The organism is Ruegeria sp. BHSC043 (genome assembly GCF_059612985.1).
In genome coordinates, this window is record NZ_JBXWRS010000001.1 from 110106 (window position 1) to 560570 (window position 450465).

Consider the following 450465-nt stretch of genomic DNA (forward strand, 5'->3'; position numbering starts at 1 on the left):
GAACGAGATCCAGCGCGGTATCATCGCCAAGGTCAAGATGGGGGGCTGAGATGGATTTCAACCTGACCGAAGAACGGCAGATGCTGCAGGACACTCTGCGGCGCTATTTGGCCGACCGCTACACGACTCCGGTGCGTAACGACATTCTGGACAGCGCGGCGGGATTCAGCGCCGACATCTGGCGCGAACTGGCCGATCTGGGCGTTCTGGGCGCGCTGTTCGACGAAGCGGATGGCGGGTTCGGCGGGGCGGGCTTTGACATCGCCACCGTGTTCGAGGAACTGGGCCGGGCCGGGGTGGTCGAGCCGGTTCTGGACAGCTGCATTCTGGGCGGCCGGCTGATCGCGCAGGCGGGCACCCCCGATCAGCGAGTGTTGCTGGATCAGGTGATCTCGGGCGCGCTGCATCTGGCGCTGGCGCATGGTGAGCCTGCCAGCCGGTATGACCTGAGCCGGGTCGAGACCACCGTGCGGACCGACGGCACGGATCTGATCCTGAACGGGCGCAAGGCCGTGGTCGTGAATGCCGAGGCCGCCGGGCAGCTGATCGTATCCGCGCGCGAAACGGGCGGGCCGTTCGATCTGGACGGCATATCTCTGTTCCTGGTGCCAGCTGATACGCCGGGGCTGGGTCTGCGCGGGTATCCGATGCTGGCCGGAGGCCGAGCGGCCGAGGTCACTCTGGACGATGTGCGCCTGCCGGAAAGCGCGCGTCTGGGCGCCGCGGGGCAGGGGTTCGATCCGCTGATGGACATTGTGGCCGCAGCCAATTGCGCGCTGGTCGCCGAGGTTCTGGGCGCTATGGAAAGTGCGGTGGAACTGACACGGCAATATCTGATGACGCGCAAGCAGTTCGGCCGCCCGATCGGGACCTTTCAGGCCCTGCAGCACCGGTTCGCGGATATGCTGATCGAGCTGGAGCAGGCGCGCTCGGCGGTGATCAACGCGGCCGGTCACCTTGAAGCACCTGACCGCGACCGGCAGATCGCCGCGGCCCGCAACCTTGTGTCGCGGGTGGGCCGGCTGGTGGCCGAGGAAACGATCCAGATGCATGGCGGCATCGCCATGACGCAGGAATATGAGCTGGCGCATATTGCCAAGCGGATCGTCATGTCGGATCACAGGTTCGGCGACGCGGATTATCATTTGGAGCGGTTCATTGCACTCGGCGCGGCCTGAAGACGACCCAAGGGTCCGGCGATCGGGCTGTCAGAACGCGATCGGGTTCGAGGTGGATCTGTCCGACCCCGACGGCCGTGCCCGGTGTCATTTGACCATCCGGGCGGATCACTTGAATAGCCAGGGCATCCTGCATGGCGGCATCATCGCCATGCTTCTGGACGTGGCTTGCGGCAACACCGCCTCGGCCTGGTTCGACCGGGACGAACATCCGCTGGTTCTGACCCTGTCGCTGAACACAAGCTATGTGGCGGCGGTGCGTCAGGGGCGCGTGACGGCCACGGGGCGCGCAACGGGTGGCGGGCGCACGCTGGCCTATGTGACCGGAGAGTTGCACAGCGACGACGGAACCCTGATCGCAACGGCGGCGGGAGTGTTCAAGCGCACCATGAAACGCTGAGCGCAAAACCGGTTCCGGCGCAGGGGAGGGCGAAGGGACATGAACAAGTGGCACGATTATCCGGATGCCCAGATCCGGACCCGTCCGCGGGCCCGCGCCTTTGCCGACGAGTTCGGCGCCGATTGGAGCTTTGCTGACCTCGACCGCGCGATTTCCGAGCTGTCAGACATCCTGCTGGCCTCGGGGGTGCGCCCGTGCGATCGGGTCATGCTGGTGCTCGAGAATTGCTGTGCGGCGGTGGCCGCGTTGTTTGCCTGTTCCCGAATCGGCGCCTGCGTGGTGCCGGTGAACGCCCGTCAGACCGCGGCTGAGTTGGCATGCATTGTGGATCACGTCACTCCGTCAGTGATCCTGTTCACATCGGCGGCGTCTTCGGAGGCGCGACGCCATGCGCACAGGGCCGGGGCCCAGCCTGTTTCCGGGGCCTTCGGGCAGTTGCACCTGGCCGCGCCGTACCCGAGCGCGCCCGACCCCGATCTGGCGGATGTCGCGGCGATGCTGTTCACCACCGGCACGACCGGAACGCCCAAGGGCGTGATGCTGACCCATGAAAACCTGCGGTTCGGCGGGCTGACATCGGCAAATTTTCGAGGACTGACGCAGGATGACGTGGTCTATGGGGTACTGCCGATTTCGCACATCTTCGGGCTGGCCTCGATCGTCACCGGATCGGCGCTGGCCGGGGCCTTCGTCCAACTGGATGCCCGGTTCGCGGCGGACCGCGCCTTTGCCGCGTTGAACGCGGGCGTCACGGTGTTTTCGGGTGTGCCGCAGATGCATGCCCTGCTGATGCAATATGCCCAGGAACAGGGGTTGGAGCGGTTGCCGTCGGACGCCCTGCGCTATACCTCGTCCGGGGCCGCCCCGCTGGACCCGGCGTGGAAACGCAAGGCCGAGGCCTTCTATGGCGTCGCGCTGCAGAATGGCTATGGCATGACCGAAAGCACGGCGGGGATCTGCGCCTCGCACAACCGGATCGGGGATCCAGATATCTCGGTCGGCCCGCCTTTGCCGGGGGTCGAACTGCGCATTGACGAAACCATACCAGGCGGCGGAGATGGCGTGGGCGAGATCCTGACGCGCGGCCCCCATGTGATGAAGGGGTACTATCGCAACGGCGAGGAAACGGGCCGGGTGCTTGCCCAGGGGTGGCTGCGCACGGGCGACCTCGGCCGTCTTGACGCGCAGGGAAATCTACACGTCGTCGGCCGCGCCAAGGAACTGATCATTCACGGCGGCTTCAACGTCTATCCGCCTGAGGTCGAGGCCGCGCTGAACGACCACCCGCTGGTGATCCAGTCTGCGGTGATCGGGCATCGGGTGGGCGGCGACGAACAGGTACTGGCCTTTGTTCAAGTGCCTGAAATCGGCGCTGTGTCCGAGGCAGAGTTGGCGGAGTTCGTGGCCGCACGTCTTGCGGGCTACAAACGGCCCAGCCGGATCGTGCTGGCCACGTCTCTGCCCGCCGCGCCCACGGGCAAGATCCTCAAGCACAAGCTGCTGACGCATTTCGCGGATCAACTGGCCTAGGGGCAGGGCCGGCAAAACGCTTTCGCGCCCGCGCGACATCTGCTGCGCCGGGCCAAACAGGAGGAGGCGTTTTGTCAAAAAAACGTCGACGACTGGCGGGAGCGGCCGTCAGACCGCGTGGTCTTCGGCTGCGGCGCGAATGGCGCGGATGTTCTGGCCATAAACGTCCGGGTTCGCAACCGACCCGCCCTTGAAGACCGCTGAACCGGCAACAAGAACGTCGGCACCGGCCGCTGCGACCAGCGGGGCGGTCGAGGGGTCGACTCCCCCGTCGATTTCGATATGCACCGGGCGGTCGCCGATCATCTCGCGCAGGCGGCGCACCTTCGCGGTCATGTCGATGAATTTCTGCCCGCCAAAGCCGGGGTTCACCGTCATCACGCAGACCAGATCGGCCAGATCCAGCAGATGCTCGACTGCTTCGGCCGGAGTGCCCGGGTTAAGCGCCACGCCTGCCTTCATCCCGGCCGCTCGGATCGCTTGCAGTGTGCGGTGCGTATGTGGGCCGGCCTCGACATGGGCCGTCAGATAATCCGCGCCGGCATCGGCATAGGCCTGGATGTAGGGGTCGACCGGCGTGATCATCAGATGCACGTCCATCACCGTCTTGACATGCGGCCGGAACGCTTTGACCGCCGGCGGGCCGAAGGTGAGATTTGGCACGAAATGCCCGTCCATCACGTCAACATGGACCCAGTCAGCGCCTTGGGCCTCGATGGCTTGGATCTCCTGTCCGAAATTGGCGAAATCGGCGGATAGGATCGACGGTGCGATCTTGATCTTGCGGTCAAAGCTCATGGCGGCCTCATGTGACAGATCTGACGTTTCAGGTGTTGGGCCCGCGTATAGACGGGACGAGTGGCATTGCCCAGCCCCACCGTACCGCATCAATGTCGCGCCTTTGCAAAAGTTTTACCAGACCGACACACAGACGTTGAACAGGGTCAGTAGCTGACCGCCATCAACAACTGGGGGTGGCCCGTGCTGCGCATCGAAAACCTGACCAAGCGCTTCGGCGACATTACCGCCGTCGACACCGCAACGCTGGACGTCGATAAACCGTGCATGATCGGGATCATCGGGCGGTCGGGTGCCGGCAAGTCCACCCTGCTCCGCATGATCAACCGCCTGACCGATGCCAGCGCCGGACAGATCCTGTTTCACGGGCGCGACGTGACCACCCTGAAGGGGCGCGACAAACGCGCCTGGCAGGCGGATTGCGCGATGATCTTCCAGCAATTCAACCTTGTGCCCCGCATGGACGTGGTTTCGAACGTGTTGCATGGAACGCTGAACCGGCACTCGACGCTGGCGACCCTGTTCAACCTGTTCCCGACCGCGGACATCCATCGCGCCATCGACATTCTGGACCGTCTGGGCATCGCCGAACATGCCCCCAAAAGAGCCGAGGCGCTGTCGGGCGGGCAGCAGCAACGCGTCGCCATCGCGCGGGCGCTGATGCAGGACCCCAAGATCATCCTGGCCGATGAGCCCATCGCCTCGCTGGACCCGATGAATGCGCAGGTCGTGATGCAGGCCCTGCGCCGCATCCACGAAGAGGATGGCCGCACCGTGATCGCCAATCTGCACACGCTGGACACCGCGCGCCGCTATTGCGACCGCGTGGTCGGCATGCGCGACGGACGCATCGTGTTCGACGGCCTGCCCGAGCAGCTGACCACCGGCGTCGCCCGCGAGATCTACGGAGCTGATGCCAGCTTCTCCGAGACCGCGACCTCGACCGAGATCGAAACGCTGGATGCCACCCGGAAGGCTCTGATGGAAGCCGAGGCCACGATCTGAGCCCCAACTACCTCATTCATCGCCCGGCCCGATGAACGGGGTGGGCCAATCAACACGGAGAAACACAGATGAAGAAACTTGTTGCCGCCTTGGTCGCGACCACTGCCTTGAGCGCGCCTGCCATGGCCGAGGAGATCGGGGAATTCCGTATCGGCATCCTGGGCGGAGAAAACGCACAGGACCGGCTGAACAACAACGAATGTCTGCGTGAGTACACCGAGGACGCGCTGGGCGTCGAAACCAAGCTTTTCGCCCCGGCGGACTACAACGGCGTGATCCAGGGACTGCTGGGCGGCACGATCGATATGGCCTGGCTGGGGGCCTCGGCCTATGCCAAGACCTATCTGAGCGACCCCGAGGCGGTCGAGCCGGTTTTGGTCAAGGTCAACACCGACGGCGGGTTCGGGTATCATTCCATCGGTTTCGCCCGCAAGGACAGCGGCATCGCGTCGCTGGCCGACATGAAGGACAAGGTCTTCGGCTTCGGCGATCCCAACTCGACCTCGGGCTACCTGATCCCGTCGATCGAGATCCCTCAGGCCATCGGCGCCACGATGGAGGCGGGTGACTATTTCGGCCAAGTCAAGTTCACCGGTGGGCACGAACAGACCATCGTGGCCGTCAGCAATGGCGACGTGGATGCCGGCGTGACCTGGGCCGACGGTCTGGGTGAATGGGAAGACGGATACAACTCGGGTGCCCTGCGCAAGGCGGTCGATGCCGGTCTGGTGGACATGAACGATCTGGTCGAGATTTGGCGGTCCAAGCCCATCCCCGAAGGCCCGGTCGTGCTGCGCAAGGCGCTGCCGGCCGAGATCAAGGCGAAGATGACGGCGCTGATGGCCGGATTGGCCGAAAAGGACCGTGACTGTTTCTATGGCGTGGCGGCGGGAGAAGCCAAAGGGTTCGAACCGATCACCCATGCGGCCTATGAAAGCATCATCGAGGCCCGCAAGCTGAAGTCGAACTGACGCCAAGCCTTGCCGCCCCGGGGTCCGGCCTGAGGCCGGGCCTCGCCGTCCATCCGGGAGAATTCCATGACAGATCTGACCGCCAGCGCCCGAAGCGTAGACGATGTCCGCGACGACTATGTCGCGATGACCCGCCGAAAGCGGGTCTATGGCGGAATTCTTCTGATCCTGTTCGTGGCCTTGATGGCTGCGGGGTTCCGCACCGCCGACAGGCGCAATGCCGGCAGTTTCACCGACGGCCTGCACCGCGTTCTGGACTATCCGGCCGAGGTGCTGTCCGAGGCGTGGGACAAGATTGCGGACATGCCCGCGAACCTTGTCGCGTATTTTCCGGCCCTGGTCGAAACGTTGAACATCGCGGCAGCGGCCACACTGGTCGGCACGCTGGCAGGAGCATTTCTGGCGCTGGTCTCGACACGGGGGCTGGCGCCCTGGCCTCGGCTGATCCCGCTGTTTCGCCGCCTCGCCGATATCTGCAGGGCCGTCCCCGAGATCGTGATCGCGCTGGTTCTGATCTTCGTGCTGGGTGGCGGTCCGGTTCCGGCCATGATCGCCATCGCCATCCATACCGCCGGTGCGCTCGGCAAGTTGTTTTCTGAGGTCAACGAAAACGCGTCGTTGAAGCCGGTCGAGGGGCTGCAGTCGGTCGGTGCCACCTGGACGCAGCGGATGGTTCTGGGCGTGATCCCACAAGTCGGCCCGAACTATGTCAGCTATGCCCTGCTGCGGTTCGAGATCAACATCCGCGCCTCGGCCATCCTGGGTTTCGTAGGCGCGGGTGGCCTTGGCTACGAGCTGCGCAATGCGATGTCGTGGGGGCAGGGGCGGTATGACGACGCAGCGGCAATCTTTCTGCTGCTATTCGTTACGATCGTGATCGTCGACCAGGTTTCGGGATCGGTGCGAACCCGCCTGACCGAGGGCACGCAGAAAGGAACCGCCGCATGACGACTTTTGCCACCGATCTGCCCCGCGAGGCGCTGAAGGCCCGGGCCGACCGCCTGTTCGCGCGCAAACGCCTGACCAGTCTCGCGCTGCCCGGTCTGGTTCTGGTCTACCTGATCTATGTGTTCTTTGCCTTCGACATGCCCGGTCTTGCCGGACGGGCGAACTGGGAAAACGGCCGGACTCTGATTTCGGACAGCTTCAGCTACAAGACCCATGTGACCCGCGACAACCGCACTGGCGACGTCTCGGTCGCAATCGAGGGCGAGCGCAAGGGCGCCTATCCCGAGGGTCAGGCGCCCGACTGGGTGACCCTCGGCGAAACCACGGTGATCGAACTTGAGGGCGGCCATGTCGTTCGTTTCGGGCCGGATACCGTCGAATATGACATCCCCGGCTATGGAACGGTGCGCGCCACGCCCAGCCGATCGGCGGGAGTGCAGGCCCAGCTGCCTTCGGACGCGGTGCCCGAGTGGATCAGCCTGTCGCGAAACCGGCTGGCGATCACCACCGAAGCCGGGCGCCTGACCGTGACGCGCAACCGGGCCGAGGTGTTCCGATACTTCACTGGCTGGGAGCTGTTCTGGTTCACGCTGGACAGCCCCTATCATGGCAAGTCCTTTGCCCAGTTGGTCGGGCTGGCCGCCAGCGGTCAGGCAGGGGCCATATTCAACGATTTCTGGACCAACAAGATGTGGCGCCATCAGGACGTGGCCTGGGCGATTTTCGAAACCATCCTGATGGCCTTTCTGGGAACATTTGGCGCAGCGCTGATCGCCCTGCCGCTGGCCTTCATGGCGACGCGGAACTTCAACCCGTTGCGGTCTGTCCGGTTCATCGTGCGTCGCGTCTTCGATTTTCTGCGCGGGGTGGATGGCCTGATCTGGACGGTGGTGCTGGCGCGCGCCTTCGGGCCCGGGCCGCTGACTGGGGCGCTGGCCATCCTCGTCACTGATACCGGCACCTTCGGCAAGATTTTTTCCGAGGCGCTAGAAAACGTCGACCAAAAGCAGATCGAAGGCGTACAGTCCACCGGGGCCAATGCGCCGCAGAAATATCGTTTCGGGGTAATCCCGCAGATCACGCCGGTTCTGCTCAGCCAAGTCCTGTACTTCCTGGAATCCAACACCCGCAGCGCGACCGTGATCGGGGCGATCACCGGCGGTGGGATCGGTCTGTTGCTGACACAGGCGATCATCACCCAGAAAGACTGGGAGGAGGTGGCCTATTACATCGTGCTGGTCATCCTGATGGTCATGCTGATGGACTGGTTCTCGGGCTGGCTGCGCAGGCGGCTGATCCAGGGCGGGCCACCCAAGGCGCGAAAACCGTGCGACCCGCAAGTCAAGCCCCTGATGTTGCCCTGAACCGCATACGAGGACTTGCAGACCATGGCGCGCTTGCGACCGGACCAGCCCGTCATCCACCCGGATTGCCAGATAACCGGCAGCAGCTTTGGCGCCTTTGTCGAAATCGGTGCCGGAACGCGGGTGACGAATTCGGTTATCGGGGACTACTCCTATTGCGACCGGACCTGCGACATCGCCAATGCCCGGATTGGAAAATTCGCCAATATCGCCAGTTTCACCCGGATCGGGGCCACCGACCATCCGATCGAGAAAGCGTCTCTGCATCACTTCCACTATCGCTCGGCCGACTATTGGGACGATGCCGAGGATGATGCGGACTGGTTCGCCCTGCGCGCGGGGCGGCTGGCGCATATCGGGCACGACACCTGGATCGGCCACGCTGCCATCATCAAGCCCGAGGTGACGATCGGGCACGGGGCAGTCGTCGCCTCTGGGGCGATCGTGACCAAGGACGTGCCGCCTTATACCATCGTCGGCGGTGTCACTGCCCAACCCATCCGACGCCGGTTCCCGGAGCGGGTGGCCGAGCGGATGATGGCTCTGGCCTGGTGGGACTGGGACAATGCCCGCCTGCGCGCGGCGCTGCCGGATTTCCGCGCGTTGCCCGCCGAGGCGTTCCTGGAAAAATACGAAGATTGACCGGCATCACCCGTAGTCGTCATCCAGCGTCAGGGTGACCCGCTCACCGGCAAAGACGGTCTTGCCGTATTCAACCGGATGCCCCTGCGGATCGGCATTGATGCCGACCGAATGCAGAACCGGCGCGCCCTCGATCAGTTGCAGGTGCCGGGCCTGAACCGCGTCGGCCGCGCGGGCGGTCAGGCGGGTCGAGATGCGGGTATAATCCGCCACGCCGCAGTACCGCAGCGCCCGCGTGATCGAGCCGTTCTCGGCCAGCGCCTCGGGCAGGTCCGGCAGGCGGGCGGCAGGAAAGACGCTTTGGAACACCGCGATCGGTTGTCCATCGGCCAGCGACAACCCGTCATAGACATGCACCGGGTCGCCGGGGGTCAGGTTCAGCGCCTCGGCCTCGGTCTTGTCGGCGGCGCGGGTGATCAGCGACAGTACCCGCTTGCCCGGAATCTTGCCGCTGGCCGAGATGTTCTGGTGGTACCGGACCCGTTTGCCGATCGGGTAATCGGTCGCTGCTGCCGAAACGAACACGCCGGCCCCGCGGCGTGGATGCACCAGGCCTTGCTTGGCCAGTTCGGCCAGGGCCCGGCGCACCGTGTGGCGATTCACGCCGTGGGTTGCGGCCAGCTGCGCCTCGGTCGGCAGGCGGTCGCCGGTGGCAAAGCGGCCCTCGGCGATGTCGGCGGTCAGCGCCAGCGCGATGGTCTTCCAGATCGGTGTTTGGCTCATGTCATCAAAACTTCACAGCATATTCGTTGCGAGTCACCCATTGCCTCACTATGATTTGTCTAGTTGTATAGTAGTTGTAGACAACTTGGCCAAGAGGCTTTGATGGCGGAACAGACAAAAATTGCGACAGGTGATCGACGGGCCTGGCTGGGCCTTCTGGCACGTGCGCCGGCCGAGTCGCTGGCGGCCTTGTGGTCCGGCTATAGCGCGCGTCCCGAGTTCCAGTGGCTGCGCACGCCCGAGATTGGCGGCGTCATGGTGCGGGGGCGGGCAGGCGGCACGGGCGCGCCCTTCAATCTGGGCGAGATGACGGTCACGCGCTGCGCTCTGGTCTTGGCCGATGGAACCGAGGGCCACGGATATGTGCAGGGGCGCGACAAGACCCATGCCGAAACCGCCGCTCTGATCGACGCGCTGATGCAGACCGGGGACGCGGACGAGGTGCGTGCGAAAATTCTGGAGCCGCTGACCCGCCAGGTCCAGGCGGCCAGATCGGCCCGGGCCGCGAAGGCCGCGGCCACCAAGGTCGAGTTTTTCACGATGGTTCGGGGAGAGGATCAATGACCCCACAGACCCGTTTTTCAGGCGGTTTCACCGACGCGCCGGTTCAGGCGGCCCACGCCTTTCGTGCGGTCATGACCGTGATGGCCCGGCCGGGCGAGTTGCGGCAGCTGGTCGGCGCGACCCCGCCCGACGGCCTGTCGGTCGCCGCGGGAACGCTTCTGCTGACGCTATGCGACCCGGATACAGGCGTTTATCTGGCGGGCGGGGCCGATAGTTCGGCCATTCGCCAATGGCTGACCTTCCATACCGGTGCGCCCCTCGTGCCCGCCGAGCAGGCGGATTTCGCCGTAGGCTGCTGGCCGGACCTGGTGCCGTTGGACCAATACCGGATCGGCACACCGGAATATCCGGACCGATCCGCCACCCTGATCGTGGAGTGCGACGCGCTGGACCTTTCCGGTGCAGTCCTGCGAGGTCCGGGCATCCGCGACGCCGCACGCCTTTCCGTGCCCGACGTTGCGGCGCTGCAGGCCAATTCGGACCTGTATCCGTTGGGGTGCGATTTCTTCTTCACCTGCGGGGATACGGTCGCGGCCTTGCCGCGCAGCACCCGCATCCAGCCCGAGGGTTAGGCCATGTACGTAGCCGTCAAAGGGGGCGAAAAAGCGATCGAAAACGCCCATGCCTGGCTGGCCGAGGAACGCCGGGGCGATCCCAGCGTGGCTGAATTGTCCTTGGCGCAGATCCGCGAACAGCTCAGCCTTGCAGTGAACCGCGTGATGGCCGAGGGCTCTCTGTACGATCCCGATCTGGCCGCGCTGGCGATCAAGCAGGCGCGCGGTGATCTGATCGAGGCGATCTTCCTGATCCGCGCCTACCGTTCCACCCTGCCGCGGTTCGGTTATTCGACCCCGGTCGATACCGGCGGCATGGCCTGCGATCGCCGGATCTCGGCCACGTTCAAGGACGCACCGGGCGGGCAGGTTCTGGGCCCGACCTTCGACTACACGCACCGTCTGCTGGATTTCAAACTGGCCGCCGATGGCCCGGTGCCTGCAGCCCCCACCGCCGCGCCGCGCCATGAGCCGACCCCGCGCATCACCGAATTCCTCAAGGACGAAGGCCTAATTCAAGATGAACCCGCCAGCGATGAACCGCCGGGCGACCTTACGCGCGAACCGATGGAGTTCCCGGCCGACCGCCCCCTGCGCCTGCAATCGCTGACGCGTGGGGACGAAGGGTTCGTGCTGGGCATGGCCTATTCGACCCAGCGCGGCTATGCCCGCAACCACGCTTTCGTGGGCGAGTTGCGCATCGGCACCGCCGCGGTCGAGATGGAAATCCCCGAACTGGGTTTCGCGATCGAGATCGGCGAGATCGCCCTGACCGAATGCGAAACGGTGAACCAGTTCAAGGGATCAAAAACCGAGCCGCCGCAGTTTACGCGCGGCTATGGGCTGGTCTTTGGCCAGTCCGAACGCAAAGCCATCGCCATGGCGCTGGTGGACCGCGCCTTGCGCTGGGAGGAATTGGGCGAAGACGATCTGGGTGCCCCGGCGCAGGATCAGGAATTCGTCCTAAGCCATGCCGACAACATTCAGGCGACCGGCTTTCTGGAGCATATCAAGCTGCCGCATTACGTCGATTTCCAGTCCGAACTGGAACTGGTGCGCAAATTGCGCCGCGAGGCCCAAGAACGCGTGGCATCACCGGTGGCGGCAGAATGACTTCCGTGACCTGCCTTCATCCTGTCCGCTTGATGGGTTGTCTTGTCGGCAGCAAACGGCCGAGTGGCGGTTTCCGAGCCGATCGCGGCCCATTCGCCATGTTGGTCGCGTCGCATGGCCCGGCGCCGTCGCCGGGAGTGTATCCTGCGCCAGAGAAAGTACACCATGACGACCGCGAAGGCCGAGGCAACCAGATAACCGTCCACAACAACACCAAAAACCGAAAGTGATACATCAAATGAATGAGTATAACTTCGCATATTTGGACGAACAAACCAAGCGGATGATCCGTCGGGCCATTCTCAAGGCTTTGGCGGTGCCCGGCTATCAGGTGCCTTTTGCAAGCCGCGAGATGCCCATGCCCTATGGCTGGGGCACGGGCGGGGTTCAGGTCTCGGCCGCGACGCTGACCCCCGACGATACGTTCAAGGTCATCGATCAGGGTGCCGATGACACGACCAATGCCGTGTCGATCCGAAAGTTCTTTGAAAAGACGGCGGGCGTGGTCACGACCGAAGAGACCGGGAAGGCGACCATCATCCAGACCCGCCACCGTATCCCCGAGGCCCGGCTGCGCGCCGATCAGATCCTGGTCTATCAGGTCCCGATCCCCGAACCACTGCGGTTTCTGGAACCGCGCGAAACCGAGACACGCAAGATGCACAGCCTGCAGGAATACGGGTTGATGCATGTGAAACTCTACGAAGACATCAGCCAGCACGGCGCGATTTCCACGGCCTATGCCTATCCGGTCCGGGTGGCTGAGCGCTATGTGATGGACCCGTCTCCGATCCCGAAATTCGACAATCCGAAACTGGAAATGGACGCGATCCAGCTGTTCGGGGCCGGGCGCGAGCAGCGGATCTATGCGGTGCCGCCGCATACGCGGGTGGTCAGCCTCGATTTCGAGGACTACCCGTTCGAGGCCACCAAGGCCGATCATGCCTGCGATCTGTGTGGGGCCGAAGACAGCTATCTGGACGAGGTGATCACGGACGATGCAGGCAACCGGATGTTCGTGTGCTCGGACACCGATTACTGCCGGTCCCGCCGCGACGCCGGACACCAAGGGCGTTTGACGCAGGAGGGCGCGGCATGACCCCGCTGTTGCAGGTCAAAGGCATCGAGAAACGCTATGGCGCGCGGATCGGGTGCCGGGATGTCAGTTTCGACCTCTACCCCGGCGAGGTGATGGGGATCGTCGGCGAAAGCGGGTCGGGCAAGTCGACCCTGCTGAACTGTCTGGCCGGGCATCTGAAACCGGATGCCGGGCAGGTAATCTTCGACACCCGCACCGATGGGCCGGTGGACACGGTCACGATGTCGGAACCGGCCCGCCGGATGCTGGGGCGCACCGACTGGGCCTTTGTGCATCAGCATGCCCGCGACGGGCTGCGCATGTCGGTCAGCGCCGGTGGCAATATCGGCGAGCGGCTGATGGCCGTGGGGAGCCGGCATTATGGTCAGATCCGCGGGCAGGCGCTGGATTGGCTGGGCCGGGTCGAGATTGCAGAATCTCGTGTGGACGACCGACCCAGCGCGTTTTCGGGCGGCATGCAGCAACGGTTGCAGATCGCGCGCAACCTGGTGACCGGTCCGCGGCTGGTCTTCATGGATGAACCGACCGGCGGGCTGGATGTCTCGGTGCAGGCGCGGCTGCTGGACCTGCTGCGCGGTCTGGTGCGCGAGATGGGGCTGAGCGCCATCATCGTCACCCATGATCTCGCCGTGGTCCGGCTGCTGGCGGACCGGTTGATGGTAATGAAGGATGGCGAGGTGGTCGAGGCGGGGCTGACCGATCAGGTGCTGGACGACCCGCAGCATGCCTATACGCAACTGCTTGTGTCCAGCGTTCTGCAGGTCTGACACCGTGCGAAAGGGTGAACCGCGATGATCGAACTGACAGATGTGAGCAAGAGTTTCGTCCTCCACAATCAGGGCGACGCCGTGATCCCGGTGATGGCTGGCGCGTCGCTGCGGGTCGAGGCCGGAGAATGCGTGGCCCTGACCGGGGCCAGCGGGGCCGGGAAGTCCACGCTGATGCGGGTGATCTACGGCAATTACCTGGCGGCCTCGGGTCAGGTGCGGGTGGGTGGCCTGGACGTCGCACGGGCCCAACCGCGCGAGATCCTGCAGCTGCGCCGCGAAACTCTGGGCTATGTCAGTCAGTTTCTGCGCGTGGTGCCGCGGGTGCCGACGCTGGACGTCGTGGCCGAGCCGTTGCTGGCGCTGGGCGTGGATCGGCAGGCCGCACGCGGGAGGGCCAGCGCACTGCTGCGCCGGCTCAACATCCCGGAACGCCTTTGGGGGCTGAGTCCGACGACCTTTTCGGGCGGCGAGCAACAGCGCGTGAACATCGCCCGTGGTTTCGTGCATGACTATCCGGCGCTGTTGCTGGACGAGCCGACCGCCAGCCTAGATGCCGAGAACCGCGAAACCGTGTTGTCGCTGATCGGCGAGGCCAAGGCGCGTGGCGCCGCCATCGTCGGCATATTCCACGACGCCGAGGCGCGCGATCGGGTCTGTGACAGGGCGGTGGATGTTTCGGGCTTCGCGCCGGAGCGGATGATATGAGTCTGGCGCCGGTCATTGCCGTGGTGGGGCCGTCTGGCGTGGGCAAGGACAGCGTGATCCAGGCGCTTCTGGACCGGGAACCGGGATATTGCCGCGTTCGGCGGGTGATCACCCGACCCATGGGCGAACAAGGCGAGGATTTCGAACGCGTGACCGAGGCGCAGTTCCATCTGCTGGCGTCCAATGGTGCCTTTGCGCTGCACTGGCCCGCGCATGGGTTGCTCTACGGAATCCCGGCCTCGATCCTGGACCAGCGGCGCGCGGCCCGTGGCATTCTGGTCAACCTGTCCCGTTCGGTCCTGCTGCCGGCGCAGGAAGTGTTCGGAGATCTGGTTGTCGTCTCGTTGACTGCCTCCCCCGAGGTTCTGGCGCGACGGCTCAGAGATCGCGGGCGGGAAAGCACGTCCGCGCAGGCCAATCGGTTGGGGCGGGCCAGGACCCCGCTGCCGGACGGTTTGCGGCGGGTGATCACCGTGGACAATTCTGGCCCGCTCGCGCGGACCGTCGATCAGATCCTGCGGCAGCTTCAGGGCGAAAGGGCATAGCGATGGATCACGTGAAACCGCCCGTCCTCGGCCTCGCCGACCAGCGCCAGATCCGCAATGTGGAACGGGGCAGGCAACAAGGGGGCAAGGTGATACTCCAGAACCGCCTGGGTTCGGCCGAGGGTGTCTTTGTCCAGCTTGCCCGACAGGGTGATGTGAAATCGAAAGGCGTCCAGCACGTAAGGATAACCCCAGGCCGCCAGGTTGGCCTCTTGCGCGGGCGTCAGGCGGGCCGCGCGCCGGCGGGCCAGATCCGCATCGGTCAAGGGTGCCCGAAACCCGTCCAGCTCGCGGACGCAGGCCGCGGCCAGCGCGTTCAGCGCGTCGGTATCACCCAAGGGGCGCAGGGCCAGGAACCGGCCCAGCCGGGCGATTTCCAACCCGTCCAGTGTCAGCGCGCGCTGTACCGCCGCGAGGCGCGCACAGGCCGCCTCGAGTGCAGGCAGTGTCTGCCCGGCGCGCAGGCGAAAGGGCGGCTTCAACGTCGCGTGCAGGCCGTATTTGCGCGGAACCTCGGTGATGCTGGCAATATCGAGGCCATCGACCGCAGGATGCCCAACCTCGGTTCCGGTCTCGGCGTCCCAGCCCAGCCAAGCCGTTGCGAATGCGGCCCAATCCGCGCTGCGGGGGGGAACGAAATAGATCGCGTAGCGCCTGTATGTCACCTTGGCCTCCTGTTGCGTGGCCTCTTGTTAGAACAAACCGTGTGAAATTCCGATGACAGATGAACTGATCCTTGCCAATGCCGCGCTGGTTCTGCCCGACGAGATCGTACGCGGCTGTGTCCGGGTCGCCGGCGGAACCATCGCCGCGGTCGATCCCGGCCCTCGGGTTCCCAGGGGTGCGATCGATTGCGAGGGAGATTTCGTCGGCCCCGGTCTGGTCGAACTGCACACCGACAATCTCGAGCGTCACATCCAGCCGCGGCCGGGTGTTGACTGGCCCCACGCCGCCGCGATCATCGCGCATGACGCGGAACTGGCCGGTACCGGCATCACCACGGTGTTCGATGCGATGCGGGTCGGGTCGATCCCGTCGGGTGCGCGGCGGTATCTGCCCTACGCGCGCGGGCTCTCGCGCGAACTGTGGGACTTGCGGGCGCAGGACGCGCTGAAGATCAGCCATTTTCTACATCTGCGGGCCGAGCTCTGCTCGGAAACCCTGATCGAGGAGTTGGCCGACTTCGGCCCCGAGGACCGGGTCGGCATCGTTTCGCTGATGGATCACACGCCGGGGCAGCGCCAGTTCCGCGACCTGTCCAAGTTAGAGGCCTATCTGAAGGGCAAATACGCGATGAACGACGACATGTTTCTGCAACATGTTGCCCAATTGAAGGCCTTGCGGGACCGCAACGGAGACCGGCACGAACACGAAGTCGTGCGGGCCGCGCGTCGGTTTGGGGCGGTTCTGGCCAGCCATGACGACACCACGCCCGAGCAGGTGCGGGTGTCGGCGGGTCACGGCATTCGCCTGGCCGAGTTTCCCACCACCGTCGAGGCCGCCCGGGCCTGCCATGACCTCGGCATACAAGTGATGATGGGGGCGCCCAACGTGATCCGAGGCGGATCGCATTCCGGCAACGTGGCGGCGCGCGACCTGGCCCGACACGGATACCTGGACATCCTGTCGTCCGACTATGTGCCTTCGGCCTTGCTGTTGTCTGCCGTACAACTGGGCCGAATGTGGGGGGACATGGCGCGCGGATTGAAGGCCGTGACCTTGGCCCCGGCGCGGGCCGCCGGACTGATGGATCGGGGTGCGATTGAAGCCGGAATGCGCGGCGATCTGATCCGGTTCCGGATGCGGGACGCGGTGCCGGCCCTACGCGCGGTGTGGTTACGCGGGCGCCGCGTGGCTTGATCAGGCGCGATAGAAAAGATAGCGGTCGGGCGCGATGCTGTCGGGGCCGCGTATCTGTTCGAACCCCACCAGCGGCTGACCCGAGATCAGAAAGCCGCCGGGTACCATGACCCGGGCGATCAACGGGCTGAGCCGGGCGGCTTCGGCCACGTCTTCGTGCTTGATGCCGCGTCCGAAATCGTAATGCGCCAGCGCCACGCACGAGCCGCGATCGGCCAGTCTGGCCAGCATCGGCTCGGCCTCGCCCTGCAGGAAATCCTCGGCGGGGGGCGTGCTATCGGGGTGGCATTGCAGCACCCGGTCCATCACCCAGATGCGCCTTTGGGGCAGGATTTCGCGCAGATGATCATAGGTGCGGCCATTGCCCAGACCCATGTCCAGCACGTCGCCGTCCAGGCCCGCGATCTGCGCCGCAGCCCAGTTCAGTCCGTCGCGCTGGGCGGTCAGACGGCGCAGCATGGAATCCAGTCGGCTCATCGGGGTCTCCCTTGGTCGTTCAGTGCGCGGGTACTGTCCAGATGCGGACTGGACCCTGCAGCAGGTGCGTCAGCAGTGCTTCGGTGAAATCCCAGATCTGTTGATCATGGACCAGATGGTGGGTCAACACGCCAAAAGGCTCCTGGGGGTCCGCGCGGCCCAGCCGGCGGTCGCGCAGCAACACCGTGGTTCGGGCGATCAGCCCATCGGGGTCGGCTAGCCCGCGCGTGCCACGCCAATCAATCGGGTCCAGATGGGTATTCACCTGCTCAAGCTCCGGCGCCGCCAGCCTTTGAGTGCGCGGGGTTGCCGTCGACAGGAACCGATAGCCCAGTTCGGGCAGCGTCGCTGCGACTTCGGGCGCGATCCGGTTCCAGGGCGGCACGAACATCGGGCGCAGCCGGTCTCGGAACTGGTCGCGCAATTGCGCAAGGCCGCGGCGGGCATCGTCCTTGATGGCCTCAAGTGGCCGATGCAGGCGGAATTCGGCCTTCTTCTCACCGGCGGGCGCGTGGTTGTGGTGGGCCCAGCCATGAACCACCGGAATCAGCTCGGGCGTCCGGGCGATCAGGGTGGCAAGATCCGGCTGGGCCGCCTGCGGAATGACGGCCAGATGAACCGGCAGGCCCAGCCGCCGCGACAGGTCCGTCAGGCGTTGGAGTTGCGGCGTCGCCGCCACGGCATCATCATCGCGCCACCACAGCGGCAATGTATGCCCGGCCTGGGACCAGATACGCAGTTCGTCCGCCAACGGGGTCCAGTCCCAGGTCATCCGCGCGCCTCCCGCAGCTGCAGGGCGATTTCGACCGTCCGATGCGCACCGTCAAAGCCTTGCGTGGCCGGAATGCGGGGGCCCTGTTCCATGACTGCTGCGACCGAACGGGCCAAAGCGTCTCCGGTCAGCTCCGCCGAGGACAAAACGCGCATCGCCGGCAAATGGGCGAGGCTACGGGCTCGCAGGGTCTGCTCCACCTCCTTGCCGTCATCAAACGGGATCAGGACGCCCGGTGTACCCGCTTGCAACAGGTCCATTGCGGTGTTGTACCCGCACATGCTGACGGACGCCCCCGCCAGAGGCAGCATGTTGCGAAAATCCGGCCGGACCGGCTCGATCGTAGTCGGCCAGCCTTGGGCCAGTGTGCGCAGTTCATCCATGCGGGTTTGAGCATCGCCGCCGCCGACCAGCAGCCGCCAGCGGCTGTCTGGCATCTTTCGGGCGGCCTCGATGGCCGCGCGAAAGATCGGCTGCCCCACCGAACCGCCACCAGCGCTCACCAGAACCTCGCCTGTCCCGATGCCGTCGCAATGGGGCAGCGGCGCCGGCGGTGCGACGAAACCGGTATAGTGCAGGCGGCTTTCCAACCGCTCAGACACCGGCCAGCTGACGCTAAGGGGTGTGACTTGTGGGTCGGAATGCACCAGCACGCCGTCGAAGAATTCGGCCACGATCTCGTCGGCCCGTTCGGCCTTCGCGGGCTTGGAAGGGGGTGCCAGGATGTCGCGGATCGAACTCAGCACAACCGGTCGCGCCGGTAGGTCCTTTGCCGCCGACAGCAGGGCAAGAAACTCAGCGCTCAGGCTGCGGCGGCCGAAGGGGAACAACTCGGTAATCAGAATGTCGGGCTGACCGGTTTGCACCGCGTCCGCTAGCATTGCGGTCCGTTTCGCCAGATAGTCGGGGTCAGCGGGCTGGCCGCTTTCGGTCAGCAGCCGCGTGAAATCAGTGCCGTCCGAGCGCAGCGGCGGCAGTTGAACGAGGCTCAGGCCGGTACGATCCAGTTGCGGCGCGGGCATCCCGCCCGAGACGACCGTGACCGCGTGCTCGGCCTGGGCAAAAGCCCGCCCCAGCGTCAGGGCCCGGCTGAGATGTCCGGTTCCCAACAGATGGGTGACGGCGATCATGACCTTCATGACATGTCCTCGCGCGGGGTCAGGCGGACCGGTTCGGGTTCGGGCTGCATCCGGTCCAGATCGACAACATATAGGCGGTTGCGTTTGATACGGAATGGCGCAGGGCCGGCAAACCCCCACCCCCAGGCCCGGGCCAGAATGACGCGCATGATCCCGATATGGCAAACGGCGACCGCATCGGTTTGCAGACTGGCCAGCCAGGGCTCGAGCCGGGCCCAGAGCTCAGCCGGGCTTTCGCCGCCGGGGGGGCGGAAATTCCAGCTCCAATCCTCGATGTGGCGGTAGCCGCTGTCGGGGTCGGCGATCAGGTCCCGCCCGCGCTTTCCTTCCCAGTCGCCCCAGTCCATCTCGGTCAGGGCCGGATCGGTGCGCGGCACGCGCCCCGTGACCAATTGCGCCGTTTCGATCGCGCGGCTCAGCGGGCTTGACCACAACTCCGCCTCGTCCCAAGGGGGCGGCAGACACAGGCCGGACAGCTGGGCGCGGGCTTCGTCGTCCAGAGGAATGTCGCTGCGGCCCTGAATGCGTCCGGCGCGGTTCCAGGTGGTATGACCGTGTCGCAGCAGGGCCAGACGTGTCATGTGCGGTCCTCCAGCAGGGGCGCGACGCCAGCCCAGAACCGGTCCGAGGCCGCAGGCATCAGGTGGCGTTCGGCGATATGAGCGCGAGCCTTCCCGCCTTCGGTTCGTCGCAGGTCGGTATCGGCCAGAAAGTTGTCGATACGGGCGGCCAGCGCCTGCGGCCCTTCCTCCGGCTTGGGATAGCACGAGGGCGCCAGCACGTCCCGCACACCTGGGCGATCCTGCGCCACCACCGGCACTCCGGCGGCCTGCGCCTCGAGATAGGTCATGCCATAGGCCTCGTTCACGCCCGGCCAGACCAAGAGCGCGGCGCGCGTATAGGCATCCTGCATCGCGGGGGCGTCCAATTGCCCAAGAAAGCGCACCCGCGCGCCGAAAGGGGCCATCAGGGCCTGAACCTGCGCCCGGGCCGGGCCGTCGCCGGCGATGTCCAGCGACCAGTCGCCTTGCAGCAGGGCCAGCGTCTCGGCCAGGATCGTATACGACGCCAGCTTGTCGCCGGGCCGCATCATGCCCACGGCCAGCATCGGTCCGTCGCAGCGCGACCGGGACGGCAGATCCGTGCGCGGCAGGAACGGGGGCAGCTCGATCAGCGCCTGGTCGCCATATCTTTCCCGCTTCAGCGTGATCAGGTCGTTCGCCGTGTGATAGAAGATCACCCGGGCCGCATCGCACGCGTCATGGGCAGCGCGGGCGAACCCGGCCCATGGCCCGGTCAGGCGCGACAGGGCGCGGGTGCTTTCAAGTTGCACGTAAGGAAGGCCGCGGGCCTTGGCCACAACCGGCCCCAGCAGATCGGGCGCCTTGTAATAGTTGTGGTAGGTTACCCAAAGCCCGGTATCGCCGGGAAGGTCGGCGATCAGCCGTTCGGCCTCGGACCGGGCGGCCCGACGCAACGTGGCCTGGACCGATGCGTCCCCCGTCTTGTCATAGATGCGCAGGCGCGAGACCAGATCGACCGGGGTTCCATTGGCCCCGATTGCGGCCATCAGGTTACGAGCCATCTGCCGGTCGCCCGACGGTATCGGACTGTCCGGCGCTTTCATCGGCGCGTAGAAGGCCACCCGCGTCATCACCCCTGATCCGCGCACAAGGCCCGCAGCCGGGCCGACAACCGTGCGATGCCGGGTTCCATGCGGAATTCGGAAATCAACCGGTCATGGGCCGCGTCGGCCATAGCCGCGGCTTTCGCGGGTTCTGCCGCCAGGGCCGAGATCGCACCCGCCAGTGCGTCAGGCGTGTCGGCGGACAGAACCCCGTGCACCCCATTTTCGATGAATTCGGGGATGGCCGAAACCGGCGTGGACAGGATCGGCAGCTTCTGAGAAGCGGCCTCCATCAACACATTGGGCAAACCATCCCGGTCGCCATCCGCCGCGATGCGGCTGGGCAGAACGAACAGGTCGGCCGCGCGCATGGCCGCGATCACCTCGGGCTGGTCGCAGGCACCCCGCCAGGTGATGCGGCCCGACAGACCCAGGGATGTGGCCAGGTCTCGCAGGCCGTCCGACAAGGCACCGCCGCCGATATGGGTCCAGTGCCAGTCGAGCTGCGCGGGCAAAAGCGCCAGCGCCTTCAACAGACGGTCAAAGCCTTTCTTTTCGACCAGCCGGCCCACCGAGAGCATGCGGAACGGCGCGCCGACCTTTCGCAATGGGCGGTCTGGCGCGTGCGGGAATCTGGACAGGTCCAGCCCGTGATAGATCAGCTCGACCCGGGCCGGATCGTCGGCCAGCTCGCGCAGGTGGCGGGCGCCGACCGCAGTGCAGGTGGCGCCGAAGGCCGCGCCATGGGTGCCGGCCTGCAGCTTTTCGCGCTTCTCCCAGTCGGGCGAGGTCCAGATGTCCTTGGCATGGGCCGAAAAGCTCCACGGCAGACCCCGCATAATCGCGGCATAGCGCGCGACCGAGGACGGCGTATGCATGAAATGCGCATACAGTGCGCGGGTTTCGGCGGGCAGTTCGGCGGCCAGAACGCAGGCCTGACCGAACCGGCGGATGCGGTTGTGCGTGGGGTCGCGCCGCAGATCCTGCCGCCACTGCCGATAGGCGCGGTCGTATCCCGGCAAGGCTTGCGCGGCCCGGCGCCCCGCCCAGACCCGTTCGGGTTCTTCGAACAGGTATTCCGGCAGGTAATGGACCGTGCCGGCGAACCGGTCGTGCAGCGGGTGGCGCTTGGTGTCTGTCGGGTGGCGCAGCGACCAGATGTCGAAGTCGTGGCCCGCCTCTTGCAGGGCAACCAGTTCCTGGGCGATGAACGTCTCGGACAGGCGTGGCCAGCCCTTGACCAACACCGCCAGCCTAGGCGCGGTTCTGCTCATCCGGTGGCGCGCTCCCGTTCCTGCGACAGCAGGGCATCGACGCGGCCGGTAACATAGTCGAGCCCGTCCAGCAGGCCGGCGCGGATCGCCTGCGACGGCAGCGGCTGGTTCGGCAGGTTTCGGATGGCAGCAATCATCGCCTGTGGAGTCAACCCATCGCGGGTTTCGTCTAGCATGCGGACGAGGCCCAGGTCTTCGGCGCGCGAGGCGCGGATCCATTGTTCCAGCCGCGGCGTGGTGCGCGGCACGATCACGGCACGTTTGTCAAACGACAACACCTCGCAGAAGGTGTTGTAGCCGCCCATGCACACAACTCCCGCCGCACCCGCGAACAGGGTCTCGATCTGCGATTCGAACCCCACCGCGGTCACCCGCCCGTTCAGGGCCGCGACACGGGCTTCGAACTCGTCGCGCAATTCGCCCGACAGGAAGGGGCCATAGACCAGAACGGCGCGCGGCGACAGGTCCGGGTCCTGCTCGTAAGCCGACAGCACAAGGTTGACCATGGCCTTGCCATCCCCGCCGCCACCGGGCGTGATCAGGATGTACGGCTGTTCCGGCGGAGTGCCGACCGGGCCCTGGTCGCGGCGCAGATAGCCGGTCCAGTGAATGCGGGCCTGGGTCGCGGGGCTGAGCGGCAGGCCCCGGGTCGGGTCATAGACCGAACGCAGACCATAGACCCAGATTTCGTGGTAGAATTTTTCGGTGGCGGTAACCGCATCCTTGCGGGCCCATTCGGCGGCCAGAACTTCGGGTTCATCGAGCACGTCGCGCAGGCCCAGAACCAGCTTGGCATGGCCCGTTTCGTGCAACTGCTCGAGCGTCGGCAGCAGTTCGCCACGGAACCCAGTGGGCTCTTTGTCGACGATCAGAACATCGGGGGCGAACTGGCGTACGGCGGTCTGGATCAGGCCTGACCGCAATTCGGTCACTTCGTCGATCCCCATGCCGATGGTCTGCGCCGCATAGGAGCCATCCGCGCGTTTGGTCACGCCGGGCAGGCGCACATGGTCGACGCGTCGTGGAAAGGTGAACCGACCGGCGACCGGGGATCCGGTCAGGATCAGCGCCGAGGCCTGCGCGTTGGCCTGCGTGATCGCGGACGCCAGCGCGCGTGATCGTCTGAGGTGGCCCAGACCGAACGTGTCGTGGCTGTAGAACAGGATGCGCGGCGCGCGGCCGGTTATTTGGTCTTTTGTGCCTAGGCCCATGCCTTCGCCCGTTTCATTGGTCTCGGTGCATTTTCCGCGCGTTCGCACCTGATAGCGTATCTTTTCCGGGTCCGCTTGCCAAAGGCGCTGTTTCAGCGCCGCAAATGCGTCAGGCATTGCGATTCGGCAACAGCCCTAGGGCATTTGCCGACGTGGACCCGAAACGGGTTTGCTGGCGCGGGATGGCCGGTCTCGGATGTGTTACTCGGAAATCAGGCATTTGAAAATATGCCGGCCGTCAGGAATGTTGGAAAAAAACACGCCACTACACGTTGTCGGGAAATCCCGGCCGGACGGTTTGAACAGGGCCGCGCGCGCCTGTAGGCTGGCGGACAGCCGATATGAAATTGGGTGCCAAGCCTTATGAATCTGACAATTCTTGTCCGCGTGATGTGCCTGTGTTGGGCGATGATGGTCGCAGGTGCGATGCAGGCGCCGGCCCAGACCTCGCTGATTCCGGGGTATCCGACGGGGTCGGACGACCAGGTCGGGACGAGCAGCGACTCGGATATTGCCGCCGCCATACGCGCGGCAACCGAGGCAGGGGCCAGCGTCATCGTGATTGACAGTGCCGGAAAGGTGGTGCCCTCGGGTGCCGGGTCCACCGCTCTGGCTGAGGACGCGCCGCATGATCCGATGTCGGAAAGCTCGCAGTTGATGAAGGCGCAGGAGCGCGTTGCCAAATTCAGCGAGGCCGTCCGTTCGCGGTTCGAGGCGTTGCCCTATTCGATCTTCGAGGTGCGATACATTCTGGAACAGACCAGCCCCGATGGTCGGATCATGACCTATGTCGAGGTTCTGGGCTGGAACATCCTGTTCCTGCTGCTGGGTCGGTGGCTGTCGATCGAGCTGTACGGCAAGCGTTTTGCCCGACGGTGGGTCGTCGCCCGGATCAAGGAAAACCCGCAAGGGTATCGAGAAAAGATGCCATTCCTCGTGTTCCGGTTCCTGATGGGAATCGGGGCCACCGTCTTTGCCATGCTGATGGCGCTGTTGGTGGGCTATCTGTTCTTCGGCCAGTCTGAGGACGTCTCGATCCAGTTCACGGTGACCGCCATCTTCACGGCCTTTTTCCTGTCGCGTACGGTTTCGGACCTGTGGCGCATGGTGCTGTCACCCTATCTCAGTCAATATCGCCTGCCGCCGTTTTCGGACCGGGACGCCAAGCGGCTTTACATCTGGGCCTCAGCGCTGGCGACTTACGACATCACCGCGGTTCTGTTTTCGACTTGGGTGGCGGATTTTGGCCTCAACTACAACGTTTATGCCATGGTATATGGCAGCCTGACCCTGATCGGGCTGGTCGGAAACATCCTGATGATCCTGTTCAACGCGCGGGCGATCTCGAACGCGATCCGGGGCGGGCGCAGGCCGGATCAGGTGTCGTGGCTGCTGCGTTTCGTATCCTTCGGCTGGGCGCCGGTGCTGATCGTCTACCTGGTGTTCAGTTGGTTCAAGTTGGCGGTGGATCTGGTTCTCGAAACCGAGGATTCGATTCCGATCGTGGCCAGCAGCTATCTGATCTTCATGTCCGTGGTCATCGCCTACGGGGCCATGAACTATGTTCTGGAACGGTATTTCGACCGCAATCGCCAGATCGAGGCGATAAACGCCGAGGCAGACACGGATGACGAGGCGCGCGAGACTTCGGAAACGCCCGAGGCCGAGCAGCGGCGCCACACGATGGTCACCTACGAGGATCTGGCCCGGCGGGTGGCCGGCATTCTGGCCTTCGTGGTCGGCATCTATGCGCTGGTGGTCATCTGGAATCCCGAAGCCAGTTGGAGCGAGGATCTGCCCGTCGGGCGCGCGCTGGACGTGATGGTGATCCTGTTCATCGGGTATATCCTGTTCCATTTCTTCCGGATCTGGATCGATATGAAAATCGCCGAAGAAGTCGAGGATGGTGGCGGTCAGGCCGAATTGGGCGACGAGGGCGGCGAAGCCAGCCAGAGCCGGTTGGCAACACTGCTTCCGCTGTTCCGCGGCGCCATTCTGGCCATCGTGGTGGTCTCGATCGGGTTGATCGCCCTGATGGAGGTTGGCATCAATGTCAGCCCGTTGTTTGCCGGCGCCGGTGTCGTCGGCCTGGCGGTGGGCTTTGGGGCGCAGACGCTAGTGCGGGATATCTTTTCGGGCGCGTTCTTTCTGTTGGACGATGCGTTCCGCAAGGGCGAATATGTTGATATCGGCGACGTGAAGGGGACGGTCGAAAAGATCTCGGTCCGGTCGATGCAGCTGCGCCACCATCTGGGGGCGCTGAACACCATACCCTTCGGCGAGATCAAGGTGCTGACCAACTATTCCCGCGACTGGGTCATCATGAAGCTTCCTCTGCGGGTGACCTATGACACCGATGTCGAAAAGGTGCGCAAGCTGATCAAGAAGCTGGGGCAGGAATTGCTGAGCGATCCGGTGATCGGCGACAATTTCATCCAGCCTCTCAAATCGCAGGGCGTGATCGAGATGCAGGATTCCGCGATGATCATCCGGGTCAAGTTTATGACCAAGCCGGGCGATCAATGGCTGGTGCGCAAGCGGGTCTATCAGGAGATCAGGGAACTGTTTGCGCGCGAAGGCATCCAGTTCGCCCACCGTGAAGTGACTGTGCGACTGGCCGACGGCAAGGAGGCCGGCGACCTGACGCCGCAGCAGCGCGAGGCGGTGACCGGTGCGGTTCAGGCCGCGATCGACGAAGACTATCTGGACGATATCGGGCCGGGCGGCGATGACCGCTGACCGAGCGGCGGTGGCGCGTGGGGTCAGGACGGCTCCCACACGGGGGAGGAGGTGCCCAGCCGGGACGCGTGCAGGGGCCATTGCATGCCGGCCGGCCCGACGTTCAGTGCGGGCTTCAGACGATGACCCGGCCCCCACCCCGATTGCTCGGTGTCGTGGGCATAGTCCGCAGGGGTCGGCTTGGTGATGTCTTCGGTGGTCTCGGTCTTGGCGAGGCTGGCCAGAAGCTCGGCCGTGCGGGCCAGCGACAGCCGGGCATCCATGACGGAACGGCCCAAGGTGGCCTCGGTCAGGGCCGAGAGGACGGCGGCGGCCATCAGGTAGCCGGTCGCGTGGTCCAAAGCCTGAACCGGCAGCGGGGTCGGCTTTTCGCCCTTGGCCCACAGACGGCCGGCATCGGCGATGCCTGCGCTCATCTGTACCAAGCTGTCGAATCCGCGCCGAGCCGCCCAAGGCCCCTGCCAGCCATAGGCGTCCAGCGTGACCTCGATGCGGTTGGGTGCAATCTCGTCGCGTTTGGCCTTGTCGAGGCCCAGTGCGTCCAGCGCCCCTGGGCGATAGCCGTGCACGAACACATCGGCTTGGGCCAACAGCTCCTGCAGTCGGTCCATTCCTGCCGGCGATTTCAAATCCAGATAGGCACAGCGCTTGCCCAGTGAAATGTCGGGGATCACCCCGGGCTCGTCCCAGTCCGGAGGGTCGATTCGCAACACCTGCGCCCCGAAACCCGCCAGTGTCCGGGTCGAGACTGGCCCGGCCAGAACGCGGGTCAGGTCCAGCACCCGCAGCCCCGACAAGGGGCGGGCAGCGGTTGCCCGGGGCCGGTCGCGCAGCGTGATCCGGCGCGGACCGTGCCAGCCGATCAAGGGGTCGCGGGCGACGGCGCGGCCTTGCGGGTGGTCGAGCCACTCGGTGCGGCTGCGCATGGCTGCCGCAACGCCGCCTTCGGCCACGATCCGGGTCTCCAGATCCGAGATCGACCAGTTGCGGATGGCCTGCGTCACCGCAGTGCGGTCGGCCAGGGTGTCCAGCACCCTGAGCGCGGCCGCCCGATGGTGGGGCAGGTTGGTGTGCAACCGGATCCAGCCGTCGGCAGCCTGATAGTCGCCGGCGATCGGATCCCAGAGGTTCGGCATTTCCCACCCGTCGGGCTTTAAGGAATACCCGAACCAGAGGGACGCCAGACGACGATTGACCGACACGGCCGGCGTCGCTGCGGCAAGGTTGGCCGCCTGCATGAACCGGGCAAGTTCAAACCCGACGGCGGCGAAACTGGCGGTGGCCAGGTCCGAGACGGCAAAGGCGCTTGGCAGCGCACCGGACCCGCTGACCCGATAGGCCCCGGCCGGCGGAAGCGCCGCCAGCAGGCTCATTGCTGATAGGGGTCCAGACTGTCGCGCAGCCCGTCACCCAGGAAATTGAAAGCCAACACCACCACGATGATCGGCAGCATCGGGATGGCGGTCCAAGGGTAGATCTCGATCGAGGCGAGGTTCTGCGCGTCGTTCAGCATCACGCCCCAGCTGACCGCCGGTGCCCGCAGGCCGAGGCCCAGGAAGCTGAGCGCCGTTTCCCCCAGGATCATGGCCGGTATCGACAGCGTGGCCGAGGCAATCAGATGCGACATGAAGTTGGGCAGCAGATGCTTGCGGATCACCCGGCCGGAACTGGCGCCCATCATCTCGGCAGCGCGGACATATTCCTCTTCGCGCAGCGACAGGAATTTGGCGCGCACGGAACGGGCCAGGCCGGGCCAGTCGAGGATGCCGAGGATGATCGAGATGATGAAGAACACAGCCACCGGTGACCAGTTCGACGGCACTGCCGCCGACAGCGCCAGCCACAGGGGCAGTTCGGGCAGCGACCGCAGGATCTCGATCACGCGGTTGATGACCCAGTCGATCCGCCCGCCGAAATAGCCGGCCAGCGATCCGAACAGGATACCCAGGAAGAACGAGACCGAAATGCCGATCAGGCCCACCGTCAGCGACAGCTGCGCGCCGTAGAGGATGCGGCTGAACACGTCGCGGCCCAGCCGGTCGGACCCCCACAGGAACAGGGTCGTGCCCTCGGGCGGGCAGAACAGGTGCGTGTTGGAAGGGATCAACCCAGCCAGTTTGTATTCCGAACCCTCGCAGAAGAACCGGATCTTGCGCGGGTCGTCCGTGTCGGTCACGAATTTCCACTGGAAGGTCTCAAGATCGGCCTCGGCCACGGTCGGATAGACGAAGGGCCCGATGAACTCTCCGTCGTGAAACCAGTTCACCGATTGAGGCGGGGCGTACAGGTGCTCTCCGTTGCGGTCATTCGGCCCGTAGGGCGCAATGAACCCGGCAAAGGGCAGCATCAGGTAGCACAACAGCAGGAAGATGCCCGAGATCAGGCCCAGCCTGTGCGTCTTGAACTTGCGCCAAACCAGCACCCAGTTGGGAGCGTCTAGGTCCTTGCGCTCCAGCTCCTGCAGGGCGGCCTGCGGGTCGAACGGGGCGTCATCGACATAGCGGCCATCGGGAAGTCTGCTCATGCCTCACGCCCCTCGTAGCGGATGCGCGGGTCAAGCATGACCAGCAGGATGTCGGAAATCATGGTGCCGATCAGGGTCAGCAGGGCCACGAACATCAGGATGAAGGCCGACAGGAACTGATCCTGTGTTTTAAGCGCCGTCAGCAGAGTGGGGCCGATGGTCTGCAAACCCAGCACCACCGACACCAGAACCGAGCCCGACACCATCGAGGGCAGCAGGTTGCCGATATCGGCCACGAAGGGGTTGAATGCCACGCGCAGCGGGTATTTCGTCAGCATCCGCGACGGCGCCATCCCCTTGGCGATGGCGGTTTCGACATAGGGCTTGCCCAGTTCGTCCAGCATGTTGGCACGCAGGCGCTGCATCATCGCCGAGGCGCCCGAGGTACCGATCACGAAGGTGGGTACGATCAGATGCACCAGGATCGACTTCATCTTGTCCCAGCTCATCGGCTGGCCTTCGTAGATCGGGTCCATCAACCCGCCGATGGGCAGGTTGAAATAGCGGTGGCCGTAGTAGAACAGGATCAGCGCCAGCAGAAAGTTGGGTGTGGCCAGCCCCAGATAGCCCACGAAAGCGGTCGTGTAATCGACCCAGGTCCGGGATTTGGCCGCCGCCATCACGCCCAACGGCAGGGCCACGGCATAGACGAACAGGATGGCCGCCAGGTTGACCACGACCGTCAGCCACAGCGTGTCGCCCACGATCTCGGCCACGGGGCGGTCGAATTCGAAAGACCAGCCATAGTTGCCCTGCAGCAGCCCCTCGAACCCGTGGGGGCCGGGGATAAACCCCATCCAAATCAGGTATTGTTGCCACATCGGCCGGTCCAGCGCATATTCCTTGCGCAGGAACTCGGCCTTGGCCACGCCCGCCGACTGCCCCGAGGCCTGCAATTCCGCGATCTGGTTGCTGAGATAGTCGCCGGGCGGCAGGTTGATGATCACGAAGATCATCACCGACACCACCAGAAGCGTCAGCAGCATCGTGAAAAAGCGATACACCGCATAGCGGAGCATGATCATCGGTCAGCCCTCGTCAGTCCGCCAAGAAGAATTCGTCGGGCCGGTGCACTCCGAAATGTGCGCCGGGTTCCCATGCCCACATGGCTTGTTCCGGCACGTTGCGCAGGCGGTTGGATAACACGATCGGTTGCGGCGCTCCGTTCAGGATGCCGATGGCATAGACCTGTTCGGCGTGGATTTTGAGCATGGCTTCCCAAGCCGCGCGGCGCTGGTCGTCGTCGGTGGCGACCTGCCAGTCATGGGCCAGTTCCAGAAGGCGCTGCGCCTCGGGCAGATCGGGCGGCTCGCCGGAACCGCCGCCGGTTTGATAGTGCTGACCCCATTTCGGCCAGGACAGAAACACCTGGTCGGTGGGCGCCACATACAGCGGCGAAGTATAGACCTGCGGAATACCGTTGTCCCATCCGTACCAGACCGACGCCATCGTGTTTCCGGCAAACACCCGGTTGCGCAGAATGTCCCGGTCCAGCGGGCGCATCACCAGCTTGACGCCAATCTCGCGCCAAGTGTCGGTGACGATCTGCAGCGCGTTCTCGACTTCTTGCCTTTCGCCGGCGGTTTCGATCACCAACTCCATCGAGCGGCCGTCGGGCAGCAGACGGATGCCGTTCCTGTCCCGCTTGTCCAAGCCGGCTTCGTCCAGCAGGGCATTGGCCTGGTCGACATCGAATTGCGCCCAGGCCTGCGCGTTCTCCTCACTGTAGAAGGGCGAGGCCGGCAGGACCGACATGGCCGCCGGATGCGCCAGTTTGAAATACAGGGCCTGATTGATGGTCTGCCGGTCGATCGCCAGCGACAGCGCCCGGCGGACGCGTACATCGCGCAGCACATTGCGCCAGACTGCGTCTTCATAGTTCAGATTGGGATAGATCGCGATCTGCGAGGCGACACCGGTCTTCCACAGCAAGGTCTTGTAGTTGCCCTGCGCCTCGCCCTTTTTCAGGATCGAGGCATCGCGGAAGTCAAGCCCGCGGCCCTGCAGATCGGTCTCGCCGGCATTGGCCTTGGCGGCGACCAGGCCGGGCGCGACGATCTCCATCTCGACCACGTCGATATAGGGCAGTTGCACGCCCTTGGCGTCGATGCGGTGATAGTAGGGATTGCGTACGAAATTGTGCCGGATCTTCTTGCCCGAGCTGGCATTCAACCAAGGCTGAAGAGTCGGCAGTTCGTGGTTGTCGTACTTGTAGAGGTTGTCCAGCTTGTTGTGCAGCGCGGCCCAGCTTTTGACGCGGGCATCGTCAACCTGGAATGCAAGCTCTTCCTTGTCGGCGTATTTCTCGTGATAGCGTTTTAGGAATTCGGCCGGCCGATAGATGAAGGGCGGGCGCGCCTGCGCCAGCGACTGAAGGAAGTTCGGGTTGGGATCTTCCCATTCATAGATCACGGTCGTTTCATCGGGAAACGAGACCTTGGGAAACTTGCCCTCGATCCGCAGGAAATCGGGTGGGCCTGAGGGGCTGAGCAATTCGTTGTTGGCGACGTCCTCCCACCAGTACCGGAAATCTTCCGACGTGAAGGGCTCGCCGTTGGACCATTTGTGGCCTTTGCGCAGATGCAGCGTGAACTTGCGGTTATCCTCGTTCTCGTAGCTGGCCAACAGGTCGGGAACCAGGTTGTAATCGGCATCATAGCCCACCAGCCGCGCATAGCCATAGACGACCATCTGGCGGATGTCCTTGGACCGGGTGACCATGGTGCGCAGGGTGCCCCCCTGTTTGCCAAAGGCGCGGCCCTTGGCCTCCAGATCCACGATCAGCGGCTCTTGCGGGATACGGTCCTGTATCGGTGGCAGGTTCCCGGCATCGACCTCGGTTTTCCAGAATGTGCTTTCCTGCAGATCGGGCGGGGTGTCCGCCTGTGCGGCAAGCCCGAAGGCAGAGGCCAGAACGGTGGCCAGCGTCAGTAATCGAGGGGTCTTAAACATGGCAACGTACCTTATGGCCGGGCTCCATCTCTACCAGTGAAGGTATCACGGTGTCCGAGAAACGAAAGGCGTCATCCCAACTGTCCGGTGATCCGGCGCCTAGGGCAACGAGCTTCAGGTCGATAGGGCGGTTGATGTCGGGCTCGGGCTGGGCCGCGATCAGCGCCTTTGTGTAGGGGTGGCGGGGATTGTAGAACAGCGTCTCGGGCGGGGCCTGTTCGACCACCAGCCCCTGCCGCATCACGGCGACCTCGTCCGCGATTCGGGCCACCACTGCCAGGTCGTGCGAGATGAAGAAATAGGACAGGTTCAGGCTGTCCTGCAGTTCCTCAAGTAGTGTCAGGATCTGTTCCTGCACCGAAACATCCAGCGCCGAGGTCGGTTCGTCGCAGATGATCAGCGTGGGGTCCAACATCATCGCGCGGGCAATCGACAGTCGCTGGCGCTGGCCACCGGAAAAGGCATGCGGATAGCGTTTCAACATGTCGGCGTTCAGCCCGACGCGTTTGAGCATCTCGGCCGCCTTTTCGCGTTGCTCCGCCGAGGTGCCGATCCCGTGAATCTCGAGCGGTTCGGTCATCGCGTCTTGAATGCGCATCCGCGGGCTGAGCGAGCTGTAAGGGTCCTGAAACACCATCTGCGCCTTGCGCTGGAACACGGTACGTTCGGCGCGCGTCATCTGATGCACCTGGATCGGATCGTCCTGCGGCGTAGCGCGAAACAGAACCTCGCCGCCGGGATCGGGCAGTTCTGCGCCCAACGCGATGCGCGCGGCTGTGGTCTTGCCCGACCCGCTTTCGCCGACCACGGCCAGCGTTTTGCCCCTTGCCAGCTTCAGGTCGATGCCACGACAGGCGTGGATCAGCTTGTCGGCCTTCCACCCGCGGCCCGCCCGCATCGTGTAGGTCTTGGAAACGCCCTTCATCTCGAGGATCAGATCCTCGTCCGGCATGGGGATGCCCACGGCGTCCTCGTCTGGGATTTCCGGCGCGGCCTCGAACAATTGCTGCGTGTAGGGATGCGCCGGTTCGCTCAGGATCAGCGCGGCGGGACCCGCCTCCATCACGCGGCCCTTGTGCATCACGACCACCTGTTCGGCCATGTTGGCCACCACGCCCAGGTCATGCGTCACAAGGATCAGCGCCAGCCCGGTTTCCTGCTGCAGGTCCTTGATCAGCCCCAGAACCTGCGCCTGCGTCGTCACGTCCAGCGCGGTGGTGGGCTCGTCGGCGATCAGCAGGTCGGGCTTGGCCACCATGGCCATGGCAATCATCGCCCGCTGTCGCATCCCGCCCGACATTTCAAAAGGATACGAGTCATAGGCCCGCACGGGATCGGGAAAGCCGACACGTTCGAACTGTTTCAGCACTTCCTTGCGGGCCTCGGATTCCGAGGCCCCGCGATGCAGCCACAAGACTTCGCTGACCTGGTTGCCGATCTTGTGCAGCGGCGACAGCGACCGCATCGGCTCTTGAAAGATCATCGAGATCCGGTTCCCCCGGATGTCGCGCATCCTGCGCTCGCCGAGCGTGGCAAGATCAAGCTGATCCTGCCCGGTGCCGAAGGTGATCGTGCCCTTCCGGATCTGCGCCGCGCGGGGCAGGATACGCAGCACCGCCCGGCATGATATGGTCTTGCCCGACCCGGACTCTCCGACCAAAGCCAGCGTTTGTCCGGCCTCGACATCGAAGCTCACATCTTTGACGACGGAGTCTCCGTCCCCGAAACCGATGCTCAGGTCTCGGACAGACAGCAAGGCCGTCATGCGGAGGTTCCGCCCGTTTGGCCGCCGGTGGGCATGGCTTTGATCAACTCCCTGTTTTTTGGACGCAGTTTCGCGCGCCCGGGGGCAACTAGTCAAACACCTTCTTGGGGGAAAACGTCGCGGACTCGCGTCCCTTGGTGCATTGTCCCTACACAAAGCCTTGAGTTTTTGTCATCCAAGGCCCGACCGGTCCGCGCCAACGGGCCTGCAAAGGTATCACGGAGAGATCAGATCGTGCCACATCAACAAAGCCGCTTGGACCTGTTCATCGACCGCATGGTTTCGCAGCGGGCCTGCCTGGATGCCGCCATCGCCCAGACGTCCGGCATGGCCGGTCCGGTGTTCGAACTGGGGCTGGGCAACGGGCGGACCTATCATCACATGATCCAGCGCATCCAGGATCGTCCGGTCTATGTGTTCGAGCGCGCGGTGGCCTCGCACCCGGATTCAACCCCGTCCGAAGATCGTCTGATCTTGGGCGACGTGCGCGAGACGCTGCCCGCCGCGCTGGATCGGTTCGGCGCAACCGCCAGCCTGATTCACGCCGATCTGGGCGGCCACAACAGGGAAAAGAACGATGCCTTCGCCCGCTTCGTGTCGCCGCTGATAGAACCACTGCTGGCCGAAGGCGGTTTGATGGTCTCGAGCGACCGGATGTATTTCGAAACGCTGGCGGAACAGCCCCTCCCCGAAGGCGCGGTTCCGGGTCGCTGCTTCATCTACCGGCGCTGAGCGGCGTTCCGCAGGGTCACTTTGCGCAGGGACTCGATCCCGGCACGGCGGGCGGTCTAACCTTCGCGTGACGTTCACGCAAAGGACCGCCCATGCTGTTTTACGATTGCTCTACCGCTCCGAACCCGCGCCGCGCCCGCATGTTCATCGCCGAAAAAGGGCTGCAGATCGAAACCCGCGACATCTCGATCGCCAAGGGCGAGCAACTGAGCGAGGCGTTTCGCAAGGTGAACCCCCGCGCCACCATTCCGGTGCTGGTTACCGACGAGGGCGCCGTTCTGACCGAGAACCTCGGTATCGCCGCCTATCTCGAGGCGCGCTTCCCCGAGCCCCCTTTGATGGGGCGGACGCCGGACGAGAAAGGGCTGGTGCTGATGTGGAACGCGATCGTCGAACAACAGGGCGGGGCGCCCATCGCCGACGCGCTGCGCAACACGCATCCGGCCTTCAAGGACCGCGCCATTCCCGGCCCGCAGAACCACGCGCAGATCCCTGAACTGGCCGAACGCGGCATCGCGCGCGTCGGGGCGTTCTTCGACCTGCTCGAAGAACGCTTGCAAGACAGCCCCTTCATCGCGGGCGAGGCGTTCTCGCTGGCCGATATCTCGACCTTCGTTTTCGTGGATTTCGCCCGTGTCATCAAGATGCGCATCCCCGAGGGCAACACGGCAACCCGAGCCTGGTTCGACAGCGTGCAGGCGCGGCCCAGCGCCAGTGCCTGACAGCACTGTACAGAAATGTCTAGACAGAAGTGAACAGTGCCCCTAGCGTCCTTTGGGAATCGTCCAGGGGAGGTCGGGATGAAATCGCAGTATCGCGTTGTGGTCATCGGGGGTGGCGTCGTCGGCGCCTCGGTTCTGTATCATCTGGCCAAGTTCGGTTGGTCGGATGTGGTCATGCTGGAACGACGGCGTCTGGCGTCGGGGTCGTCATGGCATGCGGCGGGGGGCATCCACGCGCTGAACGCCGATCCGAACATGGCGGCGCTGCAGGCTTACACGATCGACCTTCTGAGCGAGATCGAGAAGGAATCGGGCCAGAATATCGGCCTGCACATGACCGGTGGTCTGACATTGGCCGGAACCCCCGAACGGTGGGAGTGGTTGCAGGCGAATTACCGCATCTTCCAGTCCATCGGCATAGACGATTGCGAATTGCTGAGTCCGAAAGAAGCGCAGAAACGTTGCCCGATCATGTCCACCGACGGCATTCTGGGCGCGATGTGGGCCGACCGCGAAGGCTATATTGATACCACGGGCACCGTGCAGGCTTATGCCACCGCTGCCAAAAAGCGCGGGGCAGAATACTATGAGGAAACCAAGGTTGAGGAACTGATCCAGACCGCCGATGGCTGGCAGGTGGTGACCGACCGGGGCACGATCACCTGCGAACATGTGGTCAACGCTGCCGGCCTGTGGGCCAAGCAGGTGGGGCGCATGGCCGGGGTCGAGCTGCCGGTATCTCCGCTGAAACACCACTATCTGATCACCGACACGGTGCCCGAGGTCGCGGCGGCCGATTTCGAGATGCCGATGACCGTGGATCTGGAGGGCTTCACCTACATGCGGCAGGACCAGAAGGGCGTTCTGGTTGGCATCTACGAGGTCGATCACGAGCACTGGGCCATGGACGGCGCGCCATGGAACTATGGCGAGGAGCTGTTCCAGGAGCAGCTGGACCGCATCGAGAACGAACTGATGCTAGGCTTTCAGCGCTACCCGGCGATCCAGAATGTGGGCATCAAGACATGGGTGAACGGCGCCTTCACCTTCTCGCCGGACGGCAACCCTCTGGTCGGTCCGGTGCCGGGCAAGCGCGGCTATTGGACTGCCTGCGCGGTGATGGCCGGGTTCCTGCAGGGCGGCGGCGTCGGCAAGACGCTGGCCGAATGGATGATCCATGGCGAGCCCGAGGCCGACGCCTGGCCGATGGATGTGGCGCGCTATGGCGACTTTGCCCAGAACAAGCGCTACATCCGCGAAACCACCGGCCAATTCTATTCCCGACGCTTCGTGATGACCTATCCGAACGAGCAACTGCCCGCCGGACGCCCGTTGAAGATGTCGCCGGCCCATGACGCAATGACCGAGGCGGGTTGCAAATGGGGGGTCAGCTGGGATCTCGAGGTGCCGCTTTATTTCGCGCCCAAGGGGTTCGAGGAAACGCCGACGCTCAAACGCTCGAATGCCTTCGACATCGTGGCCGAGGAATGCCGCACCATCCGCGAAGGCGTAGGCCTGATGGACATCACCGGGTTTTCACGGTTCGAGGTTTCGGGGCCGAATGCGGAAATCTGGCTTAACAAGGTGATGGCCTCGAACCTGCCGGGACCGGGCCGCGCGAAACTGGCGCCGATGCTGGGCGAGAACGGGCGGCTCAAGGGTGACCTGACGGTTCTGAACTGGGGCGACGGCACTTGGTGGATCATGGGCAGCTATTACCTGCGTGCCTGGCACATGCGCTGGTTCGACGATCACATGATCGACGGGGTCACCGTGCGCGACCTGGGCGAGGAGGTCTGCGGCTTTGCCGTGGTTGGCCCGAAATCGCAGGCGGTGGTCGAGAAACTGGCCGAGCAGGATATCTCAACCCTGAAATTCATGGGCTGCGGTGACTACGACATCGGCCTCGTGCGCGCCCGCGTGGCCCGCATGTCGGTCACCGGCGAAAAGGGCTATGAGATCAACTGCCGCTATGGCGACCACATCGCCCTGCGCCGCGCGCTGCTTGAGGCCGGAGCCAGCGAAGGCATCCGCGAATGCGGCTTCAACGCGATGCTGTCCACGCGGCTTGAGAAGAGCTTTGGCATCTGGTCGGCCGAATTCACCCAGGCCTACACACCCGGCATGACCGGCTTGGACCGCTGGATTGACTGGGACAAGGATTTCGTCGGTAAGGACGCAGCTCTGGCCGAGCGTGAGGGCAACGGCCCGGCGCAGGTTCAGGTGACGCTCGAGGTGGACGCGCTGGATGCGGATGCCAGCGGGTACGAGCCGGTCTGGGCGGGCGACCAGCGCGTGGGTTTCGTGACCTCGGGCGGGTATGGCCACTATATCGGCAAGTCGCTGGCGATGGCGCTGGTGGACCGCGACAAGGCACAGCCGGGAACCGAACTGTCGGTGCACGTGGTCGGGGTGGAGCGGCCCGCGCGAGTGATCGCGCCGTCGCCCTATGATCCCGAGGGCAAGGCGATGCGGGGCTGATCGTGGCGGCGCGGGGCAGGGAGCGGCGACGGCGGGGCCGGGGCGCTGAGGCCGTACCCGCGACCCATCGGGATGTTAACTATCGCCAGTTGCGCAACCCGTTTCCGGTGATGGAGGTCTTTCCCGCCGACCAGATCGCCGACATGCACGAAACCGCTCTCCGCACGCTGGAGGAACTGGGCGTCAAGGTCCTGCTGCCCGAGGCGCGGCGCCTGTTCGCCGCCGCGGGGGCGCGGGTGGATGAAGACAGCGAAATGGTGTTCATCGGTCGCGATCTGGTCGAGGCTGCGGTGGACTCGGCCCCGAAATCCATCGCCTGCCGGGCAGGGGCGCGGCATCGCGACTTCACGCTGGAGCTGGGCAGCCTGGTGTTTCAACCCGGCGCAGGCGCGCCCAATGCCACCGATCTGGAACGCGGCCGCCGCCCGGCCAGCGGGCAGGATTACCTCGAGTTCCTGAAGCTCACCCATCATTTCGACGTGTTCCAGATGATTTCGCCGCAGGTCGAGCCGCAGGACGTGCCGACTCACCTGCGCCACTATTTCACCACGCAGGCGCAGATGGAGTTGACCGACAAGTTTCCGTTCTTCTTCTCGCGCGGGACGCCGCAGGTGATGGATTGTTTCCAGATGCTGGCCGTCGCGCGGGGCCTGTCGGATGACGAGTTTCGCGCCCGGCCGCATTGCTACACCATCATCAACACCAACAGCCCGCGCACGCTGGACATTCCAATGGCGCAGGGGCTGATCGACTTTGCCCGTCACGGGCAGATGTCGATCATCACGCCGTTCACGCTGATGGGAGCGATGGCGCCGATCACGGTTGCGGGCGCGATCACCCTGTCCCATGCCGAGGCGCTGGCCGCCCTGACCCTGACCCAACTGGCAAATCCCGGCGCGCCGGTCTGCTATGGCACCTTCACCAGTAACGTGGACATGAAATCAGGCGCCCCGGCCTTTGGCACGCCCTCGCATTTCCAGGCCTCACTGGCGGCGGGGCAACTGGCGCGGCATCTGGGCCTGCCGTGGCGGTCGGCGGCCGGGTCGGCCTCTAACGCCAATGACGTGCAGGCCGCCAATGAAAACCAGTTCGGGCTGTGGGGTTGCCTGATGGCGGGGGCCACGGTGATCATCCATTCGGCCGGCTGGCTGGAAGGGGGGCTGACCGTGTCCTTCGAAAAGCTGGTCTGTGATGCCGAGGTGCTGAACATGGTGGCCGAGCTGTGTGCTGGGGCTCAGGCAGGCCAAGCTGAGATCGGGTTCGACACTGCATTGCGCGAGGTCGAGCCCGGAAGCCATTTCTTTGCCACAAGTCAGACTATGGAGCGCTACACCACCGAATTCTATGAACCGCGCCTGCATGATTATGCCAATTTCGGCACCTGGACCGAACGCGGATCGGTCGATGCGAACCACCGGGCCACTGCGGTTTGGCGCGACATTCTGAAAAATTTCGAACCACCCGCGCAGGACCAGCCGGGGCTGGACGCCATGCGCGACTTCATCGCGCGCCGAACCGCCGAGGGCGGCGCGCCGCCGGAGAGTTGAGATGAACAGCAAACCCATCCTGCATCGTGACGACCCCAAGGCCGAGCCGCTTGTCGGCAACGTCAAGGTCACGCGCGATGACTGGTTGAACGTGGCGATGGATGTCTTGATCTCGGACGGGGTCGAGCAGGTCAAGGTGCTGAACCTGGCTGACCGCATGGCGGTGTCGCGGTCCTCGTTCTACTGGTACTTCAAGTCCCGGCAGCACCTGCTGGATGCGCTGCTGGATCGCTGGCAGGCCACCAACACCGCCGCCCTGATCGCGCAGGCCGAGGCCCCGGCAAAGACCATCACCGCCGCCGTCTGCAACGTGCATCGCTGCGTGGTCAACACCGCCTTGTTCGACACGGCGCTGGATTTTGCCGTGCGCGACTGGGCGCGGCGATCAGGCAAGGTGCGGCGCATGCTGGACCAGTCCGATGCCCGCCGCCTGGCCGCGCTGCGGGCCATGTTTGCCCGCCATGGCTATGAGGCGGTCGAGGCCGAAACCCGTGCGCGGGTGCTGTACTACATGCAGATCGGCTATGATCTGGCGCAGTTGAACGAGCCATTGGCGACGCGCCTGTCGTTGGTGCCGCATTACCTGTACGTCTTTACCGGGGTCGAACCGCGGCCCGAGGAAATCGAGGAATTCAGCGCCTATGCCAAGCGCTGCTGGGAGGGAGGATCAAGCCATGAGCCAGCCTGACGCAATCATCATCGGAACCGGCGTGATCGGCGCGGCCATCGCGTTCGAGATGGCCAAGGCCGGGTGGAAGACCCTCTCGCTGGACCGCAACGCGCAGGTGGGGCATGGCTCGACCGCCGGGTCCTGCGCGATCATCCGGATGCACTATTCAACCTTCGACGGCACCGCCTTTGCGTGGGAGGGCTATCATTACTGGCGCGACTGGGCCGACTATCTGGGCCTGCCCGATGGGGCCGATCTGGCGCAGTTCCGCGAGACGGGCTGCCTTGTCATGAAAACCAAGGCCAACGGCCACCTGAAAAAACACAAGCAATACAGCGCCGAGTTGGATTGCCCGTTCGAGGAATGGTCGGCAGAACAGATACTCGACCGCCTGCCGATCTATTCTCTGGACAGTTTTGCCCCGGCCAAACGGATGGATGACCCAGCCTTTGGTCAGCCCAATGGCAGCAGGATGCAGGGGGCGGTGTTCTGGCCCAAGGCCGGCTATGTAACGGACCCGGCCCTGTCCGCGCAGAACCTGATGCAAGCGGCCACGCAGCGCGGCGCGCAGGTGCGGACCGGGGCCGAGGTCGTCGAAATCTTGCAGGAAGGTGGCAGGGTCAAAGGCGTCCGGCTGGCCTCGGGCGAAGAGATTCATGCGCCGGTGGTGATCAACGTGGCCGGGCCGGGATCGTCGATCATCAACCGCATGGCGGGTGTGCTGGACGACATGACCATCGAAACCCGCCCGCTGCGGCAGGAGGTGGTGCATGTGCCGGCGCCCAAAGGGTTCGATTTCGAGCGTCAGGGAACCATCGTCTCGGACAGCGACATTGCCTGCTACTGCCGGCCAGAACATGGCAATCACATCCTGATCGGATCCGAGGACCCGGACTGCGACCCGCATCAGTGGTGCGAGGATGACATTCATTACAACCGCGATTTCACCGACCAGTGGACGACGCAGGCGATGCGCTATGCGCAGCGGGTGCCGAGCTTGGGCATCCCCTCGCGGATGCGGGGGGTCGTGGATCTTTATGACGCCTCGACCGACTGGATCCCGATCTATGACAAATCCAGCCTGTCGGGCTTTTACATGGCCTGCGGCACCAGCGGGAACCAGTACAAGAACGCGCCGATCGCGGGCAAGATGATGGCCGCGCTGGTGGAGTATTGTGAGGGCGGTGCGGATCACGACGCCCAGCCCCTGCAATTCGAGCTGCCCTATATCAAACGTACCATCGACGTGGGTTTCTATTCCCGCAAGCGGCCCATCAACGAGGAAAGCAGCTTTTCGGTCCTTGGCTAGCCATGCCGGACAAATGCGCTAGCTCTCGGGAAACACTGAGAGAGGGCGTGTTCGATGGCGGAGAATGACACCAGAGTTCTTATCTTGGGAAGTGCGCCCGCAGCACTGGCTGCGCGGGATTGGACGCGCGGGGCGTTCACTCATATCGTGGCCATCAACAACGCCTGGCGCATCCGCGAAGATTGGGATTTCCTGATCCATCCCGAGGATTTTCCGGCCGAGAACCGCCCCGACTGTCTGACAGCGACGCAGCGCATCGTGACGGCGCAGGATTATGTCCCGATCCAGAACGCTTACGGCGGCTTCGTCTATGCCGGTGGAACCATGGCCTTTACCGCCGGGTACTGGGCGCTGGGCGATCTCAAACCATCGGTACTGGCCTACTTTGGCTGCGACATGGTCTATCCGCGCTCGGGCAATACCCATTTCTACGGCCAGGGAACGGCCGATCCCTTGCGCGCCGACGTCACCTTGCGCTCGCTCGAGGCGAAATCGGCACGGCTGGCGCTGCTGGCGGCGCGTCAGGATTGCAATGTGGTGCGGTTGTCCTCCGGACCCAGCCGGCTGGTCTATCCATCCGTTTCGCATACAGAAGTGATCCCCGAGGCCCTGCCGAGCACCGAACACGTCGATGCTCTGCTGCAGGCCGAGTGTGAGGTCGGTTACGTGGTGCCATCCGGCCGGTATTGGGAGGTCGAAGACCGGTTCGATCCAGCCGTTGTCGACCGGCTGGATGCGGCTTGGCTCGCAGCTTACAAGGCCTCGGTGCTGGATCAGGCGGCCTGAGCGCGCGGCGCGCGCAACAAGTCTTCGACCTTTCGTCTGGCAGTCTCGGCCGCTTGTATCCGAACCGGGCCATAACCGCGGATCTCGTCAGCGCACGCCAGGATGCTTTGCCACGTTTCGGCATCCCGATCGCCGTACTCGGCCACAACGCGGTCCAACAGCCCCTGATACCAATTCAGCAGATCGCGGTGGAGGCGCGCTTCGGCGTGATAGCCAAACGGATTGAGAGCTGTTCCGCGCAGCGCCCGCATCTTTGACAGGCCCCGCAGAACCGGCTGCATCCAAGGTCCGAACGCCTTTTTCAGCGGTCGGCCCCGTGCGTCCGTTTTGCGGCTCAGCAGGGGCGGAGCCATGTGAAAGCGGACCGCAAAATCGCCCTCGAACTGGTTGGCCAGGTCCTGGGCGAAATGGTCCGAAGTCATCAGCCGCGCGACTTCGAACTCATCCTTGTAGGCCATGAAGCGGAACAGGTTGCGAGCGACGCTGCGCAGCAGGGTCTCGTCAGCCTGCGGCAGCGCCGAGCGGAGGGCGGCGAAACGATCGGCATAGGCCTGCGCGTATTTTGCGTTTTGATACTCGGTCAGGTAGGCGGTGCGGCGCGCAATCATCTGATCCAGTGTTTCGTCCGAACCAAAGTCGTCGGAAGGCAGCGCCAGAACGTCCGGACGAACCGCCATGTTGCGCCCGATTGCAAAAGCCAGACGGTTCTTCTCGACAGCGACACCGTTCAGCAGGATCGCCTGACCCAGCGCGACATGCGATACCGGCACAAGACCGTGCTGCCACGCAAAACCCAGCATGATCACATTGGCAAACACGGCATCACCCAGCAGGTTTTCCGCCACCGCATTGGCGTCGAAACCGAACAGGTTTTTCGCCCCAACCACGTTCTGAATTGCCTGTTCACGGGCTTTTACCTGCAACTGAGCGTCGCGGCGCAGAACGATATCGCCGGTCGGCATTTCCGCCCGGTTCAGGACCACGCGCGTACCCTTGCGGTAATGCGCCGAGGCTTTGGGGGCCGAACTGACGACGACGTCGCAACCAATCACCGCATCGGCCGCGCCCTGATCAATGCGGACCTGGTTCAGCGCGTTTGGAGTGTCTCCCAAACGGATATAGCTGAGAACGGTTCCGAATTTCTGAGCAAAGCCTGTGAAATCCAGGACCGAGGCGCCTTTCCCCTCGAGATGGGCCGCCATCGTGATCAGCGCACCAACTGTCACCACGCCTGTGCCACCCACGCCGGTGACCAGCAGCTCGAACGGTTTGTCCAGGCGTGGCAGGGTAGGGTCGGGGAGCCCGTCCTCGAGTTTTGCCAGATCCAGCTTTGCCATGCGTTTGCGGCGTTCGCCGCCTTCGATGGTCACGAAGCTGGGGCAGAATCCGTTGAGACACGAGAAGTCCTTGTTGCACGAGCTCAAATTTATCTTGCGCTTGCGGCCGAGCGGGGTTTCGCGCGGCTCGACGCTCAGGCAGTTGGATTCGACCGAGCAGTCGCCACAGCCTTCGCAGACCAGGTCGTTGATCCAGACGAACCGCTGGGGGTCCTCCATCGTGCCGCGCTTGCGGCGGCGGCGCTTTTCGGTGGCGCAGGTCTGTTCATAGATCAGGACGGTCACGCCCGGCGTCTCGCGCAGCTCGCGTTGCAAGGTGTCCAGTTCGGCGCGGTCGTGGAAGGTTGTTTGCGCCGGGAAATCGGCGTGGTGGAATTTAGAGATGTCGTCCGAAACGATAGCGATCCGCTCGACGCCCTCGGCGCGGCAGGTCTGGGCGATGCCGGCCACGCTGACCGGCCCGTCCACCGGCTGGCCACCGGTCATGGCCACGGCGTCGTTGTAGAGGATCTTGTAGGTGATGTTGGTCCCGGCCGCGACCGCCTGCCGGATCGCCAGCGAGCCCGAGTGATACCAGGTGCCCTCACCGAGGTTTTGGAAGATGTGCTTACCGCCGTTGAACTTGGACGCCACCACATGCGGCACACCTTCGCCGCCCATCTGGGCATAGCCGACGGTGTGGCGATCCATCCACGAGGCCATGACGTGGCAGCCGATGCCGCTGGCCGCCATCGAGCCCTCGGGCACCTTGGTCGAGGTGTTGTGCGGACAGCCCGAGCAGAAATAGGGCGTGCGGGTCGCTCCGGGCACGTTGATCAGTTGCGGCGGCCGTTCGGTCAGCGCCTTGGCTTTGGCGGGCAGGCCTTCTTCGGGGAAGAACTTGTCCAGCCGGGCCGCCACGATCGGGACCAGCATCAGCGGGTTCAACTCGCCCGTCCACGGGATCAGCGGCTCGCCATGGCTGTCGTATTTGCCCACCATCTTGTGCGGCTTGTCGCCTGGCCAATCGTAGAAGTATTCCTTGAACTGGCTTTCGATGATGCCGCGCTTTTCTTCGACGACCAGCACCTCGGCCTTGCCCTTCACGAAGCGCAGCGCGTTGCGCCGCGCCAGCGGCCAGACCATGCCGACCTTGTAGATGTCGATGCCCAGACGGCGGCAGGCGGCCTCGTCCAGTCCCAGCAGGCGCAAGGCCTCCATCAGGTCCAAATGCGCCTTGCCAGTGGTGACAAAGCCGAACTTGGCGTTGTCGATGTCATAGACGCGCCGGTCGATCGGGTTGGCCTCGGCAAAGGCGCGCACGGCGCGCAGCTTGTGCTGGATGCGGGTCTCGATCTCGGGGGAGGGCAGGTCGGCGGCGCGCACATGCAACCCGCCGGGGGGCAGGTCGATCTCGGGCAGGATGAACTGTCGGTCGGGGCGCAGCTCGACCGAACGGGCGCTTTCGACGGTTTCCGAAATCGCCTTGAACCCGACCCAAGTGCCGGAGTACCGCGACAGAGCAAAGCCGTATTCGCCGAATTCCAGATACTCCTCGACCGAGGCCGGGTTCAGCGTGGGCATGAACCATGCCATGAAGGCCACGTCGGACTGGTGTGGCATGGATGAGCTGACGCAGCCATGGTCGTCGCCGGCCACGACCAGCACGCCGCCCTTGGGGGCCGAGCCATAGGCGTTGCCGTGTTTCAATGCGTCGCCTGAGCGGTCGACGCCCGGCCCCTTGCCGTACCACATCGAGAAGATGCCTTCGAATTCGCACTGCGGGTCCAGGGTCGCCTGCTGCGCGCCCAGAACGGCGGTTGCGCCCAGATCTTCGTTCACGGCGGGCATGAAGGTGATGTTGTCGGATTTCAGCCGTTCGCGCGCGCGCCACAGTTCCAGATCCAGCCCGCCCAAGGGCGAGCCGCGATAGCCCGAGACGAACCCGCCCGTGTTCAGCCCGGCATCGCGGTCGCGCCGAGCCTGATCCATCAGGATGCGTGCCAGCGCCTGCGTGCCGGTCAGGAATACCCGGCCGGTGGTCTGTTCATAGCGGTCTGCAAGTTGATAGGTCCGAAGTGCGCTGTCGTGGTGGCTCATGGCTGGGGTCCGCGCGTAGTTTTGAACCCGAGAATTCTGGACCGATCTGCGTGAAAAATCGTTCCAATTTCTCCGAGAAAATAGGTATTTTCCGAAAAATTTGTTCACAAATATGCGATTTTTGAAATAATCTGGGCGCATGTTGGAGCTGGACGACAGAGATCGCCGCATCCTGGCGCTTTTGCAGAAGAACAGTCGCATGTCGAATGCCGATCTGGCGGATGCGGTGGGCATGTCGGCTTCGGCCCTTTGGCGGCGCGTGCGCGCGCTGGAAGAGGCCGGTGTCATCGAACGCTATGGCGCGGTCGTGAACCCGGCCGCGATGGGGTTGGCGTTCGAGGCGATCGTGCATGTGCATCTGACCCGCCACGACCCGGACCGGATCGTGGAATTCATCCGCGCGATCGAGACATGCAAAGAAGTGCAGGAGTGCTATTCCACCACCGGCCAGGCCGACTACCACTTGCGGGTCCTGTGCCGGGATCTGGCTACCTACAATGAGTTTCTCGAGAATTTCCTGTTTCGACTGCCGGCAGTTGCCAGCGCGCAGACGAATGTCGTCCTGCGTCCGGTCAAGCGCAACCGGCCGGTCGAGCTGTGATCATCTGGGCACGAACTCGACCCATGCCCAGGCCATGCCGACATAGGTCAGGTTGTGTAAAAACTGATCCAGCCCCGCCGCGCGCCAATACGCCGCCTGGTTCGGTTGCAACTGCTTTTTGTCGGAATAGCTGGCCTTGGCGAAGTCGATGTTGAAGTGGATGATCCACTCCAGCGCCACGATCATCAGAATGAAGGACAATGGGGCACCGAAGATCACGAATACGATGACCGAGCCGATGACATGCACCAGCGCATGCTGGGCACGCCCAGCATGGAAATACACCCCGCGCCCCGACAACATCTTGGGGGTCTGGAGATAGAAGTCGGCAAACATGTGCTTGACTTGAAGCAACGCAACCAAAAGCAGCACTGTGCCCAGTGTGGCAGGCAAATGAACCCTCCCGATATCATCCCCAGCACAGATTAGGTGCAAATTCCCGCGTTCGCAAATGAACTAGTTCACACAAGCCGAATTAGTTTCCCGCCACCTGAATCCGTTTGCGTCGCCGATTGCGAATGCTGTACCGTCGGCCTGCTTTGTTCATTCGAACGTTGCCAGTTTTGAGATTTGGTTCATCAGCAGGGGCAGGCGCCATAGAACGTTCGATTTTCGGGTTTATCTGGAAGTACTCAAAACGCGATCAGCTGATCCTGTTGGCCGTGACGGCGACCCTTTTCCCACTGCTGTATCTGACGCTGGAACTGCCCAAGCGTATCATCAACGATGCGATCGGCGCCTCGAGCGAGGTGGTCGATGTCTGGGGCTTTGCCCTGGAACAAACGACATTCCTAATCATTCTTTGTTTTGCGTTTTTGGCCGCCGTCCTGGCGCATGGCTTGATGAAAATGCGCATCAACACCATGAAGGGCGTTCTGAGCGAGCGCATGCTGCGTCGGTTCCGCTATCAGCTGATCCGGCGGGCGGTGCGGTTCCCGCAGCCCTATTTCGAACGGGTCAGCCAAGGCGAGCTGGTTTCGATGATCACCGCCGAAAGCGAGCCGATGGGCGGCCTGATGGGCGACGCGATCAGCCAGCCGGTTCTGCAGGCCGGGCAGATGCTGACCATCCTGTCCTTCCTGTTCCTGCAAAGCGTCTGGTTCGGCCTGGCCGCTGTGGCGCTGATACCAGTGCAGGCCTGGCTGATTCCGCGGCTGCAACGGCAGATCAACCTGCTCAACAAGCGTCGCATTCAAGAGGTCCGCGTTCTGGCCGCCCAGATCGGCGAAAACGCGGTCGGCGCGGCCACCCTGCGCCAGAACGGCGGATGGCGCTATCGTCTGGCGTTGATCTCGGCGCAGCTGGGCCGATTGTTCGGCATCCGGTTCGAGATCTACCAGAAGAAATTCTTCATGAAGTTCATCAACAACTTCATCACCCAATTGACGCCGTTCATGTTCTACCTGGTGGGCGGTCTGTTGGTGCTGCAGGGGTCGGTGTCATTGGGGGCGCTGGTGGCCGCCCTGGCCGCGTACAAGGATCTCAGCTCGCCCTGGAAGGAACTGTTGACCTACTACAACCAGACCCAGGACATGTCGCTGCGGTGGGAGGTGGTGATCGAACGCTTTGCCCCCCAAGGAATGTTGGATGAAAGGCTGTTCGAGGGCACGCCCGAGGACGTTCCGCACCTGAAGGGCGACATCGTGCTGGATCAGGTGACGGTGCGCGATCTGGACGGGAACCAGATTCTGGACGATCTGAACCTGACCTTCGGTGCCGGCCGGACCATCGGCATCGCCGCCCCCAGCGAGGAAGACCGCCGCGCGCTAGCCGATCTGCTCACGCGCGAGATCCTGCCCGGATCGGGCAAGGTCGAGGTCGCCGGGCAGGATCTGTCGGGCCTGCATCAGGCGGTGATCGCCGCCCGGATCGGGCATGCGACCTCGCGCCCGGTGATGTTTCAGGGAACCATCGGCGACAACGTGATGATACCGCTGCGGCAGCGCCCGTTGACCCCACCGCCCGACGATCCGGACTTTCAGGAAACGCTGCGCGCTGGCAACAGCCCCGATCCGCTCGACGCCGAATGGCTCGAACCGTTGCTGGCCGGGTTTGAAACCACCCAGGACCTGCGGGACTGGTGGCTGAAGCTGATCGAGGGGATGGGTTCGGGACCGACCCTGTTTCAGCGCGGGGCCGAGCAGGTGTTCGATCAGGACCTGCACCCCGAACTGGCCGCCCGATTGATCGAACTGCGGCCGGTGGTGCAGGATGCCATTCGGACGGCCGGTCTTGAACAGCAGGCGCTGCTGTTTGACCGTGCGTCCTACAATCCGGCGCTGCCTGTAGCCGAAAATCTGTTGTTTGCGGTTCCGCGCGTTCCGGTGACCCAGCAGTTGCTGGCGCGGCAGACCGTTTTTCTAGGTCAGTTGCGAGAGCTGGGGCTGGACGAGACGCTGGTGGCGTTGACGCGCGACGTGATCGAAATGTTGCGGCAGATCTTCGGGCTGGATGGAACCGACCACCCGCTGTTCCGGAAACTGGGGCTCGAGGCCGCAACCTACGAGGCGGCGGTCGAACTGGTCGAGCGGACGCGCGAGACCGGGGCTGCCGGGCTGGATGACGAGCAACTGGCCAGCTTGCTGGCGGTGCCGTTCGTGATCTCGGCCGAGCAGATCGGGCCGGCCTTTTCCGACGAGTTGAAGAACCGCATTCTGGAATTGCGCCACAGCCATTCTCACAAGCTGATGGAGCGGCTGAACGACGTATTCGCGCCGCTGGATCCCAACCAATTCGCCCCGGGCCTGACGGTGTTGGAGAACGCGCTGTTCGGCAAGGTCAGCCAGATCGGCGGCGCCCGCTCGGACGAGGTGCGCAAACTGGTCGCCGATGTGCTGGCCGAGAACGGCGCGCGCCCGATGGTGATCGAACTGATCTACGACATCCCGGTCGCGCTGGGCGGGCAGAACCTGCCGGCGGCCCTGTCCGAGCCGCTGGCCTTCACCCGCGCCACGATTAAGAAGCCCGACATTCTGATCCTGGAAAACGCGCTTGCCAGCTATGGCATGGAAACCCAGATCGCGGTGTTCCGGAACCTGCGGGCGCTGCTGCCCGACACCACGATCATCTATCTGAACGATCAGTTCCAGACTCCGGGCGTGTTCGACATGTATGTCGAAATCCGGCAAGGTCGGGTCGTGTCAGATCAAATCGCATCCGAATCCGAAGGCGAAGGCGCAGCCTCGGCCGATCTGGTCCGCAAGCTGCGCGCACTTGAACAGACGCCGTTGTTTTCGGGGTTGGACCGGCGGCAGTTGCGCCTGCTGGCCTTCGGGGCGCAATGGTATCGCGCCAGCGCCGGAGAGGTCGTTTTCCTGAAAGACGATCAGCCCACCGACGGGGCCTATATGATCATCGAGGGCGAGGCGGGATTGTACCTGCCGCAAGAGAGCGGCCCCGACCAATTGGTGACCCGCGTCGGGCCGGGCACCCTGGTCGGCGAATTGGGGCTGATCCGCAAGGAGCCCCGCGCGCTGAGCATGGTGGCCGAAACCGATTTGACCTGTCTGCGCATCGGCGAAGAAGAGTTCCTGGCCGTGGTCGAAAACGACGCGGCGACGGCGTTCAAGTTGATGCAGGTGATCGCGGGGTATGTCTCGCGCTGATCCGGGTCAGCTTTGCGGCTTGCAGTACAGCGAATACAGCAGATCGATGACCTGCGCCGTGTTCCCGTCCGCAAGCGAATAAAAGACCGCCTTGCCCTCGCGTCTGGTCGAAACCAGCCCTTCAGCCCGCAGCCGCGCCAACATCTGGCTGACTGCGGCCTGGCGCAGATTCAGCAGTTTCTCCAGCTCTCCCACCGATTTTTCGCCGGCGCTCAGGTGGCACAGGATCATCAGCCGCCCTTCATGGGCGAGGGTCTTGAGGAACGCGGCGGCTTGGGTCGCGCTTGCGGCCATGTCCAACGTTGGTTTGGCGGGCTGAAATGTTCGGTCAGTGTCTGGACGGGTCAAGATACACCTTGCAGCGCTGAAGATCGGGCCGGGCCTGTATGCACCAAGCCGCCCGGCCTTGTCACCCCTCGGTGGCAGGGGCGCCGCCTTGGAAGGCATTGCCGTTGACATAATCGCAGGGGTCTTCCTGCATCTGCAGGTGCAGACCGTCGCCGGAATAGGGATGGGCGCGGGCCAGATCCTCATCGACCTCAATACCCAGACCAGGGGCCAAAGGCGGTTCGACAAAGCCGTTCTCGACCCGGATCGAGCCCTTAATCAGCCGGTCATGAAACGGCGTTTCGATGGTCTCCAACAGCAGCAGGTTCGGGATCGAGGCCGCGAGATGGATGTTTGCGGCCCATTCCACCGGCCCGGCATAGAGATGCGGCGCCATCTGCGCGTTGAAGACCTCGGCCATGGCGGCGACCTTCTTCATCTCCCAGATGCCACCAGCCCGCCCCAAAGCGGGTTGCAGGATCTCGGCCGCACCGGAGCGCAGGACCGCGCCAAATTCGGCCTTGGTGGTCATCCGCTCGCCTGTGGCCACGGGAATGCGGACATTGCGCGCGACGCGGGCCATGTCCTCGATCATGTCCGGGGGGGTGGGCTCTTCGAACCACAGCGGCGAGTAAGGTTCGATTGCCTGCCCAAGGCGGATGGCGCCCGCGGTGTTGAACTGGCCATGGGTGCCGAACAGCAGGTCGGCCTTGTCGCCCACGGCCTGGCGGATCGCCTTGCAGAAGGCCACCGACATCGAGATGTCGGACATGGCCGGCATATGCCCGCCGCGCATCGTGTACGGACCGGCCGGGTCGAACTTGACCGCGGTGAAGCCGCGCCGGACCATTTCGGCGGCGCTTTCCCCGGCCTGTTCGGGCGAGGTCCAGAAATCGGTCAGATTGTGCTGCGGCAGCGGGTACAGATAGGTGTAGGCGCGGATGCGATCGTTCATCCGGCCGCCGATCAGAGCGTATACCGGGCGGTCCCGGTCCTTGCCCAGAATGTCCCAACACGCGATTTCCAGCCCCGAGAATGCCCCCATCACAGTCAGGTCGGGGCGCTGGGTGAAGCCGCTGGAATAGGCGCGGCGGAACATCAGCTCGATATTCTCGGGGTTTTCGCCGGCCATGTGGCGGTCGAACACGTCACGGATGACGTGTTTCATCGCCTCGGGGCCGACCGAGGAGGCATAACATTCTCCCCAGCCCGTGATGCCGGTGTCGGTGGTGACCTTCACCAGAATCCAATAGCGCCCGCCCCAGCCCGGCGCGGGCGGAGCGGTCACGATGATGTCGAGATCCTGTAGTTTCATCCGGTCTCCTCCCGCCGGTGGTCCGGGGCCGTCAGCCCCGGTCAAATACGATGACGTTGCGCTTGGCCGACCCGGTCTTGGTGTCCTCGATGGCCTCGTTGATCTGTTCCAGCGTCCAGCGACCCGAGATCAGCTCGTCCAGCTTCAGCCGCCCCTGTTCATACAGATCGATCATCCACGGAATGTCGCGTTGGATCACCACGTCGCCCATCTTCGACCCAACCATGCTCTGACCCAGTGCTGCCAGAATGACCGGCTCATAGCTGGATTGCGCGCCGGAATGCGGCATGCCGATCATCACCGCCTTGCCACCACGACCCAGATAGCGGGGCGCCTGATCATAGGCGGGGATGGCCCCAACGGTGATCAGAACCGCATCGGCCCCCCGACCGCCCAGGGCCTTGTACGCCGCTTTCCACGGTTCTTTCAGCGTGGCCAGAACCCCGTGCGTGGCGCCGAACTCCTTGGCGATCTCGAGCTTTTCTTCGGTCATGTCGACGGCCACGATCCGCCGGGCCCCGGCCAGCCGCGCGCCCTGGATGGCGTTCAGGCCCACCCCGCCCGCGCCGATGACCACGACATCCTGACCCGGGCGCAACTGCGCGGCGTTGACCGCCGCCCCCACGCCGGTGATCACCCCGCAGGACAGCAGGCTGGCCACGTCCTTAGGCATCGCGTCGGGGATCTTTACGATCTGGCGATGGCTGACCACAACTTTTTCGGCAAATGCGCCACAGGCCATCGCCTGTTCCAGCGGCCCACCGTCCGCCGTGCGCAGCGGCCCGTTCACCGTGTCATAGGGCGTTTCGCAGATCACCGGCTTGCCGCTGGCGCAGGACGGGCAGGACCCGCAAGCGCGGATCAGGGTCACCACGACCGAATCGCCAACCTTGAATCCGCCGCTGGCTTCTCCGACGGCCGAGACCACACCTGCGGCCTCGTGCCCGTAGACGGCGGGCAGAAACCCGCCCCACGCGCCGCTGGCATAGGTGATGTCGGAGTGGCAGATCGCCACCGCATCCAGCGTGACCTCGACCTCGCCCATGCCGGGCGGCGCGATCTGGATGTCTTCGATGACAAGCGGTTGGTTGAAGGCGCGGCATACGGCGGCTTTGATGGTCTGCATGGATCCCTCTTTTGGTTTGGGTCACGGTGGCGTTTGAAACCGTGGGCTGCAAGACGGAAAACGTCATTCCCATGTCGTTGTTACATATCGGAAGCCCGGACCCGTAAAAACAACGCGAAGCCCGCCAGCATCAGGCCCATAGCCAGCAGGAAAGGCGCCCCCGGCAGATAGATCGCGGCATCGTGCCGGGCGAACTGCGCAAACACTGCCGTCATGACCAGTGGGGAAAGGATCATGGACAAGGCGTGCAGGGCGGCCAGCACACCTTGCAGCTCGCCCTGTTGCGAATCCGGCGTTGCGCGCGACATCTGCGCCTGCAGCGCCGGGGTGACCATCGCGCCCAAGGCGGTGATCGGGATCAGCATCAGGGCGATGGTGCCATTGGTCAGAAAGCCCAACAGCAGAAAGCTGACGATCTCAAATACCATGCCCAGCAGGATCGTTCTGCGCTCGCCCAGATGCCGGGTGGCCGGGCGGATCAGCCCGCCCTGAACGGCAGCCATGCCCAGCCCGTAAACGGCCAGAGACAGCCCGATCATCTGGGTCGACCATCCGAACCGCTCGACCGTGAAATAAGACCAGATGGCCGGGTAGACATAGATCGACACCGAATACAGGAAATAGACCCACAGCAGCGGCCTGATACCGGGCAGGCCGGCAATCGCGCGCAGGGCGCTGTCGGGCCGGGCGCGCCGCCACTGGAACGGGCGGCGGTTTCTGTCGGTCACCGTTTCCGGCATGACCAGAAATCCAAGGCAGAAATTCAGCACCGACAGCCCCGCGGCGGCCCAGAAAGGTGCGCGTGTGCCATATTCGCCCAGCAGCCCGCCCATCAACGGCCCCAGCACAAAGCCAACCCCGAACGCCGCGCCCAACAGCCCGAAATTGGCCGCCTTTTCGTGGGGTTTCGACACGTCGGCGATGAAAGCCGCGGCGGTGGAATGCGTGGCCGCCGTGATGCCGCCCAGAATGCGTCCGGCCAGCAGCAGCCAGATGCTGCCCGCAATCGCCATCACGACATAGTCCAGCGCCATCATCAGCAGCGACACCAGCAGAACGACCCGGCGCCCATAGGCATCGGACAGATTTCCCAGAACCGGCCCGAACAGGAATTGCATGGCCGCGAAGGCGGTGCTGAGAATGCCGCCCCAGATGGCGGCCGAGGCCAGAGACCCGCCCTGCACCTCGACGATCAGCTGCGGCATGATCGGCATGATCAAACCGATGCCCATTGCATCGATCATCACGGTTCCGAACGCAAAAAGAAAAGGAAGCCGCATGCCTGTGCCAACTGTTATTTTTCGGGCCGAGCTTAGCGAGGCCATGCCGGTCTATGAACCCGCTCGCGGTGGTTTGTGGCGGCAAACGGCGTGTGACGTGCGGTCACTTCCCGACCGCTAGAGCCGGGCGGCCAATCCGCTCAGTTGCTGTGCAAGATGTCCGGGTTGCGAAAAGAAGGGCGAGTGCGAACTGTCGATGGATAGGCGCAGATCCGGTGGTGCGATCTGGCTCATGTCCTCCTGGTATTCCGGGGGAATGGTCCGATCGTCTGTGGCGCGGATATAGGCCTTGGGAACGCGGGCAAAACCGCCGCTCAGGTCCAAAGGCGTGTCCTGGGGGCGGATGGCCTGGGGGCACAACCGCGCAAGGGCATAGCGCACCGTTTCAGGCGCGCAGTCATGATAGAATAGGCCCTCCACCCGTTCCGGCAGGACAGTGTAGGACAGGCCGTCGGCCGATTTTTCAACGGCATCCGCAATGAGTTGTCGCGGAGACTGCCGGCGCATGTCGATCATCGAAAGGCCGGGCCGGGGCACGTAGGCACACAGGTATATCAGCGCCCGCATCCGGTCGGGCGCATGGTCGGCCGCGGCACTGATCGGATAGCCGCCCCAGGAATGCCCGACCAGGATGGTGTCGGGTGTGGACGCCGCAAGTATCGCGTCACGGCAATCGTCAAGGGTGACGGCCGACACCGGCGTCGGGTCCGCGCCGTGGCTGGGCAGGTCGATAGCGCGCGCGCTGTGCCCCAGCGATCTGAGTTCGGGGATCAGGTCGCGCCAGCACCAGGCGCCATGGCACGACCCGTGGATCAACAGAAAATTCGCCACCGGTTCCTCCTTCTCAGACGTGCCCGGTTTCGGCCAGAAAATCCGACAGCAGCGCCGCGTAGTCGCCGGGCCGTTCGACGCAGGGCAGGTGTCCGGCCTTGCGGATCAACTCGAACCGCGAGCCGGGGATCAGATCGACCGTTTCGCGCACAAGGTCCGGGGGTGTTGATCCATCCTCGGACCCGGCGATGCCCAGCGTCGGCAGGCGCAATCCGCTGGTCGGCGTGAAGAAATCGGTTCCCGATATCGCGGCGCTGCAGCCCAGGTACCCTTCCAACGGCTGCCGCACCATCATGTTGCGCCACAGGTGGACGTCCGGCGAGGACCGGAACGCCTTGGAAAACCATCGCTCCATCGTCGCGTCGGCCAGGGCTTCGATCCCGCCTTTGCGCGCGGCCGCGATCCGGTCGGCCCATATCGCCGGAGTGCCGATCTTGGCTGCCGTGTTCGACAGCACCATCGCCCTGATCTGGTCCAGTCGTTTCACGGCCAGACCCTGTGCAATCATACCACCGATGGACAGTCCGACAAAGACACAGTCGCGGACCTGAAGGTGATCCAGCAATCGCTCGGCATCGCGCACCAAAGCGCCCATCGAATAGGGGCCTGGCGGCTGCGAAGACAATCCATGCCCGCGCTTGTCATAGCGGATGATGCGCAGACCGTCGGGCAGCAACGGCAGGATCGGGTCCCACAGGCGCATATCGGTCCCCAGCGAGTTTGCAAAGACGACGGGTGCCCCGTCAGGGGTTCCGTCCTCGCGATAGTGCAGCTTGACCTCTCCGAAATCCGCGATGTGCATCTGGGCGACCTTTTTCTTTTATTGGGTTTCTGCAGCGTTTGCCGCACCTTATGGCACCTAGCCCGACCGCTTGTCAGGTCAGGAATTCCAATGCCCCGGCAAAGACCTGCGGATCGACATTCCCGCCCGAGGCCACGACGATCACCGCATCGCCCGCGATCTCGTCCTTTCGGAACAGCGCCGCCGCCAGCGAAACCGCACCGCCGGGTTCCAGCACGATCTTCAGGCGCAGAAAGGCCTGGGCCATCGCCTGCAGCGCCTCGGCCTCGGAGACCGCCAGACCGGGCCCGCACAGGCGGTTGAGGATGGGAAAGGTGATCTCTCCGGGTTGCGGCGTCAGGATCGCGTCGCAGATATTGCCGGAGGTAGCCGCATTCGCCTGGATGCTGCCTGCGGCCAGCGAGCGTCTCACATCGTCGAACCCCTCGGGCTCGCAGGGGCGGGCGCGCAGGCCGGGCGCGTGGCGGTCCAGCGCCAGGGCGACGCCGGCAGTCAGACCCCCGCCGCCGCAGCATACCAGAACATCGGCAGTCTCGACACCCAGATCGCGGGCTTGCTGCGCCAGTTCCAGGCCGACGGTGCCTTGCCCGGCGATCACCTGCGGTTCGTCATAGGGGCGGATCAGGGTCAGGCCACGTTCGGCCGCCAGCGCCTCGCCGATATCCTCGCGGCTTTCGGAGGCGCGGTCATACAGCACCACCTCGGCCCCCAGAGCGCGGGTGTTCTCGATCTTCAGCCGGGGCGCGTCCGAGGGCATCACGATGATCGACCTGGTGCCATGCAGAGTTGCGGCATGGGCTACCCCTTGCGCATGATTGCCCGAGGAATAGGCAATAACCCCGCGTTTGCGGGCCGCGTCGTCCAGCGCGGAAATGGCCGACCAGGCCCCGCGGAACTTGAAGCTGCCAGTGTGCTGCAGGCATTCTGGTTTCACCAGCACCCGGCGCCCCGCGATCTGGTCCAGAAAGGGCGAGGTCAGCAGCGGCGTTTTGCGCACATGGTCAGCCAGACGGTCGGCGGCGGCTTCGATCAGGTCAATGGTGCTCATGCCAGTTCCAATGTCTTGCGGATGATGTCGAGGGATTGTGGCTCGTCCAGAAACGGGACATGGCCGCGATCGGACACGTCGCCCGTGATCAGGCCGGGATGGCGCGCGCGCATGGCATCGACCGTGTCGCGGCTCAGAAGGTCCGAGTTGGCGCCGCGGATCACGCCTGTTGGCACGGCGCGCAAGGCATCGAACAGGGGCCACAGGTCCGGGGTTTCGCCGGCTTCGATCTGTTCCAGCAAGGCGGTGCGCAGGGCCGGGTCATAGCGCAGGGCCAAACCATCGGCCGTTTCCTCGTACTGGAACGCGGCCTGTTTGCGCCAGACCGCAAGCGGAACGCCGGGGAATTGCGGCTCCATCATCTGTTTCAAGATCGCAACCGCCTGATCAAGCGTTTTCGACACCGGTTTGCGGCCCACATAGTCGATGATCCGGGAGATGCCCTGCGGCTCGATCACCGGGCCGACATCGTTGAGAATCACGGCGGCCAGACGGTCGGGATGCGTGGCTGCCAGCGTCATGGCGATCAGTCCGCCGCGCGAGGTACCCAGGATGCTGGCCCGGTCCAGGCGCAGATGGTCCATCAACGCGATTACGTCCTGCGCCTCGTGCGCGACGGTATAGTTGCGGTAGTCGGGGTCGCGGGCCGATTGCCCCCGGCCGCGATAATCCAGCGCGATCATGCGCAGATCGGCGACATGCGGTGCCAGGAACGAGAAGTCGAGACTGTTGCGGGTCAGCCCGGCCAAGCACAGAAGCGGCTGCCCCTGGCCGGTGTCCGCGTAGTAAAGGTTCAGTCCATCGGTGGTCGTGAAACGCGGCATCACAGGCCCGCCAGTTCGGGGATGCGCGTCAGGTCGGACAGCACATGGGCGGGTGCCCAAGGCAGCCGGTCCATCGGCTCACCCGCTCGGTTCACCCAGGCCGTGACGAAGCCGTATCCGCTGGCGCCGGCCGCGTCCCAGCCGTTCGAGCTGACGAACAGCACTTCGGACCGGTCGCAACCGAACCGGGCGGGGACAAGATCATAGACCTTGGCATGGGGTTTGAACACGCCGACGCTTTCGACCGACAGCAGATCGTCCAGCAACGCGCCGATGCCCGCCGACCTGACGGCGGCGTCAAGCATCGGTGGCGAGCCGTTCGACAGGATCGCGGTCTGCAGACCGCCGGATTTCAAGGCCTTCAGCATCGCGGGTACTTCGGGATAGGCCTGAAGCTCCCAATACAGATCCAGCAGACGCTGGCGCAGGTTTGGGTCGCCTTGAAGGCCGGTCGCGTCGAGCGCCCAGTCAAGCCCGTCCTGCGTAACGTCCCAGAAATCGGCATGGGCGTCGGCCACGGCGCGCAGCCATGTGTATTGCAACTGCTTCAGGCGCCAGTGATTGGCAAGCTCGGGCCATTTGGCCTGCAACGCTTCAAAGCCGGGCTCGGCTGCCGCTTGCCGCGCCGCGGCGGTCACGTCGAACAGGGTGCCATATGCGTCGAAAACGCAGGTCGTGATTGCCATGTGATCCTCCGCCGTGATTGCGCGCAGGTTTGCACAACTGCCCCAGTGGGAAAAGCGCAAAAGGGTTTACAACGGCGCGGCAGGCTCTAGGTTGGGCGGCTCTTTCTACTTCAAGGCCGGAGGCCACCATGACCGCAATCAAACAAGGCGACACCGTTCGCATTCACTACACCGGCACTTTGCAGGACGGCAAAGTCTTCGACAGCTCGGAAGGGCGCGAGCCGCTGGAATTCGCGGTCGGATCCGGCCAGATCATTCCAGGGCTGGATTCGGCCCTGCCGGGGATGGAAGTCGGCGACAAGAAACGGGTCGAAGTGGCGTGCGAAGACGCCTATGGCCCGGTGAATCCTGCGATGCGTCAGGACATCCCGCGCGAAGGCATTCCGGCCGACATTCCGCTGGACCCCGGCACCCAGTTGCAGATGCAGACCCCGGACGGGCAAGCCTTGCCGGTCACCGTGGTCGAGGCCACCGACACCACTGTTACGCTGGATGCCAACCATCCGCTGGCCGGGCAGGATCTGACCTTTGATATCGAGGTCGTTTCGGTCAACTGACCGGTCCGGGCCTATAGCCCGGGCACCAGATCCAACAACGACCCAACTGCGGACCGCAGCTGCGGTTGGGTATAGAACACCCACAAGATCAACAGTGTCGTGAGGGTCAGCAGCAGTTTGCGCGCACGCTCGCTGAGGAACCTTTCCTTTCGACGGGCCTGTTGCACGCGCGGGCTGCTGGCGATTATTCGGTCAAGTTTGCTCATGTGCCGAAACCTGCCGCCGAAAATTGGTCAAATCTTGGCGGCGACAGGGAAAGATCGAGTCACATAAAATCGGGCTGAGGCATGCCCAGAACGTGGAACCCGCCATCGACCCGGATGATTTCACCGCTGGTGCAGGCGCCGGCATCCGAAGCCAGATAAACAGCGGTGCCGCCCACCGCTTCGAGCGTTGCGTTCGAGCGCAGCGGCGCGTTCTGGTCGCAGAACTTGTAGGTCTTGCGCGCACCGCCGATGGCCGCACCGGCCAGCGTCTTCATCGGGCCCGGCGAAATCGCGTTGACCCGGATGCCGTCGGGCCCCAGGTCGTTGGCCAGATAGCGGGTCGCCGATTCCAGCGCCGCCTTGGCCACGCCCATCACGTTGTAGTTCGGAACCACGCGGTTCGACCCCTGATAGGTCAGGGTCAGCAGGGTGCCGCCATTGTCCTTCATCATCGGATAGGCGCGACGCGCGACTTCGATGAAGGAATAGGCCGACACATCCAGCGAGTGCTTGAAGTTGGCCCGCGTCGTGTTCAAGAACCGGCCGGTCAGTTCGGTCTTGTCTGAATACGCGATTGCGTGGACCAGAAAGTCGATCGTCGGCCAGCGCGCGGACAATTCGCCAAAGGCCCGGTCCAGCGAGGCGTCGTCGGTCACGTCGGCATCGACCATGAAGTCGCTGCCCAAGCTTTGCGCCAGCGGCTCGAGCCGCTTGCCGAAGGCCTCGCCCTGATAGGTGAAGGCCAGCTCGGCCCCGGCCTCGTGCATGGCCTTGGCGATGCCCCAGGCGATCGAGCGGTCATTGGCTACGCCCATGATCAGACCGCGTTTTCCCTTCAGACAGTTTGACATCTCGATCACCCGTTGTACTTGGACAGAACCATGGAGCCATTCGTGCCGCCAAAGCCGAAGCTGTTGGTCATGACACTATCCAAGCCTGCGTTTTCAACCACTTGCGTGGCAATTTCGCCGGGCTGAATGCCTTCGGCCAATGTGTCGACGTTGATCGACGGTGAAATGAAATCATGTTCGAGCATGAGCAGGCAGAAGATCGCCTCGAGCGCGCCCGCCGCGCCCTGCGCATGGCCGGTCATCGACTTGGTCGAAGAAATCGGCGGCACGCTGCCCTCGCCGAAAATGCGGCGCACAGCCTCGACTTCGCCCACGTCTCCGACCGGGGTCGAGGTACCGTGCGCGTTGATATAAGAGACCTTCCGGCCCTCGGGGAGGGTCTGCAGCGCCAGGCGCATGGCCCGCTCGCCACCTTCGCCCGACGGGGCGACCATGTCATGGCCGTCGGACGTCGCGGCAAAGCCGGTCACCTCGGCATAAATCTTGGCGCCCCGCGCCAGCGCGTGGTCCAGATCTTCCAGCACGACGATGCCCCCGCCGCCGGAAATGACAAAGCCGTCACGATCCTGATCGAACGCGCGCGAGGCTTTCTCGGGCGCGTCGTTGTACTTGGACGACATCGCGCCCATCGCGTCGAACAGGCACGATAGGGTCCAGTCCAGTTCCTCGCCGCCGCCGGCGAACATCACGTCCTGCTTGCCCATCATAATTTGCTCGGCCGCATTGCCGATGCAGTGCAGCGAGGTCGAGCAGGCCGAGGTGATCGAATAGTTGATGCCCTTGATCTTGAAGGCGGTGGCCAGGTTGGCCGAAATGGTCGAGCACATGCACTTCGGAACGGCAAACGGGCCGATCCGCTTGGTCGCGCCGGTTTTCAGAACGGTCTGATGCGCCGTCAGCATGGCGCTGGTCGACGGCCCGCCCGAACCCGCCACCAGGCCGGTGCGCGGGTTCACGACCTGATCTTCGGTCAGGCCGGCATCGGCGATCGCCTGGCTCATCGCGATATGCGCATAGGCGGCGCCGGGGCCCATGAACCGCAGTGCGCGTTTGTCCACGTGCTCGGCCACGTCGATCTTGAGTGAACCGGCCACCTGGCTGCGAAAGCCGTGTTCGACCATCTGTTCGTTGGCCTCGATGCCGGATTTACCTGCCTTGAGCGAGGCCAGAACCTCTTCGGCATTGTTCCCAATGGAGGAAACGACCCCCAATCCGGTTACGACGACGCGACGCATAAGCGTACTCCTGTATTCCGTTCTGTGCTTGTTGCCGATCAGCTGAGGTCAGCTTTCTGACAATGCAACCTTCATGTCCTTGACCTGATAGATGACTTCGCCATCCGCCTCGACCCGGCCATCTGCCACTCCCATGGTCAGACGGCGGGTTTGCACGGCCTTGGTGAAATCGACGTAATAGGTCAGCATCTTGCGGTCGGGGCGCACCATGCCGGTCAGCTTGACTTCGCCCACACCCAGCGCATAGCCACGACCCTGCCAGCCCCGCCAGCCCAGGTTGAACCCGGTCAGCTGCCACAGGCCATCCAGGCCCAGGCAGCCGGGCATGATCGGATTGCCGGGGAAGTGGCATTCAAAGAACCACAGGTCCGGGGTGATGTCGAACTCGGCAACCACATGGCCCTTGCCGTGCGCGCCCCCGTCGGCCGAGATCTCGGTGATCCGGTCCATCATCAGCATCGGCGGCGCGGGCAGCTGGGCGTTGCCGGGGCCGAACAATTCGCCGCGGGCGCATTTCAGCAGATCGTCCTTGTCAAAGCTGCTAGGGAATTGGGCCATTCTGCCGCGTCTCCTGCCTGGGGTCTGTTGGTTCAATCTGGCCTCGTCTAGCACCCGTTTGCAAGGTCCTGCAAGAGCAGCCGAACACATCGGGCGGATGGGGCCGATCGGATTGCGAATGAATTTCAATTGAAATTGCCGGCGGACGGCACTTATATATTGGGTCAGACAATCGGATTGCGAATTCATGACGGATCAAAGCCGGGACATTGCGACGAACTGGTTGGTGCACGCCGGGCTGCGCCCGACGCGTCAACGGGTTGCCTTGGCCGAACTGCTTGTCGGAGACGGGCGGCACCGCCATGTCACCGCCGAAAGCCTGTTCGAGTCGGCCAAAAAGAGAGGTGATGCCGTTTCGCTGGCCACCGTCTACAACACGCTGCGCGCCTTTTGCGATGCGGGTGTACTGCAAGAGATCACGGTGGACGGGTCCAGAAGCTATTTCGACACCAACACCCATGACCACCCCCATTTCTTCTGGGAAGACGAGGGCCGGCTGAGTGATGCGCCCTCGGATCAGCTGGTGATCCAGCGTCTGCCCCAGGCGCCCGACGGGGTCGAGATCGCATCCGTCGATGTGGTCATCCGCCTGCGCAAGAAGGCCTGACAGGCGCGGCCTTTTCCCCCTTGGTGTCTGCGGCATTTCACGTCGGAACTTCCGGTTGAACTGAGTCGTCGATCGTGCACAGATCGCCGGGCACGTCAGTCGGAGTTCATCATGCCACACCCCCTTGTCACTCCACAGATGATCGATGCCTTTCAGAAGGACGGCGTGGTTCTTGTCAAAGGCCTGTTCGCTGATCACGTTCAATCCCTGCGTGACGGGGTGGCCCTGAACATGGAACAGCCCGGCCCCTATGCCTCGGAAAACAGGAAAAAGGGCGAGACGGGCCGGTTCTTCGACGATTACTGCAACTGGTCGCGCATTCAGCAATTTCAGGAGGTCATCCAGTCTTCGCCTCTGGCCGAGGTCGCCGCCGACCTGATGCAGTCCGAAACCGTGCAGATGTTCCACGACCATGTGCTGGTAAAAGAGCCGGGCACCTCGATGGCCACGCCGTGGCATCAGGATGGGCCCTACTATTTCGTCGAGGGGCGGCAGACGATCAGTTTCTGGTCGCCGCTGGATCTGGTGCGCGAGGCCACGCTGCGGTGCGTCGCCGGCTCGCATCTGTGGGAAAAAGAGGTTCTGCCGACGCGCTGGGTCTCGGAGGAGGGGTTCTTTCCCGACGAAGGCCAGTACATCCCGGTGCCCGATCCTGAGGCCGAAGGGATGCGGATCGTCGAATTCGAGATGGAGCCGGGCGACGCGGTCGCCTTTCATTTCCGCACCCTGCACGGCGCCCGGGGCAACCGCTCGGACCGGCGTAGGCGGGCGTTTTCGGTGCGTCTGGTGGGTGACGACGCGCGCTATGTCGAGCGTCCGGGGCGGACCTCGCCACCTTTTCCGGGCCATGACATGCGGCCGGGTCAGCGTCTGCGCGAGGACTGGTTTCCGATACTGCTGAGGCGCTGAAGGCGCGGCTTCAGAACCACTGGCCCGGCTCGATCAGGCCCAGTTCGAGCAGTTGGTTGGAATTCCACTGGAACGGAACCGAGTTGGGCCAGCGAAAGCTGGTGATCGGGTCGCCCGGCCCGGACGTGCTGCACAGCGCCTTGGCCGCGCGGAACGAACAGATGGCCGCGATCAGGTTGTGGTGCCAGGGGCAGGCATAGGTGTTGTACTCGGGCTCGTTGAAGCTGTGGTCTGGCAGAAGCGTCAACCCTTTGCGGGTCTTGAACAGGCCGATGCGGTCGATGCGTCGCCGTTCGTAGGGGATGCGGTCCTCGAACCGCCAGCGCAGCCCGCCCGACATGTCTAGTTGGCGTTCCAGCGGGGTGCCATCCCGGTCGTGCCGGCTGTGGGCGTAGTATCCGGTGCTATCCAGCATGGCGTGATCGGGGGCGACCCCGTTCGGATGTGCGGTCAGGTCGTCGGCATAGATGTCGATGACATGGCACAGCATCGCATCTCTGCGTTCTTCGGCGTGAAAGGTCAGCATTTCGCCGATCGATCGCGTCTCGCAGAAGGGAAAGACCAGGTATTCCGAGTTGTAGCAGTAATACATCCAGATCGACGGCGCCGCGCGGATGATGCGGTTGATGGCGTCAAAGACCGCCTCGCGCGGGGTGCAGCGCATGGACACCCGGTGGACGCGCTGGGTAAGGTCGGGCGCCATCGCGAAATCCGGCGGCATGAAAGCGATCACCGATTTGAATCCGAGGTCGAGGTGATGGCGCAGCGTGCCGTCGATTTCCAAGTCGTCCTCGGCAAAGATCAGGGCCACCGGCCCTTTGGACAGGGCCGCCCGCCCGGATCTGAGGAAATCATCGAGAGAATCGTGCTGCATCGCCTGTTTGCTGCCTGCCTCGCTGGAATTCTCGGTCAAATTCGGGTAATTGCGCCGGCATTGCAAGCGGCGTTCGATGCGTATAGACGACGCCGGTCCAGCGAACGTAGAAGGCCCAGCCCATGTCCGAACCGAAAAAGCTGTATATCAAGACCTATGGCTGTCAGATGAACGTCTATGACAGCGAACGCATGTCCGAGGCGCTGGGCGGGCAGGGCTATGTGGAAACGCAGTCGCCCGAAGATGCGGACATGATCCTGCTGAACACCTGCCACATCCGCGAAAAGGCGGCCGAGAAGGTGTATTCCGAACTGGGCCGCTTCAAGGGGTTGAAGGCCGAAAAACCCGATCTGAAGATCGGCGTGGCGGGCTGTGTGGCGCAGGCCGAGGGCGAAGAGATCATGCGCCGGCAGCCGCTGGTCGATCTGGTTGTCGGACCGCAGAGCTATCACCGCCTGCCCGAACTGGAAGCCAAGGCGCGTGCGGGCGAAAAGGCGCTGGATACCGATTTCCCCGAAGAGGACAAGTTCGAGAAGCTCAAGAACCGCCCAAAGGCCAAGCGCGGCCCGACGGCCTTCCTGACCGTGCAGGAAGGCTGTGACAAGTTCTGCGCCTTCTGCGTCGTGCCCTATACCCGAGGGGCCGAGGTCAGCCGTCCGGCCGACCGCATCCTGCGTGAGGCGCTGGACCTGGTCGAGCGCGGCGTGCGCGAGATCACGCTGCTGGGCCAGAACGTCAACGCCTATCACGGGGCCGGTCCCGATGGCGACATGACCCTGGCCGGGTTGATCTGGGAGTTGAACAAGATCGACGGGCTGGAACGCATCCGGTTCACCACTTCGCACCCCAACGACATGACCGACGATCTGATCGAGGCGCACGGCACCTGCGAAAAGCTGATGCCCTATCTGCACCTGCCGGTGCAGTCGGGGTCGGACAAGATCCTCAAGCGGATGAACCGCAGCCACACCGCCGAAAGCTATCTGCGTCTGATCGAGCGGATTCGGGAAGCGCGCCCCGATATCCTGATGTCGGGCGATTTCATTGTGGGCTTCCCGGAAGAAACCGAAGAGGATTTTCAGGCCACGTTGGATCTGGTCGAGCAGGTTCGCTATGGCTATGCGTATTCGTTCAAGTATTCGACCCGGCCGGGCACGCCCGCAGCCGAGCGCCCGCAGGTCGATCCGCAGGAGGCGGATGATCGCCTGCAGCGTCTGCAGGCCCTGATCACGCGGCATCAGCGCGAGGTTCAGGACGCCATGGTCGGTCGCACCGTGAACGTCCTGTTCGAGAAACCCGGCCGGCTGCCGGGGCAGATGGTTGGGAAATCCGAGTACCTGCACGCGGTGCATGTCAGCGGAGCTGAGCTGTCCGCCGGCGATCTCCGGCCAGTCCGGATCACGGCGTCGGGGGCGAACTCGCTTGCGGGTGAGCTGCTCTGATTCGCTTTGGATGGTTGTCGCGCCCCACGAATTGACGCGCAGTCTCCAAATTTACCCTTGATTTAGTGTTTGCTCCTATGGTCCGAGGGGCCCAGTCGAGTTTTGGGCTGGCATGGCCCGGTTTGGGATCAGGCGCTCTCGGATGGTGTCCGTCACGGGGCGAAGGAGGTGACGAGTGAAACGAGTATGGGGTGCGCACGCGCGGCAGGTGCGGATGACTCTTGCAGGCGCGGCTGTGGCGGCAATGGCTGGAACATCGACAACGGCCAGTGACTTGGGTGGAAATGTTCGCGATCCTCAGGTGGTCGGGCCTCAGCGGTACGCGGATGATGTCAGCGCCTTCTATGTCGGGATCAGCGGGGCCTATGGGTCTGGTGGTTCCGATCGGTTCGGTCTGACCACGCCCATCCGCACCTTCCCCATCGGAGAACTGGATCTGAAAGGGTACTATGGCGGGGTCCGCGGCGGTTGGCGCGGTGTCGTTCCCGCCACGGGGGGCCGAGATTATGTCTACGGATTCGAATTGGGGTACGACTGGTCCGGTCTGGACGATGACGTGGTGACCGATATTGCGGGCACGGTGGTTCGCGGCGGCTCTGAAATCAACAACGTGATGTCTGTTCGTTTCAAGAACGGCCTGACCAATCCCAATGGTACTGTGCTTTACTTCCTTACGCTTGGGCTGGTCTATGGCGATATCACCACCACAAATAGCATCACCAGCGGTGGGACCACGCAATCATTCGACAACGACGACAGCCGCAACGGTTTCACGGCCAGCATCGGAGCCGAACACCAGTTGGGCAACAACTGGTCCATCACCGGTGAGTTCGAGTATGTTCAATTCCAGTCGGAAGTCATCGATTTCGGTTCGGGTTTCTCGACGAAATCCACACCCAGCTACAAGGGGCTGAGGTTTGGTTTGAACTATCGGTTCTGAAACCGCGTTGGGCATTGTGCCCGCGCATTTGGTATTGGCGGATTTGTTCACACCCAAGCAAATTCCTGAAACTGTGGCTTGCGCCCACCGATCCTTGTTGTCTACGCTTGGGATGACAACGCCAAGACAGGAGAACGGATTGGCCATCGGTGCCCTGACCCCACCGCAAAACGAAATGCCCCACGGCGAGGCGTTTCTGGAATTTCCCGACAACCGGCTGTTGATTGACCTTTGCGGTGAATATGACCGCAACCTGGCCGACATCGAAAGCAAGCTGACTGTTCAGATCGTCCGCCGCGGCAATCAGTTGGTTGTGATGGGCGACGAGGAGGCGCAGAAACAGGCGATTGAGGTTCTGCAGGCCCTGTACGCCCGGTTGGAAGGTGGCCGCGATGTCGCAGCCGCCGATGTGGATCGCGAATTGCGGATGGGCAACTCCGAGGCCGGCACCGGCTCGCGTGATGGCGATCAGCTCGAGATGTTCAAGGGCGGACCGGTCGAAATCAAGACCCGCAAGAAGCTGGTCGAACCCCGGACCGACGCGCAGAAGGCCTATGTTCAGTCCCTGTTCCAAAACGAGCTTGCCTTTGGCATCGGGCCGGCCGGGACGGGCAAGACCTATCTGGCCGTGGCGGTCGGTGTTTCGATGTTCATCGGCGGGCATGTGGACCGGATCATCCTCAGCCGCCCGGCCGTCGAGGCGGGCGAAAAGCTGGGCTATCTGCCGGGCGACATGAAGGACAAGGTCGATCCCTACATGCAGCCGCTTTATGATGCGCTGAACGACTTTCTGCCGGGCAAGCAACTGGCCAAGTTGATCGAAGAAAAGCGGATCGAAATCGCGCCGCTGGCCTTCATGCGCGGGCGGACCCTTTCGAATGCCTTCGTCGTTCTGGACGAGGCGCAGAATGCCACGACCATGCAGATGAAGATGTTCCTGACCCGCTTGGGCGAAGGCAGCCGGATGGTCATCACGGGGGATCGGTCGCAGGTCGATCTGCCGCGGGGCGTCGCTTCGGGGCTTGCCGATGCGGAACGGTTGCTGAAGACGATCCCGAACATCGGTTTCAACTACTTCACATCCAAGGACGTCGTGCGCCACCCGCTTGTCGCCGCGATCATCGAGGCGTATGAGGCCGATTCAGGCCGGGAGGCCGGCTGAAATCCGACAGCCCGTCGGCCGTGGAGCAGTGCGACATGAACCTGGAGATCTCCATCGAGGATGCCCGCTGGCAGCGGTTGGAGGCGCTGTCCCGCAAGGCGGTTTCGGCAACGCTTGCGCATCTGGGGCTGGACCCCGACTTGTGCGAGGTCAGCATACTGGGCTGCGACGATGCCCGAATCGCCGAGCTGAACGCCGAATTCCGAGGCAAGCCCGCAGCCACAAACGTGCTGAGCTGGCCGGCCGAGGATCTGGCCCCCGAAGATCCCGGTGCCACGCCGCCCTTACCGGAACCGGATTTCACCGGCGAGATCGCGTTGGGCGACATCGCGATCTCGTTCGATACCTGCCGGCGCGAGGCGGAGGAGGTCGGAAAACCGATGGACGACCATGTCACGCATCTGATCGTTCACGGAATGTTGCATTTGTTGGGCTATGACCACGTTCGTGACCAGGACGCCACTGTGATGGAGCGGTGCGAAATCGAAATACTTGGCAAAATGGGTATCGGTAACCCATATAATGCGTGACATGGGGCCTTGTGCCCGATCAACTGGAACAGGAAAATGGGCGACATAGACGGCAGTTCTGGGGCAGCGCAAAGCGCGCATTCACGGAACGGCGACGAAACCAAAGAGAAAAGCGGGCTTTTCTCGCGCTTGCTGGAAGCGTTCTCTCCAAACAGCGAAGACACGGGCGGCGCGGTCAACGGGCATGCGGCCGAAACAGTGCAGCCTCGTGGCATGATCAACCTGCGGCGGATGCGGGTGGAGGACGTGGCCATACCGTCGGCAGATATCGTCTCGGTTCCAGTAACGATCGGCAAGGATGAGCTGGCGCAGGTCTTCCGCGAGAGCGGACTGTCGCGCATTCCGGTCTATGAGGGCACGTTGGACACGCCGCTTGGCTTCGTCCACCTGAAGGATTTTGCGCTGACCCACGGGTTCAATGGCAGTACCAAGCCGTTCGACCTGCGCTCGATGCTTCGGCCGCTTCTGTTCGTGCCACCGTCCATGCCGATTGGCGTTTTGCTGGCCAAGATGCAGACCGAGCGGCGCCACATGGCGCTGGTGATCGACGAATATGGCGGTGTTGACGGTCTGGTGACCATCGAAGACCTGATCGAACAGGTGGTCGGCGAGATCGAAGACGAGCATGACGCCGACGAAGACCAGATGTGGGTCCAGGAGCGGCCCGGCTGCTACATCGTACAGGCCAAGGCGCCGCTTCAGGATTTCGAGGCCGAGATCGGCAGGTCTCTGACCAATCACGAGGACGTGGACGAGGAAGAAATCGAAACTCTGGGCGGTCTGGTCTTCATGCTTTCAGGGCGCGTGCCGGCGCGAGGCGAGGTGGTCCAACATCCCGACGGGCCGGAATTCGAGGTGATCGATGCCGACCCGCGCCGGATCAAGCGTTTGCGCGTGATGGTGCCGGATATGGCTGCATGAACCCAGCGAAGCGGTGGTCGCGCGCTGTGCGGTACCTGGCGGCCGCCGGGCTGGGTGTGGTTGCGGCATTTGGTCTGGCGCCATTTGGGTATTGGTGGGCCACTGCTGTATCGTTGGTTCTGTTGACGCCGCTGTTCTTGGCCAGCGAGACCCGCACGGGCGCGGCCGCAGTCGGCTGGTTTTTTGCGACCGGCTATTTCGCGCATGCGCTCTTGTGGATCATCGAGCCGTTTCTGGTTGAGCCCGAACGCCATGGCTGGATGGCGCCGTTTGCGCTCGTGTTCATGGCGGGCGGGCTGGCCCTGTTCTGGGCGGTGGCGTTCGGGCTGGCGCATCGGGTGCGGGGAACGGCGATCCGCCGGGCCATGTTGCTGGCGCTGGCCGTGTCCCTGGCCGAGTTTGCGCGCGGATATGCTCTGACGGGGTTCCCTTGGGCGGGTCTGGCGCAGATCTGGGTGGATACGTATGTCGCGCAGGTATTGGCCCTGGTCGGCCCCTATGGTCTGGGTGCGCTGACCCTGATTTTGTTTCTGCCGCTGGGCGCTGCTTTGGTTGGCGATCGTCCGGCGCGGCATGCGGTGGGACCTTTGGTCGCGATTGCGGTCTGTGCCGGGCTGGCTACGGCCTATGCCGCCATGCGGCCACCGGTTGCGCAGACCGGAAAGACCGTGCGCCTGAACCAGCCAAATGCCCCCCAGCACCAGAAATGGGACCCAGCCTTCACGCCCGTGTTCTTTGCGCGCCAGATCGAGTTCACGGCCGCCGAACCCAGGCCCCACCTGATCGTCTGGCCCGAAACCTCGGTGCCGGCGTGGCTGGACAGCGCGCAGCCCTATCTCGACGCCATTGCCGATGCCGCGCAGGGCACCCCGATGGTTCTGGGAATTCAGCGGGCCGAGGGGCTGCGCATCTACAACTCGGTGGTGTATCTGGATGAATCCGGAAAGCGGGCAGGCCTGTATGACAAACATCATCTAGTGCCGTTTGGCGAATACATCCCCTTGGGCGATCTGCTGGAGCGGTTCGGGCTGAGCGGCCTGGCCGCCACGACCGGAAGCGGATTCAGCGCCGGTCCCGGTCCGCGCCTGTTGCGGGCCGGAGATCTGGGGAGCGTTCTGCCGCTGATCTGCTACGAGGCCATTTTCCCGCAGATTGCCGCCGCCGGACCTGAACGGCCCAGCCTGCTGTTGCAGGTCACCAACGATGCCTGGTTCGGGACTCGGTCGGGCCCGTACCAGCACTTGGCCCAGGCCAGAATGCGTGCGATCGAACAGGGGCTGCCGCTGGCCCGGTCTGCCAATACCGGCGTTTCGGCGATGATCGACCCGCTGGGCAACGTGACCGCTGCGCTGCCGCTGGGCCAGGCGGGGCATGTCGATGCCGGCCTGCCGCTGCCATTGCCGCCGTCCCCTTATTCGCGGTTCGGGGATTTTCCGGTGTTTGTGCTTCTGGTGGGCCTGTTCGTGCTGCTTGGGCGCAACGTTCGGCCTGTTGGCGAATAAATACCGATTGACCGTCTGTTTCTGGGGGCGTATCCCGTCGGATGCCCGTCACAACGGCTTCCTGGCGTGACGGGGGAAATCTTAATGGAGCGCTTTCATGTCCCGACAGAACTACACCTTTACTTCGGAATCCGTTTCCGAAGGGCATCCCGATAAGGTCTGTGACCGTATTTCCGATGCAGTCCTCGATGCCTTTCTGAGCGAAGAACCCGAAGCGCGCGTAGCGTGTGAGACCTTTGCCACTACCGATCGTGTGGTGATCGGGGGTGAGGTCGGGCTGTCGGATCAGGAGCGGCTCCATGACTACATGGGCCGGATCGAAGAGATCGCGCGCGCCTGTATCAAGGATATCGGGTACGAGCAGGACAAGTTCCACCACGAAACGGTCGAGGTGACGAACCTGCTTCACGAGCAATCCGCGCATATCGCACAGGGGGTGAATGCGTCGGGCGACAAAGACGAAGGCGCAGGCGATCAGGGCATCATGTTCGGTTACGCCACAACGGAAACCCCGGCCCTGATGCCGGCGCCGATCCAGTATGCGCATGCAATCCTGCGCCGCCTGGCCGAGGTTCGCAAAAGCGGCGCCGAGCCTGCGCTGGGACCCGATGCCAAGTCGCAGTTGTCGGTGATCTACCGCAACGGCAAGCCGGTGGGCGTCAGCTCGATCGTGCTGTCCACGCAGCATCTGGACGAAGCGTTGACGTCGGACGACATCCGCCAGATCGTCGAACCCTATGTGCGAGAGATCCTGCCCGAAGGCTGGCTGACCGACCAGACCGACTGGCATGTGAACCCCACCGGCAAGTTCGTCATCGGCGGCCCCGACGGCGATGCCGGCCTTACCGGGCGCAAGATCATCGTCGATACCTATGGCGGTGCGGCCCCGCATGGGGGTGGGGCGTTTTCGGGCAAGGACCCGACCAAGGTCGACCGGTCGGCGGCCTATGCCGCGCGGTATCTGGCCAAGAACGTCGTGGCCGCCGGCATGGCCGAGCGTTGCACGATCCAGCTGAGCTATGCGATCGGCGTGTCCAAGCCGCTTTCGATCTACGCCGACACCCACGGCACCGGACAGGTTGACGACGCCTCGATTGAACGGGCCGTCGGGCAGGTAATGGACCTGACCCCGCGCGGCATCCGCGAGCATCTGCAACTGAACAGGCCGATCTATCAGCGCACCGCGGCCTATGGGCATTTCGGGCGTGAACCGGATGCCGACGGCGGCTTCAGCTGGGAGCGGACCGATCTGGTCGAGGCCTTGAAAAAGGCTGTCTGAGCCGGCATCGGGAAACAAAACACGGCATGGCGCGTCCGATGTGGCGCGCCGTTTCCGTTTCGAAGGGCGCCCCTCCGGCGCGGCCCGACCCTTGCAACGCAAACGCCGCCGCAGTAAGGGCACCGGCATGAGCACCCAGTCACCCGAACGCCCCCGCAGAAACTTCTACGGCCGCTTCAAGGGCAAGACCCTGAAGCCCAGCCAAAAGACCTATCTGTCCGAGGACCTGGCCGCCCTGTCGCCGGGCGCGGTGGATTGGGACAGCAACCCCGACCGCACCCCTATCGACCTAGACGCGCTGTTCGGCGGCAAGCCGGTATGGCTTGAGGTCGGGTTCGGCGGTGGTGAGCATCTGGTGCACCAGGCGCAGCAGAACCCCGATATCGGCATCATCGGCGCCGAGCCGTTCATCAACGGCGTGGCCATGCTGCTGGGCAAGATCCGCCGGGCCGAAGTGACCAACCTGGCGGTGCATCCCGGCGATGTGCGCGACCTGTTCGACGTGCTGCCCGATGCCAGCATTTCGCGCGCGTTTCTGCTCTATCCCGATCCGTGGCCCAAAAAGCGGCACCACCGCCGCCGCTTCGTGACCCCCGAGCATCTGGAGCCGCTGGCGCGTGTGCTGAAACCCGGCGCGATCTTCCGCGTGGCGACCGACATCCCGGACTACGTCCGCCAGACGCTCGAGGAGGTGCCCCGCGCCGGTTTCGAATGGCTGGCCGAGGGGCCCGAAGATTGGCGCAAGCCGTGGGACGACTGGATTTCCACCCGCTACGAGCAGAAAGCCCTGCGTGAAGGCCGCACGCCGCACTACCTGACCTTCCGCCGCAACGGGTGATTGCGGCTGGACGCTGCGGCGCCAATTCGCTAATCGGCAGGGGCACTGATAGCGCAAAAGGAGCCCTCATGTCCGGACACGGCACGCCCATCCCGATGACCTCGCATCCCTGCGGCCCGCTGACCGGCACGGCCGAAGTGCCGGGCGACAAGTCGATTTCGCACCGCTCTCTGATCCTTGGGGCGATGGCCGTGGGCGAGACCCGGATCTCGGGTCTGCTGGAAGGCGAAGACGTTCTGGACACTGCCAAGGCGATGCGCGCGTTCGGAGCCGAGGTGATCTCGCACGGGAATGGCGAATGGACGGTGCACGGCGTCGGCGTGGGCGGCTTTTCCGAGCCGGATCAGGTGATCGACTGCGGCAACTCGGGCACGGGCGTGCGCCTGATCATGGGCGCGATGGCCACCAGCCCGATCAGCGCGACCTTCACCGGCGATGCCAGCCTGAACAAGCGCCCGATGGCGCGGGTGACCGATCCTTTGGCTTTGTTCGGGGCACAGGCCGTGGGCCGCTCGGGCGGGCGCCTGCCCATGACGATCGTCGGCGCGGCCGATCCGGTGCCGGTGTGGTACGAAGTGCCGGTGCCCTCGGCCCAGGTGAAATCAGCTGTTCTACTGGCCGGCCTGAACGCGCCCGGCAAGACCGTGGTGATCGAGAAGGAAGCCACCCGTGACCATTCCGAGCGGATGTTGGCGGGGTTTGGCGCCGAAATCACGGTCGAGGACACCGACGAAGGCCGGGTCATTACCCTGACCGGCCGGCCCGAGTTGAAGCCGCAGGTGATCGCCGTGCCGCGCGATCCGTCCAGCGCTGCCTTCCCGGTCTGTGCGGCGTTGATCACGCCGGGCTCGGACGTTCTGGTGCCGGGCATCGGCCTGAACCCCACGCGTGCCGGCCTGTTCACCACGCTGCGCGAGATGGGTGCCGATCTGACCTATGAAAACATGCGCGAGGAAGGTGGCGAGCCGGTTGCCGATCTGCGTGCGCGCTACTCGCCCGACATGAAGGGCATCGACGTCCCGCCCGAACGCGCGGCCTCGATGATCGACGAGTATCCGGTGCTGTCGGTGGTTGCGGCCAACGCGACCGGCAAGACGATGATGGGCGGCGTCAAGGAACTGCGCGTCAAGGAAAGCGACCGCATCGACGCTATGGCGCGTGGCTTGCGGGCCAACGGCGTCACGGTTGACGAGGGCGATGACTGGTGGTCGGTCGACGGGCTGGGCATTGGCGGCGTGCCCGGCGGCGGCACCTGCGCAAGCTTTCTGGACCATCGCATCGCCATGTCTTTCATGGTGATGGGCATGGGCGCGCAACAGGCGGTCTCGGTCGATGATGGCAGCCCCATCGCGACCTCGTTCCCGATCTTCGAGCCGTTGATGAACGGCTTGGGCGCCAAGGTCGAGCGCACATGAGCTTTACCGTCGCCATCGACGGCCCGGCCGCTGCGGGAAAGGGCACGATCTCCAAGGCCGTGGCCGCGCATTTCGGGCTGGCGCACCTGGATACGGGGCTGCTGTATCGTGCGGTCGGCCGGCGCACGCTGGACGGCACCGACCCGGTCGAGGCTGCGCGGTCCCTGACGGCCGAGGAGTTGGAACAGGGCGATCTGCGCACTGCCGAGATCGCGCAGGCGGCGTCGAAGGTGGCGGTGATTCCCGAGGTGCGCGCAGCCCTTGTCGATTTCCAGCGCAGCTTTGCCCGGCGGGCCGGCGGCGCGGTGCTGGACGGGCGCGATATAGGCACGGTGATCTGCCCCGAGGCCGAGGTGAAGCTGTTCGTCACCGCCAGCCCCGAAGTGCGCGCCGAGCGGCGCTATTTGGAACTTGTGGGGAAGGGCGCGGATGTGACCCGCGCGCAGGTTTTGGCCGATGTCCGCGAGCGCGACGCGCGGGATGCCGAACGCAGCACAGCCCCGATGAGACCGGCCGACGATGCCGTTCTTTTGGACACCACGGACCTGAGCATCGAGGCCGCTTTGGAAAAGGCGATCACCGTCATTCAGGAAAAGCTGTCCTCGGGCATGTGAGGCCGCGGACAAACCGTTTGAAAATGCCGGGCCGCGAACAGCAGGGTGGCCGCCCGGGCGCTGGAGTGACCGCCCGAGCCTGCATGGCATCGCCGAATGCGCCGGAATCGTCCGGAAACCCTTGCGGTGCGGCCGCCAAGTTGCTACAGAGCGCCCGTCGACAAGGCAATTTGAGCCATAAAACAATGAGACGAGCAGGGTCGGACACAACCGGCCCTCTTTGTTTTGTGGCACTGTTTCAGGTTGCCGGACCAACTCCAAGACCGGCGGAGACAACCGCTCGGCCAGAAAAAACGTTATGCAAAGGAAAACAACGCCACATGGCTAACGCAACCATGGAGGAATTCGAAGCCCTCCTGAACGAAAGCTTCGAAATGGACACCCCCGAAGAGGGTTCGGTTGTCAAAGGCAAGGTCATCGCGATCGAAGCGGGCCAGGCCATCATCGACGTAGGCTACAAGATGGAAGGCCGGGTCGATCTGAAAGAATTCGCAAATCCCGGCGAAGCCCCCGAAATCGCTGTTGGCGACGAGGTCGAAGTGTACCTGCGCGCCGCGGAAAACGCCCGTGGCGAAGCCGTCATCTCGCGCGAGATGGCCCGCCGTGAAGAGGCCTGGGATCGTCTGGAAAAAGCCTATGCCGACGACGAGCGCGTAGAAGGTGCCATCTTCGGCCGCGTCAAGGGCGGCTTCACCGTGGATCTGGGTGGCGCAGTTGCGTTCCTGCCCGGCAGCCAGGTTGACGTGCGTCCCGTGCGCGACGCTGGCCCGCTGATGGGTCTGAAGCAGCCGTTCCAGATCCTGAAGATGGACCGCCGCCGTGGCAACATCGTCGTGTCGCGCCGCGCCATCCTGGAGGAATCGCGTGCCGAACAGCGCGCCGAAGTCATCGGCAACCTGTCCGAGGGCCAGACCGTCGAGGGTGTCGTCAAGAACATCACCGAATACGGTGCCTTTGTTGACCTGGGTGGCGTTGACGGCCTGCTGCACGTCACCGACATGGCATGGCGCCGTGTGAACCACCCGTCGGAAATCCTGTCGATCGGCGAGACCATCAAGGTTCAGGTCATCAAGATCAACAAGGAAACCCACCGCATCAGCCTGGGCATGAAGCAGCTGCAGGAAGATCCGTGGGATCTGGTTGCCGCCAAATACCCGCTGGGTTCGGTGCACAAGGGTCGCGTCACCAATATCACCGACTACGGTGCGTTCGTCGAGCTCGAGCCCGGTGTCGAAGGTCTGGTGCACGTGTCCGAAATGTCCTGGACCAAGAAGAACGTCCACCCCGGCAAGATCGTTTCGACCAGCCAGGAAGTCGACGTCATGGTTCTGGAAATCGACGGCGCCAAGCGTCGCGTGTCTCTGGGCCTTAAGCAGACCCAGCGCAACCCGTGGGAAGTGTTTGCAGAAACGCACCCCGAGGGCACTCAGGTCGAAGGCGAAGTCAAGAACATCACCGAATTCGGTCTGTTCATCGGCTTGGAAGGCGACATCGACGGCATGGTGCACCTGTCCGACCTGTCGTGGGACGAGCGTGGCGAAGATGCCATCCAGAACTACCGCAAGGGCGACGTCGTTCAGGCGGTCGTTTCGGAAGTTGATGTTGAAAAAGAGCGGATCTCGCTGTCGATCAAAGCCCTGGGCGGTGACAAGTTCGCCGAAGCCGTGGGCGGCGTGAAGCGTGGCTCGGTCATCACCGTCGAAGTGACCGCGATCGAAGATGGCGGCATCGAGGTGGAATACGAAGGCATGAAGTCCTTCATCCGCCGTTCGGACCTGAGCCGCGACCGTGCCGAACAGCGCCCCGAGCGTTTCTCGGTCGGTGACAAGGTCGATGTCCGCGTGACCAACGTCGACAGCAAGACCCGCCGTCTGGGCCTGTCGATCAAGGCGCGCGAAATCGCCGAAGAGAAAGAAGCCGTTCAACAGTACGGCTCGTCGGACTCGGGCGCATCGCTGGGCGACATTCTGGGCGCCGCGCTGAAGTCGGGCGACTAAGCCCGGCCCAACGGCATAAACCCGAATTGGCGGCCCCGTACATCCGTGCGGGGCCGTTTCTTTTTCGAATCAACGCGTTCGGAAAATCCGGGTTAATCGGCATTAGGTTCATGCTTGTTTCCCCGAAATTACACGTCGCTGCGCGAATTTCGCGTTCTTTTCTGCAAATTGCGCCCCGGACGGTCAGAGTTTGCGTTCCCCATGCCAGCGTTTTTTCCTATACTGTCCAAACCAGTAGACGAGACGACACGGTGACCTGGGAGGGTAGCACGCATGATCCGTTCAGAACTGATTCAGAAGATTGCCGATGAAAACCCGCATCTGTACCAGCGCGATGTTGAGCGGATCGTGAATACCGTTTTTGAAGAAATCACTGACGCCATGTCACGTGGCGACCGTGTCGAGCTGCGCGGTTTTGGCGCATTTTCGGTGAAAAAACGGGATGCACGCGTTGGCCGCAACCCGCGCACCGGTGAAACCGTTCAGGTCGAGGAAAAATGCGTGCCGTTTTTCAAGACAGGGAAGTTGCTAAGGGACCGTTTGAACGGTAAGGCGTGATCTCATGATGCGCTACATTCGATACGGGTTCCTGGCGGCGCTGGGAATCGTCCTGGTCTCAGTCTCCTTGGCCAACCGGCAAATGGTACAGTTAAAGCTGATGCCAGATGCCTTGGCCGAGTTGCTGGGCTTCAATCTTTCGACAAATCTGCCCCTGTTTCTTGTGGTCCTGGGCGGCGTGGTCGCCGGTCTTGTCATCGGTTTTCTGTGGGAGTGGTTGCGCGAGCACAAGCATCGCCGCGATGCGTCGGTGAAATCCACCGAGGTGCGCAAGCTTGAGCGAGAGGTCAAAAAGCTGAAGAAAAAACAGAGCGAGGGTGAGGACGATGTGCTTGCCCTGCTGGACGAGGCCAGCTGAGCGTACTGATGCCCGGCGAAATCAGCGTCAAGATCTGCGGCCTGACCGCACCGGATGCGTTGCGTGCCGCCGTTGATGCGGGCGCGCGCTATGTGGGGTTCGTGTTTTTTCCGAAATCTCCGCGGCATCTGGAACCCGCCGCAGCGCGCGACCTGACAAGCCATGTCCCCGTGGGGGTGGCCAAGGTCGCTTTGACGGTCGATGCCACCGATGCCGAGCTGGACCGGCTGTTGGACATGGTTCCGCTGGACATGCTTCAGCTTCACGGCAAGGAGAACCCCGCGCGCGTTTCCGAGATTCGTAGCCGTTTCGGCCTGCCGGTGATGAAGGCCATCGGCGTTGCCGACGAGGCGGACCTGGCGGCGATCGACCTCTATTCCGACGTGGCCGACCAGTTGCTGATCGACGCCAAGCCTCCCAAGAACGCCGATCTTCCGGGGGGCAATGGGTTGGCCTTCGATTGGCGGCTGCTGGCCGGGCGTAAATATTGGCGCCGGCCTTGGATGCTGGCCGGAGGGCTGACGCCTGACAACGTGGCCGAAGCAGTGCGGATGACCGGCGCACGGCAGGTCGATGTCTCGTCGGGCGTGGAATCAGCGCCGGGCGTCAAGGACCCGGCTCTGATCGACGCTTTCATTCGCGCGACGCGATGACCGCCCAGGGCTGTTGGTGCCGGGCTGAACGGTTTGCCTCGCCCCGATTGCCGCGATTTGCGATGGCAAATCCCGCCGCCAGCACCTATGAACGTTGGGCAAGATGATGGAGACCACCATGGCCAATGATCTGTTCAATTCCTTCATGTCCGGCCCGGATGAAAACGGCCGCTTTGGCATCTTCGGCGGACGGTTCGTCAGCGAAACGCTGATGCCGCTGATCCTGTCGCTGGAGGAGGAGTACGAGAAGGCCAAGACCGACCCGAGTTTCTGGGCTGAGATGGATGATCTGTGGGCCAATTATGTCGGCCGTCCGTCGCCCCTTTATCATGCCGAACGCCTGACCGAGCATCTGGGTGGTGCCAAGATCTATATGAAGCGCGACGAGCTGAACCACACCGGCGCGCACAAGATCAACAACGTGCTGGGTCAGATCATCCTGGCGCGTCGCATGGGAAAGACCCGGATCATCGCCGAAACCGGGGCCGGGCAGCACGGTGTCGCCACCGCGACGGTCTGCGCCAAGTTTGGTCTGAAATGCGTGGTCTACATGGGTGCGCATGATGTCCAGCGGCAGGCGCCCAACGTGTTCCGCATGCGTTTGCTGGGGGCTGAGGTGATTCCGGTGACCTCGGGCCGCGGTACCCTGAAGGACGCGATGAACGACGCGCTGCGCGACTGGGTGACCAATGTGCGCGACACGTTCTATTGCATCGGTACGGTCGCCGGGCCGCACCCGTACCCGGCGATGGTGCGCGACTTCCAGTCGATCATCGGCAAGGAAGCCAAGGAGCAGATGATGAAGGCCGAGGGTCGTCTGCCGGACACGATCATCGCGGCGATCGGCGGCGGCTCGAACGCCATGGGGCTGTTTTATCCGTTCCTGGATGATCCTTCGGTCAACATCATCGGCGTCGAAGCGGGCGGCAAGGGCGTCAACCAAAAGATGGAGCATTGCGCCTCGCTCACGGGCGGTCGGCCCGGCGTGCTGCATGGCAACCGGACTTATCTGCTGCAGGATGACGACGGCCAGATCCTCGAGGGGTATTCGATCTCGGCCGGGCTCGACTATCCGGGCATCGGCCCTGAACATTCATGGCTGCACGATATCGGGCGCGCGCAATATGTGTCGATCACCGACAAAGAGGCTCTTGAGGCGTTCCAGCTGTGCTGCGCGACCGAGGGCATCATTCCCGCGCTCGAACCCAGCCACGCATTGGCGCATGTCATGAAGATCGCGCCGGAGCTGCCCAAGGATCACATCATCTGCATGAACATGTGCGGACGCGGCGACAAGGACGTGCAAACAGTCGCCAAGTATCTGAACTTCGATATGTCCGACACCGAAGGGCGCGACGCGGGCTGACCGGACTCCTAGCGTCGGAAGATTGCGTTCTCGGGGCCTTGCAGCCCCGGAACCGCAGCCTTTGGCCGACCTTGTTTCCGGTGCGGGTCGAGTGCGCATTAGTCGTTCAAATTGTTGACAGCTCAGGCCTAAGCCGATGGTCGGCCAACACCAGGGTGGTCGCGTATCCGGGCAACGGCGTTGGGATGCCGGTTGCCATAGAAACTACATTTTTCAATATCCTAGCCGGTCCATCGATCCCGCGCGCCCGTGTGTGGAAATCAACCCTTGTGTCGCAGAGGCAGCAGACGAATGGTGACTCGCTTGCGGAATCTGTACAGCGGATTTCGGTTCAATTAGCCTCAAGTCAAGAATGTATGTGGGTGCGGTGGGAACAGACCCCCAAGCATGATTGACGATTGCACGGCGCGGCTTGGCAAACCTTGGCCGCCCGCGGTGGTGACTTAGGAGATTGGGATGGTTTGGTCGGTCTTGCGCAAGTCTTTGGTTCTGCTGTTGGCGGCCATGTTCGTGTTAATTGGCGAGTGGCGGCAGGCCCGGGCCTTCGGTCCGCCACAGTTCATCGGATCGACAGTGACGACGCCGAATGGCGGCAACATCTTCTTTACTAATCTTCAGGGAACTTCGACAGCTTTCGTCTCGCTTGGCGGTTCGGGCGAGGTGCCGGGTGGGGCCATCTACAGCGGGGGTTTCATCTTTCCTTTGCCGGCGGTAACGCCTGCCGGCTTGACAGCTTTGGGCTGGGTGGACGTGACCATCCTCAGCCAGAACGGAGCCGATGCGACCTATTCCACCGATGGCTACATGGGGGTGGTATTCACCGCCCGCGAAACACCAGGCGGCCAACTCTACCGATACGAGATCGCGCTGTCTGGCGTCACCACCACGCAGATCATCAACACCCGAACTGCCGTGGACACCACACGCCCGACAGTGACGATCAGCCCCTTGTCGGCGACTTCCGGCGGGCAGTATCAGGCGACGATCACGCTCAGCGAGCCCAGCACGAATTTCGTGGTGGGCGATCTGTCGGCTACCAATGCCACCGCCGCGATGACGGGTTCAGGAGCAAATTACGTGGCGACGCTGACGCCGCAAAGCAACGGGCCGATCGAATTGTTCGTGCCTGCAAACGTGTTTACCGATGCAGCCGGAAACCCGAACTTAGCTTCGAACCGGGTCAGCTCGGTCCAGCCCGTGGTGAATACCCAACGGTTGATTCAGGCCTTTCAGAATGCGCGGGCAAACAGCCTGGTTTCCAATCAGCCCAAGCTGACGCCGTTCCTCTTGGAACCCGGAGGCGGCGTTCTGGATGCCGCGGCGACGCAAGGGGCGGGATATCTGAACTTTGCCAGCAGCCGGGCCTATCCGATCTGGTTCAACCTGACCGGGAACTGGAGTTCACAGGACGATTTCGACAGCTCTTATGCGCTGGCGGTCATGGGCGCGCACCGGCAGATCAATCCGAATTTGCTTGTGGGGGGCATGGTGCAGATCGACTATGCCAAGACCGAGGACGGTGTGGGCGATGTCGATGGGACGGGCTGGCTGATCGGCCCCTACGTCGTGGCCAAGATGCCCGGGCAGCCGGTGTTCTTCGAAGGCCGTGCGCTGTATGGGCAAGCCAGCAACGAAATTTCGCCGTTCGGCACCTACACGGACAAGTTCGACAGCGATCGCTGGCTGGTGCAATCGCGCGTGACCGGTCAGATGCAGTATGGGGACCTGACCCTGATGCCGCTTCTGGACGTCAGCTATGCCTCCGATGACCAGAAGGCTTATTCCGACGGGTTGGGAAACCGGATCCCGGATCAGGACTTCAGCCTGACGACGGCCAGGCTGGGTCTGGATTTCAGTCGCCCCATTGTGGTGTCGCGTGGCGAGATGACGCTGACCGGCGGCCTGTCGGGGGTCTGGAGCAGCACCTCGGGCGCCGGGACCGCCGTCGGAGTGGCTCCGATCGGGGATACCACACGCGGCCGGGCCGATCTTGGGCTCGACTACCGGTTGGAAAACAGCAGCACACTGTCAGCCGGGATCTATTATGACGGTATCGGCGAAAGCGGTTTCGAAAGCTATGCGGTCAACGTGATGTGGCGAATGGCGTTCTGACGTATCTGGTCGGGTATCGCTTCGCTGTCAGTCGGCTGGCGCCCGGTAGGATGCAAGCACGCTCAGCGGCACGATTTCGAGCGCGCGCTGATGGGTCGCTTCGAGATGCACGAGGGGCGCGCAGCCCTCGTCATGCGCCTGCAGGAACCGGCCGGCGCAAAGGCACCAGCGGTCGCCGGGCTTTAGACCGGGAAAGTCGAACTCGGGCCGCGGTGTGCTGAGGTCGTTGCCGACATATTTCGAATAGGCCAAAAACTCGGCCGTCATCACCGCGCAGACCGTGTGGCTGCCACGATCTTCGGGGCAGGTATTGCAGGCCCCGTCACGGAAGAACCCTGTCAGCGGTTTCCGCGAACACGGGGCCAGAACCCCGCCCAATACGTTGATGCTGTCCTGTTTCTGCATGACTCCATCTTACAGGCTTTGGGCGATCTTGCGGAACATTTCGATGTTCTGTTCGTTGACGCCGGACTCGCGGAACTTTCGATCAGCCCCCGTGGCCACGATCAGGACGCCGCGAGGTTGGTCGAAATACATGTACTGCCCATAGACGCCGCGGGCCAGAAACTCGCCTTCATGTGCCCCAACCGGGATCCACCATTGATAGCCATAGCCGATTTTTCCCGGTTCGGTCGGAGCGGTGGGCCAGGTCGATTCCGCGATCCAGTCGGCCGGCACCATCTGGCGGCCGTCGTGTACACCGTTCTGCAGGATCATCTGCCCAAACCGCGCATAGTCGCGGGTGGTGAAGTTCAGCCCGCCCAGCACGAAGGCCACGCCAGCCCCGTCGGTGACATAGTAGCCATCGCGCGCCAATCCCAGCGGCTGTACGATTTTCTCCGTCAGCAGGTCGGGAATACTGCGGCCGGTGGCGCCGCGGATAACCATCCCCACGACATGGGTGTCGATCGAGACATATTGCCAGACTTCGCCGGGGGTGGCGAAACTCTCGGTAAGCGCGGCAGTGAAATCGTCCAATTCTCGACCCAGGGCCACCACGCGCCCCATCCGGTTGATGTCGGAATTGGGGTCCAGGTAGTCTTCGTCAAAGGTCACGCCGCTGGCCATGTTCAGCACATTGCGGATCGTGGCGGGTTCGTAGGCGCTGCCTTTTAGCTTGGGGGCATATTTGACGACCGGATCGTCCAGTGACTCGATGGCCCCTTCGTTCATGACGATGCCAAACAGCGCCGACAGATAGCTTTTGGCCATCGACCATGAAACCCGCCGGTCATCCGGCCCGGTGCCCATATAGTATTCCTCGAACCGGATCTGGCCATCCTGCATCACCAGCAGGGATGTCACCGCCCTCTCCTCGATCCAGTCCTGGCTGCCCTCAGGCAGGTCAAACGCGGGGCCGTAGGGCAACTCCCAGGTCGGGCCATCTCCGCGGGGCAGGGGGGTCGTCAGAAAAGCCTGATCCATGTGCGAGAAGTTGTGGACGATCTTTTCCTCGGAAAACAGAGAGTTCACGGCCAGCAACCGCTGGATCTCTTCCCGTTTCCAAACGCCGACGACGACGGCGGCCAGCGCCAGCATCAGCACGATGCGCAGCAGCCATTTCAGGACCGTTTTCATGTTTCCCTCCGCTGTTGACGGCATTGGAGCGCGATGCCGTTCAATCCGCAATCGCTACGTTGCGGCAGGCTTCGGGGCCTATTTGAACTTGTCCAGCAGCTTCTGCATCGCCGAACGCGTGTCGGCCTCGGGCGCGGTGGGGTGGGTAGCCGGTTTGGGCGCGGGCTTGGTTGCCGTGGTCGAGCTGCGCGGCGGCGCGGTGCGCAGGGCGACGGCATTCATGAATTTGGCCGTATCGCCCTCGGCCAGATGCACGGCGCCATCGGAAACCCCGCGCAGAACGTCCTCCAGCCACTGAGAATCAGCCTTGGCGAAGTCGCCCAGTACGTAGGCCGAGACCAGTTCCTTGCGGCCGGGATGCCCGATGCCCAGACGCACCCGGTCATAGGCCGCCCCGATGTGGTCATGGATCGACCGCAGGCCGTTATGCCCCGCATGTCCGCCGCCCGATTTGGCACGCACCTTGCCGGGGGCAAGGTCCAGCTCGTCGTGGAACACGGTCACGTCGGTCGAGTCGAGCTTGTAGAACCGCATCGCCTCACCCACGGACTGGCCCGACCGGTTCATGAAGGTCATCGGCTTGAGCAGCAGAACCTTTTCGCGGCCCAGCCGGCCTTCGGAAACCTCGCCCTGGAATTTGGACCGCCAGGGGCCAAAGCCATGCGCGTCGGCGATGGCGTCCACGGCCATGAAGCCGATATTGTGCCGGTTCCTCGCGTATTTCGCGCCCGGGTTGCCCAGTCCGACGAACAGTTTCATCCTTGGTTCCTTGCATTGCACTGCATGTTGGTTGCACCGATCAGGTAAACAAGCGCGGTCTGCGGTTCAAACGAAAAACGGGGCGCCTTGCGACACCCCGTTTGAATTCGGAACAATCCGGGACTGGATTTATTCCTGATCCTCGCCGACGACTTCGACTGCATCGGCAGCTACTTCTTCTTCGCTGTCCTCGTCATCGGTGACCAAGCCGGTCGGGGCCGAGATGTTGGCGATCACGAAGTCACGATCGATGGTCGGCTTGGTGCCGTTGGGCAGATCGACCGACGAGATGGTCACGACGTCGTTGATGTTCAGGCCGGTCAGATCGACGGTGATCTTTTCGGGAATGTCACCGGCGGTGCAGACCAGTTCGACCTCGGGGCGGACGACGGTCAGAACGCCGCCCTTCTTGATGCCGGGGGCCGCGTCTTCGTTGATGAACTCGACCGGGATGTACAGCGCGATCTTGCTGGTGCGGCGCAGACGCATCAGGTCCAGGTGGGTCGGCAGGTCCTTGACCACGTCACGCTGCACGTCGCGGCAGATGACGCGGACGTCTTCGTGGCCCTCGACTTTCAGGTTCCACAGAGTCGACTTGAAGCGGCCTGCCTTCAGGCGCTTGAACAGTTCGTTGAACGGAATCTGGATCGGCAGCGGGTCTTTGTCGCCACCAAATACGATGCCCGGAACCATGCCGTCGCGGCGTGCCTGACGAGCGGCGCCCTTGCCCGTCCCCGTCCGTTCCAGAGCTACGAGATCAGGAATCTCACCAGCCATGATAAATCTCCAATGTTAGGGCAGGGTGCCTCCAAGGCTGTCACCCCGCGTGAAGCGGCGTCCTTAGACCGAATCCGGCCATTTGGAAAGGGGTAAAAACGATTTCCGCGTCATTCCTGCCAGCGGCCGCAGAAATCCTGCGGGACAAGCAGGTTGTGCGGCCCCAGATCGGCCACGTTGCGCTCGCCGCACAGGGCCATGGTGGTGTCCAGTTCCTTCTGGATCACTTCCAGCGCTGTGGTCACGCCCTTTTGGCCCATCGCGCCCAGCCCGTAGACGAAAGCGCGCCCGATATAGGTGCCTTTGGCCCCCAACGCCAGCGCCTTGAGCACGTCCTGCCCCGAGCGGATACCGCTGTCGAGATGCACTTCGACATCGCCGCCCACCGCATCCATGATCCGCGGCAGCATCCGGATTGAGCTGACTGCTCCGTCCAATTGCCTCCCGCCGTGGTTCGAGACCACGATGGCGTCGGCGCCCAACTTGGCCGCCATCTTGGCGTCTTCGGGGTCAAGGATGCCCTTCAGGATCACCTTGCCGCCCCATTGCTCCATCAGTTTCTCGATCTTTTTCCAGTCGAGGCTGGGATCGAACTGTTCAGCGGTCCACGCACCCAGCGACGAGGCGTCCGAGATGCCTTGAACATGACCCACGATATTGCCGAACTCGCGCCGTTTCGCGCCCAGCATCTCGATGCCCCAGGCCCATTTCGTCATCAGGTTGGCGATGGTCTTGGCGGTCAGTTTCGGCGGGGCGGACAGGCCGTTCTTCAAGTCCTTGTGCCGTTGGCCGAGGATTTGCAGATCAAGGGTGATGACCAGGGCCGAGCATTTGGCATCCTTGGCGCGCTGGATCAGGCGGCGGACATAGTCCTCGTCCTTCATGGTGTACAGCTGGAACCAGAACGGCGCACCGGTATGTTCGGCCACATCCTCGATCGAGTTGATCGACATGGTCGACAGCGTGAAGGGCACGCCGAAATCCAGCGCGGCCTTGGCGGCCTTCATTTCACCATCCGCATGCTGCATCCCGGTCAGGCCCACGGGCGCAAGGGCCACCGGCATGGCCACGTCCTGTCCTATCATCTGCGACGCGGTCGAACGGCCGGACATGTCCACCGCAACCTTCTGGCGCAAGCGAATGTCGTGGAAATCCGCGCTGTTGTCGCGAAAGGTCTGCTCGGTCCAGCTGCCGCTTTCGGCATAGTCATAGAACATCCGGGGCACCCGGCGTTCATAGATGCGTTTGAGGTCGTCGATATTGGTAATGACAGGCATGGCCGCGCCCTTCTGCAGATTGGTTAGGTTTCTTTACCAATTCTTCCGCCAAGGCGCAACGGCCAGTTGCGCATGTGGTCAGATGGGTCAAAGACGCAAAGATAAACCGCCGCAGGCGTGCGGCCTGCAGCGGCTGAAATCCGTTTCGGATTTTGCCGTCAGGCGCTGTGGGCGCCGTCTGACAGCGATTTCACGAAGTCCAGAACCTCGGCCACCGGTTTTCCGGCGGCGATCTGGCTGACGATGGCCGAGCCGACCACCGCCCCGTCGGCAACGCTGGCGATGGCGCGTGATTTCTCGGGCGTGTTGATGCCGAACCCCACGATCACCGGAAGATCGGTCGCCGCCTTGATGCGCGCGACCTCGGGGCCGACATCGGTGGCCTCGGCCTCGGCCGCACCGGTGATGCCGGTGATCGAGACGTAATAGACAAAGCCCGAGGTATTCTGCAGCACCCGCGGCAGGCGCTTGTCATCGGTGGTGGGTGTGGCCAGCCGGATGAAGTTCAGCCCGGCCGCCTGCGCGGGCAGGCACAGCTCGTCGTCTTCCTCGGGCGGCAGGTCAACGACGATCAGTCCGTCGATGCCGGCCTCTTTGGCGTCGGCCAGGAACTTGTCCACGCCGCGGCTGTAGATCGGGTTGTAATAGCCCATCAGCACGATCGGCGTGGTGTCGTCGGTTTCCCGGAACGCCTTGGCCAGATCCAGCGTGCGCTGCAGCGTCATGCCACCGTCCAGTGCCCTTTGACCGGCGGCCTGAATTGTCGGGCCGTCAGCCATCGGATCGGTGAAGGGCAGACCCAGTTCGATCACGTCGACGCCGGCCCCCGGCAGGCCGCGGACGATTTCAAGCGAGGTGTCATAGTCGGGATCCCCGGCCATGACATAGGCGACAAAGGCCTTCTTACCCTCGGCCTTCAGGGCGGCGAACTTGGCGTCGATACGGGTCATGGACGATCCTTGCATACAGGTTTGGACCCGATGTGCAGAAAGTTTGGCCGAAAATCAATCCCGTCCTGACCGCCGGGGTCAGAAGTTCAGATGATACCGCAGCATAAGGGCGTTCATGCCGGGGTTTTTTTCTTGCGTGCTTGCGTTCGATTTGTGGGTGATCGCAAGCGATACGTCGTTGCCGCCGTTCAGCGTATAGCCGACGCCCAGCAGGCTGCGGATCTGAAAGCTGCCGCCCAGGTCATTCAGCGCCAGCGACTCGTTGTAATAGCCGGGCATCACGCTGCCTTCGATGAACCATCGGTTGGCAAACTGGTAGGTTCCGATCAGTCCGGCCCCGATATGGCTGTCGCCGTCCTTGTCCGACGAAATCGCCACACCCCAGGTCGCACTGAACCGTTCGGCCTGGTGGAACGGCCGGTGCTGATATTCCAGCGAAAAAATCGCCTGGTCCACCGACAGGCTGTCCGAGAAATCGGCATAACCGGCCCCAAAGATCACGGATTGAGCGGGAGCCATGGTCGCAAAGGCTGAAAGTGCGGCTGAGGCAAGAAGGTTTTTCATGTCAAATCATCAACGTTGAGGAACTCGGATCGTAGATAGGAACCGTATGTCGGTGAGTTCAACACGAGAAGACGCACGATTCCGCGAAATATCGTGATGTTGCGGATGGGACTCAGTCGGGCGGCGGACCAGCGCCTTGCGGATTCCTCGTGACATGCATAGAAGCAGCCGTCGAATGGCATCAGGAGGCCGCAATGGGTTTCAAAATGGGTATCGTGGGTCTGCCGAATGTCGGCAAGTCGACCCTGTTCAACGCGCTGACCAAGACCGCGGCCGCGCAGGCGGCGAATTTCCCGTTCTGCACGATCGAACCCAATGTGGGTGACGTTGCGGTGCCGGATGCGCGCCTGGACAAGCTGGCCGCCATTGCCAAATCCAAGCAGATCATCCCGACCCGGATGACCTTCGTCGACATCGCCGGCCTGGTCAAAGGCGCCTCGAAGGGCGAAGGGCTGGGCAACCAATTCCTGGCCAACATCCGCGAGGTGGACGCCATCGCCCATGTGCTGCGGTGTTTCGAAGACGGCGACGTGACCCATGTCGAGGGCCGCGTCGATCCGGTTGCCGATGCCGAGACGATCGAGACCGAGCTGATGCTGGCCGATCTGGAAAGCATTGAAAAGCGACGCGCCAACCTGGTGCGCAAGCTCAAGGGCAACGACAAGGAGGCCCAGCAGCAGGACCGCCTGTTGGCCGCCGCACAACAGATGCTGGAGGACGGCAAGCCCGCCCGCTTGGTCGAGGTCAGCGACGAGGATGCGAAGGCCTGGAAAAATCTGCAACTGCTGACGACCAAGCCGGTTCTCTATGTCTGCAACGTATCCGAGGAAGATGCGGCCACCGGCAATGAGTATTCCGAACGCGTGGCCAAGATGGCGGCCGAGCAGGGTAACGCCCACGTCATTATCAGCGCCAAGATCGAAGAAGAGATCAGCCTGCTGGAGCCGGACGAGGCACAGATGTTCCTGCAGGAGATGGGGCTGGAAGAACCCGGCCTCGATCGCCTGATCCGCGCGGGTTACGACCTGCTCAAGCTGGAGACCTATTTCACCGTCGGCCCGAAAGAGGCCCGCGCCTGGACCATCCGTCGCGGCACGCTGGCCCCGCAGGCCGCGGGCGTGATCCACGGCGATTTCGAAAAGGGCTTCATCCGCGCCGAGACCATCGCCTATGACGACTTTGTCGCCTGCAACGGTGAACAGGGCGCGAAGGAGGCCGGCAAGATGCGGGCCGAAGGCAAAAGCTATGTCGTCAAGGATGGCGACGTGCTGCACTTCCTGTTCAACACCTGATCGCGAAACGTCTTTTCCCGGCGGGCAAACCCGGTATCCTTCGGGCATCCTCCGCAACCCCGAGGCCCGCCCGTGTTCGACCTTCGCGATCTGCACCTGCTGTCCGCGCTTGCGCGCCATCGCCATTTCGCCAAGGCGGCCGAGGAATGCGGCATCTCGCAACCCGCGTTCTCGATGCGCATCCGCAACCTCGAGGATCGGCTGGGCGTGTCGATCGTGCGCCGGGCCAACCGGTTTCAGGGCCTGACCGAAGAGGGCGAGATGATCGTCCGCCGCGCCCGCCGTATCTTGGATGACGCCAAGGCGCTGGAGCAGGAGGTGCAGGCGATCAAGGGCGAGATCACCGGCACCCTGATCCTTGGCGTGATCCCGACCGCCATCGCTTTTACCGGACGCCTGATCAAACGGTTGCAGGCGGCGCATCCCCGCATCCTGTCGCGGATCGAAACCATGTCGGCCACCGCGATCCAGTACCGGCTGGACGAGGGCAGCATCGATGCCGGGATCACCTATGGCGACAGCATCGGCACCGACCTGCGCCATGTTCATCCCCTGTATGAAGAAACCTATGTGCTGCTTGTCCCTCAGCACATGACGCAGGAAACCGGCCCGATCCCTTGGGCACGCGTGGCCGAGTTCCCGCTCAGCCTGCTGGAGCCGCAGATGCAGAACCGGCGCATTCTCGACCGGATTTTCGCCGAACAAAGTCTACATCCTCATGTAGTGGCCGAAACCAGCGGATTCACCGCCTCGATGGTCATGGCACGCGAAGGGCTGGCGGCGACGGTTGTACCGCGCGTTCTGGTGCGGGCGCTGGGCGATCTTGAGGGGACGCGGGTCCTGCCTCTGGTCGATCCGGTGGTCAGCAAGCCGATCTGTCTGGCGACGCTGGCGCGCGACCCGGAACTGCCGACGGTCGATGCCTTGCGACGGGTGGTGACGTCTTTGCGGTGATAAACCGTCGTTATCGTGCCATTCGGTTTTGCGATTTGACGATATGAATTGCTGATGAGAAACGGGACCTCAATTCGGAGGGCATCATGGCACCATTGGACACCAAGCCATCAGGCGCGCCCAAGGGCGTCTGGAAGTCAGGTAAAGGCAAGGGGCGGCACACGCCCAAGGGCCGACAGTTCACGGACGAAGCGCAGGCCGAGATTCAGCGCCTGCTGGGCGATCGCCCGCGCCGCCGCGACCTGCTGATCGAGTTTCTGCACCTGATCCAGGACACGCACGGCCATATCAGCGCCGACCACATTGCCGCGCTGGCCGTTGAGGCGCGGGTCGGTCAGGCCGAGATCTACGAGACCGCGACTTTCTATGCTCATTTCGACGTGGTCAAAGAAGGTGAAACGCCGCCCCCCGCGCTGACCATCCGCGTTTGTGATTCTCTGTCCTGCGAATTGGCCGGCGCACAACAGCTGAAGAAGGCGCTGGAAGATGGGCTGGACCCGTCCGAAGTGCGCGTTCTGCGCGCGCCCTGCATGGGGCGCTGCGACACCGCGCCGGTGCTGGAAATCGGGCACAACCACATCGACCACGCCACCCCAGAAAAGGTGCAGACCGCCATCGCGGCGGGCGATACCCACGCCCATCTGCCCGACTACGAGACCTTCGCGACCTATGTCGAAAACGGTGGTTACGCCAAACTAAGAGAACTGCGCGAAGGTGGCGACTGGCAAGAGGTTCAGGAACAGGTTCTGGCCTCGGGTCTGCGCGGCCTAGGCGGCGCCGGTTTCCCGTCGGGCAAGAAATGGGGCTTTGTCCGCATGAACGACGGCCCGCGTTACCTGGCTGTCAACGGTGACGAGGGCGAGCCCGGCACCTTCAAGGACCGCTACTATCTTGAACGCACGCCGCATGTTTTCCTCGAAGGGATGCTGATCGCCGCATGGGCAGTCGAGGCTGAGACCTGCTTCATCTACATGCGCGACGAATACCCGGCGGTGCTGGAAATCCTACGGCGCGAGATTGCAGCGTTGGAACAGGCCGGGATCGTCGAGAAAGGCTATATCGACCTGCGCCGCGGTGCGGGCGCCTATATCTGCGGCGAAGAATCCGCGATGATCGAGTCGATCGAGGGCAAGAAGGGCCTGCCGCGCCACCGCCCGCCCTTTGTGGCGCAGGTCGGCGTGTTTGGCCGCCCGACGCTGGTGCACAATGTCGAGACGCTCTACTGGGTGTCCAAGATCTGCCGGGAAGGCCCGGAAATCCTCAATTCGGTTGAAAAGAATGGCCGCAAAGGCCTGCGCAGCTACTCGGTCTCGGGCCGGGTGGCCAAGCCGGGGGTCTACCTGCTGCCGGCAGGGTCGACCATTCTTGACGTGATTAATGCCGCCGGGGGCATGGCCGAGGGTCACGTTTTCAAAGCGTATCAACCGGGCGGGCCGTCCTCGGGCCTGTTGCCCGCGTCGATGGACGACATCCCGTTGGACTTCGACACTCTGCAACCGCATGGCACCTTCATCGGGTCCGCCGCCGTAGTGGTCCTGTCCGATCAGGACACCGCGCGCGACGCGGCGCTGAACATGCTGCGGTTCTTCGAGGACGAAAGCTGTGGCCAGTGCACGCCCTGCCGCGCGGGTTGCGAAAAGGCGGTGAAGCTGATGCAGGCCGAGAAATGGGACACCGACCTGCTGGAAGACCTGTGCCAGGTGATGGGTGATGCCTCGATCTGCGGTCTCGGGCAGGCGGCTCCGAACCCGATCCGCCTGGTCATGAAACATTTCGCCAATGAGATCTGAGGGAGACAGCTATGCTTGACGCGAGCGAAACCAAGACCGTCACCTTCAACCTGAACGGCGAAGACGTGACGGTACCCGAGGGCACCACGATCTGGGAAGCGGCCAACGGCAAGGGTCTGGTCATCCCGCATCTGTGCCACAAGCCCGCGCCGGGCTATCGCCCTGACGGCAATTGCCGCGCCTGTATGGTCGAGGTCGAGGGCGAGCGGACGCTGGTCGCCTCGTGCATCCGCCCGGCGGCTGAAGGGATGGTTGTGAAAACCGACACCGACCGCGCCGAGAAATCGCGCGCGCTGGTGATGGAATTGTTGGTGGCCGACCAGCCAGAGCAGCCGCATGATACCTCCAGCCATTTCTGGGACATGGCCAAGCTGAACGATGTCAGCGACAGCCGCTTTCCCGCGAAAGAGCCCGAGAAGATCCCGCTGCTGGATGACAGCCATGTGGCGATGCGGGTCAATCTGGATGCCTGCATCAACTGCAACCTCTGCGTCCGTGCCTGCCGCGAGGTGCAGGTGAATGACGTGATCGGCATGGCCGGCCGCGGGCATACCGCGCAGGTGGTGTTCGACCAGAACGACCCGATGGGCGAGTCGACCTGCGTGGCCTGCGGCGAATGCGTTCAGGCCTGCCCGACCGGCGCGCTGATGCCCGCCACCGTGCTGGACGACCAGCAGCGCGGCGACAGCAAGGATTACGACTCCGAGACCGAAAGCGTCTGCCCATTCTGCGGCGTGGGCTGCAAGGTCAGCCTCAAGGTCAAGAACGGCAAGGTCAAATATGTCGAGGGCATCAACGGTCCCGCCAACGAAGGCCGCCTGTGCGTCAAGGGTCGGTTCGGATTCGACTACATCCACCACCCGCACCGCCTGACCAAGCCGCTGATCCGGCGCGAGGATGCGCCGCCCAAGGGGTTGAACGTCGATCCCGCCGACTGGAGCACCCATTTCCGCGAGGCGACCTGGGACGAAGCGCTGGACCTGGCCGCCAAGGGGCTGATGAAGCTGCGGGATGAGGATCCGCGCAGCGTGGCGGGCTTTGGCTCGGCCAAATGCACCAACGAAGAGGCCTATCTGTTCCAGAAGTTCATCCGGCAGGGCTTTGGCCACAACAACGTGGACCACTGCACGCGGCTGTGCCACGCCTCGTCGGTGGCGGCGCTGATCGAGAACGTGGGCTCGGGCGCAGTGACCGCGACCTTCAACGAGATCGAAAATGCCGATGTGGCGATCATCATCGGCGCCAACCCGATCGAGAATCACCCCGTCGCGGCGACCTATTTCAAGCAGTTCGCCAAGCGCGGCGGCAAGCTGATCGTGATGGACCCGCGCGGCGTGGGCATGCGCAAATTCGCGACCGAGATGCTGCAGTTCCGGCCCGGTGCCGATGTCTCGATGCTGAACGCGATCATGAACGTGATCGTCGAGGAAGAGCTGTATGACAGCCAGTACATCCACCGCTGGACCGAGAACTGGGAGGCCGAGAAGGAGCACCTGCGCCAGTTCACGCCCGAGAAGATGGCGCCGATCTGCGGCATCGAACCGGACCAGCTGCGCCGCGTGGCCCGAATTTTCGCCAATGCGAATGCGGGGCTGATCTTCTGGGGCATGGGCGTCAGCCAGCATATACACGGCACCGACAATTCGCGCTGCCTGATCTCGCTGGCGCTGATGACGGGCAATGTGGGCAAACCGGGCGCGGGTCTGCACCCGCTGCGGGGGCAGAACAACGTGCAGGGGGCTTCGGATGCGGGCCTGATCCCGATGTTCCTGCCCGACTACCAGTCGGTCACCGACGACGCTGTTCGAGCCAAGTTCAGTCAGGTCTGGAATTCGGGCGATTTCTCGAACGAGAAGGGCCTGACCGTGACCGAGATCATCGACCACGCCTATGTGGGGAAGATCAAGGGCATGTACATCCTGGGCGAAAACCCGGCCATGTCCGACCCCGACGTGAACCACGCCCGCGAGGCGCTGGCCAAGCTGGACCTGATGATCGTGCAGGACATCTTTTTGACCGAAACGGCAAACTATGCCGACATCATCCTGCCGGCCTCGGCGCTGTATGAAAAGAACGGCACGGTGTCGAACACCAACCGCCAAGTGCAGCGCGTGCGCCCCGCGGTGCCGCCGCCGGGCGATGCGCGCGAGGACTGGGCGATCACCGTCGATCTGGCAAAGCGCATCGGGCTGAACTGGGATTACACGGAAGTCTCGCAGGTCTTTGCCGAGATGAAGCTGACCATGGCGTCGCTGGACAACATCACATGGGAGCGGCTCGAGACCGAGAGCATCACCTATCCGTCGCTGTCCGAAACCGATCCGGGCCAGTCCATCGTGTTCGGCGACGGCTTCCCGCGCCCCGATGGCCGTGCGAAATTCACTCCGGCCAGCATCATCCCCCCGGATGAGGCCCCGGACGAGGAATTCCCGATGATCGCCACCACAGGGCGGCAGCTGGAACACTGGCACACCGGGTCCATGACCCGTCGCGCCAAGGTTCTGGACGCAGTCGAGCCCGAAGCGAACTGTTCGATGAACCCGCGAACGCTCAAGCTGATGGGGATCGAGCCGGGCGAGATGGTGCGTCTCACCACCCGGCGCGGCTCGATCGAGATCATGGTGCGCGCCGACCGGGCGATCGCCGAGGACATGGTGTTCATCCCCTTCGCCTATGTCGAGGCGGCGGCGAACATCCTGACCAACCCGGCCATCGACCCCTATGGCAAGATCCCTGAGTTCAAGTTCTCGGCCATCCGTGTCGAAAAGATCGAGGACGCCATCGCGGCCGAGTAGAGCCTGCAACCACTCACCAAAACCCTGAAAAGGCGGGCCAGCGTGCCCGCCTTTTTCTTGGCTTGACAGATGCTTGCAGCCAGCCAACCCTTGAGCCGCGCAATCCCGGAGGAGTTCATGTCCCGCCGTTTCGTCGATCTGTCCGTCCCGCTGGAAACCGGCATCGTGTCGGACCCACCGATCATGCTGCCGCAGATCGAATACATGAGCCACGACCAGACGGCCGAGCAGGTAATGGCCTTTTTCCCCGGCCTGAAAAAAGAGGACCTGCCCGGCGGCGAGGGCTGGGCCATCGAACGGCTGCAGATCGCCACCCACAACGGCACCCATCTGGACGCGCCGTACCACCACCACTCGACCATGAACCGGGGCGAGCGGGCGATCACCATCGACGAGGTGCCGCTGGAGTGGTGTATGAACCCGGGCGTGAAGTTGGATTTCCGGCATTTCGAGGATGGCTACGTCGTCACCGCCGCCGATGTCGAGGCCGAGCTGAAGCGGATCGGGCATGACCTGCAACCGCTGGATATCGTCGTGGTCAACACCTCCGCCGGCACCTGCTATGGCCAGCCGGATTACCTGATGAAAGGCTGCGGAATGGGGCGCGAGGCCACGCTGTACCTGACCGAGCGCGGCGTACGTGTGACCGGCACCGACGCCTGGAGCTGGGACGCGCCCTTTCCGCTGACCGCGCAGGAATACGCGGAAACCCATGATCCCTCGATCATCTGGGAGGGGCATCGCGCGTCGATGGAGATCGGCTATTGCCACATGGAGAAGATGACCAATCTGGAAAGCCTGCCGCCCACGGGGTTCGAGATCTCGTGCTTTCCGTTCAAGATCAAGGGCGCCTCGGCCGGGTTCGTCCGCGCGGTGGCGATCTTCGAGGAGGACAGCGCGCAATGACCCCGCAATCCGAGCCTTTGGGCGGCCATGACGGCCCGTACCCCGCACCAGTCGAAATCACCGGTTTTTCGGTCCGGCCCGACTGGATCGATTACAACGGCCACATGAATGTGGGGTATTACGGCGTGGTGTTCGATCTGGCCTTCGAACGTCTGCTGGTCGATCATCTGGGCCTGGGCGAACCGCAGGTCGCGGCGCTGGGGCAGGGGCCGTACATCCTGCAGTCGCATCTGCATTTCCTGCGCGAGGTTCGCGAGGGAGAGGCACTGGTGTTCCGGTTTCGGATGCTGGACGCCGATTACAAGCGTGGTCACTATTTTGCACAGATGGTCAGGGCCGGTGACGGCACGGTCTGTGCCACCCAAGAGGCCCTGTTCATGAATGTCAGCCACACAACAGGTCGGTCGGAACCCTACCCGGACTGGGCCGTAGCGCGTCTGGCCCGGATGGTGGCCGATCACGCGGGTCTGGAGGCCGCGCCGCAAATCGGGCAGCCGATCGGCATCCGAAGATCCTGACGGGCCCCGCGATACTGGCCTTCAGTAATCGCGATCGAAAAAGATGCCGATCCCGGTTTCCCCTTTGCCATCCACCGTGCCGCGCACGGTGATATTGTCGGTGACGTCCAGGTTGAGGTTCACCTCGGTATCGCCCTCGGTGTTCACGGTGAAATCGGTATAGAGGTTGTCGCTCAGATAGGCGCCGGCACCCAGCCGCCCGCCACCGCCTTCGGTCGCGCCGACATCGACGGTATCAACCCCTGTCGCGTCGCGCACGCCTTTGGTGGCATCGCCGCCCGCACCGCTGAGCTGCGCCAGCGAGGCCGCCATCTGCGCGATCACGAAGGGCGAAAGCTCGGAAAACCGGTTGCCGAACAGCAACATGGCCAGCGCCTCTTCGGCCGGGCGTTCGGGGTCGGAAAACACGTCGACGGCGGGGGCGTCCAGCGGCCCGGCGATCTCGATGGTCGCGGTTCCGTCCGAGGTGCTGGCCGAGGACACGAATTCGATATACGGCTTCAGGTCGCCCTGCAGGCTGACGATCCCTTTGGTCAAGGCCAGCCGACGCCCGAGGATGTCCAGATTGCCCCGGATCAGGTCGATCTGGCCCGAAGGCACAACGGAGGCGGTGGTGCCCCTGATGAAGATCGCGCCGCCAAGTTCCGCGTTGACGCCACGCCCGCGCACGAAGACGCTTTTGGGCGCAAGCAGGCTGATGTCCAGCGCGATGCGGGACTCGCCTTTCTGGGTGCGCTCGGTTTCGACCAATTGGGCATGCTGGCGCGTGACGAGGCTGGCGGCGCTTTCACCCACATGCTCGATCACCGGGATGGGTGCGGCGCCGACGGCCCCCGAGGCGGCTGCCAGGTTGATGTTGGTTTCCCCGAAGGTGATCTGCCCGGCCAGCGTGCTGTTGCGGGCCAGCGCACCGGTCATAGCGATCTGTCCGTTCAACGTGGTTTCGTACAGCAGGTTGTCGGTCACCACCAGGTTGTTGATCGCGGTGGTGATCTGCGCATTGAAGGGCGGTGTCAGATCGACGGGGCCGCTGACGGTGAACCCGCCGCCTGCCCGCATGCCGCCGTTCAACGCGATCGTCGCGCGGCTTTGGGCAAGGTCGATCCGGCCGGTGATGCCGGTAATGGTTTGACCGGCGGTTGGTATGGCCAACGAAGTCTCCGAGGTCGTGACCGAGCCGCTGAGCGCGTCCAGCGAGGGTTGGCCATTGAGGGCCAGATCGAACTGGGCTGAGCCCTCGATCTTGTTCGGGGTAATGAACGCATTGGCGATGCCAAGATTTACGCCGCCCTGCGCGGTGATGTCGGCCGTGCCTGCTGCCTCGGAATAAGTGCCCTTGACGGTACTGTTGATCTCGGCCGGGCCGGTTGCGGCGGCGTCGATCGTCCAGACACCATCGTCACGCCGGGCATTTCCCTTGGCGGTGACGCTGCCCGGGAAGTCCGGCGCGAAACGCTCGATACGGTCGAACCTGGCGTCAAAGTCCAGATCGGCGGACCCATCCGTATTCACCGCGCCAACAAGCGCCGCGAATGAGCTGTCAGGCCCTTGCAGACGCGCCGACCCTTCCAGCCCCGAAGCCGTGGGCGCCACGTTACCATCCAGTTTCAATGGCCCCGAAATCGTGTTCGAGATGCGTACCAGATCGTCCAGACCGGCCGAGAAACTCAGCCCGCCGGATGCCCGGTCCAACTGACCCGAGGCATTTGCCGACAGCGCGGTGCCTGCCAGCCGGAATGTGCGGATGTTCAGGCCCTGGTCGTCGTTCGCCGCGTCCACGGTCAGGGTCGTGCGACCCGGTACCAGAGCGTCGGCCAATGCGACCCCGGTCTGGATGTCGTCGGCCTTGACTGTTCCGCGAATGTCGAAGGTGCGGCTGTCTCTGGCGGCCTTGCCCGACAGTTCTGCCGAAACGGCCCCGGCCACGGGGCGACCCGCCAATGCCGCGAACAACGACAGGTCCGGGATTTCGGCCTTGGCCCGGCCATCAACGGCCAATGTCCCGGTCGGGTCGTCGATGGTGGCGGCGATCTCGGCCTGCACGGCGGCGCTGTTCAGGCTGGCCTGCCGGATGTCGATTCGGTCGCGGCCGTACGCCCCGTCGAACGCCGCCTCAACGCGGCCGGTCAACAGCGGGTCGATCTGGTCCAGCCCGGTTCGGACATCGCGGGCGTCCAGACTGGCGGTGCCGTCGAACGCCAGCGTCCGGACCGCGCCCTTGCCATCCACCCGCGCCGACAGCGCGCCGGCCAGCGGGCGCTGGGCCAAGCCTGAAAATATTGACAGATCGGTAGCCCTCACCTCGGCCTGTCCGTCGAGCGTCAGATTGCCGCCGGGGGTCGTCACGTCTCCGCTGGCCTGCGCGGTCAAGGTCTCGCCGTTGATGGTGAGCGCGCGGATCGTTATGCCGCCCGCATCGCGCCGCGCGTCCAGCGCGATGTCGGTCTCTCCGGCAATCACCGGGTCGATGTCGTCGCGGCCGGTGGACAGGTCGTACCCTTCAACGGTCAGCTTGCCGTCGAAACTCCCCTCCAGCGGCGAGCCCGCGCCTTCGACACGCAGGCTGGCCCGTCCGCCCAAGTCCAGTTTCGCCAGGCCCGAGAACCGGGACAGGTCCGTCACATCGGCGGTGGCGGTCCCGTCGACCTTCAACCCGCTCGCCAACCCGCTGATCTGTGCGTCGGCCCGCATGGCATAGTCGGCTCCGACCAGTTCGAACCCCGACAACCCAAGCGTCTGGTCTGCGCCATAGTCGAACCGGCCATCCAGGGTGATCTGGTCGCCAACCGCCGCCTTCAAGGCGGGATCGTTTGGATCGACACCGCCCAAATAGGCCTGAAGATCGCCGCTGAGGTCCAGGCCGGCGGTTTGCGTCAGAGTGCCCTGTGCCGTCAGCCGCGCCCGAGCGACGCGCAACTGCGGCGTATCGATTGCGTTGGCGGTCAGGCTGAGATCCCAGTAGTTGCCGTTCTTCTGGTCGAACAGGGCCGAGAACTGGGCTGCGCCCACCGAGGTATCCCCGCCGCCGAAGGGCAGAACCACCTCATCGCCGGCAGGCGGAGTGATCCGGCCCTGAATGGCTGCCATCTGCAAGGCGTTGCCTGCGGCAAGGTTCACCTGCGCCTCGAAGCGCAGCGCCTGCGAGGTGATTTCGGCCTTGGAGACCTCCATCCCACCGCCCGGCAATGTCCGTCCGTCGATGAACAGGCGTGTGCGCGCGCCGAAGAACGGGTCGATTTCGGGGGCAAGAAACGGCCTGAGGTCGCCGCCCAGATCCGCTGTAAAGACAATGCCGTCCTGTGCGGAGGTTTGCGTTTGTTCGAGTCCCCGCAGACGTATCTGGCCGCTGACATGGTCCATCCCGTCGCTGCCCAGACCGATATCGGCGGTGAAATCCGTGACCGGCCCAGACCCTTTGGCCGTCAACCCGATGGCCGGGCTGTCGGGGATTTTCAGGGCTTGGGAAATCAGGCCGCCGGGCGCCTCGGACACGGTCAGATCAAGGTCGATCTGACGGCTTTCGTTCTGGAACCCGGCGGTCAGGGCGATCCGGTCGCCTTGGCGGTCCAGTCGGTCAATACCCAGCTTGGTGTCAAGGGTGCCGTCGGCCAGCGTCAGGTTGCCGTCTACCGACAACTTGGCCGCGACGCCGATCAGCGGTTGACCCAGCGACAGGCTGTCCACCCGGAGTTCTCCGATTTCGATGGCAACAGGCAGTTCCGGCAGTTGAAAGGGCTGGGCCTCGGCTGTGGCGGTCGGTTCATCCGACGTCGTCTTGCCGGGCGCGCGGGCGATTTCGATTTCCTCCGCCGTAAGGGCGTTCACGGAAAACCGTCCGCGGATCAGGGCCAGGCGGTTCCAGTCCAACTCGGCGTTGCGGATCGTCAGCCAGACGCCGTCGTCATCGGCGACGGTGATCTCCTCGATCGTGGCGCGGGCGCTCAGCGCGCCTTGCAGCCCCACGACGCGCACGTTGCGATTGTCGCCTGACAGGGTGTTTTGAAGGAAATCCGACAGCATGCCACCGCCGTCCGAGTCCTGTGCTGCAACGGGACCCGACAAAGTCAGTGACAGGGCGGCGATCGCAAGCGGATATGAAAGATGACGTGTCAAAATGCCTGCCCGATCCCGATGTAGAATTGCAGCCCGTTGCCAGTGTCTCCCTGGACGGGAACGGCCAGATCCAGCCGCAGGGGCCCAAACCCACCCAGATCATACCGAACCCCCAAGCCGGCGCCCGAATGGGATTCGGCGCCGCTGCCAACGAAGGACGAGATGTCCACGGCACCGTAGTCGTAGAACCCGACCAGCGACAGTTTCTCGGTCACCTTTCCGCGGACTTCGCCGGACAGGCCCAGGAAGGATTTGCCACCGGCGATTCCGGTTCCGACGGGCACGCCCAGGCTTTCATACGGTTGGCCGCGCACGGTGCCCGCGCCGCCCGAGAAGAACAGGAAGTCGGGCGTGACCCCGTCGGCCGGCGGGCCGATCACCGAACCCAGCTGAATGCGCCCGGCAAGCACCAGCCGTCCGCCGGTGCCCAAGCTGGCATAACCACGCCCGTCGACAAACAGCCGAATCCCCGTATCGGTTCCAGACAGCCCGACAAACGGCATAACCTGGGCGTCAAGGTAATAACCGCGCGTGGCGCTGACCTTGCTGTCGCGCAGATCCCATTCGGATCGGGTCGGCAGGATGAAATACCGGAACTTGCGGTCTGTACCATAGGCGTCATCCGCTTCGGAGTAGTAGAAACCCGTGGCGGCTTCGGCATAGAGACGGTCTGAAAATGTCCGACGTGCGCCGAAGACCAGCGACGCTGCCGAGACGGTGTAATTGTCGGTGTCGCGCCGTTCCAGCAACGCGCTCCAGAATGTGCTGTCGTCGGGGCCCAGCCTGTCGGGCTGGTCCAGGCGCAGGCCCAGGCGGTAATCGACGTCTTCGGACCCGCCGATGTTGCGGATCGCGGCTTCGAGCCGCAGACGCTGGGCGCGTCGGAAAACGTTTCGGTGGGTCCAGGTGGCCGCCAGATCCAGCCCATCGCGCGAGGCGAGTTCGAGCCCGAAGGTCAGGCGGCGCTTGGGCAGGTCCTCGAAGGTGGCGTCAAAATCCAGCGTGCCGTCGGGGTTGGGTGTTTCACGCTCGACGATCGAAACGCTGCTGAATGTTCCGGTGCGACGCAACCGGGTGCCGACTCTCTGCAGCTTGTCCGGCGAATAGACCTCGCCCGAAGGGAAACCAGCGATTTTCTCGATTGACCTGTGTCTGACATCGGTGTCGCCTGCGATATGCATCTTGCCGAACCGCAGGCGTGGGCCCGGGTCCAGCCTGATCCGAGCATCCAGCCGGGCTTGGGCGTGGCGGGCGATGATCTCTTGATCGGACAGGGCGGCCTTGGGGTGGCCCGCGTTTTTCCAGCCCTGCACCCCGGCCGACGCCGCATCATGGATCGCGCCGGTAGTGGCGCGCTTTCCGGTGGCGAAGCCTTCGGGCAGGTCGGTTTCGGGGGCCACGGGGCGGATGACGGCGGTTCCGAAAGAAAACGCGGGCCCGGGATTGATCGAGATCACCGCACGGTTGATCCGCGCCGGAACGTTCACCGAGCTGAGGTCAGCGGCTTCGCGCCCGTCCAGCTTGATGCTGACCGAAGGCCCGAAATACCCCGCGTCATACAGGATCTGCACGATGGTGCGATAATCGGACAGGGCGGCCGAAAAGACCTCCAAAGGTGTGTCCAGGCCCCGGGATTCGGCCGTGATGACCGAGGACGTGTTTTCGATCTTCTTGACAACGTCCGGCGGCAGGCCCGGCGCCGACAGGGAGGTTTCCAGTGCAAGCAGGCTGTGCGGGGCCACGGCCAGCACCGCGCCAATGAACCAGCCCCTCAGACTGCACTTCCGCCTGCCTGCCCGCATCAATTGGCTCCACCCGTTCTGCATTGCGGTTTTTCAGCCGAAATGCGGCCTCCGCAACGTCCTTGATCGGCATGTTAGAACATCGCGTGCGGGAAAGGGACAGAAATATTGGGTGGACAAGCTGGATTTTCAGCCGGCTGTCATGACCCGGCGTTGCGGAACCAACGGACGATGGCCGCGCGGTCCTCGGGCTCCATGTAGGTCACGTTCGCGGGCGGCATCGCGTGGCTGATCCCCGCCTGCAGATAGATCTGCTTGGCGTTGCGCGCGATGTCAGCCTCGGTTTCCAGCAGAACGCCCTTGGGCGCCCACAGGATGCCGTCCCAGACCGGCTCGCGCGCGTGGCACATCGAACATCGGCCCAGAACGACGTCATGGGCGGCCTCGAAGCCGGGGGCCTCGGCGAACCTCTGTTCATAGGGCGTCAGCGGCTGCGCCTCGGCCTCTTCCAGCGGGTCGTGCATCGGGGCGGTGGACAGCCACATGATGGCGATGAACAGCAGGGCCGTCACAAGCCAGGTCCAGGTCGGGTTGCCGGCCCGGGCGTGGCGCGTGTTGAAATAGTGGCGGATGGTGACGCCCATCAGAAAGACCAGCGCCGCGATGATCCAGTTGTACTTGGTCGCAAAGGCCAGCGGATAGTGGTTCGACAGCATCAGGAAGACCACCGGCAAAGTCAGATAGTTGTTGTGGGTCGAGCGCAGCTTGGCGATCTTGCCGTATTTCGGGTCGGGGGTGCGGCCATTTTTCAGGTCGTCCACCACGATCCGTTGGTTGGGCATGATGATGAAGAATACGTTGGCCGTCATGATCGTGGCGGTGAAGGCGCCCAGATGCAGCATCATCGCGCGGCCGGTGAAGATCTGGTTGTATCCCCAGCCCATTGCCACCAGCAGAACGAATAGCAGCAGCATCAGCAGGGTCGGACGCTCGCCCAGATCAGATTTGCACAGGAAATCATAGATCAGCCAGCCCACGGTCAGCGACGCCGCCGAGATCAGGATGCCCTGCCACAGCGCCAGATCGGCCTTTTGCGCGTCGATCAGGTACAGCTCTCCACCCACCCAATAGACGATCATCAGCAGCGCCGCGCCGCTGAGCCATGTGGAATAGCTTTCCCATTTGAACCAGGTCAGGTGATCGGGCATCCGTTCGGGCGCCACCAAGTATTTCTGGATGTGATAAAACCCGCCGCCATGCACCTGCCATTCCTCGCCATCCGCCGGGCCGGGAATGTCGCGGTTCAGGCCGAGGTCCAGCGCGATGAAATAGAATGACGACCCGATCCACGCGATCGCGGTGACCACATGCAGCCAGCGCACGCCAAAGGCCAACCAGTCCCAGAACACGGCAAACTCAAACATCCATGGCTCTCCGATTGTTTGCCTGCACACTAGGCAAGTGATGGTTTCTTCGGTATTCCCGCATATTGTCAAACTGTATCAAAAAAAACGATAAGATGTCCTATCTCGACAACATTCGCACCTTTGTCCGGGTCTATGATCTGGGCAGCATGTCCGCGGCGGGCCGCGATCTGCGGATTTCACCGGCGGTGACATCGGCGCGTATTTCCCAGCTCGAGGATCATCTGGGCGTGCGTCTGTTCCAGCGCACCACGCGCAACCTGTCGCCGACCGAGCAGGGCCGGGCCTTTTATCCCGGCGCGGTTGCTGTGCTGGACGCGGTCGATCAGGCCGAGGCGCAGGTTATGCACCTGACCGAGGCCCCGCGCGGCACCTTGTTCGTGGCGGCGCCGCTTGGGGTGGGGCGGCGGTTGATCGCGCCGCAAGTGCCGGAATTTCTGGACAAATACCCCGAGATCGACGTGCGGCTGCGCCTGACCGACCGCTCGGTGGACCTGACGACCGAGGGGCTGGATCTTGCGTTCTTCATCGGCCTGCCCGAGGACAGCACCCTGCGCATCCGCAAGATCGCCGATTGTCAGCGCATTCTGTGCGCGGCCCCGGATTATGTCGCGCGCCGGGGCATGCCGCGATCGGGGGCTGATCTGATCGCGGACCGGCACGAATGCCTGAACCTGCGCTATCCCGGCGCGACCGAGTTTCAATGGCTGTTGCAGACGCCCGACGGCCCCAAACGCTTTGCCGTGTCCGGCCGGTTTGAGTGCGATGATGGCGACGTGCTGACCGATTGGGCACTGGCGGGGCAGGGGATCGCGATGAAGCCGGTCTTCGAAGTGGCCGAGCATCTGAAGGCCGGCCGCCTTGTACCGGTGGCGCAGGACACGCCGCCCGTTCCAGTGCAGATGGCGTGCCTGTACACCCATCGCCGCCATCAGGACCCCAAGGCGCGCCTGTTCATGGATTTCGTGATCGCCCGGATCGGCGCGGTCGTCCGCCGGGCCGAGGCCTAGGCTCTCAGCTGCCGCGATAGGTGGAATAGCCGTAGGGCGACAGCAGCAGCGGCACATGGTAATGCGCCTGCGGATCGGACATGCCGAACCGGATCGGCACCTGATCCAGGAACAGCGGGTCCGCTCCCGCCTGGCCGGTGGCGCGCAGATAGTCGCCGGCAAAAAAGATCAACTCGTAGGTTCCGGTTTGGAACTTGTCCTGTGGCAGGATCGGGCTGTCGGTGCGCCCATCGGCGTTGGTCTGCATCTCGACCAGCTTGCGGTGCGAATTGCCCGACACGCGGTACAACGCGATTTTCAGCCCTTGGGCCGGACAGCCGCGGGCCGTGTCCAGAACGTGGGTCGTCAGGTATCCTGTCACGGGTCTCTCCTGCCTGTTGCGTGGTGCTGTCTTGCCGGTCGTCAGCGGATTTGGCAAACGGATAGACCGCATTCTGAGGCGAAACCCATGCCCGAGGAAACGGCCAAATAACCGAAACAGCGTTCGGATTGATTTGATAATCCCTTGCGGTTTCATGCAATAAAAAGCCAGTGAATGGTCGCAACAAAAGGCGGAACCCAACATGCAGCCCCCCAGATACCCGCGCGACATGATCGGATATGGCGCCACCACGCCCGATGCGAACTGGCCCGGCGGCGCCAAACTGGCAGTGCAGATCGTGCTGAACTATGAAGAGGGCGGCGAAAACTGCGTGCTGCATGGCGACGCGGCGTCCGAGTCGTTTCTGTCCGAAATCGTGGGCGCCGCGCCCTGGCCCGGCCAGCGGCATTGGAACATGGAATCCATCTATGAATACGGCGCCCGCGCCGGGTTCTGGCGGCTGCATCGCCTGATGGCCGACCTGCCGGTGACCGTCTATGGCGTGGCCACCGCGCTGGCGCGCTCGCCCGATCAGGTGGCGGCGATGAAGTCCGCCGGGTGGGAGATCGCCAGCCACGGGCTGAGATGGATCGAACACAAGGACATGCCCGAAGACGAGGAGCGCGCCCAGATCGCCGAGGCGATCCGCCTGCACACCGAGGTGGTCGGAGACCGCCCGCGCGGCTGGTACACGGGGCGGTGTTCGGACAACACCGTGCGGCTTGTCGCCGAGGAAGGCGGGTTTGCCTATGTGGCCGACAGCTATGCCGACGATCTGCCTTATTGGGTGCACACCGGCGGGCGCGACCAGCTGATCGTGCCCTATACGCTGGACTGCAACGACATGCGCTTTGCCACGCCGCAGGGGTTCAACTCGGGCGATCAGTTCTTTGCGTATCTGCGCGACAGTTTCGATGCACTCTATGCCGAGGGGCAGGCCGGCGCGCCCAAGATGTTGTCGATCGGTCTGCATTGCCGCCTGATCGGCCGACCGGGCCGGGTGATGGCGCTGAAGCGGTTTCTGGACTATGCGCGCGGCTTTTCCGATGTGTGGTTCGCGACCCGGTTACAGATTGCCGAACACTGGGCCGCGCATCATCCGCCGCAGGACCGCCCGCGCCCCTCGCAGATGGACCGCGACTCCTTCGTGGCGGCCTATGGCGGCATCTTCGAACATTCGCCCTGGATCGCCGAGCGCGCCTGGGCGCTGGAACTGGGGCCGGCGCACGATACGGCGGGCGGGCTGCACAACGCGCTGGCGCGGGTGTTCCGTTCGGCCTCGCCCGAGGAGCGCTTGGGCGTTCTGACCGCGCATCCGGATCTGGCGGGCAAGCTTGCACAGGCCAAACGCCTGACGGCTGAAAGCACCGCCGAACAGGCCTCGGCCGGGTTGGACGCCCTGACCGACGCCGAGCGCGACGCCTTTACCAATCTGAACACGCGTTACACCCGGAAATTCGGCTTTCCCTTCATCATCGCGGTGCGCGACCACGACAAGGCCTCGATCCTGCAGGCGTTTCAGCGACGCATCGAGAATGACCGCGAGACCGAGCTCGCCGAAGCCTGCCGTCAGGTCGAGCGCATCGCCGAGTTCCGCCTGCGCGACCTGCTGCCCTCATGACCCGGGTCATCCATATCGCGCCGCTGACGGCCCAGGCCTTTGCGCCGTTCGGCGACGTGCTCGAGGTTTCCGGCGCGCCGGACAAGATCATCAACCAGGGTCAGTGCGGGCGATACCATGACCGGGCGGTTCTGGATTTTGCGGACGGGCGCGCGGGGATCAGCCTGTTCGACGCCAACCCGCGGGCATTGCCCTATCAACTGGACATGGTCGAACGTCACCCTCAGGGCAGCCAGGCCTTCATTCCGATGACCCACCAGCCGTTCCTGGTGATCGTCGCGCCGGACGAAGATGGCGTTCCGGGCAGGCCGCTGGCCTTCGTGACGCAGCCGGGGCAGGCCGTGAACTATCATCGCGGCACATGGCACGGCGTGCTGACGCCGCTGCACGCGCCCGGCCTGTTCGCCGTGGTCGACCGCATCGGCGACGGCACCAACCTTCAGGAGCATTGGTTCGACACCCCTTACGAGGTGCGGTTGCCCTGACCGGGTCAGCCCGCCATCAGCCGGGCCACATCCAGCATCCGGGCCGAGAACCCCCATTCATTGTCGTACCAGCCAAAAACCCGCACTTGGCGGTCGCCGACCATGCGGATCTCGGGGCTGGCGATCACCAGCGACTCGGGCCGCGCCCGCAGGTCGGACGACACCAGGGGCATGTCGGTCCAGCCAAGAACGGCCGACTCGGCAACCGCATGGCGCAACCGTTCTGTGAAGGTGTCGATGTCCATCGGAGTTTCCAGCGTCGCCACCAGGTCCACGGCCGAGACGCTGGCCGTCGGCACCCGCACCGCCGCGCCCGAGATGCGCCCGGCTAGATGCGGCAGCACCACGTCGATAAGGTGCGTCGCGCTCGAGGTCGTGGGCACCATCGACAGCGCCCCCGCGCGCGACCGCGCCAGATCGCCCCGCGGTGCGTCCACCATCGGCTGGCTGTTGGTGTAGCAATGGATCGTGGTCATGTGCCCTAATGCGATGCCCCCGATGCCGTCCAGCACCTTGACGAGCGGCGCCAGCGCATTCGTGGTACAGGACGCGTTCGACACGATCCGAGCATCGCCCAAGACGTCTTCGTTGGCGCCCAGAACGATGGTGGTGTCGGCGGCCGGTGACGGCCCCGAGATCAGAACCTTTGCCGCCCCGGCCTGCAACCCCCGTGTGGCCACGTCCGAGCTGCGGGCGATGCCGGTGCAGTCCAGCAGCACATCCACCCCCGACAGATCGACCCGCGCCACATCTTCGCTGTTGGTGACGGGGATTTCTACGCCATCCACCACCAGCGCGGCGTTCCGGGCCGCGACCGTCCCGGCATAGGGGCCGAAGGTACTGTCGTATTGGAACAGATAGGCACAGGTTTCCAGCGGCGCGATGTCGTTGATCAGCACCACCTGAACATCCGACCCGGCGGGCAGCGCCATGACCTGCCGCAGGATCGTGCGGCCGATGCGGCCGAATCCGTTGATCGCAATCTTCATGCGCAAGCTATGGCAGGGCGCCGGGGCGACCTCAATGCCCGTTCGGGGGGATGTTAGCCGCAGCTGACTTGCGAGAAGAACTGACCCGAGATGTTCTGGTACATGCTGGACCGGATCACCTTGCACCCGGTCGCTTGCTGGATGGCCGCGATGGCCTGAAGCGTGCGCAGGCGCGGGGGCGGACCGAACGGGTTAAGGTTGTTGTTGTCGCGGGTGGCGCGGTACGCGACCGGTTCGTCGGCCACCTGGGTGACGGCCCAGGTGCGGCTCATCACCGATACGGTTCGGGTTTCTTCGTTTGCAAGGGCCGGGGCAGCGACGCTGAGAGGCGCGATCGTGGCCAGAGTCAAAATGGATCTACGCAGTTTCATTGGGCAATCTCCGGGAATGAACACATGAAATCTGCCCCGATCAGAGCAAATTTCGGCCCCCGAGGGAAGTCTCGGCCCCGGAAAGCCGGTTTCGGGAGGGAATTTCTCGCTATCGCCCGGCCACGGACAGGGGCATGTGGCGGTTGACGTCCTTGTACAGCAGGTACCTGAACCGCCCCGGCCCGCCGGCATAGCAGGCCTGCGGGCAGAACGCGCGCAGCCACATGTAGTCGCCGGCCTCGACCTCGACCCAATCCTGGTTCAGCCGATAGACCGCCTTGCCTTCAAGCACATACAGCCCGTGTTCCATCACATGGGTCTCGGCAAAGGGAATGACGGTGCCGGGTTCGAAGGTGACGATGTTGACATGCATGTCATGACGCAGGTCGGCCGGGTCGGCAAAGCGGGTGGTGGCCCAGCGACCCTCGGTGCCGGGCATCGGGGTGGGGGCCACGTCGCGCTCGTTGGTGATGATCGGGTCGGGGGCGGGCAGGCCGGGCACCGCCTGATAGGCCTTGCGCACCCAGTGGAACCGCGCCACCGCGTCGGACCGGTTGTGCAGCGCCCAGTCGGATCCGGGCGGCACATAGGCGTATCCGCCGGGGTCCAGCACGTGCTTCTGCCCGGCGAGGGTCAGGACCACGGTCCCTTCGACCACGAAGAGGACGCCTTGCGCCGCCGGGTCGGTCTCGGGGCGGTCGCTGCCGCCGCCGGGCTGAACCTCCATGATGTATTGCGAAAAGGTCTCGGCGAAGCCGCTGAGCGGACGGGACAGGACCCACAGCCGGGTCTTCTCCCAGAACGGCAGAAAGCTGGTGACGATGTCGCGCATCGTACCGCGCGGGATCACGGCATAGGCCTCGGTGAACATGGCGCGATCGGTCAGCAACTGATCCTGACCGGGGTGGCCGCCATAGGGCGCGTAATAGGTGGGATGAGCCATCGTAAAACCTCGGGTAGGTGTCGCGGCCACTATGTGTCGATCGAGCGGGGGCCGATAGCGTCACGGATGCAAAAGGTTTGTTCGGGATTATTTGAAGGTGCACCCCGCCCGGGGCTTGGCCGCACCGCACCCGCGGTATAGGCTTGGCCCCGGACCCATTTCGACGAAAGCGAGTTTCAAGGCATGCCCCGGTTTTTCTTCCTCTTCTGCGCAGCGGTTCTGGTCGGGTTGATCGGCACGGCGCAGGCCAAACCCCTGTCGCGGATCATTGCTGAAATGGGCCTGAGCCCGGCTGATTTTCAGATTCTGGACGCGGCCTCGACGGCACTGCTGTCGGGCGGGACGCCTAGCGTCGGGCAGGAACGCAGCTGGGAAAATGAACAGACCGGCTCGAAAGGGACGATCCGGGTACGCGACGTGCGGGGAAACTGTGTACATCTGCAGCATTTCATCCAAGCCGAAGGCGGTGATAAAACCCGCGAAATCCGGACGCGGCGTTGCAGGGACGCTGGCGGAAACTGGATCATGACACCCTGATTGCCTGGGAAACGCTCGATCCGGGCCAAACGTCCCCAAGTCCTTTGAACAAATGATTGCGCGTGACGTCCCGTCACCCGGCTGGACAGGGTCAGTGCCCCTGCGCCATCCTCGCGTCAGAAATTCGGCCCTGCGCCGGGCCATTTGGGAGGGACCATCCATGAACATGTCATTCGTCTTGCGCGAGGAGAACCGGGCGCTGCTGGAGCGGGTCCGCGACATGATCCGCAACGAGATCATGCCGTTGGAAGAGGAATACCAGGCCGAGATCAACAAGGGCGACCGCTGGCAGTACACCGACCGCCAGGCCGAGATCCTGGAGGGGTTGAAGGCCAAGGCAAAGGCGGCGGGTCTGTGGAATTTCTGGCTGACCGACAGCGACAAGGGATTTGGCCTCGCTACGGTCGAGTACGCCTATTTCGCCGAAGAGATGGGTAAGACCCCGCTGGGCGCCGAGGTGTTTAACTGTTCCGCCCCCGACACCGGCAACATGGAGGTGTTCGAGCGCTATGGCACCGAGAAGATGAAAGAGCAGTGGCTCAAGCCGCTGCTCGCGGGCGAGATCCGCTCGGCCTATCTGATGACCGAACCGGATGTAGCCTCGTCGGATGCCACGAATATCTCGATGTCCTGCGTGCGGGACGGGGATGACTATGTTCTGAATGGCGAGAAATGGTGGTCGTCCGGCGCGGGCGATCCGCGCTGCAAGGTCTACATCGTGATGGTCAAGACCGGCGGCGACGACCTGCCCAAGCACCAGCGCCAGTCCATGATCGTGGTGCCCGCCGACACGCCGGGGATCGAGATCCTGCGCCCGATGGAAGTGTACGGCCATGACGACGCGCCGCACGGGCACATGCATATCCGGTTCACCGATGTCCGGGTGCCGGCCGAGAACATCCTGCTGGGCGAGGGCCGCGGGTTCGAAATCGCACAGGGGCGCCTCGGGCCCGGTCGCATCCATCACTGCATGCGCGCGATCGGTCAGGCCGAGATGGCGCTGGAGCAGATGTGCAAACGCGCCCTGCAGCGCGAAGCCTTCGGCAAGAAGCTGGCGCAGCTGGGTGCCAATTTCGACATCATCGCCGAGTGCCGGATGGAGATCGAGATGGCCCGCTTGCTGTGTCTGAAGGCCGCGTGGTACATGGATCAGGGCGATGCGCGCGCGGCTGCCCCGTGGATCAGCCAGATCAAGGTCGTCGCGCCGCGTGTTGCGCTGAAGGTGATCGACGAGGCGGTGCAGATGTTTGGCGGGCAAGGCGTCAGCCAGGATACGCCGCTGGCCACTGCCTGGACACATGTGCGCACGCTGCGGCTAGCCGATGGCCCGGATGCGGTGCATCGCCGTCAGGTGGCGCGGGCCGAACTGAAAAAGCATACCCAGGAAAAGATCTGACATGCAGGACGCGGCGATGCAGCCAGTGGTGGGTGAGACCGCATATTTTCGGGTCGCGCCCGACGGGGCCTTTGTCGGCAATGACCCGGCGCGCGGGCCGTGGTCGGCCGATCACTGTCATGCCGGCCCGGTTGCGGGCCTGATCGTGCGCGCGGCCGAGATCGAGGTCGGCCTCGACAAGATGCTGACCCGCCTGACGGTCGATCTGCTGCGCCCGCTGCCTTTGTACGGTCTGCGCGTGGCCGCCGAGACCGTGCGCCACACCAAGACGCTGGCCACCACGCGCGTCACCGTGCATGACCTGGACGATACGCTGTGCGCCACCGCCACCACGATGCATCTGGCGCGCCGGGATCTGGGGCCGGTGCCGAATGTGGCGATCCAAGGCCCCGACCTGTCGCAGATCGAAGACGGCCCGTTTCCCATCGGCGAAATGCGGCATGACCTGCCCGGCTTTGCCCATCATTCCGAGGTGGCTTATCCCAAGGGCGGCAACCAAGGGGCGGGGCCGAAAACCATCTGGATGCGCACCCCGCCTCTGCTGCAGGGCGAAACCCCCTCGCCGATCCAGTCGCTGTGCCCGCTGGCCGATTGCGGCAACGGCATTTCGTGGAATGCGCCGACCTCGGAAATGGGGTTCATGAACACCGACCTGACGGTGCAGATCCACCGCGAGCCGGTGTCTGACTGGCTCGCCTCGGAATCCGTGTCACACTGGCAGCCCAGCGGCATCGGGATGTCGCAGTCGGTTCTGTACGATACTCAAGGCCCGATTGGCACGGCGCTGCAGACGCTGGTCCTGTTTCCGCCGAAATGAGCGGCAAAATCCGTGCTCACCGCCGAACTGTGTTGCCAGCGCCGGTCGGGCACCCTATCTTCGCGTTCATGCGCTGGATTCCCGCCGTGATCGCCTGTTGCCTGCCGTTTTCTGCAGTGGCGCACCCGCATGTCTTCATCGACACCGGGTTGGAATTCATCGTGGACGAGTCGGGCAACCTGACCCATGTCCGCGTCACTTGGGCTTATGACGAATTCTACTCGCTGCTGGTGCTCGAGGATATGAGGTTGGATCAGGACGGCGACGGCGTTTTATCCGAGGCGGAAGAACAGCGCCTTGCTGGCTTCGACGCGCAATGGGTCGAAGGATACAACGGCGATCTGGTCATCCTGGCAGCCGATAAGCCGGTTGCCTTGTCTGGACCGCTAGAGCCGCGCGCGACGACAGAGGATGGCCGTATCGTGACCACCCATCTGCGCAAGGTCGAGGGCGAGCCAGTACCCGCGCAGGCTTTGTCGGCCAAACCCTATGACGAGACATTCTATACCGCCTACGAGGTGACGCGTCCGGTCACCGTTTCCGGGCCTGAAACCTGCCGGATCGACAGGTTCGAGCCGGATATCGACGGCGAACTGGCCCAGATGCAGGCCTTTCTGCTGACCCTGGACGCCGACTATGACCTCGAGGAGAACGACATCCCTCTGGTCGGTGAACGCTTTGCCACCGAGATCCGCGTTTCATGTCCCGCTACCTGATCCTGCCGGTCAGCCTGGCGATTGCGCTGCTGCTGTGGTTCTGGGGCAGCGGAGGGTTTGACAGCCTCGCGTCTTGGGCCGCGGGCGAGCAGCGGGAATTCCAGAACCAGATCGCCCGTGCCCTGCGGGCCGCGCGGGCCGAACAGCCCGAGGCCGTGGCCACGCTGCTGGCCGTCTGTTTTGCCTATGGGTTCTTCCATGCGGTGGGGCCGGGCCATGGCAAGGTGCTGATCGGAGGGTACGGGCTGGGCCGCAATGTCGCCTTTCTGCGCCTGTCGGCGATCAGCATACTGTCCTCGCTGGGGCAGGCCGTGACGGCGATCGTTCTGGTCTATGCAGGCGTTCTGGTGTTCCAGATGTCGCGGGAAAGCTTGGTCGGCACCACCGAGCAGGTCATGGCCCCGGTCAGCTATGGCGCGATCGCGGCCATCGGGCTGTGGCTGGTTCTGCGGTCGCTGCGCAGTTTCGCCCGGCGCGGCCGTGCGGACAGTGCTCCGCACGACCATCACCATCATCATGATCACGGGCATCACCACCACGACGGCGAGGTCTGTTCCGATTGCGGGCATCGTCACGGCCCCACCGCCGAAGAAGTAGCCAAGGTCGGCAGCCTGCGCGAGGCGCTGATTCTGATCGCAGGCATCGCCGCGCGACCCTGTACCGGAGCTTTGTTCGTGCTGATCCTGACCTGGCAGATGGGCATCGCGATGGTCGGTATCGCCGGGGCCTTTGCCATGGCGCTGGGCACCGCGACCGTTACCACCCTGGTTGGTTGGACGTCGTTCGGGTTGCGGGGCGGGTTGCTGGCCTCGGCCTCGGCCACGCGGTTTGCGGCCGTGTTGGCGCCCACGATCGAACTGGTGGCCGGGCTGCTGATCGCGGTGATTGCCGGTGGATTGCTGCTGCGCGCGCTCTGACGTCAGTCGAAAACAGGATCGGGGTAGCCCACCCGCGCCAGGTACAAACCTTGCGGCGGGCAGACCGGCCCGCAGGCCGCGCGGTCGGCGGCCTCGAGCGCATCGCGCACGTCCTGCGGTGTCCAGGCGCCCGCGCCGACCCGTTCAAGCGTGCCGACGAAACTGCGTACCTGGTTGTGCAGGAAGGACCGGGCACGGACATGGAAATGCACTTCGGGGCCGGAAAAGCCCTGAACCTGTTCGACGCGCAGCTCGTCCAGCGTCTTGACCGGGCTGGCCGCCTGGCAGATCGAGGACCGGAAGGTGGTGAAGTCGTGCCGCCCGATCAGCATGTCGGCCCCGGCCTGCATCGCGGCGACATCCAGCGGGTGCCCGATCTGCCAGACCTGGCCCTTGTCATGGGTCGCGGGTGCACGGCGGATCAGGATGCGGAACAGGTATTGCCGCTCGATGGCCGAGAACCGCGCATGCCAGTCATCCGCCACCCGCGCGGCCTTGAGAATCGCCACCGGCAACGGCTTGAGGTGATAGTTCAGCGCCTCGGACAGGCGGAACGGGTCCCAGTCTTTTTCAAGGTCGCAATGGGCCACTTGCCCCAGCGCATGAACGCCCGCATCCGTACGCCCGGCGGCCGCGATCGTGTGCGCACCGGGCTGCAGTTTCGACAAAGCCGCCTCGATGGCGCCCTGGACCGAGGGCAGCTCTTTCTGCCGCTGCCATCCGGCAAACGGCGCACCTTGGTATTCGACTTTCAACGCGTATCTGGGCATGGGCTGCTGGTACCTTGCCGGACGCGCCCGGGCAAGGGCAGGCGGCAAAAGCGCTGGCAACCGGGGCAGCGGCTACCTATCTTGGGACAAACAAGAAATGCGGGGCGGCGGTTTGGTCATCTCATCACTGGCAGACAGTCTTGTGCGCGGCGTCGAATCCGTCGGCGACCGCGTGTCCGAGACGTTTTTCGAACCGGTCGTGCGGCTGGGCGTCACCGGGCTGGCGCGGTCGGGCAAGACGGTGTTTATCACGTCGCTGGTGGCCAACCTGCTGGACAGGGGGCGGATGCCCGGCCTGGTCGCCCAGCAGGAGGGGCGCATCAACGCCGCCTACCTGCAGCCGCAGCCCGACGACACCGTGCCTCGGTTCGACTATGAATCGCACCTGTCGGCTCTGACCGGGCCGCAGCCCCACTGGCCCGACAGCACCCGCGCCGTGTCCGAGCTGCGTCTGTCGTTCAAGGTCCGCCCCGCCGGGCTGCTGGCCGGCCTGCAGGGGCCGCGCACCGTGCATCTGGACATCGTCGACTATCCCGGTGAGTGGCTGCTGGATCTGGCCCTGCTCGAAAAATCCTATGACGATTGGTCGCGCGAAACGTTGGAGCGGATCGCGCAGCGTCCGGCCGCGGCCGATTTCCTGGCCCAGATCAAATCTGTTGACCCGGCCGACCCCCATGATGAACCCACCGCGCAGGCCCTGGCGCGGGGCTTTGCCGACTATCTGACCGCCGCGCGGGATGCGGGTTTCTATGACTGTACGCCGGGCCGGTTCCTGCTGCCGGGTGATCTGGCCGGGTCGCCGGTGCTGACCTTTGCGCCTTTGCCGGTCGATGGCGCCTCGCGCCGCCGCAGCTTGCATCGCGAGATGGAGCGCCGGTTCGAGGCCTACAAATCGCAGGTCGTGAAGCCCTTTTTCCGGGATCATTTCGCCCGGATCGACCGGCAGGTGGTGTTGGTGGATGCGCTGGGCGCGATCCACAAGGGGCCGCAGGCGGTCGAGGACATGCGCCGCGCCATGGGTGATATCCTGTCTGCCTTCCGGCCCGGCCGCAATGCGTGGCTCAGCCAGATGCTGCTGGGCAAGCGGGTCGAACGCATCCTGTTCGCTGCCACCAAGGCCGATCACCTGCACCACCTGCAGCACCCGCGCCTGACCGCGATCATGGAGGCTCTGACGCGCGAGGCGCGCGACCGCGCCAGGTTCGCCGGGGCCGAGACCGCTGCCATGTCCATCGCCGCGCTGCGCGTGACGACCGAAGAAATCCGCACCCACAACGGCGTCGAACTGCCCTGCGTGCGCGGTACGTTGGACACCGGCAAGCAGGCGGCCTTCTATCCCGGAGAGCTGCCCGAAGACCCCGCCCATCTGCTGGGCCCCGCGCGCAAGGGGGCCGACACTTGGTTGGGCGAGGATTACGGGTTCATGACCTTTGCCCCGGCGCATCTGTCGCTGCGCCCCGGCGACGGTCCGCCACATATCCGGTTGGACCGCGCTGCGCAGTTCCTGATCGGAGACCGGCTGTGACCGTTACCCTCAGGCCCGCGCGCAGCCTCGACGCCGGGGCGGTCGGAGAGATCCTGCACGGCTTTGCACGCGAAAACGACTGGATGCCCGAGCTGCATTCCGGGGCCGAAGCCATCGCCTTTTGCGGGCGGATGATCGACAATGGATGGGTCACGGTTGCCGAACAGGGCGGCAAGGTCGCAGGCTTTCTGGCCGTGGACGGGACCGAGGTTCATTGCCTGTACCTAAGCCCCGCCGCGCGAAGTCAGGGGATCGGCGCACAACTGCTGGACAGCGCCAAGGCAGGTCGCCGCGAACTGGTGCTGTATGCTTTTCAGGCCAATACGGGCGCGTGCCGGTTCTATGAACGGCACGGCTTTGTCGAAGTGGCCCGCAGCGACGGGGTCGACAATGATGAACAGCTGCCGGACATTCGGTTCGTCTGGCAACAGAAGGAGTGACGCATGGCCAAGGGTCCGGTTCTGATCGAGCTTGACGAGGATGCCCCGGCCGCCGACGTGACAAAGGCCGCGCCGGTGCCGGACATCGCGCCGCCCCAAGGGCAGGCGATGCAGGCCGCGGCCCGGCTGGCCGCGCGCAAGCCGTCGGTTCTTGGGCGGTGGTTCTGGGGGCTGGCGGTTGCGGTCGTGGGGGCGGCGGTCTCTGTCGCTGCCTGGAATTTTGCTACCTCGTTGATCGCCAGCGTGCCGGTGCTGGGCTGGATCGTGACCGGCCTGATCTGCGCGCTGGTGCTAGTGGCTCTGCTGATCGCCCTGCGCGAACTGGCCGCGCTGGGCCGGCTGTCGCGGGTGGACGGGATGCGCCGCGCCGCCGATGCCGCGCTGGCCGATGCTGATCTGGCGCAGGCCCGGGCCGTGACCCAGCGCCTGATCACGTTCTATCGCGGGCGCGAGGATACGCGCTGGGGCCGCGACCGCCTGGCCGAACGGATCGAGGATCAGTTCGACGCCTCGGGCCTGCTGGGACTGGTCGAGGACGAATTGCTGGCCCCGCTGGATGCTGCTGCCAGCCGCGAGGTCGAGGCCGCCGCGCGTCAGGTCGCGACCGTGACGGCGCTGGTTCCGCTGGCGCTGGCCGATGTTGCGACGGCGCTTCTTGCCTCGCTGCGGATGATCCGCCGGATTGCCGAGATATATGGCGGGCGGGCCGGGTTTCTGGGGGGCTGGCGGTTGACCCGTGCGGTGTTTGTTCACCTGGTGGCCACCGGTGCGGTTGCCGTGGGTGACGACCTGCTCGAACCGGTTCTGGGCGGGTCAGTCCTCAGCAAGCTGTCGCGCCGCTTTGGCGAAGGACTGGTCAACGGTGCCCTCAGCGCCCGCGTCGGCGTGGCCGCGATGGAGGTCTGCCGTCCGCTGCCCTTCTCGGGCCGGCACAGGCCGTCGACCCGCGGCATGGTCTCGCGCGCGCTGGGCGGGCTGTTTTCCAAGGGTTGATCTGCCGCAAAGCCAACGGGCCGCTGCGCAGGGCAAAATCTTCCGGAAGGGAGACCAGCCATGGCGGATCACGGCCACAGCCAACAGGAAATCGCAGACCGGATCGACGCCCCACCCGGGCGCGGGTTCCTGCGCGACGTGGTCTATGGCGGGATCGACGGATCGGTGACCACGCTGGCCATCGTGGCGGGCGTAGCCGGGGCCGGGCTGTCGCCCTTCGTCATCGTGGCCTTGGGCCTGGCCAACGTGCTGGCCGACGGATTCTCGATGGCGGCGGGCAACTACTCGGGGACCAAGGCCGAGCTGGACAATATCCGACGAATCCGCGCCATCGAAGAGCGCCACATCCGCCTCTACCCCGACGGCGAGCGCGGCGAGGTGCTGGAAATCCTGTCCCGCAAGGGCTTGTCGGGCCGGGTGTTGGAACAGGCAACCGATGCGATCACCGCCGATCGGGATACCTGGATCAACTTGATGATCGAGGGCGAGTACGGGTTGGGCAGCGTCGATCCGCATCCGCTCAAGGCCGCCGCAGCCACGTTCGCGGCCTTTGTCGTGGCCGGTATGGTTCCGCTCGTGCCGTTCTTGTTGGGTGTCGAGGGCGCGTTTTCAGCCTCGGTCCTGATGACGCTGGGCGTGTTCTTTGCCATCGGCGCGATGAAAAGCCGGTGGTCGCTGGCGCCCTGGTGGCGCTCGGGGCTTGAGACGCTGGCGATTGGTGGAGCAGCGGCGGCAATTGCCTATCTCGTCGGGTCTCTGTTCCATCCTTAGATCACTGGCGTCAGACCACAACAGGCTGAAATCATTTGGGATTTCCCGGCTGTCTTACCGCGCCTGCACAGGATAGCCTATAATGCAGATTTGCCCGGAGGTGCGGTTTGGAATCTCTGCTTGTTCTTGTTGGCTTGGTCGTTTTGGCGATGCCGGTATCTATTGTCGTCTTGCTGGTCGGCCATGCCCGACTGCGGCGGCGGGTCGAGCAGTTGGAGATCAGGTCGGGTGTCGAGCCGCAGCCCGACATGGCGCGGCCCGCGCAGACGCCGCCCGCGCCAGCAGAAGCGTTGAAGCCAAAACCCCGACCGGCCCCTTGGGGCCCGCCGAAACAGGAAAGCCCACCCACGCCGGATCAACAGCCCGAGCCTGAAAAATCGGCAACTGTTGCCGAGACCGCATCCCCTCCGGCCGCAGTCGTGTTCCGCGCCGAGCGCTTCGACGATCTGGGCGCGTGGCTCCGCGAGAACTGGTTCTATGCCGTATCCGCCCTGTCGCTGGCGCTGGCGGGGATATTTCTGGTGCAATACGGGGTCGAGAACGGGTTGCTGCCGCCCACCGCGCGCGTGGTGGCGGCCTTGGGCTTCGGCGCGCTGCTGATCGTGGCGGGTGAAGTCGTGCGGCGCCGATACGGCGATGACGAGTCGTCGGCCACCGCCTACCTGCCTTCGGTATTTGCAGGCGCGGGGCTGGTCACGCTGTTCGGCGGTGTGCTGGCGGCGCGCCAGCTCTATGACCTGATCGGCCCCGAGGCGGCTTTGGCGGGCATGATCGCCATCGCCCTTGTCGGGCTGGTTCTGGGCTGGTTCCACGGCCCACTGCTGGCGGCGATCGGGTTGATCGGCGCCTTTGCCGCGCCATTCGTCGTAGGTGGAGAGTCGGCCGACCCGTCTTGGCTGTATGGATATTTCTTTGTGATCACCGGGCTTGGGCTTGGGATCGACACGGTGCAGCGTTGGGCCTGGGTGTCGGTGCTGTCGCTGATAGGAGCCTATTTGGCGGGCCTTTTGCTTGTGGCTGGTTCGCCGATCACAGAACCGGCTTTCCTCATCTACGTGGCCGCCGTTGCCGTGATCGCCATTGCCATTCCCGTGCGCCGGATCTGGCCCGATCATGACGGCGCGATGTTCAGCGAAATCTTTGTCAGAAAAGCCAGTGGTCCGTGGCCCGAATTTCCGACGCGTCTGGCCTTTGGGGCGGTGCTGGCAAGCTCGGCCATTCTGGTGTTGCAATGGGCGGATACGAGCGGTGAGTTCTGGCTGGGTGTGATCCTGCTGGCAGTCCTGACGTTCGCCCTGCTGATCTGGGCCAAGGATGCACCGGCCCTGCAGGACATGACCGCGCTTCCCGCCCTGGGTCTGGGTGGATTCGTGTTCACGCACGGGTTTGATGGCGGCGCGGTGGCGCGTGGGTTCTGGCAGACCTACTCCGAAACGCCCGAGGTCGATTTTCCGTTGGCCGTGACGTGGCTGGTTGCGCTGGGCGCGGTGATCTCTCTTCTGGCGGCATGGCGGTCGTTCCGGGGTGGACGGTACCCGCTGGTCTGGGCCGGTGCCGCTGCGCTGTACGCCCCGGCGCTGGCCATCGCGCTTGAGCTTGGCTGGCGCCCGGCCAGCGTTATCGGAGCCTACCCCTGGGCCCTGCATGCGGTCGCGCTTGCGGCGCTGATGGTGGTGCTAGCCGAGCGCTTTGCGCGTGTGGATGTTAAGGCCCGGATGCGTCCGGCTTTGGCCACGCTGTCGGCCCTGTCCTGCCTGGCCTTCGGCTGCGTGATCGTGCTCAGCTCGGCGGCGCTGACCATCGCATTCGTGGTCACGATCATCGCGGCGGCGGCGCTGGACCGGCGGTTTGCCCTGCCGCCGATGAGCTGGTTCATCTGGGCCGGAGTCGTCACCGTCACGTTCCGGCTGATCCTGAACCCGGGCCTGGGCTGGGCGCTGGACGCGCCGGTTGCGGAAATGGCTCTGGTCTATGGAACTGCGGTTGCAGGCTACGTCGCGGCATGGTGGATGCTGCGCCCGTTGGAGCGACCTGTCGCCGAGGTCATGTTGGACAGCGCAGCGTGGGCGACGGGCGGCGTTCTGGTGTCGCTGCTGCTGCTGCGCTGGTTGGAAGGGCTGGGCGAGGGCGGTGCCGACGACAGCCATTGGGGGCTGGGCCTGCTGTCGGCCATTTGGCTGGTGTTGGCCTTTGCGCAGGTGCAGCGGTTTGCGCTGGGCGGGCGATTGAACTGGGTGCGGGTCGCATTGGGCGTGTTTTTCGCCGCGCATGGCCTGTTGTGGCTGGCGCTGGCTGCGACAGTGGCCAACCCTGTTTTGCGTTTTGGCGCAGATCCTGTTCTGGGACCTCCGATCGTGAACACGCTTGCCATTGCCTATTTGCTGCCGGCCCTTGTCATCGGTCTGTTCGCGTGGCGAATCCCCACGATGCCGGCCCAGTTGCGGCTGGTCTGCCAGGGGGTGTCCATCGCGCTGGGTGCCTTGTGGCTGGGCCTGACCATCCGGCATTTCTGGCAGGGTGCGGCAGGAATGTATGAAGGCAACGGCGTGTCCCAGCCCGAGCTTTATACCTACACGCTCGCGCTGCTGGTGATCGGCGCGGCGCTGTTCTATCAGTCGTTGGCCCGCGGTTCGAACCTGATGCGCAAGGCCGGGCTGGCGGTGATCGGGCTGGCGGTGGCCAAGGTGTTCCTGATCGACATCTCAGGCCTGGGCGGCCTGATTCGGGTGTTTTCGTTGCTGGCTTTGGGGCTGGCGCTGGCGGGTTTGGCTTGGCTGAACCGCTGGGCCAAGCTGCGCCATTCGCCGCAGGGGCCGGAAGCTCTGGACCAATAGGCACAACCGGCCTATAAGCCCGGCCATGCAAGACGTTTTGGCCATTATCATTCGAATTATTTCCCCGGCGCTCTGAGTTTCCGAGACGCCGGGCAAAGGTGCTTGAGTTCATCGCACCGACCGCTTCGATCCAAACACGCCAAGATCATCCAAGGGACGCCTCTCCATGTGCGCCGACACGACCCAGACACCCGACTATAAAGACACGCTGAACCTGCCCCGAACCGAATTCCCCATGCGCGCCGGCCTGCCCAAGCGCGAGCCCGCATGGCTGGACCGATGGGAGAAGATCGGCGTCTATGACCGACTGCGCGAAAAGCCGGGGCGCAAGCCGTTCATCCTGCATGACGGCCCGCCATATGCCAACGGGCACCTGCATATCGGCCACGCGCTCAACAAGACGATCAAGGACATGATCGTGCGGTCGCATCAGATGATGGGCTTTGACGCGCGCTATGTGCCCGGCTGGGACTGCCACGGCCTGCCGATCGAATGGAAGATCGAGGAACAGTACCGCAAGAAGGGCAAGAACAAGGACGAGGTTCCGGTCATCGACTTCCGCCAGGAATGCCGCAAGTTCGCCGAAGGCTGGATCGATATACAGCGCGAAGAGTTCAAGCGCCTGGGCATCACCGGCAACTGGGCCGATCCCTACGTCACCATGGACTATCACGCCGAGGCGGTGATCGCGGACGAGTTCATGAAGTTCCTGATGAACGGTACGCTGTATCAAGGCTCGAAACCGGTGATGTGGTCGCCGATCGAGAAGACCGCTCTGGCCGAGGCCGAGGTCGAGTATCACGACAAGGAAAGCTTCACCATCTGGGTGAAGTTCAAGGTGGTGAACACCGGCGACACCACGCTGGACAACGCCTATGTTGTGATCTGGACCACGACGCCCTGGACCATGCCGTCGAACAAGGCCGTGGTCTATGGCAAGGATATCTCGTACGGGCTGTACGAAGTGACCGGCCGCCCCGAGGAATGCTGGGCTCGGATCGGTGACCGGTACCTGCTGGCCGACAACTTGGCCGCCGACGTGTTCGCGCGCGCGCGACTGGACGACACCATGTACCGCCGCCTGTGTGACGTCACGCAGGACGATCTGGCCAAGATCCAGCTGCAGCACCCGCTGGCAGGGGCCGAAGGGTCCAACGGCGAATGGGACGACATCCGCGATTTTCGCGCGGCCGATTTCGTGACCGATACGGAAGGCACCGGCTTCGTCCATTGCGCGCCCTCGCACGGGATGGAGGAATTCGAGCTGTACCGCGATCTGGGCATGCTCGAGCAGGTCATCACCTACAACGTGATGGACGATGGCAGCTTCCGCGCTGACATGCCGTTCTTTGGCGGCAAGTACATCCTGTCGCGCAAGGGCGGCGAGGGCGACGCGAACAAGGCCGTGATCGACAAGCTGGCCGAGGTCGGCGGGCTGCTGGCGCGTGGCAAGATCAAGCACAGCTATCCGCATTCGTGGCGGTCCAAGGCGCCGATCATCTATCGCAACACACCGCAATGGTTCGTGTCCGTCGACCGCAAGCTGGACGACGGCATGAACCAGATGGGCGACACCATCCGCGAACGCGCCCTGCGCTCGATCGACGAACTGGTGAAATGGACGCCGCCGTCGGGCCGCAACCGCCTGTATTCGATGATCGAGGCACGCCCCGACTGGGTTCTGTCGCGCCAGCGTGCCTGGGGCGTGCCGCTCACGTGTTTCACCAAGAAAGGCGCTCTGCCCACCGACCCGGATTATCTGCTGCGCAACGCGGAAGTGAATGCCCGCATCAAGGCCGCGTTCGAAGAACACGGTGCCGATGTCTGGTACACCGACGGGTTCAAACAGCAGGTGCTGGACGGCATCGTCAACCCTGACGATTATGACCAAGTGTTCGACGTTCTGGACGTGTGGTTCGACTCGGGCTCGACCCACGCATTCGTTCTGCGCGATCGCGAGGATGGTGCGCCCGAGGGCATCGCCGATGTCTACATGGAGGGCACCGACCAGCACCGCGGATGGTTCCACTCTTCGATGTTGCAGGCCTGTGGCACGATCGGCCGCGCGCCCTACCGCAACGTGGTCACGCACGGGTTCACGCTGGACGAGAAGGGCAACAAGATGTCCAAATCGCTCGGCAATACCATCGTGCCGGAGGAGGTCATCAAGCAATATGGTGCCGACATCCTGCGCCTGTGGGTGGCCCAGACCGACTATACCGCCGATCAGCGGATTGGGCCGGAAATCTTGAAAGGGGTCGCCGACAGCTATCGCCGTCTGCGCAACACGATGCGTTTTATGCTGGGTTCGCTGGCCGATTTCACCGAGGCCGACCGGATCGACCCGGCCGAGATGCCGCGTCTGGAACGTTGGGTGCTCAGCCGCCTCGCCGAATTGGACGAGCAGGTCCGCAAGGGCTATGCCGCGTTCGACTTCCAGGGCGTGTTCAGCGCGGTGTTCAACTTTGCCACGGTCGACCTGTCGGCCTTCTATTTCGACGTGCGCAAGGATGCGCTGTATTGCGATGGGGACACCCCGCGCCGCAGGGCCGCGCGCACGGTGCTGGATATCCTGTTCCACCGTCTGACCACCTGGCTGGCACCGATCCTGCCGTTTACGATGGAAGAGGTCTGGCTGGAGCGGTTCCCGGGCGAGGACAGCTCGGTGCATCTGGTCGACTTCCCCGACACGCCTGCCGATTGGCGCGACCCCGCGCTTGAGGAGAACATGGCCAAGATCCGCCGTGTACGTCGTGCGGTGACCGCCGCGCTGGAAGTGCAGCGCCGCGACAAGGTCATCGGCTCCAGCCTCGAAGCCGCGCCGGTCGTGCATGTCGAGGATGCCGAAACCCGTGACCTGCTGGCCACTTTCGACGTGGATGACCTGTGCATCACCTCGGGCCTGACTGTCACCGCCGACCCGGCCCCGGCCGAGGCCTTCCGCCTGCCCGAGGTCGAAGGCGTCGGCGTCGTGTTCGAAAAGGCCGAAGGGGCCAAGTGCCAGCGTTGCTGGAAGATCCTGCCGGATGTGGGGCGCCACGCGCATCCCGGTGTCTGCGGTCGCTGCGACACCGCCCTGAGCTGAACGTAAACCCCGAAAGCCTCCCGCCATAGCGCGGGGGCTTTTTTTGCGACTTGCGGGCGGCGTGCTGATCTGAAACCCTGCAGCCATGCCGATGATTGCGGTTCAAACCCAGTTCGGATGCCTCGGGATCGAGGAAGAAGGCGGCGCCATCACTCGGCTGGTCTGGGGCGGCCAAACGGAGGGCGATACGACTCCGCTGCTTGCCGAAGCCGCCTCGCAGGTGATGGCCTACGCCGAAGGCAGCCTGCGCCGCTTCGACCTGCCGCTGCACGTCAACGGGTCAAAGTTTCAGCGTGCGGTCTGTGCGGAGATGTCGGTGATTCCTTTCGGTGAAACCCGCACCTATGGCGACATTGCGCGCGAACTGGGGCACCCCGCACAGGCCGTAGGACAGGCCTGCGGAGCCAATCCGATTCCGGTGATTATCCCCTGCCACCGGGTGTTGGCTGCGAACGGGCTGGGCGGGTTTTCCGGCCAGGGCGGAATCGAGAGCAAGGTGGCCCTGTTGCGCCACGAAGGCGCCGCGAGCCTGCTGATCTGATCACCGGAATCCAGTTGCAATCCCCCGCAAAGCGTCCCAACCTGAGATGGAATTCGACAGCGAAGGACCGCATTGCATGACCGCTCAGACAGACCCGGCTGCCCGCAAGAAAGCCATCATCGACCGCCTGATGGCCCTGGAAGCCCAGGAGCTTGAAGTCGCGCAGGCCCATCACGAGGCCTTTTTGAAAGAGTCGCAGCTGGACGATCGCGAGGTGCATGACAAGGACGACATCGCCGCCTCGCGCGAGAGCGCCGATCTGGCGGCGGCTTTCGACGGGCCGGTGCATGCACATCATGCCAAGATCGACGTGATCGAAAACACCGATTTCGGTCCGAAACAGACGGTCGAGCCGGGCGCGGTGGTCAAGCTGAATGACCGGCATTTCGTCGTCTGCGTCTCGACCACGCGATTCGACGTTGACGGAGACACCTATATGGGGATTTCACCCCAAAGCCCGATTTACCTGGCGATGGCCGGTTTGCAGAAGGGCGACGTGTTCACCCACAACGGAACCGAATTCGAGATCCAGGAAATCCTGTGAGCTTCGGCCTCGCCCTGCGCGGCGGGGTCATCCGGTCCTTTGCGGGATCAGTTGCTGGGCAATACCAGCAAACACCAGATACAGGCTGGTGACGACAAGGCCCCAATGCGCCCAGCTTTGCGGGTGGAAATCGACCCAGGCGGCCCATCCGGCGAAAAACGTCCAGGCGAAGGCCATGGGCAGGGAAAGGTTGCGCCAGCGTTCCGTACGCACGGGGTGGATGAATTTCAGCGGCAGGAACATTGCCACGGCCAGCAGCGCCACAAGGATCAGGCTGAACCAGAAATCGGGTTTCAGCGCGAAGATCACCACCACGACCATGTTCCAGCAACCCGGGAAGCCGGAAAAGGAATTGTCCTTGGTTTTCATCCGCGTGTCGGCGAAATACATCGCGCTAGCGAAGGTGATGACGATAATTGCGAACCAGCCGGTCCAACCGTCCATCAGGCCGGATTTGAACAGCGCATAGGCCGGAATGAACACGTAGGTCAGATAATCGATGATCAGGTCCAGCAGCACCCCGTCGAACTCGGGCGCGTTTTTCTTGACGTGGTAGTGCCGCGCCAGGGGTCCGTCGATTCCGTCGACAATGAAAGACACCACCAGCCAAAGGAACATCAGGCTCCATTTTTCCTCGACCGCTGCCAGCATGGCCAGCATGGCAAAAACGGCACCAGTCGCGGTGAACAAATGGACGGCTAAGGCTTTGAATCTGAGTGTCATGGCCCGTGTCATGTACGATGCGCGCCCGAGATGCAAAGCAAAATCCCACCCCTAAGGGTCTATGCAGGCGGTCGTGGCGATTCCGTTGCGTTCAGGCCTTGGGGTGGGTGCGGTTGTAGACCTCCATCAGCCGCGCGGTATCGACGGCGGTATAAGCCTGCGTTGTGGACAGAGACGCGTGTCCCAGCAGTTCCTGAATGGCTCGGAGGTCGCCACCGGCCGACAGAAGGTGCGTGGCAAAGCTGTGGCGCATGGCATGGGGCGTGGCCGTTGCCGGCAGGCCCAACTGCATGCGCGCCTTTGCCATGACGCCTTGGATCGCCCGTGGGTTCAGCGCCTTGCCACGCACACCGCGGAACAGTGGGGCGGTTGCACTTTGCGGGTGCGGGCACAACTCCAGGTACCGATCCACCGCCTGCCGTGCGGCGGGAATGACCGGAACGATTCGCTCCTTGTCGCCCTTGCCGACGATTCTGAGCGTCTCAGGCAGGGGCGCGTCAGCGCCGGTCAGCGAGAGGGCCTCGGAAATGCGCAGTCCGCAGCCATAGAGCAGGGTCACCACGGCCACGTCGCGGGCCGCAACCCAATCCGAACTGGATTGCAACTCGACCGCCTCGATCACGGCGCGGGCGGCGTCTTCGGCTAGGGGGCGCGGCAGCTTTTTGGTGAATTTCGGCGCGCGGGTGGACAGGACGGCGGTGGGCTCGAACCCCTCGCGCTCGGCCAGCCAGCGGTAGAAGCTTTTGACGGCCGACAGCTTGCGCGCCAGGGACCGGGCGCCGACGCCGGTGTCGCGCTGTTGCGCCATCCAGGCCCGCATGTCCGAAACGCTGATCCGTTCCAGCGCGGCCAACCCCTGACGTTCGCTGTGATGCAGGGTCATGAAGGCCAGGAAATCGGTGACATCCCGACGATAGGCGTTGGTGGTGTTTTCCGACCGGCCCGCAAGCGCCGAGAGACTCTCCAGCCACACTTGTAGCGCATCGCGGCAGGCCGGAGAGATCAGGCTCATGACAGCCAGTGGCGCATCGACCGTTCGAACACGCCGGCGAAAAACGCCAGCAGATCGGTGCCCAACTGCGGAGAGAAATGCCGCGAGTCGCGCGCGCCCATCACGATCATGCCCGGCAGGCGGCCCGTACCCAGGTCCAGCAGCATGCAGGCTTCGGATTGAAGTTCGCCGGCCTGATCACCGTGCACCAATCGGTTGGGTTGGTGAATCTCGCGCAGCACGACGTCGCGGGCCGGGCCGCCGCGGTCGTGGCTCAGGTAGCGGTCGATGAAGCCGGGTTCGGCCACCGTTAGAATACCGTCCAGCCTGGCGATTCCCGGATCGTGTTGCGCGGCCGTAGTTTCCAGAACAAGAGTGATCCGGTCGACCCGCAGGATGTCGGCGACGTCGGTGCCCAGTGTGCGCAGGAAATCCTCGAACTCCGCCGGTTCGAGAAGACGCAGGATGGCGCGGTGCACCTGGTTGGTGCCGGCCAGGTTCTCGTAGGCGGCGGCGATGACCGAGCGGTGCGTGTCCTCCAGACGATCCAGCCGCGCCTCGAGCCGCTGCATGGCGATTCCGCGCAGGTCGATGATGTTGTCTCCGCGGGCGCGTTCGTTCGCGGCGACCAGCGCCTGCATCAGGTCCTTGTCGTCCAGCACCGCATCCGGTTTTGCCAGAATCGCTGCGCGGAGGTTGTCCTCGAGTTTGGGGTTGCTGCTCATATCCTGTCCGGTCTTTTTTGTTGGGTGCGTTATAGCACGGGTGCCCGGAAATACCTTGGGAAAAATGCACGTTTAGGTGGATTAGGTGCCGAGTGTGGGAACTTGGCTCCCGCCTGCACGGGCCTGATCGCTGATCAGGCCCGTGCAGTTGGGCCAGGCGCGGCCCCTGGCGGGGGCCGCGCGGTGGTGCTTGGGATTAGCGGGTTACAGGATTTTCTGACCGGTCTTGGCCCAATCCGACAGGAAGGCCTCGAGCCCCTTGTCGGTCAGCGGGTGATCAGCCAGCTTCTTGATCACAGCAGGCGGGGCGGTGATCACGTCGGCGCCGATGCGGGCGCTGTCGGCCACATGGTTCACGCTGCGGATCGAGGCGGCTAGGATTTCGGTTTCGAACCCGTAATTGTCATAGACCTGACGGATGTCGGCGATCAGGTCCATGCCGTCGAGGTTGATGTCGTCCAGACGTCCGATGAAGGGCGAAATGAAGGTCGCGCCCGCCTTGGCCGCCAGAATCGCTTGGTTGACCGAGAAGCACAGGGTGACGTTAACCATCTGGCCCTCGTCGCTGAGCGTCTTGCAGGTTTTCAAACCGGCCCAGGTCAGCGGCACCTTGACGGCGATGTTCGGTGCGATCTGCGCCAGCTTGCGGCCTTCGGCGATCATGTCATCGGCCTCGGTGGCGACGACTTCGGCGGAAACCGGGCCATCGACCAGGTCGCAGATTTCCTTGGTCACTTCCAGAATGTCGCGACCCGATTTCAGTATCAGCGAGGGGTTGGTGGTGACACCGTCCACCATGCCCAGGTCGTTCAACTCGGCGATGGCGTCGATTTCGGCTGTGTCTACGAAGAATTTCATCGGGGCAGTCCTTTGATGGGTTGGCCTTGCTCGCGGATGCCTTTACCTCAAAGAGACCCGTGCTGAAACCCCTGCTGAAGAAAGGCGCGCATTGAGCGAACCGGTGCAATTCGACCAAGGTGAGCTGGTGGCGGTTCTGACGACCCAGCCTCTGGACCGGACGTTGGATTACAAGGCGCCCGAGGGGGGGTGTTTCCTGGGCGCCTTCGTCGAGGTGCCGCTGGGTCCGCGCAAGGTGTTGGGCGTGGTCTGGGGGGCCGGGCGCGGTGATTTCGATCGCAGCAAGATCCGCTCGGTCATCCGGGTGCTGGACGTGGCGCCCATGCGCCAAGAGATGCGCCTGTTCCTGCAGCGTGCGGCAGACTACACGCTGACGCCGATGCCGGCCATGCTGCGGCTGGCCACCCGCGCGCCCGGGCTGGGCGACCCGCTGTCGATGCGCAAGATCTATCGGCTGGGCAGCGGCACACCCGACCGCATGACCGACGCCCGCGCCCGGGTGCTGGAGGTGCTGCGTGATTATGGCGGCCTGGCCTTTACTCTGAAAGAACTGGCCGAGATGGCCGGGGTCACTTCGTCGGTCGTCAAAGGGTTGGTCAAGCAGGGCGCAGTGCGTGAGGAGGACAGCCCCCGCGACCTGCCTTATCCGACGCTGGATCCGGACCGGCCCGGCAAAGCTCTGACCCCCGACCAGACCGCTGCCGCCGACACGTTGCGGGCGGCACTGCGCAGCGGAACTTATGGCACCACGCTGCTGAAGGGCGTGACCGGGTCGGGCAAGACCGAGGTCTACCTTGAAGCGGTGGCCGAAGCGCTGCGCATGGGCCGGCAGGCGCTGGTGCTGCTGCCCGAGATTGCCCTGACCGCCGAGTTTCTGACACGGGTCGAGGAGCGGTTCGGCGCGCGCCCGGCCGAATGGCATTCCGGTGCCACGATGACTGAACGCCGCCGTGTCTGGCGCATGGTCGGGCAGGGCGATGCGCAGATGGTGGTGGGCGCGCGGTCGGCGCTGTTTCTGCCGTTCCGCGATCTGGGCCTGATCGTGGTGGATGAGGAACACGACACCTCGTACAAGCAGGAAGACGGCGTGCATTACAATGCGCGCGACATGGCGGTTCTGCGGGCGGCGATCTGCGGGTCGCGCGTGATCTTGGCCAGCGCGACACCGTCGCTGGAAAGCTGGGCCAATGCCGAGGCCGGCAAGTATGACCGACTGGACCTGACCTCGCGCTTTGGGGCGGCGGTGCTGCCGGACATGAAGACCATCGACATGCGCGCCGAGAAGATGCAGCCGGGCACCTGGATTTCCCCCAGCCTGCGCCAGGCGGTGCAGGCGCGCATCGAGAAGCGCGAACAGTCGCTGCTGTTCATCAACCGCCGGGGATATGCGCCGGTGACGTTGTGCCGGGCCTGCGGCGAACAGATCGCCTGCGACCACTGCGATGCGCGCATGGTCGAACACCGGTTCCTCAAACGTCTGATGTGCCACCAGTGCGGTGAGACCAAGCCCATGCCCGAGGCCTGCCCCGCCTGCGGGGTCGAGGGCAAGCTGGCCCCGGTCGGCCCCGGCATCGAACGTCTGGCCGAAGAGGCCGAGGCGACCTTTCCCGACGCCCGCATCGCCATGCTCAGTTCCGACCTGTTCGGTTCGGCCCGGGCGCTGAAGGCCAAGATCGAAGAGATCGCCGAGGGCGACGCCGATATCGTCATCGGTACGCAGCTGGTGGCCAAGGGGCACAATTTCCCGAACCTGACGCTGGTCGGGGTGATCGACTCGGATCTGGGCCTGCACGGGTCCGACCTGCGCGCAGCCGAGCGGACCTTTCAACTGATGCGGCAGGTGGCCGGCCGGGCCGGGCGGGCCGACAAGCCGGGGACGGCGCTGCTGCAGACCTTTCAGCCCGAACACCCGGTGATCCGCGCGATCCTGTCAGGGGACGAGGAAGGATTCTGGCGGGCCGAGGCCGCCGGGCGGCAGGCGGCCGGGGTGCCGCCCTATGGCCGGATGGCGGGAATCGTGCTGTCCGGCCCCGAGGTCGGGCCCGTCTTTGACATCGGCAACATATTGGCGCGCAATGACGCGCCGCTGCGGCAGATCGGGGCACAGGTATTTGGGCCGGCCCCGGCGCCGATTGCCCGCATCCGCGGGCGGCACCGGGTAAGGCTGCTGGTCAAGGCGCCCAAGGGGGCGCCGATCCAGGACGCCATCGCCCGCTGGATCGCACCGCTGCGCCTGAAGGGCGACATCCGCCTGACCGTCGATATCGACCCGCAGAGCTTCTACTGACCCTGCATCAGCGCAGACCCGATGTGCACGGGGGATTTCCTCTCGCCAGCCGGGCGGATTGGGCGTAGAGAACTCTCATGCTGAAACCGATGCCCCTGTCCCAGGCCCAGAGCCTGCCGTTCTGGCGCCGCCCCGTCACTTTGCTGTTCGTGATGGCGCTGACCATGCCAATTGCGTTCAATGCATGGAGCGCACTGCTGAACAACTTCGTGATCGAAGTCGCGGATTTCGACGGGGCAGACATCGGCCTGCTGCACACAGTACGCGAAATCCCGGGCTTTCTGGCCGTTGGCGTGATCGCGGTGATCCTTTTCGTGCGCGAACAGGTGCTGGCCATGATTTCGCTGATGCTGCTGGGCGTGGCCACGGCGGTGACGGCCTGGTTTCCCAGCCTCGGCGGGCTGCTGTTTGTGACCCTGTTCAGCTCGATCGGGTTTCACTACTACGAAACGGTCAATCAATCGCTTCAGCTGCAATGGCTGCCCAAGGACCGCGCCCCGCAGGTGCTGGGGTGGCTGGTGGCGATGGGATCGGCCGCGACGCTTGTGGTCTATGGGCTGATCGTGCTGACCTGGGATCGGTTCGATCTGTCCTACAACACGGTCTTTATGGCGGCTGGTGGTTTGACCGCGGTGCTGGCGCTGTTCTGCGTGATCGCCTATCCGCAATTCGATGCGCCGACACCGCAGACCAAGAAAATCGTGCTGCGCCGCCGCTACTGGCTGTATTATGCGCTGCAGTTCATGGCGGGCGCGCGGCGGCAGATCTTCGTCGTGTTCGCGGGGTTCATGATGGTCGAACGCTTTGGCTTCGAAGTGCATCACCTGACCAGCCTGTACCTCATCAACCTGATCATCAACATGGCCGCCGCCCCTCTGCTGGGCAAGGCCGTTGCGGTGTTTGGCGAGCGGCGCACGCTGATCTTCGAATATCTGGGCCTTGCCATCGTGTTTGCGGCCTATGGCGGCATCTACTGGTTCGGCTGGGGCGTGCTGCTGGCGGCCATTCTTTATGTCATCGATCATGTGCTGTTCGCGCTGGCTTTGGCACTCAAGACCTATTTCCAAAAAATCGCCGACCCGGCCGATATTGCACCCACCGCGGCGGTGGCCTTTACCATCAACCACATCGCGGCGGTGTTCCTGCCGGCACTGCTGGGGCTGTTGTGGGTCGTGTCGCCCGGGGCGGTGTTCGGTCTGGCGGCGGGCATGGCGCTGATCTCTTTGGCGCTGTCGCTGCTGATCCCGCGCCATCCCGAGCCGGGGAACGAGACCGTCTTTTCGAAATACGCCCCCGCACCGGCCGAATGACGCGCGGGACGCTTGACCTTGGCGGCTGACGGCCCTAGGCGCAAAGGCGGTTTCTGCAGGAGGTTCCCATGCCTACATTCACCGCCTTGACTACCCTGACAGGCAAAGCCGCGGCCGAAAGCCTGGGCGAAGCGATGGAGCGTCTGGATCCAGAACCCACCGGCGTGGGCGTCTTCGAGGTCGAGGACGGCTCGGGCCTGTGGGAGGTCGGCGGCTATTTCACCGAAAGCCCCGACGAGGCCGCCCTGGCCCTGCTGGCGGCGGCCTTCGAGGCCAAGCCCTTCGTGGTGTCGGAACTGCCGGAAACCGACTGGGTCGCCCATGTCCGGCGCGAGCTGGCCCCGGTCGAGGCCGGGCGGTTTTTCGTCTATGGCAGCCACGATGCCGACAAGCTGCCCGAGGGACGCATCCCGCTGCTGATCGAGGCGGCGATGGCCTTCGGCACCGGGCACCACGGAACGACGCTGGGATGTCTGATGGCGCTGGACAAGCTGATTGAGAATGGGTTCGAGGCCAGCAAGGTCGCCGATATCGGCTGCGGTACGGCGGTTTTGGCGATGGCGGCGGCGCGGGTCTGGTCGGGCGAGATTCTGGCCAGCGACATCGACGAGGTTGCCGTAGAAGTGGCCGAGGCCAACTTGAAGGCCAACGGCATGGCCGGGGCCGTCCGTTGTGTCGAGGCCGCCGGATTTGACCATCCCGACCTCCAAGCGGCGGCGCCTTACGATCTGATTTTTGCCAACATTCTGAAGGGTCCGCTGGTAGCCCTTGCGCCGGAAATCGCGCAGAATCTGCGCGGAGGCGGACATGCGATCCTGTCGGGAATCCTCAACGAGCAGGCCGACGAAGTGGAATCGGTTTATACACGAAACGGGTTCAATACGATGGATCGATCAATGATTGGTGAGTGGACGACGCTAGTCTTAACCAAACAGGGCTCAAATTAGACCATTTGCAGGAGTTTTGTGGATTTTTGCCACGGTTTTGACGCATTCTCCTTCTACCGTCATCCAATGAATTTGGGGGGCGGTTTTTGGAGGCTGCCATGACAGGAAAACAACTTGAATTCGATCAGCGCGTTCATCGGCTGACAAAGAAACACAACAAGATGAGCCGCGGCTATCGCGCGACCATGCGCAAAGATGGTTTGGTCGTCATGAAACCCCAACGGGTGCGCTCGGCCGTTCCGCTGAAGGTTCTTGTTATGTGTCTGGTCGGGGTGTTTGCATTCAAGGCTTTCCTGTTGTCCAGCCTGGGACCGTCCGGGTACCAAACCCGGCTCGACGTGCTGAACGGCGGGACAGCGATCGAACAGGCCGGTGCATGGGTCATGCAGATCGATCCGGTGACACAATTCATGTCCGATCAATTCAAGGCGATCATCTACAAGCTGTCTTGAACGCAAACACCGCGCACCTTCCGGTCCGCGGTGTTCGTTTTTTGCCCCCGCCTCTGAACCGATGGCTGGAGTGAGCAAGTGAGTGGTGGTGGCTGTCGTTCAGCGGCGGCCTTCGGCGACTGCGTCGATGTCGCCCCGGCACAGGCCGATGTCTTCCAATTCACGATCGCTCAGGCCGTTCAGCGCCTTGCGGGTGATGCGGGCATCATTCCATTCGATAACGGCGTTCACGATCGAGGCCAGAAAAGCGCCGATACGGCCTGCAAAGCCGATCGAGCCAATTGCGGCGCGGGTGGGTTCCAGTGCAGCCATATCCTGCTTCCTTCTGGTTGGTGCTTCATTCCAAATGCTGCGCGGCAGCTAATGACGAAGGTGCGCCCGAGCAAGGCACAAAATTGCATGTGTCCCATGCAGATTTTGCAAGGGTCCCGATACCTGAAAAAGCCATGAAAAAAAGGTGAAAAATGACCCCCGAGCCATGTCGATTTCAGACCTTTCGGCGTCGGATTCAGGCCGCCGTGTCGCAGGTGGAGCATAGGTGTCGTTTTTGGGTGTGGTGTCAATTCGCTTGGAAAATGTTCACGCTTCGTGCTAATCGATGAAAAAGATCACGAAAACCCGAGCAGGCCGAGGCACAACATGCGAATTCTGGGCATCGATCCGGGGCTGCGCACCCTGGGATGGGGCGTCATCGAATCACATGGCAGCCGGCTGAGCCACGTTGCCAACGGCCTGTGCAAATCCGACGGGGATGATCTGGGCGAGCGGCTTTTGTCGCTGCACAACCAGATCGTCGAGGTGATCGCCGAGCATCAACCCGACCAGGCAGCGATCGAACAGACCTTCGTCAACAAGGACGGCGCCGGGACGCTGAAGCTGGGTCAGGCGCGCGGAGTGGCGTTGCTGACCTTGGCGCAGGCCGGGTTGCCGGTGGGCGAATATGCGCCCAACCGGGTCAAGAAAACCGTGGTGGGCGTAGGGCACGCCGAGAAGGAGCAGATTCTGCACATGGTCAAACTTCAGTTGCCGGGATGCCAGCCCAAGGGGGCCGATGCGGCGGACGCGCTGGCGATCGCGATCTGCCATGCGTTCTACGGGGCGACGCCGCAGGCCCGCATCAAACAGGTGGTCTCATGATCGGCAAGCTGACAGGACGCATCGACTACCGCGCGGCGGATCACCTTCTGATCGACGTGCGCGGGGTCGGCTACATCGTCTATTGCTCGGACCGCACCATGGCGGCCCTGCCCGGGGTGGGCGAGGCGGTCTCGCTGTACACCGATCTGGTGGTGCGCGAGGACCTGATGCAGCTTTACGGCTTTCTGTCACTGGTCGAGAAAGAGTGGCACCGGCTGCTCTGCTCGGTTCAGGGGGTGGGGGCCAAGGTGTCGCTGGCCATTCTGGGGGCGCTGGGGCCGGACGGGGTCAGCCGGGCCATCGCGCTAGGCGATTGGGGCGCGGTAAAGGCGGCCAAGGGTGTCGGGCCTAAGACCGCGCAGCGCATCGTGCTGGACCTGAAAGACAAGGCGCCCGGCGTCATGGCGATGGGCGGCACGGTGACCGAGGCAATGGACGGCCCCGTGGCCGAGGTGGTTGAACCCGCAGACCCGGCGCCGGCCCCCGTGCGGTCCCCGAAACCCGGCGCGGGTGCGGCGTCGGCGGGTGCTTTGTCGGCGCTGTCGAACCTGGGGTATGGCCCGTCCGAGGCAGCCTCTGCCGTGGCTGAGGCCGCCGCCAACCTGCCCGATGTCGGCGAGGCCGAATTGATCCGCGCGGCGTTGAAACTGCTGGCTCCGAAAGGCTGAATGAATGGTTGATGCCGACCCGACCCTGCGCCCGCAGCCTCTGCCCGAGGACAACGACCGCGCCTTGCGCCCGCAGGGGCTGGACGAATTCATCGGCCAGGCCGAGGCGCGGGCCAATCTGCGCATCTTCATCCAGTCGGCCCGCCAGCGGAACGAGGCGATGGACCACACGCTGTTCCACGGCCCTCCGGGCTTGGGCAAGACGACGCTGGCGCAGATCATGGCGCGCGAACTTGGGGTGAACTTCCGCATGACCTCGGGGCCGGTTCTGGCCAAGGCCGGGGATCTTGCGGCGATCCTGACCAATCTCGAAGAGCGCGACGTGCTGTTCATCGACGAGATTCACCGCCTGAATCCGGCGGTGGAAGAGGTGTTGTACCCGGCGATGGAGGATTTCGAGCTGGATCTGGTGATCGGCGAGGGCCCCGCGGCCCGCACCGTGCGGATCGAGCTGCAGCCCTTTACCCTGGTCGGGGCGACCACGCGGATGGGCCTGCTGACCACCCCGCTGCGCGACCGGTTCGGTATTCCCACCCGGCTGCAATTCTACACCGTGGACGAGCTGCACGAGATCGTCACCCGCAACGCCCGCAAGCTGGGCGCGCCGGCCGATGACGACGGAGCCCGCGAGATCGCGCGCCGGTCGCGGGGCACCCCCCGTATCGCCGGACGGCTGCTGCGGCGGGTCGTGGATTTCGCCATTGTCGAAGGCGACGGACGCATCACGCGCGAGCTGGCCGATGGCGCGCTGACGCGGCTGGGCGTCGACAATCTGGGTCTGGACGGGGCCGACCGCCGCTATCTGAAACTGATCGCCGAGAATTATGGCGGTGGCCCGGTGGGGATCGAGACCTTGTCGGCCGCCCTTTCCGAAAGCCGCGACTCGCTCGAGGAAGTGATCGAGCCCTATCTTTTGCAACAGGGCTTGATCCAGCGCACGCCGCGCGGCCGGATGCTGGCACAGAAGGCCTGGACGCATCTGGGCATGGCCGCGCCTAAGGGGCAGAGCGACCTGTTTGGTTGAAGCCGCCGGCCTCAGACTTTAAGGCTGGGGCGAGAGAATTTTCAAAAGACGAAGGGCAGGGCGTGACACCCGAAGAGATCCAGGCGCTGTTTACCCGATCCGATGGCGCGTTCCTGTTTGCGCGCTGGGGCCGTCCGATCGTGCCTGTCGTGTTCGGGGTCGAGGATGAAACCCTGGCCACGGTCAAAGGCGCGTTCGAGGCGGTGGTTGCGCTGGCCGATCACAAGATGGCCGAGACCGACCCCGAACTGGGTGCCAACTGCATGGTGTTCTTCTTTCGCGAGTGGAGCGAGTTGCCCGAGGTTCCAGACCTGGATCGTCTGATACCCGATCTTGTCTCGCTGGTTGCGCGGCTGGAGGGCGCCGGGGCGAACCAGTACCGGATTTTCCGCTTCGACGAAGACGGTGCGATCCGAGCGGCTTTCGTCTTTCTACGGATGGATCGCGAGTTGTCGAAGGTGCCGGCTGAAACCCTGGCCCTTTCGCAGGTCGTTCAGACCATTTTGCTGTGGTCCGACACGGCGTTCCGCGACCGCTCGCCCCTGGCCGTGGCGGGCGAGACGACGATCCTTCGGCCCGACATTGCCGGGCTGATCCGCGCCGCCTATGATCCGGTTCTGCCGGCGGTGGCGCAGGACCCTTCGCACGCGCTGCGCCTGTTTGCCCGGATGGAGCGTCCGCAATGAAACACGTCTTTCCCATTCGCGTCTATTACGAGGACACCGACATGGGAGGCGTCGTCTATCACGCCAACTACCTGCGCTATATCGAGCGCGCCCGGTCGGATTGGGTCCGGAATCTGGGCAATGACCAGAACGCAATGCGTGAGGCGGGTGTCGTCTGGGTCGTGCGGCGCGTCGAGGCCGACTATCTTGCCTCGGCCAGGTTCGACGACGAGTTGATCGTCGAGACCGAGGTCGTCGCGATCTCGGGCGTGCGTCTGACCATGGCACAGCTGATCCATCGGGGTGACACCGAGATCTTCCGCGCCACCGTCACCGCCGTCTGCATCAACAAGGACGGCAAGCCGATCCGGTTGCCGGCAGAGATTCGCGCATTGATGTAACAATTTGCTAAGGCCCGGCGGTTCTGATGGCATTTTGCACGCAACTGCGCTAGCGTTCGGCAAAACAAGGCCAAACAACGGCCGCCAGGCAAAAACAAAGAGCAGGTTCATGGAAGCTGAAACGCTGGCGCTTGCGCAGGAGATCGATTTCTCCATGTGGGGGCTGTTTGCCCGCGCGACATTCATCGTCAAGGTCGTGATGCTGATGCTGGTCGTCGCATCCTTCTGGTCGTGGTCGATCATCATTCAACGGCTGATCAACTATCGCGCGGCCCGGCGCGAGGCGGAGGCATTCGATCAGGCCTTCTGGTCGGGCAATCCGCTGGACGAATTGTTCGAGCAGATCGGACCGCAGCCCGATGGCGCATCGGAAAAGATCTTCGCGGCCGGGATGATCGAATGGCGCAGGTCGCATCGCAACGACGGCGGGCTGATCGCGGGGGCCACGGCCCGTATCGACCGGTCGATGGACGTGGCCATCGCGAAAGAGGCCGAAAAGCTGAACAAGGGCCTGCCGATCCTGGCCACGGTGGGGTCCACCGCGCCCTTCATCGGGCTGTTCGGCACGGTCTGGGGCATCATGAACGCCTTCATCGAAATCGCCGAGCAGCAGAACACCAATCTGGCCGTCGTGGCGCCGGGCATCGCCGAGGCGCTGTTGGCCACCGGTTTGGGCCTGCTGGCGGCGATTCCGGCAGTGATCTTCTACAACAAGCTGAGCGCGGACAGCGACCACATCGTCGGCGGATACGAGGCATTCGCCGACGAATTCGCGACCATCCTGTCACGCCAGTTGGACAGCTGACATGCGCGCGGCGATGCAGCAATCGTCGGGCGGCAACGGGCGTCGCCGCGGACGCCGCCGCGGCCGTGCCCAGCCGATGGCGGAGATCAACGTCACCCCCTTCGTGGACGTGATGCTGGTGCTGCTGATCATCTTCATGGTTGCCGCCCCGCTGATGACGGTGGGTGTTCCGGTCGACCTGCCCAAGACGGCGGCAAGCGCCTTGCCCGGCGACAACGAGGAACCGCTGACCGTGACCATGACGGCGGATGGGCGGGTGCAGATTCAGACCACGGACGTCGCGCGTGACGAACTGGTCGGCAAATTGCGCGCCATCGCGGCCGAGCGAAGCAGCGACCGCGTGTTCCTGCGGGCCGACGGCGCGATCCCCTATGCGCAGGTCATGCAGGTCATGGGCGCGTTGAACGCGGGAGGCTTTTCCAATGTGGGCCTGGTCACCGACACCGGCGGACCGTCGCTGGACGAAGGCCAAGAGTGAGGCCGCGCGGTGGATACCGGCACCAAGATTTCGGCGATTGCCCACGTCACCCTGATCGGCTGGGCCTTGTTCGGCGGCACCTTCCGCTCCGAGCCCCTGCCGATGGCCGTACAGGAGGTGTCGGTGATCTCGGCCGAGCAATTCGCGGCGCTGACTGCACAGCGGGAGGCTCCGGCGGTGGCGGTGGCGCCTGGTGGGCTTGAAACTCCGGACGCAGAACCCCCGGCGCCTCAGCTCCCTGAGCCGGTTGATGAGGAACCACCGCGACCCGAAACCGTGACTCCGCCGGAACCAGACCCCGAGCCTCAGCCCGTCCCCGTCGAGGCACCGCCCGAGCCGGAAATCATCGAACAGCCCCCGGTTCTGGCGGAGCCCGAACCCGAGGTGGCCGTTTTGCCCGCCTTGCCCGAGTCTCAGCCGCGCCCCGCCGACAAGATCGCGCCGGAACCCATCGCGCCGCCACCGCCGGATGCCAAGCCCGATGACATCGAAACACCGGCCGTTTCATTGGATGAGGGCGCCGAGACCCAGCAAGAACAACAGGATCAGACCGCCCCTGAAGAGGCGACCGACCAGATCGTGACCGAAGCGGAACAAGGCAAGGACCTGTCGCCCCAACGTTCGCCGCGCCCGCGGGTACGGCCCAGCCGGCCGCAACCAACCGCTCAGGCCGAGGTGGCCGAGACCAATACACCATCCGAGCCGGCCCCGCAGGATCAGGCCGCCATCAACGATGCCCTGGCCGAGGCGCTGGGTGCCGCCGAGGAACCGGCCGGCCCGCCCCTGACAAGCGGCGAGAAAGACGCGATGCGTCTGGCCGTTTCGCGGTGCTGGAACGTGGGGTCCCTGTCGACCGACGCCCTGCAAACCGTCGTCGTGGTCGGCTTTTCGCTGAACCGCGACGGCACGATCGTTGCGGGCAGCCTGCGGATGCTGGACAGCTCGGGCGGGTCGGCGGGCGCCGCGAAACAGGCATACGAGGCCGCCCGACGCGCGATTTTGCGCTGTGGTGCCAAAGGATACGACCTTCCTGCTGACAAATACGCGCATTGGAAGGATATTGAGATCACCTTCAATCCCGAGAGGATGCGGATCAAATGATGAAACTACTGACCAGCCTCCTTGTCGGCCTGACCTTGCTGTCGGCCCCGGCGTCTGCCCAGACAGGGCCGCTGAGGCTGGAGCTGGATCAAGGCATCATCGAACCGATGCCCTTCGCTGTGCCGAACTTCGTGCCCGATACCCCGGCCGCCACGCAATATGCCACCGACATCAGCCGCGTGGTCGCCACCGATCTGACCGGCACCGGCCTGTTCCGCGAAATCGCGCCCGAGGCCTTCATCAGCCAGGTCAGCAGTTTCGAGGCCCCGATCCAGTTCGCTGACTGGAAGGCGATCAACGCCGACGCGCTGGTGACCGGCGCGGTGAACCTCTCGGGCAATACCCTGACGGTGCGGTTCCGGGTGTGGGACGTGTTTTCGGGGCAGGAACTGGGCAACGGGTTGCAGTTTTCGGGCCCGATCGATGGATGGCGGCGGATGGCGCACAAGGTGGCCGATCAGGTCTATAGCCGCATCACGGGCGAGGGTGGCTATTTCGACAGCCGCGTCGCCTATGTGTCGGAAAGCGGCCCCAAGGATCAGCGGCGCAAACGGTTGGCCATCATGGACTACGACGGCGCCAATGTGCAGTACCTGACCGACAGTGCCGCCATCGTTCTGGCGCCGCGCTTTTCACCGGCGGGCGACCGGCTGCTGTACACCAGCTATGAAAGCGGCCGCCCGCGCATCTATCTGCTGGATGTGGGCCGGGTGAAAAAGCAGGAGCTGAAAACGCAGGACGGCACCATGAGCTTTTCGCCGCGGTTCTCGCCCGACGGTCGCTCGATCGTCTATTCGCTGACCCAGGGCGGCAATACCGACCTGTGGAAGATGGATCTGGCCTCGGGGCAGAGCGTACGCCTGACCAATACGCCTGCCATCGAAACCGCGCCAAGCTATTCGCCGGACGGTTCGCGGATCGTCTTTGAAAGTGATCGGTCGGGCCAGCCTCAGTTGTATGTGATGCCCGCCAATGGCGGCGAGGCGACCCGCATAAGCTTTGGCCAGGGCCGCTATGGCACACCGGTCTGGTCGCCGCGGGGCGATCTGATTGCCTTCACCAAGCAGAACAAGGGCCGCTTCCACATCGGCGTGATGCGCGTGGACGGCAGCGAAGAGCGTCTGCTGACCGCCTCGTTCCTGGATGAAGGTCCGACCTGGTCGCCCAATGGCAGGGTCATCATGTTCACCCGCGAAACACAGGGGGCCAGCGGGCGGTCTACGCTGTATTCGGTCGACATCTCGGGGCGCAACCTACGCCCGGTCCGCACACCGGACGGGGGCAGCGATCCGTCATGGGGGCCGTTGTTGAAATGAACTGATTGTCAATGATGCCGACGTTCACAAGGTACCTTGGCTGTGATAGACAGGCGTCAAACAACAAAATGGAACCAGAGGCGATTGAAATGAACGTATTGAGCAAGATCGCGGCACTGGGCGCGCTGGCGCTGGTGACCGCCTGTACCAACAATGATCCGTCGGCCCTGGGCGGGGCAGGTGGGGCCGGGACGCTGGTGCCGGGATCGGCCAGTGATCCGCGCTCGCCGGCCTATTTCCAGCAGGCGGTCGGTGACCGGGTTCTGTTCGCGGTCGATCAGTCCACGCTGTCGCCTGAGGCACAGACCATTCTGCAGGGCCAGGCCGACTGGTTGCTGGCCAATACCGACTATACCGCCACCATCGAAGGCCATGCCGACGAACAGGGCACGCGGGAATACAACCTGGCGCTGGGCGCCCGCCGGGCCAATGCCGCGCGCGAGTTTCTGATTTCGCGCGGGGTGGCCGGGAACCGCCTGCAGACCATCAGTTATGGCAAAGAGCGCCCGATCGAGATTTGCAGCACCGAGGAATGCTACTCCAAGAACCGCCGGGCGGTGACGGTGCTGACCGGTTCGACCGCGGGGTGAAGGTATGAAAGTTGCAGGTTTGGTGCTGGCGGCGGCCCTGACCGTCGCCACCGGGGCGCAGGCGCAGGATCAGCAGACCCTGGCGGATATCCGGCAGGAGCTGACCGTGCTGCATGTCGAAATCCAGCGGCTCAAGCGCGAGTTTTCGACCACCGGCGCGCCCGCGCCGAACCTGTCCGGCAGCTCGATCCTGGAACGGGTTGATGCGATTGAGGCCGAATTGCAGCGGCTGACCCGCCAGACCGAGCAGTTGAACCAGCGTATCCAGAACATCGTGAGCGACGGCACCAACCGGATCGGTGATCTCGAGTTTCGGCTTTGCGAGCTGGAGCCGGGCTGTGAGTTCAGCGGCGAGCCGACCGCGCCCCTTGGCGGCGAGGACGCCGCGACGATCGTCACCCCACCGGCGCCGGACATGGCAGAGGGTGCCGGCCAGGTCGAGCTTGCCGTGGGCGAGCAGGCCGATTTCGACGAGGCGGCGCAGGCCCTGGCCGATGGTGATTTCCAGACGGCCGCCGACCTGCTGGCGCAATTCGACGCCAAGTATCCTGGCAGCCCGCTGGCCGCCGAGGCCAATCTGCGCCGCGGTCAGGCGTTGGAAGGGCTGGGGGACACGCGTGAAGCCGCGCGGGCGTTTCTGGCAAGTTTTACCGTCGAATCCGAGGGTCCCGTAGCCCCCGAGGCCCTGTACGAACTGGGCGCTGCGCTGGGCCGTCTGGGACAGGTCGAACAGGCCTGCATAACCTTGGGCGAGGTTTCGGTGCGCTTTCCCGATTCGGGTTTCGTTTCCGCGGCGTCGCAGGAAATGGCGTCGCTGGACTGCTCTTGACCCGCGACACCGAGAGCCTTCTTTCCGGGCTTCGGACGCGGCTGCCCAGCCCCTTGCCGCCTCGGCTGGGAGTCGCGGTTTCGGGCGGCAGCGATTCAACCGCCCTGTTACATTTGCTGGCGCGCGTCGCAGGGGGTGAGGGCATCCGCCTGTTCGCGGCCACGGTGGACCACGGCTTGCGTCCCGAGGCCGGGGATGAAGCGGCCCGGGTGGCTGCGCTGTGCGAACAGATGAATATCCCGCACACGATCCTGGAATGGAGGGATTGGGACGGGTCAGGCAACCTGCAGGATCAGGCCCGGCGGGCGCGGTATCAATTGCTGCGCGGTTGGGCGGCGGAACGGGGCATAGCGGCCATCGCCCTGGGGCACACGGCGGATGATCAGGCTGAAACCGTTCTGATGCGCCTTGCCCGCGCGGCTGGCGTGACCGGCCTGTCGGCCATGCCCATGATGCGGGACATGGGAGGCGTCACCCTGTATCGGCCCTTGCTGTTTGCCACCCGTGCCGATCTGCGCGCCTATCTGGACACGGAAGGGGTCGGCTGGGCAGAGGACCCTTCGAATCAGGACCGTCGGTTCGACCGGATCAAGGCCCGGCAGGCGCTGGCGGGCTTGTCCGAACTGGGGATCACTGCCGAAACTCTGGCGCGCGTCGCTGAAAACATGGGACGGGCAGATCAAGCCATGCAACGATATGCGCGGGAAATGGCCCAGAGCATCGCGACCCAGCACGCGGGTAGTATCCAGTTGGACCGGGCGGGCTTCGCCGCCGCTCCGCCAGAAGTTCAGCGACGGCTGGTCGTGGGGTTCGTGCGTTGGATCGCGGGGGAAGACTACCCTCCGCGTCAGGCCACGGTCGCGCGCGCGATGGCCGCGATTGCGGCAGGGCAAGCCGCTGTGATCGGAGGATGCCAAATCGTTCCGTCCGGGAAATTTGCGTGGATTTGCCGAGAGCTGAACGCCGTGTTCGGGAAGGTTGCCAGGCCGGGCGACCTCTGGGATGGGCGCTGGATTCTGCGCGGGCCGGACACCTACGGCGCCGAGACGCGCGCGCTGGGAGAGGTTGGACTGAGGCAGTTACCGGACTGGCGCGCCGAGGGATTGCCGCGGGTCGTGCTGAGTTCGACGCCCGCGGTCTGGCGGGGCGATCACCTGCTGTCGGCGCCGCTGGCTGGTCTGGCCAATGGCTGGATGGCTGAAATCGTCCCCGCGCGGGCCCAGGTTCAGGCCGCGTTTTTATCGCATTGAACCTGCGCCAATCATCTCTATTTTAAGGGTCAACACGGCAGGTTGTGATCTGCCGAAGTCTTTTGGGAGATATTTCTTGGGCAACGCGCGCAACATCGCCTTCTGGGTCGTTCTGTTCCTGCTGATCCTTGCATTGTTCAACCTGTTCAGCGGTCCAGGTGGAACGCTTCAGAGCAACGAACGCACCTATTCCGATTTCGTCAGCGCCGTCGAAGCGGGCGACGTCAAGAACGTGACGCTGGACGGGGAACAGATCCGCTATACCACGGGGTCCGGCGGCAACTATGTCACGATCAAACCCGGTGATGCCGAGGTCACCAAGCTGCTGATCGAGAAAGACATCCCGGTTCGGGCAGAGAAGCAACAGCAATCGGGTTTCCAGTCGTTCCTGATCACGCTGCTTCCCTTCCTCCTGTTGATCGGTGTCTGGGTCTATTTCATGAACCGGATGCAGGGTGGCGGCAAAGGCGGTGCCATGGGCTTTGGCAAGTCCAAGGCCAAGATGCTGACCGAAAAGCATGGCCGCGTGACCTTTGACGATGTGGCGGGCATCGACGAGGCCAAGGAAGAACTGGAAGAGATCGTCGAGTTCCTGCGCAACCCGCAGAAATTCTCGCGCCTTGGCGGCAAGATCCCCAAAGGCGCGCTGCTGGTCGGCCCTCCGGGTACCGGTAAGACGCTGCTGGCCCGAGCGATTGCGGGTGAGGCCGGCGTGCCGTTCTTCACCATCTCGGGTTCGGATTTTGTGGAAATGTTCGTGGGTGTGGGCGCGTCCCGCGTGCGCGACATGTTCGAGCAGGCTAAGAAGAACGCGCCTTGCATCGTCTTCATCGACGAGATCGACGCCGTGGGTCGCCACCGTGGCGCCGGTTACGGCGGCGGCAACGACGAACGCGAACAGACGCTGAACCAGCTGCTGGTCGAGATGGACGGGTTCGAGGCCAACGAAGGCGTCATCATCCTGGCCGCAACCAACCGCAAGGACGTGCTGGACCCGGCGCTGCTGCGCCCGGGCCGCTTTGACCGTCAGGTGACCGTCGGTAATCCCGATATCAAAGGACGCGAGAAGATCCTTGCGGTGCATGCCCGCAAGACGCCGCTTGGCCCGGATGTCGATCTGCGCATCATCGCGCGCGGCACACCCGGGTTCTCGGGCGCCGATCTTGCCAACCTGGTGAACGAGGCGGCTTTGATGGCCGCGCGGGTCGGTCGGCGTTTCGTGACCATGGAGGATTTCGAGAACGCCAAGGACAAGGTGATGATGGGGGCCGAGCGCCGCTCGATGGTGTTGACTCAGGACCAGAAGGAAAAGACCGCCTATCACGAGGCAGGCCATGCCGTTGTCGGCATGACCCTGCCGCTGTGCGATCCGGTCTACAAGGCCACGATCATTCCGCGCGGCGGTGCGCTGGGCATGGTGGTCAGCCTGCCCGAGATGGACCAGCTGAACTATCACAAAGACGAGTGCGAGCAGAAGCTGGCCATGACCATGGCGGGCAAGGCCGCCGAAGTCATCAAATACGGCGAGGATCACGTCTCGAACGGCCCGGCCGGCGACATCATGCAGGCCAGCCAGCTGGCGCGGGCCATGGTGATGCGCTGGGGCATGTCCGACAAGGTCGGCAATATCGACTATGCCGAGGCGCATGAGGGCTATCAGGGCAATACCGCCGGGTTCTCGGTTTCGGCCCATACCAAGGAGTTGATCGAGGAAGAGGTCAAGCGCCTGATCCAGCAGGGATACGAGCGCGCGCACCAGATCCTGACCGACCATCACGAGGAATGGGAGCGTCTGGCGCAGGGCCTTCTGGAATACGAAACCCTGACCGGAGACGAGATCAAGCGGGTGATGAAGGGCGAGCCACCGCACGCAGGCGATGACGAAAGCGGTACACCCGATCAGGGTGGCGCGGCCAGCGTGACGGCAATTCCGAAGACCAAGCCCAAGAAATCTCCGCCCGAGGGCGGGATGGAGCCCGAACCCACTGCATGACGCAAAAAACCCGGCCCACGCGCCGGGTTTTTTCTTGCCTTTCCCGGAATGGGACGCAGGCTGCGACGGATAGATCGTCAGACAAGGAAATTCCCATGCCCGTTTTGCGCGAAACCGATTTCAAGGCTACGGTCGTCTGGCTGGGGCATGTCCCGGCCGGGGAGTCTCTGCGTGCCCGATCGGTAGACAGTCTGGACCTTGATTTCGCGGGCGACAGCGGTGCGCGCCACGAAGGGCTCAATCGCCCTTCCTGCGTGCGGGTCGGCAATCTGTATCCACGGGGCACGGAGATCCGCAACGTGCGCCAGCTGACGATCCTGTCGGCCGAGGAACTGGCCGATATCGCCGACGAAATGGGTATCGACAGCTTGGACCCGGGTCTGCTGGGGGCCAGCGTCGTTGTGCAGGGGATTCCGGATTTTACCCATGTCCCGCCATCCTCTCGCCTGCAGGCCAGCGGCGGGATGACACTGACCATCGACATGGAAAACCGCCCCTGCGTGCTGCCTGGCCGCGAGATCGAGGCTGACGCGCCCGGCCATGGCGCTGGGTTCAAGCCAGCCGCACAAGGGCGGCGCGGGGTGACGGCCTGGGTCGAACGACCGGGGGCCGTGACGCTGGGCGACACCCTGACCCTGTTTGTTCCCGATCAGCGCCCCTGGTCGCCCTGACGCGCAAGCGTTTCCCATTCGAAACCGCTGAACGGTGACAACGCCGTTTCGCGGCTCGAAAATGTCGGAATCCACATCCATTCCCGCAGAGCACGACGGTATGGGTTGAACAGCACCGGCGCTTGGCGTCGGTTTTGCACGGAATTCAATCAGGGACCTTGCCCAATGAGCTACAAATCCGACATTGAAATCGCGAGAGAGGCGAAAAAGCTGCCGATCCAGGAGATAGGGGCCAAGCTGGGCATCTCCAGCGACGATCTGCTGCCCTATGGCCACGACAAGGCAAAGGTTAGCCAAAGCTTTATCAACTCGGTTCAGGACCGCGAGGACGGCAAGCTGATCTTGGTGACCGCGATCAACCCGACCCCGGCGGGCGAGGGCAAGACCACCACCACCGTCGGCCTGGGCGACGGCCTGAACCGCATCGGCAAGAATGCGATGATCTGCATCCGCGAGGCCTCGCTGGGCCCGAACTTCGGCATGAAGGGCGGCGCTGCGGGCGGCGGCTATGCGCAGGTCGTTCCGATGGAAGAGATGAACCTGCATTTCACGGGCGACTTCCACGCGATCACCTCGGCGCACTCGCTGCTGTCGGCGATGATCGACAACCACATCTATTGGGGCAACGAGCAGGAAATCGACGTGCGCCGCGTTGCCTGGCGCCGCGTGGTCGACATGAACGACCGCGCCCTGCGCCAGATCACCTGCTCGTTGGGTGGTGTGGCCAATGGCTTCCCGCGCGAAGGTGGGTTCGACATCACCGTGGCCTCCGAGGTGATGGCGATTCTGTGCCTGGCCAACGACCTGAAGGATCTGGAAAAGCGTCTGGGCGACATCATTGTGGCCTATCGCCGCGACAAGTCGCCGGTCTATTGCCGCGACATCAAGGCCGAGGGCGCGATGACCGTTCTGCTGAAGGACGCGATGCAGCCCAACCTGGTGCAGACGCTGGAAAACAATCCGGCCTTCGTGCATGGCGGCCCGTTCGCCAACATCGCGCATGGCTGCAACTCGGTCATTGCAACCAAGACCGCGCTGAAGGTGGCCGACTATGTCGTGACCGAGGCCGGTTTCGGGGCCGATCTGGGCGCCGAGAAGTTCATGAACATCAAGTGCCGCAAGGCGGGCATCGCGCCGTCGGCGGTGGTGATCGTGGCCACGGTGCGTGCGATGAAGATGAATGGCGGCGTGGCCAAGGCCGATCTGGGCGCCGAAAACGTCGCGGCTGTACAGTCGGGCTGTGCCAACCTGGGCCGCCACATCGAGAACGTGAAATCCTTCGGTGTGCCGGTCGTCGTCGCGATCAACCACTTCGTCACCGATACCGATGCCGAGGTTCAGGCGGTCAAGGATTATTGCGCCGAGCATGGGGTTGAGGCGGTTCTGTCGCGCCATTGGGAGCTGGGCTCGGAAGGGTCCGAGGATCTGGCCCGCAAGGTCGTGGAACTGGCTGATGCCGGCACCGCGAATTTTGCGCCGATCTACCCCGACGAGATGCCGCTGTTCGAAAAGATCGAGACCATAGCCAAGCGTATCTACCGCGCCGACGAGGTGCTGGCCGATGCCAAGATCCGCAACCAGCTGAAGGAATGGGAAGCCGCCGGATACGGCAACCTTCCGGTCTGCATGGCCAAGACCCAGTATTCCTTCTCGACCGATCCGGCGTTGCGCGGGGCACCCACCGGTCATTCGGTTCCGGTGCGCGAAGTACGCCTGAGCGCCGGTGCTGGCTTTATCGTGGTGGTGTGCGGAGAGATCATGACCATGCCCGGCCTGCCCCGCAAACCGGCGGCCGAGACGATCCGACTCAATGACGCAGGCCAGATCGAGGGCTTGTTCTAAGCCGCCGAATAAGACATCTCGTGGTCCGGGGAATCCCCGGGCCATGAGGAGATTGCGATGTCCACTCTGACACCGTCGCAGGACTGTAGAACCATGCAGGAACTGCGGAATCAGATCGACAAGCTGGACCGTCAGCTGATCGAGTTGCTGGTGACGCGCGCAACCTATATCGACCGCGCGTCCGAGCTGAAGCCGGGCGAGGGCCTTCCGGCCCGAATCCCTGAGCGTGTCGAAGACGTGGTGCAAAAGGTGCGTTCGAACTCGGTCGATTTGGGCCTGGACCCCGATCTTGCCGAAAGGCTGTGGCGCATCCTGATAGATTGGTCGATCGCGCGCGAAGAGCGTGTGCTTGGCCCGAACTGAACGAACCGGGCGCCGCATGCGCCCGGCCCGGTGTTTGAACAGAAGGGATCGAGGGATGGTAGCCCAGGTTATCGACGGCAAGGCGTTTGCAGCAAAGGTGCGCGCGCAGGTGGCCGACAAGGTCGCGAAGCTGAAAGAGGAACACGGCATCACGCCCGGTCTGGCCGTGGTGCTGGTGGGCGAGGACCCCGCCAGCCAGGTCTATGTCCGCTCGAAGGGCAAGCAGACCGTCGAGGTCGGCATGAACTCGTACGAGCACAAGCTGGACGCCGATACCTCCGAACAGGACCTGCTGGCGTTGATCGACAAGCTGAACAACGATCCGGCGGTGCATGGTATCCTGGTGCAGTTGCCGTTGCCCAAGCATCTGAATGAAGACCTGGTTATCAATGCGATCAACCCCGCCAAGGATGTGGATGGGTTCCACATTTCGAACGTGGGCCTGCTGGCCACCGGGCAGAAGGCCATGGTGCCCTGCACCCCGCTGGGCTGCCTCATGATGCTGCGGGATCATCATGGCTCGCTGTCCGGCTTGGATGCGGTGGTGATCGGTCGGTCGAACATCGTGGGCAAGCCGATGGCGCAACTGCTGCTGGGCGACAGCTGCACCGTGACCATCGCGCACAGCCGTACCAAGAACCTGCCCGACGTGGTGCGCAGTGCCGATATCGTCGTGGCCGCCGTGGGCCGCCCCGAGATGGTGCCCGGAGACTGGATCAAGGAGGGCGCAACTGTGATCGACGTGGGCATCAACAGGATCGAGCGCGATGGCAAGACCAAGCTGGTCGGGGATGTAGACTATGCAAGTGCGGCCGAACGGGCAGGTGCGATTACCCCCGTTCCGGGCGGTGTCGGACCGATGACGATCGCCTGCCTGCTGGCGAATACCCTGACGGCCTGCTGCCGGGAAAATGGTCTGCCCGAGCCCGAAGGTCTGACCGCATGACCACAGGTTGCGGCCAGAGCATGGCCGCAACCTGGCGACCGGCTGGACGCAATGGCCGGCCAGCCTGACTGCTCGGATTGCACACGAATAGTTTACTGGCGACCGATCGTATTGGATGCCGGTCGTTTTCATGATAATTCCATCTTATCAGAGTGTTGAAAGGTGAAGGCGCCCGGCAGCCCTGGCCTGAACGGTGTGGGATCGGGGTGGGGTGGTGAGTTGGAATGACGTCGATGTTGCGCGGTATCGGGGCCGAGTGCACGCCGCAACGGCTTGTGGCTGGTTTTGTCTTTGTTCCGTTGTTGGCCTACACGGTCAATCCGTTCAACGAACTGGAATTGTCCTACCCTCTGCGGTTGGCGTTTTGGACCGGACTCATGGCTCTGGCGATTCTGGCGGTCAGAAGTGGGCGAAAATTCGCCTTGCGGCGTTTTGGGCATTTGGGAATGACGACGCGCGACTTTGCCGTCGCGCTGATGATCATGTTGTTTTTTACGCCGGTGTTCTGGGCCTTCACCGTGCTCCTTTTTACGGCTTGCGGCTACCAGTCTCCGGGATTCGGCGCGGTCGGTGCCTATGGGGTGTTGTTGGGAACAGGCCTTGTTCTGGTGTCCAAAAGCATCCGGAATGACTCTGCCGAGCAGCGGCCCATGGAATGCCCGCGTCTGGTTCGGCGCCTGCCCGAGGATTTCTCGGGCGACATTGTTCGGCTCAGCGCTCGGGGTCACCACGTCGACGTCGTGACGACGCAGGGGGTCTACACCGTGCGTCTTCGCCTGAGCGATGCCATAGACGAAATGGACCCGGTCATCGGCCATTGTGCGCACAGGTCTCATTGGGTGACCGAGGCGGCGGTCGAGGGTGTCGAGAAAGCCGGTGGCAAGCTGTTCCTGCGCCTTTGCAATGGCGATCTTGTCCCGGTCAGCCGGAAATACAAACCGAATCTGGAAGAAGCCGGTCTGGTCTGACCGGTCACCGCGGCATGGCGGTGAGGCGCGGCTGCACCCCGGTCAGGATCGCGCGCGCCTCGGGCCCCATCAAGCCGGACAAAGCGGCATCACTGCTGCGCAGCCCTCCGGTATAGGTGCCATAGGCCGGAAGAATCAGCCGCTGATCGTCGAAGAGAAACGCCGGACGTGTGATCAAACGGCCCCGGGCCCGCAGCCGCACCTTGGGGTGATAGTGACCCGAGACTTCGCGCTGCGCATCGTTTTGGGCGATGTGGCGAAATACCAACGGCGCGCGGCGCCACTCGGCCAGGTGGGCGCCGCTCAGGGACACGGGCCCCGGATCGTGATTGCCCTCGATCCAGATCCACAGGCGGCCGGCCTGCAGGGTCGAGATCCGCAGACGGTCCGCCTCATCCAGCGTATCAGCGGCCTCAATGTCGTCGAAGCTGTCTCCAAGGCAGATCACGGTCTTGGCCCCGGTCCGCTCCAAGTCAGCGGTCAGGCGCGTCAGCGTGTCGCGGGTGTCATAGGGGGGCAGGGTTGGGCCGCCCCGCCGTGCCATGCGGGCCGATTTCCCCAGATGCAGGTCCGACACGCACAGCAGGTCATGATCGGGCCACCACAAGGCACCCGAGCCGAGGGCGTGCAGGCGCACGCCGGAAAACGAGAACGCGAGGCTGTTCATGGTCCGGTCCTTGCCTGATCCGCGCGTATTTTCAACCTGATTCTCAGTCCGGCGACAGACCCGCGGCCGCCAGCAGGCGGGCGCTTTCTTCGGCCAGAAGCCGTTCTTCGGCCGCGCCCTTGACCGGAACCTTTCCCACCTCGAGCAGCAACGGCGCCGCCAGCGGTGACACCCGATCCAGCCGGACCAGGTCGATCCGGTCGCCGATACGCGCGATCATCGCCTCGATCCGTCCGAAATCGACCAGCCCGCGCATGGCTTCTTCGCGGGTGATCTGCATCAGCAGGTGGTCGGGGTCGTATTTCAGCAGCGTGTCGTACAGGATGTCCGACGAAAAGGTCGCCTGCCGCCCGCTTTTGCGTTGGCCACCTGTATTGCGCTCGATCAACCCGGCGATGGTGGCCGAGGCGCGGAAGGTCCGTTTCATCACCGCATTGCCCGCCAGCCAATTGTCCAACCCGTCGCGTAGGGCCTCGATCTGGAACAGGGGGCTGGGGTCGGTCACCGCGTCCAGGCCCCAGATCAGCGTGGCATAGTCGGTCGCGACAAAGCCCAGCGGGGCCAGCCCGGTTTCCTCCATCCGTTTGGTCAGCAGCAGGCCCAGCGTCTGTTGTGCGTTGCGTCCGGCAAAGCCGTAAACGCACAGGTTTTCGCGGCCGTCATTTGGAAAGCTCTCGATCAACAGCCGGTCACGCTCGGGCAGCCGCGACATCCGACGCTGCAGATCCAGCCATTCACCCGTATGTTCGGGCAGTTGCGGCCAGTCGGGCTGTGCGAACATCCGCAGGATGCGATCGCTCAGCTGAGTCGAGGTGGCGAACTTGGTGCCTGAGAAGGTGGCGACCTTGGGCTTTTTGTCCGCACGGCGCGTGACTTCGACAACCGTTTCGCGCAGTCCTTCATAGCGCACGATCTGACCGCCGATCAGGAAGGTGTCGCCGGGGGTCAGCGATGCGGCAAAGGCCTCTTCGACCTCGCCCAAGGGTTTGCCGCCCCGGTTGCGCTTCAGCCTGACCTTCAGGGTATCGCTGTCCTGGATCGTGCCCAGGTTCATGCGGATGCGTTGCGCCGCGCGAGGGTCGCGCAGCTGCCACAGCCCGTCGGGGCGCTGTTGCAGGCGCTGCCAGCGGTCATAGGCCCGCAGCGCATAGCCACCGGTGGCGCAGAACTCCAGACAGGCATCGAAGGCCGCGCGGGACAGATCGGCATAGGGCCCGGCCGAGGTGACCTCGGCATACAGGGCATCGGCATCGAACGGCCCGGCGCAGGCGGCGATCAGGATGTGTTGGCACAATACGTCACGCGGGCCGGAGCCGCGCGGCTCGCCGTCCAGGTCGTGTTCGCGCGCGGCCTCCAGCGCGGCAACACATTCGACCACCTCGAACCGGTTTGCAGGCACCAGCAGAGCCTTGGACGGCGCGTTGTAGCGGTGGTTGGCCCGCCCGATCCGCTGGACCAGGCGCTTGACGTTTTTGGGGGCGCCGATCTGGATCACAAGATCCACGTCGCCCCAGTCGATCCCCAGATCGAGGCTGCCGGTGCAGACGATGGCGCGCAGGTCTCCACGGACCATCGCCGCTTCGACCCGTTCGCGCTGTTGCCGGTCGAGGCTGCCGTGGTGGATGCCGATGGGCAGGCCTTCGTCATTGGCCAGCCACAGGTTGTGAAAGAAGATCTCGGCCTGGGCGCGGGTATTGTGGAAGATCAGCGTCGTCTTGTGCTGCCGGACCTGCTCCAGCACCGCCGGGATGGCATAGGCCGCGCCGCCCCCGGCCCACGGCGGCATTTCGGCCGTTTGCAACATGGCGATATCGGGGTCGGGGCCGGGGTCTGCCATAACGATGTTGCAAGGGTCGGGGTGGCGGGCCAGAAAGCGCGCGATGGCGTTCGGGTCCTCGACTGTGGCCGACAGGCCCACGCGCCGCAGATTGGGACACAGCGTCTGAAGGCGGGCCAGGGCCAGCATCAACTGGTCGCCCCGCTTGCTGTCGGCCAGCGCATGTATCTCGTCCACGATCACGCGCTGGACGCCCCGGAACATGCGGGGCGCATCCTCGTAGGACGTCAGCAGCGCCAGGCTTTCCGGGGTCGTCAGCAGGATATGCGGCGGGTCCACGCGCTGGCGTTTCCTCTGGGTGGGGGTGGTGTCGCCGGTGCGGTCTTCGACCCGGATCGGCAACCCCATCTCATCGGCCGGGCCGCGCAGGTTGCGTTTGATGTCGGCGGCCAGCGCCTTGAGAGGCGAGACATAGATCGTGTGCAGCCCCTCATACCCATCAGCCAGTTCGATCAGCGAGGGTAGGAACCCAGCCATCGTCTTGCCGCCGCCCGTGGGCGCGATCAACAGCGTCGCCGGGGCCTGCGCCCTGTCGATCATGGCCTGTTGGTGCGGGTGGAGGGACCATTCCCTGGCAGAGAACCAGGCGTCTATTCGGGCGGGAGTCTGCGTCATGGACGCAGACTAGCCCGCCCGGTGTCAAAGCGGAATGCGGTTTGGGATCGTCTTATTTGACGATTTTCTCGTCCTTGACGAACATGTTCGCCCAGGCGCGGTCGATCAATTCGGGGCTCATCTGATAGGGGATGCCCTCGAACTCGCAGATCGAGATCATCTGGTCGATCAGGAAGATCGGCTGATAGTTCGCATAGACATTGTTGATGGTCGGGTATTTGACCTTCAACAGATGCACCAGCGCGGCCTCGTCCAGCGGCATTCCGCGCTTGCGGGCGACCATGGCAAAGATCTTCAGGAAGTTTTCCTGGTTCGGGCCGTCAATTTTGATCTTGAAGAAGATCCGGCGCAGCGCGGCCTGGTCGAAGATCTCGTTGGGGTGAAAGTTGGTCGAGAAGATGACCAGCGTGTCGAAGGGCACCTCGAACTTTTCACCAGACTGAAGACCCAGAATGTCCTTGCCTTCTTCCAGCGGAACGATCCACCGGTTGATCAGGGCCTGCGGCGGCTCGGCCTGGCGGCCAAGGTCGTCCACGATGAAGATGCCGCCGGTCGATTTCAGCTGCAGCGGCGCCTGATAGGTGCGTGCCGTAGGGTTGTAGACCAAGTCCAGCATGCTCAGCGACAGTTCACCGCCCGTGATCACCGTGGGGCGTTCACATTTGACATAGCGCGAGTCGAACCGCTTGCGGCGGCGCAGGCTGTTGGGGTCGTCGGGTTCGTCTTCGATCGCGTTGTGCACGATCGGATCATAGACGGTAATCACCTGGCCGGCATATTCGATCGCGCGCGGCACATAAACATTGTCGCCCAACGCATCGCGAATCCCGTTCGAGATTGAGGACTTACCGTTGCCCGGCGGACCATACATCAGGATCGACCGGCCAGCGCTGACCGCCGGCCCCAGATGGTCCAGAAGGCTGTCGGGCAGGACAAGATGACCCATGGCGCTGGTCAGTTGCTCGCGGGTGACTTGGATGTTGCGGATCGACTGGCGCTTGACCTGTTCGCGATAGACATCCAGCGGCACGGGCATAGCGCCGAAATACTCGGACTGGCTCAGCGCATCCAGCGCCCGCGCCTTGCCGGCACCGGTCAGTTGATAGCCCATCTCGTTTCCGCTGTTGGCGTTCAGCGTGCCGGTCGCCTCGAGCAGTTTTTGTTCGCGGGCGATATCGACCAGTTCCTGCGTGACCGATGCCGGCAAGCAGACCGCCTGGGAAATCTGTGTGACCGTGTCGACGTTCTTGCGGAAGATGGTCTTGAGAAGGATGTCCCGCATCATCACCAGCGGAAGCTGCATTTCCTCCAGCCCTTTCGGGGAAGGGGGGGCCATCACGGAAGTGGTCTGCATATTCATGAGCGCTGCTCGTCCATCAAAATGTCACACGATAGTCCCCCGTTAAGGGGCGGATGTGGAAAATCTGGCGCAGCTTTGTGGCAGCACCATGGCGCGGGCGCGGCGCAGGAAAGATGGTTTAAGAACCGTAAATGGCGCCGAGAATTAGGTAGATGGCCAGAGCCCCGGCAAGCGCCAGACCCATAGGAAATTTGTTGCCCTGGTCCCAGCTTTTCCATTCTGGCGCGAACCGGCGCAAGCCGGTATGTTTCGCCAGTCGGTGGGTCGTGAACGCTGCCAAGACCGTGGCCATCAGGATGGCGGCAACCGACAGAAGGTCGCCCAACCAAACATAGGGGGCGGCGGCGGCGCAGAATTTGGCGTCACCGGCCCCCATGACGCCTGCGGCGTTCAGCAGGATGCCAAGAAACAGGACCACGATCAGGTGATACAACTGCCAGGCGTAGACCGGCAGCGAAAAGGACAGCGGGCCGAGCGTTCCGGGCAGCCAATCGCCCGACCAGGGTGGAACCGCGATCAGGCCCACCACCGCGAACACGGCCGCCAAGGCGACGACCGCGTGGTTCTTGATGCGCATCTCACGCATGTCGGTAAAGGCGACATACAGGCAAATGGGCAGGACAAAGGGCAAGAACCACAGTGCCGCGGCAGAAGGGATGGTCATCTATCAGGCTTCCTCGAGTGCGCGCAACGATCGCACCGCCTCGTCGAAATACTGCGGGTGCGTCGCGATGGCCTCGCGGAACAGGTTCTTTGCCAGGTTCACGTCGCCGCGCTTGACGGCCGAGATCGCCATCGTGTTCAACAACTCGGCCCGTTCAGCCTGGGTCATGGGAATCACGGGCATGGAATAGTTGCCCTGTGCGGCTCGGGCCAAGACCAAATTGTTCTTGGCGGTGAACAGGTTTTTGTCCTGGCGGATGGCCTCGGTGAACAGCCGCTCGGCTTCGGCATACTGGCCGCGGCTCAGTTTGGAATACCCCCAATTGTTCATGACACCGGCCGGTCGGGTCGTCAGACCCACGGCAGTCTCATAGAAATGATCGGCGCGTTTCCAATCCTTGTTGGCATCGGCGACCAAGGCTTCGAGGCGGTATCGCTTAAAAGTCTCGTGCGTCGGCGGCACGGAATCAAGGACTGCCTTGGCATCTTTCCAGTTTCCGCTGCGGACCAGCGCATCCGCATATTCCACCCTGTCGGCGCTGGTGGCACCGGGCATCGTGGTCACGCGTTTCCACGCGACCGCGGCTTCGGTGCTGCGTTTGGCGCGAACCAGAGAAATGGCCAGGCCACGCTGCAGGTCGATCCGGTCGGGGTTCTTGCTGGCGGCGCCCTGGAAATAGGTGACGGCCTCGTCCGGGTTCGACGCATTCAACATCACGTCGTTCAGGTTGGTCTCGTCGATGACGTTCACTTCCTGGAACGTGCGTTCGACCTTTTCCTGCTCGGTTTCCTTGGCGCAGGCCGTCAAGATCAGCCCGCATGCCGCGACTGTGGGAATCAGAAAGCTGTGGCGCATTTTTGCGTCCCTTGCTGCTCGTGCCTCTGTTATCGGTTCCTGCGCAACAGGAATGCCCCATCCCCTTGTTGCTCAAGCCGGAATTCTTGTTCTTGCGTAGTATTATTAACAGGATTTTCCATTTTTGCGAGTGCCAAGCGCAGATTGTCCCGGATTGCGTCACTTTCGCCATTGTCCAGCGCATAGGCCCGTTGGAACACCTGCGAGGCTTCGGCATATTCACCGGTTTCCATCAGCAACACGCCCAGATTGTTCCAGGCGATCGGCCATTCCGGGTCTTTCTCCACGGCTTCGCGCAACAGCGGTTCCGCCTGGCCAAGACGCCTGAGCCCAAGATTGGCGGTGCCGATCGAGGTCAGGATCTCGGCGGTCATCCCTTCGACCAGCGCCGCGCGGGTGAAAGACTCCAGCGCCAGTTCGTATTCTCCGGCGGCCATCAGGCGGTTGCCGACGGCAACTTCGTCGACCGGGCCGCCCTTGGGGTCGATCCCCGGGGGGTAGGGGCCTTGGGTCAGGCCTGTCTCGGTACACGAAACCACCGCGGATGCGGCCGCGGTGGTTGTCAGGATGAAAATCCCTGTTCTTGTGACGCGAAGCAGCGACGTCTGCATCCGGCTATTTGCTCATGTTCGTAAAGTCCATGATCCCCTTGGCCGAAGGCCCGATCAGAATGATCAGCAGCGGCGGGACCGTCAGCATCATTGTGGCAAGCGTCATTTTGGTTGGCAACTTGTTTGCGGCCTCTTCCGCCCGCATAACCCGCTTGTCACGCATCTCGCCCGCATAGACCCGCAATGCATCGGCTATCGAGGTGCCGAAAGTCGCCGATTGGATCATCACGGTCACGAACGAGCTGACGTCCTGCACGCCGCAGCGGGTGCCGAAGTCGCGTAGAACCGTGTTCTTGTCCTTGCCCGCCTTCATTTCGTAGGCAACGGTTTCAAATTCCTGGGCGATTTCCGGATAGGATGATTGCATTTCGGACGCCACGCGAACGATCGCCTGATCCAGCGACTGACCCGCTTCCACGCAGACAAGCATCAGGTCAAGCGTATCGGGGAAGCCGGCGGTGATGGCTTCTTTGCGTTCTTCGATGCGGCGCGTGATCCAGTATTTGGGGATGTAATAGCCGATGGCACCGGGCACCAGCACGCGGATCATCATCTGCTGGCCGGTAAATTCCTGCCCGTTGTTGAACACGGTGACCAGCAACACCCCGATGATGATGCCGGAAATTCCCAAAGCGAACTGCGCAAAATGGAAGAACCGAACCGCGTCCTTCGACCGGTAACCGGCCTGACGCAGCTTGAGCTCCATGGCGGAATATTCTTCCTGGTCCTGCGGCTCAAGAAAGTTGGCGAATTTCTCCAGCTGTTCGTTGCGGCTTGAATTGCGCAGCTGGTCCTTTTTGCTCTTTTTTTCGCGCTTGGGCGCCGCGTTGGCGCGCTGCAGCTTCTTCAGGGGGTCTTCGGGCTGGTTCAGCAGAATGGGGATGGTGATTAGGATCATGAACAGGCCCAGCACGCCCACGACGATCAGCGGCCCGAACTCTCCTAACTGCTGGGTCAGAAAATCATTGATTTGGTTCAGGATTTCCATGCTTGCCCCTTCAGACCTTGATGTTGGTGAGGATGCGCATCACGACCAGGTTCAAGGTCAGCATGATGCCGACAACGAAGCAGGCCGGGATGAACCACGGGTGATCAAGGACCGAGTCATAATAATTTGGGTCCTTCACCAGGATAAACAGCAGGCAGCCGACAGGGAACCCTGACAGGAACTTGCCCGACCACTGTGCCTCGGCGGTGATGGCCTTGACGCGCCGAAACAGACGGAAGCGGGCCCGGATCACCTTGGCAAGACCGGCAAGGATTTCGGCCAGGTTGCCGCCGGACTGCTGTTGAATACCCACCGCAACGGCCAAGAAGCGAAGGTCCTGCATGTCCAGACGCTCGGCCATGTCCTTGAGCGCTTCGCCCACGTCGCGGCCATAGGCGCATTCGTCGGCGATCACACCAAATTCGGTACCCAACGGGTCTTCGACCTCGTTGGCGACGATCTGGACGGACGATACGAACGGGTTGCCCACCCGCAGCGAGCGCACCATCAGTTCGACCGCATCCGGCAGTTGTTCCTCCAGCATGGCCATCCGCTTTTTGGCCTTGCTGTTCACCCAAGCATAGACCGCACCGACCCCGATCGCCACCGACAGCGCAACCCGCAACAGTGTCTCGGTGCGGGTGCCGATGCTCAGCCCCATGAAGGCAACGATCGACAGCAGGGCCATCATCATGATCAACTGGCGCGGGCTGAAGGCGATCGCTGCCTTTTGCGCCTTGTCGGCCAACAGGGAATAGAGCGGGATGCTCTGCGATTTCATGTGCTGCTGCATTTCCTTGCGCAGCTGTTCCAGCACCTGTTCGCGACCGACACCCTTGTCAAGCATGTCCAGACGGCGATTGACCTTGCTGTTCAGGCTGATGGACTTGCCGAAAGCCACCAGATAGATGCCTTCGACCAGCGCCAGAACCCCGACGAAGATCGCGACATAGATGAGCGCCTCGGTAGGCAGTTGCATGTCCGGCTCTCCTACATGGTCGTCGGTTCATAGATCGATGCGGGCAGGTCATACCCCCAAAGACGGAACCGTTCCGAATAGTGGCTGCGTACGCCCGTGGCCGTGAAGTGACCGATGATCTTGTTATCGGGTGTCAGGCCAACGCGTTGAAAACGAAAGATTTCCTGCATCGAGATCACGTCACCTTCCATGCCTGTAATCTCGGTGATCGAGGTCATGCGGCGCGAGCCGTCCTGCAGGCGGCTGGCCTGCACGATCAGGTTCACGGCGCTTGCGATCTGGCTGCGCACGGCCTTGATCGGCATTTCGATCCCGGCCATCGCGATCATGTTTTCCAGACGCGAGATACCGTCGCGGGCCGAGTTGGCGTGGATCGTGGTCATCGAGCCGTCGTGGCCGGTGTTCATGGCCTGCAACATGTCGATCACCTCGGCGCCGCGTGTCTCGCCGACGATGATGCGGTCGGGGCGCATCCGCAGGGCGTTCTTCAGACAGTCGCGCGGGCTGACTTCGCCCTTGCCTTCCACGTTGGGCGGGCGGCTTTCCATCCGGCCAACATGGGTCTGCTGCAGCTGCAGTTCCGCCGTGTCCTCGATGGTCAGGATGCGTTCGGCATCGTCGATGAAGCTGGACAAAGCGTTCAGCGTGGTGGTCTTACCCGAGCCGGTACCACCCGACACGATGATGTTTAGGCGGGTGGACACCGCGGCCTGAAGATAAGCGGCCATTTCCTCGGTAAAGGCGCCGAATTTCACAAGGTCGTCGATACTGAGCTTGTCTTTCTTGAATTTCCGGATCGACACCAGCGATCCATCCACCGCGATCGGGGGGACCATCGCGTTGAAACGCGACCCATCTGCCAGGCGGGCGTCAACATAGGGGTTCGACTCATCGACACGCCGGCCCACGGCCGACACGATCTTGTCGATGATCCGCATCAGGTGCTTTTCATCCTTGAAGGTGACGTCGCTCAACTCTAGCTTGCCGAACCGTTCGACAAAGATCTGATGCGGGCCGTTGACCAGAATATCGCTGACCGTGTCGTCCTGCAGCAGCGTTTCCAGAGGACCGAGTCCGGTCACCTCGTCATACAGCTCTTTGTTCAGCTGCGAGCGGTCTTCGCGGTTAAGAACGATGTTCTTGGCTTCCAGGACTTCGCTTGCGATGGCGCTGATCTCGGCCCGAAGTTCCGCCTCGGACGCGTTTTCCAGCGCAGCCAGGTTCAGGTTTTCCAGAAGCTCGCGATGCAGCTCGATCTTGATTTCGCTCAGACGCTCTTTGCGCTTGCGCTCGCGGTCCATTCCCTTGACTTCGCCCTGTTTTTTGACCGCGGGCTTGCGCGCGACGGCCGTCGAAGATGACGGCTGGCCCGAGCTCGCAGGTGCTTCCGGAGACTTGGCGGTCTCGGTCGGCGTGGCCACCGGCTGAGCGGCTGGTTGCTTCTTGTATCGTGAAAACACGGCGGCTCCTCCCCTTGGGGGCTGTGATTATGCGGCCTCGGCGCTGTTGCTGCCGAGGCTGTGCAATGACTGAGCAAGTTTGGCGATTTCCCGACGCAGCGGGTTCTTGGCGGCGGAATTGGCCAGCGGCAATCCGTGATCGCCGGCCTGAAGAACCGGTTTGCCACCATCCGGCAGCTGCAGGTCGATTGAAATGCCCAGGCTTTCGCCCATGCGCTTGACCCGGCTCTTGCCATTGAGATCGGTGAATTTCGGCGCGCGGTTCAGCGCGAAACGCAACTTGTTGAAGGGCAGTTCCTCGGCCTGAAGCGCCCGCTTGAGACGCAGCGCGTTCTGGGCCGAGCGCATGTCGAGTTCGATTAGGGCGAAATACACATGTGCAGCCTGCAACACCGTTTCGGACCAATGCACCAGCGTCTTGGGCATGTCGATCAGAACGTAGTCATAGTGTTTGCGGGCCATGTCGATCACGCGCTGAATATCTTCGGGCGTGAGCAGGTCCAGCGGCACCATGTCCGACGGGGCCGTCAGCACGTCGAGCTTGTCATCAAATTTCTGCAGCGCCTGTGCGAACACGTCATCATCCATGGCGGCGGTGTCCGACAGCATCTCGAACACGGCTTCGCGGCGGGGAAGATCCAGATAGGTCGATACGGTCCCGTACTGAAGATCAAGGTCGATCAGGCAGACCCGAGGGGCATCCTTGCCCGAAACGGTCGCAAGTTCCCAGGCAAGGTTCACCGCCATGGTCGTGGCGCCGACGCCGCCGGCCAATCCTTGAACCACCAGAAGCGCGCCTTCCTTCGGCGACCCGGCCGCCAGCGGCACGGCGTTTGGCTGCGGCACCGGTTCGGGATCGGGCTGGTTCATCCGGTCGATGGCTTCTTGCAACTCGTTTTCCGGCAGAGGGTAGGGAACGAACTCGTCCGCCCCCTTGCGCAGCAGTTGATGCAGCGCCGCCGGCGTGACGTCTTCGGCGATCAGAACAACCTTGATGTTTTTGTCCTTGGCCTTCGTGATGATCTCGCCCATCAGCGTCAGATCGTCTTCATCCTCGCCATCGATGGCCAGAGCCACGAATTGAAGGGATTCGGCTTCGGGTTGGTTGAAAAAGGCAAGCGCTTCGGCAAAACCAAGATCACCCCAGCGTTCACCCAGGGCGGTTTCCATGTCCTCGATCAGCAGGTCGAAGTTCTGCACGTCCCGGCTGATCGTACATGCCAGAATGGCGGTATCATCATTTTGCGGCGTGGCGCTCGTCATTAACACAATCCTCGTCGTAGGAGCGCAGCAAACGTCGATACGGTCGAGAATCGTGTGTCGGTTTGCTGTCGCCCTGTTGCGGCCAATTTCGGCCGCAGGTCACCCAATTGTTCACAATGTCGCTTGGAACTGGGGCAAGAATGGGGCGCAAAAAAACCAATTGTAGGGAAACGGGCGACGATGTCGCCCGATTTCCAATTATTGTTCGCTGGTCTCGCCCAGCGCCGTCTCGCGGCTCAACTTGCTCGGGTAGGTCGCGCTTTCGACATACTCGCGATAGATGACCTCGGCATATTTCCCATCCAGGATGTTGGGATGGCGGTCCACAAGGCCGGATACCTCGGTCACGGTGCGCCGGTTGCGGCGGTCGCGATTCGGTGTCGCCACCAAAGGCTTGGTCTTGCCGAACGACACCAACGCCTCGAGGCGCGCGCGTGAGATCCCCTGCTGAACAAGGAAATTCACCGCCGCATTCGCGCGGCGCAGACCCAGGTTGTAGTTGTAGCTCTGCGAGCCGACCGCATCCGTGTGTCCATAGACGCGGAACCGGGCTTCGGGGAACTGTTTGATCCAGTTGGCCTGCTGCAAGAGGATCCGGCGCGCCGACTCGTCCAACTGGGCGCTGTCGAAGGCAAAGTTGATCTGGGTCGGGACCTCGGCCGCGAAGCGCTGAGCCAGGATCTGGCCATAGGACAACTCGCCGTTCATGACCTGAACGTTGTTCAGGGTCGCATTGCCAAAGGCGCCTTGGTCGATCTCGTAGCCGGCTTCTCGGGTACAGTTGGCAACCGCGACTGCAAGACCCAGTGTGATCATCCACTTTTGCATTGGTCTGTCCTCCCTATCAGTCCAGGACATAGCCGTAGGAGCTGCCGAAATCCTGTTTGGCAACTTCCGACGCCGCGCCGTTGCCCGTGCGCTCGGTGCGGGCTACACGACCATTGACGAAAAGGTCGAATTCGCTTGGCGGTTTGACCCGATCCGTGGGCAAGGCCAGCGCTTCGCCGCGCGTCGGCGACACAAGATGCGCGGTGATGATGATCACCAGTTCGCTCTGCTCGCGCTGGTATTCGGCGCTTCGGAACAACGCGCCCAGCACCGGAACGTCGCCCAGCCAGGGGATCTGATTGCTCAGGTCGGTAAAGTCGTCCTGGATCAGGCCCGCGATCGCAAAACTTTCTCCGTCGCGCAGTTCAACCGTCGTGCTGGTCTGGCGCGTGATGAAACTGGGAACGTTGTCGCCGTTGATGGTGAAGTTCGAGCCGGTGTCGATGCTGGACACCGACGCGGCCATCTCGAGGTTGATCAGGTCACCGTCAACGACCCGCGGCACAAAGTCGATCTCGACGCCGAAGGCCTTGTATTCGATGGCAACCACGCCGTCATCCTGCGGCACGGGAATCGGAACCTCGCCACCGGCAAGGAACGTCGCCTCCTGGCCGGACAGGGCAGACAGGTTCGGTTCGGCCAAGCTGCGGGCCAAGCCTTTGGCTTCCAGCGCTTCGAGCAGCAGGCGAACCTGGGTCGACCCCGCGCCGAAGCCGAACAGGATGGCGCCCGTATTGGACTGGGCCACCGGAATTCTGTTGGCCAAGGCATTGGTCAGGGCGGGCTGGTTGTTCAGAGTGTTGATGCCGCCGGTCACGTCACCGCCGCCAAAGCCCAGTGAGGCTGACAGGTTCTTGGCCACCGAGCGGTTCATTTCGGCAAAGCGGACCTTCAGCATGACCTGCTGCACACCACCGACATTCATCAGGTTCGATACGCGTTCGGGGGCGTAGCGCTCGGCCAGTTCCAGTGCCCGCGCCAGCTTGGCCGAGCTGGAAACCGTGCCAGACAGCACGATCCCGTCATTGGCGGTGCGCACCTCGATCGGTTCGTTTGGCAGAATCTGCCTCAGGCGCTCTTTGAATTCGGTCACGTCCGGTGCGACCCGAACACTCACATTGGTGATCAGATTGCCGGCGCCGTCGAACAAGGTCAGCGTCGTCATGCCGGGCGCCTTGCCCAACACATAGATGGTGCGGTCCGAAAGCGACGAAATATCCGCGATGCCCGCATTCGCGATGCTGAGCTCGGCGAAAGGTGTTTCGCTTTCAACCACGATGGCGCGGTTGATCGGCACATCCAGCGTTTCCGCCGTACCTTTCTTGACCACGCGAAGATTTTCGGCCCAAGCGGCATCGAAGCCGGCCGGGCTCGTAACAAGCGCTACCCCCAAAAGGGTTGCGCCAATCCAGGAACGAAATGTCATGTGACCTGCCTCTCCGATCACCACTCAGTTTTTTGTGGGTCTATTGCCCTATGATGGCGAACTGTGCGCGAATTCGGGTTTTATTGCAATAATCAAGGGTTTCCGGAATTTTCCTTATGTGGAGAATGGGCAACAACCAAAACGAGAGAAGCCGCGCACAAAGCGCGGCTTCATTCCGAATTTGGCTGGCAAGCTATTGAGCAAGCATCAGTTTGTGCAGGGGATCGGAGTCTCTACGATCTGATCGCCCCGGCGGGTCCGAATGGTGCAGACCTTCTCCTCTTGCTTGACCGGAGCAGGTGCGCTCTCCTTGATGCCCAACAGCTTACGCTGGTCCATTTCGATGGCGCTTGCGACGGTTTCATCCTGTACGCCCACCAAAGCCAGCGACAGCCGCCCGGTGTTTTGCGCCTGCGCCAGCGCCGCGATCTGTTCGGGGGTGGCGGCCACCGTCACCGTTCGGGCAATGGTCGTGCCCGTCACGTCGGAACCGGCCGTCTGGTCCACGGCTATCAATTCGATATTCGGCTGGATCAGGCGCGTGATCTCGCCGTTCGCGCCCTCGACCGCGCCCCGCAACGACCCGGTCCAGTACACATCGACCACATCCCCGGGGCGCAGGAAGCCCGAAACGCCCGAGGCCACGTCCACACTGATGGCAAAGGCGCGTTTGCCCTTTTCCAGCAACGAGGTCAGGCCGGCTGGTTCACCCGGTTTGGTGATCTTCACCGCCATGATGGCCTCGTCCTTTTCCATCGCACGCAAAACGAACCGCTCGTTCTGGCCCGTTTCGGGGAACAGCGCGGTCATGTCGGTGAACGTGCCTTCGGGAATCGCGTTTTCGGGCCATTCGACCACGCGCACATCCTCGGTGGTCAGCTGTTCACCATATTTCAGTTTGCGAGTCGAAACGATGACGCCCACGGTTGGCACCACGTTGACTTTGGCATTCGCGAGCGCCTCTTGAGCCGCCTGTTTTTCCCGGGCCAGTGCGTTTTGATACTCGGCAATGTAATTTCGGGCCATGTACACCGCGCCACCAGCTAGGGCGACCCCGATGATCAGGACAAGTCCAAAAACAGCTCGCATGCGTTCACCTCTTTATTTTGTTGGTCGCACGTGTATCGGCCCAAACAAGACATTGAAACAGCATATTTGATAAATCGGAATTGTGTCGAAATGTGGGACAAATTCCGGATTTTCGCCAGGGTTGTTGGGGAAACGCCCCAAGTGACGTCCCCGCGCAGCAAAGCGCCGCGCGAAATTCTGTCTGGTCAACCTTGGCAATGCCCGAGACTCACCCGGGAATTGTTTCGAGACCTCAACTTCCGCTGGTGCCCGCGGTCACGATCCCGCCGTTCTCTCCAGCGCTGGTGCCAGTACTGACGGTTGAACCGCTCAACGCGGTATCAACGTTGCCCCCCATGTTGGTGGTGGCCGTTTGAATGACCAGATATGTCACCATCGACAGTCCCACGACCAGCGCGGTTATGACAACCCAATCAACTGTGACGGCACCTTCTTCATCGCGAATGAAATCACTTGCAACTCGAATCATGGCGTATACCTCTTACCCGTCGGCGTCCCGTGTCTTGCGCGAACCGCGCAGCAGGTGCCGACAATACCGTTGCTTTCGTCTCCTCGTGCAACCCGGCTGCCCGTCCATGGCGGACAGCAGGTTGGCCGGGCGGGGAACTATGCTCGGTTCAACACACAAAGTCCTACGTTTTGGTTAAAAAAAAGGCCGCGCCAGTTTGGCGCGGCCCAGAATGCATGTTTCGGGGCTTAGCTGCCGCCGGTGCCGGTGCCTGCGGTGGTGATACCACCGGCTGCGCCGGCGTTGGTGCCGGTCGAAACGGTTGCACCGCTCAGAGCGCTGTTCACGTTGGTGGCCAGGCCGGTCGCGCCGCCCGAGATCTGCGTGTAGGCAACGGTGCCCAGGCCCACGACGGCCGCGGTCAGAACGACCCAGTCAACAGTCACGGCGCCGCTTTCGTCGTTGCGGAATTTCTTGAAGAGCTTGATCATGTTACGTCCCTCCTAAAGGATCACTAAGCTAATAAAACCTCGGGGTCTTTCCAGAGCGTCCTCTCTCAGTCTGCTCATGACCGTCTCGGTATGGCATTATGTTTGCCCTGCCCGCATGGCAGGATTTGGGCCAAACAGATGATTTTCTTCCGCGTGCTTAACTTTTTAGTCATTTTTCTTTCAACACACTGAATTATAACAAAAAAAATTTTCTCATATCTTCGGGGCGGGGAGCGTTCCGATGCAAAATTGCGGCAAATGAGGCAAAAACGCCCCAATTCATGTGGTTTTTCTGGCCCGCAGCGCGGATTCGCGTAACAAATCAACGCCAAAAGAAGATGAGGCAGGCAAGATGAGAATCCCGAGCTTACTGACATGCGCCGGCGTTTTGGCGTTTGCAGCAGCTTTCGTTGCACCGGCCCAGGCCACCGACATCGAACCGCGCGGCGTCTACAAACGGATCAAGGCGCCCAAACCGGGTGCGCGCCCGCATGTCACCGTCCAGATATCGGCCGAGGAACATGCCAAGGCGCCATCGGCCCCCAGCACGGGCGCCACGCTTGTCGTGCCCGACATCATTGCCCGCACCAAAGTACCGGCGGCCAACCTTCCGCAGATCCAGCCCGAGAAAACGCCCGAAGGTGCATATAAGGCCTTCTGGGCGAGGATTTCGCCTGACATGGCCCAGGCTGGTCCGGGAAGGCTGGATCCAGCGCTTCAGGCGCTGGCAACGGTCGGGGTCGCTTCGCCGCGGCTTCAAACACTGCAGCGCATCGTCGAGCAGCGCGGCGTGGATATCCTGCGCTCGACCGTGGGCACCAAGGTATCGCCCGCTCTGGTGCTGGCGGTGATGTCGGTGGAGTCCGGCGGACGCGAGACGGCCGTCAGCTCGGCCGGGGCGCAGGGGTTGATGCAGCTGATGCCCGCCACCGCCAAGCGGTTCGGGGTGACCGACAGCATGCTGCCGGAGCAGAACATTGCCGGTGGCGTGAAATATCTCGACTGGTTGATGGGAGAGTTCGGGAGCGATCCGATCCTCGTGCTGGCCGGTTACAACGCGGGGGAGGGCGCAGTGCGCAAACACAATGGCGTGCCGCCTTACGCTGAAACCCGCGACTATGTGCCCAAGGTGCTGGCGGCGTTCCAGGTCGCCCGCGCCTTGTGCGCCACACCTCCCGATCTTGTTTCCGACGGTTGCGTGTTTCAGACCATGAAGTGAAAAAGGCCCGCGCAATCGCGGGCCTTTTCAATTCCCAACGCCAACCGGGTCAAGCGACGATGGTCGCCTCGGTCGCCGCGCGCATGTCTTCTTCGGTGACGCCATCGGCCAGTTCTACGATCTTCAGGCCGCCTTCGACGACGTCCAGCACGCCCAGGTTGGTGATGATGCGGTCAACCACGCCCTTGCCGGTCAGCGGCAGGGTGCATTCCTTCAGCACCTTGCTGTCGCCGTGCTTGTTGGTGTGGTCCATCACCACGATGACCCGTCCGACCCCGGCCACCAGGTCCATCGCGCCGCCCATGCCCTTGACCAGCTTGCCCGGAATCATCCAGTTGGCCAGATCGCCCTTCTCGTCGACCTCCATCGCGCCCAAAATCGCCGCCGCGATCTTGCCGCCGCGGATCATGGCAAAAGACGTGGCGCTGTCGAAATAGGCGGTGCGGGGCAGTTCGGTGATGGTCTGTTTGCCGGCGTTGATCAGGTCGGGGTCCTCTTCGCCCTCATAGGGGAAGGGGCCCATGCCCAGCATGCCGTTTTCCGATTGCAGGGTGATGTCCTTGTCGCCCACATAGTTCGCCACCAGCGTCGGAATTCCGATGCCGAGGTTCACATACATGCCGTCTTCAAGTTCCTCGGCCGCACGCGCGGCCATCTGATTGCGGTCCCAGGGCATTACGCTTCCTCCTTCTTGCGGGTGGTGCGCTGTTCGATGCGCTTTTCGTGCTGACCTTGAATGACCCGGTGCACATAGATGCCGGGCAGGTGGATGCAGTCGGGATCCAGCGAACCGCGCGGCACGATCTCTTCGACCTCGGCCACGCAGATCTTGCCGCAGGTCGCCGCCGGCACGTTGAAGTTGCGGGCGGTCTTGCGGAACACCAAGTTGCCGGTGTCGTCGGCTTTCCATGCCTTGACGATGGCCAGATCGGCAAAGATCCCCTCCTCGAGGATGTAGGTCTCGCCGTTGAACTCCTTGTGCTCCTTGCCCTCGGCGATCACGGTGCCGACGCCGGTCTTGGTATAGAAGCCCGGGATACCCGCGCCGCCGGCGCGCATGCGCTCGGCCAAGGTACCTTGTGGGGTGAATTCCAGCTCAAGCTCGCCCGACAGGTACTGGCGCATGAATTCGGCGTTCTCACCGACATACGAGCTGATCATCTTCTTGACCTGCCGCGTCTGCAGCAGAATGCCGATGCCGAAATCGTCGACGCCTGCGTTGTTCGAGGCAAAGGTCAGATCCTTCACGCCCGACTCCTTGATCGCCTGCAGCAGCAATTCGGGAATGCCGCACAGGCCGAACCCGCCGGCCGCGATCAGCATGCCATCCCGAAGTATCCCATCGAGGGCCTCGGTGGCATTGGCATAGACTTTCTTCATGGAAAACTCCCCCAATGACATGGTGATGGGCAGGTTGTGCCGCCACGTCATTGGGAAGTCAATGAAACCTGCGGGCGGGTGGTATTTCTACCTAACCGCCCGCGGGGGCCGGGATCAGCTGGCTTTCTTCTTGGTGGCTTTCTTCTTGGGCGCGGCCTTTTTGCGGGTGCCTTTCTTGGCCGCCTTCTCATTGACCAGTTCCACCGCCATTTCGGGCGTAACGTCCTCGGGCTTGATGTCCTTGGGCAGGGTCGCGTTGACCTTTTCCCACTTCACATAAGGCCCATAGCGCCCGTCCAGAACCTGGATCGCGCCGCCATCGGGATGCTCGCCCAGTTCCTTCAGCGGTTTGGCCGCAGCCCGTCCCCGCCGCCCGGGGTTGGCGCGCTTTTCCGCCAACAGTTCGACGGCCCGGTTCATGCCGATTTCGAACACGTCGTTGGGATCCTTGAGATTGGCGTAGACCGGCTTCGCCTCGTCCGGTAGCTGGTGCATGATATAGGGACCGAAGCGCCCGAAATTGGCGCTGATCATACCGCCCTCGGGGTGTTCGCCAATCTCGCGCGGCAGGCTCAGAAGGGTCAGCGCCTTCTCAAGGTCCATGGCATCCTTGTTCCAGCCCTTCGGCAAAGAGGCGCGTGGCGGTTTCTTGTTCTCGGGCGTGGCTTCGCCGCGCTGGACATAGGGGCCGAAGCGTCCGGATTTCAGCCAGATCTCATCTTCGCCATCCATGCCCAGCAGACGTTCCTCGCCCTCGGCGCCTTCACCGGCGATGGGGCGGGTATAGGTGCATTCGGGATAGTTCCCGCAGCCCACGAATCCGCCGGTCCGCGAGGTTTTCAGGTGCAGCCGTCCGACCCCGCATTTGGGGCAGATGCGCGGATCCGAGCCATCCTCGCGCGGGGGGTACAGCTGCGGGGCCAGCGCCTCGTCCAGCTTGTCGAGCACTTCTGAAATCCGCAGCTCGGACGTCTCGGCGATCGCGGCCGAGAAATCGCGCCAGAACTTGGATAGCAGGTCCTTGTAGTCGCGGGCGCCGGCGCTCACCTCGTCCAGCTGCTCTTCGAGGTTGGCAGTGAATTCGTACCCGACATACTGGCGGAAGAAATTCAGCAAGAAGATCGTGACGATCCGGCCCTTTTCCTCGGGGATCAGGCGGTTCTTGTCCTTGCGGACGTAACCGCGGTCCTGAATCGTGGTGACGATCGAGGCATAGGTCGAGGGTCGCCCGATACCCAGTTCTTCCATCCGTTTGACCAGTGTCGCCTCGGTATAGCGCGGCGGCGGTTGGGTGTGGTGTTGCAGCGCCAGAACCGTCTGGTTGTCCGACAGGATGGCCTTCTTGTCCGCGCCGTCGGCGGTAGCCTTGTCAAACTGATCCTTCAGCGTGGTCTTGGCAAAGCGCGCCGGATCACCCTGCATGATCTGGGGCAGGCGCTTGTCATCCTCGTCCTCGACATCGTCGCGGCCTTCCTCGTAGACGCGCATGAAGCCGTCGAATAGCACGACCTGACCGGTGGCGCGCAGGCCCACTTGGCCGTCATCGCTGCCTATTTCGACGGTTGTGCGTTCCAGCCGCGCAGCGGCCATCTGGCAGGCGATCGTACGTTTCCAGATCAGATCGTACAGCTTGCGCTGATCGTCATCCGACAGTTTCAAGGCGGCGGCGTCCTTGGTCATGTCCGTGGGCCGGATGCATTCGTGCGCTTCCTGCGCGTTCTTGGCCTTGTTCTTGTACATGCGCGGGCTGTCCGGCACGTATTCGGCACCGAACCGGTCCTTGATCGCGTCCCGCGTGGCCGCGACGGCCTCGGGCGCCATGTCGATGCCGTCGGTTCGCATATAGGTAATGTGCCCGGCCTCGTACAAACGCTGGGCCACCTGCATCGTGTGGCGCGCGCCCATACCGAATTTGCGGCTGGCTTCCTGCTGCAGGGTCGAGGTCATGAACGGAGCGCTGGGGTTGCGCGCGGCCGGCTTGGCCTCGACCGAGGTCACGCTCAGCGCGCGGCTGGTGATCGCCTGAACCGCCAGTTCGGCCTGGGTTGCATTGGCGATGTCATGCTTGTCCAGCTTCTTGCCGGCCAGCGTGACTAGCCGCGCCTCATAGGTCTGGCCGCGCGGCGTTTCGAACAGCGCCTTGACCGACCAGTATTCAACGGGCTTGAACGCCTCGATCTCCATCTCGCGCTCGACGATCAGGCGCAGGCAGACCGATTGCACGCGTCCGGCCGATTTCGCGCCGGGCAGCTTGCGCCACAGAACCGGCGACAGGTTGAAACCGACCAGATAGTCCAGTGCGCGCCGGGCCAGATAGGCCTCGACCAGAGGCATGTCGACCTCGCGCGGGTTCTGCATCGCCTTGGTCACCGCATCCTTGGTGATGGCGTTGAAGGTCACGCGCCGAACCTCGGTGTCCTTCTTGATCGAGCGGCGCTTGGTCAGCGCCTCTTGCAGGTGCCAGCTGATCGCCTCGCCCTCGCGGTCGGGGTCGGTGGCCAGGATCAGCGCGTTGTCATCCTTGAGCGCATCCGCGATGGCCTTGACGTGTTTGCGGCTGTCGGCGGCGACCTCCCATTTCATGGAAAAATCGTGGTCCGGATCGACCGATCCGTCTTTCGGAGGCAGGTCGCGAACATGGCCGTACGAAGCCAGAACCGTGTAGTCGGGGCCGAGATATTTGTTGATCGTTTTTGCCTTGGCCGGGGATTCTACAACAACTACAGGCATTTAGTCTAAAACCTCGCTCGACGGATTGGGCGGCATGTATGGCCGTGCAAGATGTGGAGGGCAAGGCGGATTTGTCAATGCACTGTATTGCGCGTCCGAATTCCGGTGCGCTGCGAGCCGGTGAAACGACAAATCGAACCCGGGTCAGACGGCCAGAGACAACAGCCCGCCCGCCTGTCTTTGGATGCGCCCCGCCAGCTCCAGTTCGACCAGAATCGGGCCGACGGCGCTGGCCGGAACCTGCACGTCCCGGATCAGTTGGTCTTCGGCCACCGGCGAAGGACCAAGGCGCGACAGGATCATGCCCTGCAAGTCATCGGTCGAAATCGGATGCACCTGATCCGGAGCGGGCTGCGGGGAAGCGGACGCATCGAACAGATCGGTCGTCTGTGGAGGCAGGGCTTCGATCACGTCGTCGACCGATCGCACTAGCGTGGCGCCTTCGCGGATCAACAGGTTGCACCCCGCCGCGCGCGCGTCGAACGGATGGCCCGGCACGGCCAACACGTCGCGCCCCTGGTCCAGAGCGTCGCGCGCAGTGATCAGACTGCCGGATTTGGCAGCGGCTTCGACCACCACCACCGCCTGCGCCAGGCCCGAGATGATCCGGTTGCGACGGGGAAAATGCCGGGCTTGCGGGGTGACGCCCATGGGCTGTTCGGACAGGCGCAGACCCCGCAGCGCTATATCGCGGGCCAAATCCGTGTTCTCGGCCGGATAGATGACGTCGACACCACCGGCCATCACTGCGACCGTTCCAGATTCCAACGCGGCCTTGTGGGCAGCCGTATCGATTCCCCGCGCCAACCCCGAAACCACGACATAGCCTTGTGCGCCCAGCCCGTCTGCCAGTGCGCGGGCCATCCGTGCGCCCAACGACGAACAGTTCCGAGCCCCGACAAGGGCAATCATCTTCCGATGCAGGATTGACGTATCCCCAATTGCCCAAAGCAGGGGGGGCGCATCGGACAAGTCCGCCAGCATTGAGGGGTAGTCAGCCGAGCCAAGGCACAAAAGCCGCGCTTTGGCGGCTTTTGCGGCCTTGAGCTCTGCCTCGATCACGCCGGGTGGGCATGTTTCATACCCTTTGACTCCGGCAGCGCGTGCCACTTCCGGCAGCGCGGCCAGCGCATTCTGCGCCGAGCCATGTTCGTGCAGCAGGCGCCGGAACGTGGCCGGGCCGACCTTGCGCGAACGCATCAGACGAAGCCAAGAAAACCGGTCCTCTTCCGTGGTGGGTGGGAGTGGGGGGTGAATGGAAGATTGCTGCTCTTCGGTCATCCGTGGCTCCGCCTGATTGCAGAACTGGTTTACGGCTGGCCGGGTTAACAGCGCGTGAATCTCGAAAAATTTTAGGAGTTAAGGCGAGTGTTTCAGGCGTGATTGTCGATATAATCTTGAAAAGATAACAAAATTTTTTTCCTGCCTGGCGTCCGCGCGGGTGCGAAATGTTTGGAAGGGCGGCCCCGGTTAACCGAGCCGAGGCCGCTCCGACATTGATTCGCCTCAGGCGGCAGACCCGCCCACGGTCAGGCCATCCATCAATACTGTGGGTTGGCCCACACCGACCGGAACCCACTGGCCGTCCTTGCCGCAGGTTCCCATGCCCGGATCCAATGCCATGTCGTTGCCCAGACCCCGGATACGCTTCAGCGCCGACGGGCCGTCGCCGATCAGCGTCGCGCCCTTGACCGGGGCGCCGATCTTGCCGTTCTCGACCCGGTAGGCCTCGGTGCAGCTGAACACGAACTTGCCGTTGGTGATGTCGACCTGGCCGCCGCCGAAACCCACGGCCCAGATGCCGTCCTTGATCTCGGCAACCAGATCCGCCGGGTTGGCATCGCCGCCCAGCATGATCGTGTTGGTCATGCGCGGCAGTGGCTTGTGCGCATAGCTTTGCCGCCGTCCGTTGCCGGTGGGGGTCACCCCCATCAGGCGCGCATTCTGGCGGTCCTGCATGTAGCCGGTCAGGATCCCGTCCTCGATCAGCACGGTGCGCGAACTGGGCGTGCCCTCATCATCCACGGTGATCGAGCCCCGGCGATCGGGGATGGTCCCGTCATCGACCACGGTCACGCCCTTGGAGGCGATCCGCTGCCCCATCAGCCCGGCGAAGGCCGAACTGCCCTTGCGGTTGAAATCTCCTTCCAAGCCGTGGCCGATCGCCTCGTGCAACAGGATGCCAGGCCAGCCGGGGCCCAGTGCGACTTCCATCACGCCGGCCGGAGCTGGAACGGCGTCAAGGTTGACCAAAGCAATGCGCAAGGCTTCGCGGGCCTTGTCCTGCCAATCGGCCGGATCAAGCAGCCCGTCGAGCCCGACCCGTCCGCCGCCGCCGGCCGAACCGCTCTCGCGGCGGCCGTTCTGCTCGACGATGACCGAGACATTGACCCGCGTCATCGGGCGCACGTCGCGCACCAGGGTCCCGTCAGGGCGCAGGATCTCGACCTCCTGAACCGATGCGGCAATCACCGCGCTTACCTGAACAACGCGCGGATCAAGGTCGCGGGCGAAGCTGTCGATCTGGCGCAGGGTCTCGATCTTGACCGGAAAGCTGGCGGATTCGATCGGGTCCTCGTCGGTGTACAGGTTCTTGTTCGTCGCTCGCGGTGAGTCGGCAAGTGTCCCTCCACCATCCCCGACGGCCAGCCGCGCGGTTTCGGCCGCGCGTTTCAATGCCGGGATGGATACGTCGGTAGAATGGGCATATCCTGCCACTTCACCCTGAACCGCCCGCAGGCCGAACCCCTCGGACGCATCGTACGAGGCCGACCGCAGACGACCGTCATCAAAGACCAGAGATTCGGACTTGCGGCGCTCGACGAACAGCTCGCCGTCCTCGGCGCCATCGGTGGCCGACCGCAGCACGGCCAGCGCCTCGTCTTGCGGCAAAACGGTTTCGAACGGGCGAAACGGGGCGTGAGTCATTGGTTGCGGCCTTTCGGATTTGATCCAGATCAAAAATAGCGTCTGTTTGACGCAAGCATTTTGCTTTATCTAGCCCCCGGAATATGGTTTTTAACGCGGCCAAAGACAACGGGAGAGGTGTGACCGATTCACACCTGTTCGCCAGAGACGCAAAGATCAAACGATCAGGACAGAAAATGAAGAATGCTTTGATGCTTTCGGGGGTGTTCGCAGCCCTCTCCAGCCTTCCCGCCATGGCTCAGGACCTTGAGATCATCGGCAAGCCGGTCGACGGCGGCATGGGTTTCCAGCCCGCGGCCACCAGCCTGGCCGAAGGGATTCAACGCCTTGATGGCATGATTCTGGTGATCATCACCGCGATCTGTCTGCTGGTCGCAGGCCTGCTGGTCTATTGCATCGTGCGCTACAACCAGCGTGCAAACCCGACGCCGGCGCGATTCTCGCACTACACCCCGGTCGAGATCGCCTGGACCCTGGGCCCGATCCTGATTCTGGTTTTCATCGGGGCATTCTCGCTGCCGGTTCTGTTCAAGCAGCAGGAAATCCCCGAGGGCGACGTCGTTATCAAGGTGACCGGCAACCAGTGGTACTGGACCTACGAGTATGTCGATCACGAATTTGCCTTCGACAGCTATCTGTTGGGGCACCCCGCCACCCTGGACGAAAGCGCCCGTCCGGCCGATGCCGAAGTTACGCCGTTCGTTCTTGATGACGCGATGCGCGCCAAGCTGGCCGATGCCGGCTACAGCGAGGATGAGTGGCTGCTGGCCACCGACACCGCCGTCGTGGTGCCCGTCAACAAGGTGGTGGTGATGCAGGTCACCGCGGCCGACGTGATCCATTCGTGGACGATTCCAGCCTTTGGCGTCAAGCAGGACGGTATTCCGGGCCGCCTGGCCGAGCTGTGGTTCAAGGCCGACAAGGAAGGCATCTATTTCGGTCAGTGTTCCGAGCTGTGCGGCAAGGACCACGCTTACATGCCGATCACCGTCAAGGTCGTCAGCGAAGAAGCCTATGAGGAATGGCTGAAATCGGCGCAGGAAGAATATGCCGGCCTGCCCGCGTCGTTCCAGATCGCTGCGAACTGACCGCCTTAGGGCCTGAGGCCCGATCGAAACCAAGGACAGGCTGCGCGGGTTTCGCGCAGCTTTCGCACCACAAGGACCTGTCATGACCGACGCGAGCATCAATGCCAGCACACTTGCCGCACAACCCCGTGCGGACGAGGCCGGCTTTGGCGACTATTTCGCGCTGCTCAAGCCGCGGGTGATGTCGCTTGTCGTGTTCACCGCCTTGGTGGGGCTGCTGGCCGCGCCTGTGTCCGTGCACCCCTTCGTCGGGTTCTGCGCGATCCTGTTCATCGCCATCGGCGGCGGCGCCTCGGGTGCGCTGAACATGTGGTGGGATGCGGATATCGATAAGGTAATGAAGCGCACCAAGGGTCGTCCGATCCCGTCGGGCAAGGTCGAACCCGGCGAGGCGATGGCGCTGGGCCTTGCCCTGTCGGGCCTGTCGGTGATCATGCTGGGCTTGGCGACCAACTGGTTCGCGGGCGCGTTTCTGGCCTTTACCATCTTTTTCTATGTCGTGATCTACACGATGTGGCTCAAGCGCCTGACGCCGCAGAACATCGTGATCGGCGGCGCCGCGGGAGCGTTTCCCCCGGTGATCGGCTGGGTTGCCGCCACGGGTTCGATGACGCTCGAACCGTGGCTGATGTTTGCCCTGACCTTCATGTGGACACCGCCGCATTTCTGGGCGCTGGCGTTGTTTATGCGCTCGGATTATGACGACGCGGGCGTGCCGATGCTGACAGTGACGCATGGACGCCGCGCCACACGGACCCATATCCTAGTCTATACCGCATTGCTGGCCCTGCTGGCCGTGGGCACCGCTTTCTCGGGCATCGGTGGCCCGATTTACTTGGCTGTGGCCGTAGTTTTGAACGCGCTGTTCCTGCAGGGGGCCTGGGCCATCTCGCGTCGCACCGAAGACGATGCCGAGGCGGACAATTTCAAGGTCGAGCGCAGCTTTTTCAAGCTGTCGCTGCTGTACCTGTTCCTGCATTTCGGCGCGATTCTCGCCGAGGCGTTGCTGAAACCCTACGGGTTGGGAGGCTGGTCATGAGCCTGCGCAAAAGCCATGAGCTGCACCAGCGCCGGTTCGGCCGCAACCTGGGTGTTGGGCTGACGTTGGCGGCGTTCATCGTGATCATCTTCGGCCTGACCATCGTCAAGGTCTCGGGCAGCGATTTTGGTGCGGACATCGAGGAGGTTCAGAACTGATGGCTTTGACCGGACCGCAGAAGACCGTTGCGCAGACCGTTGGTCTGGTTGTTCTGATGGGCAGCCTGGCCTGGGCGGCTGTGCCGTTCTACGACTGGTTCTGCCGGGTCACCGGGTTCGGGGGCACCACCGGAGTGGCTGAGGCCACGCCTGATGAGATCCTCGACCGTGTGGTGACCGTTCGCTTCGACGCGTCCAAGGCCAAAGACATGCCGTGGGAGTTCAAGCCCGTCGAGCGCGAGATGAAGGTGCGTATCGGCGAGACCGGTCTGGCGTTCTACGAGGCGTACAACCCGACGGACAAGCCAGTTGCGGGACAGGCATCGTACAACGTGACGCCTTATTCCGCCGGAGGATACTTCCAGAAAATCGCCTGTTTCTGCTTTGAAGAGCAGGTTCTGGAGCCCGGTGAGCGGGTCGAAATGCCCGTAACTTTCTTCGTCGACCCCGAAATGGTGGAAGACCCCGAAGCTCAGTATGTTCATACGATCACGCTGTCGTATACATTCTACGAAATCGACCTGCCCGAGGGCTATGCCGTCCTTGATGCGCAGGCAGAAACAAACACGAACTAACGCCTGTAGGTGAGGGACGCTGATGGCACACGCAAAAAACCACGATTACCACATTCTGGCCCCGTCGATCTGGCCGCTGATCGGCTCGATCGGTGGCTTCGTCATGCTGTTCGGAGCCGTCTTGTGGATGCACGGAGTGACGTCCTTCGTGTTCTGGGCCGGTCTTGTGGCGGTTCTGTACACGATGTTCGGCTGGTGGTCGGACGTGGTGGCCGAAAGCCGCGCCGGTGACCATACACCGGTCGTGCGCATCGGTCTGCGCTACGGCTTCATCCTGTTCATCATGTCCGAGGTGATGTTCTTCTTTGCCTGGTTCTGGTCGTTCTTCAAGCATCGGATGTACCCGATGTACGAGTATGCCGGTACTGAATACGTCCAGCCGGATATCCACGCGGTGGATCCGTTTCACCTGCCGCTGATCAACACGCTGATCCTGCTGCTGTCGGGTTGTGCCGTGACCTGGGCACACCACGCCCTGGTGCACGAAAATGACCGCAAGGCACTGGTCCAGGGCCTGGCAATCGGCATCTTTCTTGGGGTCGTTTTTACGGCTTTGCAGGCCTATGAATATTTTGAACTGCTGGCCCACGAAGGATGGGAATTCGGCGGCGACCAGTTCTATTCGAACTTCTTCATGGCCACCGGCTTCCACGGTGCACATGTGATCATCGGCACCATCTTCCTGACGGTCTGTCTGATCCGTGCGATGCGGGGCGATTTCACTCCGGAAAAACACATCGGCTTCGAGGCGGCTGCCTGGTATTGGCATTTCGTTGACGTCGTCTGGCTGTTCCTGTTCTTCGCGGTTTACATCTGGGGCCAAGCACCGCTGATGTAACGCCCGCGAGGCTGTCGAATTGCAAAAGCCGCCCCTCGGGGCGGCTTTTTCTCGATCAGGGGCGCATGGGATTGCGCCCCGTACAATTGCACGGTTGCATTTCCGTGCGCACAGACCGTAACAAGACGCCGGCTTGACCCCGAGCCGGTATGACACGCAACAAGGGCCAGATATGCGCCGCATCCTGTTTCTGCTGATTTTCGGGTTCGCCGGGCTGGCGGTTCTTGTGTCTCTGGGCACTTGGCAGGTTCAGCGTCTGGCGTGGAAAGAGGGCATTCTGGCCGACATCGAAGCCCGGATCGCCGCCAATCCGATGCCGCTGCCCGAGGCGGTCGATCCCGATGCCGACCGTTATCTGCCCGTCGAGGTTTCGGGCGAGATGCTGCCCGGCGAAATCCATGTACTGGTTTCGGTCAAGCAGGTCGGGCCGGGCTATCGGATCATCGCGCCGTTCCGAACTGGTGATCGCACGATCCTGGTGGACCGGGGCTTTGTCCCCATAACGGCCAAGCAGGCCGAGCGCCGGACCGGACCCATGCAGGTTGTCGGAAATCTGCATTGGCCGGATGAGATCGACAGCTACACCCCCGATCCGGACCCGGCGGGCAACATCTGGTTTGCCCGCGACGTGCCCGCGCTGGCCGATGCGCTTGGGGCCGAACCGATCCTACTGGTTGCCCGCAGCCAGACCGATCCCACCATCACGCCGCTGCCGGTGGATACGGCGGGTATTCCCAATGACCATCTGCAATACGCGGTGACATGGTTCGGCTTGGCGCTGGTCTGGGCCGCAATGACCGGATATTTCCTGTGGCGCGGCCGCGCCCCATCAGAGAGTGACGCGCAATGAAATACATCTCGACCCGCGGGCAGGCGCCCGAACTGAGCTTTGAAGAGGCGATGCTAACCGGTCTGGCCCGCGACGGTGGCCTTTACCTGCCTGCCGAAATTCCGGTTCTGAGCCAGGACGAGATCGCCGCGCTGGCCGGGCTGCCCTATGAAGAGATCGCGTTCCGCGTTATGTGGCCGTATGTCAGCGGCTCTTTCGCCGGGGACGAGTTCAAAGAGATCATTGCACGCGCCTATGCCGGGTTCGGTCACGATGCCCGCGCGCCGTTGAAGCAGCTGAACGAGAACCACTTTCTGCTGGAGCTGTTTCACGGGCCCACGCTGGCCTTCAAGGATTTCGCCATGCAGCTGATCGGTCAGCTGTTCCAGGTGGCGCTGAAACGGCGGGGCGAGCGTGTTACCATCGTGGGCGCCACCAGCGGTGATACCGGATCGGCCGCGATCGAGGCGTTTCGGGGGCTGGATGCGGTCGATGTGTTCATTCTGTTCCCCCATGGCCGCGTGTCCGAGGTGCAGCGCCGGCAGATGACCACCCCCGCCGACAGCAACGTGCACGCGCTGGCCGTCGATGGCGATTTCGACGACTGTCAGGCCGCCGTGAAGGACATGTTCAACGATTTCGACTTCCGCGACGGGGTGAAACTGGCCGGAGTGAACTCGATCAACTTTGCCCGCGTGCTGGCGCAGGTGGTCTATTATTTCTCGGCCGCCACCAGCCTGGGCGCGCCGCATCGCAAGGTCAGCTTCACGGTGCCCACCGGCAATTTCGGCGACATCTTCGCCGGCTATGTCGCCAAGCGGATGGGTCTGCCCATCGACCGTCTGGTGGTGGCGACCAACCAGAACGACATCCTGCATCGCTGCCTGTCGGGGCAGGGCTATTTCAAGGGCGACACCATCCCCTCGATCAGCCCGTCAATGGACATTCAGGTCAGCTCGAACTTCGAACGCGCGCTGTACTATGCCTATGGCGAAGACGGGCGGGCCGTGGCGCAGTTGATGGACGAGTTGAAACAGGGCGGCTTCCACGTCAGCCAAGGCGCGATGGAGGCTCTGCGCGAAAGTTTCGACTCGGGTCGTGTGTCCGAAGCGGAAACGCTGGCCACGATCAAATCCACGCTGCAACACAGCGCCGAGCTGGTCTGCCCGCACACTGCCGTGGGCATCAAGGTGGCCGAGGACACCCGCGCCGCCGATGTGCCGATGGTCACGCTGGCCACCGCGCACCCTGCGAAATTCCCCGCCGCGGTCGAGCAGGCCAGCGGTGTGCATCCGCCTCTTCCCTCGCGCATGTCCGATCTGTATGAACGTCCGGAACGGGTGACCCGCATCGCCAACGATCTGGGCGCCATCGAGGATCATATCAAAAGGCACATTGCTGAGTGACTGTCAGACTGGACCAACTAACGAACGGCTTTCGGATCGTCAGCGAACAGATGCCGGGGCTGCAATCGGCCGCCATCGGCATCTGGGTGACCGCCGGCGGGCGGCACGAGCGGATCGAACAGAACGGCATCGCGCATTTCCTCGAGCACATGGCCTTCAAGGGCACCGAGCGGCGCTCGGCCCTGCAGATCGCCGAGGCGATCGAGGATGTGGGCGGCTATATCAACGCCTATACCTCGCGCGAGGTGACGGCCTATTACGCCCGGGTGCTTAAGGATGACGTGGCGCTGGCGATGGACGTGGTCGGCGACATCGTCCTGAACCCCGTCTTCGACCCGCGCGAGATCGAGGTTGAGCGCGGCGTGATCCTGCAGGAGATCGGCCAGGCGCATGACACGCCCGACGACGTGATCTTTGACTGGCTGCAGGAACAGAGCTATCGCGATCAGCCGCTGGGCCGCACGATCCTGGGGCCGACCGAACGGGTCAGCGCCTTTTCGCGCGACGACCTGTCGGCCTTCGTGGCCGAGCACTATGCGCCCGACCAGATGATCCTGTCGGCGGCGGGCGCCGTCGATCATGACCAGCTGATGAAACTGGCCGAAGAGATGTTCGGCCATCTGCAACCCCGCAAGGGGCTGCTGCCTGAGCCCGCCCGGTTCACCGGCGGCGAGGCGCGGCGGGACAAGGTGCTGGAGCAGGCGCATTTCGCGTTGGCGCTGGAAAGCCCGGGCTATCGCGATGACGAGATCTATACCGCGCAGATCTATTCGACCGCGCTGGGCGGCGGCATGTCCTCGCGCCTGTTCCAGGAAGTGCGCGAGACTCGCGGCCTGTGCTATACGATCTTTGCCCAGACCGGCGCCTATGCCGACACGGGAACGACCACGATCTATGCCGGAACCTCGGCCGATCAGGTGGGCGAGCTGGCCACCATCACCATCGACGAGATGAAGCGCGCCGCCGAGGACATGAGCGCCGAGGAGGTTGCCCGCGCCCGGGCGCAGATGAAGGCCGGGATGCTTATGGGGCTGGAAAGCCCCTCGAACCGGGCCGAGCGTCTGGCCCGGCTGGTGCAGATTTGGGGCCGTGTTCCACCGCTCGAGGAAACCGTGGCCAAGATCGACGCGGTCAGCACCGCTGACGTCCGCGCCTTTGCCGAGAAGATGGCGGTTCAGGCCCCGGCGGCGCTGGCGCTTTATGGGCCGGTCGGTAGTGCGCCGACGCTCGAGCAGTTGCAGGAGAGGCGCGCGGCGTGATGCTGTTGGGCAGACGCAGGCTGAAACTCGAGACCGAGCGGTTGAGCTTGCGCCCGCCCGTGCATTCCGACTTCAACGACTGGGCCGCGCTGCGGCTGGCCTCGCGCGAGTATCTGACCCCGTGGGAGCCGATCTGGGCCAAGGACCATCTGACCCGCAAATCGTTCACCAACCGTGTCTACTGGGCGCAACGCTCGGTGGCCAATGGCACGGCAGTTCCGCTGTTCCTGTTCCGCCGCGCCGACGACGTTCTGGTGGGCGCCATCACGCTGGACAACATCCGCCGGGGGCCGGCGCAGGCCGGAACCCTGGGATATTGGACCGGGCAGGTTTTTGCCCGGCAGGGGTATATGCGCGAGGCCATCGGCGCCGTGGTGCATTACGCCTTTACCCGCCTGGACCTGAGCCGGATCGAGGCCGCCTGCCTGCCGGAAAACGCCGCCTCTCGCGGGCTATTGGAAAGCTCGGGCTTCAAATACGAGGGCGTGGCGCAATCCTATTTGCAGATCAATGGGCGTTGGCGGACACATGTACTCTATGCGTCGCTGCGTTCGGACCGGCGCGGGCGGACGGACGCGGGCTAGGCCGCCCGTTCGGCGCTGGTTCCGGCGGGACTGTTTGCAAAATCTTGGCCCCGCGACGTGACTCGGGTACCGGATGCGCTAGACTGTCTGGCATGAGGAGTATTTTGACGGGTCTGATCTTGCTGGCAGGGACGGCGGCGGCGCAGGAGCGTCGGCCGAGCCATTGCATCGCCATCGCCCAGAACACCCCCGGAATCCAGTATCTGCACAAGGCGGCGTGGCAGGATCCGGTGCCCGAATTTTCGGTCCGGATCAGCTATGTCGCGCATGCGTCCTTTCTGATCCAGACACCGGGCGGGCTGAACGCGGTGACCGACTATACCGGCTTCATCGGCGGCGCGGACCTGATCCCCGACATCGTGACGATGAACCACGCCCATGACACCCATTGGACCGCCTATCCCGATCCGGCCATACCGCATGTGCTGCCGGGGTGGGGCGAGTTCGGGCAGGGCATCGAACACCACCTCGATCTGGGCGAATTGCTGGTGCGCAACGTTTCGACCGATATTCGGTCCGCGTATGGCGGGGTGGAAGAGCGCGGAAACTCGATCTTCGTGTTCGAGGTCGAAGGCCTGTGCATCGGCCATCTGGGGCATCTGCACCATGTGCCATCCGACGAACAGTTCGCGGCCTTGGGGCGGCTGGACGTGGTCATGGCGGCGGTGGACGGGGGCACGACCATGCCCTTGCCCGAGATGATCTCGGTCCTGCAACGGCTGAAAAGCTCGGTCATCATTCCGATGCACTGGTTCTCGGGATATTCGCTGGACCGGTTCCTGGCCGATATCCGATCCGACTTTCCGGTGCGCCGGGACGGGGTTTCGGAAATCGAAGTATCGCTGCGGACCTTGCCGGACCGCCCGACGGTGGTGGTGCTCGAGCCGCGATACTTGATGGAGCTGGAATAAGCCTTGCCGTCCGCCGCAGGCTTGGGCATGCAGAGGGCATGCATTTGAACCCTGCCGACGAAACCTTTGCCGAAACCATCCGCGCCTGCCTGGGTGACGATATTCTGCGCTCGGTCGAGCCGCGTTATCTGGAAGAGCCGCGCAGCCGCTTTGCCGGGCATGCGGGTCTGCTGGCCTTGCCTCGCACGGTTGAGCAGGTCGCAGCCTTGGTGCGGTTGGCGTCCGAGGCCCTCGTGCCGGTGGTGCCATACGGTGGCGGCACTGGTCTTGTGGGCGGGCAGGTCATGGCGGATGGCCCCGCGCCCCTGATCCTGTCGCTCGAGCGGATGCGCGCGATACGGGCCGTTTACCCAACCGAAAACATCCTGATCGCCGAGGCCGGCGCGGTGCTGGCCGACATTCAGACCGCGGCCGAGACGGCCAACCGGCTGTTTCCGCTGTCGCTGGCGGCGCAGGGGTCCTGCCGGATCGGGGGAAACCTGGCCACCAATGCCGGGGGCGTGAACGTCCTGCGCTATGGCAACGCGCGGGATCTGTGCCTGGGGCTCGAGGCGGTTCTGCCCAACGGCGACATCTGGCACGGGCTGGGGCGGTTGCGCAAGGACAACACCGGCTATGACTTGCGCAACCTGCTGATCGGGTCCGAAGGCACGCTGGGGGTCATCACCGCCGCCTCGCTCAAGCTGTTCCCGCGTCCTGCCGGACTGGGCACGGCGATTTTTCAGGTCACCAGCCCCGAAGCGGCGATCGACCTGCTTGCCCTGGCTCGGGACCATCTGGGCGAAACCGTCAGCGCGTTCGAACTGATCCACAGACAGGGGCTGGATTTTCTGGCAGAGGTCTTGCCGGACGTGCGGCAACCCTTTGACACACCGCCGGAATGGTCAGTCCTGATCGAGCTGGGATTGCCGACCGGGCACGAGCCCGAGGCGGCGCTGGAGTCCTTGTTCGTCGCTGCCGAGGCCCGCAGTCTGGTGTCAGACGGCGTCATCGCCCAGAGCGCCGCGCAGCGCGACGCGCTGTGGTCGGTGCGCGAACGTATCCCCGAGGCGAACCGGTTGATCGGTTCGGTGTCCAGCCATGATATCTCGGTTCCGATTTCGCGGATCCCCGACTTCATCCGGCAAGGCGGCAAGGCGATTGCCGCCCTCGGACCGTTCCGGGTGAACTGCTTTGGTCATCTGGGGGACGGCAACCTGCACTACAACGTCTTCCCGCCCAGAGGCCACAACCGGGGTGAGTTCGATGATCGGCTCGCCGCGATCAAGCGCGCGGTTCATGACCTGGTGCATGAATTTGAAGGATCGGTCAGTGCCGAGCACGGTGTGGGCCGTCTGAAGACCGGTGATCTGGAGCGCTATGGTGATCCGGCCAAACTGTCGGCCATGCGCTCTATAAAGGCTGCTTTGGACCCGCTCGGCATAATGAACCCGGGCGCCGTCCTGTCAGATGCGTGAGTGCGGCCCGGTGCGCCGGGCCGCAACTACCAATCCGTTACGATGCGGGCAGGATAACCTTGTCGATGACGTGGATCACGCCATTACTGGTTTCGATATCTGCCTGAACGACATTTGCGTCATTGACCATGACACCGTTGTCGAGGTCGATTGTGATCTCTCCACCCTGAACGGTGGCGGCGGTCATGTCGTCGGACAGATCACCCGACATCACCTTGCCCGGTACCACGTGGTAGGTGAGGATCGCCACAAGCTGATCCTTGTTCTCGGGCTTCAGAAGCGTTTCCACGGTGCCTTCGGGCAGAGCGGCAAATGCCTCATCGGTGGGCGCGAAAACGGTGAAGGGGCCTTCGCCCTTCAGCGTGTCAACCAACTCGGCCGCCTGTACGGCTGCGACCAGAGTGTTGAAACTGCCGGCGCTTACAGCGGTGTCCACGATGTCCTTGCCGTGGCCGTCGGCCATGGCAGCGGTCGAAAACAGGATACTGGCGACGCCGGCAACAGCGAATTTGCGAAACATGATCTACTTCCCTTGTTGAGGATGTCATCGGCGACATCAGGGGCGATACGGCGACAGGTCGGAAAGGGATCATACGTCGGCGGCAAAAAACCGACTGGAAAACGAACGACCCTGCGCTAAGCGCGCGGTGTTTCCAGCGGCAAGTCACGAAATCGTGACTGTTGTCTGTTCACAGCCCTTCGAATTCGCACAGGACATGGACGTCCATGCCCATCTCCTCCAGCACCTTCCGCCCACCCAGCTCGGGCAGGTCGATGATGAAGGCGCAGCTTACGATTTCACCGCCCAGACGTTCGATCAGCTTGATGCCTGCCGCAGCAGTGCCGCCGGTGGCGAGTAGGTCATCGACCACCAGAACCTTTTCGCCCGGCTGGATCGCGTCATCGTGGATCTCGACGATAGCCTCGCCGTATTCCAGCTTGTATTCCTCGCTGATCGTGGTGCCCGGCAGTTTGCCCTTCTTGCGGATCGGAACGAAGCCGACACTCAGCTGATGCGCGATCGCGCCCCCCAGGATGAAGCCACGCGCCTCGAGCCCCACGACCTTGTCGATGCGTTCGCCGGCATAGGGGTGCAGCATCTGATCGATGGCCATGCGAAACCCACGCGGATCGGCAAACAGGGTCGTCACGTCGCGGAACATGATCCCTTCGTGGGGGAAATCGACGATGGTCCGAATGTAATCCTTGACCGTTTTGCTTCTGGACATGGGGCGACCCTTCTTGCGTCAGAACACGGCGGTGTTTGGCGCATCGCGGCCAGTCATGCAAGCGGCAGTTGCCGGCCTGCGCGTTTTTGCTGCGGAGGGGGCGGCTCAGGCCGGGCGGCGCAGTACCGCCGTGGCCAAGCCCATCCCGATCAGGGTCAGCCCTCCGAAACGGGTCATGCCGGTGATGATGCCGGGGCGGCCGATTACGCGGCGCAGCCGGTCGGCCAGCAGCGCATAGGCCAGGGCGTTCAGCCCGGCCAATCCCACGAAAGTGGCGATCAAAATGGCGAATTGCGGGCCCAACGGCTCGGCCGGGCGCAGGAATTGCGGCACGAAGGCGATGAAGAAAGCGATGGATTTGGGGTTCAGCGCAGTGACAGCGGCCGCATGGCCGAATACGCCGCGCGCGGTGACGGCGCGCTTGGTAGCAACCGCCTGCATACCGCCGGACGGCGCACTGCGCAGCAGCTTGATGCCCAGCCAGACGAGATATGCGGCGCCCACCCATTTCAGCACCGAAAACAGCGTGGCCGACGCTAGCACCAGTGCCCCAAGCCCCAGCAACGACGCGGTCATGGCGATCAGGTCCCCCAGCGCAACCCCTGTGGCCGAGGCCACGGCCACGCTGCGCCCTTTGGACAGCGCATAGCTCAGCACCAACAAAACCGTCGGTCCCGGGATCAGCAGAAGGGCGGTCGAGGCGGCGACAAAGGCCAGCCAAAGTTCAAGATCCATCACGCACCTCAGTCAGATCCGCCGCAGCAAGCCTGAAAAAACACTTGGCCGAAAGGGCCATTCATAACACCCGGCCTGCCACCGCATCCAGCTTGGCCAGCAATAGCGGGTCGCGCTTTTCCGGAGCTGTCAAAATCGCGTGGTCCAGCGCCCGGTCGCAGCCATGCGGGCAGGGCGCGCGGTCTGCTCCCAGCAGGGCGGGCAGGCCTTTGACCAACGCGCGCGCCTTCTCGGCATTACCGGTCAGCGTCGCGATGATCGCGGTCACGTCCACCTCGCCGTGATCGGGGTGCCAGCTGTCATAGTCGGTGACCATCGCTACCGAGGCGTAGCAAAGCTCGGCCTCGCGGGCCAGTTTGGCCTCGGGCATGTTGGTCATGCCGATCACGTCGCAGCCCCACTGCTCGCGGTACATCTTCGATTCCGCCAGCGTTGAGAATTGCGGCCCTTCCATCGCCAGGTAGGTGCCGCCACGGTGCACGGTGATACCGACCGCCCGGGCGGCGGATTCACAGGCATCGCCCAGGCGCGGGCAGGTTGGATGGGCCACGCTGACATGGGCGACGCAGCCGGTGCTGAAAAAGCTTTTCTCGCGGGCGAAGGTGCGGTCGATGAACTGATCCACGATCACGAAATCTCCCGGCGCCATGTGCTCGCGGAAGGACCCGCAGGCCGAAACCGAGATCACGTCGGTCACCCCCAGCCGCTTCAGCGCGTCGATATTGGCGCGATAGGGCACCTCGGTCGGTGAATGCACATGCCCGCGCCCGTGGCGGGGCAGAAAGGCCATCCCTATGCCGTTCAATGTCCCGGTCAGGATCTGGTCGGACGGCGCGCCCCAGGGCGTTTCCACGGTAACCCATTGCGGCGTTTCCAGCCCATCGATGTCATAAATTCCCGATCCGCCGATGACGGCAATCTTCGTCTGGGCCACGTTCGTTCTCCACTGCGATACCTGCCTGTGGGAATTTCTGCGGTCTCATCGGGCATTTGGCAAGGTTTGCCGGTGTTTTTGCGCCCCACAGGGGCCAAAAGGCGCGCGGCCTTGCAGTTTTTGCATGACAGCCTGCCATCGATGGGCTAGCAGACAGCGCCGAAGGCGGGTATACGACCGCCTTCGCGCGAACATTCTGACCCACAGGACCATTTCATGCCCCGAGCCTTGCTGGCAAGCTTTGCCAATCGCCTCGCTATTCCCGATCTGAGCTGGATGCCGGACGAAAAGCTGACCCCCGCCCGCCTGCGGATCGAGCTTCTGTCGGGCCTGACCGTCGCCCTGGCCTTGGTGCCCGAAGCGGTGGCCTTTGCCTTCGTCGCCGGGGTTCACCCTCTGGTGGGCCTCTACGCGGCGTTCCTGGTGGGGCTGATCACCGCGCTGATCGGGGGCCGTCCGGGTATGATCTCGGGCGCAACCGGTGCGCTGGCGGTCGTCATGGTGGCGCTGGTGGCGCAGCACGGGGTCGAATACCTGTTCGCCACGGTGGTCTTGATGGGCATTCTGCAGATCATCGCGGGGGCCATGCACTGGGGCCGGTTCATCCGACTGGTGCCGCATCCGGTGATGCTGGGCTTTGTCAACGGCCTGGCCATCGTAATCTTTCTGGCGCAACTGGGCCAGTTCAAGGTGCCGGGCACGATGGAAAACACTGGCCACGGCATGAGCGGCGGTGAATGGCTGTCCGGGATGCAACTCTATACGATGCTGGGGCTGGTCGCGCTGACCATGGCGGTGATCTGGGTGATGCCGCGCATCACGCGCATCGTGCCAGCGCCGTTGGCGGGCATCGTCGTGGTTGCCGCATTGGTGATCGGCATGGGGCTGGATGTCCCGCGCGTCGGTGACCTGGCCTCGATCGAGGGCGGACTGCCGAAATTCCACATCCCCATGGTTCCGCTGACTTGGGAGACATTGGAGATCATCTTGCCCTACGCCGTGATCCTGGCAGCCATCGGCCTGATCGAGTCTCTGCTGACGCTGAACCTGGTGGGCGAGATTACCGGCAAGCGCGGCGGTGCATCGCAGGAATGCATCGCGCAGGGCACCGCCAACGTCGTGACCGGGTTCTTTGGCGGCATGGGCGGCTGTGCGATGATCGGGCAGTCGATGATCAACGTGAAGTCCGGCGGCCGCACGCGCATCGCGGGGATCGCTGCCGCGCTGTTCCTGCTGGTGTTCATCCTTGTCGGTTCGCCTCTGATCGAACAGATCCCGCTGGCCGCGCTGGTTGGCGTGATGTTCATGGTGGTGATCGGCACCTTCGCCTGGAACTCGTTCAACATCCTGCGCAAGGTACCGCTGACCGACGCCTTCGTCATCGTTCTGGTCACCGTCGTCACCGTGATGGAAGACCTCGCCGTGGCCGTCGTGGTCGGTGTGATCGTTTCGGCGCTGGCCTATGCCTGGAACAACGCCAAGCGCATCCACGCGGTCACCCGCGACTCCGAAACCGAGAAAGGCGCCAAGGTCTACGAGATCAAGGGCCCGTTGTTCTTTGGCTCGTCCGAGGGTTTTGTTGAACTGTTCGATGTCCAGAACGACCCGGAAACGGTGATCGTGGACTTTGCCGACAGCCGAGTGGTTGACCAATCGGCCCTGCAGGCCATCGAAAACGTCGCCGCGAAATACGAGGCGTCAGGCAAGCGTGTCATGCTGCGCCATCTCAGCCGCGACTGTCACAAGCTGCTCAAGAAAGCGGGTCACCTGATGGTCGACAGCGACGATGACCCGGATTACGGCCTTGCGGTCGACTATTCTGTTCGAACCGGCATTCTGGGCGGCCACTGAGGAAATGCGAGGCTCTGCCTCGCGCTCCGGGATATTTACAGCCAGATGAAGAACGCGCGTGTCCTTCATCTGGCCAAAATTATCCCGGGGGAGTCGCGGCCCCGCCGCGGCGGGGGCAGAGCCCCCAAACCCAGCTCAATCGTCTGGACGATTGAGGGAAAACAATTCCGTAACCACCGAGTAGTCGCGATAGCCAAGCCGCGACAATGGTTGAAAGGTGGTGACGTCGAACTTGCCCTCCTTCAGGCAGTCATCGCGCAGGTGCACGCCGATGACCTCTCCGAAAACCACCCGGTTGGCTTGGCCGGGCAACGTGACGATCTGGGTCAGTTTGCATTCCAGCGCGGCAGGGGCGCCTTCGATGCGGGCGCATGGGATGGTTTCGCATTCCACCGGTGTCAAGCCGGCGTGGGCGAACTCGTCCACCTCTTTCGGAAGGCTGGCTGAGCTTGCGTTCATCGCATCCCGATGGGCCTGGGCCACCACGTTGACGCAAAAGACGCCGGTCGCCTCGATATTGGCGATGCTGTCCTTTCCGCTGTCTTGGTCGTGCTTTGTGCCGGTGGAGGCGAACATTACCTGCGGAGGAGTATAGGCGACCCCGTTGAAGAACGAATAGGGCGCCAGGTTGTTGATTCCGTCCGCGCTGCGGGTCGAGATCCATCCGATCGGGCGCGGCGTGATGATGGCGTTGAACGGGTTGTGCGGCAATCCGTGACCGTCTTCGGGGCGATAGAACATCTGATCTCCAAGCGTTTGCTCAAGGCCTAGCGAAGTGCTAGGGCGATTTCCAGAGTCGAAAAGAGGGCCGCGGTGCAGCAGTTCGGGATCAGGCCGGAAGAGCCGGAGGATTGGTGGGAAGTCGAAGCCCTCTACGACCTGTGCTTTGCGCCGGGGCGCGAGGCGCTGTCGTCCTACCGCTTGCGCGACGATGTTCCGCCAGTGTCAGGGCTGTCGATGGTGGCGCGCGACGGGCAGGGGATTTTGGCCGGGGCCATCCGATTCTGGCCCGTTCATGTTGGCGCACACGATGCGCTTTTGCTGGGGCCCGTGGCCGTCCACCCGACCCACCAGGGCGAAGGGTTGGGTGGTTTTCTGATCCGTGAAGGTATCGAAGCGGGGCGGGCCAAAGGGTGGGCGCGGGTCATGCTGGTCGGTGACGCGCCCTACTATTCACGCTTTGGGTTTGCCCGGCTCGAGGGGGTAGAGATGCCGCCGCCAACCAACCCGGATCGTGTGCTTGGCCTGGATTTGGCGCCCGGCGCCTGGAAGGGAATAGGCGGAGTAGTCACGCGTTGGACACGCTGACCTATTGAAAGCGCGCGCACTGATGCCGATCTTTCGGGGGCAGGAGGAGACCGGATGCACGATATTTTGCGAGTGCAGCGCCCTGACCCCGAAGCCGAGCTTGACCGACTTGCGGGATACTATCGCGACGCCGGGGGCGCCGGCGTGAAGTTTCTGAACCGCATGGGCGGATCGGCGGAATCATTGCTCGAGCAATTGCCAGCTCCGGTTCGATCGGGTCTGACGGGGGCCACCGAACAGGCGCTGTGGGTGGCCGTCCGTGCGGCGAACGGATCGCGGCGCGCAGTTCCGGATCAAGAGCCGTGGGTCAACACGATCGTCGCCACCACCATGGGCGCAGTTGGCGGTACGGGTGGCTTGACCACCGCGCTGATCGAACTGCCGGTAACGACGACCATGCTGTTGCGTGCGATCCAGGGGGCTGCCGCCCGCGAGGGGTTCGATCCATCGGCCGAAAACGTCAAGTTCGACTGCGTGCGGGTTCTGTCCGCCGCCGGCCCACTGTCGCATGACGATGGCGCCGACCTGGGTTTCTTCTCGGTGCGCCTGACATTGACCGGCCCGGCGATACAAAAGCTGATCGCGGCCGTTGCGCCCAGACTGTCGGTGGCGCTTGGTCAGAAATTGGCCGCGCAGACCCTGCCGGTGCTTGGGGCCGTTGCCGGGGGCGGCATCAACTATGTCTATTCCCGTTATTACCAGCAGATCGCCCGGGTTCACTTCGGCCTGCGTCGGTTGGCCGTCGACGCCGACATTCCACATGAAGATCTGGTTCAGCGGTTGGAGCGCCGCATAATTGGGTGACAGATCGCCCCAAATTGGACAATTCCGCCTGAAGTGGTAGTTTGAAACTGACCGACCTGCGGGATAAGCGGGCGGTTTAGCAGGAAAATGAGGCCTGTCGAGAGGATGCTGAACGTGAAAGACGCCGGGATTTCGTCGGACGGCGCATTCGCCTCCGAGCCACTGCCGGTCATTCGGCAAGTGGCGGCCTTGTGCCATCGACAGACGCAGGCAGGGCTTGAAGTTCTGTTGATATCTACGCGCGGGTCCGGCCGCTGGATCATTCCCAAGGGTTGGGCAATCACCGGGCTGAGCGACGCGGAGTCCGCCGCGCGCGAGGCTTGGGAAGAGGCCGGCGCGACCGGCCATTGCGACACCCGGCGTATCGGAAGTTTCGCCCATGCCAAGCACCACAAGCGGCTGGGGCGCGTGATGTGTCTGGTCGACGTCTTCCCTCTGCGGGTCACCGAGGTGGCCGAAATTTTCCCCGAGGCCGGTCAGCGGCGCAGGGCATGGTTCAAGCTGGACGAGGGGGCCGACAGGGTTTCCGGGCGGGACCTGTCCGCATTGCTCCGGGGCTTTTCGCCTGCTGAGGCCCGTGGCTCAGCGAGAAAGGCTTGATATCGCCATGTCTGACGGTATCTATTCAACAACCGACTTTTGGGACGCAAGATGATTCAATACGCCCTGAAATGCAGCAACGGTCACGGGTTCGACAGCTGGTTCCAGTCGGCCGATGCCTATGGCAAGCTCGCCAAGGCGGGCATGGTATCCTGCGCGCAATGCGGCTGCACGTCTGTTGAAAAAGCGATCATGACGCCTCGCGTGCAAACAGGGCGCACGGCCGAATCCCAAATCCCGCGATCCGCCCCCGACCCTGGCGCAGCTCCGTCCCGTGTCGAAATCGAACGCGTTCTGAAAGAGCTGCGCACCAAGGTCGAGGCCAACTCCGACTACGTCGGGCGGGATTTCGCGCGCGAGGCCCGCAAGATTCATCTGGGCGAAGCACCCGAGCGTCCCATATATGGCGAGGCCAGGTTGGAGGAGGCGAAGGCGCTGATCGAAGATGGTGTGCCGGTGGCGCCTCTGCCTTTCGTGCCCAGCCGAAAGACGAACTGAGCGATGCATGTTCTGATCACCGGCGCCAATCGGGGGATCGGACGGGCTCTGGCCGATCTCTACAAAGGGCAGGGCCACCAAGTCACCGGCACCGCCCGCGATGGCAGTGCCAAGGTCAAACTGGACGTGACCAATCCGGCCGATCATGCGGCGATGGCGCGCGCGCTGCACGGGCAACCGGTTGACCTGCTGGTGTGCAACGCGGGCGTCTATCTGGACAAGGGCCAGACGATCGAGGGCTATCCGGCCGAGATGTGGGCCCAGACCTTCGCCGCCAATGTGACCGGCGTGTTTCTGACTATTCAGGCCCTGCTGCCCAATCTGCGGGCCGCCCGCGGCAAGATCGCGATCATCTCGTCGCAGATGGCCTCGCACACACGGGCGCCAGGAGGGAGTTATATCTATCGTGCTTCAAAGGCCGCCGCGCTGAATCTCGGGCGCAACCTGGCGGTCGATCTGAAGCGGGACGGCATCGCCGTCGGTATCTATCACCCCGGATGGGTGCGGACGGACATGGGCGGTCAGGCCGCCGACATCACCGTCTCACAGGCCGTTGCCGGGCTGGCTGAGCGTTTCAAGGCGCTAAGCCTGGATACCACCGGATGTTTCGAAACGTGGGATGGGCAGGCGCATCCTTACTGAGCTGCCAGCGCTGCTTTGGGAATCTCGTAGACTTCACCGGGATCGATGAAGATCACCAGAATATCGCCGCGAGTTTCCGACGTGATCTGTGCGGTTGCGCTGCTGGAATCCGGCTTTCCATCGGTGAAATAGATGCGGCGCACCTCGCCAGTGGGCAGTTGTACCGCCAGCGTGGCGGTTCCGTCCTCTTTACGGCGCAACTCGGCCGGGCAGCTTTGCAGGGGTTGGCCGGACAGGGCGGTGCAAGGCACGGTTCCCAAGGCGTTTTGACCATCCGTGCCGGACAGGGTGGCCACCTGGGCCACCGCAGGCGTGGACATCAGGGCAAGGGCGGAAACGAAACGCAGCATGAAAAACCTCTTGGTGTAAACGGCTGATCCCACGCTGGCATTGCCGGCACCGGTTGTAAAGCGGCCGCGCGCCGCAGGGCGCGCCCCTTTGCACTCTTGCCCTATCGGGTCCCCTCGCATAAGACGCACGGGACCGGAAATCCAAGGCGCGGAGACATTTGCCCCCATGCCCGTACTCGTGATGAAATTCGGCGGCACATCCGTCGCCAACCTCGACCGCATCCGCCGCGCGGCCAAGCGCATCGGCGTCGAAGTGGCCAAGGGCTATGACGTCATCGTCATCGTGTCGGCCATGTCGGGCAAGACCAACGAACTGGTGGGCTGGGTTGACGAGATCTCGCCACTGTATGACGCGCGCGAATATGATGCCGTGGTTTCCTCGGGCGAGAATGTCACCGCCGGTCTGATGGCACTGACCTTGCAGGAAATGGACATCCCCGCCCGCAGTTGGCAGGGCTGGCAGGTGCCGCTGCTGACCGATGGCGCCCATTCGGCGGCGCGGATCCTGGACATTCCGACCGACAACATCAACCAGAAGTTCGGCGAGGGCATGAAGGTCGCCGTGGTGGCGGGTTTTCAAGGCCTCAGCCCCGAGGGGCGGATCACCACGTTGGGTCGGGGTGGCTCGGACACCACCGCAGTGGCTTTTGCCGCGGCCTTCGACGCCGAACGCTGCGACATCTACACGGATGTGGATGGCGTCTATACCACCGATCCGCGCATCTGCGAGAAGGCGCGCAAGCTGGACAAGATCTCGTTCGAGGAAATGCTCGAACTGGCCTCGTTGGGGGCCAAGGTGCTGCAGACCCGCTCGGTCGAGCTGGCGATGCGGTACAAGGTGAAACTGCGTGTTCTCTCGAGCTTCGAGGAACAGTCCGACGAGGCCGGAACCCTGGTCGTCGACGAGGAGGAAATCATGGAATCCAATGTAGTCTCGGGTGTGGCCTATTCGCGGGACGAGGCCAAGATGACCGTCGTGTCGGTCGCCGACCGCCCCGGCATCGCCGCGATCATCTTCAACGCGCTCAGCGATGAGGGGATCAATGTCGACATGATCGTGCAGAACATCTCGGACGAGGGGCGCACGGACATGACCTTCTCCTGCCCAACCAACCAGGTGGCGCGCGCCGAAAAGGCGCTGCTGGCGGTCAAGGAGCGTGGTGATCTGAACTATGCCGAACTGGTCGCCGATACCGATGTGGCCAAGGTTTCGGTTGTGGGAATCGGCATGCGCTCGCAGTCGGGCGTGGCGGCCAAGATGTTCAAGGTACTCTCGAATGAGGGGATCAACATCAAGGTCATTACAACCTCCGAGATCAAGATTTCCGTGCTGATCGACCGGAAATACATGGAACTTGCCGTTCAGGCGCTGCATGATGCCTTTGAACTGGACAAGGCGGCCTGAGCGTTTCGGCCAAGGTCCCGCCTGACACCGCAGGATAGACCGGGCGATGGCAGACGGAATGGAAACGGAATCCCGCAAGCTGCTGGGGCGGCTGCGCGAGGAGATGGCAAGCGAGGCGGCCGGTCAGGAGCGTCTTGACCGGATCACGCACCTGATCGCGGACAGCATGCGGTGCGAGGTGTGCTCGATCTACCTGTTCCGCGACGACGAAACCCTTGAACTCTGCGCGACCGAAGGGCTTGCCCCTGAAGCTGTGCACCAGACCCGCATGCGACTGGGCGAGGGCCTGGTGGGGCGCGTGGCCAAGTTCGGCAAGGTGATCAATACAGCCGATGCGCCTTCGGAAAAGGGTTTCCGCTACATGCCGGAAACAGGCGAGGAGCGGTATTCGTCGTTCCTGGGCGTGCCGATCCAGCGGCTGGGCCAGAAGCTGGGCGTTCTGGTCGTGCAGTCGCGCGACGCGCGCGAGTTTTCCGCCGACGAGGTCTATGCGCTGGAAGTGGTCGCGATGGTGCTGGCCGAGATGGCCGAGCTGGGCGCCTTCGTGGGCGAAGGGGCGGCCTTGTCGCCGTTGCACCAGCAATCGCGGCTGTTGCGGGGTGGGCCCGCGCAGGAAGGGTCGGCCGAAGGTCATGTTTGGCTGCACGAACCGCGCGTCGTGGTCACCAACCCCATCGCCGATGATCCGCACCGCGAGCTTGAGCGCCTGAACGCGGCGGTCGAAGAACTGCGCGTGGGCGTCGACAAGATGCTGGAAATCTCGCGGGGCGGCGATACCGAACAGCTGCAGGTCCTGGAAGCCTATCGGATGTTTGCCAATTCCAAGGGCTGGATGCGGCGGATGGAGGAGGACATCGCCCGCGGCCTCAGCGCCGAGGCGGCGGTTGAAAAGGAGCAGTCGCAGGCCCGCGCTCGGATGAACCAGGTCACCGACCCTTATCTGCGCGAACGGCTGGCCGATCTGGACGATCTGTCGAACCGCCTGCTGCGCATTCTGACGGGGCAGGGCCGCGACAACGGCAAGGAGATGCCGCCCGATCCGATCCTCGTGGCGCGCAATATAGGCCCCGGCGATCTGCTTGAATATGGTCGGTCGCTGAGGGGCATCGTGCTCGAGGAAGGCTCGGTCGGCAGTCATGCCACCATCGTCGCCCGCGCCTTGGCCATCCCGCTGGTTGTGCATGTGGGCCGGATCACGACCGAGGCTTTGAACGGCGACCACATTTTGGTCGATGGCGACGAGGGGGTGGTGCATCTGCGCCCCGAGGATACCGTGGTCAGCGCCTTCCGCGACAAGATGGCCATGCAGGCCGAAGCGCAGAAACGCTATGCCTCGATCCGTGAAACCCCGACCGTGACCAAGGATGGCGAGCGGATAAACCTGGTGATGAATGCCGGCCTGATGGCCGACCTGCCGTCGCTCAAAACGTCTGGGGCCGAGGGCGTTGGCCTGTTCCGCACCGAATTGCAGTTCCTGATCCGCAACCAGATGCCGAAGCGGTCCGAACTGGTGGCGCAGTACAAACGCGTTCTCGATTCGGCCGATGGCAAGCGCGTGGTATTCCGAACGCTGGATATCGGGTCGGACAAGGTGCTGCCCTACATGAAGCATGTCGCCGAGCCCAACCCGGCGCTGGGCTGGCGCGCCATACGCGTGGGCCTGGACAAGCGCGGGGTCATGCGCATGCAGCTGCAAGCGCTGATCCGCGCCGCGGAGGGGCGACCGTTGACGGTGATGTTCCCCTTCGTGGCGCAAGCCGATGAATACCGCGAGGCCCGGTGGGAGGTGAACAAGACCATCGAGCGCGAAAAGCGCCTGGGCCATGTTCTGCCTGAAACGCTTGAAATCGGGGCGATGTTGGAAACACCGTCGTTGGCCTTTGCCCCCCAGAAATTCTTTGATGAGGTCGATTTCATCTCGATCGGTGGCAACGACCTGAAACAGTTCTTCTTCGCCGCCGACCGCGAGAACGAGCTGGTGCGACGCCGCTATGACACCCTGAATGTCAGCTTCCTCAGCTTGATCGAGCGCATCGTCGAACGGTGCGGAATTTCCGACACGCCGCTGAGTTTCTGCGGCGAGGATGCCGGCCGCCCGATCGAGGCGTTGTGCCTGGCGGCGATGGGCATCCGCACCCTGTCAATGCGCCCGGCCTCGATCGGCCCGGTCAAGAGCCTGCTGCTGCGGTCCAACCTGCAGGAGGTCCGCAAGATCATCGCCGACGCCCGCCATCGCGGCGAACAATCGGTGCGCCCGGCGATCATGGAGTATCTGCGCGCCAACGGCTGAAGGCATGATGGCCGCGAAAAAGGGCCCGTTAGCGAAATCCGGGCTTGCTTTTTGGGCTTGGTCTTTCTATCCAAGCCACAAATGTTAGCGGTAACAGGGTGTCTGGCTGCAGACTGCGCCGGATGGTCCGAAAAAGGGAGCCAGCCATGGTTTCACGCGTAATCCCCGTAGATCCATTCGATCTGGTCCTGTTCGGCGCGACCGGAGATCTGGCCCAGCGCAAGATCCTGCCGGGCCTCTACCATCGGTTCGAAGTGGGGCAGATGCCCGAAGATGCGCGCATCATCGGGACCGCGCGGTCGGATATGGACGATGACGGGTTCCGCGCGCAGGTGCGCAAATCGATGAAGGAATTCGCGCCGTCCTTCAAGAAAGACGTTCTGGACCGGTTCCTGGCCCGGGTCGAATACGTGCCCGTGGATGCGCTGGGCGAAAACGGCTGGGACAAGCTGGCCAAGTCACTGCGCCCCGACGTGGTGCGCGCCTTTTACCTGTCGGTCGGTCCGAAACTGTTTCCCGGCATCGCGCAGCGCCTGCATGATCACGGGCTTGCCACGCCCGACAGCCGCATCGTGGTCGAGAAACCCTTTGGCCATGACCTGGCCTCGGCCAAGGCGCTGAACGAAGGTTTGCGCGCCTGTTTCGAAGAACATCAGATCTATCGGATCGACCATTACCTAGGCAAGGAAACGGTGCAGAACCTGATGGCGCTGCGCTTTGCCAACTCGCTGTTCGAACCGCTGTGGAACGCGACCCACGTGGATCATGTCCAGATCACCGTGGCCGAAACCGTCGGGGTCGAAGGGCGTGGCGCCTATTACGACCAGTCCGGCGCGATGCGGGACATGGTGCAGAACCACCTGGTGCAGCTTTTGTGCCTGACTGCAATGGAGCCGCCTTCGACCTTTTCGCCCAACGCGGTGCGCAGTGAAAAGGTCAAGGTGATCGAAGCACTGGAACCTGTGGCCTCGACCGACATCGCCCGCGGCCAGTACCGGGCGGAAAAGGGCGGCGACGGGTATGTCGATCATGTGGGCAACCCTGACAGCCTGACCGAAAGCTACATCGCGCTGAAGGTGCGCGTAGGTAACTGGCGCTGGGCGGGAGTTCCGTTCTATCTGCGCACGGGCAAGCGTCTGCGCGCGCGTGAATCCGAAATCGCGGTGTTTTTCCGCGACCCGCCGCACACGATCTTTCCCAATGTCGGCCCGCTGCACGGCAACGTGCTGGTGATCCGCCTGCAGCCCGACGAGGGCATCACCCTGCGCACCACGATCAAGGATCCCGGCCCGGGTGGCTTCCGCCTGACGGATGTGGCGCTGGACATGAGCTTTGCCGAGGCGCTGGGTGCCGATGTGCGCGCGCAGGACGCCTATGAGCGGCTGGTGATGGACGTGATCCGCGGGGACCAGACCCTGTTCATGCGCGGCGACGAGGTCGAGGCCGCCTGGGCCTGGGTCGATCCCATCATCAAGGGCTGGGAAGAGCGCGGCGACCGTCCCTCGCGCTATGATCAGGGCAGTTCCGGCCCGGAAGACGCATTGATGCTGATGCATCGCGACGGACGCCGCTGGCGCCAGATCGGAGGTTGAGATGGTTCACAACGTCATCACCGATGTCACCCAAAGAATAATCGAGCGTAGCGCCGATCCCCGCCGCACCTATCTGCAGCGGATGGAGCAGGCTCGGTCCGAAGGGCCGGCACGCGCGCATCTGTCCTGCAGCGGCCAGGCCCACGCCTATGCCGGGGCAGGGGCCGATCAGCAGACGCTGGCCACCACCAGCGTGGGCAATCTAGGCATAGTCACCGCCTATAACGACATGCTGTCGGCGCATCAGCCGTTCGAGCGCTATCCCGAACTGATCCGGCGCGCGGCCCGTGCCGCGGGCGGCACCGCGCAGGTGGCGGGCGGGGTGCCGGCCATGTGCGACGGGGTCACGCAAGGTGAGGCCGGGATGGAACTGTCGCTGTTCTCCCGCGACGTGATCGCGCTCGCGGCGGCGGTGGCGCTCAGCCACAATACATTTGACGCGGCGGTGTTCCTGGGGGTCTGCGACAAAATCGTGCCGGGGCTGGTGATCGCAGCGCAGAGCTTTGGCCATCTGCCGGCGGTGTTCCTGCCCGCCGGCCCGATGACCAGCGGCCTGCCCAACGACGAAAAGGCCAAGGTGCGCCAGAAATTCGCCGCCGGCGAAGCCACGCGCGAAGAACTGATGGCCGCCGAAATGGCCGCCTATCACGGGCCGGGCACCTGCACCTTCTACGGCACCGCCAACACCAACCAGATGTTGATGGAGTTCATGGGCCTGCACCTGCCGGGCTCTAGCTTCGTCAACCCCAACACGCCGCTGCGCGATGCGTTGACCGAGGAAGGCGCCCGCCGTGCCCTGTCGCTCAGCGCGCTGGGCAACAATTACTCGCCGGTGTGTCAGATCCTCGACGAACGGGCTTTCGTGAACGGCATTGTGGGGCTGATGGCCACGGGCGGGTCGACCAATCTGCTGATCCACCTGATCGCCATGGCCCGTGCCGGGGGTATCGTGCTGGACTGGCAGGATTTCTCGGACATCTCGGGCGTCGTGCCCCTGGTCGCGCGGGTTTATCCCAACGGTTTGGCCGACGTGAACCATTTCCATGCCGCGGGCGGGCTGGGGTATGCCATCGGCACGTTGCTGGACGAAGGCCTGTTGCATCCCGACACGCTGACCGTGGCGGGGCAGGGGCTGCATCATTACACGCAGGAACCCAAGCTGATCGATGGCGCGCTGGTCTGGGAGGACGGCGCCGGCCACAGTCTGAACGAAAAGATCCTGCGCCCTGCCAATGACCCGTTCCAGCCCACCGGTGGCCTGTCGCGCCTGAGCGGCAATCTGGGTACCGGCGTGATGAAGGTCTCGGCCGTGGCGCCCGAACACCAGGTGGTCGAGGCCCCTGTGCGCGTCTTCCACGACCAGGACGAGGTCAAGGCCGCGTTCAAGGCCGGCGAGTTCACCGGCGATGTCATCGTCGTGGTCCGCTTCCAGGGGCCCAAGGCCAATGGCATGCCAGAGCTGCACTCGCTGACGCCGATCCTGTCGATCCTGCAGGGGCGCGGGCAGAAGGTGGCTCTGGTGACCGATGGCCGCATGTCGGGGGCCTCCGGCAAAGTGCCCGCGGCGATCCATGTCTGCCCCGAGGCGCTGGATGGCGGCCCGATCGCCAAGCTGCGCGATGGCGACCTGCTGCGCGTCGACGCGGTGCAGGGTCAGCTTGAAATCCTGACCCCCGGCGTGCTGGACCGCCCCGTCGCCACCGCCGATCTTTCGGCGCATCAATACGGGGTCGGCCGCGACCTGTTCACCACGTTCCGCAACGCCGTCGGCTCGGCCGATGCCGGTGCCAGCATTTTCGGAGCCTGATCCTATGTCCGCAAAAACCCAACGCACCCGCGAGATCTGCGGATTGGCGCCCATCGTCCCGGTTCTGGTCGTCGATGACGCCGCGCATGCCCGCCCGCTGGCCGAGGCACTGGTGGCCGGTGGCTTGCCCGCGCTCGAGGTGACCTTGCGCACGCCCGCCGCGCTGGACGCGATCCGCGCCATGGCGCAGGTGCCCGGCGGGGTCGTGGGGGCCGGCACACTGGTCACGCCCGAAGATGTCCGCGCCGCGAAAGAAGCCGGCGCGCAATTCGGCGTATCGCCCGGTGCTACTGATGCCCTGATCGCCGCCTGTGAGGCCGAGGGCCTGCCGCTGCTGCCCGGCGCGGCCACCGCGACCGAGGCGATGCGCCTGCTCGAGCAGGGCTATGACATGCTGAAATTCTTCCCGGCCGAAGCCTCGGGCGGGGCGCCTGCGCTCAAGGCGATCGGCGCGCCGCTGCCGCAGATCACCTTTTGCCCGACAGGCGGCGTTTCGCCCGCCAACGCGCGCGACTACCTGTCCCTGCCCAATGTGATCTGTGCGGGCGGCAGCTGGGTCGCGCCGAAACAGATGGTGGCGCAGGGCGAGTGGGCGGGGATCGAAGCCCTCGCGCGTGAGGCGGCCGCGCTGATGGATTGACCTCGCCTGACCCGGCGCTAGGGTGGGCGCCACAACAGGCAGGTTGATCCACATGACAGACAATATGTCCCTAGCCCAAGGGCGAAGTTATCTGGCCATTCCGGGCCCTTCCGTGATTCCGGACGCGGTGCTGCAGGCCATGCACCGCCCGTCGCCCAATATCTACGCCGGCGAGTTGGTCGAGATGATGCCCGACCTGACGGCCGACCTGCGCCGCGTGGCCCGTACCCGGCACGAGGTGGCGATCTACATCGCCAACGGCCACGGCGCGTGGGAGGCGGCACTGTCCAACGTTCTGGCGCCAGGGGAAACCGTGCTGGCTCCGGCTTCGGGGCGGTTCACCCATGGCTGGGCGGAAATGGCCGAGCGTCTGGGCGTGAAGGTCGACCTGATCGATTTCGGCCCTTCCAACCCGTGGGACATGGACCGGATTGCACAGACCCTGCGGGCTGATGCCAACCACCGGATAAAGGCGGTTCTGGCGGTTCATGTGGACACGTCCAGCTCGATCCGCAACGACATTCCGGCGCTGCGGGCGCTGCTGGACGATCTGAACCACCCGGCATTGCTGATGGCGGATTGCATCGCCTCGCTGGGCTGCGACCGTTTCGAGATGGATGACTGGGGCGTCGATGTCATGGTCACCGCCTGCCAGAAGGGGCTGATGACCCCGGCGGGCATGTCCTTCGTTTTCTTCAACGACCGGGCCAAGGCCAAACGGGCCGCGATGCCGCGGGTTTCGGGCTATTGGGACTGGCAGCCACGATCAGAGCCCGACTGGTTCTATCAGTATTTCGGCGGCACCGCGCCGACCCACCACCTGTTTGGTCTGCGCGCCGCCCTGGATCTGATCCATGCCGAAGGGATTGAGCAGGTCTGGGCCCGCCATGCGCGGCTGGCACAGGCCGTCTGGGCCGCCTGCGAGAGGTGGGCCGAGGGCGGGGCGCTGCACCTGAACGTTGGTGATCGCACGCATCGCAGTCATGCCGTCACCGCCCTGCGCCTGACCGAGGGTCGCGGCGCGCCTCTACGCAGCTATACCGAGCGGCATTTGGGCCTGACCTTGGGTATCGGGCTGGGCATGGCGGACGAGGACGCGTGTTTCCGGCTGGGCCACATGGGCCATCTGAACGGTCACATGGTCATGGGCCTGCTTGGCGGCATCGAAACCGCCATGGCCGCGTTGGAGATCCCGCGCGGGTCCGGCGCGCTCGAGGCTGCGGCGGCGGTTCTGGCGGGCTAGGCGTTGCGCGTTGCCGCCAGCGCCTGCGGCAGGGCGGCGGCAAAGGCGTTCAGGTCGGCTTCGGTGCCGCAACTGACGCGGATGCAGCGGTTCTGCGGGGCTGCAAATGGCATCCGCACGAAGATCCCTTGCGCCACCAGCGCCTCCAGCACCGCCTTGGCAAATGCTCCGTCGTGCCCACAGTCGATTGCCACGAAATTGGTGGCCGAGGGCAGCGGGCTCAGCCCGTTGTCACGCGCAATCGCTCCGATCCGGTCGCGGGCCGAGACTATCCGCGCCTGTACCTGCGTCAGCCAGTCTTGATCGTGCAGGGCGGCCAGCGCCCCGGCCTGCGCCATGCGGTTCATGCCGAAATGGTTGCGCACCTTGTTGAAGGCCGAGATCAACCCGGGCGCTCCGATCGCATAGCCGACCCGCGCGCCGGCCATGCCGTAAACCTTGGAAAAGGTGCGCATCCGGATCACGCGCGGATCATCCGCCGCGACCGGCGCGGCGGTGCCGTCAGGCGCACATTCCACGTAAGCCTCGTCCAAAACCAGCAGACAGCCGTCCGGCAGGGCGTCCAGCGCCGCGACGATGTCCGCGCCGCGGTGCCAGCTGCCCATCGGGTTGTCCGGGTTGGCCAGATAGACCAGCTTGGCCCCGACCTCGGCCGCCTTGGCGAACAGGGCGGCCGGGTCTTCGTGATCGTTGGCATAAGGCACCTTGTGGATCGACCCGCCATATCCCGCAACGTGGTAGTTGAAGGTCGGATAGGCCCCGTCCGAGGTCACGACCGCATCGCCCGGACCGACCATCAGGCGCACCAGATAGCCCAGCAGCCCGTCGATGCCTTCGCCGACCACGATGTTGTCGGGGTTGAACCCGTGGTGATCGGCCAGCGCATGGCGCAGATCGTGGTTCTCGGGGTCGCCATACATCCAGATGCCGTCAGCGGCCTGACGCATCGCCTCGATCGCGCGGGGCGAGGGGCCGAACACGCTCTCGTTCGCGCCCAGCCGGGCCACGAAGGGCGCACCGCGCTGGCGCTCCTGCGTCTCGGGGCCGACGAAGGGCACGGTTGCAGGCAGGGATTGGGCAAGCGGGGTGTATCTGGGTCCGGTCATGGGCGCAGATAATCCCAAGGGCATGGCCGGGGCAAGCCTTGCATGGGGCCGGGGCGTCCGCACTGATCTGCCCTCACGTCGGGCTGGCGTCGGCTGCGGGTTTCGGGGCATGGTTTGCCCGGAACATCAAACCCGGAGGCCCAGATGGCGCGCGTATCAGTCGAATACAGGAACCACATCGCCCATGTCACCCTGACCCGCGGCGACAAGATGAACGCGCTGGATGATGCGATGATCAAGGCGATCCTGGCAGCGGGGCAAGAGGTCGCCGCCTCGGACGCCCGTGCCGTGGTGCTGTCGGGCGAGGGCAAAAGCTTCTGCGCGGGGCTCGACATGGCCAGTTTCGCGACCATGGCGCACAAGGACCCGACCGAGTGGCTGATGACCCGCAGCCATGACGATGCGAATGAGATGCAGGAACTGGCGCTGGTCTGGCGCCGCGTGCCGGTGCCGGTGATCTGCGCCATTCAGGGCGTGGCTTATGGTGGTGGCCTGCAGATCGCGCTGGGCGCCGATATCCGCATTGCCCATCCCGACGCCAAGCTGGCCGTGATGGAGATGAAATGGGGCATTATCCCCGACATGGGCGGCATGGTCCTGTTGCCGAAACTGGTGCGGTCGGACGTGCTGCGCCTGCTGACCTACACCGCGCGGCCCATCGGTGCTGCACAAGCCGCCGATTGGGGGTTGGTCACCAGCCTGTCGGATGATCCGCTGACCGAAGCCATCGCACTGGCCGAGGATATTGCGGGCAAGAGCCCCTCGGCCATTCGCGCCGCGAAACGTCTGATCGAGGTGGCCGAATGCAAGTCGCGCGCCGAGGTTCTGCTGGCCGAATCCGCCGAACAGGTCGAATTGATCGGCAAACCCGACCAGATGGAAGTGGTGATGGCCCAGATGCAGGGCCGCAAGCCCGAGTTCAAATAGAGCTCGCGGGGCGCAGCCAGTTAGGCCTCAGCCCCGCAGGCGCGTCGTCACCCCATAGGCGATGCCGCCTGCCAGCAGACCCCAGACCGCCGCGCCCAGGCCGAACACGGTGATGCCCGAGGCGGTGATGGCAAAGGTCAGGATCGCGGCTTCGCGCTCGGCCGGAACCTCGAGTGCGGCGAAGGTGGCATTGGCCATGACCCCGATCAATGCCACGCCGGTCAACGTGCCCATCAGCATCGGATCGGCATGGGCGGCAAACCCGGTGATGGCCACAGCGAATACCCCGAACAGGCAATAGAACACCCCAGCCATGACCGCAGACCAAAAGCGCTGATCCCGGTCGGGGTGGCTGTCCTCGTTCGAACACATGGCGGCGGTGATGGCCGCGAGGCAGGTCGCAGGCGCGCCGAAGAAGGCCGACAGGATGCTGGCCCCACCCACGGCCGAGAACAGCCGTCCTGCGACCGGGGCATAGCCAAAGCTGCGCATGACCGCGATGCCGGGGATGTTCTGAGTGGCCATCGTGACCACGAATAGCGGCACCCCGATGCCAATCATCGACGGGACCGAGAAGGTGGGCGTGGTCCAGACCGGCGCGGCCAGCAGGTGGTCGGGGCGGACCGATGGGCCGTCAGAAAACAGAACGACGACCAGCGCGGCGGCCAGAACGGCGGTGGGGACCGCCAGCAGTCTGTGCACGCGTCCAGCGATGAACCAGGTCAGGATCACCGGCAGGGCCTGCCAGGGGATCTCGACCGCGGCCTTGAACGGGACGATGCACAGCGGCAGCAGCACCCCGCCCAGCATCGCCTGCGCCAAGGAGGTGGGAATGGCCGCGGCCAACCGCCCCACAGGGCGCCACAGCCCGGCCAACACGGTCAGCGCACCTGCAAACAGGAACGCGCCGGTGGCACCCGAGAATCCCGCAGCCGGCGCGGCCGAAACCGCCAGCAGCGCCGCACCGGGCGTGGACCAGGCTACGCTGATCGGTTGGCGGTACCACAAGCTGAGCAGGATGGCAGCCAGCCCCATGGCAAGGGCGGCCATCATCAGCCCCGATGCCGCCTGCGGCCCCGAGGCACCCATGGCGTCCAGTCCCTGCAGGACAATCGGAAACGAACTGAAAAAGCCGACTATGGCCACGACCAGCCCGGTTGAAACGGTCTGCATCGGGGGAAAGGGTCTGGACATGGGGCCCTCGGTGGATTGGTCCCGAGATTGCTAGCAACCGTTTGGCCCGGTGAACAGGGGTGGGTGGAAAAAACCCCGCCGGGCGTGTGCGGCGGGGTTTCTTCGAGCGAGTGCGGGGGCTGACGGATCAGGCGATCTCGGCCAGTCGGGCCAGCGCTTCGTTGATGCGGGCCTCTTCCTCTTCGCGGGCGGCTAGGTTGGCCTTGGCCTCTTCCACCACCTCTTCCGGGGCCGAGGCCACGAATTTGGGGTTGTTGAGACGCCCGCGCAGACCGCCCAGTTCCTTGGCCAGTTTGCCCTTGGCTTTTTCCAGCCGTTCCTTTTCGGCGCCGATGTCGATGATGTCGGCCAGCGGCAGGCCAAAGGACGCGCCGGGCGCCGCGATCGAGATCGTGCCCTTGGGCAGCGTATCGGCCTTGGTCAGGCTGTCGATCCGACCCAGCCGCTTGATCAGCGCCTCGTTCCGGTCCCAGGCGGCTTGGCCGTGGGCGTCGATCTCGGTTACCAGCATCGGAACGTACAGGCCCGCCGGAACGCGCATCTGGGCGCGGGCCGAGCGGGTGTTCTCGATCACCGAGATCACCCAGTTCATCTCGCGATCCGCGTCGGCATCGACCAGATCCGCGGCGGCATAGGTTGGCCAGTCGGCATGCACCAGCATCTTGGCGCGGGTGCCGGTCAGGCCCCACAGCTCTTCGGTGATGAAGGGCATGATCGGGTGCAACAGGATCAGGCACTGATCCAGAACCCAGCGCATGGTGGCGCGGGTCTCGGCCTGGGCCTCGGCATCGTCGCCCTGCAGCAGCGGTTTGGACAGTTCCACGTACCAGTCACAGACCTTGCCCCACACGAAGGCATAAAGCCCGTTGGCGGCATCGTTGAAGCGATAGCTCTCCAGCGCCGCGTCGACCTCTTCCCGCACGCGGGCGGTTTCGCCGATGATCCAGCGGTTCACGGCCGCCTTGGGCTGCAGGTCGGCCACGTCAAGTTGCGGCACGGCGTCGGTGAAGACCTCGTTCATCTCGGCAAACCGGACGGCGTTCCACAGCTTGGTGCCGAAGTTGCGATAGCCGGTGATGCGCTCGCGCGACAGTTTCAGCACGCCGCCGATGGCTGCCATCGAGGCGTTGGTAAAGCGCAGCGCGTCGGCGCCGAACTCGTCCACGATTTCCAGCGGGTCGATGACGTTGCCGGTGGTCTTGGACATCTTCTTGCCCTTCTCGTCGCGGACGAGCTGGTGCAGATAGACAGTGTGGAACGGGATTTCGTTCACCACGGCCAGCTGCATCATCATCATCCGGGCGACCCAGAAGAACAGGATGTCGAACCCGGTGATCAGGACATCGGTGGGGAAGTAGCGCTCCAACTCCTCGGTCTGTTCGGGCCAGCCCAGTGTGCCGATGGGCCACAGGCCGGACGAGAACCAGGTGTCCAGCACATCCGGGTCGCGCCAGACCGGATAGACCAGCTTGGTCGGATCGCGGTCGATCGCGTATTGCGCCAAGCTTTCGGCGAACCGGTGGATCGCCTCGTGCTTGTCGGCCACCTCGATCACCGTGGCGTGGCTGAGCGGGCTGGGAATGTCGGCATTGTCATCCAGGAACTTTCCGGTGACGTCCTCGAAGCTGGCGGCGCACTCCATGACCGCGCCCCGGTGCAGCATGCCGCCTTCGTTCAGCAGCCGGCCCAGTTCGACCAGGTCCAGCTCGCCGTCGTTTTCGTCATCCTTGAAATCCTCGGCCGACAGGTCCAGCCCGTACCAGACCGGAATCTGATGCCCCCACCACAGCTGGCGGCTGATGCACCAGGGCTCGATGTTCTCCAGCCAGTGGTAATAGGTCTTTTCGCCCGATTCCGGGATGATCTTGACCCGGTCGTCGCGCACCGCGTCCAGCGCGGGGCCCACGATCTTTGACGTCTCGACGAACCACTGGTCAGTCAGCATCGGCTCGATCACCACCTTCGAGCGGTCGCCGAAGGGCTGCATGATCGGTTTGCTTTCGACCAGCGGCACCAGCGCGTCGGCGCCCTCGGCATCGGGTTTCAGCGCGGTCGATCCCAGGCGCGGATCGTCCGCGCGGGTCATCACGGCCAGACCTTCGGCGGTGATTTCTTCGACCACCTTGGCGCGCGCCTCGAACCGGTCCAGGCCGCGCAGATGGTCGGGCACCAGGTTGATCGCGTCGATCTCGTTCTCGGTGAATTCGCGCCCACGCGCATATTGCTGGGCCTTGGCGGCTTCGTCCGCGTAGGGCGCGCCGTCGGCCCGCATGTGGCCGCGCGTGTCCATCAGGCGGTACATCGGGATTTTGCCGCGCTTGGCCACCTGATAATCGTTGAAGTCATGCGCGCCGGTGATCTTCACCGCGCCCGAGCCGAAATTCGGGTCGGGGTATTCGTCGGTGATGATCGGGATCTGGCGGCGATGCTCTTTCGGGCCCACCGGGATTTCGCACAGCTTGCCGACGATCGGCGCATAGCGTTCGTCCGACGGGTGCACCGCAACCGCGCCGTCGCCCAGCATGGTCTCGGGGCGGGTCGTGGCGATCGAGATATAGTCGCGCTCTTCCTCGAGGATGACGTTCCCGTCCTCGTCCTTTTCGACGTAGGTGTAGGTCTCGCCCCCGGCCAGCGGGTACTTGAAGTGCCACATATGGCCGGCGACCTCGATATTCTCGACCTCGAGGTCCGAGATCGCGGTCTCGAAATGCGGGTCCCAGTTGACCAGCCGCTTGCCGCGGTAGATCAGGCCCTTGTCGTACATGTCGACAAAGACCTTGATGACCGCGTCATGAAAGTTGGGGCTGTTTTCGTGGCCCGTGCGCGGGTCGCCGGCCGCGCCGGCCATGGTGAAGGCGTTGCGCGTCCAGTCGCACGAAGAGCCGAGGCGTTTCAGCTGCTCGATGATGGTGCCGCCGTACTGGCCCTTCCACTCCCAGACCTTGGCCAGGAACTCCTCGCGCGTGTAGTCGGTGCGCTTTTTGCCTTCCTCGGCCATCAGCTTCTTTTCGACCTGCATCTGGGTGGCGATGCCGGCGTGGTCCTGGCCGGGTTGCCACAGCGTGTCAAAACCGCGCATCCGGTGCCAGCGGGTCAGGATGTCCTGCAGGGTGTTGTTGAACGCGTGGCCCACATGCAGCGCGCCGGTCACGTTCGGCGGCGGGATCATGATGCAAAAGCTCTCGTCGCGCGACTTGTTCGCGCCTGCCTTGAAGGCTCCAGCCTCTTCCCAGGCCTTGTAGATCCGGGCCTCGGCCTCGGCCGCGTTGAATGTCTTGTCCATCGCCATCGGGTGCGTCCTGCGTCATCGATCTTGGGTCAGCGCCTGCAATAGCGAATGGCGGCGGGAAGGGAAAGGGCCAAGCACCCCGCGCACTGGACATCCGCCGCATCACGGCTAGGCTCGCGGTCTGAGGCAGCGAAAGGGGCGCGTCATGGAAAAGTTCGGCAAAAGCCAGCCGGTCACCCGGACCGAGGATCAGCGGTTCCTGACCGGGCAGGGGCGCTACATGGACGATACGGTACCACCCGGCGCACTGCACGCAGTGTTCTTTCGCAGCCCGGTGGCGCATGGCGACATCACCGGGCTTGACCTTGACGCCGCCCGCGCCGCGCCCGGCGTGCGGCTGGTGCTGACCATCGACGACCTGATCGCCGCCGGAATCGACCCGGTGCTGAGCGCCACGATCCTTGTCAACCGCGATTGCACCCGCGCCGCCAATCCCCCGCGCCACATGCTGGCCCGCGACCGGGTGCGCTTCGTCGGCGAGCCGGTGGCGATGGTCGTCGCCGAAACGCTGGCGCAGGCCCGCGACGCCGCCGAACTGATCTGGATGGACACCGCCGACCGCCCCGCCAAGCTGGACCTTGCGCCGGGCGGTGAGCCGCTGCACCCCGAGGCGCCCGACAACCGCGCCTTTGACTGGGCCGTGGGCGACGAGGCCGCGACCCAGGCCGCCTTTGACGCCGCCGCCCATGTCGTGTCGCTGCAGGTGGCCGACAACCGGGTGATCGTGAACTCGATCGAGCCGCGCGGCTGCAACGCGGTCTGGTCCGACGGGCGGCTGCATTTCAGCTATGGTGGGCAGGGTGTCTGGGGGATGAAGGCGCAGTTGGCCGACAAGCTGCGGCTGGACCCGCAGGCGGTCCATGTCACAACGCCCGACGTGGGCGGCGGGTTCGGCATGAAGGCGATGCCGTATCCCGAGTATTTCTCGGTCGCGGTAGCGGCGATGCAACTGGGCCAGCCCGTGCACTGGATGTCGGACCGGACCGAGGCGATGCTGTCCGACCACCACGGGCGCGACCTGACCTCGCTGGCCGAACTGGCCTTTGACGAGGATCTTCGCATCACGGCCTACCGGGTGCATAGCCGCTGCAACCTGGGCGCCTACAACAGCCATTTCGGCCAGGCGATCCAGACCAACCTGTTCAAATGCGTACTGCCTGGCGTCTATGACGTGCAGAAAACCTATTTACGGGTCGAGGGGTTCTATACCAACACAACCCAGGTCGACGCTTATCGCGGTGCCGGCCGCCCCGAGGCGATCTATGTGCTGGAACGCGCGATGGACCGCGCCGCGCGCGAGCTGGGCGTCGACCCTTGGGAGCTGCGCCGCCGCAATTTCATCAGGCCCGACGCCTTTCCCTATGTCTCGGCCACAGGTGAAACCTATGACGTGGGCGATTTCGACATGGTCCTGTCCCGCGCCGCCGAACAGACCGCCGGTTTCGCCGCGCGCAAGGCCGCCGACGCCGAACGCGGTCTGATCCGAGGGCAGGGGATTTGTTACTATATTGAAAGCATTCTGGGCGACCCTTCCGAAGGCGCAAAAGTCGAATTCTGTCAGGACGGAACCGTGAATCTTTATGTCGGGACGCAATCGAACGGGCAGGGGCACGAGACGGTCTATGCCCAGTTCCTGTCGGATCAGACGGGGATCCCGGCCGACCGGATCCGGGTCGTGCAGGGCGACAGCGACCGCATGGCGCAGGGCGGCGGCACCGGCGGGTCGCGCTCGGTCACGGTCCAAAGCGCGGCGACGCTGGTCACGATTGACCAGATGATTGCCGCATTCACGCCCTATCTGGCGGATAAAATGGGGGTCGAGGAAAGCGATGTGACCTTCGACCATGAAACCTTTCGCGCGCCGGGGTCGAACCTGACGCCCACGCTGATCGAAGCGGCTGAAATGGCCCGCGCGGATGGCCGCACCGACCTGCTGCAGCACGAGGCCCGCACGCGGCTAGAGGCGCGCAGCTATCCCAACGGCGCCCATGTCGCCGAGATCGTGATCGACCCGGAAACTGGCACAACATCGGTCGACCGCTATACGGTGGTCGATGATTTCGGCAACCTCATCAACCCCATGCTGGCCGAAGGCCAGGTGCATGGCGGGGTGGCGCAGGGTATCGGCCAGGCGCTGTGCGAACACGTTGTGCATGATGCCGAAGGGCAACTGCTGACGGCTACTTTCATGGACTACGCCTTGCCCCGCGCCGACGACCTGCCGATGATCAGGTTTACCTCGGCGCCGGTTCCGTCAACGGCCAACCCGATGGGAATGAAAGGCTGTGGCGAGGCAGGCACGGTCGGCGCATTGGCGGCCGTGGCAAACGCAGTTCAGGACGCGCTGTGGGATCACGGGGTGCGACAGGCGGACATGCCTTTTACACCTCGCAGGGTTTGGGAAATGCTGTCGGATGCAGTTGACGTGGATCGGTAGAAAACTCCTCGGATGGCTTGGCCGCCCGCTGCGGTCGGAACATTCCGGTGAAACGCGTCATCGCGAGCCGATCAGCCATGTCATCATCCTTGACGGCACCATGTCCACGCTGGAACCCGGCCGAGAAACGCATGCCGGCCTGACCTATCGGATGTGCCGCGAGATGGGCGGTAACGTCTCGGTGTTCTACGAAGGCGGTGTCCAGTGGGACAGCTGGAAATCCACGTTGGACGTGATGATGGGACGCGGGATCAACCGGCAGATTCGCCGGGCCTATGGCTATCTGGCGTCGCGCTACAAGCCGGGCGACCGGATTTACTTGATCGGGTATTCGCGCGGCGCCTATGGGGTGCGCAGCCTGGCGGGCGTGATCGACATGATCGGGCTGCTGCGCCCCGAACACGCGACCGAGCGCAACATCAAGCAGGCCTACCGCCACTATGAGAACAATCCGCGCGGCAAGGCCGCGCAGGATTTCCGGCGGCTTTATTGTCACGATGGTGTCGAGATCGAGATGATCGGCGTCTGGGACTCGGTCAAGGCACTGGGCCTGCGGCTGCCGCTGCTGTGGCGCCTGGCCGAAGAGCGCCACGCCTTCCATCATCACCATCTGGGGCAGGCGACCCGAAACGGCTATCACGCGCTGGCGCTGGATGAGACGCGCGAAGTGTTCACTCCGGTCCTGTGGCAGGACACCGCCGACTTCAAGGGCCGTGTCGAACAGGTCTGGTTCCGTGGCACCCATGGCGACGTGGGCGGGCAGCTCAGCGGGTTCGAGCCGGCGCGGCCGTTGGCCAACATTTCGCTGGTGTGGATGCTGGACAAGGCCGAATTGCACGGTTTGCCGCTGCCCGAGGGCTGGCGCAGCCGGTTTCCCACCGATCCGCACGCGCCATCGGTCGGCACCTGGCGCGGGTGGGGCAAGATCTTTCTGCTGCGCCGCCACCGGTTGGTCGGGCAGGACCCGTCGGAACGACTGCATGTCTCGGTATCACCCAACGAGCTGCCGAAATGGGTGCATCTGCCGGCCGGGCCGCATTCGCACCCCGCGCAATAGGTTTCAGTCGAAACTCGCCGGACTGGGCGCACAGCGATGCGCGTCAAAGGCGGCGTGGATATCCGCCTCGAGGTTGCGCACCTGCGAAAGGGCGGGCAGCGCATCGGGCGCGAAGTAGCCCGCATCGCTGGTTTCGGCGCCTGGCTGCGGCGCGGTGCCGGACTCTGGGTCGCACAGCAAGAACAGCTTGTAGAAATCGCGGGCATCCGCCGGGTAGGGGTGCCGCGCCTTGTGGCGCAGGGCGTACAGGCTGTGCGCCCTGACCTGCAGCCCGGCTTCCTCAAAGACCTCGCGTTCGATGTTCTCCGCCGGAGAGCTACCGATATCTGCAAACCCGCCCGGCATGGCCCACAACCCGTCGCTGCGCTCGCGCACCAGCAGGATGTGGCCGTTCTGGATCACGGCGCCGCGGATGTCGATGCTGGGGGTGGCGTATCCGCCTGCATGGGGCGGTATCAGCCCCTCGATCCGCGACACGGGCACCCGGCCCAGATCGGCCAGCATGGCGCGGGCGATACCGGCGATCTCGTCATAACGCTCGCGGTCGAAAGGGTCGGTGGTAAAGTGCTGGCCTGTCTCGGCCAGCGCCAACAATCGTTTGGCCTGCGCCAGCCAGATATCCTCCGTCGCGGTCGGATCCCGGCGCACCGGGTATTACCGACGCCGGTCGCGGCGCGCACTCATGGGTTGGAAGGCGACACCCACATGCGCCTCGCAATAGGGTTTGCCCGGCTCGGCCGGCAGACCGCAGAACCAGAAATCATCCGTGGCCGGATCGCCCACGGGCCATTTGCAGGTCTTCTCGGTCAGTTCCATCAGAGACAGCTTCTTGGCCTTCTTCTCAACCTCGTTGACCTTGGCAAGCGCCTCGGGGCTGATTTCATTGGCCGAGGGCTGCGGCGGCAGCGGCTGGCCGGCCGGAATGATCTGGCGGCGCGGCGGCGTGGCCGGTTTTGCCTCGGCGGCCGGTGCGGCTGCCGCGGGGCGGGCCGGCTCGGTCTTGGGGGCGGGTTTGGGCTTGGCTTCGGCCTTGGGCGCGGGGGCCGGTTTTTCCTTGGGCTCGGCCTTGGCGGGTGCGGCGCCGGTGGTCCGGTTCGACAGGCCCAGGCGATGGACCTTGCCGATCACCGCATTGCGGGTGACCCCGCCCAGTTCCTTGGCGATCTGGCTGGCCGACTGGCCTTCGCCCCACATTTTCTTGAGCAGTTCTACGCGCTCGTCTGTCCAGGACATGGGTAGCCTTTCAAAAGCGGGAAAGCGGCCTCGGTCACGGGCCGCCTTCGGAATTCGTCTCAGCGCCCTATTCTAATCACTGCGGGCCGAGTTACAAGCGGTCATCGAATCAGATTGGGGGCAGGAATGCAGAATCTCGCGGATCAGGACATGCGCCGTTTCGGAGCGGTCAACTGGATGGGGTTGTGGACACTGGCCCAGCGCGAAACCCTGCGCTTTCTGGCGGTCTGGACGCAGACCCTGCTGGCGCCGCTGGTCACTGCTGGCCTGTTCCTGCTGATCTTCAACATCGCTGTCGGCCCGGGGCGGCCGGATGTGATGGGCGTGCCCTTTCTGACCTTTCTGGCGCCCGGGATCATGATGATGACGGTGATTCAGAACGCCTTTGCCAACACTTCGTCCTCGATGGTGATCTCCAAAGTGCAGGGTAACATCGTGGACACGCTGATGCCGCCGCTGTCACCGCTCGAAATCCTGCTGGGCTATCTGGCGGGCGGCATTGCGCGGGGCGTGCTGATCGCGCTGGTCGTGGCCGCGGCCCTGGCGCTGGTGTTGGGGCTGGTGCCGGCGCATCCGCTGATCGCGCTGGCCTTCGTGGTGCTGGGCGGTGCGTTCATGGGCGGTCTGGGCCTGTTTGCGGGCATCTTCGCCAACAAGTTCGACCAGATGGCGGCCATCACCAACTTCATCGTCACCCCGCTGGCCTTCCTGTCGGGCACCTTCTACTCGGTCGAGGCGCTGCCGCCGCTGCTGAACCGCCTCAGCCATGCCAACCCAGTGTTCTACCTGATCGACGGGCTGCGGTTCGGGATGATCGGCGTGTCGGACAGTTCGCCGCTGCTGGGGCTGGCCGTCTGCGGCGGGGCCACGTTGGCCGTCTGTGCGGTGACTTGGCAGATGCTGCGCACGGGCTACCGGCTCAAGGCCTGACCCGCCGCGCCCGACCTTCGCGCCACACCAGGATCAGCGCTCCGGTCAGGATGATGCCCGACCCGGTCACGCTGACCGCATCCGGGATCACGTCGAACACCGCAAAATCGTACAGGCCCGCAAAGATTAGCGTGGCATAGCTGATCGGCGCCACGAACGAGGCATCGGCCCGCGCCATGCCGTTGACGAAACAGGCCTGCGCACAGGCCATCAGCACCCCGATCCCGACCAGCGCTGCCCATTGCGCGGACGCAGGCGGTGCCCAGACCGCCAGCACCGCGACCGTGGCGATAGTCACACCCATCGCGTTGTTGACCAGCAGGATCTGGATCGGCGCCTCGCGGCCCGACAGTTTCTTGATGAAGATCAGCTCCATTCCGATCACAGCCGCCGCACCCAGCGCCAGCAGGGCGGCGGGCTGAAAGCTTGCGGGCGTCGGGCGCAGCAAGATCAACGCGCCCGCCAACGCCACCGCTGCGGCCAGCCAGCGCCAGGGGCCGACGCCCTCTTTCAACAGCGGGATGGCCAGCACCATCGCGAATACCGGGTTCAGGAAAGATATCGCGGTGGCATCGGCAATCGGAATGTAGGCGACCGAGGCGAACATCAGCGAAATCCCCGCCCAGCCGAAACTGGTGCGGCCCAGATGCAGCCCCCAATGCGGTCGCCGCAGCCGGGGGCGCAATACCGCGACGGTGGCCGCAATTGCGACGAAGGCAAACAGGAACCGCCCGTGACTGATCTGCAGCGGATGCAGCGGCGGGCCCAGCGTATCTGTTCCCAGCGCCTTGGCCAGCAGCGTGGTGCCCGCGATGAAGGCGCTGGCGCAAAAGATCAGACCGGCGGCCAATGCCGGGTTGTGAGCCTTGGGCGTGAACATGGCCCAGCGGTGCGGCAGAGCGGCCCGAATGACAAGCCCCAAACGCCCACGGTTCCAACAAATTCAGCTGTCGTCGCGATTTCGGCTTTTCACATCGTGACGGTCCCGCTATACGAGCACCCATGATCAAAACCGTGCATATCCTGCCGCTCCGACGCCGACGCATCACCGCGTAACCGGCCCGTTTGATCCTGCGCGCGCGACCCAAATCCGCGCATCTCTCACCAAATCTGTTGACGAACCCGGTCTCAGTGTTTCAGTCACTGGGTTCAAGTTTTCCAAAAAGGATGATCCGATGATCCCGTCCGTTCTGCCGACCTACAATCGTGCTCCGCTGACCTTCGTTAAGGGCGAAGGCGCTTGGCTGACCGAGGCGGACGGCCGACGTTTCCTTGACCTGGGCGCGGGTATCGCTGTGAACGCGCTGGGCCATGCCCACCCGGCCCTGGTCAATGCCTTGACCGAGCAGGCGCATGCGCTGTGGCACGTGTCGAACCTGTACCAGATTCCGCAACAGCAGGCGCTGGCCGACAAGCTGGTGGATCTGACCTTCGCCGACACTGTGTTCTTCACCAATTCGGGCACCGAGTCCTGCGAACTGGCGGTCAAGATGGCCCGCAAGCATTTCCACGACAAGTGTCAGCCGGAAAAGGTCGAGATCATCACGTTCGAGGGGTCTTTCCACGGCCGGTCCTCGGCGGGCATCGCCGCGGCCGGGTCCGAGAAGATGACCAAGGGGTTCGGCCCGCTGCTGCCCGGGTTCGTACATGTCGCCTTCGGCGATCTGGACGGCGTGACCAACGCGATCAGCGACAAAACCGCCGCGATCATGATCGAGCCGATCCAGGGCGAGGGCGGTATCCGCCCCGTCCCCGATGTCGAGCTCAAGGCCCTGCGCCAGATCTGCGACGACAACGGGCTGCTGCTGATCCTTGACGAGGTGCAGTGCGGCGTCGGCCGCACCGGGAAACTCTTTGCCCATGAATGGGCGGGCATTACGCCCGACATCATGATGGTGGCCAAGGGCATCGGCGGGGGCTTTCCACTGGGTGCGGTGCTGGCCACCGAAGCGGCCGCCAGCGGCATGACCGCGGGCACCCATGGGTCGACCTATGGCGGCAACCCGCTGGGCTGCGCGGTGGGCTGCGCGGTTCTGGACCATGTGGCGACACCGGCCTTCCTGGACGGCGTCAACCGCAAGGCGGGGCTGTTGCGCCAAAAGCTCGAGGGCCTTGTCGCCGATCACCCCGACGTGTTCGAAGAGGTCCGCGGATCCGGCCTGATGCTGGGTTTGAAATGCAAGGCGCCCAACGCCGACGTGGTCACGGCCGGTTATGACAACGAAGTCATCACTGTGCCCGCGGCCGACAACGTGATCCGCCTGCTGCCGCCGCTGACCCTGACCGAGGATGACATTGCCCAGGCCCAGATCCGCCTCGAGAAAGCCGCCCGGCAGGTTCAAAGCCAACTCGCCTCGGCCTGACGCCCCCTATTCCCGAATGCGCCGGGGGCGACGCCCCCCGGCAACCGACAGTGAAAAAGCGAACCGACATGAACCATTTCCTTGATATCCACAAAACCGACGCCGCCGCGCTGCGGTCGATGATCGACCAAGCCGGCGCGATGAAGCAGGCCCGGTTGGGCCGTCCCAAGGCCGCACCCGACGACGAACAGCCGCTGGCCGGCCGCATGGTGGCGCTGATTTTCGAAAAACCCTCGACCCGGACCCGCGTTTCGTTCGATGTGGGCGTGCGCCAGATGGGCGGGCAAACCATGGTGCTGTCGGGCAAGGACATGCAGCTGGGCCATGGCGAGACTATCGCCGACACCGCCCGCGTGCTGTCGCGCTATGTCGACATGATCATGATCCGCACCTTCGACGAAACCATCCTGACCGAGATGGCCGAATACTCGGACGTGCCGGTGATCAATGGCCTGACCGACCGCACCCATCCTTGCCAGATCATGGCCGACGTGCTGACCTACGAGGAACACCGCGGCCCCATCGCCGGGAAAAAGGTGGTCTGGACGGGTGACGGCAACAATGTCTGTGCCTCGTTCCTGCACGCGGCGGGCCAGTTCGGTTTTGACCTGACCTTTACCGGCCCGGCCCAGTTCGACCCCGAGGAAGAGTTCATGGGTTTCGCCCGCCAGAAGGGCTCGAAAATCGTGATCGAGCGCGACCCATACAAGGCCGTCGAAGGCGCCGATCTTGTCGTGGCCGACACCTGGGTTTCGATGCACGACTCGCAGTCGGCCAAGGAGCGCCGCCACAACCTGCTGCGGCCCTATCAGGTCAACGCGGAACTCATGTCCCACGCCAAACCCGATGCGCTGTTCATGCACTGCCTGCCCGCCCACCGCGAGGAGGAAGCGACCTCCGAGGTGATGGACGGGCCGAACTCGGTGATCTTTGACGAGGCCGAAAACCGACTGCACGCGCAGAAGGCGGTGATGCGCTGGTGTTTGGGTGTCTGAAGCCCCTTAGAAATTCTATGGGAGCCGCTGGTTCTCTTTCAATTCTGGAGGCTCCCATGCCGCACGTCGTCCTGGAATTTTCAGCCGGGCTTGAGCAATCGCATGATTTTCAAGCCATATGCGAAGATCTCTATAAGGTCCTCGCCACGCATGAGGAATTTGACGCACCAACGCTCAAAATTCGCGCGATGCCGATCCCGTATTCCCACATCGGGACCGAGCCGCAGACGTTCATTCATGCCACTCTATTCCTGATGCAGGGCCGGGACGAGCCGACGCGAACCGAACTGAACGCAATCATTCTGGATTTTCTGGCCGCCGCTGCACCGGCGGTCGGCAGCATCACGGTGCGGGATGTAGAGATGAACCGCGCCACCTATGCAAAGCGCCTGGCGACCTGAGCTGCGCCTGCCGTCTAAACTCGCGGTTTCACGTCCCAGACCTGCAATCTGATCAAGGCCCCGACGCAGGCGAACAATACAAGCCCACACAATGCGGCCTTGGTGACGGTTTCCATTGCGCCCTCGATCAGCAGGGCATGTACGACGGTGCCTAGAATGGTCACCAGCGCAAGACTGGTATGGGCCAACCGCCAAAGGCGGAACCGCCATCCCAGCCGGCTGCGCAGCGCGGCCAGCGCCACGGCGGCGAACGCTGCCAACATGGCCACCACGCCCCAGGCCGAGAAAGGGGTAGGCGACCGGAAAAGCAGGGCATCCACCACATCCGGGGGGCTGGTGACCCACAGCCCGCCGACGTGCAGGACAATCATGGCGATCAGGGTGATCCCGACCCAGCGGTGCACCATTCGGCTGCTCATCGCCGTCAGCCCCGGCAACACGCGCGCGGCCAGCAGGGGCTGTACCAGAAGCAATCCCAACCCGATGATCCCGGCAAAGCCTGCTGCGATGTAGATCGGGCTGCGCCATGCCAGATACGGGCTGAACCCCGCCACCACCACAGGCACCGCAACGGCGGTGATCAGCGCCAACCAACCCGCGAGGACGCCCGGGCGTGGCACCTGGTTCAGACCGGTTGCAGAACGAAATGCGCGGCGAGGGTCTTGTCGCGCGCACTGGACATGATCGGGCGCAGGAACACGGTCTCGAATTCGCCGCTGTCATAGGCCAGATGTCCGTGCGGCTGACCAAAGGCGGGCACGATCTGCGGCATCTCCAGCCGGAATTCTCCGTTCGCATCGGTCAGGGTGGCGCCGTGGCTCTGAGGATCGCGCTCGTGGCCTTCGGTGGTATGCGCCCAGATCTGGATGCGCTGACCTGGCAGGGGCGCGCCGTCGCCGGCCCGCCGTACTGTGCCGGTCATCCAGAAGCCGCCGCCGCCGATCCGGTCGACGATCGGCGCGCCCGGGCGATAGTTGTTCGATCCGCCCCGCATCGACGGAGTGGGGGCCAGGCCCTCAGCCCGCGCGGGCAGGATCAGGCCGCTGCCGGCCGTGGCGACCAGTGCGGTACCGGCCACCAACATGGTTCTTCGGTTCAGTGAATCTCCGGGCATCTAAACCTCTCCTGTGCTGACCCGGCAGCTGTTCCAACCGCCACAGAGGAAGAATAGCACGATCGCGGCTCATTCCGAGCGTTCCGGGCAAAAACCGGCCAACCGGCGGACGAAAGCGCATGGAATGGACCAAGGCGGCAATAATCTTTGACGCCTGCGCCATTCGGGTGCGATCCTTTTCTTTGCGCCACCAAGGGGGGAAGCCGATGACAGATGCCAACCTGCTGACAAAGGATGAAATCGCCGCCTTCCGCTGCGATGGTGCGGTGGTGCTGCGCCAGAAATTCAGCGCAGACTGGCTTGAGTTGCTGCGCGCGGGCATTGACGCTGATCTGGAGACCCCGACCGAGAACTTCACCCGCCACACCAAGGACCCGGACGCGCCTGCCTATCTTGAGGATTACTGGGCCTGGAGCAAGATCCCCCAGTTCGAGGAATTCGTCCGCAACTCGCCCTGCGCGCCGATAGCTTCCGAATTGCTGGGCGCCGCGCCGATCAATCTGGTGATGGACAACTGGTTCCTGCGCGAGGCCGGATCGACCTCGCGCCCGCCATTCCATCAGGACCTGTCCTATTTCGATTTTGAAGGCTCGATGTGCGTGCTGTGGCTGCCGCTTGAACCGGTCAGCAAGAACAACGGGATCGCTTTCGTGCGCGGCTCGCACCTGTGGGACAAGCTGTTCATGCGGGTACGCTTTGCCGACGGGCACCCCAGTTACGAACCCACGCAGGTTGCAGGCCGCACCTATCACCCGCCACCAGACGTGAATGCCGATCCCGGCGCTTATGACCTGCTGCAATGGGACATGGATCTGGGCGACTGCATCTATTTCGACATGCGCACGCTGCACGGGGGGCTGTCCTCGGTCACGCCCACGGAAACCGTGCGCCGCTTCACCCTGCGCATGACCGGGCCGGACGGGGTGATCCGGTATCGCGGCGATTGGGCCAAGGAGGAGCGGGCGCAGTTTGAGGCCGCCGGCTATGCCGAGGGCGACCGGATCGCCGGCCCGTTCTTCCCGCAGCTCTGGCCCCGCGCACAGGGCTGATCCGGGCTGCAGCCTATCTGTGCGCAGATGCACTTTGTCCGCCGGTATTTTGCGCTAGATTGGCAAGAGTGAACATCCCGCCGCACTGGATTGGAGGCCGACATGAGCTGGAACCCCACCCACAGCCCCGAATGCGTCAGCGAAGGTTCGGCGCTGGAAACCCTGATCATCCCGCGCGCCCGCGATCTGGGCGGGTTCGAAGTGCGCCGCGCGCTGCCCTCGGTCAAGCGCCAGTTGGTGGGGCCCTTCATCTTTTTCGACCAGATGGGACCGGCCGAGTTCATCACCGATGGCGGCATCGACGTACGCCCGCATCCGCATATCGGGCTGGGCACCGTTACTTATCTGTACCAGGGCGAATTTGAACATCGCGACAGCCTCGGAACCCATCAGATGATCTATCCCGGCGAGGTCAACTGGATGGTCGCGGGCCGCGGCGTCACCCATTCCGAACGCACCAGCGCCGAAACCCGCGCCAAGCGGCACAGCCTGTTCGGCATCCAGACCTGGATCGCGCTGCCCGAAGCGCACGAAGACATGGCCCCCGATTTCGAACATCACAAGCAGGCCGCGTTGCCACATATCCAGGATGCCGGTGTCAGCGCCCGGCTGATCCTCGGCTCGGCCTATGGGGAAACCAGCCCGGTCACGATGCTGTCGGAAACCTTCTATCTGGACGTGCAACTGGACCCCGGCGCCGCCTTCCCGTTGCCCGACGATCACGAGGATCGGGGCGTCTACGTCACCCAAGGCTCGGTCGAGATCGCGGGTGACCGGTTCGAGGAAGGCCGCATGATGGTCTTCCGCCCGGGTGACCGCCTGTCGGTGACTGCCGGGCCGGCGGGGGCGCGGCTGATGCTGCTGGGCGGAGCCACGATGAATGAGGATCGGTATATCTGGTGGAACTTCGTTTCTTCCTCGAAGGACAAGATCGAAACGGCGATCCGCGAATGGAAATCCGCCGATTGGGCCAACGGCGCCTTCCACCTGCCGCCGGGGGACGAGGACGAGTTCATTCCGATTACCCCGGAACTGGAACGCACCAAGCCCCGGCGCGCGCGCTGAACGTCACGTCAGCGCCCGCCCGGCTTGCCTGCCCAAGGGATCCCGGCGATCCTTAGCGGCAAACGGGAAGGGGACGGCATGAGACTGGTGATCGCGGGCGCGGGCAGCATCGGATGCTATTGCGGGGGGATGCTGGCCGATGCCGGCCACCGCGTAACCCTGCTGGGCCGGGCGCGGGTGCTGGACTCGATCCGGCAGAACGGGCTGACCGCGACCGACTATTCGGGCCTGCGCAAAACGATCCCTGCCGACCGTCTGACCCTTTCTGAAGACCCTGCCTGTCTGTCCGACGCCGATCTGGTTCTGGTCACAGTGAAAACCGGCGCCACCGTCGAAATGGCCGGCCTGATCGCCGCGTACACCCCGGCCGCGGCCCCGGTCATTTCGTGGCAGAACGGGATGGAAAACGCCCGCACCCTGCGCACCGCGCTGCCCGGACGGGACGTGCGCGCCGGGATGGTGCCGTTCAACGTGGTGCCTGCCGGTCCGGCCACCTGGCATCGCGCGACATCCGGCGACATCGTGATCGAGTCCGGTCCCGGCGCGCTGGCCCGCCGCCTGTCCACGCCCGATCTGCCCGTCACCGAAACCGACGGGGTCGACGCAGTGCAATGGGGCAAGCTGGTCATCAACCTCAACAATGCGCTGAACGCGCTGTCGGGTCTGACCCTGCGCGAGCAGCTGTTGAACCGCGACTGGCGCCGCTTGATGGCTGACCAGATGGCCGAGGCGCTGGCGGTTCTGGCCGCCTCCGGGCGCCCCGTGGCCTCTACCACGCCGCTGCCGGCCTCGATGACGCCGCATATCCTGCGCCTGCCCACGCCGCTGTTTTCGCGCATCGCGGCGCGGATGCTGACGATCGACCCCGCCGCGCGCACCTCGATGGCCTATGATCTGGATGCCGGTCGCCCGACCGAAATCGACAGCCTGCAGGGCGAGATCATCCGCTTGGGCCGCGAAACCGGCGCGCCGACCCCGATCTGCGACCTGGTGGCAGAGCTGATCACGCAGGGCGATACGGGTCCGCTGACCCCCGACCAGATTCGTGCCGGGCTGCGCTCTGCCGTTGGTTAGATCCGCAACAGCAGCTTTTTCAGCTCCGGTTCGTGGACGCGTTCGGACGCCTCTTGCGGCGAGACCCATTCGCGGGTGCGTTCGTGCATTTCGGGAAATTCATCGGCCAGATCGGTGACCCGCAGCCGATAGACCGTGGTGCAAACCGGATCGATCGCGCCGCTTTTGCGGACCTTGCCGTAGCAATAGCTGCCGACCGGCTCCGGATCGACCTCGGCGTTGCGCACGCCGGCCTCTTCCCAGGCCTCCTGCGCTGCGGCCTCGGCCCCGTTCAGCCCGTCAATCGGCCAGCCCTTGGGGATGATCCACCGCCCGGTGGCGCGACTGGTGACCATTAGCACCTGCGTATCGGGGCCATCGCCACGGGTACACAGCGCCGCGAACTGCACGAGGCGCGGACGCTGAAACAGGGGTTTCAGGACCCCCTCCCAGAATTTTTGCAGCCATGTCATTGCGGGTGCCTGCCGTTTTTTGTTGTTCTGCCTTCAGGACGGCGAGAGATATCAACCTGACAGATGGTATTCAAGCACCCCTGCGTTTGGCCCGCAGGGTCGGGTCGGCCTGGGTCGGGTCCTCGGGCCAGGGGTGCTTGGGGTATTGCGCGCGCATGTCCTTGCGTACATCTGCATAGGACCCGGCCCAGAACCCCGGCAGGTCGCGGGTGATCTGGATCGGGCGCTGCGCGGGGGACAGAAGGGTGACCTTCAGCGGCTCGCCCCCCACCATCGGGTGCTGGGTGACCCCGAACATCTCCTGCAGGCGGACCGCGATCTCGGGCACCGCTTTGCCATAGTCGATCGGGACCTTGCGCCCCAGTGGCGTGACAAAGGCCGGGGGCGCGCGGCGGTCCAGTTCCTGCATCTGGTCCCAACTCAGCCGCGCCTGAAGGGCGGGCAGCAGGTCGAACCGTTTCCAATCCTCGGCGCTGCGCACGCCGGTCAGCATCGGCAGCAGCCAGTCCTCGAGCGTTGCCATCAGCCCGCTTTCCGAGAAATCGGGCAGGTCGACGCCTGCCGCCCGCACCAGCTCGACCCGCGCGGCCAGTCGCGCAGCCTTGCCCTCCAGCCTCAGGCCCAGTTCGCGCACGCCGTCCAGCATCGCGCGGGCCGCGGACTCGTCGGACACGTCCTTCCAGATCCGGTCATCGAGCACCAGCGCACCGAACCGCTCCTGCCGCCGGGCCACCACTCGGCGGTCCCGTTTCGACCAAGCGCAGGTCTCGACCCATTCGATCTGGTCGGCGAACAACGCGCGGATCTCGGCTTCGGTGATCTGCGCGGCCATGCGCAGCCGGGCCTCGCGCGAGTTGCCGTCAGTGTCGATCGCCACAAGGTACGGCGCTGCGGCCATCGGGTCGCCGGGGTCCATCACCACGCCCTTGCCGCCCGACAGCACATAGCGCGGCGCGTCGCCCTTGCGCCTCTGCCCGACCCGGTCGGGATAGGCCAGCGCGGCCATCGCCGCCGGGCCCAGCGGGTCGCCTTCAGTCTTGATCTGGCCGTGCAGCCGCTTCGCCTCGGACCGGATCCGGTCCAGAACGCCGGGATTGGCGGGCCAGACCCGGTTGCGCTGGTAGGCGCGCGGATCGCGCAGCGCCTCGAGCCGCAGCGACAGATCCACCGGCGCGCCCTTCAAAGGGTCGCGCTCGGCCATCAGGGCGGCAAGCGGGGCGGCCTGCGCGCCGGCCGTGACCAGCATGTGCCCTAGCCGCGGATGCAGCGGCAGGCCAGCCAGTGCGCGGCCATGTTCGGTGATACGGCCCTTGCCGTCCAACGCGCCCAGCATCCGCAGCAGCGCGCGCGCCTCGGCCAGCGCCCCCTCGGGCGGTGGTGTCAGAAAGGCCAGATCCTGCGGCTCGGCCCCCCACAGGGCCAGTTCCAGCGCAAGTCCGGTCAGGTCGGCGGCCTCGATCTCGGCGGGTGGAAAGGCGGGCAGGGCGCCTTCCTCACCCTTGGACCACAGGCGAAAGCACAGCCCTTCGGCCACGCGGCCCGCGCGGCCCGCGCGTTGGGTCGCCTCGGCGCGGGTGACGCGCTCGGTCACCAGCCGCGACATGCCCGAGCCCGGATCGAACCGCGCGCGGCGGGCCTGTCCCATGTCCACTACCACCCGGATGTCCGGAATGGTCAGCGAGGTCTCGGCGATCGAGGTGGCCAACACCACCTTGCGCCCGGCCTCGGCCGGCGCAAGGGCGGCGCGCTGGGTGGCAAAGGGCAGGGCGCCGAACAACGGCCGGATCGCGCAATCGCCGGGCAGCCGCCCGGCCAGCGCGGCCTCGGCCCGGCGGATCTCGCCCTCGCCGGGCAGGAACACCAGAATGCCGCCGCCGGTGGCGCGGGTCTCGCGCTCGGCCTGTACCACCAGATCGACCAACGCGTCCAGCCGCCGCGCCTGCGGGCCCAGCGGGCGGTCCAGCCAGCGGGTCTCAACCGGGAAACTGCGCCCTTCGGATGTCACCAGCTGCGCGTCCATCAACCGCGCCACCGGATCGGCATCCAGCGTGGCTGACATCGCCAGCAGGATCAGGTCGTCGCGCAGCGCGCCGGCGACTTCAAGGCACAGGGCCAGCCCCAGATCGGCGTTCAAAGAGCGTTCGTGGAATTCGTCGAAGATCACCGCCCCAACGCCGGGCAGGTCGGGTTCGGATTGCAGCATCCGGGTCAGGATGCCTTCGGTCACCACCTCGATCCGGGTGGCTTTCGACACTTTCGCCTCGCCCCGCACGCGATAGCCGACGGTCTGGCCCGCGCGTTCGCCCAGTGTCTCGGCCATGCGTTCGGCGGCGGCGCGGGCGGCCAGCCGCCGCGGTTCCAGCATCACGATCCGCCCGTCGCACAGGCCGGCGTCGCGCATCGCCAGCGGCACGCGCGTGGTCTTGCCGGCCCCGGGCGGAGCCTGCAGCACTGCGCGGCCGCGCGCGCGCAGCGCGGCGATCAGGTCGGGCAGGGCATCGTCGATCGGTAGACGGGTCATGCCGCCTTATCGCCAAAGCCCCGTCCAAGGTCCAGAACGCCTGCGTCAAATCCCGCGCGCGGCGGTACTGGACAAACCCGGCCCATCCCCGTCATCTAGGGCAGATTTCGACGAAGGACCCCGCCCATGACCACAGCCGAGCTTGCCGACAGGATCCTCAAAGGCGACCGCCGGGCGCTGGCCCGCGCGATCACCCTTGTCGAAAGCACCCGCGCCGATCACCGCGCCCAGACGGCGCAGCTGATCAATGCGCTGTCGGGCGCCGGGCGGCAGGCGCTGCGCATCGGCCTGTCGGGAACGCCGGGGGTAGGCAAATCCACCTTCATCGAGAGTTTCGGCATGATGCTGATCGGGCAGGGACTGCGGGTGGCGGTTCTGGCGGTCGATCCCAGCTCGGCCCGGTCCGGCGGCTCGATCCTAGGCGACAAGACGCGGATGGAACGCCTCAGCCGCGAGCCGAACGCCTTCATCCGCCCCTCACCCAGCCAGAGCCATCTGGGCGGCGTCGCTCGCCGCACGCGCGAGGCCATCGCCCTGTGCGAGGCGGCCGGGTTCGACGTGGTGCTGATCGAAACGGTGGGCGTGGGCCAGTCGGAGACCGTGGTGTCGGAAATGTCTGACCTGTTCCTTCTGTTGTTGGCCCCGGCCGGCGGGGACGAATTGCAGGGCGTCAAGCGGGGCATCATGGAGATGGCCGACATGATCCTTGTGAACAAGGCCGACGGCGACCTGAAAGCCACCGCTACCCGCACCTGCGCCGATTATGCCGGGGCGCTGCGCCTGCTGCGTAAACGCCCGCAGGACCCCGAGGGATTTCCCAAGGCGATGACAGTCTCGGCGGTCGAGGAGCGCGGCCTGGACCAGGCCTGGGCCGAGATGCAGGCCCTGGCCGACTGGCGCAAACAGAACGGGCATTGGGATGCCAACCGCGCCGAACAGGCCCGCTATTGGTTCGACCAAGAGGTGCGTCACGCCCTGCTCGCCAAGCTGGAGACCCCGCGGGCCCGGTCCGAGATGGATCGGCTGGGCGCCGAGGTCGGGGCAGGGCGGCTCAGCCCCTCGGCCGCGGCTGAACGGATGTTGCAAGCGCTTGCGCAGATCTAGGCGCCCTGTGGGCGCGGCAACGAAAGCTTTGTGCAGCAGCGTGTTGTCATGTAGCCTGAACGCGAAAACCGAGGCCGGCCGGCTGCATTGGACAGGGCGCCATATCTTGCACGGAGGACGGGCAAACGCGACGGGACGGGCCGACCATGCCCAATATCAACGGGACGAATGGCAACGACAATATCGATGTCAGCAATGACAGCGGTACGCTGAACGGCTCTCCGCAAGGCAGCCCGATCGACGGCATTCGCGCGCGTGGCGGCAATGATGTCGTGACCGTTTCCAACAGTACGATTTCCGGTTCGGTGCGCGGCAATGCCGGGATCGACACGCTGATGATCGTCAACAGCGCCATTGGCGGTCGCCTGACCGCCGGTGCCGACGACGACACCGTGACGGTGCAAGGCTCGACCATCGGCAACATCCGCCTCGGGGGTGGCAATGACACGTTGACGCTGCAGGCAACCTCGGTGTCCGGCGACATCCAGGGCGGGTCGGGTAGCGATACGCTCAACTTGCCGGCCGGGACGGTCGTCACCGACAGCAGCTTTGGCACGTTCACTGTTGTCGATGGCACCAGCTATTCTCTGACCAGCGGATCCTTCGTCCTGCCATCCGGCCAGACGATCACCTATTCGCAGTTCGAAAACGGATCCGGCGTCCCCTGTTTCACCCGTGGCGCGCGCATCCTGACACCGCATGGTCCGGTGCCCATCCAGAACCTGCGCCTTGGGCAGCTGGTCCGGACCGATTCGGGCGGCGACCAGCCGATCCGCTGGATCGGATGTCGCGCGTTCAGCGCGACCGAAATCCGGGCAAACCCCAAGCTGGCCCCGGTGCGGATCCTTGCCGGTGCGCTTGGGGCCGGGCTGCCTGCGCGCGATCTGCTTGTGTCTCGGCAGCACCGGATGCTGGTCCAGTCCCCTATCGCGCGGCGCATGTTCGGGCAGGATCAGGTGTTGATCCCCGCCATCAGGCTGACGGCGCTGCCGGGCATCTTCGTCGATGACGCCATTCCGGGGGTGGAGTATTTCCACCTGCTGTTCGACCAGCACCGAATCGTGTTTGCCGAGGGCGCTCCAACCGAAAGCCTGTTCACCGGCCCCGAGGCGCTGCGGTCGCTGGGCGCGAAAGCGCGAGAAGAGATCCTCGCCATCTTTCCGCAACTGGCAGGCGGGGTTCACGTGTCGAACCCGGCCCGCACCATTCCACGCGGGCGCCAGCAGGCCCGATTAATCGCGCGGCACCTGCGCAACGCAAAACCGTTGCTGGCCGAAAACTGGGGTGCGGGGACATGATCGGGAGGGGGAGCAAAGATTTCGCGCTACCCGTCTTGACCCTTGAAGCGATTCCCACTAAACGCATCCAACCAGTTTTCGGGCGCGACTTCGGGTTGCGCCCCTTGTGATTTGGCCGCGTGCAGCAGCCCGGCCCACCAGAAACAAAGGATGAAACCATGTCGCGCCGTTGCGAACTGACCGGAAAAGGCCCGATGACTGGCAACAATGTCAGCCACGCCAACAACAAAACCAAGCGTCGCTTTCTGCCCAACCTGAACGACGTGACCCTGCAGTCTGAAACGCTGGGTCGCGGCGTCAAGCTGCGCATCTCGGCGGCTGCCCTGCGCTCGGTCGACCACCGCGGTGGTCTGGACGCCTTCCTGGCCAAGGCCAAGGATGAGGATCTGTCCCCGAACGCACTGAAAGTGAAGAAGGAAATCGCCAAGGCACAAGCCTCGGCCTGATTTCCCCACAGGTCTTGTTTTCAGCCCCCGTGCCTGTTGGCGCGGGGGCTCTTCGTTGCGCAGACATCTTTGTACGGGTTTGGGCCTTCGCGAGCGCGCATCCTTGACGCCAAACAATTTCGCGTCAAACGGTGAAATTGTTCACATACAATGCGCGAGAGTCTTCTTAAGCATGTACGTATTGCAGCGGCGGAGCGATGAGATGTCTGCGAAAACCTCCAAATTTCTTTCAGTCCTTTCGACAATTCTGGTCGAGTCGGTATCCATTTGCACCCGGATGCAACGGCGGGTGAACCGCCTGCACACAGGCCTGACGACCCAGCGCGACGACCGCGATTTTTTCTGACCTCCCTGACAACTGGATACGGGGCAGCCCATTTTTTGGCCGCCCCGTTTTTTTGCAGCGCCAAACTGTCTCAGGCGGGTCAATCCCCTTGTCGGATTTCCTCGATCGCGCCTATACCTCGGGCGAGATGACCCGGACCCTGCGTACGATCCTGCCGATTGCCCTGTCGCTGCTTCTTGCGCTGACAGCACAGAGCGTTGCCGCCTCGCGCGGCATGGACAGGGCCGTGGGGCAGATGGTGCTGTGTACCGGCACGGGGCCGGTCTTGGTCTACATGGCCGAAAACGGCCAGCCGACCAAGGCGCCGCATTATTGCCCGGACTATGCTCTCAGTCTTCTGGGGGCGGTGTTTACCGACCAGCTACCGCATCCTCTTGCACCGGATCGGGTCCAGCCCGGCCCGCTGCGCGGAACCTCTGATTTGGTGGTCGCGCTGGTACACGGTCAATCGGCCAGGGGGCCTCCGATCCGCGTCTGAGATCGTTTCCAAAACATTCAGACACGTTTCAAGGAGAGGCCCAAATGCGCTTCCAATCCACTTTTCTGGCAACTTTGGCTGCTACCGTCTTGTCCACCGCCGCTTTTGCCGACAGCATCATCTCGGTCGAGGATGCTTATGCCCGATCCTCGGGCATGAACGCCAAGGCCGGTGCGGCATTCATGATGATCAAGAACACCGGCGACACCGATGACCGGTTGGTTTCGGCCCAGTCGGACGTCGCCGCGCGGGTCGAGCTGCACACGCACAAGATCGACGAGAACGGCGTCGCCAAGATGATGCAGGTCGAGGAAGGCTTTGCCATCCCGGCCGGCGAAGCCCACATGCTGCAACGTGGCGGCGACCACGTGATGTTCATGGGGATCAAAAAGCCGTTCGAGCAGGGTGCGAAAATTCCGGTCACTCTGGTGTTCGAGCAGGCCGGCGAGGTGCAGGTCGAGATCCCAGTCGATCTCGAGCGCCAGGACGGTCACATGAAGCATTCGAACTGACGGCACGCCTGTCTTCTGGCCGCGCTGCGGCCGTCATCCATGCGTCAGGCCGGGCAATGCCCGGCCTGTTTGCGTCGGCCCTATCTGTTGACGGTGCGGATGGTCACCCGATCGCCCGCGCGCTTGAACCGGGCCGCCATGAACAGCATGACCGCGGCGAAAGCCAGCGCGGAAAAGGCGATGGCCCAGCCCAACGCCACCAGCCCGCTGCCGGGCCAGAAGATCAGCACCAGCCCGATCACCAGCGCCACAAGGCCCGAGTTGCGTACCGTGGCTCGCTCGGGGTCCAGCGGGTGCATCTGACCCAGCGACATCAGCGACCCGATGCCGATGATCAGCGCCCAGGCCCCCAGCAGGAAGAACGCCAGTCTGGCGGTGCCCTCGGGCCAGATCAGCAGGACCAGCCCGATCAGCACCGCGCCGAAACCCGCACCGCCGATCAACCCGCGCCGGCCAAAGCCCAGCAGCGTCAGCCCGCCATCGAGGATCAGCAGAACACCCACCAGCCGCAGCAGCAGCGCGATGCTGCCGGTAGGCCAGAACAGCGCCGCGATGCCCACCGCCCCCGCCAGCAACCCGCGCAACAGGAAGGTCCACCACAGGTCAGCAAGGGTTTCCCCTAGCGCTGCACGCCCATCCAGCGCGCCGTCATCCAAGACCTCGCCCTGCGGCCTGTCCGGTTCGGTCATTGCAAACTCCCTGTCTGGTTTGGTTCAGCATAGCCTGCGGGGCGGCCTCAAGTCACCTCTGAGCCAACAGGAGTTCGACCCAGTGCGGCACCACCTGCGTTGCCGGTCCGAACAGGGTCTCGTCGAAACTGGATACGCCTGCCGAGGGCTCCAGGTTCAGCTCGACCGTTCGCGCGCCGGCGGCGATCGCCTCGTGTACGAAGGCCGCGGCCGGGTAGACCTGTCCCGAGGTGCCGATGGCCGCGAAGATATCGGCCTGCGCCAGGTGGCCATAGATCTGATCTATGAAATACGGCATCTCGCCGAACCACACGATATCGGGCCGCGCGGTCGGAGCGGTGCAGACGGGGCAGGGTTCATCCACAGCCATTTTGGCCGGGGCGGGCCAGCGGTGGCCACAGGCCGCGCAGAGCGCGCCCGCCAACGTGCCGTGCATGTGGATCACGCCTGACGCGCCCCCGGCTTCGTGAAGGCCATCCACGTTCTGCGTCACGATCACCACCTCGCCGGGCCAGTCGCGCTGCAGCCGGGCCAGCGCCCGGTGGGCCGCGTTCGGCTGCGCCTGCGCCGCCTGCACCCTGCGCGCGTTGTAGAAGGCGTGAACCAGCGCGGGGTCGCGGGCAAAGCCCTCGGGAGTGGCCACGTCCTCGATCCGGTGTTGCGCCCACAGCCCGCCTTCGTCGCGAAAGGTGCCCAGCCCGCTTTCGGCCGAAATCCCGGCCCCGGTCAAAATCACGATCTTTCCCATCCGCCCTCCGCGCGCTACACCCGAGCCATGTCACAGCGTATCCTGTTTGTCTGCCTCGGCAATATCTGCCGCTCGCCCGCCGCTGAGGGCGTTTTCCGCGCCCGCGCGCACCACCACGCCGCCGACAGCGCCGGCACCTCGGACTGGCATGTAGGCGATCCGCCCTATGGCCCAATGCAGCGCGCAGCCCGTGCCCGTGGGCTGAACCTGAGTGACCTGCGCGCGCGACAGTTCATTGCCGCCGATTTCGACCGGTTCGACCTGATCGTCGGGATGGATGACGGCAACATCGCCAAGATCGAAGCGCTTCGCCCGGTGGGCAACGCAACCCCGGTGCGCCTGCTGACCGATTTCGCGGCCCAGACCGGTGCCGATCATGTGCCCGATCCGTACTATACGCGCGACTTCGACGGCGCGCTGGATCTGATTGAAACCGCCGTCGACGGGCTGATCGCGTATCTGGACACCTAACCGCCGATCACCCTGAACTGCCCGGACAGCCAGGGCAGGCGGGTCAGGCAAGGGTCGATCATCTGGCTCTGCATCAGGTGGCGGGTCATGCCGGCCACCTCGCGCGGGACCTGATCGGACCAGTCGGACCGGGTGAACAGGGAAATCCTGCGCGACGCCGTGCCGAACGGGGCGGGGTGCACCTCGAGCCCGTCATGGAACCGGGCGGCCCGCATGTAGCCCAGCGGTGTGGTGATCGCCCAGCCCAGCCCGCGCGCGACCATTGCCATCAACGCCAGGTGCGAACCGATCTCGAACCGGTCCTCGAACTCCAGCTGCGCGCGGGAAAGATGGCTTTCGATCTGGCGGCTGATCAACTGCTCGCGCGCATAGCGCAGAAACGGCAGGGACTGCAGCGCTTCCTCGTCCGAAGTGCGGCCCTTGGGCGCCACAAGGATGAACGGGTCCTGCACCAGCGGATATTCGACCACGTCCTCCAGAACCTCGCCGCTGTGGGCCGATACGGCCATGTGCAGGCTCTGGTCTTCGAGCGCGCGGAACAGATCCAGGCTCGACAGGGTGATCAGCTTGAATCGCGACCGGGTCAGACGCTCGGCCAGAAGCGTGGCCAGGCGAGGGGTCAGGTCATTGTCGAAATCGTCGATCAGCCCGATCGACAGGGTTGTCAAATGGCCCAAGTCCATGACCGAAAGCTCGCTTTGGGCCATCTGCAGCTCGGCCAGAACCGCCTCGGCCCGGGCCAGAAAGCCGCGCCCGGCGGGCGTCAGGCGCATGGGGCGGCGGCCGTGATCGACCAGATCGGTGCCTAACGCCTTTTCCAGATTGCGCAACTGCTGGCTGACCGACGGCTGGCTGAGCCCCGTGATCTCGGCGGCCTGCGCCACCGAACCGGTCCGCGCAAGGGCCGCAAATACTTCCAGCCCACGCAGGGTCAGCCCCTTCATTCCCATGCAACACACCTTTCGCTGCGCCATTCCTGCGGTTCGGCACAGGTCAGGTCAAGCACTGGCCCGTTGCCCTCCTAGCTGCAACTGGCCTGAGCGACCTGCCCAAAGGCCTGATACCGTTCCCACAAAGCATCGTCGCGGGCGCTTTTCGACATTTTGATTGCCTGCGCCTGGTTCGGGTCGGTAAACCATTTGGCGATGGTTTTTTGGTCGCTGCGGGTCAGCACTTGGTCGGCGACGCTCTGGATGCAGTTGCACCGTTGCCGTGTCGCGGCGGTGCGGTCCGACGCCAGACAGGCCCGTTTGATCTGCGCCGCGTCGGACATGGCCGGCGCCACCGCCGTCAGCGTCGATGCGCAAACCGCAATCAATAGGAAGTGTTTCATGCTCATGCCTCGCTTTGCCTGCCCGGAGAGGTCTTGCGCCTCTCTCAGCTGCGCGCAGTATGAATCAAACCTCGATCCCGATCAACACGCATCATCTCATGCATCAGCGTCGCGCCTTCGCGACGGGTCAGAGCAGGCCGGGCAATTGCCATGCGCGCAGCCCCATCGAGGTCAGGGAAGAACAGCGCATCTGGCGTGCCCGACTGCGCCGCCGATACCAGCAGGCTTTCGGAAAGGGCGCCGTTGGCGCGTACGATGGCGTGCCGGTCCAGCATGAAATGGTGATACGTCACCGTGAGGGCCGGCGACAGCGCAGCAGCGCCCGCGTCGACAAGGCTGATGGCCGGCACGAAAACCTGATCCATCCCGAACATCAACTCAACCGACGGATGCGCAACCAAAAGCCGGTGCTGCTGCTACACGCACAGCGGAGCCGTATTGTCCAAGGTTCCCGCTGGTATCGTTACCATGCGGAACCGTCCGGCGGCGATCACGCTCTGCCGACCGACCCACTGCACCGGCTGAAACCCGTGATCCAGCGTCCAAACCCGGTCGCCCACGGCAAGATTCTCGACCGCGATCTGGCCGCGCTCGGTCTCGATCAGGGTGCCGGGCGCATAGCAGATCGGGGTGACATAGGCGCTGGAGTCGAAATTGGGTCCTTCCTGGGCGCTGATCACCGTCAGCGGGACGCCCGCGGGCGGAAAACTTCCGGGCCCGCCGATGAAGGCCAATCCCTCGACAGTGGCAAAGCTGGGCGATGAGTTGTTCACGTTGAACCCGACCGCCTGCCAGGTATTGGTCCCGTCGGTCAGGGTGATGCCGTATTCCGCCTCGACCCGCGTGCCGTTGGAATACAAGGTCCCGTCGATGGTCTGGTCGCCGTTCAGCCGCTGGTTGCCGTCATTGTCGCGGAAATCGGTGTCGGCGCCGGCATCGGTGATGAATATTTCGGTCGGGTTGACCGTGTTGAAGGTGATCGTCTGTCCCACCAGGTGCGAGCCGTCCCCCTGGGTGACGCCGTCCAACTGTTCGCCGCCCGAGATGGTCATCTGCGACTCGCCCAAAACGTAGATCGAATAGTCCGCCATGTCCTGCCTTCACGCCTCGCCCGGTGCCGCAGCTTCGCCTGTCAGTCCCAACAACGGGTAAACGCCGGTTGCCAAAGTCGCTCCTGACCCCTTCTACCCTGCGCTTCCCTGCTTGACGAGGTGACAATCTGCGGACATATCCCCCTTCATGACAGACCTCGCTCATATCCGCAATTTCTCCATCGTCGCGCATATCGACCATGGCAAATCCACCCTTGCCGACCGGCTCATCCAAGAGACCGGAACGGTGCAGGATCGTGACATGAAGGAACAGCTGCTCGACAGCATGGATATCGAGCGCGAGCGCGGCATCACCATCAAGGCCAACACGGTCCGCATCGACTATACCGCCGACAATGGCGAAAAGTACGTGCTGAACCTGATCGACACTCCCGGCCACGTGGACTTCGCCTACGAAGTCAGCCGCTCGATGCGCGCGGTCGAAGGCTCGCTGCTGGTGGTTGACTCGACGCAAGGCGTCGAGGCGCAGACGCTGGCCAATGTCTATCAGGCCATCGACGCGGATCACGAGATCGTGCCGGTGCTGAACAAGATCGACCTGCCGGCCTCCGACTGCGACCGCGTCGCCGAACAGATCGAGGACGTGATCGGCATCGACGCCACCGACGCCATTCAGGTCAGCGCCAAGACGGGGCAGGGCATCCACGAAACGCTCGAGGCGATCGTGCACAAGCTGCCCGCGCCCAAGGGCGAGCGCGACGCGCCGCTCAAGGCGATGCTGGTCGACAGCTGGTACGACTCCTACCTTGGCGTGATCGTCCTGGTCCGCATCATGGACGGCGTTCTGAAAAAAGGGATGCGGGTCAAGTTCATGTCGAACGGCACCCTGCACCATGTCGACCGCGTGGGCGTCTTCCGCCCCGAGATGCAGATGGTCGACCAGCTGGGCCCGGGCGAGATCGGCTTTCTCACCGCATCCATCAAACAGGTCCGCGACACCCGCGTCGGCGACACCATCACCAATGACCGCAACGGTGCCGAAACCGCTCTGCCGGGCTTCAAACCCGCGCAGCCGGTGGTGTTCTGCGGCCTCTTCCCCGTGGACAGCGCCGAATTCGAAGACCTGCGCGACGCGATCGAGAAACTGGCCCTCAACGACGCCAGCTTCTCTTTCGAGATGGAAACCTCGGCCGCGCTGGGCTTTGGCTTCCGCTGCGGCTTCCTGGGCCTGCTGCACCTCGAGGTCATCCGTGACCGCATCGAACGCGAATACGATATCGAGCTCATCACCACCGCGCCGTCGGTGATCTATCACGTCTACATGAAAGACGGCGAGATGATCGAGCTGCACAACCCCGCCGACATGCCCGACATGTCCAAGGTCGACCACCTCGAGGAACCGCGCATCAAGGCCACCATCCTCGTGCCGGATGAATACCTTGGCGACGTGCTGAAACTCTGCCAGGACCGCCGCGGCATCCAGATGGACCTGACCTATGCGGGCAGCCGCGCCATGGTCGTCTATGACCTGCCGCTGAACGAGGTCGTCTTCGACTTCTACGACCGCCTGAAATCGGTGACCAAGGGCTATGCCAGCTTCGACTACCAGATGACGGGCTACCGGCAGGACAACCTGGTCAAGATGTCGATCCTCGTGAATGACGAGCCGGTGGACGCGCTGTCGGTCATGGTCCACCGCGACCGCGCCGAGACCCGCGGCCGCGCCATGTGCGAAAAGCTGAAAGAGCTGATCCCGCGCCACATGTTCAAGATCCCGATCCAGGCGGCCATCGGCGGCAAGGTCATTGCGCGCGAGACCCTCTCGGCCCTGCGCAAGGACGTGACCGCGAAGTGTTATGGAGGCGACGCCACGCGGAAACGGAAGTTGCTGGAAAAGCAGAAGGCCGGCAAAAAGAAGATGCGCCAGTTCGGCAAGGTCGACATCCCGCAGGAGGCGTTTATTTCGGCGTTGAAAATGGACAGCTGAGGCTGTCCATTTTTTGGCGGTTGTCAGGGTTGCCGTGTTTGGCGCCAAAACTATGGCAGCCATAATTGTCCTATGGCGTGAGAACAATGAGTGAGAGAGTTACAGACTTTCCGAAAATTGACGAACACCTAGCTGAGATGAAAATATTGCAGCGAAATGCTTGCGCTCATCATGGATTCTTAAGGTATTTAACTTCGCATCCGGAAGTAAACGAAAAGTACACGGACTCGTTTACTGGTCATGTAATTGAGTTGCAGATAAATTCGGTTATTTCTTCTTCGATAATGCTTGTTTGCAGCCTTTGGGATCAAAATGGCCATTCACTGCCAGAGTTTGCCAAAGCGATTGCAGATAAATCGGAGTACATAAAGAAACAGCGAAAAAAGTGGCGAAGCGAGTGGTCTGAGGACATGCTCGGATTGCCAAAGGTTGATGAGGAAATCAAAGAATTTATTTCTGAAGTGGATAGACTTGCAAGTTCACAGGAAATGTCAGCTATAAAGGTCCATAGAGATGAGGAAATTGCCCACCCCTTGAAAGGTAGAAGCGGCCAGAGACGGAAACACGTAAAAGCGCATGGCCTTTATCAACCTGCCAAATACAATGACTTGATTGACTTGCTGGAGTGGTCCTCTGAATTGGTATCAAAAGCCTTGTCGATTTGGCATTTTGAAGTTTTTCTGCACACGGACATTTCCGACCTGTTTCAAAGTTACAGCGAAACGTACTGGACAAAGATGCCAAGATACTCCGAGGTTGAGTAATTTTCTGTTAGAAGTCAACGCAATACATTTGTTTCAACCTGCCCGCCCGGCGGCACCGCCGGGCCGCGCCGACCCGCCCCCCTGGGGCGGCGCGTTTGCGCCTCCCCTCGGGCCGGCGCTGCCCTCATCTCTGCCAACCAACCGCCGCGCCCGCGTTTGCGCCCCGGGGCTCCGCCCGTTCGGCCCTGAAACGGTCCACCGGACCGTTTCTTAAACGGGTCTCACCCCCTCGGGCCGGCGCTGCCGTCATCTCTGCTGACCAACCGCCACACCCGCGCTGGCCGCCGGGGGCTCAATTTCACCCGACCAAGGTCCGCTGAGCCGGAGAGCGTTTCGTGATATACTCCGTCCCTCACCATGGGAGGATATACCGATGAAACATCTGACGATCGCTTCTGCGCTCTGGCTGTTCGCCGTGCCCGCTTTCGCATCTCAATGCCCCACCGACATCGCCGCCATCAACGCGGCGCTGGCGGCGGGGACCGAGCTCAGCGACGAGCAGGTCGCGCAGGTCGAGGCCCTGCGCGACGAAGGCCAGCAACTGCACGACGCCGGGGATCACCAGGCCTCGGTCGATACGCTGGCCAAGGCCAAGGAAATGCTCGGCCTGAACTGATCCTGCCGCCCGTCGACAAGTCTGGGAGGGGCCTCCCCGCAATGTGAGCCACTTCACAGCCCCGCTGACCCGCACCTGCTAAGGTTGACCCAACGGAAACCAGCGGCGGAGGTCCCATGTCCATGATCCCCATCATCGCGCTTGGATCGGCGGGTCTCTATTCCGTGGCCATGATCTCGATGAAGTTCTGGTGGAAACTTCCCGGCCTCGGGTTGGGGCTGCTGATCGTCGCCACCTTGCTGGCTGCCGCCACGCTGGAACTCGCCGCGCTGCGCGACGAACGGCTGGGCATCATCTATACCGGCATTCTGGGGGCCGAGGTCGTGCTGATCGCCATCGCCTCTTTCTTTCTATTCGGCGAGTCCTTTTCCTACCGCGAGGGGCTGGGCATCACCCTCGTCATCATCGGCACTGCCCTGGCCTGGGCCTGATCCCACCTTGCCGCAACTTGCGCGACACGGGTGCGGGACGGGCGCCCCGCCGCACGGAGCGCACCAGTTCGGCGTGGTTCCATCGGGCTTTGCCCGTTGCGCGTATCAGCCCTGAAGGGACCTGACTTCTACATCGCCCTCGGCCTGCGCCTTGATGGCCAACGCGGCGGCGTGGCTGGCTGCGGCCGTGGTATAGTAGGGAATCTTGTCATACAAAGCGATCGAGCGGATCGCCTTGCTGTCTTCGATGGCCTGCGCGCCCTCGGTGGTGTTCATCACCAGCTGCACCTGACCGTCCTTCAGCATGTCCACCACGTCGGGGCGGCCTTCATAGACCTTGTTGACCACGTCACAGGGTACGCCCTGGCTGTCCAGCCAAGTCTGCGTGCCGCGCGTTGCGACCAGCGTGAAGCCCTGTTCCACCAGAACCTTCGCCGCCTCCAGCATCAACGCGCCCTTGTCGGCATCCTTGATCGAAATGAAGGCCCGCCCCTTGGACGGCAGCACCATGCCGGCGCCCAGCTGCGCCTTGAGGAAGGCGCGGGGGAAGTCGCGGTCCCAGCCCATGACCTCGCCGGTCGAGCGCATCTCGGGGCCAAGGATGGTATCGACGCCGGGGAAACGGGCAAAGGGCAGCACCGCCTCTTTCACCGAGAACCAGGGCATGTTCGGGTCGGCCAGGGTCATCTGGTCGGCGATCTTGGTGTCTTGGCCCTCCTTGTAGGGCGGGCGCTGCGGGAAGTTCGACAGCGGCTCGCCCGCCATCACCCGCGCGGCGATCGAGGCAATTGCGCTGTCGGTCGCCTTGGCCACGAAAGGCACGGTGCGGCTGGCGCGCGGGTTGACCTCGATCAGGTAGATCTCGCCATCCTTTATCGCGAACTGCACGTTCATCAGGCCGACCACGTTCAGCGCCTTGGCCAGCTTGTAGGTCTGCTCCTTGATCTCGTCGATGACCTCGGTCGACAGCGAATAGGGCGGCAGCGAACAGGCCGAGTCGCCGGAATGCACGCCGGCCTCTTCGATATGCTGCATGATGCCCGCCACATGCACATCCTTGCCGTCGCACAGCGCGTCCACGTCCAGCTCGACCGCCCCGGCCAGGTAGCTGTCGAGCAGAACCGGGCTGTCGCCCGAGACGACAACGGCCTCGTTGATGTAGCGCTTCAGCTGATCCATGTCGCGCACGATCTCCATCGCGCGGCCACCCAGAACGTAGGACGGGCGGATTACCAGCGGGAAGCCGATCTCCTCGGCTATTTCCAGCGCTTGCGCGTCGGTCGAGGCGATACCGTTCTTGGGTTGCTTCAGCCCCAGCTGGTTGACCAGCGCCTGGAACCGCTCGCGGTCCTCGGCCAGGTCGATGGCGTCTGGCGAGGTTCCGAGGATCGGGATGCCGGCCTGTTCCAGCGCGTTGGCCAGCTTCAGCGGCGTCTGGCCGCCGAACTGCACGATCACGCCGTGCAGGGTGCCGTTCTCCTGTTCGACCCGCAGAATCTCCATGACGTGTTCAAAGGTCAGCGGCTCGAAATACAGGCGGTCCGAGGTGTCATAGTCGGTCGAAACCGTCTCGGGGTTGCAGTTGACCATGATGGTCTCATACCCGGCATCCGTCAGTGCGAAACAGGCGTGACAGCAGCAATAGTCGAACTCGATCCCCTGACCGATCCGGTTCGGGCCGCCGCCCAGGATGACCACCTTCTTGCGGTCGCTGGGGCGCGCCTCGCATTCGACTTCGCCCATCGTGGGGGCCTCGTAGGTCGAATACATGTAGGGCGTCTGCGCCTCGAACTCGGCGGCGCAGGTGTCGATGCGCTTGAACACCGCCTTGACGCCCAAGTTGTGACGGGCGCGGCGCACGTTGTCCTCGTTGCGGCCGGTCAGCTTGGCCAGACGGGCATCGGTAAAGCCCAGCATCTTGACCGCGCGCAGGCCCTCTTCGGTGACCGGCAGGCCGTTCTTGCGCAGGTCACGTTCGGCCTCGACGATCTCACGGATGCGCGCGAGGAACCACGGATCGAACTTGGTGACCGCCTGGATCTCGTCATCCGACAGCCCGTGACGCATCGCCTGCGCGATGGTGCGCAGCCGGTCCGGCGTCTGCTGGCTGATCGCCTTGATAACATGCGCCTTGTCGTCGCTGGTTTCGACAGCGCCCCAAGGGCCGATGCTCAGGCCCGAAATTGCGACCTCGTCAAAGCCGGTCAGGCCCGATTCCATCGAAGCCAGCGCCTTTTGCATCGATTCGTGGATCGTGCGCCCAATCGACATCGCCTCGCCCACCGATTTCATCGCGGTGGTCAGGTAGGGTTCAGCGCCCGGGAACTTCTCGAAGGCGAATTTCGGGATCTTGGTGACCACATAGTCGATGGTCGGCTCGAAGCTGGCAGGGGTGACCTTGGTGATGTCATTGTCCAATTCGTCCAGCGTGTAGCCCACCGCCAGCTTGGCCGCGATCTTGGCGATCGGGAAGCCGGTCGCCTTGGACGCCAGCGCCGACGAGCGCGACACGCGCGGGTTCATCTCGATCACGACCATGCGGCCGTCGGCAGGGTTCACTGCCCATTGCACGTTCGAGCCGCCGGTTTCCACGCCGATCTCGCGCAGCACGGCGATCGAGCCGTTGCGCATGATCTGGTATTCCTTGTCGGTCAGGGTCAGGGCAGGGGCCACGGTGATCGAGTCGCCGGTATGCACGCCCATCGGGTCGACGTTTTCGATGGAACAGACGATGATGGCGTTGTCGGCGCTGTCGCGCACCACCTCCATCTCGTATTCCTTCCAGCCCAGCAGGCTTTCGTCCACGAGGATCTGGTTCACGGGCGAGGCATCCATGCCCGAGCGGCAATAATGGATGTAGTCCTCGCGGTTGTAAGCCACCCCACCGCCGGTGCCGCCCAGTGTAAAGGCGGGGCGTATAATCGCGGGCAGGCCGATGTTTTCCAGCTCGTCCAAGGCCATCTGCACGCCGGCATCCAGATCGGCAGAGCCATCGGCCTTTTTGGGAGCGGTGATGATTGTCGCCTTGGGGTTTTCAAGGCCCAGGCGGTCCATCGCCTCGCGGAACAGCTTGCGGTCCTCGGCCATCTCGATGGCCTCGCGCTTGGCCCCGATCATCTCGACGCCGAATTTTTCCAGAATGCCCATCTCTTCCAGCGCCAGCGAGGTGTTCAGGCCGGTCTGACCTCCCATCGTGGGCAGCAGGGCGTCAGGGCGTTCTTTTTCGATGATCTTGGCGACGACCTCGGGCGTGATCGGCTCGATATATGTGGCGTCGGCCAGTTCCGGGTCGGTCATGATCGTGGCGGGGTTCGAGTTCACCAGGATGACCCGATAACCTTCCTCGCGCAGGGCCTTGCAGGCCTGGGCGCCGGAATAGTCGAACTCGCAAGCTTGCCCGATGACAATGGGCCCCGCCCCGATGATCATGATCGACTGGATGTCGGTTCTCTTCGGCATGGCCTGGTCCCTTCGATTTTGCACGAGTCGCTGGCGCCGCCCAAGCGCCCAAATTGTCGTGCGTTATAGGGACCCGGGCAAAAGGTGCAAGGGGGATCGGAAACGGAATCGAAATTGCCGCTTTCCCCCCTTTCCCTTGGCACCGTATTCTCTATATGCCGCGGAACGGTAGATGAGGAAGCAATTGCGCATTCGTTTCGATCAGGGACCCGCCGGTCCGGGCACAGGTTTCGACCGGCCTACCCAGGTGATCCGCGCCGACCGGGCGGAGCAGGTGCCCCATGCCTTGGTGGCGCTGGATGACGCGCGCGCGAAGGGCGGTTGGCTGGCCGGTTATGCCAGTTATGAGTTGGGTTATGCGCTCGAGCCGAAGCTGATCGCAAGGCTGCCCGGGAACCGTCGATTGCCGCTGTTGTGCTTTGGGGTATTCGATGGCCCGAGCGTGCACGACCTGCCGTCCGGTGCAGCCGGGCTGACTGCGTTTCAGCCGCGTTGGAGCGAGGCGCGCTATACCGAAGCCTTCCGCGCCGTGCATGATGCGATCGGGGCCGGGGACATCTATCAGGCCAACCTGACATTTCCCATTGACCTGGAAACCGAGGGCGACAGCGCCGCGCTCTACGCCGCGCTGACCGCCGGACAGCCGGTCGGCCATGGCGCGCTGGTCCAGCAGGACGGGCTGCCCGATCTGCTCAGCCGCTCGCCCGAGCTGTTCTTCCGCACCGATGCCGACGGGACGATCGAGACCCGGCCGATGAAGGGCACCCAGCCGCGCAGCGCCGATCTGGCCGAGGATGCGCGTCGGCGGGATTTCCTGTCCTCGGACGAAAAGAACCGGGCCGAGAACCTGATGATCGTGGACCTGCTGCGCAATGACATCAGCCGCGTGGCGCTGCCGGGAACCGTTCAGGTGCCCGAGCTGTTCAAGGTCGAGACCTACGCCACCGTGCATCAGATGGTGTCGCTGGTGCAGGCGCGGCTGCAGGTGGGGGCCGGGCTGTCCGACATCCTGACGGCGCTGTTTCCCTGTGGTTCGATCACCGGGGCGCCCAAGATCCGTGCGATGGAGATTCTTTCGGATCTGGAGCCCTGGCCGCGCGACATCTATTGCGGCACCATTGGCTGGGCCGCCCCGGATGGGCGGTCGGAATTCAACGTCGCGATCCGGACCTTGATGGTCGAGGGCAATCGGGCCACGCTGAACGTCGGCGGAGGCGTCGTCTGGGACAGCACTGCCGCGTCGGAATACGAGGAAGCGCTATGGAAAGCCCGGTTCGCGCACCAACTGAGCCTGATTTCCGTCTGATCGAAACCTTTGCGTTTCGGCCCGGGCAGGGCTTTGTGCGGCTGGAGCGCCACCTGCGGCGCATGGCGCGCACGGCGGATTGGCTGGGTGTTCGGTTCGACGTGCGGCGTGTGGGCGAGGTGGTGGCCGGCGTGGCCGGCGCGGACCCGCTGCGGTGCCGGTTGACTCTGGACATGACCGGCAAGCCCGAGGTCACCACGGGGCCTCTGGCGGACAACCCGCCGGGCTGGACGGTGGGCATCGCCACGCCGCGGCTGATGTCCTCGGACATCTGGCTGCGTTACAAGACCACCCGCCGCGCGATCTATGATCAGGCGCGGGCGGAATTGCCCGACGGCGTGGACGAGCTGTTGTTCCTGAATGAACGGGATGAACTGTGCGAGGGCACCATCACCAACCTGTTCGTCGAAACGGAAAACGGATGCCTGCTGACACCGCCGGTTGCAGCGGGCCTGCTGCCGGGCATCCTGCGCGAGGAACTGATTGAGACCGGACGCGCGGTCGAGGCGGTCTTGACCCTGCATGATCTGGCCGCCGCGCACCGGGTCTGGATGGGCAATTCCTTGCGCGGTTTGATCCCGGCCCAAGTGATATTGCCATGAGCGACCGCAGTTCTGCGCGTGGATTGCAGGTGTCGAACCTGCGCCTGAAGGCTGAATTCGTGGCGTTCTATGTCGCGGTCCCCTTGCTGATCGCGGTTCTGTTTCCACCCGACTGGATGTTTCCGGCCCTGTTCTTCTTCACCGCTGGCGGGATCGCCCTGCTGCACCGCACTCCGGGCTTTTCCTGGGCCGAGCTGCGCTATGGCTGGCGCAACTGGCGCTGGGCCGAGGTGATCGGGTTCTCATTCGCAATGGCGGCAATCTGTGCGGCCTTGGTGATGGCCACGCGCCCCGATGCGGCCTTTTATCTGCTGCTGAACCGGCCGGAATTTCTGGTCGTGATCTGGCTGGGCTATCCGTTGCTGTCGGCGCTTCCGCAAGAGCTGCTGTTCCGCACACTGTTCTATCGCCGCTATCACGCGATTCTGCCTGACGGCACGGCCTTGCCGTTGCTGAACGCCGGGCTGTTTGCCTTTGCCCATCTGATGTATTGGAGCTGGATCGTCGCCGCGATGACATTCGCGGGCGGGCTGCTGTTTTCCTGGGCCTACCGAAAGCGTGGGTCGTTCTTCTATGCGGTGCTGCTGCACGCGATCGCGGGCAACATCATCTTTGCCGCCGGGCTGGGCGTGTTCTTCTATTCCGGAAACGTGCAGCGCCCGTTCTAGGGGCTCTACTCGGCGGCGTTGCGCATTTCTTGACCCGGCTGATACAGATAGTCCCGCGTTAACGGCACCGCGTCACGGCGATGGCCCAGTTGCAGTTGGAAAACGGTCTGGTCGCGCTCCTCGAACACCAGGATGCAGGCGGTCAAGTAGAACCGCCACATGCGGATGAACCGGTCGTCATACATCGCGCGTACCTGATCCAGGTTGCTCTCGAACCGGTCGCGCCAGGCGCGCAGAGTCAGGGCATAATGCAGCCGCAGGCTTTCGACATCCAGAAACCACAGGCCGGTGCGTGCCACGGGTTTGACGATTTCCTCGAGCGACGGGACATAGCCGCCCGGGAAGATGTATTTGTTCAGCCAGGGCGACTGGCCGGTGGGCGGCCCATTGCGGCCGATGGAATGGATCAACGCCACGCCGTCGGGCTTCAACAGGGCCGCGACCTGGTCGAAATAGGTGCGCAGCTGTGGCGCGCCCACATGCTCCAGCATCCCGACCGAGACGATCCGGTCGAACTGATCCTGCATCTGCCGGTAGTCCATCAGCCGAATGTCGACGCGGTCGGCTAGCCCGGCCTGCCGTACTCGTGCGGTCGCAGTGTGGTGCTGGTTTTGCGAAAGGGTCAGCCCGGTCACCTGCACGCCGTGGTCACGCGCCAGCGTCAGGGCCAGCCCTCCCCAACCGCAACCGATGTCCAGCACGCGCATTCCGGGTTCAAGGCACAGCTTGCGCGCGATATGCGCCTTTTTGGCGGCTTGCGCCTGTTCCAAAGTCATCCAGGGCTGCTGGAAATAGGCGCAGCTGTACTGCATGTCAGGGTCCAGCATCAGCTGGTAGAAGTCGTCGGACAGGTCATAGTGATGCGCCACGTTGCGCCGCGCCGAGCGGACCGAGTTGCGCTGCAGGATCGGCCGCAGCAGATACCCCGCCCAGTCCTGGATCTGCTGCAGCAGGGGCAATGACCCGCTGGCCGCGCATCGAATCGCGATCCGCATGGCACTTTCAAGGCCGCCTTCGTCGACGGTTATGGTGCCATTCATGTAGCCCTCGCCAAAAGCCATCTCGGGATTGCGCACCAAGCGTGCCATCAAAGCGGAGTCATGCAGGGTGATATGCGCCTCGGGCTGCGTGGCGTCGCCATAAGTGCGCGCCGTCCCGTCAGGGTAGGTGATCCGCAGAGTTCCGCAGGTGATGAAACCCCGCAATACGCGATCCAAAACAGCTTGCCACATCGGCCGAACACCTCCTTGCTCAAGGGGCCTGGCTCCCGCCTGCCGGGAAAACTATTTAAGTTCACATGTCCAAAAGATAGCGATTTTTTCGAATTTGTCTGCATTCCGGCCCGCATCGCGTCCCAACCCTTGACTTCCCCGGCGCATCGCGGTGTATCGGCGCGACGAATTCTCCGCCCGAAGGGATATGACCGATGCACGCCTATCGCAGCCACACCTGCGCCGATCTGACTGCCGCCAATGTTGGTGAAACCGTCCGCCTGTCGGGCTGGGTCCATCGCGTTCGCGACCACGGCGGCGTGCTGTTCATCGACCTGCGTGACCACTACGGAGTGACGCAGGTTCTGTGCGACGGCGACAGTGAAGCATTCAACGCTTTGGAGAAAGTGCGCTCGGAATGGTGCATCCGCATCGACGGCACGGTCAAGGCGCGCGACCCCGAATTGGTGAACCCCAAGCTGCCCACCGGCGAGATCGAGGTCTATGTCCGCGAACTGGAAGTGCTGGGCGCGGCCGAGGAACTGCCGCTGATGGTGTTCGGCGATCAGGAATACCCCGAGGAAACGCGCCTGCGTTATCGTTACCTGGACCTGCGCCGCGAGGCGATGCAGCGCAACATGGCTCTGCGCTCGGACGTGATCGCCAGCATGCGCCGCCGCATGTGGGATCAGGGGTTCCGCGAATACCAGACGCCGATCATCACCGCCTCCAGCCCTGAGGGCGCGCGCGACTTCTTGGTGCCCTCGCGCCTGCATCCGGGCAAGTTCTACGCGCTGCCGCAGGCGCCGCAGCAGTTCAAGCAGCTGATCATGGTGTCGGGCTTTGACAAGTATTTCCAGATCGCGCCCTGCTTCCGCGACGAAGACCCACGCGCCGACCGGTCGCCCACCGATTTCTACCAACTGGACCTCGAGATGAGCTTTGTCACCCAGCAGGACGTGTTCGACACGATCCAGCCGGTGCTGACGGGTATCTTCGAAGAGTTCGGCGGCGGCCGGAAGGTCGACAAGGTATGGCCGCAGATCTCCTACAAGGACGCGGCGCTGTGGTATGGCACCGACAAGCCCGATCTGCGCAACCCGATCAAGATGCAGGTCGTGTCGGACCATTTCCGCGGGTCCGGTTTCGCGATCTTCGCCAAGCTGCTGGAACAGGAAGGCACCGAGATCCGCGGGATCCCGGCGCCGGGGGGCGGAAGCCGCAAATTCTGCGACCGGATGAACGCGTTTGCCCAGAAAGAGGGCCTGCCGGGCATGGGCTACATCTTCTGGCGCGAGGGCGAGAACGGAATGGAGGCCGCTGGCCCGTTGGCCAAGAATATCGGCCCCGAACGCACCGAGGCGATCCGCCAGCAACTGGGTCTGGGCAAGGGCGACGCGGCCTTCTTCCTGGGCGGCAAGCCCAAGACCTTCGAAAAGGTCGCCGGCAAGGCCCGCGACGTGATCGGCGAGGAACTTGGCCTGACCGACAAGGACCGGTTCGCCTTTGCCTGGATCGTGGATTTTCCGATCTACGAAAAGGACGAGGAAACCGGCGAAATCGATTTCGAACACAACCCGTTCTCGATGCCGCAAGGTGGCATGGAGGCGCTGCAGGGCGACCCGCTTGAGGTCAAGGGCTATCAGTACGACCTGGCCTGCAACGGTTACGAGTTGGTGTCGGGCGCGATCCGCAACCACAAGCCCGAGATCATGCTCAAGGCCTTCGAACTGGCCGGCTATGGCGAGGACGAGGTCAAAAGCCGCTTTGGCGCGCTGTTCAACGCGTTCCACTATGGCGCCCCGCCGCACGGGGGCTGCGCCGCCGGCATCGACCGGATCGTCATGCTGCTGGCCGACGAGGCCAACATCCGCGAGGTCATGATGTTCCCGATGAACCAGCGCGCCGAGGATCTGATGATGCAGGCGCCGTCGGACCCGACCTCGGATCAGTTGATGGAACTGGGCCTGCGCATCATTCCGCAGGATTGATCCGGCCCGCTCGCACCTCCCTGTTCACGCGGCCAAACCAGGTTCAGCGGATGCGCACGTATCCGCGGGCCCGTTAGGTTTTGCCGTGGGCGGCCGGTCTGGGCCGATTGTTTCGGCCGGGACCCTTTCGGCAGGGCGAAGGTCCCAAGACCGCAAGTTTTAATCCAGCCATCCGGGCTGATTCAGTCGATTGACCCGTATGGACCGCGCCTGCCGCCGGGTCTGTCGGTACCACCAGGCGCAAAGCAACGCGGCAGTGATGATATACGCAGTGATCATTCAGATTGCCTCGCGCCGTTCAAGGCGGTTTTGCACCAGACCGGCGACACGGGCGGCCAGGACCGTTACGGGGGCGCCTCGGACGCGTGAAGTGGCCAGCTGTTGCGCCGCTTCGGCCAGAACGGAGTCACCGGCGTCGCGCGCGACGCCGCGCAGAAATTGCGCCGCGTAGTCCAGCGTTCGGTCATCGGCGGGCCCAGTCAGAATGTCGGCGATGTGGGCCATGTCGTCCTGATAGGCCATCGGATCCGGAGAGATTTCTTCGTCGCGGACTGCATGCAGGTTGCCGGGGCGCCGGTCCTCCGGCAGCAGTTGGAGGATTTTCGTTTGAAAATGAGCCAGCGATTTCAGCGGCTTGGTCATGAAGCCATCGGCCCCGGCCCGTAACGCCCGATCTTGCGCGCCGTCGTCACCGGACATGCCCAGAATGGCGCTGATGCGGGGGCTGGCGATGTTGAGTTCCGCGATCAGATCGGCCCCCGAGCCGTCGGGCAGACCCATGTCCACGATGATCACGGTGGGGCGGTAGATCTGAAGATGCCGCCGGGCGGATCTGATGCAGTCCGCGCGCCGGATACGGGCGCCGCTGTGCAGGCACATCAATCGCAGGGCGTCGCAGGCATATCGGCTGTCCTCGACAACCAGAATCGTCTGCCCAAGCAACGGCCGTGCGGCGCTTGGAGCAGGGGTGGATGCGGCGAAGGGCACCGAATCGTCCATGGCAGAACTCCTTTCAGCAGATGCCTCACGCTAGGAAGATCTGGATAACACAGGGTTAACGCGCGTTTTGGCGCACTTGCCCTTTGCAGGGGCAGCGCCCATAACCGTCGATGACCCGAACAAAGGAGTATGTCATGATCGGCCGCCTCAACCACGTCGCAATCGCGGTTCCCGACCTCGAGGCCGCTTCGGTGCAGTATCGAAACGCGCTGGGGGCCAAGGTCGGCGACCCGCAGGACGAACCCGATCACGGAGTTACCGTCGTGTTCATCGAACTGCCGAACACAAAGATCGAATTGCTGTACCCGCTGGGCGAAGATAGCCCCATCAAAGGGTTTCTGGAAAAGAACCCTTCGGGTGGCATCCATCACGTCTGCTACGAGGTCGAGGACATCATCGCCGCGCGCGATCACCTGAAGGAGACCGGTGCCCGCGTGCTGGGCAACGGAGAGCCCAAAATCGGCGCGCATGGCAAGCCCGTTCTATTCCTGCACCCAAAGGATTTCAACGGCTGCCTCGTCGAACTAGAGCAGGTCTGAACTGGGCAAGGAGGTTCTTGTATGACCATTACGGCCGCGCTGGTTCTGTTCGCCGTCATCTGGTTTCTGACCCTGTTGGTCGTATTGCCCGTGCGCATCAAGACGCAGGGAGATCTGGGCGACATCGTGCCGGGCACCCATGCGGGCGCGCCGGAAGTTCACCACATGAAGAAGAAACTGTGGATCACCACCGGAATTTCGATCGTCTTGTGGGCGATCATTGCCGGAATCATCGTGTCGGGTGTCATCTCGATCAGGGATTTTGACTGGCTGAACCAGCTTGACCCCGTCGAGTGACACCGGCCGGGCGCTTGCTTTTGCATAGGGGAGTATCGGCTCGTGCCGAGGCGGGTACTGATCGTCGGATATGTGGTCCTGCTGGTGACGCCGCTGGCCCTGGCGGGGATGCAGGGGCTTCCCCTCCGGTCCCTGCGGGATGAGCTTGCGACCGGCGCCGGCCTGGTCGCTTTGGCCATCCTACTGGTCGAGTTCCTGTTGTCGGGCCGCTTTCGTTTGATCTCGCGTCGGATCGGCATGGATGTGACGATGCGTTGGCATCGGGTTCTGGCGCGCGTGGCCTTGGTGTTGGCCCTGATCCATCCCTTTCTGTATCAGGGCGCGCGCAACCCGCCCTATCCTTGGGACTCCACGCGCCAATTGACCCTAAGCTGGGAGCCCGAGACCATCCTGCCTGGCGCCGTCGCCTGGATGTTGCTGCCGGTCTTGGTGGGGTTGGCCCTGTCGCGGTCGGATCTGGGAAGAAAATACCAGAACTGGCGGTTGGGTCACGGATTGATGGCTCTGACCATTGCGGGTTTTGCCATCTGGCACGCGCTGGCGGCGGGCCGCTACAGCGCAGACCCGGTTCTGACCGGCGTCTGGCTGGCATTGGGGGCGGTTGCCGGTGCGTGTATGCTGCGGGTCTATCTTCTGGCGCCGCTCGCCCGGTTGCGCCGACCATGGCGCGTGACAAGTGTCGGGCCGATTGCCGAACGCACCTGGGAACTGGTGCTGGCGCCGGACGGCCATGACGGGCTCAAATTCCAGGCCGGACAGTTTGCTTGGCTGCAGGTCGGGCACGGCCCGTTTTCAGTGAACGACAACCCGTTTTCCATCGCCTCGGCGCCTTCGGAGGGCCCCGAGATACGGTTCGTCATCAAGGAACTGGGCGACTTCACCCGCAGCTTGGGGCGGATTCCGATCGGTGCGCCGGCCTATTTGGATGGTCCGTTCGGGCATCTGACCCCGGTCGAGCGGGACGCACCGGGCATGGCGCTGATCGCCGGGGGTGTCGGGATCGCCCCAATGCTGAGCATTCTGGACGAGTTGCGCGCGCAGGGCGATCCGCGCCCGGTGACGCTGGTCTACGGCAACAGGTCGGCGGCACAGATCGTCGATTCCGACAGACTTGCCGCGATGGAACGGGGCGGGCATCTGCGCCTGGTTCACGTGGTTTCGGAACCGGCCGAGGACTGGACCGGTGAGGTAGGGGTGATCGACCGGTCTCTGTTGCGCCGTTTGTTCGACGATGAGGCGCGCCGAAGCTGGTTGTTTGTCCTGTGCGGCCCGCCCGGAATGCTGACCGCGGTACAGCAGGACTTGACCGCGCTGGGCGTACCCCGGCACCGGATTCTGTGTGAATCCTTCGTCTATGATTGACGGGCTACCTCGGGCCGGCCGTTCAGCGCGTGGAAGATATGCGTGAAGGTGGCCGCTCCGAGGATCGGAATCACGAGGTTGACCAGCGGAAAGGTCAGCGGGATGGCCATCAACGTGCCGGCAATCCAGATGGTCGAGGCATGCTGCGCGCGCAACCGGCGCGCCCCGTCCCGGCCGACCCGGCGCATGGCGGCCAGCGTGAAGTATTCGCGCCCCAGAAGAAAACCGTTCATGCCCCAGAAGATAAACGGCATGAGCGGCGGGAACAGGGCATAAAGCACCAGGGCCAGCAGGTTCGCGACAATCAGAACGCCCAGGAACCCCAGCGAATCCAGAACCGCGTCTGCGACCGGAATGCGGGGGACGGGCGGAAGGGCCGGATAATGCTTGTCCTCGACGGCCTGGGCGACCTCGTCCAGGAACATCGAGGTGATCGCCGAAGCCACCGGAATCATGAGAAAGATCGGAAGGATCAGCACCAGCACAATGCCGGAGTAGTTGAGGACATCGTTCAGCCACGGCACGGCCCCGACAAAAGGCAGCGAAATCTCAGAGCCTGACGCGAAGTTGATCAGCCAGATGGCCCCGGTGCAAGCAACGACCAGCAACAGGATCGTCAGGCCGATGCCGCGCATCAGGACCTTGCGGAACCGGGGGTCTCCGATCTGGCCCAAGGCGGCGAAAAAGGCGTTGAGAACGATCACGCGGACACCCATTCGGTGATCGCGTCCACATCCGGGCGGGGGCGTTCGGGCGGAGCGGTGCTTTCGGTGGCGATGTGGATCAGCCCGGCAACCCGCTCGTTCGGCGCCAGGCCGAGACCGCGTTCGCAGAATTCCCGGTCATGCGTTTGCCAGCCCGACAGCCAGTTTGCGCCCCAACCCGCGGCCAGCGCCGCGTTCAGCAGGCCCAGGCAGGCCGCCCCGGCCGAATAGGTCTGCTCGATCGCAGGGATCTTTTCGGACGGTTTCTGAACCTCGATCACGGCAACGGCAAGTTGCCCCATGTCGAACTGGCTGCGGGCTTTTGCGATCTCGTCGGGGCTTTTGCCCAGTGCCTGTCCACGCTCTTCGGTCAGCGCGGCCAGACGGGGCATGGCGCCTTTTTCCAGAACGATGAACCGCCACGGCTCCAACTTTCCGTGATCGGGGCAGCGGGCCGCCGCAGTCAGCAGCGGCATCAGTTGATCGCGGTTCGGCGCGGGCGCAACCAGCGTCTTGGCCGGGCGAGAGCGGCGGGATTGCAGAAATTCCAACGCGGCCGGGTTCTTCAGAGACATATGTTAACCTTTTTCACATGGGCCATTGGTATTTCGGGCAGACAAGGCGTCATTTCAAGGGCAAACTCTCATCTCGAAAGACTCAGGCTCAATTGAATTGACCAAATGGAAAAAATTGTATGGCCGAACCAAAACTGAAGCACCTGCCGGATCTGAGCCATCTGGCCAAGGATGGGCAACGCATCGCCGTGCGCGCGACACCCAAGGCCGCGCGGGATCGTATGCAGGTGGATGGTTCGGTCGTCCAGATCTGGGTCACGGCTCCGGCCGAGGATGGCAGGGCAAACAAGGCGGTGGCCCGAATTTTGGCCAAGGCGATGGGTGTCGCGCCTTCTCGACTGACCCTCGTGCAAGGGCAGGCCGCGCGGGACAAGCTGTTTGCCTATGATCCTTGATCGTCCGTCTCACGAATCTGGTAGACCCCTTCGGGCAGGTCCAGCGCGGCGGCAAGGTCGCGCAACTGCCCGGCCGAGAGCGTGATCTTCTGGATGCGGTCGGTCCGCGGGTCGAACTGTTCGATGGTGACGCATTCGGCAAAGCTGTTGATGACCACGTCTTCCTGCAGGGGCGGCGGGCCTTCGTCCACCAGGGTGATGACCGTCGAGTCGAATTCATGTTCAATCGAAAACATGATCCAACAGTGCCCGGCCTGATGGCCCAATGCAACCATCGATCGGTTCGTCCGCTGTGGTCTCTCGGGTTCGGCTGCGCTAGGCTTTACGCCGGATCTGAGGGAAGGATATCGTGGATGCGCCGCGTTTTTGTCTTGCTGCTGCTGGCCTTGGCCGGGTGCGGCGCCGCCGTCGAGCGCCACGTTCTGGTGCCGGCCGAGGCTTGGGCGCCGACCTCTCTCGCCTTGCGGGACAAGGCCGAAACCTTTCGCCAGGTCAGCCGCGCGGTTGCCAGGGCGGCGGGCGCGGAATGCCGCCGGCAGACCAAGGGCCAGAACTGTGACTTCGTGATCCTCGTAGATCTTGCCCCTTATTCCCAGCCCAACGCCTTTCAGACGCTGGACGAACAAGGCCGGCCTCTTGTGATCTTCAACCAGGGCATGATCGGGTCGGCCCGCAACGGCGACGAGATGGCCTTTGTGATGGGCCACGAGGCCGCGCATCACATCATGGGGCATATCGCGCGCCAGATCGAAAACGCAAAGGAGGGTGCGCGCGTCTTTGGCGAGTTGGCCAAGGCCCAGGGCGAGGGGCCGGACGAGATCGAACGCGCACAACAACTGGGCGCCGAGGTGGGCATGCAGAGCTATGCCAAGACATTCGAGTTGGAAGCGGACGTGTTGGGAACCGTCATCACCAATGCAGCCGGATACGATCCGCTGAAGGGAATGGCCTATTTCAGCCGCATCCCCGACCCGGGAGACCGTTTCCTGGCGTCGCACCCGCCCAATGCCAAACGGGTCGAGGTCGTGCTGGAGACCGCAGCCGATCTGGGGTTGATGGAATGACGGAACTGACCCGTCTTGGCGTTGTTTTGACCGACCGAGGCTCGAAATATGCGGTTTCGGGTGCGCCGGTCGGAAGCCGTGACGACATCGATGCCGTGTTGCGGGCGTTGAAGGCGGACAAGCTGTATGCCAAGGCCACCCACAACACTTGGGCTGCTGTCCTGCCGACAGGTGCCCTCAAGGCCGATGATGGCGAAGCCGGAGCGGCCATGGTCATCCTGCGCATGATGCAGCGGGCGGGGCTGCAGGACCACGTGATTATCGTCACGCGCTGGTATGGCGGAAAGAAATTGGGCGGCGACAGGTTCCGACGGGTTCAGGACGCGACGCGGGCCTATCTGGACCGTCTTGGGGCGACTGCTTGACCTGTATCAAGGGCCACGCGGCGCATTTGCCGTATCGTCAAAGCCATCGGTATAAGGAAAGGCGGGGCCATGACACCTAAAGAGACGCTGAAGCGCCATGCGGATCTGTTGGGCCGGATGGCGGATCAGGTGGGCGTTGACCTGCAGGAAGCCGCGATTTCAGGCGCAGTTTCACTTGATCAGTTGTCAGACGCGGTGTTGCGGTGCGCCGAATGTCCGGACCCGGTCTGTTGTGCGCGGGGGCTGGCCGGCGAGGAATTCGGGGGCAAGCCGCCGGAATTCTGCAGAAACCGCGAGATGCTTGGCCGTTTGAGCCGGACTTCACGGGGGCAGTCATGAAGGTGCTGGGCGACACCGCGCGCCATCTGCGCCTTGTGCTGAAAATGGGGCGCATCACCCGCACGGATCTGCTCGTTGCCTACCGTTCGGGTGGTCTGACGCAGCAGGACTGGGCACAAGCAGTTCGGCGCTGCCGCGGTTGTGGGCGGGCAGAGATGTGCCGAGATTGGCTGTCAGGCGCGAAGATCGGTGCGCGGGTACCTTTCGCATGCCCGAATCTCGGGCTGTTTCATCGAATTCGTGCAGAGACGGGTCAGGAGTTGTGATGCGGCACATACATCTGGGAGATATCGAAAAACACTTCTGGCTTGCCCGCTCGGTTGCCCGTCGCATGGGGGTTTCGCTGACCGAAGCCATGGCCGACGGGCGTCTGAGCCACCAGGCTTATGCCGAGATCGTTACCCGATGCAGGGCGGCCGACTGCAGCAAAGGCTGTGTCCTGTGGCTGGCCGAGCAACAGGCCGAAATGACGCCCGAGCCGCCTTGTTGCGCGATTGCGGATGCTCTGAGGCAATTGCGCTGAGCGGCTAGAGCCGGGAATGCGTGCCGTCGCAAATCGGAGGGTTTTGGGTTTGCTTGCATCCACAAAAAAAGACTTTCCGCGTCGCTTCAGCCTTGTATGAGACGGGTTCGATTCCGGTGCCCTTATGTGAACCGTCACAAAGTGGCTGACGCTTGGATCTCCCGCACCGGCACCAGAAATAGGTTTTTCCTTCGATCACCTCGACTGGATAGGGGGCCTTGCGGGCGATTATCGGTGGTTCAGCCATTTTGCTTGTCCTTTCAGCGAAAAATCATCAATTGGTTCGGGTTGCATTGTAACCTGACGGACTGCCTTTGCTTAGGCTAAAAATGGGGCACACGGCATGGTTTTGCCCTGGTTCACGACCGTGTGATCCAAAATGTTGCCACGCGGCCATATTGGCCGTATTCTGGACGCGGCCCCGAAAAGTTGGGCAATATCAGAAAAGTATTGAAGGATTGATGGACATGAAACTGAAATTCGCTGCCGCAGCCGCATTTGGCTTGATCCTGACCGCCTGCGGTCAGCAGGAAGAACCCGCTCCGGTCTACATCCAGCCCGACTATGATAAATACGGAACGCCCAGCTGCTCGGCCGGATATGAACTGGCAACAACCGAAGCAGGTCAGACCGTCTGCAACCCGGTCAGCCAGTAAGGCTTTACCAATTTTGACTTTCGCGGGCGGTCCCTCTGGGGCCGCCCGTTTTTCGTGGGCTGTGCCTCAGCGCAGCAACTTACCCCACAGGTCGTATTCACCGGCTTCGTCCACTTGAACCGGGACGATGTCGCCAGGACGAAGCGCCTCGAAACCTTCGTCGATGAACAGGTTCCCGTCGATCTCCGGCGCGTCGGCCTTGGTGCGACAGATGGCGGCGTCCTCGTCCACCTGATCCACGATCACCTCGATGGTCTGGCCCACCTTGGCCGCCAGTTTCGCCTCGGAGATCGCCTGCGCCTTTTCCATGAAGCGTTCCCAACGCTCCTGTTTGACCTCTTCGGGGACGTGATCGGGCAGGTCGTTCGAGCGCGCCCCGTCGACGTTTTCGTATTTGAAGCAGCCCACACGATCCAGCTGCGCCTCGTCCATCCAGTCGAGCAGGGTCTGGAACTCGGCCTCGGTCTCGCCCGGGTAGCCCACGATGAAGGTCGAACGCAGGGTGATGTCGGGGCAGATCTCGCGCCAGGCGGCGATCTCGTCCAGTGTCTTCGCCGCGGCCGCGGGGCGCGCCATGCGTTTCAGAACATCCGGGTGGGCGTGCTGGAACGGGATGTCGAGATAGGGCAGCAGGTTGCAGCCCGCATCCGCCATCAACGGGATCAGCTCGCGCACATGCGGATAGGGATAGACGTAATGCAACCGCACCCAGGCGTCCATCTGGCCCAGCTCGCGCGCCAGATCGGTGATGTGGCTGCGCACCTCGCGATCTTTCCACGGGTTCACGTCATATTTGCGGTCCAGCCCATAGGCCGAGGTGTCCTGGCTGATGACCAGCAGTTCACGCACGCCGTTTTCCACCAGCTTTTCCGCCTCGCGCAGCACCGCATGGGCGGGGCGGCTGGCCAGCTTGCCACGCATGTCGGGGATGATGCAGAACTTGCACTTGTGATTGCAGCCCTCGGAAATCTTGAGATAGCTGAAATGGCGCGGGGTCAGCTTGACCCCCGAGGCCGGCAGCAGATCGACGAAGGGGTTCGGATCGGGCGGCACGGCGCTGTGCACGGCATCCAGCACCTGTTCATACTGGTGCGGGCCGGTCACGGCCAGAATGCGCGGATGGTGTTCGCGGATGTAGTCCGGCTCGGCCCCCAGGCAGCCGGTCACGATCACCTTGCCGTTTTCCACCAGCGCCTCGCCGATCGCCTCAAGGCTTTCGGCCTTGGCGCTGTCGAGAAACCCGCAGGTGTTCACGATCACCGCGTCCGCCCCGGCATAGTCGGGCGAGATGCCGTATCCTTCGGCCCGCAGGCGGGTCAGGATGCGTTCGCTGTCCACAAGCGCCTTGGGGCAGCCGAGCGAGACCATGCCGATGGTGGGCTGACCGCGGCGCGGGGCATCGTCAATCCGGGCGGCAGGCGCCAGGTCGGGGCGGAGGTTGGGCGGGTTGGTGCTCATGGCGCGGCATATAGTGGGGAAATCTTCCCCTTGCAAATCCCACGCGTCGGGCAGACATCATTTAGGCAAAGGACAACAGGGGCGCATAGAAATCATGAAGTGGCTGTTTCGCATTCTTTTCATTCTGATGGCCGCCATCGGATTGACCATCGGGGCCTTGCTGTTGATGCCCGGCGACAAGCTTGGCGCGATCCTGGCGGAACAGGTCAAGGCCCAGACCGGGCGCGACCTTGCGCTTGAGGGCGACGTACGGTTTTCGTTCTGGCCCGTCCTGGGCCTGGAAACCGGACCGGTGCAATTTGCGAATGCCCCCTGGGCCGGACCCGAACCCATGCTCAGCGCGTCCAGCCTGGAGGTGGGCGTTGATGCCTCGGCCCTTCTGGGCGGCGAGGTCCGGATCGGTCGTGTATTGGCGCGCGACCCGGTCGTGCGGCTGGAACTGTCCGACGGACGCGGAAACTGGGAACTGGCACCCCGCCAACAGGCCGCGCCAGCCGAGGCCGCCTTGCCGTCTGGCGGGCCGAAACCCGCATCGCAGCCCAGTTCCGTGACGCTGGACAAGCTGGAGCTGACCAATGCCCGGCTGGTCTATGTCGAAGACGGCGCGGTTCGCATGGATTTCGCGAACGTGGATCTGTCGGCCAGCTGGCCCGACATTTCCGCCCCGATGCGGATGGACGCGGAAATGCCAGTGCCGGGTGGGGCGGTTACGGTGGCGTTGAGCATATCGGATCTGCCGGCCTTTTCTTCAGGTCAGGCGACGCCGCTGGCGCTGGACCTGAGCGCGCCCGGGGGCCAGGTTAACTTTGACGGACGCGTCAATCTGGCAGGGGAAATGGACGGGCGCACCCGGATCACGACGACCGATACACACAAGATGCTGGCCGCATTTGGCCAGGCGGGTGTGACCGTGCCTCAGGGTCTGGGCCGCGCGGCCGACGTGCGCGGTCAGATGACCTATACCCGCGACGGACGCATCGCGCTGCGCGACATCCAGGTCGCGCTTGATCAGAACCGGATCACGGGCAATGCAGACATCCTTGTCGCCGCCACTCCGCAGATCACCGCAAACCTGACGGCGGGCCATCTGGATCTGTCGCGTGTCGCCGATGCGGATGCTGGTACGCAGACCCGGAGGCAACCAAAAAACGACGCCCCGAAAGCCGGATCGTCGCCACGGGGCGACGACGGATGGTCAAAGCAGCCGATCGACGCATCGGTTCTGGGCCTGGCCAATGGGCAGATCCGCCTGAGGGCCGAGTCGATTGCGGTTCCCGGTCTCGAATTCGGCGCAAGCGACCTGACACTCAGCCTCGACCGGTCGCGCGCGGTCATGCAGATGAACCCGGCCACGCTGTTCGCGGGGCAACTGACCGGGCAGGTGGTCGCCAACAACCGCAACGGATTGTCGGTCGGCGGCAAGCTATCGGCGCAGGGGATCGACCTGCAGCAGGCTTTGACGGCGCTGGCGGGGGTTGAACGGTTGTCGGGCAAGGGGGGGCTGGATCTGGAATTCCTCGGCGAAGGTCAGAGCGAAGATCAGATCATGCGCTCGCTCAGTGGCAAGGGCAGTCTGAAGGTGGGCAAAGGGGTCATCGCGGGGATCGACCTTGATCGTCTGATGGGACGTGGCGATGCCGTGGGCGGGACGACGGTGTTCAACAGCCTGACGGCCTCATTCGTGATCCGCAAAGGAAACCTCAGAAACAATGATCTGCTGATGCAGTTGGACAATTTCCGCGCGGACGGGTCTGGCCGGATTGGACTGGGTCGGCGGGATATCGACTATGTTTTCACGCCGGTGGCCTTGCGCGCCAATTCAGGCGAGGGGCTGGCGGTTCCCGTGCGGATACAGGGCCCGTGGAGCAACCCGTCGATCAAACCGGATCTGAGCAAAGTGATCGAGGCGGCCACCAACGAAAAGCTGAAAGAGCTGGAACAGGACGCCAAGCAGAAGGCTCTCAGGAAGGCCGGAGAAGAGCTTGACACGACCATCACGGACAGCGACCAGATCGAAGACGCGGTCAAGAAAAAGCTTGAAGAAGAGGCCAAGAAAGGGCTGCTGAAACTGCTGGGAAACAACTGATCAATGGTTGTGGGGGCGCTGGCGGCGCCCCCATCGGTGTCAGATCGTCTGGTCGTAGTCGCCCACGCCGGGCTCGGTGCGGATCACGGCGTCGAGATCGGCGAAAATGGCCCGCATTTCCGCCTCGCTTTCACTGCTTTCACATACGACGACCAGATTGGGAGTGTTCGACGAAGCCCGCACCAGACCCCAGCTGCCATTGTCCAGGATCACGCGCGCGCCGTTGACCGTGACCACCTCTTTGATGGGGCGCCCGGCCAGTGTTTCCCGCGCCTCGGCCTTGGCAACCAGCTTGTCGACCAGCCGCGCAAGGATGTTGTATTTCTCGGTATCGGCGGCATAGGGCGACATGGTCGGGGTCGACCACGTCCTGGGCAGCGCGCGGCGCAGGTCCGACATGCTTTTGTCCGGGTTCCGGTCCATCAGCTTGCAGATTTCGACGGCCACCCGCATGCCGCAGTCATAGCCGCGCCCGACAGGCTCGGCCAGGAAATAGTGGCCGGACTTCTCGAACCCGGCCAGCGCGCCGATTTCCTTAACGCGCCGTTTCATGTGGCTGTGGCCGGTTTTCCAATAGTCGGCCTTGACGCCAAGCGCCTGCAGTTCGGGATCGCTGGCGAACAGGCCGGTCGATTTCACGTCGGCCACGAAGGTGGCGCCGGGATGCAGCTTGGCCAGATCGCGCGCCATGATCACACCGACCTTGTCGGCAAAGATCTCTTCGCCTTCGTCATCGACCACGCCGCAGCGGTCTCCGTCGCCGTCAAACCCCAAGGCCAGATCCGCGCCCGTTGCTTTGACGGTCGCGGCCATGTCGTGCAGCATCTCCATTGCTTCGGGGTTGGGGTTGTAGTTGGGGAAGGTGTAATCCAGCCGATTGTGGCTGGGTACGACCTCGACCCCGATGCGCTCAAAGATTTCCGGTGCAAAGGCGGAAGCCGTACCGTTGCCCGTGGCACAGACGACCTTCAGCGGACGGGACATTCTGAAATCGCCGACCAGATCGTCGATATAAGCCTCTTTCACCCCATCGACGAATTCATAGGACCCGCCAGGGCGGGCCACGCCTTCACCGTTCAGCACGATATCGCGCAGTTCGGACATTTCATCGGGGCCATGGGTCAGCGGGCGGTCAAAGCCCATCTTGACCCCGGTCCAGCCGTTCGGGTTGTGGCTGGCGGTCACCATGGCCACGGCCGGGACATCCAGGTGGAACTGCGCGAAATAGGCCATGGGCGACAGCGCCGGGCCGATGTCCTTGACCCGGATGCCCGCCTGCATCAGACCAAGGATCAGTGCGTTCTTGATCGCCAGCGAATAGTCGCGATAGTCGTTTCCGACCGCGATCTCGGGCTTGATCCCGCGCCTGTGCATCTGCGTCCCCAGGCCGAGGCCCAGCGCGGTCATGCCGGGCAGGTTGATCTCGTCGGGATATTTCCAGCGGGCATCATATTCGCGAAAGCCGGTGGGCTTGATCATCGCGTCGCGCAGAAAGCTCCAGGTGTTCGGGGTCACCTCGGACAAGGGTTTGGTCATGTCAAATCTCGGTTTTCAAATCTGAATTGGGTTGGCTTTGGCAAGGGCGTCGAACTGCATCAGTGTCCCGATCAGGTCGCCCATCTGATCCAGCGGGATCATGTTCGGCCCGTCTGACGGTGCGTTGTCCGGGTCTTGGTGAGTTTCGATGAACACTGCGCCAATGCCCAGCGATACCGCGGCGCGGGCCATGACCGGCGCGAATTCGCGCTGACCACCCGACGATCCGCCCCGGCCACCGGGCTGCTGCACCGAGTGCGTAGCGTCCATCACGACCGGATATCCCGTTCGGGCCATTTGCGGCAGCGATCGCATGTCGGCAACCAGCGTGTTGTAGCCAAAGGATGTTCCGCGCTCGGTCAGCAGGATGTTCCGATTGCCGGTGCTTTCGATCTTTTCGACGATGTTCGGCATCTCCCATGGGGCCAGGAACTGACCCTTCTTGACGTTGACCGCCTTGCCCGTTTCACCCGCAGCCAACAACATGTCGGTCTGACGGCACAGGAACGCGGGGATCTGCAGGATATCCACCGCTTCGGCCGCGACGGCGCATTGTGCTTCGGTGTGAACGTCGGTGAGGACCGGAACACCCATCGTCTTGCGGATGTCGTCCAGAACCTTGAGGCCCGCATCGATCCCCATGCCGCGTTTGCCGGACAGGGACGTACGGTTGGCCTTGTCATACGAGGCCTTGAAGACGTATCGCGCTCCGGCCTTGTCGCAGATTTCTTTTATCCGGCCAGCGATCATCTGGGCATGGTCGGCGGATTCAAGCTGACACGGCCCGGCGATGACGGTCAGCGGAAGATCGTTGCCGACCGTCAGGTCGGCGATTTTTACATGTTGCATATGCTCTACGAAGATACCTGTTCACGGAGGACTGACGTGGTCAGCGAAATCATAAGGTAGATACCAGCAAACAGCAGGAATGCCAAAATCGTATTTTCGAATTTGCGCGGATAGCTGGGCTCTTGGCTGGGTACCGGGTTGACCGAAACGGTCAGGTATCGGACCTGACGGTTGGCCTCGGTCCGGGTGTTCTCCATCTGCTGCATGGCGGTCTGCAGCATCATGTCCCGGGCCGCCAGGTCGGCCTGGGCCATCTGGATGCGCACGCTCAGTCGCGCCAGCGAGTTCTCGCCAGCAGACGCATCCAGCATCTTTGCGTTCAACTCCTCCAGCACCGCCTGCAACCGCTCGATATCGGCGCGCACGCCGTCGACCTTGGCCTGGTTCGGCCGCGGGTTGTCCAGCAGGGCAGCCAGTTGCAGTTCCTTGTCCTGCAGCTGAATCTCGATTTCATTGATACGGGCGCGCAGGCTGGCGATCACGTTCTCCGGGTCCAGAACAGCGCCTTCAAGCTGCAACTCGATTAGGTCTTCCTGCGCTTTGCGCCGGGCCGCCTGTGCCGCCTCGAAGCTTTCGACGGCGTCGCGCATCTGGTCTTCGCGTTTCTTTTCAGACAGTGCGTTAACACGGTCCTCGGCATAAGAAATCAGTTTCTCCGAGAACAGGGTCGCCGTTTCCGGATCCGGTGCCGCGACTTCCATTCGAATCACGCCTTCGGTCGGGTCATAGCCAATGGTGATCATCCGCTTGTACAGCTTGAAGGCATCTTCCAGGGTCGCATCCTGTTCAAGGCGTTGGATGGGGTCGATCCAGTCTTGCTGGAAGACCTTCGAAAACCCGGCGTCACGGTCCAGAAGCAGCAGCGCCTCTTTCGATTCCAGAAAGGACTGCACCGAGATCGAATCCTGGGTCGTTGCAAATTGCGTCCCGGCCAGCAACCCGCCGATGCTGCCGGGCCCGCCATCGGCCTGCAGGATCAGAAATTCCGAATTGCTGGCGTACATCGGCGTTGCCACCTTGTAGAAATAATAGCCGACCAACAGCGTCGGCAGCAGCACGAAGGCGGCCAGCCGGGCGAACAGACCGATCAGCTTACGCCGCCGCCGCCGGGCGATGTCTTTCTGGATCTGGCCAATCTCGAACGCACGACGCTCGGCCGGGCTGAGTTCGGGGCCCGGCAGGTTTTCGGTTTTTTCCTTGATAGTCTGCGGCAGGTGGATCTTGACTTGGTCTCTGGAGGTGCCGTCCGGGGCAGGGGCATCGCCCAATTGGCCGACGATATCCAGCAGGTTCTTGCGGGGGAACGGGTCGATCCCCTTTTGGCGCAGCAGCCGCACGGCGTCGTAATCCGACGTCGCGGCCAGGCCATGTTTCTGCGCCATGCGCCGTGCTATGCGCAATTGCCGCCCCGTAAGCCCCTCGCGCTTGATCGCATCCAGCTCGGTTCCTGCCGGCGTTTCGGCCACGCCCTGCGTCGCCTTTCGAATGCGCGAAATGGCTTCGGCCCGGGCTTCGACCGTTCCTTCGCCGTTGGCAGCCCGGTTCGGGTCGTATTTCTTAGCCTTGGGTTTGGTAGTCATACACCTGTTTCGCTTCTTCCAGAGACTCAAAAACGTGAAGCCGGCCGTCCAGTAGTACGGCCGCCTGTCTGGCGAATTTCTCAAGAACCTTCGGGTCGTGCGATACGATCACCAGAGTCGTCGTCCGCAGGCGTTCCTGCAGGATCGAACCCGCTTTCTTGTTGAATTCCACATCTGTGGTTGCCGGCATGCCTTCGTCGATAAGATACATGTCAAAGTCCAGTGCCAGCATCAATGCGAAGGTGAACCGTGCGCGCATCCCCGAGGAATAAGTGGCCAGCGGCTGGTTGAAATATTCGCCCAGACCACAGAGCCAGCTGCAATAGGCTTCGACATAGTCCGGATCCATTCCATAGATTTTGGCGATGTAGCGCGCGTTCTCCAGTGCCGACAGGCGTTTGGACACGCCGCCGGTAAACCCCATCGGGAAAGAGACCCGGCAGTCCCGACGAATCACGCCTTCGTCTGGCTTTTCGAGACCCGCCATCATGTTGATGAGCGTCGTTTTTCCGGTTCCGTTCGGGGCAAGGATGCCCAGCGACTTTCCCAGCTCGACCCGGAACGAGGCCCGGTCCAGGATCACCTTGCGGCGTGTCCCGGTCCAAAAGGATTTGCTGACATTTTCAAACTCGAGCATTTCCGGCCTGTGCAACTTTTTCGTTCCGGCCCGGCCACGACGGTCCGGCCAAAGCCCCTTTGTTATCGGGCCATGTTGGCTACATTATGTCGAATTGTGAAACAAATCTTCAATGCGCGCGGAAAACTGTTCTGTGCGAATGTGACATGCACTTGGTCAGAATGTCACTTGGCGAGCGAAGGCCCGGCTCAAAACGAGAAGGTGAGCAGAGTTTATGGAAAGCCTATCCGACCGGATCCGGTCGTGCAGTTTGTGCGCCGAGCGGTTCGCCGCTACTGCGACTGGACACAGCCCGCGACCGGTGGTGTGGTTCCGGCCCGGCGCCCGGATCCTTGTCGCGGGGCAGGCGCCGGGCGCGCGGGTCCACGACTCCGGCCGGCCCTTTACCGATCCGTCCGGCGACCGGTTGCGTGATTGGCTGGGGCTCAGCCCGGCTGAGTTCTATGACCTTTCGCGGGTCTCGATCGTTCCGATGGCCTTCTGTTTTCCCGGCTATGACGCGCGGCAGGCTGATCTGCCGCCGCCGCCCATCTGCCACAAGACCTGGCATGCGAAGGTCATGCGGGAATTGGGGGCGGTGCCCCTGACCGTGCTGGTCGGCAGCCATGCCCATCGATTCCACCTGGGGACCCGATCCTCGGTGACCGAGACGGTGCGCGCCTGGCGGGACCATGCGCCGCGGGTCTTCGTCTTGCCTCATCCGTCGTGGCGCAATACGGCATGGTTGAAGAAAAACCCCTGGTTCGAGACCGAGTTGCTGCCGGTTCTGCGCGCCCGGGTGCAAGAGGTGCTGAATGACTGATACCACGGCCTTGGATGCAGCCCATGCCGCTATGGAGGCCCGTCCGCAGGACGATGCGGCCCGGCTGCGATTCTTTGAGCGGCTTGCCGATTCCGAGCTGTTTCTGATGCTGACCGAAGAGGCGCGCGGCGAAAATATCTCGCCCGAGTTGTTCGAAGTCGCCGACGGGCGTTTCGTGCTGGCCTTCGATCGCGAGGAGCGTCTTGTGCAGTTCGCAGGCAGACCGGCGCCCTATGCGGCGCTGTCGGGCCGGGTTCTGGCCGGGATGCTGGGCGGGCAGGGGATCGGGCTGGGCCTGAACCTCGAGGTGGCGCCCTCGTCGATGCTGATCCCGGCCGAAGCGCTGACCTGGCTGGCCGAGACGCTCAGCCACGCTCCGCAGGCGGTCGAGGCGCGGCTGGAAGAGTTCCTGCCGCCTGCCGGCTTGCCCGATGCATTGTTGACGGCGCTGGATACCAAGCTGGCAACGGCGGTAGGGCTGGCCTCGGCCGCCTATCTGGTGGCGACGCGCGCCCAGGGCGGCGGGGCCGGGCATCTGCTGGCCTTCGTCGATGCGGTCCAAGGCGCGGAACCGGCGCTGGCCAAGGCGGTCTCCGAGGCGCTGACCTTTTCCGGGATCGAAGCTGGAGCATTGGACGTTGGGTTCTTTGCTGATGACGATGCCGCGACCGAGGCGTTGTCGATGGTTGGGCTGCGGTTTGACATCCCGCAACCGACCCGCCCGGATCCTGTCCGCGCCGCGCCCGGAAGTGATCCGGACAAACCGCCGATCCTGAAATGAAAATGCAGCGCCGGGGCGCTGCATCTTCGGTCAGGCGGCTGAAAAAGACGTCAGACTATTCGGCGGCTTGTTCCAGCTTGTCCTGCGTGCGCGCCTCGAAATCACTGGCATCGTGGCGTTCGCGCAGTTGGGTGTGCGGCTCGCCGAAGGCGCGGTTGACCATCCGGCCGCGTTGCACCGCCGGGCGGGCATCGATCTCTTTTGCCCACCGCATCACGTTCGTGTAGGAATCAACATCCAGGAATTCAGCGGCGTCGTATAGGCGGCCCAGAACCAGTTGGCCGTACCACGGCCAGATCGCCATGTCGGCGATCGAGTAGTCATCACCGGCAATGAAGGGTTTGTGAGCCAGTTCCCGGTCCAGAACGTCCAACTGGCGCTTGGTTTCCATGGCAAATCGGTTGATCGGATATTCCCATTTCTCGGGCGCGTAGGCATAGAAATGGCCGAACCCGCCGCCCAGATAAGGCGCGCTGCCCATCTGCCAGAACAGCCAGTTCATCACTTCGGTGCGCTCCGGGCCGGATTTCGGTAGGAATGCACCGAATTTCTCGGCCAGGTGGAACAGGATCGACCCACTTTCGAACACGCGCACCGGTTTGTCGCCAGACCGGTCCAGCAGGGCGGGGATTTTCGAGTTGGGATTGATCTCGACAAAGCCCGAGCCGAACTGGTCACCCTCGCCGATATTGATCAGCCAGGCATCGTATTCGGCGCCGTCATGGCCCAGGGCCAGCAGTTCTTCCAGCATCACGGTGACCTTGACCCCGTTTGGAGTGGCCAGCGAATACAGTTGCAGCGGATGCTTGCCCACGGGCAGATCCTTGTCATGGGTGGCGCCCGCGATGGGGCGGTTGATGCTGGCAAAACGTCCGCCGCTTTCGCTGTCCCAGGTCCAGACTTTCGGGGGGGTATAGGTGGATGTGTTGCTCATCTTCTGCCTTTCATGCCTAAGCCGGGCGCGCCGGGTCGTCCCAGAGGTAGTATCGTCACGCCCCGAGGCCAACCCCCGACGTTGCGCGTTTCGTGAAACAATCCTCCGCAATTCGCTCACGTTTTCTCGTGGCCGGTCACAGCAGCGTTAGCTGGGCTGTGCGATCCGGGGAATTCCAATACTCTCGCATCTGACGATCACGCAGACACTGCCTCCAGAACAAGGATCACGTACATGAACCGTTTTGCACTGACTTTTGCCGCCGCCATGATGCTGGGCGTTCCGGCCCTTGCCGGGCCTCAATATGTTGACGGGACTGGCTATGCCGCATCCGGCTACGACGTTGTCGCCTATCGCGACCTCGAACAGGTGCCCGTCGGGCAATCCCAACCCGAAGCCGTGCGTGGCCGCGCCGACATCACGGCTGAGTACAACGGGGCCATCTGGGCTTTCGCATCCGAGGAAAACCGGGCGAAGTTTCTTGAAAATCCCGCCTATTACGCCCCGCAATATGACGGGCACTGCGCCTATGGTGTGTCCAAGGGCGGCAAGGTGCCGGGCAACCCCAACCTGTGGCGCATCGTGGATGACAAGCTGTATCTGAACATCACCGATGTCGTGGTCGGTTTCTGGGAAGAGGACGTGCCGGGCAACATCAACCTGGCCGAAGGCAACTGGCCCGAGATCGAGCCGTCGGACGCCTCGACCAGCGTCATCCCCAAATTCACCTCGGCCGGACCGATCCAGAACTGATCCTTTGTTCCGATGATCGCGGGCCCGGCGGGACTTGCCGGGCCTTTTCGCGTTTTCAGAACGCTTCGTTCACGCTCGGGTCGGCCTCAAACCGGATCCGCACGCTTTTCGCCCCGGGGAACTTGCGTTCGCGGATCGTGTCGGGAACCAAGACCTCTCCCGCGCCGGATGACGTGGCCTGAAAAGACAGGATCTCGGCCTCGAACTTGCGGCCGCTGGTCAGGATCGAGGTCGGCAGGGCGACCCGGTTCTTCCCCTCGCAAACCGGCGTGGCCACGAAGAAGGTCAGATCGCGCCCCCGGCACCCCACGGCCGAGGGAATGTGGTCTGCGTTGGCCTGTTCTGAATTTCGGCAGGGCGCGCGGTGATCGTCATGCGGCAAGGCGCCGCCGGCCCCAAGAAGAGACCGACATGACTCGAGCGCATCTTCGGCCAATTCGATTAGACGCGCCCTGAGCTTGGGGCGGCGTGGACGTGCCGGGCCGGCGGCCTTAGTGGCCAGCCCTTCGCTTCTGAGGAGGTCAAAGGCCGATTTGGCCTCGGCGAACTGCACGGAATCCCCGCCGGTGCGGTCGGGATGCGCGCGAAAGGCGATGTCGCGCCATGCGTTGCGAATGTCAGATGCCGTCGCGGTCTGATCCAGGCCAAGCGCCCGCAATGCATCAACCCGAGCCTGAATTTTGTCGACTGGCTCCATACCAAAATCACTCTTTAAAACACGTTCCCTTATTTTCCGGGACAACCGGTGTTTGTGTCAAATAAATCAACTGATTGGGCGCTTCTGGACAACAGTTCGAGGTTTGCGCGGCGATTGTATTCAGGGCTGGTTTGCGCAGCCGCCGGACGAAAAAAAAGGGGGCCGCCCGGGGCGGCCCCAGCACAGGGGATTGCGGCAAGAGAGGTCAGGCGACGTGTTGCAGGTCGACCTTGGGCGTTATCCCCAAGGCGAAACACACGTCGCGCGTCAGCTCGGGGCGGTTGAGCGTGTAGAAATGCAGCTTGTCCACGCCGCCCTCAATCAGGTCCGAGCACAGTTCGGTGCACAGCGCGGTGGCCAGCAGGTCGTGCCGCTCGTCGCGGATGGCCTTTTCAAAGGCATCCTCGACCCATCCGGGAACCCGGGCACCGCAGCGTTTCGCGAATTTGCGGGCGCCCGTCCAGTTCTCGATCGGCAGAATGCCCGGCACGATCGGCTTGTCGATCCCCGCCTTTGCGCAGGCATCGCGAAAGCGGAAGAAGGTCTCGGCTTCGAAGAAGAACTGAGTCAGCGCCTCATCGGCGCCAGCATCCAGCTTGGCCTTGAGCCAGTCGATATCGGCCTGTGCATCGGATGCCTCGGGGTGAATGTCGGGATAGGCGCCGACCCGGATCTTGAACTTGCCGGTTTCGGCCAGCGCCGCGATCAGTTCGACCGAGGTCGCGAAACCGTCGGGATGCGGAGTGAAACGGTCCTGCCCCTTGGGCGGGTCGCCGCGCAGGGCAACGATGTCGGTGACGCCGGCGGCGGCGAATTCCTGGGCGATGGCCAGGGTTTCAGAGCGCGAAGCATCGACGCAGGTTAGATGCGCGGCCACCGGCAACCCCGACGATTTGTGCAGCGTGGCCACGGCGTCACGCGTCAGCTCGCGCGTGGTGCCGCCCGCGCCATAGGTGACCGAAACGAATCGCGGCCCCAGCGGTGCCAGGGTCTGAACCGTATCCCACAGCCTAAACGACGCTTCGAGCGTTTGCGGCGGGAAGAATTCAAAGGAGATCTCGGGCTTGGTCATCGGTGTCTCGCTGTTTGTGACCACGCTCTTGTGCCATGATGCGGGTTGTGAGAAAAACTCATATTCCTCAAGAACAACATGAGTCAGACTGCAAATGCATATCGAGTTCCGGCACCTGCGCACGATCAAGGCCATCCATGACTGCGGCGGGCTGGCGCGCGCGGCCGATCAGCTGAATATCACGCAATCGGCGCTGAGCCATCAGATCAAGGGGCTCGAGGATCAGGCCGGGGTCGAGCTTTTCCTGCGCCGGTCGAAGCCGATGAAACTGTCGGCGGCGGGGCTGCGCCTGCTGCGTCTGGCCGAGCAGATCCTGCCGCAGGTCGAGGCCATGCAGGAGGAGTTTTCTTCGCTGCGCGACGGGCGTACGGGGCGGATGCACATCGCGATCGAATGCCACGCCTGTTTCGAGTGGCTGTTCCCGGTGCTCGAGGCCTTCCGCAAGTCGTGGCCGGATGTCGATGTCGATATCCGGCCGGGTCTGGCCTTTGACGCGCTGCCCGCGCTGCAGAAGGAGGAGGTCGATCTGGTCGTCTCCTCGGACCCCGAAGACCTGCCGGGCGTCGAGTTCATCGAGCTGTTCGACTACAACCCCGTTTTCGTCGCGGCCTCGACCCATCCGCTGGCAGAAAAACCGTATATCGAGGCCGAGGATTTCCGCGGCCAGACCCTGATCACCTATCCGGTCGAGCGCACGCGGCTGGACGTGTTCAGCCAGCTGTTGATACCCGCGCGGGTCGAACCGGCAGCGATCCGGCAGGTCGAGCTGACGGCAGTGATCCTATTGTTGGTCGCATCGAACCGAGGGATTTCGGTCCTGCCCGACTGGGTCGTGCGCGAGGTCAAGTACAACTCGGACTATGTGACCCGCCCGCTGACAAAGGATGGCATCACGCGGCGCCTCTACGCTGCTGTTCGCGCCGAGGACATGGAAAAGCCTTTTGTGCAGGAGTTGGTCAAGCTGGCCAGCCAGGAGGCGCGCAAGTTGCAGGCGCAATAGGGCCGTGGCCCCGCGCGAGACGGTGGGCTGCCATGCGCATCATTCCTCTTGGCAAGGGGGCGTTGCGCCAGTATACGCGCGGTTTGACCGGACAGGAGCCTCGGAACAATGGTTGGCAGTGCAAATCTCAACATCATGATCAAGGCCGCACGCAAGGCGGGCCGATCGCTGGTAAAGGACTTTCGCGAAGTCGAGAACCTGCAGGTGTCGATGAAGGGCGCGGGCGATTTCGTCTCGAAGGCCGACATTGCCGCCGAGAAGATCCTGAAAGAGGAACTGCTGGGCGCGCGCCCCACTTATGGCTGGCTGGCCGAAGAGGGCGGCGAGATCGAGGGCGAAGACCCGACCCGGCGCTGGATCGTCGATCCGCTGGATGGCACCACTAACTTCCTGCACGGCCTGCCGCACTGGGCCATTTCGATCGCGCTGGAACACAAGGGCAAGATCGTCGCCGGCGTGATCTATGACCCCGCCAAGGACGAGATGTTCTTTGCCGAAAAGGGCGAAGGCGCCTGGATGAACGACATGCGTATCCGCGTGTCGGGCCGGCATCGCATGATCGAGTCGATCTTTTCGACCGGTCTGCCGTTTGGCGGGCGGTCCGATCTGCCGGCCACGCTGCAGGATCTGGCCCGGCTGATGCCGGTCTGCGCGGGCGTGCGCCGTTGGGGCGCCGCGGCGCTGGACATGGCCTATGTGGCTGCCGGTCGCTACGAGGGGTTCTGGGAACGTCGGCTGAATGCCTGGGACATGGCCGCGGGCATCATCATCGTGAAAGAGGCCGGTGGCCTTGTGCAGCCGCTGAACCCCGAGGGCAGCATTCTGGAGGATGGCGAAGTGATCTGTGCCAACGAGCCGATCTTCGACCAGTTCGCCGAGGTGATCCGGGGCTGAGCCTTCCGCTCAATCGGTTCGGTCCGAGGGGTGGTTGACCCCGTCATTCCACGGAATCGGGCCATGCGTGCGCGGGTTGCCACCTTCGATGCACCCCAGGTTGACCCCGCATTCCGCGGGGTCTGATCGCCTCTGGTGATAGACATATATCCCGCAGGTCTTGCAGAAATAGTGTTTGGCCGTGTGCGTGCCCCATGTGTAGAGGCTCAGATTGTCTGCGCCCTGCAGGATGCGCAGGCTGTCGGTGATGGCGGTCACGGCGGCGGCCCCACGGCGGATGCAAAAGGAACAGTCGCATCGGGCGGCCGTGGACAGGCCGCCGGGGAACTCGGCCTCAATCTTCACGGTGCCGCAATGGCAGGTGGCGGTCATCCGGGTCATCGGCGTGGCACTCTTGGTATGCGGGACTGGCTGAGCTTGTAGCGGTGTTCGGGATGCGGCGGGTGACCGTGGGTACGGCTCCAATAAGCTGGCCCGCCGCGTTTCAGCCACAGCGGGATGCACAAAATCAAACCGATCACGAAGCCGCCCGTATGCGCCCAATAGGCTACACCGCCGGCGTCAGGGTTGCTGGACACGCTGCCAAGGAACTGCATTCCCAACCAGACGCCCAGCATCACGAAGGCCGGGATAGTGAAGACCCGCACATAGGCGACCAGAATCAGCAGGATATCTACGCGTGCCCTTGGGAACATCAGAAGGTAGCCTCCCATGACCCCGGCAATGGCGCCCGAGGCGCCTATGGTCGGAACCAGCGACCCCGGGGCCGTGATGATGTGGATCAGCCCTGCGCCGATACCGGCGACCATGTAGAACAGCAGGAAGGGCAGGTGGCCCATCTCGTCTTCCAGGTTGTCGCCGAAGATCCAAAGGAACAGCATGTTGCCGATCAGATGCATCCAGCCGCCATGCAGGAACATCGACGTCACCAACGTCTCGAGCGCCACGCCGTCGCTGATGCGGGCGGGGATGATCGCATAGTCGAAATAGAACCGATTGATCAGCCGGGCGTCGTCCATGATTCCTACATAGCTGAGGAAAATCAAAACATTCGCCGCGATCAGCGCATAGACGACATAGGGCGTGCGCCCCGAGGGGTTGTGGTCTCGAATTGGGAACATGGGGGGACGCTGGGCTTTTCCTGGCCCAGCGTCAAGTCAGCTTATGCCGCACCGCCCAGAAGTGCGGCGTTTCCTCCGGCGGCCGTGGTATCGACGCAGACATGGCGCTCGGCCATCACCCGCGACCGGTCGGGCAAGCCGGGGATCAGCGGCAGGATGGGCCCGGTTCTGCGCGACAGATGCAGTTCGATCTGGCGCGCGGTGTCCGCGTCGCCCCACCACAGAACGCCTGCAATTCCCTGCAGGTCCTCCAGCCGGTGCAGGGCCAGCGCCCCCTCGGCCCGGATTGCCGTGCCGCCCAGAGCGAATATGGCCTCCGCCTGCGCCTTGGCCGCCTCGGGGCCGGGGCCTAGGCACAAGAACGGCGCGCGGGGAAACTCGGTCAGCCGGTTCGATTCACCGGTCGGTCCGGGCATCGAGCGGGTCGTCGGCGCGGCAGGCTGCCCGATCGGTGCGGGCAGGTCGGCCGCGGCGGACCATTCCGCGGCCACGACCTGTCGGTCCGGGGCGCAGAAACGGGCCAGATAGTTCGGCCCGCCCGCCTTGGGGCCGGTGCCGGACAGGCCTTCGCCGCCGAAGGGCTGCGAGCCGACGATCGCGCCGATCTGGTTGCGGTTGACATAGATGTTGCCCGCGTGGATCGCCTCGGTGACGTGCTGCACGCGGTCGTCGATGCGGGTGTGCAGGCCGAAGGTCAGGCCGTAGCCGGTGGCATTGATGTCGGCAATCACCTGGTCGATCTCGTGCGACTTGAAACGGGCGACATGCAGCACGGGGCCGAAGATCTCGCGTTCCAGCGCATTGATGCCGGGGACCTCTATCAGCGTGGGCGCCACGAAGATCCCCTCGGGCGGCAGCGCCAGTTCTTTCAACACACGACCCTCGGCGCGGGCCTTGGCGACGTGGTCGGCGATGCCCTGACGGGCCTGCTCGTCGATCACCGGGCCGCAATCAGTCGAGAGCAGCCACGGATCGCCCACCGACAGGGCGTTCATCGCGCCCTTGAGCATGGTCAGCACGTCATCGGCGATGTCCTCCTGCAGATACAGGCAGCGCAGGGCGGAACAGCGCTGGCCCGCCGACTGAAAGGCGCTTTCGATGATCGACTGCACGGCCTGCTCGGGCAGGGCGGTGCTGTCCACAATCATCGCGTTCAGCCCGCCGGTTTCGGCGATCAGCGGCGTGCCGGGTTTGAGGTTCTGGGCCATGGCCGCGCGGATTTTCAGGGCCGTCGCGGTCGAGCCGGTGAAGGCCACGCCCGAGACGCGCGGGTCGGATGTCAGCGCGGCGCCCACCGACGGCCCGCCCGGCAAGAGTTGCAGGGCATCGCGCGGCACGCCGGCCTGATGTAGCAGTTGCACGGCCCGGTGGGCGATCAGCGGGGTCTGCGGCGCGGGCTTGGCCAGCACGGCATTGCCGGTGGCAAGCGCGGCCGCGATCTGGCCGGTGAAGATGGCCAGCGGGAAGTTCCATGGGCTGATGCAGGTGAAGGTGCCCGCAGGCTCGCCCTCGGGGATGTTGGCGGCGTAGTAGCGCAGGAAGTCCACCGCCTCGCGCAGTTCGGCCGCCGCGTCGGGCAGCGATTTGCCGGCCTCGCGCGCCAGCAGGGCGAAGATTTCGCCATAGTGCTCCTCGTAGAGGTCTGCTGCGGCGTTGAGGATGCGGCTGCGCTCGGCCGTTGGGGCCTGCCACGGAGCAGCTGCGGCCAGCGCAAGTTCGACATCCGAGGCGCTGGCCGGGGCGACGGTGCCGGGCTGGTCCTGCGGGTGGGCCGGGTTCGTGACCACCTCGTCGGCCTCGGGCGAGGCCTCGTCGGCCAGCAACGGGCGGGCATACCAGTGATGGGCGCGGAAGGCGTGGCGCGCGGCGTCGATCGCATCCAGCGTCGGCGTATGGGCCAGGTCGAACCCGCGCGAGTTCGGGCGCTCGGGCAGGAACAGCTCGGGGCCGGTGGGCAGGTGTTTCGCGGGCTCTTGAACTGCCTCGAACGGGTCGGCGGCGACCTCTTCTGGCGGGACGTTCTCGTCAACGATCTGGTTGACGAAAGAGCTGTTGGCGCCGTTTTCCAAAAGGCGCCGCACCAGATAGGCCAGCAGGTCGCGATGCGCCCCGACCGGCGCGTAGATCCGGCAGCGGGTGTTCTGGCGCTCCATCACCAGCCGGTGCAGGGTTTCGCCCATGCCGTGCAGGCGCTGGAACTCGAAGGGCTGGTCCTCGGCCATATGCAGGATCGCGCTGACCGTGTGGGCGTTGTGGGTGGCAAATTGCGGATAGATCCGGTCGGTCATGCCCAGCAGCTTGCGGGCATTGGCGATGTAGGAGATGTCGGTCGCCGCCTTCTGGGTGAAGACCGGGAAGCCGTCGACGCCCGCGACCTGCGCGCGCTTGATCTCGGTGTCCCAGTAGGCGCCCTTGACGAGGCGCACCATCAGCTTGCGGTCGTGGCGCTCGGCCATGTCATAGAGCGTGTCCAGCACCAGCCCCGCGCGCGGGCCATAGGCCTGCACCACGATGCCGAACCCGTCCCAGCCCGCAAGCGCCGGTTCGGACATCACCGCCTCGATCACCTGCAACGACAGCGACAGGCGGTCGGCCTCTTCGGCGTCCACGTTCAGGCCCATGCCGGCGGCCTTGGCCAGAAGGGCAAGGGCCCGCAGGCGCGGCACCAGTTCGTGCATCACGCGCTCTTCCTGGGCTACTTCGTAGCGGGGATGCAGGGCCGACAGCTTGACCGAGATGCCGGGGTTGGCGCGGATGTCGTCATGGGTGCAGGCCTCGGCAATCGCGGCGATGGCGCGAGAATAGGCAAGGTGATAGCGCGCCGCGTCCGCCTCGGTGCGGGCGGCCTCGCCCAGCATGTCGTAGGAATAGGTGTAGCCCTTGGCCTCCATCCCGGCGGCGCGTTTCATGGCGGACTGGATGGTTTCGCCCAGAACGAACTGCCGGCCCATTTCCTTCATCGCGCGCCCGACGGCGGTGCGGATGACCGGCTCGCCCAGCCGCTTGATAGCGCCGCGCAGGGCGCTGACCGGCGAGGCCTTGCCCTCGTCCAGCACCTTGCCCGTCAGCATCAGCGCCCAGGTCGAGGCGTTGACCAGCGACGATGACGAGTGACCGAGATGCTTGCCCCAGTCCGAGGGTGCGATTTTGTCCTCGATCAGCGCGTCGATCGTGTCGGCATCGGGCACGCGCAAGAGCGCCTCGGCCAGGCACATCAGCGCCACGCCTTCTTCGGTCGAAAGGCCGTATTCGGCGAGGAATACCTCCATCAGCCCCGGCGCGGTGCTGGAGCGGATGTCGCGCACCAGTTGCGCAGCCGCCTCGCAGATGGCGGTGCGGTCCGCTTGGGTCAGGGCGGCCTGATCGGTCAGGGATTTCAGCAACGCGGTCTGGTCCGCGTAGGTCATGGAATCGATGGTGTGGCGCAGGCTGTGAGTCATGTGTCCTCCGGTCTTTCACGCAGTATACTTGCGATTTTGCGGGACAACGGACCGAAAATGAAATATCGGGCACCCGATGTCCTGAATTTAGGATCAAATGCCATGCGAAAAGACTTTCCGGGTTTGGACCGGTTCGACCGCGCGATTCTGTCCATCGTGGCCGAGGACGGGCGGATCTCGGTCGCGGATCTGGCCCGTCGGATCGGGCTGTCGAAATCGCCGACACAGGCGCGGCTGAAACGACTCGAGTCCGAGGGGATCATCACCGGCTACCGTGCGATGCTGGACCCGATCCGCCTGGGCCTGGACCATGTGGCCTTTGTCGAGGTGCGCCTGACCGACACGCGGGAAAAGGCGCTGGCCGAGTTCAACGCGGCCGTGCGCAAAGTGCCCGAGATCGAACAGGCGCACATGATCGCGTCGAATTTCGACTATCTGCTGAAGGTGCGGACCGGGTCTATGACGGAATATCGCGCGGTTCTGGCCGAAAAGATCTCGTCGCTGCCGCATGTGGCCAGCACCTCGACCTTCGTGGCGATGGAGGCGGTGAAAGAGACCGGGCTGGCCGATGCCATCGATGGTGTGGGTTGACGAAATCTGGTGGTGCGCCACCATTGGTATATGAGAAATCTTGTCCTTTCCGCAGTGCTGAGCACGGGCGTCGGGATCCCGGCGCTCGCCGAAACATGTCCTCCCGCGCCCGACCACGACGCCCGGCTGGGCGAACTGATCGACCAGATCCGGCAGGCCGATACCGAGATGGCCGCCCGCGAGATCTCGAACCAGATGTGGGAGTTGTGGGCCGACGCGCCAGACGAGGCCGCGCAGGCGGTTCTGGACAGCGGCATGTCGCTCCGCAGCGCCTGGGACCTGCTGGGCGCATTGCAGGATTTCGACCGGCTCATTGCCTATTGTCCAAACTATGCCGAAGGGTACAACCAGCGCGCCTTCGTCAATTTTCTGCGTCAGGATTTCGAGGCGGCACTGACCGATCTGGACCGCGCACTGGCGTTGTCGCCCAACCACATCGCGGCGATCAGCGGGCGCGCGCTGACCTTGATGGGCCTGCACCGAATCGACGAAGCGCGCGAGGAACTGGCTCGGGCGCTGGCCCTGAACCCGTGGTTGCCCGAACGTCACCTGGCCGCCAAGGGCGGGCCGCTGGCCCCTCTGGGGCAGGATCTTTGAACCCAATGATGGCCACCTCCGGCACAGGCCGGAGGTGGCGTTGAACCTAAGGCCGGATCAGCCCAGAACCTCGTTGTCAGTGCGCTTGATCGCGATGATCGCAGAACGCGGCGTGCCTCCGTCGGGCCAGTTTTTGCCGGGATGCTGGATGCCCACAAACATCGTGCGCCGATCCGCCGACCAGGTCAGGCCGGTGACCTCGCAGCCGTTCGGGCCGGTCATGAACCGCGCGATCTCGCCGGTGACCGGATCGCCGACCAGCATCTGGTTGTTGCCGTGCCCGGCAAAGTCGCCTTCGTTGTCGTCATTGCCGTCGGTCTGGATCCAGACCATCCCGGTGCTGTCGATCATCATGCCATCGGGCGAGTTGAACAGGTTGCCCTCGTTGATGTTTTCGGACCCGGCATAGGCATCGGAATGCACCGTCGGGTTGCCCGCCATGACGTACAGATCCCAGTCAAAGCCATCGGCGGCGTGGTCGTCATCCGCCGGGCGCCAGCGGACGATCTGGCCGTATTTGTTGGCCTCGCGCGGGTTGGGACCGTTGACCGAGGTGTCGTCGCCACCCGCATTCGGCTTGACGCCGCGGTTCTTGTTGTTGGTCAGGCAGCAATAGGCCTCGGACGCGACCGGGCTGGTGGCCACCCATTCGGGTCGATCCATGGTGGTGCCGCCCGCCTTCGAGGCCGCCATGCGGCTGAAGATCAGGATCTCGGCCTGCTCCATTCCGGTGGTCTCGGGCGTCAGCGGAACCCATTGCCCGGTACTGTCGTCATTGAACCTGGCCACATAGAGCGTCCCGTCATCCAGCAGCCCTTCGGTTTCGCCGCCGGGTGTGTATATGCCGTTCGAGACATAGCGGTACAGGTATTCGCCGCGTTCGTCATCGCCCATGTAGACCACCACGCGGCCATCCCGGGCCAACTCGACAGCGGCGTTTTCGTGCTTGAAACGCCCCAGACCGGTGCGCTTGACCGGCGTGCTTTCGGGGTCGGTCGGGTCGATCTCGACCACCCAACCGGCGCGGTGCGGCTCGTTGGGGTTCTTCGAGGTGTCAAAGCGCGGATCGAACAATTCGTAGCCGTTCCAGCTCTGGGCCTTGATGCCATAGCGTTTGTAGCCGTCGGCGACTTTGGGGTCGTAGCTGGCAGTCTCGTCGCTCGAGCCGAAATAGCCGTTGAAGTTTTCCTCGCAGGTCAGATAGGTGCCCCAAGGCGTCTTGCCCGCGCCGCAGTTGTTCAGGGTGCCCAGCGACTGGGTGCCGGTCGGGTCGGCCTCGGTCTTCATCAGGTCGTGCCCGGCGGCGGGGCCTGCGATCTTCATGGGCGTGTTGTGATAGATGCGGCGGTTGAACGGGCTGTCCTTGACGACGGTCCAGCCATCGGCGCCTTCGGCGATCTCCATCACGGTCACGCCTTGGATGTTCTGCAGCTTGCGCACGTCATCGGCGCTGGCGGGTTTGCCGTCCTGAGCGGCGGGCAAGTTGATCTTGCGGTTGGGGTATTCGTGGTTCACCGCGATCAGTTGGCGACCACGATACGAAAATGCCTCCATCCCGTCGGTATTCTCGCCGAAAATACGATCAGATTTTTCGACCGGGCCGCCATCGGTGACGTCATAGCCGTCGGCGTCCGAGAACAGCGGATCGCCCCAGCGGATCAGAACCTTCCAATCGTAGCCCTCGGGCACATGCACCGTCCCGTCGGTCTGGGCCGGGATTGGTGTGAAGGCAAACCGTGACGCGGCCTGGGCCTGTGCCGAGGTCGACCCCAGCAGGCCGGTGCCCATTGCGGCGGCCCCGGAGCCGAAGGCAAGAACGCCGCTCAGAAACCCCCGGCGCGACAGCGCGCTGTCCACGACACGGTCAAAATCGTTCTCGGCGGGGCGGGGGAAATGCAGCTCGTCCCAATCGTCGGCGGACAGGGTGGTGGGATCAACGTCTTTCATGGGGTAGTTCCTCGCTGTCGGAATGGATTCGTGAAACGGATTTAGGCACTGAGTATGACAAACACTTGAAGGCTGGGCAGGGCGAGCGGACGATACGGCAATCTGACGGCACATTGAGGCCGAGGCTGCGGCACGAACACAGGCAAAGCCGCACGGAAAAGCACGCGAACCACCGATTTCGGTGCTTGACGACCGCCCGGGCATGGACTACTCAGCCCAGCACCAAGCGGGTATAGCTTAATGGTAAAGCCCCTGCCTTCCAAGCAGGTTATGTCGGTTCGATTCCGTCTACCCGCTCCAGTCTTCCCGGAGATGCTTGCGTCAAATAGCCCTTGCCAAGGGCTGATGTGCCACGGACAGCTTGACCCGACCGGCCTGTGCCGCCAAGAAGCCCCATCAACAGCTGATCGCGAAACAAGGGCCAGGCATGGCAAGACCACAACCCGCCAACCAAGCAACCAAACAGGCACACGGTTCGCATGACGAACGCCCCGGATCGCGGAAACTGGGCGTTCTGGCCTCGCTCTGGCCGTTCTTGCGGCCTTACCGCCTGTTGATGATCGGGGCGACGCTGGCGCTGGTTCTGACCGCCAGCATGACGCTGACGCTGCCGCTGGCGGTGCGACGGGTGGTCGACAATTTCCGTATCGAAGATGGCGAGTTGCTGGATTGGTACTTCCTGGCGGCGCTGGGTATTGCCGCGATGCTGGCCGTGGGCACAGGGGTCCGCTATGCGCTGGTTACGCGGCTGGGCGAGCGGGTCGTGGCCGACATCCGCAAGGCCGTGTTCGACCGCGTGATCGGGATGAGCCCGGCCTTCTATGAACGCATCATGACCGGCGAGGTGCTCAGCCGGATCACCACCGACACGACGCTGATCCAGTCAGTTCTGGGCTCGTCGGTCTCGATCGCGCTGCGCAACATGCTGCTGTTCTTCGGCGGTTTGGTTCTGATGCTGCTGACCTCGGCCAAGCTGACCGGGCTGGTGCTGTTGCTGATCCCGGTGGTGGTGGTGCCGATCCTGGTGCTCGGTCGGCGCCTGCGGGCCATCAGCCGCGAGAACCAGGACTGGATCGCGGCCAGTTCCGGTAACGCGGGCGAGGCGCTGGGCGCGGTGCAGACTGTGCAGGCCTTTACCCACGAGGATGCCAGCCGCAAGCAATTCGCCGACCTGACCGAGACCGCCTATCAGGCGTCCCTGCGCCGCATCCAGACGCGCGCGGTTCTTACGGTGATCGTGATCTTCCTTGTGTTCTCGGGGATCGTCGGCGTGTTGTGGATGGGCGCGAACGATGTGCGCAACGGCGTGATGACCGAAGGCGTTCTGATCCAGTTCGTGATCTATTCGATCATCATGGCCGGGTCCGTGGCTGCCCTTTCCGAAATCTGGAGCGAGCTGCAACGCGCCGCAGGCGCAACCGAACGGCTGGTCGAGTTGCTGAACGCCGAGGGTACGGTCAACGACCCGGCGCAACCCAAGGCGCTGCCGCAGCCGGTCAAGGGGCAGATCTCTTTCGACAAAGTGAACTTCCGCTATCCGGCCCGTCCCGACGTTCTGGCTCTGGACGATCTGTCGCTGACGGTGAGCCCGGGCGAGACCGTGGCTTTCGTCGGCCCCTCGGGCGCGGGCAAGACGACCGTGATCCAGTTGATCCAGCGATTTTATGACCCCGAGGCCGGTCAGGTCAGCCTGGACGGGATCGACTTGCGCGACATGCGCCGGGCAGATTTCCGGCAGTACATGGCCTTGGTGCCGCAGGACCCAGTGATCTTTGCGGCCTCGGCGCGCGAGAACATCCGCTTCGGACGGCTGGACGCCTCGGATGCCGAGGTCGAGGCCGCCGCCCGTGCCGCCGCGGCGCATGACTTCATCTCGGCCCTTCCCGAAGGCTATGACAGTTTCGTCGGCGAACGCGGCGTGATGCTGTCGGGCGGGCAGAAACAGCGCATCGCCATCGCGCGGGCGATTTTACGCGACGCTCCGGTTCTGCTGCTGGACGAGGCGACATCGGCGCTGGATGCCGAGAGCGAGCGCGCAGTTCAGGCCGCCGTCGACCAAATGCGCGCCGGGCGCACTACCCTGATCGTGGCGCACCGTCTGGCCACCGTGAAAAAGGCCGATCGCATCGTGGTGATGGAGAACGGCCGGATCGTGGCGCAGGGCACCCATGACGACCTGGTGGCACAAGGTGGGCTCTATGCGCGTCTGGCGCGCCTCCAGTTCACCGATGGCGTGGCCGCCGAGTGAAGTGACGCGCGGGCAATTCCCGAACCGCCGTAGCGTCATTCTACATTTTCCCCTTGCCCGAGGGTAAGCCCTCGCTTGCGCAGGGCACTGTTTGCTTTCATCTTGAAAGCGATGGACAGCCTGCGAAAAACGCAGGGCAGAAATGGGGAGGAACCACATGGCCTTTGTGGGCAAGGAAGACAAAATCAGGATCGAGCAGGAAATGCCGTGGGAGGCCCGCGACGTACCCGTCTCGTTCCATCAGCTGCTCTCGCGGACGGCCGCTAAGTTCCCGGATCGCAACGCGATCAGTTTCCAGATCCTGTCCGGCCCCAAGGACAAGGCCGAAACCCTGACATGGTCGAAACTGCTGGCCAAGACGAACCAGGCAGCCAATCTGTTCCGTTCTTTGGGGGTCAAGGAAAACGACGTGGTGGCCTATGTGCTGCCTAACTGCAACGAGACGTTGATCACTATGATGGGCGGCGCGGTGGCCGGGATCGTGAACCCAATCAACCCGCTGCTCGAGCCCGAGCAGATCGCGTCGATCCTGCGTGAGACCAAGGCCAAGGTCGTGGTCACGCTGAAGCCTTTCCCAAAGACGGATGTGGCGCAGAAGGTCGCCGAGGCCGTGCGCCACGCGCCGGGTGTCAACACCGTGCTGGAGATCGATCTGAACCGGTACCTGACGCCGCCGAAATCGTGGATTGTGCCGTTGGTCCGGCCCAAGATGGAGGACAAAGAGCATCTGGCCCACGCCGACTACCTGGATTTCAACAAGGAACTGGCCAAGCAACCCACCACGCTGACCTTCGAGGACAGCAAAGAGGACCGGGTCGCCTGCTATTTCCACACCGGCGGCACCACGGGAATGCCGAAGGTCGCGCAGCACAAATATTCCGGCATGATCTACAATGGGTGGCTGGGCCACACGCTGCTGTTCTCGGAAGAGGACGTGATCATGTGCCCGCTGCCGATGTTCCACGTCTTTGCCTGCCATGTGATCGTGATGGCGGCGGTGTCGTCGGGCGCCCATGTGGTGTTCCCGACCCCCGCCGGGTATCGCGGCGACGGTGTGTTCGACAACTTCTGGAAATTGATCGAGCGCTGGAAGGTTTCGTTCATCATCACCGTGCCCACGGCGATCTCGGCCAAGATGCAGCGCCCGGTGGATGCAGACATCTCGACCGTCAAGACGGCCTTCTCGGGGTCGGCCCCGCTGCCGGTCGAGCTGTTCCGCCGGTTCGAGAAAGCGACCGGTGTGACCATCGTCGAAGGCTATGGCCTGACCGAGGCCACCTGCCTGGTGTCCTGCAACCCGGTGGATGGCGAGAAGAAGATCGGCTCGATCGGGATCCCGTTCCCGTACACTGACGTCAAGATCCTGCGCGACGGCCCCGACGGACCCAAGGAATGCGCGGTGGACGAAGTGGGCGAGATCTGCGTGTCGAACCCGGGCGTCTATGCCGGGAACACCTATACAGAGGAAGACAAGAACGTCGATCTGTACTACTTCGACAAATACCTGCGCACCGGCGACTTGGGTCGGTTCGATGCGGACGGGTATCTGTGGATCACCGGCCGCGCCAAGGATCTGATCATTCGCGGCGGTCACAACATCGACCCGGCCGAGATTGAAGAGGCCTTGCTGGGCCATGACGCGGTGGCCTTCGCCGGCGCCATCGGTCAGCCCGACGCTCATGCGGGCGAAGTCCCCTGTTCCTTTGTCGAACTGGTCGAAGGCGCCAGCGTGACCGAGGAAGAACTGCTGGAATACTGCAAGATCCACGTGCATGAACGCGCCGCGCATCCCAAGCACATGACCATCCTGCCCGAGCTGCCGAAAACCGCGGTGGGCAAGGTTTTCAAGCCTGAACTGCGCAAACAGGCGATCACGCGGGTCTACAATCAGGCGTTGGAAACCGCCGGCGTTCCGGCGCGGGTCGTGTCGGTCATCGACGACAAAAAGCGGGGCCTTGTCGCGCAGCTTGACGTGAACGGTGCATCCGAGGACGATGTGAACCAGGTGCTGGGCAACTTCACCCGGCCATGGGAGTGGGCCGACTGATCCGGAGGGGCAATGGACTATGAACGTCTGATCGACGAGGAGACCTGGGCGTTCATCCGGCGCACCGCCGAAAGCTATCCCGAAGACGCGGTGGAGCGGTCCATCGAGGACCAGCGCAGCGTCTACGACGACATGTGCCGCGCGTTTCGGCAGCCGCGTCCACCGGGCGTCGAAACGCGGGACACCTCGGCCGATGGGGTCGGGGTGCGCGTCTATTTCTGCGGCGATCCAACCCGAACCGTCGTCTACATGCATGGCGGCGGGTTCGTCGTGGGCGGGCTGGACAGCCACGATGACGTCTGCGCCGAACTGTGCGCCCAAACCGGCTATCGGGTGGTGGCGGTCGACTACCGGCTGTGTCCTGAACATATTCATCCGGCGCAGTTCGAGGATTGCTGGACCGCGGCGAACTGGGTGCAATCCGAATTCGGCGACCCGCTGGTTCTGGCCGGGGACAGCGCGGGCGGAAACCTGGCCGCAGCCGTCGCCCATCATGCGCGCGGGCGGATTGGGAACATCCTGGGGCAGGTTCTGATCTATCCCGGTTTGGGTGGCGACCCGAACCAGGGATCGTATATCGAACACGCCCACGCGCCGATGCTGACGCGCGACGAGGTTCTGTTCTATGAAAGAGTCCGGTGTGGCGGCGCCGTTCCGGAACTTGACCCCAAATTCGCCCCCCTGCACGATACCGACTTTTCCGGGCTGCCGCCGACGGTGGTGGTAACCGCCGACTGTGACCCGCTACGCGATGACGGTGCCGCGTACTGCGCCAAAATCACCGCCGCCGGTGGGCAGGCGCATTGGATCAACGAAGCCGGCCTCGTGCATGGCTACCTGCGCGCCCGCCATTCGGTGACCCGCGCCGCCGACAGCTTCGAACGGATCTCGATCGCGGTCGAGGCGTTGGGGCAGGGGTTGTGGAACTACGACTGACGGCGCTCAGCGCAGGAATGGCTTGGCCTTCATCGTCTCGGCCACCGGAGCGCCCATGCGGGTCAGAACCGTGGGCGCCAACTGCAACTGGTCAATGACCGTTTCCGCATCGGGGCCTTCGGCATCGCCGAAGTAGTACAGCGCCGTTTCCTGCTGTAGGGGGCTGCGCCCGCCGTGGTGGCCGCGCTCGTCCTGGCCGTGATCGGCGGTCACGATCACCTCGTATCCCAACTGCCGCCAGCGGGGAATGAAGGGGGCCAGCATCTCGTCCATGACGAAGCAGGCGTGATCCATCTCTTCACAATCGTGGTAGAACCGGTGGCCCATGCTGTCGAGCGTACAGGTATGGAGAATGCCGTATTCCAGCCCGAACCGCAGGCACAGGTTGGTCAGGGTCGCAAACAGGTCGACATCGGACGGCGTCATCTGGTTGGCTTTGCCATAGCCCGTCATCGAGTGGAACCGGCCGTGATTGATGGACGGGCTGTCCGGCTCGTCATATTCGATGTCGCGCACATAGTCGAAGGGGTGGCGGTTGAAGAACTCCGACCAAAAGCTGTGGGTGACGGCCCCGGTCACGCCGCCGGCCTCGCGCACTTGGCTGAAGATGTCCTTGTGGTCCAGCCGGAACACGTTGCCGTTTCCGGTGCAGCCATGCTCCTGCGGTGAAACGCCGGTGTGGATCGAGGCATAGCAGCTGGCCGAGATCGACGGCAGCACAGAGCGGTGTTTCCAAACTCGCGCCTCGCCGCTGTCGACCCAGCCTTCGAGATTGCCGAAAAGCCGGCGGAAATTGCGCCAGGGAACCCCGTCGAGAATGATCAGCAGCAGTTTGCGGTCCATCGCGATCTCCTTGTTCGCGGGGTTTGTTTCCGGTCGAGTCTATCGCCTGAAACGCGCGCGACCTGTCAATTCGCGCTCGGAATGGCAAAAATCCCGACGTCTGTCTTGGGACAAAACGCCGGGATTTCCGGTTTTGGGCGGTTCAGTTGCCGGCGCTCTCCATCTTGCGGTGGGCCACGACCTCTTCCAGCCAGCCCAGATGCATCTCGGGGACCGAGCTGAGCAGCAGATCGGTATAGTCGTCGAATGGCGGGCTCAGCACCTGCGATTTGGGTCCATAGCGCACCACGCGCCCCTGATACATCACGGCAATGCTGTCGCTGATGGCGCGCACCGTCGCCAGGTCATGGGTGATGAACAGATAGGCGACGTCCTCGATCTTCTGCAGGTCCAGCAACAGCTTGAGGATGCCGTCCGCCACCAGTGGATCCAGCGCCGATGTGACCTCGTCACAGATGATCATCTTGGGCTTGGCCGCCAGCGCGCGGGCAATGCACACACGCTGCTTCTGACCTCCTGACAGCTCCGCCGGATAGCGATCGATGAAACCTTCGCCCAGTTCGATCTCGTCCAACAGTTCGATGATGCGCTTGTGCTTCTCGGCGCCGCGCATGTTGAAGTAGAACTCGAGCGGCCGGCCGATAATGGTACCCACCGTCTGGCGCGGGTTCATCGCAACATCGGCCATCTGGTAAATCATCTGCAACTCGCGCAGGTCCTCGCGCGAGCGTCCGGCCAGATCGGGGCTGAGCTTGCGCCCGGCAAAGGTGATCTCGCCGTCGCGCGGGGGCAGCAGGCCGGTGATCACCCGGGCCAGCGTGGATTTTCCCGAGCCGGATTCGCCCACGACTGCCAATGTCTGGCCGGGATGGACCTCGACATTGACGTTGTGCAGAACGTCGAAATTCAGTCCCTTGTAGCGGGCGGTGATGCCATCCACCTGCAGCACCGGTTTCGGCGTCGGTTGCTTTTCCTCATGGTCGATCGAACGCACCGAGACCAGCGCCTTGGTGTATTCCTCCTGCGGGTCGTTGATGATCTGGTCGGTGGTGCCGTATTCGACCATATCGCCCATCCGCAGCACCATGATGTCATCGCTGACCTGCGCCACGACCGCCAGATCGTGGGTGATGTACAGCGCGGCCACACCCGTGTCACGGATCGCTTCCTTGATCGCCATCAGAACGTCGATCTGGGTTGTCACGTCAAGCGCGGTCGTGGGTTCGTCGAACACCACCAGATCCGGCTCGGGGCACAGCGCCAGCGCCGTCATGCAACGCTGCAACTGCCCACCCGAGACCTGATGCGGATAGCGGTTGCCGATGTTGTCCGGGTCGGGAAGGCCCAGCTTGGCGAACAGCTCACGCGCGCGGGCTTCGGCCTCTTTGCGGCCGAACTTCTTCTGCTCGACCGCAGCTTCGACCACCTGATCCATGATCTTCTTGGCCGGGTTGAAGGACGCTGCCGCCGATTGCGACACATAGGTCACCTCGCCGCCGCGCAGTTTGCGGATATCCGAGAGCGACGTCTTGAGAATATCGCGCCCGTTCACCCAGACCTCGCCGCCGGTGATCTTCACGCCGCCCCGGCCATAGGCCATCGAGGCCAGCCCGATGGTCGACTTCCCGGCACCGGATTCTCCGATCAGCCCCAGCACCTTGCCGCGCTCGAGGTCAAAGCTGACCCCGTGCACGATCTCGATGTCGCGGGGTTTTTCGCCCGGCGGATAGACGGTCGCGCCGATCTTGAGGTCACGGACCTTGAGAAGGGTATCGCTCATCCCCGGCCTCCTTTCAGCGATGTGGTGCGGTTCAGGATCCAGTCAGCCACCAAATTGACCGAGATGGCCAGCGTGGCGATGGCCACCGCCGGATACAGCGCCGCGCCGATGCCATAGACGATGCCGTCCTTGTTTTCTTTCACGATGCCGCCCCAATCGGCCAGCGGGGGCTGAACGCCCAGGCCCAGGAACGACAGGGTCGAGACGAACAGCACCATGAAGATGAAGCGCAGGCCCAGTTCGGCCACCAGCGGTGACAACGCGTTGGGCAGGATCTCGCGGAAGATGATCCAGCCGCGGCCTTCGCCGCGCAGCTTTGCGGCCTCGACATAGTCCATGACCTCGATGTCAACAGCCACGGCCCGGGCCAGGCGATAGACGCGGGTGGCGTCCAACAGGCCCATGACCACGATCAGAACCGGGATGGTGACCGGCACCATCGCCAGAACTACCAGCGCGGTGATTAGCGACGGGATCGACATGATCAGGTCCACGGTCCGCGACATCACCTGATCAGCCCAGCCCCCCAGTACGGCGGCCAGAAATCCCAGGATCGAACCGGTGACGAAGCTGAGGATGGTGGCGGCGGTAGCGATGAAGATCGTGGTGCGCCCGCCATAGATCATGCGGCTGAGAAGGTCGCGGCCGATATTGTCGGTGCCCAGCCAGAATTCCGAACTCGAGGGTTCCCATACGTCGCCCACAACCTCGGCCATGCCGTAGGGCGCCAGGAAGGGTGCAAAGACGGCGATAATGAAATACAGGGCGGTGAAGGCCAGCCCGATCATTGCAGAGATTGGGATGTTCTTCATTTCGGGTGCCTCAGCCTTGGGTTGGCCAGGATCGCGACGATGTCGGCAACCATGTTTAGCCCGATATAGATTGCGGCAAAGATGACCCCGCAGGCCAGAACCACCGGCACGTCGCGCTTGGTCACATGGTCCACAAGGTACTGCCCCATGCCGGGATAGACGAACACCACCTCGACGACGACCACACCCACGACCAGATAGGCCAGGTTCAGCATCACCACGTTCACGATGGGGGCGATGGCGTTCGGGAAGGCATGGCGCCAGATGACCTTGAAGTTGCTCAGGCCCTTCAGTTCGGCCGTTTCGACATAGGCCGACTGCATCACGTTCAGGATCGCGGCGCGGGTCATGCGCATCATGTGTGCCAGAACCACCATGGTCAGCACGATGACGGGCAGCGCGATCGAGTTCAGTTTCTGCCAAAAGGACATGCTGTCATTGATCATCGCCAGCGGCGAGAACATGCCCAGTTTGACTGCCACGAAATAAACCAAGACATAGCCGATCAGGAACTCGGGGATCGAGATCGTCGTCAGGGTGACGGCCGAGATCAGCTTGTCGGGCCAGCGGTTGCGATAGCGGACCGCGACGAGGCCAAGGAAAATTGCAAGGGGCACCGAGACGATGGCCGCCCAGAAGGCAAGAAACAACGTATTGCCCAATCGGTTGCTGACCGACTCGGCGATGTCCAGCTTGTTGGTCAGGGACGTGCCCATGTCACCTTGGACAATTCCGCCAAGCCATTCGAAATACCGGGTCAAGGCGGGACGGTTCAGCCCCATCTCCTCACGCAGGTTGGCAAGGGATTCAGGGGTCGCGGACTGCCCCAGGACGGCTTGCGCGGCGTCTCCGGGTAGGGCCTCGGTCAACCCGAAAATCAGGGCCGAAGCGCCAAACAGCAAGAGGAATCCCAGCGCCAGGCGCTGGGAAACCAGTTTGATGATAGGATGCATACCTGTCGATCCGAGTTAGACGAACCACATCTTGCGGGACATGTTGCCGTTCATCATCTCTTGGGTCGGATCAGTTTCCCAGCCATCCAGCTGGTTGCTGATGCCTTCGACAAAGTCGTTGAACATCGGGCAGATCAGGCCGCCCTGGTCACGGACCATCATGCCCATCTGGCTGTAGATTGCCTTGCGCTTTGCCGGGTCCAGCTCGGCACGCGCGGCAAACAGCAGGTCGTCGAACTCTTTGACCTTGAACCGGGTGTCGTTCCAGTCGGCGGTGGACAGATAGGCAGTTGCGTACATCTGGTCCTGCACTGGACGGCCGCCCCAGTAGGACGCGCAGAAAGGCTGAACGTTCCAAACTTCGGACCAGTAGCCATCATTCGGCTCGCGCTTGATCTCAAGCGGGATCCCGGCCTGCTGGGCGGTCTGCTGGAACAGGGCTGCGGCATCCACGGCGCCAGGGAAGGCTCCGTCGGCCACACGCAAAATGATGGGCGACCCGTCATGGCCGGACTTCTTGTAGTGTTCGGCTGCTTTTTCGACGCTGAACTCACGCTGCGGGATCGTCTCATCGAACAGTGGGTATGCTGCGTTGATCGGCATGTCGTTCCCGACCGAGCCATAGCCGCGCAGTACCTTCTCGACCAGCTCTTCGCGGTTGATCGCGTATTTCAGAGCAGTCCGCAGTTCGTTGCTGTCGAACGGCGCCGTGTCACAATGCATGATAAACACGTAGTGGCCGCGACCTGCCGTGGAATGCACGGTCAGGTTGGGTGCACGACCCAGCAGGTCTGCAACCTTGGGCTCAACCCGGTTGATCGCGTGGACCTGACCTGACTGCAGCGCAGCCGTCCGGGCCGTGGCATCGTTGATGACCACCACTTCGATGCTGTCAAAGTTGCCGAAATCCGGGTTCCAATGGTTCTCGAATTTGGAGAAAAGGTGGCGCACACCGGGTTCGTCCGCTTCCAGCTTGTACGGACCGGTGCCGATACCTGCGCCCGGGTTGTCCATTCCGCCGTCCGGCTGGATGATCAGGTGGTAGTCGGCCATCAGGTAGGGAAGATCGGCGTTCGGCTCGTTCAGGGTGACCTGAAAATACTCGCCATCGGCCTTCATCGACTCGATACCTTTCATGATGCCCAATGCGCCCGACTTCGAATCTTCGTTCGAGTGGCGCTGCATCGTTTTCAGCACGTCTTCGCTGGTCATGGTCTTGCCGTTGTGGAACTCGACCCCCTGACGCAGTTTGAACGTCCAAACCTTTGCATCGGCGCTGCCTTCAACGCTTTCGGCAAGGCGCGGCTCGATCGTGCCGTCAGGGGCGACTTCGACCAGTTGGTCACCGAACTGCTTGCCGTTCTGGAACGGAACCGAACTGGCATAGGTGGCCGGATCCAGTGAGTTTGTGGATTCACCGCCCTGCAGGCCCAGCTTGAGGTCGCCGCCCTTCTTGGGGCCGGCGGCGCGGGCGGCATCCGCAAAGATGGTGCTGGCCATGGTCGCCGACACGCCCAGTGCGGCTGCCTTGCCCATGAATTCGCGGCGGGTCAGTTTCCCGGCGGTCACCTGGCTGGCCATGTGAGTGAGTTGTTCGTTCATTCAAGTTACTCCCAGTTGCTTGAGTTTTTCGCCCGTTGGGGGCTTTTTATTGACGCATGAGTCAACGTTCGCGCATTTCACGCCACCGGGCAAGGTCAAATCTCGGGTGCCGCGGGGGCCTGTCCATCACATCTGATAGCGCGGGATGCTGTCCTCCAGTGATTTTGAAAAGATGGGCGTATCATTCTCGAACGCGTCGAGCGTCGCCCGCAGGTGAAAATGGGTCAGGTCCGCCCACATCTCGCAGCGCGCCTCGGTGCGTAGGCGCAGCGCGTCGCGTTCCAGCTCCTGCACCCAGGCGCAATCGCCGCGCGCAGAGAGGGGATCGTCGGGGTGGATGGTCCATTTCTCGTGCGCGGTGCCGCCGCTGATCAGACCGTGGTCGGCATCCTGGACCAGTCCGAAATCGTCCTCGATGACCAAGTGGATCAGGCCGGTGGTCATGTCCGTTTCGACGCGGCGGGCGTGGTTGGAGGGACGCAGGTGGCGGACCTGCCATGCGGTCTCAGCGTCGGGCGGCGGAAAGACGCATTCATCGCCATTGGCCCGGGGGCGAAGGGGCAGGGTCAGGTTACCGCCGCTCAGGTGCAGTTCGGCGGTTTCGGGCGTGGGCCAGATCAACGGCCAGTACGCGCTCGAGATCGCGATGCGCAAGCGGTGCCCCTTGGGCACACGATAGGCGATGTGGTCGAGATCCAGCGCGATGTCGCAAGGCTCTCCGGGTTTCAGCGGGCGCGGGTCGGCATGGCTGTCCCGGTGGGCCAGGTTCAGCACGCCATAGGTGATCCGGGTCGAGGCGCCATCCGGGTGCACATGGTTCAGGCGCACGGCGATCTGTGCCTGGGGCCGGTCGGCGGCAAGTGTCAACCGGATGCGCGGCGCGCCGACCAGATTCAAGTCTTCGGCCAGTGGCGCGGTGTCGAAACAGGCGGACAGTGCGTCATCGGCCCGCTGGTCGCCGGGCATGTCGGGACCCAGCCAGATGGCGCAATACTCGCCGCCATCCATCCCGCAGTGATGGGGCGAGCGGACGCGGGCATTCAGCGGTCCGTCCACACCCAGCCCTGAATCGGAAAGGGGCAGGGTGACAGTCGGCAGGTGGGACGTAGCGCCGTCATCCTCGGTGATCCAATGGCCCGGGCGCTCGGCATACCAGCGCGCCGGGCGCACGCCATCCATCAGATAGGCGCGATAGGCCGGGTCCTGTTCGACGCCGGTCTCTTCGCCCTTCAACCAGCGGTCCCACCAGCGCAGCGCCTCTTGCAGGAAGCCGATGCGTGGTTCGGGCACGGCAAAATGCGGATACTTATGCACCCAGGGGCCGACGATGCCTTTGACGGGCGCGGTCAGGTTCTCGACCAGCCAGGGCACCGTGTTCTTGTAGGCATCGCCCCAGCCGCCCACCGCCAGAGTCGCGGCCCGGATCGCGCCGGGGTCTTCGCAGACAGACCCATGCCGCCAATAGGCATCACGGGTCTGGTGCCGCAGCCAGACCGCGGGCAGGAACGGTTCGGCCTTCAACCGCTGCAGCCACATCTCGCGCCAGTCGTCACGCAGCGCTGGGTCGGGCGGGCGGGACGAATACGACCACATGGTGGCCCCCCAGCCCAGATTCTCGTTCAGCAGGCAGCCGCCCTTGTAGTGGATGTCATCGGCATAGCGGTCGGCGGTCGAACATAAGGTGATGATGGCCTTCAACGGGGCGGGCTGCAGCGCCGCCACCTGCAGCGCGTTGAAGCCGCCCCAGCTGATCCCCATCATCCCGACCGCGCCGCTGCACCAGGGCTGTTGGGCCAGCCACTCGATCACTTCGACGGCGTCATCCAGTTCCTGCTGGGTGTATTCATCCTCCATCAGTCCCTGGCTGTCACCATTGCCGCGCATGTCGACGCGGATGCAGGCGTAACCCCGTTTGGCAAACCAAGGATGGGTCAGGGCATCGCGCGCCGTCGTGCCGTCGCGCTTGCGATAAGGCAGGTATTCCAGGATAGCGGGCACCGGGTGCTGCACCACATCGACAGGGCGCCAGATCCGCGCCGACAGGCGGCAGCCATCCGACAGAATGATGCCTTGGTCCGGAACCTCTTCGATCTCGGCTAGTGAGTTTTTCGCCTGTGTCATGCGTCCAGTCTCGGGCGCATCGGCGGATGGTGTGAGAGGAAAAGCGTCAATTCATTCCTTTGTTGCGACAACCAGATCCATGACATTGGTTCCCGTGGGGCCGGTCACCAGCAAAGCGCCGACCCGGTCAAGGAACGAGCCCGCATCGGCATCGCGCAAGGCCTTGTCCGCCCCATTGGCCCATGTCGCGCCGGTCACGACACCGCCGGCCGCATCGGTCGGCCCGTCGGTTCCGTCGGTTCCACCGACCACGACACACAGCCCCTCGCATCCCTGAATCTCGCGCGCCAGCGCCAGGGCCAGCGCCTGGTTCCGTCCGCCTCGTCCCGGGTTTTCGGGCAGGACAACCGTCGGCTCTCCGCCAAAGATCATCGCGCCCGGCAGCATCTGGCGAAGCCGCGCGCCGATATCAGCGGCGACGGACAGATAGTCGTCGTGCAGGGACTCTTCCTCGGCCAGAACGTCTAGACCGGCGGCACGTGCCGCGTAGGCTGCGGCGCGGCGTGCATGTGCGTTCGAGGCAATGATCTCGACTCTGGCTTCGAATTGAGGGGCTTCGGGTGCGGCGCCGATGCCCGATCCGATGACGCCGATGTCGTCCCCCGGTACGTCCGAAATGGCCAGGACCGTCGCGCGCGCTCCGCCGAAACCGGCCAGCAGGCCCCCGCCCTTGATCCGCGACATCTCGCGCCGGCGGGCGTTCATGGCGGTGATGTCCAGGCCCTCGGACAGCAGCTGCGCGTTCAGCCGCGCCAGATCTTCGAGGGTGGCCCCCGGCACCAGATCCTCGGCCAGCGAGGACGCACCGCCCGAGACCAGCAGCAACAGATGCTTGCCGGGACCCATGGCCTGAACCGCCGCGCGCAGAGCCTGGCCGCCCTTCAGGCTGCGGGCATCGGGCACGGGGTGAGAGGCTTCGATGATCTGCAGATGTGACGGCAGCCCTTCGGCATGGCCGTCTTTCGTGACCACAAGGCCCGGTGTCTTGCCGAAATGATCCTGCGCTGCATTCATCATCGCCGCCGCGGCCTTGCCTACCGCCAGAATCTGATCGGGGCGCGGAACATCGGGCAGCGCCGCCTTGACCGCGCCATAGCCGTCAACGGCGGCAACGCCAGCCTTCCAGATCGCGATCGCCTGATCCTGCATCGTCATCACATGTCCATCCAGATCGTAACCGGGCCGTCATTGATCAGGGACACCGCCATATCCGCTCCGAAAGACCCGGTTTCGGTCGGAACGCCAAGCGCGGCCAGCGCGTGGGCAAAGTGTTCGTACAGGCGTTCGCCGGTTGCGGGATCGGCGGCCGCCGCAAATCCGGGGCGGTTCCCGCGCGAGGTGTCGGCAGCCAACGTGAACTGGCTTACCACAAGGACCGAGCCGCCGATGTCCAGCACGGACCGGTTCATCTTGCCCGCGTCATCCTTGAAGATCCGCAGCTTGGCAATCTTTGCCGCCAGTTGCTCGGCGCGGGAGTCGTCGTCACCCTGCATGGCGCAGACCAGCACCAGCAGCCCCGGCCCGCACTGGCCGATGACTTGCCCCTCGACCGAGACCGATGCCTCGGACACCCTTTGTATCAATGCGCGCATATCGGTGTCTTTCTCAAACTCCGCTCACTCGGCCGAAGCCCCACGCCAGGTGACGAACTCGTCCAGCGTGGCGCGCTCGGTCCGAAATTGGTTGGCCGGATGGTCGGTATCCGGATAGCCGAAGGAAATCGCGCAAAGGATCAGCCGGTTATCGGGGATGTTGAAATAGCGGTGCAAGAACGGCCCATAGGCGGCCACCGCCGCCTGCGGGATCGTGGCGATGCCCAAGGCCTGTGCCGCCAGTGTGAAAGCCGTGACAAACCCGCCGCAATCCATCGCGCCATAGGGGCCGAGTTCCGCCGGGCTGGACAGGACGGCGCAATGCGGGGCGCCGAACAGGTTGAAGTTTTCCATCATCTGCCGGGCCGATCCGGCGCGGTCGCCCTTCTCTACGCCTACTGCCTGGTACAGGGCCCATCCGCAGGCGCGGCGCCGGTCCTGATAAACGCCGGAATAGCCGGTCGGAAAGGGCAGGTCGGGCTCCGCCTGGCCTGTCTCGGCCTCGGCCCGCAAAGCGCTGCGGAACGCATCCGTTTCCGCGCCGCTGGTCACGACCACCTGCCAGGGCTGCGCGTTGCACCAGCTGGGCACCCGGGCCGCGCTGGTCAGAATCCGTTCGATGTCACCCCGCGGCACCGGATCGGGCCGGAAGGCGCGGCAGGAATGGCGCGCGGTCAGAAGCGTGTTCAGATCGGCCAGGGTCACGTCGTCCTCTCCTCCGGGGCAGCCGGCGGCAGGATGGGTGAGAAGCCGGGGATGTTCAAGGGGTTCCGCGGCAGAGTTTTCGGCGGCGGAACCCAGCGGTCATTGCTGTCCGGTCGCCACCAGATACCCGATGCCGGCTGCCGCCAGCAGGCCCAGGACGACCGCAATCGTGATCTTGATCGCCGACCAGGGCCGTTCACCCTGCACCTGACCGGTGCGACCGTTGACGACAAAGCGATAGGTCTGGCCGCGATACTTGTAGGCGGCCATCCAGACGGGCAGCAGGATGTGCTTGAAGGTCACGTCGCGGATGTCGGTTTCGATCGCGTGGATGCGCTGCCGGTCGCCGCCGATGTCAAAGCGGACGTCGCGCTCGATCACGCGGGCCATGTGGCCGCGGGCCTCCTGATAGCCTTGCTGCAAATCGACCGTATAGGCCTCGGCCCGGAACCCGGCCAGGTACTCGGGCTGATAGGGTTCCAGCGCGGGCAGGTCCCAAGGTTGCAGCGCGTCGGTGTATGATTTGGGCAAGGATTGCGAGGCCAGCACCAGCACGTCATCGAAGAACCGGGCCACCCGGCCGGATTTCGGTGTCCAGCGCACCTTGGGTACCTGCTGTTGCACCCGCTTGCCGTCACGCATCACGGTCCGGGTTTCGTAATAGACCACGCCCCGTTCGCCGCGATAGGCCGATTTCGTATCGGCGTCGAACGTCCAGTAGGGCACATAGATACCCTGCATCCTGCGGCCTTTGCGGGCGTAGTCCTTGAGCCCGTTCGGCGCGAACCACAGTCGCCCCAGCCAGTCGCTCATGGCCTTGTGCGCGGCGCGTTCGTCAAGCGCAAATGGCAGTACGCCGCGCGGTTTGATGTGCCGGTTCACGCCGGTATCGGTCACGACCGGGGTGGCGCAGAACGGGCATTCCGCGGCGTGGGTGTTGGGGTCGAACTCGACCTGCGCCGCGCAGTTGGGGCAGGTCAGAACCCGCGTCTCTTCGATCTCGCTGTCGGGCAGGCGGTCGGCGATGGCCGCGTCGAAGTCCAGCTCGCGCAGGCTGGCGCCTCCCCAAGGACCAGCACCGATCGGTTCGGAATGGCCGCAATGGTCACAGGTCAGCGTGCCGGATTGCGGATCGAAGCGATAGTCCGCGCCACAATTGTCACATGGAAAACGGTGTTCCGCAGAGCCGGGTGGTGGGGCAGGGGGCTGGGTCATAGGTGGTCAGTTGTCGGCGGGAAAGTGAAGATAGGCTGCGCGCTGCTCCTCGGGCAGGACATGCGGCAGCATCGCGGCCTCGCAGGTCCCGATCGCCCCGAAATTCTCGCGCGCCTCGGCCAGCGTCAGGCCGTGGTTGGCGGCAGAGGGTTCGCGGGGGTTCTTGTCGTACAGAATGTCCTCGTCCTCCCAAAAGCAGATCGCGCAAATCAGATAGGCCCCGCGCTCGGCCAGGGTGACATAACCGCAGCACGGGCAGATGAATTGCGGCGGCTGCGGCGCTTTGCGCCCGCCTGTCTTCGAGCGTTTCCGCGATGCGGTCATGCCGATGCCTCATGCCTCGGGCGGCGGAGGCGGCAGAATCGTGAAAAGCTGCGCGAGTTCCTGCACCTCGCCCGCTTTCTTCCATCCGTCCTGACCTGGTGTCCACACGAAGGTGTCCCGCGAAATCTCGCCCGCGCTGGCCATGCGGCCCATCTTGGCCTTCGAGAACGGCCCGCTGGTCTGACCGTCTACCGCGATATGCCACACATGCTCGACCGGAGGCGGAGGCGGCGGGGCCACATGCGCGGCCGGTTGCGGGGCAGCGGGCGCGGGCGCGCCCCACGGGCCTGACGGCCGACCCGCTGCCATGTTCGACATCTGGTTTGCCATCGCCATCCCCATGCCCATGCCGAGGCCTGCGCCCATGCCGCCGCCACCGCTTGGGTTGCTGGCTGCCGCCGTCATCGCCTCGGCCGCCGAATACTGGGTGAACTTGCCCAGATCCCCCGCCAGCCCCATCGAGGTGCGCTTGTCCAGCGCCGCCTCGACCGCCGGCGGCAACGAGATGTTCTCGATGTAGAATTCCGGCATCTCAAGCCCATAACCGTCCAGCACCGGCGAGACCTCGGCCGCGATCAGCTTGCCCAGATCGGCGGTGTTGGCGGCCATGTCCAGAACCGGGATGCCTGCCCCCGCGATCACCCGGCTGAATTCCTGCACGATGATGTTGCGGATCTGAAAGCTGATCTCGTCCATGGTGAACTCGCCATCGGTGCCCACGATCTCGACCAGGAAACGGGCCGGGTCCTTGACCCGGATCGTGTATGTGCCATAGGCGCGGATCCGGGTCGGGCCAAATTCGGGGTCGCGCAGCATGATCGGGTTCTTGGTGCCCCATTTCAGGTCATTGAACCGGGTCGTGTTGACGAAATAGATCTCGGACTTGAACGGCGACTGGAACCCGTGATCCCAATGCTGCAGCGTCGTCATGATCGGCATGTTGTTGGTTTCAAGCATGTAGAGGCCGGGCGTGAACACGTCGGCCAGCTGGCCCTCGTGCACGAATACGGCCGCCTGGCCTTCGCGCACGGTCAGCTTGGCGCCATACTTGATCTCGTGTCCCTCGCGCTCGAACCGCCAGACCATCGTGTCGCGGGTGTCGTCCACCCAATGAATGACATCAATGAATTCTCCGGTCAGAAAATCGAAAATTCCCATCTGGGTTCTCCTGTCATCGGGGTCAAAGCGATTGCCCCATCAATTCACGGGCGATGATCCGCACCACCGGCGCGGCCTCTTGCGCGGTCATGCCGGGTTTCAGGCGCGGATCATACAACATAGTCAGCAGCTTTTCGTCATGGCTGGTCAGTAGGGCGAATTCGTCGTCATCATTGAAGATCGAAGGCCGCGCCCGGGGGCTGTCATTGGGCAGCCCCAGCCCCTGGGCGATTTCCTCGTGGATGCAGCTCAGACGCATGAGGTCGGGTTGCTCGGCGCGCACCAGGGCGACGGCGCGCGTATAGGTGTTCGGCGCCCCGCGCGTGGCCGAGGCGAAGACAAAACAATAGAACGAGCGTGGCAGATCCGCGAACAGATCCAGTTGCTCTTGCGCGATGCCGGGGATCAGCTGACGCAGCCGGGCCTGCACATATTCGGTGTCATCCTGACCGGCGATGAAGACGTGGAAATTGCCGTTGCGGCTGACCGAGGACACGGGATGGCCGGTCAGGGCCGCCAACCGGGCCGAGAAGGCCTGTACATCGGCACTGTCCGCCGCGCGGCGCTGTGGCGGAACCGAGGGACCGAACTCGACCGCAACGCGGACCGGGCTGGCCCAGCGGCTCAGGCGCCCACCGACGCGTTGCCCGCCCGCCGAAACAGTGGTGCCGGGATACTCATTGTAAAACGCGATGGTTTCGAAATTCCGCGCCAGATCGTCGGCGTCATACGGGGTATCCGGCCCGCCCCCGTCGGTGCGCAGCAGGCCGCGCGTCAGCAGGTCGCGCTCGACCCGCTCGTAGTAGCGGGCCAGGTCCCGGCTGGCGGCCGAAGGTTCAACGTAGACATCAGCGGATGGAGCAGCCTCGGGTCGAGCCTGCGGCGCCAGCGACGTCTTGAGCGGATCGTCGCAGCCGGCGACGATCAGCAATACGCCCAAGCCGCAGATGCGCCCAAGAAGATGCCCCATCCGCATGCGCGCAGCCCTTATTTCGGCACGGCCGTTCCGGCGGTGTCGCCCAACCCGTCTTTGCGGGCCTTGGCCGAGGCCAGCGTGTCGCGCAGTTCCGCCTCCATTTTCTTCAGCTCTTGCTCGGCGGCGGCGCGGCGGGCTTTGCCCTCATCTGCGATGGCGAGGCTTTCATTGATGGTGCCGATCAGATCTTCGTTGGCCTTCTTGACGGCTTCGATGTCGAACACGCCGCGTTCCATTTCCTCGCGGATCATCTTGTTCGACTGGCGCAGGTTTGCGGCGTTCGAGGTCAGCAACTCGTTCGTCAGATCGTTGGCGTCGCGCACGGCGGCTGCGGCCTCGGCGCTGCGCTGGATAGTTACCGCCTGCGCCAGTTGGGTTTCCCACAGCGGCACGGTGTTCACCAAGGTCGAGTTGATCTTGGTCACCAGTGACTTGTCGTTTTCCTGAACCAGCCGGATCGAGGGCAACGATTGCATCGTCACCTGCCGCGTCAGCTTCAGGTCATGCACACGGCGTTCCAGATCGTCGCGGGCGGCCCGCAGGTCGCGCAGTTCCTGCGCCTTCATCACCTGCTGATCTTCCGGGGCGGCCTGCACCTCGGCCTCTTTCTCGGGGATGTCATGGCTGTCCAGTTCGGTCAGCTTTTCTTCGCCGGCCGCGATGTACAGCGCCAGTTCATCATAGAAATCCAGCGTCTTTTCATACAGCAGGTCCAGCGACTTGATGTCCTTCAGCAGCGTGTGTTCGTGCGACAGAAGGTTGTCGGTGATCCGGTCGATCTGATCCTGCACCTCTTCGTAGCGCGCGGTGAACTTCGCGAAAGGCGCGGCGCGGCCCAGCAGTTTCTCCCACCAACTGCGCTCGCGGCGCACGTCCAGTTCAGACACGGAAAAGCCACGGATCGTGGTGACGATGTCGCGCAGGCTGTCGCCGGCGGGCCCGACATCCTTGTTGCGAACGTCAGCCAGCATGGCCTGGCTGATTTCCTGCAGCTCGGCCTGCGCAGCCGACCCGAAGGACACGATCGAGTTGGTGTCGCCCATGTCGATCTCGGCCATGCGCTTGCGGATCTCGGCGCCGACCGGTTCGTCGGCTTCTTCCAAAGGCACGATCTCGGAACTCGGCTCGGGCAACGCGACGGCCACAACTTCCTGAACCAGCGTTTCGGCCTCGGCCGCCTTTTTCTTGATTTCGTCAGACATGAGAAGCTTCCCTGTTCTTGGTTTGGCCGGTCAGTCCAGCCGGACGCCTTCGCGCTGCAGCCTTTCGCGCAGCACGTCGATTTCGACCGTCAGATCACTGCGGTCATCCAATAGCATCTTTCGGGTGCGGGCCGAGAAATTCTGCTCGAGGTCGTCCAGCAGCGCCGAGTAATCGGACAGAGCCTGTGGGTCGCGGGTGCGCGCATATACATCGGCAAACTTGATCGTCGCATCGCGGGCTCCCTGCAGATAGACGGTCAGGTATTTGCGGGCACCGGCCAGATCGCGAGGATCCTCCTCGACCGTACGGAACAGATCGCGAGCGGTGGTTTGAAACCGCTCGACCCGGGCTTCGATCCTGCGGTCGCCGGCCCGTTTGATGGCATCCGACATCTGGTTCAGATGCGCTTCGGCATCTTCGACCACGCGGGCAACCCGGTCTTGCTGATAGGTGTCCACGCCCTCCATGCCCTTGTTTTTCATCGGGTCGAGGCCGAAGGCGACGGAATGCAGGGTCGTGGCCACGCCGCCGAACAAGATCGGCGCTAGGAGGCTGACCTGGCTGGCGGCCTCGGCATCCAGATAGTCGTTGCGATAGGCGGCCAGACCCACCCCAAGCCCGGTCAAAACGGACGAGAAGATCTTGCGGGGAAAGGCTGGGCGGCGCGCGGTGCGGCGCGCGTTGTAGGCATCTTCGGCTTTCAGCCCTTCACGCAGCAGAAAGGCTGCAGCGGTCAGAATGCCGGCGGCGAGCAATCCCAGGGTCATCCCGATCGCGCCGTCGTTGAGCGACAAAAAGACCAGAGGGATCGCCGGAACGAACAGGACATTGGCGCGTGCGCCGACCGGGTTCACCCGGGCGCCATCGTATTGCCCGCGCTGGGCGGGCGCGTCGGTGTCGGACTGGCCGTCGGGGCTGAACTTTCCGCCGTATCGCTTGGCCATGGCTTCAGAGCCCCCCGAGCCAACCGGTACAGACGCCGAACAACAGCACCAGCAGGGCCGCGTAGGCCATTTTTTGCACTCCGGTCCCGGACATGACGTCCTCCAACTGCGGTTGTCCCCTTGAAAACCTAGGGTATCAAGGGGCTTGGCGCTAGGGGGAAGGTTCGATAACCCGCGTCAATTGCGTGATTTCTTGCCGCCCGGCCTGCGGGATCTTTGGGGGCGGCTTGAGCGTTTCGCAGCAGCCGGTGGGGTTTCGGGTTCCAGGCCCAGCTGGTCGCGTAGAACGCGGCGACGGATTTCCTCGACCTCGCCGGGTTTGAGATTGCCCAGCTGGAACGGTCCGTAGGACACGCGCAAAAGCCGGTTCACGGTAAAGCCGATGTCTTCGATCGCGCGGCGGATTTCTCGGTTCTTGCCCTCGCGCAGTCCGATCGTCAGCCATGCATTCGCACCTTGCTGGCGGTCCAGCGACACGGTCATGGGCTGGAACCTTTCGCCCTCGATCACAAGACCTTGGCGCAGGGGGGCAAAGTCCTCGTCCTTGGGGCGGCCGTTGATCCGCACCCGGTATTTGCGCAGCCAGCCGGTCGAGGGCAGCTCGAGCTTGCGCTTGATGGCCCCGTCATTGGTCAGCAGCAACAGGCCCTCTGAATTCAGGTCCAGCCGGCCAACGCTCATGACGCGGGGCATGCTCTCGGGCAGGTTGTCGAAGATCGTGGGGCGGCCTTTTTCGTCGCGGTTCGTGGTCACCAGACCGGTTGGCTTGTGATACAGCCACAGACGCGCGGGTTCGGGCTCGGCCACGGGCTTGCCGTCGACGGTGATCCTGTCGTTGGGCGTGACGTTCAGCGCCGGGCTGTCGATGGTTTTGCCGTTCACGGTCACGCGGCCCGCTTCGATCATGCGTTCGGCCTCGCGGCGCGAGGCGATGCCGGCGCGAGCCAGCACTTTGGCGATCCGGTCGCCGGGAGGAGGGGTGTTGCTCATGCCCTGCGCATAGCGCATCGGCGCGGCTTGCGAAAGGTGGGTTTCTGGGGCAGTCAGGGGCATGGTCTTCAGAACGCACATGGACAAGGCGCTGGAACAGGCGCGCGCGGCGGGTGATCGGGGCGAGGTTCCGGTGGGCGCGGTGATCGTCGCGCCAGATGGGCGGATCATCGCGGCAGACGGCAACCGTACGCGCGAGTTGCACGACCCGACCGCGCATGCCGAGATCATGGCCCTGCGCGCCGCCTGCCGGGCCGTCGGGTCCGAGCGTCTGACGGGGCATGACCTGTATGTCACGCTGGAACCCTGCGCCATGTGCGCCGCGGCGCTGGCGGCGGCGCGGATTCGGCGGATCTACTACGGGGCCGCCGATCCGAAATCGGGCGGCGTGGCGCATGGGGCGCGGGTGTTCTCGCACCCTCAGGCCCATCACAGGCCGGACGTCTATGACGGCATCGCGGCCGAGGACTGCGCCCGGTTGTTGCGCGATTTCTTTGCCGCGCAGCGCGGTGGCGGCGGGCCCAAAGGCTGAGGCGCGCTCAGGCCGATTTCACGACCAGTTCGCGGGGGATGTCTGCCAAGGGTTGCCCACCCGTCGGCGTGATCACGAAGGTTTCGGTGATGGCCAGCCCCCAATCGGGGGTCCAAAGACCCGGCATCAGGTGAAAGGTCATGTTGTCCTGCAGAACGGTGCTGTCGCCGGGGCGCAGGCTCATGGTGCGCTCACCCCAATCTGGCGGATAGCTCAGGCCCACCGGATAGCCGGTGCGATTGCCTTTGACATAGCCGGCCCGGGCAAAGCTGTCATAGACGCAGGTGGCGATCTCTTCGCAGGTGGCGCCGGGGCGGGCGGCGGCAAGCGTGTCCTCAATCGCGGTGAGGATCGCGGTTTCCGCGCGCCGGATATCGGCGGGTGGGTCACCCAGAAACAGGCTGCGGCTGGCCGGGCAGTGATAACGGCGATGGCAGCCCGAGATTTCGAAATAGGTCGCCTCGCCCGGTGTCAGCGGACGGTCGTTCCAAGTGATGTGCGAGGCCGAGGCCTCGGCCCCCGAGGGCGCGATGGGCGCAATCGCGGGATAGTCGCCCGCAAGACCCGGCAGCCCGGCGATGCCCGCCGCCTGAACCTCGGCCACGAGCACGTTCTTGGGAACCCCGGCGCGGAACCCGTCGCGCAGCACTGCGTGCATATGCGCGGTCAACTGCCCGGCCTTGCGCATCAAGGCGATCTCGGCCTCGCTCTTGACCGCACGCTGCCAGTTCACCAACCCGGTCGCGTCGATCAGCGCATCGCGGCCGAACGCGGTCTCAAAGATCCGGTGGCTGGCGGCCGAGTAGTAATAGTTGTCCATCTCGACACCCAGATGGGTTGTCCAGCCGCGCTCGCGCAGCAGCGATGCCAGCGACTCGACCGGGTGATGGTCGGGGTGCTGCACATGCTCTTCGGGCCAGTCGTGCAGGTCGTTGGGGTCCAGCCAGGTGGTCTGCGCCGCGCCGGGCTTGTCCTGCGTCCGGCCCCACCACAGGGGCGCGCCGTCGCGCGGGACGATCACCATCTGCGGGACGTAGAAGCTCCAGCCGTCATACCCTGTTAGCCAGGCCATGTTCGACGGGTCCGCAACCAGCAGGGTTTCGACACCCCGCTGGGCCATCGCGGAACGGGTCTTGGCCAGCCGCGCCGCGTATTCTTCCGCCGAGAAGGCCAGCGCGGGTGTCAAAGCTCGATCTCCTGCAGGACCTCGGGCTCGATGACGGTAACGCCCGGCAGCCCATCCGCCAGGTCCTTGGCGGATTGTTCCAGGATCGGGAAGGTCCGGTAGTGGCAGGGGATCACCGTCTTGAAGTCGAAATACCGCCGGGCGGCATAGGCGGCGGCTTTCATATCCATCGTGAAATAGCCGCCCGCCGACAGAATGCCGATATCCGGTTTGTAATAGTCGCCGATCCACTCCATGTCGGCCATGATCGTGGTGTCACCCGAGACATAGACCGTATGACCATCAGCCGACAGGATGAACCCCACCTCGGACCCGCCGGCGCGCGGGCCATCGGGTGTGGCGAAGGTCGAGCTGTGCGAGGCCGGCACCATGTCGACCTTGACCCCGTTCAGGTCGACCCGGCCGCCTTTGTTGAAGCCGATGGTCTCGATCCCTTCGGCCTCGGCCCAATGGGCCATGACGTCGTATTGGCCCACCACCGGAATGTTCAGGCGTTTGGCCAGCGGCAGAACGTCGGCGACGTGGTCGAAATGCGCGTGGGTCAGCAGGATATGCGTGGCGCCTTGGATGGCTGCGTCGTGCTGATCCTCGGGCAGCATCGGGTTGCCGCTCAGCCAGGGATCGATCAGCAGGACTTGTCCCGCCGCGTGAATTCGGAAGCTGCCATGCCCCAACCAGATGATTTTCATGAAAGACCCTCCTGAAACCGGTTCAGGGCCAGCCTAGCATCGGCTATGTAAAAATCCATGGACTGGATGCGAGAAATCGACGGCTATTGCGAGCGCCTGTCGCCGGACTATTGGGCCGAACCCGTAAACGCCGTGTCCAACGCGGCCTTTCTGTTGGCGGCATGGGTGATGTGGCGGCGGGTGCGGGGGCAGGGTCTGCCGTTGGCCAACTTGCTGGTCGCCATTCTGGCGGTGATCGGCATTGGCAGCTATCTGTTTCATACCCATGCGCAAGTCTGGGCCGCGCTGGCGGATACGACGCCGATTCTACTGTTCATCTTGGTCTATATCTTCGCGGTGAACCGGGACATCTGGCAGCTATCCACGCCGAAGGCGGCGGCGCTGACGCCCTTGTTCATCCCCTATGCGGCGTTGACCATACCGGTGTTTCAACTGGTTCCCGGCCTGGGCGGGTCGGCCGCATATGCTCCGGTGCCGTTGCTGATCCTGATCTATGCGTATCTTTTGCGCGCGCGCAGGCCGCAGGTGGCCTGGGGTCTGGCGGTCGGAGCTGCGATCCTGATCGCGTCGATCACCTTCCGCGCGCTCGATGCTCCGCTTTGCGCCCGCATCCCGATGGGAACGCATTTTATGTGGCACATCCTGAACGCCACCATGCTGGGCTGGATGATCGAGGTTTACCGGCGGGCCATGACGGATGCGGTCAGTCCGGCAGACGCCGCGCCACGTAGAACCCATAGCTGACAAAGTCGGAATAGGTTTCGTACAAGTCGATCTCGGCCCGTTCGGCATCGACAATGGCTTTGGCCTGCTCGGAATTGCCATGCCGGTCGAGGAAGGCAGGGAAGCTGCGTTGAAGAGGGAGATAGTAATTGTCCATCCAGCAGTCGGTGCCCAGCGGGAAATAGCCGACAGGTTCATAACCGGCCGTCTCGATCTGGCGGATCTTCTGTCCGGCGGTCGCAACTTCGGGATAGGCGGCATCCCAGTGCCGTGTCAGCGGTTCGGGGCGTTGATCGGTCAGCCAAGTCAGCTCGGACACAGCCAGGACACCGCCGGGTTTCAGGAACCGACGCCAGGCGTTCAGACCGTTTTCGAACCCCATGTTGTAAATCGCGCCTTCCGACCAGATCACGTCAAGGCTGGCATCGTCGAAGGGCAGGTCCTCCATCGACGCCTCAACCGTCTGAATCCGGGCCGCCAGGCCCAAGAACTGGGCGCGTCTCTCCAACTCGGCCAGAAAATCCGGCAGGAAATCCACTGCCGTCACCGATGCGCCTAGATGGCGCGCAAGGCAGAAGGCCGCAGCTCCGGTGCCGCAGCCAATGTCGGCGACCTTCAATCCGGGATCGGCTTGAACGTCCGCCAGCTTCAACGCCATTTCCGTTGCCGCGTCGCTGCCGGGGCCTTGCCGGTCGTTGGGCAGGTGCAGGTCGATCAACAATCGCATGTCATCGGTCATGATGTGTCAATCCTTGAAAGCGCGGGCCAGGTCTTCGGGCAGGTCGAACTCGTCCAGCACGCGTCGGCGCGCCTCAGACGACATCTTGCGGGCGGTCTTTTCGACGATGCGCTGAATCTTTTCGCCCGAGTGTTTCGCGGCGAAGGGTGCAAAATACCATTTCAGAAAGACAAAGCAGATCACGTCCTCCAGCGCCTGAACGTCGTCGTCGCGCTTGATGCCCTGTTTGCGCAACATAAGGCGGGCGGCGTCGATCTCGGCCTGATCGAAACCGGCCTCGGACATCAACTCGGCCACGACCTGCGCGTGATGCTCGGCTTGGGCCTTGCGCCACGCCAGATAGCCCGCGCGCCCCTCGGGGTAGGCCGAGCGGGCCAGCTTCCAGCGCTCGACATGCTGGCCGCGGGCGGCGATCTGCAATGGCTCTGATGCGTCGGGGAACAGTCGATGCAACTCGGCGCTCATCCGTTCGCCATAAAGCAGCGCAGCGGGGCGCCCGTCTTCCTGGGTGGGGTCGGCCGAATTGGCTGCGTCGATTGCGTCCAGAACCTTCTGCTTGCGCTCCGTCATGACACCTCCTGCGTTCGTCAAACGGGTTCGGCAAACCTGGTTGAGCCAGCCCGATACTGCGTGGTGCATGTACGATAAGGCATCGCGCCACAACAAAAAAGCGCCGACCCGTTCAGGGCCGGCGGCGCCACGAGGGCAGGTAGGGGACTGGGCCGGAAAAAAGGGGAAACCGGCCCGATCCAACAGGGAGGCAAGAACGAAGTCAGTTTCGGGGCGAGGTTTTTTCCTGGCTCACCTGATCCGAAGGGTGCTGATCGGGAAAGGTCAGCGTCGGGGTCAGGTCGCCCATCGGGACACCCAGGGCAAAGGCCGGAGCCGCTGCGGTGGCAAAAACTACAGACAGTGCAATCATGGTCGATTTCATCGGCTTCCTCCGAACTGAACTGTTTCGTTTACAGCATAAGGGGATGCAGCACGCGGACTTCAAGTGAAAAGTGAACGAAACGGTTCACTTTTTTGCGTGGCGGGTATTCTGGATCGGTCTGGCCCCGGCGCCGCCCGACCATTCCCGCACGCAGGCGGTCTTGCGACTGCTGCACCAGACGGGTAAATGCCCCTGTAACGCACACGAGGGTTTCCCATGTCGATTGACCAAAGCACCGCCGCCAAGGTGGCCAAACTGGCCCGGATCAAGGTCGAGGATGATGCGCTGCCGGCGCTGGCCTCGGAGTTCAACACGATCCTGGGGTTCATCGAACAGCTGAACGAAGTTGACGTCGAAGGGGTCGAGCCGATGGTCTCGGTGACGCCGATGCGGCTCAAGCGCCGCGAGGACGTGGTGACCGACGGGAGCATGCAGGACAAGATCCTGTCCAACGCCCCCGACGCGCGCGAGGGGTTTTTCGCGGTTCCCAAGGTGGTGGAGTAAGACATGAGCGATCTGAACAAACTGGGCCTGGCCGAGGCCCGCGACGCGCTGCGCAAGGGTGAAACCACCTCGGTCGATCTGACCGAGGCCTGCCTGACGGCCATCGACGCGGCCGACGCGCTCAATGCCTTCGTCCACAAGACGCCCGAGATCGCGCTGGAGCGCGCCAAGGCGGCCGACGAGCGCATCAAGGCCGGCGACGCGCCCGGTATGTGCGGCCTGCCGATCGGCATCAAGGACCTGTTCTGCACCAAGGGCGTGCCCAGTCAGGCGGCCAGCCGCATTCTGGAGGGCTTCAAGCCCGAATACGAATCCACCGTCTCGCAGCAACTGGCCGATGCCGGCGCGGTGATGCTGGGCAAGCTGAACATGGACGAATTCGCCATGGGCTCGTCCAACGAAACCTCGGTCTATGGCAACGCGGTCAGCCCGTGGCGGCGCGGCAATGACGACACTCCGCTGACCCCCGGCGGTTCGTCGGGTGGCTCGGCTGCGGCAGTCGCGGCCGATCTGTGCCTTGCGGCGACCGGCACCGATACCGGCGGCTCGATCCGTCAGCCCGCCGCCTTTACCGGCATCACCGGCATCAAGCCGACCTATGGCCGCTGCTCGCGCTGGGGCATCGTGGCCTTTGCGTCCTCGCTGGATCAGGCCGGGCCGATGACCAAGAACGTGCGCGACGCCGCCATCATGCTCGAGGCGATGTGCGGGCACGACCCCAAGGATTCGACCAGCGCCGACATTCCGGTGCCGAATTTCGAGGCGATGCTGACCGGCGACATCAAGGGCAAGAAGATCGGTATCCCCAAGGAATACCGGATGGACGGCATGCCCGCCGAGATCGAAAAGCTGTGGGCGGATGGCGCCGAAATGCTGCGTGATGCGGGGGCCGAGATCGTGGACATCTCTCTGCCGCACACCAAATACGCGCTGCCGGCCTATTACGTGATCGCGCCCGCCGAGGCCTCGTCGAACCTAGCGCGCTATGACGGCGTGCGCTATGGCCGCCGCGCGACGTTGGCGCAGGGCGATGGAATCACCGAGATGTACGAAAAGACCCGCGCCGAGGGCTTTGGCCACGAGGTGCAGCGCCGGGTCATGGTCGGCACCTATGTTCTGTCGGCCGGTTTCTACGACGCATACTACAACCGCGCCCGAAAGGTGCGGACCCTGATCAAAAAAGACTTCGAGGACGTGTTCGCCGCGGGCGTCGATGCGATTCTGACCCCAGCAACGCCGTCGGCCGCCTTCGGTCTGGGAGAGATGAAGGAAACCGACCCGGTTCAGATGTATCTCAACGACGTCTTCACCGTGACGGTGAACCTTGCCGGTCTGCCGGGCATCTCGGTTCCGGCCGGGTTGGACAAGCAGGGGCTGCCGCTGGGGCTGCAACTGATCGGCCGCCCGTGGGAGGAAGGCGACCTGCTGAACACCGCCTACGCGCTCGAATCCGCTGCGGGGTTCGTGGCCAAGCCGGGCAAATGGTGGTAACGGTCGGTCGACCCGACCGCTGCAAGAACGGAGCAGTCCGATGCGCAAACTTCTTGTGATTCCCGTGTGCGCCGTCGCCGCCGCTTGCGATACGGTGGCGCCGGTTCAGGGCACGGAGTTCAATACGTCGCAATACCAGGCCCAGCGCGAGGCGCAACTGGCGGGGCAGGGCGCAGCAGGCAATCCGCTGTTGCCGCCCCCAGCCATCTCGCAGGAGCCATGGTCGGCCGAGTCCTCCGCCGTCACCTATTCCACCGATGGCAGCGCCGCGGATATCGCGAATCAAACGGCCGCAGCGCTCGCCAGTACCTCCACCCAGGCACCGGCCCCGGCAACGGTGACGTCGAGCGGCATTTCGCAAGAACAGGATTTTGCCGCGGTCTCCAGCAGCCGCAGCATTCAGGATGACGCCGCCCTGATCGAGAGAAACCGTCAGACCTATGAGGTGGTCGCCCCGACGGCGGTTCCTCAGCGTGGCGCGGACGGCCAGCCCAATATCGTGCAATACGCATTGTCCACTACTAATCCGGTCGGGGCACAGATCTACAGCCGGTCCGGGTTCAACCTTCAGGCCAAGGCGCAACGGAACTGCGCCAAATACCCATCGGCAGATCAGGCTCAGATCGATTTCCTGGCCAGCGGCGGGCCACAACGTGACCGCAAGGGCCTGGACCCGGATGGCGACGGCTTTGCCTGTGGCTGGGACCCCAGCCCGTTCCGCCGTGTCGTCGGCAACTGATCTCTCGCCGATCTGGCACCCATCCCCCAATTTCGGCCCCCGCCGGGATGGGCTGAAGCCATCTCTGGTGGTTCTTCACTACACCGCGATGAACAGCGCCCGCGCCGCGCTCGAGCGTTTGTGCGACCCGGCGTCCGAGGTATCGGCCCACTATCTGATCGGCTGTGACGGAACACTCTGGCAGATGGTTCGTGAAGAGGATCGCGCCTGGCACGCCGGGGTCGGCGAGTGGCAGGGACAGAGCGATATCAACTCCCGCTCGATCGGGATCGAACTCGACAACCGAGGCGATCATCCTTTCGCCCAGGCGCAGATAAGGGCACTCGAGCGGCTTCTGCCGCAGATCATGACCCGTTGGTCCATACCGGCCGCCGGCGTGATCGGTCATTCGGACATGGCGCCGGGGCGCAAACACGATCCCGGGCCACGTTTCGACTGGATACGACTCGAACGTCAGGGGCTGGCCGCGCCGCGCGCTCACGCCGCCCCTTTGTCGCGGCCCGAGGCCCATTACTTCCGCGCCGTGGCCCAAGCCGCCGGCTATACTGCTGCTGTCGATGATGAAACGCTGCTCGCTGCTGTGCGGTTGCGCTTTCGGCCCTGGGGTAGGGGAGGGCTGGCCCCAGAGGACGTGGCTGCATTGCCGCAGCCGCACCGTCTCGCCTGACCAACCTTCATCTGGCCCAAAATATCCCGGGGTTGAATTGGCCGAAGGCCAAGAAGGGGCTGGCCCCTTGTCGCTTCCATTCCTCTCTTGACGTGCCTGGGTCAGGGGCATACCCAATTCGATGCGCGGAGGGCCGGATGGCCGCTGGGGCCTAGGCCCGAGAGGAAAGTCCGGACTCCACAAGGCAACGGTGCCGGGTAACGCCCGGGCGGGGAAACCCGACGGAAAGCGCCACAGAAAACAAACCGCCATGAGACGCCGAAGGTTCGCCTCCGGCAGATCATGGCAAGGGTGAAACGGTGGAGTAAGAGCCCACCGCGCCGCTGGCAACAGCGGCGGCACGGCAAGCCCCACCGGGAGCAATGCCAAATAGGGTCCCCACGCGGGCCGGTCGGCGTCAGCCGATACCGCCGCTAGGCCTGCCTTGGCCGAGAGGGACCGGGTTGGCAGCTTGAGCCGCGCAGCAATGCACGGCCTAGAGGAATGGTCATCGAAGGGGGCAACCCCGGAACAGGATCCGGCTTACAGGCCCTCCGCGCATCCGCTGCCTGCTGGTATTTTCCGGTGGGGACTCAAGTGCTGGCGGGCCGAAAATTCGCCTCGTTTGCCGTCGTTCCAAGAAATTCAAGGCCTCGGCCAGTTTATTCCGGTATCACGTTTCGAATCCGGTTGACTCGGGCGCGCGAGCGGGTAAAAGCGCACGCTCATAGGAATTCAACCGAAAGGCCCCTGCCTTTTCGGACGCAGGAGATAACCATGGCGAAGCCGACGACAATCAAGATCCGTCTGAACTCGACCGCGGGCACGGGCCACTTCTACGTGACCAAGAAGAACGCGCGCACCATGACCGAGAAAATGACCGTGCGCAAATACGACCCGGTCGCTCGCAAGCATGTCGAGTACAAGGAAGGCAAGATCAAGTAATCTGCCTTTTCAGACGCAAGACGAAAAAGGGTCCTGGCGCGGTCAGGACCCTTTCTTGTTTTCAGGCAGTTTTCAGGCAGGTTGGTCACCGGTTCACCCCTTTCGCGCGTTGCAGTGGTGCATCAGCACGCCGGGTATTCTGTTCGCCTGCGGGTTGCTTTTGCGGCCACCCTGGCCATAGGCTTTGGCAAACCTCCACAAAATGTTGAGCGCCATGAAAAAAATCTTGTTGCCTGCCATCGCCGTTCTGACCCTTTCGGCTTGTGAGGATCCTTGGAACCGGCAGGGTGTCGGGTTCACTGGCATTGACGGCGAACCGCGCACCGTGTCCGACGTAAAAGGCGCCGTCGCCTTTACGCCGCCTGCCACCAACGTCCCGGCCGAGCTTGCCCAGCTTCCGGCGGTTCAGGTTCAGACGGACCAGGCAGCGTTTGACAAGATCGCCGGCGTGGCCATCGACAACGGCGGGCGTACGGCCGACACCGCAGTGCAACTCGTCGGCAGCAGTACAGACCTCTTCCTGAGCACGGTCAACGTGAACGGCACGCTGTTTGGTGTTGTCCGTACCGCCAGCAACAGCACTAAGGTGGACAACTCGGTGGGTGCGGCTTTCGGGCGTGAGACCGAACGCTTCACGGGCTGTCTGGCCGCTGGCGATGTCTATCGCAAGGGCAACTCCTCGCGCAGTTCGGGCTTTGCGGTTCCGTTGAACTGTAGCTGATCCGAACGAAATCGAACTTGGGTTCAGGGGCTCTGCCGGTGGGCAGGGTCCTTTTCGTTTGGGAGCGGGGCAAAAAAACGGGCCCGGAATGGGCCCGTTTCCTGACAGGATTCTGCCGCTGGTTACTCACGATTTCCAAGCAGTTGCAGCAGGAACATGAACATGTTGATGAAGTCCAGATACAGGTTCAGCGCGCCCATGATCGCGGATTTGCCCAGCCACTCCTGGTCGCCGTGCGCGGCGTGCTGAATGTAGGTCGCCTTGATGTTCTGCGTGTCATAGGCGGTCAGTCCCGCAAAGATCAGAACGCCGATGATCGACACGGCGAACATGATGGCGGGCGACTGAAGGAAAATGTTGATCACCATGGCCACGATCAGGCCGATCACGCCCATCATCAGGAACGTCCCCATTCCCGAAAGGTCTTTCTTGGTGACATAGCCATACAGCGACAGGCCGGCGAAGGCGATCGACGTGATCAGGAACACCTGGGCGATCGAGATGCCGGTGAAGGCCACGAAAATCCAGCTCATGCTCAGGCCCATCACGGCGGCGAAAGCATAGAAGAACAGCTGGGCGCCGGCGGCGCTGAGGCGGTTGATGGCGGCGCCGAAGGCAAAGACCATGATCAGCGGGGCGAACATCACGATCCAGCCCAGGATATTCGGGCTGAGCGTGATCGGGTCGCGGAACACCGACAGCAGCTGCGGGCTGGTGCCAACGGCCCAAGCCACCGCAAACGTGATAAGCATGCCCACGGACATCGTGCCGTAGACCTTGTTCATGTGGGCGCGCAGGCCCTCGTCGATCTGGGCAGTGCGTGCGCCGGCCGCCGTGCGGACGGTGTCGAATTGTGCCATTAAGGGTCTCCCTTGAATCCATTCCGATCCGCGATGCGGACCATTCTGACGGCAAATATCGGAGAGTCGGGCGCATGTTTCAAGGGTCTTGGCGGCAAAACCCTCGGAATTGCGAGCAAAATCGACACCGCCGCCATCGGCGGTGTCAACGCTGCCAAAATGGGGTTAATAGCGGCCCGAGATCCAGATATCCGGCGCATCCCAAAGGGGGCGTGCGGCCTCGGCCTCGGCCTGCGCGCGGGTGACGCCGATATCTTTCAGCAGACGGGCGTCCAGCCGCGCCAGTGCGCGCCGTTGGCGAGGCAAAGAAACAAGGCGCTGCAGCCATCCGGTTTTGCGCGGCGCCTGCGAGGGGCAGGAAATCGCAATTTGGGTCATGTTTATTGTCCTTTTGTCAGGAAGTGATGGGGGTAGAGCATTCAATCAACTTCCTTGATCTATATGGCGGTCTCTGTCATATATGAAAAATGAATGTTTATGAATTGAAGCATAAGGATTTCTGATATGCGAAATCTCGACATCACGACCCTCAGGTCGTTCGTCGCCGTGGCCGATCATGGCGGCGTCACCCGAGCCGCGGGATTTCTGCACCTGACTCAATCGGCCGTGTCGATGCAGCTGAAGCGGCTCGAGGAACTGCTTGGGCTTGAGTTGCTGGACCGGTCGGGCCGGACGATCGCCCTGACGGCCTCGGGGGAGCAACTGCTGGCCTATGCGCGGCGCATGGTATCGCTGAATGACGAGGTGATGTCGAAGCTGACCGATCAGGCCTATGAAGGCGAAGTGGTTCTGGGCGTGCCGCATGATATTGTCTACCCGGCAATTCCCCGGGTTTTGCAGCGGTTCAACGCCGACTTCCCCCGTGTGCGCGTACAACTGGTCTCATCGTATTCGATCCAGTTGAAAGAGATGTTCCGGCGCGGCGAATGCGATGTCATTCTGACGACCGAGGCGTCGAATGGCGATGGCGGCGAAACCATCGCCGAACTGCCTTTGCGCTGGATCGGAGCATCGGGCGGGGCGGCCTGGCGCCGTCGGCCCCTGCCGTTGGCGCTTGGCCGCCGCTGTCTGTTCCGTCCGCAGGTCATCGCGGCTCTGGACGCTGCGGGCATCCCCTGGGAACTGTCGGTGGAAACGGAAAACGACCGCACGATCGAGGCCACGGTCAGCGCCGATCTGGCCGTGCACGCGATGCTGGAGGGGACCGAGGCCGCGCATCTGGAAAAGATCGACGCCGGCGGCGCGCTGCCCGAATTGCCGGCCCACATGATCAACCTGTATGGCGGCGACACGGGCCGAGGACCGGTGGTCGAGGCTCTGGCCGATCTGGTCCGCCAGAATTTCCGGATGCTGCGGGGCGGGCCGCTGCGCGCGGTCGCCAGCTGAACCGGTCAGGGCGTGATGACGACCTTGCCGGTGGATTTGCGCGACCGCAGCAGGTCCATGCCATCGGCCACCTTTGATAAAGGCAGGACATGGCTGACATGCGGTTTGATGCGGCCCTCGGCATGCCAGCGGAACAGGGTTTCAAAGCTGCTGCGCACGATCTCGGGCCGGAACTTCAGATAGCCGCCGATATAGACTCCGATCACCGTCAGGTTCTTGACCATCACGTGGTTGGCTGGGATTTGCGGAACCTCGCCGCCGGCGAAACCGACCGGCAACAGGCGACCTTCGGGATTGGTGGCGCGAAAGGCGGCCTTGAATACGTCGCCACCGATCGCATCATAGACGACATCCGCACCGCCCAGGTCCAGCACCCGCTGCCGCAGATCCTCGTCCGCATCGATCAGGTGGTCCGCCCCGGCGGCTTTAGCTACGGTCAGCTTGTCGGTGCCGCGTGCCTGCGCGATCACGGTTGCGCCCATCAGCTTGCCGATCTCGACTGCAGTCAGCCCCACGCCGCCGGCTGCGCCGGTCACCAAAAGCGTCTCGCCCGGCTGCAGGCGGGCGCGGTGATCCAGAGCGATGTGGCTGGTGCCATAGGCGATCTGGATCGCAGCGGCTTCTTCGAAGCTGCAGGACGGCGGCAGCATGACGGCCCGGTCGGCGTCGAACACGCCGAATTCCGCCAGCCCGCCTTGCCCCGAATAGACGGCCACACGGTCGCCCGGGACAAGGTGGACGACACCGGGGCCGACGGCGTCCACGACCCCTGCGATCTCGAGCCCCAGCGTGAACGGGGCAGGGGGTGTGTCTTGATAGGTGCCCTTCTGCATCAGGAGGTCGGCAAAGTTAAGGCCGCAGGCGTGGATCTTGACGCGGATCTGTCCGTGGCCCGGCTCGGGTGTTGCGATGTCGTGCAATACGGCCTGGGCTGTGGCCGAGGGAATTTGGTAGGCGAGCAATTCGTGTCCTCCGTGGTCGCGCTCTAGGCAGGGGCAACCGAGTGAGATTGTCAATCTTCAATGGCGGGTAACGTTCCGGACCTGCGCCGAAATTCCCTGATTCAGAGTGATTTGGCACGCCGGAACGAACGTACAACCGTAAAGTTCTGTTGACCGGCTCCGACTCAACCTTCTTGAAAAGAATCGAAAATGGCGCAATGATGGTTTGCAGAAGTGCTGTTTCGGGGGCATTTCCGGTGTTGAAGGAGTGTTGTCCAGCGGCGGCCGGTATGGCGGTCTCTGTCGCGTTCGCGTTTTCCCGGGCGGTTGTGTGTAAGATAGGAGTGTACCAATGACCCATCATGTGGATGTCCATGTGGGCAAGCGCGTCCGGCATCGTCGCTGGCTGATCGGAATGACCCAGCAGCAACTTGCAGAGCAGGTCGGTATCAAGTTTCAGCAGATCCAGAAATATGAGACCGGTGCCAATCGGATCAGTGCGTCGCGCCTATGGGACATTGCCGAGGCGCTGGATGTGCCGGTCAGCTTTTTCTTCGAGGGTCTCGAAGACACGCAGAAATCCGAAAGTGGCAAAAAGTCGGTTCCTGCCGATCTGATGGGCGACAAAGAGGCGCTCGATCTCGTGCGCTCGTACTATGCGATCCCCGAGAACCAGCGCCGCCGTCTGTTCGAACTGGCCCGGGTTCTCAGCGACGTCGCCTGAGCAGAGGCACTTGACTTTGTGCGGTACCCGCCGCACCAGTCGCGTATGTCTGGTACCGCTTTGACCGATCTTGAAGTTGCGGAAAAACTGGCCGACGCTGCGCGTGCGGCCATTTTGCCGTTTTTTCGCCGACCCGACCTAGAGACAGCAAACAAGCAGCAGGGTGGCTATGACCCTGTGACCGTTGCCGACCGGGCCGCCGAGCAGGCGATGCGTGAGGTTCTGGCCGAATTTCGCCCCGAAGACGGGATCCTGGGTGAAGAGTTCGGAACCGTCACTGGAAGCTCGGGCCGGATCTGGGTGCTTGATCCGATCGACGGGACCAGGGGGTTTGTCAGCGGAACGCCGACATGGGGTGTGCTGATCGCGCTGGCGGATTCGACGGGGCCGATGCTTGGCGTCATCGACCAGCCCTATATCGGCGAGCGATTCGTGGGGCACGACACGGGCGCCTTCATGACGGGCCCGCTGGGGCAGGTCAGCCTGTCCACCCGAAAAACCGCCGCGCTCAAGGACGCGATCCTGTTCACGACCTTCCCCGAGGTCGGAGCTGACGACGAGGAACGGGCGTTTCGCGCGGTCGCCGAACAGGTGCAACTGACGCGGTACGGCATGGATTGCTACGCCTATGCGCTGCTGGCGGCCGGACAGGTCGATCTGGTGATCGAGGCCGGTCTGAAGCCCTATGACATCCAGGCCCCCATGGCCGTGATCCGGGCCGCCGGTGGCTTGGTCACCGACTGGCAGGGCGGCCCGGCCCATCTGGGCGGGCAGGTGCTTGCGGCGGCCAACCCCGACATCCACGCGGCGGCGCTGGACCTGTTGCGCCGGGTCTGACGCGGCTTGCCGCCCGGTATCTGTCCGGCTAGGGTTCTGCGGCCGGTTCTTCCGCCCGTTTTCCACCGGCGCGACGCACTCTTGTCATGAGACGGGCGAATCTCAGGAGTGCCAGATGACCGAATTCCTACTGAAAAATGCCGATGTTGTTCTGACGATGGACGACGCCCGGCAAGAACTGGCCGGGGCCGACATACTGGTCCGCGATGGGGTGATCGCCGGGATCGGGCATCGCCTTGAAGCCTCGGGCGAGATCCACGATCTGCGTGGCTGCGTGGTCACGCCCGGGTTGGTGAACACGCATCACCACCTGTACCAGACCCTGACGCGCGCGGTCCCGGCGGGGCAGGACGCGTTGCTGTTCGGCTGGCTCAAGACACTCTATCCGATCTGGGCGCGGTTCGGCCCCGAGCATATGTTTGTCTCGGCGCAGATCGGCCTGGCCGAACTGGCCCTGTCCGGCTGCACGCTCAGTTCGGACCACCTGTACCTGTATCCCAACGGTGTGCGGCTCGAGGACACGATCGCCGCCGCATCCGAACTGGGCCTGCGGTTTCACCCTACGCGCGGCGCGATGAGCATCGGTGAAAGCAATGGCGGTCTGCCACCCGATGCGCTGGTCGAATCCGAGTCCGCGATTCTGAACGACATGATCCGCGTGGTCGATGCCTTTCATGATCCGTCCGAGGGGGCGATGTGCCGGGTGGGGCTTGCGCCGTGCTCGCCCTTTTCGGTCAGTCGCGACCTGATGCGTGACACGGCGCTGCTGGCGCGCGACAAGGGCGTGATGCTGCACACTCACCTGGCTGAAAATGACGAGGATATCCGGTATTCCCAGTTCCGATTCGGGTGCCGGCCGGGTCAGTACGCGCAGGATCTGGGCTGGACAGGTCCGGATGTATGGCATGCCCATTGCGTCAAGTTGGATCGGGCCGAGGTCGATCTGTTTGCGCGGACCGGCACCGGGGTTGCCCATTGCCCATGTTCCAATTGCCGGCTGGGCTCGGGCATCGCACCGGTGCGTGCCCTGCGCGATGACAAGGCCCGCGTGGGGCTTGGTGTCGACGGGTCGGCCAGCAACGACAACGGCAACCTGATGGCCGAGGCACGTCAGGCGGTGCTGCTGCAGCGAGTCGCCAACGGTGCAGACGCCATGTCGGCCCGCGAGGCGCTCGAGATTGCCACGCGCGGCGGCGCCGATGTTCTCAACCGCCCAGATTGCGGCCGTCTGATGCCCGGTAAGCGGGCCGATATCGCGGTATGGGATATCAGCGGTGTCGAAAGTGCCGGCAGCTGGGACCCCGCAGCGCTGCTGCTTGCCGGCCCCAGCCGGGTCAGACATCTGTTCGTCGAAGGGCGGCAGATCGTCCGCGAGGGGCAGATCACCACCATCGACCTGCCGCGGGTGATCGAACGTCAAAACCAGCTTGCGCGCGCGCTGCAGGCGTGAAGCCCGACCCAGAGCGTTGCCTGTCGCACCGCCAGCGGCCTGCGCTGTCGGGCCGCTCAACCCAGCGCCCGGCGCCCTCGGATCCAGACCTGGGCCACCGCCCGGTCGTCGCCCATCATGATTGTGGGAAAGATGGCCTCCCAGATGTCATTCGCGCGCGCAACGCGCTGTGCGATGGCCGGGGTCGAGGACAGGTCGAGCACGACCAGGTCGGCTTCGAGCCCCGGGGCTACATTTCCAATGCGGTCATCCATCCGCAGCGACCGGGCCGAGCCGGCGGTACCCAGCCAAAGCAACTGCGCGGGGTGCAGGGGATGCCCGCGCAACTGGCCGATCTCATAGGCCGCGGCCATGGTCCGCAGCATCGAGAAACTGGACCCGCCGCCGGTATCCGTGGCCAAGCCGATGCGGTGGCCGTCGCGCATCAGCCCGTGCATGTCGAACAGGCCCGATCCGATGAACGTATTCGAGGTCGGGCAGTGAATCAGCGCGGCGTCGACCTCGCGCAGACGATCGCGTTCGCGCGGCTCCAGATGGATGGCGTGTCCGTACAGCCCACGCGGGCCCAGCAGGCCGAATCTTTCGTAGGTGTCCAGATAGTCGCGGGCCTCGGGAAACAGCGACCGGACCCATTCTATCTCGTCGGTCTGCTCGCTCAGATGGGTCTGCATCAGGCAGTCGGGATGCTCGGCCCAAAGCGCGCCCATCGCTTCCAGTTGCTCGGGCGTCGACGTGGGTGAAAACCGCGGCGTGATGGCATAAGAAATCCGGTCCACGCCGTGCCATCGGCCGATCAGCGCCTTGGACTGGTCATAAGCCGTCTGGGCGGTGTCTCGCAGGCCGTCGGGTGCGTTGCGGTCCATGCAGGTCTTGCCGGCCACCACACGCTGCCCGCGGGCCTGCGCTTCGGTGAAGAACGCGTCGACGCTTTCAGGATGGATCGTGCAGAAACTGCACATGGTGGTGGTGCCATGCGCCGTGGTCAGGTCCAGATAGCGCCCGGCGATTTCGGCGGCGTGGTTCGGGTCGCCGAAGGTCATCTCTTCGGGGAAGGTATAGGTGTTAAGCCAGTCGATCAGCCGCTTGCCCCAGCTGGCGATGATCGCGGTCTGGGGGTAGTGCACATGCGGATCGACGAACCCGGCCAAAATCAGGCGCGCGCCATGGTCATGGGTTTCGGCATCGGGATGCGCGGCCGCCAGCGCTTCGGCCGAACCGAGCGCACCGATCCGGCCGTCTTCGATCAGAACGGCCTCGTGCAGCCGGGCGGCCCGGTCGGGGTCAGCCTGGAAGGGCGACTGCTCGAAACTCAGAACACGCCCTTTCAAAAGCGTTTTTTGCGCCATCGGCTTCGATCTCCGGCTGATTGGAACGGTGTCGCAGCATAAGCCTGCGAAAGATGCGGGTAAATTGCGCCATTGTCATTGTTTTCCTGTAGCTGCTTCTTTTATTAGGGGCCAATCCAACGGACGGGGCAGCGCATGACCACAGGCAATGACGAAATCGTGATCGACCAGCCCCGCGACGAAGATGCCTACGCGCTGGATCGTAACACCGTGGCGGCAATCCTGCAGGCTGTCGAGGACAGAGACCGCGATCGGCTGGTCGAGCTGATGGAGCCGCTGCACGCAGCCGACATCGCCGACCTTCTGGAACAGATCAGCCCCCATGGCCGCTCGCAGCTTCTGCATCTGTATGACCGCGAGTTCGACGGCGATATACTGTCCGAGCTGGACGAATCCGTGCGTGAAGAGGTCATCGCCGAATTGCGGCCCGACGTGCTGGCCGAGGCCGTTCGTGAGCTGGAAAGCGACGATGTGGTCGATCTGCTGGAAGACCTCGAACAATCGCAGCAAGAGGCCGTTCTGGAGGCGCTCGAACACTCGGAACGGATTGCGGCGCAAAAGGCGTTGTCCTACCCCGAACACTCGGCCGGCCGCCTCATGCAGCGCGAAGTGGTCATGGTGCCCGAACACTGGACTGTGGGGCAGACCATCGATTTCATGCGCGCGCACGAGGATCTGCCGGACCAGTTCTATCATGTCGTGCTGGTCGATCCGCGGCTCAAGCCGGTGGGGCAGGTCACGCTGGGCCGGTTGATGGCGGCGCGGCGCGATACGCCGCTGCGCGACATCGCCGAGGAAGAATTCCACATCATCCCGCTAACCCAGGACGAAGAAGATGTCGCCTATGCCTTCAAGCAGTACCACCTGATCTCGGCGCCGGTGGTCGATGATGACGGGCGGTTGGTCGGGGTCATCACCATCGACGACGCGATGGAGGTTCTGGACGACGAGCACGAGGAAGACATGCTGCGCATGGCCGGCGTGGACGAGGACTCGAGCCTGTCTGACACCATTCTCGAGACGGCGCGCGGGCGGGCGACCTGGCTGTTCGTCAACCTGCTGACCGCGATCTTTGCGTCGCTGGTGATCAACATGTTCGCGGAAACCATCGACCAGATGGTCGCGCTGGCGGTACTGATGCCGATCGTGGCGTCAATGGGCGGCAATGCCGGCACCCAGACGATGACGGTGACCGTAAGGGCCATCGCCACCCGCGACCTGACAGCGAATAACGCCCTTCGTGTTCTGTTCCGCGAGATTTCGGTGGGCGCGTTGAACGGCCTGTTTTTCGGATTGCTGATGGCAGTCGTTGCGAGCTTTTGGTTTGGTATCCCGATGCTGGCGGCGGTCATCGGTCTGGCGATGGTGCTGACGCTGGTGGCGGCGGCGCTGGGCGGCATTCTGATCCCGCTGGCGCTGGACCGTCTGAACATCGACCCGGCCTTGGCTTCGGGGCCGTTCGTCACCACGGTGACCGATGTGGTCGGGTTCTTCGTGTTTTTGGGTCTTGCCGCGCAGGTGCTGCTGTGACCGGGTTGGCCGAGATCAAGGCCGCGGCGCGCAAGGCCGCCTTTGCCCGGCGCAAGGCTGCATTCGATACTCGTCCGCCGGGCACGGCCGGCCGCCTGTCCGAGGTGCTGGCGGGGTATCGCGGCGTGCCCCTGTCAGGCTACATGCCGATCCGCACCGAGATCGACCCGCTGCCCGCCATGGCCGAGGCCGCGGCCTATGGGCCGGTCGGCGTTCCGGTTATCCAGGGGGCCGGGCAGCCGTTGCAATTTTCCCGCTGGACACCGGACAGTCCGCTGAAGGACGGCCCGTTCGGTGCGAAGGTGCCCGACGTCGATGACTATTTCGATCCCGAGATAGTGATCGTACCCCTGGTGGCCTTCGATGCCCGTGGCGGGCGGCTGGGTTATGGCGGCGGGTTCTATGACCGGACGCTTCAGCGGTTGCGTGCCCGGCGCGCGACCTTGGCGATCGGTTTCGCCTTTGACGCGCAAGAGGCCGACAATCTTCCGTTGGAACCCACCGATCAGCCCCTGGACATGGTCGTCACCGAGAGCCGGGTTCTGAGTTTTCGAACCTAGTTCTCGAAATGGGCGCGCAGATAGTCCCAGGCATCGACTTCGGTTCCGTCCGCCAGCACGCAGACACCGTATTCCGAGCCGTCGGCGTTCTTTCGGATTTGATAGTCGCCGCCGTTTTCTATGCAGAAGGTGGCCGCCGGATTGGCCATCGTGGTTTTGGTCTGCGCCTGGGCGAAGGTTGCAACAAAAACCATGGTTGCCGTCACAATAAGTTTTTTCAATGATACCTCCCGAGGTTGCAAATCAATGAGGGCACGTTTGCACTTTTCTGAAATATTGCAAGCTGGTGATGGTCGGGCTTTTACACGGTTCCGCCTTGTTATTGCCGTCTGCTGCGCCTAGGACCGCGATATGAGAATTCTGTTTTTGGGCGACGTCATGGGGCGCGCTGGTCGAACCGCCATCAAGACCCATCTTCCACGCCTGCGCGAGGAATGGCGGCTGGATTTCGTCGTGGTCAATGGCGAGAACGCCTCGAACGGCATGGGCCTGACTGGCGACCATGCCAAGCTGTTGCTGGACTCTGGCGCCGATTGCGTCACGCTGGGCGATCATGCCTTCGACCAGAAGGACATGCTGCAATTCATCGAAAGCGAACCGCGCGTCGTGCGGCCGGTGAACTTTGCCAAGGGCGCGCCGGGGCGGGGCCACCGCCTGTTCACCGCACCCGGCGGCCGCAAGGTTCTGGTGGTTCAGGTGCTGGGGCAAGTCTTCATGAAACGGCCTTTCGACGATCCGTTTTCGGCCGTTGAACCGATCCTCAAATCGCACCCGCGCGGCGGGCAAGCGCAGGCCGTCATCGTCGACATGCATTGCGAGGCGACCTCGGAAAAGATGGCCATGGGGCATTACTGCGACAAACGCGCCAGCCTTGTGGTGGGCACCCATACGCATGTGCCCACGGCCGACGCGCAGATCCTGCCGGGCGGTACCGCCTATCTGACCGATGCAGGCATGTGCGGCGACTATGACTCGGTGATCGGCATGGACAAGCAGGAACCGATGCGGCGGTTCATCACAGGCATGCCCAAGGCCCGGTTCACCCCCGCCAATGGCGAGGCCACGCTGAGCGGCGTTTTCGTGGAAACCGATGACCGGGACGGCCAGGCGAAATCGGTCTGCATGGTGCGTGTGGGCGGGCGGCTGCAACAGGCCGGGCCGTGATCGCATGGCGGGCTTGCCCTGTCCGCTGCAATGCTGGAAACTGTGGCTCAGGCACGGTGGCCGGTTAAGGGTTCGGACAGAAGACCACGAATGAATCTCCTTACTTTGTCAGAAACAGGCAGCGCGATTCTGGCGCTGCTGGTCGTCGCGGGCATGTTCATCATGTTCCTGCGCGAGGTCTACCCGGCCGAGGTCGTCGCCATCGGCGGCGTTTCGGTGATGCTGGTCACCGGGATCCTGCCGTATCAGAATGCGCTGGCCGTACTTTCCAACCCTGCGCCGTGGACTATTGCGGCCATGTTCATCATCATGGGCGCGCTGGTGCGCACAGGGGCTTTGGACGCTTTTACAGTGACCGCGCAGAAACAGGCCCAGGTCAACCCTCGCATCGCGATCGGATTGCTGATGACATTCGTGGTGCTGGCCTCGGCCGTGGTGTCGAACACTCCGGTCGTGGTGGTGATGATCCCGGTCTTCGTCCAGATTGCGCGCACGCTGAACGTGGCCCCGTCCAAGCTGCTGATCCCGCTCAGCTATGCGGCAATTCTGGGCGGCACGCTGACCCTGATCGGCACCTCGACCAACCTGCTGGTCGATGGTGTCGCGCGGGCGCAGGGTCTGCAGCCCTTCACGATCTTCGAGGTCACGCCCCTGGGCATCATCCTGGTGATCTACGGTATGGTCTACCTGCGGTTCATCGCGCCCCGGCTGCTGCCGGACCGCGACAGCATGGCCAGCCTTCTCAGCGACCGGTCCAAGATGAAATTCTTTACCGAGGCGGTCATCCCCCCCGACAGCAACCTGATCGGGCGCGAAGTGACCGGCGTGCAGTTGTTCAAACGCCCCGGCGTGCGGCTGATCGACGTGATCCGCGGCGACGAGTCGCTGCGGCGCAACCTTCAAGGTGTCACCCTGCAGGTCGGCGACCGGGTGGTGTTGCGCACCCAGATGACGGAACTGTTGAGCCTGCAGCGCAACAAGGAGCTCAAGCGCGTCGATCAGGTCTCGGCGGTCGAAACGCGCACCGTCGAGGTTCTGATCACGCCGGGCTGCCGGATGGTGGGGCGCACGCTGGGCGCGCTCCGGCTGCGCCGCCGCTACGGTGTCTATGTGCTAGCGGTGCATCGACGGAACCAGAATATCAGCGGTCAACTGGACGACCTCATCGTCCGGGTGGGTGACACGCTGCTGCTGGAAGGCGCGCCGGCCGATATTCAACGTCTGGCAGCCGACATGGACATGGTTGATGTCACTCAGCCGTCAGCGCGTGCATTCCGGCGTGGACATGCGCCGATTGCGATCGCCGCATTGCTGGGGATCGTGCTGCTGGCGGCGTTTGGGGTCGCGCCCATCCTGTTGCTGTCGATCCTCGCTGTTGCATTGGTTCTGCTGACCGGCTGTATCGACGCGGACGAAGCGTTCTCGTTTGTCGAAGGCCGTCTGCTGGCGCTGATATTCGCCATGCTGGCCATCGGGGCCGCGCTGGACAGTTCGGGCGCGGTTTCGCTGATTGCGAATGCGATTGCCCCGTCCTTTGCCAAACTGCCGCCCTTCCTGATCGTCTGGGCCGTCTACCTGCTGACCTCGGTTCTGACCGAGCTGGTCTCGAACAACGCCGTGGCGGTCGTGGTCACGCCGATTGCCATCGGTCTGGCGCAGGCGGTGGGGGTCGATCCGCGCCCGCTGGTGGTGGCGGTGATGGTCGCGGCGTCGGCCTCGTTCGCCACACCGATCGGGTATCAGACCAACATGATGGTCTATGGCCCCGGCGGGTACCGTTTCACGGACTTCATGAAGGTCGGGATTCCGCTGAACCTGACGGTCGGGCTGCTGGCCTCGTTGATCATCCCGTTTCTCTGGCCGCTTTGAGTTTTGGCGTTATTTCGCCGTTTCTGGACAGCTAGGCTTGCAAACGGCTGCGGCGCCACGATCTTCTAGACAGGAAACCGGCGACGAGGGGATCGAAGAATGAAAATCGCACATACCCTTCTGGCGGGCGCTGCGTTGTGGGCTGTCGTTCTGAGCGCTGCCCAGGCCGGGACCGTCGAGGGAACCGCCACCTACCGCGAACGGATCGCCGTTCCGCCGGGGGCGACCCTGTTCGTCGAGTTGCAGGATGTGTCGCGGGCCGATGCGCCCGCCGTTACTCTTGCCGCGCAACGCTATGCGTTGACGGGCGTGCCTGTGCAGTTCGAGCTGACTTATGACGACGCGTTGATTCAAGACCAGCATCGCTATGTGGTGCGGGCCTCGGTGCATCAGGACGGCAAGCTGCTGTTCACCACCGATACCGCTTACCCGGTTCTGACCAATGATGCCGGAAACTCGGTCGATCTGGTCATGGTCAAGGTTCGGGAACGGGGCGCGGCGATGCTTGAGAATACGCAGTGGATCGCAACCGAGGTGAACGGCGTTGCGCTGGACACCGAGAAACGCCCGCAGATTACCTTTGCCGAGGGCGGAGCCTTTGGGGGAACGGGCGGCTGCAACCGGTTCAGCGGACAGGCCGAGATATCGGGCGAGTCGATTTCCTTCCCCGACAACATGGCCGCCACGCTGATGGCCTGCCCGCCGCCGCTGGACGAGGTTGAGCGGGAATTCCTTGCCGCCCTGCCAAAGGTCGCAAGCTTTGTTCAGCGCGGGGACACGCTGGTTCTGCTTGATGCGACAGGCGAGCCGGTTCTGCAGTTCCGCCGCGACCAATAGTGCCCAAGGGCCGTCAGGCGACGGCCCGCGACCGTCCCGCGTTGCGCCCCGAGAAGATGCAGCCGCCCAGGAACGTGCCCTCCAGCGCGTTGTAGCCGTGATAGCCCCCGCCTCCGAAGCCTGCGACCTCTCCGGCCGCGAACAGGCCCGGCACCACCTGGCCGTCCGCACCGATCATCTGACTGTCCAGATTGGTCTGCAAACCGCCCAGCGTCTTGCGGGTCAGCACATGCAGCTTGACCGCGATCAGCGGGCCGTTTTTCGGATCAAGGAACTTGTGCGGTTTGGCGGTGCGGATCAGCTTGTCACCGCGATAGTTCCGCGCCGCCAGGATCGCCATCATCTGCGCATCTTTCGAGAACGGATTGTCCACCTGTGAATCGCGGGCTTCGATCTGGGCGCGCAGATGTGCCTCGTCGATCAGGCCACCGCCCAGATGGTTCATCCCGTTCACAAGTTCGGTCAGCGTGTTGGCGACCACGAAATCCTCGCCCTTTTCCTTGAACGCTTCAACCGGCGCGGTGGCCTTCGACCCGGACAGGACCCGCTGGCGGATGACCTCCTTCCAACTGCCCGAGGTGAAATCGGGGTTCTGTTCAGACCCGGACAGGGCGAATTCCTTTTTGATGACCTTCTGGGTCAGGACGAACCAGCTGTATTCATAGCCGGTCTTCAGAATTTCGCGCAGGGTGCCCAGCGTGTCGAAGCCGGGCAGGCAGGGGGGCTGCAACCGGTTGCCGCGCGCATCGAACCACATGGAACTGGGACCGGGCAAGATGCGGATGCCATGCTCGGGCCAGATCGGGTCCCAATTGCGCACGCCTTCGGTGTAATGCCACATGCGGTCGCCGTTGATGACGTGCCCGCCGGCCTTTTCGCTGATGGCGATCATTCGACCGTCTACGTGGAAAGGCACACCCGCCACCATGTCCTGGGGCGGTTCGCCCAGACGGTCGCGGGGCCAATTCTGGCGCACCATCTCGAAATTGCCGCCGATCCCGCCGGAGGTGACGATGACCGACGGGGCGTAGACTTCAAACTCGCCAATCTCGTCGCGATTGGTCCTGGCGCCGCGCTGCGCCGTATCGTCGGCCAGAACCTCGCCCGAGACGCCCTTGGCCTCGCCGTTCTGCATGATGATGTGGCTGACCTGATGGCGGAACTTCAACTGGACCAGGCCGGCGCTGACATGGTCGCGGACCCGGCGGATGAAATGCTCCAGCACGCCCGGGCCGGTGCCCCAGGTGATGTGGAACCGCGGGACCGAGTTGCCGTGACCGTCGGCATAGGACCCGCCGCGTTCCGCCCAGCCGACCACAGGAAACCAGCGCAGGCCCATCTGGTGCAGCCAAGGGCGCATTTCGCCGGCGGCGAATTCGACATAAGCCTCGGCCCATTTGCGGGGCCAGGCGTCCTCGTCCCGGTCGAACTGGGCGCTGCCCATCCAGTCGCGCAGGGCTAGGTCGCGGCTGTCGCGGATTCCCATGCGGCGCTGCTCGGGGGTGTCGACCATGAACAGACCGCCCAGGCTCCAGAAAGCCTGACCGCCCAAGAAATGCTCGGGTTCCTGGTCCAGCACGATCACCTTTTTGCCGCGGTCACCCAGTTCGGCCGCCGCGGCCAGCCCGGCCAACCCGCCGCCCACCACGATCGCATCAGCAGTGTTTTCGGTCATGCTCTGTCCTTTCAGCGGTGGCGGTACCAGGCGATGAACGGGATCGCGACGGCGTACATGGTGATCCCATAGACGGCCGAGGGCAGGGCCAGCGGGCTGAAGCCGCTTTCGGTTCCGGTGATCAGAGCCGCCAGCGTGATGCCCAGGGTCGAGTTCTGGATACCGGTTTCGATCGAGATGGTCTTGGCCTCATTCCACGACAGTTTCGCCGCCCGCGCCAGCCCCAATCCGATCAGCAGCAGCGCGAGGTTCAGCGAGATCAACCCGGCGCCCATGATGCCCAGATTGTCGACGAAAAGCTGCCAGTTTCCAGCCAGCGCAGCGATCACGATCAACACGAACAGGATGGTGGCCAGTTTCGAAAGGGGGCCGTCGATCCGGTTGGCAAAACCGGTCGCAAAATGGCGCAGGCCAACGCCGATGGCGACGGGCAGTGTAGTGATCAGGAACATCGCCAGCGCCAGACCGCTGATCGACACTTCAGGTGCGTCCTCGCCCATGAAGTGGTCGATCGACCAGGCCGCCAGAACCGGCACCGTGACGATCGACAGCAGGCTGATCACCGCCGTCAGGCTGACCGACAGCGCCACATCGGCCTTCGCCAGTTTCGACAGGATGTTACTGGTGACGCCGCCCGGGCAAAAGCTGAGCAGCATGAACCCGACCGCAATCGCCGGCGGCAGGGCGAACATTTTGACCGTGGCAAAGGCCGCGACCGGCAGCAGAACGACCTGGCAGACCGCGCCGATCGCAAACGGATAACGCCGACTGATCACGCGCCGGAAATCCGCCGCCTCAAGCCCGATGCCCAAAGACAGCATGATGATGGCCAGCGAAACCGGCAGGCCCACGTTGATAAGAAGATCCAAAACAACCCCTCCCAAAGTCGTTTCGGACCAACCTAAGCGTGCGGTCCCCGGTCAGGCAACCGCGCCGTTGGGTCACCCGTAGCGCTGGGCGAAACGGCGCAGGATTTCGCCGGGCTGCGTGACCTCGGCGGCATGGCAGCGGTCGATCAGCAGTTGGGCGTCCTCGGGGCGGAAATAGCCGTGATCCTTGTAGATGTGGATGCGCTGTTCAAAGTCTTTGGCGTCGGCTTCGGGGTGGAACTGTGTGGCATAGACATTCTGGCCCCAGCGGATCATCTGGAACGGGCAGGGATCCGACGCAACCAGGTGCACGCAGCCCTCTGGCAGGGCCTGCACCGCCTCTTTGTGGCCGACGAAGGCATCAAAGTCGGACTCTAGACCGGCGGTCAGCGGGTCGCGGGCGCCATCCTCGGTCAGGTGGCAGCGCGACGGGCCGACCGGCTCGCCATAACGGTCCTTGCTGACCGGTGCGCCCAGATGCGCGGCCAGAATGCCCAGGCCATAGCAACAGCCCATGAACGGATGATCGCGCGCCGTGATCTGCGGCATCAGCCCCATGATCGCGCCCTCGATCCGGGCATCCATTTGCGATTTGCTGGCCGGGTCGTCGCTGACGCAGCCCGGTCCGCCACCCACGATCACACCAGCATAGTCGGTGACGTCCAGCGCCTCGGGCAGGGCCTCGCAATCCAGACGGATGCGATGGGTGCGCTCGGGCGTCAGACCGGACCGGTTCAGGATCGAAGCATATTCGGCGTCCGAGGCATCGGTTTCGGGGCGCAGCTGCAGGATCAGAAAGCATTTCATGCGCTGCCCTTAGCGCGCGGTCCGGCGGTCACGCAAGCCCTCACAGCGGCCAGAACACAAGGATCGCCGGGACCGAAACCGCCACGATCAGAATTTCCAGGGGCAGGCCCATGCGCCAATAGTCGCCAAAGTGATAGCCGCCGGGCCCCAGGACCAGAGTGTTGTTTTTGTGTCCGATCGGTGTGAGGAATGCCGCCGAGGCGGCCACCGCCACCGTCATCAGGAAGGGATCGGGCGAAACCTCGAGCGTGCGCGCCATCTGGATGCCCACAGGCGCGGCCACGATGGCGGTTGCGGTGTTGTTCAGCACGTCCGACAGCGTCATGGTCACGACCATCAAAACCGTCAGAATAGCCCAAGCCGGCAGGCCGTCGGTCAGTTGAACCAGCGCATTCGCGATCAGTTCCGTCCCGCCCGAGCTTTCCAACGCGCTGCCCAGCGGGATCATCGAGCCCAGCAGAACCACGACCGGCCACTCGATCTGATTGTAGATCTCGGAGATCGGGATGATCTTGGTCAGCACATAGGCGATAACCACAAGCCCCAGCGCGATGGGCAGGTAGATCAGCCCGATGCTGGCGGCCAGAACGGCAGCGGCGAACAAGCCGATGGCCAGCCATGCCTTGTCATTGGCGGTCACGTTCAGGCCGCGTTGGGCCAGAGGCAGGCAGCCCAGCCACTCGGTCACGTCCGCGCCTCGGTCGCGCGGGCACAGCAGAAGCAGAATGTCGCCCGGCTGCACCTCGGTCTTGCGGACCTGTTCGGTGATGCGCCGACCTTGGCGGGAAATGCCCATCAGGATCGTGTTCTGCCGCCAGGCCAGCCCCAACCCCTGTGCGGTACGACCCGCGATGCGGGCGCTTTCGGGTACGACGACTTCGATCACTTCCAACCCGTCGCCGGCAGCCGTTAGCAGCTCTTGCCGGCGGGCATCCGAGAAATCCAGGTTCAGCGCGGCGCGGAATTCATCCAGCGCCTCGGGGCTGGCTTCCAGCACCAGCGCGTCGCCTTCCTGAAGGATCGCGTTTGCCGCGCGGCCATAGCGGCGTTTGCCGTCCCGGATCAGGCCGATGATGGCGACGTCGGATTTCTCGGCCATCTCGTCCAACTCGGCGACGCGCTTGCCGATATGAGGCGACCCGGCCGGGACCGTCAGTTCAGCGATGTACTCCGCCAGCGTCTCCGAACTCTCGGTCTGTTCGCCGCGGTTTGGGATCAGCCGCCAGCCGATCAGGGCGACGAAGGCCAGACCTGCGATGGCCGCCAGCCCGCCAACTGGGGCGAAATCAAACATCTGGAACGGCTCGCCAAGGGTCTCCTGCCGGATTGACGCGATGATGATGTTGGGCGGTGTGCCGATCAATGTGGCCATGCCGCCCAGAATGGTGGCAAAGCTCAGCGGCATCAGCGACAGACCAACGGGGCGCCCGGCCTTGCGCGCGGTCTGAATATCGACAGGCATCAACAGCGCAAGCGCCGCCACGTTGTTCATGAAGGCGGACAGAACGGCTCCGATCCCGCCCATCAGAGCGATATGCGCACCCAGGCTCCGCGAGGCATCGACCAGCGTGCGGGTGATCAGGAACACCGCCCCCGACCGCACCAGCCCGGCCGAGACCACAAGCACCAGCGCCACGATGATCGTGGCCGGATGGCCGAAGCCGGCAAAGGCGCCTTCAACCGGCACAACGCCCAGGATCACGCCGATCATCAAGGCAGCGAAAGCCACCAAGTCATAGCGGAACCGGCCCCACAGCAGCAGACCGAATACGGTAATGAACAGTGCAAAGAGAATGATCTGATCCGTTGTCATTCGGCCACCATAGCGGCGCCGGACCGACGGGCAAGTGGGTGTCTTGATCCTTTGCCCCGCAAACGTCTATATGTGCGCCGAATACCCAATCACGATTACGAGGACGCAACATGGCAGGCCATTCCAAATGGGCCAACATCCAGCACCGCAAGGGGCGCCAGGACGCCGCGCGGTCCAAGCTGTTTTCCAAGCTGTCGAAAGAGATAACCGTGGCCGCCAAGATGGGCGATCCCGATCCGGAAAAGAACCCGCGTCTGCGTCTGGCCGTGAAAGAAGCGAAATCGCAGTCGATGCCCAAGGACAACATCGAACGCGCGATCAAGAAGGCCACCGGTGGCGATGCCGAGGCCTATGAGGAAATCCGCTATGAAGGCTACGGCCCCAACGGTGTCGCGGTCATCGTCGAAACCATGACCGACAACAAAAACCGAACCGCATCGAACGTGCGCTCGACCTTCGCCAAGAACGGCGGCAACCTGGGCGAGACCGGCTCGGTCGGCTTCATGTTCGAGCGCAAAGGCGAGGTGGTTTATCCGGCGTCCGCGGGCGATGCCGACACCATTTTCGAGGCCGCCATCGAGGCCGGCGCAGAAGATGTCGAAAGCTCGGAAGACGGCCACATCATCTGGTGCGCCGACACCGACCTGAACGAAGTCGCCAATGCACTTGAAGCGACGTTGGGTGAATCGGAATCGACGAAGTTGGTCTGGAAGCCGACCACCACGACCGAGCTGGGGCTGGAGGACATGCAGCGCCTGATGAAGCTGGTCGAGGCGCTGGAAGACGATGATGACGTGCAGCGCGTCACCACTAATTTCGAAGCCTCTGACGAGGTGATGGCGCAGCTCTGACGCCACCGCATCACGTTGCCAGAAAACCCGGCCCTTGGGCCGGGTTTTTCAGTTCAGAACCTGCTTTGCGGCCTGTTGCACGGCGCGGGTCAGCGGGGTCAGCGCCGGTGCCAGAATACGCCCGACCTGCCAGGTCAGCGGCACGTCCAGCGGGGCGTCCGGCTCGATCTCGCACAGGCGGCCGTCGGCAATGGCGGACCGTACCAGAGGTTCCGGGTTCATTCCCCAACCCAGACCGGCGGCAGCCGCCGTAACAAAGCCGCTCGACGAAGGCAGAAAATGGGTCGGTGGCGACAGGCGCTTGCCGGTCCGGGTCTCGATCCATGCCTTTTGCAGCATGTCCTTGTGGTTGAAGGTCAGGCAAGGCGCGCGAGAGAGGCTGTGCGGCGTCACACCGTCTGCGAACCAGCGCGCGATGAAGGCCGGGCTGGCCGTGGGCAGGTACCTGAGCGCTCCCAACGGCGTTGCCGCGCAGCCGGGGACCGTCTGGCCGCCCACCGTGATAGCCGCGCTGACCTCGCCGCGCCGCAGCCATTCGGCCGAGTGATCCTGGTCGTCGATCTCCAAATCAAACAGCATTCCGTCCACCGCCGCCATGGCCTCGATGAAAAAGGCCGACAAGCTGTCGGCCGGGACGGCGATGCGGACCCGGGCCGGGCCGTGCCCTGCATCCAGGGCCAACTCACGCCGCAGTTGCGCTTCGAGCAGACCGATATCCTCGGCATGTCTGGCCAGTCTTTGCCCGGCCTCGGTGCCCGTGCAAGGAGTTCCGCGTCGGATCAGGGACAGCCCGATCCGATCTTCCAGCGCCTTGATCCGTTGCGAGATCGCCGAAGGGGTGACCCCCAGTTCATCGGCCGCGGCGTCGAAGCTGCCCCGCCGCAGGATGGCCGCAAGCGCCGCCAGGTGATTCCGGTCGATTTCCATTAGAAGTTCTAATTTATAGTTAGCATCTTTAATTTGATAAAAGGCCACTCGGGCTGTAGTCAACACCTGCGACACAGGAGGTTCCATGACGGCATCCATGTTTTCGGGCTTTGCGCTGGGCTTCAGCCTGATCCTGGCCATCGGCGCGCAGAACGCGTTCGTGCTGCGCCAGGGGCTGCGGCGCGAACACGTCTTTGCCCTGTGCCTGACCTGTGCCATCTCGGATGCGATCCTGATCGCCGCCGGTGTTGCGGGCTTTGGCAGCCTTGCGCAGGCCGCACCCTGGTTCGAGCCCATGATGCGTTATGGCGGTGCGCTGTTTCTGACGTGGTACGGGCTGCGCAGCCTGGCCTCGGCCTGGCGTGGCGGAGCGGCACTGGAACTGGCCGAGGGACAGCGCACCAGCCTGCGGGCGGCACTGCTGACGGTTTTGGCCTTCACCTGGCTGAACCCGCATGTCTATCTGGATACGGTAGTGCTGATCGGGTCGATCTCGGCACAATATCCCGACCGGCTGGGGTTCGCGGTGGGGGCGATGTCGGCCAGCTTCGTGTTTTTCTTTTCGTTGGGATACGGGGCGCGGGTGCTTTCGCCAATTTTCGCCCGCCCGCGGGCGTGGCAGGTCCTGGACCTGCTGATTGGGTTGGTGATGCTGGCCATCGCGTGGAAACTGGTGGCGATGTAAGGGCTTGTTCCCCAGCGGCTTTCGGTGTTCAACCAAATCCATGACAGCTCTCGCCGCCCAATCCCGGCCCCTGGCCGGCATGTTCTGGATGTTCACTGCCGGCCTGTCCTTTGTCGGGATGACCGCCCTGGTCAAATCGCTGGGCACCACGATGGACCCGATCCAGGCCGCCTTCCTGCGCTATGCGTTGGGTCTCGTGTTCCTGCTGCCGGCCGCGCGGGCCATCCTGACGACCCGACTGAACCGCCGCAACCTGACGCTGTTTTCGGTCCGGGGCGCCATCCATGCGGTGGGCGTGATGCTGTGGTTCTTTGCCATGACCCGCATCCCGCTGGCCGAGGTGACGGCCATGAACTATCTTACCCCGGTCTATGTGACGCTGGGTGCCGCGCTTTTTCTGGGCGAAACCATGGCCTTTCGCCGCATCGCCGCCGTGCTGGTGGCCATCATCGGGGCCACGATCATCCTGCGGCCGGGATTTCGCGAGATTTCCGCAGGCCACCTGGCCATGCTGGGCACCTCGCTGATGCTAGGGGGGTCATACCTGCTGGCCAAGGCGATGGTGCGGGATGTGCGGCCCTCGGTCGTGGTGGCACATCTGTCGATCTGGACGACGATCTTCCTGATCCCTTTTGCGATCGCAGTCTGGACGCCGCCCAGCCTTCGTGACATCGGCGTGCTGTTCCTGATCGCCAGCTTTGCCACGGCCGGGCATTACTTCATGACACTGGCCCTGCAGGCCGCACCCGTCGCCGTAACTCAGCCGGTCACCTTCCTGCAGTTGATCTGGGCCACCCTGCTGGGCGCGCTGGTCTTTCACGAAGGTGTGGATATCTGGGTGGTCGCGGGCGGCACCTTGATCCTGGGGGCGGTCAGTTTCATCACTTGGCGCGAGGCCGTGCTGAACCGCAGCGGCTTGACGCCGCCCAGCCTTGCGCCCAAGCTTTGACGGTGGTCGCCTTCCCGTTATTGATTGACGAGTCAATAAAAAGGTCTTAGCGTTTTGCCGACATGGGTCATGTTGGGGGCGCGTATGCCGAAGCTTGGAATGGAGCCGATCCGGCGCGATGCGATCGTCAGGGCGACGATCGCCGAGTTGGGCGCGAAGAAATCGCTAGATGTGACCGTCAGCCAGATTGCCAAGCGGGCCGGCATGTCCAGTGCGTTGGCGCATCACTATTTCGGCGGAAAAGACCAGATATTCCTGGCCGCCATGCGCCGCATCCTGGGCGATTTCGGCGCCGAGGCCCGGTCGGAGCTGAAATCCGCCCCGCCGGACCAACGCGCCCAGGCCATTATCCGCGCCTGTTTTGCGCCGTCTTGCTTTACCCCCGACGTGATCGCCGCGTGGATGACCTTTTACGTTCTGGCTCAAACCAACGATGACGCGCTGCGCCTGTGGCAGATCTATCAGGCACGGATCCGGTCGAACCTGATCCATGCTTTGCGCCCGTTGATGAGGGACCCGGTCGGGGCGGCCGAGAACATGATCGCCCTGATCGACGGTCTGTACATCCGCGCCGCTCTTTCCGCGCCCGAGGAACCGCAACTGGCCGTTTCCCACGCCATGCGCGTCCTGACGACCTTGCTCGAGGCCGAAAAATGACACAACCCAACATTCTGATCCTGATGGTGGATCAGCTGAACGGAACCCTCTTTCCCGACGGTCCCGCCGAGTGGCTGCACGCGCCCAACCTCAAAAAACTGGCGGAGCGATCAACGCGGTTTGCCAACGCTTACACGGCCTCGCCGCTGTGCGCGCCGGGGCGGGCCAGCTTCATGTCCGGCCAGTTGCCTTCGCGCACGGGGGTCTATGACAACGCGGCCGAGTTCCGCAGCGACATCCCCACCTATGCCCATCACCTGCGCCGCGCGGGCTATTACACCTGCCTGTCGGGCAAGATGCATTTTGTTGGGCCCGACCAGTTGCACGGGTTCGAGGACCGCCTGACCACCGACATCTATCCGGCCGATTTCGGATGGACCCCGGATTACCGCAAACCGGGCGAACGCATCGACTGGTGGTATCACAACATGGGCTCGGTCACCGGGGCCGGGGTGGCCGAGATCACCAACCAGATGGAGTATGACGACGAGGTCGCATATCACGCCAAGGCCAAGCTGTATGATTTGGCCCGTGGCAAGGATGACCGTCCGTGGTGCATGACCGTCAGCTTCACGCATCCGCATGACCCCTATGTCGCGCGGCGAAAGTACTGGGACCTGTACGAGGATTGCGAGCACCTGCTGCCGCAGGTCCCGGATCTGGGCTACGACAACCAGGACCCGCACGCCAGGCGCATATTCGACGCCAATGACTGGCGCAGTTTCGACATCACCGAAGAGGATATCCGCCGCTCGCGCCGCGCCTATTTCGCCAACATCACCTATCTGGACGACAAGATCGGAGAGATCCTCGAAGTGCTGGAGACCACCCGGCAAGAGGCGATCATCCTCTTCGTCTCCGACCACGGCGACATGCTGGGCGAGCGGGGCCTGTGGTTCAAGATGAACTTCTACGAAGGCTCGGCACGGGTGCCGCTGATGATCTCGGCGCCGGGCCTGCCGGCCGGCCGCATCAACACCCCGGTTTCGACCGTCGATGTGACCCCGACGCTGGGCGAACTGGCGGGTGTGGACATGGCGGAGATCGCTCCGTGGACGGATGGCGAAAGCCTGGTGCCGCTGGCCAATGGCGCCGAGCGCACGGCGCCGGTCCTGATGGAATACGCCGCCGAGGCCTCCTATGCCCCGCTGGTGTCGATGCGCTACGGCAAGTGGAAATACAACCGCTGCGCGCTGGACCCCGAACAGCTCTTCGACCTCGAGGCCGACCCGCACGAGTTGGAAAACCTGGCCGGCAAGCCCGAACACGCGGGCACGCTGCAGACCCTGCGCGCCAAGTCCGAGGCGCGCTGGGATCTGGACCGGTTCGACGCCGAGGTGCGCGCCAGCCAGGCGCGCCGCTGGGTGGTTTACGAGGCGCTGCGGCAGGGCGGCTATTACCCGTGGGACTACCAGCCGCTGCAGAAGGCGTCTGAACGGTACATGCGCAATCACATGAATCTGGACAATCTCGAGGAAAGCCAGCGCTTCCCGCGTGGCGAATGACCTCTTCACCTTTTTGAAAATACTCCCGCCGGAGGCATCAGAGGGCTCCACCCAGAGCCGCCGCCGGTAGGGTCCAAGGAGTCACGACCATGGAAGCAGATTTCGTCATCGTCGGCGCCGGATCCGCCGGATGCGCGATGGCCTATCGCCTCAGCGAGGCGGGCGCCTCGGTGCTGGTGATCGAATACGGCGGCACCGACGTGGGGCCGTTCATTCAGATGCCGGCGGCGCTCAGCTATCCGATGAACATGTCGATCTATGACTGGGGCTATCAGTCCGAGCCCGAACCCTACCTGAACAACCGGCGGCTGGCCTGCCCGCGCGGCAAGGTGATCGGAGGGTCGTCCTCGATCAACGGCATGGTCTATGTGCGCGGCCATGCGCGCGACTTTGATACCTGGGCCGATATGGGCGCAGATGGCTGGTCCTTTGCGGATGTTCTGCCTTATTTCAAACGGATGGAGAGCTGGCACGACGGCGGTCACGGCGGTGACCCGAAATGGCGCGGCAGCGACGGCCCGCTGCATGTGTCGCGGGGGCCGCGCAAGAACCCTCTGTTCAAGGCCTTCGTCGAGGCCGGGCGGCAGGCGGGCTACGAGCTGACCGATGACTACAACGGCGAGAAACAGGAAGGTTTCGGCCCGATGGAGCAGACCGTCTGGAAGGGGCGGCGCTGGTCGGCGGCCAATGCCTATCTGAAGCCCGCGCTGAAACGCCCGAACTGCGATATCGTACGGGGCCTCGCCACGCGCGTGGTGATCGAGGATGGCCGCGCAACCGGGGTCGAACTGATCCGTGGTGGCCGCACGCAGATCGTGCGCGCCCGGCGCGAGGTGGTGCTGGCGGCCTCGTCGATCAACTCGCCCAAGCTTCTGATGCTGTCGGGGATCGGACCGGCTGCGCATCTTGCCGAGCACGGCATCGACGTGGTCGCCGACCGGCCCGGCGTGGGCGCGAACCTGCAGGATCACTTGGAACTGTATATCCAGCAGGCCTCGCTGCAGCCGATCACGCTGTACAAGTACTGGAACCTGTTCGGCAAGGGCCTGATCGGGGCGCAATGGCTGTTTACCAAGACCGGCCTTGGCGCGTCGAACCAATTTGAAAGCGCGGCGTTCATCCGCTCGAGGCCAGGGGTCGAATATCCGGATATCCAGTACCACTTCTTGCCCATCGCGGTACGCTATGACGGCAAGGCCGCAGCCGAGGGTCATGGCTTCCAGGCGCATGTGGGGCCGATGCGCTCACCCTCGCGCGGGGAGGTGACGCTGCGCTCGGCCAAGCCCGAGGACGCGCCGGTGATCCGCTTCAACTACATGAGCACCGAGCAGGACTGGGAGGATTTCCGTACCTGCATCCGCCTGACCCGCGAGATTTTCGGGCAGGACGCGTTCAAGCCTTATGCGGGCAAGGAGATCCAGCCCGGCGCTGACGTGCAGACCGACGAAGAACTGAACGCCTTCATCGCCGAACATGCCGAAAGCGCCTATCACCCCTGCGGCACCTGTCGCATGGGGCGGGCCGACGACCCGAACGCGGTCGTCGACCCGCAGGGCCGCGTCATCGGGGTGGATGGGCTGCGCGTGGCGGACAGCTCGATCTTTCCGCAGATTACCAACGGCAACCTGAACGCGCCGTCGATCATGGTGGGCGAAAAGATGTCGGATCATTTGCTGGGCAAAGACCCGCTGCCCCGGGCCAATGACCGGCCTTGGATCCACCCGAACTGGCAGACCGCGCAGCGTTAACCTTTCGTAGCAGCATGGGTTGAATGTCCGGCACCGGCCGGGCATATCGTGCCCATGTTAAGAATTTGTTTAGCATTTGTTCTTTTTGCTGCGACTGCGAATGCCGCTGACATGCTGACGGGCCGTATCAAGGTCATTGATGCCGATACGTGGGACGTGGGCGGCTTGCGTGTCCGCCTGCACGGGATCGACGCGCCTGAACTCGACCAGACCTGCGAGGACCCAAGCGGAGCGATCTGGTCTTGCGGCGCTTGGGTCACGCATGTGGTCCGGCAGAATTTCGGCGACATGCAAGCGGTCTGCATGCGGCGCGATACCGACCGCTATGGCCGGGTCGTCGCGTCTTGCACGGTGCAGGGCGCCGATGCCGGCGCAATGTTGGTGCAGGCTGGTCTGGCCTTCGCCTTTCGAAAATACTCGGTTGACTACATCGCCGACGAAAACCGTGCCGCCGCCTCGGGGGTCGGCCTGCACGCCGGAACGGTGCAGGCGCCCTGGTTGTACCGCGGGCAAAAGCGCAAGGTCGCCAGCAAGGGCTGCGACATCAAGGGCAACATTTCATCCAAGGGCGTGCGAATCTATCACATGCCCGGACAAAGGCATTATGCGCGCACCAGGATCAGCCTGGCAAAGGGCGAACGCTGGTTCTGCTCACCCGCAGAAGCGCGCGCGGCCGGATGGCGCGCTGCGCGGCAGTGAAAAAGTCTGCCCGACAATCCGCATCTTGATCCGCGTCAAAGATGAGTCTGATCAGAGGCTTTAGACGTTGATGGCAATATCAAGACAAGGAGCGAAAAATATGTCACATACGCCACATGAACTGGCCGAAGAATTTCCCGACAAGGTCAAGTTGATGAGCCAGCTCAAACAGTCGGACGCGCATTTCGCCCGACTGGCGGATGAATACCATGAGGTCAACCGGGCGGTGCATCGCGCCGAAACCAATATCGAACCGATGGAGGAACTGGCCGAAACCGAGTTGCGCAAGAAACGCGCCGCGCTGAAGGACGAGATTTGGGCGATCCTGTCCAAGGCCACGGCCTGACACCGCGCGGGGCGGGTGACCGACCCGCCCCTCGTATTTTCATGTCACCTCGTAGGGCAGAGTGCCGCGGCTGTTCGCGTCGATTGTCAGGCGCCGTTCCAGCGGCGGCACCGACCGTTGGTGGCACGTCTTGCGTTCGCAGATCCGGCAGGAAATGCCGATCGGCTCATAGGCGCTGGCATTGTTGATGTCGAGATGATCGGCATAGACCAACGCCTCGGCGTGGCGCACCTCGCATCCCAGCGCGATGGCATAGCGCCGCACCGGCGCGCCGAAGGACCCCCCTGATTTCGACACGTCCCGCGCCAGCGAGATATAGCGCACCCCGTCCGGCGTTTCGGCCAGCTGCCGCAGGAAATGGCCCGGAGTCTCGAAGGCCCGGTGCACGTTCCACAGCGGGCAGGCCCCGCCGAACCGCGCAAATTGCAGCCGCGTGGCCGAGTGGCGCTTGGTGATCGTTCCCGCCTGATCGACCCGCACGAAGAAGAACGGAATGCCCTTGGCGCCCGGACGCTGCAGCGTGGACAAACGGTGGGCCACCTGCTCGATCGAGGCGCCGAACCTGTTGCTGAGCAACTCCAGATCGTGCCGATAGTCCCTGGCAGCGTTCAGAAAAGCGCCATAGGGCATCAGGGATGCGCCGGCAAAGTAGTTCGCCAGCCCGATCTTGGCGATCGCGCGGGCCTCGTCGCTTTGGAACTTGGCAAAATCCAACGTGGCCTCCAGCAACTTGTCCTGGCTGATCAGGGCGACCTGAAGCAGCAATTGAAAGACCTGCGTCTGCGGCGCCGCACGCGATGACAGGCGCAGGGTCTTGGTCTGACCGTCATAGCTGCGCAGGGCCCGGATATCCTCGAATGTGACCTGAATGCCGCGCTCTGCGAGGCTTTCCAGCGCGGCCTGCCGAATGCCGCCAGGTCCGTCGGCTCGGGCGGCAAAGCGTTCAGCAGCGCGGTCCACCGCATCGATGTAATTGTCGCAATAGTGGAAGAAATCGCGAACTTCCTCCCAGGGGCTGGCCTGAATGCGCGCGTCCTCGCGGCCCAGTGCTTCGTCCAGCGAGGCCAGCCGTTCGTGGGTCTGCCTGTAGGCTCTGTGCAGTTCGATGAAGGCCCGCGCCAGGGCAGGGGCGTTAGAGGCCGTCAGGCGCAGATCGGCCAGCGGTGGCGTGGCATCGGCAAAGACCGGATCGGCCAGCGCCTCGCGCATGTCCGAGACCAGACGCTCGCTGTCGCCGGTGCTCAACTCGGTCACGTCCATGCCGAATTCCTGCGCCAGCGCCAGAACGACGGTGGTCGAGATCGGCCGGTTGTTGTTCTCCATCTGGTTCAGATAGGGCAGGGACACGCCCAGCTTGGCGGCGAATTCCTTTTGCGTCAGTGTCAGGCGTGTGCGCATTTCGCGCAGCTTGGCGCCAGCATAGAGTTTCTGAGTGGCCATTGGGTGTCTTTGCAATTATTCTGCTTGGTCAGCCTAACTTTGCAAAGCGAGTCTCGCAAGTCTCTCACAAGCCGATTTGCCTTTCGCGCCAGATGACCGAACTGATGGCGATGATGGCGAGGACCGAGGTGGCGAGCATCAGCCAAAGCAGAGGCATCGCGCCGGTTTCATGCGTCAGCAGGGCTCCAGCCAGCGCGCTGAGTGCCGCCCCGCCGCCCAGCATGATCGCTCCGCTCAACCCCGAGGCGGTGGCCGCCAGGTGTGGGCGCACCGACAGGGCGCCGGCGGTTGCGTTCGGGATGGACATGCCATTGCCGAGGCCTACGAAGGTCATGAAGCCGAAGAAGCTGAGCGCCGATCCTTTGTCCAAAAGGAACAGGCCCGCCGAAAGGGCGACCCCGATGGCATTCAGCCAGCACCCCCAGCGCACCATCCGGTTGACACCAAAGCGGACCGAGAAGCGCCCACTGATGAAGTTGCCGAAGAAATAGCCCACCGCCGGTGCGCCGAAATAGATGCCGACCTGGGCTGCCGTCAGGCCGAACAGTTCCGAGCCGATGAAGGGTGCGCCCCCCAGATAGGCAAAGAACGCCCCCGAGGAGAATGCCGAGGACAGCGAGTACCCCCAAAAGCGGGGCGACATCAGCAGTTCGGGATACTCTCGGAACTGCTGGAGCAGGGTTTTACCGCTTTTGGCCGAAGTTTCCCCGAAATCCAGATAGGTCAGCCCGAGCGCCAGCGCCGCTAGCCCGAACGGCAACCAGAAATTGGCTTTCCAGCCAAAACTCTCTTCGAGAATGCCGCCGATGGCCGGCCCGATCATGGGGACCACGGCCATGCCCATGGTGACATAACCGATCATCGAGGCGGCCTGATCCTGATCGTACATATCCCGTACTGCAGCCCGGCTGAGCACGATGCCGACCACGATGACCGCCTGTGCCATGCGAAAGGTCAGGAAGGTCTCGACATTCGGGGCATAGATGCACCCAAGCGTCGCCAGCAGAAACAGCGCCAACCCCCACAGCAGCACCGGCCGCCGACCGGCCTTGTCCGCGATCGGTCCGATCACGATCTGCAGCACCGCATTGACCAGCAGGTACAGCGCGATCGACAACTGCATGATCTTGTAGTCCGCCCGGAAATACTCTGCCATGAAGGGCAGGCTGGGCAGGAAAAGGTTCATGCTGAGCGCACTGAGGCCGGACAGCAGGACCAGTGTCGCAAGTGTCGGAGGGGAACGATCAGCGGTGGTGAATCTGAACTGCATGGTTCACTCTTAGATCGAAGGTCGCGCAAAGGCCATGCCGCGCTGGTGAGGTTAGCCAATTTGCAATTTATTTGCCGTGCATTGCCAATAGTTTGCAAATTTGCCGAAAAGGGCTTTGGGTGATGCAGAGCTATCTATATTGTCCCTGCAAAATTCACAGGGGACGATCGAGATGAAGGATATCCTGGCCGAGCTGGAAAACCGCCGCGAGAACGCGCGCCTGGGAGGGGGGCAGAAGCGGATCGACGCGCAGCATGCCCGCGGCAAGCTGACGGCACGCGAACGGATCGAGCTGCTGCTGGACGAAGGCAGCTTTGAGGAGTTCGACATGTTCGTGACCCACCGCTGCACCGATTTCGGTATGGAAAAACAAAAACCTGCCGGAGATGGCGTCGTCACCGGCTGGGGTACGATCAATGGCCGCATGGTCTATGTGTTCAGCCAGGACTTTACCGTGTTCGGCGGTTCTCTGTCGGAAACACATGCGCAGAAGATCTGTAAGATCATGGATATGGCGATGCAGAACGGCGCGCCGGTGATCGGCATCAACGACTCGGGTGGGGCGCGAATCCAGGAAGGTGTCGCCTCGCTGGCGGGCTATGCCGAGGTGTTCCAGCGCAATATCATGGCCTCTGGCGTAGTGCCGCAGATCTCGGTGATCATGGGGCCCTGTGCCGGTGGCGCGGTCTACAGCCCGGCGATGACCGACTTCATCTTCATGGTCAAGGACACCTCGTACATGTTCGTGACCGGCCCCGACGTGGTGAAAACTGTCACCAACGAGGTCGTCACCGCCGAGGAATTGGGCGGTGCGTCGACGCACACCAAGAAGTCCAGCGTGGCTGACGGCGCTTTCGAGAACGATGTCGAGGCGCTGGCCGAGGTGCGCCGTCTGGTGGACTTCCTGCCGCTGAACAACCGCGACAAGCCCCCGGTTCGCCCCTTTTTCGACGAGCCGGACCGCGTCGAGATGTCGTTGGACACCTTGGTGCCGGAAAATCCCAACACGCCCTATGACATGAAGGAACTGATCGTCAAAGTGGCGGACGAGGGCGATTTCTACGAAATCCAGGAGGATTTCGCCAAGAACATCATCACCGGGTTCATTCGGCTTGAGGGGCAGACCGTGGGCGTGGTGGCCAACCAGCCGATGGTGTTGGCCGGCTGTCTGGACATCGACAGCAGCCGCAAGGCCGCGCGATTCGTGCGCTTCTGCGACTGTTTCGAGATCCCGATCCTGACCTTCGTCGACGTTCCGGGCTTTTTGCCCGGCACCAGCCAGGAATATGGCGGGGTCATCAAGCATGGCGCCAAGCTGCTGTTTGCTTATGGCGAGGCGACCGTTCCCAAAGTGACCGTGATCACCCGCAAGGCCTATGGAGGTGCCTACGACGTGATGGCGTCGAAACACCTGCGTGGCGACTTCAACTATGCGTGGCCCACCGCCGAGATCGCGGTGATGGGGGCCAAGGGCGCCACCGAAATCATTCACCGCGCCGATCTGGGCGACCCAGAAAAGATCGCGCAGCACACCAAGGATTACGAGGATCGCTTTGCCAATCCTTTCGTGGCGGCCGAGCGTGGCTTCATTGACGAGGTGATCATGCCGCATTCGACCCGCCGCCGGGTGTCACGGGCCTTTGCCAGCCTGCGCAACAAGCAGCTGAAAAACCCGTGGAAAAAACACGACAACATTCCGTTGTAGGTTGCGGGGCGCAAGCCCCTTGTCCGCCAGACATTCAGGATTGACCGACACCGCAAAACCATATCATGATCCGCCCGACCCGAAACAGAACCGCGCAGGCAGGCTGCCTTGCGCACGCGACCTCGGAAGGAGGAGCCCGCCCACAGCGGGTCCGAGGTCGCGCTCTTTTCGTTCTGCTTTGGGGGTTGGCCGGCCCCGTTCAGGCGCAGCCGGGCAACCAGCTGCCCGTACCTTCGGGGCAACCGGTCGAGTTGAGCGAAGTCCTGCTGGACAACAACCCAGGCGAGCTGTGGCTTCGGTTCCGGTTCATCGCACCCAAGATCGGGGGCGAGGTGGGGCGCATCGGCTATGACGTGGCGGCCAAGGACATGCTGCACCTGTGCCAGACGCTGGTCGTTCCCTATGTCGCGCATCACGATTTGCACCCTGCGCGGGTGGTGATTTCGTTGTCCGACAGGCCGATTCAGTTCGGGGATGTCGCCCCGGACGCAACCCAGTTTTTCGAAGCCTACCGGTTGGAACGATCCACCTGTATCTGGGAGGAGCTTTGACCATGACTCGCCCGATTCATCTGCGTCGAGCCCAACTTTGCACTCTTGCGGCTTTGGAGTTGCCCATGACCCATTCTTCCCGATGTGGACGCCCGCACCGGATTCGCTTGACCGCGGCCCAGGTGCCGCCATGTTGAAACACCGCGGTTTTCCCGGCCGGTTGCCCGGCACCGATTTCCAGTTCACGATTCGGCGCGCAAACCCCAAGGGGGTTACTCCCCTAACGCGGCGCGAGCGGTTCCGTGATCGCAAACCGGCCGATCGTCGCGCCGACGCGGCTTTCATGGAGGCCCTGTGGGAGCATTTCGGGGATCAGCCGTTCGAGCGCGGCAATCTGGATGCCGGTCGCCTGAGCTGGCTGTTCGGCCGCGAAGTCGTTCCGGCCGAAGATCCGTTTGATCCTGCCAGTTATGACGCGTTGTTGAAAATAGATGTCGATGTTGCGCGGCAGTCATTTCCCGACATCTTCGACGGAGCGTCCTAGCTAGTGGATCGGGGTGCCACATATCTGACCCGGGACCATACGCGCGGGTTGGCCTTGGACTGTCTGCCCGGGGCCGGTGCCCGCGCCGTGATCCTGCAGCGCGGACGCAGTCCCTTCGGCGCAAATTCGCGCGCCTGCGCAGCGCATGGGCAGGTTTCAGCCGGAAATGAAATTGGAAACAATGATCGCTTGGTGATCAAAATTGTCCAATGCAGAATTATGGGGCCGTGCGGCTCGACTTTGCCTGCGTCGCACAAGCACCTACTATTCCGTACCCCTTCCTTCCGCGGGCAGGCCGATCCTTCCCAGTTCGACCTGTCCGCGGTCTTCTCCTCGTCACCGGCGCGCCCTTCGCGGCAAAATCCTGCGCAGGATCCCTGCGGGGCAAGTCTGATATTGAATAGCAGGCCCGGTTTCGGGCAACTGAAGGGCAGTTCGTCAAGAAACCAAAAGGGGCAGATCGAATGCGAGCTTCACGAGTCATTCTTGCGTTGGCGGCATGCGCCGGCATCACCGCCTGCGGTGAAACAATCGGAGAACAGGCGATCCTGGGTGGCGGAGTCGGGGCCATCGGCGCCGCCGTCGTCAGCGCGGACCCGATCGTCGGGGCCGCGGTCGGCGCGGCGGGTAATGTGCTGTACTGCAAAACCCAGAACAACTGTTACTGAAACCTTCATTGCGGGGCGCGCGCCGTCCCGTCCACCATTTGACGGCACGCCGTTGCGGGGCATCAGCCCGGCAACGGCGTTTTCGTTTGTCCAGAACACAAAGACAGAGGACGTTCCATGTTCAACAAGATCCTGATCGCCAACCGAGGCGAGATTGCCTGCCGGGTCATCAAGACTGCTCGGAAAATGGGAATCGGCACTGTCGCCATCTACTCGGATGCCGACAAGCACGCGTTGCATGTGGAAATGGCCGACGAGGCTGTTCACATCGGACCGCCGCCGGCGAACCAGTCCTACATCGTGATCGACAAGGTGATGGACGCCATCCGCCAGACCGGCGCGCAGGCGGTTCACCCCGGCTATGGCTTCCTGTCCGAAAACGCGAAATTCGCCGAGGCGCTCGAGGCCGAAGGCGTCGTGTTCGTGGGCCCTCCGAAAGGGGCGATCGAGGCGATGGGTGACAAGATCACCTCGAAGAAGATCGCGCAGGAGGCCAGTGTCAGCACCGTTCCCGGATACATGGGCCTGATCGAGGATGCGGACGAGGCGGTGAAGATCAGCCAGCAGATCGGCTATCCGGTGATGATCAAGGCCAGCGCCGGCGGCGGCGGCAAGGGCATGCGCATCGCCTGGAACGACGACGAGGCGCGCGAAGGCTTCCAGTCGTCCAAGAACGAGGCCGCAAGCTCGTTTGGCGATGACCGGATCTTCATCGAGAAATTCGTGACGCAACCGCGCCACATCGAAATTCAAGTTCTCTGCGACACGCACGGCAACGGCATTTATCTGGGCGAGCGTGAATGCTCGATCCAGCGTCGCAACCAGAAAGTGGTGGAAGAGGCCCCGTCGCCCTTCCTGGACGAGGCGACCCGCCGTGCGATGGGCGAACAGGCCGTGGCGCTGGCCAAGGCCGTGGGCTATGCCAGCGCGGGCACGGTAGAGTTCATCGTGGATGGCGACAAGAATTTCTACTTCCTGGAAATGAACACCCGCCTGCAGGTCGAGCACCCGGTGACCGAGCTGATCACCGGTGTCGATCTGGTCGAACAGATGATCCGCGTCGCCGCGGGCGAGCCGCTGTCGATCACCCAGGACGACGTCAAGCTGACCGGCTGGGCGATCGAGAACCGGCTGTATGCCGAGGATCCCTATCGCAACTTCCTGCCCTCGATCGGGCGGCTGACCCGCTATCGTCCGCCGCAGGAGGTGGCCGCGGGCCCGCTGCTGGAAAATGGAAAATGGCAGGGCGATGCGCCCAGTGGCGAGACAGCCGTGCGCAACGATACCGGCGTCTTTGAGGGCGGCGAGATCAGCATGTATTATGACCCGATGATCGCCAAGCTGTGCACCTGGGCGCCGACCCGCGAGCAGGCGATCGAGGCGATGCGCGTGGCACTGGACAGTTTCGAGGTTGAAGGCATCGGCCACAACCTGCCGTTCCTGTCGGCGGTGATGGATCACCCCAAATTCGTCAGTGGTGACATGACCACCGCTTTCATCGCCGAGGAATACCCCGATGGGTTCAACGGTGTCGAACTGCCCGAAGGCGACCTGCGCCGAATCGCGGCCTCGTGCGCGGCGATGCACCGGGTGGCCGAGATCCGCCGCACTCGCGTTTCGGGTCGGATGGACAACCACGAACGCAAGGTCGGCAAGCGCTGGGTGGTCACGCTGCAGGGGCAGGAATATGCCGTGCAGGTGAATGCAGACCGCGACGGTGCTACGGTCAAGTTCGAGGACGGCGCCGCCTTGCGCGTCAGCTCGGACTGGACACCCGGTGACCAGCTGGCGGTTCTGGACGTGGACGGCAGCCCACTTGTGCTGAAGGTCGGCAAGATCTCGGGCGGGTTCCGCATCCGCAACCGTGGGGCCGACATGAAGGTGCATGTGCGCCGGCCGCGCGCTGCCGAACTGGCCAAGCTGATGCCCGAGAAACTGCCGCCAGACACCTCGAAAATGCTGCTGTGCCCGATGCCTGGACTGATCGTGAAGATCGATGTCGAGGTCGGGCAAGAGGTGCAGGAAGGTCAGGCGCTGTGCACGGTCGAGGCGATGAAGATGGAGAACATCCTGCGCGCCGAGCGCAAGGGGGTGGTGTCCAAGATCAATGCCGGTCCGGGCGACAGCCTGGCCGTCGATGACGTGATCATGGAGTTCGAATAACGTCCATGTGCGCTTGCCCGGGAAATGTGGGTTTTGCCCGTTTTGTCGCCATCTGCACCGTCGGTGCGGATGGTGCGGGGGTGGCAGACCCCTTCTGCCGGGCGGGTCTGAGTCGTCAGCGCCCCTCGCGCCGCTCGCGGACTTCGCGCTCGCGCAGGGGGGTCTTGTCGATGGACCGGCTGATCTCGCGCACGCTCCACGGCGTGGGTTTGCGCAGTTTCACCACCCCGTCCTTGTCGACGAAGACCATCGCGAACCCGCGCGGGCGCAGTTGCGTCCGGATTGGGGATCGCGCTGAAGGGTCGGTGTCGGTCAGAACGATGACGTCACGCTCGCGCATCATGTCTTCGCCGTCCTTCAACATCTCGATCTGCTGTTGGAACCGCGGATCGGCCGGGGTGTCTGCAAACACCACGATGGGCCGGTGGGTCCAGAGAAACTCGCTCAGCTCACTGTCGCCGGCGGGGCGGATGAAGGCGTCTTCTTCCGTGGTCGCGCCGTCCGCCGCCCAGGCGGCGAGGGGCAAAAGTGCTGAAAAAACCAAGGTAATCAAGCGTGTCATTGCGTCTCCCGTCATCCTGAATATAGCCTTTGTCCCGGCGAATGCGACCGACGAAATGACTTTGGGCATCAAAAAAGCATGCGCAGCAGCGCAACGATTGCGTGATCGCGGCAGGCACCAATCCAACCGGATGGAGTTTCCTGGTGGCGGGGTGTTGGCATGGAAGTGATTCTGCACTGCGGTGCGCATCGGTGCGCCACGACGAGTTTTCAAGGTTTCATGGCCGCACATGCCCAGGGACTGGAGAACCAGGGGCTAGTGTACTGGGGGCCTGAACGCACGCAGTCCAATGGTCTCAACAGTCTCGACAAACTGACGCCCGACATCTGCGCGGGTTTGCACCAGGAGTTGGATGCATGCAGACGCCAGGGCGCTCGGCAGGTTCTGATCAGCCAGGAGAACTTTGTCGGTTCCATGGTTCGGAACTTCGCCTACGCCTCGCTGTATCCAAATGTACTGGAGCGGGGGCAGCTTCTGGCCCAGGCCTTTGGCGGACGGGTTTCGAAGATTGCGCTGAACATCAGGTCGCTGGACATGTACTGGGCGTCGGCTGCGGATTATTTGCTCACCCGCAAGAACACATCGATAGAACCCGAGCGCTGGCAACGCATCGCAAACGGCAAACGGAGTTGGCGCAATGTCATCGCGGATTTGAGCCGTGCGTTCCCGGGCATTCCTTTTCTGGTTTTGCCCTTCGAGGAGTTCTGCGGGCAACAGCGCGCACAGCTTGAGGTTCTGACCGGTCTGTCCGTGCCGGACACGGGCCGGCGCTTTGCGCTCAACGGCACATCCCGGCCGGCCGGGCATGGGCTGAACGCCCAGCAGGCCATGAAGCTGTGCATCGACTATGCCGACGATCTCGCCTGGCTGGCCTCGGGCGCCGACGGCCTTGCCGAATTGATAACCCACACGGGAACACATGATCGCGGGACCGCGCCCGCGCAAACAGGATTGGAACAGAGGATATCGACATGACCGATATGAAGGACTGGCGCGCGCTGGCCGAAAAGGAACTGCGGGGGCGCCCCGTCGAGGACCTGACCAAGACAACGCTGGAAGGGATCGCTGTCAAGCCGCTGTACACGCAGGACGACACCGCCGACCTGCCGCACATGCATTCTTTGCCGGGGTTCGCGCCTTTCACCCGAGGGGTGCGGGCCACGATGTATGCAGGCCGCCCGTGGACCATCCGCCAGTATGCCGGCTTCTCGACGGCCGAGGAATCGAACGCCTTCTACCGCCGCAACCTCGCGGCCGGTCAGCAGGGCGTGTCGGTGGCCTTCGACTTGGCCACGCACCGCGGCTATGACAGCGACCACCCGCGCGTGGTGGGTGACGTGGGCAAGGCCGGTGTCGCCATCGACAGCGTCGAGGACATGAAGATCCTGTTCGATGGTATCCCGCTGGATCAGGTCTCGGTCTCGATGACGATGAACGGCGCGGTGATCCCGATCCTGGCCAATTTCATCGTCACCGGAGAAGAGCAGGGCCATGACCAATCGGTCCTGGCGGGCACCATTCAGAACGACATTCTGAAGGAATTCATGGTCCGTAACACCTATATCTATCCGCCGGAACCGTCGATGCGGATCATCTCGGACATCATCGAATACACCTCGAACGAGATGCCTAAGTTCAACTCGATCTCGATCTCCGGCTACCACATGCAGGAAGCCGGCGCGAACCTGGTGCAGGAGCTGGCGTATACCCTGGCCGACGGGCGCGAATATGTCCGCGCGGCCATCGACGCCGGCATGGACGTGGACAAGTTCGCAGGCCGCCTGTCGTTCTTCTTTGCGATCGGCATGGATTTCTTCATGGAAATCGCCAAGCTGCGCGCCGCGCGCACCCTGTGGCACCGTGTCATGACCGAGTTCGGGGCCAAGTCGGAGCGTTCGAAGATGCTGCGTACCCATTGCCAGACCTCGGGCGTGTCGTTGCAGGAGCAGGACCCCTACAACAACGTGATCCGCACGGCCTATGAGGCGCTGAGCGCGGTTCTGGGCGGCACCCAGTCGCTGCACACCAATGCGCTGGACGAGGCGATTGCGCTGCCCACCGATTTCTCGGCCCGGATCGCCCGCAACACTCAATTGATCCTGCAGGAAGAGACGGGCATCACCAACGTGGTCGATCCGCTGGCCGGGTCCTATTACGTCGAAAGCCTGACCAACGAATTGATCGAAAAGGCCTGGGCCCTGATGGAAGAGGTCGAGGAGATGGGCGGCATGACCAAGGCCGTGGCCAGCGGCATGCCCAAGCTGCGGATCGAGGAAAGCGCCGCGCGCCGCCAGGCGATGATCGACCGCGGCGAAGAGGTGATCGTCGGCGTCAATAAGTATCGCAAGGAAAAGGAAGACCCGATCGAGATCCTCGAGGTCGACAACCAGGCCGTCCGTGAGGCGCAGATCGCCCGGCTGGAACGCATCCGCGCGACCCGGGACGAGGCCGCCTGTCAGGCCGCGTTGGACGAACTGACCCGGCGCGCGAAAGAGGGGGGCAACCTGCTGGAAGCTGCCGTTGAGGCCGCGCGTGCCCGCGCAACCGTAGGAGAGATCAGCATGGCAATGGAAAAAGAATTCGGCCGTCATCGGGCCGAAGTGAAAACGCTGGCTGGTGTCTATGGCGCAGCTTACGAAGGTGACGAGGGCTTTGCCGCCATCCAGAAATCGATCGAGGAATTTGCCGAGGAAGAGGGCCGCCGCCCGCGTCTTCTGGTGGTCAAGATGGGCCAGGACGGTCACGACCGCGGGGCCAAGGTGATCGCCACCGCGTTCGCCGATATCGGTTTCGACGTGGACGTCGGTCCGCTGTTCCAGACCCCGGCCGAGGCCGCGCAGGACGCGATCGACAATGACGTGCATGTGGTTGGAATTTCCAGCCAGGCGGCAGGTCACAAGACACTGGCGCCGCAATTGGTGGAAGAACTGAAGAAGGCTGGCGCCGAGGACATCATCGTTATCTGCGGTGGTGTCATCCCCCAGCAGGATTATCAGTTCCTGTATGATCACGGGGTCAAGGCGATCTTCGGGCCGGGGACCAACATTCCCGAGGCGGCGCAGGACATCTTGCGCCTGATCCGCGAGGCGCGCCGCTGAACTGTGACTTGGGGGGCTGTCTGCCCCCTCTGCACGATGCCTTCGGCCTCGTGCATTCACCCCCGAGGATATTTGGGGCCAGATGAAGTGTTGGTGTCTGGCGTTTCGTGGTATCAAGTGGGGATGAGGTCGGGGCTGGAAGTTGGAGGCTCGGTCATGGAACTGGATCATCTTGCGGTGGCCGCTGCGACGCTGGAAGAGGCCGTGGCCCATGTGGAGCAAGCGCTGGGCGTGCAGATGGCGCCGGGCGGCAAGCACGCGGCGTTCGGCACGCACAACTATCTGCTTGGGTTGGACGAAGGCCTTTATCTTGAGGCGATTGCGATTGACCCGCAGGCCCCCGATCCCGGGCGGCCGCGTTGGTTTGATCTGGATCGGTTCGCAGGGCCGCCCAAGCTGAGCAACTGGATCTGTCGGGTTTCCGATTTGCAGGCCGATCTGGATGCGTTTCCGGTTGATGTGGGGCAGGTCCACAACCTTGAACGGGGCGCCTTGCGGTGGAAGATGGCCGTTCCAGAGTCGGGCCGGTTGCCATTTGACAATCTGTTCCCGGCGCTGATCCATTGGCAGGGCGATCTGCACCCGGCGGGGATGTTGCAAGCCAGTGGATGCCATCTTCGACGATTGGTCGTTTTTCATCCGGACGCGCTGACGATGGCGCGATTGCTAGGTCAGCTTGATCGGGTTGTGTTCGACACCGGGCCGGCCGCGTTGCGGGCCGAGTTCGATACACCCCACGGTGTGCGTGTGCTGGAATGATCGTCCGACCGGCTCGGACCCGGGATGCGGTGGCGATCGCGGCAATCACCAATCAGGTGGTTCGGGACACCCTGGCGACCTTTACGACCGATGAGCGCAGCCCGGCCAGTATTGCCGAGGACATCGCCGCGCGAGGGCCGGCGTTCCAGGTTGCCGAATGGCGGAACCAGGTGGTCGGGTTTGCCACCTATGGCCGGTTTCGCACCGGTCCCGGCTATGACGCCACGCGTGAACACACGATCATGTTGGACCCGCAGGCGCAGGGGCAGGGGGGCGGTCGAAGATTGATGGAGGCTCTGGAACGGGTCGCGCGGGCGGATGGGGTTCATGTTCTGGTTGCGGGGATCTCGGCCGAGAATCCCGCGGCGGTTTCCTTTCATTCGGCTTTGGGGTTCACGCAGGTCGGACGCATGCCCGAGGTGGGGTTCAAATGGGGCCGATGGCTGGATCTTGTGCTGATGCAGAAAATTCTTCGTCCGAAATGATTGGTCGCACCTGACAGTCCGGTTTGGGCGCGCTAGGGTGCGCCCATGTCGATCTGGTCCCGCATATCCGAAGCGCTGAGCGCGCTGGCCAAGGGCGAAAGCCTGGCAACGGTTTTCGAAAAGCTGCGCACTCCTCCCGAAAAGTCCGTGGCCTTCGCCATCGCCGTGATCGCGCTGGGGGCGAAGATGGCCAAGGCCGACGGGCAGGTGACGCGCGACGAGGTGACGGCCTTCCGCGAGGTATTCCGCATTCCGCCCGAGGAGGAAGCCGGCGCCGCCCGCGTCTTCAACCTGGCCCGTCAGGACGTGGCCGGCTACCAGGAATATGCCCGTAAGATAGCTCGGATGTTCTCCGAGGACAGCACGACCTTGTGCGACCTGATGGAAGGGTTGTTCCACATAGCCATGGCCGACGGGTTTTATCACCCCAACGAAAACCGGTTTCTTGAGGATGTGGCCCAGATCTTCGGCCAGTCCGAGGCGCAGTTCAAGGCGCTGCGGGCCAGGTTCGTGCCCGATGCGCCCAAGGATCCCTATACGGTTCTGGGCGTCACCCCGGATATGCCGTTGCCGGAAATCCGCAAGGTCTGGCGCAAGCTGGTGAGGGACACCCATCCCGACGCCATGATGGCGCGCGGTGTGCCGGAAGAAGCGATCCGTCTGGCCGAGAAGAAGATGATCGACATCAACCGCGCCTGGGACGAAATCAACGGCGCGCGGGCCTGAGCGATGCGGCTGGCGACCTATAATATCGAATGGTTCGCCAACCTGTTCGATCGCCACGACAAGCTGGTCGTCGATGATAGCTGGTCGGGGCGGCGCAACGTCACCAAGGCACAGCAGGTCGAGGCCATCGCGACGGTTCTGACCGCGATCGACGCGGACGCCATCCTGATCGTAGAAGCGCCCAATACCGGCAGCAGCCAAAACACCGTGCGCGCCCTGCAGGAATTTGCCGAGGTGTTTGGCCTGCGCACCTCGCAGGCGGTGATGGGTTTCCCGAATGACACCCATCAGGAGCTTGCCCTGATGTACGACCCAGACAGGCTCAGCGCCCGTCACGACCCGATCGGAGACCGCGAGACGGACGGGTTCGCCGGCGACGCGCCCCGGTTTGACGGTGAATTTCGCATCGACCTGGACATCGACGCGACCGAAGACATCGTCCGGTTTTCGAAACCACCGGTGGAACTGGCCGTCAAAACGGCGGACGGGCTCGAGTTTCGGATGATCGGCGCGCATCTGAAATCCAAGGCGCCGCATGGGGCGGACACGCCCGAGCAGGCGATGCGGATTTCGATTGCCAATCGACGCAAGCAGTTGGCCCAGGCGGTGTGGCTGTCGCATCGGGTCAAGGCGCATCTGGCTGCGCACGAACCGGTGGTTCTGCTGGGCGATCTGAATGATGGGCCGGGGCTGGACGAGTTCGAAAACCTATTCGGGCGATCCTCGGTCGAGATCCTGTTGCAAGCCGGCCTGTTTGACCCCCACGCGGCCCAAGCCTGCCGGCCCCGACCGGGGTGGATCCCGTCGACCGCCCGCTTTCCGCGGCCTGAAGAGGGCCAATATCTCGAGGCGCTGCTGGACTACATCATGGTCAGCCCCGATCTGAAGGCACGTCGCCCGGTCTGGCGCATCTGGCATCCGTTGCGGGACGAGCATTGCTGGAGCGTTCCCGAATTGCGCGAAGCATTGGTCACCGCGTCCGATCATTTTCCGGTCACTATGGATATCGACCTCTAGCCCTTTCAACCTGATCGTCCGCCCCTTATCTTGGACGCATGAAGCATCTTGTTCTGACCGTTTCGCTCGCTTTGGCTGCCCTGCCTGCCGCCGCGCAGGAGCCTCAAGGCAAATCCCTGATGGAGCAGGGGGCCGAATTGTTCTTTGAGGGGTTGCGCCGGGAACTGGAACCGGCGCTGGAGGATCTGCGCGATCTGGCCGACCAGTTCGGCCCGGCGATGCAGTCCTTCCTGCAGGAGATGGGCCCGGCGCTGGCCGAACTGGCGGCGCAGGTTCAGGATTGGAGCGCCTATGAGGCGCCCGAGATGCTGCCCAATGGCGACATCATCATCCGCAAGAAGCCCGAGCCGCCTTTGCCGGAAAGCCCCGCACCCGAGGCTGAAGAAGACCGACCCGAGGGCGAAGACGTCACGGATATCTGACCGCCCGGGTCATTTCTGGATGATGACGCGCGGTTCGGATTTCAACGCATCGGCCAGCGAGTTGAACCGTGCCTCGGCGACCTCGTTGAACAGCGGGCTGAGCGAACCGGGCAGATACAGTTCAAGCTCGCGTTTCTTTGGGTAGAACCGTAGCTTGCCGATGGCGGCGTCATTCTGCATCCACAGCATTGCCCCGAACCGCATGGCCTTGCCCAGAATCTCGGCCTGTTGCTGGTCTTTCTCGTCGAGCAGCTCATAGAGCGGCGCGAACCGGTTGCCGTGGCGTTTGTTGCGGTATCTGTGTTGCAGCGCCAGACCGATGAAGACCCGTTCGGAATGTTTCAGCCCGCCAAGATTGGCACGGGTCACGTTGTCAAAGCAGACCTCGGCCCGGTAATCAGGGTGGGCGCGCCAGCTGACGTCATGCAGCAGACAGGCGGCCTTGATCAATCGGATCCGAGATTCTGGCGCCGAACGGAACAGCGGCATCACGAAATCGAACAGGTGGCGGCCGAACCCCGGCAGTCGGGCGTCCTTCTGCTCGGAAAACCGGCAGGCCTCGATCAGCGGGTCCCGGTCGCGCAGGATCTGGGGCATCTGTTCATACAGAAGCCCTTCGCGTATGCCATAGCTCGAGATGGCGATGTCCTTGGGTTTGAAGGTGCGGATTAGGCGCGACAGCACATCCATCGCATAGGGAACCAGCGCCATGCGCGAGGCCGACACCCCGGCCCGCGACCGCAGCTTTTCGGCGTCGTTTTTTTCGATGAACTTGATCGTCTCGCGAACCTGCTTGGTGGTCATGCGGTATTCATGCAGCACGTTCAGCGGATAGCCACGGCGCAGCATGTCCAGCCGAGCGAAGGCCCGCCAACTGCCCCCCACAAGGAACAGCCGGTCGCGCTGCGGCCCCAGCTTGTCACGCAGGGCCTCCATGGTTTCCTTGATATGTGCCTTGCGCGCCCGTCGCCCGCCCTTGATATCGCGCAGCTTCAGCGGCCCCAAGGGCGAGGTCACGCAGCGCCCGACAGAGTTGCCGCCGATCTCGGCCAGTTCCATAGAGGCGCCACCGATGTCGCAGATCAGCCCGTAGGCGCCGGGCCAGCCCAGCAGCACGCCCTGAGCGGACAGCCGGGCCTCTTCCTCGCCGTCGATGACCGACACGTGCAGGCCAGTCTCGGCCCAGACCTGGTCGCAGAAATCGGGGCCGTCCTCGGCCTCGCGCACGGCGGCGGTGGCCACCACATGAAGGCCGGGTAGGTCCAGATCGCGCGAAAGGTGTTCGAACCGGCGCAGGGCGGCCAACGCACGTTCACGCCCGCGCGGGTTCAATCGCCCGGTTTCCGCCAGCCCGGCGCCCAGTTCGCACATCACCTTTTCGTTGTAAAAGTAGGCCGGCGAGCGCGCCGCGCCGTCAAAGATCACCATCCGCACCGAGTTCGACCCGACATCGACCACTCCGACCCGCGACAGGTCGCGAATCCCCGGGTCGTCGAACAATGGTCTTCCGAATGATCCCCAATCCGGAATCCTGGCTGCAATCTGTTCCATGTTCTTCCCCGGGGTCCCTTCCTGCGCAGGATGCGAAATCAGACCCAAACGGTCAATCGCCGGTGATGATTTCGTCGACGTCCTTGTTCAGCACGCGGACGGCCAGTGCCCGGGTGATTTCGCGCTTTTCCATCAACGCGACGTGATCCAGTTGGGCCACGACCTCGGCGGCGGTCTCGAACCGGCGGTCCATGTGCTTGACCAGATAGGCGATCACCTCGGGGCCGGGGTTCAGTTGCCGGTCCACGAACAGCTTGGCCAGAACCGCGCCCAGCAGCGCATCGTCGGGCGGGTCCAGGGCCACGTGATGCGCGCCCTCGACCCGGCTTTGCAGATCGGCCAGGGGCAGTTCCCAGAACCTCGGCGCCAACCGTCCGGTCATCAGCAGCGCATGCCCTTCCGCCAGAACAAGGTTGTGCAGGTGAAACAAGGTTTTCTGCCGTTCGATGTCGCCCGCGATCATCGGCACGTCCTCGACCGCGACCGGCGACCGCGCCAGGGCGGGCACCAAATCGTGGTGCAGGTCTGCCGCCGACACGATCCGCCCCCCGGTTTCGGCCGCCCAGACATGGGCCAAATGGGTTTTGCCGGACCCAGCTGGGCCGGACAGGACCAGCTTGTTGCCTGGCCATGAATTGGCCGAGATCATAGCCACCGCCAGCGCATTGGCCGGTGATACAAAAAAATCCTCGCGTCCCAGCGCGGTCTTGGCTGGAAGATCGAAACTCAGTTGTCTGGCCATTTACTCGCTTTCCCGGTCCAGCTCGTCATGCCCCCGGTAGAGGCGGCCTGCCAGATATTGCGAAGTGGCGAAACGTGCAAGCACGCCCAGCGACGCCGCGACCGGAACCGCGATCAACATGCCCACGAATCCGAACAGCGATCCGAAGACCGACAGGGCCAGCAGCAGCCACACCGGGTGCAACCCGACCGAGCTGCCCACCAGCTTGGGGGTCAGTAAATTGCCCTCGACCACCTGGCCGATGGCGAAGATCCCGGCCACCAGGCCGATCGATGCCCAGTCGCCCCAGAACTGGAACAGCGCCAGGCCGATGGCCAGCGTTCCGCCGATCAGGGCGCCCAGATAGGGAATGAAGGTGACCAGCCCCGCGATGAAACCCACGATCAGGCCGAACTGCAGGCCTACGATCATCAGCGCTACCGCATAGTAGGTGCCCAGAATCAGGCAAACCGACCCCATTCCGCGCACGAAAGACGCCAGCACCGCGTCGATTTCCGAGGCCAGACGGCGGATGGTCGGCGCATGGTCACGGGGCAGAAGCTGGTTGATGCGGGCAATCATGTGATCCCAGTCCAGCAGCAAATACACCGCCACCACGGGCACGATCACCAACAACAGAACCACGTTCACGGCCGATCCCACCGAGGCGACGACCGTTTCAAGGATGTCGCCGGACTTTGCCTTGAGGGTTTCGCTCAGCGACATCAGGAATTGATGCGTGTTTGACTCACTGTCCAGAAGCGCGGGAAACCGCTGTTCGACAAAGGTGCGTAGTTGTTGGAACAGGGTGGGCAGGGTTTCGACCAGATCGGCCAGTTGCGTGATCAGCGCCGGAACCACCATCAGGATTATCAGAAGAAAGGTCAGCACGCCGATAATCGTGATCGTTGCGGTCGCCGCCGCACGCGACAGACCCAGGCGCTCTAGCCGATCGGCCAGGGGGTCGAGGAAATAGGCGATCGCGCCGCCGATGACGAAAGGCAGCAGGACATCTCCCAGCAGCCAAAGCACCAACACGAAAACGACCGCGGCCACGCCCCAATATTTCAGCTGGTCCCGAACCGGCAACGCCATCATGGTCTCCTGTCTGCAGGCCTGTGGTTGTTCTTGGACGATGCAACCTTGTGATGCAAGCGCTTCATGAGACGGGATTTTGGCGTGGCGGACAAGCGGTGCACCGGTTTCGACGTGGTTTGATCAAAGGCACAGCCGCCTGGCCACGAACCGGCGATTGGGTCATTGTCCGATTGCCCCCGGCGGGGCTTTCGCATAATCACGTGTCCGTGGAATTCTCACCTGCAAGGTAAAAACATGCGCCTCAGCCGTTATTTTCTGCCCGTTCTCAAAGAGAACCCCGCCGAAGCCCAGATCGTCAGCCACCGGCTGATGCTGCGCGCCGGGATGATCAAGCAGGCCGCCGCCGGGATCTATTCGTGGCTACCGCTTGGCTTCAAGGTGCTGCGCAAGCTGGAAAACATCGTGCACGAGGAGCAGATCCGCGCCGGGCACATCCCGATCCAGATGCCGATCCTGCAATCGGCCGACCTGTGGCGCGAATCCGGGCGTTATGATGACTACGGCCAGGAAATGCTGCGCATGAAGGACCGGCACGGCCGCGACATGCTCTATACGCCCACGGCCGAGGAACTGGTCACCGACATCTTCCGCGGCCATGTCAGCAGCTACAAGGACCTGCCGCTGACGCTCTACCAGATCCAGTGGAAGTTCCGCGACGAGATCCGCCCGCGTTTCGGCGTGATGCGCGGCCGCGAGTTCTACATGAAGGACGGCTACAATTTCGACCTGACGAAAGAGGACGCGCTTCACGCCTACAACCGCCACCTGGTCAGCTATCTGCGCACTTATGAACGCATGGGTCTGCAGGCGATCCCGATGCGTGCAGACAGCGGCCCGATCGGCGGTGACGACACGCATGAATTCCTGGTGCTGGCCGATACCGGCGAATCCGAGGTGTTCTATGACAGCGCGGTCACCGACATCCGTCTTGGCGAGCGCGACATCGACTATGACGACAAGGCTCAGTGTCAGGCGATCATGGAGGAGTTCACCTCGCTCTATGCCCGCACGGACGAGACCCATGACGAGGCCCTGTTCCGGCAGGTGCCCGAGGAACGCCGCCGCAGCGCGCGTGGCATCGAAGTGGGGCAGATCTTCTATTTCGGCACCAAGTACTCCGAGCCTATGGGCGCCACCGTGCAAGGTCCCGACGGCAAGCAGGTTCCGGTGCATATGGGCAGCCACGGCATCGGCGTCAGCCGCCTGATCGGCGCGATTATCGAAGCTAGCCACGACGACAAGGGCATCATCTGGCCCGAGGGCGTGACCCCGTTCCACTGCGGCATCGTCAACCTGAAACAGGGCGATGACGAGGCCGACGCAGCGTGTGACAAGATCTACAAGGCGCTGACCGCGCTGGGGCTCGAGCCGCTCTATGACGACCGCAACGAGCGGGCAGGGGGCAAGTTCGCCACGATGGACCTGATCGGCCTGCCCTGGCGCATCACCGTTGGCCCGCGCGGGCTGAAGAACGGAGTGGTCGAGCTGACCAACCGCCGCACCGGCGAAAGCGAAGAGCTGAGCCCCGAGGCCGCCGTAACCCGCATTGCCGAGATCTATGAGCGCACCGCCTGATACCGGTGACGCGCCGCTGATCTCGGTGATCACGGCAACTTGGAACCTGCTGTCCCAAGGGCGTCAGGACACGTTTCGTCGCGTCATCGAATGCATGGCGCGGCAGAATTGCGACCGTTCCGAGCACATCATTCAGGACGGAGCATCGTCGGACGGGACGGTCGAATTTATTCAGGACTTGATCGCCAACGCTCCGCGCACGCGCCTGATCAGTGAACCGGACCATGGCCTGTACGACGCGATGAATCGCGGCGTCGAAGCGGCACGCGGCGAATATGTCCTGTTCCTTAATTCCGACGACTCGTTGGCCGCGGATGATGTTCTGAACCGGGCGGCCGAGCGACTGACCGCGACCAGTCCCGACTATCTATTCGGATCAACCCTTCACCGGTCCGCGGACGGCGGCGAAAAGATGGAAAAACGGATGTCGGTCAAGGCCATCCTTCAGCGTATGCCGTTTTGCCATAACTCTGTTTTTTTGCGGCGAGATGCTTTTCAGGAATTGGGGGGACACGACTCTCAGTTCCGCATCGCTGGTGATTATGACCTGATGCTGCGACTGGTTGCCGGGGGCTATCGCGGCGAAAGGATGGATGAGCCGATTTCATTGTTCTGGGACCGCGGCGAGACCAGCGACCAGCAAGCGACGGGACGGGATTATGCCCGCGTCTGGCAACGGTTCTTTGCCGATTATCGCGCGGCACAAGGCTTGGATCTGGATGATTTTGCAGAGTTCTATCGCCGCGGGCATATGCCGGCAAACCTGCTTATCGAGGTGCTGAGGCGCCAGGAAACGCCGCTGCCGATCCGGCGGGCAGCAAAACACAGCCTTGCCAAATCTCTGCGCCGGTCCGTCCAGTTCTGGCGGCGGTACTAGGACCCGCCCGTCGCCGGACGCGCGCGAAGCAGTTCACCATCCGCCTTGTCACCTCGGGCGACGACGACGGGGCGACCCAAACGACGGACCAGATCCTTCAATTCGATGTCCAGAAACCGCAACCCGCAAAGCCGTTTTCCGGTCGCTCGGTCCATCAGGCACATGCGCCCGCTTTGGAATGCCAGGCGATAGCCTTTTTCGCGCAGCGTGTCGGCAAGACCGGCCCAACTGGCCGCGCCGGCAAACAGCGGTCGAATGACGGCCCGCAATAACGCTGCGGTTTCGCAATCCATGTCCTGAGATATGATCGTCGTGGCTGGCGCACCAACCTGTTCAATTTCCTCTTCAATATTCATGAGCGACCCCCGCTCTTTAAAATGTATTCCCCCACAATCAGGGTGCCAAAATTTCTCAAAAGAAGCAAAATGCGAAACAAAGTTGCTGTGAAAATGTTGCATTTCAAGTTCAGTTTACTGCCTGAACCTCACATTGATTTCATACCTGAAACAATAAAGGCCTGTCTGAGATGGGCTTCACAACCAGCGGTATAATCGTCTTTCACATATCATCTGTTGCTGGAATTTGAGCCCGACGGCTGATTCTGCGCCAACGCGGTAAAGCAGATTTGGCGGCAGGTCGAGAAGCTGATACAGCGGCGCCGAGTGATTGTGAAAGGCAACCCGACCGTGCTGAGTTTTGCCACGATAGTGTATTCCAAGGATTACCCGCTGCTCGAGTTGCAGGCGCGTTCCTTTGCGCGATTTGCTGATCCGGCCAAAGTTGCTTCCATCCATGTGGTTCTGAACGACGTGGACGAAACCGCATTGCGGGCGCGTATCGAGCCCATATTAACGGCCTATGGCCCTTTGCAATCCAAGGTTCGGGTCGTCGGGGGCGATGACATTCTGCTTGGGGCAGGTCAATGCGTCAGGCGTTCACTGGGCGACCGGCTTCTGGTTGAAGGACGGCACCGAATCCCTTTCGTGCGAAAAGGGGGCTGGCGCGGCAACAACGGATACCGCACGCAACAGGTGCTCAAGCTGGGCGCCGCACGGATCGCCGAGGCGGAGCAGATGGTTATCCTGGACACCAAAAACCTGTTTCTGCGGTCTTTCAATGAGGCAGAATTCTTTGTGGATGGCGGAGCCGCCCGGATCCCGTTGATTTCGGTCAACAGCGACTTTCACCGCAACTGGCTGCGGCAGAGCCTGGACGCTTTGCAGGTCACCGTCCCGGACATTGAGGCGTTGAAGACCACGACGTTTTCGACGCCGTTCCCAGTGCGCAGGTCGTTGGTGTTGGAGGTGTTGGACGAGATCAACGAACGCTACGGTTCGGTGCAGTCGCTCTTCGGGTCGCGCCGGAGACCCTCGGAATTCATGCTGCTGAATGCGTTTTGCCTCCGGTCGGATCTGACTTTGCGCCCGTGGTTCGAGGACGCACCCAGCACCGCGCTGGGGCTGTGGCCGACCTATTCGCAACAGAAGCTGGAAGGCCTGATTGCCAGGATCGACGAACCGGAACTGTTGAGCCTCGGCCTGCACAACCGGGCGGTTTCCATGCTGACACCTGAAACCCGAGATCGCTTGTTCGAGGCCTTGGCGCGACGAGGGATTAGTGATCGTGAGACGACCCAGTCTGTGCTGGATGCAACTTCGTCGCTAACCGGTTGAACGGGCGCGCGCATCCAGAACCGGCTTGACCATCCAGCCAAATCCCGAAAATGTCCCCACCACAGATTTGCCGGAGCAGGAATGGCCAGAACACCCCCTCCCTTTGCCGCCTTCGAATGGAAGATCGCCTGGCGCTATCTGCGCGCCCGGCGTGCCGAGGGCGGTGTAAGTGTGATGACATGGATCTCGTTGATCGGGATCACTCTGGCCGTTTTCGCGCTGATCGCAACGCTGGCGGTCCGGTCCGGGTTCCGGTCCGAATTCGTGGGCACCATTCTTGGGGCCAACGCTCACGTTACAGTTTACTCGGCCGGAGAACTGGACGCGCACGGGCAGGTGGATCGCACCATCGTTGAATACGACGCCATGGCCGAGCGCATCGCGCAGGTGCCGGGCGTTCAACGCGCCGCGCCGTTGGTCAAGGGGCAGGTCCTGATCACAAACCGAGATCGCAGCAGCGGCGCCGAGGTGTTCGGCATCCGCCCCGATGACTTGCTCAACCTGCCCGGCATCGCCCAAAGCGACCAAGCCTATGGCGATCTGTCCCGGTTCGAGGAGGGAATCGCCATCGGCTCGGGCGTGGCCCGCGCCATCGGCGCCACGGTTGGTGATAGGGTCAAGCTGACCACGCCCAACGGGGTCAAAACCGCCTTTGGCACCTCGCCCCGTGTGAATGCCTATGAAGTCGTCTACGTGTTTTCGGCCGGGCGCTATGACATCGACCGCACCCGCGTCTACATGCCGTTTTCCGAGGCGCAGAGCTTTTTCAATCGCGAGGGCGTCGCCGACGAGATCGAGGTTATGGTCGACGGTCCCGAGGACCTGAACCCGATCCTGATCCCGATCCTCGAGGCGGCGGGCGAGCGGGTGCAGATCTGGACGTGGCTGGATGCGTCGGGTGGTTTTCTGCGCGCGCTCGAGGTCGAGGACAACGTGATGTTCATTATCCTGTCGATACTCGTGCTGATCGCGGCGATGAACATCGTGTCAGGCCTGATCATGCTGGTCAAAAACAAGGGCCGCGACATCGGCATCCTGCGCACCATCGGCCTCAGCGAGGGCTCGGTGCTGCGCGTGTTCTTCATCTGCGGTGCGTTCACCGGGATCATCGGCACCGCGATGGGCGTCATTCTGGGCTGCCTGTTCGCGCTCTATATCGACCCGATCTTCTCTTTCGTGAACTACGTGATGGGCGGCGGAGTTTGGGATCCAGCGATCCGCGGCATCTATGCCTTGCCGGCCGAGCTGCACCTGTCGGACGTGCTCAAGGCGGTTGGGATGTCGCTGGGCCTGTCCTTCTTCGTCACCTACTTCCCGGCCCGCCGCGCGGCGCGGCTGAACCCGGTCGAGGCGCTGCGCTATGAATGATGTGACCTTGCGTCTGACCGGCCTGACCAAGACCTATCTGAAAGGCACGCCCGCCGAGGTGCAGGTGCTGCGCTGCGCCGATCTGGAACTGCGCGCCGGCGAGGCGGTGGCACTTGTGGCACCCTCGGGGGCGGGCAAGTCGACCCTGCTGCACATCGCCGGTCTGCTGGATACGCCGGATTCCGGGACGGTCGAAATCGGCGGGCAGGACGCGACCGGCAAAGGCGACCGCACCCGCACCGCGATGCGGCGGCGGGATGTGGGTTTTGTGTACCAGTTCCACCACCTGCTGCCGGAATTCACCGCGCTGGAAAACGTTGTGCTTCCGCAATTGGCGAATGGCGTATCCGAAAGGGCGGCCAAGGCCCGCGCGATGGATTTGCTGGGCCTTGTCGGTGTCGCCGAACGTGCCGACCACCGCCCGGCGGCCCTGTCGGGTGGCGAGCAGCAGCGGGTGGCCTTCTGCCGGGCCCTGGCCAATGAACCGCGTGTCCTGTTGGCGGACGAGCCAACAGGGAATCTGGACCCGGATACCTCGGATCAGGTCTTTGCCGCGCTGATGGATCTGGTGCGCGAGTCCGGCCTGTCGGCGTTGATCGCCACGCACAATGTTGACCTGGCGGCGCGCATGGACCGGATGCTGCGGCTGGACGGGGGTGTGCTCAGGCCAGCTGAGTGATCGCGACACCCACGGCCATCACCGCGATCCCGCCGGCGCGCATTAGGGTCAACGGGGTGATCTGCGCTCCGAAAAGGCCGAAATGGTCGATGGCCGCGGTGCTGATCAACTGCCCCAGCAGCACGAAGAAGACCGCGTTGCCCACACCGAAATGCGGCGCGACATGGGTGATCGACAGGACGTAGAAGGCAATCAGAACCCCGGCCAGCAACAGGTGCTTCGGCGTGTGCGCGACTTTGGCCACAGCCTGCGTGCCCGGCCCCAGCAGCATCACCAGCGCCGATGCGGCAAAGGCCACGGCAAACAGGATCACCGCCGCGACGGTCGGCGACCCGATCAACTTGCCAAAGGCCGCATTCAGCGCCGCAAGGATTGGCACGCCGATCCCGGCGGCCAGCATGATGGCTGCGTATTGTGTCATTGCCCCGGTCCTTGTCGCCTGTTTCGTTGATCTGGATCATTGCGGCTTGCACCGGTCCGGGCAAGTCTGCATTTGCCGGACTGGATGGAGGAACGCGATGAAACTGCTGACATTTGCAACGCTGGCTCTGTTGGCCGCCCCGAGCGTCTGGGCGCAGGACGTCGGGACGGGCGGAGAGCTGTACCTGCATCACTGCGCCACCTGTCACGGGCTGGATGCAACCGGCCACGGCCCGATGGCCGGCGTGCTGGTCATCCAGCCCACAGATCTAACGGCGCTGAGCGGCTCGGACGGCGTTTTTCCCACCGAACGGGTGGTCAAACGCATCGACGGGCGCGATCCGCTGGTCAGCCATGGCAGTCCGATGCCGGTCTATGGCCCCTATTTCGAAGGGCAGGACACCGCGATCAAGGCGCCGACGGGCCAACCGATCCTGACCAGCAAGCCCATTGCCGACCTTGTGGCCTATCTGGAGACTTTGCAGGGTGGATGATTCTCAGCGGCAGATGCCCTGAACCTTTGCACCGCTCCAGGGAAGGATCACGTCGCTCTCGCGCCGGTCGCCGGGCAGGGCGGCAAGGTCGAGATACTTGTCCAACATCTCGTGCAGGCGTCGGGTGCGCGGCGCGTTAGGGTCCAGCGCGCGGCAGCAGACATATTCCTCGACGATGGCCCCCTGCTGTTCAAACCCAAAGTCCAGAAAGTCCGCCGAGTTGTCCAGGTCGAACAGGTATGGATCCTTGCGCCCGCCATGCTCGGCCGCGGCGCGCAAGGGGTGATAGCCTGTCACCGCGCGGTTCTGCCACTGCCAGACATGGGTCAGCTCATGCGCCAGCAGCATCGCGGCCACCAGGTTGATCCGATCGGGATAGCTGGCCATGTAGTCTTCGAGATACCAGTCCCGCGTAAAATACACTTGGTTGAACAGGGCCACGGCCGCGGGTTTTCCGGTAACGGTCTCGGTCTTTATGGGGGGCAGAATGCGTTCGCGGCAGGCCAGCCGAGGGCGGGCCTTGCGCTCATAAGTGATCGCAGCCACCGGGGCACCCTGGACCAGCCGCACTCGATCCAGGTCCAGCGTGTCGCCCTGCACCTGTGCGGCAAAGGCCTTTTCCCGCTCGGTCAGCGGACGACCGCAGGACAGAAGCGTCAGCGCGACAAGGATCAGAGCCAGCCGGATCATGATGTAAGCCTAGCCCGGCAGGGCAGGGCCGCAAGCGGTTTTCAAAGGCTCATGGCCAGAACCCGGCTGATTTCCGTCAGCGACCGGCCCGATTGATCCATCCATGTGTTGAACGCCGTTTGCACGGCGGTCATCGCCCTTTTCGAGGTGGTGGGCTTGTCAATCACCCCTTCGGCGATCAGGCGGGCCGTGACGTCGCGCGACAGGATGAAACTGTCGCGCCCGGCGAACCGCATCGCGTACTGGGCCGAGGCACCGCCCAGCCGAGATCCGCGCCGGGCCAGCATCTCGAGCAATCCGACATAGTCGGTCGAGGGCCAGCCGCCCAGCACCTTGCCTGCGCCGCCCTCGGCGCGTAGTTCCAGCAGAAAGGCGGCGTTGTCGCGCACCGTGGCGATCTTGGCTCCATTGCGCACGATGCGGGTATCCTGCAGCAACGCGTCGAATTTTTCGTCATCCATGAAGGCGCAGCGCCCTACGTCGAACCCATTGAAGGCGGCTTCGAATCCGTCCCACTTGGCCTCGATGACCTTCCAGTTGAACCCGGCCTGAAAGATGCATTTGGTCAAGATCGACAACCAGCGATCATCGGGCATCCGGGCCAGTTCGTCCGTTGATTTGGGGCGGGTCAGCTTCTGCTCGAGCGCGTCGATCCCGCCGTGCCGATCAGCCGCCAGACCATAGATTTCGTCGAAATGGTGCATGTGTCGACCCTCCGGCCAGAATGTTGCCCGTTTGTTCCTATTTGTGCAACCCTGGCCTGAATAGGGAGGATATTCAAACGGGCTGAGTCCGGGAAAACCCGGTATTTTTTCATGCACTGCGAAAGAAATGCTCGACAAATGACGGGAATCGGGTTTGTGATTGACTGGTCAATCAATAACCTGCCGTACCGAAACCGGACGCGCGCGGCAGGATCTTGATGTTCCAACCGGAACGGAAGGGAGGCGGGACCGGCAAATGTTTCAAGTCAGTCCAAGTGTTCACTTTTCTTTTCCGGCCAAATTTGTGCATGTTGCGACATGGTCATGTCATCAGGCATGTCACCCGGCGGGCCAATCCTGCCGGGGTGGGCAAAACAAGGAAGACAGGGAGCAAATCCATGAAAAAACTCAGTGTTAGTCTGCTGGCGGTGGTTGCCGCAGGCGCAGTTCACGCGGCCGAGATGGGCGCGGTGGACGAGCCGATCAAACTGGCCATCAACGAATGGACCGGCCAGCACGTGACCACGCATGTCGCGGGCGAGATGCTCGAGGCCGCCGGCTACAAGGTCGAATATGTGACCGCAGGCATGATGAACCAATTCCAGGCGCTGGCCGATGGTGACATCGACGCAACGCTCGAAATCTGGTCGTCGAACGTGTCGGACGAGTATGCCAAGAAGATCGCCGAGGGCACCGTGGTCGAGATCGGTGATCTGGGCCTGGATGCCAAGGAAGGCATCGCGTATCCGGCGCATGTGGCTGATCTCTGCCCGGGCCTGCCGGCTTGGGAGGCGCTGAATGACTGTGCGCAGGTCTTCGCCACCGCAGAAACGCTGCCGATGGGCCGTCTGGTCGACTATCCGGCCGACTGGGGCACCCCTGGCGCCGATCGTATGGCGGGACTGGATGTGCCGTTCAAAGCCGTGCCCGCCGGATCCGAAGGGGCGTTGATCGCCGAGCTTCGTGCCTCGACCGAGCGCAAGTCGCCGCTGTTGATCACCTTCTGGCAGCCGCATTGGGCGATGTCGGCCTATGACGTGAAATTCGTCGATCTGCCGCCGGGTGAAGAGGCCTGTTTCACCGATCCGGCCTGGGGCCCGAACCCCAATGCCGTGAATGACTGCGACTTTGCGCCCTCGCGCATCTTCAAGGCCGCCTGGAACGGCATGGCCGACAAATGGCCGGCGGCCTATGAGATCCTGTCGAACTATCAACTGAGCGTCGAGGATCAGCAGCCGATGATGGGCGCGATCGATGTAGATGGTGGCAAGGTCGAAGAGGTCGTGGCCGACTGGATGGCCCAGAATGAAGACAAATGGCGTCCGGTCGTGGACGCGGCAACCAAGTGAGCCGCCTAAGTGACTGACGCGAATACGCCAGCCATTGCCTGCCGGAATCTCTGGCAGGTCTTTGGCCAAGGTGCGGAGAAAGCCCTGACCGACGCGCTGGCTCGGTCAGGGGACGACGCTGAAAAGGCCGCCGCCGAGCTGCGCGAACACGGGTTCATTCCCGCCGTGCAGAACGCCAATTTCGACGTTCGCGATGGCGAACTGTTCGTCATCATGGGGCTGTCGGGGTCGGGCAAGTCGACCCTCATCCGCTGCATCTCGCAGCTGTTGCCAGGGACGGGCGGTGAAATCCGCATTGACGGCGACAACGTGCGCGGTGCGCCCAAGAAGAAACTGACCGAGCTGCGCCGCAGGAAGATGGGCATGGTGTTCCAGCATTTCGGCCTGTTTCCGCACATGACGGTGGCCGAAAACGTGGCCTATCCGCTGCGCGTGCAGGGCGTGGGGCGCAAGGAACGTTTGGCCCGCGCGCAGGAGGTCATCTCGCTGGTCGGTCTCGAAGGCCGCGAAGAGAGTTTCCCGCGGCAATTGTCGGGCGGTCAGCGTCAGCGCGTGGGCATCGCCCGCTCGTTGGCGGTGAACCCCGACATCTGGTTCCTGGACGAGCCGTTCTCGGCGCTGGACCCGTTGATCCGGCGGCAGCTGCAAGACGAATTCCTGCGCATTCAGGCGACGCTGAAGAAATCCATCGTCTTCATCACCCACGACATTGCCGAGGCGCTGAAGCTGGCCGACCGCATCGCGATCATGCGCGACGGCAAGATCGTGCAGATCGGCACGCCCTCGGACATCGTTCTGCGCCCGGTCGACGATTACGTGCGCGAGTTTTCCAAGGACGTGGCCAAGGGCCAGCACGCCAAGGTCGCCTCGGTCATGCATCCAGGCGATGCCGAGCGCGGTCCGGATGACCCTGGCCTGACCGTCAACATGACGCTGGACGCGGCGTTGGCCCGCTGCATGGCCTTGTACGAGCCGGTGCCGGTGCATGACGAAACCGGCGCGATCGTCGGCACGGTGAATCCTTTGGACCTCGCCGCAGCCTTGCAGGTGGATGACGCATGACCGTTGCAGTTGATGTTCGCACGCCCGCGCGGGCGCACCTGACGGCAGGGGCACAGGCGGCGCTGATCACGCTGATCATCGGAGCGCTGTGCCTGGCGCTTGAGCCACACGCGCCCTGGCTGGTCAAATGGCCCGCGACGTGGGAGGTGCCGGCCACGCAATGGGTGGGCGCCTTCCTCGACTGGTTCCTGAACGCAATCAAACCGGCGGCCCGGCTGTTTTCCGACCTGATGGCCTATCCGATGAACTGGGCCAATTTCGTGCTGGGCCACACGCCCTGGCCGATCCTGATCGGGCTGGTGACGGCACTCGGCTGGTATCTGGGTGGGTTGCCCATGGCGGCGCTGGGCTTTCTCGGCCTCAGCTTCGTGCTGGCCTCGGGCTATTGGGCCGAGAGCATGAACACCTTGGCGCTGGTGGCTGTTTCGGTCCCGGTCGCGCTGATCGTTGGCAGTGCAATTGGCATTCTGGCCAACGAAGTGCCTCGGGTGAAATCAGTGGTTCAGGCGGTGCTGGACATCATGCAGACTGTACCGACTTTTGCCTATCTGACGCCGTTGCTGCTGCTGTTCGGGTTTGGCCCGGTGGTGGGGCTGATCGCCTCGGCCATCTACGCGGCGCCGCCGATGGCGCGCAACGTGATGCTGGGGCTGGAGCGCGTGGAGCCCGAGATCAAGGAAGCCGCCATCATGTCGGGCGGCACTCGGTTCCAGCAGCTGTTCCAGGTGGAAATCCCGGCGGCGGCGACGCAGATCATGGTGGGTGTGAACCAGTGCCTGATGGCGGCCCTGTCGATGGTGATCATCGCCGCGGTCATCGGCGGGTTCAATGACATCGGTTGGGAGGTCCTGCTGACCATGCGCAAGGCGCAATTCGGTGAATCTCTGCTAGCCGGCATGGTGATCGTTGTCTTTGCCGTGGTGATTGACCGCATGAGCGGCACCCTCGCCACTGAACGCAATCGTCACGACAACCGCGTTGTCTGGGCGGTTATTGGCTTTGCAGTCCTGTTTACGCTGCTGTTCTGGGCGCGGCTGCCCAACCCGTCCGAGCTGACGCTGCTGGATCCGGTCGCGCAGGCGGTGGACACCGGCCTGACAGCCTTTACCCAGGATAACGGGCCGTGGCTGGATTCGCTCAAGAACAACTCGATGTTCTATGTGCTGCTGCCGCTGCGGATCGGTCTGAGTCAGGCGGTTCTGCCCTTTACCTGGGGGTTCCAGTGGACCCCGGGCATGAGCTATGGCCTGTTCGCCGCCGGTGCGGTGATCGCCTTGCTGATGGCGTGGCGTGGGCACCTGACCGGCGGTCTGGTCACGCTGATCCTGATCGGCATGCTCGAGACGGGCATCGCGAATCTGCCATGGCCCTTCGTTCTGACTGGCGTGGCGGCGTTGGGCTGGGTGGCGGGCGGTTGGCGTCTGGCGGCGCTGTCGGTGGCGCTGCTGAGCACGATCCTGATCTCGGGCCTGTGGGAGAGGGCGCTGCTGTCGCTCTATCTCAGCGGTGCGGCGGTGTTCTTCTGCGCCGTCGTCGGCGGGCTGATCGGCCTCGCCAGCGCGGTCTGGTCGCCAGTCTGGAGGATCGTGCGCCCGATCTGCGACATGCTGCAGACGATTCCCCTGTTCGTGTTCCTGATCCCGGTGCTGATGGTGTTCCAGATCGGCGAGTTCTCGGCCTTTCTGGCGATCTGCGCCTATGCGATCGTGCCGATGATCCGCTACACCCGTCACGGGCTGGTCAACACCCCGGACGAGATGATGGAGGCCGCGATCGCCAGTGGAGCGACCGAGTGGCAGATCATGCGCGACGTGCGTGCGCCCTATGCTGCGCCCACGATCCTTCTGGGGCTGAACCAGACCATTCTCTATGCCTTTGCTATGCTGGTGATCGCGGCGTTGATCGGCACGACCGGTCTGGGCCAGTCGATCTATCTGGCGTTGGGGCAGGCGGATGTGGGGCTGGGCATTTCGGCCGGGGCAGCGATGGCCATTCTGGCGCTGATCGCCGACCGCATGGTTCAGGGATTTGCCGAGGAACGCCGCAAGGCGCTGGGCCTGTAACCCTGGATCGGGGGCGGCGCAGCTGCCCCCGACCACACTTGATTTCGGACAAGGACCGTGGCCGTTTCCCCCGGTATTCCGGGTGCAAAACAGGCGGATATGACCATGGCCGGTTGGGGCGCTTTTGTTGCTGCACTTCTGATCTTTCTGCTCAGCCACGCCATTCCGGCGCGTCCGGCAGTGCGCGGGCGGCTGATCGGGTTGATGGGGCGCGGACCCTATTTCGCGGTCTATTCCGCGCTGTCGCTGGCGGTTCTGGCCTGGCTGATCGTGGCCGCGGCCAACGCGCCCTATGTCGAGGTCATCCCGCCGCTGGCGATCCTGCGCTGGGTGCCTCTGCTGGTGATGCCCGTCGTCTGCTGGCTGGCGGTGGCCGGGCTGGCGGCGACCAACCCGTTTTCCTTCGGCGGGCTGGGAGGTCGCCCGTTCAACCCCGAACTGTCCGGTCTCCTGCGGACCACCCGCCACCCGATCCTGTTGGCGATAGTGTTGTGGGCGCTGGCGCATCTGCTGGCCAATGGCAGCTTGGCACATGTGGTCCTGTTCGGCCTGTTCGCGGGTTTCGCCTGGATGGGCATGGTCCTGATCGACAGGCGCAAGGCGCGCGAGATGGGGGCCGATTGGCCGCACCTGTCGCGCAACACAGCACGCCTGTCGCTGCGGCTGCCGCGCCCCTGGCCGAGGCCCTGGGTCTGGTTGGTGGCAGGGCTGGCCTATGCCGCGCTGTTGCACCTGCACGCGCCGGTGATCGGAGTGTCTCCGCTGCCTTGATGCGGTGCTGGAAGGGGCGCCTCATGCGTGCTAATTGAAACAACAAGATGAAACCCAGAAAGGTCTGCCGATGCACCTGGCCTATGTCACCACTACCGATCGCGGCGCAACCGACCGCCTGCTGAGCGCGGTTGCTGAACGTCTGCTGGCCAAGGGCGCCCGTCTGGCCGGTGTGGTTCAGACCAACTCCGAATGCGCCGACAGCAGCAAATGCGACATGGACCTGCGCGTGCTGCCGGATGGCGAAACCATCCGTATCTCGCAGTCGTTGGGCAGCCAGTCGCGCGGGTGCCGGCTGGACCCGGCGGCGTTGGAGCAGGCGGTGGGCTATGTGACGGCGTCTTTGGCCAACCGTCCGCAATTGCTGATCGTCAACAAGTTCGGCAAACACGAGGCCGATGGCCGCGGGTTCCGCCCCGTCATCGCCGAGGCGCTGTCGCTTGACATCCCGGTTCTGGTCGGGGTCAACGGCCTGAACCGTGACAAGTTCGTGGAATTCACCGATGGTGCGGCGCAGGCGCTAGAACCCGATCTGGACGTCATCGAGGCCTGGTTCGACAGCGTCGCCAACCTGCGGCCTGCGGCCGAATAACAGTTTTCCCGACGTAACGTCCTGAAAACCGGTATTGTTCGGTTTGGCCCCGGCTGCAATCCTCTGCTCCGGATGGGAGGAGGATCAGCCATGTGGCAGAACTGGGCAGGCAACCAGGCCAGCCAAATACGGCCCAAGCGGCCGACCACGACCGAAGACCTTCAACAGTTGATCGCCTCGGCCGAAACCCTGCGTCCGGTCGGGGCAGGGCATTCCTTCACCCCGCTGGTTCCGGGCGCGCAGCATATCATTGACCTGACAGCCTTAAACCTGCCCCCCGTGACGCGGGTCGAAGGGGAGCGGGCTTGGGTCAACGCCAATGCCCGGCTGCGCGATCTGTCGCCGGCACTGGCCGAGCACGGCAGGGCCTTCCGCAATCTGGGTGATATCAATGTGCAGACCCTGGCCGGCGCGGCAGCCACGGCGACCCACGGCACCGGGCGCACCCTGCCGTGCCTGTCTGCCGAAATCACCGCGGCCCGGCTGATCGGCGCTGGCGGGCAGACCCTGACCACCGACGATATTCCGCTGAACATGGTGCAGGTTTCGCTGGGTCTGCTGGGCATCGTGACCGAGGCACAGATCAACGTCGTGCCGAAATACAATCTGCGCCGTCGGGTGCGTCTGTCCGGCCTGCAGGACACACTGGAGCGCATGCACCAGCATTGGGACGAGAACAGGAATTTCGAGTTCTTCTACATCCCCTTAACCGGCAAGACCGTTGAAATCCGGCACGATATCACCGACGCGCCCGAGACCCGCGCGCCGCGCGATCTGGACATGATCGCCGTCAAGGTTCTGAAGCTGGCGCGCAATGCGGGTCGGTTCAGCCCCGGCTCGCGGCGCGCCCTGCTACGTCTGCTGACGCTGGCCCAGTCCGACGAGGACTACGTCGGTGAAAGTTGGCGCGTTCTGTGCAGCGACCGGCACATCCGGTTCAAGGAAATGGAATACCACCTGCCGTCCGAAACCGCGGGGGACGTGCTGTCCGAACTGATCCGACGGTTGGAGTGCGACCATGGCAACGTCTATTTCCCGATCGAGGTGCGGCAGACCGCAGGCGACGACGCCTGCCTGTCACCGTTCCGGGGTGGCCCGCGGGTATCGGTCGCCATCCATACCGATGCGAAGGAAGGCCATCTGCGCTATTTCGAGGCGATGGAGCCGCTGTTCCTGCAGGCTGGCGGCCGCCCCCATTGGGGCAAGCTGCACAGCCTGACCTATTCCGATCTGTCGCGCCTCTATCCCGATTTCGATGCCTTCTGCACATTGCGTGAACGGCTGGATCCAAAGGGCAAGTTCCTGACGCCCGCACTGGCCCGGATGTTCCGCCCATGACCGCAGAGTATTTCGAACATCTCACCCAAGCGCTGCGCGATCATGGCGTCGACCGGCCGGTTGCCGTCGTCGATATGGACCGGGTCGAGGCGAATTGCGACGCTGCCCGCGCGGGGTTGGGCCACGGCTTGCAGGCCCGGCTTGTGGCCAAATCGCTGCCGTGCCTGCCTCTGCTGGACCATATTCGCGCCCGGATTTCCACAACGGGCCTGATGAGCTTTTCCGAATCCATGTTGTCGGCCCTCCTGGCCGCCGAGCCGGACACCGATCACCTGCTGGGCAAACCGCTGCCGGTCACCGCCGCCCGGCGGATTCTTGAGACGCATCCCGACGCCGCCCGGCGGGTGCAGTGGCTGATCGACACGCCACAGCGGCTGGACGCGTATCTGTCGCTGGCCGCTGACACGGACCAAACCCTGCGCCTGTCGCTCGAGATCGACGTGGGCCTGCACCGCGGTGGCTTGGCCGCCGATCAGGTCGCAGGCGTTGCGGCGCGGATCGCGGGTCATGCCCATGCCGCTCTGTCGGGGCTGATGGGGTACGAGGTGCATTTGGCCAAACTGCCTGCGTTGCTCCGACGCCACGCGCGGCGAGCCAGTGCGAAAGCCTATGAGCAGGCGGTCGCTGCGCTTGGGCAGGGGGCGCAGGGGCTGTGCCTGAACACCGGCGGCAGCCTGACCTTCCAAGATCCGGCCACGCGGAGCCTGGCGACCGAGGTCGCCTTTGGGTCGGTTTTGGTGAAACCTTCGGATTTCGACCACGCATCGACGCAGGCGTTTTCGCCCGCTCTGTTCCTGGCCACGCCGGTTCTCAAGGTGATGCCGCGCAACCCGGTGCCGGGGATCGACCTGCCCGGACTGCGCCGGACCAACCTCGCCATTTCCGGTGGGCACTATCTGGCCAGCCCCGTCTGGCCCGACGGGTTCGGCTATTCCGGCGTATTCGGGCGTTCAAGCAATCAAGAGGTCTGGGCGGGTCCCAAAACAACCAAGGCGCAGCCCGGCGATATCGCCTTGCTGCGCCCCAGTCAGAGTGAAGCGGTTTTGAACCAGTTCGGCACGGTTCTGGCCCTGCGGCAGGGGCAGGTTGAGGCCGAATGGGCCTGCCTGCCCAATTGACGGGTCAGATCGCCAGATATTCCTCCCGCAGCTGGGTGTTTTCCAGCACTTCGTCCGCGGTGCCGTCAAACACGATGCAGCCGGTGTCCAGAATGATTGCCCTGTCGGCCAGTTGCAGCGCGCGCACCGCGTTCTGTTCGACGATGATGGTTGTCATGCCCTGCTGCTTGATGTGGATCAGCGTCTTTTCGATCTCGTCCACGATCACCGGGGCCAAGCCCTCATAGGGTTCGTCCAGCAGCAGCACCTTGATGTCCCGGGCCAGCGCGCGGGCGATCGACAGCATCTGCTGTTCGCCGCCCGAAAGAGTCACACCCTCTTGCTTGCGCCGTTCGCCCAGACGCGGGAACAGCTCGTAGATCCGTTCCAGCGACCAGCCGATCGGGGGGGCGATCTGGGCCAGCTGCAAGTTCTCCTCGACCGTCAGGCCTGGGATGATCCGCCGATCTTCGGGCACAAGACCCAACCCGGCGGCGGCGGCCTCGTAGCTGGTCATGTTGTGAAGAGGCTTGTGGTCCAGCCAGATTTCGCCGTGGCGCACCTCGGGCTCGCCCACGCGCGCGATCGAGCGCAGAGTCGAAGTCTTGCCGGCCCCGTTGCGCCCCAGCAGGGCGAGGATCTCGCCCTCGTGGACGTTGAAGCTGACGCCTTGGACGATGTAGCTTTCGCCGTAGTACGAATGCATGTCCCACACCGACAGGAACGCGGGCGCGGTGCTGGCCATGTTGGCGTTTTTCGAAAAGTCAGGTTTCTCGTTCATAGCTTTTCCTCACGCCGCCTCGCCCAGATAGGCTTCTCGGACCTTGGGGTTTCCGCGGATGTTTTCGGGGGTGTCTTCGACCAGCGGCGTGCCCTGCGCCAGAACGGTGATCCGCTCGGCCAGGCTGAACACCACATGCATGTCGTGCTCGATGATCGCGATGGTGATGTCGCGCTCATCCTTGATTTGCTTCAGCAGGTCGATGGTGTTGTTGGTGTCGGCCCGTGCCATACCGGCTGTGGGCTCGTCCAGCAGCAGCAGGCGAGGCTTCTGGCTGAGACACATGCCGATCTCGAGTCGCCGCTTGTCACCGCGCGAGAGCGAGGCTGCATGCATGTGCCGTTTGTCGGCCATGTTCATCTCTTCCAGCATGACCTCTGCCTGTTCGACCACCTCTTTCTCGTTGGCGATGGTCTCGTAGGCGTGCATGCGGAATGCCCCGTCTCGCATCGCGAAGATGGGGATCAGCATGTTCTCCATTACGGTCAGTTCGCCAAAGATCTCGGGGGTCTGGAACACCCGGCTGATGCCCATCTGGTTGATCTGGTACGGCTCGCGCCCCAGCACAGACTGGTTGTCGAACAAGACCGAACCGGTATCCGGGATCAGCTTGCCCACCAGGCAGTTCAGCAGGGTGGACTTGCCCGCCCCGTTGGGGCCGATGATCGCATGGACCGAGTTCTCCTCGACGCTCAGGTTCACGTCCGTCAGGGCCTTGAGGCCGCCGAAGCGCTTGCTGACATCTTTTACTTTCAGAATTGCCATTGACGCGTTCCCTTATTCTGCCGGCTCGGTTTTGCCTTCGCGGGTGTCATCCCCGCCAACGCTTTTGCGGCGGATCCAGTTCAGCAACCGCTGACCGCCCTCGACCAGCCCGCCGGGCAGGTAGATCACCACCAGCATGAACAGGATGCCCAAGGTCAGATGCCAGCCCTTGCCGATGAACGGGTGGATGATGAACACCACCGCGTCCTCGAGCCCGTCGGGCAGGAAGGCGAACCAGCTGTGCAACACGTTGTCGTTGATCTTCGAGAAGATGTTCTCGAAATACTTGATGAAGCCAGCACCCAGAACCGGTCCGATCAGAGTACCGGTGCCGCCCAGGATGGTCATCAGAACGACCTCGCCCGAGGCGGTCCATTGCATCCGCTCGGCGCCGGCCAGCGGGTCCATCGCGGCCATCAGGCCACCGGCCAGGCCGGCATACATGCCCGAGATCACAAAGGCTGCCAGCGTGTAGGGCTTGGAGTTCAGCCCGGTATAGTTCATCCGCTGCTGGTTCGACTTCACCGCTCGCAGCATCATGCCGAAGGGCGAGCGGAAGATGCGGATCGCCAGGTAGAACACCACCATCATGATCACCGCGCACAGATAGTAGCCTGCGTTGAAGTCAAAGCTCCACGCGCCGACATCCATCGTGTAGGTCGCGCGCATCGGCAGGCCGAACAGATGCGGCAGATCGGGGGAATTGGCACCCTGCAGGATCTGCGGGTCATCGGCATAGACCTGCAGGCCGGTTTCCCCGTTGGTCAGGTTGAACTTGGGGTTCGACAGCACCGAATAGGCCAGCGCAAAGCTCATTTGCGCGAAGGCCAGCGTCAGGATCGAAAAGTAGATCCCCGACCGGCGCAGGCTGACATAGCCGATCAGAACCGAGAACAGCCCGGCGACCACGACGCTCAGCGCGATGGCTGGAATGACGTTGTAGCTGAGCAGCTTGAACATCCAAACGGCCGAGTAGGAACCCACACCCAGAAAGGCCGCGTGGCCGAAGGACAGGTATCCGGTCAGGCCGAACAGAATGTTGAACCCGATCGCAAAGATGCCGAAGATCACGAACCGCTGCATCAGGTCCGGATAGCCCGCGTTGAACTGCGCCATGGCGCTGTCGGTGGGGAAGGGGTTCAGGATGAAGGGGGCCAGCAGCGTCAGGATTGCGACGACGATCAGCAGGCTTGTGTCTTTCTTGTTCAGTCCCAGCATGGGTTATTCCTCCATCACGCCTTTTCGGCCCATCAATCCCCGCGGACGGGTCAGAAGAACGATGATCGCGACCAGGTAGATGATAATCTGGTTGATACCCGGGATCGTGGTGGTCGCCCAAGTGGTCGAGGCAAAGCTTTCAAGGATGCCCAGAAGGAACCCGGCCAGAACCGCTCCGGGTAGCGAGCCCATGCCGCCGACGACCACGACCACGAAGCTGAGCACCAGAAAGTCCATGCCCATGTGATAGTTGGGCGGGTTCAGCGGCCCGTACATCACGCCCGCGAGGCCAGCCACCGCGGCGGCGATGCCGAACATGATGGTGAACCGGCGGTCAATGTTGATGCCCAAGAGGCCCACGGTTTCTCGGTCGGCCATGCCGGCGCGCACCACCATGCCGAAGGTGGTGAACTGCAGGAAAGAGAACACGCCTCCGATGATCACGACCGCGAACAGGAAATAGACCAGTCGCCAGATCGGATAGATGATGGCATTCGGGTCAAAGCCAAGCGCCACGCCCAGATCGACGGACCCGCTCAGCGCGGCAGGCGGCGGGGTCTGGATCGGGTTGGCGCCGAAGAAATACTTGATGATTTCTTGCAGAACGATGGCCAGGCCGAAGGTCACAAGGATCTGATCTGCATGGGGACGCTTGTAGAAATGCTTGATCAGGCCGCGTTCCATCACGTAGCCGACCATCAGCATGATCGGGATCGCGAACAGGATGGCCAGTGGCACGGACCAGTCGATGATGGTCGCGCCCAGCTCGGGGCCGAACCAGCTTTCTACATAGGGGGTCTTCACCTTCAGCGGGTTGCCCAGAAAGTCGGTCTGGGTCTCATCGACCACCTCGTAGCTGAGGTTGAAGATCTTCTGAAGCGTGACGGCACAGAAGGCGCCGATCATGAACAAAGCCCCGTGGGCGAAGTTCACCACGCCGAGCGTGCCGAAGATCAGCGTCAGCCCCAGCGCAATCAGCGCATAGGCCGAGCCCTTGTCCAGCCCGTTCAGAATTTGCAGTAGGATTGCGTCCATTGTCCTTACCTTTGACTGGTCCCGGCAGCTCTTCCCGGTCATGAGACCGGGAAGAGCCGTGTTGCGGACTCAGAGATTTCCTTGTGGAAAATCTCGTGCCGGGGTTATGCGCCCGGGTTGCACTTGCCCAGTTCGCCGCCGGCGAACATCGGGTGGTCGGGTGCGTATTCCACCTGCGCGCGCGGCGTGATCTCGACGATCTCGAGCGTGTCATAGGCGTTGGTCGGGTTCATATTGCCACGTACGACCAGCACGTCCTTGAAGCACTGGTGGTCGTCGGCGCGGTACAGGGTCGGACCATTGCCCAGCCCGTCGAACTCAAAGCCTTCCAGGGCCTCGACGACGCCGCAGGGGTTGAAGGTGCCGGCGCGCTCGCACGCATCCGCGTACAGCAGAACCTGTGCATAGCAGGTCTGGGCCGAGTTCGACGGCGGTTTGCCGTATTTCTCGCCGAAGGACTTCACGAAGGCCTTGGTGCCCTCATCCTGCAGCTGCCAGTTCCAGTTCATCGAACCCAGCACGCCCTTGATGTTCTCGCCCGCACCGGCGGCCATCAGTTCCGAATACAGCGGAACGACGATCTTGAAGTCCTTGCCGTTCACGACCTTGTCGAGCAGGCCGAACTGGATCGCGTTGGTCAGCGAGTTGACCATGTTGCCGCCGTAGTGGTTCAAAACCAGCACGTCCGCGCCCGAGTTCAGAACCGGCGCGATGTAGGACGAGAAGTCGGTCGATGCCAGCGGGGTCTTGACGGTGTTGACCGTCTCCCAGCCCATCGCCTCGGTCGAGGCCACGATCGACTCTTCCTGGGTCCAGCCCCAGTTGTAGTCGGCGGTCAGGTGATAGGCCCGACGGTCGGAACCCATTTCCTTGGCCAGCACCGGCGCCAGCGCCGCGCCCGACATGTAGGCGTTGAAGAAGTGACGGAAGCCGTTCGCCTTCTTGTCCTTGCCGGTGGTGTCGTTGGCGTGGGTCAGGCCGGCCATGAAGATCACGCCCGCCTCTTGGCAGAGGCCCTGAACGGCCACGGCCACGCCCGAGGACGAGCCGCCGTTGATCATGATCGCGCCATCTTTTTCGATCATCGACTTGGCCGATGCGCGCGCCGCGTCCGACTTGGTCTGCGTATCGCCGGTGACGAACTCGACCTTCTTGCCCAGGATGCCGTTGCCTTTCAGCGCCTTCGACGTGAAGGTGTTCAGGCAGCCGCCGTCGCCTTCGCCGTTCAGATGCTCGACCGCCAGCTGCTGCGCCAGCAGTTCGTCATTGCCTTCTTCGGCATAGGGGCCGGTCTGCGGCACGTTGAAGCCCAGCGTGACCGATCCGCCCGTGGGTTCGTTGGTATAGGCCGCGGCCGACGAGGCGGTGAAGATCGTCGGCAGAGCCAGACCGGCGCTTGTGACGGCACCAGATTTCAGCACGCCGCGACGCGTGACAGATTTGTTTGACATGAATTCCTCCCATTCAGCGGGTTGCGCCCTCGGGCTCCTCTTCCGTCGGGTAAAACACAACCTCGCAAGCCGAGTATGGGGGGCAGAAGGAAAATTCCCCAACAAGTGGCTGGAAAGGAAATATTATTTTGTAAAAAAGTGAACTGTCCATCGAGGGGAGTTGTAAAGATCGGCAAGAGGATCCGGATTATCCCGCTGTTGCAAAGCGGTTTCCTCGAAAACTTTTGTGCCGTCCGGCGACAGAACCGTCGGTGCCTTCCTACAAGCTTGGCAGGCATTTTGCGGTGTGCAACCGCATGCTTTACCGCGGCGCGCATGTTTTCCCGGCCATTGACGCAGTGTCGGGCGGATTCGCGTCATCCAGACACGCGCCCCGGACACCATTTCCAACAAGATCGAGTGGAGATGGTGGGCGACCCTGGAATCGAACCAGGCGTGCGTCTCCGCGAGGGAGTTACAGTCCCCTGCCACACCTTGCGGCCTGTCGCCCACTGTCAGGCGTTGCACCTGACGTGGAGGCGTGATTACTAGCGCTCAAAAGCAGCGTCAACAGGAAAATTTCGCGTTGGCGCAGGAAACATCCTTCCCGGCCCGGAGGCCAGCAAAATGAAGAAACCGAAGTGGGTGATCGAGAAAGAACAGGCGCGCAAAGCGGCGGCGTCCGAAACAGTCTGGCTGTTCGGATTGCACGCCGTGCGCGATGCGCTGATGAACCCCAAGCGGCAGAAACTGCGCCTGATCGTGACCCGCAACGCGCAGGGCAAGCTGGCGGATGCGATCTCGGAGGCCGGGCTAAAGCCCGAGGTCGTCGATCCGCGCAAGTTCACGGCACCAATCGACCCGGGCTCGGTGCATCAGGGCGCGGCGCTTGAGGTCAAGCCGCTGGAATGGGGTGGGCTTGCCGAGAATTGCATCGGGCGCAAAAACCCTCGGGTGCTGCTGCTGGACCGCGTGACCGATCCGCACAATGTGGGCGCGATTCTGCGCTCGGCCGAGGTTCTGGGCGCCAGGGCGGTCATCGGCACGCGCCACCACTCGGCGCCGGAAACCGGTGCCCTGGCCAAGACCGCCAGCGGGGCGCTGGAGCGCCAACCTTACCTGCGGGTGCGCAACCTTGCCGACGCGATCGTCGAGTTGCAGAATATGGGGTTCCTGGTTCTGGGCTTGGATGGTGAGGCCGATCAGACCATCGAGGCGGCGCTGGACGGCCGGCGCGATCAGCCCGTGGCCCTCGTGCTGGGGGCCGAGGGGCCGGGGTTGCGGCAAAAGACCAAGGAAACCGTGGATGAACTTGTCAAAATCGATGCGGCGGGTGGTTTTGGTTCGCTGAACGTCTCAAATGCTGCGGCGATTGCCCTATATGCGTCTCAGCCGCACTGAAAGGAGACAGCCATTCCCGCCCCGTCCAAGATTGCCACATGCTGTTACTGCGGCACCCGCGCCGCACTGGTCCTGAAAGGCCGCGAGCGGCATGAGTTGAGCTGTTCCAGTTGCGGCGCCCCGCTGCATGAGCTCAAGATGCTGCCGCGCAAGAAAGCACCGGAACCCGAGCCGCGCAAGACGGACAGCGTGGCAGTGCGGCGCAACGTGCCGATCAAAAACAAGCGCCGAAAAAAGAAAAAAGGCCTGCTGTATCGTGTGCTCGACGAAGCCTGGGATGTTATCGAGGACGTTTTCGATTGAACGCAGCGTGACACGCGGCTTCACAACTGCGTCAAGGGGGTTTCGCGGCGCGAAAAAAGTTGCATCTTGAAGCGCCTATTGCCCTCAAACTGTGACTGCTATGCTGACTCGACGCTCTGTCCTTACCGGTCTTTCCCTAGCCTGCATGGCCCCGACCACGCTGTGGGCGCAAAAGCGACCGGTGTTCTTTGAAACTGCAAGCGGCGCGATGGCGGGCTTTGATACCGTGTCCTATTTCCGGGAAGGTCGCCCCGTACGGGGCAAGCCAGACATCGTGGTGATGTGGAAGGGAGCGGCGTGGCATTTTGTTTCTCAAGAGAATCGAGAGGCGTTCGAAAGCAATCCACGGGCCTTCGCTCCGCGGTTTGGCGGCTATTGCGCCTTCGCCATGGCACACGGTCAGCTTAGCAGCACGGACCCGACAGCCTGGAAAATTGTGGACGGGCGCCTGTACCTTACACATTCACCCGAGATCGAGAGGGTATGGGAGGCGAACATGGCGGAATACATCCGCAAGGCCGAAGTGAACTGGCCTGACATCTTGTATCGATGACTGGAGAACGTGCGCCGAGATCAAGCTGTCATCACAAAATTGCTCGCAGCCCCTTTTTTTTTCTTAACTCATGCCTAAATGTCACAGTGACCGCGGAATGGAACTGCCGCGGGTCATTTCACTGTCCCTCGTTCCAACAACTGGCGCTCAAGGTATCCTTGGGCGCTTTTTTCTTTTCCAAGTCACGGCTAGGCTGCAGCCATGACTGACTATTCCGATGACTTCCTCAGATCCGTCCTGAAACGCACCAAGGTGGTAGCGGTCGTTGGCGTGTCGATGAATCCGGTGCGGCCCAGCTATTACGTCGCGCGCTACTTGTCGCTCAAGGGGTACAGGGTGATTCCGGTCAATCCCGGCCATGCCGGAGCCGATCTTTTCGGTGAAACCGTTCGGGCTTCGTTGGCCGAAATCTCGGAACCTGTTGACATGGTGGACATTTTCCGCAGGTCCGAAGCCGTTCCCCCGATCGTGGACGAGGCATTGGCCACTTTTCCCGACTTGCGCACGATCTGGATGCAGATCGGTGTCGAAAACGCCGAGGCCGCCGCGGTGGCGCAGGCGCGCGGGGTTGATGTGGTGATGAACCGCTGCCCCAAGATCGAATATCAACGCTTGTTCGGAGAGCTGCGTATGGGCGGGTTCGCCACGGGGATCATCTCGTCCAAGCTCTAGCTGCTCAGTTGACTGCCGCCGGTCTCAGCCGGGCCACCTGCTCTTGCCGTCGTTTCTTCAGCACGATGTCGCGCGGGACCCATTCGTACCGCGAGTCCTTGCGCAAGGGCGCCCAGAAAAGAATCCCGCCATAGCGCCAGGGGTCCAGGACGACTCCATCATACATCGAAGTGCCGCGGCGGCTGATGATCGCCGTGCTGTGATCTATTCGGAACGGGTTGTCGGCATTGGCGATCGCGCGGTGGAGGGTCAGCGTGTGAAACTTCTCTTGGTTCAGGCGGCGTTCCATGTCCTCGGCCCAGTGCCAGCACAGCCCGCGCGGCCGCAGCCCCTTGTTGACCTTGGCATTGTGGATCAGCGGCGGATCGGTGATCTGGTATTCCTGCGCCAGCTGCGCGGTGTAGGCGTAGGCGATTCGAGCCGCGCGCTGGGCCTCTTCGGGGTCCACCTCGGGCCCCAGCGCCCGGATCTGGGCTGCCAGACGCGCGACATCGTCGCTGCGGGCGGGCGGCGCGGACGTGCATGCGCCAAGCCCCAGAATGGCCAGCATCGTCATTGTCCAGATCATGGGTTTGAACATGCCTGCGTCCCTTGTCGACCCTGCGCCCGACAGGCGCTTCGGTCAACCAGTATAGGGCGCGGACGCTATTGGTGAAAGCCGGGTGTCAGCCCCGGTCGCGTGCGGCCTTTTCGGCGATGCCGCTGGTGCCTTGCCGCCTGGCAAGCTCGGCCAGAACGTCCTCCAGCGCCACGTCGCGCGCGGCCAGCATGACCAGCAGGTGATACAGCACGTCGGCGGCCTCGGATGTCAGCCGGTCGCGGTCGCCCTTCACGGCTTCGATGATCGCCTCCACGGCTTCTTCGCCGAACTTCTCGGCGCATTTCTCTGCGCCTTTGGACAGCAGCTTGGCGGTCCAGCTTGATTCGGGGTCGGCGCCCTTGCGGGACGCGATCGTGGCGGCCAGATCATCCAGTATGCTCATGTCAGCCTCATGGGGATACCCGCAGCGGCCATGTGTTCCTTGGCCTCGCGGATCGTGTATTCGCCGAAATGGAAGATCGACGCCGCAAGCACCGCGCTGGCCCCACCTTCGGTCACGCCTTCGACCAAGTGGTCCAGATTACCCACGCCGCCCGAGGCGATCACTGGCACGTCGACCGCATCCGAGATGGCGCGCGTCAGCGGAATGTTGAACCCCGCCTTGGTGCCGTCGCGGTCCATCGAGGTCAGCAGAATTTCGCCAGCGCCCTTGGCGACGACGGTTTTGGCAAATTCGACGGCGTCGATGCCGGTAGGTTTGCGCCCGCCGTGGGTGAAGATCTCCCATTTGCCGGGGCTGACGGTTTTGGCGTCGATGGCGCAGACGATGCACTGGCTGCCGAACTGGTCGGCAGCGTCGGCGATTATGTCAGGGTTGGCCACGGCGGCCGAGTTGAAGCTGACCTTGTCGGCCCCGGCCAACAGCAACGCGCGTACGTCATCCTTGGTACGCACGCCGCCACCCACTGTCAGCGGTACGAAGCACTGCTCGGCCGTGCGCTGAACCACGTCGAACATGGTGCCGCGGTTTTCGTGGGTGGCGTGGATGTCAAGAAAGCAGATCTCGTCAGCGCCGGCGGCGTCATAGGCCTTGGCCGATTCCACCGGATCGCCCGCGTCGCGCAGGCCCACGAAGTTCACGCCTTTGACTACGCGGCCATCGGCGACATCCAGACAGGGAATGATGCGGGTTTTCAGCATGGGGTGGTTATAGCCCTGGGGATTCTGTCGGCGCAATTTGTTTTGGCGGGGCAGAGGGCTGTCGGCCCCCTCTTGGCCTGCGGCCAATTCACCCCCGAGGATATTTCGGGCCAGATGAAGCGGTCAGTCGCGCAATGCTGCCAGCGCTTGGCGCAGATCAAGCGCTCCGTCATAAAGCGCGCGACCTGAAATCGCGCCGTTCAAGTTTGCGCCGCAGTCGCGCAGCGCGATCAGGTCGTCCAGCGAACTGACCCCACCGCTGGCGATCACCGGGATCGAGACTGCCCGGGCCAGGTCGGCCGTGGCCTCGACATTGGGGCCTTGCATCGCGCCGTCGCGGTTGATGTCGGTGTAGATGATCGCCGCCACGCCCGCGTCTTCAAAGCTGCGCGCCAGGTCGGTCACCATCACGTCGGTTTCCTCGGCCCAGCCCTTGGTGGCGACGCGTCCGTTGCGTGCGTCGATGCCGACGGCGACCTGGCCGGGAAAGGCCTTGGCCGCCTGACGGACCAGATCGGGGTTTTCCACCGCAACCGTGCCCAAAATCACCCGGGCCAGCCCTTTGTCCAGCCAGGTCTCGATCGTGGCCATGTCGCGGATGCCGCCGCCCAGCTGGGCCGGTACCTCGCAGGACTTCAGGATCGCCTCGACCGGGGCGGCGTTCACGGGTTCCCCGGCGAAAGCGCCATTCAGGTCCACCAGATGCAGCCATTCGCAGCCGGCTTCGACAAACGCGCGGGCCTGGGCGGCGGGGTCTTCGTTGAAGACTGTGGCCTTGTCCATCTCGCCGCGCAGAAGGCGCACGGCCTGGCCGTCTTTCAGGTCGATTGCGGGGTAGAGGATCATGTCGGGCGGCCTTCTCGTGACTGGTACTGGCGCGGGATATGGCACAGGCGGGGCAGGGGATGCAACGCGACGCAAAGTCAATCTTGCCGGAACGGGTGCCGGCGGTCAGACTGCCTGCAAAACAGGGAGGACACCATGAACAAACTTGCTCTGGCCGCTGCTGCGGCGCTGGTCACCATGGCCACTGGCGCACGTGCCGATGACCCGGTCGACGGGCTTTGGAAAACCCAGCCGGGGGATACCGGCGGATATCTGCACGTTTCGATCAGCCCTTGCGGCAGCGCCGTTTGCGGCATCATCGACAGCGCGTTTGACAAGGACGGAAACCAGCAGCTGGATTATGAGAACCTGGGCAAGAACATCATCTGGGACATGGTCGCGGATGGCGGAGGCAGCTACAGCGGCGGCAAGATCTGGGCACCGGACCGGGACAAGACCTACAACTCCAAGATGTCGCTGGACGGTCAGAACAAGCTGACGGTCAAGGGTTGCGTTGCGGGCGGCCTGATCTGTCGCGGCCAGGCCTGGACCCGCGTGCAGTAACCGGTCAGGGGGCCCAAGTCAGGAAGTTTCCGATCATCCTCAGGCCCACATCCTGGCTTTTTTCAGGGTGAAACTGCATCCCGATCATCGTGTCGCGGCCGATTACGGCCGTGACCGGCCCGCCATAGTCCACATGGGCCAGACGCTGCGCCGGATTGGCGACGCGGAAATGGTAGGAGTGGACGAAATAGACGTGATCGCCTGAGTTGACGCCGTTGAACACCGGGTGCTCGCTCTCGATCACCAGATCGTTCCACCCCATATGCGGAACCTTAAGCGTTCGGTCCGTGGGCTCGATCCGCACCACATCTCCGGTCACCCAATTCAGGCCTGGCGTGTCGGTATATTCGCGGCCCGTGGTCGCCATCAGCTGCATGCCGACGCAGATACCTAGGAATGGGCGGCCTTTCTGCTCGACCGCTTCGACCATCGCATCGTGGATGCCCTTGTGCCCGCGCAGCTCGGCCGCGCAGGCGGGAAAGGCGCCGTCGCCGGGCAGCACCAGCCGATCGGCGCGCGCCACCACATCGGCGTCCGAAGTCACGACGACCTCGCCCGCGTCCAGCTCGCGCGCCATGCGTTGAAACGCCTTTTCCGCCGAGTGCAGGTTGCCGCTTTCGTAGTCGATGATCGCGGTCAGCATCTAGAGCGCGCCCTTGGTGGATGGAATCGCATCCCCCTTGCGCGGATCGGTCTCGACCGCTTGGCGCAGGGCGCGGGCGACGGCCTTGAACGCCGCCTCGGCGATGTGGTGACTGTTGAGGCCGTGCAACTGGTCGATATGGAGGGTGATGCCGCCATGGGTGGCCAGCGCCTGAAAGAACTCGCGCACCAACTCGGTGTCGAAACTGCCGATCTTGGGTGTCGGCAGGTCCACGTTCCAAACCAGAAACGGTCGGCCCGACAGGTCCAGCGCGCAGCGCACCTGCGCGTCATCCATCGGCAGGTGGCACTCGCCATACCGCCGGATGCCTTTCTTGTCCCCCAGCGCCTGCGTCAGCGCCTGACCCAGCGCGATGCCGGTGTCTTCGACGGTGTGGTGGTCGTCGATGTGATAGTCGCCCTTGGCCCGGATCGTCATGTCGATCAGGGAATGCCGCGCCAACTGGTCCAGCATGTGATCGAAGAACCCCACGCCGGTCTGGTTGTCATAGGTGCCGGTGCCGTCGAGGTTGACCTCGACCGAAATCGCGGTCTCGGCGGTCTTGCGTCTGATCGAAGCTGTGCGCATTGGCGAAATCCTCTTGCTACAGGGGCGCTTATAGACGGGGACGGGCGGGGGATTCCAGTCAGATCGTTTCGGTCGCGGCCAACTGTTGCAAGGGATTGCACCCGGCTGCCCGGCGTGCCAGCTTGCGCGCAAGGAAACAAACAAGGTCATTGCAAATGTCCACCTGCGTCTTCATCCAGATCCGCTGCAAACCCGGCACCACCTACAAGGTCGCCGAAGAAATCGCGCTGCGCGAGATTCATTCGGAGCTGTATTCGACCAGCGGAGAATGGGACTTGCTGCTCAAGCTCTACATCCCCAAGGACCAGGACGTGGGGCATTTCATCAACGAACGGCTGCTGGACATTCCCAACATCGAACGGTCGCTGACCACGATGACGTTCAAGGCGTTCTGACAACGCACACCGATCCGGCCGATATGCGGCTGGGTCGGACCCGACTTCGTGTTCGGAAAAAGCTGACATCTGGAGCGGGCGATGAGATTCGAACTCACGACCCTTACCTTGGCAAGGTAATGCTCTACCCCTGAGCTACGCCCGCAAACAGATATCTTGTATGACCTTTCGGTCCTCGTTGGAGCGGGCGATGAGATTCGAACTCACGACCCTTACCTTGGCAAGGTAATGCTCTACCCCTGAGCTACGCCCGCGCCGTCGAGTGAGGCGTGAACTATAAATTCTGGCGGAAAGCTGCAAGAGGAAAAACGCACGAAAACCGAAAAAATTTTCCGACGGAACAGCGCCGCGCGGCCGTTCAAAACCTGAAACACCCGGCTGAGACGATAGTGGAGGCGAAATGAGGGGCAGGGTCGAGAATTTGAAGCTTGTGGCCTTGGCAGGCGCAATCCTGCTGGCGTTGATGGCCGGTCAGCCGGACAAACACCGCCAAGAGCACAGGGAGTCAATGGTTGTGATGCAAGTCCGGACACTGGCGTCCAACGGCTGACAGGGTTTCGTCGTCAGACTTTTGCCACTTTCTAAATTTAGTGTATTCGTTAATCTCTATTTGTCCGCAATCCGTGTCGTGATGCGTTCGTCCCGGATAGCTCGGAAGGAGTTAGTGATGCATAAGATTTCTTCAATTTCGCGGGTCGTGGCGACATCGATATTGCTGGCCGGGGCGGTCGGCTTCGTTGCGGTTGTGGCCACGCCTGACATTGCGATTGCCAAGAACGGAAATGGCAACGGCAACGGTGGGGGCAAAGGCGGCGGCAACGATGGCGGCAACGGCAAAGGAGCCGACAAGGCCGGCGACCGCGGAAGCGCCAAGAGCGGCAATTCCGGGCGCAGCAACGCCAGCAAAGGCAAATCGGGTCAGGGCAAAGGTTTCTTGTCCGGATTGGGGCTGTCCAAGCCCAAAACCGAGCGCAAGTCAGCCAAATCGAATAACCGCAGCACCGGGCAGAACGGGTTCGTGGCGAAACTGGACAACCTGTTCAAAGGGAAAAAGAAGGCCGAGATACCGGTCCGGAAGGCAAGAGCCGCGCCCGTGACTACGGTGGTGGAAGAACCCTATGTCAAACCCAGCAAACACGGCAAGATCGCGTCCGAACTCAAGGGATTGAATGCTGCTCATGCCAGCCAGACGGCTTTGATGAACGCGGCCCCGAACAGCATGCCGGGCAAGCTTTACAGCTATCAGCAGAGTATACTTGGTTTCTCTGGCGCGGCCGAGGATCTTGAACAGCGCGAACGGGAATTGGCCGACCTGCAAGGCTTGACCGACTCCGAGATCGAAGACCAGTTCGCGCCGACCGAGGAAGAAGCCGCCGAAGGCATCACCGCGCAGGAAAAGTATGAAGCCGCCGTGGCCGAGGCCGAACAGGCCGTGACCGAGGCCGAAGACGCGCTGGCCGAGGCTGATGATCCGCGAGAGGCGCTGGACACGCTGACCGGCGGCCGCGACCTGTCGGATCCGGCGTTGCATGAACTGCACGACCTGTTGGGCCTGCCAGCGCCGATCGAGCAGGACGACGAGGTTTCGATCGACGACACGCCGGACCAGTTGCCGCAACAGCCCGTCGCGGAAACCAGCGACGGCTGAACGGGTAGAAACGAAAAAAAGGCGCGCCGTGGGGCGCGCCTTTTTTGTGGCGATACTGGTCACTCCAGTTCGATCAGCAGGTCCTTGGCGTCGATCTGGCCGCCGGGCTGGACATGCACCGCCTTCACGGTGGCGTCGCGCTCGGCATGGATGCCGGTTTCCATTTTCATCGCCTCGATGGTCAGCAGAAGGTCGCCTTCCTTGACTTCCTGGCCTGCGGTCACGGCCACGGTCGACACCACGCCCGGCATTGGTGCGCCGACATGGTTGGCGTTGCCCGGCTCGGCCTTGGGCCGCTGAATGGTCGAGGCCTGGACCATCCGGTTGGGCACCCGGATCACGCGGGGCTGACCGTTCAGTTCGAAGAACACCTTCACCTCACCCTTTTCGTCGGTCTCGCTGATCGCCTGGCACCGGATTTCCAGCGTCTTGCCGGGGTCGATCTCGGCCGAGATCTCCTCGCCCGGCTCCATGCCGTAGAAGAATGTCTTGGTCGGCAGGGTGCGCACCGGGCCATAGATCCGGTGACGGCCCATGTAGTCCAGGAACACCTTGGGATACATGAGGTATCCGTTCAGGTCCTCGTCATCGACCTCCTTGCCCTCCAGCAGTTTCGATAGCTCGGCGCGGGTGGCCTCCAGATCGATCGGCGGCAGGTGTTTGCCGGGGCGCTCGGTATTGGGTTTTTCAACCTTCAACACCTTCTTGACGATCTTCTCCGGGAAGCCGCCCGGTGGCTGGCCCAGGTTCCCGCGCATCATGTCGATGACCGAGTCGGGGAAGGCGACATCGACATCGGGGTCTTCGACCTGCTCACGGGTCAGGCCCTGGCTGACCATCATAAGCGCCATATCGCCCACCACTTTCGAGGACGGCGTCACCTTGACGATGTCGCCGAACATCTGGTTCACGTCCGCATACATCTGCGCCACCTCGTGCCAGCGTTCCTCCAGCCCCATCGACCGCGCCTGCGCCTTGAGGTTGGTGAACTGGCCGCCTGGCATCTCGTGCAGATAGACCTCGGAGGCGGGGGCCTGCAGCCCGGATTCGAAGGCCGCGTATTGGCCGCGCACCGCCTCGAAATAATCGCTGATCTCGCGGATCGCCTTGATGTCCAGCCCGGTGTCGCGGTCGGTGTGGCGCAGGGCCTCGACCACAGTGCCCAGCGTCGCCTGGCTGGTATTGCCCGAGAAGCTGTCCATTGCGCAGTCCACCACGTCCACGCCCGCCTCGCTGGCCGCCAGGATGGTGGCGCTGGCGATGCCGGCGGTGTCGTGGGTGTGGAAATGGATCGGCAGGCCGACCTCTTCTTTCAGTGCGCGGATCAGAACCCGCGCGGCGGCGGGTTTCAAGAGACCGGCCATGTCTTTAAGGCCCAGAACATGGGCACCGGCATCGCGCAGTTCCTTGGCCATGCCGACATAGTATTTCAGGTCATACTTGGCGCGGTTCGGATCAAGGATATCGCCGGTATAGCAGACGGTGCCTTCGCAGATCTTGCCGTTCTCGATCACCGCGTCCATCGCCACGCGCATGTTCTCGACCCAGTTCAGAGAGTCGAACACGCGGAACACGTCGATATTCTTGGCGGCCTGGCGCACAAATTCCTGCACCACGTTGTCGGGATAATTGGTATAGCCCACCCCATTGGCGCCGCGCAGCAGCATCTGGGTCATCAGGTTGGGCATGGCCTCGCGCAGGTCGCGCAGGCGCTGCCACGGGCATTCCTGCAAAAAGCGATAAGCCACGTCGAACGTTGCCCCACCCCAGCATTCGACAGAGAACAGCTGCGGCAGGTTCGCAGCATAGCTGGGTGCCACGCGGATCATGTCGATCGAGCGCATGCGGGTGGCCAGAAGCGACTGGTGCCCGTCGCGCATGGTGGTGTCGGTGATCAGCAACTGGCGCTGGGCCTTCATCCAGTCGGCCACGGCCTGCGGGCCTTTCTGTTCCAGCAGGTTGCGTGTGCCCATCAGCGGTTCGGCCTTGGGCGCGGGGGGCTTCGGTTCTTTCAGGTCGGCACGCGGGCGCGGGCGATCCTTGGTCTCGGGATGCCCGTTGACCGTGATGTCGGCGATATAGGTCAGAACCTTGGTGCCCCGGTCGCGGCGCTTCTTGAACTGGAACAGCTCGGGCGTCTCGTCGATGAACTTGGTGGTGTATTCGTTCGACAGGAAGGTCGGGTGCTTCAGCAGGTTCTCGACAAAGGCGATGTTGGTTGAAACGCCGCGCACGCGGAACTCGCGCAGGGCGCGGTCCATGCGGGCGATCGCCTTTTCCGGCGTGGGCGCCCAGGCGGTGACCTTGGTTAGCAGCGAGTCGTAATACCGCGTGATCACCCCGCCGGCATAGGCCGTGCCGCCATCCAGCCGGATGCCCATGCCCGTGGCCGAGCGATAGGCCGTGATGCGCCCATAATCGGGTATGAAGTTGTTGAGCGGATCCTCGGTGGTCACACGGGTCTGCAGCGCGTGGCCGTTGAGGCGGATCTCGTCCTGGCTGGCCTTGCCGGTGGCCTCGGCCAAGGTCTTGCCCTCGGCGATCAGGATCTGCGCCTGCACGATGTCGATGCCGGTGACCTCTTCGGTCACGGTGTGTTCGACCTGGACGCGGGGGTTCACCTCGATGAAGTAGAACTTGCCGGTCTCCATATCCATCAGGAATTCGACCGTACCGGCGCATTCATAGTTCACATGCGCGCAGATGCGGCGGCCCAGGTCGCACAGTTCGACGCGTTGTTCTTCGGTCAAATACGGGGCAGGGGCGCGTTCCACGACCTTCTGGTTGCGGCGCTGGACCGAGCAGTCGCGTTCATACAGGTGATAGATCTGCCCGTGCTTGTCGCCCAGGATCTGCACCTCGACATGGCGGGCGCGGGTGATCATCTTTTCCAGATAGCCCTCACCATTGCCGAACGCGGCCTCGGCCTCGCGGCGGCCTTCCAGAACCTTCTCTTCCAACTCGTCTTCGGAATAGATCGGGCGCATCCCGCGGCCGCCGCCGCCCCACGACGCCTTGAGCATCAGCGGATAGCCGATCTCGGCCGCTTCCTTGCGGATCGCGTCCATGTCGTCGCCCAGAACCTCGGTGGCCGGGATCACCGGCACGCCGGCGGCAATCGCTACCTTGCGGGCGCTGGCCTTGTCGCCCAGGGCGCGCATGGTTTCAGCTTTGGGGCCAATGAAGGTGATGCCGTTTTGCACGCAGGCATCCACGAAATCGGGGTTTTCCGACAGCAGGCCATAGCCCGGGTGGATGGCGTCAGCGCCGCTTTCCTTGGCGACGCGGATGATCTCGTCGATCGACAGATAGGCCGCGACCGGGCCCAGACCCTCGCCGATGCGATACGCCTCGTCCGCCTTGAACCGGTGCAGGCCCAGCTTGTCCTCCTCGGCATAGACGGCAACGGTGCGTTTGCCCATCTCGTTCGCGGCGCGCATTACGCGAATGGCAATCTCACCCCTGTTGGCGATCAGGATTTTCTTGAAGTCAGTCATGGCAAGTCCCGGTCTTTTGCATTTGGCCGTGTTAATAGACCGAGTTTGCACGCAGATATATCTGTAGTTCTGGGTAGAACCGGCATGTTATCGCTCGCAAACGCCGCCTATTGCGGCGTTTTATGGCATGTGCTGCATCGCGGCATCAATGTTTGCGATAACATCCGGAAGATCTTTTAGCGTTGCGGCGCCCAATTGTCCCATATTTGCAAGCATATCCTGCCGCAGAATGTCGATGACATGGGCCGGGCCGCGCGCGCCCAATGCTGCAACGCCATAGAGGAAAGCCCGCCCCAGCATGACCAGATCGGCGCCCAAGGCGCGCGCCCGCAGAATATCCAGCCCGCCCGAAACGCCGCTGTCGAAGATCAGCGGCAGGTCGGTCGCAGCGCGGATTGCGGGCAGCATGTCGATGCTGGCCGGCGCGCCATCGAACTGGCGGCCACCGTGATTTGACACCCACAGAGCGTCGATCCCGGCCTTCTTCAGCCGCTCGGCATCATCGGGGCGCAGCACGCCCTTTATGATGAGCGGCCCCTGCCAGTGGTCGCGCAACCACTTGACATAATTCATGCCCGGAGAGGTCCTGAGCAGGTATCCAATATGCGCCGTGGGCGGCAGGTTGGTGGTGCCGTCGATATATTTGTCCAGCGTGCGCATCCGGGGCTTGCCGTGACGCGCCATGCCCCAGGCCCAAGCCGGGCGGGCGGCGATCTGCGCCAGCAGGCGCGGCGTCAGGCGCGGCGGATGGGTCAGGCCCGAGCGGGTCTGCCGTTCCCGGCGCGAGGCCACGGGCACATCGACCGTCAGCACAAGAGTGCCGAACCCGGCGGACCGGGCGCGGTTCAGCAGGTCGGTACGAATCTCGGGGTCCTTGGGCGGGTACAATTGGAACCAGGCGTCTGGGCCGATATGCGGGGCCATGTCCTCGGGGCTTTGGCTGGCGACAGTGGACAGAACATAGGGAATGCCCGCCTGCGCGGCGGCGCGGGCCATCAGCGCTTCGGCCCCAGGCCAGACCAGCCCGCACATCCCGATCGGAGCCATGCCGAAGGGCAGGGGGTAGTCGCGCCCCGAAAAGCGGGTGCCGGTGTCGAATTCCAGCGGGCCTTTCAGGATGGCGGGCAGAAACCCGACCCGGTCCAGCGCCGCCCGGTTGCGTCTGAGCGCGGTCTCAGCCCCGGTGCCGCTGTCGACATAGTCCCAGACAAAGCGCGGCAGCCGACGGCGTGCGCGGCGTTTCAGATCCTCGATTCCCGGATAGGTGCTGTGCAGGTCCATGTCGATTGATCCGACCTGAGGCCCGATTCGGCAAGGGTTTCAGACAGATGCACCCCAAGCCCCGCAGCAATGCAGCCATCGGGTGGAAAATCTGAAAGATCGTGCGAACAAGCCGTGAACAAACCCTTTCCCTCGACGCGCTTCCGGCTTAGTTTGGGCGCATGAGCAGTTTCGATGAAAATGACGCCTTCGAAGGCGCTTCGCTGTCGGCCCGCGCCATGGCCGCGCTTCGGCCCGAGGCGGACTACTTGAATGAATTGAACCCGGCCCAGCGCGAGGCGGTCGAGCTATTGGATGGCCCAATCCTGATGCTGGCCGGGGCGGGAACCGGCAAGACCAAGGCCCTAACCACCCGCATCGCACATCTGCTGAACACCGGGCGGGCCCGCCCGAACGAGATTCTGGCCGTGACCTTCACCAACAAGGCCGCGCGCGAGATGAAGGAACGGGTCGGCCGCCTGCTGGGCCAGCCCGCCGAGGGAATGCCGTGGCTGGGCACCTTCCACTCGATCTGTGTCAAGCTGCTGCGCCGCCATGCGGAACTGGCGGGGCTGAAGTCGAACTTCACCATTCTGGATACCGACGATCAGCTGCGCCTGCTCAAGCAGCTGGTGCAGGCGGCGAACATCGACGACAAGCGCTGGCCCGCGCGGATGCTGGCCGGCATCATCGACGACTGGAAGAACCGTGCCCTGACGCCCGACAAGGTCCCCACCGCCGATGCCGGGGCCTACAACAACAAGGGCGTCGAGCTTTATGCCCAATACCAGACCCGCCTGCGTGAGCTAAACGCAGTGGATTTTGGCGACCTGCTGTTGCACATGGTCACCATCTTCCAGACCCACGCGGACGTGCTGGAGCAATACCAGCGCTGGTTTCGCTACATCCTCGTGGACGAATACCAGGACACCAACATCGCCCAATACCTGTGGCTGCGGCTGCTGGCGGGCGGGCACAAGAACATCTGCTGCGTGGGCGACGACGACCAGTCGATCTATGGCTGGCGCGGGGCCGAGGTGGGCAACATCCTGCGGTTCGAAAAGGACTTTCCCGGCGCCCATGTTGTGCGGCTGGAACAGAACTACCGCTCGACCCCGCACATTCTGGCTGCCGCCTCGAACGTCATTCGCGGCAATGAAAGCCGTCTGGGCAAAGAGTTGTGGACCGACAAGCCCGAGGGCGAAAAGGTCCGCCTGATCGGCCATTGGGATGGCGAGGAGGAGGCCCGTTGGATCGGCGAAGAGATCGACGCCATGCAGGGGGGCACCCGTGGCGTGCGGCCGATGAACCTGGACGAGATTGCGATCCTAGTGCGCGCCAGCCACCAGATGCGCGCCTTCGAGGACCGCTTCCTGACCATCGGCCTGCCCTACAAGGTGATCGGCGGCCCGCGATTCTATGAACGAATGGAGATCCGGGATGCCATGGCCTATTTCCGGCTAGTGGTCAGTCCCGAGGATGACCTTGCCTTCGAGCGGATCGTGAACACCCCCAAGCGCGGCCTGGGCGACAAGGCGCAGCAGACGATCCAGCGCACCGCGCGGGATCATGGCGTGTCACTGGTTCAGGGCGCGCGGATCGCGGTTGAACAAGGGCTGATCAAGGGCAAGGGCGCCGCGGCCCTGTGCGAACTGGTCGACGGGCTGGCGCGCTGGAACGCGATGACCCGCGGCCCGCGGATCGAGATCGAGGATGATGCGGTCATCGACGACGGCACTGCACCTGTTCGCTACGGCCCGCCCGAGGTGTCGCATATCGAACTGGCGCAGATCGTGCTGGACGAATCCGGCTATACCGCGCACTGGCAGAACGACAAGACGCCCGAGGCGCCGGGCCGGCTGGAAAACCTCAAGGAACTGGTCAACCAGCTGGACAATTTCGAGAACCTGCAAGGATTCCTAGAGCATGTCAGCCTGGTAATGGACAACGAACAGGACAGCGGTGGGCCCAAGGTCTCGATCATGACCCTGCATGCCGCCAAGGGGCTGGAGTTTCCGGCCGTGTTCCTGCCGGGGTGGGAGGACGGGCTGTTCCCCTCGCAACGGTCGATGGACGAATCAGGCCTCAAGGGGCTCGAGGAGGAACGGCGGCTGGCCTACGTCGGCATCACCCGCGCCGAAGAGGTCTGCACCATTTCCTTCGCCGCCAACCGGCGCGTGTTCGGGCAATGGCAGAACGCGATGCCCTCGCGCTTCATCGACGAGTTGCCTGAGGATCATGTCGAGGTGCTGACGCCTCCGGGCCTATATGGCGGCGGTCAGATGTCGGCAGGCATCGAAACGCGCGCGGCGCAGGCCAACGTCTACAACTCGCCCGGCTGGAAACGGATGCAGGCGCGGCAGGGCCAATACGGCATGTCGCAGCCGCGCGAATCCCGCAACACCTTGATCGACGTGACGGCCGTGGCCAGCTTCACGCTGGGCGAGCGGGTGTTCCACCAGAAGTTCGGCTATGGCGGCGTGGTCGGGATCGAGGGGGACAAGGTTGAGGTTGAGTTCGACAAGGCCGGGACAAAGAAGGTCGTCGCCCGCTTCCTGACCGCCAAGGACGACGTGCCGTTCTGATCCAGCGGAATGTGCCTGCCGACACATGCTAGATTTGTTGTTTTGCGCCCGGGCATGCCCGTGGCGCCTTTTTCATACCCGAAAGAAAAAACGGCGGTTCCCAGGGAGGAGGAGGGGAACCGCCGTTCTTGGCAACATCAGAGCAGGGAGGAGGAGAGCCCTGATGCATCCGAACCCGGGTTTTGCCCGGTATCTGAAGCGCGCGGTGACACCAGGGAGGAGGAGGGGTGCCACCGCGCTTTTCACATCGGGAAGGGAGGAGGAGAACCCGATGCATCCGTTCCCGGGTCTTGCCCGGTATCTCGAAGTGCGCGGCGACGTCAGGGAGGAGGAGGACGCCGCCGCGCGCTTTCAACATCAGGGCAGGGAGGAGGAGAGCCCCGATGTATCGGCTTCCGGCAGGTTGGGGCCGGTATAGGGTGCGGCAGCACCAGGGAGGAGGAGAGATGCTGCCGCTTAAATACAGGTCCTATGGGAGGAGAAGTGGACCTGATCTCGGTATTTCGTTGCGCTCAGCGCGCGTACTGTTCCTCGGCGGCCTGCATGGCCAGGCGACGGATCATCGAGCGGTGCAGGCCCAGGTCGGCCAGTTCGCGATCCGACAGCTCGGACAGTTCGTTCAGAGTTTGGCGGTACAGGCGGTACCGTGCGAAACGGGTTTTTGCAGCTTCGATCAGCGACGCGAAGCGGAATGCCGAGGCGCTTTTGACTGCGCTGTTGGTGGATGCGACTGCCATGTTCGTTACCTAATCCGTTTGAGTGACTGCCGCGTGTCCACGGCGTTTTCTTGAAATCGAAAATAAGCGAATGCTGCGGGTGCACAATACCGAGCACCCTCAATGCCGCTATGCAGCAAATGCATAGATTGACGGGAGAATCCTCACTGCAGCCCAAAGATGCCAATAAAATATGGGTTTTCCGCAGATGCCCTGTGTGTGTCACGACGTGGGGCAAAAGCCGCCTTGTCAATTTTGCCAAAAATTTACGCGCGAAAAGTTGAGATTTCAGCGTTTTTGAGATGCCTTGAACTCGGGCAGGCCACATCAATGGGTGTGCATGGGATCAAACGGGAGATGCGGGATTTCGTGGGATCGACCTGGAAAACGGCTTGGTCTGCCGGGCTGAGAGGTGCAGTGATTCGGGTCGATCAGGGAGATTTCGCTAAAAAATCCGGTTTTGGTGATGAGCATCCGAAAAAAGTTGGGAATTCATGGGAAAAAGTCTTCAGTGAAGAAATGGTCTATATATTGTGTGCGTTTTGAAGATAGCTACAACTAGCGGTGCAAATGAGCTGTTTGTAGATTGGCGGAATGAGTGGTATTCCAGTGTGGATCTGGATTCGGGGAAAATTTCTCATTGATTTCCATGAATTCCCATGGCATCCCTTATTCATCCGATGAGGACGAGGCACATGGGGCGCCAAACGACCCCGAACCAAATAACAAACAGGTTTCATACAGGCATCTCGCTTTCATCACTCAACAGATCCGGCGCGCGGGCGAGCAGACATCCCCCCAGGTGGCGCGCGCAGCTGGACATCCCGCAAAGCGGGTCAATGCGGCGGGTTGATCAGTGGCAGCAGATCAACCCGCCGTTTTTCATCCGGGGGATGCGATTTTTGGTGGGGCGCAAGCGAAAGGGACAGTCGTCTTGGCGCGCAGGTTCAGAGGTGAAAGCCACCACAAGGTGGACGCGAAGGGCAGGGTGTCGATCCCGGCCTCATTTCGCCGCGTGCTCGAGGCCTCGGACCCCAACTGGCAGCCGGGCGGCAATCCCGAACTGGTGATCGTCTATGGCGACCATCGCCGTAAATACCTTGAATGCTATACGATGGAGGCGATCGACGAGGTCGATGCCAAGATCGACGCGCTGCCGCGCGGTTCGATGCAGCGAAAGATGTTGCAGCGCCTGTTCCACGGACAGTCCTTCCCGACCACAGTCGATGAAACCGGACGCCTTGTTCTGCCGGCCAAGCTGCGCAACAAGATCGGGCTTGAGGGCGAGGCGTTCTTCATCGCCGCGGGCGACACGTTCCAGATCTGGAAGCCCGAGACTTACGAGGCCGAGGAACTGGCCGCTACCGAAGAATGGCTGGACGACCTGCCCGAGGATTTCGATCCGATGCAGTTCCTTGATGGCATCGAAGGTGCGTGACGGCATGGCCGGCGCGGATCACACTCCCAGCGACAAGCCCCATATTCCCGTTCTGCTGCGCCCCTTGCTGGACGCGGTCCAGCCGGTTTCGGGCACTTGGCTGGATGGTACCTTTGGTGCGGGCGGATACACGCGAGGGCTGCTTGAGGCCGGCGCCGACAAGGTGATCGGTGTCGATCGGGACCCCTTGGCGTTTGAAATGGCGGCGGATTGGGCAGCGGAATATGGCGACCGGCTGGTGATGCAGCCGGGTGTTTTCTCTCGAATGGATGAATATGCCAGCGACCTTGACGGCGTGGTGCTGGATCTCGGCGTCTCGTCCATGCAGCTGGACCAGGCCGAGCGTGGCTTTTCCTTCATGAAGGACGGCCCGCTGGACATGCGCATGAGTCAGGAGGGCGAAAGCGCAGCCGATCTGGTCAACACCGCCACCGAGGCGCAACTGGCCGACATCCTGTTCCACTATGGCGAAGAGCGCGCCAGCCGTCGCATCGCGCGCGCCATCGTCAAAGCCCGTGCCGAGGCACCAATCACCACCACCCTGCGTCTGGCCGAGATCGTCGAATCCTGTCTGCCGCGCGCCAAACCCGGGCAGTCCCACCCGGCCACGCGGTCATTCCAGGCGCTGCGCATTGCGGTGAATGCCGAATACGAGGAACTGTTTCAGGGCCTGATGGCCGCCGAGCGCGCGTTGAAGCCGGGCGGGCAACTGGCCGTTGTCACCTTCCACTCGGTCGAGGACCGGATGGTCAAACGTTTTTTTCAATCGCGCGCGGGCAAGACCGGCCGTGCCAACCGCTATGCGCCCGAGATCCGGCAGGATCAGCCGCAATTCACGTTGAAGACCCGCAAGGCCATCGGCCCCGATGCGCAGGAGTTGCAGGACAACCCGCGCGCACGCTCGGCCAAGTTGCGGGTTGCTGTTCGTACCGATGCTCCGGCGGGGGAAATTGATGCCCGCGCCATCGGCATGCCCATAATCGGGGGAAAGGCAAGATGAAGAGTATTCTGTTTGCGTTGACTGCCTTGGGCGTTTTCGGGTTGGCCCTGTGGGCCTATCAGGAAAACTACCGCACCCAGCAAGTATTGAAGGAAACCCAGTCCTTGCAGCGCCAGATCGGCGCGGCGCAGGCGCGACTGGCAATATTGCAGGCCGAATGGGCCTATCTGAATCGCCCCGACCGCCTGCGTGAATTGGCCGACTTGAATTTCGAACGTCTGGGCCTGCTGCCGCTGCGCGCCGAGCAATTCGGGCGCGCCGACCAGATCGCCTATGCCGAGGATCCCGACCTACCCATCGCCGACCCGGTCGAATTGCAGGCGATCACCGACACTCAGGCCCTGGGCGAGGTGCAAATCCCATGACACGCACACCCCTCCGCCCGCTTGCCCGCATCCTTGAGGCCCGCGCCCGCGGTGAAAACCCCAAGGTGATCGAGCGCGAGAACATCCGCCGCCGCCATGAAGAGATGAAAGACCGCGCCCGCGCCCGCGCCGAGGGGCGGTTGTTGGTTCTGGGCGTGTTCTTCTTTCTGGCCTTCGGTGTCGTGGGGTTCCGCATGGGCGTTTTGGCCACGTCCGAGGCGCAGGAACCCGTCGCCAGCGCCCCCGGCGCCTCGATCGCCATGCAGCGGGCCAATATCGTAGACCGGCACGGGCGGATCCTGGCCACCAATCTGGATACCTACTCGGTTTATGCCCAGCCGCCGCTGATGATCGACCCGATCGGCGCCGCGGAAAAGCTGGCCGCGATCTTTCCCGATCTGGACAAGGACCGCCTGATCAAGGACTTCACCGGCAAGCGCAAATTCCTCTGGATCAAGAAACGCATCTCGCCCGAGCAGAAGCAGGCGGTGCATGACATCGGCGATCCGGGCATCCTGTTCGGCCCGCGCGAGATGCGGCTCTATCCCAACGGCCGGCTGGCCGCGCATATCCTGGGCGGGTCGGGTTTTGGGCGCGAAGGCGTCTCGGCTGCCGAGGTGATCGGTGTGGCCGGGGTGGAAAAACAGTTCGACGACTATCTGCGCGACCCGGCCAACGGCAACAAACCGCTACAGCTGTCACTGGACCTGACCGTTCAGGCGGCGGTGGAACAAGTTCTGGACGGCGGCATGAAGATCATGAACGCCAAGGGCGCTTCGGCCGTGCTGATGAACGCCCATACCGGCGAAGTGATCGCTGCTGCGTCGCTGCCATCGTTCGACCCGAACGACCGTCCGCGCCCGCCGACCTCGGGGTTCGATCCTTCGGACAGCCCGCTGTTCAACCGCTATGTGCAGGGTGTTTACGAGCTGGGCTCGGTTTTCAAGATCTTCACTGCCGCGCAAGCGGTCGATCTGGGTCTGGTCAATGCCGACACGATCATCGACACCTCCGGTCCGATGAAAATCGGGCGTTTCCCGATCGGCGAATTCAACGGCAAGAATTACGGCAAGATCAGCGTCGCCGATGTGATCGTGCACAGTTCGAACCGCGGCACGGGGCGGTTGGCGCTGCAGATCGGTGCCGAGCGCCAGCAACAGTTCCTGGACGCGCTGGGCATGTTCGACCCCACGCCGTTCGAGATCGTCGAGGCCAAGGGCGGTGTACCGCTCAAGCCCAAGAAATGGGGTGAACTGAGCACCGTCACCATTTCCTACGGCCACGGCCTGTCGACCAGCGCGATGCATCTGGCGGCGGGCTATGCCGCAATCGCCAATGGCGGGCATTATGTCAGCCCCACGATCCTGCGCCGCAATGGGCCGCAATACGGGCCGCGCGTGATGTCGGAAAATGCCGCACAGCAATCGCTGATGATGCTGCGCAGGGTGGTAACGGACGGAACCGCCAGCTTTGGTGACGTGCCGGGTTATGCCGTGGCCGGGAAAACCGGAACCGCCGACAAGCCCAAGCCGCGCGGTGGTTACTATGATGACAAGGTGATCGCTACCTTCGCCTCGGTCTTTCCGGCCTATGATCCGAAATATGTACTGATCGTTGCGCTGGATGAACCGTCGATCCTGGCCTACGGCGAAAAGCGCCGCACGGCAGGCTGGACGGCGGTGCCCGTGGCGGCCGAGCTGATCGGCCGCATCGCGCCGCTGCTGGGCTTGCGTCCGCGGCTTGAGCCTGAGGATCGCGCTGCTATAACGCTGACCTCGAATTAGGCAGTCCGACAGAGGTGGGTCATGGGCGCAAGGTCAAAGAAACTCAGCCAGCTGGCCCTGACCGCGCGCGGCGGTGCCGACCCGGAGATTACCGGGCTGGCCGTGGACAGCCGTCAGGTCAAGGACGGCTTTCTGTTCGCGGCGCTGCCGGGGACGCGCGTGCATGGGGGCGAATTCATCCAATATGCCCTGCGTATGGGGGCTGCCGCCATCCTGACCGATGCCGAGGGCGCGCGGATCGCCGCTGATGAACTGGCCGCCTCGGACGCCGCCCTGGTGGTGGTGCAGGACCCGCGCCAGACGCTGGCCTACACCGCCGCATTGTGGTTCGGGGCGCAGCCGCGCACCATGGTGGCGGTCACCGGCACCAACGGCAAGACCTCGATTTCGACCTTCGTGCGCCAAATCTGGGCCGAGCTGGGCCATATGGCCGTAAATCTCGGCACTACAGGGGTCGAAGGCGCCTGGACGGCACCGCTGGCCCATACCACACCCGAACCCATCACCCTGCATCGCTGTCTGGCCGAGGCCGCGGTGGCGGGCGTGACCCACGCCGCGATGGAGGCCTCGTCGCATGGGCTGGACCAGCGCCGGCTGGACGGCGTGCATTTGACGGCGGCGGGGTTTTCGAATTTCACCCAGGATCACCTGGACTATCACGCGACGTTCGAGGCGTATTTCGCCGCCAAGGCCGGCCTGTTCGACCGGGTTCTGCCGCAGGACGGAACGGCGGTCATCAACATGGATGACCCGAAAGGGGGCGCGATCCGTGATATGGCGCAAGCACGCGGTCAGACAGTTCTGGCCGTGGGCAGCGGGGATGTCGACCTTTGCCTTTTGAATCAACGGTTTGACGCCACCGGGCAGGATCTGCGCTTTGCCTGGCGCGGCAAGACCTTCCAGACCCGGCTGAACCTGATCGGCGGGTTTCAAGCCGAAAACGTTCTGCTGGCCTGCGGGCTGGTCATCGCCAGCGGAGACGAGGCTGAGCATGTCTTCGACACCCTGCCGCATCTGACTACGGTGCGGGGGCGGATGCAGTTGGCCGCGACGCGCAGCAGCGGCGCGGCGGTGTTCGTCGATTACGCACACACGCCCGACGCTGTGATCACCGCCTTGCAGGCGCTGCGCCCGCATGTGATGGGCCGGTTGATCGCCATCGTCGGCGCGGGCGGCGACCGGGATGCGACCAAGCGCCCGCTGATGGGCCGCGCCGCGGCCGAGAACGCCGATATCGTCTTTGTCACCGACGACAACCCGCGCTCGGAAGACCCCGCCGCCATCCGCGCCGCGGTGATGGCCGGGGCCCCCGACGCGACCGAGGTTGCCGACCGGGCAGAGGCCATCCTGCGCGGCATAGATGCATTGCAGCCGGGCGATGCGCTGCTGATCGCGGGCAAGGGGCACGAGACCGGGCAGATCGTGGGTGACCAGGTTCTGCCGTTCGATGACGTGGAACAGGCCAGCATCGCCGTGGCCGCACTGGACGGGAGGGTCGCATGACGCTCTGGACCGCATCCGAGGCCGCTGCCGCGACGGGCGGACGGGCCACGACCGACTGGCAGGCGGGCGGCGTGTCGATCGATACGCGCACGCTGCAACCGGGCGACCTGTTCGTGGCGTTGAAAGCTGCGCGCGACGGGCATGATTTCGTGGCGCAGGCGCTGGAAAAGGGGGCCGCCGCCGCGCTGGTCTCGCGGGTGCCCGATGGTGTGGCCCCCGATGCGCCATTGTTGATCGTCAATGACGTACAGACCGCTCTCGAGGCGCTAGGCCGCGCCGCCCGTGACCGGTGCAAGGCCCGCGTGGTCGGGGTGACGGGCAGTGTCGGTAAGACCTCGACCAAAGAGATGCTGGCGACCGTCCTGTCGGATCAGGGCCGCACCCATGCCAGCGTCGCCAGCTACAACAACCATTGGGGTGTACCGCTGACCCTGGCCCGGATGCCGCGCGACACCGAATATGCGGTGATCGAGATTGGCATGAACCATCCCGGCGAAATTGCACCCCTCGCGCGGCAGGCCCGCCCGCATGTGGCGCTGGTCACCACGGTCGCCGCGGTTCACCTCGAGGCGTTCGAGTCGGTTGCCGGCATAGCCCATGAAAAGGCCGCCATCTTCGAAGGATTGGAGGCCGGCGGCGCCGCAATCGTAAACGCCGACCTGGATCATACCGACATCCTGCGCACCTGCGCCGCCCGACATGGCGCTGTGATCGTGGATTTCGGCCGCACCGCGTCGGATTACCGTTTGATTGACGTGACCCAGTCGCCCACAGACATCCACGTGACCGCCGAGGCCTTCGGCCGACCTATTTCCTTCGACGTGCAATCGGCGGGGACGCATTTTGCCATGAACGGCCTGGGCGCGCTTGCCGCCTGTGTCGCGCTAGGTGTCGATCTGGACGCGGCCATTGCCGGCCTGGCCAAATGGGCGCCGGTTACAGGGCGGGGCGTGCGCGAGATGGTGACATTGCCGGATGGCGGGCAGATCGAACTGCTGGATGACAGTTACAATGCCAATCCGACCTCGATGGCGGCGGCGCTGGATGTACTGGCGGCGGCGCAGGGTGCAAGGCGCATCGCCTTTCTGGGCGACATGAAGGAGCTGGGATCACAAGAGCGCGCCATGCACGCAGGGCTGGCGGATGTGCCTGCCATGGTACGGATCGACAAGGTGCATTGCATCGGGCCGCTGATGCAGGCGCTGCACGAGGCCTTGCCCGAGGGCAAGCGTGGCCTGTGGTTTGAAACCAGCGCCGAAATGGCCCGGCATCTACCGGGTCTGGTTCAGGCGGGCGATGCGGTTCTGGCAAAGGGCTCGCTCAGCATGGCGCTGGCAAGGATTGTTGACGGACTGCGGAAAATGGGGCAAGTGGGCGCGCTTGACGCATGACCACCCATGACCGCCGTGTGAGAAAGGCTTTTGGATGCTGTATTGGTTGACCGCCCTGTCGGATGGAGGGGATTTTTTCAACCTCTTCCGCTATATCACGTTCCGCGCAGGCGGCGCCTTTCTGACGGCACTGATCTTTGGCTTTCTGTTCGGCAAGCCGTTGATCAACGTCCTGCGCCGGAAACAGGGCAAGGGCCAGCCGATCCGCGATGATGGCCCCGAAGGGCATTTCTCCAAGGCCGGCACACCCACGATGGGCGGGCTGCTGATCGTGGGGGCGCTGGTGACGTCGACCCTGTTGTGGGCGCGTTGGGACAACCCCTATGTCTGGATGGTTCTGTTCGTCACGCTGGCCTATGCGGCCATCGGATTCGCGGACGACTATGCCAAGGTGTCCAAGCAGAATACCAAGGGCGTTTCCGGCAGGATGCGCCTTGCTTTGGGCATCATCATCGCCGCGCTGGCCGCGCTGTGGGCGACTCTGCACCACCCGGAGATGCTGCAGAACCAGTTGGCCGTGCCGATCTTCAAGGACACGCTGATCAATCTGGGTATCTTCTACATTCCGTTTTCGATCGTGGTGATCGTGGGGGCGGCGAATGCCGTGAACCTGACCGACGGTTTGGACGGGCTGGCCATCATGCCCGCGATGATTGCGGCCTCGACCTTGGGCGTGATCGCCTATGCGGTGGGTCGCGTCGACTTTACCGAATATCTGGACGTGCACTATGTTCCCGGCACGGGTGAGATCCTGATCTTCACTGCCGCGCTGTTTGGAGGCGGTCTTGGGTTCCTGTGGTACAACGCCCCGCCCGCCGCGGTGTTCATGGGGGATACCGGGTCTTTGGCCTTGGGCGGCGCGCTGGGCGCCATAGCCGTTGCCACCAAGCACGAGCTGGTTCTGGCCATCGTCGGCGGCCTGTTCGTGGTCGAGGCGTTGAGCGTGATCATCCAGGTGCTGTATTTCAAACGCACAGGGCGGCGGGTGTTCCTGATGGCGCCGATCCATCACCACTATGAGAAAAAAGGCTGGGCCGAACCGACCATCGTGATCCGATTCTGGATCATTTCGCTGATCCTGGCGATGATTGGCCTTGCGACATTGAAAGTGCGGTAGGGCTCCCGCCGGGCGCGTTGGGCCTGCGGCCCGCCTGTACCCGTTGGGACCGGCTCGCGCCAAAGGCGCGAGCCTGACGCCGCCCTTGCCAAGGGTCAATTCTTCGGTACAGGGTGGCGGCGCATTGGCAGATGGAAGAAGGTGCGCGGCATGATCCCGGTCAAAGGGTTTTCAGGACATAAGGTTGCGGTTCTGGGGCTGGGGCGGTCGGGCCTGGCCACGGCGCGCGCATTGTGGGCGGGCGGAGCCGAGCCGGTCTGCTGGGATGACAACCCCGCCGCGCGCGAAAAGGCCGAGGCCGAGGGGTTTGCGTGTCAGGACCTGCGACGGCAGGGCGCCTTTGACGCGATCGCGACCTTGATCGTATCGCCCGGCATTCCCCATCTTTATCCCGAACCCAACCCGGTTGTTGCCGCCGCACTGCAGGCTGGCGTTCCGGTCGACAATGACATCGGTTTGTTCTTCCGCTCGTTGGGCGGTGCCGAATGGGACAAGTTCGATGTGCCGCCGCGTGTGGTCGCCGTCACCGGTTCGAACGGGAAATCGACCACGGCCGCGCTGATCCACCACATCCTGACCCAGTCGGGGCGCGAGGCGCAGTTGGCGGGCAATATCGGGCGCGGCGTGTTAGATATCGAGCCCGGCGGCGATGGATCGGTGGTGGTGCTGGAGCTTTCCAGCTATCAGACCGAGCTGGCGCGTGCGCTGACGCCCGACGTGGCGGTGTTCACCAATCTCTCGCCCGACCATCTGGACCGGCACGGGGGCATGGGCGGCTATTTCGCCGCCAAACGCCGCTTGTTCTCCGAAGGCGGTCCCGACCGCGCCGTGATCGGCGTGGACGAGATCGAAGGCGCGTTTTTGGCCGGTCAACTGGCCGAAGGGCCCGGCGACGACCGGGTGATCCGCGTCTCGGTGGCGCGCAAATTGGCCGGCCCGGGCTGGCAGGTTTTTGCCCGCAAGGGGTTCCTGTCGGAATACCGCAAAGGGCGGCAGGCCGCTTCGATCGACCTGCGCGGAATCAAGGGCCTGCCCGGCACCCACAACCATCAAAATGCGTGTTCGGCCTATGCCGCCTGCCGCGCGCTGGGGCTGGCGCCCAAGATGATCGAGGACGCGCTGCACAGCTATCCGGGTCTGCCGCACCGCAGCCAGATCATCGGCGAGGCGAATGGCGTGACCTTCGTAAACGATTCCAAGGCCACCAATGTCGACAGCGCGGTCAAGGCGCTGGGCGCGTTCAAGAAGATCCGCTGGATCTGCGGCGGGCTTGAGAAAGAGGGCGGCATTGCCGCGCTGAACGATGCGACCGACGAGGTTCTGTGCGCCTATGTGATCGGGCGGGAGGCGGCCGCGTTCGCCATGCAGTTGTCGGTCGAAACCCGCGTCTGCACCACCATGGCCGAGGCGGTGGAGCAGGCCATGTGCGACGCCGCGCCGGGTGAAACTGTACTGCTAGCCCCCGCGGCGGCCAGTTTCGACCAGTACGACAATTTTGAACAGCGCGGCGATGATTTCGTGGCGCAGGTGAAACAGCGGTTGTGATCCCGACATTTGCAATGAACCGCCGATTGCGCCAAGGTGAACCGCCATCGGCTTGACGCGCCTCAAAAATCCAGATTTGCGTCAGGCGAAACAGACACGAGGTCAAAACGATGCCGAACCGTAAGCTTTCCCTGATCCTGCCCGCGCTTCTGACTGTGGCGGCCTGCGCCGATGTCGGCGCGAACTACCAGCCTATCGTCGATGGTCCGGTCAGCCCCAACTACAACGCTGACCTGGCCCAGTGTCAGGCCCTTGCGCGCCAGCAGGGCACCGTCGACGCCAATACCGCGCGCAGTGCCGCGGTCGGTGCGGCCGGGGTGGCCGGCACCAAGGCCATCATCGACGACAGCGCCAGCGATCTGGGCCGTGCGGCCGTGGCCGGTGCATTGGTGGGCGCGGGCGCCAGCGCCATCTCGAACACGCAAAAGCAGGAAGTCATCGTGCGCAACTGTATGCGCGGCCGCGGCTACAACGTCGTAGGCTAAACGCGAGCGGCGATTGCTTTTCCGGCGGCGTGGCCCGAGGACCACGCCCACTGAAAATTGTATCCGCCTAGCCATCCGGTGACATCCACCGCTTCGCCAATCGCAAAGAGGCCGGGGACATCCCTGGCCTCCATCGTTTTGGACGACAGGCCATCCGTGTCGATGCCGCCCAAGGTGACCTCGGCGGTGCGGTACCCCTCGGTGCCCGAGGGGGTCAGCACCCAGTCGGACAGCGCATCGGTCAGTGCCTGCAGTGCCGCATCCGATTGATCGGCCAGGTTGCCGGGCATCGGGATGTGGGTGCTCAGATACTCGACCAGGCGGGCGGGCAGGTGACGTGCCAGTTCGGTGGTCAGTGCCTTGCGGCCCGCGCTTTGCCGCCGCGCGCGGAGCAGGTCCAACAGGGACAACTCGGGGATCAGGTTGACCCGGATCGCCTCGCCCTCGCGCCAGTACGAGGAGAGTTGCAGCACCGCTGGCCCGCTCAGGCCGCGATGGGTGAACAGCAGCGCCTCGTCGAAACTTGCGCGAGTATTCGACAGTCGCGCGGGGACGGAAACACCGGACAGGTCCTTGAACCGCCCATCCGGAAAGGTGAACGGCACCAAGGCCGCGCGGGTTTCTGTCACGCGCAGGCCGAACTGTGCAGCAATGTCATAGGCCAGCCCAGTCGCACCCATCTTGGGGATGGATTTGCCCCCTGTGGCCACCACCAGGTTGGCACAGCTCAGGGCGTGCCGCGCGCCCTCGCGCTCGACCGATAGGGAAAATCCGGTTTCGGCCTTTCGCAGATCGCGCAGCGACGTATGCAACCACAGCTCGGCGCCCGCGCGGTCCATCTCGGCCAGCAGCATGGCGATGATCTGCTTTGATGAGCCGTCGCAGAACAGCTGCCCCAGCGTCTTTTCATGCCAGGCGATGCCGTGGCGGCCTACGAGGTCGATGAAATCCCACTGGGTGTATCGTGCCAGGGCCGATTTGCAGAAATGCGGGTTCTGCGACAGAAAGTTCTGCGGCCCGGCGTGGAGGTTGGTAAAGTTGCACCGCCCACCGCCCGAGATGCGGATCTTTTCCCCCGGCGCCTTGGCGTGGTCGATCACCAGAACACGACCGCCGCAATGGGCGGCGCACATCATGCCGGCGGCTCCGGCGCCCAGTATGATCGTGTCAAATCGCATCCCCCGCCCTTGGCGCGGATTGACGCCAATGACAAGAGGAAGAGGCTGGCCTGAGGTGCATTTTCCCTGTAGACTCTTGAACAGATCCCGAAAACGGGACGGTAACGAGGCAGATAGTGGCGGTATCTCATGACTGAGATGGTGTATGGCGCGGTCCAGGACCAGCGCGGTGAACCGATCCTTCCGAAATGGTGGCGGACGATTGACCGCTGGACGATGTCCTGCGTGCTGATCCTGTTTGCGATCGGGCTTTTGCTGGGGCTGGCCTCATCGCCGCCGCTGGCGCAGCGCAACGGGTTTGATCCGTTCCACTATGTCGAGCGGCAGGCGTTGTTTGGATCGCTGGCGCTGATCGCAATGCTGCTGACCTCGATGATGTCGCCCACGTTGGTGCGACGGCTGGCGGTTCTGGGCTTTCTGGCGGCCTTCGTGGCGCTGGCCTTTCTGCCGATCTTCGGGACCGATTTCGGCAAGGGGGCGGTGCGCTGGTATTCGCTGGGCTTCGCCTCGGTCCAACCGTCCGAGTTTCTGAAGCCCGGCTTCATCGTCGTGGCCGCCTGGCTGCTGGCCGCGGCGCAAGAAATCAACGGTCCGCCGGGGCGGCTGTGGTCCTTCGCGCTGTGCCTGTCGATCGTGGGCATGCTGGTGATGCAGCCTGATTTCGGTCAGGCCTGTCTAATCCTGTTCGGCTGGGGCGTGATGTATTTTGTGGCCGGTGCGCCGATGTTTCTGCTGTTGGGTATGGCGGGGGCGGTCGTCTTGGGTGGCATGTTCGCCTACGCCAATTCCGAACATTTCGCCCGGCGCATCGATGGTTTCCTGAACCAGGAAGTCGATCCCACCACCCAGTTGGGTTATGCCACCAACGCCATCCGAGAGGGCGGCCTGTTCGGCGTTGGCGTGGGAGAGGGGCAGGTGAAATGGTCGCTGCCCGATGCACATACCGATTTCATCATCGCCGTGGCGGCCGAGGAATACGGCCTGATCCTGGTGCTGATCATCATCGCGCTTTATGCGCTGATCGTCGTGCGCTCGCTGCTGCGGCTGATGCGCGAACGTGACATGTTCATCCGTCTGGCGGGCACCGGTCTGGCCTGCATGTTCGGTGTGCAGGCGATGATCAACATGGGCGTCGCCGTGCGCCTGCTGCCGGCCAAGGGCATGACGCTGCCCTTCGTCAGCTATGGCGGCTCGTCGCTGATCGCGGGCGGCATCGCGCTGGGCATGCTTCTGGCCTTCACCCGCACCCGCCCACAGGGCGAACTGGGCGACATTCTGCGCGGACGGGGCTGATGACGAACCCTTATTTGCTGATCGCGGCTGGCGGAACCGGGGGCCACATGTTCCCCGCTCAGGCGCTTGCTGAGGCCATGGTGAACAAGGGTTGGCGCGTGCGCCTGTCCACCGACGCGCGCGGCGCGCGCTATACGGGCGGTTTCCCGCATTCTACCGAGATTGTCGAGGTGTCCTCGGCCACATTCGCCCGCGGCGGGCTGGCGGCCAAGGCGCTGGCCGGTCCCCGGATCGCGGCCGGAGTTGCCGGGGTGACGGCCCAGTTGCTGCGCAGCAGGCCGGACGTGGTGGTGGGGTTCGGCGGCTACCCGTCGATCCCGGCGCTGAGCGCGGCGGTGATGCTGCGTCTGCCCCGCATGATCCACGAACAAAACGGCGTTCTGGGGCGTGTGAACCAGCTGTTCGCCACCCGCGTTGCGCATGTGGCTTGCGGCGTCTGGCCCACCGACCTGCCCGAGGGCGCCCACGGTATCCACACCGGCAACCCCGTCCGGGCCGCCGTGCTGGAGCGCGCCGCCGCGCCTTACATCCCGCCCGGAGATTACCCGATGTCGGTGCTCGTGATGGGCGGCAGCCAGGGCGCCCGCATCCTCAGCGACGTGGTGCCCGGCGCCATCGCGGCACTGCCCGAGAGCCTGCGCCGGTACATCCGCGTTTCGCACCAAGCGCGCGAGGAGGATGCCGAGCGGGTCACCGCTTTCTACGCCGAACACGGGATTCTGGCCGAGGTCCAACCCTTCTTCCACGACGTCCCCCGCCGCATGTCCGAGGCGCAACTGGTGATCAGCCGCTCGGGTGCGTCGAGCGTGGCTGACATCTCGGTGATCGGGCGGCCCTCGGTCCTGATCCCCTTTGCTGCCGCAGCAGGCGATCACCAGACCGCCAATGCGCGCGGGCTGGTACAGGCGGGCGCGGCGATCATGATCCCCGAAAAGGCCCTTGACGTTCCCGCCCTGACCGAGCAAATCGCACTGGTTCTGACCAACCCCGAAGCCGCACAGAAAATGGCCCATGCCGCCCTGTCTGTCGGGGCGCCCGACGCGACCGAGCGTCTGGTGGCCCTTGTCGAACAGCTGGCGCAGAAGGAGACCCCATGAATCCAGCAACCAAACTGCCGCAGGATGTCGGACCGATCCATTTCGTGGGCATCGGCGGCATCGGGATGTCGGGCATTGCCGAAGTGCTGCTGAACCTTGGGTATCAGGTGCAGGGATCCGACCTTAAAGCCTCGAAGATCACCGACCGTCTGGCGTCGCTGGGGGCTGAGATTTTTGTGGGTCAGCGGGCTGAAAACCTCGACAATGCCGCCGTGGTTGTCGTTTCGACGGCGATCAAGCCGGGCAACCCAGAACTGGACGGCGCCCGTGCATTGGGCCTGCCGGTGGTGCGCCGTGCCGACATGCTGGCCGAGCTGATGCGGCTGAAATCCAACATTGCCATCGCCGGTACCCACGGCAAGACCACGACCACCACGATGATGGCCGAGCTGATGGTGGCGGGCGATTTCGACCCAACCGTCATCAACGGCGGCGTAATCCATGCTTACGGCTCGAACGCGCGGATGGGGCAGGGCGAGTGGATGGTGGTCGAGGCCGACGAATCCGACGGCTCGTTCAACCGGCTACCCGCGACCATCGCCATCGTGACCAATATCGACCCTGAGCACATGGAGCATTGGGGCGATTTCGACCGGCTGCGCGCGGGCTTTCACGATTTCGTCTCGAACATCCCGTTCTACGGTCTGGCGGTGTGCTGCACCGACCATGCCGAGGTTCAGGCACTGGTGGGCCGCATCACCGACCGCCGCGTGCGCACCTATGGGTTCAACGCCCAGGCCGACGTGCGTGCGGTCAACCTGACCTACAAGGGCGGCATTGCGCATTTCGACATCCACCTGCAATACGAGGACACGGTGATCGAGGGCTGCACCCTGCCGATGCCGGGCGATCACAACGTCTCGAACGCGCTGTCAGCCGTGGCCGTGGCCCGTCATCTGGGCATGAAGACCGCTGAAATCCGCGATGCGCTGGCCAATTTCGGCGGCGTCAACCGCCGCTTTACCAAGGTGGGCGAGGTGAACGGCGTCACCATCATCGACGATTACGGCCACCACCCGGTGGAAATCGCGGCGGTGCTCAAGGCCGCGCGTCAGGCGACCGAAGGCCGTGTGATCGCCGTGCATCAGCCGCACCGCTATTCGCGTCTGTCTAACCTGTTCGACGATTTCTGCGCCTGTTTCAACGACGCCGATGTCGTGGCCATTGCCGAGGTCTTCTCTGCCGGTGAGGATCCGATCGAAGGCGCCAGCCGCGATGATCTGGTGCAGGGCCTGATCCGTCACGGCCACCGCCACGCGCGCGCGCTGCTGGACGAAGGCGACCTGGAGCGTCTGGTTCGCGAACAGGCCCGGCCCGGCGACATGGTCGTCTGCCTGGGCGCGGGCACCATCAGTGCCTGGGCCAATGCGCTGCCTGACCGGCTGAAGGTGAAACAAGCCGTTTGACGTTAGCAGGCATTTGGATGCACAACTTGCGGATGTGTTTCTGCCCTGGCATGTGACTCATTTGCGGAGAGAGCCATGGATTATTCCGTTATCTTTGCCGCCCTTTGGGTGATCTGCGCCACTGTCGTGGCGCTGTTGCCGATGCGCCTGCAATTTCCGCCGGGCATCGTACTACTGATCTGCGCACCAGTTCTGATCGTCTGGCTTGGCGTGGCCCATGGCTGGTTGATCGGAGCGCTGGCCTTTGCCGGGTTCGTATCGATGTTCCGCAACCCCATCCGGTATTACTGGCGAAAATGGTCGGGCCGCGAGGTGGGGCAATGAGTTGGTCGATCGCACTGGCCGCCCTGTGGGGCGTCGCCGCCAACGTGCTGGCCATGATCCCCAGCAAGGACAACCACTGGACCCGCGCCTATGCGCTGATCGCGGTGGGCATCCCGATCCTGGGCTATGTCACTTACGAAAACGGCCCGTGGGTCGGCCTGTTCGTTCTGGCCGCCGGCATGTCGGTGCTGCGTTGGCCCGTGATCTACCTTGGGCGATGGCTGCGGCGGCGGATTTGAACCTGCGTCTTGGAACGGGCTTGCCACGCCCCACCGAATCCGCGATCTAGCCTCAATGACCACTTTGCCAACGCCTCAAGGCCGCCTGACGCCAAACCGACCTCTGAACGACCTCACCTGGCTGCGTGTTGGCGGCCCGGCGGATTATCTGTTTCAGCCGGCTGACCTTCAGGATTTGCAGGCTTTCCTGCGAGATCTTCCGTCCGAGGTGCCGGTGTTCCCGATGGGCGTCGGCTCGAATCTGATCGTCCGCGACGGCGGGCTGCGGGCCGTGGTGATCCGACTGGGGCGCGGCTTCAACGGCATCTCGGTCGAAGGCACCAAAGTCACCGCAGGGGCGGCCGCACTGGATGCGCATGTCGCGCGCAAGGCGGCGGATGCGGGGGTGGACCTCACCTTTCTGCGCACCATCCCCGGTTCCATCGGTGGGGCCGTGCGGATGAATGCCGGTTGCTACGGCAGCTATACGGCGGATGTTCTGAAATCGGCCACCATCGTCACCCGGCAGGGCGAGTTGGTCGAGCTGACGCCGGCCGACCTGAACTTCCGCTATCGCCAGTCCGACCTGCCCGAGGGTGCGGTGTTGGTGTCGGCCACGTTCCAGGGCCCGGCGGGTGACCCGGCTGACCTGCACGCCCGGATGGAGGCGCAGTTGAAAAAGCGCGACGAGACCCAGCCCACCAAGGACCGCAGCGCCGGGTCGACCTTTCGCAATCCGGCCGGGTTTTCCTCGACCGGACGGGCCGATGATGTGCACGACCTGAAGGCCTGGAAGGTGATCGAAGACGCCGGAATGCGCGGCGCCCGGCGCGGGGGCGCACAGATGAGCCCCAAGCATTCGAATTTCCTGATCAACACCGGAAACGCCACCGCCGCCGACCTCGAAGGGCTAGGCGAAGAGGTGCGAAAAAAGGTTTACGAAACAAGCGGGATCACGCTAGAGTGGGAAATCATGCGGGTCGGTGATCCGCTGACAGATTAAAGCCCCGACCGTCAGACCAAAACAGGCAAATTCAGGCGACGGATCAAAGGCATAACGAAATACGGACCACCAGATAAGGTCCGGGGACATTGAGGCGCACGAACGTGGGTAGGTCGAGCAGGACAAACCCCAAAGTGGCGGTATTGATGGGCGGCCCCTCGGCGGAACGCGAGGTGTCTCTCAGCAGCGGGCGCGAATGCGCAGCCGCCCTTGTGGGAGAAGGGATCGAGGTCGTCGAACTGGACGCCGGTCCTGACCTTTGTGCGCGCTTGCAGGACATCAAGCCCGACGTTGTCTTCAACGCCTTGCATGGCCGCTGGGGCGAGGATGGTTGCGTGCAGGGTCTGCTGGAGTGGCTGCGAATTCCCTACACGCATTCCGGCGTGTTGGCTTCGGCGCTGGCCATGGACAAACAGCGTAGCAAAGAGGTATTCCGCGCGGCCGGCCTGCCGGTGGCCAACAGCTTGATCGTTCCGAAATCGGACGTGATGGCGGGACACGTCATGCCCGCGCCATATGTGGTCAAGCCCAACAACGAAGGATCGAGCGTTGGGATCTACCTTGTTTTCGAGGGGTCGAACGGCCCGCCGCAGCTGTCGGATGACATGCCCGAACAGGTCATGGTCGAGCAATACGTGGCCGGGCGCGAGCTGACGGTCACCGTGATGGGCGACCGCGCCCTGACCGTGACCGAGATCCTGACCGACGGCTGGTATGACTACGACGCCAAATACAAGCCCGGCGGGTCGCGCCACGTGCTGCCCGCCGATATTCCGCCGCGTATCTTCGAGCTGTGCATGGATTATGCCCTGCGCGCGCATCAGGTTTTGGGGTGCCGGGGCGTCAGTCGCACCGACTACCGCTGGGACGACGCCAAGGGCGAAGACGGCCTGTTCCTACTGGAGACCAACACCCAGCCGGGTATGACCCCCACCTCGCTGGTGCCTGAACAAGCCGCGCATCTGGGCATGACCTTCGGTCAGCTCTGCGCCTGGATGGTCGAGGACGCTTCATGCGATCGTTGACCGCCTCGCGCGCGCCAGACGTATATCGGCCCAAACCCCTTGCGGGGCCGGATGCAACATTTCAGGCTGGCGGCAATGCAAAGGCCCAGTCTGATCCCAAGCTGCGCCTGCGCGGTGGGCGTCTGTTCCGCCGTCGCACCGGGCGTGCCGATCCCGCCCCTTCGCGCCTCAGCTACCGTCTGCAGCGCTGGATGCTGACTCCAGGCATCCGGCGCGGCCTCAAGATCGGTCTGCCTCTGGGCGCTCTGGCCGCCGCCGTTGGTCTGTTCTTTGCCGACGAGACCCGGCGCGAAGCACTGACTGCGCAAGTCGACGGCGTAATCACCGCTTTCCAGGAACGTCCCGAATTCATGGTCAAGCTGATGGCGATCGACGGCGCGGGTTCCGACCTGTCCGATGACATTCGAGAGGTGGTGCCGCTCGATTTCCCCATCAGTTCGTGGGATTTGGATGTCGAGCAGATCCGCGACACGATCACCGGGCTGGATCCGGTGAAGTCGGCCAGCGTGCGGATCCGGCCGGGCGGTATCCTGCAGGTGGACGTGGTCGAGCGTCAGCCGGTCGTCGTATGGCGCACGCGCGAAGGCCTCGAGCTGCTGGACGAAACCGGCGCGCATGTGGCGTCGATCGCCCGCCGGACGGAGCGGCCCGATCTGCCGCTGATCGCGGGCGAGGGTGCTGACAAGCATGTGGCCGAGGCGCTGGAACTGCTGCGCACCGCGCGCGGCCTGGGCGACCGTGTGCGCGGCCTACTGCGGGTGGGCAAACGGCGCTGGGATCTGATTCTGGACCGCAACCAGCGCATCATGCTGCCGACCGAGCGCCCGGTGCGTGCGCTGGAGCGGGTTCTGGCAGTGAACGAGGTTCAGGATCTTCTGGAACGGGACGTGGCCGTGGTCGATATGCGGCTGGGGTCGCGCCCGACCATTCGGATGACCGAAGCCGCCAGCGCAGACTGGTGGAATACAAAAGTGACAACGGGTAACGGGCAGTGAATACGATGATGACCGATCTTTATCAGTCTCAGCGCGCGATGCGCCAGATGCGCCAGCAGGCCATGCAGCGGGGGGTGGTCGCGATCCTCGATGTGGGGACATCCAAGATCGCCTGCCTAGTGCTGCGGTTCGACGGGACCGGTCGGCTGAGCGAGGACAATTCGATCGGCTCGCTGGCCGGGCAGACCGGGTTTCGGGTCATCGGCGCGGCCACCACCCGGTCGCGTGGGGTGCGGTTCGGCGAGATCACGGCCATGCAGGAAACCGAACGCGCCATCCGCACAGCGCTGCAGGCGGCGCAGAAGATGGCCGACATCCGGGTCGATCACGTGATCGCCTGTTTCTCTGGGGCCAATCCGCGCTCGTATGGACTGGACGCGCAGGTGGACCTGGACGGGCACGAGGTCACCGAGGCCGAGATCGGTCGCGTTCTGAATGCTTGCGACGTGCCCGACTATGGGGCGGGGCGCGAGGTGCTGCATGCCCAGCCGGTGAATTTCGCGCTCGACAACCGCTCGGGCTTGATCGACCCGCGCGGGCAGATGGGGCAGACGCTGGCCGTGGACATGCACATGCTGACCGTCGATGCGGTCGCCATCCAGAACCTGGTGCGCTGCATCAAGCGGTGCGATCTGGAGTTGGCGGGCATTGCCAACTCGGCTTATGTGTCGGGAATTTCGGCGCTGGTCGAGGACGAGCAGGAACTGGGCGCCGCCTGCATCGACATGGGCGGTGGATCGACCGGCGTGTCGATCTTCATTAAAAAACACATGATCTATGCCGACAGCGTACGCATGGGCGGCGATCACGTGACCAGCGACATTTCGATGGGGCTGGGGGTCTCGACCACCATCGCCGAACGGATCAAGACCTTCAATGGCGGCGTTCATGCCACTGGCGCCGATGACCGCGACATGATCGACATCGGCGCGGACACCGGCGACTGGGAACACGACCGACGCACCGTCAGCCGTGCCGAACTGATCGGCATCATGCGCCCCCGCGTCGAAGAGATTCTGGAAGAGGTCCGCCTGCGGCTGGACGCCGCCGGGTTCGACCACATGCCCAGCCAGCAGATCGTGTTGACCGGAGGAGGCAGCCAGATTCCCGGCCTCGATGGGCTGGCCAGCCGCATTCTGGGCCAGCGGGTCCGCCTGGGGCGGCCTCTGCGGGTGCACGGCCTGCCGCAATCGGCCACGGGGCCCGGCTTTTCCTCGGCGGTCGGATTGGCCCTGTTTGCCGCGCATCCGCAGGACGAATGGTGGGATTTCGAAACCCCGGTCGACAGCTCGGCCGTGCGCCCGTTCCGCCGTGCCGTGCGCTGGTTCAAGGACAACTGGTAAGGATGCTCAGCCCGGCCAGGCAAAGCTTCTGGCCGAGCGCATCATAGCCTCCATCGGGGGCGAGAACTTGCGGCCGGGAACGGTGATCATCGCCACCTCCCGGCTCACCTCGGGCTCGGTCAGCGGGCGCTGAACGAGGCCGGGCAGGGTCACCGAATATTCCGGCATGAAGGCAAAACCGATCCCGGCCAGAACCATCGCCTGCACCCAGTCCTCGCGTTCCGAACGAAACCGGGCATACAGCTCGACCCCCTTCGAATCGCAGACCGACATGACCATTTCGCGCAGTTCGCAGGCCAGCCGGTCGACGTAATCCTGCCCCGAAAGCTCGGCCAGCGTTATGGCGTTCTTGCGCTGCAGCCGGTGCTCGGGCGGCAGAACCACCACGTAGCGCTCGGAATAGAGAGGGTGGACGCGGAACCTGTCGCGGATGTCGTCGCCCGCCGTCATCACCACCGCGTCCAGCTCGTCATCGGCCAGAAGGCTCTCCAACTCGGATACCGGGGCTTCCCTGACCGCCAGTTCCATGCCGGGGTGGTCATGCTTGAACGCGGCCAGGAACCGCGCCAGCCGCACATGCCCGATCGTCGGCATCACGCCAAGGCGGATCGGTGTCTTTTCCAGCAGGCGAAAGTTGCGGGCCAGAACCCGCGTGGCCTCGGTCTCTTCGAGGATGTGTTCGAGATGCGGCAGCATAGAACGGCCGAACTCGCTGAGAAGGATGCGCCGCCCCTCGCGGTGAAACACCGGCGCGCCCAGTTCCTCCTCCAGCGCCTTGATGCCCTTGGTCAGCGCCGGTTGCGACACGTCGCATTCCTCGGCCGCCTTGGTGAAATTAAGCGTCCGTGCCGCGGTCAGGACATAGCGGATCTGGGACATCTCCATGGCAACCCTCCCCTCGAAAACCACAGGGCAAGGATACAACACCCGGGCCAAACCGTCAGTTATCGAATGATAACGGTGCGCCCATAGTCCCGTGCGCCGGGTTCTGTTGAAATGCCCTCATTGACAGAAACGGTTTGTGAGAGGAGCACGAAATGCCTGTATTCATGGTGGAAAGAAATCTCAAGGGCATCAGCATGGAGGACCTCGCAGGCGCGCAGAAGGCAGCGATCGGGACGGCCGAGACCATGCGCGCCGGCGGTGACCAGATCCGCTATATCCGCTCGACTTTCTCGCCGGGCGACGGCCGTTGCATGTGCCTGTTCGAAAGCGACACGCCCGCCCAGGTGGCGCGGCTCAACGACACTGCCGGCCTGCCATATACCCAGATCGTCGAGGCGCTGGACCTGACTCCCTGAAAAATCAACGATGTGCGGCGGTTTTCGCCGCGCATTTGACCCGATTGCACGGTGACAGGATCAAGAGGCCGTGTTAGAGATTCACTCAGCACCCGGACAAGAGGTGCAGACCGAAGGCCGAGCAGGCTTTCTGAGAGTTCGGATACGTGACCTCCCCCCGCAACCCGGCGTTGCGGGCCTTTGGCGTGTTGTGTTGCCTCAGCTTCAACCCGCAACATCTGCCAGAGTCGGCGAAATACTGCAAGCGCGGGTCTGTTTTCTTCCATATTTTGTGGCAATTTTGCGTTTTTGGCGTGACGTTTGCCAATTCGGATTGTAGGATTGCAGATGGATAGGCAAGAAAATCCCGCATTGGCGGACATATAACAGGCGGACAGAGCATGACATTAAATCTTTCGATGCCCGGGCAGGATGAACTGAAGCCACGGATCACGGTATTTGGCGTTGGCGGGGCAGGCGGCAATGCCGTCAACAACATGATTGAAAAGCAACTCGACGGCGTGGATTTCGTGGTGGCCAACACGGACGCGCAGGCACTGCAGCAAAGCCGCTCTTCGGCGCGGGTGCAGTTGGGCATCAAGGTGACCGAGGGGTTGGGCGCGGGCGCCCGGGCTTCAGTGGGTGCCGCCGCCGCCGAAGAAAGCATCGAGCAGATTGTCGATCACCTGGCCGGCGCGCATATGTGCTTCATCACCGCCGGTATGGGCGGGGGCACCGGCACCGGCGCCGCTCCGATCATCGCGCAGGCCGCGCGTGAACTGGGCGTGCTGACCGTGGGCGTGGTGACCAAACCCTTCCAGTTCGAGGGCGCCAAGCGCATGCGTCAGGCCGAGGACGGCGTCGAGGCGCTGCAGAAGGTTGTTGACACGCTGATCATAATCCCCAACCAGAACCTGTTCCGTCTGGCCAACGAAAAGACCACGTTCACCGAGGCTTTCTCGATGGCCGATGACGTGCTGTACCAGGGCGTCAAGGGCGTGACCGACCTGATGGTACGTCCGGGCCTGATCAACCTCGACTTCGCCGACGTCCGCGCGGTGATGGACGAAATGGGCAAGGCCATGATGGGTACCGGCGAGGCCGAGGGCGAAGACCGCGCCATCCAGGCCGCCGAAAAGGCCATCGCCAACCCGCTGCTGGACGAAATCAGCCTCAAGGGCGCCAAAGGTGTTCTGATCAACATCACCGGCAGCCATGACCTGACCCTGTTCGAACTGGACGAGGCCGCCAACCGCATCCGCGAGGAAGTGGACCCAGAGGCCAACATCATCGTCGGCTCCACTCTGGACCCCGAGATGGAAGGCAAGATGCGCGTATCGGTCGTGGCCACCGGCATCGACGCCAGCGACAGCGCCGCCGAGGCTCCGGCGCCGCGCCGGTCGATGGCAGCGCCGCTGAGCCGCGCCACCTCGGCCGAGCAGGAAGTCCCTGAAGTCGAGGCCCAGCCGCGTCCGGCCGAAGTTGCCGAGGCGGCCGAGAACATCGCGCCGACCCTGTTCGAGTCGATCGAGGAAGTAGAGTTCAAAGAGAGCTTCTACGACACGGGCACCGAAACCGCGTCGGATGACGATGATCTTCCGCCGCCGGCCTACCAGCCAAGCGCAGCCGAAACCGGGCCGGTGCCCCAGCCGGTCGAAGCCGCAGCCGATCCGGTGCATTCACATGCGCCGGGCACCCCTTCGCCGCAGGCTATGCAGCGGTTGCAGGCCGCGGTCCAGAAAGTGCCGAGCGAGTCGCAGCGCCTGAACGCGCAGCGTCCGCAGGCGTCGGCACAACCGCCGCGCCCTGCGGCAGAGGAACGGCCGCGTTTCGGCTTCAACCGTCTGATCGATCGGATGACCGGACATGCCTCGGACACCCCCGCGCAACCTGTCCGTCAGCAGCCCGCATTGCGCCAGACTGACGCCACGGCACCTGCGCAAGACGCGGCCGACCCGGATCAGGAACGGATCGAGATACCGGCCTTCCTGCGACGTCAGGCCAACTGATCGCGGTAACAAATTCTGTGGAAGGGTCGCCGGTTGGCGACCCTTTATTTTTAGTTTTCAGATATTTACACGCGGATCGGCAGGCTTTTGCCGATCGTTCGCAAAACTGTTTCATTCGGTTACAAAGAGTGAGTTGAGGTGCCTCCGGTGCTTCCTTAACTGAGTGGCAACACGGCCGTTTCGGGTCGGACACCGCTCACAGAGGTCCCATTTGCAACAGACGCTCAAATCTTCGGTCACGTTCAAAGGCGTGGGTTTGCATAGCGGCAAGCCCGCGACGATGGTTCTTAAGCCGGCTGCCGCCGGGCACGGTATTTGGTTCAAGCGGACCGATATCGAACTGGGCAATGCAATGATCCCGGCGATCTATGACGTTGTTGAGCGGACCCAGCTGTGCACGCGGTTGGTCAATGATGCGGGCGTCTCGGTGTCTACTGTTGAACATATCATGGCAGCCTTGGCCGGATGCGGCATCCACAATGCCCTGATCGAGATCGACGGCCCCGAAGTCCCGATCATGGATGGCTCGTCGATTGAATTCGTGCGCGGCATCATGTCCAAGGGTGTACGCCGCCAGGCCAGCCCCGTTCTGGCTTACGAGGTGCTCAAGCCGGTCGTCGCCGAGCGCGAGGGCGCGCGGGCGGCGATCCGTCCGGCGGACGGCTTGATCATCGAGTTTCACATTGAATTCGAAGACGCGGCCATCGGGCAGCAGACCAAGATTCTGGACATGCGCAACGGCGCCTTTGCCCGCGAACTTTCCGACTGTCGCACGTTCTGTCGCCGCTCGGATGTCGAAGCGATGCGCGAAAACGGTCTGGCTCTGGGTGGCACACTGGACAACGCTGTCGTGGTGCAGGGCGACTCGGTTCTGACTCCGGGCGGCTTCCGCCGTGCGGACGAAGCCGTGCGTCACAAGATGCTGGATGCGCTGGGGGATCTGTATCTGGCCGGCGGCCCGATCTTCGGCCATTTCGTCGGCGAGAAATCCGGCCACGCGATGACCAACACGCTTCTGCGCAAACTGTTCGAAACGCCCGGCGCGGTGCGCCCGGTTCTGTGCACGCCGGAACAGGCAATGCAATTGCCGGGGCAGGGTCTGGCCTTTGCGGAAATCCCGCAGGTGGCCTGATCTGTCCAGTCTTGGCGACAATTCCGTCGCGGGTCGTTTAAGGCGTTTTGCACCGGAATTTTATATGCTAGACCAAAGCCCAATCCGGGGTTACCCAAAGAGACAAGACGACTAGGATGGGCGGTATGGTTGGCTTCAAGGCGGCAGTCAGGCTTGCGGGCGTGATTCTTCTGGCGGCTACTTTGACGGCATGCGGCAATGCGGGCGGCTTGTTTGGAAACAAGGGGGCCGACCGGTCCCAAAACCTAGAAGGCTATACCCCCGAACAGATTTTCACCCGTGGCGAATTCGAGTTGTCGCAGAATAGGCCGGATGACGCCGCCTGGTACTTCTCGGAAGTGGAGCGCCTGTACCCCTATTCCGAATGGGCCAAGCGGTCGCTGATCATGCAGGCCTTTGCGTTCCATTCGGACAAGAATTATGAGGAAAGCCGCGCCGCCGCGCAGCGGTATATCGACTTCTACCCCACCGACGAGGACGCGGCCTATGCGCAATACCTTCTGGCGCTCAGCTATTATGATCAGATTGACGAGGTCGGCCGCGACCAGGGCCTGACCTTCCAGGCGCTACAGGCCCTGCGAACGGTGATCGAGGTCTATCCCGACAGCGAATATGCCACCTCGGCGGTGCTGAAGTTCGATCTGGCTTTCGACCATCTGGCGGGCAAGGAAATGGAGATCGGGCGCTATTATCTGCGTCAGGATCACTATACCGCCGCAATCAACCGCTTCCGAGTAGTGGTCGAGGATTTCCAGACCACCACCCACACCGCCGAGGCGCTGTACCGCCTTGTCGAGGCCTATCTGGCCCTGGGGCTGGTTGACGAGGCGCAGTCGGCTGGTGCGATCCTTGGCTACAACTACCAGTCGTCCGAATGGTATGATGCGGCTTACAAGCTGCTGACGTCGCGCGGGCTTGAACTCAAGAGCCGCGGCAACAACTGGCTCAGCCAGATCTACCGCCAGACGATCAAGGGCCAGTGGTTGTAATCGCCATGGTCACAGGCTTGGGACGCTGACGACCCGATGCTGCGCGCCCTTGATATCCGCGACATGCTGATCATCGACCGGCTGGAACTGAACTTTCAGCCGGGCCTGAACGCGCTGACCGGCGAGACGGGCGCCGGCAAGTCGATCCTGCTCGACTCTCTGGGCTTCGTGCTGGGCTGGCGCGGGCGGGCCGAACTGGTCCGGCAAGGGGCCGCGCAGGGCGAGGTCGTGGCCGAGTTCGAACTGCCCGAGGGCCATCCCGCCCATGCGATCCTGGCCGAGGCTGGTTTGCCCGGCGGGTCGGAACTGATCCTGCGCCGCGTCAACACTGCCGATGGGCGCAAGACCGCTTGGGTCAACGACCGCCGCTGCTCGGGCGAGGTGCTGCGCGCGCTGTCGGAAACCTTGGTCGAACTGCACGGCCAGCATGATGACCGCGGCCTGCTGAACCCGCGTGGTCATCGCGCTATGCTGGACGCCTATGCCGGGGCCGAGCCGCAATTGACAGCTGTGCGCGCCGCCTGGGCTGAGATGGCGCGCGCCCGCAAAGCCCTGGCCGAGACCGAGGCCGCCGTGGCCGCCGTGCGCAGCGAAGAGGAATTTCTGCGGCATTCCGTTGCCGAACTCGACAAGCTTGATCCGCAGCCGGGCGAGGACGCCGAACTCGACGCCCGCCGTCGGATGATGCAGGGGGCCGAGCGCATCCGCGACGACGTGGCCCGTGCCTTTGCCCTGCTGGGCGGTGACGGGGCCGAAGGGGCGATGGCGGATGCCGTGCGCTGGCTGGAAGGTGTCGCCGACCGGGCCGAGGGCCAATTGGACGAGCCGATCGCCGCCCTGGGGCGTGCCCTGATCGAATTGGGCGAGGCGCAGGATGGCGTAACCTCCTGCCTCGAGGCGCTGGATTTCAACCCTGTCGAGTTGGAGCAGACCGAGGAACGTCTGTTCGCCATCCGCGCGCTAGCCCGCAAACATGACGTGGCGCCAGATGACCTGAGCGGTTTCGCCGACACGCTACGCGCCCGTCTGGGCCAGCTTGAGGCCGGAGACGCCGACCTGGCCGACCGTCGCGCTGCGGTTCAGGCCGCGCAGGCGGCCTACGACGCGGCCGCTGAGGCACTCAGCGCTCTGCGGCGCGAGGCTGCCGGCCGGCTGGACGCGGCGGTAATGGCCGAGCTTGCGCCGCTCAAGATGGAGCGTGCGGTGTTCCAGACCCAGATCACACCCACCGAGCCCGGACCCGAGGGGCAGGACGCCGTGGCCTTTACCGTCGCCACCAACCCGGGCGCGCCGTCGGGTCCGCTCAACAAGATCGCCTCGGGTGGGGAGCTCAGCCGCTTTCTGCTGGCTCTCAAAGTGTGCCTGTCGGGCGACGACAGCGCCCGCACCATGATCTTTGACGAAATCGACCGCGGGGTGGGCGGCGCCACCGCGGACGCCGTGGGCCGCAGGCTTGCGGCGCTGGCGCAGGGCGGGCAGGTGCTGGTGGTAACCCATTCGCCGCAGGTTGCGGCTCGCGCGGCTCATCACTGGCGGGTTCAGAAACACGTGACCGACGGGCAGACCCTGTCCACTGTCCTACCGCTGTCCGAGCCGGACCGGATCGACGAGATTGCCCGCATGGTCTCGGGCGACACCATAACGCCCGAGGCCCGTGCCGCCGCACGCGCGCTGCTGCAGGCCTGATGCCGTCCTGCCGCTGTGTGCCGCGGGCTTCAGCAGCTTGCGACTTTTCTCTGCGCGGTGCGTGCGTTACCAAGGGTCATCACCCAACCCCGCCGAGGGACAATGACCCAGTCCACCCGTTCCGTGCTGCACTACCAGCTCCAACAGGCCTTGGCCGCGCTCAAGGACGCCTGGCGGGTCATGCGCCGTCGTGGTCCCAGCCAAGTCCAGTTCTGGTTCATCGCGCTGGCCATCGGCATCGCCGCAGGGTTCATGGCGTTGGGGTTTCGCAAGGGCATCACCGCCTTGCAGGCCTATGTCTACCAGACCGAGGACATCCTGCGCCTGCACAGCCATGCCGAAGGGCTGCCATGGGTCATGATCCTGGTCATTCCCATCGTGGGTGGACTGGTGGTGGGGGTAATCCTGCACCTGTTTACCGATGACGGCCGCGTGCGCTCGGTTGCCGACGTGATCGAAGGCGCCGCCGTCAACGATGGTCGGGTCGAAACCAAGGCCGGCATCGCCTCTTTCCTCGCCTCGCTGATCACGCTCAGCACCGGAGGTTCGACCGGACGGGAAGGGCCGGTGGTGCACATGGCCGGCGTGATCTCGACCTGGGTCAGCAACCGCATCCATGCCGACGGCATCACCGGGCGCGACCTGTTGGGCTGTGCCGTCGCTGCCGCCGTCTCGGCCAGTTTCAACGCCCCTATCGCCGGGGCGCTGTTCGCGCTCGAGGTGGTGTTGCGCCATTTTGCCGTCCATGCTTTTGCGCCGATCGTCATCGCCTCGGTGGCGGGCACGGTCATCAACCGGCTGGAATATGGCGACGTGACCGAATTCATTCTGGAAACGCCGGGATCGTTGCAATTCTACGTCGAGCTTCCGGCCTTCCTGATCCTCGGACTGGTTTGCGGGCTGGTGTCTGTGGTGCTGATGCGCGCGATCTTCTTTGCCGAGGATTTCGGCAACCACGTCCAGACGCGCTTGTCACTGCCGCGCTGGCTGCGCCCGGCGGTGTCCGGGGCGATGCTGGGGGTTATTGCCATCTGGTTCCCGCATATCATCGGCGTGGGCTACGAAACCACGATCCGCGCCCTGACCGGCGATCTGGTGCTGACCACCGCCATCCTGTTCGCGGTGGTGAAAACCGCCGCCGTCGCCATTACCATGGGCGGACGCATGGGGGGCGGTGTGTTCTCGCCCTCGCTGATGATCGGGGCGCTGACCGGTCTGGCCTTCGGGCTGATCGCGACCGGTCTGCTGCCGGACGTGTCCGGCACGCACACGCTCTATGCCTTCGCGGGCATGGGGGCGGTGGCGGCGGCGGTGCTGGGGGCGCCGATTTCGACCACGCTGATCGTGTTCGAGCTGACCGGAGATTGGCAGATCGGGCTGGCTGTGATGGTATCGGTTTCGATGTCCACCGCGCTGGCTTCGCGGCTTGTCGACAGGTCGTTCTTCCTGACCCAGTTGGAGCGCCGGGGCGTGCATCTGGCGGCCGGGCCGCAGGCCTATCTGCTGGCGATGCTGCGGGCCGGTTCGGTGATGCGCCCGCTGGGTGATCCGCGCTCGATCACCGAAAAACAGGCGCGGGAGCTGATGGATCAGGGGCTTTGCATTCCGGCCAGCGCCACGCTCGAGGCGGCGATGCCTTATTTCGACCGTGACGAGATCGCCTGTCTACCGGTGGTGGTGCCCGAAGACGACGGATCCGAAACCCCGGTTGGCGCGCTTTATCATGTCGATGCACTCAAGGCGTACAACCGCGCGCTGGCCGCCACGGCAGCCGAGGAACATTCGTGACCCTGCGTGGGTGTCAGATCTGCTCGACCTTCACCGATTCGAGCCGGTAGAACGCGATGTAGTCCTTGATTTCGGACACGGCCGGGATCGGGTTCTCATAGCTCCAGGCCGCGTTTTCGGTGACCGAGGATTTGTTGACGATCGAAAAATGCGTGGCGTCGCCCTTGTGCGGGCAGTGGGTCACCCTGTCGGTCTTGTCCAGAAAGGCCATAGCGATGTCGTCGCGTGGGAAATAGATGACCGGCGGCAGATCGCCCTCCGACAGCTCCAGTGCGTTGGTGGTCTCGCCCAGAATGGCGCCGCCTGAACGGACGCACCATTTTCCGGGCGCCTTGCGGATCGCGATATCTGCGGTCATTTCTGCTCCTTCCCTCGTCGTCGCGGCCTTTGATCATTCCGGCCTGAAGTCTACCCGTCCATGTAACACTGTCATGTCACAACGGTGCGGTCGCGGCATCCAACCACAGTTGCGCGTCGGGCGACAGCCTTGGGCGGATCTTTTCCGCAACGTCCCGATGGTAGGCGTTCAGCCAGTCGCGTTCTGCTGCGGTCAGCATGTCGGACACGATCAGGCGCCGGTCGATCGGGACATAGGTCAACGTACGCCAGCACAGCATCGCCCGTTCGCCGTCACCGCCGGGCAGGGCGGGCGCTTCTTCCACGACCACCAGGTTTTCCAGCCGGATGCCAAACGCACCCTCGCGGTAATAGCCCGGTTCATTGGACAGGATCATGCCGGGCTGCAGCGGCACATGGCTGACGCGCGACAGGCGCTGCGGGCCTTCATGAACGCTGAGATACGCGCCGACACCGTGACCGACGCCGTGGTTGAAATCCTGACCCGCCTGCCACAACGGAGTACGCGCCACGCATTCGATGTCACGCCCGGCCAGCCCCACCGGCCAGCGCAGCATCGACATGGCGATCATTCCTTTCAGCACGCGGGTGAAACAGGCCTTCTCCTCTTCGCCGACGCTTCCGATAGCAATCGTGCGGGTGATGTCGGTGGTGCCGTCCAGATATTGCCCGCCGCTGTCCAGAACCAGCAGATGCCCGTCTTCAAGCCGGCTGTCGGTGTCCTCGGTCACCCGATAGTGCATGATGGCGCCATTCGGCCCGGTGCCCGCGATCGTGTCGAACGAGATGTCCTGCAGCGCGTTGTCGCGCCGCCGGTTTTCCTCGAGCTGGGTGACGACCTGGGTCTCGGTCACACTGCCCGGTGCCTGCTCATCCAGCCAGCACAGGGTCTCGATCAACGCCACCGCGTCGCGCAGATGCGCGGCGGCACTGCCCGCGATTTCAGCCGCGTTCTTGCAGGCCTTGGGCAGGGCGCATGGGTCGCCGCCATCCACGGCGCGCTCGGCCAGCACGTCGATCACGGCCTGAGGCACGGTGCCCATGTCCACCTGAACCGCGCCTTCCAACGCGCCGACGGCCTCCAGAAACGCTTCGGGCGGGTGCACCGACACCTGCGGCCCCAGATGTTGGTCCAGCCCGGTCAGCTTCTGCGCCGCCATGAACAGGTCCACCCGCCCATCGGCGTGCAGAATGGCAAACCCGTGCGCTACCGGATTGTAGGCGATGTCAGACCCGCGAATGTTCAGCAGCCACATGATCGAATCCGGCAAGGTGATCACGGCTGCGCTGCGCCCCGCGTCCGCCAGGCTTTTTGCCAGGCGCGTGATCTTGCTCTCGGCGCTTTCGCCCGCGAAGTCCAGCGGATGTGGCTTTGCCGGGTTCAACGGCGGCGCTGGCTGGTCCACCAAGATGCGGTCGACAAGGTTGTCACAGCGCACCAGCTCGATCCCGCTGCCGGCCAGCGCGGCTTGCGTGTCGTGGATCTGTCCCGCCGCGTGCAGCCACGGATCGAACCCCACCTTGCCGCCCTCGGGTAGGTGCCGTTTCAGCCAGTCGGCCAGAGATACTTCGGGCCAGGGCACCGGCGTGAACTCCTCGGCCACCTGCGCCTTGACCTGGGTACGGTAGCGGCCGTCGACGAACACCCCGGCAACTTCGCGTAATGTCACGCAGAACCCAGCTGTTCCAGTGAATCCGGTCAGCCAGGCCAGCCGCTCGTCATGAGGGGCCACATATTCGCCCTGATGCGCATCGGCGCGCGGCACAAGGAACCCGTCCAATCCTTCGCGCACCAACTCAGCTCGCAACGCCGCCAGTCGCGGTGGCCCCTGTTCCGGCCGCGCCGTCACTTCGAAGGATTGGAACATTTGCATCTCCCTCAATCCGAGGCGGGCCATGGCCCACCTCAGTTTGGTTTTTTCAAGAAGGGTCCCGCCCGGGGCAAGGCCTGGCTCAGCCGGCCTTCCGAATGCCCATCACGCGGGCCCGCGCGCGCGGATCGCTGTCGAACAGGGCGGCCAATTGCTCGGTCATCGCCCCGGCCAGCTGTTCCACATCGGTGATCGTCACCGCGCGGTCGTAATACCGGGTCACGTCATGGCCGATCCCGATGGCCAGCAATTCGACCATCTTGCGCTTTTCGACCATGGCGATCACGTCGCGCAGGTGTTTTTCCAGGTAATTCGCCGGATTTACGCTCAGCGTAGAATCATCCACCGGAGCCCCGTCCGAAATCACCATCAGGATCTTGCGCTGCTCGCGCCGGGCCAGCATCCGCCGATGTGCCCATTCCAGCGCCTCACCGTCGATGTTTTCCTTCAGCAGGCCTTCTTTCATCATCAAGCCCAGATTGGCCCGCGCCCGCCGCCAGGGCGCATCCGCCCCCTTGTAGACGATATGCCGCAGATCATTCAGGCGGCCGGGCTGCTGTGGGCGGCCATCGTTCAGCCACGCCTCGCGCGCCTGTCCGCCTTTCCAGGCCCGGGTGGTAAAGCCCAGAATCTCGACCTTCACGTTGCAGCGTTCCAGCGTGCGTGCCAGAACATCGGCACAGATCGCCGCGATGGAAATCGGGCGCCCGCGCATCGACCCCGAGTTGTCCAGCAGCAGCGTCACCACGGTGTCGCGGAATTCGGTGTCTTTCTCGACCTTGAAGCTCAGCGGTGTCGTCGGGTTCGCAACAACCCGCGCCAGCCGACCGGCATCCAGAATGCCTTCCTCGCGGTCGAACTCCCAACTGCGGTTCTGCTGCGCCTGCAGTCGGCGCTGCAGCTTGTTGGCCAACCGGCTGACGGCCCCCTTCAGCGGCTCCAACTGCTGATCCAGATAGGCGCGTAGCCGTTCCAGTTCGGCGGGTTCGGCCAGCTCCTCGGCGGCGATCTCCTCGTCATGGGTGTTCAGATAGACCTTGTAGTCCGGGTCGGCCTCGGACGCCGGCGGAGGGGCGGGCGGCTCCAGCGGCGCTTCGCCCTCGGGCATCTCGGCCTCTTCGCCCATCTCGTCCTCGGCCATCTCGTCCATCGAGACCTGCGCCTGCGACTGGTCCTGCTGCTCTTCCTGCGTCTGTTCAGGAGTGGCGTCGGCGTCCTGCTCGTCCTGTTCGTCCTGGCCGGTGCTGTCAGGGTCGGGCTGTTCCTCGGCCTCTTCCTCGGCCTGGTCCTCCTGGTCTTCGTCCAGCGCGTCCGGGTCTTCGCCCAACTGATCGCCATAACCCAGATCGTCGATCACTTGGCGGGCGAATTTGGCAAAAGCGGTCTGGTCCGACAGAATTTCGTTCAGGTTCTCCAACGTGCCGCCGGCCTGTTCCTCGATAAACCCGCGCCACAGTTCCATGACATTCGCGGCCGCTGGCGGGAGATCGCGCCCCGTGGCCAGGTGCCGGATCAGATAGCCCGCGGCGACGGCCAGCGGAGCCTCGGACGGCTGCTTGCACTGGTCATAGCCCCGCCGCAGCGCCTCGTGGTTGATCTTGACGTCGATATTGCTGGCGGTGCCCGGCATGTCGCGGGCGCCCATGGCTTCGCATCGGGCAGTTTCCATCGCCTCGTACAGATCGCGGGCCATGTCGCCCGGCGGGGCGTAACGGGCATGGGTGGCCTCGTCATGGTACCGGCGCTGCAACGCCAGCGCATCCGCCGTGCCGCGCGCCAGCAAAACCTCCTCGCGCGTCATCCGGCGCGACACTTGAGGCAAGCGCATCGTCTCGCCCGACAAACCCGACGGATCGACCGTGTAGCTGACCGACAGGTCCGGGTCGTCGGCCATCACCTTGGTGGCCTCGGCCAGGGCCTTCTTGAAGGGATCAGCGGGGTTATCGTTCTTCTGCACCATCTCTCTCAGCCCTCATTCAAGCGCCGCCCGACCGCGACGACCGGCCCCGCCTTCATCTGGCCCAAAATATCCCCGCCGGAGGCATTGCGCCCGGCACGGGCGCAAATCCAACATTACCCCAAGCTGACGCTTGCGGCGCTTTCCGGCAGTTCCTCATCAAAACACCGCTGGTAAAACTCGGCAACCGTCTCGCGCTCTAACTCGTCGCACTTGTTCAGGAACGACAGGCGGAAAGCATAGCCCACGTCGCGGAAGATCTCGGCATTCTGGGCCCAGTTGATCACGGTGCGCGGGCTCATGACCGTGGACAGATCGCCATTCATGAAAGCGGTCCGGGTCAGGTCGGCCACGGTGACCATCTGGCTGACGGTCTTGCGGCCCTTCTCGGTGTTGTAATGCGGCGCCTTGGACAGCACGATCATCACCTCGGCATCGTGACTTAGATAGTTCAGCGTCGCTACCAGCGACCATCGGTCCATCTGCGCCTGGTTGATCTGCTGCACGCCGTGATACAGGCCGGTGGTGTCGCCCAAACCCACGGTGTTGGCGGTGGCGAACAGGCGGAAATAGGGGTTCGGTGTGATGATTTCGTTCTGGTCCAGCAAGGTCAGCTTGCCGTCATGCTCCAGAACCCGCTGGATCACGAACATCACGTCGGCGCGGCCGGCGTCGTATTCATCGAACACGATGGCCACCGGGTTGCGCAGCGCCCATGGCAGGATGCCCTCGTGAAACTCGGTCACCTGTTTGCCGTCGCGCAGCTTGATCGCATCCTTTCCGATTAGGTCGATCCGGCTGATGTGGCTGTCCAGGTTGACGCGAACTGCAGGCCAGTTCAGACGCGCGGCGACCTGTTCGATATGGGTCGATTTGCCGGTCCCATGATAACCCTGGATCATTACCCGCCGGTTGTGCGAGAAACCGGCCAGAATGGCCAGCGTCGTCTCGGGGTCGAACTTGTAGGTCGGATCGATCGCCGGCACACGGTCGCTTTGCTCGGCAAAGCCCTTGACGACCATGTTCGTGTCAATGCCGAACACGTCCCGGACCGAGATCTCTTCGGTCGGTTTTGCGTTGATGTCGATTGATCCGTCAGCCATGCGCCTTGTCCTCATTCCTTGGCCCGTTCACCGGGGTCGAACCCGTGTGTGGTGCAACATATTGCGGGCAAGGGCAAGGGAAAGCCGAGTCTGCCGAAACAGAACCGGACGATTGCGTCCGGCGGCCTTCGCGGCTGCATCGCGAACCCGGAAATCTGCATGGTGCAGCTGCGGTATGGCGCTATTTGTTGACTCAACAATGGGAATATCGTGCAATATGCGCGTTTGTTAGCGAGGTTTCGCCGTGTCATTGGTCATTACTGGCCCGTCGGTCATCAATTTTCCGTCGGGAACCGATACGTTTTCCGTTGATTACGATGCCTCTAGATCGGTTTCCTGGAGCGTCACGGTTTTGGGGGACGGGCCATTGGATCCGTCCGATTATTCCGTTTCCATCGACGCCAACGGCCTGTTGACCATAGACCTGACACCGGGGGTCGACATTCCTCCGGGTACATCGCTGTCGCTTCGGATCGACGCGACCACCGGCCGCCCCGGAAACGGGAACAATGCAAGCCTTGGCGTGACCGTGAACCTCCCCGCCGGGGTCGTCCCCTGTTTCGTTGCCGGAACCCTGATCGAGACCGCGCACGGACCACGCCCAGTCGAAGATCTTGCCGTTGGCGATCTCGTGCGCACCTCACGTGGAGAATTGCTGCCGATCCTCTGGATTGGGCAACGAACATTGTCAGCAAACCAGCTGGAACTGAGCCCGAATTTCAGACCGATCTGCATAGGCAAGGACGCTTTGGGGCCTGGCCGGCCTTCGCGCGACCTCTACGTCTCACCGCAGCATCGCATCGTGCTCGAAGGGTGGATGGCCGAGCTTCTGTTCGGCGAAGCTCGGGTCTTTGCGGCGGCGGTCCATCTGGTCAACGATGGGACCATTCGCCGGACCCTGCCCAAATCGCCGGTCACCTATTACCACATCGCCTGTCCGCGCCACGCCGTTCTGATCTCGAACGGGTTGCCGACCGAAAGCCTTTATCCCGGCGATATGGTGCTTCAGGCGTTTGGGACAGGGGTGGCGGCCGAGCTGCTGGCCTTGTTCCCTGAACTGGCCCACCCAACCCCTACAGCCGCGTTGCGGACCCGGTTGCCCTGCCTCAAAAGGCGCGAAGCGTCGGTGGCGGGAAAAGCGCTGATCCAGTAGGTCGGCCAGACCTGTCCCGAAAAAAAACCAAAATTAATGCCAACGTGCGCGCTTCGCGGTATGCTTGCAGAGGTTTCAGTGCCGCCCGGACAACGAACGGCCGTGGAATCCACTTTGCTTGAACATTTGAATTAAGGGAGTGAGAACTTGAGAACCTTGAATTGGAAGCGGCGCTTTGCCGGCGCAGTTTTGGGGGTCAGTCTGGCGCTGCCGGCTGCGGCCCAGGACAAGCCTATGAATTTTCTCATTATCTGGGGCGATGACATCGGGTATTGGAATGTCAGCGCTTATAACCAAGGCATGATGGGCTATGAAACGCCCAACATCGACCGGATTGCAAACGAAGGCATGTTGTTCACCCATGCCTACGGGGAACAGTCCTGCACGGCAGGGCGGGCCAGCTTCGTGACCGGCCAGTCCGGGTTCCGGACCGGGCTTCTCAAGGTCGGGTTGCCGGGCGCCAAAGAGGGGATCAGCGAAAAAGACCCCACCATTGCCGAATATATGAAGTCCAAGGGCTACATGACGGGTCAATATGGAAAAAACCATCTGGGCGACCTGGACGAACACCTGCCCACCAACCACGGTTTCGATGAATTCTTCGGCAATCTCTACCACCTGAACGCGGAAGAAGAGCCCGAGAATGTCGATTATCCCAAGGATCCCGCCTTCCGCGAGCAATTCGGCCCACGCGGCGTCATCAAGTCCAGCGCCGACGGCAATATCGAGGATACCGGCCCGCTGACACGCAAGCGGATGGAAACCATCGACGAAGAGGTGACCGCCGGTGCGCTCGACTTCATCGACCGGGCGGTTGAACAGGATAAGCCGTTCTTTTTGTGGTACAATACGACGCGTATGCACATTTTCACGCACCTCAAAGAGGAAAGCCAGGGCGTGACCGGGCTGGGGGTCTACCCTGATGGCATGGTTGAGCATGACAAGATGGTCGGCCAGATGCTGGACAGGCTCGACGAGCTGGGCATCGCTGACAACACGGTGGTGATGTATTCCACCGACAACGGCGCCGAGGTCTTCAGCTGGCCCGATGGCGGTACCACTCCGTTCCGGGGTGAAAAGAACGACAACTGGGAAGGCGGCTATCGCGTTCCGCTGCTGTTGAAATGGCCGGGTGTGATCGAACCGGGGCGCAAGTCGAACCAGATCATCAGTCACCTGGACTGGTTCCCGACGTTCATGGCCGCGCTGGGGGATGCCGACATGAAAGAGGTCATGCTGACCGAAGCACCCTTTGGGGAAGGCAACGAGCCGGTGCACCTAGACGGCTACAACTTCCTGCCGTACTTCAAGGGCGAGACCGAAGAAGGCCCGCGCAAGGAGTTTCTCTATTTTTCGGATGGCGGTGACCTGGTGAACCTGCGGTACGGGCCGTGGAAGGTCGTGTTCGCCGAACAGCGGGCACATGGTTTCGATGTTTGGCAGGAACCGCTGACCTTCCTGCGGTTGCCCAAGCTCATAAACCTGTATTCGGACCCGTTCGAACGGGCCGAGCACGAGTCCATCGGCTACTCGCAATGGCGGCTCGAGCGCGCCTTTGCTCTGGTGCCGGCTCAGGCTTTCGTGGCTCAGTTCCTCGAAACCTTCAAGGACTACCCGCCGCGTCAGGAACCTGCCAGCTTCTCGATCGATCAGGTTCTGCAGACGTTGCAGACCAATCAGGGCGGCTGACCCAATTCACAGAAAACATGAAGGGCGCCCAATCGGGCGCCCTTTTTTCATTGAAAGGCTGAGGCTTTACTTGAAATTGCGGCTGTCCTTGATCTGGTCCCAGGCCCAGACCACTTCCTGCAATTGTTCTTCCTGACTGCGGTCGCCGCCGTTCATGTCGGGATGCAGAACCTTGATCAGCTTCTTGTAGGCCTTGCGCACCTCGGCCTTGGTCCAGGTGTCCTTGGCTTCGAGGATCTCGATCGCCCGGCGTTCGGTGGGCGGTAAGCGGCGGCCCGTGGCTTCGCGGCCCCGGTTCTTGGTGGCCTTTTCGCCCAGCACCTGATGCGGGTCCTCGATCCCAAGGCGGGCCCAGGCGCGCGCCTCGGGGTCGCCCATCGGTTTGGTCTCGCGCTCCCACACCTTGTCCTTGGACCGCTGCGCGTTCAGCTCGGCCTCGGTCGTGCCGTCGAAGAAATTCCACTTCTGGTTATACTCGCGCACATGCTGCTGGCAGAACCAGAAATAGTCATCCAGCACGTCGGGCGCCTTGGGCGCGCGGTATTTCCCCGGTTCGTTACAGCCTTCGTGATCGCAGACGCGGGTCGATGTTTCGGATGCGCCCGACATTCCCCGGCGGCCGCGCGGGTTTTTCTTCTTGGCACTGGACACCGAGATGTCGAAACCGAAGGGATCAGGTTTTACCATGTGCTCATCCTCACGAACGCGTCTTTTCGACTCGGAGGCAGCAGTTTAATCTAAGTGACCGAAAGTAGAAGAGGGGCGCGGCAAATTATTTGTCCACGAGCACGAAAATGACCATGACCGAGGAAATTCGCACCCGCCTGCAGGCGGCTTTCGACCCCTATGAGCTTGAGGTCGTGGACGACAGCGAAAGCCATCGCGGCCATGCCGGGTTTCGCGAAGGCGGCGAAAGCCATTTCAACGTCCGCATCCGCGCCGCGGCCTTTGCCGGTCAGTCCCGTGTGGCCCGCCATCGTGCCGTGCACAAAGCGCTGGGAGACGTCGTGCCGCGCATCCACGCGCTGGCGCTGGACATTGGCGACTGATTGCGCCACGGCCGGCGGAAGGCGATCAGAGCGCTGGCAAGCAACTGGCGCATGCCCGAAATCCGCGCATCCAGCCAGGCGGTGTGGCGGTAATGGTTCAGTTGCCCCGGGTATCTTTTTCGGCCTCGTCCGGCTTGGCCTCGGGGGTGTCTTTGTCCGGCTTCGACGTCAGCGGCGGGTCGTCATTATCCTGCGCGATCGGGGCCGGTGCGTCGGGGCCGGGAACCGGACGCGCCAAGGGAGTATCGTCCTGTTCGGGCGGGGTCAGAAAGGCCTCGGCTTCATCGGCCGGCACTTCGGTCTCGACCGCCCGCCGGAACACCAGAACATTGCGCCAGTTCGTGGTGCTGCCGGTCAGTCCCACCCGCTCTTCGCTGGGCAGCAGTTCGGCGCTCTGATATTCCCAACCTTCCGCGCCCATCTCATTCAATAGCTGCTCGATGGTGACGGCAAACCGGCCCTCGGGCGTTTTGACCCCTTTGGCCTTGGTGCCTTTCTTGGGGGCCGGGACGACCTTGTATTCGTAACGCTGCATACACAACCTCAAAATTGTTGAAGGGGTTATAGCAGCGTGTTCCCCAAACGCCATAGCACCACTTGTATGACGACCGCACTATATAGGCAGATTTTTCCATTTGGATACTCGGTAAAGGTGCATTGATTGACATACTCGCCTGACACGCGTCTACTAATTGACGTTGGGTTAATTAGTTTGGGGGGGTGTTATGGCTCGAGCGATTGCGTATCGCGGCGTTGATATACCGAACACATCTGTATGGTTTGGTTTTGTGCAGGTCGCAAACTCGGGGAGGATCGTTATTTCGGATGGGTTTCGGAAAACGATCTACGAAGGCAGTTTCAGGTATGATGCGGCAGGGCGCGTGTCCGGAACTATGAACAAGATCACCGAGTTTGCGGGTGGTCAGAAACTATACACTGTGACTGGAATTGGCGCGAGTGCCGCAGCGCTGTACAATGCAATCCAGATACAAGCGAACTTTCAAAAAGCGGCAGCAATTGTTCTTGCAAAAAGCGATAGCCTAACCGGTTCGTTGTTTGCTGATAGTATTAAGTCATTTGCAGGAAATGACATCGTCAACGCTCGGGATGGAGACGACACGGTGTGGGCCGGAAGTGGTAACGATGTCGTCCGAGGTGGACTAGGAAACGACACCGTTTTTGGCAACCAAGGCAATGACAGACTAATTGGTCAGGGTGGAGTGGACAAACTCGTCGGACAGTCCGGGAACGATGTCCTTTCCGGCGGCAGTGGCGACGACGTACTGATCGGTGGCGGCGGCAGCGACCGAGTTTATGGCGGTGCCGGCAACGACATTCTGAACGGCGGGCGCGCGGCGGATATTTTGAGAGGCGGCGGCGACAATGATACTCTCATTGGTGGATCTGGTAACGACAACCTAGCTGGGGGTTCGGGAGACGACATCCTGCAGGGCGGCGCCGGTCGTGACATCCTTGCCGGAGGTGCGGGTGCGGACCAGTTCGTATTCAAAGCTGTTTCCGAGTCGCGTGTTGGAGGAACGAAACGGGACGTCGTTACAGATTTCGTTCAAGGGGAAGATGTTATTGATGTTTCCGCTATCGATGCAACGTCGCAACCTTTGGATCAGGCTTTTATGTTTATTGGAGAAGCCGCGTTCTCTGGCACTGAGGGTGAATTGCGTTTCGTCAAAAACACGACAAGCGGAATTACAGTCGTGAGCGCGGATATCGATGGGGATGGCTCTGCCGATTTCCAAGTTCAATTGACTGGTATCTTCGATCTGAACCAGACGGATTTTATTCTGTAGGGAAGTTTCCGCAGCAGCCAGCGTCATTCTTGTTGCAGCGAGAATCATAGATCGCCAACAATGACCGCCCTGACCGACGGTTTTCGTCGCCTATCAGCGCCGAAGGCGATGCCACGATCAAGAACCGTTCGGCAACGGGTAGCTTTCGTTCAATCGAGCCGGGCCCGTGTTTGCAAGACTGTTGACTACAAACCGGACAAACCCAGTTGCCCGGCCTGTACAAACCGAAAGAACTTATTGGCCCAGCTTCTGCGCAACCAACTGGTTGACTGCCTTGGGGTTGGCCTTGCCGCCGGTGGCTTTCATCACCTGTCCGACGAACCAACCGGCCAGTTTCGGGTTCACCTTGGCCTTCTCGACCTGGGCGGGATTGGCCGCGATGATCTCGTCCAGCGCGGCCTCGATGGCACCGGTGTCGGTCACCTGCTTCATGCCGCGCTCTTCGACGATCTGCGCCGGGTCGCCGCCTTCTGTATAAACGATCTCGAACAGCTCCTTGGCGATCTTGCCCGAGATGGCGTCCGAGGCGATCAGGTCGATGATTCCACCCAGCTGTGCGGGCGAAACCGGCGAGTCGGTGATGTCGCGGTCGTCTTTCTTCAGGCGGCCAAACAGCTCGTTGATGACCCAGTTCGCGGCCAGCTTGCCGCTGCGGCCCTTGGCGACCTCTTCGAAGTACACCGCCGATTCAACCTCGGCGGTCAGCACTGATGCGTCATAGTCGGTCAGGCCAAAATCGTTGATGAAACGGGCCTTTTTCTCGTCCGGCAGCTCGGGCAGCTTGGCGGCGATGTCATCGACCCAGGTCTGCTCGATTTCCAGCGGCAGCAGGTCGGGATCGGGGAAGTAGCGATAGTCATGCGCCTCTTCCTTGGACCGCATCGAGCGCGTCTCGCCCTTGTCGGGATCATACAGGCGGGTTTCCTGCTCGACCTTGCCGCCGGCCTCGACGATGGCGATCTGGCGACGCGCCTCGACCTCGATGGCTTGCTGGATGAAGCGCATCGAGTTCATGTTCTTGATCTCGCAACGCGTGCCCAGGTACGAAAAGTCCTGCGTTTCCATGTATTTCTCATAGTCGCCGGGGCGGCAGATCGACACGTTCACGTCGGCCCGCAGGTTGCCGTTCTGCATGTTGCCGTCGCAGGTGCCCAGATAGCGCATGATCTGGCGCAGCTTCGCGATATAGGCGGCGGCCTCTTCCGGCCCGCGGATGTCGGGGCGGCTGACGATCTCCATCAGGCAGACGCCGGTGCGGTTGAGGTCGACGAAGGACATGTTCGGATCCATGTCGTGGATCGACTTGCCCGCGTCCTGCTCCATGTGGATACGCTCGATCCGCACCCTGCGCGCGGTGCCGTCGCCCATCTCTACCAGCACTTCGCCTTCGCCCACGATCGGGTGATACAGCTGGCTGATCTGGTAGCCCTGCGGCAGGTCGGGGTAGAAATAGTTCTTGCGGTCAAAGGCCGATTTCAGGTTGATCTGCGCCTTCAGGCCCAAGCCGGTGCGCACGGCCTGGGCCACGCAAAATTCGTTTATCACCGGCAGCATGCCCGGCATGGCCGCATCCACGAAGGACACGTTCGAGTTCGGCTCGGCCCCGAATTTGGTCGATGCCCCCGAGAACAGCTTGGCATTGGACGAGACCTGCGCGTGCACCTCCATCCCGATCACCAGTTCCCAGTCGTGCTTGGCACCGGCGATGGTCTTGGGTTTGGGCAGTTCATAGGTCAAGTCGAGCATGGCGCGCCTCATTTCCGCAGAAGTCTAGGCCTGCGTATTAGGCCCGGACCGTCCAAGGGGCAAGGGGCAAAGGCGCGGGGAGCGCGAATCTCAGGGGGTGTTCAACTGCAGGCCCGAGGGTGTGAAGGTCACGACAGTCCCGTCGCGCAGCTCGTCGCGGAACAGGTCGCTGATGGCGTGCAGGGCGGCGCGGTGTCCCCGCGCGGCGTACCGTTCGGGCGATTGCACTCGGACCGAGTTGTTGAACCCGTTCGCCGCGTGCGCCCAGATCAGCGGGTGCAACTCGGTCAGGTGGTCGCGGATCAACCATTGGGCGGCGTCGGCGATGCGGCTGCGCACCAGATCGGCCTGTTCGTTCAGACATTGGCCACTTTGCATGGTCAGGGCGCAATAGGACGCCAGCAGGTTGACCGTCTGCTGGTCGGGCCTGCGGGCGACGATGTCGGACAGGCCCTGCAGGAAATAGTCGGTGTCCAGGCGGGCACAGGCGATCTCGTCCATCGCGATGGCGTCGAACTGGACCCAGGCGTATCCGCCTGCGCCCCAGATTGATTGCGTGTTGGCTGCGGCGCGCAGGGCCCGCAACTCCAGTTCCTCGTAGCTGCCGAACCAGCGGGGCAGCAGATGGCAGCCCATCGCGCGCATGTGCCGGGGGTTGTACGGATCCAGCGCGATCAACCGTTCATACCGGTCCGCGACGCGTCGGGTGCCGGCCGGTTGCCCGCCCAGCAGGGCACAGTCGGCCGCAGCCATGATCGGGCTGTCGGCTGTTGCTGGCCGCCATCGCGACAGGATGGCACCGGCGCGATCGAAATGTGCCGCGCAGCGGGCCCGGTTCAACGGTGGAAGCGTTGAAACCTGTGCGGTTCCCCGCCATGCCCATGCAAGATCGATATGGGCCAGGGCTACGATCAGCGCGATGATCGGGTCGCCGGGGTGGTCCTGCATCACGCCTTCCAGTTCCGAAATTCCGGCCAGCACATCATACTCGGCAAATGCCTTGCCGTCGGATAACGCATGTTCAACCGCCAGAACCACATCCGAACGTGCGCCGAAGGCCAACAGGTCTGCCACGGGAGCCCCGTCGGGTGCCGTGGCGCGGGTTTGGTCGGCCGTTCGGATTTCGGCGGACAGCTCGGCCCAGCGATCTTGGCGGGCCAGATGGCGGCCCCGATCGATCCGATCCTGTCCGGTTGGCACGTCAGTCTGCGCGACGGGAATGTTCAGCCGGCCGACATGGTGCAGGCAGTCCGCAGCGGGATCGACCTGCGCGACGCGCTGATGCGGCGTAGATTGGAGAAATCCTTTGAGGGGCGCAAGCCCCGCCCTGAAAGACCGGAACATGAGGAACACTCGGACTATTTGAAACTCGTAAAAAACCAAGTCCCAGTCTGCTGGGGAATTGTGCAAAATTCAAGATGTCGGGCGCAGGTGCGCAAAAACGGCGATGGATTAGGTTCAATGGGCCTGGAAACAGCGGTATCGTTTCAGAAAACCGTGAAATGATGCCGGTCGACCCGGAAACCTGCCTGTTGCAGCGCCTGTTCAAGCTGTTTGTGCGGCGGAAGGGCCTCGTCCGGCAGGCGCAACCGCTTGCCGTTGGTCAGCACCATCGAAACGCGCACCGAAAAGTCCCAGCGTGTGTCGAAGCGGAAGAAGTCGATCTCGGTCAGGTCGATCTCGCCCTGCCGTGCGCCCGAATGCCAGCGCAGTTTTGCAGGCCCCAGGTTCAGCCCGGCATCGGTGTCGCGCAGCACGTCCCACAGCGCGGGCAGGGTGCCCAGCGCCAGCAACCCAATCAGCCACCAAGCCGCGTCGAAAATCAGCACAAGTGCCAGCAGCCCCGCATAGACAGCGGCCAGAATGGCGATGCTGCGGGGCGACCGGTTGTGGCGGGTAAAGCGGAACCCAGAGCCTTCGGGCGCCGTCATGCCCCGAGGATGCGCGAGATCATCTCGGTCGTGTCGCGCGACAGGTTCGGGGTTTCGGCGATGCGAGTCAGGTGGGCGCGGATCAGGTCCTGACGGTCGGCGTCATAGCGTTTCCAGGTCTGGAAGGCGGTGCACATGCGCGCAGTGGTCTGCGGGTTGACCGGGTCCAGCCGGATCAGCCAGTCGGCCAGCAAGGCGTAGGACGCGCCGCTGGCATGGTGGAACCCGGCGTGGTTCATTGCCAGTCCACCCATCAGCGCACGGAACCGATTGGGGTTCTTCCAGTTGAAATCGGGATGCTCGGACAGGGCGCGGGCGATCCGCGGCGCATCGTCCGGTGCGGCCAGCGAGGCTTGAAGCCCGAACCATTTGTCCAGAACCAGCCGGTCGTGGTGCCACTGATCGTAGAATGCCGCCAGTTCCGCCTGACCTTTGCCGGCCCGCAGCAGGCAAGACAGGGCGCTGAGCTGCAGGGTCATGTTGTCGGCCTTGGCATAGACCTCGGCCGCCATGGCGCCGCCGTCCAGCCGGGTGGTCAGCGCCAGCGCGGCGCTGCCCAATGCGCGCTTGCCCGCCTGTTCGGCATCGGGCGAATAGGGGCCGTCCACCAGCGCCTCGGAGTGCAGGCGGGGCAACAGGTCCTGCATATGTTGGGCGGTGGCTTGTCGTAGGGTCTCGACCCCGCGCCAGATCGCCGTCGGGTCGGGCGTTTTGCCCTGTTCGTGCAGCGCGGCGGCCAGTTCGGATTGGGTCGGCAGACCCAGCATCAGTGCACGATAGGCCGGGTCCAGATCGGCGTCGCGCAGAACGGCCAGCAAGCCATCCAGATATTCGGCATCGGGGGCCGCGTCCTGTGTGATCATGCGCAGCAAGGTGTCCTGCGCCAGCGTCCGTCCGGCCTCCCACCGGTTGAACGGATCGGTGTCATGGGCCAGCAAAAACGCGCGTTCGGCGTTGGGGCGGTCATGCTCCAGGATCACCGGCGCCGAGAACCCCCGCAGGATCGAGGCGACGGGCCGCGTGGCCAGCCCTTCGAAGGTGAAGCTCTGGCGCACTTCGGTCAGTTCCAGCACCTCGGTGCCGCGCACCTCGTTGCCATTGGGACCCAGCAGGCCCACGGCCACGGGGATCACCTGCGGCAGCTTCTCGGGTTGGCCGGGCGTGGGTGGGGTGCTCTGGGACAGGGTCAGGGTATAGGTGCCGTCGGCCCAATCCTCCTCGACCTTCACCCGGGACGTGCCGGACTGGCTGTACCACCGCTTGAAATGGGTCAGGTCGCGGCCGGTCGTGTCCTCGAACACTTTCAGCCAGTCCTCGATCGTACAGGCCTGCCCGTCGTGGCGTTCAAAATACAGGTCCAGCGCCTTGGAATAGGCCTCGTCCCCCACCAGCGTTTTCAGCATGCCGATCACCTCGGCACCTTTCTCATAGACGGTCGCGGTGTAGAAGTTGTTGATCTCCTGAAAGCTTTCGGGGCGCACGGGGTGCGACAGCGGCCCGTTGTCCTCGGGGAACTGGCGCGCGCGCAGGTCGATCACGTCATGGATGCGCTTGACCGGGGCCGAGCGCATGTCAGAGGTGAACTGCGCGTCGCGGAACACGGTCAGCCCCTCTTTCAGGCACAGCTGGAACCAGTCGCGGCAGGTGATGCGGTTGCCGGTCCAGTTGTGGAAATACTCATGCGCGATGATCGCCTCGATCCGTTCGAAATTGGCATCGGTCGAGGTTTCAGGGCTGGCCAGCACCGCAGACGAGTTGAAGATGTTCAGCCCCTTGTTCTCCATCGCGCCCATGTTGAAGTCATCCACGGCGACGATGTTGAACACGTCCAGATCGTATTCGCGGCCATAGACGTCCTCGTCCCATTTCATTGACCGCTTCAGCGCGTCCATGCCAAAGGCGCATTTGCCCTCATCCCCGGGGCGGACCCAGAGGTTCAGATCCACATGCCGGCCCGAATTGGTGGTGAAGCTGTCGGAATGGGCAACCAGGTCTCCGGCGACCAGAGCGAACAGATAGGCGGGCTTGGGCCAGGGGTCGGTCCATTCGGCCCAGCCTTCGCCCTTGCCCGTGGGGTTGCCGTTGGACAGCAGCACCGGCAGGTCACCGTTGATGCGAACGGTGAAGGTGGACATCACGTCGGGCCGGTCGGGGTAGAAGGTGATCTTGCGGAATCCCTCGGCCTCGCACTGGGTGCAATACATGCCGTTGGACATGTACAGCCCTTCGAGCGCGGTGTTGTTGCCGGGGTCGATCTCGACTTCAGCCTCCCAGACGAAGGGGGCATCGGGGACGCTTGCGGTCAAGCCCTTTTCGGTGACGTCGGGGGTGATCGGGGTGCCGTCGATGCTGGCGCGGATCAGCTTCAGCTCTTCACCATGCAAAAAGAACGTGCGGTCGGTGGCTTGCGGGTTCGGGCGGAACGCGATGCGTGATGTCACGCGCGTTGCATTCGGCGCCAGATCGAAGATCAGGTGAACGCTGTCGACGATGTAACCGAACGGCGAGTAGTCCTTGAGGTAAATCGTTGTGGGGGCGGCGTCACGCATCGGGGGCCTCTGGTGTATGGATGTTGGGCGCGAAGTTAGGGGGATCATGAATTGGCTGCAAGGCGATCGAAGCCATGGGTGGCCCGGGGATGTCGATTTTTGGTAAAAAAATTTTACCAAAAATTGAACGCAGAAGTTGCCTATCGGAAACGCTCGGCTTATTTGGTGAACTAGACCAATGTTACGACAGGGCGGGAGATTCGATTCATGAGCGGCAGACAAGACCGGCACGGGCTGAACGTAGACACGGTTCTGGCCGAATTCATTGAGCAGCAGGCGCTGCCGGGAACCGAGGTGGCCCCCGATGCGTTCTGGGCGGGCCTCGCGCGGATGGTGGCCGAGTTGGGGCCGCAGAACCGCGAATTGCTGGACAAGCGCGCCGAGATCCAAAGCCGGATCGACGCATGGCACCTGGCCCGCAAGGGGCAACCCATCGACATGGCCGAGTACCAAGCCTTTCTGCGCGAAATCGGCTATCTGCTGGATGAAGGCCCCGATTTCCAGATCGACACGGCGAATGTCGACCCCGAGATCGCCGCGACGCCCGGCCCGCAGCTGGTGGTGCCGATCACCAATGCGCGTTTTGCCCTGAACGCGGCCAACGCCCGCTGGGGCAGCCTGTATGACGCGCTCTATGGCACCGACGCGATGGGCGACCTGCCGCATGGGAGCGGCTATGACGCGGCCCGCGGTGCGCGGGTCATCGCCTGGGCCAAGGCGTTTCTGGACGAGGCAGCACCGCTTGGCCAAGGCAGCTGGGCCGATGTATCCGGTCTGAAGGTCGAAGGCGGCGCATTGGTTCCGGCGCTGGCCGAGCCCGGGAAATTCGTGGGCTTCGGCGGTGCGGCCATGGCCCCGGACTTCGTACTGTTGAGGAATAACGGCCTGCACATCCAGATCATGATCGACCCGTCCAGCACCATTGGAGCCTCGGACCCGGCGGGCATCTCCGATGTGCACCTGGAGTCGGCCCTGTCCACCATCATGGACTGCGAAGATTCGGTGGCTTGTGTCGATGCCGAGGACAAGGTCGTGGCTTATGGCAACTGGCTGGGCCTGATGAAGGGCGATCTGACCGAAGAGGTCACGAAGGGCGGCCGGACATTTACCCGCAAACTGTCCGAGGACATCGCCTTTACCCGGCCCGACGGATCGGCCGGCAGCCTGAAGGGCCGATCGCTGATGCTGGTGCGTAATGTGGGCCACCTGATGACCAACCCAGCCGTGCTGGACGCCGAGGGCAACGAGATCGGCGAGGGGCTGATGGACGCGCTTTGCACCACGCTGATCGCGATGCACGACCTGCAGCGTGATGGCGGCAACTCGGTCCACGGTTCGGTCTATGTGGTCAAGCCCAAGATGCACGGACCCGAAGAGGTGGCGTTTTCGGTCCGGATCTTCGACATGGTCGAGGACATTCTGGGCCTGCCGCGCAACACCGTGAAACTGGGCATCATGGATGAGGAACGCCGGACTTCGGTAAACCTCAAGGAATGCATCCGCGCCGCGAAATCGCGGGTGGCCTTCATCAATACCGGATTCCTCGACCGGACGGGGGATGAAATCCATACCTCGATGGAGGCCGGGCCGATGCTGCCCAAGGGCGACATGAAGAATACGCCATGGATCCAGTCCTACGAGGATCGCAATGTCGATATCGGGCTGGCCTGCGGTCTGAAGGGGCGGGCGCAGATCGGCAAGGGCATGTGGGCCATGCCCGACCGGATGGGCGAGATGCTCGAGGCCAAGATTGGCCACCCCATGGCCGGTGCGACCTGCGCCTGGGTGCCGTCGCCCACCGCAGCGACCCTGCACGCGACTCATTACCACAAGGTGGACGTCTTGGCCCGTCAGGACGAGATCGCTGCCGGAGGCCCGCGCGGCACGCTGGACGATCTGCTGACCATCCCGCTGTTTGGCGGCCGCAACCTCAGCGACGACGAGATCACCCGCGAGATCGAGAACAACGCACAGGGCATCCTGGGATACGTCGTACGCTGGGTCGATCAGGGCGTCGGCTGCTCGAAGGTGCCCGATATCAACGACGTGGGTCTGATGGAGGATCGCGCCACCTGCCGGATCTCGAGCCAAGCGCTGGCCAACTGGCTGCATCACGACGTGATCAGCGCCGATCATGTGATGGCCGCGATGAAGAAGATGGCCGCAGTGGTTGACCGTCAGAACGCGGACGACCCGGCCTATCGGCCCATGGCACCGGGTTACGACGGCATCGCCTTCCAGGCCGCCTGCGACCTGGTGTTCAAGGGGCGGGTGCAGCCCTCGGGCTATACCGAGCCGGTCCTGCATGCGCGACGGCTGGAACTGAAGGCCCGTCAGGGCTAGAACCGGGACAGACCACCGCAGACAGAGGACAAGATCATGTCGGTTTCACTCAGAAAGGCCCGCACCATCATTCGCAAAACCCTTGAGAAAGGGCGCGAGATGGACCTGAAACCCCTGTCGGTGGTGGTGCTGGACGCTGGCGGCCATGTCATCGCCTTCGAGCGCGAGGACGGCGCGGCCCCCGGCCGGTTCGCGATTGCCCATGGCAAGGCCTATGGATCGGTCATGCTGGGCATGGCAGGCACCGCCCAGATGCAGCGGGCCGAGGCGCAGGCCTATTTCATGGCCGCGGTGAATGGGGTCTATGGCGGTCAGGTCGTGCCGGTGCCGGGCGGCGTGCTGTTGCGCGACCGCAAGGGCGCGGTGATCGGGGCCGTCGGCGTCACCGGCGACACCTCGGACAACGACGTGGTTGCAGCCATGGCCGGGATCGATGCCGCTGGGCTGACCGGCGAGACCTGATCGGTTGGTGCTGCCGTCACGCACACGGCAGATCGTTCGGGAAATCCGTCCAGCGCTCTGCGGAAATCGGAAACGATATGTGCGTATCTGAACACGTCCTTGCGCCATGGTGCAGGGCGTGTTTTCTTGCACGTTACTGAAGGGGCGGATAATTTCCGACCAGTGCATGTAAAACAGCAAGGTAGCGGAATGTCCCGACCCGTCGTTGGCATCATCGGCAATTCGTATCTGATGAACGACCAGTATCCCACCCATGCCGGTGGAACGATGAATTCGGACGCGGTCGCGAATGTTTCGAACTGTCTGCCGCTGCTGATCCCGGCGGACCCGCGCTATGTCGACGTGGCCGAGCTGCTTGAGGTTTGCGACGGTTTCCTGCTGACCGGTGGCCGCCCTAACGTTCACCCCGAGGAATACGGCGAGCCGGCAACTGACGCGCATGGTGAATTCGACCGGGCGCGTGATGCAATCACCCTGCCGCTGGTGCGGGCTTGCGTGGAACGCGGCCAACCCTTTCTGGGCATCTGCCGAGGGTTCCAAGAGGTCAACGTGGCCATGGGCGGCACTTTGTACCCGGAAATCCGCGATCTGCCCGGCCGGATGAACCACCGCATGCCGCCCGATGGCACGCTGGAAGAGAAATTCGCCCTGCGCCATGTGGTCAAGCTGACGGAGGGCGGGGTTTTTCACCGACTGTTCGGCGCCAGTGAGGTGATGACCAATACGCTGCATGGGCAGGGCATCAAGACGGTGGGCAAGGGCGTGGTGATCGACGGCCACGCGCCGGATGGTACGCCCGAGGCGATCTATATCCAAGATGCGCCCGGGTTTACCCTGTCGGTGCAATGGCACCCGGAATGGGATGCCGCCAATGACCCGGTGTCGCGGCCCCTGTTTCAGGCCTTCGGCGACGCCGTTCGGGCCTGGACGCGTGGAAACAGGGCTGCACCCTATCAAATGACGGCCTGATTGCCTTCCGGGCTCGTGCTAGGCGACGGTTGTCCACCAGCTGTTGTTATTTGGGCATGGTGTCAGGAGTATTTTGGCAAGCGACCCCATGGGCGTTGCGAATTCCTTGATGCAACAGCAGGCTGTTGCTGACGTCAGCCCTGTTTCGGCGCAGGCGGCGGTTTTGAGGGAATTCACCGATGTCAAACCTTGGACAATTTGCCTTCCCGGTAGGACGCTGGGTGGTGCCGATGTTTACGGCGGCAGTCTTTTCGTCGGAAGCATTTGCGCAACAATGCGGTTCTTTGGGCGATTTGATTTATATCGGACGAACCCGGGACTTTGCCTCTTCGGTTTGGTTGTCTGCAACGGGGCAGGGAAATTTCTGACTGGAAGCCGCTCAAGGCAATTCGACGGTCGACGCGTGGAGCAGTTCGCGGAAGGGTGTTCATCTTTCGCTTTCGCCCTTTGTCTCCAATGGTAACGGTGGCGTTCACCGGCTTTTCAAGCAAGGTGGTGCGCCAAATGGCAAAGACTGCCTGATTGATACGCAAAACCAGAAACGTGATTGGACCTTGCCGGGTGGGGGTGGGGGTAACGGTGGCGGCAACGGCGGCTCGGGTGGCGGCTTTGGCGGTGGCGGCAACGGCGGTTCGGGCGGCGGTTTTGGCGGTGGCGGCAACGGTGGCTCGGGCGGCGGCTTTGGCGGAGGCGGCAATGGCGGTTCCGGCGGCGGTTCCGGCGGCGGCTTTGGCGGAGGCGGCAACGGCGGCTCGGGCGGCGGTTTCGGCGGAGGCGGCAATGGCGGTTCCGGCGGTGGTGTTGTCGCCACGACAGCGGTGCCGCGCACGAGCAGTGGCAATGGCCGACGTGACTACTACCCAAGGTCTGCATGCGTTCAGGAGGCGTCGGGTAAGCTGGACCCGGCGCTGTGCGACCCGGTCGTGGGTCCACCACTGACGCCGGGACGGGAATGGGCGCCGCCCACCCCCTGGAACGTGTGGTCTGATTTCACCTATACCGAAACCCAAGACACTCGGGGCTTTCGGGACACGGATATTTCAGACAGTTATTTCGCAGCGGGTATCGATCGGCTTGTTCGCGAGGACTTGGTACTTGGCTTTCAGGTCGAATACGAAAACACGAACACGCAAGGCTTCAGTGGTCAGCTTGCGAAGGATGTGAGTGGGGTGTCTGTGGGACCCTATTTTTCATGGCGCGCCAGCGAAACCTGGGTTTTGACCGGCGTTGCAACATATGGCCGGTTTACAACGGACGTTTCAGTGTTGCAGCTGGATGGCAGCTTTGATCGTTCGCGTTGGCGGGCAAACCTCGAGGCGATCGGCCAGTATGAAGCTGGGGCTTTTGTTTTGCGCCCCTCCCTTGCCTTTGACTACTATGATTATGGCGCCGCGGAATTTGAACTGAGCGGTAGCTTGGCGGGAAGTCCCACGAACATCATGAGCGAAGTCGGCGGCGCGCGGTATGGTGCCCTGACACCCGAGTTGGAGATTAGTCGGCCCTTCGTGACCTCGAGATCCATCATGTCGCCTTACGTTTCAGTCAGCGCATCTTACTGGATAGACCGGGTAAATTATGGTTTTGGAACGGCGGGGACTGAATCGGACGATCTGACCTGGGCCACACGTCTAGGTGTGCGGGCGCAAGCCAGCGATGCCGTGTTTCTCGAAGCCTCGGTTGGATACCTGAGCCTGTTCGAGGCCGATCTCGATTCAACCGAAGCGTCCATCTATCTTTCTGTGAACTTTTAGCCCCTGTGCGGTCACGCTTGAAAAAGACCGGCCAGGGCGTCCGGGTCGGTCTTTTTCGTTTCATACCAGAAGGTTGAACTGTTTATTGAGCGGCAGGGATCGGGCGCGCTGGCCGGTCAGGTCAAACAGCGCGTTACCCAGCGCCGGCATCGAGGGCGGCGTGCCGGGTTCGCCCGCTCCACCCATGAAGCGATTGGTTTCCAGAACCTGAACCTCGACCTGCGGCGCGGTGTGCATGCGCAGCGCGTCATAGTCGGGGAAGTTCATCTGCTCGACCTCGCCGTCGGCAAAGGTGATTTCGCCATAGCATGCCGCCGACAGGCCATACATCATGCCGCCGAACATCTGCGCCTTTACGTTATCCGGGTCCAGCGCCAGCCCCATGTCGCAGGCGATCCAGGCCTTGCTGATACGGATGGTGCCGTCTTCGTCCACCACCTCGATCACCTGCGCGACCGGGGTGCCGAAGCTGTAGGTGAAGGCCACGCCGCGCCCCACGCCATCTGGGGTCTTGCCCGTCCAGCCGGACATGTCGCGCACCGCCTCGAGGCACCCGGCCGAAGGCGCGTGTTCGTCGCGCATCAGCTCCAACCGGAACGCCAGCGGATCGCGTCCGGCGGCATGGGCCATCTCGTCGATGAATGTCTCGTGGAAGAAGCCGTTGTGGCTGTTGCCGACCGAGCGCCAGAAACCTACAGGGATCTTCAGTTCGGCGATGTGGCCGCTCATGCGATAGTTAGGCACCGCGTAGGGCTGGTTGAAGAACCCTTCGACCAGCACCTTGTCGGGGCCAGCGCCGGGCATGCCGGTGTAGCGCTCGACGGCTTGCTGCGTGCAGGACTGCGCGGCGACCGCACCGTCGATAAGCACTGCCTTGCCATCCTGAACCGCGCCGCGCATCCGCGCCATCGCACCGGGGCGGTAGTAATCGTGGCTCATATCCTCTTCACGGCTCCAGGTGGTCTGGACAGGAGTGCCCGGCACCGCCATGGCAACCTTGGTTGCGATTTCGCCGAAATCCAATTCTCCGCGGCGACCGAACCCGCCACCCAGATAGGTGGTGTGGATTTGGACTGCTTCGGTATCCAGACCCGCGGTGTTGGCAACGCGGAACTGGATCAGCGTGGGGGCTTGGTTCCCGCACCACAGTTCCAAGGCGTCGCCGGTAAACAGCGCGGTGGCGTTCATCGGTTCCATCGTGGCGTGGGCCAGGTAGGGGACAGTGTATTCAGCTTCGATCACTGTTGCGCCTTCGGGAACGGTGCTGACATCGCCGTCATCGCGCATGGTCGAGTTGGGATCGGCGTCGAAGGCCTTGGCGATCTCGGTAAAGATGGCTTCGGTTTCAGGGGGATAGGGGGCCTCGCCCCAATCGACGTCAATGGCCTCGACCGCCTGGTTTGCCAGCCAGGTGTTGGTGGCAATCACCGCAACGCCATTGCCCAGATCGACAATCTTTTCGACGCCCGGCATTGCGCGGGCGGCGCTGTCGTCGAAGCCGTTCATCTGACCGCCCAGCCTGGGGTTCATCCGCACGCTGGCGAATTTCATGCCCGGAAGGCGCACGTCAACGCCGAACTGGGCCGTGCCGGTGGCCTTTTCCACCATGTCAAGACGCGGCAGGGTCCGGCCCAGATAGCGCCATTCAGACGGATCGCGCAGGGGCGCCTCAATCGGATCCATCTGCGCCACGTCGGCAGCCAGCTCGGTATAGGCGATTTTGCTGCCATCAGGCGCGATGACGTGGCCCGAGGCGGTTTTCAACTGGTCGCGGTCAATGCCCAGCCGGTCGGCGGCCGCCTGTTTCAACGTTTCGCGTGCCGAGGCGCCGGCCGCGCGCATCCGCTCGAACCCGTCCTTCATCGAGGTCGAGCCGCCGGTGACCTGCAGGCTGAGCGCCTTGCCGATCACGCCCAGGGCCTCTCCCAGGTTGTGCTGGAAGTTCGAGACGTCATAGCCCTTGTTGGGCAGGCTCTCGCCGATCAAGGCCGAGTTGTAATAGGCCGCCGCCGCAGGCCCGTGCAGAACGGTGACCTGATCCAGATCCACGTCCAGTTCTTCGGCGATCAGGGCGGCCCAGGTGGTTTTCACGCCCTGGCCCATCTCGGCGCGGGGCGCAAACAGGGTCACGCCGTTCTGATCGATCAGGATGAAGGGGTTCAGGGCCGCTTCGCCCTCGCCCGGCTTCAGCGGGTTCTTGGCTGGGCGGTTGACGTAATAGACGCCGAAGGCCACGCCGCCGACGATGGCGGCAGACCCGATCAGGAAGGTTCGGCGCAGGATTTTTCCGATGCTGGCCATGGATCAGGCCTCCTTCAGCTTGGCGGCGGCGTCGTGGATCGCGGCGCGGATGCGGGGATAGGTGCCACAGCGGCACAGGTTGCCCTGCATCGCCTCGTCGATCTCGGCATCCGTGGGGGCGGGGTTTTCGGCCAGCAGCGCGGCGGCCTGCATGATCTGCCCCGACTGGCAATAGCCGCATTGCGCGACCTGATGGTCGACCCAGGCCTGCTGGATCGCCGACATCGCCTCGGGCGTTCCGATGCCCTCAATCGTCGTCACTTCGCCCCAGACGTCGGACAGGGGCACTTGGCAGGACCGGACCGCTTCGCCGTCGATGTGAACCGTGCAGGCCCTGCAGGCGGCGACCCCGCAGCCGAACTTGGTGCCGGTCAGGCCGATCTCGTCCCGGAGAACCCACAACAGGGGCACGTCGTCAGGAAGGTCGACCTGATGGGTCTTGCCGTTGATCGTCAGCGTGGTCGCCATGGCGCACCTCTTTTGGCTGTGGCTGGTTTCTGACATAATTTATGAAAAATGTCAGCGCGTCAATTGACAATTTCGCGCGAAACTGTCAGAGGTCAATTCATGGCGGAAAAATTGGATGATACACGGGCAAAGGCGATTCTGACTTCGGCGTTTCAGGCCTTTTCCGCCTATGGGTTCCGCAAGACCTCGATGGATGACATAGCGCGTGGCGCGGGTATGTCCCGTCCGGCGGTCTATCTGCATTACAAGAACAAAGAGGCCATCGTTCGCAGCCTGACGCAGGCGCATTACGCCGAAAAGATCGCGGCGGTGACGCAGGCGCTGCAGGGCGATGGAGCGGTGTCCGACATTCTGGCGCGGGCGATTGACGCGCAAATCGCCGGGATGGCAGCCATCCTGGCCTCGCCGCATGGGCTTGAAATGCTGGATACCAGCAAGTCCACCGCTGCCGACATCGTGGCCGAGGGTGAGGCGGCGCTGTCGGACCTTTACGCCGAATGGCTGGAGCGCGAACTGGCAGCCGGTCGCGTGCGCCTGCCGGACGGTCCGGCCGAGACCGCGCGGACCATCATCGCCGCGCTCAAGGGGATCAAGATGACCGCCTCGAACGCCGAGGAGTTCGAGCAGCGCATCGCCCAGCTGACCGCGCTGATTGGCGCGGGGCTTGAGGTCAGGTAACCCGCTGCCGGATCTTGTATTCCGGTTTGTCCCACAAACGGTTTTGCATGATGTCCGCCAGTACCTCTACGGCGCGCGTCACGTCGCCTTCGTCGATATACAGCGGCGTGAAGCCGAACCGCATGATGTCGGGCGCGCGGAAATCCCCGATCACGCCGCGGGCGATCAGGGCCTGCATCGCCGCGTACCCGTCGGCAAAACGGAACGAGACTTGGCTGCCGCGCATTGCGGGGTCGCGCGGGCTGGCCAGTTCCAGATCGGGGCAGGTGGCCTCGACCTGCTGGATAAACTGTTCGGTCAGAGCGATGGACTTCGCGCGCACATCATCCATGTCGGCCATGTCCCAGATATCCATCGCGGCGGCCAGCGCGGTCATCTGGATCACCGGCGGCGTGCCGACGCGCATGCGCTCGATGCCTGCGCCGGGGCGATAGTCTAGGTCGAAGGCAAAGGGGGCCTCGTGTCCCAGCCAGCCTGACAGGGCCGGGCGCGCGGTGTCGGCCCATTTCGGCGCGACATAGATGAAGGCGGGGGCGCCCGGACCACCGTTGAGGTATTTGTAGGTGCACCCCACCGCGAAATCGGCGTTGCACCCGGCCAAGTCCACCGGGATGGCCCCGGCAGAGTGGGCAAGATCCCACACCGTGATGACGCCGCGTGCATGGGCCAGCTCGGTCAGCGCCTTCATGTCATGCATGCGGCCGGTGCGATAGTCGACCTCGGTCAGCATCAGCACGGCGACTTCATCGGTAATGTGCTCGGCCACGGCCTCGGGGTCCACGACCCGCAGCTCGTACTCCTCGCCCAGCGAGCGCAGCAGCCCGTCAGCCATGTAGAGATCGGAGGGAAAGTTGCCATTGTCGGACAGGACCACCTTGCGCCCCGGGTTCAGCTCCAATGCCGAGGCAACCGCCTGATAAACCTTGATCGACAGCGTGTCGCCCACCACGACC

434 protein-coding genes, 4 tRNA genes, 1 other RNA gene, 1 pseudogene and 1 riboswitch (2 of these 441 running past the window's edge) are annotated in these 450465 nt (G+C 63.5%); of the genes and pseudogenes, 256 read left to right on the forward strand and 184 right to left on the reverse strand.

Annotation, left to right across the window (positions count from 1 at the left end):
• The 4 genes in view from AC2FMM_RS00560 to AC2FMM_RS00575 are tightly spaced (at most 39 nt apart) and all read left to right on the forward strand, a layout consistent with a single transcriptional unit that may run on beyond the window.
• Positions 1 to 49 carry the 3' end of an acyl-CoA dehydrogenase family protein gene (locus tag AC2FMM_RS00560; RefSeq protein ID WP_496795499.1) on the forward strand. 1142 nt of this gene lie to the left of the window's left edge, so only the last 49 of its 1191 coding nucleotides appear in the window; its start codon lies beyond the left edge, outside the window; the stop codon is at positions 47 to 49.
• Position 50: 1 nt separating this feature from the next.
• The gene (locus tag AC2FMM_RS00565) at positions 51 to 1178 is read left to right on the forward strand and encodes an acyl-CoA dehydrogenase family protein (RefSeq protein ID WP_496795500.1); all 1128 of its coding nucleotides are present in this window, start codon (positions 51 to 53) and stop codon (positions 1176 to 1178) included.
• On the forward strand, positions 1078 to 1578 hold the full coding sequence (locus tag AC2FMM_RS00570; RefSeq protein WP_496795501.1) for a PaaI family thioesterase: 501 nt from the start codon (positions 1078 to 1080) through the stop codon (positions 1576 to 1578). The genes AC2FMM_RS00565 and AC2FMM_RS00570 overlap by 101 nt, the downstream gene beginning before the upstream one ends.
• A gap of 39 nt (positions 1579 to 1617) precedes the next feature.
• Entirely contained in the window at positions 1618 to 3108 is a 1491-nt protein-coding gene (locus AC2FMM_RS00575) for a class I adenylate-forming enzyme family protein (protein WP_496742383.1), read from the forward strand.
• 108 nt (positions 3109 to 3216) lie between these two features.
• Here AC2FMM_RS00575 and rpe read toward each other — a convergent pair whose 3' ends face one another.
• Complete coding sequence (rpe, locus tag AC2FMM_RS00580) at positions 3217 to 3906, reverse strand: ribulose-phosphate 3-epimerase (protein ID WP_496727662.1); 690 nt, start codon at positions 3904 to 3906, stop codon at positions 3217 to 3219.
• Positions 3907 to 4089: 183 nt separating this feature from the next.
• On the opposite strand from rpe, the gene phnC reads away from it, so the two are divergent.
• The 5 genes from phnC (at position 4090) to AC2FMM_RS00605 (ending at position 8836) form a co-directional block, all read left to right on the forward strand.
• Positions 4090 to 4911, forward strand: coding sequence for a phosphonate ABC transporter ATP-binding protein (gene phnC, locus AC2FMM_RS00585; protein WP_496711854.1), 822 nt, complete (start codon positions 4090 to 4092; stop codon positions 4909 to 4911).
• 68 nt (positions 4912 to 4979) lie between these two features.
• Complete coding sequence (phnD, locus tag AC2FMM_RS00590) at positions 4980 to 5882, forward strand: phosphonate ABC transporter substrate-binding protein (protein ID WP_496711853.1); 903 nt, start codon at positions 4980 to 4982, stop codon at positions 5880 to 5882.
• 66 nt (positions 5883 to 5948) lie between these two features.
• Positions 5949 to 6830, forward strand: coding sequence for a phosphonate ABC transporter, permease protein PhnE (phnE, locus tag AC2FMM_RS00595; protein WP_496686831.1), 882 nt, complete (start codon positions 5949 to 5951; stop codon positions 6828 to 6830).
• Complete coding sequence (gene phnE, locus AC2FMM_RS00600) at positions 6827 to 8194, forward strand: phosphonate ABC transporter, permease protein PhnE (RefSeq protein WP_496795502.1); 1368 nt, start codon at positions 6827 to 6829, stop codon at positions 8192 to 8194. The genes phnE (AC2FMM_RS00595) and phnE (AC2FMM_RS00600) overlap by 4 nt, the downstream gene beginning before the upstream one ends.
• 24 nt (positions 8195 to 8218) lie before the next feature.
• Entirely contained in the window at positions 8219 to 8836 is a 618-nt protein-coding gene (locus AC2FMM_RS00605) for an LbetaH domain-containing protein (protein WP_496795503.1), read from the forward strand.
• A 6-nt stretch (positions 8837 to 8842) separates the two neighbouring features.
• Here the strand turns inward: AC2FMM_RS00605 and phnF are convergent, their stop codons facing one another.
• Positions 8843 to 9559, reverse strand: coding sequence for a phosphonate metabolism transcriptional regulator PhnF (phnF, locus tag AC2FMM_RS00610; RefSeq protein WP_496795504.1), 717 nt, complete (start codon positions 9557 to 9559; stop codon positions 8843 to 8845).
• Positions 9560 to 9661: 102 nt separating this feature from the next.
• On the opposite strand from phnF, the gene phnG reads away from it, so the two are divergent.
• From phnG to AC2FMM_RS00645, 7 genes are all read left to right on the forward strand, one after another.
• Positions 9662 to 10123, forward strand: a complete 462-nt coding sequence (gene phnG / locus AC2FMM_RS00615) for a phosphonate C-P lyase system protein PhnG (RefSeq protein WP_496795505.1) — start codon at positions 9662 to 9664, stop codon at positions 10121 to 10123.
• Entirely contained in the window at positions 10120 to 10695 is a 576-nt protein-coding gene (gene phnH, locus AC2FMM_RS00620) for a phosphonate C-P lyase system protein PhnH (protein ID WP_496686840.1), read from the forward strand. Before phnG ends, phnH begins: the two co-directional genes overlap by 4 nt.
• 3 nt (positions 10696 to 10698) lie before the next feature.
• On the forward strand, positions 10699 to 11790 hold the full coding sequence (locus tag AC2FMM_RS00625) for a carbon-phosphorus lyase complex subunit (RefSeq protein WP_496795506.1): 1092 nt from the start codon (positions 10699 to 10701) through the stop codon (positions 11788 to 11790).
• A gap of 238 nt (positions 11791 to 12028) precedes the next feature.
• Complete coding sequence (locus tag AC2FMM_RS00630) at positions 12029 to 12889, forward strand: alpha-D-ribose 1-methylphosphonate 5-phosphate C-P-lyase PhnJ (protein ID WP_496795507.1); 861 nt, start codon at positions 12029 to 12031, stop codon at positions 12887 to 12889.
• Positions 12886 to 13656: a phosphonate C-P lyase system protein PhnK gene (gene phnK / locus AC2FMM_RS00635; protein WP_490360369.1), complete on the forward strand. Its 771-nt coding sequence runs from the start codon at positions 12886 to 12888 to the stop codon at positions 13654 to 13656. The genes AC2FMM_RS00630 and phnK overlap by 4 nt, the downstream gene beginning before the upstream one ends.
• A 24-nt stretch (positions 13657 to 13680) precedes the next feature.
• The gene (gene phnL / locus AC2FMM_RS00640) at positions 13681 to 14364 is read left to right on the forward strand and encodes a phosphonate C-P lyase system protein PhnL (protein ID WP_496742377.1); all 684 of its coding nucleotides are present in this window, start codon (positions 13681 to 13683) and stop codon (positions 14362 to 14364) included.
• On the forward strand, positions 14361 to 14909 hold the full coding sequence (locus AC2FMM_RS00645; protein ID WP_496795508.1) for a ribose 1,5-bisphosphate phosphokinase PhnN: 549 nt from the start codon (positions 14361 to 14363) through the stop codon (positions 14907 to 14909). The genes phnL and AC2FMM_RS00645 overlap by 4 nt, the downstream gene beginning before the upstream one ends.
• Here AC2FMM_RS00645 and AC2FMM_RS00650 read toward each other — a convergent pair.
• A complete protein-coding gene (locus tag AC2FMM_RS00650) occupies positions 14891 to 15574 on the reverse strand; it encodes a DUF1045 domain-containing protein (protein WP_496686848.1) in 684 nt (227 codons plus the stop codon). The two genes, AC2FMM_RS00645 and AC2FMM_RS00650, sit on opposite strands and share 19 nt — an antisense overlap.
• Positions 15575 to 15626: 52 nt before the next feature.
• Between AC2FMM_RS00650 and AC2FMM_RS00655 the strand changes: the two genes are divergently transcribed.
• The gene (locus AC2FMM_RS00655; RefSeq protein WP_496795509.1) at positions 15627 to 16769 is read left to right on the forward strand and encodes an alpha-D-ribose 1-methylphosphonate 5-triphosphate diphosphatase; all 1143 of its coding nucleotides are present in this window, start codon (positions 15627 to 15629) and stop codon (positions 16767 to 16769) included.
• On the opposite strand, the gene AC2FMM_RS00660 is transcribed toward AC2FMM_RS00655, so the two are convergent.
• Genes AC2FMM_RS00660 through AC2FMM_RS00690 form a run of 7 tightly spaced genes read right to left on the reverse strand, consistent with a single transcriptional unit; the run spans position 16770 to position 23269 of the window.
• Complete coding sequence (locus AC2FMM_RS00660; protein WP_496678974.1) at positions 16770 to 17246, reverse strand: class I SAM-dependent methyltransferase; 477 nt, start codon at positions 17244 to 17246, stop codon at positions 16770 to 16772. It lies immediately after the preceding gene.
• A 19-nt stretch (positions 17247 to 17265) separates the two neighbouring features.
• Entirely contained in the window at positions 17266 to 18018 is a 753-nt protein-coding gene (locus tag AC2FMM_RS00665; RefSeq protein WP_496795510.1) for a polysaccharide deacetylase family protein, read from the reverse strand.
• The gene (locus tag AC2FMM_RS00670) at positions 18015 to 19157 is read right to left on the reverse strand and encodes a glycosyltransferase family protein (RefSeq protein ID WP_496795511.1); all 1143 of its coding nucleotides are present in this window, start codon (positions 19155 to 19157) and stop codon (positions 18015 to 18017) included. Before AC2FMM_RS00670 ends, AC2FMM_RS00665 begins: the two co-directional genes overlap by 4 nt.
• The gene (locus tag AC2FMM_RS00675; RefSeq protein WP_496795512.1) at positions 19154 to 19738 is read right to left on the reverse strand and encodes a histidine phosphatase family protein; all 585 of its coding nucleotides are present in this window, start codon (positions 19736 to 19738) and stop codon (positions 19154 to 19156) included. Before AC2FMM_RS00675 ends, AC2FMM_RS00670 begins: the two co-directional genes overlap by 4 nt.
• The gene (locus AC2FMM_RS00680) at positions 19735 to 20811 is read right to left on the reverse strand and encodes a glycosyltransferase family 4 protein (RefSeq protein WP_496795513.1); all 1077 of its coding nucleotides are present in this window, start codon (positions 20809 to 20811) and stop codon (positions 19735 to 19737) included. Before AC2FMM_RS00680 ends, AC2FMM_RS00675 begins: the two co-directional genes overlap by 4 nt.
• A complete protein-coding gene (locus AC2FMM_RS00685) occupies positions 20811 to 22058 on the reverse strand; it encodes a glycosyltransferase (protein ID WP_496795514.1) in 1248 nt (415 codons plus the stop codon). The genes AC2FMM_RS00680 and AC2FMM_RS00685 overlap by 1 nt, the downstream gene beginning before the upstream one ends.
• Positions 22055 to 23269, reverse strand: a complete 1215-nt coding sequence (locus AC2FMM_RS00690) for a glycosyltransferase family protein (protein ID WP_496795956.1) — start codon at positions 23267 to 23269, stop codon at positions 22055 to 22057. Before AC2FMM_RS00690 ends, AC2FMM_RS00685 begins: the two co-directional genes overlap by 4 nt.
• 363 nt (positions 23270 to 23632) lie before the next feature.
• Here AC2FMM_RS00690 and AC2FMM_RS00695 point away from each other — a divergent pair, with 363 nt between their 5' ends.
• Positions 23633 to 26008 carry a mechanosensitive ion channel domain-containing protein gene (locus AC2FMM_RS00695; RefSeq protein WP_496795515.1) on the forward strand — a complete coding sequence of 792 codons (2376 nt, stop codon included), beginning with the start codon at positions 23633 to 23635 and terminating at the stop codon, positions 26006 to 26008.
• Between the two features lie 23 nt (positions 26009 to 26031).
• Here the strand turns inward: AC2FMM_RS00695 and AC2FMM_RS00700 are convergent, their stop codons facing one another.
• The 5 genes from AC2FMM_RS00700 to AC2FMM_RS00720 are packed head-to-tail and all read right to left on the reverse strand — an operon-like array spanning position 26032 to position 33249.
• Positions 26032 to 27381 (reverse strand): CoA transferase, encoded by a 1350-nt coding sequence (locus AC2FMM_RS00700; protein ID WP_496795516.1) that lies wholly within the window; start codon positions 27379 to 27381, stop codon positions 26032 to 26034.
• The gene (locus AC2FMM_RS00705; RefSeq protein WP_496678964.1) at positions 27378 to 28532 is read right to left on the reverse strand and encodes an ABC transporter permease; all 1155 of its coding nucleotides are present in this window, start codon (positions 28530 to 28532) and stop codon (positions 27378 to 27380) included. The genes AC2FMM_RS00700 and AC2FMM_RS00705 overlap by 4 nt, the downstream gene beginning before the upstream one ends.
• Entirely contained in the window at positions 28529 to 29557 is a 1029-nt protein-coding gene (locus tag AC2FMM_RS00710) for an ABC transporter permease (protein ID WP_496678962.1), read from the reverse strand. The genes AC2FMM_RS00705 and AC2FMM_RS00710 overlap by 4 nt, the downstream gene beginning before the upstream one ends.
• A 13-nt stretch (positions 29558 to 29570) precedes the next feature.
• A complete protein-coding gene (locus tag AC2FMM_RS00715; RefSeq protein WP_496795517.1) occupies positions 29571 to 31484 on the reverse strand; it encodes an ABC transporter substrate-binding protein in 1914 nt (637 codons plus the stop codon).
• Positions 31477 to 33249 carry an ABC transporter ATP-binding protein gene (locus AC2FMM_RS00720; protein ID WP_496795518.1) on the reverse strand — a complete coding sequence of 591 codons (1773 nt, stop codon included), beginning with the start codon at positions 33247 to 33249 and terminating at the stop codon, positions 31477 to 31479. The genes AC2FMM_RS00715 and AC2FMM_RS00720 overlap by 8 nt, the downstream gene beginning before the upstream one ends.
• A 234-nt stretch (positions 33250 to 33483) precedes the next feature.
• Here AC2FMM_RS00720 and AC2FMM_RS00725 point away from each other — a divergent pair, with 234 nt between their 5' ends.
• The 7 genes from AC2FMM_RS00725 to AC2FMM_RS00755 all read left to right on the forward strand — a co-directional run bounded on the left by AC2FMM_RS00725 (position 33484) and on the right by AC2FMM_RS00755 (position 41496).
• Positions 33484 to 33981 carry a class I SAM-dependent methyltransferase gene (locus tag AC2FMM_RS00725; RefSeq protein WP_496686866.1) on the forward strand — a complete coding sequence of 166 codons (498 nt, stop codon included), beginning with the start codon at positions 33484 to 33486 and terminating at the stop codon, positions 33979 to 33981.
• A 92-nt stretch (positions 33982 to 34073) separates the two neighbouring features.
• Positions 34074 to 34703: a glutathione S-transferase family protein gene (locus tag AC2FMM_RS00730; RefSeq protein ID WP_496686868.1), complete on the forward strand. Its 630-nt coding sequence runs from the start codon at positions 34074 to 34076 to the stop codon at positions 34701 to 34703.
• A 78-nt stretch (positions 34704 to 34781) separates the two neighbouring features.
• Positions 34782 to 37184: a GcvT family protein gene (locus AC2FMM_RS00735; RefSeq protein ID WP_496795519.1), complete on the forward strand. Its 2403-nt coding sequence runs from the start codon at positions 34782 to 34784 to the stop codon at positions 37182 to 37184.
• Between the two features lie 2 nt (positions 37185 to 37186).
• Positions 37187 to 38731, forward strand: a complete 1545-nt coding sequence (locus AC2FMM_RS00740) for a trimethylamine methyltransferase family protein (protein WP_496795520.1) — start codon at positions 37187 to 37189, stop codon at positions 38729 to 38731.
• Position 38732: 1 nt separating this feature from the next.
• Complete coding sequence (locus AC2FMM_RS00745) at positions 38733 to 39419, forward strand: TetR/AcrR family transcriptional regulator (protein ID WP_496795521.1); 687 nt, start codon at positions 38733 to 38735, stop codon at positions 39417 to 39419.
• Entirely contained in the window at positions 39406 to 40710 is a 1305-nt protein-coding gene (locus tag AC2FMM_RS00750) for an NAD(P)/FAD-dependent oxidoreductase (protein WP_496795522.1), read from the forward strand. The genes AC2FMM_RS00745 and AC2FMM_RS00750 overlap by 14 nt, the downstream gene beginning before the upstream one ends.
• A 54-nt stretch (positions 40711 to 40764) precedes the next feature.
• A complete protein-coding gene (locus AC2FMM_RS00755; RefSeq protein WP_496795523.1) occupies positions 40765 to 41496 on the forward strand; it encodes a hypothetical protein in 732 nt (243 codons plus the stop codon).
• Here the strand turns inward: AC2FMM_RS00755 and AC2FMM_RS00760 are convergent.
• Positions 41484 to 44912, reverse strand: a complete 3429-nt coding sequence (locus AC2FMM_RS00760; RefSeq protein WP_496795524.1) for an indolepyruvate ferredoxin oxidoreductase family protein — start codon at positions 44910 to 44912, stop codon at positions 41484 to 41486. The two genes, AC2FMM_RS00755 and AC2FMM_RS00760, sit on opposite strands and share 13 nt — an antisense overlap.
• A 139-nt stretch (positions 44913 to 45051) precedes the next feature.
• Between AC2FMM_RS00760 and AC2FMM_RS00765 the strand changes: the two genes are divergently transcribed.
• On the forward strand, positions 45052 to 45513 hold the full coding sequence (locus tag AC2FMM_RS00765; RefSeq protein ID WP_496795525.1) for an Lrp/AsnC family transcriptional regulator: 462 nt from the start codon (positions 45052 to 45054) through the stop codon (positions 45511 to 45513).
• Here AC2FMM_RS00765 and AC2FMM_RS00770 read toward each other — a convergent pair whose 3' ends face one another.
• Positions 45514 to 45906 (reverse strand): DUF3307 domain-containing protein, encoded by a 393-nt coding sequence (locus AC2FMM_RS00770; protein ID WP_496711826.1) that lies wholly within the window; start codon positions 45904 to 45906, stop codon positions 45514 to 45516.
• A 125-nt stretch (positions 45907 to 46031) separates the two neighbouring features.
• Here AC2FMM_RS00770 and AC2FMM_RS00775 point away from each other — a divergent pair, with 125 nt between their 5' ends.
• A complete protein-coding gene (locus AC2FMM_RS00775) occupies positions 46032 to 49118 on the forward strand; it encodes a cyclic nucleotide-binding domain-containing protein (RefSeq protein WP_496795526.1) in 3087 nt (1028 codons plus the stop codon).
• A gap of 6 nt (positions 49119 to 49124) precedes the next feature.
• Here the strand turns inward: AC2FMM_RS00775 and AC2FMM_RS00780 are convergent, their stop codons facing one another.
• From AC2FMM_RS00780 to AC2FMM_RS00820, 9 genes are all read right to left on the reverse strand, one after another.
• Positions 49125 to 49412, reverse strand: coding sequence for a metalloregulator ArsR/SmtB family transcription factor (locus AC2FMM_RS00780; RefSeq protein WP_490360281.1), 288 nt, complete (start codon positions 49410 to 49412; stop codon positions 49125 to 49127).
• A gap of 115 nt (positions 49413 to 49527) precedes the next feature.
• Complete coding sequence (locus tag AC2FMM_RS00785) at positions 49528 to 50760, reverse strand: mandelate racemase/muconate lactonizing enzyme family protein (RefSeq protein WP_496682528.1); 1233 nt, start codon at positions 50758 to 50760, stop codon at positions 49528 to 49530.
• A 31-nt stretch (positions 50761 to 50791) separates the two neighbouring features.
• The gene (locus AC2FMM_RS00790) at positions 50792 to 51886 is read right to left on the reverse strand and encodes a Zn-dependent alcohol dehydrogenase (protein WP_496795527.1); all 1095 of its coding nucleotides are present in this window, start codon (positions 51884 to 51886) and stop codon (positions 50792 to 50794) included.
• An 80-nt stretch (positions 51887 to 51966) separates the two neighbouring features.
• Entirely contained in the window at positions 51967 to 53166 is a 1200-nt protein-coding gene (locus AC2FMM_RS00795) for a TCR/Tet family MFS transporter (RefSeq protein WP_496795528.1), read from the reverse strand.
• A gap of 117 nt (positions 53167 to 53283) precedes the next feature.
• Positions 53284 to 53997, reverse strand: a complete 714-nt coding sequence (locus AC2FMM_RS00800) for an alpha/beta fold hydrolase (RefSeq protein ID WP_496795529.1) — start codon at positions 53995 to 53997, stop codon at positions 53284 to 53286.
• Between the two features lie 13 nt (positions 53998 to 54010).
• Entirely contained in the window at positions 54011 to 54799 is a 789-nt protein-coding gene (gene pcaD, locus AC2FMM_RS00805) for a 3-oxoadipate enol-lactonase (RefSeq protein WP_496682535.1), read from the reverse strand.
• A gap of 73 nt (positions 54800 to 54872) precedes the next feature.
• On the reverse strand, positions 54873 to 55847 hold the full coding sequence (locus AC2FMM_RS00810) for a threonine ammonia-lyase (protein WP_496795530.1): 975 nt from the start codon (positions 55845 to 55847) through the stop codon (positions 54873 to 54875).
• Positions 55844 to 56671 (reverse strand): alpha/beta fold hydrolase, encoded by an 828-nt coding sequence (locus AC2FMM_RS00815; RefSeq protein WP_496795531.1) that lies wholly within the window; start codon positions 56669 to 56671, stop codon positions 55844 to 55846. The genes AC2FMM_RS00810 and AC2FMM_RS00815 overlap by 4 nt, the downstream gene beginning before the upstream one ends.
• Entirely contained in the window at positions 56671 to 57357 is a 687-nt protein-coding gene (locus AC2FMM_RS00820; protein ID WP_496795532.1) for a haloacid dehalogenase type II, read from the reverse strand. Before AC2FMM_RS00820 ends, AC2FMM_RS00815 begins: the two co-directional genes overlap by 1 nt.
• A 128-nt stretch (positions 57358 to 57485) precedes the next feature.
• Between AC2FMM_RS00820 and AC2FMM_RS00825 the strand changes: the two genes are divergently transcribed.
• Positions 57486 to 57914: an FKBP-type peptidyl-prolyl cis-trans isomerase gene (locus tag AC2FMM_RS00825; protein WP_149775631.1), complete on the forward strand. Its 429-nt coding sequence runs from the start codon at positions 57486 to 57488 to the stop codon at positions 57912 to 57914.
• Positions 57915 to 57925: 11 nt separating this feature from the next.
• Here AC2FMM_RS00825 and AC2FMM_RS00830 read toward each other — a convergent pair whose 3' ends face one another.
• From AC2FMM_RS00830 to fabA, 4 genes are read right to left on the reverse strand one after another with little or no spacing between them, the layout of a single operon-like run.
• A complete protein-coding gene (locus AC2FMM_RS00830; RefSeq protein ID WP_496682542.1) occupies positions 57926 to 58120 on the reverse strand; it encodes a hypothetical protein in 195 nt (64 codons plus the stop codon).
• Between the two features lie 59 nt (positions 58121 to 58179).
• Positions 58180 to 58971: an enoyl-ACP reductase FabI gene (locus tag AC2FMM_RS00835; RefSeq protein WP_005978083.1), complete on the reverse strand. Its 792-nt coding sequence runs from the start codon at positions 58969 to 58971 to the stop codon at positions 58180 to 58182.
• Positions 58972 to 58976: 5 nt separating this feature from the next.
• On the reverse strand, positions 58977 to 60206 hold the full coding sequence (fabB, locus tag AC2FMM_RS00840; RefSeq protein ID WP_496795533.1) for a beta-ketoacyl-ACP synthase I: 1230 nt from the start codon (positions 60204 to 60206) through the stop codon (positions 58977 to 58979).
• 48 nt (positions 60207 to 60254) lie between these two features.
• Positions 60255 to 60764, reverse strand: coding sequence for a bifunctional 3-hydroxydecanoyl-ACP dehydratase/trans-2-decenoyl-ACP isomerase (fabA, locus tag AC2FMM_RS00845; protein ID WP_149775635.1), 510 nt, complete (start codon positions 60762 to 60764; stop codon positions 60255 to 60257).
• Positions 60765 to 60951: 187 nt separating this feature from the next.
• On the opposite strand from fabA, the gene irrA reads away from it, so the two are divergent.
• Together irrA and AC2FMM_RS00855 are read left to right on the forward strand one after the other, a co-directional pair.
• Positions 60952 to 61371, forward strand: a complete 420-nt coding sequence (gene irrA / locus AC2FMM_RS00850) for an iron response transcriptional regulator IrrA (RefSeq protein ID WP_490360294.1) — start codon at positions 60952 to 60954, stop codon at positions 61369 to 61371.
• 111 nt (positions 61372 to 61482) lie between these two features.
• On the forward strand, positions 61483 to 62280 hold the full coding sequence (locus tag AC2FMM_RS00855) for a phytanoyl-CoA dioxygenase family protein (protein WP_496795534.1): 798 nt from the start codon (positions 61483 to 61485) through the stop codon (positions 62278 to 62280).
• A 10-nt stretch (positions 62281 to 62290) separates the two neighbouring features.
• On the opposite strand, the gene AC2FMM_RS00860 is transcribed toward AC2FMM_RS00855, so the two are convergent.
• Complete coding sequence (locus tag AC2FMM_RS00860; protein WP_496795535.1) at positions 62291 to 63154, reverse strand: hypothetical protein; 864 nt, start codon at positions 63152 to 63154, stop codon at positions 62291 to 62293.
• A 122-nt stretch (positions 63155 to 63276) separates the two neighbouring features.
• Here AC2FMM_RS00860 and miaB point away from each other — a divergent pair, with 122 nt between their 5' ends.
• The 16 genes from miaB to AC2FMM_RS00940 all read left to right on the forward strand — a co-directional run bounded on the left by miaB (position 63277) and on the right by AC2FMM_RS00940 (position 80841).
• Positions 63277 to 64596 carry a tRNA (N6-isopentenyl adenosine(37)-C2)-methylthiotransferase MiaB gene (gene miaB / locus AC2FMM_RS00865; protein WP_496795536.1) on the forward strand — a complete coding sequence of 440 codons (1320 nt, stop codon included), beginning with the start codon at positions 63277 to 63279 and terminating at the stop codon, positions 64594 to 64596.
• Positions 64597 to 64840: 244 nt separating this feature from the next.
• Positions 64841 to 65536: an outer membrane protein gene (locus tag AC2FMM_RS00870; protein ID WP_496795537.1), complete on the forward strand. Its 696-nt coding sequence runs from the start codon at positions 64841 to 64843 to the stop codon at positions 65534 to 65536.
• 139 nt (positions 65537 to 65675) lie between these two features.
• Entirely contained in the window at positions 65676 to 66698 is a 1023-nt protein-coding gene (locus tag AC2FMM_RS00875) for a PhoH family protein (protein WP_496682556.1), read from the forward strand.
• Between the two features lie 35 nt (positions 66699 to 66733).
• Complete coding sequence (ybeY, locus tag AC2FMM_RS00880; protein WP_496795538.1) at positions 66734 to 67228, forward strand: rRNA maturation RNase YbeY; 495 nt, start codon at positions 66734 to 66736, stop codon at positions 67226 to 67228.
• Positions 67229 to 67264: 36 nt separating this feature from the next.
• Entirely contained in the window at positions 67265 to 68149 is an 885-nt protein-coding gene (locus AC2FMM_RS00885; RefSeq protein ID WP_496682560.1) for a hemolysin family protein, read from the forward strand.
• Entirely contained in the window at positions 68146 to 69651 is a 1506-nt protein-coding gene (lnt, locus tag AC2FMM_RS00890) for an apolipoprotein N-acyltransferase (protein WP_496795539.1), read from the forward strand. Before AC2FMM_RS00885 ends, lnt begins: the two co-directional genes overlap by 4 nt.
• A gap of 42 nt (positions 69652 to 69693) precedes the next feature.
• Positions 69694 to 69743, forward strand: a riboswitch (SAM-SAH riboswitch).
• A gap of 5 nt (positions 69744 to 69748) precedes the next feature.
• A complete protein-coding gene (gene metK, locus AC2FMM_RS00895; RefSeq protein WP_496686899.1) occupies positions 69749 to 70930 on the forward strand; it encodes a methionine adenosyltransferase in 1182 nt (393 codons plus the stop codon).
• A 127-nt stretch (positions 70931 to 71057) separates the two neighbouring features.
• The gene (gene trmB, locus AC2FMM_RS00900) at positions 71058 to 71768 is read left to right on the forward strand and encodes a tRNA (guanosine(46)-N7)-methyltransferase TrmB (RefSeq protein ID WP_496682565.1); all 711 of its coding nucleotides are present in this window, start codon (positions 71058 to 71060) and stop codon (positions 71766 to 71768) included.
• Positions 71769 to 71836: 68 nt separating this feature from the next.
• Positions 71837 to 73183 (forward strand): 3-phosphoshikimate 1-carboxyvinyltransferase, encoded by a 1347-nt coding sequence (gene aroA, locus AC2FMM_RS00905; protein WP_496686902.1) that lies wholly within the window; start codon positions 71837 to 71839, stop codon positions 73181 to 73183.
• The gene (cmk, locus tag AC2FMM_RS00910) at positions 73180 to 73797 is read left to right on the forward strand and encodes a (d)CMP kinase (protein ID WP_496711321.1); all 618 of its coding nucleotides are present in this window, start codon (positions 73180 to 73182) and stop codon (positions 73795 to 73797) included. Before aroA ends, cmk begins: the two co-directional genes overlap by 4 nt.
• A 320-nt stretch (positions 73798 to 74117) precedes the next feature.
• Positions 74118 to 75794 carry a 30S ribosomal protein S1 gene (rpsA, locus tag AC2FMM_RS00915; RefSeq protein WP_496682571.1) on the forward strand — a complete coding sequence of 559 codons (1677 nt, stop codon included), beginning with the start codon at positions 74118 to 74120 and terminating at the stop codon, positions 75792 to 75794.
• Between the two features lie 273 nt (positions 75795 to 76067).
• On the forward strand, positions 76068 to 76352 hold the full coding sequence (ihfB, locus tag AC2FMM_RS00920) for an integration host factor subunit beta (RefSeq protein WP_149775649.1): 285 nt from the start codon (positions 76068 to 76070) through the stop codon (positions 76350 to 76352).
• A gap of 7 nt (positions 76353 to 76359) precedes the next feature.
• Positions 76360 to 76710 (forward strand): lipopolysaccharide assembly protein LapA domain-containing protein, encoded by a 351-nt coding sequence (locus AC2FMM_RS00925; RefSeq protein ID WP_496682576.1) that lies wholly within the window; start codon positions 76360 to 76362, stop codon positions 76708 to 76710.
• 8 nt (positions 76711 to 76718) lie between these two features.
• The gene (locus AC2FMM_RS00930) at positions 76719 to 77363 is read left to right on the forward strand and encodes a phosphoribosylanthranilate isomerase (protein ID WP_496686905.1); all 645 of its coding nucleotides are present in this window, start codon (positions 76719 to 76721) and stop codon (positions 77361 to 77363) included.
• A gap of 118 nt (positions 77364 to 77481) precedes the next feature.
• Positions 77482 to 78729 (forward strand): tryptophan synthase subunit beta, encoded by a 1248-nt coding sequence (gene trpB, locus AC2FMM_RS00935; protein ID WP_496682055.1) that lies wholly within the window; start codon positions 77482 to 77484, stop codon positions 78727 to 78729.
• A 456-nt stretch (positions 78730 to 79185) separates the two neighbouring features.
• Positions 79186 to 80841: an autotransporter domain-containing protein gene (locus tag AC2FMM_RS00940; RefSeq protein WP_496711322.1), complete on the forward strand. Its 1656-nt coding sequence runs from the start codon at positions 79186 to 79188 to the stop codon at positions 80839 to 80841.
• 27 nt (positions 80842 to 80868) lie between these two features.
• Here the strand turns inward: AC2FMM_RS00940 and AC2FMM_RS00945 are convergent, their stop codons facing one another.
• The 7 genes from AC2FMM_RS00945 to AC2FMM_RS00975 all read right to left on the reverse strand — a co-directional run bounded on the left by AC2FMM_RS00945 (position 80869) and on the right by AC2FMM_RS00975 (position 86746).
• Positions 80869 to 81246 (reverse strand): DUF2237 family protein, encoded by a 378-nt coding sequence (locus AC2FMM_RS00945; RefSeq protein ID WP_496681978.1) that lies wholly within the window; start codon positions 81244 to 81246, stop codon positions 80869 to 80871.
• A 9-nt stretch (positions 81247 to 81255) separates the two neighbouring features.
• The gene (locus tag AC2FMM_RS00950; protein WP_496795540.1) at positions 81256 to 82419 is read right to left on the reverse strand and encodes a serine hydrolase domain-containing protein; all 1164 of its coding nucleotides are present in this window, start codon (positions 82417 to 82419) and stop codon (positions 81256 to 81258) included.
• A gap of 78 nt (positions 82420 to 82497) precedes the next feature.
• On the reverse strand, positions 82498 to 83178 hold the full coding sequence (pth, locus tag AC2FMM_RS00955; RefSeq protein ID WP_496686909.1) for an aminoacyl-tRNA hydrolase: 681 nt from the start codon (positions 83176 to 83178) through the stop codon (positions 82498 to 82500).
• Positions 83179 to 83307: 129 nt separating this feature from the next.
• Positions 83308 to 83955 carry a 50S ribosomal protein L25/general stress protein Ctc gene (locus AC2FMM_RS00960; protein ID WP_496795541.1) on the reverse strand — a complete coding sequence of 216 codons (648 nt, stop codon included), beginning with the start codon at positions 83953 to 83955 and terminating at the stop codon, positions 83308 to 83310.
• 110 nt (positions 83956 to 84065) lie between these two features.
• Complete coding sequence (locus AC2FMM_RS00965; protein WP_496795542.1) at positions 84066 to 85232, reverse strand: alpha-hydroxy acid oxidase; 1167 nt, start codon at positions 85230 to 85232, stop codon at positions 84066 to 84068.
• A gap of 158 nt (positions 85233 to 85390) precedes the next feature.
• Complete coding sequence (gene trpA, locus AC2FMM_RS00970) at positions 85391 to 86182, reverse strand: tryptophan synthase subunit alpha (RefSeq protein ID WP_496681988.1); 792 nt, start codon at positions 86180 to 86182, stop codon at positions 85391 to 85393.
• Positions 86183 to 86260: 78 nt separating this feature from the next.
• A complete protein-coding gene (locus AC2FMM_RS00975) occupies positions 86261 to 86746 on the reverse strand; it encodes an acyloxyacyl hydrolase (protein WP_496795543.1) in 486 nt (161 codons plus the stop codon).
• Positions 86747 to 86940: 194 nt separating this feature from the next.
• Between AC2FMM_RS00975 and ychF the strand changes: the two genes are divergently transcribed.
• The 6 genes from ychF (at position 86941) to AC2FMM_RS01005 (ending at position 95001) form a co-directional block, all read left to right on the forward strand.
• Complete coding sequence (gene ychF, locus AC2FMM_RS00980; protein ID WP_005978002.1) at positions 86941 to 88038, forward strand: redox-regulated ATPase YchF; 1098 nt, start codon at positions 86941 to 86943, stop codon at positions 88036 to 88038.
• 72 nt (positions 88039 to 88110) lie between these two features.
• Positions 88111 to 88992, forward strand: a complete 882-nt coding sequence (locus tag AC2FMM_RS00985) for a LysR family transcriptional regulator (RefSeq protein ID WP_496795544.1) — start codon at positions 88111 to 88113, stop codon at positions 88990 to 88992.
• Positions 88993 to 89078: 86 nt separating this feature from the next.
• Complete coding sequence (locus AC2FMM_RS00990) at positions 89079 to 90782, forward strand: NAD(P)H-dependent oxidoreductase subunit E (RefSeq protein WP_496795545.1); 1704 nt, start codon at positions 89079 to 89081, stop codon at positions 90780 to 90782.
• Positions 90783 to 90793: 11 nt separating this feature from the next.
• Positions 90794 to 93577 carry a formate dehydrogenase subunit alpha gene (gene fdhF / locus AC2FMM_RS00995; protein ID WP_496795546.1) on the forward strand — a complete coding sequence of 928 codons (2784 nt, stop codon included), beginning with the start codon at positions 90794 to 90796 and terminating at the stop codon, positions 93575 to 93577.
• A gap of 117 nt (positions 93578 to 93694) precedes the next feature.
• Positions 93695 to 94483: a cyclase family protein gene (locus AC2FMM_RS01000; protein WP_496795547.1), complete on the forward strand. Its 789-nt coding sequence runs from the start codon at positions 93695 to 93697 to the stop codon at positions 94481 to 94483.
• A complete protein-coding gene (locus AC2FMM_RS01005; RefSeq protein WP_496795548.1) occupies positions 94480 to 95001 on the forward strand; it encodes a thioesterase family protein in 522 nt (173 codons plus the stop codon). Before AC2FMM_RS01000 ends, AC2FMM_RS01005 begins: the two co-directional genes overlap by 4 nt.
• A gap of 21 nt (positions 95002 to 95022) precedes the next feature.
• On the opposite strand, the gene AC2FMM_RS01010 is transcribed toward AC2FMM_RS01005, so the two are convergent.
• The 3 genes from AC2FMM_RS01010 to AC2FMM_RS01020 form a co-directional block, all read right to left on the reverse strand.
• On the reverse strand, positions 95023 to 99021 hold the full coding sequence (locus AC2FMM_RS01010; RefSeq protein WP_496795549.1) for a translocation/assembly module TamB domain-containing protein: 3999 nt from the start codon (positions 99019 to 99021) through the stop codon (positions 95023 to 95025).
• 89 nt (positions 99022 to 99110) lie between these two features.
• The gene (locus AC2FMM_RS01015) at positions 99111 to 100916 is read right to left on the reverse strand and encodes an autotransporter assembly complex protein TamA (RefSeq protein ID WP_496795550.1); all 1806 of its coding nucleotides are present in this window, start codon (positions 100914 to 100916) and stop codon (positions 99111 to 99113) included.
• Between the two features lie 140 nt (positions 100917 to 101056).
• Positions 101057 to 102280 (reverse strand): urate hydroxylase PuuD, encoded by a 1224-nt coding sequence (locus AC2FMM_RS01020; RefSeq protein ID WP_496743101.1) that lies wholly within the window; start codon positions 102278 to 102280, stop codon positions 101057 to 101059.
• Positions 102281 to 102375: 95 nt separating this feature from the next.
• Here AC2FMM_RS01020 and AC2FMM_RS01025 point away from each other — a divergent pair, with 95 nt between their 5' ends.
• The gene (locus AC2FMM_RS01025) at positions 102376 to 103290 is read left to right on the forward strand and encodes a LysR family transcriptional regulator (RefSeq protein ID WP_496682014.1); all 915 of its coding nucleotides are present in this window, start codon (positions 102376 to 102378) and stop codon (positions 103288 to 103290) included.
• Between the two features lie 4 nt (positions 103291 to 103294).
• Here the strand turns inward: AC2FMM_RS01025 and uraH are convergent, their stop codons facing one another.
• Positions 103295 to 103651: a hydroxyisourate hydrolase gene (gene uraH / locus AC2FMM_RS01030; protein ID WP_496682016.1), complete on the reverse strand. Its 357-nt coding sequence runs from the start codon at positions 103649 to 103651 to the stop codon at positions 103295 to 103297.
• A 202-nt stretch (positions 103652 to 103853) separates the two neighbouring features.
• Here uraH and puuE point away from each other — a divergent pair, with 202 nt between their 5' ends.
• Complete coding sequence (gene puuE, locus AC2FMM_RS01035) at positions 103854 to 105272, forward strand: allantoinase PuuE (RefSeq protein ID WP_496795551.1); 1419 nt, start codon at positions 103854 to 103856, stop codon at positions 105270 to 105272.
• On the forward strand, positions 105269 to 105757 hold the full coding sequence (locus AC2FMM_RS01040; RefSeq protein WP_496795552.1) for an ureidoglycolate lyase: 489 nt from the start codon (positions 105269 to 105271) through the stop codon (positions 105755 to 105757). Before puuE ends, AC2FMM_RS01040 begins: the two co-directional genes overlap by 4 nt.
• Positions 105758 to 105762: 5 nt before the next feature.
• On the opposite strand, the gene AC2FMM_RS01045 is transcribed toward AC2FMM_RS01040, so the two are convergent.
• The 3 genes from AC2FMM_RS01045 to AC2FMM_RS01055 all read right to left on the reverse strand — a co-directional run bounded on the left by AC2FMM_RS01045 (position 105763) and on the right by AC2FMM_RS01055 (position 108060).
• Positions 105763 to 106746, reverse strand: coding sequence for a type I glyceraldehyde-3-phosphate dehydrogenase (locus AC2FMM_RS01045; protein ID WP_496795553.1), 984 nt, complete (start codon positions 106744 to 106746; stop codon positions 105763 to 105765).
• Positions 106747 to 106799: 53 nt separating this feature from the next.
• Positions 106800 to 107117 (reverse strand): hypothetical protein, encoded by a 318-nt coding sequence (locus AC2FMM_RS01050; RefSeq protein WP_496795554.1) that lies wholly within the window; start codon positions 107115 to 107117, stop codon positions 106800 to 106802.
• Positions 107118 to 107226: 109 nt separating this feature from the next.
• On the reverse strand, positions 107227 to 108060 hold the full coding sequence (locus tag AC2FMM_RS01055) for a bifunctional allantoicase/(S)-ureidoglycine aminohydrolase (protein WP_496682026.1): 834 nt from the start codon (positions 108058 to 108060) through the stop codon (positions 107227 to 107229).
• 183 nt (positions 108061 to 108243) lie between these two features.
• Between AC2FMM_RS01055 and AC2FMM_RS01060 the strand changes: the two genes are divergently transcribed.
• From AC2FMM_RS01060 to AC2FMM_RS01080, 5 genes are all read left to right on the forward strand, one after another.
• On the forward strand, positions 108244 to 108597 hold the full coding sequence (locus AC2FMM_RS01060) for a hypothetical protein (protein WP_496795555.1): 354 nt from the start codon (positions 108244 to 108246) through the stop codon (positions 108595 to 108597).
• A 160-nt stretch (positions 108598 to 108757) separates the two neighbouring features.
• Positions 108758 to 109993: an acyl-CoA dehydrogenase family protein gene (locus AC2FMM_RS01065; RefSeq protein ID WP_496795556.1), complete on the forward strand. Its 1236-nt coding sequence runs from the start codon at positions 108758 to 108760 to the stop codon at positions 109991 to 109993.
• A gap of 1 nt (position 109994) precedes the next feature.
• Positions 109995 to 110810, forward strand: a complete 816-nt coding sequence (locus AC2FMM_RS01070; RefSeq protein WP_496795557.1) for a thioesterase family protein — start codon at positions 109995 to 109997, stop codon at positions 110808 to 110810.
• Positions 110811 to 110878: 68 nt separating this feature from the next.
• Positions 110879 to 111526 carry a DUF1007 family protein gene (locus AC2FMM_RS01075; RefSeq protein WP_496682035.1) on the forward strand — a complete coding sequence of 216 codons (648 nt, stop codon included), beginning with the start codon at positions 110879 to 110881 and terminating at the stop codon, positions 111524 to 111526.
• A complete protein-coding gene (locus AC2FMM_RS01080; RefSeq protein ID WP_496795558.1) occupies positions 111511 to 112443 on the forward strand; it encodes a nickel/cobalt transporter in 933 nt (310 codons plus the stop codon). Before AC2FMM_RS01075 ends, AC2FMM_RS01080 begins: the two co-directional genes overlap by 16 nt.
• A 2-nt stretch (positions 112444 to 112445) precedes the next feature.
• On the opposite strand, the gene truA is transcribed toward AC2FMM_RS01080, so the two are convergent.
• The gene (gene truA / locus AC2FMM_RS01085; RefSeq protein ID WP_496795559.1) at positions 112446 to 113213 is read right to left on the reverse strand and encodes a tRNA pseudouridine(38-40) synthase TruA; all 768 of its coding nucleotides are present in this window, start codon (positions 113211 to 113213) and stop codon (positions 112446 to 112448) included.
• Positions 113214 to 113325: 112 nt separating this feature from the next.
• Here truA and AC2FMM_RS01090 point away from each other — a divergent pair, with 112 nt between their 5' ends.
• From AC2FMM_RS01090 to AC2FMM_RS01125, 8 genes are all read left to right on the forward strand, one after another.
• The gene (locus AC2FMM_RS01090) at positions 113326 to 114738 is read left to right on the forward strand and encodes a YcjX family GTP-binding protein (RefSeq protein WP_496795560.1); all 1413 of its coding nucleotides are present in this window, start codon (positions 113326 to 113328) and stop codon (positions 114736 to 114738) included.
• Entirely contained in the window at positions 114735 to 115178 is a 444-nt protein-coding gene (locus AC2FMM_RS01095; protein ID WP_496795561.1) for a GNAT family N-acetyltransferase, read from the forward strand. The genes AC2FMM_RS01090 and AC2FMM_RS01095 overlap by 4 nt, the downstream gene beginning before the upstream one ends.
• 3 nt (positions 115179 to 115181) lie before the next feature.
• Positions 115182 to 116171, forward strand: a complete 990-nt coding sequence (locus AC2FMM_RS01100) for a YcjF family protein (protein WP_170441447.1) — start codon at positions 115182 to 115184, stop codon at positions 116169 to 116171.
• 60 nt (positions 116172 to 116231) lie between these two features.
• Entirely contained in the window at positions 116232 to 116942 is a 711-nt protein-coding gene (locus AC2FMM_RS01105; protein WP_170539128.1) for a VIT1/CCC1 transporter family protein, read from the forward strand.
• 149 nt (positions 116943 to 117091) lie between these two features.
• Positions 117092 to 119776: a DUF2339 domain-containing protein gene (locus tag AC2FMM_RS01110; protein WP_496795562.1), complete on the forward strand. Its 2685-nt coding sequence runs from the start codon at positions 117092 to 117094 to the stop codon at positions 119774 to 119776.
• Positions 119777 to 119942: 166 nt separating this feature from the next.
• Positions 119943 to 122861 (forward strand): isoleucine--tRNA ligase, encoded by a 2919-nt coding sequence (ileS, locus tag AC2FMM_RS01115; RefSeq protein ID WP_496711347.1) that lies wholly within the window; start codon positions 119943 to 119945, stop codon positions 122859 to 122861.
• 85 nt (positions 122862 to 122946) lie between these two features.
• Positions 122947 to 123402: a methylated-DNA--[protein]-cysteine S-methyltransferase gene (locus tag AC2FMM_RS01120; protein WP_496795563.1), complete on the forward strand. Its 456-nt coding sequence runs from the start codon at positions 122947 to 122949 to the stop codon at positions 123400 to 123402.
• A 76-nt stretch (positions 123403 to 123478) separates the two neighbouring features.
• Positions 123479 to 123946 carry a hypothetical protein gene (locus AC2FMM_RS01125; RefSeq protein ID WP_496681332.1) on the forward strand — a complete coding sequence of 156 codons (468 nt, stop codon included), beginning with the start codon at positions 123479 to 123481 and terminating at the stop codon, positions 123944 to 123946.
• Between the two features lie 27 nt (positions 123947 to 123973).
• Here AC2FMM_RS01125 and AC2FMM_RS01130 read toward each other — a convergent pair whose 3' ends face one another.
• The 4 genes from AC2FMM_RS01130 to fsa form a co-directional block, all read right to left on the reverse strand.
• Positions 123974 to 124669 (reverse strand): CDP-alcohol phosphatidyltransferase family protein, encoded by a 696-nt coding sequence (locus tag AC2FMM_RS01130; protein WP_149775773.1) that lies wholly within the window; start codon positions 124667 to 124669, stop codon positions 123974 to 123976.
• 91 nt (positions 124670 to 124760) lie between these two features.
• Positions 124761 to 125681: a tyrosine recombinase XerC gene (locus AC2FMM_RS01135; RefSeq protein WP_496688372.1), complete on the reverse strand. Its 921-nt coding sequence runs from the start codon at positions 125679 to 125681 to the stop codon at positions 124761 to 124763.
• On the reverse strand, positions 125678 to 126385 hold the full coding sequence (locus tag AC2FMM_RS01140; RefSeq protein WP_496795564.1) for a DUF484 family protein: 708 nt from the start codon (positions 126383 to 126385) through the stop codon (positions 125678 to 125680). The genes AC2FMM_RS01135 and AC2FMM_RS01140 overlap by 4 nt, the downstream gene beginning before the upstream one ends.
• Positions 126386 to 126589: 204 nt before the next feature.
• Positions 126590 to 127243 (reverse strand): fructose-6-phosphate aldolase, encoded by a 654-nt coding sequence (fsa, locus tag AC2FMM_RS01145; RefSeq protein ID WP_496711352.1) that lies wholly within the window; start codon positions 127241 to 127243, stop codon positions 126590 to 126592.
• Between the two features lie 103 nt (positions 127244 to 127346).
• Between fsa and AC2FMM_RS01150 the strand changes: the two genes are divergently transcribed.
• The 4 genes from AC2FMM_RS01150 (at position 127347) to AC2FMM_RS01165 (ending at position 132239) form a co-directional block, all read left to right on the forward strand.
• A complete protein-coding gene (locus AC2FMM_RS01150) occupies positions 127347 to 129530 on the forward strand; it encodes a primosomal protein N' (RefSeq protein WP_496795565.1) in 2184 nt (727 codons plus the stop codon).
• Positions 129531 to 129607: 77 nt separating this feature from the next.
• Positions 129608 to 130840 (forward strand): MFS transporter, encoded by a 1233-nt coding sequence (locus AC2FMM_RS01155; protein WP_496795566.1) that lies wholly within the window; start codon positions 129608 to 129610, stop codon positions 130838 to 130840.
• A 68-nt stretch (positions 130841 to 130908) separates the two neighbouring features.
• Positions 130909 to 131787, forward strand: a complete 879-nt coding sequence (locus AC2FMM_RS01160; protein ID WP_496795567.1) for a 50S ribosomal protein L11 methyltransferase — start codon at positions 130909 to 130911, stop codon at positions 131785 to 131787.
• 98 nt (positions 131788 to 131885) lie between these two features.
• Positions 131886 to 132239: a hypothetical protein gene (locus AC2FMM_RS01165; RefSeq protein ID WP_490362348.1), complete on the forward strand. Its 354-nt coding sequence runs from the start codon at positions 131886 to 131888 to the stop codon at positions 132237 to 132239.
• Between the two features lie 99 nt (positions 132240 to 132338).
• Here the strand turns inward: AC2FMM_RS01165 and AC2FMM_RS01170 are convergent, their stop codons facing one another.
• Positions 132339 to 132551 (reverse strand): DUF1127 domain-containing protein, encoded by a 213-nt coding sequence (locus AC2FMM_RS01170; RefSeq protein ID WP_496681344.1) that lies wholly within the window; start codon positions 132549 to 132551, stop codon positions 132339 to 132341.
• A 327-nt stretch (positions 132552 to 132878) separates the two neighbouring features.
• Here AC2FMM_RS01170 and ruvC point away from each other — a divergent pair, with 327 nt between their 5' ends.
• From ruvC to AC2FMM_RS01260, 18 genes are all read left to right on the forward strand, one after another.
• Complete coding sequence (gene ruvC / locus AC2FMM_RS01175) at positions 132879 to 133376, forward strand: crossover junction endodeoxyribonuclease RuvC (protein WP_496681345.1); 498 nt, start codon at positions 132879 to 132881, stop codon at positions 133374 to 133376.
• A complete protein-coding gene (ruvA, locus tag AC2FMM_RS01180; RefSeq protein WP_496795568.1) occupies positions 133373 to 134044 on the forward strand; it encodes a Holliday junction branch migration protein RuvA in 672 nt (223 codons plus the stop codon). Before ruvC ends, ruvA begins: the two co-directional genes overlap by 4 nt.
• A 4-nt stretch (positions 134045 to 134048) precedes the next feature.
• Positions 134049 to 135068: a Holliday junction branch migration DNA helicase RuvB gene (ruvB, locus tag AC2FMM_RS01185; protein WP_149775762.1), complete on the forward strand. Its 1020-nt coding sequence runs from the start codon at positions 134049 to 134051 to the stop codon at positions 135066 to 135068.
• 62 nt (positions 135069 to 135130) lie between these two features.
• Positions 135131 to 135754, forward strand: a complete 624-nt coding sequence (locus AC2FMM_RS01190; protein ID WP_496711354.1) for a hypothetical protein — start codon at positions 135131 to 135133, stop codon at positions 135752 to 135754.
• Positions 135751 to 136134: a tol-pal system-associated acyl-CoA thioesterase gene (gene ybgC / locus AC2FMM_RS01195; RefSeq protein ID WP_496795569.1), complete on the forward strand. Its 384-nt coding sequence runs from the start codon at positions 135751 to 135753 to the stop codon at positions 136132 to 136134. The genes AC2FMM_RS01190 and ybgC overlap by 4 nt, the downstream gene beginning before the upstream one ends.
• A 109-nt stretch (positions 136135 to 136243) precedes the next feature.
• The gene (gene tolQ, locus AC2FMM_RS01200) at positions 136244 to 136939 is read left to right on the forward strand and encodes a protein TolQ (RefSeq protein WP_496681354.1); all 696 of its coding nucleotides are present in this window, start codon (positions 136244 to 136246) and stop codon (positions 136937 to 136939) included.
• A 1-nt stretch (position 136940) separates the two neighbouring features.
• Positions 136941 to 137417 carry a protein TolR gene (gene tolR, locus AC2FMM_RS01205; RefSeq protein ID WP_496795570.1) on the forward strand — a complete coding sequence of 159 codons (477 nt, stop codon included), beginning with the start codon at positions 136941 to 136943 and terminating at the stop codon, positions 137415 to 137417.
• A 9-nt stretch (positions 137418 to 137426) separates the two neighbouring features.
• Positions 137427 to 138518: a cell envelope integrity protein TolA gene (gene tolA / locus AC2FMM_RS01210; protein WP_496743486.1), complete on the forward strand. Its 1092-nt coding sequence runs from the start codon at positions 137427 to 137429 to the stop codon at positions 138516 to 138518.
• Complete coding sequence (tolB, locus tag AC2FMM_RS01215) at positions 138515 to 139834, forward strand: Tol-Pal system beta propeller repeat protein TolB (protein WP_496681360.1); 1320 nt, start codon at positions 138515 to 138517, stop codon at positions 139832 to 139834. Before tolA ends, tolB begins: the two co-directional genes overlap by 4 nt.
• An 89-nt stretch (positions 139835 to 139923) precedes the next feature.
• Positions 139924 to 140424, forward strand: coding sequence for a peptidoglycan-associated lipoprotein Pal (pal, locus tag AC2FMM_RS01220; RefSeq protein ID WP_496795571.1), 501 nt, complete (start codon positions 139924 to 139926; stop codon positions 140422 to 140424).
• Positions 140425 to 140428: 4 nt separating this feature from the next.
• Positions 140429 to 141253, forward strand: a complete 825-nt coding sequence (gene ybgF, locus AC2FMM_RS01225) for a tol-pal system protein YbgF (protein ID WP_496795572.1) — start codon at positions 140429 to 140431, stop codon at positions 141251 to 141253.
• Complete coding sequence (gene tilS / locus AC2FMM_RS01230) at positions 141250 to 142503, forward strand: tRNA lysidine(34) synthetase TilS (protein ID WP_496795573.1); 1254 nt, start codon at positions 141250 to 141252, stop codon at positions 142501 to 142503. Before ybgF ends, tilS begins: the two co-directional genes overlap by 4 nt.
• 76 nt (positions 142504 to 142579) lie before the next feature.
• The gene (gene ftsH / locus AC2FMM_RS01235; RefSeq protein WP_496681367.1) at positions 142580 to 144496 is read left to right on the forward strand and encodes an ATP-dependent zinc metalloprotease FtsH; all 1917 of its coding nucleotides are present in this window, start codon (positions 142580 to 142582) and stop codon (positions 144494 to 144496) included.
• A 95-nt stretch (positions 144497 to 144591) separates the two neighbouring features.
• On the forward strand, positions 144592 to 145167 hold the full coding sequence (locus AC2FMM_RS01240) for an MOSC domain-containing protein (protein WP_496795574.1): 576 nt from the start codon (positions 144592 to 144594) through the stop codon (positions 145165 to 145167).
• A 165-nt stretch (positions 145168 to 145332) separates the two neighbouring features.
• Entirely contained in the window at positions 145333 to 147009 is a 1677-nt protein-coding gene (locus AC2FMM_RS01245) for a formate--tetrahydrofolate ligase (protein WP_496681371.1), read from the forward strand.
• 57 nt (positions 147010 to 147066) lie between these two features.
• The gene (locus tag AC2FMM_RS01250) at positions 147067 to 147372 is read left to right on the forward strand and encodes a chorismate mutase (RefSeq protein WP_496795575.1); all 306 of its coding nucleotides are present in this window, start codon (positions 147067 to 147069) and stop codon (positions 147370 to 147372) included.
• A gap of 55 nt (positions 147373 to 147427) precedes the next feature.
• Entirely contained in the window at positions 147428 to 148318 is an 891-nt protein-coding gene (folD, locus tag AC2FMM_RS01255; protein ID WP_496688397.1) for a bifunctional methylenetetrahydrofolate dehydrogenase/methenyltetrahydrofolate cyclohydrolase FolD, read from the forward strand.
• Positions 148319 to 148542: 224 nt separating this feature from the next.
• Positions 148543 to 149286 (forward strand): LytTR family DNA-binding domain-containing protein, encoded by a 744-nt coding sequence (locus tag AC2FMM_RS01260; RefSeq protein ID WP_496795576.1) that lies wholly within the window; start codon positions 148543 to 148545, stop codon positions 149284 to 149286.
• Between the two features lie 4 nt (positions 149287 to 149290).
• Here AC2FMM_RS01260 and pdeM read toward each other — a convergent pair whose 3' ends face one another.
• The 15 genes from pdeM to AC2FMM_RS01335 all read right to left on the reverse strand — a co-directional run bounded on the left by pdeM (position 149291) and on the right by AC2FMM_RS01335 (position 164867).
• Positions 149291 to 149953: a ligase-associated DNA damage response endonuclease PdeM gene (pdeM, locus tag AC2FMM_RS01265; protein WP_496795577.1), complete on the reverse strand. Its 663-nt coding sequence runs from the start codon at positions 149951 to 149953 to the stop codon at positions 149291 to 149293.
• A 43-nt stretch (positions 149954 to 149996) separates the two neighbouring features.
• The gene (locus AC2FMM_RS01270; RefSeq protein WP_496795578.1) at positions 149997 to 152405 is read right to left on the reverse strand and encodes a ligase-associated DNA damage response DEXH box helicase; all 2409 of its coding nucleotides are present in this window, start codon (positions 152403 to 152405) and stop codon (positions 149997 to 149999) included.
• 52 nt (positions 152406 to 152457) lie between these two features.
• Positions 152458 to 153765, reverse strand: coding sequence for a DUF8689 domain-containing protein (locus AC2FMM_RS01275; protein WP_496795579.1), 1308 nt, complete (start codon positions 153763 to 153765; stop codon positions 152458 to 152460).
• Between the two features lie 118 nt (positions 153766 to 153883).
• Positions 153884 to 154429 carry a prepilin peptidase gene (locus tag AC2FMM_RS01280; RefSeq protein ID WP_496681390.1) on the reverse strand — a complete coding sequence of 182 codons (546 nt, stop codon included), beginning with the start codon at positions 154427 to 154429 and terminating at the stop codon, positions 153884 to 153886.
• Positions 154430 to 154432: 3 nt separating this feature from the next.
• Complete coding sequence (locus AC2FMM_RS01285; RefSeq protein ID WP_496688407.1) at positions 154433 to 155284, reverse strand: tetratricopeptide repeat protein; 852 nt, start codon at positions 155282 to 155284, stop codon at positions 154433 to 154435.
• Positions 155285 to 155313: 29 nt separating this feature from the next.
• Positions 155314 to 155895: a tetratricopeptide repeat protein gene (locus AC2FMM_RS01290; protein ID WP_496688409.1), complete on the reverse strand. Its 582-nt coding sequence runs from the start codon at positions 155893 to 155895 to the stop codon at positions 155314 to 155316.
• 4 nt (positions 155896 to 155899) lie between these two features.
• Entirely contained in the window at positions 155900 to 156883 is a 984-nt protein-coding gene (locus AC2FMM_RS01295; RefSeq protein WP_496795580.1) for a type II secretion system F family protein, read from the reverse strand.
• 10 nt (positions 156884 to 156893) lie between these two features.
• On the reverse strand, positions 156894 to 157862 hold the full coding sequence (locus AC2FMM_RS01300) for a type II secretion system F family protein (RefSeq protein WP_496795581.1): 969 nt from the start codon (positions 157860 to 157862) through the stop codon (positions 156894 to 156896).
• An 11-nt stretch (positions 157863 to 157873) separates the two neighbouring features.
• The gene (locus tag AC2FMM_RS01305) at positions 157874 to 159322 is read right to left on the reverse strand and encodes a TadA family conjugal transfer-associated ATPase (protein WP_496795582.1); all 1449 of its coding nucleotides are present in this window, start codon (positions 159320 to 159322) and stop codon (positions 157874 to 157876) included.
• Between the two features lie 27 nt (positions 159323 to 159349).
• Positions 159350 to 160585 carry a CpaE/TadZ family protein gene (locus tag AC2FMM_RS01310; RefSeq protein WP_496795583.1) on the reverse strand — a complete coding sequence of 412 codons (1236 nt, stop codon included), beginning with the start codon at positions 160583 to 160585 and terminating at the stop codon, positions 159350 to 159352.
• A 198-nt stretch (positions 160586 to 160783) separates the two neighbouring features.
• Positions 160784 to 161413 (reverse strand): OmpA family protein, encoded by a 630-nt coding sequence (locus AC2FMM_RS01315; RefSeq protein ID WP_496681407.1) that lies wholly within the window; start codon positions 161411 to 161413, stop codon positions 160784 to 160786.
• A 16-nt stretch (positions 161414 to 161429) separates the two neighbouring features.
• Entirely contained in the window at positions 161430 to 162839 is a 1410-nt protein-coding gene (locus AC2FMM_RS01320; protein ID WP_496711365.1) for a type II and III secretion system protein family protein, read from the reverse strand.
• Between the two features lie 207 nt (positions 162840 to 163046).
• Positions 163047 to 163928, reverse strand: coding sequence for a Flp pilus assembly protein CpaB (cpaB, locus tag AC2FMM_RS01325; protein WP_496795584.1), 882 nt, complete (start codon positions 163926 to 163928; stop codon positions 163047 to 163049).
• Positions 163929 to 164160: 232 nt separating this feature from the next.
• On the reverse strand, positions 164161 to 164397 hold the full coding sequence (locus AC2FMM_RS01330) for a Flp family type IVb pilin (protein ID WP_496795585.1): 237 nt from the start codon (positions 164395 to 164397) through the stop codon (positions 164161 to 164163).
• A gap of 227 nt (positions 164398 to 164624) precedes the next feature.
• Positions 164625 to 164867 carry a Flp family type IVb pilin gene (locus AC2FMM_RS01335; RefSeq protein WP_496681414.1) on the reverse strand — a complete coding sequence of 81 codons (243 nt, stop codon included), beginning with the start codon at positions 164865 to 164867 and terminating at the stop codon, positions 164625 to 164627.
• Between the two features lie 352 nt (positions 164868 to 165219).
• Here AC2FMM_RS01335 and AC2FMM_RS01340 point away from each other — a divergent pair, with 352 nt between their 5' ends.
• Positions 165220 to 166086: a lytic transglycosylase domain-containing protein gene (locus AC2FMM_RS01340; protein ID WP_496795586.1), complete on the forward strand. Its 867-nt coding sequence runs from the start codon at positions 165220 to 165222 to the stop codon at positions 166084 to 166086.
• A gap of 49 nt (positions 166087 to 166135) precedes the next feature.
• Here AC2FMM_RS01340 and AC2FMM_RS01345 read toward each other — a convergent pair whose 3' ends face one another.
• The 5 genes from AC2FMM_RS01345 to tldD form a co-directional block, all read right to left on the reverse strand.
• Positions 166136 to 166762: a 3-oxoacid CoA-transferase subunit B gene (locus AC2FMM_RS01345; protein WP_490361858.1), complete on the reverse strand. Its 627-nt coding sequence runs from the start codon at positions 166760 to 166762 to the stop codon at positions 166136 to 166138.
• A complete protein-coding gene (locus AC2FMM_RS01350) occupies positions 166762 to 167466 on the reverse strand; it encodes a CoA transferase subunit A (protein WP_040634234.1) in 705 nt (234 codons plus the stop codon). The genes AC2FMM_RS01345 and AC2FMM_RS01350 overlap by 1 nt, the downstream gene beginning before the upstream one ends.
• A gap of 114 nt (positions 167467 to 167580) precedes the next feature.
• Positions 167581 to 170196: a type I DNA topoisomerase gene (topA, locus tag AC2FMM_RS01355; protein WP_496795587.1), complete on the reverse strand. Its 2616-nt coding sequence runs from the start codon at positions 170194 to 170196 to the stop codon at positions 167581 to 167583.
• Positions 170197 to 170340: 144 nt separating this feature from the next.
• Complete coding sequence (gene dprA / locus AC2FMM_RS01360) at positions 170341 to 171477, reverse strand: DNA-processing protein DprA (RefSeq protein WP_496795588.1); 1137 nt, start codon at positions 171475 to 171477, stop codon at positions 170341 to 170343.
• Between the two features lie 225 nt (positions 171478 to 171702).
• The gene (gene tldD / locus AC2FMM_RS01365) at positions 171703 to 173124 is read right to left on the reverse strand and encodes a metalloprotease TldD (RefSeq protein WP_496795589.1); all 1422 of its coding nucleotides are present in this window, start codon (positions 173122 to 173124) and stop codon (positions 171703 to 171705) included.
• 176 nt (positions 173125 to 173300) lie between these two features.
• Here tldD and coxB point away from each other — a divergent pair, with 176 nt between their 5' ends.
• From coxB to AC2FMM_RS01420, 11 genes are all read left to right on the forward strand, one after another.
• Positions 173301 to 174212, forward strand: coding sequence for a cytochrome c oxidase subunit II (gene coxB, locus AC2FMM_RS01370; protein ID WP_496681428.1), 912 nt, complete (start codon positions 173301 to 173303; stop codon positions 174210 to 174212).
• Between the two features lie 82 nt (positions 174213 to 174294).
• Positions 174295 to 175251, forward strand: coding sequence for a heme o synthase (cyoE, locus tag AC2FMM_RS01375; protein WP_496681431.1), 957 nt, complete (start codon positions 174295 to 174297; stop codon positions 175249 to 175251).
• The gene (locus AC2FMM_RS01380; protein ID WP_496713077.1) at positions 175248 to 175409 is read left to right on the forward strand and encodes a cytochrome c oxidase system small membrane protein; all 162 of its coding nucleotides are present in this window, start codon (positions 175248 to 175250) and stop codon (positions 175407 to 175409) included. The genes cyoE and AC2FMM_RS01380 overlap by 4 nt, the downstream gene beginning before the upstream one ends.
• Positions 175409 to 175984, forward strand: a complete 576-nt coding sequence (locus AC2FMM_RS01385; RefSeq protein ID WP_496795590.1) for a cytochrome c oxidase assembly protein — start codon at positions 175409 to 175411, stop codon at positions 175982 to 175984. The genes AC2FMM_RS01380 and AC2FMM_RS01385 overlap by 1 nt, the downstream gene beginning before the upstream one ends.
• A 22-nt stretch (positions 175985 to 176006) precedes the next feature.
• Complete coding sequence (locus tag AC2FMM_RS01390) at positions 176007 to 176822, forward strand: cytochrome c oxidase subunit 3 (protein ID WP_496681436.1); 816 nt, start codon at positions 176007 to 176009, stop codon at positions 176820 to 176822.
• A 172-nt stretch (positions 176823 to 176994) separates the two neighbouring features.
• On the forward strand, positions 176995 to 177672 hold the full coding sequence (locus AC2FMM_RS01395; RefSeq protein WP_496795591.1) for an SURF1 family protein: 678 nt from the start codon (positions 176995 to 176997) through the stop codon (positions 177670 to 177672).
• Positions 177669 to 179057, forward strand: coding sequence for a threonine synthase (thrC, locus tag AC2FMM_RS01400; protein ID WP_496795592.1), 1389 nt, complete (start codon positions 177669 to 177671; stop codon positions 179055 to 179057). The genes AC2FMM_RS01395 and thrC overlap by 4 nt, the downstream gene beginning before the upstream one ends.
• The gene (locus AC2FMM_RS01405) at positions 179054 to 180316 is read left to right on the forward strand and encodes a M16 family metallopeptidase (protein WP_496688430.1); all 1263 of its coding nucleotides are present in this window, start codon (positions 179054 to 179056) and stop codon (positions 180314 to 180316) included. Before thrC ends, AC2FMM_RS01405 begins: the two co-directional genes overlap by 4 nt.
• Positions 180316 to 180900, forward strand: a complete 585-nt coding sequence (locus AC2FMM_RS01410; protein ID WP_496681444.1) for a GNAT family N-acetyltransferase — start codon at positions 180316 to 180318, stop codon at positions 180898 to 180900. Before AC2FMM_RS01405 ends, AC2FMM_RS01410 begins: the two co-directional genes overlap by 1 nt.
• 92 nt (positions 180901 to 180992) lie before the next feature.
• Positions 180993 to 181811 (forward strand): MBL fold metallo-hydrolase, encoded by an 819-nt coding sequence (locus tag AC2FMM_RS01415; RefSeq protein WP_496681447.1) that lies wholly within the window; start codon positions 180993 to 180995, stop codon positions 181809 to 181811.
• A gap of 38 nt (positions 181812 to 181849) precedes the next feature.
• Complete coding sequence (locus AC2FMM_RS01420; RefSeq protein ID WP_496795593.1) at positions 181850 to 183268, forward strand: FAD-binding oxidoreductase; 1419 nt, start codon at positions 181850 to 181852, stop codon at positions 183266 to 183268.
• A 37-nt stretch (positions 183269 to 183305) separates the two neighbouring features.
• Here AC2FMM_RS01420 and AC2FMM_RS01425 read toward each other — a convergent pair whose 3' ends face one another.
• The 4 genes from AC2FMM_RS01425 to AC2FMM_RS01440 form a co-directional block, all read right to left on the reverse strand.
• Complete coding sequence (locus AC2FMM_RS01425; protein ID WP_005977763.1) at positions 183306 to 183788, reverse strand: fasciclin domain-containing protein; 483 nt, start codon at positions 183786 to 183788, stop codon at positions 183306 to 183308.
• A 169-nt stretch (positions 183789 to 183957) separates the two neighbouring features.
• Positions 183958 to 184497 carry an adenine phosphoribosyltransferase gene (locus AC2FMM_RS01430; RefSeq protein WP_170337941.1) on the reverse strand — a complete coding sequence of 180 codons (540 nt, stop codon included), beginning with the start codon at positions 184495 to 184497 and terminating at the stop codon, positions 183958 to 183960.
• Between the two features lie 105 nt (positions 184498 to 184602).
• Positions 184603 to 185232: a LysE family translocator gene (locus AC2FMM_RS01435; protein WP_496795594.1), complete on the reverse strand. Its 630-nt coding sequence runs from the start codon at positions 185230 to 185232 to the stop codon at positions 184603 to 184605.
• A gap of 61 nt (positions 185233 to 185293) precedes the next feature.
• Positions 185294 to 186166, reverse strand: coding sequence for an S-methyl-5'-thioadenosine phosphorylase (locus tag AC2FMM_RS01440; RefSeq protein ID WP_496688436.1), 873 nt, complete (start codon positions 186164 to 186166; stop codon positions 185294 to 185296).
• A 216-nt stretch (positions 186167 to 186382) separates the two neighbouring features.
• Between AC2FMM_RS01440 and AC2FMM_RS01445 the strand changes: the two genes are divergently transcribed.
• Positions 186383 to 188017, forward strand: a complete 1635-nt coding sequence (locus AC2FMM_RS01445) for a SulP family inorganic anion transporter (protein ID WP_496795595.1) — start codon at positions 186383 to 186385, stop codon at positions 188015 to 188017.
• A gap of 135 nt (positions 188018 to 188152) precedes the next feature.
• Here the strand turns inward: AC2FMM_RS01445 and AC2FMM_RS01450 are convergent, their stop codons facing one another.
• The gene (locus AC2FMM_RS01450; RefSeq protein WP_496795596.1) at positions 188153 to 188758 is read right to left on the reverse strand and encodes a flavin reductase family protein; all 606 of its coding nucleotides are present in this window, start codon (positions 188756 to 188758) and stop codon (positions 188153 to 188155) included.
• A gap of 72 nt (positions 188759 to 188830) precedes the next feature.
• Between AC2FMM_RS01450 and AC2FMM_RS01455 the strand changes: the two genes are divergently transcribed.
• The 5 genes from AC2FMM_RS01455 to AC2FMM_RS01475 all read left to right on the forward strand — a co-directional run bounded on the left by AC2FMM_RS01455 (position 188831) and on the right by AC2FMM_RS01475 (position 191869).
• Positions 188831 to 189325, forward strand: coding sequence for a GNAT family N-acetyltransferase (locus AC2FMM_RS01455; RefSeq protein WP_496795597.1), 495 nt, complete (start codon positions 188831 to 188833; stop codon positions 189323 to 189325).
• Positions 189326 to 189379: 54 nt separating this feature from the next.
• Positions 189380 to 190129 (forward strand): EcsC family protein, encoded by a 750-nt coding sequence (locus AC2FMM_RS01460; protein ID WP_496713060.1) that lies wholly within the window; start codon positions 189380 to 189382, stop codon positions 190127 to 190129.
• Positions 190130 to 190243: 114 nt separating this feature from the next.
• Positions 190244 to 190729 (forward strand): NUDIX hydrolase, encoded by a 486-nt coding sequence (locus AC2FMM_RS01465; protein WP_496713058.1) that lies wholly within the window; start codon positions 190244 to 190246, stop codon positions 190727 to 190729.
• Between the two features lie 51 nt (positions 190730 to 190780).
• Positions 190781 to 191227, forward strand: a complete 447-nt coding sequence (locus AC2FMM_RS01470) for a DUF1178 family protein (protein ID WP_496795598.1) — start codon at positions 190781 to 190783, stop codon at positions 191225 to 191227.
• Positions 191228 to 191230: 3 nt separating this feature from the next.
• A complete protein-coding gene (locus AC2FMM_RS01475; protein ID WP_496743195.1) occupies positions 191231 to 191869 on the forward strand; it encodes an SDR family oxidoreductase in 639 nt (212 codons plus the stop codon).
• Here the strand turns inward: AC2FMM_RS01475 and AC2FMM_RS01480 are convergent.
• Positions 191863 to 192219 (reverse strand): hypothetical protein, encoded by a 357-nt coding sequence (locus AC2FMM_RS01480; protein WP_496683357.1) that lies wholly within the window; start codon positions 192217 to 192219, stop codon positions 191863 to 191865. The genes AC2FMM_RS01475 and AC2FMM_RS01480 overlap by 7 nt on opposite strands.
• 166 nt (positions 192220 to 192385) lie before the next feature.
• Between AC2FMM_RS01480 and AC2FMM_RS01485 the strand changes: the two genes are divergently transcribed.
• The 6 genes from AC2FMM_RS01485 to AC2FMM_RS01510 all read left to right on the forward strand — a co-directional run bounded on the left by AC2FMM_RS01485 (position 192386) and on the right by AC2FMM_RS01510 (position 201196).
• Positions 192386 to 193624, forward strand: coding sequence for an aspartate kinase (locus tag AC2FMM_RS01485; RefSeq protein ID WP_496795599.1), 1239 nt, complete (start codon positions 192386 to 192388; stop codon positions 193622 to 193624).
• A 46-nt stretch (positions 193625 to 193670) separates the two neighbouring features.
• Complete coding sequence (ptsP, locus tag AC2FMM_RS01490; RefSeq protein ID WP_496683355.1) at positions 193671 to 195914, forward strand: phosphoenolpyruvate--protein phosphotransferase; 2244 nt, start codon at positions 193671 to 193673, stop codon at positions 195912 to 195914.
• A gap of 146 nt (positions 195915 to 196060) precedes the next feature.
• Positions 196061 to 197506: a glucose-6-phosphate dehydrogenase gene (gene zwf, locus AC2FMM_RS01495; RefSeq protein ID WP_496795600.1), complete on the forward strand. Its 1446-nt coding sequence runs from the start codon at positions 196061 to 196063 to the stop codon at positions 197504 to 197506.
• A gap of 1 nt (position 197507) precedes the next feature.
• Positions 197508 to 199313 carry a phosphogluconate dehydratase gene (gene edd / locus AC2FMM_RS01500; protein WP_496743193.1) on the forward strand — a complete coding sequence of 602 codons (1806 nt, stop codon included), beginning with the start codon at positions 197508 to 197510 and terminating at the stop codon, positions 199311 to 199313.
• A gap of 4 nt (positions 199314 to 199317) precedes the next feature.
• Complete coding sequence (eda, locus tag AC2FMM_RS01505; RefSeq protein ID WP_496688450.1) at positions 199318 to 199953, forward strand: bifunctional 4-hydroxy-2-oxoglutarate aldolase/2-dehydro-3-deoxy-phosphogluconate aldolase; 636 nt, start codon at positions 199318 to 199320, stop codon at positions 199951 to 199953.
• Positions 199954 to 200005: 52 nt separating this feature from the next.
• Positions 200006 to 201196: a pyridoxal-phosphate-dependent aminotransferase family protein gene (locus tag AC2FMM_RS01510; protein WP_496795601.1), complete on the forward strand. Its 1191-nt coding sequence runs from the start codon at positions 200006 to 200008 to the stop codon at positions 201194 to 201196.
• Here AC2FMM_RS01510 and AC2FMM_RS01515 read toward each other — a convergent pair.
• On the reverse strand, positions 201193 to 202302 hold the full coding sequence (locus AC2FMM_RS01515; protein WP_496795602.1) for a pyridoxal phosphate-dependent aminotransferase: 1110 nt from the start codon (positions 202300 to 202302) through the stop codon (positions 201193 to 201195). The two genes, AC2FMM_RS01510 and AC2FMM_RS01515, sit on opposite strands and share 4 nt — an antisense overlap.
• 144 nt (positions 202303 to 202446) lie before the next feature.
• On the opposite strand from AC2FMM_RS01515, the gene AC2FMM_RS01520 reads away from it, so the two are divergent.
• Positions 202447 to 203229, forward strand: coding sequence for a crotonase/enoyl-CoA hydratase family protein (locus tag AC2FMM_RS01520; protein ID WP_496688455.1), 783 nt, complete (start codon positions 202447 to 202449; stop codon positions 203227 to 203229).
• A gap of 27 nt (positions 203230 to 203256) precedes the next feature.
• Here AC2FMM_RS01520 and AC2FMM_RS01525 read toward each other — a convergent pair whose 3' ends face one another.
• Both AC2FMM_RS01525 and AC2FMM_RS01530 read right to left on the reverse strand, forming a co-directional pair.
• Positions 203257 to 204402, reverse strand: a complete 1146-nt coding sequence (locus AC2FMM_RS01525; protein ID WP_496795603.1) for a benzoate/H(+) symporter BenE family transporter — start codon at positions 204400 to 204402, stop codon at positions 203257 to 203259.
• Between the two features lie 148 nt (positions 204403 to 204550).
• Positions 204551 to 207712, reverse strand: coding sequence for a valine--tRNA ligase (locus tag AC2FMM_RS01530; protein ID WP_496795604.1), 3162 nt, complete (start codon positions 207710 to 207712; stop codon positions 204551 to 204553).
• A 145-nt stretch (positions 207713 to 207857) separates the two neighbouring features.
• Between AC2FMM_RS01530 and AC2FMM_RS01535 the strand changes: the two genes are divergently transcribed.
• Entirely contained in the window at positions 207858 to 210149 is a 2292-nt protein-coding gene (locus AC2FMM_RS01535; protein WP_496795605.1) for a xanthine dehydrogenase family protein molybdopterin-binding subunit, read from the forward strand.
• Positions 210127 to 211206, forward strand: a complete 1080-nt coding sequence (locus AC2FMM_RS01540) for a T6SS phospholipase effector Tle1-like catalytic domain-containing protein (RefSeq protein ID WP_496713422.1) — start codon at positions 210127 to 210129, stop codon at positions 211204 to 211206. The genes AC2FMM_RS01535 and AC2FMM_RS01540 overlap by 23 nt, the downstream gene beginning before the upstream one ends.
• 3 nt (positions 211207 to 211209) lie before the next feature.
• Here the strand turns inward: AC2FMM_RS01540 and AC2FMM_RS01545 are convergent, their stop codons facing one another.
• Positions 211210 to 211854: an NUDIX hydrolase gene (locus tag AC2FMM_RS01545; RefSeq protein WP_496795606.1), complete on the reverse strand. Its 645-nt coding sequence runs from the start codon at positions 211852 to 211854 to the stop codon at positions 211210 to 211212.
• Positions 211855 to 211860: 6 nt separating this feature from the next.
• Entirely contained in the window at positions 211861 to 212439 is a 579-nt protein-coding gene (locus AC2FMM_RS01550) for a GcrA family cell cycle regulator (RefSeq protein WP_496688466.1), read from the reverse strand.
• A gap of 126 nt (positions 212440 to 212565) precedes the next feature.
• Here AC2FMM_RS01550 and AC2FMM_RS01555 point away from each other — a divergent pair, with 126 nt between their 5' ends.
• Positions 212566 to 213369: an ABC transporter permease gene (locus tag AC2FMM_RS01555; RefSeq protein WP_496684134.1), complete on the forward strand. Its 804-nt coding sequence runs from the start codon at positions 212566 to 212568 to the stop codon at positions 213367 to 213369.
• Here AC2FMM_RS01555 and AC2FMM_RS01560 read toward each other — a convergent pair.
• Positions 213359 to 214249 (reverse strand): DMT family transporter, encoded by an 891-nt coding sequence (locus tag AC2FMM_RS01560; RefSeq protein ID WP_496795607.1) that lies wholly within the window; start codon positions 214247 to 214249, stop codon positions 213359 to 213361. The genes AC2FMM_RS01555 and AC2FMM_RS01560 overlap by 11 nt on opposite strands.
• A 295-nt stretch (positions 214250 to 214544) precedes the next feature.
• Between AC2FMM_RS01560 and AC2FMM_RS01565 the strand changes: the two genes are divergently transcribed.
• From AC2FMM_RS01565 to AC2FMM_RS01575, 3 genes are all read left to right on the forward strand, one after another.
• Complete coding sequence (locus AC2FMM_RS01565) at positions 214545 to 215732, forward strand: aspartate aminotransferase family protein (RefSeq protein ID WP_496684128.1); 1188 nt, start codon at positions 214545 to 214547, stop codon at positions 215730 to 215732.
• A gap of 68 nt (positions 215733 to 215800) precedes the next feature.
• The gene (argF, locus tag AC2FMM_RS01570; protein WP_149775691.1) at positions 215801 to 216727 is read left to right on the forward strand and encodes an ornithine carbamoyltransferase; all 927 of its coding nucleotides are present in this window, start codon (positions 215801 to 215803) and stop codon (positions 216725 to 216727) included.
• A gap of 56 nt (positions 216728 to 216783) precedes the next feature.
• Positions 216784 to 217128 carry a 5-carboxymethyl-2-hydroxymuconate Delta-isomerase gene (locus AC2FMM_RS01575; RefSeq protein ID WP_496795608.1) on the forward strand — a complete coding sequence of 115 codons (345 nt, stop codon included), beginning with the start codon at positions 216784 to 216786 and terminating at the stop codon, positions 217126 to 217128.
• A 14-nt stretch (positions 217129 to 217142) separates the two neighbouring features.
• Here the strand turns inward: AC2FMM_RS01575 and AC2FMM_RS01580 are convergent, their stop codons facing one another.
• Both AC2FMM_RS01580 and AC2FMM_RS01585 read right to left on the reverse strand, forming a co-directional pair.
• The gene (locus AC2FMM_RS01580; protein ID WP_496795609.1) at positions 217143 to 217718 is read right to left on the reverse strand and encodes a ferric reductase-like transmembrane domain-containing protein; all 576 of its coding nucleotides are present in this window, start codon (positions 217716 to 217718) and stop codon (positions 217143 to 217145) included.
• Between the two features lie 35 nt (positions 217719 to 217753).
• Positions 217754 to 218242 carry a twin-arginine translocation pathway signal gene (locus tag AC2FMM_RS01585; protein WP_496743177.1) on the reverse strand — a complete coding sequence of 163 codons (489 nt, stop codon included), beginning with the start codon at positions 218240 to 218242 and terminating at the stop codon, positions 217754 to 217756.
• Positions 218243 to 218448: 206 nt separating this feature from the next.
• Here AC2FMM_RS01585 and AC2FMM_RS01590 point away from each other — a divergent pair, with 206 nt between their 5' ends.
• From AC2FMM_RS01590 to AC2FMM_RS01600, 3 genes are all read left to right on the forward strand, one after another.
• On the forward strand, positions 218449 to 219291 hold the full coding sequence (locus tag AC2FMM_RS01590) for a phytanoyl-CoA dioxygenase family protein (RefSeq protein WP_496795610.1): 843 nt from the start codon (positions 218449 to 218451) through the stop codon (positions 219289 to 219291).
• A 102-nt stretch (positions 219292 to 219393) separates the two neighbouring features.
• Complete coding sequence (locus AC2FMM_RS01595) at positions 219394 to 220356, forward strand: pirin family protein (RefSeq protein WP_170417657.1); 963 nt, start codon at positions 219394 to 219396, stop codon at positions 220354 to 220356.
• Between the two features lie 78 nt (positions 220357 to 220434).
• On the forward strand, positions 220435 to 221430 hold the full coding sequence (locus tag AC2FMM_RS01600) for a 2-dehydropantoate 2-reductase (RefSeq protein WP_496795611.1): 996 nt from the start codon (positions 220435 to 220437) through the stop codon (positions 221428 to 221430).
• Here the strand turns inward: AC2FMM_RS01600 and AC2FMM_RS01605 are convergent.
• Together AC2FMM_RS01605 and hrpB are read right to left on the reverse strand one after the other, a co-directional pair.
• A complete protein-coding gene (locus tag AC2FMM_RS01605) occupies positions 221427 to 221882 on the reverse strand; it encodes an NUDIX hydrolase (RefSeq protein ID WP_496795612.1) in 456 nt (151 codons plus the stop codon). The two genes, AC2FMM_RS01600 and AC2FMM_RS01605, sit on opposite strands and share 4 nt — an antisense overlap.
• Positions 221883 to 221952: 70 nt before the next feature.
• Complete coding sequence (gene hrpB / locus AC2FMM_RS01610) at positions 221953 to 224403, reverse strand: ATP-dependent helicase HrpB (protein WP_496795613.1); 2451 nt, start codon at positions 224401 to 224403, stop codon at positions 221953 to 221955.
• A 126-nt stretch (positions 224404 to 224529) separates the two neighbouring features.
• On the opposite strand from hrpB, the gene meaB reads away from it, so the two are divergent.
• The 5 genes from meaB (at position 224530) to AC2FMM_RS01635 (ending at position 228587) form a co-directional block, all read left to right on the forward strand.
• Complete coding sequence (gene meaB / locus AC2FMM_RS01615) at positions 224530 to 225507, forward strand: methylmalonyl Co-A mutase-associated GTPase MeaB (RefSeq protein WP_496712083.1); 978 nt, start codon at positions 224530 to 224532, stop codon at positions 225505 to 225507.
• Between the two features lie 146 nt (positions 225508 to 225653).
• A complete protein-coding gene (locus AC2FMM_RS01620) occupies positions 225654 to 226805 on the forward strand; it encodes a Hint domain-containing protein (RefSeq protein WP_496795614.1) in 1152 nt (383 codons plus the stop codon).
• A 158-nt stretch (positions 226806 to 226963) separates the two neighbouring features.
• Positions 226964 to 227251: a 50S ribosomal protein L28 gene (gene rpmB / locus AC2FMM_RS01625; RefSeq protein WP_040634222.1), complete on the forward strand. Its 288-nt coding sequence runs from the start codon at positions 226964 to 226966 to the stop codon at positions 227249 to 227251.
• 434 nt (positions 227252 to 227685) lie between these two features.
• Positions 227686 to 228075 carry a hypothetical protein gene (locus AC2FMM_RS01630; RefSeq protein ID WP_496795615.1) on the forward strand — a complete coding sequence of 130 codons (390 nt, stop codon included), beginning with the start codon at positions 227686 to 227688 and terminating at the stop codon, positions 228073 to 228075.
• 44 nt (positions 228076 to 228119) lie between these two features.
• Positions 228120 to 228587, forward strand: coding sequence for a copper chaperone PCu(A)C (locus AC2FMM_RS01635; RefSeq protein WP_496688489.1), 468 nt, complete (start codon positions 228120 to 228122; stop codon positions 228585 to 228587).
• Positions 228588 to 228667: 80 nt separating this feature from the next.
• Here the strand turns inward: AC2FMM_RS01635 and AC2FMM_RS01640 are convergent, their stop codons facing one another.
• Positions 228668 to 229276, reverse strand: coding sequence for an HdeD family acid-resistance protein (locus AC2FMM_RS01640; protein WP_496681669.1), 609 nt, complete (start codon positions 229274 to 229276; stop codon positions 228668 to 228670).
• Between the two features lie 52 nt (positions 229277 to 229328).
• Positions 229329 to 230024, reverse strand: a complete 696-nt coding sequence (locus AC2FMM_RS01645; protein ID WP_496795616.1) for an NAD-dependent deacylase — start codon at positions 230022 to 230024, stop codon at positions 229329 to 229331.
• A 27-nt stretch (positions 230025 to 230051) separates the two neighbouring features.
• On the opposite strand from AC2FMM_RS01645, the gene AC2FMM_RS01650 reads away from it, so the two are divergent.
• Positions 230052 to 230495 carry a low molecular weight protein-tyrosine-phosphatase gene (locus tag AC2FMM_RS01650; RefSeq protein WP_496795617.1) on the forward strand — a complete coding sequence of 148 codons (444 nt, stop codon included), beginning with the start codon at positions 230052 to 230054 and terminating at the stop codon, positions 230493 to 230495.
• On the opposite strand, the gene AC2FMM_RS01655 is transcribed toward AC2FMM_RS01650, so the two are convergent.
• The 3 genes and pseudogenes from AC2FMM_RS01655 to AC2FMM_RS01665 form a co-directional block, all read right to left on the reverse strand.
• Complete coding sequence (locus AC2FMM_RS01655) at positions 230492 to 231445, reverse strand: LysR family transcriptional regulator (protein WP_496795618.1); 954 nt, start codon at positions 231443 to 231445, stop codon at positions 230492 to 230494. The two genes, AC2FMM_RS01650 and AC2FMM_RS01655, sit on opposite strands and share 4 nt — an antisense overlap.
• Positions 231446 to 231516: 71 nt before the next feature.
• Positions 231517 to 231834, reverse strand: a complete 318-nt coding sequence (locus AC2FMM_RS01660; protein ID WP_496681681.1) for a hypothetical protein — start codon at positions 231832 to 231834, stop codon at positions 231517 to 231519.
• Positions 231835 to 231872: 38 nt separating this feature from the next.
• Positions 231873 to 232919, reverse strand: a pseudogene (locus AC2FMM_RS01665) (Hint domain-containing protein).
• Between the two features lie 148 nt (positions 232920 to 233067).
• Here AC2FMM_RS01665 and lepA point away from each other — a divergent pair.
• The 4 genes from lepA (at position 233068) to AC2FMM_RS01685 (ending at position 236678) form a co-directional block, all read left to right on the forward strand.
• Positions 233068 to 234867 (forward strand): translation elongation factor 4, encoded by a 1800-nt coding sequence (gene lepA / locus AC2FMM_RS01670; protein WP_496795619.1) that lies wholly within the window; start codon positions 233068 to 233070, stop codon positions 234865 to 234867.
• Positions 234868 to 234953: 86 nt separating this feature from the next.
• Positions 234954 to 235631: an AbiU2 domain-containing protein gene (locus AC2FMM_RS01675; protein ID WP_496795620.1), complete on the forward strand. Its 678-nt coding sequence runs from the start codon at positions 234954 to 234956 to the stop codon at positions 235629 to 235631.
• A gap of 373 nt (positions 235632 to 236004) precedes the next feature.
• On the forward strand, positions 236005 to 236247 hold the full coding sequence (locus AC2FMM_RS01680) for a PA2433 domain-containing protein (RefSeq protein ID WP_496743362.1): 243 nt from the start codon (positions 236005 to 236007) through the stop codon (positions 236245 to 236247).
• A gap of 116 nt (positions 236248 to 236363) precedes the next feature.
• Complete coding sequence (locus AC2FMM_RS01685) at positions 236364 to 236678, forward strand: hypothetical protein (RefSeq protein ID WP_490360453.1); 315 nt, start codon at positions 236364 to 236366, stop codon at positions 236676 to 236678.
• 105 nt (positions 236679 to 236783) lie between these two features.
• On the opposite strand, the gene carB is transcribed toward AC2FMM_RS01685, so the two are convergent.
• Positions 236784 to 240137 (reverse strand): carbamoyl-phosphate synthase large subunit, encoded by a 3354-nt coding sequence (gene carB / locus AC2FMM_RS01690; RefSeq protein WP_496795621.1) that lies wholly within the window; start codon positions 240135 to 240137, stop codon positions 236784 to 236786.
• 172 nt (positions 240138 to 240309) lie between these two features.
• On the opposite strand from carB, the gene AC2FMM_RS01695 reads away from it, so the two are divergent.
• The 3 genes from AC2FMM_RS01695 to AC2FMM_RS01705 are packed head-to-tail and all read left to right on the forward strand — an operon-like array spanning position 240310 to position 242713.
• The gene (locus AC2FMM_RS01695; RefSeq protein WP_496795622.1) at positions 240310 to 241443 is read left to right on the forward strand and encodes an aminodeoxychorismate synthase component I; all 1134 of its coding nucleotides are present in this window, start codon (positions 240310 to 240312) and stop codon (positions 241441 to 241443) included.
• Positions 241398 to 242045, forward strand: a complete 648-nt coding sequence (locus tag AC2FMM_RS01700) for an aminotransferase class IV family protein (protein WP_496712113.1) — start codon at positions 241398 to 241400, stop codon at positions 242043 to 242045. Before AC2FMM_RS01695 ends, AC2FMM_RS01700 begins: the two co-directional genes overlap by 46 nt.
• Complete coding sequence (locus tag AC2FMM_RS01705) at positions 242042 to 242713, forward strand: CPBP family intramembrane glutamic endopeptidase (RefSeq protein WP_496795623.1); 672 nt, start codon at positions 242042 to 242044, stop codon at positions 242711 to 242713. The genes AC2FMM_RS01700 and AC2FMM_RS01705 overlap by 4 nt, the downstream gene beginning before the upstream one ends.
• 5 nt (positions 242714 to 242718) lie before the next feature.
• On the opposite strand, the gene AC2FMM_RS01710 is transcribed toward AC2FMM_RS01705, so the two are convergent.
• The gene (locus tag AC2FMM_RS01710) at positions 242719 to 243945 is read right to left on the reverse strand and encodes a class I SAM-dependent methyltransferase (protein WP_496795624.1); all 1227 of its coding nucleotides are present in this window, start codon (positions 243943 to 243945) and stop codon (positions 242719 to 242721) included.
• Between the two features lie 194 nt (positions 243946 to 244139).
• Here AC2FMM_RS01710 and aspS point away from each other — a divergent pair, with 194 nt between their 5' ends.
• Complete coding sequence (gene aspS / locus AC2FMM_RS01715) at positions 244140 to 245915, forward strand: aspartate--tRNA ligase (protein WP_496795625.1); 1776 nt, start codon at positions 244140 to 244142, stop codon at positions 245913 to 245915.
• Between the two features lie 279 nt (positions 245916 to 246194).
• On the opposite strand, the gene AC2FMM_RS01720 is transcribed toward aspS, so the two are convergent.
• The gene (locus AC2FMM_RS01720; protein WP_496795626.1) at positions 246195 to 246914 is read right to left on the reverse strand and encodes a response regulator; all 720 of its coding nucleotides are present in this window, start codon (positions 246912 to 246914) and stop codon (positions 246195 to 246197) included.
• A 134-nt stretch (positions 246915 to 247048) separates the two neighbouring features.
• Here AC2FMM_RS01720 and mce point away from each other — a divergent pair, with 134 nt between their 5' ends.
• The 3 genes from mce to AC2FMM_RS01735 are packed head-to-tail and all read left to right on the forward strand — an operon-like array spanning position 247049 to position 249112.
• On the forward strand, positions 247049 to 247453 hold the full coding sequence (gene mce, locus AC2FMM_RS01725) for a methylmalonyl-CoA epimerase (protein ID WP_496681779.1): 405 nt from the start codon (positions 247049 to 247051) through the stop codon (positions 247451 to 247453).
• A gap of 21 nt (positions 247454 to 247474) precedes the next feature.
• Positions 247475 to 247750, forward strand: a complete 276-nt coding sequence (locus tag AC2FMM_RS01730; RefSeq protein ID WP_496681712.1) for a DUF1467 family protein — start codon at positions 247475 to 247477, stop codon at positions 247748 to 247750.
• 42 nt (positions 247751 to 247792) lie between these two features.
• Entirely contained in the window at positions 247793 to 249112 is a 1320-nt protein-coding gene (locus tag AC2FMM_RS01735) for a ferredoxin reductase family protein (protein ID WP_496795627.1), read from the forward strand.
• On the opposite strand, the gene AC2FMM_RS01740 is transcribed toward AC2FMM_RS01735, so the two are convergent.
• A complete protein-coding gene (locus tag AC2FMM_RS01740) occupies positions 249103 to 249828 on the reverse strand; it encodes an EI24 domain-containing protein (protein ID WP_496681717.1) in 726 nt (241 codons plus the stop codon). The genes AC2FMM_RS01735 and AC2FMM_RS01740 overlap by 10 nt on opposite strands.
• Positions 249813 to 250391, reverse strand: a complete 579-nt coding sequence (locus tag AC2FMM_RS01745) for a nitroreductase family protein (RefSeq protein WP_496688515.1) — start codon at positions 250389 to 250391, stop codon at positions 249813 to 249815. Before AC2FMM_RS01745 ends, AC2FMM_RS01740 begins: the two co-directional genes overlap by 16 nt.
• A 119-nt stretch (positions 250392 to 250510) precedes the next feature.
• On the opposite strand from AC2FMM_RS01745, the gene AC2FMM_RS01750 reads away from it, so the two are divergent.
• Complete coding sequence (locus AC2FMM_RS01750; protein WP_496741135.1) at positions 250511 to 250786, forward strand: DUF167 domain-containing protein; 276 nt, start codon at positions 250511 to 250513, stop codon at positions 250784 to 250786.
• Here AC2FMM_RS01750 and AC2FMM_RS01755 read toward each other — a convergent pair.
• A complete protein-coding gene (locus AC2FMM_RS01755) occupies positions 250774 to 251022 on the reverse strand; it encodes a DUF8831 family protein (protein WP_496681723.1) in 249 nt (82 codons plus the stop codon). The two genes, AC2FMM_RS01750 and AC2FMM_RS01755, sit on opposite strands and share 13 nt — an antisense overlap.
• A 117-nt stretch (positions 251023 to 251139) precedes the next feature.
• Here AC2FMM_RS01755 and AC2FMM_RS01760 point away from each other — a divergent pair, with 117 nt between their 5' ends.
• The 5 genes from AC2FMM_RS01760 to AC2FMM_RS01780 all read left to right on the forward strand — a co-directional run bounded on the left by AC2FMM_RS01760 (position 251140) and on the right by AC2FMM_RS01780 (position 253077).
• Positions 251140 to 251850, forward strand: a complete 711-nt coding sequence (locus tag AC2FMM_RS01760; protein WP_496681726.1) for a M48 family metalloprotease — start codon at positions 251140 to 251142, stop codon at positions 251848 to 251850.
• Positions 251847 to 252215, forward strand: a complete 369-nt coding sequence (locus AC2FMM_RS01765) for a YigZ family protein (RefSeq protein WP_496681728.1) — start codon at positions 251847 to 251849, stop codon at positions 252213 to 252215. The genes AC2FMM_RS01760 and AC2FMM_RS01765 overlap by 4 nt, the downstream gene beginning before the upstream one ends.
• A 69-nt stretch (positions 252216 to 252284) precedes the next feature.
• Positions 252285 to 252554 (forward strand): DUF6455 family protein, encoded by a 270-nt coding sequence (locus AC2FMM_RS01770; RefSeq protein WP_496795628.1) that lies wholly within the window; start codon positions 252285 to 252287, stop codon positions 252552 to 252554.
• Positions 252551 to 252820, forward strand: a complete 270-nt coding sequence (locus AC2FMM_RS01775) for a DUF6455 family protein (RefSeq protein ID WP_496681732.1) — start codon at positions 252551 to 252553, stop codon at positions 252818 to 252820. The genes AC2FMM_RS01770 and AC2FMM_RS01775 overlap by 4 nt, the downstream gene beginning before the upstream one ends.
• Complete coding sequence (locus tag AC2FMM_RS01780) at positions 252820 to 253077, forward strand: DUF6455 family protein (RefSeq protein ID WP_496681735.1); 258 nt, start codon at positions 252820 to 252822, stop codon at positions 253075 to 253077. Before AC2FMM_RS01775 ends, AC2FMM_RS01780 begins: the two co-directional genes overlap by 1 nt.
• A 4-nt stretch (positions 253078 to 253081) precedes the next feature.
• Here the strand turns inward: AC2FMM_RS01780 and AC2FMM_RS01785 are convergent, their stop codons facing one another.
• Entirely contained in the window at positions 253082 to 253324 is a 243-nt protein-coding gene (locus AC2FMM_RS01785) for a CDGSH iron-sulfur domain-containing protein (RefSeq protein ID WP_496688524.1), read from the reverse strand.
• 220 nt (positions 253325 to 253544) lie between these two features.
• Here AC2FMM_RS01785 and AC2FMM_RS01790 point away from each other — a divergent pair, with 220 nt between their 5' ends.
• Entirely contained in the window at positions 253545 to 253733 is a 189-nt protein-coding gene (locus AC2FMM_RS01790; protein ID WP_496681739.1) for a hypothetical protein, read from the forward strand.
• A 66-nt stretch (positions 253734 to 253799) separates the two neighbouring features.
• On the opposite strand, the gene rimO is transcribed toward AC2FMM_RS01790, so the two are convergent.
• Entirely contained in the window at positions 253800 to 255191 is a 1392-nt protein-coding gene (gene rimO, locus AC2FMM_RS01795) for a 30S ribosomal protein S12 methylthiotransferase RimO (protein WP_496795629.1), read from the reverse strand.
• A gap of 94 nt (positions 255192 to 255285) precedes the next feature.
• On the opposite strand from rimO, the gene AC2FMM_RS01800 reads away from it, so the two are divergent.
• Positions 255286 to 257277: an AsmA family protein gene (locus tag AC2FMM_RS01800; RefSeq protein ID WP_496795630.1), complete on the forward strand. Its 1992-nt coding sequence runs from the start codon at positions 255286 to 255288 to the stop codon at positions 257275 to 257277.
• Between the two features lie 39 nt (positions 257278 to 257316).
• On the opposite strand, the gene AC2FMM_RS01805 is transcribed toward AC2FMM_RS01800, so the two are convergent.
• From AC2FMM_RS01805 to AC2FMM_RS01820, 4 genes are read right to left on the reverse strand one after another with little or no spacing between them, the layout of a single operon-like run.
• The gene (locus AC2FMM_RS01805; protein ID WP_496795631.1) at positions 257317 to 258813 is read right to left on the reverse strand and encodes a phosphomannomutase/phosphoglucomutase; all 1497 of its coding nucleotides are present in this window, start codon (positions 258811 to 258813) and stop codon (positions 257317 to 257319) included.
• Positions 258814 to 258828: 15 nt separating this feature from the next.
• Positions 258829 to 259662 carry a 3-deoxy-8-phosphooctulonate synthase gene (kdsA, locus tag AC2FMM_RS01810; RefSeq protein ID WP_496795632.1) on the reverse strand — a complete coding sequence of 278 codons (834 nt, stop codon included), beginning with the start codon at positions 259660 to 259662 and terminating at the stop codon, positions 258829 to 258831.
• Positions 259663 to 259667: 5 nt separating this feature from the next.
• Positions 259668 to 261242: a KpsE/RkpR family capsule polysaccharide export protein gene (locus AC2FMM_RS01815; protein ID WP_496795633.1), complete on the reverse strand. Its 1575-nt coding sequence runs from the start codon at positions 261240 to 261242 to the stop codon at positions 259668 to 259670.
• Entirely contained in the window at positions 261220 to 261879 is a 660-nt protein-coding gene (locus AC2FMM_RS01820; RefSeq protein ID WP_490362212.1) for an ABC transporter ATP-binding protein, read from the reverse strand. The genes AC2FMM_RS01815 and AC2FMM_RS01820 overlap by 23 nt, the downstream gene beginning before the upstream one ends.
• Before the next feature lie 214 nt (positions 261880 to 262093).
• Here AC2FMM_RS01820 and AC2FMM_RS01825 point away from each other — a divergent pair, with 214 nt between their 5' ends.
• On the forward strand, positions 262094 to 262681 hold the full coding sequence (locus AC2FMM_RS01825; RefSeq protein ID WP_496741118.1) for a uracil-DNA glycosylase family protein: 588 nt from the start codon (positions 262094 to 262096) through the stop codon (positions 262679 to 262681).
• Positions 262674 to 263462: an SseB family protein gene (locus AC2FMM_RS01830; RefSeq protein ID WP_496681756.1), complete on the forward strand. Its 789-nt coding sequence runs from the start codon at positions 262674 to 262676 to the stop codon at positions 263460 to 263462. Before AC2FMM_RS01825 ends, AC2FMM_RS01830 begins: the two co-directional genes overlap by 8 nt.
• A gap of 55 nt (positions 263463 to 263517) precedes the next feature.
• Here AC2FMM_RS01830 and yghU read toward each other — a convergent pair whose 3' ends face one another.
• Positions 263518 to 264396 carry a glutathione-dependent disulfide-bond oxidoreductase gene (yghU, locus tag AC2FMM_RS01835; protein WP_496795634.1) on the reverse strand — a complete coding sequence of 293 codons (879 nt, stop codon included), beginning with the start codon at positions 264394 to 264396 and terminating at the stop codon, positions 263518 to 263520.
• Positions 264397 to 264630: 234 nt separating this feature from the next.
• Here yghU and AC2FMM_RS01840 point away from each other — a divergent pair, with 234 nt between their 5' ends.
• Positions 264631 to 265149, forward strand: coding sequence for a YHS domain-containing (seleno)protein (locus AC2FMM_RS01840; RefSeq protein ID WP_496712239.1), 519 nt, complete (start codon positions 264631 to 264633; stop codon positions 265147 to 265149).
• 55 nt (positions 265150 to 265204) lie between these two features.
• Here the strand turns inward: AC2FMM_RS01840 and AC2FMM_RS01845 are convergent, their stop codons facing one another.
• Entirely contained in the window at positions 265205 to 265846 is a 642-nt protein-coding gene (locus AC2FMM_RS01845) for a J domain-containing protein (protein WP_496795635.1), read from the reverse strand.
• Between the two features lie 205 nt (positions 265847 to 266051).
• Positions 266052 to 266918, reverse strand: a complete 867-nt coding sequence (metF, locus tag AC2FMM_RS01850) for a methylenetetrahydrofolate reductase [NAD(P)H] (protein ID WP_496795636.1) — start codon at positions 266916 to 266918, stop codon at positions 266052 to 266054.
• Positions 266919 to 267012: 94 nt separating this feature from the next.
• Between metF and AC2FMM_RS01855 the strand changes: the two genes are divergently transcribed.
• Together AC2FMM_RS01855 and AC2FMM_RS01860 are read left to right on the forward strand one after the other, a co-directional pair.
• Positions 267013 to 267918, forward strand: a complete 906-nt coding sequence (locus AC2FMM_RS01855; RefSeq protein ID WP_496681767.1) for a LysR family transcriptional regulator — start codon at positions 267013 to 267015, stop codon at positions 267916 to 267918.
• A gap of 108 nt (positions 267919 to 268026) precedes the next feature.
• Positions 268027 to 268812 carry an inositol monophosphatase family protein gene (locus AC2FMM_RS01860; RefSeq protein ID WP_496795637.1) on the forward strand — a complete coding sequence of 262 codons (786 nt, stop codon included), beginning with the start codon at positions 268027 to 268029 and terminating at the stop codon, positions 268810 to 268812.
• 9 nt (positions 268813 to 268821) lie between these two features.
• On the opposite strand, the gene AC2FMM_RS01865 is transcribed toward AC2FMM_RS01860, so the two are convergent.
• From AC2FMM_RS01865 to putA, 3 genes are read right to left on the reverse strand one after another with little or no spacing between them, the layout of a single operon-like run.
• The gene (locus AC2FMM_RS01865) at positions 268822 to 269193 is read right to left on the reverse strand and encodes a GFA family protein (protein WP_496681771.1); all 372 of its coding nucleotides are present in this window, start codon (positions 269191 to 269193) and stop codon (positions 268822 to 268824) included.
• A complete protein-coding gene (locus AC2FMM_RS01870; RefSeq protein ID WP_496795638.1) occupies positions 269190 to 269933 on the reverse strand; it encodes a rhomboid family intramembrane serine protease in 744 nt (247 codons plus the stop codon). Before AC2FMM_RS01870 ends, AC2FMM_RS01865 begins: the two co-directional genes overlap by 4 nt.
• Positions 269934 to 269974: 41 nt before the next feature.
• Entirely contained in the window at positions 269975 to 273373 is a 3399-nt protein-coding gene (gene putA, locus AC2FMM_RS01875) for a bifunctional proline dehydrogenase/L-glutamate gamma-semialdehyde dehydrogenase PutA (protein WP_496795639.1), read from the reverse strand.
• Between the two features lie 102 nt (positions 273374 to 273475).
• Between putA and AC2FMM_RS01880 the strand changes: the two genes are divergently transcribed.
• Complete coding sequence (locus tag AC2FMM_RS01880; RefSeq protein WP_496712236.1) at positions 273476 to 273964, forward strand: Lrp/AsnC family transcriptional regulator; 489 nt, start codon at positions 273476 to 273478, stop codon at positions 273962 to 273964.
• Positions 273965 to 273994: 30 nt separating this feature from the next.
• Positions 273995 to 274561, forward strand: coding sequence for a tetratricopeptide repeat protein (locus tag AC2FMM_RS01885; protein ID WP_496795640.1), 567 nt, complete (start codon positions 273995 to 273997; stop codon positions 274559 to 274561).
• Between the two features lie 57 nt (positions 274562 to 274618).
• On the opposite strand, the gene AC2FMM_RS01890 is transcribed toward AC2FMM_RS01885, so the two are convergent.
• The gene (locus tag AC2FMM_RS01890) at positions 274619 to 276508 is read right to left on the reverse strand and encodes a PhoX family protein (protein ID WP_496795641.1); all 1890 of its coding nucleotides are present in this window, start codon (positions 276506 to 276508) and stop codon (positions 274619 to 274621) included.
• Positions 276509 to 276734: 226 nt separating this feature from the next.
• Here AC2FMM_RS01890 and AC2FMM_RS01895 point away from each other — a divergent pair.
• The 4 genes from AC2FMM_RS01895 to AC2FMM_RS01910 all read left to right on the forward strand — a co-directional run bounded on the left by AC2FMM_RS01895 (position 276735) and on the right by AC2FMM_RS01910 (position 281739).
• Positions 276735 to 276808: transfer RNA gene (locus tag AC2FMM_RS01895), tRNA-Gly, on the forward strand.
• A gap of 127 nt (positions 276809 to 276935) precedes the next feature.
• On the forward strand, positions 276936 to 278756 hold the full coding sequence (locus tag AC2FMM_RS01900; RefSeq protein ID WP_496795642.1) for an ABC transporter transmembrane domain-containing protein: 1821 nt from the start codon (positions 276936 to 276938) through the stop codon (positions 278754 to 278756).
• A 157-nt stretch (positions 278757 to 278913) separates the two neighbouring features.
• Positions 278914 to 280803 carry an acyl-CoA synthetase gene (locus AC2FMM_RS01905; RefSeq protein WP_496683579.1) on the forward strand — a complete coding sequence of 630 codons (1890 nt, stop codon included), beginning with the start codon at positions 278914 to 278916 and terminating at the stop codon, positions 280801 to 280803.
• A 12-nt stretch (positions 280804 to 280815) separates the two neighbouring features.
• Entirely contained in the window at positions 280816 to 281739 is a 924-nt protein-coding gene (locus tag AC2FMM_RS01910; protein WP_496795643.1) for an alpha/beta hydrolase, read from the forward strand.
• 6 nt (positions 281740 to 281745) lie between these two features.
• On the opposite strand, the gene AC2FMM_RS01915 is transcribed toward AC2FMM_RS01910, so the two are convergent.
• From AC2FMM_RS01915 to AC2FMM_RS01990, 16 genes are all read right to left on the reverse strand, one after another.
• A complete protein-coding gene (locus AC2FMM_RS01915; RefSeq protein ID WP_496795644.1) occupies positions 281746 to 282582 on the reverse strand; it encodes an alkaline phosphatase family protein in 837 nt (278 codons plus the stop codon).
• Between the two features lie 142 nt (positions 282583 to 282724).
• A complete protein-coding gene (locus AC2FMM_RS01920; RefSeq protein WP_496795645.1) occupies positions 282725 to 284362 on the reverse strand; it encodes an ABC transporter ATP-binding protein in 1638 nt (545 codons plus the stop codon).
• Complete coding sequence (locus AC2FMM_RS01925) at positions 284359 to 285174, reverse strand: ABC transporter permease (RefSeq protein ID WP_170340710.1); 816 nt, start codon at positions 285172 to 285174, stop codon at positions 284359 to 284361. Before AC2FMM_RS01925 ends, AC2FMM_RS01920 begins: the two co-directional genes overlap by 4 nt.
• Positions 285171 to 286127, reverse strand: a complete 957-nt coding sequence (locus AC2FMM_RS01930) for an ABC transporter permease (RefSeq protein WP_496683567.1) — start codon at positions 286125 to 286127, stop codon at positions 285171 to 285173. Before AC2FMM_RS01930 ends, AC2FMM_RS01925 begins: the two co-directional genes overlap by 4 nt.
• A 15-nt stretch (positions 286128 to 286142) precedes the next feature.
• Complete coding sequence (locus AC2FMM_RS01935; protein WP_496795646.1) at positions 286143 to 287729, reverse strand: ABC transporter substrate-binding protein; 1587 nt, start codon at positions 287727 to 287729, stop codon at positions 286143 to 286145.
• A 126-nt stretch (positions 287730 to 287855) separates the two neighbouring features.
• The gene (locus tag AC2FMM_RS01940) at positions 287856 to 289850 is read right to left on the reverse strand and encodes a CocE/NonD family hydrolase (RefSeq protein ID WP_496795647.1); all 1995 of its coding nucleotides are present in this window, start codon (positions 289848 to 289850) and stop codon (positions 287856 to 287858) included.
• A 51-nt stretch (positions 289851 to 289901) separates the two neighbouring features.
• Entirely contained in the window at positions 289902 to 291005 is a 1104-nt protein-coding gene (locus tag AC2FMM_RS01945) for a glycerate kinase type-2 family protein (protein WP_496795648.1), read from the reverse strand.
• On the reverse strand, positions 291005 to 291442 hold the full coding sequence (dtd, locus tag AC2FMM_RS01950; protein ID WP_496712227.1) for a D-aminoacyl-tRNA deacylase: 438 nt from the start codon (positions 291440 to 291442) through the stop codon (positions 291005 to 291007). Before dtd ends, AC2FMM_RS01945 begins: the two co-directional genes overlap by 1 nt.
• A gap of 24 nt (positions 291443 to 291466) precedes the next feature.
• Positions 291467 to 292147, reverse strand: a complete 681-nt coding sequence (locus tag AC2FMM_RS01955; RefSeq protein ID WP_496795649.1) for a nitroreductase — start codon at positions 292145 to 292147, stop codon at positions 291467 to 291469.
• Between the two features lie 99 nt (positions 292148 to 292246).
• Positions 292247 to 293362, reverse strand: a complete 1116-nt coding sequence (locus AC2FMM_RS01960) for a TFIIB-type zinc ribbon-containing protein (RefSeq protein WP_496733948.1) — start codon at positions 293360 to 293362, stop codon at positions 292247 to 292249.
• A gap of 6 nt (positions 293363 to 293368) precedes the next feature.
• A complete protein-coding gene (locus AC2FMM_RS01965; protein ID WP_496795650.1) occupies positions 293369 to 293686 on the reverse strand; it encodes a CPCC family cysteine-rich protein in 318 nt (105 codons plus the stop codon).
• 9 nt (positions 293687 to 293695) lie between these two features.
• Positions 293696 to 294844, reverse strand: a complete 1149-nt coding sequence (locus tag AC2FMM_RS01970) for an SPFH domain-containing protein (RefSeq protein WP_496741088.1) — start codon at positions 294842 to 294844, stop codon at positions 293696 to 293698.
• A 22-nt stretch (positions 294845 to 294866) separates the two neighbouring features.
• Positions 294867 to 295820: a DUF2927 domain-containing protein gene (locus AC2FMM_RS01975; RefSeq protein WP_496795651.1), complete on the reverse strand. Its 954-nt coding sequence runs from the start codon at positions 295818 to 295820 to the stop codon at positions 294867 to 294869.
• Between the two features lie 11 nt (positions 295821 to 295831).
• Positions 295832 to 297022, reverse strand: a complete 1191-nt coding sequence (locus AC2FMM_RS01980; RefSeq protein ID WP_496683541.1) for a toxic anion resistance protein — start codon at positions 297020 to 297022, stop codon at positions 295832 to 295834.
• Positions 297023 to 297052: 30 nt separating this feature from the next.
• Positions 297053 to 297967 carry a 5-bromo-4-chloroindolyl phosphate hydrolysis family protein gene (locus AC2FMM_RS01985; RefSeq protein WP_496795652.1) on the reverse strand — a complete coding sequence of 305 codons (915 nt, stop codon included), beginning with the start codon at positions 297965 to 297967 and terminating at the stop codon, positions 297053 to 297055.
• A gap of 177 nt (positions 297968 to 298144) precedes the next feature.
• Positions 298145 to 299020, reverse strand: a complete 876-nt coding sequence (locus AC2FMM_RS01990; RefSeq protein ID WP_496795653.1) for a pseudouridine synthase — start codon at positions 299018 to 299020, stop codon at positions 298145 to 298147.
• Here AC2FMM_RS01990 and AC2FMM_RS01995 point away from each other — a divergent pair.
• Positions 299019 to 299489: a nucleoside deaminase gene (locus AC2FMM_RS01995; protein ID WP_496683533.1), complete on the forward strand. Its 471-nt coding sequence runs from the start codon at positions 299019 to 299021 to the stop codon at positions 299487 to 299489. The two genes, AC2FMM_RS01990 and AC2FMM_RS01995, sit on opposite strands and share 2 nt — an antisense overlap.
• Positions 299490 to 299496: 7 nt before the next feature.
• Here AC2FMM_RS01995 and AC2FMM_RS02000 read toward each other — a convergent pair whose 3' ends face one another.
• Together AC2FMM_RS02000 and AC2FMM_RS02005 are read right to left on the reverse strand one after the other, a co-directional pair.
• Positions 299497 to 300675, reverse strand: coding sequence for a M24 family metallopeptidase (locus AC2FMM_RS02000; protein ID WP_496795654.1), 1179 nt, complete (start codon positions 300673 to 300675; stop codon positions 299497 to 299499).
• A complete protein-coding gene (locus tag AC2FMM_RS02005) occupies positions 300672 to 301364 on the reverse strand; it encodes a metal-dependent hydrolase (RefSeq protein ID WP_496678675.1) in 693 nt (230 codons plus the stop codon). Before AC2FMM_RS02005 ends, AC2FMM_RS02000 begins: the two co-directional genes overlap by 4 nt.
• Before the next feature lie 57 nt (positions 301365 to 301421).
• Between AC2FMM_RS02005 and AC2FMM_RS02010 the strand changes: the two genes are divergently transcribed.
• Positions 301422 to 302108, forward strand: coding sequence for a ceramidase domain-containing protein (locus AC2FMM_RS02010; RefSeq protein ID WP_496795655.1), 687 nt, complete (start codon positions 301422 to 301424; stop codon positions 302106 to 302108).
• Here the strand turns inward: AC2FMM_RS02010 and AC2FMM_RS02015 are convergent.
• From AC2FMM_RS02015 to AC2FMM_RS02025, 3 genes are all read right to left on the reverse strand, one after another.
• On the reverse strand, positions 302068 to 302826 hold the full coding sequence (locus AC2FMM_RS02015; RefSeq protein WP_496678678.1) for a class I SAM-dependent methyltransferase: 759 nt from the start codon (positions 302824 to 302826) through the stop codon (positions 302068 to 302070). The genes AC2FMM_RS02010 and AC2FMM_RS02015 overlap by 41 nt on opposite strands.
• Positions 302827 to 302832: 6 nt before the next feature.
• Positions 302833 to 303396 (reverse strand): DUF4202 domain-containing protein, encoded by a 564-nt coding sequence (locus AC2FMM_RS02020; RefSeq protein WP_496795656.1) that lies wholly within the window; start codon positions 303394 to 303396, stop codon positions 302833 to 302835.
• A 202-nt stretch (positions 303397 to 303598) separates the two neighbouring features.
• Positions 303599 to 303760 (reverse strand): hypothetical protein, encoded by a 162-nt coding sequence (locus tag AC2FMM_RS02025; RefSeq protein WP_496678680.1) that lies wholly within the window; start codon positions 303758 to 303760, stop codon positions 303599 to 303601.
• A 216-nt stretch (positions 303761 to 303976) separates the two neighbouring features.
• Here AC2FMM_RS02025 and gatC point away from each other — a divergent pair, with 216 nt between their 5' ends.
• From gatC to AC2FMM_RS02060, 7 genes are all read left to right on the forward strand, one after another.
• Positions 303977 to 304264 carry an Asp-tRNA(Asn)/Glu-tRNA(Gln) amidotransferase subunit GatC gene (gene gatC / locus AC2FMM_RS02030; RefSeq protein ID WP_496678682.1) on the forward strand — a complete coding sequence of 96 codons (288 nt, stop codon included), beginning with the start codon at positions 303977 to 303979 and terminating at the stop codon, positions 304262 to 304264.
• A gap of 3 nt (positions 304265 to 304267) precedes the next feature.
• Positions 304268 to 305755 (forward strand): Asp-tRNA(Asn)/Glu-tRNA(Gln) amidotransferase subunit GatA, encoded by a 1488-nt coding sequence (gatA, locus tag AC2FMM_RS02035; RefSeq protein WP_496795657.1) that lies wholly within the window; start codon positions 304268 to 304270, stop codon positions 305753 to 305755.
• A gap of 40 nt (positions 305756 to 305795) precedes the next feature.
• Complete coding sequence (locus tag AC2FMM_RS02040; protein WP_496712214.1) at positions 305796 to 306494, forward strand: hypothetical protein; 699 nt, start codon at positions 305796 to 305798, stop codon at positions 306492 to 306494.
• Positions 306433 to 307161: an N-acetylmuramoyl-L-alanine amidase gene (locus tag AC2FMM_RS02045; RefSeq protein ID WP_496678687.1), complete on the forward strand. Its 729-nt coding sequence runs from the start codon at positions 306433 to 306435 to the stop codon at positions 307159 to 307161. Before AC2FMM_RS02040 ends, AC2FMM_RS02045 begins: the two co-directional genes overlap by 62 nt.
• Positions 307162 to 307286: 125 nt before the next feature.
• Positions 307287 to 307702, forward strand: an RNA gene (rnpB, locus tag AC2FMM_RS02050) — RNase P RNA component class A.
• 215 nt (positions 307703 to 307917) lie between these two features.
• Positions 307918 to 308085: a 50S ribosomal protein L33 gene (gene rpmG / locus AC2FMM_RS02055; RefSeq protein ID WP_005630270.1), complete on the forward strand. Its 168-nt coding sequence runs from the start codon at positions 307918 to 307920 to the stop codon at positions 308083 to 308085.
• A gap of 214 nt (positions 308086 to 308299) precedes the next feature.
• Positions 308300 to 308806 carry a hypothetical protein gene (locus AC2FMM_RS02060; RefSeq protein WP_496795658.1) on the forward strand — a complete coding sequence of 169 codons (507 nt, stop codon included), beginning with the start codon at positions 308300 to 308302 and terminating at the stop codon, positions 308804 to 308806.
• 122 nt (positions 308807 to 308928) lie between these two features.
• On the opposite strand, the gene AC2FMM_RS02065 is transcribed toward AC2FMM_RS02060, so the two are convergent.
• The gene (locus AC2FMM_RS02065; RefSeq protein ID WP_496678691.1) at positions 308929 to 309666 is read right to left on the reverse strand and encodes a Bax inhibitor-1/YccA family protein; all 738 of its coding nucleotides are present in this window, start codon (positions 309664 to 309666) and stop codon (positions 308929 to 308931) included.
• A gap of 165 nt (positions 309667 to 309831) precedes the next feature.
• Positions 309832 to 310044 (reverse strand): DUF1127 domain-containing protein, encoded by a 213-nt coding sequence (locus AC2FMM_RS02070; protein WP_496795659.1) that lies wholly within the window; start codon positions 310042 to 310044, stop codon positions 309832 to 309834.
• A 126-nt stretch (positions 310045 to 310170) separates the two neighbouring features.
• Between AC2FMM_RS02070 and AC2FMM_RS02075 the strand changes: the two genes are divergently transcribed.
• Positions 310171 to 311052, forward strand: a complete 882-nt coding sequence (locus tag AC2FMM_RS02075) for a LysR family transcriptional regulator (RefSeq protein WP_496678694.1) — start codon at positions 310171 to 310173, stop codon at positions 311050 to 311052.
• A gap of 5 nt (positions 311053 to 311057) precedes the next feature.
• Here AC2FMM_RS02075 and AC2FMM_RS02080 read toward each other — a convergent pair whose 3' ends face one another.
• A complete protein-coding gene (locus AC2FMM_RS02080; protein ID WP_496795660.1) occupies positions 311058 to 312014 on the reverse strand; it encodes an NADPH:quinone oxidoreductase family protein in 957 nt (318 codons plus the stop codon).
• 331 nt (positions 312015 to 312345) lie between these two features.
• Here AC2FMM_RS02080 and AC2FMM_RS02085 point away from each other — a divergent pair, with 331 nt between their 5' ends.
• The 3 genes from AC2FMM_RS02085 to AC2FMM_RS02095 all read left to right on the forward strand — a co-directional run bounded on the left by AC2FMM_RS02085 (position 312346) and on the right by AC2FMM_RS02095 (position 315004).
• The gene (locus AC2FMM_RS02085) at positions 312346 to 312717 is read left to right on the forward strand and encodes a helix-turn-helix domain-containing protein (protein WP_149774650.1); all 372 of its coding nucleotides are present in this window, start codon (positions 312346 to 312348) and stop codon (positions 312715 to 312717) included.
• 45 nt (positions 312718 to 312762) lie between these two features.
• Complete coding sequence (gene hisN / locus AC2FMM_RS02090; protein WP_496795661.1) at positions 312763 to 313554, forward strand: histidinol-phosphatase; 792 nt, start codon at positions 312763 to 312765, stop codon at positions 313552 to 313554.
• Positions 313555 to 313669: 115 nt separating this feature from the next.
• On the forward strand, positions 313670 to 315004 hold the full coding sequence (locus AC2FMM_RS02095; protein ID WP_496795662.1) for an 8-oxoguanine deaminase: 1335 nt from the start codon (positions 313670 to 313672) through the stop codon (positions 315002 to 315004).
• Positions 315005 to 315060: 56 nt separating this feature from the next.
• Here AC2FMM_RS02095 and guaD read toward each other — a convergent pair whose 3' ends face one another.
• Positions 315061 to 316350 carry a guanine deaminase gene (guaD, locus tag AC2FMM_RS02100; protein WP_496685858.1) on the reverse strand — a complete coding sequence of 430 codons (1290 nt, stop codon included), beginning with the start codon at positions 316348 to 316350 and terminating at the stop codon, positions 315061 to 315063.
• 135 nt (positions 316351 to 316485) lie between these two features.
• Here guaD and mgtE point away from each other — a divergent pair, with 135 nt between their 5' ends.
• Together mgtE and AC2FMM_RS02110 are read left to right on the forward strand one after the other, a co-directional pair.
• Positions 316486 to 317880: a magnesium transporter gene (gene mgtE / locus AC2FMM_RS02105; RefSeq protein ID WP_496795663.1), complete on the forward strand. Its 1395-nt coding sequence runs from the start codon at positions 316486 to 316488 to the stop codon at positions 317878 to 317880.
• A complete protein-coding gene (locus AC2FMM_RS02110) occupies positions 317877 to 318440 on the forward strand; it encodes a 5-formyltetrahydrofolate cyclo-ligase (RefSeq protein ID WP_496741058.1) in 564 nt (187 codons plus the stop codon). The genes mgtE and AC2FMM_RS02110 overlap by 4 nt, the downstream gene beginning before the upstream one ends.
• Here the strand turns inward: AC2FMM_RS02110 and AC2FMM_RS02115 are convergent.
• A complete protein-coding gene (locus tag AC2FMM_RS02115) occupies positions 318437 to 318661 on the reverse strand; it encodes a putative hemolysin (protein ID WP_496795664.1) in 225 nt (74 codons plus the stop codon). The genes AC2FMM_RS02110 and AC2FMM_RS02115 overlap by 4 nt on opposite strands.
• Before the next feature lie 130 nt (positions 318662 to 318791).
• Here AC2FMM_RS02115 and AC2FMM_RS02120 point away from each other — a divergent pair, with 130 nt between their 5' ends.
• From AC2FMM_RS02120 to AC2FMM_RS02130, 3 genes are all read left to right on the forward strand, one after another.
• On the forward strand, positions 318792 to 319604 hold the full coding sequence (locus AC2FMM_RS02120) for a TIGR00282 family metallophosphoesterase (protein WP_496685866.1): 813 nt from the start codon (positions 318792 to 318794) through the stop codon (positions 319602 to 319604).
• 90 nt (positions 319605 to 319694) lie between these two features.
• Complete coding sequence (locus AC2FMM_RS02125; protein WP_496685868.1) at positions 319695 to 321473, forward strand: SLC13 family permease; 1779 nt, start codon at positions 319695 to 319697, stop codon at positions 321471 to 321473.
• A gap of 99 nt (positions 321474 to 321572) precedes the next feature.
• The gene (locus tag AC2FMM_RS02130; protein ID WP_496795665.1) at positions 321573 to 322310 is read left to right on the forward strand and encodes a YbaY family lipoprotein; all 738 of its coding nucleotides are present in this window, start codon (positions 321573 to 321575) and stop codon (positions 322308 to 322310) included.
• Positions 322311 to 322323: 13 nt separating this feature from the next.
• Here the strand turns inward: AC2FMM_RS02130 and AC2FMM_RS02135 are convergent, their stop codons facing one another.
• The 4 genes from AC2FMM_RS02135 to AC2FMM_RS02150 all read right to left on the reverse strand — a co-directional run bounded on the left by AC2FMM_RS02135 (position 322324) and on the right by AC2FMM_RS02150 (position 327474).
• Positions 322324 to 323985, reverse strand: a complete 1662-nt coding sequence (locus AC2FMM_RS02135) for an FAD-binding dehydrogenase (RefSeq protein WP_496795666.1) — start codon at positions 323983 to 323985, stop codon at positions 322324 to 322326.
• Between the two features lie 11 nt (positions 323986 to 323996).
• Positions 323997 to 324854, reverse strand: a complete 858-nt coding sequence (locus AC2FMM_RS02140; protein WP_496795667.1) for a bile acid:sodium symporter family protein — start codon at positions 324852 to 324854, stop codon at positions 323997 to 323999.
• Between the two features lie 72 nt (positions 324855 to 324926).
• Entirely contained in the window at positions 324927 to 325661 is a 735-nt protein-coding gene (locus AC2FMM_RS02145) for a glutamine amidotransferase (protein ID WP_496678714.1), read from the reverse strand.
• A 40-nt stretch (positions 325662 to 325701) separates the two neighbouring features.
• The gene (locus AC2FMM_RS02150; RefSeq protein WP_496794562.1) at positions 325702 to 327474 is read right to left on the reverse strand and encodes an SLC13 family permease; all 1773 of its coding nucleotides are present in this window, start codon (positions 327472 to 327474) and stop codon (positions 325702 to 325704) included.
• Between the two features lie 110 nt (positions 327475 to 327584).
• On the opposite strand from AC2FMM_RS02150, the gene AC2FMM_RS02155 reads away from it, so the two are divergent.
• Positions 327585 to 328325, forward strand: a complete 741-nt coding sequence (locus tag AC2FMM_RS02155) for a YebC/PmpR family DNA-binding transcriptional regulator (RefSeq protein WP_496678717.1) — start codon at positions 327585 to 327587, stop codon at positions 328323 to 328325.
• A 48-nt stretch (positions 328326 to 328373) separates the two neighbouring features.
• On the opposite strand, the gene AC2FMM_RS02160 is transcribed toward AC2FMM_RS02155, so the two are convergent.
• Positions 328374 to 329252: a LysR family transcriptional regulator ArgP gene (locus tag AC2FMM_RS02160; protein ID WP_496795668.1), complete on the reverse strand. Its 879-nt coding sequence runs from the start codon at positions 329250 to 329252 to the stop codon at positions 328374 to 328376.
• 85 nt (positions 329253 to 329337) lie between these two features.
• Here AC2FMM_RS02160 and AC2FMM_RS02165 point away from each other — a divergent pair, with 85 nt between their 5' ends.
• The 7 genes from AC2FMM_RS02165 to AC2FMM_RS02195 all read left to right on the forward strand — a co-directional run bounded on the left by AC2FMM_RS02165 (position 329338) and on the right by AC2FMM_RS02195 (position 335841).
• Positions 329338 to 329937 carry a LysE/ArgO family amino acid transporter gene (locus AC2FMM_RS02165; protein WP_496685882.1) on the forward strand — a complete coding sequence of 200 codons (600 nt, stop codon included), beginning with the start codon at positions 329338 to 329340 and terminating at the stop codon, positions 329935 to 329937.
• 40 nt (positions 329938 to 329977) lie between these two features.
• Positions 329978 to 330886, forward strand: a complete 909-nt coding sequence (locus tag AC2FMM_RS02170) for a DMT family transporter (RefSeq protein ID WP_496678723.1) — start codon at positions 329978 to 329980, stop codon at positions 330884 to 330886.
• A gap of 84 nt (positions 330887 to 330970) precedes the next feature.
• The gene (gene betI / locus AC2FMM_RS02175) at positions 330971 to 331543 is read left to right on the forward strand and encodes a choline-binding transcriptional repressor BetI (protein WP_496795669.1); all 573 of its coding nucleotides are present in this window, start codon (positions 330971 to 330973) and stop codon (positions 331541 to 331543) included.
• Positions 331540 to 333048, forward strand: a complete 1509-nt coding sequence (gene betC / locus AC2FMM_RS02180) for a choline-sulfatase (protein ID WP_496795670.1) — start codon at positions 331540 to 331542, stop codon at positions 333046 to 333048. The genes betI and betC overlap by 4 nt, the downstream gene beginning before the upstream one ends.
• An 89-nt stretch (positions 333049 to 333137) precedes the next feature.
• Complete coding sequence (gene betA, locus AC2FMM_RS02185; RefSeq protein WP_496795671.1) at positions 333138 to 334796, forward strand: choline dehydrogenase; 1659 nt, start codon at positions 333138 to 333140, stop codon at positions 334794 to 334796.
• Between the two features lie 54 nt (positions 334797 to 334850).
• Positions 334851 to 335495 carry a thermonuclease family protein gene (locus AC2FMM_RS02190; RefSeq protein ID WP_496795672.1) on the forward strand — a complete coding sequence of 215 codons (645 nt, stop codon included), beginning with the start codon at positions 334851 to 334853 and terminating at the stop codon, positions 335493 to 335495.
• Between the two features lie 100 nt (positions 335496 to 335595).
• Positions 335596 to 335841: an HP1242/YdcH family protein gene (locus tag AC2FMM_RS02195; RefSeq protein WP_496678730.1), complete on the forward strand. Its 246-nt coding sequence runs from the start codon at positions 335596 to 335598 to the stop codon at positions 335839 to 335841.
• A gap of 39 nt (positions 335842 to 335880) precedes the next feature.
• On the opposite strand, the gene AC2FMM_RS02200 is transcribed toward AC2FMM_RS02195, so the two are convergent.
• Together AC2FMM_RS02200 and AC2FMM_RS02205 are read right to left on the reverse strand one after the other, a co-directional pair.
• Positions 335881 to 337281 carry a helix-turn-helix domain-containing protein gene (locus tag AC2FMM_RS02200; RefSeq protein WP_496795673.1) on the reverse strand — a complete coding sequence of 467 codons (1401 nt, stop codon included), beginning with the start codon at positions 337279 to 337281 and terminating at the stop codon, positions 335881 to 335883.
• 64 nt (positions 337282 to 337345) lie between these two features.
• A complete protein-coding gene (locus tag AC2FMM_RS02205) occupies positions 337346 to 338551 on the reverse strand; it encodes a multidrug effflux MFS transporter (RefSeq protein ID WP_496712425.1) in 1206 nt (401 codons plus the stop codon).
• A 172-nt stretch (positions 338552 to 338723) separates the two neighbouring features.
• Between AC2FMM_RS02205 and AC2FMM_RS02210 the strand changes: the two genes are divergently transcribed.
• From AC2FMM_RS02210 to AC2FMM_RS02230, 5 genes are all read left to right on the forward strand, one after another.
• On the forward strand, positions 338724 to 340256 hold the full coding sequence (locus tag AC2FMM_RS02210; protein WP_496678735.1) for an acyl-CoA carboxylase subunit beta: 1533 nt from the start codon (positions 338724 to 338726) through the stop codon (positions 340254 to 340256).
• Between the two features lie 65 nt (positions 340257 to 340321).
• Positions 340322 to 340807, forward strand: coding sequence for a DUF6497 family protein (locus AC2FMM_RS02215; protein ID WP_496795674.1), 486 nt, complete (start codon positions 340322 to 340324; stop codon positions 340805 to 340807).
• Between the two features lie 130 nt (positions 340808 to 340937).
• On the forward strand, positions 340938 to 341291 hold the full coding sequence (locus tag AC2FMM_RS02220; RefSeq protein WP_496685896.1) for a hypothetical protein: 354 nt from the start codon (positions 340938 to 340940) through the stop codon (positions 341289 to 341291).
• Between the two features lie 464 nt (positions 341292 to 341755).
• Positions 341756 to 341959 (forward strand): hypothetical protein, encoded by a 204-nt coding sequence (locus tag AC2FMM_RS02225; RefSeq protein ID WP_149774774.1) that lies wholly within the window; start codon positions 341756 to 341758, stop codon positions 341957 to 341959.
• A 117-nt stretch (positions 341960 to 342076) separates the two neighbouring features.
• A complete protein-coding gene (locus AC2FMM_RS02230) occupies positions 342077 to 344122 on the forward strand; it encodes an ATP-binding protein (protein ID WP_496795675.1) in 2046 nt (681 codons plus the stop codon).
• A 115-nt stretch (positions 344123 to 344237) separates the two neighbouring features.
• On the opposite strand, the gene AC2FMM_RS02235 is transcribed toward AC2FMM_RS02230, so the two are convergent.
• On the reverse strand, positions 344238 to 344684 hold the full coding sequence (locus tag AC2FMM_RS02235) for a DUF4174 domain-containing protein (protein WP_496795676.1): 447 nt from the start codon (positions 344682 to 344684) through the stop codon (positions 344238 to 344240).
• Between the two features lie 159 nt (positions 344685 to 344843).
• Here AC2FMM_RS02235 and AC2FMM_RS02240 point away from each other — a divergent pair, with 159 nt between their 5' ends.
• The 7 genes from AC2FMM_RS02240 (at position 344844) to AC2FMM_RS02270 (ending at position 351191) form a co-directional block, all read left to right on the forward strand.
• On the forward strand, positions 344844 to 345659 hold the full coding sequence (locus tag AC2FMM_RS02240) for a hypothetical protein (RefSeq protein WP_496795677.1): 816 nt from the start codon (positions 344844 to 344846) through the stop codon (positions 345657 to 345659).
• Positions 345656 to 347782 carry a methylmalonyl-CoA mutase gene (gene scpA / locus AC2FMM_RS02245; RefSeq protein ID WP_496795678.1) on the forward strand — a complete coding sequence of 709 codons (2127 nt, stop codon included), beginning with the start codon at positions 345656 to 345658 and terminating at the stop codon, positions 347780 to 347782. The genes AC2FMM_RS02240 and scpA overlap by 4 nt, the downstream gene beginning before the upstream one ends.
• A 156-nt stretch (positions 347783 to 347938) precedes the next feature.
• Positions 347939 to 348541 (forward strand): VOC family protein, encoded by a 603-nt coding sequence (locus AC2FMM_RS02250; RefSeq protein WP_496795679.1) that lies wholly within the window; start codon positions 347939 to 347941, stop codon positions 348539 to 348541.
• Positions 348538 to 349026, forward strand: coding sequence for a GNAT family N-acetyltransferase (locus AC2FMM_RS02255; protein ID WP_496741024.1), 489 nt, complete (start codon positions 348538 to 348540; stop codon positions 349024 to 349026). The genes AC2FMM_RS02250 and AC2FMM_RS02255 overlap by 4 nt, the downstream gene beginning before the upstream one ends.
• Before the next feature lie 45 nt (positions 349027 to 349071).
• Positions 349072 to 349752 carry a TerB family tellurite resistance protein gene (locus AC2FMM_RS02260; protein WP_496795680.1) on the forward strand — a complete coding sequence of 227 codons (681 nt, stop codon included), beginning with the start codon at positions 349072 to 349074 and terminating at the stop codon, positions 349750 to 349752.
• A 3-nt stretch (positions 349753 to 349755) separates the two neighbouring features.
• Positions 349756 to 350769, forward strand: a complete 1014-nt coding sequence (locus tag AC2FMM_RS02265; protein ID WP_496741022.1) for an endonuclease/exonuclease/phosphatase family protein — start codon at positions 349756 to 349758, stop codon at positions 350767 to 350769.
• 38 nt (positions 350770 to 350807) lie between these two features.
• On the forward strand, positions 350808 to 351191 hold the full coding sequence (locus AC2FMM_RS02270) for a hypothetical protein (RefSeq protein WP_496678755.1): 384 nt from the start codon (positions 350808 to 350810) through the stop codon (positions 351189 to 351191).
• Positions 351192 to 351200: 9 nt separating this feature from the next.
• On the opposite strand, the gene AC2FMM_RS02275 is transcribed toward AC2FMM_RS02270, so the two are convergent.
• From AC2FMM_RS02275 to AC2FMM_RS02285, 3 genes are read right to left on the reverse strand one after another with little or no spacing between them, the layout of a single operon-like run.
• Positions 351201 to 352742 carry a Ppx/GppA family phosphatase gene (locus AC2FMM_RS02275; RefSeq protein ID WP_496795681.1) on the reverse strand — a complete coding sequence of 514 codons (1542 nt, stop codon included), beginning with the start codon at positions 352740 to 352742 and terminating at the stop codon, positions 351201 to 351203.
• 52 nt (positions 352743 to 352794) lie between these two features.
• The gene (locus AC2FMM_RS02280) at positions 352795 to 353484 is read right to left on the reverse strand and encodes an HdaA/DnaA family protein (protein ID WP_496795682.1); all 690 of its coding nucleotides are present in this window, start codon (positions 353482 to 353484) and stop codon (positions 352795 to 352797) included.
• On the reverse strand, positions 353485 to 354558 hold the full coding sequence (locus AC2FMM_RS02285; protein ID WP_496795683.1) for an AI-2E family transporter: 1074 nt from the start codon (positions 354556 to 354558) through the stop codon (positions 353485 to 353487).
• 237 nt (positions 354559 to 354795) lie between these two features.
• Between AC2FMM_RS02285 and proS the strand changes: the two genes are divergently transcribed.
• Entirely contained in the window at positions 354796 to 356136 is a 1341-nt protein-coding gene (gene proS, locus AC2FMM_RS02290; protein ID WP_496795684.1) for a proline--tRNA ligase, read from the forward strand.
• Positions 356120 to 357013: a glycosyltransferase family 2 protein gene (locus tag AC2FMM_RS02295; RefSeq protein WP_496795685.1), complete on the forward strand. Its 894-nt coding sequence runs from the start codon at positions 356120 to 356122 to the stop codon at positions 357011 to 357013. The genes proS and AC2FMM_RS02295 overlap by 17 nt, the downstream gene beginning before the upstream one ends.
• Here AC2FMM_RS02295 and AC2FMM_RS02300 read toward each other — a convergent pair.
• Complete coding sequence (locus AC2FMM_RS02300) at positions 357010 to 357471, reverse strand: hypothetical protein (protein ID WP_496795686.1); 462 nt, start codon at positions 357469 to 357471, stop codon at positions 357010 to 357012. The two genes, AC2FMM_RS02295 and AC2FMM_RS02300, sit on opposite strands and share 4 nt — an antisense overlap.
• Positions 357472 to 357675: 204 nt before the next feature.
• On the opposite strand from AC2FMM_RS02300, the gene AC2FMM_RS02305 reads away from it, so the two are divergent.
• From AC2FMM_RS02305 to AC2FMM_RS02315, 3 genes are all read left to right on the forward strand, one after another.
• The gene (locus AC2FMM_RS02305) at positions 357676 to 358686 is read left to right on the forward strand and encodes a DUF6492 family protein (RefSeq protein WP_496795687.1); all 1011 of its coding nucleotides are present in this window, start codon (positions 357676 to 357678) and stop codon (positions 358684 to 358686) included.
• 81 nt (positions 358687 to 358767) lie between these two features.
• Positions 358768 to 360054 carry a lipoprotein-releasing ABC transporter permease subunit gene (locus tag AC2FMM_RS02310; RefSeq protein ID WP_496678769.1) on the forward strand — a complete coding sequence of 429 codons (1287 nt, stop codon included), beginning with the start codon at positions 358768 to 358770 and terminating at the stop codon, positions 360052 to 360054.
• Positions 360047 to 360733 carry an ABC transporter ATP-binding protein gene (locus AC2FMM_RS02315; RefSeq protein ID WP_496711517.1) on the forward strand — a complete coding sequence of 229 codons (687 nt, stop codon included), beginning with the start codon at positions 360047 to 360049 and terminating at the stop codon, positions 360731 to 360733. Before AC2FMM_RS02310 ends, AC2FMM_RS02315 begins: the two co-directional genes overlap by 8 nt.
• Here the strand turns inward: AC2FMM_RS02315 and AC2FMM_RS02320 are convergent.
• Complete coding sequence (locus tag AC2FMM_RS02320; RefSeq protein WP_496795688.1) at positions 360717 to 361154, reverse strand: DMT family transporter; 438 nt, start codon at positions 361152 to 361154, stop codon at positions 360717 to 360719. The two genes, AC2FMM_RS02315 and AC2FMM_RS02320, sit on opposite strands and share 17 nt — an antisense overlap.
• A gap of 97 nt (positions 361155 to 361251) precedes the next feature.
• On the opposite strand from AC2FMM_RS02320, the gene AC2FMM_RS02325 reads away from it, so the two are divergent.
• Complete coding sequence (locus AC2FMM_RS02325) at positions 361252 to 361647, forward strand: c-type cytochrome (RefSeq protein ID WP_496795689.1); 396 nt, start codon at positions 361252 to 361254, stop codon at positions 361645 to 361647.
• Between the two features lie 3 nt (positions 361648 to 361650).
• Here the strand turns inward: AC2FMM_RS02325 and AC2FMM_RS02330 are convergent, their stop codons facing one another.
• Both AC2FMM_RS02330 and AC2FMM_RS02335 read right to left on the reverse strand, forming a co-directional pair.
• On the reverse strand, positions 361651 to 362337 hold the full coding sequence (locus tag AC2FMM_RS02330; protein ID WP_496678775.1) for a hypothetical protein: 687 nt from the start codon (positions 362335 to 362337) through the stop codon (positions 361651 to 361653).
• A gap of 41 nt (positions 362338 to 362378) precedes the next feature.
• Positions 362379 to 363041, reverse strand: coding sequence for a DNA-3-methyladenine glycosylase I (locus AC2FMM_RS02335; RefSeq protein ID WP_496685941.1), 663 nt, complete (start codon positions 363039 to 363041; stop codon positions 362379 to 362381).
• Between the two features lie 398 nt (positions 363042 to 363439).
• On the opposite strand from AC2FMM_RS02335, the gene AC2FMM_RS02340 reads away from it, so the two are divergent.
• The 7 genes from AC2FMM_RS02340 to AC2FMM_RS02370 all read left to right on the forward strand — a co-directional run bounded on the left by AC2FMM_RS02340 (position 363440) and on the right by AC2FMM_RS02370 (position 371334).
• The gene (locus tag AC2FMM_RS02340) at positions 363440 to 364390 is read left to right on the forward strand and encodes an ABC transporter substrate-binding protein (protein ID WP_496685942.1); all 951 of its coding nucleotides are present in this window, start codon (positions 363440 to 363442) and stop codon (positions 364388 to 364390) included.
• A gap of 9 nt (positions 364391 to 364399) precedes the next feature.
• Positions 364400 to 365452: a quaternary amine ABC transporter ATP-binding protein gene (locus AC2FMM_RS02345; RefSeq protein ID WP_496795690.1), complete on the forward strand. Its 1053-nt coding sequence runs from the start codon at positions 364400 to 364402 to the stop codon at positions 365450 to 365452.
• Positions 365449 to 367515 carry an ABC transporter permease gene (locus AC2FMM_RS02350; protein WP_496795691.1) on the forward strand — a complete coding sequence of 689 codons (2067 nt, stop codon included), beginning with the start codon at positions 365449 to 365451 and terminating at the stop codon, positions 367513 to 367515. The genes AC2FMM_RS02345 and AC2FMM_RS02350 overlap by 4 nt, the downstream gene beginning before the upstream one ends.
• 57 nt (positions 367516 to 367572) lie before the next feature.
• Complete coding sequence (locus tag AC2FMM_RS02355) at positions 367573 to 368286, forward strand: NnrU family protein (RefSeq protein WP_496795692.1); 714 nt, start codon at positions 367573 to 367575, stop codon at positions 368284 to 368286.
• Positions 368287 to 368356: 70 nt separating this feature from the next.
• The gene (locus AC2FMM_RS02360; RefSeq protein ID WP_496678947.1) at positions 368357 to 368878 is read left to right on the forward strand and encodes a DUF2478 domain-containing protein; all 522 of its coding nucleotides are present in this window, start codon (positions 368357 to 368359) and stop codon (positions 368876 to 368878) included.
• A gap of 90 nt (positions 368879 to 368968) precedes the next feature.
• On the forward strand, positions 368969 to 370216 hold the full coding sequence (locus AC2FMM_RS02365; RefSeq protein WP_496795693.1) for a D-arabinono-1,4-lactone oxidase: 1248 nt from the start codon (positions 368969 to 368971) through the stop codon (positions 370214 to 370216).
• Entirely contained in the window at positions 370213 to 371334 is a 1122-nt protein-coding gene (locus tag AC2FMM_RS02370) for an alanine racemase (protein ID WP_496795694.1), read from the forward strand. The genes AC2FMM_RS02365 and AC2FMM_RS02370 overlap by 4 nt, the downstream gene beginning before the upstream one ends.
• Positions 371335 to 371338: 4 nt before the next feature.
• On the opposite strand, the gene AC2FMM_RS02375 is transcribed toward AC2FMM_RS02370, so the two are convergent.
• The 6 genes from AC2FMM_RS02375 to AC2FMM_RS02400 form a co-directional block, all read right to left on the reverse strand.
• On the reverse strand, positions 371339 to 372094 hold the full coding sequence (locus AC2FMM_RS02375) for an ABC transporter ATP-binding protein (protein WP_093964811.1): 756 nt from the start codon (positions 372092 to 372094) through the stop codon (positions 371339 to 371341).
• A 9-nt stretch (positions 372095 to 372103) separates the two neighbouring features.
• Positions 372104 to 372859 (reverse strand): ABC transporter ATP-binding protein, encoded by a 756-nt coding sequence (locus tag AC2FMM_RS02380; protein WP_496685956.1) that lies wholly within the window; start codon positions 372857 to 372859, stop codon positions 372104 to 372106.
• Between the two features lie 12 nt (positions 372860 to 372871).
• Positions 372872 to 374077: a branched-chain amino acid ABC transporter permease gene (locus AC2FMM_RS02385; RefSeq protein WP_170340852.1), complete on the reverse strand. Its 1206-nt coding sequence runs from the start codon at positions 374075 to 374077 to the stop codon at positions 372872 to 372874.
• A gap of 3 nt (positions 374078 to 374080) precedes the next feature.
• Positions 374081 to 375112, reverse strand: coding sequence for a branched-chain amino acid ABC transporter permease (locus AC2FMM_RS02390; RefSeq protein WP_170340251.1), 1032 nt, complete (start codon positions 375110 to 375112; stop codon positions 374081 to 374083).
• A 104-nt stretch (positions 375113 to 375216) separates the two neighbouring features.
• Complete coding sequence (locus AC2FMM_RS02395; RefSeq protein WP_496678792.1) at positions 375217 to 376563, reverse strand: substrate-binding protein; 1347 nt, start codon at positions 376561 to 376563, stop codon at positions 375217 to 375219.
• A 406-nt stretch (positions 376564 to 376969) separates the two neighbouring features.
• Positions 376970 to 377053, reverse strand: a tRNA-Tyr gene (locus AC2FMM_RS02400).
• Positions 377054 to 377169: 116 nt separating this feature from the next.
• Between AC2FMM_RS02400 and rlmB the strand changes: the two genes are divergently transcribed.
• From rlmB to AC2FMM_RS02420, 4 genes are all read left to right on the forward strand, one after another.
• Positions 377170 to 377943 (forward strand): 23S rRNA (guanosine(2251)-2'-O)-methyltransferase RlmB, encoded by a 774-nt coding sequence (gene rlmB / locus AC2FMM_RS02405; protein ID WP_496795695.1) that lies wholly within the window; start codon positions 377170 to 377172, stop codon positions 377941 to 377943.
• Between the two features lie 12 nt (positions 377944 to 377955).
• Positions 377956 to 378246: a hypothetical protein gene (locus AC2FMM_RS02410; protein ID WP_496678949.1), complete on the forward strand. Its 291-nt coding sequence runs from the start codon at positions 377956 to 377958 to the stop codon at positions 378244 to 378246.
• Between the two features lie 145 nt (positions 378247 to 378391).
• Positions 378392 to 378799, forward strand: coding sequence for a YHS domain-containing (seleno)protein (locus AC2FMM_RS02415; protein ID WP_496795696.1), 408 nt, complete (start codon positions 378392 to 378394; stop codon positions 378797 to 378799).
• 201 nt (positions 378800 to 379000) lie between these two features.
• Positions 379001 to 379471, forward strand: a complete 471-nt coding sequence (locus tag AC2FMM_RS02420; RefSeq protein ID WP_496795697.1) for a CoA-binding protein — start codon at positions 379001 to 379003, stop codon at positions 379469 to 379471.
• A gap of 4 nt (positions 379472 to 379475) precedes the next feature.
• Here AC2FMM_RS02420 and AC2FMM_RS02425 read toward each other — a convergent pair whose 3' ends face one another.
• The 4 genes from AC2FMM_RS02425 to hisA all read right to left on the reverse strand — a co-directional run bounded on the left by AC2FMM_RS02425 (position 379476) and on the right by hisA (position 382058).
• Positions 379476 to 380051: a hypothetical protein gene (locus AC2FMM_RS02425; protein ID WP_496795698.1), complete on the reverse strand. Its 576-nt coding sequence runs from the start codon at positions 380049 to 380051 to the stop codon at positions 379476 to 379478.
• An 85-nt stretch (positions 380052 to 380136) separates the two neighbouring features.
• Positions 380137 to 380454 carry a phosphoribosyl-ATP diphosphatase gene (locus tag AC2FMM_RS02430; protein ID WP_496795699.1) on the reverse strand — a complete coding sequence of 106 codons (318 nt, stop codon included), beginning with the start codon at positions 380452 to 380454 and terminating at the stop codon, positions 380137 to 380139.
• Positions 380451 to 381212, reverse strand: a complete 762-nt coding sequence (hisF, locus tag AC2FMM_RS02435) for an imidazole glycerol phosphate synthase subunit HisF (protein WP_496795700.1) — start codon at positions 381210 to 381212, stop codon at positions 380451 to 380453. Before hisF ends, AC2FMM_RS02430 begins: the two co-directional genes overlap by 4 nt.
• A gap of 123 nt (positions 381213 to 381335) precedes the next feature.
• A complete protein-coding gene (gene hisA, locus AC2FMM_RS02440) occupies positions 381336 to 382058 on the reverse strand; it encodes a 1-(5-phosphoribosyl)-5-[(5-phosphoribosylamino)methylideneamino]imidazole-4-carboxamide isomerase (RefSeq protein WP_496678804.1) in 723 nt (240 codons plus the stop codon).
• Positions 382059 to 382193: 135 nt separating this feature from the next.
• Here hisA and AC2FMM_RS02445 point away from each other — a divergent pair, with 135 nt between their 5' ends.
• Positions 382194 to 382601 (forward strand): DUF2147 domain-containing protein, encoded by a 408-nt coding sequence (locus AC2FMM_RS02445; RefSeq protein ID WP_496678805.1) that lies wholly within the window; start codon positions 382194 to 382196, stop codon positions 382599 to 382601.
• Positions 382602 to 382605: 4 nt separating this feature from the next.
• Here the strand turns inward: AC2FMM_RS02445 and hisH are convergent, their stop codons facing one another.
• Positions 382606 to 383244 carry an imidazole glycerol phosphate synthase subunit HisH gene (gene hisH / locus AC2FMM_RS02450; protein WP_496795701.1) on the reverse strand — a complete coding sequence of 213 codons (639 nt, stop codon included), beginning with the start codon at positions 383242 to 383244 and terminating at the stop codon, positions 382606 to 382608.
• Positions 383245 to 383832, reverse strand: a complete 588-nt coding sequence (gene hisB, locus AC2FMM_RS02455; protein WP_496795702.1) for an imidazoleglycerol-phosphate dehydratase HisB — start codon at positions 383830 to 383832, stop codon at positions 383245 to 383247. It abuts the gene before it with no gap.
• 155 nt (positions 383833 to 383987) lie between these two features.
• On the opposite strand from hisB, the gene AC2FMM_RS02460 reads away from it, so the two are divergent.
• Positions 383988 to 384227, forward strand: a complete 240-nt coding sequence (locus AC2FMM_RS02460) for an Lrp/AsnC ligand binding domain-containing protein (protein ID WP_149774720.1) — start codon at positions 383988 to 383990, stop codon at positions 384225 to 384227.
• A 70-nt stretch (positions 384228 to 384297) separates the two neighbouring features.
• Here the strand turns inward: AC2FMM_RS02460 and AC2FMM_RS02465 are convergent.
• Positions 384298 to 384372: transfer RNA gene (locus tag AC2FMM_RS02465), tRNA-Gly, on the reverse strand.
• Between the two features lie 34 nt (positions 384373 to 384406).
• Positions 384407 to 384481, reverse strand: a tRNA-Gly gene (locus tag AC2FMM_RS02470).
• Positions 384482 to 384894: 413 nt separating this feature from the next.
• On the opposite strand from AC2FMM_RS02470, the gene AC2FMM_RS02475 reads away from it, so the two are divergent.
• Entirely contained in the window at positions 384895 to 385875 is a 981-nt protein-coding gene (locus AC2FMM_RS02475; protein WP_496795703.1) for a hypothetical protein, read from the forward strand.
• A 59-nt stretch (positions 385876 to 385934) separates the two neighbouring features.
• On the opposite strand, the gene AC2FMM_RS02480 is transcribed toward AC2FMM_RS02475, so the two are convergent.
• Together AC2FMM_RS02480 and AC2FMM_RS02485 are read right to left on the reverse strand one after the other, a co-directional pair.
• Entirely contained in the window at positions 385935 to 389372 is a 3438-nt protein-coding gene (locus AC2FMM_RS02480; protein WP_496711504.1) for a pyruvate carboxylase, read from the reverse strand.
• A 120-nt stretch (positions 389373 to 389492) separates the two neighbouring features.
• The gene (locus AC2FMM_RS02485; RefSeq protein ID WP_496795704.1) at positions 389493 to 390653 is read right to left on the reverse strand and encodes an alpha-hydroxy acid oxidase; all 1161 of its coding nucleotides are present in this window, start codon (positions 390651 to 390653) and stop codon (positions 389493 to 389495) included.
• A 161-nt stretch (positions 390654 to 390814) separates the two neighbouring features.
• Here AC2FMM_RS02485 and AC2FMM_RS02490 point away from each other — a divergent pair, with 161 nt between their 5' ends.
• Together AC2FMM_RS02490 and AC2FMM_RS02495 are read left to right on the forward strand one after the other, a co-directional pair.
• Complete coding sequence (locus tag AC2FMM_RS02490; RefSeq protein ID WP_496795705.1) at positions 390815 to 393217, forward strand: ATP-dependent helicase; 2403 nt, start codon at positions 390815 to 390817, stop codon at positions 393215 to 393217.
• A 163-nt stretch (positions 393218 to 393380) separates the two neighbouring features.
• Positions 393381 to 393635 carry a hypothetical protein gene (locus tag AC2FMM_RS02495; protein WP_496795706.1) on the forward strand — a complete coding sequence of 85 codons (255 nt, stop codon included), beginning with the start codon at positions 393381 to 393383 and terminating at the stop codon, positions 393633 to 393635.
• 94 nt (positions 393636 to 393729) lie between these two features.
• Here AC2FMM_RS02495 and AC2FMM_RS02500 read toward each other — a convergent pair whose 3' ends face one another.
• Positions 393730 to 393954 carry a DUF1127 domain-containing protein gene (locus tag AC2FMM_RS02500; RefSeq protein ID WP_496685980.1) on the reverse strand — a complete coding sequence of 75 codons (225 nt, stop codon included), beginning with the start codon at positions 393952 to 393954 and terminating at the stop codon, positions 393730 to 393732.
• 159 nt (positions 393955 to 394113) lie between these two features.
• On the opposite strand from AC2FMM_RS02500, the gene AC2FMM_RS02505 reads away from it, so the two are divergent.
• The 10 genes from AC2FMM_RS02505 to AC2FMM_RS02550 all read left to right on the forward strand — a co-directional run bounded on the left by AC2FMM_RS02505 (position 394114) and on the right by AC2FMM_RS02550 (position 404561).
• Positions 394114 to 394479 carry a hypothetical protein gene (locus AC2FMM_RS02505; protein ID WP_496795707.1) on the forward strand — a complete coding sequence of 122 codons (366 nt, stop codon included), beginning with the start codon at positions 394114 to 394116 and terminating at the stop codon, positions 394477 to 394479.
• A 388-nt stretch (positions 394480 to 394867) separates the two neighbouring features.
• Positions 394868 to 395371 carry a division/cell wall cluster transcriptional repressor MraZ gene (mraZ, locus tag AC2FMM_RS02510; protein WP_496685986.1) on the forward strand — a complete coding sequence of 168 codons (504 nt, stop codon included), beginning with the start codon at positions 394868 to 394870 and terminating at the stop codon, positions 395369 to 395371.
• 4 nt (positions 395372 to 395375) lie between these two features.
• Entirely contained in the window at positions 395376 to 396371 is a 996-nt protein-coding gene (gene rsmH / locus AC2FMM_RS02515; RefSeq protein ID WP_496678950.1) for a 16S rRNA (cytosine(1402)-N(4))-methyltransferase RsmH, read from the forward strand.
• The gene (gene ftsL, locus AC2FMM_RS02520) at positions 396368 to 396736 is read left to right on the forward strand and encodes a cell division protein FtsL (RefSeq protein ID WP_496678822.1); all 369 of its coding nucleotides are present in this window, start codon (positions 396368 to 396370) and stop codon (positions 396734 to 396736) included. Before rsmH ends, ftsL begins: the two co-directional genes overlap by 4 nt.
• Complete coding sequence (locus AC2FMM_RS02525) at positions 396733 to 398520, forward strand: peptidoglycan D,D-transpeptidase FtsI family protein (protein ID WP_496678824.1); 1788 nt, start codon at positions 396733 to 396735, stop codon at positions 398518 to 398520. Before ftsL ends, AC2FMM_RS02525 begins: the two co-directional genes overlap by 4 nt.
• Before the next feature lie 21 nt (positions 398521 to 398541).
• On the forward strand, positions 398542 to 400023 hold the full coding sequence (locus AC2FMM_RS02530; protein WP_496795708.1) for a UDP-N-acetylmuramoyl-L-alanyl-D-glutamate--2,6-diaminopimelate ligase: 1482 nt from the start codon (positions 398542 to 398544) through the stop codon (positions 400021 to 400023).
• Positions 400020 to 401414, forward strand: a complete 1395-nt coding sequence (locus AC2FMM_RS02535) for a UDP-N-acetylmuramoyl-tripeptide--D-alanyl-D-alanine ligase (RefSeq protein ID WP_496795709.1) — start codon at positions 400020 to 400022, stop codon at positions 401412 to 401414. The genes AC2FMM_RS02530 and AC2FMM_RS02535 overlap by 4 nt, the downstream gene beginning before the upstream one ends.
• Positions 401415 to 401448: 34 nt before the next feature.
• Positions 401449 to 402531 (forward strand): phospho-N-acetylmuramoyl-pentapeptide-transferase, encoded by a 1083-nt coding sequence (mraY, locus tag AC2FMM_RS02540; protein ID WP_496795710.1) that lies wholly within the window; start codon positions 401449 to 401451, stop codon positions 402529 to 402531.
• 150 nt (positions 402532 to 402681) lie between these two features.
• Complete coding sequence (murD, locus tag AC2FMM_RS02545; protein WP_496795711.1) at positions 402682 to 404076, forward strand: UDP-N-acetylmuramoyl-L-alanine--D-glutamate ligase; 1395 nt, start codon at positions 402682 to 402684, stop codon at positions 404074 to 404076.
• Between the two features lie 110 nt (positions 404077 to 404186).
• Positions 404187 to 404561, forward strand: coding sequence for a glycine zipper family protein (locus tag AC2FMM_RS02550; RefSeq protein WP_496678832.1), 375 nt, complete (start codon positions 404187 to 404189; stop codon positions 404559 to 404561).
• Here the strand turns inward: AC2FMM_RS02550 and AC2FMM_RS02555 are convergent.
• Positions 404558 to 405739 (reverse strand): BaiN/RdsA family NAD(P)/FAD-dependent oxidoreductase, encoded by a 1182-nt coding sequence (locus AC2FMM_RS02555; protein WP_496795712.1) that lies wholly within the window; start codon positions 405737 to 405739, stop codon positions 404558 to 404560. The two genes, AC2FMM_RS02550 and AC2FMM_RS02555, sit on opposite strands and share 4 nt — an antisense overlap.
• A 129-nt stretch (positions 405740 to 405868) precedes the next feature.
• Here AC2FMM_RS02555 and ftsW point away from each other — a divergent pair, with 129 nt between their 5' ends.
• The 9 genes from ftsW to ftsA all read left to right on the forward strand — a co-directional run bounded on the left by ftsW (position 405869) and on the right by ftsA (position 414443).
• Positions 405869 to 407032: a putative lipid II flippase FtsW gene (gene ftsW, locus AC2FMM_RS02560; protein ID WP_496795713.1), complete on the forward strand. Its 1164-nt coding sequence runs from the start codon at positions 405869 to 405871 to the stop codon at positions 407030 to 407032.
• Entirely contained in the window at positions 407032 to 408129 is a 1098-nt protein-coding gene (locus AC2FMM_RS02565; protein ID WP_496795714.1) for a UDP-N-acetylglucosamine--N-acetylmuramyl-(pentapeptide) pyrophosphoryl-undecaprenol N-acetylglucosamine transferase, read from the forward strand. The genes ftsW and AC2FMM_RS02565 overlap by 1 nt, the downstream gene beginning before the upstream one ends.
• On the forward strand, positions 408126 to 409535 hold the full coding sequence (murC, locus tag AC2FMM_RS02570) for a UDP-N-acetylmuramate--L-alanine ligase (RefSeq protein ID WP_170371540.1): 1410 nt from the start codon (positions 408126 to 408128) through the stop codon (positions 409533 to 409535). The genes AC2FMM_RS02565 and murC overlap by 4 nt, the downstream gene beginning before the upstream one ends.
• 75 nt (positions 409536 to 409610) lie before the next feature.
• Positions 409611 to 409859 (forward strand): DUF2484 family protein, encoded by a 249-nt coding sequence (locus AC2FMM_RS02575; RefSeq protein WP_496740956.1) that lies wholly within the window; start codon positions 409611 to 409613, stop codon positions 409857 to 409859.
• Positions 409856 to 410098 (forward strand): DUF2484 family protein, encoded by a 243-nt coding sequence (locus tag AC2FMM_RS02580; RefSeq protein WP_170357288.1) that lies wholly within the window; start codon positions 409856 to 409858, stop codon positions 410096 to 410098. The genes AC2FMM_RS02575 and AC2FMM_RS02580 overlap by 4 nt, the downstream gene beginning before the upstream one ends.
• 55 nt (positions 410099 to 410153) lie before the next feature.
• The gene (murB, locus tag AC2FMM_RS02585; RefSeq protein WP_496795715.1) at positions 410154 to 411080 is read left to right on the forward strand and encodes a UDP-N-acetylmuramate dehydrogenase; all 927 of its coding nucleotides are present in this window, start codon (positions 410154 to 410156) and stop codon (positions 411078 to 411080) included.
• 104 nt (positions 411081 to 411184) lie between these two features.
• Positions 411185 to 412105 (forward strand): D-alanine--D-alanine ligase, encoded by a 921-nt coding sequence (locus tag AC2FMM_RS02590; RefSeq protein ID WP_496686006.1) that lies wholly within the window; start codon positions 411185 to 411187, stop codon positions 412103 to 412105.
• A complete protein-coding gene (locus AC2FMM_RS02595; RefSeq protein WP_496795716.1) occupies positions 412093 to 413100 on the forward strand; it encodes a cell division protein FtsQ/DivIB in 1008 nt (335 codons plus the stop codon). The genes AC2FMM_RS02590 and AC2FMM_RS02595 overlap by 13 nt, the downstream gene beginning before the upstream one ends.
• An 8-nt stretch (positions 413101 to 413108) precedes the next feature.
• Positions 413109 to 414443, forward strand: a complete 1335-nt coding sequence (ftsA, locus tag AC2FMM_RS02600) for a cell division protein FtsA (protein ID WP_496678843.1) — start codon at positions 413109 to 413111, stop codon at positions 414441 to 414443.
• A gap of 6 nt (positions 414444 to 414449) precedes the next feature.
• On the opposite strand, the gene AC2FMM_RS02605 is transcribed toward ftsA, so the two are convergent.
• Entirely contained in the window at positions 414450 to 415328 is an 879-nt protein-coding gene (locus tag AC2FMM_RS02605; protein ID WP_496678845.1) for a LysR family transcriptional regulator, read from the reverse strand.
• 152 nt (positions 415329 to 415480) lie between these two features.
• On the opposite strand from AC2FMM_RS02605, the gene AC2FMM_RS02610 reads away from it, so the two are divergent.
• The 6 genes from AC2FMM_RS02610 to AC2FMM_RS02635 all read left to right on the forward strand — a co-directional run bounded on the left by AC2FMM_RS02610 (position 415481) and on the right by AC2FMM_RS02635 (position 423327).
• Positions 415481 to 415744 carry a DUF4242 domain-containing protein gene (locus AC2FMM_RS02610; RefSeq protein WP_068347630.1) on the forward strand — a complete coding sequence of 88 codons (264 nt, stop codon included), beginning with the start codon at positions 415481 to 415483 and terminating at the stop codon, positions 415742 to 415744.
• A 380-nt stretch (positions 415745 to 416124) separates the two neighbouring features.
• A complete protein-coding gene (ftsZ, locus tag AC2FMM_RS02615) occupies positions 416125 to 417732 on the forward strand; it encodes a cell division protein FtsZ (protein WP_496795717.1) in 1608 nt (535 codons plus the stop codon).
• Positions 417733 to 417943: 211 nt separating this feature from the next.
• A complete protein-coding gene (gene lpxC / locus AC2FMM_RS02620) occupies positions 417944 to 418864 on the forward strand; it encodes a UDP-3-O-acyl-N-acetylglucosamine deacetylase (protein ID WP_496795718.1) in 921 nt (306 codons plus the stop codon).
• A 125-nt stretch (positions 418865 to 418989) separates the two neighbouring features.
• Positions 418990 to 419853 (forward strand): outer membrane protein assembly factor BamD, encoded by an 864-nt coding sequence (locus AC2FMM_RS02625; protein ID WP_149774745.1) that lies wholly within the window; start codon positions 418990 to 418992, stop codon positions 419851 to 419853.
• Positions 419854 to 419889: 36 nt separating this feature from the next.
• The gene (gene recN / locus AC2FMM_RS02630; protein ID WP_496740945.1) at positions 419890 to 421539 is read left to right on the forward strand and encodes a DNA repair protein RecN; all 1650 of its coding nucleotides are present in this window, start codon (positions 419890 to 419892) and stop codon (positions 421537 to 421539) included.
• Positions 421540 to 421641: 102 nt separating this feature from the next.
• Positions 421642 to 423327 carry a chloride channel protein gene (locus AC2FMM_RS02635; protein WP_496678853.1) on the forward strand — a complete coding sequence of 562 codons (1686 nt, stop codon included), beginning with the start codon at positions 421642 to 421644 and terminating at the stop codon, positions 423325 to 423327.
• 13 nt (positions 423328 to 423340) lie between these two features.
• Here AC2FMM_RS02635 and AC2FMM_RS02640 read toward each other — a convergent pair whose 3' ends face one another.
• The 4 genes from AC2FMM_RS02640 to cobS form a co-directional block, all read right to left on the reverse strand.
• Positions 423341 to 423685, reverse strand: a complete 345-nt coding sequence (locus AC2FMM_RS02640; protein WP_496795719.1) for a DUF427 domain-containing protein — start codon at positions 423683 to 423685, stop codon at positions 423341 to 423343.
• 76 nt (positions 423686 to 423761) lie between these two features.
• On the reverse strand, positions 423762 to 425552 hold the full coding sequence (locus AC2FMM_RS02645) for an aminopeptidase P family protein (protein WP_496795720.1): 1791 nt from the start codon (positions 425550 to 425552) through the stop codon (positions 423762 to 423764).
• Positions 425553 to 425637: 85 nt separating this feature from the next.
• Positions 425638 to 427515 carry a cobaltochelatase subunit CobT gene (gene cobT, locus AC2FMM_RS02650; protein WP_496711484.1) on the reverse strand — a complete coding sequence of 626 codons (1878 nt, stop codon included), beginning with the start codon at positions 427513 to 427515 and terminating at the stop codon, positions 425638 to 425640.
• A 113-nt stretch (positions 427516 to 427628) separates the two neighbouring features.
• Positions 427629 to 428615, reverse strand: coding sequence for a cobaltochelatase subunit CobS (cobS, locus tag AC2FMM_RS02655; protein WP_496678859.1), 987 nt, complete (start codon positions 428613 to 428615; stop codon positions 427629 to 427631).
• A gap of 244 nt (positions 428616 to 428859) precedes the next feature.
• On the opposite strand from cobS, the gene AC2FMM_RS02660 reads away from it, so the two are divergent.
• Both AC2FMM_RS02660 and AC2FMM_RS02665 read left to right on the forward strand, forming a co-directional pair.
• On the forward strand, positions 428860 to 429768 hold the full coding sequence (locus tag AC2FMM_RS02660) for a Hint domain-containing protein (protein WP_496795721.1): 909 nt from the start codon (positions 428860 to 428862) through the stop codon (positions 429766 to 429768).
• Between the two features lie 234 nt (positions 429769 to 430002).
• Positions 430003 to 431457, forward strand: coding sequence for an arylsulfatase (locus AC2FMM_RS02665; RefSeq protein ID WP_496678862.1), 1455 nt, complete (start codon positions 430003 to 430005; stop codon positions 431455 to 431457).
• 66 nt (positions 431458 to 431523) lie between these two features.
• Here AC2FMM_RS02665 and AC2FMM_RS02670 read toward each other — a convergent pair whose 3' ends face one another.
• Positions 431524 to 432144 carry a J domain-containing protein gene (locus tag AC2FMM_RS02670; RefSeq protein WP_149774752.1) on the reverse strand — a complete coding sequence of 207 codons (621 nt, stop codon included), beginning with the start codon at positions 432142 to 432144 and terminating at the stop codon, positions 431524 to 431526.
• Positions 432145 to 432251: 107 nt separating this feature from the next.
• On the opposite strand from AC2FMM_RS02670, the gene AC2FMM_RS02675 reads away from it, so the two are divergent.
• Positions 432252 to 432506: a BolA family protein gene (locus AC2FMM_RS02675; protein WP_490360767.1), complete on the forward strand. Its 255-nt coding sequence runs from the start codon at positions 432252 to 432254 to the stop codon at positions 432504 to 432506.
• Between the two features lie 97 nt (positions 432507 to 432603).
• Here the strand turns inward: AC2FMM_RS02675 and AC2FMM_RS02680 are convergent, their stop codons facing one another.
• Entirely contained in the window at positions 432604 to 433041 is a 438-nt protein-coding gene (locus tag AC2FMM_RS02680; protein WP_496678864.1) for a DUF4177 domain-containing protein, read from the reverse strand.
• 358 nt (positions 433042 to 433399) lie between these two features.
• Between AC2FMM_RS02680 and AC2FMM_RS02685 the strand changes: the two genes are divergently transcribed.
• Complete coding sequence (locus tag AC2FMM_RS02685; protein ID WP_496795722.1) at positions 433400 to 434314, forward strand: calcium-binding protein; 915 nt, start codon at positions 433400 to 433402, stop codon at positions 434312 to 434314.
• Positions 434315 to 434548: 234 nt separating this feature from the next.
• Here AC2FMM_RS02685 and gatB read toward each other — a convergent pair whose 3' ends face one another.
• Together gatB and AC2FMM_RS02695 are read right to left on the reverse strand one after the other, a co-directional pair.
• Positions 434549 to 436060 carry an Asp-tRNA(Asn)/Glu-tRNA(Gln) amidotransferase subunit GatB gene (gene gatB, locus AC2FMM_RS02690; RefSeq protein ID WP_496795723.1) on the reverse strand — a complete coding sequence of 504 codons (1512 nt, stop codon included), beginning with the start codon at positions 436058 to 436060 and terminating at the stop codon, positions 434549 to 434551.
• 90 nt (positions 436061 to 436150) lie between these two features.
• Positions 436151 to 437134, reverse strand: a complete 984-nt coding sequence (locus tag AC2FMM_RS02695; RefSeq protein WP_496795724.1) for a hypothetical protein — start codon at positions 437132 to 437134, stop codon at positions 436151 to 436153.
• Positions 437135 to 437164: 30 nt separating this feature from the next.
• Here AC2FMM_RS02695 and AC2FMM_RS02700 point away from each other — a divergent pair, with 30 nt between their 5' ends.
• Positions 437165 to 437566 carry a hypothetical protein gene (locus AC2FMM_RS02700; RefSeq protein WP_496795725.1) on the forward strand — a complete coding sequence of 134 codons (402 nt, stop codon included), beginning with the start codon at positions 437165 to 437167 and terminating at the stop codon, positions 437564 to 437566.
• Here the strand turns inward: AC2FMM_RS02700 and AC2FMM_RS02705 are convergent.
• Both AC2FMM_RS02705 and pepN read right to left on the reverse strand, forming a co-directional pair.
• Positions 437548 to 437991, reverse strand: coding sequence for a hypothetical protein (locus tag AC2FMM_RS02705; RefSeq protein WP_496678872.1), 444 nt, complete (start codon positions 437989 to 437991; stop codon positions 437548 to 437550). The genes AC2FMM_RS02700 and AC2FMM_RS02705 overlap by 19 nt on opposite strands.
• Positions 437988 to 440540 (reverse strand): aminopeptidase N, encoded by a 2553-nt coding sequence (pepN, locus tag AC2FMM_RS02710; protein ID WP_496795726.1) that lies wholly within the window; start codon positions 440538 to 440540, stop codon positions 437988 to 437990. The genes AC2FMM_RS02705 and pepN overlap by 4 nt, the downstream gene beginning before the upstream one ends.
• A 207-nt stretch (positions 440541 to 440747) precedes the next feature.
• Here pepN and AC2FMM_RS02715 point away from each other — a divergent pair, with 207 nt between their 5' ends.
• From AC2FMM_RS02715 to AC2FMM_RS02735, 5 genes are all read left to right on the forward strand, one after another.
• On the forward strand, positions 440748 to 442883 hold the full coding sequence (locus AC2FMM_RS02715; protein WP_496795727.1) for a malate synthase G: 2136 nt from the start codon (positions 440748 to 440750) through the stop codon (positions 442881 to 442883).
• Between the two features lie 36 nt (positions 442884 to 442919).
• Positions 442920 to 443345: a GlcG/HbpS family heme-binding protein gene (locus AC2FMM_RS02720; RefSeq protein WP_496678876.1), complete on the forward strand. Its 426-nt coding sequence runs from the start codon at positions 442920 to 442922 to the stop codon at positions 443343 to 443345.
• Positions 443346 to 443534: 189 nt separating this feature from the next.
• Positions 443535 to 444314 carry a gamma-glutamyl-gamma-aminobutyrate hydrolase family protein gene (locus tag AC2FMM_RS02725; protein ID WP_496713610.1) on the forward strand — a complete coding sequence of 260 codons (780 nt, stop codon included), beginning with the start codon at positions 443535 to 443537 and terminating at the stop codon, positions 444312 to 444314.
• 179 nt (positions 444315 to 444493) lie between these two features.
• Entirely contained in the window at positions 444494 to 444682 is a 189-nt protein-coding gene (locus AC2FMM_RS02730; protein ID WP_496795728.1) for a hypothetical protein, read from the forward strand.
• 186 nt (positions 444683 to 444868) lie between these two features.
• On the forward strand, positions 444869 to 446065 hold the full coding sequence (locus tag AC2FMM_RS02735) for an autotransporter outer membrane beta-barrel domain-containing protein (RefSeq protein WP_496795729.1): 1197 nt from the start codon (positions 444869 to 444871) through the stop codon (positions 446063 to 446065).
• Positions 446066 to 446125: 60 nt separating this feature from the next.
• On the opposite strand, the gene AC2FMM_RS02740 is transcribed toward AC2FMM_RS02735, so the two are convergent.
• Together AC2FMM_RS02740 and AC2FMM_RS02745 are read right to left on the reverse strand one after the other, a co-directional pair.
• Positions 446126 to 448366 carry a xanthine dehydrogenase family protein molybdopterin-binding subunit gene (locus AC2FMM_RS02740; RefSeq protein ID WP_496795730.1) on the reverse strand — a complete coding sequence of 747 codons (2241 nt, stop codon included), beginning with the start codon at positions 448364 to 448366 and terminating at the stop codon, positions 446126 to 446128.
• Between the two features lie 3 nt (positions 448367 to 448369).
• A complete protein-coding gene (locus AC2FMM_RS02745) occupies positions 448370 to 448834 on the reverse strand; it encodes a (2Fe-2S)-binding protein (protein WP_496795731.1) in 465 nt (154 codons plus the stop codon).
• 99 nt (positions 448835 to 448933) lie between these two features.
• Here AC2FMM_RS02745 and AC2FMM_RS02750 point away from each other — a divergent pair, with 99 nt between their 5' ends.
• Positions 448934 to 449512, forward strand: a complete 579-nt coding sequence (locus AC2FMM_RS02750; RefSeq protein WP_496795732.1) for a TetR/AcrR family transcriptional regulator — start codon at positions 448934 to 448936, stop codon at positions 449510 to 449512.
• Here the strand turns inward: AC2FMM_RS02750 and kynU are convergent.
• Positions 449505 to 450465, reverse strand: partial view of a kynureninase gene (gene kynU / locus AC2FMM_RS02755; RefSeq protein WP_496795733.1) — the 3' portion only. 233 nt of this gene lie beyond the right edge of the window; the window shows 961 of its 1194 coding nt (coding positions 234–1194); the start codon falls outside the window, past its right edge; its stop codon occupies positions 449505 to 449507. The genes AC2FMM_RS02750 and kynU overlap by 8 nt on opposite strands.

Coding starts and splice junctions, on each gene's coding strand:
- AC2FMM_RS00565 (WP_496795500.1), top strand. CDS start 51: ATGGATTTCAACCTGACCGAAGAACGGCAGATGCTGCAGGACACTCTG.
- AC2FMM_RS00570 (WP_496795501.1), top strand. CDS start 1,078: ATGAGCTGGCGCATATTGCCAAGCGGATCGTCATGTCGGATCACAGGT.
- AC2FMM_RS00575 (WP_496742383.1), top strand. CDS start 1,618: ATGAACAAGTGGCACGATTATCCGGATGCCCAGATCCGGACCCGTCCG.
- rpe (WP_496727662.1), bottom strand. CDS start 3,906: ATGAGCTTTGACCGCAAGATCAAGATCGCACCGTCGATCCTATCCGCC.
- phnD (WP_496711853.1), top strand. CDS start 4,980: ATGAAGAAACTTGTTGCCGCCTTGGTCGCGACCACTGCCTTGAGCGCG.
- phnE (WP_496686831.1), top strand. CDS start 5,949: ATGACAGATCTGACCGCCAGCGCCCGAAGCGTAGACGATGTCCGCGAC.
- phnE (WP_496795502.1), top strand. CDS start 6,827: ATGACGACTTTTGCCACCGATCTGCCCCGCGAGGCGCTGAAGGCCCGG.
- AC2FMM_RS00605 (WP_496795503.1), top strand. CDS start 8,219: ATGGCGCGCTTGCGACCGGACCAGCCCGTCATCCACCCGGATTGCCAG.
- phnF (WP_496795504.1), bottom strand. CDS start 9,559: ATGAGCCAAACACCGATCTGGAAGACCATCGCGCTGGCGCTGACCGCC.
- phnG (WP_496795505.1), top strand. CDS start 9,662: ATGGCGGAACAGACAAAAATTGCGACAGGTGATCGACGGGCCTGGCTG.
- phnH (WP_496686840.1), top strand. CDS start 10,120: ATGACCCCACAGACCCGTTTTTCAGGCGGTTTCACCGACGCGCCGGTT.
- AC2FMM_RS00625 (WP_496795506.1), top strand. CDS start 10,699: ATGTACGTAGCCGTCAAAGGGGGCGAAAAAGCGATCGAAAACGCCCAT.
- AC2FMM_RS00630 (WP_496795507.1), top strand. CDS start 12,029: ATGAATGAGTATAACTTCGCATATTTGGACGAACAAACCAAGCGGATG.
- phnK (WP_490360369.1), top strand. CDS start 12,886: ATGACCCCGCTGTTGCAGGTCAAAGGCATCGAGAAACGCTATGGCGCG.
- phnL (WP_496742377.1), top strand. CDS start 13,681: ATGATCGAACTGACAGATGTGAGCAAGAGTTTCGTCCTCCACAATCAG.
- AC2FMM_RS00645 (WP_496795508.1), top strand. CDS start 14,361: ATGAGTCTGGCGCCGGTCATTGCCGTGGTGGGGCCGTCTGGCGTGGGC.
- AC2FMM_RS00655 (WP_496795509.1), top strand. CDS start 15,627: ATGACAGATGAACTGATCCTTGCCAATGCCGCGCTGGTTCTGCCCGAC.
- AC2FMM_RS00660 (WP_496678974.1), bottom strand. CDS start 17,246: ATGAGCCGACTGGATTCCATGCTGCGCCGTCTGACCGCCCAGCGCGAC.
- AC2FMM_RS00665 (WP_496795510.1), bottom strand. CDS start 18,018: ATGACCTGGGACTGGACCCCGTTGGCGGACGAACTGCGTATCTGGTCC.
- AC2FMM_RS00670 (WP_496795511.1), bottom strand. CDS start 19,157: ATGAAGGTCATGATCGCCGTCACCCATCTGTTGGGAACCGGACATCTC.
- AC2FMM_RS00675 (WP_496795512.1), bottom strand. CDS start 19,738: ATGACACGTCTGGCCCTGCTGCGACACGGTCATACCACCTGGAACCGC.
- AC2FMM_RS00680 (WP_496795513.1), bottom strand. CDS start 20,811: ATGACGCGGGTGGCCTTCTACGCGCCGATGAAAGCGCCGGACAGTCCG.
- AC2FMM_RS00685 (WP_496795514.1), bottom strand. CDS start 22,058: ATGAGCAGAACCGCGCCTAGGCTGGCGGTGTTGGTCAAGGGCTGGCCA.
- AC2FMM_RS00690 (WP_496795956.1), bottom strand. CDS start 23,269: ATGGGCCTAGGCACAAAAGACCAAATAACCGGCCGCGCGCCGCGCATC.
- AC2FMM_RS00695 (WP_496795515.1), top strand. CDS start 23,633: ATGAATCTGACAATTCTTGTCCGCGTGATGTGCCTGTGTTGGGCGATG.
- AC2FMM_RS00700 (WP_496795516.1), bottom strand. CDS start 27,381: ATGAGCCTGCTGGCGGCGCTTCCGCCGGCCGGGGCCTATCGGGTCAGC.
- AC2FMM_RS00705 (WP_496678964.1), bottom strand. CDS start 28,532: ATGAGCAGACTTCCCGATGGCCGCTATGTCGATGACGCCCCGTTCGAC.
- AC2FMM_RS00710 (WP_496678962.1), bottom strand. CDS start 29,557: ATGATCATGCTCCGCTATGCGGTGTATCGCTTTTTCACGATGCTGCTG.
- AC2FMM_RS00715 (WP_496795517.1), bottom strand. CDS start 31,484: ATGTTTAAGACCCCTCGATTACTGACGCTGGCCACCGTTCTGGCCTCT.
- AC2FMM_RS00720 (WP_496795518.1), bottom strand. CDS start 33,249: ATGACGGCCTTGCTGTCTGTCCGAGACCTGAGCATCGGTTTCGGGGAC.
- AC2FMM_RS00730 (WP_496686868.1), top strand. CDS start 34,074: ATGCTGTTTTACGATTGCTCTACCGCTCCGAACCCGCGCCGCGCCCGC.
- AC2FMM_RS00735 (WP_496795519.1), top strand. CDS start 34,782: ATGAAATCGCAGTATCGCGTTGTGGTCATCGGGGGTGGCGTCGTCGGC.
- AC2FMM_RS00745 (WP_496795521.1), top strand. CDS start 38,733: ATGAACAGCAAACCCATCCTGCATCGTGACGACCCCAAGGCCGAGCCG.
- AC2FMM_RS00750 (WP_496795522.1), top strand. CDS start 39,406: ATGAGCCAGCCTGACGCAATCATCATCGGAACCGGCGTGATCGGCGCG.
- AC2FMM_RS00755 (WP_496795523.1), top strand. CDS start 40,765: ATGGCGGAGAATGACACCAGAGTTCTTATCTTGGGAAGTGCGCCCGCA.
- AC2FMM_RS00760 (WP_496795524.1), bottom strand. CDS start 44,912: ATGAGCCACCACGACAGCGCACTTCGGACCTATCAACTTGCAGACCGC.
- AC2FMM_RS00765 (WP_496795525.1), top strand. CDS start 45,052: ATGTTGGAGCTGGACGACAGAGATCGCCGCATCCTGGCGCTTTTGCAG.
- AC2FMM_RS00775 (WP_496795526.1), top strand. CDS start 46,032: ATGCTGTACCGTCGGCCTGCTTTGTTCATTCGAACGTTGCCAGTTTTG.
- AC2FMM_RS00780 (WP_490360281.1), bottom strand. CDS start 49,412: ATGGCCGCAAGCGCGACCCAAGCCGCCGCGTTCCTCAAGACCCTCGCC.
- AC2FMM_RS00785 (WP_496682528.1), bottom strand. CDS start 50,760: ATGAAACTACAGGATCTCGACATCATCGTGACCGCTCCGCCCGCGCCG.
- AC2FMM_RS00790 (WP_496795527.1), bottom strand. CDS start 51,886: ATGCAGACCATCAAAGCCGCCGTATGCCGCGCCTTCAACCAACCGCTT.
- AC2FMM_RS00795 (WP_496795528.1), bottom strand. CDS start 53,166: ATGCGGCTTCCTTTTCTTTTTGCGTTCGGAACCGTGATGATCGATGCA.
- pcaD (WP_496682535.1), bottom strand. CDS start 54,799: ATGCACATCGCGGATTTCGGAGAGGTCAAGCTGCACTATCGCGAGGAC.
- AC2FMM_RS00810 (WP_496795530.1), bottom strand. CDS start 55,847: ATGAGCACCATTGACCTGATCGAAGCCGCCGCCGACCGTCTGGCTGAC.
- AC2FMM_RS00815 (WP_496795531.1), bottom strand. CDS start 56,671: ATGCCGCGTTTCACGACCACCGATGGACTGAACCTTTACTACGCGGAC.
- AC2FMM_RS00820 (WP_496795532.1), bottom strand. CDS start 57,357: ATGGCAATCACGACCTGCGTTTTCGACGCATATGGCACCCTGTTCGAC.
- AC2FMM_RS00825 (WP_149775631.1), top strand. CDS start 57,486: ATGACCGCAATCAAACAAGGCGACACCGTTCGCATTCACTACACCGGC.
- AC2FMM_RS00830 (WP_496682542.1), bottom strand. CDS start 58,120: ATGAGCAAACTTGACCGAATAATCGCCAGCAGCCCGCGCGTGCAACAG.
- AC2FMM_RS00835 (WP_005978083.1), bottom strand. CDS start 58,971: ATGTCAAACTGTCTGAAGGGAAAACGCGGTCTGATCATGGGCGTAGCC.
- fabB (WP_496795533.1), bottom strand. CDS start 60,206: ATGCGTCGCGTCGTCGTAACCGGATTGGGGGTCGTTTCCTCCATTGGG.
- fabA (WP_149775635.1), bottom strand. CDS start 60,764: ATGGCCCAATTCCCTAGCAGCTTTGACAAGGACGATCTGCTGAAATGC.
- irrA (WP_490360294.1), top strand. CDS start 60,952: ATGACGGATCAAAGCCGGGACATTGCGACGAACTGGTTGGTGCACGCC.
- AC2FMM_RS00855 (WP_496795534.1), top strand. CDS start 61,483: ATGCCACACCCCCTTGTCACTCCACAGATGATCGATGCCTTTCAGAAG.
- AC2FMM_RS00860 (WP_496795535.1), bottom strand. CDS start 63,154: ATGCAGCACGATTCTCTCGATGATTTCCTCAGATCCGGGCGGGCGGCC.
- miaB (WP_496795536.1), top strand. CDS start 63,277: ATGTCCGAACCGAAAAAGCTGTATATCAAGACCTATGGCTGTCAGATG.
- AC2FMM_RS00870 (WP_496795537.1), top strand. CDS start 64,841: ATGGCTGGAACATCGACAACGGCCAGTGACTTGGGTGGAAATGTTCGC.
- ybeY (WP_496795538.1), top strand. CDS start 66,734: ATGAACCTGGAGATCTCCATCGAGGATGCCCGCTGGCAGCGGTTGGAG.
- AC2FMM_RS00885 (WP_496682560.1), top strand. CDS start 67,265: ATGGGCGACATAGACGGCAGTTCTGGGGCAGCGCAAAGCGCGCATTCA.
- lnt (WP_496795539.1), top strand. CDS start 68,146: ATGAACCCAGCGAAGCGGTGGTCGCGCGCTGTGCGGTACCTGGCGGCC.
- metK (WP_496686899.1), top strand. CDS start 69,749: ATGTCCCGACAGAACTACACCTTTACTTCGGAATCCGTTTCCGAAGGG.
- trmB (WP_496682565.1), top strand. CDS start 71,058: ATGAGCACCCAGTCACCCGAACGCCCCCGCAGAAACTTCTACGGCCGC.
- aroA (WP_496686902.1), top strand. CDS start 71,837: ATGTCCGGACACGGCACGCCCATCCCGATGACCTCGCATCCCTGCGGC.
- cmk (WP_496711321.1), top strand. CDS start 73,180: ATGAGCTTTACCGTCGCCATCGACGGCCCGGCCGCTGCGGGAAAGGGC.
- rpsA (WP_496682571.1), top strand. CDS start 74,118: ATGGCTAACGCAACCATGGAGGAATTCGAAGCCCTCCTGAACGAAAGC.
- ihfB (WP_149775649.1), top strand. CDS start 76,068: ATGATCCGTTCAGAACTGATTCAGAAGATTGCCGATGAAAACCCGCAT.
- AC2FMM_RS00925 (WP_496682576.1), top strand. CDS start 76,360: ATGCGCTACATTCGATACGGGTTCCTGGCGGCGCTGGGAATCGTCCTG.
- AC2FMM_RS00930 (WP_496686905.1), top strand. CDS start 76,719: ATGCCCGGCGAAATCAGCGTCAAGATCTGCGGCCTGACCGCACCGGAT.
- trpB (WP_496682055.1), top strand. CDS start 77,482: ATGGCCAATGATCTGTTCAATTCCTTCATGTCCGGCCCGGATGAAAAC.
- AC2FMM_RS00940 (WP_496711322.1), top strand. CDS start 79,186: ATGGTTTGGTCGGTCTTGCGCAAGTCTTTGGTTCTGCTGTTGGCGGCC.
- AC2FMM_RS00945 (WP_496681978.1), bottom strand. CDS start 81,246: ATGCAGAAACAGGACAGCATCAACGTATTGGGCGGGGTTCTGGCCCCG.
- AC2FMM_RS00950 (WP_496795540.1), bottom strand. CDS start 82,419: ATGAAAACGGTCCTGAAATGGCTGCTGCGCATCGTGCTGATGCTGGCG.
- pth (WP_496686909.1), bottom strand. CDS start 83,178: ATGAAACTGTTCGTCGGACTGGGCAACCCGGGCGCGAAATACGCGAGG.
- AC2FMM_RS00960 (WP_496795541.1), bottom strand. CDS start 83,955: ATGGCTGGTGAGATTCCTGATCTCGTAGCTCTGGAACGGACGGGGACG.
- AC2FMM_RS00965 (WP_496795542.1), bottom strand. CDS start 85,232: ATGCCTGTCATTACCAATATCGACGACCTCAAACGCATCTATGAACGC.
- trpA (WP_496681988.1), bottom strand. CDS start 86,182: ATGACCCGTATCGACGCCAAGTTCGCCGCCCTGAAGGCCGAGGGTAAG.
- AC2FMM_RS00975 (WP_496795543.1), bottom strand. CDS start 86,746: ATGAAAAACCTTCTTGCCTCAGCCGCACTTTCAGCCTTTGCGACCATG.
- ychF (WP_005978002.1), top strand. CDS start 86,941: ATGGGTTTCAAAATGGGTATCGTGGGTCTGCCGAATGTCGGCAAGTCG.
- AC2FMM_RS00990 (WP_496795545.1), top strand. CDS start 89,079: ATGGCACCATTGGACACCAAGCCATCAGGCGCGCCCAAGGGCGTCTGG.
- fdhF (WP_496795546.1), top strand. CDS start 90,794: ATGCTTGACGCGAGCGAAACCAAGACCGTCACCTTCAACCTGAACGGC.
- AC2FMM_RS01000 (WP_496795547.1), top strand. CDS start 93,695: ATGTCCCGCCGTTTCGTCGATCTGTCCGTCCCGCTGGAAACCGGCATC.
- AC2FMM_RS01005 (WP_496795548.1), top strand. CDS start 94,480: ATGACCCCGCAATCCGAGCCTTTGGGCGGCCATGACGGCCCGTACCCC.
- AC2FMM_RS01010 (WP_496795549.1), bottom strand. CDS start 99,021: ATGCTGTCGGATTTCCTTCAAAACACCCTGTCAGGCGACAATCGCAAC.
- AC2FMM_RS01015 (WP_496795550.1), bottom strand. CDS start 100,916: ATGCGGGCAGGCAGGCGGAAGTGCAGTCTGAGGGGCTGGTTCATTGGC.
- AC2FMM_RS01020 (WP_496743101.1), bottom strand. CDS start 102,280: ATGTTTGAGTTTGCCGTGTTCTGGGACTGGTTGGCCTTTGGCGTGCGC.
- AC2FMM_RS01025 (WP_496682014.1), top strand. CDS start 102,376: ATGTCCTATCTCGACAACATTCGCACCTTTGTCCGGGTCTATGATCTG.
- puuE (WP_496795551.1), top strand. CDS start 103,854: ATGCAGCCCCCCAGATACCCGCGCGACATGATCGGATATGGCGCCACC.
- AC2FMM_RS01040 (WP_496795552.1), top strand. CDS start 105,269: ATGACCCGGGTCATCCATATCGCGCCGCTGACGGCCCAGGCCTTTGCG.
- AC2FMM_RS01045 (WP_496795553.1), bottom strand. CDS start 106,746: ATGAAGATTGCGATCAACGGATTCGGCCGCATCGGCCGCACGATCCTG.
- AC2FMM_RS01050 (WP_496795554.1), bottom strand. CDS start 107,117: ATGAAACTGCGTAGATCCATTTTGACTCTGGCCACGATCGCGCCTCTC.
- AC2FMM_RS01055 (WP_496682026.1), bottom strand. CDS start 108,060: ATGGCTCATCCCACCTATTACGCGCCCTATGGCGGCCACCCCGGTCAG.
- AC2FMM_RS01060 (WP_496795555.1), top strand. CDS start 108,244: ATGCCCCGGTTTTTCTTCCTCTTCTGCGCAGCGGTTCTGGTCGGGTTG.
- AC2FMM_RS01065 (WP_496795556.1), top strand. CDS start 108,758: ATGAACATGTCATTCGTCTTGCGCGAGGAGAACCGGGCGCTGCTGGAG.
- AC2FMM_RS01070 (WP_496795557.1), top strand. CDS start 109,995: ATGCAGGACGCGGCGATGCAGCCAGTGGTGGGTGAGACCGCATATTTT.
- AC2FMM_RS01075 (WP_496682035.1), top strand. CDS start 110,879: ATGCGCTGGATTCCCGCCGTGATCGCCTGTTGCCTGCCGTTTTCTGCA.
- AC2FMM_RS01080 (WP_496795558.1), top strand. CDS start 111,511: ATGTCCCGCTACCTGATCCTGCCGGTCAGCCTGGCGATTGCGCTGCTG.
- truA (WP_496795559.1), bottom strand. CDS start 113,213: ATGCCCAGATACGCGTTGAAAGTCGAATACCAAGGTGCGCCGTTTGCC.
- AC2FMM_RS01100 (WP_170441447.1), top strand. CDS start 115,182: ATGGCCAAGGGTCCGGTTCTGATCGAGCTTGACGAGGATGCCCCGGCC.
- AC2FMM_RS01105 (WP_170539128.1), top strand. CDS start 116,232: ATGGCGGATCACGGCCACAGCCAACAGGAAATCGCAGACCGGATCGAC.
- AC2FMM_RS01110 (WP_496795562.1), top strand. CDS start 117,092: ATGCCGGTATCTATTGTCGTCTTGCTGGTCGGCCATGCCCGACTGCGG.
- ileS (WP_496711347.1), top strand. CDS start 119,943: ATGTGCGCCGACACGACCCAGACACCCGACTATAAAGACACGCTGAAC.
- AC2FMM_RS01120 (WP_496795563.1), top strand. CDS start 122,947: ATGCCGATGATTGCGGTTCAAACCCAGTTCGGATGCCTCGGGATCGAG.
- AC2FMM_RS01125 (WP_496681332.1), top strand. CDS start 123,479: ATGACCGCTCAGACAGACCCGGCTGCCCGCAAGAAAGCCATCATCGAC.
- AC2FMM_RS01130 (WP_149775773.1), bottom strand. CDS start 124,669: ATGACACTCAGATTCAAAGCCTTAGCCGTCCATTTGTTCACCGCGACT.
- AC2FMM_RS01135 (WP_496688372.1), bottom strand. CDS start 125,681: ATGAGCCTGATCTCTCCGGCCTGCCGCGATGCGCTACAAGTGTGGCTG.
- AC2FMM_RS01140 (WP_496795564.1), bottom strand. CDS start 126,385: ATGAGCAGCAACCCCAAACTCGAGGACAACCTCCGCGCAGCGATTCTG.
- fsa (WP_496711352.1), bottom strand. CDS start 127,243: ATGAAATTCTTCGTAGACACAGCCGAAATCGACGCCATCGCCGAGTTG.
- AC2FMM_RS01155 (WP_496795566.1), top strand. CDS start 129,608: ATGCTGAAACCGATGCCCCTGTCCCAGGCCCAGAGCCTGCCGTTCTGG.
- AC2FMM_RS01160 (WP_496795567.1), top strand. CDS start 130,909: ATGCCTACATTCACCGCCTTGACTACCCTGACAGGCAAAGCCGCGGCC.
- AC2FMM_RS01165 (WP_490362348.1), top strand. CDS start 131,886: ATGACAGGAAAACAACTTGAATTCGATCAGCGCGTTCATCGGCTGACA.
- AC2FMM_RS01170 (WP_496681344.1), bottom strand. CDS start 132,551: ATGGCTGCACTGGAACCCACCCGCGCCGCAATTGGCTCGATCGGCTTT.
- ruvC (WP_496681345.1), top strand. CDS start 132,879: ATGCGAATTCTGGGCATCGATCCGGGGCTGCGCACCCTGGGATGGGGC.
- ruvA (WP_496795568.1), top strand. CDS start 133,373: ATGATCGGCAAGCTGACAGGACGCATCGACTACCGCGCGGCGGATCAC.
- ruvB (WP_149775762.1), top strand. CDS start 134,049: ATGGTTGATGCCGACCCGACCCTGCGCCCGCAGCCTCTGCCCGAGGAC.
- ybgC (WP_496795569.1), top strand. CDS start 135,751: ATGAAACACGTCTTTCCCATTCGCGTCTATTACGAGGACACCGACATG.
- tolQ (WP_496681354.1), top strand. CDS start 136,244: ATGGAAGCTGAAACGCTGGCGCTTGCGCAGGAGATCGATTTCTCCATG.
- tolR (WP_496795570.1), top strand. CDS start 136,941: ATGCGCGCGGCGATGCAGCAATCGTCGGGCGGCAACGGGCGTCGCCGC.
- tolB (WP_496681360.1), top strand. CDS start 138,515: ATGATGAAACTACTGACCAGCCTCCTTGTCGGCCTGACCTTGCTGTCG.
- pal (WP_496795571.1), top strand. CDS start 139,924: ATGAACGTATTGAGCAAGATCGCGGCACTGGGCGCGCTGGCGCTGGTG.
- ybgF (WP_496795572.1), top strand. CDS start 140,429: ATGAAAGTTGCAGGTTTGGTGCTGGCGGCGGCCCTGACCGTCGCCACC.
- AC2FMM_RS01240 (WP_496795574.1), top strand. CDS start 144,592: ATGCCCGTTTTGCGCGAAACCGATTTCAAGGCTACGGTCGTCTGGCTG.
- AC2FMM_RS01245 (WP_496681371.1), top strand. CDS start 145,333: ATGAGCTACAAATCCGACATTGAAATCGCGAGAGAGGCGAAAAAGCTG.
- AC2FMM_RS01250 (WP_496795575.1), top strand. CDS start 147,067: ATGTCCACTCTGACACCGTCGCAGGACTGTAGAACCATGCAGGAACTG.
- folD (WP_496688397.1), top strand. CDS start 147,428: ATGGTAGCCCAGGTTATCGACGGCAAGGCGTTTGCAGCAAAGGTGCGC.
- AC2FMM_RS01260 (WP_496795576.1), top strand. CDS start 148,543: ATGACGTCGATGTTGCGCGGTATCGGGGCCGAGTGCACGCCGCAACGG.
- pdeM (WP_496795577.1), bottom strand. CDS start 149,953: ATGAACAGCCTCGCGTTCTCGTTTTCCGGCGTGCGCCTGCACGCCCTC.
- AC2FMM_RS01270 (WP_496795578.1), bottom strand. CDS start 152,405: ATGACGCAGACTCCCGCCCGAATAGACGCCTGGTTCTCTGCCAGGGAA.
- AC2FMM_RS01275 (WP_496795579.1), bottom strand. CDS start 153,765: ATGAATATGCAGACCACTTCCGTGATGGCCCCCCCTTCCCCGAAAGGG.
- AC2FMM_RS01280 (WP_496681390.1), bottom strand. CDS start 154,429: ATGACCATCCCTTCTGCCGCGGCACTGTGGTTCTTGCCCTTTGTCCTG.
- AC2FMM_RS01285 (WP_496688407.1), bottom strand. CDS start 155,284: ATGCGCCACAGCTTTCTGATTCCCACAGTCGCGGCATGCGGGCTGATC.
- AC2FMM_RS01290 (WP_496688409.1), bottom strand. CDS start 155,895: ATGCAGACGTCGCTGCTTCGCGTCACAAGAACAGGGATTTTCATCCTG.
- AC2FMM_RS01295 (WP_496795580.1), bottom strand. CDS start 156,883: ATGGAAATCCTGAACCAAATCAATGATTTTCTGACCCAGCAGTTAGGA.
- AC2FMM_RS01300 (WP_496795581.1), bottom strand. CDS start 157,862: ATGCAACTGCCTACCGAGGCGCTCATCTATGTCGCGATCTTCGTCGGG.
- AC2FMM_RS01310 (WP_496795583.1), bottom strand. CDS start 160,585: ATGACGAGCGCCACGCCGCAAAATGATGATACCGCCATTCTGGCATGT.
- AC2FMM_RS01315 (WP_496681407.1), bottom strand. CDS start 161,413: ATGCAAAAGTGGATGATCACACTGGGTCTTGCAGTCGCGGTTGCCAAC.
- AC2FMM_RS01320 (WP_496711365.1), bottom strand. CDS start 162,839: ATGACATTTCGTTCCTGGATTGGCGCAACCCTTTTGGGGGTAGCGCTT.
- cpaB (WP_496795584.1), bottom strand. CDS start 163,928: ATGCGAGCTGTTTTTGGACTTGTCCTGATCATCGGGGTCGCCCTAGCT.
- AC2FMM_RS01330 (WP_496795585.1), bottom strand. CDS start 164,397: ATGATTCGAGTTGCAAGTGATTTCATTCGCGATGAAGAAGGTGCCGTC.
- AC2FMM_RS01335 (WP_496681414.1), bottom strand. CDS start 164,867: ATGATCAAGCTCTTCAAGAAATTCCGCAACGACGAAAGCGGCGCCGTG.
- AC2FMM_RS01340 (WP_496795586.1), top strand. CDS start 165,220: ATGAGAATCCCGAGCTTACTGACATGCGCCGGCGTTTTGGCGTTTGCA.
- AC2FMM_RS01345 (WP_490361858.1), bottom strand. CDS start 166,762: ATGCCCTGGGACCGCAATCAGATGGCCGCGCGTGCGGCCGAGGAACTT.
- AC2FMM_RS01350 (WP_040634234.1), bottom strand. CDS start 167,466: ATGAAGAAAGTCTATGCCAATGCCACCGAGGCCCTCGATGGGATACTT.
- topA (WP_496795587.1), bottom strand. CDS start 170,196: ATGCCTGTAGTTGTTGTAGAATCCCCGGCCAAGGCAAAAACGATCAAC.
- dprA (WP_496795588.1), bottom strand. CDS start 171,477: ATGACCGAAGAGCAGCAATCTTCCATTCACCCCCCACTCCCACCCACC.
- tldD (WP_496795589.1), bottom strand. CDS start 173,124: ATGACTCACGCCCCGTTTCGCCCGTTCGAAACCGTTTTGCCGCAAGAC.
- coxB (WP_496681428.1), top strand. CDS start 173,301: ATGAAGAATGCTTTGATGCTTTCGGGGGTGTTCGCAGCCCTCTCCAGC.
- cyoE (WP_496681431.1), top strand. CDS start 174,295: ATGACCGACGCGAGCATCAATGCCAGCACACTTGCCGCACAACCCCGT.
- AC2FMM_RS01380 (WP_496713077.1), top strand. CDS start 175,248: ATGAGCCTGCGCAAAAGCCATGAGCTGCACCAGCGCCGGTTCGGCCGC.
- AC2FMM_RS01385 (WP_496795590.1), top strand. CDS start 175,409: ATGGCTTTGACCGGACCGCAGAAGACCGTTGCGCAGACCGTTGGTCTG.
- AC2FMM_RS01390 (WP_496681436.1), top strand. CDS start 176,007: ATGGCACACGCAAAAAACCACGATTACCACATTCTGGCCCCGTCGATC.
- AC2FMM_RS01395 (WP_496795591.1), top strand. CDS start 176,995: ATGCGCCGCATCCTGTTTCTGCTGATTTTCGGGTTCGCCGGGCTGGCG.
- thrC (WP_496795592.1), top strand. CDS start 177,669: ATGAAATACATCTCGACCCGCGGGCAGGCGCCCGAACTGAGCTTTGAA.
- AC2FMM_RS01410 (WP_496681444.1), top strand. CDS start 180,316: ATGCTGTTGGGCAGACGCAGGCTGAAACTCGAGACCGAGCGGTTGAGC.
- AC2FMM_RS01415 (WP_496681447.1), top strand. CDS start 180,993: ATGAGGAGTATTTTGACGGGTCTGATCTTGCTGGCAGGGACGGCGGCG.
- AC2FMM_RS01420 (WP_496795593.1), top strand. CDS start 181,850: ATGCATTTGAACCCTGCCGACGAAACCTTTGCCGAAACCATCCGCGCC.
- AC2FMM_RS01425 (WP_005977763.1), bottom strand. CDS start 183,788: ATGTTTCGCAAATTCGCTGTTGCCGGCGTCGCCAGTATCCTGTTTTCG.
- AC2FMM_RS01430 (WP_170337941.1), bottom strand. CDS start 184,497: ATGTCCAGAAGCAAAACGGTCAAGGATTACATTCGGACCATCGTCGAT.
- AC2FMM_RS01435 (WP_496795594.1), bottom strand. CDS start 185,232: ATGGATCTTGAACTTTGGCTGGCCTTTGTCGCCGCCTCGACCGCCCTT.
- AC2FMM_RS01445 (WP_496795595.1), top strand. CDS start 186,383: ATGCCCCGAGCCTTGCTGGCAAGCTTTGCCAATCGCCTCGCTATTCCC.
- AC2FMM_RS01450 (WP_496795596.1), bottom strand. CDS start 188,758: ATGTTCTATCGCCCCGAAGACGGTCACGGATTGCCGCACAACCCGTTC.
- AC2FMM_RS01460 (WP_496713060.1), top strand. CDS start 189,380: ATGCACGATATTTTGCGAGTGCAGCGCCCTGACCCCGAAGCCGAGCTT.
- AC2FMM_RS01470 (WP_496795598.1), top strand. CDS start 190,781: ATGATTCAATACGCCCTGAAATGCAGCAACGGTCACGGGTTCGACAGC.
- AC2FMM_RS01475 (WP_496743195.1), top strand. CDS start 191,231: ATGCATGTTCTGATCACCGGCGCCAATCGGGGGATCGGACGGGCTCTG.
- AC2FMM_RS01480 (WP_496683357.1), bottom strand. CDS start 192,219: ATGCTGCGTTTCGTTTCCGCCCTTGCCCTGATGTCCACGCCTGCGGTG.
- AC2FMM_RS01485 (WP_496795599.1), top strand. CDS start 192,386: ATGCCCGTACTCGTGATGAAATTCGGCGGCACATCCGTCGCCAACCTC.
- ptsP (WP_496683355.1), top strand. CDS start 193,671: ATGGCAGACGGAATGGAAACGGAATCCCGCAAGCTGCTGGGGCGGCTG.
- zwf (WP_496795600.1), top strand. CDS start 196,061: ATGGTTTCACGCGTAATCCCCGTAGATCCATTCGATCTGGTCCTGTTC.
- edd (WP_496743193.1), top strand. CDS start 197,508: ATGGTTCACAACGTCATCACCGATGTCACCCAAAGAATAATCGAGCGT.
- eda (WP_496688450.1), top strand. CDS start 199,318: ATGTCCGCAAAAACCCAACGCACCCGCGAGATCTGCGGATTGGCGCCC.
- AC2FMM_RS01510 (WP_496795601.1), top strand. CDS start 200,006: ATGACAGACAATATGTCCCTAGCCCAAGGGCGAAGTTATCTGGCCATT.
- AC2FMM_RS01515 (WP_496795602.1), bottom strand. CDS start 202,302: ATGACCGGACCCAGATACACCCCGCTTGCCCAATCCCTGCCTGCAACC.
- AC2FMM_RS01520 (WP_496688455.1), top strand. CDS start 202,447: ATGGCGCGCGTATCAGTCGAATACAGGAACCACATCGCCCATGTCACC.
- AC2FMM_RS01525 (WP_496795603.1), bottom strand. CDS start 204,402: ATGCAGACCGTTTCAACCGGGCTGGTCGTGGCCATAGTCGGCTTTTTC.
- AC2FMM_RS01530 (WP_496795604.1), bottom strand. CDS start 207,712: ATGGCGATGGACAAGACATTCAACGCGGCCGAGGCCGAGGCCCGGATC.
- AC2FMM_RS01535 (WP_496795605.1), top strand. CDS start 207,858: ATGGAAAAGTTCGGCAAAAGCCAGCCGGTCACCCGGACCGAGGATCAG.
- AC2FMM_RS01540 (WP_496713422.1), top strand. CDS start 210,127: ATGCAGTTGACGTGGATCGGTAGAAAACTCCTCGGATGGCTTGGCCGC.
- AC2FMM_RS01550 (WP_496688466.1), bottom strand. CDS start 212,439: ATGTCCTGGACAGACGAGCGCGTAGAACTGCTCAAGAAAATGTGGGGC.
- AC2FMM_RS01555 (WP_496684134.1), top strand. CDS start 212,566: ATGCAGAATCTCGCGGATCAGGACATGCGCCGTTTCGGAGCGGTCAAC.
- AC2FMM_RS01560 (WP_496795607.1), bottom strand. CDS start 214,249: ATGTTCACGCCCAAGGCTCACAACCCGGCATTGGCCGCCGGTCTGATC.
- AC2FMM_RS01565 (WP_496684128.1), top strand. CDS start 214,545: ATGATCCCGTCCGTTCTGCCGACCTACAATCGTGCTCCGCTGACCTTC.
- argF (WP_149775691.1), top strand. CDS start 215,801: ATGAACCATTTCCTTGATATCCACAAAACCGACGCCGCCGCGCTGCGG.
- AC2FMM_RS01575 (WP_496795608.1), top strand. CDS start 216,784: ATGCCGCACGTCGTCCTGGAATTTTCAGCCGGGCTTGAGCAATCGCAT.
- AC2FMM_RS01585 (WP_496743177.1), bottom strand. CDS start 218,242: ATGCCCGGAGATTCACTGAACCGAAGAACCATGTTGGTGGCCGGTACC.
- AC2FMM_RS01590 (WP_496795610.1), top strand. CDS start 218,449: ATGACAGATGCCAACCTGCTGACAAAGGATGAAATCGCCGCCTTCCGC.
- AC2FMM_RS01595 (WP_170417657.1), top strand. CDS start 219,394: ATGAGCTGGAACCCCACCCACAGCCCCGAATGCGTCAGCGAAGGTTCG.
- AC2FMM_RS01600 (WP_496795611.1), top strand. CDS start 220,435: ATGAGACTGGTGATCGCGGGCGCGGGCAGCATCGGATGCTATTGCGGG.
- AC2FMM_RS01605 (WP_496795612.1), bottom strand. CDS start 221,882: ATGACATGGCTGCAAAAATTCTGGGAGGGGGTCCTGAAACCCCTGTTT.
- hrpB (WP_496795613.1), bottom strand. CDS start 224,403: ATGACCCGTCTACCGATCGACGATGCCCTGCCCGACCTGATCGCCGCG.
- meaB (WP_496712083.1), top strand. CDS start 224,530: ATGACCACAGCCGAGCTTGCCGACAGGATCCTCAAAGGCGACCGCCGG.
- AC2FMM_RS01620 (WP_496795614.1), top strand. CDS start 225,654: ATGCCCAATATCAACGGGACGAATGGCAACGACAATATCGATGTCAGC.
- rpmB (WP_040634222.1), top strand. CDS start 226,964: ATGTCGCGCCGTTGCGAACTGACCGGAAAAGGCCCGATGACTGGCAAC.
- AC2FMM_RS01635 (WP_496688489.1), top strand. CDS start 228,120: ATGCGCTTCCAATCCACTTTTCTGGCAACTTTGGCTGCTACCGTCTTG.
- AC2FMM_RS01640 (WP_496681669.1), bottom strand. CDS start 229,276: ATGACCGAACCGGACAGGCCGCAGGGCGAGGTCTTGGATGACGGCGCG.
- AC2FMM_RS01645 (WP_496795616.1), bottom strand. CDS start 230,024: ATGGGAAAGATCGTGATTTTGACCGGGGCCGGGATTTCGGCCGAAAGC.
- AC2FMM_RS01650 (WP_496795617.1), top strand. CDS start 230,052: ATGTCACAGCGTATCCTGTTTGTCTGCCTCGGCAATATCTGCCGCTCG.
- AC2FMM_RS01655 (WP_496795618.1), bottom strand. CDS start 231,445: ATGGGAATGAAGGGGCTGACCCTGCGTGGGCTGGAAGTATTTGCGGCC.
- AC2FMM_RS01660 (WP_496681681.1), bottom strand. CDS start 231,834: ATGAGCATGAAACACTTCCTATTGATTGCGGTTTGCGCATCGACGCTG.
- lepA (WP_496795619.1), top strand. CDS start 233,068: ATGACAGACCTCGCTCATATCCGCAATTTCTCCATCGTCGCGCATATC.
- AC2FMM_RS01675 (WP_496795620.1), top strand. CDS start 234,954: ATGAGTGAGAGAGTTACAGACTTTCCGAAAATTGACGAACACCTAGCT.
- AC2FMM_RS01680 (WP_496743362.1), top strand. CDS start 236,005: ATGAAACATCTGACGATCGCTTCTGCGCTCTGGCTGTTCGCCGTGCCC.
- AC2FMM_RS01685 (WP_490360453.1), top strand. CDS start 236,364: ATGTCCATGATCCCCATCATCGCGCTTGGATCGGCGGGTCTCTATTCC.
- carB (WP_496795621.1), bottom strand. CDS start 240,137: ATGCCGAAGAGAACCGACATCCAGTCGATCATGATCATCGGGGCGGGG.
- AC2FMM_RS01695 (WP_496795622.1), top strand. CDS start 240,310: ATGAGGAAGCAATTGCGCATTCGTTTCGATCAGGGACCCGCCGGTCCG.
- AC2FMM_RS01700 (WP_496712113.1), top strand. CDS start 241,398: ATGGAAAGCCCGGTTCGCGCACCAACTGAGCCTGATTTCCGTCTGATC.
- AC2FMM_RS01705 (WP_496795623.1), top strand. CDS start 242,042: ATGAGCGACCGCAGTTCTGCGCGTGGATTGCAGGTGTCGAACCTGCGC.
- AC2FMM_RS01710 (WP_496795624.1), bottom strand. CDS start 243,945: ATGTGGCAAGCTGTTTTGGATCGCGTATTGCGGGGTTTCATCACCTGC.
- aspS (WP_496795625.1), top strand. CDS start 244,140: ATGCACGCCTATCGCAGCCACACCTGCGCCGATCTGACTGCCGCCAAT.
- AC2FMM_RS01720 (WP_496795626.1), bottom strand. CDS start 246,914: ATGGACGATTCGGTGCCCTTCGCCGCATCCACCCCTGCTCCAAGCGCC.
- mce (WP_496681779.1), top strand. CDS start 247,049: ATGATCGGCCGCCTCAACCACGTCGCAATCGCGGTTCCCGACCTCGAG.
- AC2FMM_RS01730 (WP_496681712.1), top strand. CDS start 247,475: ATGACCATTACGGCCGCGCTGGTTCTGTTCGCCGTCATCTGGTTTCTG.
- AC2FMM_RS01740 (WP_496681717.1), bottom strand. CDS start 249,828: ATGGGTGTCCGCGTGATCGTTCTCAACGCCTTTTTCGCCGCCTTGGGC.
- AC2FMM_RS01745 (WP_496688515.1), bottom strand. CDS start 250,391: ATGTCTCTGAAGAACCCGGCCGCGTTGGAATTTCTGCAATCCCGCCGC.
- AC2FMM_RS01750 (WP_496741135.1), top strand. CDS start 250,511: ATGGCCGAACCAAAACTGAAGCACCTGCCGGATCTGAGCCATCTGGCC.
- AC2FMM_RS01755 (WP_496681723.1), bottom strand. CDS start 251,022: ATGTTTTCGATTGAACATGAATTCGACTCGACGGTCATCACCCTGGTG.
- AC2FMM_RS01760 (WP_496681726.1), top strand. CDS start 251,140: ATGCGCCGCGTTTTTGTCTTGCTGCTGCTGGCCTTGGCCGGGTGCGGC.
- AC2FMM_RS01765 (WP_496681728.1), top strand. CDS start 251,847: ATGACGGAACTGACCCGTCTTGGCGTTGTTTTGACCGACCGAGGCTCG.
- AC2FMM_RS01770 (WP_496795628.1), top strand. CDS start 252,285: ATGACACCTAAAGAGACGCTGAAGCGCCATGCGGATCTGTTGGGCCGG.
- AC2FMM_RS01775 (WP_496681732.1), top strand. CDS start 252,551: ATGAAGGTGCTGGGCGACACCGCGCGCCATCTGCGCCTTGTGCTGAAA.
- AC2FMM_RS01780 (WP_496681735.1), top strand. CDS start 252,820: ATGCGGCACATACATCTGGGAGATATCGAAAAACACTTCTGGCTTGCC.
- AC2FMM_RS01785 (WP_496688524.1), bottom strand. CDS start 253,324: ATGGCTGAACCACCGATAATCGCCCGCAAGGCCCCCTATCCAGTCGAG.
- AC2FMM_RS01790 (WP_496681739.1), top strand. CDS start 253,545: ATGAAACTGAAATTCGCTGCCGCAGCCGCATTTGGCTTGATCCTGACC.
- rimO (WP_496795629.1), bottom strand. CDS start 255,191: ATGAGCACCAACCCGCCCAACCTCCGCCCCGACCTGGCGCCTGCCGCC.
- AC2FMM_RS01800 (WP_496795630.1), top strand. CDS start 255,286: ATGAAGTGGCTGTTTCGCATTCTTTTCATTCTGATGGCCGCCATCGGA.
- AC2FMM_RS01805 (WP_496795631.1), bottom strand. CDS start 258,813: ATGACCAAACCCTTGTCCGAGGTGACCCCGAACACCTGGAGCTTTCTG.
- kdsA (WP_496795632.1), bottom strand. CDS start 259,662: ATGCAACATGTAAAAATCGCCGACCTGACGGTCGGCAACGATCTTCCG.
- AC2FMM_RS01815 (WP_496795633.1), bottom strand. CDS start 261,242: ATGACTACCAAACCCAAGGCTAAGAAATACGACCCGAACCGGGCTGCC.
- AC2FMM_RS01820 (WP_490362212.1), bottom strand. CDS start 261,879: ATGCTCGAGTTTGAAAATGTCAGCAAATCCTTTTGGACCGGGACACGC.
- AC2FMM_RS01825 (WP_496741118.1), top strand. CDS start 262,094: ATGGAAAGCCTATCCGACCGGATCCGGTCGTGCAGTTTGTGCGCCGAG.
- AC2FMM_RS01830 (WP_496681756.1), top strand. CDS start 262,674: ATGACTGATACCACGGCCTTGGATGCAGCCCATGCCGCTATGGAGGCC.
- yghU (WP_496795634.1), bottom strand. CDS start 264,396: ATGAGCAACACATCCACCTATACCCCCCCGAAAGTCTGGACCTGGGAC.
- AC2FMM_RS01840 (WP_496712239.1), top strand. CDS start 264,631: ATGAACCGTTTTGCACTGACTTTTGCCGCCGCCATGATGCTGGGCGTT.
- AC2FMM_RS01845 (WP_496795635.1), bottom strand. CDS start 265,846: ATGGAGCCAGTCGACAAAATTCAGGCTCGGGTTGATGCATTGCGGGCG.
- metF (WP_496795636.1), bottom strand. CDS start 266,918: ATGACCAAGCCCGAGATCTCCTTTGAATTCTTCCCGCCGCAAACGCTC.
- AC2FMM_RS01855 (WP_496681767.1), top strand. CDS start 267,013: ATGCATATCGAGTTCCGGCACCTGCGCACGATCAAGGCCATCCATGAC.
- AC2FMM_RS01860 (WP_496795637.1), top strand. CDS start 268,027: ATGGTTGGCAGTGCAAATCTCAACATCATGATCAAGGCCGCACGCAAG.
- AC2FMM_RS01865 (WP_496681771.1), bottom strand. CDS start 269,193: ATGACCCGGATGACCGCCACCTGCCATTGCGGCACCGTGAAGATTGAG.
- AC2FMM_RS01870 (WP_496795638.1), bottom strand. CDS start 269,933: ATGTTCCCAATTCGAGACCACAACCCCTCGGGGCGCACGCCCTATGTC.
- putA (WP_496795639.1), bottom strand. CDS start 273,373: ATGACTCACAGCCTGCGCCACACCATCGATTCCATGACCTACGCGGAC.
- AC2FMM_RS01880 (WP_496712236.1), top strand. CDS start 273,476: ATGCGAAAAGACTTTCCGGGTTTGGACCGGTTCGACCGCGCGATTCTG.
- AC2FMM_RS01885 (WP_496795640.1), top strand. CDS start 273,995: ATGAGAAATCTTGTCCTTTCCGCAGTGCTGAGCACGGGCGTCGGGATC.
- AC2FMM_RS01890 (WP_496795641.1), bottom strand. CDS start 276,508: ATGAAAGACGTTGATCCCACCACCCTGTCCGCCGACGATTGGGACGAG.
- AC2FMM_RS01900 (WP_496795642.1), top strand. CDS start 276,936: ATGGCAAGACCACAACCCGCCAACCAAGCAACCAAACAGGCACACGGT.
- AC2FMM_RS01905 (WP_496683579.1), top strand. CDS start 278,914: ATGGCCTTTGTGGGCAAGGAAGACAAAATCAGGATCGAGCAGGAAATG.
- AC2FMM_RS01910 (WP_496795643.1), top strand. CDS start 280,816: ATGGACTATGAACGTCTGATCGACGAGGAGACCTGGGCGTTCATCCGG.
- AC2FMM_RS01915 (WP_496795644.1), bottom strand. CDS start 282,582: ATGGACCGCAAACTGCTGCTGATCATTCTCGACGGGGTTCCCTGGCGC.
- AC2FMM_RS01920 (WP_496795645.1), bottom strand. CDS start 284,362: ATGAGCGATACCCTTCTCAAGGTCCGTGACCTCAAGATCGGCGCGACC.
- AC2FMM_RS01925 (WP_170340710.1), bottom strand. CDS start 285,174: ATGAAGAACATCCCAATCTCTGCAATGATCGGGCTGGCCTTCACCGCC.
- AC2FMM_RS01930 (WP_496683567.1), bottom strand. CDS start 286,127: ATGCATCCTATCATCAAACTGGTTTCCCAGCGCCTGGCGCTGGGATTC.
- AC2FMM_RS01935 (WP_496795646.1), bottom strand. CDS start 287,729: ATGAACGAACAACTCACTCACATGGCCAGCCAGGTGACCGCCGGGAAA.
- AC2FMM_RS01940 (WP_496795647.1), bottom strand. CDS start 289,850: ATGACACAGGCGAAAAACTCACTAGCCGAGATCGAAGAGGTTCCGGAC.
- AC2FMM_RS01945 (WP_496795648.1), bottom strand. CDS start 291,005: ATGACGATGCAGGATCAGGCGATCGCGATCTGGAAGGCTGGCGTTGCC.
- dtd (WP_496712227.1), bottom strand. CDS start 291,442: ATGCGCGCATTGATACAAAGGGTGTCCGAGGCATCGGTCTCGGTCGAG.
- AC2FMM_RS01960 (WP_496733948.1), bottom strand. CDS start 293,362: ATGACCCAGCCCCCTGCCCCACCACCCGGCTCTGCGGAACACCGTTTT.
- AC2FMM_RS01965 (WP_496795650.1), bottom strand. CDS start 293,686: ATGACCGCATCGCGGAAACGCTCGAAGACAGGCGGGCGCAAAGCGCCG.
- AC2FMM_RS01970 (WP_496741088.1), bottom strand. CDS start 294,844: ATGGGAATTTTCGATTTTCTGACCGGAGAATTCATTGATGTCATTCAT.
- AC2FMM_RS01975 (WP_496795651.1), bottom strand. CDS start 295,820: ATGCGGATGGGGCATCTTCTTGGGCGCATCTGCGGCTTGGGCGTATTG.
- AC2FMM_RS01980 (WP_496683541.1), bottom strand. CDS start 297,022: ATGTCTGACGAAATCAAGAAAAAGGCGGCCGAGGCCGAAACGCTGGTT.
- AC2FMM_RS01985 (WP_496795652.1), bottom strand. CDS start 297,967: ATGGCCAAGCGATACGGCGGAAAGTTCAGCCCCGACGGCCAGTCCGAC.
- AC2FMM_RS01995 (WP_496683533.1), top strand. CDS start 299,019: ATGGTCTTCAGAACGCACATGGACAAGGCGCTGGAACAGGCGCGCGCG.
- AC2FMM_RS01990 (WP_496795653.1), bottom strand. CDS start 299,020: ATGCCCCTGACTGCCCCAGAAACCCACCTTTCGCAAGCCGCGCCGATG.
- AC2FMM_RS02005 (WP_496678675.1), bottom strand. CDS start 301,364: ATGAAAATCATCTGGTTGGGGCATGGCAGCTTCCGAATTCACGCGGCG.
- AC2FMM_RS02010 (WP_496795655.1), top strand. CDS start 301,422: ATGGACTGGATGCGAGAAATCGACGGCTATTGCGAGCGCCTGTCGCCG.
- AC2FMM_RS02015 (WP_496678678.1), bottom strand. CDS start 302,826: ATGACCGATGACATGCGATTGTTGATCGACCTGCACCTGCCCAACGAC.
- AC2FMM_RS02020 (WP_496795656.1), bottom strand. CDS start 303,396: ATGACGGAGCGCAAGCAGAAGGTTCTGGACGCAATCGACGCAGCCAAT.
- AC2FMM_RS02025 (WP_496678680.1), bottom strand. CDS start 303,760: ATGAAATCGACCATGATTGCACTGTCTGTAGTTTTTGCCACCGCAGCG.
- gatC (WP_496678682.1), top strand. CDS start 303,977: ATGTCGATTGACCAAAGCACCGCCGCCAAGGTGGCCAAACTGGCCCGG.
- gatA (WP_496795657.1), top strand. CDS start 304,268: ATGAGCGATCTGAACAAACTGGGCCTGGCCGAGGCCCGCGACGCGCTG.
- AC2FMM_RS02040 (WP_496712214.1), top strand. CDS start 305,796: ATGCGCAAACTTCTTGTGATTCCCGTGTGCGCCGTCGCCGCCGCTTGC.
- AC2FMM_RS02045 (WP_496678687.1), top strand. CDS start 306,433: ATGGCGACGGCTTTGCCTGTGGCTGGGACCCCAGCCCGTTCCGCCGTG.
- rpmG (WP_005630270.1), top strand. CDS start 307,918: ATGGCGAAGCCGACGACAATCAAGATCCGTCTGAACTCGACCGCGGGC.
- AC2FMM_RS02060 (WP_496795658.1), top strand. CDS start 308,300: ATGAAAAAAATCTTGTTGCCTGCCATCGCCGTTCTGACCCTTTCGGCT.
- AC2FMM_RS02065 (WP_496678691.1), bottom strand. CDS start 309,666: ATGGCACAATTCGACACCGTCCGCACGGCGGCCGGCGCACGCACTGCC.
- AC2FMM_RS02070 (WP_496795659.1), bottom strand. CDS start 310,044: ATGACCCAAATTGCGATTTCCTGCCCCTCGCAGGCGCCGCGCAAAACC.
- AC2FMM_RS02075 (WP_496678694.1), top strand. CDS start 310,171: ATGCGAAATCTCGACATCACGACCCTCAGGTCGTTCGTCGCCGTGGCC.
- AC2FMM_RS02085 (WP_149774650.1), top strand. CDS start 312,346: ATGACCCATCATGTGGATGTCCATGTGGGCAAGCGCGTCCGGCATCGT.
- hisN (WP_496795661.1), top strand. CDS start 312,763: ATGTCTGGTACCGCTTTGACCGATCTTGAAGTTGCGGAAAAACTGGCC.
- AC2FMM_RS02095 (WP_496795662.1), top strand. CDS start 313,670: ATGACCGAATTCCTACTGAAAAATGCCGATGTTGTTCTGACGATGGAC.
- guaD (WP_496685858.1), bottom strand. CDS start 316,350: ATGGCGCAAAAAACGCTTTTGAAAGGGCGTGTTCTGAGTTTCGAGCAG.
- mgtE (WP_496795663.1), top strand. CDS start 316,486: ATGACCACAGGCAATGACGAAATCGTGATCGACCAGCCCCGCGACGAA.
- AC2FMM_RS02120 (WP_496685866.1), top strand. CDS start 318,792: ATGAGAATTCTGTTTTTGGGCGACGTCATGGGGCGCGCTGGTCGAACC.
- AC2FMM_RS02125 (WP_496685868.1), top strand. CDS start 319,695: ATGAATCTCCTTACTTTGTCAGAAACAGGCAGCGCGATTCTGGCGCTG.
- AC2FMM_RS02130 (WP_496795665.1), top strand. CDS start 321,573: ATGAAAATCGCACATACCCTTCTGGCGGGCGCTGCGTTGTGGGCTGTC.
- AC2FMM_RS02135 (WP_496795666.1), bottom strand. CDS start 323,985: ATGACCGAAAACACTGCTGATGCGATCGTGGTGGGCGGCGGGTTGGCC.
- AC2FMM_RS02145 (WP_496678714.1), bottom strand. CDS start 325,661: ATGAAATGCTTTCTGATCCTGCAGCTGCGCCCCGAAACCGATGCCTCG.
- AC2FMM_RS02150 (WP_496794562.1), bottom strand. CDS start 327,474: ATGACAACGGATCAGATCATTCTCTTTGCACTGTTCATTACCGTATTC.
- AC2FMM_RS02155 (WP_496678717.1), top strand. CDS start 327,585: ATGGCAGGCCATTCCAAATGGGCCAACATCCAGCACCGCAAGGGGCGC.
- AC2FMM_RS02160 (WP_496795668.1), bottom strand. CDS start 329,252: ATGGAAATCGACCGGAATCACCTGGCGGCGCTTGCGGCCATCCTGCGG.
- AC2FMM_RS02165 (WP_496685882.1), top strand. CDS start 329,338: ATGACGGCATCCATGTTTTCGGGCTTTGCGCTGGGCTTCAGCCTGATC.
- AC2FMM_RS02170 (WP_496678723.1), top strand. CDS start 329,978: ATGACAGCTCTCGCCGCCCAATCCCGGCCCCTGGCCGGCATGTTCTGG.
- betI (WP_496795669.1), top strand. CDS start 330,971: ATGCCGAAGCTTGGAATGGAGCCGATCCGGCGCGATGCGATCGTCAGG.
- betC (WP_496795670.1), top strand. CDS start 331,540: ATGACACAACCCAACATTCTGATCCTGATGGTGGATCAGCTGAACGGA.
- betA (WP_496795671.1), top strand. CDS start 333,138: ATGGAAGCAGATTTCGTCATCGTCGGCGCCGGATCCGCCGGATGCGCG.
- AC2FMM_RS02190 (WP_496795672.1), top strand. CDS start 334,851: ATGTTAAGAATTTGTTTAGCATTTGTTCTTTTTGCTGCGACTGCGAAT.
- AC2FMM_RS02195 (WP_496678730.1), top strand. CDS start 335,596: ATGTCACATACGCCACATGAACTGGCCGAAGAATTTCCCGACAAGGTC.
- AC2FMM_RS02200 (WP_496795673.1), bottom strand. CDS start 337,281: ATGGCCACTCAGAAACTCTATGCTGGCGCCAAGCTGCGCGAAATGCGC.
- AC2FMM_RS02205 (WP_496712425.1), bottom strand. CDS start 338,551: ATGCAGTTCAGATTCACCACCGCTGATCGTTCCCCTCCGACACTTGCG.
- AC2FMM_RS02210 (WP_496678735.1), top strand. CDS start 338,724: ATGAAGGATATCCTGGCCGAGCTGGAAAACCGCCGCGAGAACGCGCGC.
- AC2FMM_RS02215 (WP_496795674.1), top strand. CDS start 340,322: ATGATCCGCCCGACCCGAAACAGAACCGCGCAGGCAGGCTGCCTTGCG.
- AC2FMM_RS02220 (WP_496685896.1), top strand. CDS start 340,938: ATGTTGAAACACCGCGGTTTTCCCGGCCGGTTGCCCGGCACCGATTTC.
- AC2FMM_RS02225 (WP_149774774.1), top strand. CDS start 341,756: ATGCGAGCTTCACGAGTCATTCTTGCGTTGGCGGCATGCGCCGGCATC.
- AC2FMM_RS02230 (WP_496795675.1), top strand. CDS start 342,077: ATGTTCAACAAGATCCTGATCGCCAACCGAGGCGAGATTGCCTGCCGG.
- AC2FMM_RS02235 (WP_496795676.1), bottom strand. CDS start 344,684: ATGACACGCTTGATTACCTTGGTTTTTTCAGCACTTTTGCCCCTCGCC.
- AC2FMM_RS02240 (WP_496795677.1), top strand. CDS start 344,844: ATGGAAGTGATTCTGCACTGCGGTGCGCATCGGTGCGCCACGACGAGT.
- scpA (WP_496795678.1), top strand. CDS start 345,656: ATGACCGATATGAAGGACTGGCGCGCGCTGGCCGAAAAGGAACTGCGG.
- AC2FMM_RS02250 (WP_496795679.1), top strand. CDS start 347,939: ATGGAACTGGATCATCTTGCGGTGGCCGCTGCGACGCTGGAAGAGGCC.
- AC2FMM_RS02255 (WP_496741024.1), top strand. CDS start 348,538: ATGATCGTCCGACCGGCTCGGACCCGGGATGCGGTGGCGATCGCGGCA.
- AC2FMM_RS02260 (WP_496795680.1), top strand. CDS start 349,072: ATGTCGATCTGGTCCCGCATATCCGAAGCGCTGAGCGCGCTGGCCAAG.
- AC2FMM_RS02265 (WP_496741022.1), top strand. CDS start 349,756: ATGCGGCTGGCGACCTATAATATCGAATGGTTCGCCAACCTGTTCGAT.
- AC2FMM_RS02270 (WP_496678755.1), top strand. CDS start 350,808: ATGAAGCATCTTGTTCTGACCGTTTCGCTCGCTTTGGCTGCCCTGCCT.
- AC2FMM_RS02275 (WP_496795681.1), bottom strand. CDS start 352,742: ATGGAACAGATTGCAGCCAGGATTCCGGATTGGGGATCATTCGGAAGA.
- AC2FMM_RS02280 (WP_496795682.1), bottom strand. CDS start 353,484: ATGGCCAGACAACTGAGTTTCGATCTTCCAGCCAAGACCGCGCTGGGA.
- AC2FMM_RS02285 (WP_496795683.1), bottom strand. CDS start 354,558: ATGGCGTTGCCGGTTCGGGACCAGCTGAAATATTGGGGCGTGGCCGCG.
- proS (WP_496795684.1), top strand. CDS start 354,796: ATGCGCCTCAGCCGTTATTTTCTGCCCGTTCTCAAAGAGAACCCCGCC.
- AC2FMM_RS02295 (WP_496795685.1), top strand. CDS start 356,120: ATGAGCGCACCGCCTGATACCGGTGACGCGCCGCTGATCTCGGTGATC.
- AC2FMM_RS02300 (WP_496795686.1), bottom strand. CDS start 357,471: ATGCAACATTTTCACAGCAACTTTGTTTCGCATTTTGCTTCTTTTGAG.
- AC2FMM_RS02310 (WP_496678769.1), top strand. CDS start 358,768: ATGGCCAGAACACCCCCTCCCTTTGCCGCCTTCGAATGGAAGATCGCC.
- AC2FMM_RS02315 (WP_496711517.1), top strand. CDS start 360,047: ATGAATGATGTGACCTTGCGTCTGACCGGCCTGACCAAGACCTATCTG.
- AC2FMM_RS02320 (WP_496795688.1), bottom strand. CDS start 361,154: ATGACACAATACGCAGCCATCATGCTGGCCGCCGGGATCGGCGTGCCA.
- AC2FMM_RS02325 (WP_496795689.1), top strand. CDS start 361,252: ATGAAACTGCTGACATTTGCAACGCTGGCTCTGTTGGCCGCCCCGAGC.
- AC2FMM_RS02330 (WP_496678775.1), bottom strand. CDS start 362,337: ATGATCCGGCTGGCTCTGATCCTTGTCGCGCTGACGCTTCTGTCCTGC.
- AC2FMM_RS02335 (WP_496685941.1), bottom strand. CDS start 363,041: ATGCACCATTTCGACGAAATCTATGGTCTGGCGGCTGATCGGCACGGC.
- AC2FMM_RS02340 (WP_496685942.1), top strand. CDS start 363,440: ATGAAAAAACTCAGTGTTAGTCTGCTGGCGGTGGTTGCCGCAGGCGCA.
- AC2FMM_RS02350 (WP_496795691.1), top strand. CDS start 365,449: ATGACCGTTGCAGTTGATGTTCGCACGCCCGCGCGGGCGCACCTGACG.
- AC2FMM_RS02360 (WP_496678947.1), top strand. CDS start 368,357: ATGCACCTGGCCTATGTCACCACTACCGATCGCGGCGCAACCGACCGC.
- AC2FMM_RS02365 (WP_496795693.1), top strand. CDS start 368,969: ATGTGGCAGAACTGGGCAGGCAACCAGGCCAGCCAAATACGGCCCAAG.
- AC2FMM_RS02370 (WP_496795694.1), top strand. CDS start 370,213: ATGACCGCAGAGTATTTCGAACATCTCACCCAAGCGCTGCGCGATCAT.
- AC2FMM_RS02375 (WP_093964811.1), bottom strand. CDS start 372,094: ATGAACGAGAAACCTGACTTTTCGAAAAACGCCAACATGGCCAGCACC.
- AC2FMM_RS02380 (WP_496685956.1), bottom strand. CDS start 372,859: ATGGCAATTCTGAAAGTAAAAGATGTCAGCAAGCGCTTCGGCGGCCTC.
- AC2FMM_RS02385 (WP_170340852.1), bottom strand. CDS start 374,077: ATGCTGGGACTGAACAAGAAAGACACAAGCCTGCTGATCGTCGTCGCA.
- AC2FMM_RS02390 (WP_170340251.1), bottom strand. CDS start 375,112: ATGGACGCAATCCTACTGCAAATTCTGAACGGGCTGGACAAGGGCTCG.
- AC2FMM_RS02395 (WP_496678792.1), bottom strand. CDS start 376,563: ATGTCAAACAAATCTGTCACGCGTCGCGGCGTGCTGAAATCTGGTGCC.
- rlmB (WP_496795695.1), top strand. CDS start 377,170: ATGAAGAAACCGAAGTGGGTGATCGAGAAAGAACAGGCGCGCAAAGCG.
- AC2FMM_RS02415 (WP_496795696.1), top strand. CDS start 378,392: ATGGCCCCGACCACGCTGTGGGCGCAAAAGCGACCGGTGTTCTTTGAA.
- AC2FMM_RS02420 (WP_496795697.1), top strand. CDS start 379,001: ATGACTGACTATTCCGATGACTTCCTCAGATCCGTCCTGAAACGCACC.
- AC2FMM_RS02425 (WP_496795698.1), bottom strand. CDS start 380,051: ATGTTCAAACCCATGATCTGGACAATGACGATGCTGGCCATTCTGGGG.
- AC2FMM_RS02430 (WP_496795699.1), bottom strand. CDS start 380,454: ATGAGCATACTGGATGATCTGGCCGCCACGATCGCGTCCCGCAAGGGC.
- hisF (WP_496795700.1), bottom strand. CDS start 381,212: ATGCTGAAAACCCGCATCATTCCCTGTCTGGATGTCGCCGATGGCCGC.
- hisA (WP_496678804.1), bottom strand. CDS start 382,058: ATGATCCTCTACCCCGCAATCGACCTGAAAGACGGCCAGGCCGTGCGC.
- AC2FMM_RS02445 (WP_496678805.1), top strand. CDS start 382,194: ATGAACAAACTTGCTCTGGCCGCTGCTGCGGCGCTGGTCACCATGGCC.
- hisH (WP_496795701.1), bottom strand. CDS start 383,244: ATGCTGACCGCGATCATCGACTACGAAAGCGGCAACCTGCACTCGGCG.
- hisB (WP_496795702.1), bottom strand. CDS start 383,832: ATGCGCACAGCTTCGATCAGACGCAAGACCGCCGAGACCGCGATTTCG.
- AC2FMM_RS02460 (WP_149774720.1), top strand. CDS start 383,988: ATGTCCACCTGCGTCTTCATCCAGATCCGCTGCAAACCCGGCACCACC.
- AC2FMM_RS02475 (WP_496795703.1), top strand. CDS start 384,895: ATGCATAAGATTTCTTCAATTTCGCGGGTCGTGGCGACATCGATATTG.
- AC2FMM_RS02480 (WP_496711504.1), bottom strand. CDS start 389,372: ATGACTGACTTCAAGAAAATCCTGATCGCCAACAGGGGTGAGATTGCC.
- AC2FMM_RS02485 (WP_496795704.1), bottom strand. CDS start 390,653: ATGGACCTGCACAGCACCTATCCGGGAATCGAGGATCTGAAACGCCGC.
- AC2FMM_RS02490 (WP_496795705.1), top strand. CDS start 390,815: ATGAGCAGTTTCGATGAAAATGACGCCTTCGAAGGCGCTTCGCTGTCG.
- AC2FMM_RS02495 (WP_496795706.1), top strand. CDS start 393,381: ATGCATCCGAACCCGGGTTTTGCCCGGTATCTGAAGCGCGCGGTGACA.
- AC2FMM_RS02500 (WP_496685980.1), bottom strand. CDS start 393,954: ATGGCAGTCGCATCCACCAACAGCGCAGTCAAAAGCGCCTCGGCATTC.
- AC2FMM_RS02505 (WP_496795707.1), top strand. CDS start 394,114: ATGCCAATAAAATATGGGTTTTCCGCAGATGCCCTGTGTGTGTCACGA.
- rsmH (WP_496678950.1), top strand. CDS start 395,376: ATGGCCGGCGCGGATCACACTCCCAGCGACAAGCCCCATATTCCCGTT.
- ftsL (WP_496678822.1), top strand. CDS start 396,368: ATGAAGAGTATTCTGTTTGCGTTGACTGCCTTGGGCGTTTTCGGGTTG.
- AC2FMM_RS02525 (WP_496678824.1), top strand. CDS start 396,733: ATGACACGCACACCCCTCCGCCCGCTTGCCCGCATCCTTGAGGCCCGC.
- AC2FMM_RS02530 (WP_496795708.1), top strand. CDS start 398,542: ATGGGCGCAAGGTCAAAGAAACTCAGCCAGCTGGCCCTGACCGCGCGC.
- AC2FMM_RS02535 (WP_496795709.1), top strand. CDS start 400,020: ATGACGCTCTGGACCGCATCCGAGGCCGCTGCCGCGACGGGCGGACGG.
- mraY (WP_496795710.1), top strand. CDS start 401,449: ATGCTGTATTGGTTGACCGCCCTGTCGGATGGAGGGGATTTTTTCAAC.
- murD (WP_496795711.1), top strand. CDS start 402,682: ATGATCCCGGTCAAAGGGTTTTCAGGACATAAGGTTGCGGTTCTGGGG.
- AC2FMM_RS02550 (WP_496678832.1), top strand. CDS start 404,187: ATGCCGAACCGTAAGCTTTCCCTGATCCTGCCCGCGCTTCTGACTGTG.
- AC2FMM_RS02555 (WP_496795712.1), bottom strand. CDS start 405,739: ATGCGATTTGACACGATCATACTGGGCGCCGGAGCCGCCGGCATGATG.
- ftsW (WP_496795713.1), top strand. CDS start 405,869: ATGACTGAGATGGTGTATGGCGCGGTCCAGGACCAGCGCGGTGAACCG.
- AC2FMM_RS02565 (WP_496795714.1), top strand. CDS start 407,032: ATGACGAACCCTTATTTGCTGATCGCGGCTGGCGGAACCGGGGGCCAC.
- murC (WP_170371540.1), top strand. CDS start 408,126: ATGAATCCAGCAACCAAACTGCCGCAGGATGTCGGACCGATCCATTTC.
- AC2FMM_RS02575 (WP_496740956.1), top strand. CDS start 409,611: ATGGATTATTCCGTTATCTTTGCCGCCCTTTGGGTGATCTGCGCCACT.
- AC2FMM_RS02580 (WP_170357288.1), top strand. CDS start 409,856: ATGAGTTGGTCGATCGCACTGGCCGCCCTGTGGGGCGTCGCCGCCAAC.
- murB (WP_496795715.1), top strand. CDS start 410,154: ATGACCACTTTGCCAACGCCTCAAGGCCGCCTGACGCCAAACCGACCT.
- AC2FMM_RS02595 (WP_496795716.1), top strand. CDS start 412,093: ATGCGATCGTTGACCGCCTCGCGCGCGCCAGACGTATATCGGCCCAAA.
- ftsA (WP_496678843.1), top strand. CDS start 413,109: ATGACCGATCTTTATCAGTCTCAGCGCGCGATGCGCCAGATGCGCCAG.
- AC2FMM_RS02605 (WP_496678845.1), bottom strand. CDS start 415,328: ATGGAGATGTCCCAGATCCGCTATGTCCTGACCGCGGCACGGACGCTT.
- AC2FMM_RS02610 (WP_068347630.1), top strand. CDS start 415,481: ATGCCTGTATTCATGGTGGAAAGAAATCTCAAGGGCATCAGCATGGAG.
- ftsZ (WP_496795717.1), top strand. CDS start 416,125: ATGACATTAAATCTTTCGATGCCCGGGCAGGATGAACTGAAGCCACGG.
- AC2FMM_RS02625 (WP_149774745.1), top strand. CDS start 418,990: ATGGTTGGCTTCAAGGCGGCAGTCAGGCTTGCGGGCGTGATTCTTCTG.
- recN (WP_496740945.1), top strand. CDS start 419,890: ATGCTGCGCGCCCTTGATATCCGCGACATGCTGATCATCGACCGGCTG.
- AC2FMM_RS02635 (WP_496678853.1), top strand. CDS start 421,642: ATGACCCAGTCCACCCGTTCCGTGCTGCACTACCAGCTCCAACAGGCC.
- AC2FMM_RS02640 (WP_496795719.1), bottom strand. CDS start 423,685: ATGACCGCAGATATCGCGATCCGCAAGGCGCCCGGAAAATGGTGCGTC.
- AC2FMM_RS02645 (WP_496795720.1), bottom strand. CDS start 425,552: ATGTTCCAATCCTTCGAAGTGACGGCGCGGCCGGAACAGGGGCCACCG.
- cobT (WP_496711484.1), bottom strand. CDS start 427,515: ATGGTGCAGAAGAACGATAACCCCGCTGATCCCTTCAAGAAGGCCCTG.
- cobS (WP_496678859.1), bottom strand. CDS start 428,615: ATGGCTGACGGATCAATCGACATCAACGCAAAACCGACCGAAGAGATC.
- AC2FMM_RS02665 (WP_496678862.1), top strand. CDS start 430,003: ATGAATTTTCTCATTATCTGGGGCGATGACATCGGGTATTGGAATGTC.
- AC2FMM_RS02670 (WP_149774752.1), bottom strand. CDS start 432,144: ATGGTAAAACCTGATCCCTTCGGTTTCGACATCTCGGTGTCCAGTGCC.
- AC2FMM_RS02675 (WP_490360767.1), top strand. CDS start 432,252: ATGACCATGACCGAGGAAATTCGCACCCGCCTGCAGGCGGCTTTCGAC.
- AC2FMM_RS02680 (WP_496678864.1), bottom strand. CDS start 433,041: ATGCAGCGTTACGAATACAAGGTCGTCCCGGCCCCCAAGAAAGGCACC.
- AC2FMM_RS02685 (WP_496795722.1), top strand. CDS start 433,400: ATGAACAAGATCACCGAGTTTGCGGGTGGTCAGAAACTATACACTGTG.
- gatB (WP_496795723.1), bottom strand. CDS start 436,060: ATGCTCGACTTGACCTATGAACTGCCCAAACCCAAGACCATCGCCGGT.
- AC2FMM_RS02705 (WP_496678872.1), bottom strand. CDS start 437,991: ATGACGGCGCCCGAAGGCTCTGGGTTCCGCTTTACCCGCCACAACCGG.
- pepN (WP_496795726.1), bottom strand. CDS start 440,540: ATGCGTGACGCCGCCCCCACAACGATTTACCTCAAGGACTACTCGCCG.
- AC2FMM_RS02715 (WP_496795727.1), top strand. CDS start 440,748: ATGAGCGGCAGACAAGACCGGCACGGGCTGAACGTAGACACGGTTCTG.
- AC2FMM_RS02720 (WP_496678876.1), top strand. CDS start 442,920: ATGTCGGTTTCACTCAGAAAGGCCCGCACCATCATTCGCAAAACCCTT.
- AC2FMM_RS02725 (WP_496713610.1), top strand. CDS start 443,535: ATGTCCCGACCCGTCGTTGGCATCATCGGCAATTCGTATCTGATGAAC.
- AC2FMM_RS02730 (WP_496795728.1), top strand. CDS start 444,494: ATGTCAAACCTTGGACAATTTGCCTTCCCGGTAGGACGCTGGGTGGTG.
- AC2FMM_RS02740 (WP_496795730.1), bottom strand. CDS start 448,366: ATGGCCAGCATCGGAAAAATCCTGCGCCGAACCTTCCTGATCGGGTCT.
- AC2FMM_RS02745 (WP_496795731.1), bottom strand. CDS start 448,834: ATGGCGACCACGCTGACGATCAACGGCAAGACCCATCAGGTCGACCTT.
- AC2FMM_RS02750 (WP_496795732.1), top strand. CDS start 448,934: ATGGCGGAAAAATTGGATGATACACGGGCAAAGGCGATTCTGACTTCG.